Origin of the sequence: Flavobacterium piscisymbiosum (assembly GCF_020905295.1) — a bacterium.
In the GTDB taxonomy this organism is placed as follows: domain Bacteria; phylum Bacteroidota; class Bacteroidia; order Flavobacteriales; family Flavobacteriaceae; genus Flavobacterium; species Flavobacterium piscisymbiosum.
In genome coordinates this window covers 1,441,185-1,902,557 of sequence record NZ_JAJJMM010000001.1, presented here as the reverse complement: position 1 = coordinate 1,902,557, position 461,373 = coordinate 1,441,185, and the positions used below count along the sequence as shown (strand labels likewise).

Below are 461,373 nucleotides of genomic sequence, written 5' to 3'. Positions count from 1 at the left end.
CATCAAAATAATGCATTTTCACATCATCGCCTAAATGGCCAATTAGCATCACTTTATTTAATGTTCCATTCATAGTTTTACAGTGGTATTTATCCCAAAGATACATTTTTTTTAGCAATTTATTTCTTGCTTTTCTATAAAATTATATATCACTACAGGAAAAGGAAAAATTTTTAATTGACTGTAATTCAATCCGTTTTCTATTTTTTCTGCAATTTTAACTTTCTTAATCTTGATAGAAAAATGTCGATAGAAAATTTAAGATCAAATTGTCCTGTTAAAAAATTATGATATTTTTGTAATAAAAAACTTATATTTAATCTTCATTTTATAAAAATATGTTCGAAAAAAAATCAAGATATAATCGATCCTCAAAAAGCGATTTAAATATTATTCTAAAAATATTATCTCTTTTAGTTCCTATAATAGGTTTTCTTATTTACGCAGCAAAAAAGAAATCAAATCCACAAGCAGCAATATCAGCTTGCGAAATGGCAATAGCCGGAATTTTCCTCGGTATATCTTTAAAATTATTTTTATACGCCTACAGTATTCGTTAGAAATAAAAAATTATATTTCTATTTCTTGTTTTTCTATAAAATTATATATCACTATAGGAAAAGGAAAAGCTTTTAATTGACTGGAATTCAATCCATTTTCTATTTTTTGCGCAATTTTAACCTTCCAAAACTGAATATGAAGATGTTGGTGCGAAAGTTTATGAACTACAGTCGTTTCATTACATTCTTGTATACCTAATATAGTATAAGACGGAAAAATATCGTTTCTGACCGCTTTTGAAACAGTATCAAAACCAACAATTTCAGTGGTTTCTAAAAGAGGAAACTCATATAAATTATGCCAGATTCCTTTAGCGGTTCTTTTTTGAATTAAAGTATTCCCTAAAACATCTTCTAATATTAAATAATTAAAGAAGCGATTGGTCACTTTAAGTTTTTTTGATTTTACGGGCAAAACCGAAACTTTCTTTTTTTGAAGAGCCGCACAACTATCATTAAAAACACACACAGAACAATCCGGACTTTTAGGTACGCATTGCAAAGCTCCAAACTCCATAATCGCCTGATTAAAAATTGCAGGATTATCTTTTGGCATTAATTCGTAAGCGAGCTCAGTAAATTCTTTTTTTGTTGCAGGAAGAGAAATATCAGATTCAACATCAAAATAACGAGAAAGTACACGAAACACATTTCCGTCGACTACAGGAACCGCTTCATTATAAGAAAAAGAAGCAATTGCCGCAGCTGTATATTCTCCAACTCCTTTTAATTTTAACAACTCTTTATAGTTAGCGGGAAAAACTCCATTAAGCTCATTTGCGACATATTGAGACGTTTTATGCAGATTTCTGGCTCGGGAATAGTACCCTAATCCCTGCCAAAGTTTCAAAACCTGCTCTTCTGAGGCATTTGCCAAATCAAATACAGTAGGAAATTCCTCCGTAAAAGCAAAAAAATACGGCGTTCCTTGCGCAACTCTAGTCTGTTGCAACATAATTTCTGAGAGCCAAATATGGTATGGATTGGCCGTTTTTCGCCATGGCAAATCACGTTTGTTTTGTAAATACCATTTTATCAATATGTTAGAAAAATTCATTGCAAAATACTTAGAATACAAAAGTAAATGTTTATGTAATTAAAATTTAACGAATTAGCTTGATTAATTATTTTTTTAATTCCTATATTTGCAAACTCAAAAAAATAGTACACCATTTATAAAATAAAATAGGAAAGAAAATGACGAAAGCAGATATCGTAGCGAAAATTTCAGAGAAACTAGGTCTTGAAAAAGGAGATGTTCAAGCAACAGTAGAAACTTTTATGGAAGAAGTTAAAACTTCATTAGAAACTGGAGACAATGTTTACCTAAGAGGATTTGGTAGTTTTATCGTAAAAACCAGAGCTGAAAAAACAGGTAGAAACATTTCTAAAAACACCACTATCAAAATTCCAGCACACAACATTCCTGCGTTTAAACCTGCAAAAGTTTTTGTAGAAGGAGTAAAAACAAATAACGAAGCAAAATAATACTATTAATTAATCATAAAATCGACACGATATGCCAAGTGGTAAAAAAAGAAAGAGACATAAGGTAGCTACGCACAAAAGAAAAAAAAGAGCGAGAGCTAACCGTCACAAAAAGAAAAAGTAGTTTTAAACTACTTTTTTCTTTTTAAACGTTCATTGAAATTGGAATTTAGTCTCAGTGCCCAGTCACAGTCTGCAGCGTAAAAACTGCCAATTGATACTGAAAAACTGCTAACTAAAATCCCCCGGGTTCAATACCTGTTAAAAAATATTGTTTAATCCATCTGTAGATAAGATTTTAGATCTTAGACATTAGATTTTAGATTTTTTTTTGAATCTATGCTCTTCTCTCTATACTCTATTTTCTGAAACACAGATAAAAATTTACAGTGTGAATAAAGAATTAATCATTAGATCTAGTTCTGAAGCCGTAGATTTTGCCTTATTAAAAGATGGAAAACTAATTGAATTACACAAGGAAGAAGAGAAAAGCAACTTTCAGGTTGGTGATATTTTTATTGCCAAAATACGAAAACCCGTTGCCGGACTTAATGCTGCTTTTGTAAATGTAGGCTTCGAAAAAGATGCTTTTTTACATTATCACGATTTAGGACCTAACTTAGCTTCTCAACTGAAATTCATAAAACTTGTAAGCGCAGGTAAAATAAAAGATTTCTCCCTAAAAACCTTTCAGTTTGAAAAAGAGATTGACAAAGATGGCATCATTACTGATATTTTAAGTGCCAATCAATCTGTTTTAGTTCAAGTTGTAAAAGAACCTATATCGACCAAAGGTCCAAGAATAAGCGCTGAGCTTTCATTGGCAGGAAGATTTATTGTTCTCGTTCCGTTTTCTGACCGTGTTTCTATTTCTCAAAAAATAGAAGACAAAAAAGAAAAGGACCGACTAAAAAAACTTGTTCTATCGATCAAACCTAAAGGATTTGGTGTTATTGTTCGCACAGTAGCCGAAGGCAAAAACGTAGCCGAATTAGAAAAAGATTTGCAGAACCTGCTTGGCAGATGGACTGCAATGTGTAAAAAATTACCAACTGCTCATCATCCTTCAAAAGTATTAGGAGAGCTCAATAGAGCTTCTTCGATATTAAGAGATGTATTCAATGATACCTTTAGTGGTATTCAGATAGATGACGAAGAGTTGTACCATCAAACGAAGGAATATCTGCAAGAAATTGCACCTTCAAAACAATCGATTGTTAAGTTTTATCAATCAAATGACACTCCAATTTTCGAGAAATACAATATAGAGAGACAAATCAAAACTTCATTTGGACGTACCGTTTCCATGAGTAAAGGCGCGTATCTTATCATCGAACACACTGAAGCTCTTCACGTTATAGACGTAAATAGCGGAAACCGTTCGAATAAGGCGACCAACCAGGAAGACACCGCCATGGAAGTAAATATGATTGCAGCCGCTGAAATTGCCAGACAACTTCGTTTGCGTGATATGGGCGGAATAATCGTAGTTGATTTTATCGATATGTCTAATCCTGAAAACAGGAAAGTCTTGTTCGACTTCTTGCGAGAAGAAATGAGCGACGATAAAGCAAAGCATAAAATCTTACCGCCTAGTAAATTTGGTTTAGTTCAAATTACCAGACAACGCGTAAGACCAGAAGTAAATATTAAAACCAGAGAAGAAGATCCAAACAATGAACATGGCGAAATTGAAGCGCCAATTTTGATCATTGACAGAATCGCATCTGATCTGGACAGAATTTTAAAAACCCACAAGGGTGTCGTACTTAATGTACATCCGTTTGTGGCTGCATACCTCAGTAAAGGTTTTCCATCATTACGTTCAAAATGGTTTTTTGAACATAAGAAATGGGTGAAAATCATACCTCGTGACGCTTACACGTACTTAGAATATCATTTCTACGATAAAAAAGGAAATGTTATTTCAGAATAAAACAAAAACCGCCTCTCGAAAGACTGGCGGTTTTTTTGTGGCTCATTGCGAGGAACGAAGCTATCTCATTTCGATTTTCAATTTTGGAGTTTTAAAAATTAAAATTTCTTTTTAAGGAGCTATTTCCAGCTATCCGTTTTCATAAAAAACTTTCTTTTAAAACTTCTACTTTTCCATTGAAAAATCACTAATGAACTAAAAGCAGAAATGAAACAAGTAAAATAGATTACTCCCATTATATATTTTGTAGCCCCATCTCCTAATATCACAAAGTTTTTGAAGTCAAAAAAACCTATTCCTGAAATAAGAGTACTAAAAAAATACGTAAAAAAAACGAACAAATTATACTTATGAAAATTTGAGAACGCTTTGTATTTATTAAAAACTAATGTCATCGACTTTACTGGTAAAATAATTGCATAAAACAAAAGCCAAAAACCTTGTATTCTGTTTGAATTTATTTCAACTAAAAATCCAAAATCCGTATAACAATTAAATATTGTTGATATAAAAAGAACTATTAAGTAGGTATATATTATTTTCATAATTTAAATATTTCACCGTTATTCCCTCACAATCTCTATTTTCCTTCTAATTTCATTCCCAAAAGCATCTACAACTGTAATATAGTGTATTCCTGTCGTTGGAGAAATAGGCAATTCATGAAACGTTTTTGTGGTTGCTTTATAAACATCATCAACATACCAAAACAATTCTTTATCCCTTTCAGAATAAGCGACTTTTAAAATTACAGGCTGAACTTCGCTATTAAAATTCTTTGTTAGATATATTTTACTATTTGCTTTGGGATAAATAAAATCCATAGTGGTTGTTTGCGTTCCCTGACAATCTTCTTTAAAAGGCGGCAAAGGTAAATACTCTATATGCTGGCCTTTATAATACCAAGCCATTACAGGCGGCAAAACAAACCAATTTTTGGTAACTATATTATCAATACTTTCACAACTGCTATTGACCTGAAATTTTTCGGTTTTATCTAAATGAACTTTTTTATGATAAGGACAAACAGCCGTAGATTTTCCTTTTTTAGAAACCCATTGCTTGATTTTCGGACATTCTTCTTTAGCCAAATAACCGCTTAAGCGACAAACCTCAACTTCATCGAGATCTTTATAAGGCGTTTGAAACCATCTTTGTCTCGGCAATAAATTAAATACATCAAATAAAATAGGTGCTGCACTTGTAACTCCGGTTAGCGTTGGTCTACCCTCGCCTGTTGCATTTCCGACCCAAATTCCCACTACATATTTCGAATTTGTACCAATTGCCCAAGCGTCACGATTTCCAAAACTGGTTCCTGTTTTCCAGGCAATTTTCAATGAGCTGTCATAAAACTTCCAGGCTTCGTCACCTTCCGGTCGGTTTACTTCTTCCATTGCATTATAGGTAAGCCAAATCGATCCCGCGCCTAATGTATTCTTCTGATCTGTTTCTGATCCAAAATCAGGTTCAAAATCGTTTCTGTAATTGAGTTCCGTAAATTCTTTTCTTCGGTATTTTGCCTGGTTTTTAGTGTAATAATTAACTGTTGAAGAAAGATTCGCATACGTTCGGCACAAATCCCATAAATTACTTTCTGCACCGCCCAAAATAAGCGATAACCCATAATGATCGGGCGTTTTATTGATATCTCTTAATTTGAATTTTTGCAATTCTTCATAAAATTTATTTACTCCAAAATCCTGCAGCATCAAAACTGCCGGAATATTCAAAGATCTTGACAAAGCACGATGTGCAGGCACAGCGCCATCAAAAGTTAAATTAAAATTTTGTGGTGTATATCCTGAAATTTGTGTTGGAATATCAGCCACTAAAGTATTCGGTAATAGTTCGCCATCATCAAGCATCGCAGCATATAAGAGAGGTTTCAGGATACTGCCCGTACTTCTGGGGGCATCAATAATATCAACATCTTTTTGATGATCTTTATCTGTTGGCGCATTTCCAACATAACTCATCACATTTCGATTCGAAACATCAATTACCAAAATCGCCAAATTATTTACCTCATTCTGTTTGTATTGATTGTAATAATAACGCGCAATTTGATTGACTCTATTCTGCAAAGCATAATCAATTGTTGTTTTTACGCGTGTTCCTTCATCTTCTTTCGCCACTCGTTGCAATAAATGAGGCGCTATTTGAGGCAAATCATACGGTTTTTGAGGCAATGGTTCTTCTATTGCAAGTTCGTACGTTTGCTGATCAATTATTCCTTCCTGATGCAGCTTTAGTAAAAGTCGGTTACGTTTGCTCAATAATTTTATCTGATTTTTACCCGGATAAATCAAACTTGGTGCGTTCGGTAAAACGGCCAAAGTAGCGTTCTCAGCCCAGGACAACTGATTCGATTGTACGCCAAAATAACGCCAGGCAGCCATTTCAAGTCCCACAACATTTCCGCCAAAAGGCGCATGAGCAGCATATAATTCGAGAATTTCATTCTTAGAATATCCCAATTCTAATCTCGTTGCTTTGATAATTTCGATAAACTTTTCAAAGTAAGTTCTTCCTTTTCCCTTTCGGGATAATCGGATCACTTGTTGTGTCAGTGTACTTCCTCCTCTTACTACTTTCCCCGCTTTTCTATTTTGTTTGATTGCATTTACCATCGCAATCGGATTAAACCCGGGATGTTTATAAAAATATTCGTCTTCAAAGTAAACGATACATTTTTTGAATTTATCAGGAACGCTATCCTGAGCCGGAAAACGCCATTGTCCGTCACCAGCAATTTTAGCCCCTAATAATTCTCCTTCTTTACTTTCTATAACGGTAGAATAAGGTTCCTGAAACAACGTTCGGGGTATAGAGAAATAATAAATCAGCAAGAGCAGAAATGCAATTGCTGATTTTATTTTATTCTTTTTTATCCAATTTATAATGCGTTTTGAGAACGCTATAAGTTTATTTTTCAAAGCTTTTAATTTTGGCCCACGGGTTTTACGGATCGAACGGGTTTTCGCAGATTAAATTTAAATCTTATTCAATCCATAAAAAAATCCGTGCGAACCTGTTTAATCCATAAAACCCGTGGGCCATTTTATTTCCTATTTCACCACCTCAACCCAGAATCCTTTTGTTCTGGCCAGGAATGTATTATCGTACATTGCTTCGCATTGTAATCCAGGCAAATAATAATTTCCTAAATAAGATGCGTTTAGCAGAATCCTGAATACTTTTGTTTCTCTGGATTTTAATCCAAAATAGAAATTAGTTCTGTCATCTCGAATATCGATATAGTCTGCAACATTATTTGTGGCGTCTCCATAATCTGTAAAGCGAGTATTTACAATTTCGAAACCTGAAGGTAAAATTTGCGACAAAGCTACATTTTGAACACTTTCGTTTCTTTGGTTTTTAACCGTAACCTCCGCAACAAATTCAGTTCCCTGATTTATTTTCGAAACATTTATTACGCCACCTTTTCTGTTTTTGAAAACGATAGCAGCAGAAACATCACTTTGAACTACATTTTCTTGTCCAATTGGCAATATCCCTGTATTCAGAACACGAACATAGATCGTATTACTTTTATTATTTTTTAAAGTAATACTATTAGAACCCGTTTGCACCACCAGACTTCTGTCTGCAATGGTTTTTTGAGTACTTATCGTTTCTCCTTTTCCGTTTTTACTAAACTGAATATTAATTCCTTTCGAGCCATTACTAGCTGCAAATTTCGACATCGCATACAAACAATACGCTGTTGTTTGCGTACTCATCCATTGATTATTAGACATTTCTTTGGCTAATTTTGAAGCCATCGAGAATGCTTTTTGTTTTTGGTCTAAAAGCAACATGGTTTCTAAAGCCATTGCTCGATTTCTTTCGCTTGAACCATAGTAATAATAATTATAATCACTTGATTCACTATCAATACTTGTGCGTAATAATAGATTTTGTCCTGCTGATTTTTGTCCTGCCAAAACATACGCTGCAGCCAAACGAAGCTTACTTTCGTTCGAAATCCCTTTTGTTTCTCTCAATCTGTTCATTGAAGATAAATCGGCATTTCCGGCTAAAGCCAGTGTATATAAACGATAGGCCTGAGCTAAATCATTCCCATATTTTTGTTCAAAACGCCATTGTTTCGCTTCTTTTTGTTGGTACGAAGTCCATTTTGATTTAAAGTTTATTGGCAATACATAACCTTTTTTCTCTGCTTCAATCAGGAAATGTCCGGCGTATGAAGTTCCCCAGTCATCGGCAATTGTATTTCCCTGCCAATACGGTAATCCTCCATTCGATAATTGAAAACTGCCTAATCTCGCAATTCCCGCTGTGATATTTTTTTGAATAAGTTCTTTTCTGGTCGCATCTAAATCGACAACATCATTCAGAAATAATTGCGGGAAAACAGATGAAGTGGTTTGCTCAACACATCCGTGTGGATATTGAATTAAAAACTGTAATCTTCCATTCAAATTAATTGTTGGCATTGACGAAACCTCTAATCTTGCCTTATTACTTCCTGACACACCAAAGGTCTGCCATGAAATAGTTTTAGTACTATTTGGAGGTAAAATAACATCTGTATACGTACTTGTAACCGGATTAGGATTTGTCATATCGATTTCAACATCATAAACCGATTTTTCGCTTCCTGAAGTCGCAATAACCTGAACTTTTGCAATTCCGGTTGCCGAACCTACAACAAGATTAAAATAAGCCATTTTTTCGTCAGGTTGTGCAAAAGTCAATCTTTGAGTTGCGCTTCCCATTACTTTAAGTCCAGGGCTTGTTTTAATCTGAATTGAAACGTTTTTAATCTTACTTTCTGTAGCAAAAACCGTAACCGGAATTGTTACTTTTTCTGAAGGTGAAATCTTTCTTGGCAACGAAGCCAATACCATCAACGGACTACGAACCGGAGTTGCTTTTTCGACACTTCCGTATGCACTTGTACTGGCATCACCCGCAACCACCATAGTTCGAACTGAACCAATGTATTTTGGCAATTTTAGTTCATGTGATTTCGTTTGTCCTTTTTCTAATTTAAATGGCCCGTAGTACAACACGACAGGTTTAAAACGGTTTGCTTTTTTAGCTTTTCCACCGCCTAAATCCTGATCTCCACCAATACTGAAAATCTGATTTATTTTTCCGCCATAAGCACCTATTACATCATCATAAACATCCCATGTTTTTACTCCTAAGGCTTCACGAACGTAAAAACTATCCCATGCATTTGGCGTTTTAAAACGGGTTAAATCCAATAAACCTTCATCAACAACGGCAATCGTATACGTCATTTCTTTGCCTGTTTTCTCTCCTACTTTCACAGTAAATTTTTGTTCAGGTTTTAAAACATCCGGCATCGAAAGTGTTGGTGCTAAAATGGTGTTTTTATCTACGACTTCTATTGGTACAATACCGTACATACGAATAGGCGAATCATTTTTAGTCGAAGCGTGTGGCTGTAAAAGTGTAATATTAAAATACACGTTTGGAGCCATCGCCGACGTTATCGGAATCTCTACTTTAGTTTCTCCCTTTTGTGTTTTCGCCCAAATGGTTTGTACTACTCTTGATCCGTTTTCGATCGAAATTAAAGCACGTCCGCCTTCACTTGACGGGAAAGAGATCTGTGCTTTTTCTCCTACTGCATAATTATGTTTATCTGTTGAGAACACTAACATATTTGCCGTCGAAGCATCTCTGTTACGCGTTTTTCCGGACCATATTGGCCAGTCTATATTTACAGTCAAGGCAGTTGCATGACCATTTGTATCATCAGAAACACGAATTAAATAACGTCCCCATTCTTCATCAGATAATGCAAATTGGAAACTTCCTTTTCCGCTGGAATCGGTATCAATTGTAACAGATTTATAAGCTGTTGTTGAGTTCGATGAATTATAATTTGATAAATTATCGCTTGAAGAATCCCACCACCATCTCCAGTCTACTTTATAAATTCTTACTTCAAGATTTCTAACTGCTTTTGGTCTTCCATTTTCATCAACAGTAACCACGTCAAAACGATTGTTTGCTCTGGTTTCCAGCATTCCGTATTTATTAGGTTCCGGAGATTTAATTCCCACATAAGTTTTATACGGAGAATATGTTGTCGAAATAACATCTGTACTAAAATCTCCTCCTTCTTCATATACTTTTGTAATGAATGAAGCGCGAAGCATTCCCGGCGCCTGACCTTGTAATTTAGGTTCAATATTTACCGATGTTTTTCCGTTTTCGTTTAATTTCCCTGAGAAAACATTGATTTCTTCTGTACTAAATTTGCGTACCAAATCATCAAAAGTAAATTTCTCATATCCTTTAAAAGTGGTTGTTTGTTGCGAAAATTTAGCCTGCATTTCTACATTCAGGTTTTTCGCAATTGCGCCGTGAAGCCACGTAACTTCAAGATTACTTGTATTTGGATATGAAGAAGAAAGCGTTTTTCTGGAGAAATTATTCTTTATTTTCAATCGATTTGGTTTGATTGTCTCGATTTTAATGCTCTTATAAAACTTAGCTCCACCTACGCTTATCATGGCTTCCCAATTCCCTGTTGGCGCTTCTGAACTTGTTGGAACCACAAACGAATAATGATTTAATTCGTTCGTTCTCTGAATCGTTTGATAGGTCGTTTTTCCGTTAGGATCATTCAATCTAAATTTAATTGGATGAGATTTCGGAAGTTTATTCGCTGCATCATTCAAAATAAAAGACAAATACACATTATCTCCCGGACGCCAAACGCCACGCTCTCCATAAATAAATCCTTTTAATCCTTTTTGCAAAGTCTCACCTGCAACATCAAAATTACTTAGTGATAAAGAAAGTCCGTCATCGAGTTTTACATAAGTCGACTGATCGCCCAAAGTAACGATTGCAAAATAAGCGAATTTATCCAGTTGAAAAGATGCAATTCCTTCGCTGCTTGTAGCACCAGTTGTTATTTTTTGCTGTTGATAGGTATACAAATCAACTCTTGCATTCGATACAGGTTCTGTAGTAACAATGTTGTTTACGGCAAACAAATACGATTTATTCTCCCCTCTTTTCGCAATAACACCTAAATCCGTGGCTAAAATATTGGTAGCAATTTTTGCATTATAATAATACGAGTTTGTACACGGATTTTCACTTTCTCTCCAATCATAATCTCCGTAATCGTACTCGTAATCATCATACGAGTTTCCACTATAATTTACATCATTTTCATCAATCTCTTCTTCGTCTTCATTACCCTCATCTGTTTCAGAAGTTTCGCATTTATAGAGCGAATATTTCTTTTTATACACAAATTCTACTCTATAAATTGCTCCAGGTTCCGGCGTAATTATTTTAGATAAATCTAATGCAAAAGTGTTCCATCTGGTAGGATTTATTAAACCGCTCTCATTTAATTTTAGTGTTGTTTTTGCAATTGGCTGCGCTACTTTTTTAAGATTCTGACTTCCGTTTAATTGATTATATTGAAGAAACTGAAGAATATTGTTTTTGTAGATTTTATAAACCTTTACATCAACAGCACTTAAATTTACAGCTTCGAAATTCAATTTTAAATTATTTGAACTTGGTAAAATTGTTCCGTTTTTAATAAAGCGAACACTTGGTTTTATTTGGTCAAAAGTAATTTTCTCCGTGTAATTCGAGTCCATCTTTTTACCGTACTGGCTTTCGATTCCCTCAAAAACTTCCAGCAGTAATTCTCCTGTTATAACTGGCTCTGGCGTTTCGTCAGGAACAACCTCAACTACTTCTTCAGCAACCGAATCTACTGCAACAGCGGCAGAATCAACAGTAACCGAAGTAGAATCAGCAGAGGCATAATCTGTTTCTTGTACCACAACCGGAGCAGGAACTTCTTTTTTAGCTGCAGCTTCATTCGTAAAATAAACTTTCAGGACATTTCCCTGAGTAGAAAATTTTAAATTATTGGTATTCTGAATCGAAACTAAACCTTTAAAATCCTGTCCTTTTTCTAATGGTTCTGAAAAATTAATTAAAACCGACTGATTACTTCCGTCCGGAACATCAACTTTTACAATTTTGAATTCATTAATACTCGTAATTGCATAATCTAATTGTCCTTTTTGGTCAATATCAAAATCATTTCCGTCGTAGGCAATTTCCAAGTTTGTCGCTTCATCATAACGCTGAATACTATCAATTATAAAATTGAATTCTTTAGCAGTTCCTGATTTTTTTTCGAACTTAATTTTAAGATTATTCCCTTTCTGACTGGCCGAAACTAATTTTATAGCCGTTTCAATATCAATATTATCTGCCGTTTTAAGCACACAATTCAAATATTGATATTGTTTACTATACGACTGAATATCTATCGTATTAATTGTAAAATCCTGTTTGATTGTTTTTACCGTGAAGTTGAATTTAGAAAGCGTTGCCTCTTTCTCTTTTGGGAGTGTGATCAGTTTATCTAAGTTTAAAGTCACCTGATATTCTGTTCCCGGGCTTAACTTTTTTTCCGGAATAAAAGCAAGCGTATTGCTCGAAAGCGCAACTACTTTTCCACGAACATTTGGCGAAATATCAAATAAATCATCATCTAATTCCTGATTGACTTTCCAGTCTTTTTTATCGAAAGCCAAAACCACCCGAATATCAGATTCCGAGGAAACAATCCCCCCTGTAAAGCTGACGATATAATCCTTAAATAGTGAAAAATCGGAATTGAAATCTGCCGCCGATTTTCTGCCACAAGATTGAAAAATAAAAAAAACACAAAACGCGAGAACTAATCCTTTTACTTTCACTTTTCTATAGAATTATAAGGTTATAAATTCAAAATTGGCAGTACGTTTTAACTTTTTACAATTAAAAGCATAACTATTGGTTTGCCAATTATGTTGTAGTAAATATAGATTATTTTTCTATATAATTTAAGAGGAAAATTCCGCGGAAGCTAATTATTTAAATTCTGAAATAGAAAAAGGTAATTTAGCTTTAGAAGGAGCTATTATGCCCGAAGGTTCAGGATCCGCTATATCTTTTCCTTACTAAAGAAGCAATAAAAAGTATGCCTCTCCTATCTGGGCGAGGGCATTTGTTTTCGTAAGATGATTTAAAGCTCTGTTCCCAGCTTCGATAAAACCTTATCCATCTCAAGAAAATGAGTTTCTGAATTTGAAGCATAAAACAATTGGTTACCAGCCATAATTACAATCACATCATCATCGTAATTACCATAGAAATTTATTCCATCAAGCCATTGTTTAAATGAAACATCCTTGCTAACGAAGTTTTCAGTTATAAAATCGAGTTCATGAGGTTCTAATTCGTAAAATGTATTACAGGGAAACTCTAATGCAAAACCAGCCTGAAGAAAAGCCATTGCTGTAAAAAAATCGGTTAAGGTTTGCGTTTCCGGTTTCCATATTTTTTGATCCTCGCTCATGTAAACCGGCGGATCAGATTTCGACAAATCGTCTTTGTGAATTCCCCAAACACAAGCTCTTTGATTTTCAGAATAAAATATCAAATAATCGTCATGTTTGTAATATTGAAAACGCTCTGGTGTAATTAATAAATCCTGAGTGTGATTCAAATTTTGAATTTTACCTAATTCAGTATAATAATCCGTAAATACTTTTGGAAGATCTCCAAATATATCCTTTACAACCTGAATTTCATCAGTAGTAAACCCACAAGATTCGGTAATATGAAATAGTTTTTTAATTGTGGAGAAATCGGTCATGTCATTAATTTATAAAAAATAATTCAGCATCTCTTACTTCCGTTTTTCAATGAAAAAACGCTTCATTAAATCGGCCGCTTCATTTGCCATAATACCTGAGACTACAGTAGTTTTAGGATGTAGTTTTGTTCCCATTGCAATAAAACCACGCTGTTCATCACTGGCGCCAAAAACAATTTTAGAAATCTGACTCCAATATAAAGCACCGGCACACATTTGGCAAGGTTCAAGAGTAACATAAAGTGTACAATCTTTAAGATATTTTCCGCCCAAAAAGTTTGCGGCGGCAGTTATCGATTGCATTTCGGCATGAGCTGTAACATCATTTAGCAATTCGGTTAAATTATGACTGCTTGCAATTACTCTGTCTGCAACGACAATTATGGCTCCAACAGGAATTTCGCCTTTCTCAAAAGCCATTTCAGCTTCCTGCAAAGCTTTTTTCATAAAGTATTCGTCGGTGAAGGGATTTATCATAATTGCAAAAATAAGGTTTTAGTATTATTTTTTATTACATTTAAATATTGAAATTCAAAACATGGAAAGAAATTTTAAAATAACGATTCCAGAACCTTGCCACGAAAACTGGGATAAGATGACACCAAAAGACAATGGAAGATTTTGTTTGAGTTGTTCTAAAACCGTTGTTGATTTTACATCAATGCTTCCCGAGGAAATTCAGCAATATTTTATTTCAAATAAAAATGTCTGTGGAAGACTTAAAAGTGAACAGCTAAGTGAAATAAATATTCAGATTCCATCTCAAATATTACACAGCCAAATCCATTATCGAAAAATGTTTTTATTGGCACTTTTTATAGCTATGGGCACTACATTATTTAGTTGTCAGGACAAAGACGGAAATAAGAAAAAAATAGATACAATTGAAGTTGTAAAAGATATCAAACCGCAACAACATGCTACTACTGGAATTATTTTGATGCCTGTAGACAAACTTAACGCCGAAGAACATTCTCAATCTGAACAAGACGTACCTCAATCTGGACATTACGGAGTTATTTATAATTCAAATGATTTAGACATTGCAGCTGTTCCAAAAAATGGAATAAAAAAATTCAATTCTAATTTTTCAAAAAATCTTATCACAGCAAAACAAGGAGAAATATCCGTTTTATTTGTAATTGAAGGTGACGGAAGTCTTAGCAATTTTAAAATACTTGAAAATACAACGTCAGCAAGTGAAAAAGATATTATCGGAATTTTAGAAAAAACTCCAAAGTGGGTTCCGGGTAAACGAAAAAACAAAATTGTTCGATCAACTTATGTTTTACCGATTACAATTAAACAATGAACAATAAACACAAATTAACGATTCCAGAGCCTTGTCATGAAGACTGGGATAAAATGCAGCCTAAAGATAATGGTCGCTTTTGTTTAAGTTGTTCTAAAACAGTTGTAGACTTTACAACTATGCTGCCTGATGAAGTTCAACATTACTTCACCCAAAACCAAAGTACTAACATCTGCGGAAGATTTAAAAAATCTCAATTAGATACGATAACAATTCAAATTCCAAGCCGTATTCTTTATACACAAACGCATTATCACAAAATATTTTTATTAGCATTGTTTATCGCTATGGGAACGACTTTATTTAGCTGTGCTGATAAAGATGGAAATAAGAAAAAGATAGACAAAGTAGAGATTATTCAAAATGATCCTACAACAGAACATATTTCTATTGGTGATACAAAAATTAGTAATTTAAACAATGCTCTTTTATCGCCTCCACCTCCACCAAAAATAGATCAGGTTAAATTTGTGAAGGGAAAAGGCAGAATTAAAAATGCAAAACTTGTAAAACCAGTACGTACAAATTGCACGGAGATTACTCATGACAAATCGCCATCAAAAAGAAGCGATAAGAATAAAGTTGCTAAAGATTCTATTGTAGAAAATGAAGTTTACTACACGGGAGCAGTAGTAGAAACAAAGCCCAGCTACCCCAGTGGAATTGATAATTTTTATGAATTATTTATAAAAGAATTTAAACGACCGGAAGAAACTGAAAATTTAAGAAATCGAATTATAGTTTCGTTTGTGATAGAAAAAGATGGCTCACTTTCAACTTTTGATTTTTCAGAAAATACAGACTCAAAAATAAAAACCGAAATAACTCGTGCTTTAAAAACATTACCTAATTGGGTCGCAGGTACACAAAATGGCAAAAAAACAAGAACAAAATATAGTATGCCAATAGCATTTGAAAAAGACTCTTCTGAAAATTCAAAGCAATAAGTTTAAATTTAAAACCGTAAATTTGCTTTTTACCTTACAATGAAAAGCAACTTACTTTCCAATATATACAATCCAACTGATTTACGGTTATTAACCGAAGCGCAACTTCCTCAAATTGCACAGGAATTACGTCAATTTATTATTGATGTTGTTTCGGTAAAAGAAGGGCATTTGGGCGCTAGTCTTGGTGTTATTGAACTTACGATTGCTTTGCATTATGTTTTTAATACTCCTGAAGATTTATTGGTTTGGGATGTTGGACATCAGGCTTACGGACATAAAATTTTGACCGAAAGAAGGGAAATCTTTCATACCAACAGGCAAATAGACGGAATTTCTGGTTTCCCTAAAAGAAGTGAAAGTATATACGATACTTTTGGCGTTGGACATTCCTCTACTTCTATTTCTGCTGCACTTGGGATGGCGATTGCTTCTCAGCTAAAAGGAGACTTCGATAAACAACATATTGCAGTTATTGGTGATGCTTCTATCGCATCCGGAATGGCTTTTGAAGGTTTAAATCACGCCGGAGTTACAGATGCCAATTTACTGGTGATTTTAAATGATAATGCTATTGGAATTGACCCTAGCGTTGGTGCTCTTAAACAATATCTTACTGCTGTAAAAGAAGGAAAGAACCCGAAGAAGAACAACATGATCAAGTCTCTTAACTTCGATTATTCGGGACCAATTGACGGGCATGATATTCCGACTTTAATAAAAGAATTAAAACGATTAAAAAAGATAAAAGGCCCTAAATTCCTTCATATTGTTACCACTAAAGGAAAAGGCCTGCAACAAGCTGAAGAAAATCAGGTAAAATATCATGCGCCCGGGAAATTTGATGCTTCAACAGGAGAGATTATTTTAAAATCTGAAGAAAATTTACCTCCTAAATATCAGGATGTTTTTGGATTGACCATTTTGGATTTAGCCAAAAAGAACGATAAAATCATCGGAATTACACCTGCAATGCCATCTGGTAGTTCTTTAAAGTTCATGATGGATGAAATTCCCGAACGTGCTTTTGATGTAGGAATTGCTGAACAACATGCCGTGACGCTTGCTGCCGGAATGACCACGCAAGGCATGATTGTGTATTGCACCATTTATTCTACTTTTTTACAACGCGCTTACGATCAGGTTATTCACGATGTGGCGTTACAAAACTTACCGGTTATTTTTTGTATCGATCGTGCAGGTTTGGTTGGCGAAGATGGAGCAACACATCATGGTGTTTTTGATATTGCTTATTTACGGGCAGTTCCCAATATGATTATCTATGCTCCGATTAACGAAATTGCACTGCAAAACATTTTATATACGGCCCAATTAGGACTAAATCATCCCATTGCGATTCGATATCCGAGGGGTAGAGGCGTCTTACCAAATTGGGAAGTAGAAAATTTCGGACATTATGAAAAAATTATTATAGGACAGGCTAGTCAATTAAAACCCGGAACAAAAACGGCCGTTTTATCTACCGGAACAATTGGAAATAATGTCACTTTAGCGATTAACGAATGTGACAATTCCGAGTCAATTGCACACTATGACTTTCCATTTATCAAACCATTAGATATCAAATCATTGATTAGTATTTTCAATACTTTCGAAAGGATTATAACTATTGAAGAAGGGACTATAAACGGAGGCTTTGGAAGCGCCATTTTAGAGTTTGCCGCATCTTATAATTTCAAAAATAAAATAGAAATTTTAGGCGTTCCTGATGTGTTTATTGAACATGGAACTGCAAATCAATTACAACAATTATGCAAAATAGACGTTAAAAGTTTGATAAATCTTTTTTCAACCGATACAAAATAATTATTTTGCACTACCAAAAAAACTAAAATCATAATGAAATTATTGCGTTCTACCCTTTTGCTTCTATTGCTTTTGTGTACCTCACATAACTTTGCTCAAATTATACAAACGACTTTAGCGCCTAATCAGCTGCCGCCGCCACCTTCTAACTGGACTAAGAAAAATCAACTGGGATTTGATATTTCCGAAATTGCTTTTGTGAACTGGAGCGCGGGGGGAACAAGTTCGATCTCAGGTTTGTTTAAGGGTGAATTTGGAAGAACTTATATCAAAGGAAATCATAAATGGGCGAACGAACTTATTGTAAAATATGGTTTAAACAAACAAGACGGTACCGAATTAAGAAAGACTGACGATGCTGTTATGCTGAATTCTACTTACGGATTCAGAAAAGATACGATTTCGAATTGGTATTATTCGGCTAAATTTAATTTCAATACGCAGTTTACAAACGGATATAATTACCCAAACAGAGATATTGCTATTTCGAAACCTTTCGCACCAGCCTATGTATTTTTGGGAGCTGGAGCTGAAAACTCAAATAAAAAGAAAAACAGAACGTTTTACTTCTCTCCTATTACGTTAAAAACTACTTTGGTGTTAGATCAGGATTTGGCCAACCAAGGATCTTTTGGTGTTAAAAAAGCAATTTATGCTCCGGATCCTATGGATCCTAATTCTCAAATTATAGTTGAAAACGGACAAAAAGTAAAAGCGGAATTTGGTATTTTACTAACTGCATATATGAAAAACGAAATTTTCAAAAACATTTTCTACGAGAACAGATTAAGCTTATACACCGATTATTTGAACAAATTCGGAAATGTCGACGTAGATTATGATACTCGTCTGGATCTTGTTGTAAACGCTTATGTAAAAGCAAATATTGGTATTCATCTGGTTTATGATGATGATATTAAAACCAAGAAAGATGTTGTTGACCCAACTACAGGATCGACTTCTCAGGTAAACGATGGGCCAAGAGCGCAGTTAAGACAAGTTTTGGGCGTAGGTTTAGTATACGCTTTTCAATAAAAAATAAACAGTATCGCTATTAAACAAAAAAACACCCGATAGAAACAATTTCTATCGGGTGTTTTTTTATATCAAAAAGGAAAAAAATGATTTAATTCTTCTTTCTTCCGTTAATCGTTTCAAATAATTCTAACGCATTTCCATCGGTTAAAAGCGAAACGTAATGACAAATATGAAGCAAACGTTCGTATAAATTCTCTTTCTCTAATTGATGCTTTTCCGGCAACATTTTCAAAATTAATTTATCGTAGTTGGAAGCAGTTCCTTCGTATTTATTATTAAAAGCAGTAATAAATTTATCCAATAAAGTCTGGATGATTTGATAACCCACAATTTCTTTCTCTATAACCTCACGGCTCTGATAGATTTTATCAACGCTTAAATTAATGATATCATTCATTTGCGCTTTGTATTTGCTTTTATCGGTTAAAGCAAAAGGAAATTTTCCGGCCAGAATTGCTTCTTCATTTTCAATAAAAACATTTACGGCATCGTTGATTAATGTTCCTATTGCAAGCGCACGTAAATAACTAATTCTATCTTCTTTGGTGGTTAAAGTCTTGTACTTCGCAACTCCAATATTGTCTTTTACCAGTTTTATTAAATATTCTAAAGCATAATCTTCAGATACCAATCCTAAGTTTATTCCGTCTTCAAAGTCAATGATGGTGTAACAAATATCATCTGCTGCTTCAACCAAATACGCTAAAGGATGTCTTTCAAAACCAATATCATCTCCTGATTTATTGGCAATCATGCCCATATCTTTGGCTACTTCTTCGAAGAATGCTTTATCCGTCTGGAAGAAACCGTATTTTTTATCGGCGATATCATTTGTTGGTTTTTTAGGTAAGCTTTCTTTTGGATATTTCATAAAAGCACCTAAAGTAGCATAGGAAATTCTAAGTCCACCCTCGATTCCCGGACGACTTGCCGTAAGAACCGAAAATCCGTTTGCATTTCCTTCAAAATCAATTAAATCCTGCCATTCTTTGGCGGTTAACTGATCTTTGTATTTTAAACCGTTTCCTATCGAAAAATATTCTCCAATGGCTTTCTCACCAGAATGTCCAAAAGGCGGATTACCAATATCGTGTGCCAAAGAAGCCGCAGCTACAATAGCACCAAAATCATTCATATGATAACCGTGAATTTCTTTTAAGTGAGGATATTTTTCAATGATTTTTTTTCCCACCAAACGCCCCAAGGAACGTCCTACCACTGAAACTTCTAAACTATGCGTAAGTCTCGTGTGCACAAAATCTATTTTAGAAAGCGGAATAACTTGTGTTTTATCCTGCAGTGATCGAAATGCAGCCGAAAAGATAATTCTATCATAATCAACCTCAAAACCCAGTCGGGTATCGTCTTGTTCTACACGTAATCTCTTGCTAGTATCGCCTTGGCGTTTGAGTGATAAAAGTTGTTCCCAGTTCATTTTTGTATTTTAGAATTCAGATTGTAGATTGTAGATTTCTCATCTAAGCGTCAAAAATACGTTTTATTTAGGATTTCATTCAACAAAATATACTATTTAAAAGATAAACCTCCTGTATATTCAGGCCAAACGCAACTTGCTACTTAAGTATGACATTTTTGAAATATTTACTAAAAATAGCAAATGCTTCTGCTTTACTTTCCGGTGTTGGTGCTGCAGTATCTTTAAGTGCATACGGCATATTAAGCAATTCCCATTTTTGAGATCCGAGCTGGTGAAACGGAATAATCTCTACGCGCTCGACCGTTTTATAATTGGTAAAATGTTGTCCCCATTTTTCCATGTATTCTGGTTGGTCTGTCCAGCCGGGAACTAAAACATATCTTAACCACATTGGTTTTCCGGTAGATTCTCTATAAGCAGCAACCTCCAGTGTATTTTTATTCGTCAAACCGGTTAATTTATGATGTATCTCGTCATTAATATGTTTTACATCCAATAACAAAAGATCAGTATTATCAAAAAGTTCCTGTGCCTGGTGATTATTTAGTCTTCCGTTGGTATCAAGACAAGTATTGATTCCCTGTTCGTGCAATAATTTAAAAAAGTGCAGTAACTTGTTTCTTTGAAGTAAAGGTTCTCCTCCGGAAACTGTAACTCCTCCGGTTTTACCAAAATAGCTTTTCTGACGAACAGCTCTTTTTACCAGTTCTTCTATTTCGACCAAAGAGCCTCCTTTTACATCGAGTGTATCAGGGTTCTGGCAATACAAACACCTAAACTGACATCCCTGTGCAAATACCACCATTCGAATACCGGGACCATCATGGGTACCAAAGGTTTCGAGAGAATGTATTCTTAAATGATCGGGATCATCAATGTTTAATTTAGCGGCTTCAATATCTTGTAATTGAAAATACATAGTTTCTTAAATGAAATTAAAACAATAATAACGAATTGGGGTAATTATTTTAACACATAGAAACATAGCTTTTCTATACTTAAAAAGGCGCTTCACTTATTTGAAATACACATAAGCTATCTATGCGAAAGAAATGAGTTTCTTTTTGTATCCTTCTTTTGTCTATAAAATCTATGTTTCTATGTGTTTAATTTTTTTATTAATTACACCCAACAAGTTAATAATAAAAAAATAGGCTGACTACATTCCAGCCAACCTATTTTAACTTTACAATTCGCTCGATTTACATTGCTTCATGAAAAGTACGCGCTATAACTTCTAACTGATGCGCTCTTGATAATCTCACAAAATTAACAGCATAACCCGAAACTCTTATGGTCAATTGTGGATGATTTTCAGGATGATTATAAGCATCTTGAAGGGTTTCGCGATTTAATACGTTCACATTTAAGTGATGCGCCATTTGTGCAAAATAACCATCTATGGTGTTTACCAGATTACTTACTTGCTCTTCTCTGGTATCTCCTAATGATTTCGGGATCATAGAAAACGTGTTAGAAATACCATCTTGTGCATCATTGTAATCTAGTTTTGCAACAGAATTTAACGAAGCAATTGCTCCACTAGAATCACGTCCGTGCATTGGGTTTGCTCCCGGTGCAAAAGACTCACCATCTTTACGTCCGTCAGGAGTTGCTCCTGTATTGGTTCCGTACATTACATTCGATGTAATCGTCAATAACGAAAGAGTTGGTGTTGCATTTTTATATGCAGTATGTTTTCTAAGCTCTTTGATAAAGAAAGCTGTAATTTCCTGAGCAATAGAGTCGACTCTGTCGTCATCATTACCAAACTTAGGATAATCACCTTCAATATTAAAATCTACTGTAATTCCGTTTTCATTTCTGATAGGTTTTACTTTCGCATATTTTATTGCTGATAACGAATCTGCAATAATAGAAATCCCTGCAGCTCCATAAGCGATATCAACATGCGGATCAGAGTCAATCATAGCCATTTGCGCTCTTTCATAATAATACTTATCATGCATATAATGAATAATATACATTGATTTGGCATATACTCTGGCTACTTCTTTCAGCGTACGTTTAAACACATTGCTTACTACATTATAATCTAATACTTCGTCGTGAATAAACGGAATATCTTTCATGATTAATGCTCCGCCACGTTCTTCTCTACCTCCGTTTAAAGCAATCAATAAAGCTTTAGGTAAATTGGCACGTGCCCCAAAGTGCTGAATAGATTTACCAATTTCCTGATGCGATACACAACAAGCAATTCCATAATCATCAGAACCTCTGTTTGGTCTCATCAAATCATCATTTTCGTATTGAATTGATGATGTATCAATTGACACTTGCGCACAGAAATCTTTAAATCCTTGTGGAAGATCTTCTGACCATAAAACTGTTAAGTTTGGTTCTGGAGATGCTCCTAAATTATATAATGTCTGAAGGAATCTGAATGAAGATTTGGTTACTTTCGTTCTTCCGTCATTAAACATACCTCCAATACATTCTGTTACCCATGTTGGGTCTCCACCAAATATTTCATCATAAGCTCCAGGTCTTAAATGGCGTACCATTCTCAATTTCATTACAAACTGATCTACCAATTCCTGTGCTTCAAATTCTGAAATTAATCCTTCTTTCAGATCTCTTTCTATATAAATATCAAGGAATGAAGATACGTTTCCTAAAGACATTGCTGCTCCATCCTGCTCTTTTACCGCAGCCAAATAAGCAAAATAAACCCATTGTACCGCTTCTTTTGCATTTTGCGCAGGAAGTGAAATATCAAAACCATAATCAGCAGCCATAATCAGCATATCCTGCAAGGCACTAATTTGCGCCGAAATCTCTTCACGCAAACGAACTTTATGTTCGGTCATTTCGCCGCCAACTCTATTATGATCTTCTCTTTTAAAAGCAATAAGCTGATTAACTCCATACAAAGCCATACGACGGAAGTCACCAATGATACGTCCGCGGGCATAATTATCAGGCAAACCTGTTAATATATGTTTAGAACGATAATCCCTGATCTCTTTATCATAAGCATCAAAAACTTTTTCGTTATGATTTTTAGCATAGTTAAAAATATCTATTACACGATCAGAAACTTGTAATCCTCTTTCTTTTACCGCAGATTCAACCAATTTAATCCCTCCAAAAGGTTTCATTGCTCGTTTTAACAATTCATCTGTTTGCAAACCAACCACCACTTCATCTTCTTTATTAATGTAGCCTGGTTTAAATGCATTAATAGTTGATATTGTTTCTACATCAATTGCCGAACATCCGTTATTTGCTCGCTCTTTTAATAAAGCTTCTTTACAGATATCCCACAATTTTGTAGTTTTTGCTGATGGTCCCGATAAAAAAGAAGAATCCCCTTCATAAGGAGTAATGTTTTTTACTACAAAATCCTGAACGTTCACTGATGCCCCCCATTTTCCGGGTGTAAATACCATTTTTTCGACACTTGCTTTCATAACTCAAAATAATTTAATTGCGTTTATTATATGATCAAATTTCGACACTTTTTAGGCCGAAAACTATGACAATAATCATAAAAGGAACTTATTTTTGCAAAATTCACAATTATTTACTATAAGTAAGTTTTTGTTTTTATATTAAGCACATAATGGCAGTAAACATTAAAATTCCGGCGAACAAATAAAAAATCGTTGTATAATCTTTAGTCAGCCCAATTAATCCTGGTCCAACAAAAGCAGCTACCGACCAGGCTATCAATATAAAACCAAAGGGTGAGCTCATTTTATTTGGTCCATAAATATCCTTAACAAAGGCTGGAATCGTTGCAAATGCCCCACCATAACAACTTATAATAATAAATATCATGATTTGAAATAAAATGGGAGAATTGGTATGACTTAAAACCAAAAAGCAACAAGCTCCTATCGTATAAAACAAAAAGAAAGTTGACCATCTGCCAATTTTATCAGAGATACTGGACCAGAACAATCTTCCAAATCCGTTAAAAAAACCAATAAAAGCAACAAAATTAATTGCCTGGCTATCCGTAATATGAATTAATTGTTTTGCCATTGGTGCTGCAATAGAAATTAAGGCAATACCACAAATTGTATTAAAAAAAAGCATCAGCCAAAGACCATAAAAACGAACGTCTTTTAATAATACTTTTAAAGGAATAGTAGCATTATCCTGTACCGCATTTTCGATCTGAATACTGGAAACAGGAAGCAAAAGAAATAATGACGCCAATACCATTATTAAAAAATAAGCACTGCCTAATAAATAAAAAGCTCCCGGAACACCGAGTGATGCCGTTAGAGGCAAAATAAGTCTTGATGCCAATATAGAACCCACGGCAAAAGACATAATAACCAATCCGCCTGCAAATCCTGGTTTTTCAGGAAACCATTTTACAACAACCGAAATAGGCGTAATGTACCCAAATCCTAAACCTATGCCACTTATTACGCCATAAAATAAATAAAACAATAGCAATGACTTTTCTGCAATAGCAAATCCGCTGCCTATTAATCCTGCGCTAAAAAACAATGCAGCAAGTAATCCGGCTTTTTTAGGACCAATTCTTCGAACAAATTTTTGCATGAAAGCAGCAGTAAGACCCAAAAAACAAATGGCTAAACTAAAGGAAAGTTTTAATTGATGCGCATCCCAGCCATTCAATTCATGAATAGGATTAATCCAGACACTGTAAGCATAAATCGAACCTATTGACAATTGCAATAACATTCCTGCTGATGCAACTATCCATTTATTTATTTTTATCATAAGGCGACATATTTAATATGCGTCTTACAAATTTAGAAGTCGAAATTTACAGAAAACGTGATTTTTATCTTGTTTCTATTAAAATACCAAGAAAAATTCACGAAAACGTTGTAAAAAAAATAAAACTCTAATCCAGTACTATGTTTTATTTCTGCCATCACAAAAATACTGTTGGTGTTTCCTATGTTTTCTATTGTTGATAATTTATTCATTACAAAATCCTGATAACTAGTCGTATCCTGAACCTCTAAAACACAAAAAAAGCACCCCAATTGGAGTGCTTTTTCTGAAATTGAATATATAATTTAAGATTAGAAGTTTTTAGAAACTCCAATATTAAATGTTTGTCCAAAGTTGAAGTAGAATTTACTAACATCTGGTCCGTTATTATCATAACTCAATGTTTCATATCCTAAACCACCAATACTGAAGTTAAGACCAAAACCTTTTTTCATGTTAATGAAAAGAGCTGGAGTTACACCTACATACATACCATCTGCTTTAGATTTTGAATAAGCATTTGCAGGACCATATACTTTAGATTTTTCATTTTGAAAACCAGCACCCATATCAGCAAAAATAGAGAAAGTTTGGCTCAAAGGCACTGAATAACGAACAAATGCTCCTATTTTGAAATTATTATTTTTAATTTCTGTAGTTGCAGTTTCGTTTTTAGCAGAAGCTACTGTAAATTCACCTCCAACAGTCCAGTTGTCATTAAATTGGTAACCAACTTTAGGAGAAAAGCTAAATGAATTTTTTGTTGTTTCACCAAATTGAAATTCTGATTTTTCAGAAGTGAATCCGATGTTTCCACCAACTAAGATTGTTCCTTTTTGTGCATTTGCAAAGCTAAACATAGCTAAAGCCAGAATAAGTAAAATTTTTTTCATTGTAAATATTTTTTTTAATTACTACTGCTTTAGCAATAACGATGCCGTTGCTGTTGGCCTTTAAGTTTTTTTTATGATTTCTTTAAAAGACAAAATCGTAGCAATCGATCGTATTTCTGTTTACTTTTGTAGCAAATAAAAAGTCATGTCGATAGAAGTAAACAACATATCAAAAAGTTACGGAACTCAAAAAGCATTAAATTCAATTTCATTTTCTATTCAAAAAGGAGAAATCGTTGGATTTCTTGGTCCAAATGGAGCAGGAAAATCTACTTTAATGAAAATTTTGACTACTTATTTACTTGCCGATGGCGGTTCAGCCCTTGTAAATGGTCATGATGTCATGACGAGCGCAAAGTCAGTTCAACGTTCTATTGGCTATTTACCGGAACATAATCCGTTGTATCTGGATTTGTATGTTCGTGAGTATTTGGCTTTTAATGCCGATGTTTATCAGGTTCCAAAATCAAGAATCGAAGAAGTCATTCAACTGACAGGACTGACACCGGAAAGCCATAAAAAAATAGGACAATTGTCTAAAGGATACCGCCAGCGTGTGGGACTTGCGAATGCTTTATTGCACAATCCGGATGTTTTGATTCTGGATGAACCTACTACTGGTTTGGACCCGAATCAGTTAATGGAAATTCGTAACGTAATTAAAAATGTCGGAAAAGATAAAACCGTTTTTTTATCAACTCACATTATGCAGGAAGTCGAAGCCATTTGTGATCGTGTCATTATTATTGACAAAGGACAAATTGTTGCCGATAAAAAATTAGATCATTTAGTATCTGAAGATAAAGAACAAGTTATCGAAGTAGAATTTGATTATCAGATACAGGAACAACTTCTGGCAAAACTTGAAAACATTACTTCATACAAAAATATTCACGATATGACTTGGGAACTTACTTTTGTTGCCGAAAAAGATATGCGTCCGGCTATTTTTGATTTTGCCAACGAAAATGGTTTAAAAACATTACAACTCAACCAGAAAAATAAAAACCTGGAAGCTGTTTTTAGAGAAATTACTAAATAGCGTTTTTCAGTTTACAGTCTCGGTTTACAGATAAAAGTCAATTCTTTCATTATTAAGGATTGGCTTTTTTTTGTAATACTTTCTGATGTTACTTTCACTAATTATTTTTTACCGCAGAGAACACAAAGCTTTTTATATAAGAATGCCTTTAGAAAGCACAGAGTTCGCAAAGCTAAGTTAATCCAATCCCGATAGCTATCGGGATTGCGAACTTTACTTTTAAAAGCTAATAGTAAAACTTAGCGAGCTTTGGGGTAATTTTTTTTCCACTTTACAGGTTTGGGATTGATCTATTACTTTTTTAAACGCAGGCTTGCTTTTATTGGCTTTATTGTCAAAATATTGATTTTAGAGTACATTTTATTCCTTTTTAATAAATCGCGAAAGGCTAATTATCAATTTGTTATGATATCACAGGCAAATTTTAACTATTTTTATTTAGACTTGTTATAAATAGTGTTATATTTGAACATTGAAACTTCAAAATACCACTCAAATGTTCTCTGTATTCAGCCTTATTTCACCTTATTTTTCGAAACTATCTAAGTATTTTTTATTTCTTTTAAAACTACTTTCTGATAAATTAGAACAAATCGTTTTAGACTGAGCATTTCTTCTTGAATGATTAAGTCTTCTCCTCACAAATCTGGCATCACAATAAAAGCCTTACTCCCAAAAAAAATCAAATCCAAATATCATGAAGAATATTATAACATCTCTTATGCTTGCATTTTCGGTCTACGGTTATTCGCAGACAGAAAAAGAAACAGACAGTATTGTCGAAACTTCTATCAATGCATTAGATGAAATTGTAATTACAAAAAAGAAAGTTTTATATACCCAAAAATCAGACAGATTAGTTTTTAATGTCGAAAACAGTATTGTTTCTGAAGGCGGAACAGCATTAGATGTTTTATCGCGTGCTCCGGGTGTTGTCGTGTCTCAGGATGGCGAATTATCGATTCGCGGACAACAAGGTGTTGGCGTAATGATCAATGGCAAATTGACCCAGCTTTCGCAAAAAGAACTGGCCAATTATTTAAAATCGACCACTTCATCAAATATCAAACAAATAGAGGTGATTACCAATCCTTCCTCTAAATATGACGCTACCGGAAAAGCCGGAATTATTAATATCATTTTAAAGAAACCAAATGCGGGCGGACTTAAAGGAACTGTTTTTACCAATTATGGACGAGGCCGAAAAAACAGAACCAATTCTGGTGCCAACTTAAGTTACAATAAAGAAAAATTTGGTGTTTATGGAAACTACAGCTACACTTTTAGAGGGGAAGAAGAACGTAAAGAATTTGACCAAAATCAATATACTGATGCAACCCGCCAGACCATTTCGACAAAAAACCATCAAACCTCAACGACTGATGAACCATTGACTTCGAACAATTTTAAAATAGGAACAACTTACGAAGTTTCTCCTAAAACGAATTTGGAACTCTATGTTGATGCTAAATTGGGCCGCTACGAAAACATCGCTAATGGTAGAAACACCTTGCTTAACGCTACAGATCAGGTGCAATTTGATGCTTCGACCTACAATGACAGCAAAGAGAAATGGAATGATTATACGTATGCATTCTCCGGGGTTCATAAATTTAATACCGAAGGAAAAAATATGTCTTTTGATTTTGAATATGAAACTTCAAAATTTAGATCGAATCAGTTTCAGAGTGCCAGGAATATAGATCCTTTAAGTACTGCTAACATAAATGACAGAAGAGGTTTTATTCCGTCGCAATTGAAGGTTTTTACCGGAAAAGTAGATTTTACAAATCCGCTGAAGGAAAAACAGTCTATCGAATGGGGATTTAAAGCCAGTATAAAAAACAACGATAATCCATCGGTTTACGAATACAATGACAATAATCAATGGATTGTAGATCTTAATTCGACGAATCATTTTGAATATAAAGAACAAATTTATGCGGCTTATGCCAACTTTAAATATCAAATGGAAAAATTGAATATTCAGGGTGGTTTACGTACTGAATATACTGCGATAAACATTTTACAAAAAACGCTGAATGAAGAGCATAAAGACGATTATTTAAAATGGTTTCCGAGTGTTTCTATGAAATATGAACTGACCAGCAATCATTCGATACATGCTTCATATAGTAAAAGAATCAACAGACCAAGTCAGTTCGATTTGAATCCGTTTCGTTTTTATGATGATTCCTTCAACTATTCTCAGGGAAATCCGAATCTGGTTCCTGAAATCACACATTCTGCAGAAATAGGTTATGCCTGGAAAAGTGCTTTTATGGCTTCATTATATTTCAGCAAAACAAAAGATGTTTTTACCGAAGTATATGTTTATGATCCGGCCAATAATACCACGGTAACTTCTCAGATTAATGTAGACAAGTCTTATAATTACGGAGCCAATATTACCAATACGGCCGAAATTTATAAATGGTGGTCTGTAAATACGCTTTTTAATATTTTCGAAAATAAATTTATGGGGAATGTGGTCAATACAGACAAAATTGACCCAATTGTTACCTTGAATTTAAGCGTTCAAAACTCCTTTACCATTACAGAAAGCTGGAAAGCTGAAGCTAACGCCCAGTATCAGTCAAAATCGAATCTTGGTATATATGAACGAGATGCTTTCTTTGATTTCAGCATTGGTATCTCAAAACAAGTATTGTCCAAAAAAGGCAATATCAAACTGAATGTTACAGACATTTTCAATACCAATAATTTCCACATCAATTCGGTTATAGCGCAAACGAGTATTAATAAAAGATATGATCTTGATAATCGTATTGCCACAATAGCTTTTACATATAGAATCTAATATTTTGAGTCTTTAGTTTCCCCCTTGTTTTTGTTTTTTTTTGATGGAAAGAGCCTGTTGTAGTTAGCGGGCTCTTTCTGTTTTTAGTTGATAAATCACTTGCGAATGTTGGCGAAAATGGCACACGGATGACACAGGTTTAAACAGATTTACGCTGGTTTATTTTTACTGTTTTATACTACACGAATGTCAGACTGAGCGAAGTCGAAGTCCCACAAAGTGACTCAGCGTACGGGACTTCGACTTCGCTCAGTCTGACAATGAGATAGATTTTGAGATTTCTATTATATCTAAAAACGCATAAAAAAGTCTTTTGAAGAATGTTACTTCTACCAAAAGACTTTTAAGTACTAACCAACAAAAAAGTAAATAAAATTAAAGCCGAATTATGCTTTGGTTTTTTGTTTTTTCTTTCTTCCCCACCAGATATAAAATCCGGTAACAGGCAAACTGGCACATATTAAACTGCCTAAAAAATAGACAATTTTGGTTGGTATACCTCCAATTGCACCAACATGAAGACTATAATTGGAGCGCATTAACCATTTTGAAAAACGGGCATCACCAATGTAGTCCTGCGAACTTGGAAGTAATTCTAACGTTTGGGAATTAAAGTATAAATCTCTCCAGACTCCTTTATTCATATCTGTACAGGCATAGAAATCGTCTTTTGGTTCATCCGGAAAATGAATAATAACGGCTTCTTTATTTTCCTTCGCAATTTCTGTTCTTACTTTTTTCCAGATAATATCGGCTCCAGCCAATTTATCTAATTGCTGTTGCGATAAAGTATCTTTTTTGACTGCAACAACTTGTTCTTTCTTGTCTTTTTCATCAGCCCATCCTCCGGCTATCCAATAGGTACTTTCTCGTAACCAGTGAAAACTCATCAACAGTCCTGTAAAAGCGATAAGTACGGCCAAAATCAACGTATAAAATCCCATAACATTATGCAAATCATAATTAAGGCGTTTGAATTTTGCATCCCATTTTATTTTAAAACTAGCGTTTCGGGTTGTTTTATTCCATTTTTTTGGGAACCAAAGTATCAGTCCGCTTATGAGCAAAAAGAAGAAGACCACCGTTGCCCATGCAGTTATTTGCGAACCAATTTCACGCTCTAACCAAAGATTACGATGCCCTTCATCCATAAAATGAAAGAAATCTTCATGATGTACCATTCCAGTAATTTTACCGTTATACGGATTTACATAAATCAACGAATCCGATTCGATATCGACCTTAATTGATTTATCTAAACCATTATACCAAACGCCATGAATTTCTTTGTTAGGCAATGCTTTATGAACAGCAGCATATATTTTTGAAGGCGGTAATAATTTCTCCTGACCTTCAGCTTCGACATTTAAATACGGTGAAGTTAGCGCTTTGATTTCCTGTTCGAAAACCAAAATACAACCGGTAATTCCCATAATAAACACGATTATTCCCGATGCTAACCCAAGCCATAAATGCAACCAGGCATTGATTTTACTAAACCGTGATTTTTTATTTTTTTTATTTTTTGATTCTGATGATGAAGAAAACATATTTAAAGAAATATAAAAGATAAAAAACCACAAGCCACCTAAATGGCCTGCGGTTCAAAAAAATAATATAGTATTGTAATTTTTTTATTTAGATTATTTCAAATTATCTAAACGTAAAATATAATCATAACCTCCAACAATTTCTACACCCGGAGTTACAGCACCTGTTGTAGTATTCACTTCCCAAACATAATCCTTAGTAGTTTCAGCATTAACCTGAATAAATACTTTACCATCAGATGTAATTACATTTTGTAACTGGCTTCCTTTATCTGCAGGTAAATCTAATTTTTTAATTACCGAGCTTGTCGCGATATTAATCAAGGCAAATTTAGTATTAAACAATGTCGAAGGACTTGCTGCTACTATTTTTGAATCTAAGTATTTAACAATTGCTTTACCATTACCAACATACCAGAATCCACTTGCAGTTTCTCCTCCTAAGGCAGTACCAAGGTTAAAATTATAAGTAGCATCTATTGCACTTGTACCTTTTTTAATTCTAAATATTTTTGTTGGACTTTCTTTAGTAGTCATTCAATCAGCAAAAAACATCATGTAAACATCACCAGCCTCATCAGTACAAGAAGTAGGCATCCACATATTAGATCCTCCATTACCATCAGCATCAGAGCTTTCGATAACTTTTTCAACAGCAAAACTTGGATAGTTTACTACGGCAATATTCATACCTGATTCAGCAAGTGCAGGCCAAATAGCCATATTAGAGAATGCTACATATATTTTTCCGTTTGAGTATTCAATATTACCTTGATTATACGAAGAATATCCAGTTGGAATCGCTGGCAATGCCAATTCTCCATTTTTAATTTCAAGTGTTGTAGCATTTACAACAGTATATAAAACTTTGTTTCCATCACCATTCGTACCAAACAATAGTAGCGTATTATCATCTACCCATGTATAACAATTTATAGATTTTTGATATGTAAAAGGTACTTCTTTTACAACAGCTAATTGATTGTTCTTAAATTCGAATTTAGTCATTTTACCAAAGTTAGAACTTGTACTTGGATAGTAGTAAAATCCGTTTTTGGCAATAATTCCATAATCTGCCTTGCTTGTCACTTCGGCACCATTACCTACTAAACTAACACTGCCTTTACTTAAATCATCAACCCCTACAACGTACTGAGTTGTATTTGGCCAGCTACCTAATTGCAGCCATAGCGCATAATCAGCTTTTCCATCGCTTCCAGAATCATCACTTCCAGAATCATCATTGCTAGAGCAGGAAATAGTTGTACCCATTATTAGCGTACTAATAAATAGAAAATAAAAAGAGGGTTTAATAAATCGTTTCATGTTTAAATGTTTTTTATATAGTTATTAAAAAATAATTTCGTTCAATGTTATTTTAGGAAATAATGAAATTTAATTGAAAAAGAGCGCCCTTGTTTTTGCAGCTTAAAATTATCATAAGCTAAGTAGTTTGTTAAATTGTTACATTCCAGAGAAACATTGTACCTTCCTTCATTCATAGAATAAGAAACAGATACATTTTGTATGTATTGGTCAGGAATTTTACTATTATCTACTCCATACTTTGCCCAGGTTAGGTAATACCAGTGTGTGTATTGTAAATCCCAATTAAATTGTAGATTATTTCCTTTTTTGATGAAGTCCGACTTTCTATATCCTAAATTTGCATTACCAAACATCCAAGGCGTATTAGGCAAGTCATCCCTGTATGTCGCTGATATTGTTCCTGAATTAGATCCATTAGGATATTTTGTATCATCAAGTGTTTTTTGATAAGTAAAATTTATTCCGGCGTTTATTTTATTCTGATAATTATACTTAATATCTGCCTCTAAACCTTTAACAATTATATTTGATGTATTTTGAAATTTGCTTATTTGAGTATTAGATTGATAAACAATTGCAGAAATAAAGTCTTTTGCTTTTCTTAAATAGCCACCCGTTTCTACAAAAAAATGATGATTTTCTGCTTCATTCTTCCAATATCCTCCTACGTTGTAATTGTTACTGTTTTCTGGTTTAAGATCCGGATTAGCTACAACAGAATATCCATTACCAAACATTTCATCAACTCTTTGTAAGCGATATGCTTTTTCATAAGACGCTTTTATACCTATCGATGGCGTTATTTTATAGCGTGATGCAATTCCATATCCGGTGTAACCATTGTTATCTTTAATAGTTCCGCCGGCTCCAGTTCCGGAATCAGTAATAGCAAATGGCTGTTCTAAAATCATTCCATAATACTTTCCGAAAAATGTGTTGGTTAATTTTTCTTCAAAGAAATTCTGTTGATAGGATAATCCTACGATATTTTTTGTAAGTTTCCCTGGATTATCATCTTTATCATTAATCAATTTGTCATAAGTCTTGTTATCGACCTTGTCCAAAGTATAGTTAAGACTTAAAGAATTATTATCGTTTATTTTGTAGCTTAGATTCGATGCGATAAAATATTTTGGACGCTGAATATTCCATTTAGTTGCTTGCTTACCTGTTTCAGAAAATTGATTCGGCACATACTTTCCATCCCAGTAATATTTTCTATATGCAAGGTCTGTAACAGTATTTTGATCATCAGAATAAGAAGAAAACAAGCTGAAATCAAGGTCTTTTGTGAACAAGTTCTTTTTTAAATATCGTAACGAAAATGAATAAGCATCTCCTCCTCTATGCACCTGACCGTATACTACGTTCTGGTTAGTCCCCGTTTGTATTCCTTTTTCTGTTGCCGAATAACTTCCTCCAATAAAGAACACATCTGCCCAGGATTTATCAACAAAACCTAATTCTGCTTGTCCCATTACAGACTTAAATTGATCATTGAATCTTCTAAAATCTCCCTTAACAAAACGACCATTATCTGCATCAATCACTTCCCTTACCTCTACTCCTCTCATTTTATAATCGTTGTCCGAATAATTTAAAAAACCCGAAGCTTTAAAAATCAGTCCTGATTTTTTATCACGTGCCTGCCCTGTCAATGAAGTACTATGCGTATTAAAGGACCCGAAACTATAAGACATATCCAAATAATCTGATATTTGGTGATTCGTAATAATATTTACGGCACCACCAAGAGCATCAGAACCTAAGTTTACTGGTACTACACCTTTATATACTTCAATTCTTTCAGATAAATTAACCGGGATATTGTTTAACGTCATTGAACTTCCCATAATATCCAAAGGAATACCATCTATAAAAAACTTTATGGCGCTACCAGAAAGTCCATTGATAGAAAACTCAAAATCAGAACCCATACCTCCTTGCTCCCTAACTTTTACTCCGGTAGTTTTGTTCAATACCTGACTCAAATTGGATGTAATATTGGCCATTGCTTTCGTATCGACCGCATTAACCTGAAAAGCAGATTCTTTTATTTTAGTTACTTTCGATATCCCTTTAACCTGAACTTCGTTTAAAGCAGCCATATCCTCTTCGATACTAATGCTTGGTACTGTTTGGTCTGATTGCAGATTAATTTTGGTCTGTTTAGATTTAAATCCTACTGAACTAACAGATAACACATAATTTCCCGGTTCTGCAGCTATCTCATATTCTCCGTTTTCATTTGTTAAAGTAGAATAAGCTGTTCCTTTTAATGCTACAGAAACACCTTCGGCAGGTTTACCAGTATTTTCTAAAATGATTCCGTTTAAAATTACTTTTTTGCTTTGTGAGAAACCCTGAATTGAAGTTAAGAGAATCAAGGCTAAGGAAAATATTTTACTTATTTGCATTACTAAAGGTTGAAATTAATTTGGCACAAAATTAACATCAAAAAACAGTATTTGTAACTTATTTTTAATTATTCTAAATAAACTCAATGATTAACTTTCAAATAGAGAAATCAATAAAAAAATAACTGATTCCTTAATAAATAATTAAGACTGACTTAAGATTTGCTTAAATTTTTATATTTTAAAAGTTAAAACACAAAACTTAATTTAGTAAAATTCTTAAAAAAAACCATAAAAAAAGCCCGCTTACAATATAAACGGGCTTTTGCGAATCGGGATAAACTTTATATTTCCAAGTCTAAAATACTTTCTTTCAACTCTTGTATTATTATTTTTATATCTGTTTCGGATGTTCTCCAATTTACAAAAGAAGCTCTGATTCCTTTTCGGTTTTGATATACAGTTGGTGTCATAAACGCTTTTCCTTTATCATTCAAAAGCGTCAAAAACTGACTCACTTTTTCCTGATTATGATCTCCTTTTAAAGTAAAGCAAACATTATTTAATCGAATGGGAGCCAAAAGTTCAAAATTATCATCTTCAATAAGTTCGTTTGCAAAATGCAATGCCAATGCTGTACTATTTTCTATAATATCCTTAAAACCTTCTTTTCCGTACGCTATTAATGAAAACCAAACCGGCAAGGCTCGTAAACGACGTGAATTTTCAGGTAATACATTCAGGTAATTAAAGTTTTCTAACGGATTTCCTAAATAAGGTGCATTCGAATTCTGAAAAGTTTCTGTTTGAAGATTTACATGCTTTTCTTTAATTAAATAAAAAGCACTTTCATAAGGCACATTCAGCCATTTATGACAATCGATGGTAATACTATCTGCTCCTTCCCATCCTTCTGTAAGATGTTTGAATTTCTCCGAAACTGCTGCAAAACCACCAAAAGCGGCATCAATATGCCACCAGAAATTGTATTTTTCTTTCAGTTTTGCAATTTCTACAAAATCATCAAAATCGGCTGTATTTACTGTTCCTGCACTCGAAATCAGAATAAAAGGCTGTCCGTTTAAATTTTGAATATTCTTTTCTAAATCATCAACATCAATGGCTTCGCGATTGCCTTCGATAGTTTTAATTGTCGTGTAATTATTGCTTCCAATACCCAACATCGATAATGTTTTTATTGAAGAAGAATGTGGCGTAGCTGTCAGAATATGAATAGTTTCAGTTATTCCCGTCTTTGCAAAGTCTTTTCCTGATTGCGCTCCAATCCATTGTCTTGCCACTCCCAAACAGGTAAAATTGGACATTGTTGCCCCCGTTACAAAACCTCCTAAAAATGATTTTGGCAAATCTAATAACTGCAATAACAAATTGATGGTTTCAAATTCTATCAAGGCCGAAACTCCACCTTGAGCTTTTATCGCTTGCGTATTTTGATCATAAACCGATGCTAACCAATCTCCAACAATTGAGGCTGGAGTTGATCCTCCAGTTACAAAACCTAAATATCTTGGTCCGGGCGAAGCAATCATCAAGGGCGCTAATCTTTCTTTAAATTCTTTTAAAGCTGCTAATGATCCTAAACCCACTTCATTTAAATTTCGGGTTGGATCGATTGTATTTTTATTTGAAGTTGGAATATTCTCAAGGTTATTCAAAAAATGTATTCCTTGTTCTTTAGCTTGATTAAGTATGTTTTCGAGATCATTTAGATCGTGTTGAAGTACTGAATTCATTGTATAACTTTATATGCTTATATAATTGTGCTACTACAGAATAGCACAAAGATTAAACTGATTAAGCGGATTAATACTGATTTTTATTGTTGGGGTATAATTAGTCGTTTACCATTTCGTCTTTTCCGAGAACCGCGAGACCATCATAGACGAAATTACATCACCGTTGGCATTTAATAAAGTTGCGATTGGGTCAACAAGAGTTCCTAAGATCATAGCAACCGGCAAAGCTTGTTCCATTGGTAATCCATAAACTGTTATAGCCAGAACTTCTCCTATATAACCACCGTTCGGTATTCCGCCTTCTACAATCGAAACAATTATCGTAATTCCTAATGCCAAAAGTATGGTTGATGGTGAAGTAAAATCTTTACCAAACATGGCAAAAAGAAATGTTATTTTTAAAATGGATGACATACTCGAACCGTCTTTGTGCAAAGGTGCACCTAACGGAATAACTAAATTCCTGACATGTTTTGGAATGCCCATTTTTTCGGCAGCGTCTAAATTTGCCGGAATGGTCGCAATACTACTGCAAGTTCCTATTGCCGTTAATGAAGGTGTAATATTGTTACTCCAAAAAACGACAAAAGCTCTTTTGCCTCCGGCCAATAAAGCATATAAACTAAAAAAGACAAAAAAGTAAAAGATACAAGCTACGTAATAAACACCTAATGGTTTGGCGTAAACTCCAAATAATTGCGGACCATAATAACTAACCTGATACGCAAAATAAGCACCTAAACCTATTGGAGCCAATTTCATAATCATAGTCAAAAGCTGCTTCATGACTTCGTTTCCAGAATCCAGAAAACTTTTGAAAGCATTTCCTTTTTCTCCTGATTGCAAAGTTGCGAAACCTATTAAAAATGAAAATATAATAAGCGCCAACATACTTTTCCTTGACAACAATTCGTAAAAATCATTGGTCGTCAGTAATTGTGCTATTTGATCGCCAACACTCCCGGATTGGATATTCTCTAACGGAACTTTAGTAATTATAATATTTTCATGAATGGGAAAAAGATAAACCGCGATAATCATAACAATAGCCGAAATTAAAAGTGTCCCTAAAAACACTGCTATCATGATAACAAATAACTTTCCTAACTTTTCTGTTTTTTCTAAATTGGCAATTGAAGAAGTAATTGTAAAAAAAACAAGCGGAATAATCGCTGTAAAAAGCAAGTTTAAGAATATATCTCCAACAGGTTTTATAACGGCAACTTTCTCTTTAAAAACTAATCCGAAAATACTTCCTATTATGATTCCGCCCAGAAGCAGCAAGACACTGCTGTAACTTTTTAGAAAATTGATTTTTTTAACCTCCATAATTAAGCCGTATTAGAATTTGGAAATAGAAACGTGAAATAAAAATCAATTAAATTACTCAAAAAATGAGTACTGAAATTATTTTTTTATGCCACTGATTAAAAGGATTTCAAATGATTTTAAATTCATGCGAAAAATGTGTCTTTAGGCACTAAATATTAGTAAAAATGAGGAATTAAAAATAGATTTAGCGTGCAATAGGTACGCAATAGCCAACATTTTAATCTCTTGATTCGCATTCATTATTATTTTTCTAAAACCAAAGTAGTAAAAGCCCTGTCAACCAATTCGCCTGTTTTACTTTTTACCTTTTCTGTTAAAGTCTCTTTGTTTATGATTTTGAAAGATGATTTTTCTATCAGTTTTTCGGCTTTTTCAGTGCTATAAAGTTCGAATTCGAATTGAGTAAAAGGAAGTTGCTTCATAAAACTCTCTTCCGCAAAAGTGATGCATAAAATTCCTTTTGACTGCAAAACCCTGTAAATTTCAGAAAGCAATTTTTCAGGTTCCTGCCAAAAATAAATCGTGTTTACCGTAAATACCTTATTGAATGAATTATCTTCAAACGGAATTGTATTTCCGTCATAAATCGAGAAGAAAGCTTGTTTTTGAGAAACATAATTTCTGTTAGTCTGGCGCGCTTCCTGAAACATTAATTCAGACATTTCAAGTCCGTAATATTTAATATTTTCAGCTTGTTCGAAGATGAACTCTACATGTCCTGCGTTTCCGTGACCTAATTCCAGAATTTTATTTCCTGCTTCTATCTGTAGATTCTGAATCGAATGGCGCGTCATGTTGATGTTCGTTTCATTCATCATATTGCCCATTTCGATTCCTTTTTCTCCAGTTGGGTGTTTAAGCTGAGAAGCTATTGCTTGTAATTCTTCTTGTTTCATAACTTTAAAATTAAATTCCAATTAAAAAATTCCAAATTCCAATTACCCGCAAAGATAAAAATACTGGGAGGAACGAAGCAACCACACTATAACTTTCACATCTTTTTTGTCATTCCGAGGAACGAGGAATCTCCGCAAGTAACTCCGCACAGTAAAGCGGACAATCTTTGTCGAGCTTCTTGCGGAGATTCCTCGTTCCTCGGAATGACAACACTGTGTGTAATGCCTAAAACATTAAAAACTTAAAAAAGATGACTCGCAATCTGACGAATATTCTCAGATTTTCCCATTGAATAATAATGCAATACAGGAACTCCGGCAGCTTTTAGTTCTAATGACTGTTGAATTGCCCATTCGATACCTACTTGTCTAATTTCTGCATTATTCTTGCATTGATCTACGGCATGAATTAAATCTTCCGGCAAATCGATACGGAAAATTTGAGGTAAAACCTGTAAATGTCTTTGAACCGCAATAGGTTTAATTCCCGGAATAATAGGAATTGTGATGCCCATTTCTCTGGCTTTTTCTACAAATTTGAAATATTTTGAGTTGTCGAAAAACATTTGTGTTACCACATAATCAGCTCCGGCATCTACTTTTTCTTTCAGTCTTTTTAAGTCCGATTGTAACGAAGGAGATTCTAAATGTTTCTCCGGATAACCTGCAACACCAATACAAAAATCGGCTTTGTTATCGATATCCATTACCTCATGAAGGTATTTTCCCTGATTCAATAAATTAATTTGTTGTACCAAATCGATTGCATAATTATTTCCTCCTGCTTTAGGGATAAAATATTGTTCGTCTTTCATGGCGTCACCACGTAAAGCCATGATATTATCGATTCCTAAATAATTACAATCTACCAGAAGATACTCGGTTTCTTCCTTCGTAAATCCTCCGCAAAGTACATGAGGCACAGTATCTACATTGTATTTATGTTTTATAGAAGCGCAAATCCCTAGCGTTCCCGGACGCATACGAGTCAGTTTTTTATCTAAAAGTCCGTTGCCTTTATCAATATAAATGTACTCTTCGCGAGAAGTCGTTACATCAATAAACGGCGGTTTAAACTCCATCAACGGATCGATATTATCGTACAATTCCTGAATGCTTTTCCCCTTTTGAGGCGGAATAATTTCAAATGAGAATAATGTATTTCCTTTGGCGTTTTCTATATGTTGTGTTACTTTCATTTTTTAAGTTATGAGTTATGAGTTATGAATTTTGAGTTTTAGTTTCTGTAAAAAATCTGAAATCAAAAAACATAATCAAATATCTTTTTGTTTAAATGATGATTTAGAGTAAAATCTGAAATCTGAACTCTAAAATCAAAAATTAATTTAATCTGCTATATTAGGGTTTAACCATTTCATGGCGTAATCTGTTGGTACGTTACGTCGTTTGGCGTAATCTACCACCTGATCTTCTTTTATTTTTCCGAGTCCGAAATATTTACTTTTCGGATTTCCAAAGTAATATCCAGAAACAGAAGATGCCGGCCACATTGCCATACTTTCAGTCAGGGTTACTCCAATTTCATCGGCAACATTTAAGAGCTTCCAAATTGTTGGTTTCTCTAAGTGATCCGGACAAGCAGGATATCCTGGCGCAGGACGAATTCCTTTGTAATTTTCTTCGATCAAATCTTCTGTCGAAAGCGATTCTTCAGCATCATAACCCCAGAAATCCTGACGTACTTTTTCGTGCAGATATTCGGCGAAAGCCTCAGCAAAACGATCTGCTAATGCTTTAACCATAATCGAATTGTAATCGTCAAGATCTTTTTCGAACTCAGCTGCCCATTCGTCTACACCAAAACCAGTTGTTACACAAAATGCGCCCATATAATCTGTAATTCCACTGTCTTTTGGTAAGATAAAATCAGATAAAGCGATGTTTGGCGCTCCTTTTGTTTTTTGTGATTGCTGACGAAGCGTTAAGAATTTCTCCAAAACTTTTCCGTTTTCATCACGCAATTCGATATCGTCGTCGTCGATTTGGTTCGCAGGAAAAATTCCGTAAATTCCTTTAGCGGTTAATTTTTTCTCTGCTAAAATTACTTTCAACATTTCCTGAGCATCTGCAAAAACCGAAGTTGCCTGTTCTCCAACAACCTCATCAGTCAAGATCGCCGGATATTTCCCGAACAATTCCCAAGTTCTAAAAAACGGAGTCCAGTCGATATACGGAACCAAAACATCAAGATCTACTTCGATGATTTTTTTACCAATAAACTTTGGTTTAGTCGGAGTATATTCGTCCCAATCCAATTGTAATTTGTTTTTACGCGCTTGCTCGATCGTCAGGAAGTTTTTATCTCTCGAACGATTCAAAAACGTTTCTCTAAACGCATCGTATTCTGCGCGAATATCACTCGCATATATTTTACGGTTATGATCTAATAAGTTTCCTGCAACGGTAACGGCACGCGAAGCATCGTTTACGTGAATTACAGTTTCTCTATATTGAGGAGCGATTTTCACGGCAGTATGCGCGCGCGAAGTGGTTGCTCCACCAATCATAATCGGAATTTTAATTCCTTGTTTGTCTAATTCTTTTGCCAAATACACCATTTCGTCAAGCGAAGGCGTAATCAGTCCGCTTAGACCAATAATATCAACATTATGTTCAATCGCAGCAGCAATAATTTTTTCCGGAGGCACCATAACACCAAGATCTACAATCTCGTAGTTGTTACAAGCCAATACTACCGAAACGATGTTTTTACCAATATCGTGAACGTCACCTTTTACGGTTGCCATCAAAATTTTTCCATTCCCTTGTTTGTCTCCGGCCTGTTTGCTGGCTTCAATGTACGGTAACAAATACGCCACGGCTTTTTTCATTACACGTGCCGATTTTACTACCTGAGGCAAGAACATTTTTCCGCTTCCGAATAAATCTCCTACGACATTCATTCCCGTCATCAAATTGATTTCGATAACTTCAATAGGTTTTACAGCTGCCAAACGCGCTTCTTCAACATCTTCTTCAATAAATGCGTCAACACCTTTTACCAATGAATGGGTAATACGTTCCTGAACCGTTCCTAAACGCCATTCCTGAATCGCTTTTTCATCACTTTTTACTTCGCCTTTTACGTTCTCAGCAAAATCTAAAAGTCGTTCTGTGGCATCATCTCGTCTGTTTAAGATTACGTCTTCAACGTGTTCTAATAAATCTTTCGGGATATCATCGTAAATCGAAAGCATCTCCGGATTCACGATTCCCATTGTCATTCCGTTCTTGATTGCATGGTATAAAAATACCGAGTGCATCGCTTCACGAACGTGATCATTTCCTCTAAAAGAGAATGAAACGTTACTCACTCCACCACTAATATGTGCATGCGGCAAGTTATCTCTAACCCATTTTGTACCTCTAAAAAAGTCCAAAGCATTTAAGCGATGTTCTTCCATTCCGGTTGCAACGGGAAAAATATTCAAATCGAAAATAATATCCTGTGGAGGAAAGCCAACTTTATCAACCAAAATATCATACGAACGCTGACAGATTTCGACTCTTCGGTCAAAATTATCGGCCTGACCCACTTCGTCAAAAGCCATGATAATGGCCGCCGCTCCGTATCGTTTGATTAATTTGGCGTGGTGAATAAAGGCTTCTTCGCCTTCTTTCAATGAAATCGAGTTTACAACACTTTTTCCTTGTACTACTTTCAGACCTGCTTCGATGATTTCCCATTTCGAGCTGTCGATCATAATCGGCACTCTCGAAATATCCGGTTCTGATGCAATCAAATTCAGGAATTTAGTCATTGCCTGAACACCATCAAGCATTCCTTCATCCATATTAATATCGATGATCTGTGCTCCACCTTCTACTTGTTGTCTTGCAATATCAAGCGCCTCGTCATATTTCTCTTCCTTGATTAAGCGAAGGAATTTTCGCGAACCTGTTACATTCGTACGCTCGCCAATGTTTACAAAAACACTTTCGGGCGTAATAATCAACGGTTCTAATCCTGCTAATACAAGGTCTCTTCTTTTTTCTGCCATTTCTTTTTTAAGTTACTAAGATTCTAAGTAGCTTAGATTCTGAGTTTTTTTATTCTATTTTTTATAAGGTTCGAAGACCTTTTATCTCTATAATTTTTTTTGGGCGTGTTCGCCGAAAAAGGCGAACCGGGCTATTCGTTCCTAGTCCTCGCACTTCCTGCGTCAGGCTGTGGGCTATCCTCTTCTATCCCTCACGCGGTATCCGTTTCAAAAGACGATTTATTTTTTCACTATTTTAATTGTCTTTTTTAAAATCTTTGAACGTATTATATGTCGTTCCTACGTTGCTATAAACATTTCGTTCCTACGGAACTTTGTTTTGAATCGTTCATCATTTTCAACGGAATAAATTCCGTCGCTACCAACATTTCGTTCCTCCGGAACTTAAATTTATATTTTAAAAAAAGAATATCTTTTTCAATTAAAATTCCTAATTCAAATATTTACTCGTTGGTTCTGTGTATCGCTTCATTTCTTTTAAAAGTCTATTCACACGTAAGTCTTTTATTGAAACGGTTTGATTAAAAATTAAACTACCTCCTCCATTAATTTCTATTTTAGAATCATCTAAATCTAAATGACACACATATTTAAAGTTTTTTTGAAATACATTTAAATCTTCTTTCATAAAAAAACCTGTTGACAGGCCGTAAGTTCCAAGAGGAAGCATGTGATTACTAGTGCATATTAATGATCCATCAAGAAAATTATTCTTTTTCAATTCCTGATTCTCCGGTTTATCTAATAACGCAACTGTATATAAATCATCATCTTCATATTTAATCAAAACAACACCATAATAATTGCCATCTTCTTCATATGAATAACAATTTCCTATTTGAACTATGGAATCTGAAGTTTCAAGTTTTATTTTTATTTCAGTTTTTACATCCTTTGGCTCTAATGTTTCAACTGCTGATTTTTCTTGAATTTCTTCATTTTTATTCAACTTTTTATAAGAATATATAGCAAATAATAATAAAATTGGTATTAAAATATAATGAACTCTCTTATTCTCCATACTTTCTTTATCTTATAAAATTTTGTGATCTCTCAAATTGAACTTTATTTTTTCTTAAAATCATACCTACAAGGTTTTAAAAACCTTGCAGGAAACGGAAATGTTTATGCAATTACTGGCGCCACACGTGGCTTATAATCCTTCGCTACTTCAGCAATTAATCTGATGTGATCCGGAGTAGTTCCGCAACAACCACCAATTATGTTGATTAAATTATCGTCTAAATATTCCTTAATTAAAGCCTGAGTTTGTTCCGGCGTTTCATCATATTGCCCGAATGCGTTTGGCAATCCTGCATTTGGGTGTGCCGAAACGTTGAATTGTGTATGCTGAGATAATGTTTTCAAGTATGGCTTCAATAAATCGGCTCCAAGAGCGCAATTGAAACCAACACTCAATAACGGAATATGTGATACCGAAATCAAAAACGCTTCAACCGTCTGTCCAGAAAGTGTTCTTCCTGATGCGTCGGTAATCGTTCCCGAAACCATAATTGGAATATCAAGATTACGTTCGTCTTTTACTTCTTCGATTGCAAAAAGTGCAGCTTTTGCATTTAAGGTATCGAAAATGGTTTCCACCAAAAGTAAATCGCAGCCACCATCCATTAAAGCTTCTACTTGTTGTTTGTAGGCAATACGCAAATCATCAAATGTTACGGCTCTATAACCCGGATCATTTACGTCTGGTGACATACTTGCCGTACGGTTTGTTGGTCCGATTGAACCAGCTACAAAACGTGGTTTGTCTGGGTTTTTAGCGGTGAATTCATCGGCTACTTCTCGTGCAATTTTAGCCGATTCGTAGTTTAATTCGTAAACCAAATCTTCCAGGAAATAGTCGGCCATACCGATCGTAGTTCCTGAAAAAGTATTGGTTTCTACGATGTCTGCGCCGGCTTCGTAATAAGCAGCGTGAACATCGCGAATTGCTTGTGGTTGTGTTATGGATAGTAAATCGTTGTTTCCTTTTAAGGGATGCGGAAAATCCTTGAAACGCTCTCCACGAAAATCTTCTTCGGAGAAATTATAGCGCTGCAACATTGTTCCCATTGCTCCGTCAAGGATTAGGATATTTTTTTTTATTGCTTCCTGAATTGTTATTGCCATGTCTTTTAGCTTTTAGCTGCTAAGGTACTGAGGTACTAAGATGCTAAGTTTTTTATTCTATTATTAAAACATACCTAACAGTCCCGAAGCCTCGGGATGAAAACCTGTTAGAATACGTGTTTTGATTCACATTAATTCCAAAAAATCACTATTGTAAGCTAACTAGCCCCGATTAAGCCGGTATCCTCGTAGTGCAACGGAGAGATATAGGCGAAAGCGGGAACGATGACAGCAAAAAATGCGTCAATGATTCGCTCATAATACTGAATTCAGTAAAATAATATTGTATGGTTGTCAGGAAGAGTTTTGGGAAATACTTTATGTATTTGTGTTATCTATCTTAAATACTATGAATTTGTATTAAGTAGAATTTAGCACCTTCTTTAAGATAAAGGGTTGCTAAGGTTTCATCGGGTCTATCCCTCCGCCTTTCGTGATAACTTTCAATAATTTTAAGAACAGGGCAAAGGTATGAAATAGCCTTGCTACTTGCAAATGTTTTTTTAAGTTTCTAAGTTGCAGGGATTCTGGTTGTTATTTTTTCTTACTCGCTTTCGCTAAAGGATTAAAATCTAAACAAAGCTGTAACCAAAACTCTAAATCCTTATTTCTTTGCCAGCCATTTTCGGTAACGAAAATATAGTTTTTCATTGGTCTTTCAGAGCTTGACATTGGTATTATATCGTCTCTTTCTATTGCATCTGCATAGGCATTATCATCAATTCTGCAAAGTAAAAGATTTTCTCCCGTTTGTTTGTCAAGTTGGGTTCCGCAGCACATTTTATTGTCTACCATAAAAACAAGTCCGCCAAACATTTTCTTTTCGAAAAAGCCTGCTTCTTTATATTGTAGAAACGTTCGGATTCTTTGTGCGTTATCTTCGTCGAAAGCCATTTTTTTAAGGTTCTGAAATTCTGAGTTGCTAAGATACTAAGTTTTAAAATTAATATTTCATAAAAGACTGTAAACGAGAAAGGTTCTGCTTGTCTAAGTCTCTTTTAAATTTCTTCTTTTTCATCTTTCGATAAATTTTCAAACCAATCTTTCATAAACGCTTTATTTGTAATATGTTATTTCAAAATTTTGAACTTGATTTAGGTAGAAATAATTTGTAATTAATTTTTGCAAAATATCTATTCTCTTTTGAAGCTCTTTTGCTCTTCTAGTGTTTTTCCCATTACCCTCTATTCGATCTTCTTCGTTATAAGAATTCTGACTTTCTTCGTCCGCAACATATTGTATTAAAGATTGGATATATAATTTTTTCTGTTTTTTAAAATCATATTTTTTCTCATAATATTCCTTGCCAATTACTAATTGATAGATGGAGTATTCAGCATCAGCATTTAATCTTTTATGTTGATGTCCAAAATATGTACCTCCATAATTTAAACCTTGATAAAGTCCATTAACCGCTCTATATAACTCAATTAATGTTTCTCTTTCTTTTTTAAATTTTTCGTTTCCATTTTTTTGTTTAAGGTAATACGTATAAACTAAACAAAAATAATCTTGACCAGCTTCGCTTCCAAATGTAAAACTATCTTCTTTTCCATCTTGATTTATGTATTTCTTCCATGAATTTCCCGCATAAGACTCATTTGGATTTGAAGGGAAATCTGCTTTAAATACTGGAAAAAGTGCTTCAATTTTATTCATTTCATTCTTAGAAATAATTAATGAATCTTCGTCGTTGTCTGCATAAATAATTATTTCCTCTTTTTCAAGTTTTGGATCATCCGTAAGACGAGGTAAACATCCATTTACCAAAGTCTCAACAGGCTTTTCAGAAATAGTCTCCTCTTTTTGCTCCTTGCATCCAAGTAAAAAACTGAAAGAAATCAATAAAACAATGCTCTTATTTTTCATTCAAAAATATTTAAAACCTCTTTTTTACTCAATAAAGATAAAATAACAGTTCTTATTTTTGCGTTATGAAGTTTATTTAGTAATAAAAAAGCCCAAACTTTAAAAGTTTGAGCTTCTATATAAAATCTTAGAATCTTATTCCCTTAGCAACTTAGACTCTTATACAATCGCCTTAACAACTGCTTTTGGCGCTTCTTTACGAGTTCCGTCGAAACCGTCAACTCCAGAAACTGTTGTATATTTCAATACGTATTTTTTACCTGGATTGATAATTTGGTACGCTGCCTGACACATTAAAGTTGCTTCGTGGAAACCACAAAGGATTAACTTTAATTTTCCTGGATAAGTGTTAACGTCTCCAATGGCAAAGATTCCAGGAATGTTAGTTTGGTAATCTAATGCGTTGTTTACTTTAATAGCATTTTTCTCGATATCTAATCCCCAGTCTGCGATTGGTCCTAATTTTGGAGTCAATCCGAAAAGAGGAATAAAGAAATCTGTTTCGATTTTGCGGTGTGCTCCGTTTTCTTCGATATCTAACGATTCAACGTGCTCAGCACCATTAATTCCGATAACTTCTGCAGGTGTAATTAATTTAATTTTTCCTGCTGTTTTAAGTTCCTGTACTTTTTCTACAGAATCTAGAGCTCCTCTAAATTCGTTTCTACGGTGAATCAAAGTTACTTCTGAAGCTACATTGGCTAAGAAGATACTCCAGTCTAAAGCTGAATCTCCTCCTCCGGCAATTACAACTCTTTTGTCTCTGAATTTCTCCGGATTTTTGATGAAGTATTTTACTCCTTTATCTTCATAAAACTCGATATCTTCGATAAGTGGTTTACGAGGCTCAAAACTTCCTAAACCTCCAGCGATAGCAATAACAGGTGCGTGAAATTTAGTTCCTTTATTTGATGTTACGATAAAACTTCCGTCTTCTTGCTTTTCGATGGTTTCGGCTCTTTCTCCTAATGTGTAACCTGGCTCAAATTGTTTAATTTGCTCTTGTAGGTTATCAATTAAATCTCCTGCTAAAACTTCAGGAAAACCAGGAATATCATAGATAGGTTTTTTAGGGTACAATTCTGAAAGTTGTCCTCCTGCTTGTGGTAAAGCATCTAAAATATGACATTTTAATTTTAATAATCCTGCCTCGAAAACGGCAAATAAACCTGTTGGTCCTGCTCCAATTATAAGTATATCTGTTTTAATCATTATGTTGTTGTTTATAATCATTCTTAATAATACAAAGAAACGAATAATATATTCTAATGACAAATGATTTTTATCATTGATTTCTTTGTGAATTTTTTTTCATCGGGTTAATCCCGAAGCTATAATATGAATCGTTCCTCCTCCATCGGTTTAATCCCGAAGCTACAATATGGATCGTTCCTCCTCCATCGGGTTGAAACCCGACGCTACAATATGAAACGTTCCTCCGGAACTCTTTTATTACTCTTTGTTTTTTAATGAAGCGGTAATCTCGTTCATCCTTTTAACCTTTTCTTCAAAATCACCTTTTAGGGTTCTTCTGTATTCATTTAGGTTTTCTACCATTTTATTGATGTCTTCCGGAATCATCGGGTTAAAACCCGACGCTACAATATGTACCGTTCCTACGGAACTCTTGTTATTCTTTGTTTTTTAATGAAGCAGTAATCTCGTTCATCCTTTTAACCTTTTCTTCAAAATCACCTTTTAAGGTTCTTCTGTATTCGTTCAGGTTTTCTACCATTTTATTGATGTCTTCCGGAATCACTTCTTCGAAAAACTCTCTCAGTCTTTTGGCTGTTGTTGGCGATTTTCCGTTGGTCGAAATGGCAATTTTTACGTTTCCTTTCGTTACGATTCCGCCCAGATAATAATCACATAAATCTGGTGTATCGGCAATATTGCAAATCAAATAACGCTTTCGGGACAAATCGTATACCTTTTTGTTGACTTTTAAATCATCGGTACAAGCGATTACCATATGACGCTTTTTGAGCATTTTCTTTTTGAACTTCGATTCTGTCAATTTAATTGAAGGATGACTTTCGGCTAATACTTTAATTTCTAAATGAAAATCCGATGCCACAACCTCAACATTTGCATTAGGGCTCGACTTTAGTAAAAAAGAGAGCTTTTCTAGTCCCACATTTCCTCCACCCACAATCAGAACATTTAGATTGTGAAGCTTTAGAAATATTGGATATAATTCGTTTTGTTCCATTTTAATTTAATTTCATCCAATCAAAATTAGATGATTTACCAATCACATGTTCCTAACGGAACGTTTTTATTGATAACATTTTTTTTCTACCCATGAATTGTTCCTAACGGAACATTCATGGATTATTTCTATTGATTAGCTATTCCTGACCGAATATAACGCTAACGAATTGTCTCTTTTGATAGAAATTCTTCGTAGAATCCTTTTAATTTATTGCTTTCGCGAACAACATTTCCAAGAACAATAATTGCCGGTGAACTCAGTTGTCTTTGTTTTACAATTTCTAAAATCGAATCTACTGTTCCAACTCCTACTTTTTCATCACAAGTTGTTCCGTTTTGAATGATCGCAACGGGCAAATCTCCTTTAGCTTCTTTTTGAAACAAATCGATAATTTGAGGCAATTTGTGCATTCCCATCAAAATAACAACCGTTGCAGAAGATTGCGCCGCTAAAGCTACATCTGAAGATAACTTTCGATCAGAAGTTGTTCCGGTAATTGCCCAAAAGCTTTCTGAAACTCCTCTTTTAGTAATCGAAATTCCCTGACTTGCCGGAACTGCTACTACAGATGATATACCAGGAATTACAATTGTTTCGATTCCGAAGCTTTCTGCAAATTCTATTTCTTCGCTTCCGCGCCCAAAAATAAACGGATCTCCACCTTTTAAACGCACTACATTTCCGTACGTTAAAGCATTATCAACAATTAACTGATTGATTTGGTCTTGCGTGTAGGCGTGATTTCCTATTTTTTTTCCAACAAAAATTTTGATGGCATTTTTAGGAGCGTGCGCTAATATTTCGTCATTGGCCAAGGCATCGTACAAAACCACCTTCGCTTCAGCAAGGGCTTTTACGGCTTTCAGCGTAAGCAAATCCGGATCTCCGGGACCTGCACCAACTAAAGTTACTTTGGGTTTTATGGTATTATGCATTTGCTAATTCTTGAGCTCTGTATTTTTCTATGGTATCAAAAAATGAAATTCCTTGTTGAATGTATGCTTTCGCAAATGCTTCTGTAGGTTCATTTTGATTGATTTGATATACCAATTCTCTAAATGTTGTTGGTAATTGAATTTTATCAGTTGCAATGAAAACAGTATCAAATAAATCTACAATTCCGGCGTGATTATTTGTTTTTTCGTTTTCTGAAAGCAATAAAGCTTTGGCACCATTTACAAATCCTGCATAAGCATGATAAATTGCATCTGACCATTTTCCTTCGTCGAAAGATTCTTGTGCGAATGTCAATTTGTCTTTGGCTTCTAATAATAAAGTAGCTACTAAATCGATCACAACTCCGGCACATTCTCCAACTCCAACTGCTTTTACGTAGTTATCAGCATTACCCCAATCTATAAAATCAGCTTCGGTTAAATTGGTTACATCTGCAAAAGGTTTCAAAATTTCATAGAAATATTTCTCTCCTTTTAGATCATAATAATTAAGGAATTTTTCTCCGTTGGCATTCGCGTCAAAATCATTTAAAATTGTACGTAATGCATCTGGTCCTCTACGGCTTGGGATTTTGATAACTTTGTCAGCAAAACGTCCTGCTCCGTTGCCTAATCTTCCTCCTCCTAACAAAACCTGCAATGCCGGAGCTACTAATTTTCCTGAATTGATAGACATTCCCTGAAAACCAATTGCAGACATATTGTGTTGCCCGCAAGCATTCATACAACCCGAAATTTTAATCTCGATTTCCTGATTGTTTAAATATTGTGGATATTCGGCATTTAAAACTTTTTCTAATTCTTCTGCAATACCGGTACTACTTGCAATCCCCAAATTACAAGTATCTGTACCGGGACATGCCGTAATATCTGCTGTAGAATTATAACCTAAATCAACAAAGTTTAATTTGGCTAATTCCTGATAAAAGAAAGGAAGATTTTCTTCTTTTACGTGACGTATTACAATATTTTGACGCAATGAAAAACGTAGTTCGTTTGCTGCGTAGTTTTTAATTAAATCGGCTAATAATCTTGCTTTATCAGTATAAAAATCTCCCAATAAAACTTTAATTCCAATAGCGTAATAACCTGCTTGTTTTTGAGCAATTACATTCGATTTTTTCCAGGCTTCATAAGCTGCAGCATCTTCAATTGTAACTTCTGGAGCTTGCAATAATGGCTCTGCAATTGGTCCGTCAAAAGCGGTTGTGTCAATTTCGTATGTTTCAAAAGCGATTGCTTTTTTCTCTTTTTCAACTAAATCAAGGAAAACATCTCTTCCCATTTCTTTGATTAAGAATTTCATACGTGCTTTCATTCTTTTTGCACGTTCACCGTAACGGTCAAAAATACGGATGATTCCTTCTGCTGTCGGGATGATTTCGTTTGCCGGAACAAATTCTGAAAATAATTCAGCATGCGCAGGCTGAGATCCTAAACCTCCACCAAACATGATTTTGAATCCACGAACGCCATCAACAATTTTCGGGATAAATCCTAAATCATGTAAATAACTCAAAGCGGTATCTTCATCAGATGATGAGAACGAAATTTTAAATTTACGTCCCATTTCCTGACAAATAGGGTTTCTTAATAAATATTGAAATAAAGCGTGAGCATAAGGCGAAACATCAAATGGTTCGTTTACATCTACACCTGCCAATTCACTTCCTGTTATATTTCTTACGGTGTTACCACAAGCTTCACGCAAGGTAACATCATCTTTTGCTAAATTTGCCCAAAGCTCAGGAGTTCTGTCTAAACTTACATAGTGAATCTGAATATCCTGACGTGTTGTAATATGCAAACGTCCGGTAGAATATTCATCAGAAACTTTAGTAATACGTACTAATTGCTCGCTGGTTACTTTACCATAAGGCAATTTAATACGAATCATTTGAACGCCTTCCTGACGTTGTCCGTAAATTCCACGTGCTAAACGAAGACTACGAAAACGCTCATCATCAATTTTTCCTCCACGGAATAAATGAATCTTTTTTTCTAAATCGATAATCTCTTTCTGAACTATCGGATTTTCTATTTCTGTTCTAAAACTTTCCATTTTATTTCTGGCTTTAGGCTTTAAGCTTTAGGCTTTAAGCTGTCTTTTAATTTTCTTTTTTGCTTAAGGCTTATTGCTTAAAGCCTAATGCATTTATCGAATAAATCCTACTCCTGCTGTGGTATTGGTTGCAGTATCAATTAAGATAAAAGCTCCGTTTGATTTATTGTCGTTATAGGCATCAAAATATAAAGGTTTACTTAATTTGATACTTACTTCTCCAATTTCGTTGATCGCCAATTGCGATGCTTCTTTTGTACCTGAATAATCTGTTGAGATAGTATTTTTGATACTCTCTACTTTTGCCAAAACTGAGTTTGTGTTGTGTTGTACAATATATTTTGTACCTGCAACCAGCTTTTTGCTGTCCATCCAGCAAACTGTTGTTGTGATTTCTTTTTCAATTTTTGGAAGTTCTGATGATTTTACAATCATATCGCCTCTTGTAACATTGATGTCATTTTCTAATTCGATTGTGATAGAAGAACCTGCAACGGCTTCATCGAATGTTTTATCGAAAAAGTGAATTTTTGATACTTTTGATTCTGTTAAAGAAGGAAGAACTGTAACGGCATCTCCCACTTTAATGGAGTTTCCGTATAATTTTCCTGCGTAACCTCTAAAGTCATGATATTCTTCTGTCTTTGGACGAATGACAGTCTGAACCGGGAAACGTGCTTTCCCTGCTTCAAAAACATCCGAAGAATCTAATCCTTCTAAATGTTGCAAAACAGTTTGACCAGTGTACCAAGGCATATTCTCTGATTGATCAACTACGTTTCCGCCATTGATAGCACTTAACGGAATGTAACTTACGTTTTGTTCTTTGAAAGTACTTTTAGCATTTAATGCCTGAAAATCAGCTTTGATTTTATTGTATACTTCTTCAGAATAATCTACTAAATCCATTTTATTGATCGCTACAATTACCTCTTTTACTCTCAATAAATTATTGATAAAAAAGTGACGGTACGTTTGCTCAATTACACCTTTTCTGGCATCAATTAAAATAATAGAAACCTGAGAAGTCGAAGCTCCTGTAACCATATTTCTGGTATATTCTACGTGACCCGGAGTATCGGCAATAATGTAACTTTTCTTTGCCGTCGAAAAATAAATATGAGCAACATCAATCGTGATTCCTTGTTCTCTTTCTGCCACCAATCCGTCAGTTGCCAATGAAAAATCAAGATAATCGTATCCTTTTTGTTTACTGCTTTTTTCGATTGCTTCAATCTTATCTGTAGTCAACGATTTTGTATCGTACAATAATCTCCCGATCAAAGTACTTTTTCCGTCATCTACACTTCCTGCTGTTGCTATTTTTAAAACTTCCATTTCTATATTTTGTTTCAAGTTTAATTTTGTTTCAAGTTTCAAGTTTTGAAAAACTTTGTCTAAAATTTAAACCTGTATGTTTTTTTGTTTTTGAATTTACTGTAGAGATTTTTAATTTTTAATTCTAAATTTTTAATTGAATTAAAAGTATCCTTGTTGTTTTCTCTTTTCCATTGCAGCTTCAGAACGTTTATCGTCGATTCTGGCGCCTCTTTCAGAAATAGTTGATTCTCTGATTTCTCCAACAACTTCCTGAATTGTTGCAGCATAAGATTCAACAGCAGCGGTACAACTCATATCTCCAACGGTTCTGAAACGAACAATTCTTTCTTCGATTTGTTCGTCTTCTTCCTGGTACACATAAGGAGAATGCGACCAGATTAAACCGTCTCTCAAAAAAACTTTTCTTTTATGTGAAAAATAGATTGACGGAATTTCAATATGTTCTTTTTCGATATAACTCCAAACATCTAATTCTGTCCAGTTTGAAATTGGAAAAACACGAACGTTTTGACCATTTTCTATTTTTCCGTTCAAAATATCAAATAACTCCGGACGTTGATTTTTTTCATCCCATTGACCAAAATCATCACGAACTGAAAAAATACGTTCCTTAGCTCTTGCTTTTTCTTCATCACGACGCGCACCACCAATACAAGCATCAAACTTAAATTCTTCGATAGCATCTAAAAGTGTTGTGGTCTGCAAGCTGTTTCTACTAGAATATTTCCCAGTTTCTTCAACCACTTTTCCTTCATCAATAGCATCCTGAACATTACGAACGATTAATTCTAAACCTAATTCTTCTACCAATTTGTCTCTAAAAGCAATAGTTTCAGGGAAATTGTGTCCCGTATCAACATGCAAAAGAGGAAACGGAATCTTTGCCGGAAAAAATGCCTTTTGTGCCAAACGCACTAATGTTATAGAATCTTTTCCTCCAGAAAAAAGTAAAACAGGCTTGTCAAATTGTGAAATTACTTCTCTGAAAATGTATATCGCTTCACTCTCTAAAGCGTTTGTTTTTAATACTGAACTTGAACTCATTTGATATTTTGTTTAATGCTTGACAGTTTGTTTAGTTTCAGATCGTTGTGAGTTTAATCTAAAACCTATAAACTATCGTTATTCTGTGTTTTTTGTTTTTGTCTTTTTCAACGAATTTTAATCCGTTGCTTTATTCTAAATAATCGCAATCTGACAATGCCATCGGATTAATAATCCCAAAGCCTCAGAACCACGCTACAATACGAATCTTCATTCCCCCCGGATTAAAATCCGGCGCTACAATATAAATCGTTCCTCCGGAACTTTAAATCTATATTCTTGACTCTTTGCTCTTTATTCTTTACTCTATTCTCTTTACTCTATTCTCTTTACTCTATTCTCTTTACTCTATTCTCTTTACTCTTTCTTAGCACTATGCAAACCACACTCTTTATGGCTTGATTCCCACCACCATCTTCCGGCTCTTATATCTTCGCCAGGGAAAATTGCTCTTGTGCAGGGCGCACATCCTATGCTTACGAAGCCTTGCTTGTGTAAAGCATTTTGAGGAACATTGTTTTCTGATAAATACGTTTCAACTTCTTCTAAAGTCCATTTTAATAAAGGGTTGAATTTGATGATTTCGAAACCTCCATCGTATTCAAACAATTGTAAATCGTTTCTATTCTCAGATTGTTCAGCTCTTAAACCCGTAATCCAAACTGAGTTTCCGGATAAAGCTTTTCTTAACGGAACTACTTTACGGATAAAACAGCATTCTTTTCTATTTTCAACCGAATCATAAAAGCTGTTTGGTCCTTTTTGTTGCAATAGATTTTCTACTGATGCCGCTTCCGGAAAATAAACTTCTATTTGTTTTTTGTATTTTTTTAATGTCTTGTGAAAAACATCATAAGTCTCCTGAAATAATCTTCCGGTATCTAAGGTAAAAATGGTAATATCAGTATTGCTTTTTGCAATAAAATCTGTAATTACCTGATCTTCCTGACCAAAAGAAGTCGAGAAAATTACTTTTCCCGGATATTCATTTGCTAAATAAACAAGTGTTTCATCCAGCGAAAAATCTTTTGTTTTATCTAATAATGATTGTATAATCGTCGCACTCATAATCTCTTTCTTTCCCTTTCTAAAAAACCTATTACAATAATTTAGATAATGTTTTTAAACTCAATAATATAATTAAAATTCCAACCGCAACCATCATTGGTTTTCTTTTGATTTTATTAACCAAATAAGCCCCAACCGGTGCCGCGATTACTCCTCCTAAAATTAATCCTATAATAACCTGCCAACCATGGATTCCTCCAAAAAGCATAAATGTTATTCCGCTTGCAAATGAAATAGCAAATTCTGCTGCATTTACAGAACCTATTGTATATCTGGGGTTCCTGCCACGTCCTAATAATGTAGACGTTACAATTGGCCCCCATCCGCCACCGCCAACAGCATCCATAAAACCTCCAAAAGTCGCTAAATATCCTAGCTTTTTTGTTTTCTTTTTAACAATGGTTTTGGCTAATGCTTTTCTAATTATAATAATAGCTAAGACAATCATGTAAACCGCAATAAATGGCTTTATAACATCTCCGCTAATAACGTCAGACAATAAATAAGCCCCTGTAATCGAACCTAAAACTCCCGGAATTAATAGATGTTTTACCAGCTTTTTATTAATATTTCCGAATTTATGATGTGAAATCGCCGATGCGCCTGTTGTAAACATTTCTGCAACGTGAACTCCTGTGCTGCTAATTACCGGCGGAACTCCGTAAGCCAATAAAAATGAAGTGGACGTTGCTCCATAACCCATTCCTAATGTCCCGTCTACCAACTGAGCAAAAGCTCCAATAGCAAAAAATATTAAAAAGTCTGTGTCAAATCCGGAAACTAATCCCTCTATCGAAAATTCAGCATGATGCTTGTATATCAACGTAGATAACAAACCTACTAACAGAACCACGGGAATTACAACCCACAACTTTTCTTTTATTGATGCATCAGATCTAACATCATAACTATTAATTTTTAATTCTTCCTCCATATTACTGGCTTGTTTTAAGCTAGTAAATCTATTACCCTATCGGCTTAATAGATTACTATGCAAAATTAGTACTTATTTCTAAATATCAAAACATTATTTAATTTTTTTACAACTCTAATCCTCTTTTGGTTAAGCAAGCGGGAACTTTAAAAAATATAACAAATTAGCTTTCTAAGTTAAAAATCGTATCGACTTGTATTTCAATGATATAAAACGTAAAAGATATTCATTTGCAAATATAGCATTTTAAAGTCTACCAAATCCATCGGATTATTATAAAATTGTTCTTATTTTTACAGCAAATTTTTATTCATGGATTTTCAAATAGGTCTTGTAATTGCAGGTTTGGCAGTAGGTTTTGTAGTGGGGTTGACAGGTGTTGGAGGCGGTTCTTTAATGACTCCTATTTTATTGTATTTTGGTATTCCACCAACCACAGCCGTTGGAACCGATTTATTATACGCTGCTTTTACCAAAATGGGAGGCGTATTTGTACACCACAAAAAAGGCAACATCAATTGGAAAATTACGGGCTGGCTTACTTTAGGAAGTGTTCCTGCAGCTTTACTAACGCTGTGGATATTAAACAGCATTAAAACAGATATTTCGACAATAAATGCAGTTATAAAATACAGTTTAGGCTGGGCATTGCTTTTTACATCAATTGCCATTTTATTCAAAAAGAAACTATTAGTATATTCTCAAAAACATGCGGGGGATAAATTTCACAGCGAAAGTCATACTCAAAACATGCTGACTATCGGGATTGGGGTATTATTGGGCGCAACCGTAACCTTAACATCTATTGGTGCCGGAGCTTTAGGAACAGTTACCTTGTTTTTTCTATATCCGCTTTTACCAACGCCACGTTTGGTAGGAACCGAAATTGCTCACGCCGTTCCGCTAACTCTTGTTGCCGGAATTGGTCATGCCTCAATGGGAAATTTAGATTTAGCCTTGTTAGGGCAACTATTATTAGGGTCGCTTCCGGGAATTTTTATGGGAAGTATGTTAAGCGGAAAAGTGCCTGATTTATTTTTAAGAAACGCCATCGCAGTAATGCTCTTCTTAGCCGGATATAAATTGATTTTTTAATTTCTCCACCATATAAGCTGTATAAGTTCATTTAATATAAGCTTATAAAACTACTTACATAAAGCAAAATTATATTGCCTTACCTGAGTAATATGGTATAAAATTTTCTTTAAAACGCAATATCTGCCAAAGAATTACTTTCTAATATTTTTAAAGTATTATCACGAACTTCCATCATTAAACGTCTTGCTGCACAAGTAGTTTCGTCATCGCAATCATCGCATCTTTCATAAAAATTATGACTTGCACAAGGCAGCAAAGCAATTGGACCTTCTAGAATACGGTACACTTTAGCCATACTGATATCTTTGGGATCTTTTATCAGATAATAACCTCCGCCTTTACCTTTTTTTGCTCCCAGGAAACCAGAATTTCTAAGCAGTAATAATATACTTTCTAAGAATTTAATCGAAATATGTTCACTTTTAGCAATTTCGGCAATTTGTACAGGTTCATTATTTTCACGTCTAGCCAAATAAGTTAAAGCCTTAATGCCGTATTTTGTTTTCTTTGAAAGCACTTATATATATTTTAGATTTTAGATTGTTGATTTTAGATTTCTTGCTAAAACAACAGCTAAATATTTTTCTGCAACAAAAATAAGCTTTTTGAATGAGAAAAATAACACAATGAAAAAGTAAGTTCTACTAAATTAGTATGGTTTAAATAAAAAACGATTTTAGACTGCATTTAATTTACAATCAAAAATCGTTATTGCTGCAAAGATTTTAAAACATCATTGCAAATTAAAGGTATATTATTTTCTATCAAATAGAGTTGATGACTATTAGCTTCGAGAATTTCATTATCTATATTCAAATCCAAAAACCATTTTGGGTTAGGTTTATTAGGATCTTTTTCTCCAAAATACAATTTGATAATACTATTGGGGATTTCAGTTTCGTATCGTAATCTTGTAGATGAAACAGCAAATAAATGTGTAACATTCAACCCTTTTAAAGATGCATTCCAGGCAATTGTACCTCCAATACTAAATCCTAAAATAATTACTTTTTCTGTTTCTAATTGAAGTAAATTTTGGACTGCTTTATCAATTCCTCCGTTAAGAAACTGATTATGAATCTCACTTTCGATAAAATTATCAGAATCAATATTGGCCAGTTCAACCACATCATAATATTGAATCTCGAATTTAGATTGCAATAAATTCATGTAGATTTTTACCCATTCCGGATCTTTCCCTCCAAATAGATCCGATAAAATGAGTAATCTTGGTTTCATACAGAAAGAACAATGATTGTCAGACTGAGCGAAGTCGAAGTCACTAACCTGGCTTCGACTTCGCTCAGCCTGACATGTATATCATTAAAATTATTTAAGAAAGAGCCTGATCTAAATCGGCAATAATATCTTTTACGGTTTCCAGACCTACAGAAACACGCACTAAACCTTCAGTAATTCCAACAGCCAACTTTTCTTCAACAGATAATTTGCTGTGTGTTGTTGATGCAGGATGTGTTACGATCGTTTTTACGTCTCCAATATTTGCCGAAAGCGAACATAATTTAATTTTGTCCAGAAATTTTCTTCCTGCTTCAATTCCGCCTTTTATTTCAATTGCAATAATGTTACCACCTAAAAGCATTTGTTTTTTGGCGATTTCATATTTTGGATGTGATTTTAAGAATGGATATTTAATACTCTCAACATTAGGATGATTTTCTAAAAACTCCGCTACTTTTAAGGCATTTTCGCAATGTTTGTCTACACGAACGGCCAAAGTCTCTAAACTTTTCGATAAAACCCAAGCGTTAAATGGCGACATTGCCGGTCCTGTATTTCTTGAAAATAAATATATTTTACGAATTAATTCTGCATTTCCAACTGCAACTCCTCCTAAAACACGACCTTGTCCGTCGATTAATTTTGTTGCAGAATGAATCACTATATCAGCACCGTATTTAATTGGCTGCTGAATATATGGCGTAGCAAAACAATTGTCGATGATTAAAATTAAGTTGTGCTTTTTAGCAATTTGACCTAATAATTCTAAATCAATTACATCTACACCAGGATTTGTTGGCGTTTCTGCGTATAAAATTTTAGTATTAGGTTTAATAAATCCCTCTATCGTTTCCGGTTTGTTAATATCAAAATAAGTTGTTTCGATATTCCATTTAGGAAAATAAGTCATAAACAGCGCGTGTGTAGACCCAAAAACACTTCCCGCAGAAACAATGTGATCGCCTGACTCCAGCAATGCTGCAAAAGTCGAATATATCGCCGCCATTCCGGTTGCAAAAGCATAACCAGACTCAGCCCCTTCCATAGCACAAACCTTATCTACAAACTCGGTTGTGTTTGGATTGCTAAAACGTGAATAGATATTACGTACTTTCTCTTCTGTAAAAGACGCTCTCATATCCTCGGCATCTTCAAATACAAAACTTGATGATAAATATAATGGAGTTGAATGTTCCTGAAATTGTGTTTTTTCCAGATGTGTTCTTATGGCTTGGGTTTCAAAACCAAATTCTTGTTCGTTCATTTTTTTTGTTTTAACACGAATTGCACCAATTCGCCTGTTTTTATAATTTCACAAAGACTCACAAAAGAAACTCAGAGATTCACTAAGTATTTATGCAAATATTTATTACTTATCAAGCCAAAAGAATTATCTCATTTTCTAATTGACTCATTTTCTAATTTATAATGCTTCGTCGTTTAGGACAACTTTATAGTTTATTGTAGCTGTAGGTTCAACCGTTTTGGCTACTGAACAATATTTCTCGAAAGAAAGCTGTGCTGCTTTTTTTGCTTTTTCCGGATTGATATCTCCTTCTAAATAAAAAACCACATTGATTTCTTTAAATGGTGTTGCTTCTCCAACTTTTACGCGTTCTCCTTCTACCTCAGCATTAAATGCTTTTATTTCCTGACGTTGTTTCTTTAATATCGAAATCATATCAATAGCGCTGCATCCTGCAACACCCATCAATACCAATTCCATTGGACTTGCACCTAAATCGCTTCCGCCAAATTCGGCTCTGCTATCAACATCAACTACATGACCACGCTCATTTTTAAGTTTAAAATGAAACGCGTCGTTTACTCTGTTTAAGGTTACTTTCATGTTTTTTGTTTTCCTAAGTTATTTGTCTTTTTTGTCTAATTTCCCCCAATATTCTAAAACCTGCTTTTTAGATTCTGCATCTAAAGATTTAAAATTAGAAGAAAATTTATCTGTTTTAAAATCATCAGAAACACTTGATTCGATCGTGTAAAACTGATCTTTTTGCGAAAAAATTAAATGAACTGATTGCTGTTTAAAATCAGCGTCATAAAGTCCGTAAATAAAAAGCGCATCAACACTCTTGTCTTTATTGTAATCTCCAAAAGCTTTTCTGCTTCCCCAGGCCGAAATAATTCCGCTATGGTTTACTTCAAAAATAGATTTTACGATCCATTTATCATTGACTTTTGTAAACCGCTGAAAATACATTTTATCAGGATTGGCATTTTTTTCAATTTTCGAAAAAATAAATACGTTATCCTCATTTCCAACAGCACTCACTTCATCTATCTGAATTGCCCTAACTCCTTTATACGGAAAAACTTCCTGTGTATAACTGTCTTTATTTCTAATGACATTTGAAATCTGAGCAGTCAAAATGTTCGAAAACAATAATAAAATCAGAACTTTTTTCATTCTTTAAATGTTTATTAATCGGCTTTTAAAAAATCTACACTCTATCCCGAAGCCTCGCGGGACTAAAATTAATTATCCTTTATCTGATAATCTCAAAATATCTCCAAAAACTCCTCTTGCCGTTACCGCAGAACCTGCACCGGCTCCCTGAATTACAATTGGGCGATCTCCGTAAGATTCTGTATAGATTTCGAAGAAAGAATCAGATCCTTTTAATCCGCCTAAAGCAGTGTCTGAAGGAACAGAAACTAATTTTACTTCCAAAATTCCTTTATCATTTTGTAAATCTCCAGACAATTCACCAATGTATCTTAATACATGATTTGGCTTTTGATCGGCTTTTATTTTCTCATAAATCGGGTCGAATTCTTTTAGTTTTGTTAAGAAATCTGATACGTTTCCGTCACGTAAATGTTCCGGAATCAAATTCTGAATCGAGATTTCTTCGAACTCATTTTGTAAATCTAATTCTCTTGCCAAGATCAATAATTTTCTTCCCACATCATTTCCGCATAAATCCTCACGCGGGTCTGGTTCTGTATATCCGTTATCGATTGCTTCTTGCAGAATCTCACTAAACGGAGCGTCTTTTGCAGAGAAATTATTGAATAAATAACTTAATGTTCCCGAGAAAACACCTTTTATTTTTGTGATATTTTCACCCGAAAGGTGCAATAATTTTATCGTATCAATTAATGGTAAACCGGCACCAACATTGGTTTCATACAAATAATTCTTTTGATTTTCTGTCAAAGATTTTCTCAGTTCTTTATAAAAACCATAGCTTAATGTATTGGCCACTTTATTAGATGAAATCAAGTCGAAACTACTCTCAATCAACGAAATATAATTTTCTACAAAAGAAGCACTTGCTGTATTATCAATCGCAATTAAGTTTTCTAAATGGTGTTGGTTCGCGTAAGCAATTACATCATTGATGGTATATTCAAGACCGTCTTTTGCAATATCATTTTTCCAGTTTGAAGTTACTCCATTTTTGTTTAAAAGTAATTTCTTCGAATTGGCAATTGCAAAAACGTTCAACTTGATGTCTTTACGTTTTTCGATTGCAGCAGCCGATTCTAAAATCTGATTGATTAAAGTTCCGCCAACTAATCCGTGACCGAAAATGGCAATGTTGATTTTCTTTGAAACTCCAAAAATCTCTCCGTGAATTACATTTAACGCTTTATTAAGTTCTGATTTTTTAACCACCAAACTCACGTTTTTACCCGTAACGGTGTTGTTGAACAAAATTGGAACTATTTTATTTTTGATTAAAGCGGTGTAAGGCTTATGAAAAGTGCTCAAATCCTGACCAATAATCGAAATAACCGAAACATTATCTGTTACCGTAATTTGGTTTACATCTTTAGAATAAAAATCATTTTCAAACTCTTTTTCTAATTCGATCATGGCCGTTGTTGCTTTATCTGTAGCCACAACCAAGCCAATTCCTCTTTCTGAAGAACCTTGAGAAATGATACTTACACTAATATTGTGATCGCCCATTACTTTGAAAATTCTGGCATCAACGCCAGATTTTCCTAATAATCCGCGTCCTTCAAGATTTACCAATGATAAATTCTCTAAAACCGAAAGTGTTTTGATTCCTTCTTTAGCTGAATCTGAAGTAATTAATGTTCCTCGATTTTCGTGATTGAAAGTATTTAAAATACGAAGCGGGATATTTTTTTCTAATAATGGAATTATTGTTTTAGCATGCAAAATTGTTGCGCCAAAATTCGCTAATTCGTTCGCTTCGTTAAACGAAAGAAATTCGATTTTTTTAGCATCAGCAACCAAATCAGGATTTGCTGTATAAATTCCGTCAACGTGCGTGAAGTTTTGTAATTCTTCGGCATTCAAATAATTTGCGATTAATGATGCTGTATAATTACTACCGTTTCTGCCTAAAGTTGTTGTATCGTTGTTGTTGTTTGAACCAATGAAACCCGTTACGATATTTACCGTTGAACCATTGTGTTCTTTGAAATAATTGACAACATTTTTCTTAGAAAGTTGTTCCAATGGTTGTGCATCACCAAATTTCGAATCAGTTTTTAGCAATTCTCTCGAATCGACAAAGTTTGCCGGAATTCCTTTTTCTTTTAAAATCGCTGTCAACAATTTAGCCGAAAGCAATTCGCCTTTGGATAAAATCTGATCTTTTATTTTATTGCTGTAATCACCAATTAAGCTAACGCCTTCAAAAAGTTTTTCTAAAATAGTAAACTCTTCAGACAAATCGACCTGAGGATAATCTGAAACCTGGTAGGTTTTAAAATTTTCAAATAATGGTTTGTAATTGCCGTTTTTGGAAGCAAGTTTTAAAATATATTCTAATTCATCTGTAGCATTTCCGCGGGCAGAAACTACAACTGCAATTTGTTCTCCTTGATTTACTTTATCAGAAATGATTGAAACTACCTTGTTAAGTCCTTCTCCGTTTGATAACGATTTGCCTCCAAATTTTAATATTTTCATTTTATTTTTCTATTGTTTCTGCCTTAAAAATATCGGCAAGTAAATGATCTAATTGTTTGTACTCGATTAAAAAAGCGTCATGTCCGTGAACCGAATCTATTTCGCTGTAAAAAACATTGTCTTTGAACTTCTTTAATTCCTGAAAAGTTTCGCGATTTTCTTTTGGTGTAAAAAACAAATCAGAGTTGATTCCGATAATATGAATCGCTGCATTTGTTCTGGACATTAAAGTTTCAAAATCTTCGCTGTTTCTGGTAATATCTATGGTTTTGAGCAATTGGTTCATCAGTTTATACGCTGACAATTGGTATCTCTTTTGTAATTTTTCGCCGTGATGCGCCAACCAGCTTTCGATATTAAAAATCGCAAGCTCGTTGTTGATCGTACGTTGAAATTTTTCTTTAAATGATTCAGGAGATCTGTAACACAACATAGCATGTATTCTGGCATCTTCGATAGGTCTCGAAGAATTGTTCAGTATTTGCTCTTGTAAATAACAATTAGCAATCATCCAGTCGGTCGATTTCCAGTCGGTGGCAATCGGGATTAAGCTTTGAGTTATATTAGGTTCTAATGCAAGGATCTCCCAGGCAATTCCTCCGCCAACAGAACCTCCAATAATGGTGTGCAATTGGGCGATATTTAATGCCTCCAGACCTTTTATAAAAATTCTGGCAATATCTCTTGTGGTGAAATCCTGATAGTTTTCTATTACAAACGAATCGTTTCCGTTTCCGGGAACGTCGAATGCTAATACGGTATATTTAAGGGTATCAATTGTTTTTTCGTCGCCAATTAAGTCATTCCACCAGCCATTTTCGCCAGTAACCTGAGCATTTCCGGTCAAAGCATGATTGACCAAAACTATAGGCGCGCTATGCAATGGTAAACCAGAAAGCGTAAAGCTCAATGGCAATAATGGATATGATGCACCACTTTCTGTGATGAAATCTTGAATTATAATGGGACTTAGTATATTTTCCAATTTCAAATCTTTTTATTATTGATTTGTATGTGGAAATATTAGAAAGAAAGTACTAGAGTGAAACTAGAAAATTCTTGTTGTTATCTTTCCACGTTTGGGCGTGGTAGAATGCAGCACCTTCTTCGATTTAACGAAGGGTTGCTAAGGATTCATCGGGTCTAATCCCTCGTCCTTTCTTTATAACATTTTCAATACGTGTTTGAACTTAAAGGTGCAAATTAACTACTTATTTCTTAAACTAACAAATTTTATCGAAACTGATTGCTTAATTTCTTAAACATAATTCAACCAAAAACTATTGTACGCAAAAAATTACCGAACAATTTGCCCAGTAAAATTAAGCAGGTATTCCCCTATTTTATGATACTTTTTGATTTAGATAAAAAGTGTTTCATTTTCTTTTGAATACATCAAAAACAATAATGAATTTGGTTCTTTTTTTTCTGCTATTTTATCAGCCTCCGTGATTCCAAATCTTGGGTGTACCAATTCATTTGCTGGCGGCGGATTGTTTCTTTTAGCTCTTAAGTTTTTCAAAGTAGAAAATGTTCTTGTTATGTAGTTTAATTTGCTCATGATATTTAAGTTTATGTTAGTTTGCGTTTTATAATCTTTATTATTTGTTTAATTTTTTGTTATGGCAACCAAATGGAATAAAAAAACCCTTTTGGATCACAATACCAAAAGGGTTTAAGTTTTATACAACTTATATATACTTTTAGTATCAACAGACGCGTACACAAATACGTGCGACGTTAAACATCTTGTTCATCTGTAGGGATTTATTCATCTTGGATTTACTTGCTATTTTAAAAAATTCTTGCATTTGTTTTATTTTAATAAGCTTCCCGGAAACTGCCGAAATATTTTACTTTTATCTTCTTTTTTTAAATCAATTAAGAAATAAAGTTGTTTCAACTTTTGTCCCGATCGACATAACTATTTTCAGAATATTAAGTTTATTTTTCTGGTAATTTTGAGGTATTACAAATGTGCGAATATTTTTTCAATTATGCAAGTGAGGATCAGCAAATTAATCCTAAAAAACGTTAAAAAACATCATTTTAACGTTAAAAAACATCTTACAAATTTAAGATTTAAAAATATAAGCGTTAAAACCTACAAAAAAATACGTAATGAACTTTCCTGTTTCATTATATCAAAGAACAACTAACTACTATTCGAAACCACTTACAGCCAAACTGCTTCTTTATTTTTAATTTTCTCGGCTACTTTTAAAATGTCAGTTATTATCCCTCTTGAAATGGCCTGCTTACATGCCGAAGCGCTTTGAATTGCTATTGGAACATCTGCATACGATTGTGTGTAGATTTCGAAAATGGTATCTGACCCTTTTAGCTGACCTATGGCTGACCAAACTGGTTCTGAAACTAATTTGACTTCCAGGGTATTTTTCTGCAAATCAAATTCGCCTACATATCTCAGTACATGATTGTCTGCCTGGGTTATTTTGGCAATTTTAAATGATTTGTCGATGGCATCTTTATTAAGAATTCCGTTTTTCTGCAGATGTTCTTCTGTGATAAGCGAATTGATTTTTATATCAGAGAAATCAAAATCCTTCCCAATTTCCCTCGTCAGAATCAATAGTTTCCTTGCGGTATCATTTCCCGATAAATCTTCTTTAAAAGTAGATCTCATTAATCCGAGTAAACTGGCATCTTTTAAAAGAGATGAAAAAGTAGCTTCTTCATTCGCAAAACGATTAAAGACATAACTGAGATTATCAGAGAAAACACCTCGTATCTTGGTAATTTTTTCTCCCGAATAATACAAATCTCTCAAGGTTTGCAATACCGGAAAACCCGTATCTACAGATGTTTCATACAAAAATTCTTTGTCGTATTTTTTAAGATTTGCCCTGATTTCTTTATACAAATCAATGGGCAGTGTATTGGCTTTTTTATTTACCGCTACAATATTAAATCCGTTTTCGATCAAAGTATTGTAATGATGAATGAGCTCGTCGCTTGCTGTAGCATCAACGGCTATTAAGTTCTCAAATTCGTTTTCTTTGGCAAATTCAATAATATCCTGCACTTTAAACGGAACAGCCAATTCTAAGAAATTGGTTTCCCAGGCATATCCTACGCCTTCTTTCTCGAAAAAAGCAACTGTTGAATTGGTTATAATAGGAAAATGAAAATCGATGTTTTTACTTTCGAGAAAAAACTCCTGACTTTCGATAATCTGATTGATCAAAGTACTTCCTATATTTCCAATTCCAAAAAGGATGATATTTATTTTAAGCTTTGACATAATTTTAATTTTTTGGGGGTTAATTAAACCATATAAGTGATATAAGTAATTTTAAGAAAGAGCTGAAACTTAGCGCAACGCTTAATAGGAACTTATATCACTTATATGGTAAAAAACTTTTATATTGATAGTTTTTTATAAAAAATCACCTCTAGCAGAACTCACGCTACTAAAGGCAATTTTTCAAACAAAAAACAAAAAAACCTAATTTTTATTAATACTGTATTGCGATTGGGTAACGCTTGCGAAAGCGGCTTGCAAATCAGCTATTAAATCCTCGATATCTTCAATTCCGACAGAAAGTCGAACTAAATCTTTTGAAACTCCTGTTTCCAGTTGGTCTGCATCAGACAATTGCTGGTGCGTTGTACTTGCCGGGTGAATAATTAGTGATTTTGTATCACCAATATTGGCCAAAAGCGAGAACAACTTAGTCTGATCTACCACTTTTTTAGCGGCATCAAAACCACCTTTTAGTCCAAAAGTGATCACGCCACTTTGTCCTTTTGGTAAATATTGTTGGGCTAAATCATAATATTTATTGTTTTTAAGACCTGGATAATTTACCCAAACTACCTCATCTTGTTTTTCTAACCATGAGGCCAGAGCCAAAGCATTTTCGCTATGTTTCTGGATTCGGATTGGTAAAGTTTCTAATCCCTGAATAATCTGAAAAGCATTAAACGGACTTAAAGCTGCGCCAAAATCACGTAAACCTTCGATTCTTGCTTTTGCTATAAAAGCTGCATTTCCTAAAGCTTCATGATACACTAATCCGTGATATCCTGCAGAAGGTTCTGTAAATTCAGGGAATTTTCCGTTTGACCAGTCAAATTTTCCTGCATCTATAATAACACCTCCTAATGAAGTTCCGTTTCCTGAAATATATTTGGTTAAAGAGTGAATTACGATATCTGCGCCGTACTCAATTGGATTCAATAAATAAGGTGTAGCAACCGTATTGTCTACAATAAAAGGTACTTTAAAGTTTTTGGCTTCCGCCGAAATTCCTTTTAAGTCTAATACATCTAATTTTGGATTTCCTAAAGATTCTACAAAAAAGGCTCTTGTATTTTCTTTAGCTGCTTTTGTAAAATTTTCAGGTTTAGAAGGAGCTACAAAAGTGGTTGTAATGCCTAAACGAGGTAAAGTTACATTTAGCAAATTATAAGTTCCTCCGTATAAACTATTCGAAGCCACAATATGATCGCCCGCTTTTAGCAAGGTCAATAATGTTGTAGAAATTGCCGATGCTCCGGATGCAGTAACTACAGCTCCAATTCCGCCTTCGAGTGCCGCCAGTCGTTGTTCTAAAATATCGTTTGTTGGATTATTTAATCTTGTGTAAATAAATCCGGCTTCGGCAAGACCAAATAAATTGGCAGCGTGATCTGAATCGTTAAATACATATGATGATGTCTGATAAATAGGCACTGCTCTGGTTCCTGCATTTTTAGTAACATCGTGTCCTGCGTGTAGTGCGTTTGTTGCGAATTTTTGTGTGCTCATGATCTTAGTTTTTTAGGTATTGTTAATACTATATATTGTTATTGAAATTGATTTCTGATTGTAATCGTTATTTGAAATCACAATTAAAATTGATTTTTGAAATTGTTATTGATATTGAATTTATATTTATTGAATAAAAAAATCTTCTCCTTCTTCTTCAAGATTATACATTAGGAGCAGCAATGATTTTTGACTTCTTATTACCGCTTGTTCTGCATTTAGTCTTGAAACTTCTTTTGTTATGTCTTCGGATTTATTATTGTTTTTTTGAGAATCGTTTCTCAATAAATATTCTACTGCAATTGAGTTTAATGTTTTCATAATATAAAATTTAAAAGTGTTGAAATAAAAAAAAGCCCTTTAGGATGGCTACCAAAAGGGCTTATAGTTCTAACTATAACAAAGATTTCATCTTTTACTTTTGGCAACAGCGAATTGGGATGCACATTTGCATCATCTCACAACATATCATCATATTATTCGCTATTGTTTTCATTTTATTTTATTTAAATTAATTGCTTTTTTTAAACTCGACTAATTCGATAGAGTAAATATATAAACTATTTTTAGATCTACCAAATTAAAAATTGATAATTAACACATTTTTTTTCGAAGCCCTGTAAATAGTGGTGTTTCTCTTTATAGATTAGCCCACGGGTTTTACGGATTAAACGGGTTTACACAGATTCTTTTTATCCTCTTCTATTGTTTCAAAAATTTAGCCTCTCCCGATAGCTATCGGGATAAATGATTAAAAAATCTGAGTAAATATTTTTAATCTGTGGCATATTTTAGCTGAAGCAGATTGTATAAAAAGTTAAGTCACTGATTAAAGAATTAAAGCATTAAAAAAATCCGTGTAAACCTGCTCAAATCCGTAAAACCCGTGGGCCAATCTTATATTTTTAAAATTTAAAACTTAATCTGGCGAAACCAAATCTTCCGTTCAATCCAAATTGTGATACTGCTCTTGAATAAGCAAACTGATTTGCATTCGTCAAATCTGTACTTGGCGCAGGAGACAATGTTGGCGTTGTATTGGTAAATGCCGGAGTTGACGGATTATTTCTATCCGGATAAACATCTCCTATATTATTAAGACCAATTGTAAATCTGAATTTCTCATTGATTTGATATCCTAAAGATAAATCGGTAACAATTTTTGCGCTGTATTCCGGATGCTCATAAACTGAAGATGATCCGTCTAAATTTACATCTGTCGCACCCGGATCAGTCACTTTTCCGAAATAACTGTTTCTTAAATAAATATCCAGTTTTTTAATACTGAATGTTGTCATTAAATTCGCTTTCAATTTAGGAATCGCTTCTTCTAAATAAACTCTGCTTGATTCCGGGAAAAATGAATATACATAAGGATCTCCACCTGCATCGATAATAGACTGAGGAACATTTAATTTCCCTACTCTTTTGGTTGTATTATAACTTAAAGCAAAATCATTTCTGATGGTAAAATCCTGGATTACATCGTATTTTTGAGAAATCACCACATCTATACCTTTTGTTTCAGAATCGATTCCGTTGGTCCAGAACGAAGCTCTTTCCACTCCTTTTAAATCAAATGCTTGTTGAAACAATGTCAATGCATCTTTTTGTGTAGCAGATGTAGCTGCATTTATCTGAGCATCTGTTGGTCTTGAATATTGTCCAGTAAGCACCACTCTGTCATCGATTCTTGTAAAGTAGGCATCGGTTGCAATGGTAATATTGGCATCAGGAATTTTAAATGTAAATCCTGTACTAATACTTTTAGATTTTTCAGGTTTTAGACTTTCAACCCCAATGCTTTTTGCGGCCTGAGAATCATTTGTAAAATAACCTACCTGATAAGGTGCTCCATTTATAAACTGAGTAGAACTTGATTCAAAATATTTTTGTTGTAATGATGGCGCTCTAAAACCCGTTTGTCCTGAAATTCTCCAGTTGATATTATCATTTATTTTTAAAAGAGAAGCTAATTTAAAGATAACCGTGCTTCCAAAATCTGAGTAATTTTCATAACGAACAGCTCCGTTCAAAAGCCAGTTTTTAGTGGCATTCAATTCTAAATCAAGATAAGCAGCACCACTTTTTCTGTCTTTTTCTTTAGCATCAGATGGTTGAAACCCAGAGAATCCCTGTGCTCCTGCGCCACGCTTGTTACCAAAAAAGTCTGTTACTATTAAAGGTGAATTACTTGGCAAAATTCCAGGAACTATGTTTCCGTTTATATCATACAATCCATAAGAAGCTTCTTCTCCTGCTTTAATCTGATAGTTTTCATATCTGAACTCTCCACCAAAAGCAACATTCAATCCTTCTAAAACATCAAGCTTTTTACTGAAATCTAAATTGGTTGTGCTTTGCAAAAATGAAACTTTACCAGCATCAAAACTAGAAGGAGAATTTACTCCTAAAGTCGCATTGATGGTATTGTTTACATCGTATTGAAAAGAGTTTGAGCCCAGGTTGGTACTTAAATCAGTATCAAAACCCAATATATTGGTAGTGACTCCAAGTGCTGCCGAAGCATCTAATATAGACGATTCTATTTCCGGTAAAAATCCGTTTTCATACACTTGCGTGAAAGTACCGGAACCGTTTGGTAATCTGTTGAAAGCATAAGATTTACCGTTTCTATACGAAACTCCACCAAAAGAATACAAAGATGTAATATCAGACAGAGGATATTTGGTATTGTAATATAGTTGTCCTGAAGCCAGTTCTGACTGACCAACACTCATATTATAATCACTTCTTTCCTGACCTCTGTAAGCAAGTTCATTATTAGTAACATCAAAATTCAAAGCCGTTTGCATTTGAGCCAATGTTGTTGCAGAAGAAATTGCAGTTTGCTGTGCCGGTGTAAAGTAACTTACTTGTGGTGCATATTGCTGTAATGAGCTAATAATTTGCGCTGAATTTGAAGTATTGTTAATATTACTGAACAATGAATTGATAGCCACACCATTTTGAGCTGCTCTGTTTTCTACAGCATTATAAGCGTTAAAAATTCCATTATTTCTAATTCCTGCTCTGCTTGTTGCCTGTCTGGTTACAGCAGTTCCGGTAACATTCAGGAAACTTCCTTCTTTACCTAAAGAGGTTCCGTAGTTTAAATCTACTTGTACGGTTTGTCCGTCAGCTCCGCCTTTAAAATTATTAGATCCCGAAGATAAATTGGTACCATATTGAATACCTCCTGAGATAAAATCAGCATTCTTTTTCAGTACAATATTAATAACCCCAGCGATAGCATCTGAACCGTATTGAGCTGCTGCACCGTCACGTAAAACTTCGATTCTTTCGATAGCAAATGACGGAATTGCATTTAAATCTGTTCCAACAGATCCTCTTCCCGGAGATCCGTTTATGTTTACCAATGCGCTCGAATGCCTGCGTTTACCGTTTACTAATATCAAAACCTGATCAGGGCCTAAACCTCTTAATTGTGCCGGATCGACGTGATCTGTAGCATCTGCGGTAGAGGTCGCGTTACTGGTAAATGAAGGTGCAACGTAATTTAAGATCTGAGTTACGCTTGTTTGTGGAGAACCTTTTGTAATGTCTGAAATATTAAAAACATCTACAGGAACAGGGACATCGGTTTTTACACGATTTTTACTTCTGGATCCTACTATTGTTACTTCAGACAATTCATTATTTTTCAGGCTATCCTGTTCTTTTTTATTTTCCTGAGCATAAACACCTGAAAACGTGAGCAGACCTAAAGCGATTAGTACATTTTTCTTCATTGCTTTTAAGATTAATTTAGTGGTTTTGGCTTAAAAAGTATTTGCAGTTATTTTTTATCGGGACAAAAAAAAACCTCTGCTATCTGCAGAGGTTTCTATTTATATTTTTGAAAAAAAATTACAATAGCGTCTCTGCGGAGAACTCCGGCATCTTACAAGACATCATATTGCAAACTGTAAATTTCATTTTTTTTAATTTTCGTGAGGCAAATTTGCGAACTATTTTTTTATCAGCCAAACAAAAACTGAAATATTTTCTATTACCCTATCAAATTAGTATATTACTGTTAAATTTATGCCATAAAAAATAAAAAAAGTTGAACTTTAATTTGCAAATCAAAATGGTTTTGTACTTTTGCACCCGAATACGGAGGAAAAATTTGAACTGATTGCAACCTCTTCATAATGAAATGGTTCGTTATGAATGCCGAAAGATAAATTTCGGCATTAAAAAATGCTAAAGCAGACTATCTCCTTTAGCCCTTTTTAAGCAATTTTTTTCCTCACTTAATTTTAATTTAATAAATTATTATGGCTTATTTATTTACGTCAGAATCTGTTAGTGAAGGGCATCCAGACAAAGTTGCAGATCAAATTTCGGATGCATTAATTGATAACTTTTTGGCATTTGATGCTGACTCAAAAGTAGCTTGCGAAACTCTTGTTACTACAGGTCAGGTAATTTTAGCTGGTGAAGTAAAATCGAATACTTATCTTGATGTGCAGCAAATTGCCCGTGATGTAATCCGTAAAATTGGATATACAAAAAGCGAGTATATGTTTGAAGCAAATTCTTGTGGAATTCTTTCAGCAATTCATGAGCAATCTGCAGATATTAATCAAGGGGTTGACAGAGCTAAGCCAGAAGAGCAAGGTGCAGGAGACCAGGGAATGATGTTTGGTTACGCAACTAACGAAACTGAAAACTACATGCCATTGGCACTTGATCTATCTCATAAATTATTACAAGAGTTAGCAATTTTAAGACGTGAGAATAACGAAATCACTTATTTACGTCCTGATGCAAAATCGCAGGTAACTTTAGAATATAGTGATGATAACAAACCAACTCGTATTGATGCGATTGTAATCTCGACTCAACACGATGATTTTGATGAAGAGGCTACAATGTTGGCTAAAATCAAAAAAGATATCATCGAAATTTTGATTCCAAGAATCATTGCTAAAAATCCAACACACGCGCATTTATTCAATGATAAAATCAACTACCATATTAACCCAACAGGAAAATTCGTTATTGGAGGACCTCACGGAGATACTGGTTTAACAGGAAGAAAAATCATTGTTGATACTTACGGTGGAAAAGGTGCTCACGGTGGTGGTGCATTCTCTGGAAAAGATCCAAGTAAAGTAGACAGAAGTGCTGCTTATGCAACTCGTCATATCGCTAAAAACTTAGTGGCTGCAGGTGTTGCTGACGAAATCTTAGTTCAGGTTTCTTACGCAATTGGAGTTGCTGAACCAATGGGTATTTTTATTGATACTTACGGAACTTCTAAAGTAAACTTAACTAACGGTGAAATCGCTAAAAAAGTAGAAGCTATCTTTGATATGCGTCCTTACTTTATCGAGCAACGTTTGAAATTAAGAAACCCAATTTATAGCGAAACTGCTGCTTACGGACACATGGGACGTAAACCAGAAGTGGTAACTAAAACTTTTTCTGCTCCGGGAGGAAATGTAAAAACAGTTACTGTTGAGCTATTTACCTGGGAGAAACTTGATTTCGTAGACAAAGTAAAAGCAGAATTTGGATTGTAATTCAATCTAAAATTTACATATAAAAAGAGGCTGTCTATTCATTTTAGGCAGCCTCTTTTATTTTTGGTTAGTTTTATCTGTAGCTAAATTCGACGCGGATAAAACGGATTTACTTCGTAAAGTCGCGGATAAAAACGGATTTTTTTTCCTGGTTTATTTTCTTTGATGGAAATATAAAAATTACTTATTATTATAATCCAATTTAAATGTGCATAAAAAAGGCTTTCTGAAAGTTTCAGAAAGCCTTTTTATTTTAGGAATTAGATGATGTTTTTCAAATATAAAATCCGTTTTTATCTGCGTTTTCGCGGTAGCGAATCCGTTTTATCTGCGTCTAAATTTCAATACAAATAAAACAAAATTTATCGCTCTAATTGTACATTTGGTAATGTCTTAGGACGAGAAGCATCATTTGATAAAATCCATCCTGTACGGTACATCCACTCTGTCATTTTATGCAATTTTACGAAATCAATATTTTCAGATTCATCCATTGGCGTGTGGTATTGACTGTGCAAAACACTGGTATAGAAAACCGATGGAATTCCTCTTTTTGCATAAGGCAAATGATCTGAACGGAAATAAAAATATTCCGGATGTTCTGGTCTGTCCCAAAGTTTATCCAAATCGAATTTAGGCCCTTCATCATTGGCTTTTTTAGCAATCGCTACCAAATCTGATGAGTTTTCGTGAGGAGAGCTAGAACCTAAAAGAGCTGCCTGGTTTACATTATTTCGACCAATCATATCACCGTTTAAAACTGCAATGATAGCTGCTTCCGGAACTGTTGGGTGCGATGCGTACCATCTTGATCCTAACAAGCCTCTTTCTTCTGCACCGTGAAATACAAACAAGGAAGTTCTTTTTCCTGGTTGTTTTTTGTAAGCTCTTGCAATAGCCAGCATGGCCACACAAGTACTCGCATTATCGTCAGCACCATTATAAATAGAATCCTGACCGTATTTTTGTCTTACACCATCATGATCCTGATGTCCGCTAAAAAGAACATATTCCTTTTTTAATTTAGGATCTGTTCCTTCTACTATTCCTACTACATTTACTGATGGATATTTATAAGTTTCAGAAATTACTTCTGTAGACAAAAGATCTTTAGTTGTTTTTAAATAGGCTAACTGATCATTATGTACCCAGAAAACCGGCATAGTTGATCCAATTTTATCGCGAACTCCTTCAATTCCGTAAATACCTCTTGTCATTTGTGGTTCTACCTGAGACCAGCTTTCTTCTGCCAAGGCATCTGCTACAAAAATAAGTGCTGACGCTCCTTTTTTTGATACAAGCTCATAGTATTTACTTCGAACAAGACCCGGATAACGTCTGTCAAAAAGTGAAATGTCATCTGCAATTCCTTCTTTCGAAGCCAATACAACAACCGCTTTACCTTTTACGTCGGCTTTCTCAATCTCTTCTTTTGTTGCGGCTCCTAAATATACTAATGGCGCATCTACTTTTATATTGGTAGTTTCTGCTACGAGAACCTCTTTCCACAATTTATATTCTTTTTGTCCAATTTTAAATTTTGTATTAGGAGTTACCTGATGCCTGTACATATCAAAAAACTGGAAATAAGTTCCGTCATCACCAGCGGGAGCCATTCCTGCTTCTTTCGCTTTATTGGCCAGCCACATCGACACCTTTAACTCATCAAGAGTTCCTGCTTCACGACCATTAAAATGATCACCAGCCATCTGGTACATATCGGTTTTAAGGTCTTTGTCTGTAATTGCTGAAACTAGCGGTTTTTTAATTGCCTGCGAAAAAACTACTCCTCCGTAAGCAATCAAAACGAGTATCATTTTATTTTTCATACGTTTTAATTTAGTATCCCAAACTTAGTAATTAATAGAGAAAAAAAAGCTTATTTGGATTTGAAATAGTACTGAAATGCTAAATCAATAAAATCACAGGAACATTTTTTTTGCATTATTATTTTTATTTGGTTATCCCTTACAATTTAGCTTACTTTATACAAAATAACTGATTAAAAAAATGAGCCGACTTCCATCGTTACAAAACGTTCTAAACGCAACATTAAATACCATTCTTAGATTTCCACTCGAAATCATAACTGCGATTTCAGGAACCATTTTTGCCATTATCCTTAATGAACTAGAATATCAGGATCCTAACAAAGAACTTTACCAAAAAGCCCTAATGAGCTGTTCATTGTGTCTGGTTTTATTTCTTTCTGTGAGTTTATTTTTTATCGCTGCAAAAAAGAATACTATTCTGCGTTTCGCTACTAGTATTGCTCTGGGTGCATTAATTGTGCTCTTTGTTTTTGGTTTTCATCAACGGATTACAGAAATAGAAATGCAGCAATTTTTAGTACTTAACATTGCTTTGCATTTGTTGGTTTCATTTGCCGGTTTTCTACCAAGAACCTACAATCAGGATGAATTTTGGGAATTCAACAAGCAGCTTTTTCTTCGAATTTTAACTTCCGGATTGTATAGTATTGTACTTTATTGCGGTCTGGCACTGGCTATTTTAGCTATCGATAAGTTGTTTAAGGTTAAGTTTTATAATAATATTTATCTTCATATCTTTTTTATTATTGCAGGAATCTTTAATACCATTTTCTTTTTAAATGGTGTTCCGGAAACCAATGACAGTCAAAATCCGTTGGTTTTAAAATATCCTAAAGGGCTTAAAAACTTTACTCAATATGTTTTGCTACCGCTAATAAGTCTTTATCTGGTGATTTTAATCTGTTACGAAGCAAAAATATTAGTGACACTTTCATTGCCTGTAGGCTGGGTTTCGTATCTGGTTTTAGTATTTGCCATTTTCGGAATTCTGTCTTTTTTATTAATTCATCCCATCGCGACTGAAACTGCTAATCTCTGGATGAGAACCTTTAGTCGTTGGTTTTATTTTCTTTTGATTCCTTTATTAGGATTACTTTTTTGGGCGATTTTGTATAGAATTAATCTTTACGGCTTTACGCACGAACGTTATTATGTTATATTATTATCGATATGGCTGTCTATTGTTGTGGGGTATTTTTTAATTCAAAAAAATCCTAAAATTAAGTTTATACCTATAAGTATGTGTCTGGCCGGACTGTTTTCTATTGTTGGTCCGCAAAGCGCTAATTCTATTTCAAAACACAGTCAGTTATCCCGATTTGAATTTTATATGGGAAAATCAAATCAAAAATTAACTTTCGAACAAGAACAGGATTTAAGCAGCATCGTTTCATTTTTAGATGATAATTATGGTGCAGCAGTTATGATTCCTTATGCTAAAGGAAAACTTGAAGCGCTTCTTAAAAAAGACAAATCTCCTGGTTATTATGAAATAATGAAAAGCTTAGGATATGAATATCGGTCAGAATATGATCTGAGAAATGATACAGACAACACTTTTTATTTTTATTATTATGGAAATGACAATAATAAAGTAGAAAATATTCATGGAAACGACTTTTTGTTTTCAATCTCCAGCTATAACAATTTTGATTGTAACAACTGTACTTCGATAGAAGGAAAAACCTATAGTATAAAATCAGTAAAAACCGATTATGGTCTGGATCTGCAAATCAATCAGGACATTATTCCATTAAAAATAAATGACTTTGTCAATAAAAACTCCAATTTTAGAAGAAACAATCACTCCAATAAAAGCGTGGTACAAAAAATAGACCATCAAAAATATGCTATCACTTTGAATTATATTAGTGCAAATGGTTCTATCGAAGAAAAAAAGAAAATCTTAGAAAATTACGAGATTAAAGTAATGGTCGCTATTAAAAAGTAAAAAAGAACCCGACAAGATTAAAATCTTCTCGGGTTTTATTTTTTGTTTCATATTAATATTGAAACTTAATAAGTTCCGTTTTGCATTTTAGATAATGTTTCGCGAATGTCTGTAGCAGTTTGTTCTTCAACATCTTCGTTTACATATTTAACAGCGAGAGTTTGTGTTGTAATCGCTTTCTCTTTTTGTCCGTCTTTATAATACAACTGTGCCAGAGTATCTAGATAGTAAGGATTGTTTTTGTTTAAAACTAAACTACACTCAGACCAATTTATAGCTTTCTTTATATAAGACTGATTCTTTGAATCCAATACAACCGACCATGATATTTCATTACATAAATTAGAATGGTATTCCTTGAACTCTTTCCAATCATAATAATGTAATGAATTAGAGTCAAAGGCATTATCAAATAATTGATCCAGATTTTGAACCATACTGTCTTTATTTACTAAATATTTACCGAAGTATTTTTCAAACTCTTGTATGTAAACAGTATTATCATTTGTTTTCTCAGCATTATCAGCTAAATAAAGGAAGTAATTTCTATAAAACTCAAAATTTACTTGATCAATCGATAGTATTTTCTCATATGCTTCTTTAATCTTTCTTTGGTCAGATTTTATATAACTGCCGTCATTATATATAGAGGTTGAATTTTGCAATGCATTTGATATCTCTGTGCTTAAATTTCCTATTTGAATTTGAGCATTTTCCAGCTCATTAAAAGCTTTACGTTTTGCATCAATTGCATCGTAATGTTTTAGTAGATAATCGATAGATTTAAAATCAACTTCGTCTAAAACTTTATCTTTTAAATAAACTTGTTTGGTGTAACCGACGCTTTTTATTTCCTGCAAAATTGCCTGAACGAGCACCATATCCGGACTTATATCATTTTGATGTGTTTCTATCACTTTTTTCCAAACCTGTCTGGCTTTCTTTTGGTCTAAGTCGAATTTAACAAACTTAAAATCGTCTTTGTTTCCATCTTCCTCACTATATTCATAATCATAATCGCCCAATGGCCCCAGTGCCGAAACATCATAGAATGCTTGTACTAGTTCGACATCTTTTGAGTTTTTAGTATTTACTGTTTGAGCAAAATTATTTTTCAGATAAGTTCTTTTGAGTTTACCATTAAAAGAATCATAATACATAAACTTATCTGTTTTGTCAGGAGATAAATTTGATTTTGCCCATGCTAAAATAGTTCCCTTTTCATCTAAAACCATTAAAACTGGCGAATCTGTCATTTTGTTCTTTTTCAGCCAGTTTTCATCATCTTTCGATGTTAGATAAAAATTAAAAGGATCGTATTGAGGCTCATAAGTACTTGAAATATATCCTATGTAGCGTTGTTGTTTTTCTATTAAATTATCAAATTCAGCCTGTGCTTCTGCATTTTTTGGATCACTATATACGGCTAAAAATTTATTACCATCAGTCTTTGTTTGATGTAAAGCTTCCGGAAGCGATTTTGCAATTTCAATTTTAAAATCTGTTGCAGGCAAATCAGCACTTTCTTCAGGAGCGACAGGGTCTCCATCTGTTTCTTCTTTTCCGGGGTAAGTCCAACTTAAAACTTGTTTTGTTTCTAAAGGCGGAATTATTGATTTATCTGAGTCAACGATGGGCTCGTCGCTATAAAAAACAGTTATATTATCATATTCACCGATCGACAGTTCGTTTTTTTTATTATCTAGATAACCTTTGATCGGTATATTAGGCAATACATAGTTTACCTTTACTTTTAGTTCTGTTATCGCATTTGGTATTTCGTATTTAAATATTTTTCTTGTTTCATAATCAAATCCTTCATTTACGAAATAAAAATATTGAGCACGATTCATTTCAAAACTTTCATTAAAATCACCATTTGAATCATAAGCTGTCAGATCTGATACTTTTTGATAATGAATAGAATCTGTCCCATTTTGTGTGCCAATATAAATACCATATAATGAACTATCTTCCTCGAAACTAACCTTAATTTTATCTCGCTTAATTTTGGCGTTTTTTATATATTGAACTTCAAAAACAGATTTATCTCCATCTTTGTTTTTAAACAATAACGAATCGTTTATTACTTCATAATCTCCATAAGAAAGTACCAATTCGAACTTATTATTATCCAATAAATTTAATTTCATTCTTCGGCCTGAATCATCAAGCGAATAATATGATTTACTTTTTAAAGTCTCTTGCTGGGCAAAAGATGGAGCACTTAAAAATAAAAAAAGTAACAAAAACGACCAATAATTCTGCATAGCTAACTTATTTAAAAAATACGTATAATTCTTACAAATGTATTTGATTAAAATATGCTATCAAAGTATTTGTAACTAAATAATTACAAATAAAAAAGCCTGACAATTATAAACTGTCAGGCTTTTTTATTATTTGTATTTTTTAAATATTTAATAAGTTCCGTTTTGCATTTTGGCTAATGTTTCACGAATGTCTGTAGCAGTTTCTTCCTCTACATAATCGGTTAAATATTTAACAGCGAGAGTTTGTGTTGTAATCGCTTTCTCTTTTTGTCCGTCTTTATAATACAACTGCGCCAGAGTATCTAGATAGTAAGGATTGTTTTTACTAACCACCAAACTATATTCTGACCATGTAATTGCTGACTTTATAAAACCAGTATTGCCCGGTTTTGAAACTACGGTCCATGCCGCTTCATTACACAAGTTCGAATGGTATTCCTTAAAAGCATTCCATCCATTATATGAATACTCAGAATTAGGATCGATCGAAGTAAACATTGTATCTAGTTTTTCGATAACGCTTCCTTTATCTGTAGCAAGATTAGCATTAAAATAAGTACTAAACTCTTTTAGATAATTAGTATTTGAGCCGTCTTTATCTTGTATTTCAGCCAAATATGTAAAATAATTTTGATAAGATTCAAAATTGCCTTTTCCTGCGGCAATTAGTTTTTTATAAACCCCAATCGTTTTGCTATCATCTTTTGCTCCCGAAGCATTATTTTCGACAACATAATTATTTTGCTGTAAAGCTGTTGCAATCTCCGTATTTAAGCTTCCTATTACATGCGTTTCTCCTTCTTTAGCAGTAAAAGCAGCACGTTCAGCATCAATTGCATCGTAATGTTTTATCACATAATCTATTGCAAGAAAATCAATATCATTTAAAACTTTATCATCTTTAAAAAACTGTTTCGAAAATCCCTGATTTTTAATTTCTTTCAAAATAGTTTCAACCAAATACATATTCGGTTTTGTATCTTTTTGATGCGCTTCAATCAGTTTTTTCCAAACCTGAGCAACTTCTTTTTTATCTAAGGCTGCATTTTCAAACTTAAATTCTGAAGCATTATCATCAGTTGTTACCGTATAATCTGCTTCATAATCATATGATGTTTCAAGAATTGCCACCTTATTAAAAGCCTGAATCAAATCAGCGTCTGTTGCTTTTTTGTTTTTTAATGTTTTACTAAAAGTCAACAATCCGTCTGTTCTTTTCAATTTTTTATAAAGAGCATCGTAATAATTAAACTGATATTGTTTGTCCTTAAAATTAGATTTTGCAGTGGCTAAAATCTCTCCATTATTATTCAGGATAATCACACTTGGATCAGCTGTAACTTTATTCGTTTTAAGCCATTTTTTATCATCGGCTGTAGCCAAATAATAATTGTACAAATCATATTCAGGATGGTATGCATCATACATAGTATAAGCAATTTGCGTTTCCTGATCTTTAATAAAGGCATCAAAATCAGTTTTTGCCGAAGCATTCTTACTGTCAACACCAACTACTAAAAATTTAGTTTTACTGTCTTTAATTGATGAAAGCGCATTTTTAAGATTATTCTCGATTTTTAATTTAAAATCAAATGTTGGAGGATATGAATCTACTCCTACAACAGTAGAATCAACTGCCACACCAAAATCATCACTTACCAGAGGTTCTTTCCCTGCATATGTCCAATTTGCAACTGTTTTACTTTCTAACGGAATTATTTTTGAAATTGTTTCCGGCTGAGTATCTTTTGCATTACGAAATACCAAAGGATTATTTCCTGATTGCTCAGAAATCATTAACTCATTTGTTTTCTGGTCAAAAAAACCGGCAATTTTTAAATCGCCTACAACATCCACTTGATATTTAATGGTAACTTCTGAAACATCTTTTGGCAAAGCAAATTTAGAAACCTTGCTATTTCCTCCATATTCTTCATAAACCAAATACAAATAATCTGCTTTATCAATCTCAAAATCTACGTCAGTTTTATCCTCTTCAGGATTCACTCTGGTTTTAATATCCGATAATCTTTGATATTCGACATCGCCCGAACCTTTTTGTGTACCAATGTAAAAAGAGTAGTAGTAAACAGCGTCAACAAACTTTATTTTTACTTTTTTTGCTTTTTTATCATTTTTAAAAGCAAGGTCAAAACCACTATCTGCTTTTGCACTTGGAGTAAATACTAATGAATCGCCTTTGACTTCATAATTACCCGAATAAAAAACCAACTCGTATTTATTATCGTCTAATAAATTCAGTTTGATTTTTTGTCCTTTATTGGTTGATAAATAAGATCCTTTTTCAATATTTTTTGTTTGAGAAAAAGAAACAGATATTAAACAAAAGAAAGCTAAGAAACTCCATATAAAATTACGCATGCTTACAATTTTAGTTGTTACTATTTCAAACAAAGATATTTCTTTCTTATTTAAAAAAAGTATTAAAAAAACAATGCATTGTAATTAAAATACTATAAATTGTATTTCATCGAAAACATAATATAACGGGGCTGTACAGTATATTGCGAAACTCTTGTAGAAAACTGCGAGAAGCTGTCATCATTAAGATATTTAGTGTTTAGTAAGTTGGTAGCAGATATTTTGTACTCCCATTTACTATCCTTTTTTTGATAAATTAAACTTGCGCTTAAAAAATCATATTCGTTATCGACCGTTTTATTGCCATTGTAATAATGGTAAAACTCATATTCTGAAACAAACGAAAAACTATTCAGAAAGTAATAATCCAATCTTGCAAAAGGTTTATCGGTATAATAAGTTGAACCGCTATATTTGTTAATCAAAGCATTATAACCAAACTCGATATTAGGCATGTTTTTATAATTTGTTGAAGCTTTTACGGTGTAGCTCTGTACAAAACTTTCTGTAGTGGCCAATTCATTATTCTGGATATTATTGAATTTAGACCAATTGAAACTCGCATTTACAGATGCTTTGTAGTTCTTTAAAAACGAACGTCCGTAATTTCCCATTCCGCTAAAAGTTTCATCGGCTAAATTTGAATTATAAGGTGATGACGATTGGTTAATTCCATTAAAATCAGCTTCTGTTTTAATTGCATCTACTTTTTTAGTATAAGTTGCATTGGCAAAAATATTCTCGAAATTGAACATATTGTATTTGAAATAACGAAGCGTATGAACTTGCGAAGTGGCATTTTCTAACAAACGATTTCCGCGGAACAAACTACTGTAATCAGACAAAACATAACCAGCAGCTAATTGATTAATATCTGTAAAATCATTGGTCAGAGAGAAATTATACGTTAGCGTTTCTGCTTTTTTGATTTGATATAAAGCAAAAAAATCAGGCAGCACTTTTATGAAATTCTGAGAATAATCTGTTCCCAGCTGCGTGTTTTTCATGTTATAGGAATGCACACTAACGCCCGGAGTTAAAGTAAATTTTCCTGCCAGAATTTTATAATGAAATCCAAGAAATACATTATTAAAATTATAGTTTACCTTATTATTGTTGTTGGGATCGTTTAAATCATTTCTGTCTCCGTTATCCAACATTTGAAAAATATGGGAATTAAAATCCTGATACGAGAATGTATTTCCAAGTGTAATATTGATGTTGCTTTTTGGTGTTACCATATAATAGTAATCCAGTTTAGCATCTAACTTATTTGTTTTTACAAATCGATTCTGATTCAGGTCATTTCTTTCCTGCCCCGAAGTATAACCTGCTAAGTCAAAAGGTTGTGTACGTAAATTGGCATTATAAAACGGATTTTCGTCCTGATACAAATGCTGCATTTCAAAAGCAAAAATATTTTTATCACTTTGTGTATAGTACAAACTCAAATCCTGCTTTATAGATGTTGGATCCTGTTTTTTACCCGTAAGGATAGTCTCCAAAGTCGAAACTTTATTCACCACAGACTCACGCAACAAATCGGTATCTTCATTTTGTTTGGATAATTTCGTTAAAATATCATAATCAAACTGAAACTTATCATTGGGTTTATACGTTGAACTCAGTTTAAAAAGTCCCAGATTATTTTTTTGATGTGTTTCTTCTTCTCTCTTTTGCTCATCTCCGGATTCTAAAATCGTCGTTTGCGATTTCGTTTCCAGATCTGTTTTTGAAGTTGATAAGATTCCAAAACCGCTTATATTCCATTTTTTGGTAACGGAATAAGCAAAATTTGTTGCTCCAAATTTCGTTTCAATTTCTTTAGCGCGATTGTTTCTCAAAATCGAAATTCCTAAGTCGTTTGATGAGACATTAAAATTACTTCCGCCCTTTTGCATCATATTTTTAAATCCTCCTGTGAACTTAAAATAATCCTGAGCTGTAAGCGGTAATTCGCCAATATTATTAAAATTGGTAATTACATTAATACTGTATTTCGGGCTGTAATAAAATAATTTCGGATTAATAATATAGCGGCTATCGAGTTCGCCAACTCCGGTTCCGGCTGTTACATCTCCAAACCAAAAGTTCTTTTTACCTTCTTTCAGTTTAATATTCATCGCTACATTATCCTGATCGTTTCCAAGACCTTTTAGAGCGCCAACTTCATTATAATTTCTTAAAACCTGAATTTTATCAATCGCATCTGCAGGAATATTTTTAACGCCAAGCTTAGTGTCTCCGTCAAAAAAATCCTTTCCCTCAACCATTAACTTACTTACTTTTTTACCTTCCACTTCAATTTCTCCATCGGCATTTACCTCAACTCCTGGCAATTTTTTCAGTACATCTTCCAACTTTTTTTCGGTTCCGGATTTAAACGAATCAGCATTATACACAATAGTATCCCCTTTTATAGAAACCGGCATTTCGCGTACAATTTCAACACCCTGAAGTTCGATTCCGGCATCATCCATAACAATGTTCTGAACGATGTTGGCACTTTGGGTAGAAATAGTAATTTCTTTCGATGTCATTCCCAGATAACTCACCTTAATCGAATAAGAAGTGTTAGGCTTTAATGTAAGCTGAAATTTTCCTTTGTCGTTGGTTATTCCATAAGAATCCATTGCTTTTGTAGCAGTATTTACAGCCATAATATTGGCCATTTCTAACGGATTTTTTTGCTCATCCTGAATAAATCCGTCAAAACGAACACTTTGAGAAAAGCATATAGAAGTAAATAAAAAGGCGAATATAAAAAGTGTTTTGTTCATTGATAGAATGAATAAATAAGAATAAATAAAACTTTGAAGCAGAAGATCTACCTTCCAATTGTTTGTGCCGGTCCGCTTGAACGACCACGATTCATTTCTCTAAATTCTTCCATTTTTTTAACTACCGTTTCATCGTAATCTTTCTGTGAAACTACTTTTCCTTTTTTAGAAGGCTTGATATCTGCTTTATCTTTAGCATTCAAAACAATTTTTGAACATAAAATTGTAGTTGTTCCATCATTTATTTCTAAAATTAAACCAGGAAGTCCCCAATAATTTTCAGGACCTTGACTTACAGGAATTTCAGGCGTATACCAGGCGGTTACAACAATTTCTTTTGGCAACTCAAAATTATCTTCAAAATTGGTTTTAGTCTCTCCGGAAGTTTTTTTAGCTTCCTCTTTTTTATCATCGGTTTTTTTAGGTCTAAAGTTTCTAAAATCGGTTTTACTTGGTTCTTTTACCACGGTTGCTTTGTAGCAATTGTAACCGCCAATTTGTTTGGTCTCCTGCTCTAATTTCCAATTTAATTTTGGCAGCGAATCTACAACCAGAAATTCCTTGCCCATAAATTCTTTATCAACCGTATATGATTTTGTTTTAACATCTTTATAGAAAGTGCCTCCGCCTCCCATCATAGAACTCACCATAACCCGAAAACCACCTTGTTGTCCCGGAGCTTCCAGTTTTTCTTCTTCTTTATAAATAGAGGCCGACTTGTCAAAATTCAGGATAAAAGTTTTTTCCAGCATTTTTTTCATTCTTTCTTCCATGCTCTTTTGCATTTCCGGCGTGATATCACGATTGCCGCGCATGCCTTCAAATTTTGGCACTTGCGTTTTTGACTCATAAACAGCCATTCCCTGAAAATCTTTTTGCGCCTGCACTTGAGTAAATACAAACAGCAAAGACATATAATAAATTACTTTTTTCATTTCGTTTTCTTTAAGATTGAGTAAAGCCGATAAAACTTACACTCAAATGTATCGTTTATTTTAAAATTCCGAAAGTTAAATATATCAATAGCGAGAAGATATAGACAAAATCGACTATTGCTTAGACTATTACGATATAACAGGACTAAAGAACTAAATCTTTATCTTTAAGTAATTTCTACTTTAGTTTTTTGTAATTTGGCTCTTTAGAAACCAAGTATTATGAGCAAAACGGCACATATTTTTTTATATTTTCTTTTTATTGCCTGCTCTTTTTCGGCTGTTTTTTCGCAAAACCAAAAAATAAAAGCAACCTCTGTTTCTCGTCTCTCAACTGATGCTGATGATTTTTCAGGTTACGATTCTTTTGGATATTCTTATCAGATAAAAAATAATGTTTTCAGTAAAACCAAAGGCAAAGAAATATTTGAATACAAGAATGTTTCATTAGGAAAAATTACCAAAGTCGATTTACAAAATCCGCTTAAAATTGTTTTATTCTATGAAGATTTTAATACCGTTGTATTATTAGACAATCAGCTTAATAAGGTTACAGAAATAAATTTTTCTCTCAACAATACACCAATTGTTGTTTCGGCGATCGGAATGTCTACACAAAATCAGCTTTGGATTTACAATGCCTTAAACCAGCAAATTAGTCTTTTTGATTATTTAAAAAATGAATACAAAACCGTTTCTACTCCATTAATAGAAACCATAAAATATTACCAAACCGACTTTAATACCTTTTATTGGATTGATAAAAAAAACAATTGGTTTTCCTGTGATATTTTCGGAAAAACAACTTCGTTAGGAAAAGTATCTGATTTTGATGCCATCGAAATAATCAATAATCATCAATATCTTTTTAGCAAAGCTAATTTGTTGTATTTTAAAGACATTACAAGTACAAATTCAAATGCATTTTCTGAAATTGAAATTTTAGAAAAATCGTTTGACAAATTCTGCTACAAAGACCAAATTTTATCTATTTTTACAGCTAAAGAAATAATAAATTATAAAATCGTAACACCGTAATGCACATAGCAATAGCAGGAAATATAGGAGCAGGAAAAACAACTTTAACTAAATTATTGGCCAAACATTTCAAATGGGAACCTCATTATGAAGATGTAGTTGATAATCCGTATTTAGATGATTTTTACCATCAAATGGAGCGCTGGTCGTTTAATTTGCAGATTTATTTCCTTAACAGCCGTTTCCGTCAGGTATTGCAAATTCGCGAAAGCGGAAAGAAAATCATTCAGGACAGAACGATTTATGAAGATGCCTATATCTTTGCTCCCAACTTATATTCGATGGGATTAATGACGAGCCGCGATTTCGAAAACTATACTTCGCTTTTTGAATTAATGGAAGGATTGGTCAAAGCGCCTGATTTATTAATTTACCTAAGAAGCTCTATCCCTAATTTAGTAGGGCAAATTCACAAACGCGGACGTGATTACGAAAACTCTATTTCTATTGATTATTTAAGCCGATTAAACGAAAGATACGAAGCCTGGGTACAAACGTATACTAAAGGAAAATTATTAATTATTGATGTTGATAATATTAATTTCGTTGATAATCCGGAAGACTTAGGAAACATCATTAATAGAATTGATGCTGAATTGAATGGGTTGTTTTAGAAACACAGATTTACACAAATTAATATATAAAAAATGCCTCTAAAATTTTTAGAGGCATTTTTGTTTTCTAAAGCTAAAAAAATGTATCAATCAATTACTCTTTGTCATGATGTTTTGTACTTAATCTATTTTTGTTAAAATGTCATATTCTTAAAATTAACAAATAAAAGACTACTTTTGTAGGTTAATTCTAATCTTTATAAAGTCATGCTTAAAATAAAAATCATACTTAGAGGACTCTTTATAAATGTGAGTATCTTCTTTATTGGAGATTTAATGATCCACAAGAAACTCAGTAATTTTTACCCCATTCTACCTTTGCTTTTATTCATGAATTTTTGCTTTCAATGGTATGTTCTTTCCAAAAAACCAAAGTCTCTTAATAAAACAAACTGGCTGATTGCATTAATAAATTTTGTTTCAACTATAATTCTTTCTTTACTCACTATAGCAGTTTGGTATCTACTGATTGCACTTTCGGGAATACCTAAAAATAGAGCTCCTGAAAATCATAGTACATTATATCAAAAAAAAGACTGCAAAAAAATTAATTTAACGAGCTCATCCATTTATTCCTATAAATTCTAAAAATCAAATAAAAATGCCTCTAAATAATTTTAGAGGCATTTTTTATTATAAATATAACCGCAATCTTGTCATCCCGAGGAACGAGGGATCTTCGCAAGAAACTCCGCATTCAAAATCGCCAATCTTTGTCGATTAACTAGTGTGATCCTTCAGGATGACAAAAAAACGGATATTATCTTTTACTTCGCAGCTTCAATTTTTGCTTTTACTTCAGCTTCTGTTCCTTCATAAACTTCGGTAGTTGTTTTGCCATTTTCTGTTTTTGTTACGGTTCCGGTTGTAACCCCATTAACAGTAGACAAATTTACCTCAAGTCTATTTTTACTGTATTTAGTAGTATCAAAACAATCTGTTTTTTGGTATGCATATTTTCCGTTTGCATCGTAATGCGCCAGGCATTTTGCTGTTTCTTCAGCCGTGCAGCCTTTTTCTTTGCACATTTTAATACATTCTTCTTTGGTCATGCCAGATAAATCTCCACATTTAGAAACTCCTCCTGCATGCATTTCAGTTTTAGCACAACAAGAACCTTTTTCAGCCAAATCAGCTGCAGCATGTCCTTCACCTAAAATAGGCGCAATTACCAAACCTATCAAACAAGTTAATTTGATCAGGATATTCATAGATGGTCCTGAAGTATCTTTAAACGGATCTCCAACTGTATCTCCGGTTACAGCTGCTTTATGCGCATCAGAACCTTTGTAAGTCATCTCACCGTTGATTAAAACTCCTGCTTCAAAAGATTTTTTAGCATTGTCCCAGGCACCTCCGGCATTGTTTTGAAAAACTGCCCACAGTACACCAGAAACGGTAACTCCAGCCATATATCCTCCTAACATTTCAGCAATTAACTGATTGTTGTCTGCGTAAACTAATTTTCCTAATAATACAATCGCAATTGGAAAACCAATCGTAAGAATTCCAGGTAACATCATTTCGCGTAAAGCGGCTTTTGTAGAAATCTCAACGCATTTTCCGTATTCCGGTTTTCCGGTTCCTTCCATAATTCCAGGAATTTCCTTAAACTGACGGCGAACTTCGTATACCATATCCATAGCGGCTTTTCCAACAGAATTCATCGCCAAGGCTGAAAATACTACCGGAATCATTCCACCCACAAATAACATAGCTAAAACCGGCGCTTTAAAAATATTGATTCCGTCAATTCCTGTAAATGTTACATACGCTGCAAATAAAGCCAATGATGTTAAGGCTGCAGATGCAATTGCAAATCCTTTTCCGGTTGCTGCAGTTGTATTTCCTACTGAATCTAAAATATCAGTTCTTGTACGTACTTCTTTTGGTAATTCGCTCATTTCGGCGATTCCTCCCGCGTTGTCAGATATTGGTCCAAAGGCATCAATTGCCAATTGCATAGCAGTAGTTGCCATCATGGCAGAAGCTGCTAAAGCTACTCCGTAAAAACCTGCTAAGGCATAAGAAATCCAGATTGCTGCTGCGAACAAAATTACAGTTGGAAAAGTAGAAATCATTCCCGTTGCCAAACCTGCAATAACATTTGTTCCTGCCCCTGTAGATGATTTTTGCACAATCGCCATAACGGGTTTTGTACCTAATCCTGTATAATATTCTGTAACAGATGAAATTGCTCCACCCACTACTAAACCGACTAAAGTGGCATAAAAAACACGCATTGATGAGATGTCTTTAGAACCTTCGCCAAAAAAGCTCATTTGCATAGTTTCCGGCAACATGTATTTTACCAGAAAGAAACAGGCAATGGCAGTTAAAACAATAGAAACCCAGTTTCCTATATTTAATGCTTTTTGTACTTGTGCTTCTTTGGCATTATCATCGGATATTTTTACTAACGTAGTTCCTATAATAGAGAATAAGATTCCGAAACCGGCAATTGCCATTGGCAATAAAATTGGACCAATACCGCCAAAAATATCCTGAATGTTTCCACCCATATCTTTGATCACGTAATTTCCTAAAACCATTGCTGCCAAAACAGTTGCTACATACGAACCAAATAAATCGGCTCCCATACCTGCAACGTCTCCAACGTTATCTCCCACGTTATCTGCAATTGTAGCTGGATTACGAGGATCATCTTCCGGAATTCCGGCTTCTACCTTACCTACTAAATCTGCTCCAACATCGGCAGCTTTTGTATAAATTCCGCCACCAACTCTGGCAAACAAAGCAATTGATTCTGCACCTAATGAAAATCCTGCTAAAGTTTCTAAAACCTTAGTCATATCTTCAGATGAAGTCCAAACCCCATTCATGAATATTTGAAAGAAAACAATAAAAAATCCTGTTAGACCTAAAACAGCCAAACCTGCAACTCCAAGTCCCATTACGGTACCGCCGCCAAAAGAAACTTTTAAGGCTTGCGGCAAACTTGTGCGGGCAGCCTGAGTGGTTCTAACATTTGTTTTAGTGGCTATTTTCATTCCCATATTTCCAGCCAGGGCCGAGAAAAATGCTCCAAAAATAAACGCCACTACTATTAATATATGTGTAGTAGGAACAATAAAAGAAATTCCAGCTAAAACTATACTGGCACCAATTACGAAAAAAGTCAGTAATCGGTATTCAGCTTTTAAAAATGCCAATGCGCCTTCGTAGATGTAATCTGAGATCTCTTTCATCTTGCCATCGCCAGCATCTTGTTTTAGGACCCAAGTCCTTTTTATTGCCATGAAGAGTAATCCTATAATTGCCATAACAATTGGCAAGTAAATCATAAATTCGTTCATAATATTATAATGGTTATTGGTTAATATTCAATACACTATGTAAAACGAATTTAAACAAAAAAGCAATACTCCTGACGGCAGTATTGCTTTTTTTATAATAGAATAGGGTAAAAATTATTTAATACTAAATAATCCCTCTGGTTTATTTTCAATGTCATCAAAACGCTTCGTACACTCAGCAATAATTGCAAATGCTTCGTTTACATCTCCCCAACCTTCAACATCTACTTGTTTGTTTTCAAGGTCTTTGTAAACCTGGAAGAAGTGCTCGATTTCTTTTAATAAGTGACCGTTAATATCTGAAAGGTCATTTAGTGAATTCCAGATTGGATCTGAAACCGGTACACAAATGATTTTTTCGTCTGGTCCTTTATCATCTGCCATATGAAAAACTCCAATTGGTTTTACTTCAATAACACATCCAGGAAAAGTTGGCTCGTTTATTAAAACTAATACATCAAGAGGATCTCCGTCAAGTGCTAAAGTTTCAGGAATAAATCCGTAATCTGCCGGGTACATCATCGAAGAGAACAACATTCTGTCGAAACGCATTCTTTTGATTTCAAAATCGTACTCGTATTTATTTCTACTTCCACGTGGTATTTCGATTAATACATCGAAAGTTGTTAATTTGTCTGCGGTCATTTTCGTTTTTTATTATTTCTATAATTTCGATTGCAAAAGTAACTAAACAATCCTTTTTTACAATAAAAAACTTCATTAATATGCCTACTTTTCTTTTAAATAACAGACAGTTAATATGTAATTTTCCTGTTTCTCTTGTTTAAGTAATAATGCCACAGCAAATATGTTGCGTAAGATCGGTACGGACTCCATTGTTGAGCATGAATTTCCATTTCTTTTTTGTCATGAATATCAAGTAATTCTTTGATTGTATTAACCACTGCAATATCGCCTAACGGAATCAAATCGGGTTCCTGAAGACAAAACATTAAGTAAATATCGATCGTCCAATTTCCTATTCCTTTTAGCTTAATGAGTTCTTCCCGAACTTCTTTTGCGTTTTTTGCTGCTAAACTTTCGATATCTAATTCTTTGTTTAAAACGGCGTCTGCTAATATCTTAATGTATTTTGTTTTTTGACGGCTTACACCTAAAGTACGAAACTCTTCATCTGATAAAACAGACATTTTTTCGGGATTGCAAGTGGTATAGGCTTTTATTTTTAAGAAGGTGGCTTTCGCCGAATCTATAGAAACTTGTTGCTCGAGAATCAATAATACTAAAGTTTCGAAACCTTGTGGGCGTTTCGGGATTTGAGGTAATCCATATTTTTCTATAATTTCAAGAAAAATTGGATTTTTGGCTGATAGAAAATCGATAGCTTCCTGCATGACTTGATTTTTAAGTCTATTCAAAATTAAATAAAAATAAAAAAGAATCTCGCAAAGACGCCAAGTCGCTAAGTTTTTAAATTCTTTGCGTCTCTGCGTCTTTGCGAGATTATTAAATAGCTTTCGCTTTATTAGAAATAGAATCCGAACGATCCTTTTACTGCAAATTTATTAGCATCCGGCGTATTTAGGTAACTACCTCTCCAGGAGAAATCGATACGGAATACTTTGAAGATATTCCCGATTCCGGCGTTGTACTCCCAATACACATTTTCTGGTGCATTATAGGGTTGTGCCGATGCATTGATTGCTCTGTTTGCATCTGAGATGGTTCCGTAAACTCCTTTTACTCCAACAAATTCTCTCCAGTTGAGTTTTCTCATAAATGGAATTCTGGCAAATAATCTTCCTCCAAAATCATGATTCCATTGCAGAGTTGTATATTGATCTGTAATAAATTCGTAGAAATTTAAGTTGCTAAACGTGTTTTCGATGGTAAAATAAGTCTGGTTACCCGGAATTACGCTCATTAATCCTAACGGAATTGTACCAAAAGTTTTTCCGGTTTCAAGGATAATGTTTGACCTTCCTAATGGTCCAATTATAATAGGCTGTTTGTAAAATAACTGTATTTTTTCGTAAGCAAAATCACTTTGCATAACTCCTTTTAGTCCGTAACTAAAGTTAACAAAGAAATGACTAAACGGACTGTCTACAAGGCTACGCTCTACACCAAAACCAATAGTTTTACGATTGGGCATAAACTCAAACTGAACATTGGCTTCAAACTGTTTTACCGCACTTTGCACGACTCCTGCAGGATTTGCGGCCGTTGGCAGCGTTGTATAATAATCCAGACTAAATGTTGGCGAAGCAGATTCTAATGTCCTGTATGAAACACCTGCCTGAACAACAAAGTTTTTCAAAGGCTCCATTTCGACCGAAACGTTGCTTAGGTTAATGTTGGTTAATTTTCCGTTGCTTCCTGTTGTAAATAAGGCCGATGAAGCAAAACTTCGACCTAAAATATCATTTGTTGTGGTTAAGCTGGCACCAATTTGTTCGATGTCTCGCCTGTTTCCTCCGGAAATAATAACTCGCTTTTTCTTGTCGACCATCCATTTTCCCGAAACTCCGTATTTGAATTTATTATCATCAAATCCGTAAGCCGTATAGGCTTGTATACGCCAAGGATCATTTGGTCCAAAATAGGTTCTTCCTCCTGCTCTAATCCTTAAACCTTCGACCTCATTATAACCAAATGTCGAGAATATTGGCCCGAAATCGAAGTTTTTAAATTCGACGTAACCGCTTCCTAAAATCGAGACAAGGCTATATAATTGCTTAAATCGCTTAACGGTTTGCAGGGTGTCCAGCATTTTGTAAATACCGGCTTCGTCTTTATTTAATTTCTCGAAACGATTTTCCTCCCAAAATTCTGGCGGTCGGTCATAAACAGCGTTATCAATAAAATTGACTTCTTCTTTATAAAACTTCTCCGGCTTTGGAATATTAAATTTATGATTGCGATAAAGAGTCGTTCGTTTTCCGTAAACTCCTTTTGATTTTTCTTTTTTATTTAAAGCAAAATCCGACATCATATAATCCCTGGTCAACAAAAAAGTTGAATCATTCTCTACTTCAAATTCCTGTTCGATGTAAATATCTTTTACCCAGTTAATATTGGCACTTTTAGTAACGCCCATATTAATTTTCTTGATTGCAAAAGTGGTATCGTTTACCCAAAAATCTCCTTTGAAGGTTAATTCGTTTTTACGTCTTGGATAAAAAACAATATTATAACACCATTTTTTATCAATAAAAGCACTGTCTTTTAAGACATAATTGTAAACGTCAATTCCGGTTCTTGAAAGCGGACTTGTGAAACTTTTATCGAAAAACTTAAGGTGATTATCGTAAATATTATAATCTGAATAAAGGTCTTTTACAAAGGAAAGAATCTGCTGATTTCCGTTGAAACCAGACATTTTATTTCCGGTAATGTTCTCTTTTACTTTCTTTAATTTATTATCACCGTAAACATCATAAACAGATTCGTTGATAAAAATTGGAAGATAGGTTTTACCCGTAACATCAGAGGTATCAACATGCTTAAACACAAACTCCATTCCTTTAAAGAGTTTGTTTTTCATAAAAGCACTATCGATTGTGTTCATATCAAACTCAACCTTCTCGTACTTTTGCATTTGATATTGATTGAATTGGTACAAACCGTTTTTACGTTTTCGTTCCCAAATTTTTCTCAATATGTCTAATGCCGGATTATTCTTTTTAGATGTTTTTCCGGTAAAAATCACCACTTCATTCAATGCCTCAGCTTCGCTTAAGACTATTTTAAAATCATAATTTACAGCTTTCTCTAAAGGAACTTCTCTATCTGAAAATCCTGCAGAACTTACCAATAAAGCGGTGTAAGTTGTTGGCGATTCCAAATAAAAACGACCGTCTTCATTAGATACTATTCCTGTATTTGATCCTTTAAAAACAACATTGGCAAAAGGAACAGGCTGATTCGATTTGTCCAAAACAATTCCACTCACTTTAGTTTGTGCAGTAGCAATAGCCGCAAATGCGAATACAAAAAATAGGCTGAGTAAAATTATTTTTTTCATTTATCTGAGCAAAAAAAAACTTCATCAATTAACTATGAATGATGAAGTTTTGTGAGTATTTTAAATGTGTATTATTTGTATAACACTTTTTTAACTGCTTTTACTACATCACCAGCATTTGGCAACCAGTCTTTTAACAATACTGGCGAATAAGGCGCAGGAGTATCTGCAGTTGTAATACGTTGAATTGGCGCATCAAGAAAATCGAAAGCTTGTTCCTGAACGATATAAGTGATTTCAGATGAAATACTTGCAAATGGCCATGCTTCTTCTAAAATTACTAAACGGTTTGTTTTTTTAACTGATTTTAAGATCGCGTCTTTGTCCATAGGACGAACTGTTCTTAAATCAATAATTTCGCAAGAAATACCTTCTTTAGCTAATTCATCAGCTGCAATAAAAGCTTCTTTGATGATTTTACCAAAAGAAACGATAGTAACATCTGTTCCTTCACGTTTGATATCAGCAACACCTAACGGAATTGTGTATTCTCCGTCCGGCACTTCACCTTTGTCACCATACATTTGCTCAGACTCCATAAAAATTACAGGATCGTTATCGCGAATTGCAGATTTTAAAAGTCCTTTTGCATCGTAAGGAGTTGAAGGCACAACAACTTTAAGACCCGGAGTATTTGCAAACCAGTTTTCTAAAGCTTGTGAGTGAGTAGCTCCTAATTGACCTGCAGAAGCAGTTGGTCCGCGAAAAACGATAGGCACATTAAATTGTCCTCCTGTCATTTGACGCATTTTAGCAGCGTTATTTATAATTTGATCAATACCTACTAAACAGAAGTTGAAAGTCATGTACTCCACAATAGGACGACAACCATTCATAGCTGATCCTACTGCAATTCCTGTAAAACCAAGCTCAGCAATTGGAGTATCGATTACTCTTTTTTCGCCAAACTCAGCAAGCATTCCTTTTGAAGCTTTGTATGCTCCGTTGTATTCTGCAACTTCTTCGCCCATTAAATATATGGATTCATCGTGACGCATTTCTTCGCTCATCGCTTCGCAAATGGCCTCTCTAAATTGTATTGTTCTCATATTTATATTGTATGTTGAATTTTCTGAAGAGCAAAAATAAATATTTTAAATAACTTAAAAGCATAAATTAGATTTAAAATCACATGATCTTCCTTATACCTTGCGCTTTTAACTTTTTAAAAATTATTGTGACATTTACGAAATCGATATAATTGCCATTATTCCCTTAATAAAGTGCTAATCCTACAAACTCAACTCTTTTTGTTTAATTTTTTATCTGACAAAATTCTTTCACTAAAACGTAAGAACTAAAAAAGTAGTATATATTGGTCTAATTTTAACACTTGCCCGGATTGCCGGATTTGTAAAATTCCTAAGAATCAATCGAAATGACTGCATTATTTATTTTTAGATATAACAAAACGGCCTCTAAATTTCAGAATCTGCGAAATCGTAATAGTTTTTAAATAATATTATGCATGCATAGTATTTTATTCCAATTTTAATTTCTAAATTTGTAGAAGCATATTATAAATATAAAATATATACTTATGAAAATATTAGTTTGCATCAGCCACGTGCCTGATACTACTTCAAAAATCAACTTCTCCAATGGTGACTCAGAATTCGATACCAACGGTGTTCAATATGTAATTAATCCTAATGACGAGTTTGGTTTGACACGTGCCATTTGGTTTCAGGAACAACAAGGCGCTACTGTAACCGTAGTAAATGTTGGAGGACCAGATACTGAGCCTACTTTACGTAAAGCTTTAGCAATTGGTGCAAATGAAGCTATTCGTGTAAATGCTAACCCTACTGATGGTTTTTTTGTTGCAAAACAATTGGCTGAAGTAATTAAAAACGGAGGTTATGATCTTGTAATTGCAGGAAAAGAATCTCTTGATTATAATGGAGGAATGGTTCCTGGAATGATTGCAGGGATTTTAGGTTCTAACTTTTTAAACTCTTGTACAGCTATCACTGTTGACGGAAACAACGTAAAAGCAGTTCGTGAAATTGATGGAGGAAAAGAAACAGTAAGCACTTCTTTACCTCTAATCATTGGTGGTCAAAAAGGTCTTGTTGAAGAAAAAGATCTTCGTATCCCGAACATGAGAGGAATCATGACAGCAAGAACAAAAGCTCTTACTATTCTTGAGCCGGTTGACGCTCCTGTAAATACAAAAGCGGTAAAATTTGAAAAACCAGCTCCAAAATCAGCAGTAAAATTAATTTCTCCTGATAATTTAGATGAGTTAATCAATTTATTACACAACGAGGCAAAGGTGATTTAAGATTGTAGAGTTTAGATTTTAGATTGCTGAACGGCAATACAAAATCTAAAACCAACTTAAATCGTTAATTTAAAATAACAACCATTTTAGAATTCAATTTTAAAAATCTGAAATCTAAAATCTAAAATCTAAAATTATCATGTCAATATTAATATATGCAGAATCTGCAGAAGGAAAATTTAAAAAAGTTGCTTTTGAATTAGCTTCTTACGCTAAAAAAGTAGCAGAATCACTAGGAACAACTGTTACAGCTTTAACTGTAAACACGAGTGACGTTAGCGAATTAGCTAAATACGGAGTTGATAAAGTATTAAAAGTTACCAACGATAAATTAAATGGTTTTACAGCAAAGGCTTACGCCGATGTTATCAAACAAGCTGCCGAAAAAGAAGGAACAAAAGTAGTTTTACTTTCTTCGACTACAGACAGTATTTATCTTTCATCATTAGTTGCCGTGGCTTTAAATGCCGGTTTCGCATCAAATGTTGTCGGATTACCAGTTAGCACTTCTCCTTTTCAGGTAAAAAGAAATGCTTTCTCAAACAAAGCTTTCAACATTACAGAAATCAATACTGATGTAAAAGTTCTTGGCTTGGCTAAAAACTCTTACGGAATTTTCGAAAGTGCAGGAGGATCTGCGACCGAAGAAGATTTTAATCCCTCAATTGGAGACAATGACTTTGGAGTAAAAGTAGAATCTGTAGAAAAAGTAAGCGGAAAAGTATCTATTGCTGATGCTGATATCGTAGTTTCTGGAGGACGTGGACTAAAAGGTCCTGAAAACTGGGGATTAATCGAAGATTTAGCAGCTGTTTTAGGCGCTGCAACAGCATGTTCTAAACCCGTTTCTGATTTAGGATGGAGACCTCACAGCGAACACGTTGGACAAACAGGAAAACCAGTTGCAACTAACTTATATATTGCAGTAGGAATCTCTGGTGCTATACAGCATATTGCAGGTATCAACTCATCAAAAGTAAAATTGGTTATCAATAACGATCCTGAAGCTCCTTTCTTTAAAGTTGCCGATTATGGTATCGTTGGAGACGCTTTTACAATTGTTCCGGAATTAACTGAGAAATTAAAAGCTTTTAAAGCACAACATTCTTAATTTAAAAATTCTCTATAAAAATATAGCTGCCTAAAAACAAGATAATCGTATCTTTGTTTTAGGTGGCTTTTTTGTTCCATATTTTTTGATTAAAATTGCACCTTTATTTTTCAATCAAAAAAAGTACTAAAATGAGGCAATAATTGCCCTTTTTTACCCACATATATGAGTCTAGTAAAATTATCCATAAAAGGAATTTCATACAGTCAAACTCAAAATGGCGCTTATGCCTTAATTTTGAATGAAGTTGATGGCGAACGAAAATTACCAATAGTTATTGGCGCTTTTGAAGCCCAATCGATTGCTATTGCCTTAGAAAAAGAAATTAAACCTCCACGCCCGCTAACGCACGATTTATTTAAAAACTTCGCTGAAAGATTTGATATCGTTGTAAAACAAGTCATTATTCATAAACTTGTCGATGGTGTTTTTTACTCCAGTTTAATTTGTGAAAGAGATAAAATCGAAGAAATTATCGACGCCAGAACTTCTGATGCAATTGCATTGGCCTTGCGTTTCAATGCTCCGATTTTTACTTATAAAAATATTTTAGACAAAGCTGGTATCTATTTAAAATCAAATACTGCAGAAACTGATCAGGGTTCTCAGGAAATTGATGATGTGCTTTCTAATCCGGAAACTTTTGGTCGTGAAGAAGAAAGTAATCAATCCGGAGATGTTTACGCAAAACATAGTTTGCAGGAACTAAATGAGCTTTTAGATCAGGCTGTTTCTCAGGAAGACTATGAAAAAGCAGCAAAAATTAGAGACGAAATCTCTAAAAGATAAAATTATTGTTTAATCGTTGATTTGTTTATTCGTTAAATCGATTAAACAATTAAACGAATAACCGAATAAACCACAATGAAACAATACTTAGATTTAGTACAACATGTTTTAGAAAACGGTTGTCAAAAAGGAGATAGAACAGGAACGGGAACTAAAAGTGTTTTTGGTTACCAAATGCGTTTTGATTTAAGTGAAGGTTTCCCAATGGTAACAACCAAAAAATTACACTTAAAATCTATCATTTATGAACTTCTTTGGTTCTTAAAAGGTGATACCAATATAAAATATCTTCAGGAAAATGGGGTGAAAATTTGGGATGCCTGGGCAGATTCTAATGGAGATTTAGGCCCTGTTTACGGACACCAATGGCGTAATTGGAATAGTGAAGAAATTGATCAGATCTCTGAATTGATTACAGAACTTAAAACAAACCCTAATAGCCGAAGAATGTTGGTTTCAGCATGGAATCCATCGGTTTTACCTGATACAAAAAAGTCATTTGAAGAAAATGTTGCCAACAATAAAGCAGCCTTACCTCCATGTCATGCTTTTTTTCAGTTTTATGTAAGCAGTCCTGATCCTGAAAAAGGAGAGATAAAAGGAAAATTATCCTGCCAATTGTACCAGCGAAGTGCTGATATATTTTTAGGAGTTCCATTTAATATTGCTTCTTACGCATTATTAACGATGATGATTGCTCAGGTTTGTGATCTGGAATATGGAGAATTCATTCACACTTTTGGAGACGCACATATTTATAACAATCACTTCGAACAATTAGAATTGCAATTGACCCGTGAGCCAAAACCATTACCAAAAATGATCTTAAATCCAGAGATTAAAAACATTTTTGATTTTGATTATAATGACTTTACACTTTTAGATTATGAACCACATGCGGGAATAAAAGGAAGTGTTGCTGTATAAACTATTAGTTTTAAAGCCTAATGTTTTTTTTTACCGCAAAGAACGCAAAGATTTTTATCCTAAGAATATCATCCAAAAAGAAAAGTTCGCAAAGCTAGATCAATACAAAGCTTTGCGAACTTTTCTTTTTTCATTAAGCTAAGAGTAGACTTAGCGTTCGCTGTGGTATTTTTTTTCTCTAAAGATTTTATACTTTATACTACTAAAACACTATTTTCACTTCCTGCAAAATCATTCCATTTATAAGAATCTGCTTCAGGATCATTAACATAACTTCCGTCAATTACGTACTTAAACTCGTAAATTGCATCTTTAACCAAGTCATAGGTAGCTTTAAAAGTACCGTTTTTTAACTTACTCAAAGTTCCTTCCTCAACATTCCAGTTGTTAAAATCGCCAACAACCGCAGCCGAACTTGCGTCTTTAGCATCAATAGAAAATGTAACTTTAACTACCGGCTTCGTTTTAATAAATTGTTTCTTTAAAGACATAACTATTTAGTTTTTAGATTCATAGACTAAATTACATAAATTCAGATAAACTTTCGATACCTTCACAGCCGATTTGTGATAATATCAAAAACCGAATATTTTTTTAGTCATATCAATAATTAAATCCGCATAAAATTTTGGAATTCAAACTCTCAGCTCATTTTAAAAGAAATATTCCAAGATCTAAATAGGGTGATTACAAAATAAATTTTAACTTTATGACCTCATTTATATCTTATGGAAAAAGAAGCGCACGAACAATACGAATATGCCCGAAGAAGACTTAGACAGAAAAAGATCTTATACTTTCATTTTGTACTTTTTCTGCTAGGAAGTTTATTTTTATTTATTGCCAACAGATTTTTTGGTTTTGGCGCTAACACAGATCAAAACTGGTGTGTTTGGGGAATTACGATATGGTTCTTTATCTTTATTTTACACTTTATAAAGGTGTACATTACAGACAGATTCATGAATAAAAAATGGGAAAGAGAACAAATTGACAGACTTGTTGGCTTACAGCAAAAAAGAATTAGTCAATTAGAATCCAGAATAATTGAGGATACCGAAAATAAAATTTAGTTACTAGATTGCTATGATTATAATGATAGCGGCTGTTGCCGAAAATAACGAGCTTGGAAAAAACAATGAATTAGTTTGGCATTTACCAAATGATTTTAAAAGATTCAAATCACTTACAACGAATCATCATATTATTATGGGAAGAAAAACTTTTGAAAGCTTCCCGAAACCACTCCCAAACAGAGTTCATATTGTGATAACACGCCAAAAAGATTATCATCCGGAAGGCTGTATTGTAGTCGACAGTATCGAAAAAGCAATTGCCGCTTGTCCCGAAAACGAAGATTCGTATATCATTGGCGGAGGCGAAATTTATAATCTTGCCTTGCCTTATACAGATATTATTGAGATCACCAAAGTGCATCATACTTTTGAAGCAGATGCTTTTTTTCCAAAAATCAGCAAAAGTGAGTGGCAACTGGTAGAATCTGAAGAAAACTTTAAAGATGATAAACATCTTTTTGATTATACGTACGAAACATACATTAGAAAGTAATAAAAACAAAAAAACATCCTCTTGTGAAGGATGTTTTTTAAAAAACGATTGATTTTTAAATCTGACTCATTCGAGTAATAGTTTTGGTAAAAAAAATCACAAATGTTAGAAACATTTGAATAACTGAATAACATTTAATGTTAAATGAGAACGAATCTCAAAGAGCCTTTAATAACAAATACCACTAAGATATTAAAGGCAAGAAAATTAAAATTTCCAAAAACAAATTTAATCCTAAGAACGTATTTCGCACTTTAAAAGAGTATTGGCCCCAAGAACAATACTTTCAAAACTACTTACAAGAACAAATGAAATTACCAGTGCAAAAAAAATATTCATTTGATTCAAGTCATTAATTCAATCAATCATTAAAATTCTATCTTTTTAACTGTAGCAAAGTTGGTCATAAAATCCACGTCCCACAATACCCACTTTTGGTGATTTTTGCAAAATACCCACTTTTGGTGATGGCCAGAATCCAACATCAAACAATAATTAAACATCTACAGTTAAAACAATTAATTTACAAATTCAAAAACTCAATTACAGTTAAGTCAGATTGTATTATATTTGCGTAAATAAAAAAAATGTCTGAAAAAATAACCCCATATAAAGACTCTTCTTTAGGTAAAAAAGAGCAAGTTGCCCAAATGTTTGATAACATCTCAGGGAACTACGACAATTTGAATCGCGTAATTTCATTTGGAATCGATATTAAATGGAGAAAAAAAGTATTAAAAATAGTTTCGGATAAAAAACCCAAAGTTATTCTTGATATCGCAACCGGAACTGGAGACCTTGCCATTTTGATGACGCAAACAAATGCCGAAAAAATAATTGGTCTGGATATTTCTGCAGGTATGCTGGAAGTTGGGAAAAAGAAAATCGCAGAAAAAGGATTATCAAATTTAATTGATATGGTTTTGGGAGATTCTGAAAAAATTCCTTTTGAAGACAATTATTTCGATGCTATAACCGTTGGTTTTGGGGTTAGAAATTTTGAACATTTAGAAAAAGGTTTTGCTGAAATTTTAAGAGTTCTAAAACCTAATGGTGTTTTTGTAATTCTGGAAACTTCGGTTCCTGACAAAACTCCTTATAAACAAGGTTATAAATTTTACAGCAAAAATATACTTCCTATCATTGGTAAATTGTTTTCTAAAGACAATTCTGCTTATGGTTATTTATCTGAATCTGCTGCAGTTTTTCCTTATGGAGAAGCTTTAAACAATATTTTAAGAAAAATTGGGTTTATAGATGTTGTATCCATGCCTCAAACTTTTGGGGTTGCCACCATTTATTCTGCATCTAAAAAATAGTATGAAAAAAACTGTAGTCTTACTTTTATTAGTCTTAACGACAAACGGATATTCTCAATTTGCTAAAAGTATGTTTAGCAAGGATCCTATTATAAATCTTGAAAACTGGCAAAAACAACGCCTGTATTTTGGTTATTATTTAGGTTTTAATAGTTTCGATTTTAAATTTGACTACAAAACTCCCGGTCCGGATATTCAGGTAAAAAAGACTACCGGTTTTAATGTAGGTGTTGTAGCCGATTTAAGACTACAGGAATATATCAATTTGCGTTTTGAGCCAGGTTTGTATTATACCAAACGTGATTTGTATTATCCAAATTTACCTTTAGAAAAAGATTATTTACGAGAAGTAAACAGTACTTATATTCACTTTCCATTATTATTAAAATTTTCTTCACTGCGTACAGGAAACATTCGCCCATATCTTGTTGGCGGAATGTCTACAACATTGAATTTATCCAGCAACGCAAAATCAAAAGATGATAATTTTGAAGGGAAATTCAGAGTAAAACAATGGACCGCTGCTTACGAAGTAGGTTTTGGAATTGACTTTTTCTCTGAATACTTTATCTTCTCACCTTCTATAAGAGGTATGTTTGGCATTACAGATGAATTAATTCGCGACAATCCTGCAAAAGGACCAAGCCCATGGACAGATAATATCGATTCTATGAAATCGAGGGCTATTTTAATTAATTTTACTTTTCATTAAAACAAATACCTAACTATTTCGTTTAAACTCACTAAGAATAATTGCTGTCGCAGTAGCTACGTTTAAACTTTCGGTTTTTTGCAGCTCTCCAAATCTTGGAATTGTGAGTCGGCTTGTAACTATTTTTTCAATCTCTGATGATATTCCATTGGCTTCATTACCCATGATAATGATTCCGCTTTGAGGCAAATTAGATTGATAAATATTCTCGCCATCCATAAAAGTTCCAAAAACAGGAACATTGGCTTCAGCAATAAAATTTTTCAAATCAACATAATTCACATTTACTCTGGCAATAGACCCCATAGTTGCCTGAACTACTTTTGGATTATAAATATCGACAGTTTCTTTAGAACAAATAATTTGTTTGATACCAAACCAGTCACAAAGACGCAAAATCGTTCCCAGATTTCCGGGGTCGCGAATATCGTCAAGCGCTAAAACCAAACCTGAGTTGATAATTTTATTTTCGGATGGAATTTTAAAAACTGCCAAACACGAATTTGGAGTTGATAGGGCACTAATTTTTTTAAGGTCCTGCTCATAAATAAGCGTACGTTTTGAGGAATGAACTTCTTCAAAATCATTTAGAGTCGTATATAAATGCTCTAATTCAAAATTGGACAACAACAATTCTTGAATTACTTTTACTCCCTCGGCAAAAAATAATTGATTTGCAAAACGTTGCTTTTTTTGATGTAAACTTGATATAAGTTTTATTTGGTTTTTACTAACCATAAAATAATGTACTTTTGAATTAAATATTTAAGAACACTTGAAAAAGAATTCCACAAAAATAACAGCATTTATTCTAATAGCAATATTTATTTGCGGTTGTAATGCTGTAAAAAGAGTTCCAGATGGAAAAAACCTTCTTGTAAAAAATACTATTCTTGTAAATGGAAAGGCTACGAACGACGAAATAGCTTCTAACCAAATGTACCAAAAACCAAATGGTACTTTGTTAGGATATCGTTTACGTTTAAATTTATACAACTTAGCCAACTTAAATCCGGATTCTACTTATCAGGCAAAATTTAAAAATCATCCTGGTTTATATGAACGTCAGGCTAAAATATTATCGGCAAAGCAAGTAGACCGACTTGGACAATCTTTTTTGTATAAAGGTATTCATGAATTTCTAAAAAATACAGGCGAACCTCCTGTGGTTATTGATACTGCAAAAACAAAAAAATCTCTTTTACGTTTAAAGTTCTACTACTTTAATAATGGTTATTTTAATGTAGCAACAGATTATAGTATTGATAGTGTTGCCAGAAAAAAAGCTAAAATAAATTACCTTATTACAACCGGTCCGGCTTATACTCTGGACACTATTAACACGAATATCAAGACTCCGGCGCTGGATTCATTATACAGAACCAACAACGAACCTTCGTTTTTAAAATCCGGAAAACAATATAAAACTGCTGATTTTGAAGATGAAAAAAACCGTCTTACGACTTACTTTAGAAACCACGGTGCTTATTTCTTTCAACCTACTTATGTAACTTTTGACATTGATACTATTGGCAAAAAGAACAAAGCTGATGTAACTTTAATCATCAACAACAATAATATTCAGGAAAGAGATTCCAGCAGAACAGAGCCTTTTAAACTATACAAAATCAGCGATGTTAACATTTATACGGATTATTCTCCGGCAAATGCAAAAACAAAAATAACAGATAGTACAACGTACAATAACTTCAATCTGTACAGTCACAAAAAATTAAAATACAAACCGCGAGCGATTACTGATGCTGTTTTTATCACTAAAGGAAATTATTTTTCTGACACCAGAACAACTCTTTCTTCAAGATATTTAAACAACTTAAAGATCTTTAATTATCCTTCAATTCAATATGAAGTTGACAAACGCGACTCAACGGCACAATCCTTAATTGCAAATGTGTATCTGACACCAAGAAAGAAATATAGTTTTGGCGCCTCTCTTGACGTAACCCATTCTAATATTCAGGATTTTGGTATTGGAGCCAGTATTTCTGAAACGATTCGAAATGTATTTAACAGGGCTGAAACGCTTGAAATTTCGGCACGTTTAAATGTAGGTTCATCGAAAGACATGGCAAATCCTAACGATAATTTCTTTAACGTATCAGAGTATGGTTTGGATTTAAAACTGAATTTCCCGAGAATTTTACTGCCTTTTGGCACTGAAAAAATTATCCCGAAAAGAATGATTCCTTCTACCAGCATCACTGCAGGTTTCTCTAAACAAAGAAACATAGGTCTTGACAAAGAAAATTTTACAGGAGGTCTTGCCTATAACTGGTCTCCAAAAAGAAACAATACTGCCAAACTTGAATTGCTTAATGCCCAGTTCGTACGAAATCTAAATCCTAATAATTATTTTAATGTTTATACTTCTTCCTATAATGAATTAAACAATATTGCAAGCGCATATAACATAGAATCCACTAATGTTGATACTAGCGGAAACCTAATTATTCCTGAGGGAGCAAACAACTTTACAAAAGAAGTATTAACAGACCAAACGGTATTAAGGCCGGGAGATAGCCAATATAAAGACGTACAAAGCATAGAAGAAAGAAGAATTCGTCTGACCGAAAATGACTTTATTTTAGCCACTAGTTACACTTTTACCAAAACCACTAAAAAAGATCTTGCTGATAATACCTTTTATCAGTTTAAAACCAAAATAGAATCTGCCGGTACTTTACTATCCGCCATTTCAAGCATTGCAAAGCTTCCTGAAAATTCCAGAGGCAACTATGAAATATTCAACTTAGAATATTCAGAATATATAAAAACCGAATTTGATTATATCAAACACTGGGATTTTGGAAAAGAAAAAGTATTGGCCGTGAGAAGCTTTTTTGGGATAGCCATTCCGTTTGGCAATTCAGATTACATTCCGTTTTCACGAAGTTATTATTCAGGAGGTTCAAACGATAACCGTGCATGGCAACCTTACTCTTTGGGTCCGGGAAGTACGAATGCAGCGAACGATTTTAACGAAGCAAATATGAAGATTGCTTTGAGTGCAGAATTCCGTTTTAAAGTTTTTGGAGATGTGAAGGGAGCGATCTTTGCAGACGCCGGAAATATCTGGAATGTGCTCGATAATGTCATCGACGAGAAGGCAAAATTCTCTGGCGTAAACGATTTAGCTGAAATTGCTTTGGGTTCAGGATTTGGTTTACGTTACGATTTAAGCTTTTTTGTAATTCGTTTAGATTTAGGCTTTAAGACTTATAATCCGGCGCATGAGAAGGGAGACCGTTGGTTCAAAGAATACAATTTTGGTCATTCGGTTTTAAATTTTGGGATAAATTATCCGTTCTAATGCTAATTAATTCTTATTTTTGCAACCTAAAAACTAAAAACAACTAAAAAAAATTACAATGGCACACAATATTAAACCCGGAGTAGCTACAGGAGATCAAGTACAGGAAATTTTTAATTATGCAAAAGAAAAAGGTTTTGCTTTACCAGCAGTAAATGTTACAGGGTCTAGCACAATTAATGGGGTTCTTGAAACTGCAGCGAAACTAAATGCGCCAGTTATTATTCAATTTTCAAACGGAGGAGCACAATTTAACGCTGGAAAAGGATTATCTAACGCTAACGAGAAATCAGCAATCGCTGGAGGAATCGCCGGAGCAAAACACATTCATACTTTGGCAGAAGCTTACGGCGCTACCGTAATTTTACATACTGACCACTGTGCAAAAAAATTATTACCTTGGATTGATGGTTTATTAGATGCTTCTGAAAAACATTTTGCAGAAACAGGAAAACCATTATTCAGTTCTCATATGATCGACTTGTCTGAAGAGCCAATCGAAGAAAACATCGAGATCTGTAAAGAGTATTTGGCCAGAATGAGCAAAATGGGAATGACATTAGAAATCGAACTTGGTATTACAGGTGGTGAAGAAGATGGTGTTGACAACTCTGATGTTGATAGCTCAAAATTATACACTCAACCAGAAGAAGTAGCTTACGCTTACGAAGAATTATCTAAAATTAGCCCTAAATTTACAATTGCAGCTGCTTTTGGAAACGTTCACGGTGTTTACAAACCAGGAAACGTAAAATTGACTCCAAAAATCTTAAAAAATTCTCAGGATTTCGTACAAGACAAATTTAAAACTGGTGCTAACCCTGTAGATTTCGTTTTCCACGGAGGTTCAGGTTCTACACTTGAAGAAATTAGAGAAGCTATTGGATACGGAGTTATCAAAATGAATATTGATACAGATTTACAATTTGCATATACTGAAGGAATTCGTGATTATATGGTTAAAAACATTGACTATTTAAGAACTCAAATTGGTAACCCAGAAGGTTCTGACGTTCCTAACAAAAAATATTATGACCCAAGAAAATGGGTACGTGAAAGCGAAGTGACATTCAATACAAGACTTGAGCAAGCTTTTGCTGACTTGAATAACGTAAATACACTTTAAATTTTAGACTTCTGATTTTAGATTTCAGACTTCTAAAAAAGCCTGAAATCTAAATTTTGAATCAGATTGAAAAATCTAAACTTTAAAATCTACATTCTAAAATTAAAAAAATGGCTTGGTTTAAAAGACAAGAAAAAGGGATTACGACTGCGACCGAAGACAAAATGGACGTTCCTAAAGGATTGTGGTACAAATCTCCTACTGGAAAAATTATTGATGCTGACGAATTAGCCAGAAACTTATTTGTTAGTCCTGAAGATGATTTTCATGTTAGAATTGGAAGCGCAACCTATTTTGAAATTTTATTCGACAATAATGAATTTGTTGAATTGGATAAAAACATGACATCAAAAGATCCTTTGCATTTTGTGGATACAAAAAAATATGCAGAAAGATTGAAAGATGTAATGGAGAAAACTCACCTGAAAGACGCTGTGCGTACCGGAGTGGGAAAATCTAAAGGAAAAGAACTTGTTATCTGCTGTATGGATTTTGCCTTTATTGGTGGATCTATGGGAGCGGTTGTTGGAGAAAAAATTGCCAGAGGTATTGATCACGCGATCAAAAACAAACTACCTTTTGTAATGATTTCTAAGTCAGGTGGAGCTCGTATGATGGAAGCTGCTTATTCGCTTATGCAATTAGCTAAAACATCAGTAAAATTAGCTCAGTTAGCTGAAGCTAAATTACCATACATTTCGCTTTGTACTGATCCAACTACAGGAGGAACAACTGCATCATACGCAATGTTAGGAGACATCAACATCTCTGAGCCTGGAGCTTTAATTGGTTTTGCCGGTCCTCGTGTTGTTCGCGACACTACAGGAAAAGATTTACCGGAAGGTTTCCAGACTGCTGAGTTCTTATTAGAGCACGGTTTCCTTGACTTTATCACGCCAAGAAAAGAATTGAAAGATAAGATCAACTTATATATCGATTTGATTCAGAATAATACAATTAGATAGTTTTCGAACTTCTTAACATATAAAATCCCATTCGCTTCGGCTGATGGGATTTTTTTATATCTTTATTTTAAATCTTCACTTTATGAAAAGAGTTTTAATTGGTTTTGTAATTTGTCTGTTTCTTTTGAATTGTACTAAGAAAAAAGAAAAGAGTATTGAGAAAGACAAAACCTATATCATCTCATATGAAGATGAAAAAATTGAAAAATATTACGATTCCACAAAAAAACATACGGACAAATTTGCTCCTCCTCCAAGAAAAGGTTTTTATGCAGAGCATCAGTTATTAATTGACAAAAAAGGAAGTTTCTATTTTTATCAAAAAAGATATTTCCTCGAATTCTGTAGTTACGGCAGTGAAAAAGATACACTTCCGCATTTTCTTAACCTAGAACCAAAAGACATTGTTAAAATTCCTGAAACTAGTTTAGATGATTTTTTATCCGAAAATATTCTAAGTAAAGAGAAAAACAGACGAATATTAATTATTGCGTCTCAAAATGACACTATAAAAAACACATCCTTTTTCAAGTTCCTAAACAAAAATCAATTACAGGCTTATGCAATCAGAAGAACCACTCAAGAAGAGGATACTGTCTTGAAATACAAAACCAATAGTGATTACTATTATTCTGATTCTATCAAATGGGATCGAACTAAAATTAAGTTCCCAAATAAGAACTAAAAAAAATCCGAAGAATATTTCTTCGGATTTTTTTTTAGAAACCTTTCGCAGTTTACTACTACATTATATTTGGCTAAAGCCTAATTTCTTATCTGTATTTAAATCTCCAGCTAAAGCTGGACGCTATTCAAAAGAATAAATTTTATACTCAACGGAATAATTCCATTTATACAATATAATTAGTTCCTTCGGAACCTTATTACCAACTCCAATGTTTACTTTTTGTAACCTTCAAAAAAAAAAAAAAACCTTAGAACCAGCAACAGTATCTTAGAATCTTAAGACTACATTCCCGTTCTAATTGCCTCAACCGGATCTAATTTTGCTGCTGAAATTGCCGGTAAAATTCCGGATATTACACCAACCAAAATCGATAATCCCGCGCCAATAATTATATTCCAGAAACTTAGCACAAATTCAAAATCTAATAAATTGGTTAAAAGCATCGACATCAGCCAAACAATCAATAAACCAATCATTCCGCCTATTAAACAAAGTATAACTGCTTCGAATAAAAACTGAAACAATATAAAACGATTTTTTGCTCCTAAAGATTTTTGAATACCTATTAAGTTTGTTCGCTCTTTTACCGAAACAAACATAATATTTGCCACTCCAAATCCTCCAACCAGAAAAGAGAAGAAACTAATAAATATTCCTCCAAATCTTAAACTTCCCAGAATTCCATCTACAAAATCAGTAAAACCCGAAAGTACATTTATAAAGAAATTATCAGACTCGCCTGCTTTCATTCCGCGAATTGCTCGCAATTTTTGGGCAACTTCGGCTTTATACGCCTCCATGTCTACTCCTTTTACAGGTTTTAAAACAATAACCGGCGTCATTGCATCATTATCACCGTACATTCTGCGTAAAAAATTCGTTGGTAAATAAACCGATGTATCATTACTATCTCCAAAAAAACCAGCACCTTGTTTCTTGATTACACCAATTACGGTAAAACGTTGTCCGTATAAACGAATATTTTTTCCAACAGGATCACTTGTTCCAAAAAGTCCTTCGGCAATATCATATCCCAAAACAATAACGGCGCTTCCGGAATTTGATTCAGATTCATTGTAAAATCTTCCTTTATCAAAACTCAATCCTTCGATATCCACCATTTCGCTAGAAGAAGGAACTATATTAACATCACTAACGGTTTTTGAATCGTATTTTAAAGTTTCATGATTTACAAAAAGCTGATAAGCGACCTGATCTGTGTTATTAAGGGAATTTTTTAAACTTATATATTCGTCATATTTTACATTTGGAAACTGCTCTCTTTTCCATTGCGGAATTTCAGATGGTCCGAAACAGTATTTCATTAAATAAATCGTATTTTTATCTAAGCTGCTCAGGTCTTTTGAAATCTTTCGATCTAAAGAATCTACCGCTGCCAATACAGCAATAATCGAAAAAATACCAATCGTAACACCCAACAGTGACAATAAGGTACGCAATTTATTATTTCGCAAAGCGTTTATGGCAAAGCGGAAACTTTCTTTTAATAACCTTAGATAAACCAGCATATACGTGTATTTTTCATAAAAGTAAAATTCAATAAATTAAAATCAAAATCCTAATAAAAGTTAACTTACTCATCAGTAGATTTTTTTAGCATAATGTTACATTAATTTTCTTTAAAATAATATTTAAAAAAACTACTTTTGCAGTCTGAAAATCATAACTACACAATGAGCACAACTAAAACAATACAATCCGCATTAATTTCTGTTTTTTCGAAAGATGGACTAGAGCCAATCGTTAGAAAATTACATAAACAAAACGTAACACTTTATTCGACTGGAGGAACTGAAGATTTTATAAAAAACCTTGGAATTCCTGTAGTTCCTGTTGAAGATATTACTTCATTCCCGGAAATTCTTGGTGGAAGAGTGAAAACTTTACACCCGAAAATTTTTGGTGGAATCTTAAACCGTCAGGATAACGAAAGTGACGTTCAGCAAATGAAGGAATTTGATATTCCGCAGATTGATCTGGTTATTGTTGATTTATATCCGTTTGAAAAAACTGTTGCTTCTGGTGCAAGTGAGCAGGATATTATTGAAAAAATTGATATTGGCGGAATTTCACTGATTCGTGCCGGTGCAAAAAATTTCAAGGATACTGTAATTGTAGCTTCTGTTAACGAATATAGTTTGCTTCTTGATTTAATTACAGAGCAAAACGGAGCAACAACTCTTGAAAACAGAAGATTGTTTGCTACAAAAGCATTCCACGTTTCATCTCATTATGATGGCGCGATTTTTAATTATTTTAATACTGACGAAACTATTTACAAAGAAAGTATCGAAGGCGGTCAGGTTTTAAGATATGGAGAAAATCCACATCAAAAAGGTTTCTTTTTTGGAGATTTTGACGCAATGTTCAAAAAAGTGCACGGAAAAGAATTATCTTATAATAATTTATTAGATGTTGATGCTGCAGTAAATTTAATTAATGAATTTAAAACTGACGGACCAACATTTGCTATTTTAAAACATAATAATGCTTGTGGTTTAGCTTCAAGAAAAACTATCAGCGAAGCTTATTTAGCAGCTTTGGCTTGCGACCCAACATCGGCTTTTGGCGGCGTTTTGATTGCAAATACTAAAATTGATTTGGCTACAGCACAGGAAATCAATAAATTATTTTGTGAAGTAGTAATTGCCCCAAGTTATGATGATGACGCAATTGCAGTTTTACAAGAAAAGAAAAACAGAATTATATTAGTTCAGAACGAAGTTGAACTACCTTCAAGACAAGTGAGAACATGTCTTAACGGTTTGTTAATTCAGGACAGAAATAATATTACAGATACTAAAGAGCATTTAAAAACCGTTACCATTACTGAGCCAACCGCTCAGGAAATAGAAGACTTGATATTTGCTTCAAAAATTTGTAAAAACACAAAATCAAACACGATTGTTTTTGCAAAAAACGGAACATTAATTTCTTCAGGAACTGGCCAGACATCAAGAGTTGATGCTTTGGTACAAGCTGTAGATAAAGCTAAAGCTTTTGGATTTGATTTAACCGGTGCTTCTATGGCAAGTGATGCGTTTTTCCCGTTTCCGGATTGTGTAGAATTAGCTAAAAAAGCAGGAATAACAGCTGTAATTCAGCCTGGAGGTTCAATAAAAGACGAATTAAGCATAAATTATTGCAACGAAAATAATCTTGCAATGGTATTTACAGGAACACGTCATTTTAAACATTAATTTGTTTAACTTTGTTCAAAATAATTTATAACATTTTAAACCCCTAAAAAACTTATGGGATTTTTTGATTTCATGACCGAGGATATTGCGATAGACCTTGGTACCGCAAACACTTTAATCATACATAATGATAAAGTCGTTATTGATAGTCCGTCAATCGTTGCACGTGATAGAATATCAGGCAAAATCATTGCTGTTGGTAAGGAAGCCAATATGATGCAAGGTAAAACGCATGAAAATATCAAAACCATAAGGCCTTTGAAGGATGGTGTTATTGCCGATTTTGATGCTTCGGAAAAGATGATCAACATGTTCATCAAAAGTATTCCGGCATTGAAAAAAAGAATGTTTACTCCAGCCTTAAGAATGGTAGTATGTATTCCGTCTGGTATTACCGAAGTTGAAATGAGAGCTGTAAAAGAATCTTGTGAAAGAGTAAACGGAAAAGAAGTTTACCTAATTCATGAGCCGATGGCAGCAGCAATTGGTATTGGTATCGATATTATGCAGCCAAAAGGAAACATGATTGTTGATATTGGAGGTGGTACTACAGAAATTGCCGTTATTGCATTAGGTGGTATTGTATGCGACAAATCTGTAAAAATTGCAGGTGACGTTTTTACAAATGATATCGTTTATTATATGCGTACTCAACACAACCTTTTTGTTGGAGAAAGTACAGCTGAAAAAATAAAAATTCAAATTGGAGCTGCTATCGAAGATTTAGATGGCCCTCCTGAAGACATGTCAGTTCAAGGTAGAGATTTACTTACCGGTAAACCAAAACAGGTTGATGTTTCTTATAGAGAAATTGCAAAAGCATTAGACAAATCGATTCAACGTATTGAAGATGCTGTAATGGAAACATTATCTCAAACTCCTCCTGAATTAGCTGCAGATATTTACAATACTGGTATTTATCTTGCCGGTGGTGGATCTATGTTAAGAGGTCTTGACAAACGTATTTCGCAAAAAACAGATTTACCTGTTTATATTGCTGAAGACCCTTTAAGAGCTGTAGTTCGTGGAACTGGAATGGCACTTAAAAACATTGCAAAATTTAAAAGCATCTTAATTAAATAAGATCCAACAAACAATAAATATATTTTATAAGAGTTAAATTAATTGAATTTGACTCTTATAAAATTTGAAACTTAAAAGCATATCCTGAAACAAAATAACCAAACAAGAAATGCAGCAAATTTTTAATTTTATTATAAGAAACAGTAATCGATTGCTGTTTTTGCTGCTTTTAGGTATTTCGTTGGCTCTCACAATTCAGTCGCATTCTTATCATAGAAGTAAAGTAATTAGTTCTGCTAATTTTTTAAGCGGAGGTGTTTATGAAAAAATAAATCACATCAATGAATATTTGAATTTAAGAACCGAAAACGAAGAACTCGTACTTGAAAATGCAAGATTAAAAAGCCTACTATTTAATAAAGAAGACACTACAAAACTTCCTCTACCAGATACTATAAAAGGCGTAAAACCTGCAGATATTATCGTTTCAAAAGTAATTCATAACTCATACAATACGCATGAGAATTTTATCACGTTAAATTCCGGAACAAATGACGGAATCAAGCCAGATATGGGAGTAATCAATAGCTTAGGAATTATTGGCATAATTGATAACACTTCTCCAAGATACTCTACGGTAGTAAGTATTTTGAATATGAGATCACATATTAATGCAAAACTAAAAAAATCGAATCATTTTGGTTCTCTAACCTGGGACGGAAAAAGCACTGGATTTGTTCAGTTAGAAGATGTTCCAAGATTAGCTTCTATTAGAAAAGGGGATACAATTGTAACAGGTGGCCAATCTGTAATTTTTCCTGAAGGAATTAACATTGGTACTGTCGATAAAATTTCAACCAAAGCCAACACCAGTTCTTATGTCATAAACGTTAAACTCTTTAATGATATGACAAACTTAGGACACGTTTATATTATTAAGAGCAGGGACAGAGAGGAACTTATTAATTTAGAAAACAAGAAAAAAAATGAATAGCGCTTTGTTAGTCAATATTCTTCGTTTTATTATGTTACTAACAATTCAAGTTGTTATTTTCAATAATATGAATTTTTTAGGGTACATAAGTCCCTTCCCATACATCCTATACATTATTTTGTATCCGGTAAACGGCAACAAGGCAGGATTAATTTTCTCCAGCTTTTTACTTGGACTAACCATGGATATGTTTTGTAATTCGGGCGGGATTCATGCTACAGCCTGCGTAATTCTAGCCTATTACAGACCTTATATTTTTAAGTTCTCATTTGGATTAAGTTACGAATACCAAACCATCAAACTAAACGATTCATTAACTCCTGAACGATTTTCATTTATCCTAGTTTCTGTTGTACTACATCATATTGTATTATTTATACTAGAAGCATTTCAGTTTAAATTTATTTGGGACATTTTGCTTCGAACTTTATTTAGTTCTATATTTACAATAATCACTTCAATTATAATAATTTACCTTATTAAGCCCACTAAACGATGAGAAAAGTCCTGCTGCCCTCTTTAATTATTATCGCAGCATCTTTGCTTGTGATGAGGGTATTTTATTTGCAAATTATAGACGATTCCTTTAAATTAAAATCAGAAAATAACGCAATAAAGAAACAGTACGACTATCCCGAAAGAGGATATATCTATGATAGGAACGGAAAATTATTAGTTGCCAATCAGGCTTCTTACGACATCATGGTTATTCCGAGAGAAATTAAGGAGAATTTAAATGTTAGCGAGTTCTGCACATTATTAAATATTACCAAAGAAGATTACGATAAGAGAATTGCAAAAGCCAAAGTTTACAGCCCAAGATTACCGTCTGTATTTTTACCGCAATTAAACAAATCTGAATTTGCTGCTTTTCAGGAAAAGATCAGAAAATATGAAGGTTTTTATTTCCAGAAACGTTCTCTTCGTGATTATGAAGTAGATTATGGCGCCAATATTTTTGGCTCTATTCTACAGGTAAATGAAAAATTAATTGCTAAAAACCCTTATTACAATAGCGGTGACTTAATTGGAAGACAAGGTGTTGAAGAAAGCTACGAAGAAGTTTTACGCGGAATAAAAGGTGTAAAATACATCCAGAAAGACAAATACAATAGAGAAATTGGTTCTTATAAAGAAGGCAAATACGACACTATCGCTGTTGCCGGAGAAGACATTAATCTGACTATTGATGCTGAACTTCAAAAGTACGGAGAAGAATTAATGATTAATAAAAGAGGAGGAATTGTTGCTATCGAACCTAAATCAGGAGAAATTTTAGCATTAGTTACTGCACCCTCTTATGATCCGGGTATCTTGGTAGGAAGACAACGCTCTAAAAATTATACCCTTTTATATCACGATTCTATAGCAAAACCTTTATACGACAGAGGACTTCTTGCCGAGTACCCTCCAGGTTCTCCATTTAAAATTTTAACAGGTTTAATTGGCTTACAGGAACAGGTAATAAACGAAAACACGACGTTTTTTTGTCATAATGGATTCAGTTATGGAAGAGGTCGTTTTATGAAATGTCATAGTCACGCACCAAACCAACAGTTACATAATGGTATTTACAATTCATGTAATACTTATTTCGCACAGACTTATATGCTAACTATAAATAAATATGCAAATCCGGCTAAAGCTGTAGATGTTTGGAGTGATCACGTAAAAAGTTTTGGACTAGGTCAGTTTATGGGTTACGATTTACCAACCGGTAAAAGAGGAAATGTACCAACATCTAAAACGTACAAAAAAATATATCCTAACGGAGGATGGCGAAGCACCACAATTGTATCGAATGCTATTGGTCAGGGAGAGGTTTTAATGACACCTATTCAGTTAGCGAATATGATGGCTACTGTAGCGAATCAAGGTTATTATTATACACCTCACATCATTAAAAAAATTGAGGGCAAAAAAATTGATGCTAAGTTTACCACAAAACACGTTACTACGATTGATCAGAAATATTTCCCTCCGGTTATCAGCGGTTTGTTTGATGTTTACAACCTTGGTACTGCGCGTGCATTAAGAGTTGAAGGTATTGATATTTGTGGAAAAACCGGTACAGCGGAGAATTTTGCTAAAATAAACGGAAAAAGAACACAGCTTAAGGATCACTCGATATTCGTAGCCTTTGCCCCTAAAGACAATCCTAAAATTGCAATCGCAATTATGATTGAAAACGGAGGTTTTGGTGCTGCAGTTGCCGGACCAATTGCAAGTTTGATGATAGAAAAATACCTCAGAAAGAAAATTACAAGGACTGATTTAGAAATTAGGGTATTAAACAAAAGTCTTGTAAGCGAATATGCAAAATTAGGAGGAATGACTGCAGCGAGCGCTATTGAAACTACTCCGAAAGACTCTGTCATGAGAGCAAAAATGGCAAAGCTGCCAAAAGTAGAAGTTAAAAAAATACCTTTAGACACCACCCAAGAAAATTAATACAATTATTTCAAATGAAAAACCAAAGTATAAAAAATAACATTGACTGGATAAGTGTTTTTATTTACACTGCGTTGGTAATATTGGGGTGGCTAAACATTTATTCCTCTTCATTATTATCTACGGACGGAACTTATCAAAAGCAGTTAATTTTTATTGGCTGTACAATTCCTTTGATTTTTATTGTACTTTTTGTTGACGGGAAATTTTATGAAAAATATGCCAGTATTATTTTTGGAGTTTCATTACTTTCATTAGCCGGTTTATTTCTTTTTGGAAAAACTATTGCCGGTCAAAGATGTTGGTACGCAATAGGAAGCTTTACAATACAACCTTCTGAGTTTGCAAAAGCCGCTACAGCATTGGCATTAGCAAAATATTTAAGTGATACACAGATTAACCTGAAAGAGGTAAACAGACAAGTACAAGCTTTAGCTATTGTATTTTTGCCTGTATTATTGATTTTACCGCAGCCTGATCCCGGGAGTGCTTTAATTTACAGTATTTTCATTGTTGTTTTATACAGAGAAGGATTACCATCATGGTATGTATGGACTGGCTTTATTACTATTTTATTATTCGTTTTAACGCTTGTTTTAGAACCTTATGCCGTTATTTTAATTGCTTTGGGAGTATTAATTATTATACATTTTAAAGGCAGGGCTGTTGACAGAAATATTATTTTAAGTGCTATTTTACTCGCTGTTATCTCGGCTTTTGTATTATCTGTAGATTATGTTTTTGATAATATTTTTAAACAGCACCACCGTGACCGTTTTAATATATTATTAGGTAAAACTGTCGACATGAAAGGTATTGGTTATAACACCAACCAATCAGAAATTGCTATTGGATCCGGAGGTTGGATTGGAAAAGGTTTCCTGGAAGGAACACAAACCAAAGGAGGATTCGTTCCTGAGCAACATACAGATTACATTTTTACGACTGTTGGTGAAGAATGGGGTTTTGCCGGTTCAATTGTTGTTATTGCGCTTTTTGTTGGTTTATTACTAAGAGTAATTTATTTGGCCGAAAGACAAAAAACAAAATTCAGCAGAGTTTATGGTTATTGTGTTGCCGGGATTTTGTTTACACACTTTTTTGTAAACATTGCAATGGTTATCGGGATTTTTCCAACTATTGGGGTTCCTCTTCCTTTCTTTTCTTATGGAGGTTCCGGACTTTGGGGATTCACGATTTTACTGTTTATCTTCTTAAAAATGGATGCCAATAAAGTAAATGAATGGTAGTCTTTTGAGACAAATTCCAAATGTAAAAAATTCCAAATTCCAATTGCAACTTAACATCCAGATTCTCAAACAGAAATCTCTTAAGCATTTTTAAGTCAAGTTGTACCTATTAGCCCTTATAGATTCTTAACTTAAAAGATATAACAACTTCTATTAAACAAAGAATATTTATCATTGCCCAAGGTTTTAACCTTCGATTACAAAAAATCATAACAAAGTACTTATCAGTCCCAACGTTAAATGTCGGCAATGTTTAAAAAATCATATTCAGGCATAAAAAAAGTCCGAAGTTCAGAACTTCGGACTTTTTTGTATTGTATATTTTAATTATATCTTTTCGCTTGGTCTTTTCTTTAAAAGCTTTACTAAAACCGGGAACGTGGAGATGATAACAATTATAATGATGATATATTCAATATGGTGTTTTAAATCAATTCCTTGTTTCAAGAACACTCCGTACAAATAATGCCCTGCAAAAATCAGGATAAACGACCATAAGAAAGAACTAAGTACATTATAGAACATGAATTTCTTTTTATCCATAGAAACAATACCTGCAATGATTGGTGCAAATGTTCTGAATATTGGAAGAAAACGCGCATAGATAATAGCTTTTCCACCGTACTTTTCGAAGAAATCTTTAGATTGCAAAAGGTATTTTTTCTTAAACCAAAATGAATCTTCTTTTTTAAACAAATAATATCCACTTTTGGCCCCAAACCAATATCCTGTCATATTTCCTAAAACCCCCATTATAGCAACAAGAGTTGAAAGTACAAATACATTTATAAAGTCAGCCGGAATATCAACTACATTTAGCATTAAGTCGCGGCTGTAAATACCCGCCAAGAAAAGTAAACTATCTCCCGGAAGGAAGAAACCTGCGAAAAGTCCTGTTTCAGCAAAAACTATAAACAAGACAATAAATAAACCAATTTGAACACCTCCGATGCTTAATGTAATATAAAATTCAGGGTTAATTAATTGACTCCAATCAAAATTATTCATAAATGCGTTTGGTTATATTTATAAGTTCGTGAAATTAACAATAATTTGCTTCAACACCAATAAATTGCTATATTTTAAAGATAAATTAACTATTTAAAAGCCCAAGTTTACACTTGGGCCGGTAAGATAATTATTCTCTTACATACTTACAGCAAGAATGCAAATTTTCATAATCTGCATCTGTTGCTTTAACATCCTTAGTATCATGCCCTACTTTAGCAATTGCTTTATTCAAATCTTCAGGAGATGACTTTTCTTCATTTAAAATTACGGCAAGCTGATGTGAACTAATATCCCAGGTTGCTGACTTAACGCCGGGAACAGCAAAAGCTGCTTTTTCGATTCGTTTTTTACATTGCTCACAATTACCGTTTACCTCTGTAGTATATTTTAAATTCTTATTTTTTTTAGTTTGAGCCTGAGCCGAAAATCCTAAAAAAGTAATCATTGCAATTAAAATTAAATTTTTCATATTGTTTATTATTTATCTGTTATTAAAATTGTTTTTTTGAAATTGTTTTTTGAAATTGATATTGAATTTATTTTATTTTAAATCGTAATCCGGCATAATACATTTGTCCAAAAATTGGAGCATATGCAATAGAAGCATCAAAATTAGGTCCAAATGGATCTTCAGAACCTAAAATCGCTTTTTGTTGTTTATAATTACCTATATTTTCACCGCCTACATACACTTCCAGAACTGGAGAAACAACTCTTGTAACCTGAACATTCATAACTGCATACGAAGGCGAAAAATCAGGAAACTGATCTTGAACAGGATTCGATGCCGTGTAAGGCAATTGCTGCTTTCCTGACCAGTTAAAAGTATAATCAAACTTCCACTGTTTACCATCATTTAAGTTTGTTTCGTATTCCAGATTTCCTAAAAAACGATGCTTGGCCTGCAACGGACGCTGAAAAGTACCTGTTAAATAATCTGTTTGGATGTCATAATATTTGTATGCTGTTCTAAGATTAAAATTATGAATTAATTCATAGTTAAACTCAACCTGCAAGCTATTAGCAAAAGAACTTCCTCTTAAATTATAAAAAGAAACTTCTTGCGGACTTTGCATCAAATCTACAACAGCCTGATTTTGAAAATCGGTACGATAGAAATCAAATCCCGCTTCGGCATTTTTATTGAAAATTTTGAACTTCTGTGAAAAACTCACTCCGTAATTCCAGGCAATTTCCGGGTTCAAACCATAAATTTTTCCGTTTGTATCTAAAATCGAGAACGTTCTTGAACTAGCAAAAAGCTGTTGATTCTCAGCAAAAATATTCGCAGAACGTTTTCCTCTTCCTGCAGAGAAACGAATTACACCATCTTTCCATGGATTGTATCTCACATGCAAACGAGGTGTTACAAAAAATCCCAAACGATTATGATTATCTACCCTGCCTCCTAAAATAAGACTAAAATTATCGGTATTATCATAAGTATATTCAAAGAATGCCCCTACCGAATTATCAATTCTGCTGTAATCATTTACATTTACGAATTCCTGATACTGATCATAAGTAAAATTTAAACCGGTTGAGAACTTATGCATCGTATTGTTTATAATCGAATTGAAAATTAAATTCGAATAAAAACTATTCTGCTTAATATCATACAAATTCAAACCAAAATAAGAATTTTGGTTATGACTGTTAAAAGCATTCTGAAAACCAATACTTTGATAAGGCATATCTTTAAAAACATAACCAATCTTGGTAGAAACATCAAAACGTTCTGTATTGATTTCTGATCCCCAATGATTTGTTGTTCCGCGATCTCTGTCTTTATCGAAATCAACTTCTCCGGTTTGCTTTTTATCATTCATATACCTGAAATTAATAAAACTAACCAAACCACTTTCGGGATTATAATATTGATAACGGTTTAGAACATTGATTTGTTTCCCCAGCGGATTATCCAAAAATCCGTCATCATTCATGTCGTTCTTTGCAACACGCGCATTTCCGTGCACAAACAAACTTGTCGCCCACTTGTCAGACAATTTTCTATTAAAATGAGTATTCACCTCAAAACGCGCATCGGTAGAACCGTAAACATTCAAAAAGAACGGAATATCGCTTAGAGGTTTTAAAAGTTCTGTATTTATTTGACCTGAAATACTTTCGTAACCATTTATAACACTTCCGGCACCTTTGGTAATTTGTACACTTTCGATCCAGGTTCCGGGCGTAAACGACAATCCGTAAGCCTGAGAAGCCCCACGAACCGAAGGAATATTCTCTTCGGTAATCATTAAATACGGACTTGTTAAGCCCATCATTTTTATTTGCTTTGTTCCTGTTAACGCATCAGAGAAATTGACATCGATAGATGGATTGGTTTCGAAACTTTCTGCCAGATTACAGCAAGCTGCTTTTAGTAATTCTTTGCTTGTAATAACACTTGTATTAGAAGTAAGCGTATAGGACTTTTTAATTCCTTTTTGCTTCTTGGTGATTTTTACTTCATCCAGATCTTCTTGCGAAAAAGCTGCAACAGAAAGTAAAATCATACCCAAAAGCATGATATTTTTTTTCATAAAAAAGATTTTAATGTAATTAGAAAAAGCTGTTTTGTAGAAATTTTTTCTAAATAAAAAACAGCATAGTTCAAACCATAAAAGGCTTGATTCTAAACATTAAAATCAGGAATAAAAAATATATTGGCTGTACAGCTTAAATAAAGGGGGCGCATTCGCATCAGAATAATACGAAAAGATCTGATTGCTTTTGAAATTTGGAATTGATAAAAAAGCAACTGGTTTAAACTCCTGAATTACTGCTGGAAAAGCGAACTGAAAAAAGAAAAACTTAATAGTTGCATTATCAGATTTTTTCTCAAAATGAACTACTTTGTCTTTACAACAAGAAGATTTTTTTTCAGACGCACCACAACATTTCTTTTCTGGTGATGCAGTAACCGAAGTATTTAATGAAACGGAAGCAATTTCGCCACCACAATAATGCACATCAAAAGCAAACCCAATGTTGGAAACCAACAATAGGAACGCTAAAAATAATCCTGTGCACTTTTTTAAATTCATGATGCAAAACTACCAAAAAAGAGTTAAAAAAAGATCTAATGAAATGTTATTTTTTAAGATTTTGTTGCTGATAATAAAATGCAGGTATAAACAACAACACAAATATGGGCTGAATAATAAATCTTCTTACATAAAAAAGCAGCCAGTTCCATTCCTGAAAATAATTAATTATTATCACGAACATCCCCAAAAGCAGTATCAAAAAAAATGCATACAAAAAGATGCTAAACTTCAAAATATCAACTTCCTGAAACAATGTATAAATAAGAATTAGCGACAAAACAGCGTTTAATAAATAACGCAACAAAAGTCCCCAAAAAAGCTTAAGAGAATCAAGTTGAGGGAAAGGAGCATTTTTAAAATCAGATTCAAAATAAACCAAAAAAGGATCATAAAACAACTTACTCTCAAAAGCCCGTATCATCCCAAAACAGAATATAATGAAAATTGCAATTAGAATTTTAGTCTTATGTTCGAGTAATTTATTTAGCATATTTTGAAAATTTGTTTACCCAAATAATCCACAAAATAAAAACTGCACCATAAATAATCAGCGGAAAGAAAGTACCATGTAAAAAATGATTATACTGCGGAAAATAAAACAACAGAACAACCAATAAAGCGATTCGAACAACATTAAGAATGTAAATAAACAAAATACCAAATACGATATAAAGTAGTGTTGTTTTAAGTTTTCCTGAAAAAGCAAGCACAAAAGCAACAAACAAAATAATAACGCTTACAGCATTACAACCTTCGACAATTCGAACAAGATATTTTTTATTGTACCAAACCTCTAACCAGGAATTCGCAATACTTTTATGAATTTTAATATCACAATTAAACAAGTCCATTAATTGCTCCACATTTTTACCAACAACATTTGTTATTCCGTCAACATCATTTGTTTCAAAAGTGTTGAGATAGAATTTATAAAGTAGTGTCACAATAATGTATGCAGCAAAAAAAGTGCTAATAAAAACTAAGAAAGGCTTAAATTGTGTTAGATATTTTTTCAACTGAAATTTTTTTCAAATTTATGTATTTTTTGAGATTAGCTTTAAATACTTTTGCATAAAATTTTCACATCATGACATTTCAGGAATTACAACCAAAAATAAGCGCTATTGTCGCTGATACTAATACTCTTAGAGACGAAAAATTATTAAATATTTGCCAGCTTTTAAACGCAAATATAGAATACTATAACTGGGTTGGTTTTTATTTCGCCAATCACGAAGCCAAAACTTTGCATTTAGGCCCTTACGTAGGAGCAGAAACAGATCATACCGTGATCCCTTTTGGAAAAGGAATTTGCGGACAAGTAGCTGAAAGCAATGCCAATTTTGTAGTGCCGGATGTTGCAGCTCAGGACAATTATATCGCCTGTAGTTTTACGGTAAAGTCAGAAATCGTAGTTCCTTTGTTTGTAAACGGACAAAATATTGGTCAAATTGATATCGACAGTCACGTTATAGATCCTTTTACGGAAGCTGACGAACGCTTTTTAGAATTTGTAAATCAAGAAGTTGCGAAATTGTACTAAAAATAATACATTCGTGCAGCTTTACTTTTAAACCAATTTATGAAACTAATTTTACGCGTTTTTATTTTCTGTATAATTTCAACAAAATTGTTTTCTCAAACAGCAACGCCGGTAGGCAAAATAGTTTACCTCGACTCTGCCTGGGTCGAAAGTACAGAAGACAATTATAAATACATCAGAATTGTTGAAGATTATTTTTCAGATAAAAAAACTTATATCCTGAAAGAATATTATAAATCTAAGGCTTTAAAGATGATTGGCTCTACAACAGACAAAGACATTATCAAACGTGAAGGCCAATTTGTTTACTATTATGAAAACGGCAATAAAAAATCAACCGTTAATTATTTGAACAATAAAAAAACAGGAAAAGAATTTAACTGGTACGAAAACGGAAATATAAAATCTGAACTAGAGTATTATACCGATAAAAACAACGAAACAAATTATAAGCTGAATAATTACTGGAACGATCAAAAGGAACAAAAAATAATTTCAGGCAATGGAGATCTCGACTATAAAGATGAATATATAGAAGAAGCAGGAAGAGTAAAAGATGGTCTGCGAGACGGAATTTGGAAAGGAAAATATCTAAAATCACAATATAGCTTCACAGAAAATCACAAAGACGGCAAACTCGTTTCAGGAATAACGCTAGATTCTTTGAATATTGAACATCCATATACTGTTGCCGAACAGCGCCCTACTCCTAAAAAAGGCATAAACTCCTTTTATAGTTATATGAAAAACTCAATTTATATACCCGTAGAAGCAAGAAATAAAGCCTATGGAAAAATATACATGACTTTTGTTGTAGACAAAGACGGAAGATTAATTGAACCTAAGATTTTAAAAGGAATTGGTTATGGGATAGACGAAATTGCAATCGAGGCCATAAAAAATGCTAAAAATTGGAATCCGGGTATTCGAAGAGGCATTCCTTTAAGAGTTAATTACTCTTTACCTATCACAATTACAAAAAATGGGCAATAAAATTCGTTTTTCCAAAAAAAAGTTCTAATTTTGCACCCGTCTTACAAAAGATGTACGACATACATAAAAATCATTAAATAATATTGGAATGTATTTAACTAAAGAGAAAAAAGAAGAGATTTTCGCACAACACGGTGAAGCAACAAACACTGGAAAAGCTGAAGCTCAAATCGCATTGTTTACTTACAGAATTAGTCACTTGACTGAGCACTTGAAAAAAAATCGTCATGATTATAATACTGAGCGTTCATTAGTACTATTAGTAGGTAAAAGAAGATCGTTGCTTGATTACTTGAAAAAGAAAGAGATCAACAGATATCGTGAGATTATCAAAGTATTGAATATCAGAAAATAATCAATATAGAAAAGAGGTGCGAAAGTGCCTCTTTTTGTTTTTACAGATTGTATTTAATTACAAGCATTTTATAAGAAAAAAAGTTTGGTTTTTCATTGGGTTTTAGAATAAACAACAACTACACACAACAACTACAACACAACTAAAACCCATTGTATAACCAATAAGGAAAAATTATGATTCCACAATTATTTGTAGAAAAGATCGATTTAGGTGATGGCAGAAGCATCACAATCGAGACGGGTCGTTTAGCAAAACAAGCTGACGGTTCGGTAGTAGTAAGAATGGGCGACACGATGATACTTGCAACAGCAGTATCTGCACGTAGCGCTAACCCAGCGGTAGACTTTTTACCATTAACGGTAGATTACCGCGAAAAATTTGCAGCAGCTGGTCGTTTTCCAGGTGGTTTCTTTAAGAGAGAAGCTCGCCCTAGCGATAGCGAAGTATTAACAATGAGATTAGTAGACCGTGTTTTACGTCCGCTTTTCCCAGACGATTACCACGCTGAAACACAAGTTATGATTCAATTAATGTCTCATGACGAAACTGTTATGCCTGATGCTTTAGCTGGTTTAGCTGCATCTGCTGCATTAGCTGTTTCAGATATTCCTTTTTACAACTTAATTTCTGAAGTACGTGTTGCACGTATCGACGGTAAGTTTGTAATTAACCCAAGCAGAGAAGACTTAGCAAAATCTGACATCGACATGATGATTGGAGCTTCTATGGACTCAGTTGCAATGGTTGAAGGAGAAATGAAAGAAATCTCAGAAGCAGAAATGGTAGAAGCTATCAAATTTGCTCACGAAGCTATAAAAGTTCAGATTCAGGCTCAATTACGTTTACAAGCTGCTTTTGGTAAAAAAGAAACTCGTACTTACGAAGGTGAGAAAGAAAACGAAGAAATTTACAAAAAAGTAAAAGCTGCAGCTTACGATAAAATTTATGCTATTGCAAAAGTTGGATCGGCTAAGCACGAAAGAACAGCTTCATTTGCTGAAGTAAAAGAAGAAGTAAAAGCTTTATTTACTGAAGAAGAATTAGCTGCTGACGGAGATTTAGTTTCTAAATATTTCTACAAAACAAACAAAGAAGCTGTTCGTAATGTAGTATTAGAATTAGGTATTCGTTTAGATGGTAGAAAAACTACAGACATCAGACCAATCTGGTGTGAAACTGATTATTTACCAAGAGTTCACGGTTCTTCTTTATTTACACGTGGAGAAACTCAGGCATTAGCTACAGTAACTTTAGGAACTTCAAGAGAAGCAAATCAAATTGATTCTCCATCTGAACAAGGTGAAGAGAAATTCTACTTACACTATAACTTCCCTCCTTTCTCTACTGGTGAAGCAAAACCACTAAGAGGAACTTCAAGAAGAGAAGTTGGTCACGGTAACTTAGCTCAAAGAGCTTTGAAAAACATGATTCCTGTTGATTGTCCTTACACAATTCGTATTGTTTCTGAAGTTTTAGAATCTAACGGTTCTTCTTCTATGGCAACAGTTTGCGCAGGAACAATGGCTTTGATGGATGCTGGAGTTCAAATGGTAAAACCAGTTTCTGGAATTGCTATGGGATTGATTACTGATGGTGAGAAATTTGCTGTATTGTCAGACATTTTAGGTGATGAAGATCACTTAGGAGATATGGACTTTAAAGTAACCGGAACTGCTGACGGTATTACAGCTTGTCAAATGGACATTAAAATTGATGGTTTACGTTACGACATTATGGAGCAGGCTTTAGGGCAAGCACGTGAAGGACGTTTACATATTTTAGGAAAATTAACTGAAACTATTGCTGCTCCAAGAGCAGACGTTAAAGCACATTCTCCAAAAATCATCACCAGAACTATTCCTGGAAACTTTATTGGAGCATTAATTGGACCTGGTGGAAAAGTAATTCAGGAATTACAAAAAGCTACAGGAACAACTATTGTAATCAACGAAGTTGATGAGCAAGGTGTTATCGAAATCTTAGGTACAGATCCTGCAGGAATTGAAGCAGTATTAGCTAAAATTCAATCTATTACTTTCAAACCTCAAATGGGCGAAGCTTATGAAGTTAAAGTAATTAAAATGCTTGATTTTGGAGCTGTGGTAGAATATACTGCTGCACCAGGAAACGAAGTTTTACTTCACGTATCTGAATTAGCTTGGGAACGTACAGAAAATGTTACTGATGTAGTAAACATGGGAGATGTATTCCAGGTTAAATACTTAGGACTTGATCCTAAAACAAGAAAAGAAAAAGTGTCAAGAAAAGCACTTTTACCAAGACCTCCACGTGAGGAGAAAAAAGAGTAATCAGATCTTAGTTTACTAAAGGTTTATTCATAGAAAACCCCAATTCATTTAGTTGAATTGGGGTTTTTCGTTTTTTATGCACTAACAATAAATCATATCCTGGTTATACTTTACCCATTTTATGCAAATGAACAAAATGCGAAAGCATCATTTCAAATAGTGTTTTATGATGATAGGGCTGTTTGTATTCTTTTGTAGTTTCTTCAATTATTGCATTTATCTCGCTATAATTGGTATGGCAAATATTCGGAAAAAGATGATGGGCCGCATGACAATTTGAACCACCGCTCAAAAATCTCGCCCAGCCTTTATTGGCGTCCCAATCGCAACTCGTATGAAGCTGATGTACAGCCCAGGTATGTTCAAGAAACTCCCCTTCCGGCTGAGGATAATCGGCACCGTCAAAAAAGTGCGTTCCCACAAGCATAATAATAAAAACCAAAGATGTAAAAGCACTCGCAGTAACATAAGTCAAAACGATAAAAGTCCATGAAAAGTTAGCATATAATAATGGCAGCACCAGAACCAACGAAAAATAAAATATTTTATACAATATAAATCGAAAATACAAATCAACCTTAGCAACTCCTCTCTTCATCCAATCGTATTCATTTGAAAACAAATACACCCAATCGCTCATAAAAACAGAATGTAACAGTGTAAACATATAAACAAACGGCGCATAATAAGCCTGATATTTATGCTTAGGTTTCCACTGATGAGTTGGACTCAATCTCAGAAAAGGATTTTTATCGATATCGATGTCACTTCCCTCTACATTTGCATATAAATGATGGGATCGAATATGTCTTAACCCCCAAAGCAACGGATCAATTCCAACGGTAAGGAAACTAAAAAAATGTAAAACTGAATTTGCCTTTTTATTTCTGAATGCCGTATTATGAGAAGCATCGTGACCAAAACTAAACCCTATTAACAATCCCGATAATTGAAAAACGACATACAAAATCCAAAAATTCACTTTTCCGATAGTATCTAAAAAAAGTAAAGAATAGGACAAATAGCAAATCAAAGTCCAAAACAAACCTTTAAACCAAAATCTGGCATCTCCATAAGAAATAGTTTTACTTTTAAGTTTTTCATGCACTCTTTGTTTTAAAGCAGAAAAAAACATCTTTTCTTCTTCTGATTTACTGAAATACTTAGCTTTCATAATAATTATATTTTAAAATTACAGATCAAACTTATTGCAATTATCACATCTGAATTTGCATAAATCAATAAAATTATTTTATACATTTGTGATTATCGCAAATTATGAAATATCAGGAATCCTTATTAAAAGCCATTCGACTTAAAGTTTCTGCTTCAGTTTCTTTGATAGATGAAATAGCGTCTATTTTAGAAATTAGTTATGATGCTTCACACCGAAGAATATCTCAAAAAAGTAAATTCTCTATCGATGAAGCCATTAAACTTGCCAATCATTTTAATATTTCGTTAGACAATCTCTTTTCGAAAAAAGAAAAAGTTATTGTAGAGAAAACTATCGAAATCGAGACTTTAAAAGATATGCTTCAGTACTTTAAATCTTCGGCAGAACAAGTGGAGATACTCACAAAGAATCCTGAAACGATATTGTATTATTCAGCAAAAGATATTCCGCTGTTTTATTTTATGGATGGAACTATTCTGTCAAAATTCAAAGCTTTTGTATGGCTGAATCTCTTAAATTCTAATCAGAAAAAAGTTCCTTTTGAGAATTTTATTATCGAAGAATCGTTTACCGAGTTTATGCAAAAACTAAAAAAAGCGTATGAAAATACTTTTGTAAATGAAATCTGGAATGACACTACTATAAACAGCAGTCTACAACAGATTCTTTATTTTTACGAAGCTGGTTTACTGGATTTAAAAAGTGCGAATGCACTTTGCAAAGACTTAAAACGAATCATCAATTTAATACAGGAAAAATGCAATAAACCCAATACCAATTTTGCCATTTATTACAATGAATTGATCTTACTCAACAACAATATGCTTATTGAAACCAATGAGAAATTGACCATGTTTGTGCCTTATACCTTACTTGGCTATTTTATTACTGATAATGATGACAGCTGCAAAAATGTACATCAGTTTTTTAAGCAACAAATTAGCAACTCAAAACCATTAGGACAATCCGGTATTAAAGAGCAAAATTTGTTTTTTAACAGAGCAAACAGAAAGATTGATTATTATATTGAAAAGATAAATTCGCAAGTTGATCTCTTTTTTTAATGCATATTCTGCTAAAGATTTCCATAGAAAACCCTAATTCATTTAAATTGAATTAGGGTTTTTATTTTATTGAAAAACAGTACTATTACTGAAAATCACAAAAAAATTCAGGAACTTCATTTTTAACGGGAATTAAACTAAAAAAACATATCTTTTTCGCTCTTTTATTCAAAGAAAAAAAATATCTTTAGCCTACCAAAAATAAACGTATTAACCCTAAAAACCCTATTATGACATTAAAAGTTGTTCAAAACAAAAAAATCAACATCGAAGATTTTAAATTTAAAGATCCCCAAAATCTAACTTTCCCTATTCCTCCTCTAGCTTCGGCAAACTTCTACGATAATAATGGAGTAAAAACCTTAAAAATCTGTGCTACTTTATATATCAATGCTGTAGAATCAGAAAAACCGACAGTGGATACAGCAATAGAAAAAGATGGTACTTTCACAATCTACTTTGACTATATATGGGACAAAGTCTCTCCGGATACTTATGATGTTTATTACGTAGAAACAGATTATACCTCTGATACTGTTGGAGACATCACAGAAGTTATATCTTACTTACAATATACCGTTCCTAATGTAGGTGGTGGATTAGGAGATGATCCTACAACTTCAAGAGGCACAAAAACAAGTGTAGCAACTTAATCCCAAAAAAAGCATTTATCTTGATTTAAAGATTTAAACCATTTAATGATGATTATTTATTATTCTGCGGTAAATGTTGGACGGTTATTCAATCTAAGAACATAAAATCATTAATAAAATCAAATGTCATTGACTTTTATAAAATGCCAACAATGATTCAAAAAGCACATAAATTTCTTTTACTTTTTCTTTGTTCATCCTCGCTAATTTTCTCGCAAGAAGGAAAAAAAATGAATTATTTTGAAGTTGCCATTGAAAAAAAAGCAAATTCATTAAAAAATGACATTAATTTTAAAAAAGCACAAAGCTTTTTTTTTAAAAAAGAGTGGGATTCAACATTGGTATATTCAATGAAACAATTAAACACTAACACTGATTTAGAAACAAAACAATACTGTCATTATTTTAGAGGCTATTCACTAATTGAAAAAGGACTTTACAATCAAGCACGAATTGAATTTAATCAAATAAACAAATCTTTCCAATATTATTATTTAGTAGATAATAGTATTGGAGTTTTGTTTTATTATGAAAAAAAATTTGAAAAAGCTACCATTCACTACCTAAAAGCAGAAAAAGAAATACTAAACCATAAAGACGAAAGTAAAATAGCTGATTTATATGCAAATATTGGAATATGTTATTTGCATTTAAATCAATTTGATAAAGCAGAGTTTTATTTAAAAAAAGACGCTCTTTTAAATCCTAAGCAAATTACAAAAAGTGTAATTCAATCCAATATAAACATTGCAAATCTCTATTATCTACAATATAAAGACCAACAAGCTATACACTATTTTGAAAAAGCATATAACTTATCTAAAAATATAAAAGATTTCAAGTTAAAAGAAAATACCACCTTCAACATGGCTATTGTAGAAGAAAATAGAGGCGATTTCAAAAAAGCTCTTGTTTATAGAAAGGAATCCGAAAAATGGAAAGATTCTCTAAACAATCAAAACAAAATATGGGCGGTCGCTGATTTTGAGAAAAAATTTGCTGTCGCTCAAAAACAAAAACAAATTAAAGTATTAGAAGTCGAAAACAAGTTAAAAGATACGCAACGTAACAGTTTGTTTTTTGCCGCAATAGGCTTATTATTAATTTTAACCGGAGGAGTTTACTTATACGGTCAAAAAGTAAAAAATGCAAAAACTATTTTACTTCAAAAAAATAAACTCGATGAACTTAATGCAACTAAAGATCAGTTATTTTCTATCGTTAGCCATGATTTACGTTCATCAGTAAATGCATTAAAAACGAGCAATGCTAAATTATCTGCTACACTCGAAACTAAAAATTATGATGAGCTACATCAGCTTATCATCCAAAATAGTACTATCGCCAATGGCGCTTACAGTTTATTAGATAACTTACTGCATTGGGCGATGCTACAAACCAAACAATTGTACTTTCATAAGGAATCTATTCATTTGTATTCTATTGTACAGCAAATCGAATACAACTACAAACCTTTGCTACTGGACAAAGCCATTACTTTTGAGAATTCGGTATCGAAAAATATTTTTATTTTTGTAGATCTTGATTCTTTAAAAATTGTACTTCGAAATTTATTAGATAATGCTATTAAATTTTCTAATGAAAACGGTAAAATCAGTTTTTACACTCAGGAAACCAATCCTGATTTTTGCGATCTTATAATCGAAGATAACGGAATTGGAATGAGCGAAAACACTATTAAAGAGCTACTACAAGAAGGAGAACTTTTAGCTAAAAAAAGCAACTCAGAAATTATAGGAACGGGTTTAGGATTGCAGTTGTGCAAACAAATGATCAAAAAAAATAGCGGTACTTTAGTTATAGAAAGTGAGATTAACAAGGGAACTAAAATGATATTGAGCTTCCCGAAAACAATTGCTTAAAAATCTCCTATACCTAAACTGCTCTCAAGTCTATCTTTCTCTCTAGCAAATACAAGAAATTAATATTAATTTGTCTTTTATTATTTAAAAGCCAAATCATCTATCCATCTAAAAAAAGTAATCTATTGTTTTTCAAAACATAAAACTTATTTTTATCTAAATTATCTTATATTTTTTTTACTCTCGTCTTATTTTTTTGTCTATTTTTATTTTTATAATCAAAAAATAAAATACCATGAAAAACAAAATAATCCAAACGCCAAACACGGCAAAAACATCAAGCCTGAAAAACTTCATAGCTCTTTCAAGAAAACAATTACAAGTTATTGCAGGAGGAGATGACCCTAAACTATCTAGAGGTACAAAAACAAGTATAGGAGATTAATCCAAAATAGCTTAAAAATCAAAAAATAACATAAAAATAAAACACCATGAAAAGCAAATCATCACAAACAGCAAAACAATCAAGCCTTAAAAACTTCATAGCTCTTTCCAGAAAACAATTACAAGTTATCTCAGGAGGAGAGGATCCTAAAATATCTAGAGGTACAAAGACAAGTGCATCAGATTAATCCAAACAGCTAAAGGGATCAGAAATATTAAAACAAAACACCATGAAAAGCAAACCATCACAAACAGCAAAAGAATCAAGCCTTAAAAACTTCACACCTCTTTCAAAAAAACAATTACAAGTTATCTCGGGAGGAGAAGATCCTAAGACATCTAGAGGCACAAAGACAAGTTCAGGAGATTAATCCAAAATAGCTTAAAAATCAAAAAATAACATAAAAATAAAACACCATGAAAAGCAAATCATCACAAACAGCAAAAGAATCAAGCCTTAAAAACTTTACTGCTCTTTCCAGAAAACAATTACGAGTTATCTCAGGAGGAGAAGATCCAAAGACTTCAAGAGGTACAAAGACTAGTATATCAGATTAATCCAAAACAAATACATCTTTTACAAACCCCCAATCTTTTACACTAAAAAAGATTGGGGTTTTACTTTAACACATTCTATAACACAAAAAATTACTGAATCTTTAGCCATAAATTACAACATTCTCTTTGTTTCAACAAATACTCTTAAAAAACACGATTTAAACAATCATTTTCTCTATAATAATTCTTTACTTTACTTCAATAAAAATACCACAAAAAAATACTTGCTTCCCAAAAACAAGAACAAATGGATAATATTAATGTTCTAATTATAGAAGATACTCCTGAGCAAAGCGATGCACTTGTTAAAGTTCTGGTGGAAAACAATTATAACATTACAGGCGTTGCTGCCAACTTTACCGATGCATTAAAACTTTTTTACGAGAATACGGTAGATATCATTATTATAGATGTTTTTCTGGACGGAAAACCAGACGGAATCACCTTTGCTGAATCTATTAATATAATTCCAAATGCTTCTAAACCATTTGTGTTTTTGACCAGTTCGCAGGATCGTCAAATTTTTGAAAGAGCAAAACTTACCAAGCCTTTTAGTTTTTTGATGAAACCTTTTAACGAACTCGAAATTCTATACGCTATAGAAATGGCCGTCGAAAAATTCTATGCTCAAACGAATGTTTTTATGAGCGAAGAACAAGACACTGTAATTAGCAATGATTATTTGTTTATAAAGAAGAAAAACTCACTAAAAAAAGTCGCCATAAACGACATTTTATATATCGAAGTCGAAGAACGCTATTGCAATATTATTACCGAAAAGGAAAAATTTGTCATTCAGATCTCTCTTACCAAAATCAGTAATTTATTGGATAAAAATAAATTCGTAAAAACACATCGTAATACGATTGTCAATAAAGATAAAATTGAAGAAATTATTTTGGCCGACAATCTTATCATCTTAAAAGGAGACCACAAGATAAACCTTAGTGACACTTATAAAGATTTTCTAAAAAAAATGAACATTCTGTCTTAGTACAAGTAATTCCTAACTATACAGATCCTCTCTATCCCGGGAGGATTTTTTTTGCTTTTGCAGGAAATATCCCAAACCCGAAAGACTTCTAAAGATTTCATGACAAAAAAAATGGCTTTCGTGACATTTTTGATTTCAAACAGAGAAATCAAAATTACTTTTACCCCAGAACCCAAAAGCTATACAGACATAAATGAGACTTGCCGTAAATACACCACCAGACATGAAAATTTTATCCATTTTAAAAAAAATAAAAAATAATCCTTGGATTGGTATCGCTGTTTCTCTGACTTTAATAATTCCGAGTTTATACGAAATCCTTGATGACGTTACGGTATTACGAAAAGAATATATCTTATTGATTATCGCATTTCCATTATATATAAAATCATTAAAAAAGATATTCGACAATATGCTTGATGTCTATGATGACATATCTGAATAAAAAAAGTTTGCCCCTTTTTCAGCAAAAAACACTTCATGCTTAAGCTTTTAAGTCGGGGTGTTTTTTTATTTTAAATAAAAATTATTTTTTTTGTAACCTTTTCGTATCTCTTTACGTATAACTACTTGTACACTTAAAAATTGAGGAGACAAAAAACATGAGACAACTTAAAATCACCAAGCAGGTAACCAATCGTGAAACTGCATCGTTAGACAAATACCTACAAGAAATTGGAAAAGTTGACCTAATTACCGCTGATGAAGAGGTAGAATTAGCACAAAGAATAAAGGCTGGTGATCAAAGAGCTTTAGAAAAATTAACAAAAGCCAACCTACGTTTCGTTGTATCGGTTGCTAAACAATATCAAAATCAAGGATTAACTCTTCCGGATTTAATTAATGAAGGAAACTTAGGTTTAATTAAAGCGGCTCAACGTTTTGATGAAACTCGTGGTTTCAAATTCATCTCTTATGCTGTATGGTGGATTCGTCAATCGATCCTTCAGGCTTTGGCAGAACAATCCCGTATTGTTCGTTTACCATTAAACAAAATTGGTTCTATCAATAAAATCAACAAAATGTATGCGTTATTAGAGCAATCTAACGAGCGTCCGCCTTCTGCTGAGGAAATTGCAAAAGAACTTGATATGACTGTAAATGACGTAAAAGAGTCTATGAAAAACTCTGGTCGTCACTTATCTATGGATGCACCTCTTGTTGAAGGTGAAGATTCTAACCTTTATGACGTTTTACGTTCTGGAGAATCTCCAAACCCTGACAGAGAGCTTATTCACGAATCATTACGTACTGAAATCGAGCGTTCATTAGAAACATTAACTCCTAGAGAGGCAGATGTGGTTCGTTTGTATTTTGGTCTTGGCGATCAGCACCCAATGACTTTAGAAGAAATTGGAGAAACTTTCGACCTAACTCGTGAGCGTGTTCGTCAGATTAAAGAAAAAGCAATCCGCAGATTAAAACATACTTCAAGAAGTAAAATCCTTAAAACTTACTTAGGATAATATAAAGAAATTAAGTTTCAATATTAAAATTCCAAATTCCAATTATTGTTGGGATTTGGAATTTATTGCGATAATGCTTATATTGGACTTTAAAGCAAACAACAGTTTGATTGACTGTTCGTTTTTTGATTGATGATTGAAACTCCGGCTGATTACCGGAGTTTTTTATTGGCCTTAATTGAAAATTCATTTAACCGCAAAGTCCGCAAAGGTTTTTTTATCTTTTGGATCTTGTAAAAACATAAAGTTCGCAAAGCTTTGCGTTGATCAATCTTTCGAACTTTATAAATTCATCAAAACCTTCAGCATAAAACTTTGTGAACTTTGCGTAAATCTTTGCGGACTTTGCGGTTAAATTTCAATGTAAATCATAAAAAATCTATCTTTGCAAAAAATAACACTACACACAACTACACAAAATGAAGAATACACTTATTGCTCCTTCTGTTCTAGCAGCTGATTTTGCCAATTTACAACGTGATATCGAAATGATCAATAACAGCGAGGCTGATTGGTTTCATATTGATATTATGGATGGTGTTTTTGTTCCGAATATTTCTTTTGGAATGCCAGTTTTAGAAGCAATTTCAAGACATGCCAAAAAAACAATCGATGTACATTTGATGATTGTTGATCCGGACAGATACATCAAGACTTTTGCTGATTTAGGTGCAAATATCCTGAGCGTACATTACGAAGCTTGCACACACCTTCACAGAACACTTCAGGCCATTAAAGCAGAAGGAATGAAAGCTGGAGTTGCGATTAATCCTCATACTAATATCGATTTATTAGAAGACGTTATAAACGATATTGACTTAGTTTGTATCATGAGTGTGAATCCAGGTTTTGGAGGACAATCGTTTATCGAGAATACTTATGCTAAAGTAAAAAAACTAAAAGATTTAATTACTCGTAAAAATGCTTCGACAATTATTGAAATTGACGGTGGCGTAACCAGTAAAAATGCAAAACAACTTGTAGAAGCCGGAGCTGATGTTTTGGTTGCCGGAAGCTTTGTTTTTAAAGCCGAAAATCCAACTCAAACTATTGCAGAACTAAAAGCTTTGACAACTTTCTAAGTTTCAAAAGACATAAAAAGTAAGCCGGAGAGAAATCTTCGGCTTTTTTATATGATTCAATTTTCAAAATTAAATTTGCCTAATCTGCAAGATCTGCGTAAAAAAAGACCTTTACAATCCTTTAATCAATTCTGAAAAACCTTAGCTTTTCTATATCCGGTCAAACTAATATTTCTGTGCTTTTTAAAAAATTTATTGAGATGACTTTCGTCCGAAAAACCAAATTCTTCTACAATTTCATTAATTCTCATATCGCTAAAACGCAATCGATGTTCTATTAATCTTATTTTATAATTTGAAATAAAAGACTGAATCGTTTCTCCGGAATGATTTTTAAAATAACTACTCAGATAAGTATCCGATATATCAAATTCCTTTGCTAAAGCTGAAGCTTTTAATTTTTGAGGACAAAAAATATGAGCCTGAATGTAATTGATGATTTCCAGAATTCTTTTATCGGCACTTTCTTTTACTCCTGTTGGTTTTATTTTAGCAATGTTTCTGGCAGCAATTACAATAAGAGCGTTTACATAATGCGTAATTAAATCTTCATCGTAAATATCCTTATTATCTATAGCATGAATCAAGGAATCTGAAATTGATTTTACCAGGAATTCATCTGCTTTTCGCTTTAAAATACAACCCGATAAATGTGTTGCATAATGCAATAAACACCCTATATGATCGATACTTTTTGATTTATATTCTTTTACGTACTCGCTATTAATCTTAACCAATAAAAATTCTGTAGTGGTTACAATATCAAAATTATGATAATCATTGGGTGTCAGTAACATCAAATTTCCCGTTTGATAAGAAATACAATTACCATTGATCTTAAGAAATCCATTTCCCGAAATAACATACACCATCTGAAAAAAACTGAATTGCGAATTTACAATTGGGCATTCATCTACTTTTTTATAAAGTACCTCTACCGACTGATGCATGTTTTCTTTTCTCATAACACAAAAGTACTTTTTTATCATTTAATTGTACCGAAAAAAGAACAATACTCAGTTTAATTTTGCTAAAAATAAAATATAAAAATGAAGCAAAAATTTTACTCCAGCAAAAACAACATCGCTTTAATCGCTATTTGCCTGGCAACCTTAATGTTCTCACTTGAAATTTCGAGTGTTCCCGTCATTCTTCCAACACTCGAAAAAGTCCTGAATGCTAATCTTAAAGACATGCAATGGATCATGAATATTTATACCATAGGCTGCACCACTGTTTTAATGGCAGCCGGAACCCTGGCAGACCGATACGGCCGAAAACGTATTCTAATTATTACTTTAATTTTATTTGGCATTTCATCATTAGTCTGCGGTTTAGCAGATAATGTAACGCTATTGGTAATAAGCCGTTTCTTTCAGGGAGTAAGCGGAGGTGCGATGCTAATTTGTCAGGTTGCCACTTTATCACATCAGTTTCAGGAAGGAAAAGAACGCAGCAGGGCTTTTAGTATCTGGGGAATTATTCTTGGTGTAGGATTAGGTTTTGGCCCTATAATAGGCGGTTCGATTATAGCACTATTATCCTGGCAATGGGTTTTTCTAATACATGCACCAATTGCTCTACTTGCCGTAATTCTGGTTTACGGTTATGTAGACGAATCTAAAGATCCTGAGGCTAAAAAAATAGACATCTGGGGAATGATTACATTATCTATAGCTGTATTTGGATTAACATACTATATTACACAAGGACCTGATCTTGGTTTTACGAGCTCTATAGCTTTGGGTATTTTAGCCATTACAATACTAAGTTTTGTGTTGTTTTTATGGGTCGAAAAAACCAATCCTTACCCCATGTTTGATTTTACGGTATTTAAAATCCGTAATTTTTCAGGTGCTATTTTAGGATCTATTGGTATGAATTTTAGCTTTTGGCCTTTTATCATTTATCTTCCTATTTATTTCCAAAGTTGTTTAGGATATAATGTCGTGACAGTTGGACTTTCTTTACTCGCTTATACCCTTCCTACTTTAATAATTCCGCCGTTTGCCGAATATCTTTCGGTTCGTTATCGTTCGGGAATTGTAATTCCGTTAGGTTTATTTGTAATAGGATTAGGTTTTATTGTTATGAGATATGGCAGCATTGCAGAACATGCGAGCTGGCTTACCATGCTTCCGGGTTCTTTACTGGCAGGAATTGGGTTGGGTTTAACTAATACTCCTGTAACGAATACAACTACAGGTTCAGTTCCTTCTAATCGTTCTGGCATGGCATCAGGAATAGACATGAGTGCCCGATTGATTACTTTGTCTATCAATATTGCTTTAATGGGATTTATTCTGGTAAAAGGAATTTTCTTCTATTTAAATAATGCCTTTTCCGGAGCTGTCGATACCAAAACATTACAATCAATTTCAGAAAAAATTGCAGCAGGAAATTTTTCATCCCTTAATCAGGATTTTCCTCAGCTAGTAACATTAGATCCTTCTCAATCTATTTTACATGCGGCACTGGCTCATGGTTTTGAAATGATATTACTTTACGGCGGTATTGGTGTCTGGATTTTAGCAATTATGAGTTTTATTCTATTTAATCCAGGAAAAGCACAAAGCAGTTTATCAATTTAAAAATCCTTACTGCTTTTTAAGTTTTTTAAATTTGGGAAGAAATCAATTCCGGTCATTTTTTCTAAAGTTTCAATAGGAACCACAAAATCATACAATGATTGATCGCTATCCTTGTTAGGAACCAGAAATGCAATTGCTTTATGTTCTTTCCCGGTTTTAGCCAAAATAATTTTATAAAAATATTTAGGAACAGCTACTTTTTCTGTTCCTATTTTTTTATCTGAATCGTTCAGAATCCCTCCTGTTACCACATAAATATCATTGTATTTATCAGCCCAATAACGTGTCTTTTGCTCTAATCTGTTCCAAATTCCGCTATTAAAATCGTTATCCTGCGGTGAAATATTCGAAGTATAAAAAGTGTCGTTGTATGCCTTTTGATCAAATTCCATATCTCCGGCAGGACAAAGATGCCCTTTATCATAACCTGATTTTTTATAATTTCTCCAATCTGCAGAACCCGTCGTTACACTTGGATCTTCAACAAAATACGGACGTTTAAAGTTTCCGTTTTTTAGATATTCTTTCTTTAGTTCGTAAGCAACCCATTCTGCCTGCTCAAATTTTTCATTATATGAAAGAGTATAATATTTATGTTTTACAATTTGTTTTGTAGTCGAAGTAGGCAAATAAGAAAAAGTATATACAGAATCTGTATTATTTTGACTGGAAACAAATGTAGATTCCTGATTCTGAACCGTCTCAGTTTTCTCGTTTGTTTCTTTTTTACACGATAATAAAGCAAAACAAATCAAACTTAAAAAAATATAATTCCTCATTCTTCTTATAGTATTATTTTTCAACCAATATTAATTTCGAAATATAAACTTACAAAAAAAACGCTCCAAAAAACCTAAATTTTCTGAAGCGTTTTCTAACAAATTAATTCTATTAAAGAACTAAGATTTTACTAATTTATCCTTTTTCATTTTAGGAGAAACAGATCCTTTTACTACACCACCTTTAGATTGTAAATCATCCAAAACATTCAATGCTTCTTCAACATAAACATCTTTAGATAGTGCCTGATGCCAAGCATCTCTTTTTTCTTTTAAGCTCGCATCACCTTTCATTTCAAGTTCTTCGTATGGTAAAGATTTAAATACCAAATCATTTTTATAATCTGAAATTGGCTTGTATTTTTTACCTTCATTTTCTACTTGTTCCTGAGTTGCTTTAAAACTATTAATATTTAAGCTATAGGTGTTTTCTTTATTTTTAACATCAATCCATTTTGCATTGTCTTCAATCAATTTGAATTGTGCATTTTGAGCGATTCTATCTTTACTATTTGCAATTGCTTTAGTAAAATTCTCATTCGATTTCCAAGTGCTGTAATCTGCCGGATCTATTTTATCCCATGGCATAGCATTATCATTGTCACGCTCTCCCATTTTTAGGTAAGCATAACGATCTGGCATCACAACATCACTATGAACACCTTCTAACTGAGTAGAACCTCCGTTGATTCTGTAGAACTTTTGTCCTGTAATTTTCAAAGCACCAAGATCACCATAATTTGCATTACGAACAAACTGATTTAAATCTAAAACGTTTTGAACTGTTCCTTTACCATAAGTTTGTTTACTACCAATGATAACGCCACGTTTGTAATCCTGAATTGCAGCTGCCAAAATCTCTGATGCCGAAGCAGAGAAACTGTTCACCATAATTACTAATGGTCCGTCCCATTCGATTTTTTTATCTTTATCGTATAAAACTTCTTTCTTTTTTCCTGCCGATTTTACCTGAACAATTGGTCCTTCTTCAATAAACAAACCTGCAATATCAACCACTGTAGATAAAGATCCACCACCATCATCACGAACATCAAGTACAATACCGCTCACATCTTCTTTTTTCAATCTTTCAACTTCAAGAGCGATATCTTTTCCGGCATCACGACCGTCTTTATTTTCAAAATCGATATAAAATTTAGGTAAATAAATTACTCCGTATTTCAATCCGTTTCTTTCTACAATACTAGATTTAGCGTATGTTTCTTCGATTTCAACTATATCTCTTACAATCGAAATTACTTTGATTGTCCCGTCTACTTTTTTAACCGTAAGTTTTACTTCAGTTCCTTTGTGACCTTTAATTTTTTTCACAACATCGTCTAAACGCATCCCTACAACATCTACAGGCTCATCGTTTCCTTGTCCTACTTTTAAAATTAAATCTCCTGATTCCAATTGTTTTCCTTTCCAGGCTGGCCCTCCGGAAATCAATTCATCAATTTGAGTAAAATCATTTTTCTTAGTTAATCTCGCTCCAATACCTTCTAATTTTCCACTGATATTTACATCAAAACGGTCTTTTTCTTCCGGTGCAAAATAACTTGTATGCGGATCAAAACGTGTCATAATTGAGTTTACGTATACAGAGAACCAATCTTCTTTATTCAAATCTTTAATCAAACTAAAGTTATCATCTAAAGATTTTAAAGAACTATCGCGCGTTTCTTTCTCTAAAGTTTCAAAAGATTTCACCTTATAATTAGGATCTGTTTTCTTTTTATCTTCTTCTATTTTTTGTTTTGCTACAAGCGAAGAAAGAGTCGATAATTTAATTTGCTTTCTCCATCTTTCATTGATTTCTGTTGCATTTTTCGCATAAGGCAACTTATCATAATCAGCATTAAAAGTCTCATCAACATCATAGTTGAAGGGCTGTGCTAAAATAGTCTTATAGCGTTTTTTGCTTTCTTCCATACGCTTCATCAATCTTGTATAAGTAAGATTGAAAAACGTTAAGTCCTTATTCAAAAACTGATCGTCTAATTGCAGCTCATATTGTTTGAATTCGTCAATATCAGACTGCAAAAAGAATCTTTTTGAAGGATCTAACGCGTTAACGTAATCTTTAAAAATTCCTTTAGAGAATTCGTCATTTATTTCTGCCGGACTATAATGTCCTTTTTCAATAACAAATGCAAGTAATTCTAAAAGCGTTTTATCTCTGTTCGGGTCCGGATCAACTGACTTATCTGCATTAATTTTAAAAGCAAATAAGGTTAAAGACAAGCATAATACGGCTATAAGTATTTTATAATTTCTTTTCATAAACTTAATAATAGCATTCATCAAATTTTTTAATCTAAGTTAACGGTAAAAACTAAGTCAACATGCCAAGTTCACTATAATTTTTTGTTAAAGATATAAAAATGTTTGATGTTCAAAAATGTTCTTGAATTTAGTTTATAATTTTTGCTTATTTGTTAGCATTCTACCAAAATCAGTTACTACATTTGCTTTTACAAGCCTTAATTTTGATAAATCGAGATAAAATCCAGAGCATGAAAAACGAAAAACCCTTAATATTAGTCACCAATGATGATGGAATTCTTGCACCGGGAATTAGAGCTTTAATAAGTGTAATGGAAACCATTGGTGAAGTAATTGTTGTCGCTCCGGACAAACCACAAAGCGCAATGGGACATGCCATTACTATAAATAATACTTTATTTCTGGATAAAATTTCGAAAGAAGAAGACGTAATAACAGAATACAGCTGCTCGGGAACTCCTGTAGATTGTGTAAAACTGGCCGTAAATGAAATTTTAAAAAGAAAACCGGACCTTTGTGTTTCAGGAATTAATCATGGTACAAATTCTTCTATAAATGTTATTTATTCCGGTACAATGAGCGCTGCTGTTGAGGCAGGAATAGAAGGAATTCAGGCTATTGGGTTCTCTTTATTAGATTTTGACTGGAATGCCGATTTTGAACAAATAAAATCATTTGTAAAAAAAATAACTTTAGAAACCCTCAAAAATAAATTGCCTCCCGGTGTCGTTTTAAACGTTAATTTTCCCAAATTAAAAGAGAACGAGATTAAAGGAATAAAAATTTGTCGTCAGGCGAAAGCCTATTATGCGCAGAAATTCGACAAACGACAAACTCCTTTTGGGAAAGATTATTACTGGCTTACAGGAAAATTTACCAACGAAGATCAGGGAGAAGATACTGATGAATGGGCTTTAGAAAACGGTTACATATCTGTCGTTCCGGTTCAGTTTGATCTAACGGCCCATCACTCTATGCAACAACTTAATACATGGAACTTAAATGAATAAAAAAGACTTACTTATTGGTTTTATAGTTGGAATCTTTACAGCTTTACTTGGCAGCTATTTATTTATCACATTTTTTACAAAATTTGATCTTTCTACAGGAATCCAAATTATAAAGCAACAGGGATATTTAGGAAAAGTAATTACTATAGGTACAGTATTAGACCTCGCCGTTTTTTGGATTCTATTAAAAAGAAACGAAGAACTTAAGGCTAGAGGTGTTGTTCTGGCTGTGATTGTTTTAGCAATTTCTACTTTATTTATTTAAATCTTATCTTTGTTTTGCAAAAAAATTGTTGTGTTTAAAAATTAAAACACACTTTCAATAAAATTCATATGAAATACTACATAATAGCGGGTGAAGCCTCCGGAGATCTACATGGTTCAAATTTAATGAAAGCTATCTACGAGGAAGATCCTCAGGCCGATATTAGATTTTGGGGAGGTGATTTGATGCAAAAAGCAGGAGGAACTTTAGTAAAACACTATCGTGAATTGGCTTTTATGGGGTTTATTGAAGTTATTTTTAATTTAAAAACCATTTTAAACAATATTAAAATTTGCAAAAAAGATATCTTAGAATATCAGCCTGATGTTTTAATTTTTATCGATTATCCAGGTTTTAATATGCGTATTGCAAAATGGGCAAAGGCATTAAATTATAAAACTCATTATTATATCTCGCCCCAAATTTGGGCATGGAAAGAAAACAGAATCAAAGCTATCAAACAAGACATTGACAAAATGTTTGTGATTTTACCTTTCGAAAAAAGCTTTTACGAAGACAAACATCATTTTCCGGTAGATTTTGTGGGCCATCCCTTAATTGATGCGATCCAGAATCAGCCGCCTTTTGATGAAGCTATTTTTAGGAAAGAACATAAATTGGGCGAAAAACCTATTATTGCCGTTTTACCGGGAAGCCGAAAACAGGAAATTACCAAAATGCTAGGCGTTATGCTAAGTGTTGTTGATGATTTTCAGGATTATGAATTTGTAATCGCGGGTGCTCCAAGTCAGGATTATGAATTTTATCAGCAATTTATTAGTAACAAAAACATCGCATTTGTTTCTAATAAAACCTATGATTTACTGCGTTCTTCAACTGCAGCGCTGGTAACTTCCGGAACTGCAACTCTTGAAACGGCTCTTTTTAAAGTTCCCGAAGTAGTTTGCTATAAAGGAAGTTCAATCTCTTACCAAATTGCAAAACGAATTATTACCTTGAAATATATTTCGCTTGTAAATTTAATTATGGATCAGGAAGTTGTAACCGAATTGATTCAGAGCGAATGCAATACAAAACGCATTAAAGAAGAATTACAAAAATTATTGGAACCAACTTATCGCGAAAAATTACTCAAGAATTATGATATTCTGGAGCAAAAATTGGGCGGCGTTGGCGCAAGTAAAAAAACAGCGAAACTTATTGTAGCTGATTTAAAATAATTAAAGATTTTTGGTTTGAAAAAAATACTTCTCATACTTCTTTTAGCCGTTTTTTTTACTTCGTGTAAATCGACATCAACTGCTGTGAGCAAAAACGAATCGAAGACAGAAAACAAAAAAGAAAATAGATATGTAGTTAATAATCTGATTAAAAAAGCAACAGACAATATTGGTGTAAAATACAAAGCCGGCGGAACTACCAGAAGTGGTTTCGACTGTTCAGGATTGGTGTATACTACATTTGAGTCGGAGAATATTAAATTACCAAGACCTTCTTATGAACAGGCAAAAATTGGAAAAATAATTAAAGTTAATGATGCTCAAAAAGGCGATTTAATCTTCTTTAAAACCAATAGAAGCAAACAAATTAATCATGTTGGTCTTATTACCGAAGTGAATTCAAATGAAATTAAATTTGTTCACTCTTCAACTTCAAAAGGGGTTATAATTTCTTCTACCAAAGAGGCTTACTATCAAAATTCATTTGTACAAATCAATAGAGTTCTGGAGTAAACTCAATTAAATAAAATATATCTTTTTTCTTACAAAATATTTAATACTTTTAAACCATGAAAGTATTAGATTTTCCTTTGGCGAAAATTACGATTTGGTTTATTTTCGGCATATTGCTTAGTTATTACTGCAAACCGTCAATTGCTATTGTTGGTCCAATATTTATTGTTGGATTAATCCTTCTTTGTATCTCTTATTTTACAACCCGAAAAAACAAAAAGTTCAATACCTTTTTTGGATTAAGCACCTATTTCATTTCATTTTTCATTGGTGTTCTCACTTTACTATTTCACACCAATTCGCTTCAACAATCAAATTATATTCATTGTAAAAAAGCATTTGAAACTCCTGAAATCATAACCTTTACTTTACGGGAAAAGCTTAAAAGTAATTCTTATAATGACCGATTTACTGCTATAATAAATACCATCGGTAACGAAAAATACTCGGGTAAAATAATCCTAAACATTCAGAAAGACAGCACAAAAAATCCTATTATAGGGAACATCATAAAAGTCAAAACCACGCTGCAACATAACAATTCTTCCAAAAATCCTAATCAATTTGATTACAGTAAATATCTGGCAGACAAACAAATTTATGCCCAAATCTACATCAACAAAGCAGAGATTAGCATTAATAAAAAAATCAAAAAAGACATTTGGTATTACTCTGGCAGACTGCATTCGCGCATAGTTCGCCATCTCGAAAAAGCCAATTTTAATAGTGAAGAAATGAATGTTGCGCTGGCACTTATCCTTGGGCAGCAACAAGATATTTCATCTAATATTATTCAGGATTATCAATATTCAGGAGCTACACATATATTATCAGTTTCCGGATTACACGTTGGATTCATCATGATTTTTATAAATTTTATTCTAAAACCAATTCCAAATACACGAAAAGGTTCTTTGATAAAACTAATTTCCGTTTTGATCTCCTTAACTGCTTTTGCAGTAATTTCAGGATTATCCCCATCGGTTTTACGTTCTGTTGTCATGTTTTCGTTTCTCGCGATAGGAAATCATTTGCGAAGAAGCGGAAGCATTTACCATACTTTACTTGTATCTATTTTGCTAATACTACTTTTCGAACCTTATTTTTTATTTGATGTTGGTTTTCAGTTAAGCTATCTTGCTTTGTTTTTTATTGTATGGTTACAGCCCGTATTAAAAAAAATATGGACACCAAAACATAAAATTCAAACAACGATCTGGAATGCATTAACCGTTTCGTTTGCTGCACAAATTGGCACTCTGCCCTTGTGTTTGTATTATTTCCATCAATTTCCGGGATTATTTTTCGTGACCAATATTGTTATTATTCCAATTTTATCTTTTATAATGATCGCTGGAATTATTATAATGATTCTGGCCATTTTCATCACTCCTCCTCTTATAATCATCGAAATTTTCGAAAAAAGCATTTACCTTTTAAACAAAACAATTCATATTGTTGCTTCGTTTGAGTGGTTCGTAATACGCGATATAAGTTTCAACTTTTATTATCTTCTTACTTTTTATCTGTTTATTATTTCGGCGGTTATTTGGAGTAAAAAACCGACTTACAACCAATTCGCTTTTTTATTAATTACGATAATTTTTTTACAGACATCCCTTATCTACACCAAAAAAGAAATCGAAAACACACATGAGATAATTGTTTATAACACAAAGAAAAATACGCTGCTGTCGGAGAGAAGAGGAAAGAATATTACGCTTTTTACAAATGATACACTTTCGAAAAATAACATTCTCAATTCTTATTTAGTTGGAAATTTTGGAAAGCTAACATCAACCCATAAAATTAAAAATGCTTTGTATTTTAATGGAAAAAAAATATCCATAATAGACAGCTCAGGAGTTTATGAAACCAGAATTCAACCCGATATTTTGATACTTACACAATCGCCCAAAATAAATTTAGAACGTATCTTACAAGATCTACACCCTAAAATAATAATTGCCGATGCATCAAATTCGTATTCGATCCAGAAAACATGGAAATATACTTGTCTCAAAAAAAATATCCCTTTTCACGCAACGAGTGAAAAAGGATATTACAAATTAGAATAAAATGAGCTCATTTATTCTCCATTTAATATCACTTTAGCATCGGAAATCCATCTTTTTGCTCCACCAAAATTATAATCAAGTAAACCAAGTTTGTTAATCATGGGTTTATTTCTTCTAATAGAAGCAGTAGCAAGGCAAACCTTTGGTAATTCCTCAATACCCAACGCTTCCTTTAACTTCACATTTTGTTCCCTCTCTTCTGCAGATAAAGTAGCATCAGACAAATCAAGTTTTAATAAAATAATATTTTTATTGGACCAATCTAAAAAATCACGTGTTGCAAAAACTTCGTTCTGAATACTCTGCGAAATTCCTGATGATGTAAAGAAAATTAAAAGCGGCTTTCTCTGTTCATCGCACATTTTAAGGGCGTCAGCCATATTTGTTTTCCAAATTAAATTTTGTGAATGCAAGAAAGAGGAACCCAAAATAAATAAAAAAATAAGTAGTTTTTGTTTCATATCTAATTCAAGTTTAAGTTGCATTTATTTTACTAATTTAACATAAACGATATAAAAAACACAACGAACAAGCGCTTAATTAACTAAACACTATAAGAAATACACAATCAACAATAAACAATTATTTTTTTGATGGTTTAATAAAAACTGCCACTTTAATTAATAATCAATTAATTAACAGCATAAAGAGGATTTGAAAAAATATCCCTTTTCGCTTAAAAAACGAAAAGGGAATCTACAAATTAAACTAAGAAACTTAATTTAAATTTAATTTATTCACTAGGATGCAAAATTGCATTTGATTCTGCTATCCATGCTTTTGCACCACCTGGTTTGTAGGCAATTTTTCCTAAAGCACTAAATGTTGTTTTATTTTTTCTAATTGAAGCACTCGCAAAACACACTTCCGGCAATTCCTGAACACCAAATGCATTTTTTAATTTGATATTCTGTTCTTTATCACTTTGCTCTGCATTGACATCTGATAAATCCAGTTTTACAAGAACCACATTGTCACGCGACCAAACTGCAAAATCCGGAGTTTTAAAAATTTCATTCTGAAGGTTTTCCGGTACACCTGAGGCAGTGAATAAAATTAGCATTGGTTTTCTTAATTCATTACTTATTGCAATAGCATCAGTCATGTTTGTTCTCCAAACTAAATTTTGTGCATGCATAAAAAATGAACCTAAAAAAAATAGTAGGATAAGTAATTTTTTGGTCATAATATAATTGGTTTTGGTTAGTATAGCATGACGAAATTAACATATTATTTTAATTTTCCAATTTTTATTAATACAAAAAATACATTATATGTTTTTTTACATACAATAAAATATCAAAGCCTTAAAAACAACAAAACAAATGAATAACTTTTCTTACTAAACAAAAAAAACTCCTTACGATAACGTAAGGAGTTTCTACATCTATTATAGATTATTTATTTTGTTTTAAGATTTTTTCGGATGAACAATTCCTTCAGCAACTGTTAACCAGGCAGATGGACCTCCGGCAACATATCCGGTTTGTCCTAATCCTTTAAAATTTACTTTACCATCTTTCGCCTCAGCACTTGTAAAATAAATGGTAGGAAACCCTTGTATTCCAAAAGCTTGCTGTAACTCATTATTCTGATTTTTAATCTCAGGAGTTTGAGGCGTTCTTCTTGGATAATCTAACTCTACTAAAACAACGTTGTCTTTAGCCCATTTTGTAAATTCAGCGGTTTTTAAAACTTCATTTTGTAAACGAATACACCAACCACACCAATCGCTTCCGGTAAAAAACATCAACATTGGTTTTTGCTCTTTATTACTTACAGTAATTGCCTCTCTTACATCTGTATACCATTTTAGTTCTTGCGCCTGCACTGCAAATGCCCCAACTAAAAACAAGGTTATTAAAAATATTTTTTTCATGGCTATTTTATTTTTTGACAAATTTAAACAAAAAAAGAATTCGTATATACGTCTACTTTACTTCTTGCATTAATTTCCTGATAATTGGCGAAATTGCCAATAAAATTACTCCCGCAACAAGCGAATAAATAGCCAGTTGATAATATCCTTCTGTATACGATTGCAGTTTAGAAACTAAAGTATCTCCGGTATTTGATCTGGAAATCTCCGCTCCCAGTTTACCTGCTGCCAATTGCCCAAAAGCACTTGCAAGAAACCATAATCCCATCATCATACCAAAGAGTCTTTTTGGAGACAGTTTTGTAATAATAGACATACCGATTGGCCCTAAACAAAGCTCACCAATAGTGGTTATTAAATAAGCAAAAGTAAACACATTCAATGAAGCGATCCCTTTAGAATCTGCAAAAAATCTGGTCAGATAGAAGATATAAAAAGAAGCCGCAAGAAATAGAAATCCAATTCCAAATTTAATTAAGGTATTAGGTTCAATTTTTCGTTTTCCAAGCCATATCCATAATAAACCAATAAGCGGACTTAAAACAACTACAAAAAAAGTATTCGAGCTATTATTAACAACATTAGGATCAATAGTAAAAAATAACAACTTATCATTTAAATTATCTTTTGCAAAAAGCGACAACGACCCTCCACTTTGCTCGTAAATAGAATTAAACAAGAAATAGAAAAATACAAACAGAAAAGCTGCAAAAAGCTTCTTTTGTAATTTAGCATCTGCTAATTTAAACAATTCATACGCAAAATACAAAACGGCAATCGTACCAATAGTATACATGAAATAATCTGTATATTTAGTATTCTTCACCATTATAAAAATAAAAGGCAAACTCAAAATAGACAAAGCATATACTGCTATCTCACGAATTCTTCTTTTATTTTTTTCTAAGTGTAATAACGGAGAATCCCCAATTGGCCCTAAATGTTTTTTAGTAAATAAAAAGGTAATTAAACCTAAAAACATCACAATAGCAGCCGATAAAAAGCACAATTGCCAAGAATAGTATTTTCCTAAATAAACACATAACGCACCACCAAAAAGTCCTCCGACATTTATTCCGGCATAAAACATTCCGTAACCAGCGTCTCTTCGTCCGTCGTTTTCGTGATACAATTCTCCTACCATCGAGGAAACATTTGGCTTAAAGAAACCAGTCCCGATAATCGAAAAAGCAATTCCGTAATAAAAGAAATCATGAGGCGCAACGGCAATCAAAAGATTACCCAGAATCATTACAATTCCTCCAAAAAATAATGATTTCTTAAATCCTAAAATCTTATCGGCAAAAATACCTCCAATAAAAGTAAAGGCATATACAAAAGCCTGAATAGCTCCATATTGCTCACTGGCATGATCTTCTTTCAAAAAAAGCTGATCTACCATAAAAATAACAAGAACACCACGCATTCCATAAAAACAAAAACGCTCCCACATTTCAACAAAAAACAAATACCACAATTGTTTTGGGTAATTGCCTTTAAAATTTTGAATTTCTTCTAAAGTGATCTTATGCTCCATTTATTTATAAATAATTTAATTGATTCCTCGTTCCTTCATCACCTTATTAAGCTGCTTTACTAAAACAAACATTAGTACGGTTGCAAACATTAACAATGCAAAATTAACCCAAAAAAAGTTAGCTTTATTGTCGTACGTATCCCACATACTAGCCAAAACTCCGCTTAATTTATTTCCTATCGAAGTCGATAAAAACCAACCTCCCATCATTAAGGAAGTAATATTTACCGGACTCAATTTAGATACTACTGATAATCCCATTGGACTTAAAAATAACTCTCCAATTGTTATGATTCCGTAATTTGCTACCAGCCACCATGCACTAACTTTTTCGGCTCCGTCATGACCAATTTGCACAGCTGCGACCATAACTAAAACAGACAGCGCCGAAATTAGCAAACCAAAAGCAATTTTTGTAGGTGTCGAAGGTTCTTTTTTTCTGGATCGTAAAAAAGAGAAAAACGCAACAATCAAAGGGGTTAATATAATTACCCAGGCAGGATTTATAGACTGACTTAAATTGGTTGCCCAAAGATGCACTTTCGCACCTTCTGCAGGTAATTTTTCAGGTGCAACATTTCTAAAATATAGTGGGTAATTTACTTCTGTTTCTACAACTCCATTTGTTTTTTGCAAACGAAATTGTTCGTCATAAACCTCAGTCGAAACTTTTTTATATTCTACTTCTTTGGCTAATTTTAGTTTACCAACAAACTGACCGGCGGTTCCGGTTACTTGTCTGTCTGTATAACGATCTGCCCAGGTAGTAAGCGCCGAGCCATTCAGTTTAAAAACGGCCCAAAATAAAATTACAACTCCAAAAATAGCCAACAAAGCACCAATTGGTCGTTTATCTTCTACTTTAGCTTTAAAATAAAGAGATCCATAAAAGAAAACTATCGGAATACAGGCAAAAATAAAAGCATCTGTACTATCTGAACCAAAGATGTAACTGTCTAAATTAGTTTCTGAAGCAACACCTTTTATCAACCAGCCAATCGCTCCAAAAACAAAAGAAGGCAATAAAATGAACAGAACAATTTTATAAAACGGCATATCGCCTTCCTGAACTCCTTTTTTCTGATCGTAGCCTACATAATGTTTTGTACCTAACAAAAACACAATAACACCTATAAACATACCGACACCAGCTGCCATAAAAGCCCAATGCCATCCTAAAAGAATCTGTAATGCGGCACCAAAGAAATTGCAAATAAAAGCCCCAACATTTATTCCCATATAGAAAATATTGTAGCCTTCATCTTTTTTATCTTTAAACTCTTCTTTAGAATAAAAACTTCCTAATAATGTAGAAATATTGGGTTTAAAGAAACCATTACCTACAATCACCAAAGTCATGGCAATGTAAAGTACGGTAATATCGTGCACCCCCATCAGGAAGTAACCAATACCCATTAAAATTCCGCCAAAAACAATAGATTTTTTGTAGCCTAAATACCTGTCAGCAACAAGACCTCCAATAAAAGGGGTTAAAAATACCAATGCAATAAAAGTTCCGTATAAGTCAGAAGCTTCTTTTTCTGTCATTGCAAAACCATCCTTTACATCTTTTAGATATAAAGTAAAAATCCCGATCATTAAATAATAACCAAAACGCTCCCACATTTCAGATAAAAATAAATAAGGAAGTGCTTTTGGGTGTTTTTTCCACATAACTGTAATCTCTTTAAAATTAAAATTACCTACAAGCCTAAACCTGTAGGTAATTTTCATATATCATTAGTACTATTTATCGAACACCGTGCATCATCTTTTTCAAGAATGGAGTCAAAGCAAATAATATAATTGCTGCGATACCGGTTAAAACAACAAATACCATAAAGAATTCATATAAGTTGTGAATAATAAATCCAGCAAATTCTGGATATGAAACTGTAATAATATTCTTCTCCTTAAGAATATCCAATTCTTTTGCCGTAAACGTTGTGTCTTTCGCTGTAAAATTATTTACAAATTCAACTTTGGCTTTTGCAGCAACATCTCTCTGACTCTTTATCTCAGCGATAGTTTCAATCTTTTTTTCTACATCTAACTTAAATTCTTTAGATTTTTCTTTATCAATTTTTGCTATCTGTAATTGCGCCAAAGCAAATAATTCTGCGCCATTTGCAACAGATTTATTTTCCAAAATTGATTGCAAATCAATATTTACCTTTTCCGCTGCTTTATACTTATCACCTGTTGGAGGCAAAATAGAACCTAAAGTCCCTCCTAAAGCATAACCTGAAGCATTAGACAAAAAGAAAACACCAAACAAAAGAGAAGCAAAACGTTTTGGAGATAATTTACCAACCAATGACAAACCAATTGGAGACAAACACAACTCAGCACAAGTATTCAAGAAATACAATAAAATAAGCCATTTAACCAATAACAATCCCGAGGTCCCAATATAAGATACCTGAGTAGCAATCATAAAGAAACTCACAGTAATCACCACCAAACCTATAGCTAACTTTACAGGAGAAATAGGCTCCTTACTTTTTGCTCTTAGATAATCCCATAAAATACTAAAAGGAACTGCAAGAACGACAACAAATAATCCATTAAAAATCTGAACCATCGATGGAGGCATTTGCCATCCAAAGAAATTCCTGTCAGTTTGATTATTCGCAATAAAAGTTAATGATGAACCTGCTTGTTCAAAAGCCGCCCAAAAGAAAATAATAAAAAATGAAACGATATAAATTACAATAATTCTATCTCTTTCAATTTTTGTCAATGAAGAATCAGATATTATCAATCCTGCTAAAGCTAATCCACTAGAATAAATTAAAGTATAAATTAAATTCTGACCTACTACGTAATGAAAAAATAGACCTAAAACAAAAAATGCAATTCCTGCACCGATTAAAGCTTTATTAGAAAAATTAGCTTTTTGTGCCTCTCCTTCTTCAAAATCTTCAGCAACATTTTTAGAAGGTAAACCTCCTAATGGTCTCCCTTCTGGAGATACCACATATTTATTTTTCAAGACATAAAAAAGTAATGTACCTAAAAGCATCGCTACAGAAGCTGCCAAGAATCCCCATTTAAAAGCATGAATATCTCTAACACCTCCTTTATCAACTACATCTCCTAATAAAGGACATATTGACTGACCTAAGAAGGCACCAATATTAATTCCCATATAGAAAATTGTAAAAGCAGTATCAAGTTTTGTTTTTTCCTGTTTCGGATACAAACTCCCCACCATACTGGAAATATTTGGTTTGAAAAATCCGTTACCAAAAACAATAACCCCTAAGCCACAGTACATTATAGCTTTTGCTAAACTCAAATTAGACTCAAAAACACTACCACTGGTAAACAATAACATTTGTCCAATTGCCATTAGCAATCCGCCTAATAAAATACAGTTTCTGTTACCTAAAAAACGATCGGCTACAAAACCTCCCAACATTGGCGTTAAATAACAAAGTCCAAGGAAACCTCCGTAAATTATAGAAGCTTCTTCTTCCTTCATCAATAATGAATTCACAAGAAATAAAGTTAATAAAGCTCGCATTCCATAAAAGTTGAATCGCTCCCACATCTCCGTTCCAAACAATACCCAAAGTCCTTTTGGATGCGCAGTTTTTACTTGAGTTTCTCCCATATTATTTATTATTTGATTAAGGTTTAAAGTTTTAGATTATAAATTTTCTTTGATAAAGTTAGTCATTTTATTATAAAGCTGAATTCTCGTTGCACCGCCATAAATACCATGATTTTTATCCGGATATATCTGAGAATCAAATTGTTTATTCGCCTGAATCAGCGCTTCCATCATTTGCATAGAGTTCTGCACATGAACGTTATCATCACCTGATCCATGAATCAATAAAAACTTACCTTTTAATTTACTAACATGGTTTATTGGAGAGTTTTGATCGTATCCGCTTGCATTTTCCTGTGGAGTCTGCATGTATCTTTCTGTATAAACGCTGTCGTAAAAACGCCAGTTGGTTACCGGAGCAACTGCAATCGCCATTTTAAATACGTCATTCCCCTGAAAAATACAGTTCGAAGCCATAAATCCGCCGTAACTCCATCCAAAGATTCCAATTCTTGCAGCATCAACATAAGGATAAGCTCCAATTACTTTAGCAGCATCAATCTGATCCTGAACTTCGTATTTCCCTAATTCTTTTTGAGTAACTTTTTTGAAATCAGCACCTTTAAAACCAGTTCCTCTTCCGTCGATACAAGCTACAATATAACCTTGTTGCGTAAGTGAGGCAAACCAATAATCATCAGAATTATTCCAATCATTGTTTACCTGCTGAGATCCCGGACCAGAATATTGGTACATGAAAACAGGATATTTTTTTGAAGGATCAAAATCTTTTGGTTTCAAAATCCAGGCGTTCAATTCGTTTCCTTTAGCCGTTTTTAAAACAAAAAATTCTTTTGTTGGCAAATTATAGCTTTTCAATTTAGCAGCAAGAGCCTCATTGTTTTCGATAACCTGAATCTCTTTACCCGTTTTAGACTCATTTAAAGTATAAGTCGTAGGCTGAGATGCGCTTGAGAAAGTATTGATAAAAAATTGAAAGTTAGGACTAAAAGTAGCTACACTTGTTCCCACTTTCGATGTTAAACGTACTTTGTTTTTTCCGTCTAAACCAATTCTGTAGATATCTCTGTTGATAGAACCATTTTCTGTAGATTGGTAGAAAATAGTTTTGTTTTTTTCGTCGAAACCGTAGTAAGATACAACTTCCCAGTTTCCTTTTGTAACCTGATTTTTAAGTTTTCCTGTTTTATCATATACATAAATATGATTAAAACCGTCTTTTTCGCTTGTCCAGATAAAGCTATTATCTTTTAAGAAAGTCAAATTGTCTGTAACATCAACATACGCTTTGTCTTTTTCATTTAGAACCACTTTTGCAACAGCTGTAGTCCCGTCAACAAACAGTAGATCAAGATTATCCTGATGGCGGTTTAAAACCTGAGCCGATAATACGTTATTATCATTTGTCCATTGTAACCTTGCAATATAAAAGTCATTATAATTATCTAATGCTACCTTTTTAGTGCTATTTGTAGCTGCATCATATATATGTAATGAAACTACCGAATTTTTCTCTCCTGCTTTAGGATATTTGAACGTTTCGATAGTTGGATATAAGTCTTTATGGAACATCGACATCGAAAATTCCGGAACCTGGCTTTCATCAAAACGAATGTAGGCTAGTTTTTTACTGTCTTTACTCCAGTCAAAAGCCCGGACAAAAGCAAATTCTTCTTCATAAACCCAATCCGTAATACCATTAATGATTGCATTTTTCTTTCCATCGGTTGTAACTGCTGTAGATTTTTTTGAAGCTACATCATATACATAAAGATTATTTTCTTTAGCATAAGCAATTTTAGTTCCGTCAGGCGAAAAAGTTGGTTCCTGAACCTGAAAATTAAAAAGTTTTGTAAGTGATTTTGTTGTTATATCGTATAAAAAATAATCTGCCGTAAAAGAGTGACGAAAGATTTTATTTGTATTACATGCAATTAGGATCTTTTTTTCAGAAGCATCAAAAGTATAGCTATCAATTCCATCAGCAAGATCCTTATGATTTTTAGTATCAATTAAGTTCGATACTTTTTTTAGCGTAGCAAAATCGTATAAATCAATTTGCATACTTCTACTGGCCTGATCTACATTTAAAACTGTGTATTGGTCGGTATTCTTTAGCGATTGCAGCTCATCCATTCCTTTTGCACGAAATGCTCCGCTATAAATATCTTCGACAGTAATTTTTTGTTGACCAAAAACAGTAGCCACTAAAAATAAAAGTATTACAGTAATTTTACTCGTATTCATTGAGAATTATTTTAAATATAAAAAAGAGCCCAATTTTAGTAAAAAAAATGAACATAATACACATTTCAACTGTTAAATGTTAAAAAAAATAACGATTGCGTACTTTTCAAATTTGAAATACATTACAAACAAAACTCTTAAAATGGTATCTTTGCTGCCACATTATTATTTAAAATACTGAGAATGAACAACGCTGTTGCCGGATTTTCTAAATTATCCAAAAAAGAAAAAATAAACTGGATCGCCAATACCTATTTTTCAAGCCCTGAAGAAGCACTAAATATTATAAGAAATTACACAAATTCAGACGAAAAGCTGCAGCAGTTGCATGACGAATTCATCGAAAACACCCTTACAAACCTTTATATTCCACTTGGAGTTGCTCCTAATTTTTTAATCAACGGAAAATACAGAACGATTCCAATGGCAATTGAGGAAAGTTCTGTGGTTGCAGCGGCCTCAAAAGCAGCAAAATACTGGTCAACACGTGGAGGTTTTAAAGCAACTGTAATTGATACCGAAAAAATTGGTCAGGTTCACTTTACTTTCAACGGAGACGCACAAAAACTACAATCTTTCTTTGATCAGATAAAACCAAATTTTTTCTCTGACACGCAAAGCATTACCAAAAATATGCAACAACGTGGCGGGGGAATTTTAGATATAAAACTAAAAGACAAAAGAAGTTTATTAGAGAATTACTTTCAACTTCACGCTACTTTTGAGACCAAAGACAGCATGGGAGCTAATTTTATCAACTCTTGTCTGGAGCAATTTGCGACTACTTTAAAAGAGGAATTTCAAAATTCTGATTTATTTTCAGAAGATGAAACACTAAAAGTAGTGATGAGTATTTTGTCTAATTATGTTCCTAATTGTATTGTTAGAGCCGAAGTTTCATGCCCTATCGAAGATTTAACCGAAAAACATATTCCAAATCCGCAAGAATTTGCAGAGCGTTTTTTACAAGCTGTACAAATTGCCGAAGTCGAACCTTTTAGAGCCGTAACCCATAACAAAGGAATCATGAACGGAGTTGATGCCGTAATTCTGGCAACCGGAAATGACTTTAGAGCTGTTGAAGCCGGAGTTCATGCCTACGCTTCAAAAAATGGTCAATATGCCAGTTTATCTCATGCTAAAATCGAAGACGGAATTTTTACTTTCTGGCTCGAAATTCCTTTAGCATTAGGAACCGTTGGTGGATTAACCTCTTTACATCCTTTGGTAAAATTATGTTTTGACATCCTCGAAAAACCATCTGCAAAAGAATTAATGCAAATTGTTGCCGTTGCTGGTTTGGCGCAAAACTTTGCCGCATTGCGATCACTAACTACAACCGGAATTCAGGAAGGTCACATGAAGATGCACCTAAACAATATCATCAATCAATTTGAAGCAACCGAAGAAGAGCGTCGTTTAATTAAATCTCATTTTAAGAAAAACGCCGTATCTCATAGCGCCGTTGTAGAATTTATCGAAACCATACGCAAATAATTACTTGCTCTGAAACTAGCTGAAGGATAAGGAGCTATTCCCGCTATCCGTTACAATCTTTTGTTTTTTAAAGAAAAAAACAAAAGAATTTTCACTACTATCGGGGCTAAAAAAATACAGAATGAAAACAACTTTTTATAGTAACGGAAAACTCCTGATTACAGGCGAATATTTAGTTTTAGATGGCGCCAGGGCTTTTGCATTACCCACAAAATTTGGACAAAATTTAATTGTAGAAAATAGCACCAATCAGGAGATTCAATGGAAAAGTTACGATTCTGATGAGCACCTTTGGTACGAAGACACGATCTTATTTTCCGAAATTAGAAATAATGTCGATTCAAAAATAGAAACTGTAAAAACGACTTTAATTCAGATTTTACATGAAGCGTATCTTTTAAACCCTGATTTTATAAATAATTCAGAAGGATATAAAATCAGCACTCAACTTACATTTCCTAAAAAATGGGGACTTGGTACTTCTTCTACTTTATTAAACAATATCGCTCAATGGGCCAACATTGATGCTTTTACACTCTTAAGAAACAGTTTTGGAGGAAGCGGTTATGATATTGCCTGCGCACAAAACGACAATCCGATTGTGTATCGCCTTGAACAGAACTTACCGGTTGTAGAAACAGTAAACTTTAGTCCTGATTTTACCCAAAACATTTATTTTGTTTACCTCAATAAAAAACAAAATAGCAAAGCAGCCATTAATGCTTATTACAATAATAAAAACCAACATTTAGCCCATAATATTATTGATAATAATAAAATCACCGATATTATTCTAAATGCAAAAACCGTAAAAGAATTTGCCCTTGCAGTAGAAAATCATGAAATTCACATGAGTGACATTCTTGAAATACGCACTATAAAAGAAGTTGCTTTTCCGGATTTCAAAGGCGTTGTCAAAAGTCTTGGAGCCTGGGGTGGCGATTTTGTAATGGCAATTGCAAAAGAGAATCCAAAAGATTATTTTATTTCAAAAGGATACGAAACCATTCTTACTTATGATGAAATGATATTACAGCAATAAAAAATATTTATTGCAACCGTTATAAAAGCAAAAAAGTAAACTATTCGTTTACTTTTTTTTTATTTTACGATGTCTTCTCCAGATGTCTAACTTTTTGAGTTTCCAGCTCGTTTGATTCTATCAATGTATTGTGTAGGCGTTCCGCCATTTTTTCGATACTGTTATTAATAGAATCATACACAACTTCCATCCTGCGATGTTTCTCCTCCTTTACGGCTTTCAAAACATCTTCAACAAAAGCTTTGTCGTATTTTTCAGCAACAGAATCACGAGTATTCGTTAATCTAATTACATAATCATTACTCATGATCGTAACCTTAAAGTGTTGCTCTTCATTACTCAAATAATATTTACCTCCCAACTCATCACTATTGATGTCAGTACTGCTAAGTTTTAAAAGCTCCGTAATTATTCCAAAAATATGATTCTCTATTTTGGTATAAACTCTTGGTCTCTTTTTCAACAAATTAAACATAAACATTAGATGTTTGATTATTAAAGTATTTGTTCATCATTCTTTAGTTCTTTATTTAAATTATAAAAATGAAAATTCTGAACAAATTAACTGTAATATTCTGAATATCACAAACTTTTTAAGTATTATCCTATATAATCAATTCTTATTTTACATAAAAAAAGACTGAACCCAATGTACTCAAATAAAAAGCCCGAAACATTCATCAGAATGTTTCGGGCTTTTATATTTTAGATTTTTATCTACTAAAAACTAGTAGTTAAATTGTAATCTGTTATCTTCAATTTTAGCATTAGCTTTCAAAGCTGGTAAAATTCTGCTTGCATCAGATGCGCTTTGAGCTTTTACTTTAGCAACATATTCTGCATGGTTAGCAATTGCAGGAGCTTTTACAGTACTAATGTTTTTTACAACATATACTCCGGTATTACCTTCAATTGGAGCAGAAATTTTATTTGCAGTTAATGCGAATGCATTACCAACAACTTTAGGCTCTTGCCCAACTCCACCAGGTAAAACTGGGTTATCCATAGTAACATCAGCTGCTTGTTGAACTGCTACGCCAGCGCTTTTAGCAACAGCTTCGATTGTAGAACCTGTCATTTTAGCTTTTAACATTTCAGCTTTTTTCTTGTTTTTCAAGATTGACTCAACATAAGGTCTTGCCACTGTTACAGAAACTAAACCTGATTTGTTTTCGCTTTTGTACTGAGCAATTACGTGACCAATATTAGCAATTTCGAAACGTTTTACGTCACCTTTGCTAGTTTCTTTGTCGTAAGCCCATCTAATAATGTTACGTTGGTTTCCTAAAGGACCAAACGCTTCATCCATAGCTTTTGCAGTTACAGGAGGAGCTACTTTTAAACCTAACTCTTTTGCTGTAGCATTAAAATCTTTATTAGCAGCATCCATTTCGAATTTAGTTGCTAATGTAAATACTTTATCAGAAGTAGCTTCAGAAGGCTCAATTTTTTGAGCAATTGTAGCTAAACGAATTCCGTCTTGTTTATCAGTAATTTTGATAATGTGAAATCCAAAAGGAGTTTCTACTAAACCAACTTTTCCAATTCCGTTATTGAATACAAAATCATTGAATGGTTTTACCATTTGGTTTGGACCAAAATATCCTAAATCACCACCTTGTTGTGCAGATGAATCATCAGAACTTGTAAAAGCCAACATCATGAAACTATCCGGATTTGCCTGAACCTGAGCCAAAATTTCTTCTGCTTTAGCTTTAGCTTCTTCTTTAGTTCTTTTTTCTTTTTGGTTTGGAGTTTGAGATCCTTCGTAACCAATTAAAATATGACTTGCTTTTGCGTTAACACCAGCTTTAAATCCTAAAGATTTAGAAATAGCATAATATCTTCCGTAAACATATGGTCCGTAAATTGCTCCTGCTGGTAAGCTGAATAATTTATCAGCATCAACAGCCGGTAAAGCATTTTTAGGAACATAAGTAGAATCGTAAGGAACATCAGAATTTGAGTTTACAAATTCTGCAATGTTGGTTGCGTTTCTAAAACCTGGCAAAGTATCGTTTTTACCTGTTTTTGCGTTATATTCTACTCTTCCGTTTAAAAGAGCAGTGATTTTAGCTTTAATTTCAGCTTCGTCTTCTTTTGAAGCTTTGTCTTCTACTAAAACATATTGAATTTCACGAGTTGCATCCGCTTTGAATTTTTTCTCGTTTTTCTTCATATAATCTACAATTTCTGAATCAGAAATTTTTACTTCGCTATCTTTAATAGAAGAATATAATGCAGCAGCATAAGCAAAGTTTACTTTGTTAGCTTCCATTTCATATTTCAATTTTCCTTCGCTAGCTGTAGTATAAAGACCTGCTTTTACTAATGTGCTGTAGATTTGGAATTTTGCGTTTAATTCAGCGTCTTTTTCTTTTTCAGAAATATATTGTGCTGCTTCAGGATTAGCTTTAAAGTATTCTTTAAATTTAGCTACATCAAAAGCACCAGCAGCATTTAGGAACATTGGGTTTTTACCAATATTTGGATCTGATTTTAAAACTTCAAGTAAGTGTTTCTCACCTACTCTTAATCCTAATTTATCAAACTGAGAAGATAATAATGCGATTGAAACTTCTTGATCCCAAACTCTGTTTGCAGCTTCAGTGGAAGTAACTCCTTGACCACTTTTTTCAACATTACTAACTTTAACTCTAAAGTCTTCAAAAGAAATATCTTTTCCGTCGATGCTTCCCACATCCTTTGAACTTTGACTAAATGTTCCTTTACCGATTAGATCTTGTATTATAAATGCAAATAATGCAAGTGCAATAACTCCTATCAATAAAGCGGAACGCTGTCTAATTTTTGCTAAAACTGCCATTTTTATTATCGTTAATTTTATATTCAGTTTGCGAAAATACAATTATCTAGTTAATAACAATACAACTAGCGTTTTATTTTACACAAATTTTTTCATTAATTAAAAAAATCACTCTTTTATTGTCAATTTAACCAATTCTATTTTCTTATTTGTGGCCTCTTCAATTACAAAATGATAGCTGTCAATCACTATTTCTTCGCCCTTTTGAGGGATTTCTTTTGTAAAATCAACAATAAAACCTCCTAAAGTTCCGTAAGAATCTTCTTCAGGAATATTTAACTTATATGTCTCGTTCAAATATTCAACATCCAATCGGGTTGAAAATAAATACCTGCCTTCGCCTAACTCTTTTTCAATAAGTTCTTCTTCTTCTGAATCGTGTTCATCTTCAATCTCTCCAAAAAGTTCTTCGACTATATCTTCAATAGTAATTATTCCGGAAGTTCCGCCATATTCATCTAAAACAACCGCAACATTTTTTCGCTTTTTAATCAACAAATTCAAAGCATCTTTTATCAAAATGGTCTCAGGAACAAATTCAACAGTCATTAAAACTGACTTTATTGTTTTGGGTTTCTTAAACAAATCAAACGAATGCACATAACCCACAATATCATCAAGCGAATTTTGACTTACCATGATTTTAGAATAGCCTGTTTCTATAAACAACGCTTTAAGATCCTCAATGCTATCAAATAAATCGATGTCGACTATTTCTGTACGGGGAGTCATAATATCCCGCGCTTTTACACCCGAGAACTCTAATGCGTTCTGGAAAATCTGAATTTCTGAATCGACTTCTTCATCATCTTCAACAGAATTCATTTGTTCTGTGATGTAATTGCCCAGTTCTATTTTACTAAAATACAACTGCACCTGATCGCCTTCTGTTTTGAAAAATTTACGTAAAACAAAATCCGAAATCCAGATAAAAAAAGTAGAGATGTAGTAAAATAATCTATAAAAAAGATAGGCCGGAATTGCAAAAATTTTAATTAATGAATTGGCATATATCTGAAAAAATACTTTTGGAAAAAATTCTGCTGTTAGCAAAACTATAAAAGTCGAAATTATGGTCTGAACGACTAAACTCGTCACATCAGAAAAATGAAATCCTAAATCGACAATACATCTTAGAATTAAATCTCCCATAAAAAAACCATACACAACCAGCGCTACATTGTTACCAATAAGCATTGCCGCGATAAATTTTGATGGATTTTCTGTGAGTTTGGTCAGGATTCCTGATAAAAAATTATCCTGCTTTTTTTCGATTTCAAGATAAATTTTATTCGAGGAAATAAAAGCTATTTCCATTCCTGAAAAAAAGGCTGATAGTATTAAACATAGTATTATAATACTAATTTCCATTTTTTACTGTTTTTTGTTACGGTCATCAAATTTCTTGACAAATCTTCTTCTAAAGAAAAACATAAAGACAGCCATACCAGCAATTAAAAAACTTAATGTAGCGGTATCATTCCCTTCATTTAATTTGGTAAATCCGTCATAAATGAAATAAACTGCAAATGCGATGTAAACGTATTGTGTATATTTTAAATAACCCATAATTATAATTGTTCATCTGATTCAAATTCACCGCTAACACGCTGCGAATTAATCACTTTAAAATCTTTGCTAAAATCAATTCCCTGTCCATACGAAATACCTTTAGCATCCGTAAGTTTGAACTTTCTTTCGGTATAAAACCATTCGTTTTTCTGATCAAAATACAACTGCTCTGTTTCAAGCATTTGTCCTGTTTCTGAAGTAATTTTAACCTTTCCCTGCAAATCTATTATACCTGTTAGCTTATACGAAACAGCATAATTTGATACTATAAAGGTACGTTTTTGGTTTTTATCGTATAAAGTAACATCAATTCCTTTTGGAAATTCGGTAAATGGAAAATTCAAATTAGAATAATCCAACATTTTCCGGCTTTTCAAAACTCCGGTAATACGTCCGGAATCGGTGTATTTTATATTAACTGTATCCGCATCACTTCCTGGAACAAACTCTGAGAAGTTAATTTTTTGAACTTCTTTAAAATTACTTTCACATCCAAAAAACAGTGTCACAGTAAAAACTGTGACAACGGCTATAATATATCTCTTTGGTAAATTCATTTGCCAAATGTAGTAAATTGTATGGGCTTAAAAAAGCACCTTTTTTATGCTTAGTTGAATTTACTTTTCACGAACCATCTGTCGTTGAAAGAAAAACTCAAACTAAAATTGAAATAATTCTCCTGAACTAAAGCTGCAGATGTAGTTCCTCTTTTACCATATTCCAATCCAACGTTTACATTTGAGAATGTTCCTCCACCAATTGGAATTCCTGCTCCTAAAGTCATACCAACATCATTGATTGATTCGTTATTCACAACAAGACCTAATTTCTCATATTTCAATCCGGCTCTGTAGGTAATTCTGCTTAAATAACTTGTAAAAGAAGCATAGTTAGGAATATAGTATCCACCTATCGCATACTTTTGATATTTTTCGTAACGCACATTAGCTGCTTTATTGTAATAATTTGCAAGTTGTCCGTCACCCTGAAAAGCAACACTAGTACCTACTAACCATTTTCTTGCCTGCCCAATACCTGCACCAAGTGTAATTTTACTTGGCAGTTTTAATTTATCATCTTGCGAAGGAGCTTCATAAGGATCAGGATCGCCGTCTACTGCAATAACTCTTGTACTATTAGAATTTAGCGTACTTTCGAAAGTATAAGCTAAACTGGTAAACAAACTTAATTTTTTATCAATTTTTGTCTGATACATTGTACCAATATTAAAACTAACCCCTGACAACTCAGAAGCATTCGTTTCTCTTGTACCATTTTGAACTCCAGTAGCCAGCTCTATACTTGTAGTTGTAATTTTACCAAAATTGTATTGTACATCACCTCCAATATTCCACTTAGGTGTAATTTTATATCCTAAACCAAGAAACACTTTATTTACCCCACCTTTTCCCTGAAGCTGTGAACTTGTTCCGTCTGTTATCGCAGTCTGGTCATTTAAGATTCTATAGTCAACAGAAGTTACAGGAACCAAACCAAAAGCTGCACCAAATTTTCCCATTGGGATTCCTAATGCCAAATAATCAAAAGTAGATCTTTGTGATTTTGCAGATTCATCACTGGTTTTTAGTTTTGCACTTCCAAAAGTTCCTCCAACTGTAAAAGTAGTTTGTCTCAAACTAGCATAACTTGCCGGATTTTCAATATTCAAATGGATACTATCCTGCTCTACCGAAACTCCTCCCATAGATCTATTTTCAAGAGTTCCTTTAAATCTAACGTCACCAATTCCGAAAAAAGAATAAGGAGATGCACCCTGTTGAGCAAATGAAACGAACGAGATAAGCAAACAAGCGCTTACTATAATTTTTTTAATCATTGTCGATTTTTATATTGAAATGTTTGGTTCAAACTTTCTAAAAGGAAATTTGAATTGGCAAATATGGTATTTTTTAATCGTTTAGCCAAAAAAACTGCATCTCCTCCCGTTAAAATTATTATAAAATTTGAAAAGTTTGCCCGATATTCATCGATAAAACCATCAATCTCATAGACGAACCCATTTACAACTCCCGAATGAATGGCCTGTTTTGTTGAGTTCCCTATATAATGTTCCGGTGTTTCAAAAGTCAGCAAAGGCAGCTTGGCCGTGTAGTTATGCAGTGCCTCATATCGTAATCTTAAACCCGGAGAAATCGCTCCGCCCAAATAATTGTCATTTTCGTCGATAAAATCGTAGGTAATGCAAGTTCCGGCATCAATAACCAACCTGTTTTGTTTCGGAAATTGCAAAGTTGCTCCTGAAGCCAAAATCATCCTGTCGATTCCTAACGTTTTTGGAGTCGCATATTTATTTACGAAAGGAAAAACATCTTCATGAGTAAAAAAATGAACATTTAATTCTTTTTCGAAAGCCAAAAAAGATTCTTTTTCGATTTTTCCAACCGATGCAACGACCAAATCGGAGCAGTTTGAAAATTTTTTTAAAATTTTTTTAATTTTTTCTTCAAGCTCATTTTTCTCAAAAACAAAATTTTCAAGAACAGTACTCTCCTCAAAAACAGCAGCTTTAATTCGAGTATTACCAACATCAATTGTTAAAATCATATTTGTTTCTTTACCATTGCGAAGATACGAATTGATTTTTTTAAAAAAATGTTTTGAATAAACGAAAAATGATTCTATCTTTGCACCCGCATTGAGCACAAGACGGTACCTTAGCTCAGATGGTAGAGCAATGGACTGAAAATCCATGTGTCCCTGGTTCGATCCCTGGAGGTACCACCACAACCCGAATAGCAATATTCGGGTTTTTTGTTTTTAACACTTTCCTAACTTTATCGCTATTTTTTTTACCGCTTAGATCGCTTAGATTTTCACCTAACGTTATGTTGAGAAAACACAAAGTTCGCAAAGCTTTACGATAAAAAGTTTTGTGAACTTTGTGTTTTTTTTTAGTTTGTGATTGCGACAAAAAGCCTATTGAATTTTACCAATATTGCATCCCAACGGTTAAAACCGTTGGCTATGTTTATATTGTATTAAAAAATTTCCAGCATTAATGTATACTCTTACAAGTTATTGCATTTCAAATATAGCCCGTGGTTTCAACCACGGGACACGTGATAATACACAAAAAAAAGATTCGCAAAGCTTTATAATAAAACTTTGCGAACCTTTGCGTAAATCTTAGCGTTCCTTGCGGTTAAATCTTTTCGCAGTTAAATCACCTGCAAAAAAAATTATTGATGAAATACAGAAACCGCAGGGAAATAATATCCTGAATAATTTACCGAAGCTGTTCTAACTCCTGAATCAGCATTAAATAAATAAAGGTTGTTAATGGAGAAATTCACCCCAAAACCTTCATTTAACGTATTTAGCACCAAAGTATTTTTCTTTCGATCATAACCAATTCCTGCACCATATAAGATATTCGAATTTGTTAATGTAATAAAAGGTGATGCCAAGGACTCCGGAGTTCCAGTGTATTTGTAAACTTCTTTACCACCGCTAAAACTTCCGTTTTTAGCAATAAAAATATCATTTTTAGCCGCTGTAATAGATCCCGGATGCCATGCTCCCCAACTTCCGTAAGCCTGAAAACTTAACGGAATTTCTTTTATTTCAAGGGTATTTGAATCTATACTGATAAGGTTTTTACCTCCCGCTGCCCATACTTTTTTATCATCGGTAACTGCAAATCCTAAAACCATACCCGGAATAGTTTTTTCGATCGCCAATGTCGAAGCATTAATAACAATCACGCCTTTTGAAGCAGACAATGCAAAAACATACCCGTTAGACTTCACGATATCTCCTACCTGACCGGTAATACCATCAATTTGTCCGCTCACTTCCATCGTATTAAGATTAAGCTTAAATATCCCTTTACTCGACGTCAAAAGAGCCTGATTTTCATCAATACCTACCACAGCGCGCCAGTCGTTTCCACCTTTAGCCGCGATTCTTTTTTCTTCTTTAAGCGAATAAGCATCAGCAACTACCACTGGTCAGCCAACTTTAGAAACTAAAAATAGCTTTTTATTAATGATCGTTCCAAATTCTAATGTAGACGTTGCAGGTTTTAAATCCTTATCCGGATTTACTTTTACAAAAACACTGTCTTCTACCGCTTTTGTATCATATCTATAAAAGCCTACCGTTCCTGTTCCGTGACCAAACCATCCTTCGTTGATCATAAAAAAACCGTTTTCATAAGCTCCCCATGAATGAATATCATAAGTAAGAGCTACGTTTCCGCCATCATTTTTGGCCGTCATTGTAATTTTAAAATCTCCTCTTGTTTCTGGTTTAAAGATATAAGTAGAATCAGATCCTACTACTTTTCCGTCTACGGCCCATTCAAAAGAAACATTCTTTCTATCTGCTAATTTCGAGCTTAATTGCAGCGTTTTTCCAATGGTCAAAGTATCTTTTAGTTGCTGTTCGCCTTTTATTACAGGCGGCGCTGTAAAATCATCATCATTATTACACGAAACTGTCAGCAGCATCAAAGAAGCGATTGCAATTAGTGGTTTGAAAAAAAATTGGTTTTTCATTATTAAATATTTAAAAAATTATATTACTTAAATCTTTAAATCGAAATACAATTTACCCTTTCAAAAGTTATATAAAATAAACTTTTGTAAAAGCAACATCTTGTACAACAATACGTTTTAATGATTTTTTTTTAATGAAGAAAAAGAATGAATCGCGTAGAAAAACATCTTGAAAGAAATTGTTTTGACGATCATATTTGCAGAAAAAAAATCTCATAAACTCTATTTTTGGCTTACGAGAATAGAATAACTAAACCATACATGATCACATAAAGTGAAATATATTGCTCTTAATTCAAGCTTCAATCCCCGAAAGCTATTTATTACTATAAAAATGGCAGGTCTTCTGACTTGCTCCCTACACCCAGCCTTCCCTTTCAAAATGAAAAGTGACGTATTAAAGGGTTTCAGTTAATGAGCTTACAGCTGCGGGACAGTTTTGGATTTACACCAAATTCCCTTTTAATGTCAATATTGTATCAATATGACAACCATTTTCTGTTCTAAAATTTGAGCTGCAAAACTAGTGTTTTCTTTCGTAACAAAGCAAGAGTTCTTTATTTTAAAGGCCTTGAGCGTCTTTGCAAATTGTATTTTATTTTGAATTCTCAAGCTTTGATTTACCCAATAAATGTTAAATCAACAAATAAACACTATTTGTTAAAAAAGTATCAATTAAATAAAAAATTATCTTTTATATTCGTTAAAAAATATTTAATAGTTTTAATTATTATCAAGTATACAAATTAGTTTATGAGTAAAACTTCTACAAAAGGCATCTGGAAAGTAATTTCGGCCTCATCAATGGGTACTATGATCGAATGGTACGATTTCTATATTTTTGGGAGTTTGGCGGTTGTAATTTCAACTAAATTTTTCCCTAGTGATAATCCCACCGCGGCTTTTTTGTCGACTTTAGCCACTTTTGCTGCCGGATTTGTTGTAAGACCTTTTGGCGCTTTGTTCTTTGGAAGACTCGGAGATATTATTGGCCGAAAATATACTTTTATGGCTACCTTATTATTAATGGGAGGCTCTACTTTTTTAATAGGCTGTATTCCGAGTTATGAAACAATTGGTTTTATGGCTCCTTTATTAGTATTGATTCTGCGTTTATTACAAGGATTAGCGCTTGGCGGAGAATACGGCGGTGCAGCGACTTATGTTGCCGAACATGCTCCTGTAGGACAAAAAGGATATTGGACGTCATGGATTCAGACTACAGCCACAGTTGGTTTATTCATTTCGTTAATGGTTATTCTGGCCACCAAAAATGTACTTTCTCCTGAAGATTTTGATTCCTGGGGATGGCGTGTACCATTTTGGGTTTCGATTGTTATGGTAGGTGTTTCTTATTTAATTCGTAAAAACATGGACGAATCTCCGGTTTTTGCCAAAGCTAAAAAAGAAGGTACAACCAGTACAAACCCTCTGAAAGAAAGTTTCGGAAACCGATACAATTTGAAATTTGTGTTACTCGCTTTATTTGGAGCCACAATGGGACAAGGTGTTGTTTGGTACACGGGACAGTTTTACGCGATGAGTTTTATGAAAACCGTAATGAATATCGATTCGTCGCAAGTTGATGGATTATTAGGTATTGCATTATTATTAGGTACTCCGTTTTTTATTTTCTTTGGATGGCTGAGCGACAAAATAGGACGAAAATATATCATGATGGGCGGAATGCTTCTTGCCATTTTGTTCTACAGGCCTATTTATAAAATGATGTACAATACCACAGATGTAAGTTACAAAACAGAACTTACTCAGGCCACAAAAGAAACAATCGAGGTCAATAAAGACAACGATTCTATCTATACCACACATAAAGAATATACCGACGGAACTTCTTTCTTAGAGAAAAAGACGCATTTTTCAGGCAAAAAAGATGCTCAGATTACCACTTCGATTACTATCAATTCCAACGATGAGTGGACTTTAATTTTCTTAGTTTTCATTCAGGTTTTATTTGTTACGATGGTATACGGACCTATCGCGGCATTTTTGGTCGAAATGTTTCCAACGAAAATCAGATACACTTCAATGTCTCTGCCTTATCATGTTGGTAATGGTATTTTTGGAGGATTACTTCCTGCTATTTCAACCTATTTTGTAACGCATTCTAAAGCAGCCGGAAAAGCGGACTTTTACCTCGACGGACTTTGGTATCCTATTATTATAGCTTCAGTCTGTTTTGTAATTGGAATGATTTATATCGATAATAAAAATAAAACTAATCACCTTTAATATTATAAACTATGAATGCGATCAAACAAATTTTAGGTGTTTTGTGGATTATACTTGCAGTTGCAGCGGCCTATTTTTGCATATTCGAATTTGGCTTACCCAAACTCCTGTCAGACCAACAAGATGATTTAGTATTTGGAATCATTATCCTTTTTATCCTTACTCCTCTCATTGTTTTAGGATTGGGAACTTTTGGTTATTTTGCCGTAATTGGAGAATATAACGATAAGAAGAAATAATTAAGTGGTAAAGTTTTTGAAATCAAAATTCAATATATTTACAAGTAAGATATCACAAAAAACTTTGCAATAATATTTTAAAAATTAAAAAAATGGGAGCTTGGGATTACGGAATATTTGATGACGACACAGCTTATGACTTCTTTGACGAAATAAGAGAGGATGCTAGAACTTTTTTTAACTCTTCATTTGAAAAAGCAATAAATTCAGATTATTTAGATTATGAAGATTGCCACGCAGTTACAGTTTCTGCTGCGTACATTGATAATTTTTTAAATGGAACAAAATTTAGAAATGACAACGAAGATCAGGAAGACGAAACTAATGTAAATCTTTTTAATTCCCTAAATAAGGAACTTATTTTAAACGATTTAAAAATACCTGCAGTACGTGCCTTAGAAAAAGTTATAAGTGATAATTCCGAATTAAATGAGTTATGGTCTGACAATGAAGAATTATACCCCAAATGGAAACAAAACATTGAGGATCTAATTAAACGTCTTAAGAATTAAAAAACATAAATTTAATAACCAGAAAAGGGCTGTCTATAATTATATAGAACAGCCCTTTTGCATTACTAACCAAACCAAAATCTTTACTTAGCAAGTATATTTTAAAAAGGGCCACCTCAAAGAGATAGCCCTTTTTTTAATTATCAGAAAACATTAGTTTTTTGTAATCGTGTATTTTTTTCCAATAAAATCAACAATGATTGTATAATCTCCCGCAACAGTAACTGGAATATTAGCACCTCCGGCTTCTAATGATAAATTATTACCATCATCACCATAGTTAGTATCCCATTTATCATCAAGTCTGAATTTGTAATCCCCAACTACTAATGGTCCTGTATAGGAGTATGTTTTAGTTGCTAAATCATACTCTAGATTAGTATCCGGATCATTCCATCCATTAGGAGTTGCAGAACCAATCATTCCCCAGTTATCCCAGGCAGAATATGCAGTAACAGCTATTTTTATCACATTTGAATACTGAACAATACCTCGTACCCCAACATATGACTTAACACGAATGTCTGCATCCTGAGATTCAAAAGCAGTCAATCCGGCGTTAAGGGCTGCTGCATTAAGTTCTCCACTTGTTACCGCTACCTTATTCGTTGTTGTTACAGAAACTACAACTACATCTTTAAAGTCTGTTCCTGATTTTGCCATTTGAAGTTCATAACTTACAGGTGTTGATTCGCCTTGATATTGAGCAGCATCCCATGTAAAAGTCGCAGCTACCTCGTTAGGTAATTCTTTATCAAGAACAAAAACTGATCCTTCGGCAGGAATTGCCAGTACAGCTGCTTTTGATGGCGTAACTACAGTAAGATCATCATCTGAATCACAAGCTGTAGCTGATATAAATAACAGTGCAAATACACTTAGTTTTAATATATTTTTCATATTTCTCGTATTAAGATGAATAACCTGGATTTTGAGTTAACTGTGAATTCGCCTGTAACGCACTTGTAGGGATTGGGTACAAGTTGTAAGTTTCAGGAATTGCAACTCCATCTTTTACTCCACCTTTCCATGGCCATAAGTAAGATCCTCCAGTGAATTTTCCAAATCGAATTAAATCTTGTCTTCTGTGTCCTTCAAGGTTCAATTCTCTACCTCTTTCTTTCAAAATGAAATCAAGATTTAATTCTCCTGCATTTATTTCTCCAGCATGTGATCTTGTTCTCACTTTATTCACATATTCTAAAGCTAATCCTGCAGAACCTCCACTTGCTCCTCTTACAACACACTCAGCATACATTAAGTAAGCATCAGACAATCTGAACAAAGGAAAATCTGTGTTTGCAAAACTTGTTGCATTTGTAGGCCCTACAAAGTTTTTGTTTGTAAATTTCACACTAGGATAACCGTCTGTCCATTTTTTATAATCATTCATTTCATACGAATGTCCTGTCGTAAAGAATAATTTTGCTCTATCATCCGGAGAATCAACCAGATTTCCATTATTAAACAATCCGTACCACGCTTTAGTAGCTCTGTGACCAGTCCAAGCATCAATAGCACCATAATTATTAGGATTCATTGTTTCTGTACTAAGGTTTCCGTTAATGATATACGTTGTATTACCATAACCCTGACTCACTACAGCATCTGCAATTAAAGTATAGATAATTTCCGGCGAAGTATTATTATCTCCTGAAAACACACTTGCAAAACTTGGAGCAAGAGTATAACCACCTTCGTCGATTACTTTTTTAGAGTACAATAAAGCATCATCATATCTTTGAGTTCCTGTATACACTTCTGCATTTAGGTATAATTTTGCCAAAAGCATTCTTACCACATTTTTATCTGCTTTACCGTAAGATTTTGTTGCTGTAATAGTACCTTCAACTTCTTTTAATTCAGATTCTATAAAAGCAAAAAGTTCTTTTCTTGTTGACTCTTTTTTTGGAGTCGATGTATTAATATCATCTTCAGTTGTAATAGCTCCTTTACCAAAACAATCTGTAAGGTAATAATAAGATAATGCTCTTAAAAAACGCAATTCAGCAATATGGTTTTCTCTGTCCGGAATATTCGCTTTTGACGTTTTTAAAATCTGAATCAAATTACTTGACTGAGATATCGTGTAATAAGCCCTGTCGTATAAGTATCTAAAGAATTTATTATTCCCATTCCACCCAGTTGTTGTTGTTAACTGATCTAAACCATCATCTCCCCAACGGTTTTTCATACCATCTGCAGAGAAATCCTGTAAGTTGATAATACTTCTTAAAAAAGCAGCTTCTCCATTATCTTTTGTAGTAATATCTGAAGAATCTGGGCCATCAGGACCTGAAAGAGCAAAAGTTCCGTAAATTTTAGAAACTAAACCGTCTACAGCATTTGGATCCTGCTCTAAAAGCTTATCCAATGTCAATTCTACTTTTGGTTCTGTATTTAAGTCATCTACACAAGAAGTGAATAAGAATAGAACAAAAGCAGCTCCTATAATCTTAAATTTAAATTGATTCATCTTTATATTTTTTTATTAAAAGTCTAAATTCAGACCAAAACTGAAAGTTCTTGATCTTGGATAGAAATTATTATCAATTGCATTGAAATTCTCCGGATCAACCCCTGTATAATTGGTTACAATAAATACATTATTAGCTGAAGCATACAATCTTAAAACAGCGCCTTTTATTGCTTTGTCAAAATTATATCCAAGAGTTATGTTCTGACAACGTAAAAAGCTTGCATCTTCTAAGTAATAATCAGAAAATGGAACGTTTCCGTTTATAGTTTGAAAATCAAATTCAGTATTCAAAACATTCGTTAAACTAGTTGAATTTGCAGGCAATGCCTTATCAATAAATCCAGACTGAAGTTTTCTTGCATTGTACACTTTTCCTCCTATTTGACCATTGAAAGTCGTTGACAAATCAAACTGTTTGTACGAAGCTGTTAATCCTAAACCATAGGTCCAGTTTGGTCTTAAAGCTACATAATATCTGTCACTATCATTGATAACACCATCTCCGTTTTTATCAACAAAAGCATTTTCTATCGGTCTGTTGTTTGAATCATAAACTTGTTGAAACACCCAAGCCGAATAAGGTTGTTGTCCAACTGTATTGTAAGCAATCTTTTGTCCTGTTCCTACCGGAATACCTGATGCGTTATCTACGTTTGTAGTTCTGTTATTCAAATCTGTAATTTCACCAATGTTATAAGCAATGTTTCCGTTTACTGCTAAATTGAAATCATCACTATTGATCACTTTTACATTTAAGTTTCCTTCGACACCTTTATTTTTCATGCTTCCCACATTAGCAACAAACTCATTTGTTAAAGCTTGCCCAGGAGCCGCCGAAACTACAGAAAGTAAATCTTTTGTATATTTTTGGTAAGCATCGATACTACCGGTAACAATACTTTTTTCAAAAAGATCAAAATCAATACCTACATTATAGGTCGTTGTTTTTTCCCATGTTAAATTCTCGTTATAAGGTTTAGCAGAATAACCATTTACTCCCGGAATATAAGTACTTGAGGTACTAGTTGGCGCAAATAACGCACTGTAAGGATAAGATCCCGCAACACCCGTTATATCCTGTTGTCCTGTAATACCATAACCTAATCTTAATTTTAAGTCTTTAAACGTTTGAGAGTCTTTTAAGAATGATTCGTCTTTCATTCTCCATGCAACACCCGCTGCAGGGAAATAACCCCATCTTTTATCTTCTTTAAACAAAGACGATCCATCTGCTCTTAATGTAAACGTAAATAAATATTTGTCTACTAAATCAAAATTAGCTCTTCCAAAAAACGATTGTAAGTTTCTCTCGTTATAGTATCTGTTATTAGCATTATTCGCCGGATTTGGAGTTAACTCTCTTAAACCATTTACGGTACTATATCTGTAATTTGTCTTAGTTCCGTCAGTTTTAAAGTTTTGATAAGAGTAACCCGCCTGAGCATCAACTCTGGTTACAAATCCAGTCAAACTTTTGTTATATACAAAATAAGCATCCAATGTTTTATTCGTAACGGTTTGATCTTCGGCATAATTTAAGCCTGGATTAAACACATACGTTGGAGGAGTTGTCGCTACAGAGTTGTCTAGCTTATACGTCTGAAGAGCATTATCTGTATATGATTCTCTAATTTTTGATTTAGATGCTTCGATACCACCATTAACAACAGCTCTTAAAGCTTCGAAAAATGGCATTCTATAATCTAATTCAATGTTTCCTAATAATTTCTGAACTTCCTCAGGACGAGATCTCTGATTCAAAATTGCTAACGGATTTTGTGATCCATTGATAGAATTATTAGTATTAAGCAACTGATAATATCCGCCAAATATATTATTTGGTGAATTAGGATCTGCGTATGCCGGTTTAGTAGGATCCATTCCTAAAGCACTACCAATAACTCCATCAGCATCTATAGCATTCTTTTTAACAGAAATACCTTTAGCATTCACATCAATTTTTAAATGATTGTCTAATAAAACCGGTGAAAGTTTGATAGATCCTGTATATCTTTCAAGATCATTTGTTCTTACAACACCTTCATTTTTAGCATAACCAACAGAAGCTCTAAACGGAATTTTACCAAATAAGTTTGCTCTTGCACTAAAGTTATTGTCACTAGAGAAAGAGGTTCTGTAAATTAAATCCTGCCAGTCTGTATTATACAACTTTCTTCCTTCGATTTGAGGAGTTGCCGGATTATCAAGCGCACCACTACCATCAGGCACACCTAATAAATTGGTGTAATCAGGATGATACTTTTGCATAAAAGAGGTAAATTGTGTTCCAGTCATCATATCAACAGGATTATTTACCTTACCAATAGTTATATTAGATGAGAAAGTAAATTTTGGAGCACCACTAACACCTTTTTTAGTCGTAACAATGATCACACCATTTGATGCTCTTGAACCATAAATAGCGGTAGCTGACGCATCTTTTAATATTGTAAACGAATCAATATCGTTAGGGTTTATCAATGTTAATGGATTAGAAATTCCTACCGGATTGGTATTATCAATTGGCACACCATCAATAATAATCAACGGATTGTTATTTCCTGATAATGAACTTCCACCTCTAATTCTAATATTTGGATTTGCATCTGGCATACCACCATCTGTAGTAATTCTAACTCCAGAAGCTCTACCTACAAGCAGCTGATCTGCAGAACCAACCGGTCCTTTATTAAGCTGATTGGCAGATAAAACCGTTACCGCACCTGTAGCATCTTTTTTCTTAACAGTACCGTAACCTACCTGTACCACAACTTCTTTAAGCTGATTGGTATCTTCTTCTAAAGAAATCGATATAGTTTTTTGACCATTAAAAACTACAGTTGACGTTTTGTATCCAATAAATGAAACCAAAATTTTGTCTCCATTTTTTAAATTAGATAACTGAAATTTACCGTCAAAATCTGTTGATGATCCGCCTGGAGCACCCTGTACATTTACGTTTACTCCCGGGATTGGTTGCCCCGTTGCCAGATCGGCAACTGTTCCTGTTAAGGTACTTTGAGCTAGTACACTAAACGGTAACAGTAGGAATAAAAATAACAACTTTTTGTAAATTGTTTTCATACTTTTTGTTTAAATTAGTTTGAGTTTTTGATTGTTAGTTAAGTTTTTAATTTTACTTCGAATTTCAAAATTATGAATTTATTAACGTGCTCGACCAGAGACAATTTATATTGAGTTACGAAAACGTGATAGTGTTGAAAACTTTCTATTTTTTGTAATCTTTTCAGTCAAAAAATGACAAATCAAAAAATAAAAGATACCTTTATTAATAATTAGATTTTTTTCAACAAATACCATGAAACGCAAAATCACCCTAAAACAGATTGCAAAAGAACTTGACGTATCTATTTCAACTGTCTCAAAATCACTCAGAAACAGCTTAGAAATAGGAGAAGAAACACGTCTTAAAGTTCAGGCTTTTGCAAAGTTTTACAACTATAAACCCAACAACATTGCTCTTAGTCTAAAAAACCGAAAAACCAAAAGTATTGGTATTATTATTCCGGAAATTGTACATTATTTTTTCTCTACCGTAATCAACGGAATCGAACAAGTGGCGAACGAAAATGGATACAGTGTTGTCATTTGTTTATCTGATGATTCTTTCGATAAAGAAGTCCTGAATATGGAAATGCTGGCCAACGGAAGTATCGATGGTTTTATCATGTCTCTTTCTAAAGAAACCCAATACAAAGGTGATTTTCACCATATTACCGAAGTCATCAATCAGGGAATGCCAGTTGTAATGTTCGACCGCGTGACCAATGACATTTTATGCGATAAAGTAATTATTGATGATAAAGCTGCCGCTTACGAAGCCGTTCAGAGTTTGATTGATAATGGCCGAAAAAAGATTGCGCTTGTTACTACTGTTGATTATGTAAGTGTTGGAAAACTAAGAACCGATGGTTACGAAAAAGCTCTTCTGGACAACGGATTACCATTTAACGAAGATTTAATCATTAAAATTGAAGATGTCGATACTTGCGAAATTACCATTAGTCAGCTTTTACACGACAGAGCTTTTGATGCTGTTTTTGCTGTAAACGAGCTTTTTGCCGTAACAATCATTAAAACAGCCAACAAAATGGGACTTAAAGTTCCGGAAGATCTTGCCGTAATTGCTTTTACTGATGGAATTATTTCTAAATATTCTACTCCCACCATTACAACGGTAAGCCAAAGTGGTGAAAAAATGGGTAATAAAGCAGCTAAAATGCTGATCGAAAGACTCGAAGCTGAGCATGATGACGACGATGAAGAAAACGAAAATTACACTACAGAAGTTATAGAAACGCATCTCATAGAAAGAGAATCTACTGACTAATTTTCTTAAAATCAATACATTCTAAAGCCATAAATGTTATTTATGGTTTTTTTATGATTTGAATTAAAAAAATAATTTATACTTTTACGCCTGCTCAAAGCTTTTACTTTTACTTCGAAACCATAAGTAAGTTTTGATAAGCAAAGCGCTTATCGTCTAATTAATTTTTTAATTACGATAATGGAAAAGCGTAAATTAAGTTTCTGGGAAATTTGGAACATGAGTTTCGGTTTCTTGGGAATACAAATGGGGTTTGCTCTTCAGAATGCAAATGCCAGCAGAATTCTTCAAATTTTTGGTGCCGACGTACATGAATTATCATGGTTCTGGATTATTGCTCCCCTTATGGGATTAATAGTGCAGCCAATCATTGGTCATTATAGCGACAAAACCTGGGGACGATTCGGAAGACGAAAGCCCTTTTTTCTTGTTGGCGCAATCTTAGCTTCAGTTGGATTAATTTTAATGCCACAGGCTAATATTTTCATTTCTATATTACCTGCCTTATGGGTTGGAGCCGGAATGTTAATGATCATGGATGCTTCTTTCAACATCGCTATGGAGCCTTTTCGCGCTTTGGTTGGTGATAATTTAAGAACAGATCAGCGTACCGCAGGTTTTAGTATTCAAACTTCATTAATTGGTTTTGGTGCCGTAATTGGTTCAGCATTACCGTATGTTTTAACCAAGTATTTTCACGTTTCAAACAGTACAGTTCCGGGAAGTGTTCCTTTAAATCTGACTCTTTCTTTTATCATTGGAGCGGCGGTTTTAATTGGTTCAATTTTAGTAACGCTGTTTACAACAAAAGAATATTCGCCAGAAGAATTATCCAATTTTGAAGATCCTCAAAGTGAAGTCGATGTTCCCTCAGAAGAAAAATCAAAACTTTCAGACATTTTTACAGACTTTGCAAAAATGCCAACAACTATGCGTCAGCTAAGTTGGGTACAGTTTTTCTCCTGGTTTGGGTTATTTGGTATGTGGGTTTTTACAACTCCGGCCATTGCACATCACATTTACGGATTGCCACTAAGCGACACTTCAAGCCAGCAGTATCAGGATGCCGGAGATTGGGTTGGAATTCTGTTTGGAGTTTACAACTTAGTTTCTGCTATTATCGCATTGTTTTTCCTGCCTTACATCGCTAAAAAAATCGGGCGAAAATCAACTCACGCCGTTTCATTAATCATTGGAGGAATCGGATTGATTTCGATTTATTTCATGCCAAATGAAGATTGGGTCGTATTACCAATGATTTTAGTTGGAGTTGCCTGGGCAAGTATTCTCGCCATGCCTTATGCCATTCTTGCGGGATCAATTGCTCCTAAAAAAATGGGAGTTTACATGGGAATTTTCAACTTTTTTGTTGTGATTCCGCAAATTGTAAACGCACTTATTGGAGGTCCAATTGTAAAATACCTTTATAACGGCGATGCAATTTATGCCTTAATTACAAGCGGAGTCAGTTTTTTAATCGCTGCTCTTTTAGTTTACAAAGTAAAAGATGTAGACGACACTATTCAAAAATCATAAGAACATCTCTAATATAATGAACAAAAAAGCATTCATATTCGACCTTGATGGCGTAATCGTTGATACCGCCAAATATCATTTTTTAGCTTGGCAGAAAATTGCAAAAGCATTAAATATAAATTTTACACATGAAAATAACGAATTATTAAAAGGTGTAAGCCGTGTACGTTCGTTAGATATCATTCTTGAATTAGGAAATGTTCAGGCTTCACAAGAAGACAAAGACAAATGGCTGATTCAAAAAAACGAAGATTACTTATCTTATTTGGTTGATATGGATGAAAGTGAGATTCTTCCGGGGGTTTTTAAAACGCTACAACTATTAAAAGAAAAAAATCAGGGAATTGCTTTGGGATCAGCGAGTAAAAATGCCAGACCAATCCTTGAGAAAACAGGAATCATCTCGTATTTCGATGTTATTGTTGACGGAAACGACGTTACCAATGCCAAACCAGATCCGGAAGTTTTCCTGAAAGCGGCTCAATTATTAAACATTGATCCAAAAGATGCCATTGTATTCGAAGATTCTGTTGCAGGAATTCAGGCAGCAAACATTGGCGGAATGGTAAGTGTAGGAATTGGTGAGGAAACAATTTTACATGAAGCCCAATACATTTTTAAAGATTTTACGGTAATAGACGAAAGCTTTATCGACAATTTAATCCATTAGAAAATGTAATAATTAGAGAATGTGTCAATTAGAAGTGAGATGATTCACTACAACTGAATTATCCAATTGAAACAAACTCACAAACAGTTAAAAATCATCAATCAAAATAGTAAAACAATCAGCAATTAGAAATCAATCAAAAAAGTAATTATCTAATTACCTAATTGACACATTATCTAATTGCCCAATTATCTAATTAAAGAAAAAATGAATCAAGATTATATAAAACCAGACAACTGGTCCATCATAGAAGAAGGATTTGATGCCAGCAGCGTAAAGTCGTCTGAAAGTCTTTTCAGTATCGGGAACGGTGCCATGGGACAACGCGCCAACTTTGAAGAAACATACACTGGAGAAACTTTTCAGGGAAGTTATATTGCCGGAATCTATTATCCGGACAAAACCAAAGTGGGATGGTGGAAAAACGGTTATCCAAAATATTTTGCAAAAGTATTAAACGCTCCAAACTGGATTGGAATTGACGTTGAAATCAACGAAGAAAATCTTGATTTAAATACGTGTACCGAAGTTAGAAATTTCCGTAGAGAATTGAATATGAAAGAAGGATGGTACAATCGTTCTTTTGAAGCTACGCTGAAAAACGGAACTGAAATTGCCGTAAATATTCGTCGTTTTCTTTCTTTGGATCTGGATGAAGCCGGAATTATCAAATTCGAAATTACGCCTTTAAACAAAGATGCAAAAATTGTTTATAAACCTTACGTAGATGCTGGTGTAACCAATGAAGATGCTAACTGGGAAGAAAAATTTTGGGAACCTCTTGAAGTAAAAAAAGGCACAAACGAAGCTTTTGTAACGGCTCAAACGTTTAAAACGCATTTTAAAGTTACGACTTTCATGCACAATACGATTTTGGCAAACGATGAAGATATTCATGTTTCGCCTTCAACAATCGATTCAACTGCAGATAAAGTTCAGTATACTTACGGAACTATTATTGCAAAAGGACAAACCTCAGCAATTCAGAAAATTGGAGGATATACGGTTTCTTTAAACCACGATAATACTTTGGCTGCAGCCGAAAAAACAATAAAAGCTGCCCTTAATTTAGGATACGATGCTTTACTTCAAAATCAAATTGATGCCTGGGCAAAAATCTGGGAAATGTCGGATATTACAATCGATGGCGATGTAAAAGCACAACAAGGAATCCGTTTCAATATCTTTCAATTAAACCAAACTTATTTAGGAAAAGATTCTCGTTTGAATATTGGCCCAAAAGGTTTCACCGGAGAAAAATACGGCGGATCTACTTATTGGGATACTGAGGCATATTGTATTCCATTTTATATGGCGACAAAAGATCAGCAAGTTGCGAGAAATTTATTGACGTATCGTTTCAATCAATTAGACAAAGCGATTGAAAATGCCAAAGACAATTTAGGTTTCAAAAACGGAGCAGCTTTATATCCAATGGTTACCATGAATGGCGAAGAATGCCATAACGAATGGGAAATCACACACGAAGAAATCCACAGAAACGGAGCGATTGCTTTTGCGATTTTCAACTATAACCGTTTCACCGGAGATTACTCTTACATTCCTGAAAAAGGATTAGAAGTTTTAATTGGGATTGCACGTTTTTGGCACCAAAGAGCTTCTTTCTCTAAAGAAAAAAATCAGTACGTAATTCTTGGCGTTACAGGTCCAAACGAATACGAGAACAACATCAACAATAATTTCTACACCAATTATATTGCAAAATGGTGTATTGATTATACTGAGGAACAAATTAAAAAAGTAGCTGCAGAATACCCTGCAGATCACAAACGCATCTTAGAGAAAGTAAATCTTGCTGAGGCTGAAATTCAGGAATGGAAAAAAGTAGCCAATAATATGTATTTCCCAAAATCTGAAGAATTGGGAGTTTATCTGCAACAAGATGGTTTCTTAGACAAAGATCTGGTTCCGGTAAAAGATTTAGATAAATCTCAGCGTCCAATCAATCAAAAATGGTCTTGGGATCGTGTTTTACGTTCGCCTTACATCAAACAAGCCGATGTTTTACAGTGTTTTTATTTCTTTGAAGATCATTTTTCTAAAGAAGAATTAAAGCGCAATTTCGAATTTTACGAATCCTTTACCGTACACGAAAGTTCGCTTTCACCTTGCGTACACTCAATTCAGGCTGCGCATTTAGATAAAATGGATATGGCTTATACTTTCTATTTAAGAACTTCTCGTCTTGATCTTGATGATTATAACAAAGAAGTGGAAGAAGGTTGTCACATTACTTCAATGGCCGGAACATGGATGAGTATCGTAGAAGGTTTTGGCGGAATGAGAGTAAAAAATGATCAATTGCATTTTGCTCCAAAAATTCCAAAAGAATGGAAAGGGTATTCTTTTAAAATAAACTTTAGAAATCAAATTCTTAAAGTATCTGTAAATCATGATGAAACCACTTTTACTGTAGATGGAGATCAAGATTTAACAATTGTGGTGAACGGAAATCCTGAAATTGCAAGTAAATTTGTACAAATTAATTAAATTACAATACTCTAAAACTAAAAAACATGAAAAACTTATTTTTCGCAAGTTTAATCTTGTTTGCTTTTAGCTCCATTGCAGAAGCACAACAATTAAAATCACCCGAAGGCAAGTTCGTAATGGAATTTTCGCTTCAAAACGACGGAACTCCAACTTATAATCTGAAATACAAGAACAAAGAGGTTATCAAAACCAGTAAATTAGGTCTTGAACTAAAAGATGATAAAAAATCTTTATTGAATGATTTTACAGTTGTTGATTCTAAAACTTCCACTTTTGATGAAACCTGGAAACCAGTTTGGGGCGAAGTAGACAAAATTAGAAATCATTATAATGAATTGGCTGTAACTTTAAATCAAAAAGGAACCGACAGACAAATCGTAATTCGTTTCCGTTTGTTCGATGACGGACTTGGATTTAGATACGAATTTCCAACTCAAAAAAACCTTACCTATTTCATTATCAAGGAAGAGAGATCTCAATTTGCTATGGCGGGCGACCACACAGCTTTTTGGATTCCGGGAGATTATGATACTCAGGAATATGATTATACAAAATCTAAATTATCTGAAATCAGAGGTTTATCTGAAAAAGCATTTACAGCAAATGTTTCGCAAAAATCTTTTTCTCCAACAGGAGTTCAGACTGCTTTAATGTTAAAAACAAATGATGGTTTATACATCAACTTACACGAAGCAGCTTTGATCAACTATTCTTGTATGCACTTGAATCTTGATGATAAAACCATGACTTTTACTTCTTGGTTAACACCGGATGCAAAAGGCGACAAAGGATACATGCAAGCACCAAGTCATTCTCCTTGGAGAACTATTATGGTAAGTGATGACGCAAGAGAAATCTTAGCTTCAAAAATGACTTATAACTTAAACAATCCATCTAAAATTGAAAATACTTCGTGGATTAAACCGGTAAAATATATTGGTGTTTGGTGGGAAATGATTACAGGAAAAAGCTCTTGGTCATACACAAACGATTTTCCAACAGTTCAATTGGGTGTTTCTGATTTTTCTAAAGCAAAACCAAACGGAACTCACGGAGCAACAAACGCTAACGTAAAAAAATACATTGATTTTGCTGCTGCAAATGGTTTCGATGCTGTTTTGGTTGAAGGATGGAACGAAGGTTGGGAAGACTGGTTTGGTCACTCAAAAGATTATGTTTTTGATTTCGTAACGCCTTATCCTGATTTTGATGTAAAAGGTTTACACGAATATGCAAAATCTAAAGGTGTAAAAATTATCATGCACCACGAAACTTCAGGTTCTGTTCGTAATTACGAGCGTCACATGGATGCTGCTTATAAATTCATGAATGACAACGGATATGATGCTGTAAAAAGCGGTTATGTTGGAGATATTTTACCTCGCGGTGAAAACCATTACAATCAATGGATCGTAAATCACTATCAATATGCAATCGAAAAAGCAGCTGATTATAAAATTATGGTAAATGCTCACGAAGCAGTTCGCCCAACAGGAATTGCGAGAACATATCCTAACTTAATTGGAAACGAGTCTGCAAGAGGAACAGAATATCAAGCTTTTGGAGGTTCTAAACCAAATCATGTAACAGTTTTACCATTTACTCGTTTAATTGGCGGACCAATGGATTATACTCCTGGAATCTTCGAAATGGATATCAGTAAAATGAATCCTGATAACAAATCTCATGTAAATAGTACGATTGCAAATCAATTGGCTTTATACGTTACAATGTACAGCCCATTGCAAATGGCGGCAGATACTCCTGAGAACTACAACCGTTTCCCTGATGCATTCCAATTCATTAAAGATGTTGCTGTAGATTGGTCAGAAAGTAAATATATCGAAGCTGAGCCAGGCGATTTTATCACTGTTGCCCGTAAAGCAAAAGGAACAAATAACTGGTTCGTAGGAAACGTAAACGGAGAAACTCCTCGTACATCAAACATCGATTTCAGTTTCCTTGAAAAAGGTAAAAAATATACGGCTACAATTTATGCTGATGCAAAAGATGCACATTACAAAACAAATCCGCAAGCTTATACCATCAAAAAAATTGCTTTAACAAACAAATCAAAATTATCGCAGTTATCTGCTCCAGGCGGAGGTTATGCTATTAGTATTATCGAAACCAAATAAATAATTAATTAATCTTATAAAATGTAAGTTCATTTAAAATTAAAATCTCTCAGTTTTTTTCTTAAGTGTTCTTACATTTTTTATATGGTTTAAATTCTTCTTTACTATGAATATCCAAAAAATAACATTAAACCTCAACCATTCATTCTATACAATAATTTTATTCGTTTTATTGTTTTCCGCTTCCGCGAAAGCGCAAATCCAGAAAGTAGAGCCGCCATTTTGGTACGCCGGAATGAAAAATCCGGAACTGCAAATCATGTTCTACGGAAAAAATATTGCACAATATGAAGCTTCGGTTTCAAACAATGTGGTGATTAAAAATGTAGAGAAAACAGAAAATCCAAACTACCTTTTTGTTACAATTGACACACAAAATTTAAAAGCTTCTGAATTGGTTTTCTCTTTCAAAACCAAAAACAAAGTTGCTTTTACGCAGAAATATTCGCTTAAAGAAAGAAGAGCAAATTCAGCAAACAGAAAAAGTTACGATGCATCGGATATGATGTATTTGATTATGCCGGATCGTTTTGCAAACGGAAATCCGAAAAATGACAGCAATGCTGCTTTAACAGAAAAAGGAAATCGTCAGGATCCAAGCGGCCGTCACGGTGGAGATATCGAAGGAATTATCAAAAACTTAGATTATATTTCTTCTCTTGGTGCAACCACAATCTGGAACACGCCTTTATGCGAAGACAACGACAAACAACATTCGTATCATACTTACGGACAATCTGATGTTTATAAAATAGATCCTCGTTACGGAACCAATGAAGATTATGTTCGTTTGGCTGCCGAAATGCACAAAAAAGACATGAAACTGGTTATGGATTATGTGACCAATCACTGGGGAATCACGCATTGGATGATCAAAGATATGCCAACTAAAACCTGGTTCAATCAATTCGAAACTTTCACACAAACACATCACCGTCGTGAAGTTATTACTGATATTCACGCTTCAAAAATAGATCAGGAAGTTTGTGTCGATGGATGGTTTGTGCCTTCTATGCCGGATTTAAACCTAAGAAATCCTTTAGTTGCAAAATACTTAACGCAAAATGCTATTTGGTGGATTGAATATGCAGATCTTGACGGATTTAGAGTAGATACTTATAATTATTCTGATCAAACAGCTATGGCAAATTGGGCAAAATCAATTACAAATGAATACCCTAACTTTAATATTGTGGGTGAGATCTGGATGCACAATCAGGCGAATTTAGCATATTGGCAAAAAGACAGTAAAATTGGCGCGATTGAAAATTACAATTCGAATTTACCAAGTGTAATGGATTTTACACTTCAAAGTCAGGTTACATCTGCTTTCAGCGAAGATCAACCAAGCTGGGACAACGGAATGATTAAATTCTACAACAATTTTGCAATGGATTTTTTATATCCAAACCCAAATAATATTTTGGTTTTTGCCGAAAATCATGACACAGATCGTATGAATGATAAGCTTAAATACGATTTTCCAAAATACAAACTGGCCATGACTTTATTGGCTACAGTTCGTGGAATTCCGCAATTGTATTATGGTTCAGAAATTGGAATGGGCGGCGACAAAGGCAAAGGTGGCGACGCAGACATTCGTCAGGACTTTCCTGGCGGATGGGCCGGTGATAAAAACAACGCGTTTACCACAACAGGACGAACCGCTGATCAGGCCAAATACTTTGATTTTACTTCAAAATTATTCAACTGGAGAAAAACAAATGAAGCTGTTCATTTCGGGAAAATGACACACTATATTCCGGAAAACAACACGTATGTTTATTTTAGATATACCGATGCTAAAACAGTAATGGTCGTTTTCAATAACAACGCTACAGCACAAACTATCAAAACAAATCGTTTTAAAGAAAACATCAAAAACTTTAAATCCGGTAAAGATGTTTTGACTGGAAAAACATTCGATTTAGCTTCTGAAATTAGTTTAGAACCAAAATCAGCTGTTGTTTTAGAATTAGAATAAGCTATTGCAAGCAAAGTTTTTTAGCCACAGATTAAAAGATTAAAATGATTTTTTTTAATCTGTGTTAATCATTTAATCTGTGGCTATTATTTTTTTTTCGCCACGAGTTCACGAATTTTATTAAACAATAATTTGTGAATTCGTAGCGTTTTTTTTTACCTAATAGCTATGTTTAAATGATTTGTCATTTATTTTGATCTAAATCGAAAGAATAAAAACCTATGTTTCTATGTGTTTAAAATTTACACACAGGATTCACAACACTATAAAACAATAATTCGTGAATTCGTGGCTAACTTTTTTCTACAAATTACAAATACATGTTAAATTTAAAATAATCCAAAAAATAAGCTTTCCTTTTTTTATCTTTAATATTCTGGCTTAAATCAGTTGCAATGGATAATGACAATACTTTGAAAGTTCCTTTCGTTTGGGAAGGAGCAAATGTTTACTTTTTACTTACCGATCGTTTTTATAACGGAGATACTTCAAACGATTTAAACTTTAACCGAACCAAAACTCCCGGAAAATTACGCGGTTTTGAAGGTGGAGATCTTATCGGAATTATCAAAAAAATAGACGAAGGTTACTTTAATGAATTAGGAATAAATGTTATTTGGCTTACGCCAATTGTAGAGCAAATTCACGATGGCGTCGACGAAGGAACCGGACTTAGTTATGGCTATCACGGTTATTGGGCAAGAGACTGGACGTCTTTAGATCCTAACTTCGGAACAAAAGAAGATTTAGCCAATTTGGTTAAAAAAGCGCACGAAAAAGGCATCAGAATCATGCTTGACGGCGTGATAAACCACACCGGACCTGTAACTCCCGAAGATCCAATGTGGCCGGAAGACTGGGTAAGAACCGGAGTTGTTTGTGATTACAAATCATTCGAAAATACTACAATGTGTACATTAGTAGATAATCTTCCGGATGTGAGAACCGAAAGTGATCAGGAAGTACCAATACCCTTTTTTTTAATCGAAAAATGGAACAAAGAAGGCCGCTATGAAAAAGAAATTGCTTCAATCAATGAATTTTTCAGAAGAACCGGCTATCCCCGAACGCCCAAATATTATATCATAAAATGGTTAACCGATTATATTCTGGAATTTGGAATTGACGGTTACAGATGCGATACTGTAAAACATACTGAAGAAATTGTTTGGCTCGATTTTAAAAAAGAATGTGACTACGCTTTTGAAACCTGGAAAAAACACCATCCTTTACAGGTTTTAGATCAAAACCCATTTTATACCATTGCTGAAGTTTATGGTTATGAAATCAGCAGTGGACAAGATTATGATTTTGGGGATCGAAAAGTAAATTATTTTGAACATGGCTTCAACAGCATGATCAATTTTGAATTTAAACTGGATGCTCAAAACGATTATGAAGCGATATTTTCTAAATATTCAGCCAAACTTCAAAATGAATTAAAAGGATATAGCGTTCTTAATTACGTATCGTCGCACGATGATCCCGATCCTTTTGATGCGCATCGTAACCGAACTTTCGAATCAGGAACCAAATTGTTGCTTTCTCCCGGAATGTCACAGGTGTATTATGGTGACGAATCTGGTCGCGCTCTAATTATAGAAGGTACACAAGGCGATGCTACTTTGCGATCTTTCATGAACTGGGATGATATTCAAAACAATCCTGAAACACAAAGAATATTGTGGCATTGGCAAAAACTAGGGCAATTTCGAAGAAATCATCCCGCAGTTGGCGCAGGAATACACAACCTGATTTCGGCAAAACCATATATATTTTCGAGAAGTTATACAAATGGAAATTATACCGATCAGGTTATAATTGGTTTAGATCTTGGCCTTGGTCTAAAAGAACTTCCCGTAGCATCTATTTTTCAGGATGGAACTAAACTACGAGATACTTTTTCTGGTGAAGAAACAGAAGTTCAGGACGGAAAAGCATTTGTACATTCTGAATTTGGACTTGTTTTATTGGAACTTGCTTAACCGCAACGAACGCTAAGACATTCGCAAAGGTCGCAAGGTTTTTTAGCCACAGATTAAAACGATTAAAATGATTTTAAAAATCTGCGCTAATCTTTTTAATCTGTGGCTAACTTTTTTTCTAATCCTTGCGACCTTTGCGTAAAACTTTGCGACCTTTGCGGTTAAACGGTTAAACTCTCCATACATGCTAAAAATAGCTCATCGCGGTGCCAAAGGATACGAACCTGAGAATACGCTAAAGTCTTTTCAAAAAGCATTAGACCTAAGTGCTGACGGAATCGAACTCGATGTTCACCTTAGTTCTGACGGACATATTATAGTCATTCACGATGAAACCATCGACAGAACGACCAACGGCAAAGGTTTGGTAAACAGTTTTTCTTTAGCTGAATTACAGACGTTTTTAATTGATGGAGAATATCAAATACCAACTTTAAACGAAGTATTTGATTTGGTAAACAAAAAATGCCTTATCAATATCGAATTAAAAGGTTTAGGAACTGCTGATAAAGTTGTTGCCTTAATCGAAGAATATATTGCTGATAAAAACTGGAATTACGGTCATTTCATCGTTTCTAGTTTTGAATGGAATATGCTACAAGAAACATCAAATCTAAATTCAAATATTGCAATTGGAGTTTTAACCGAAGAAGATATAGATAAAGCTTTGGCTTTCGCCGAATTAATACAAGCAGAAGCCATTAATCCCGATTATCAGTTATTGAATGCTGAAAACGTAAAACAAATACAAGAAAAAGGATTTCTTGTTTTACCCTGGACAGTTGACAAAGAAGAAGACATTCAAAGAATAAAAAGCTATAATGTAGACGGAATCATCAGTGATTTTCCGGATAGATTATAATTAAAAGAATAGCCACAGATTTCACAGATTTTCCAATCCTTTTAATCTGTGAAATCTGTGGCAAAAAAAGAAAAAACCACAACATTTAAAATTTGCGCTAATTCGTGCAATTCGTGGCAAAAAAATCAGTGGTAAAAAAATAAAATATGATCAAAAATTTCGACATAATAATTGTTGGCGGAGGCGCTGCAGGTTTTTTTACAGCAATTAATATTGCAGAGAAAAATCCGAAACTAAAAATTGCCATTTTAGAAAGAGGAAAAGAAGTACTTTCTAAAGTCCGTGTTTCCGGCGGCGGAAGATGTAATGTAACCCACGCTTGTTTTGAACCGAATGAATTGGTCAAATTTTATCCGCGTGGAGAGAAAGAACTTCGTGGACCTTTCCATCAATTTTGTTCGGGAGATACTATCGAATGGTTCGAAAAACATGGAGTAGAACTTAAAATCGAAGACGATGGCAGAATGTTCCCAGTCTCAAATTCTTCTCAAACCATAATAGATTGTTTCTTAGAAGCAACCGGAAAATTAGGTATTAAAGTCCTGACGGGACAAAGTGTACAATCGATTTTTAACGCTGAAAATCATTGGAAAATTGATACTCAGGATGAAAATTACGCTACCGAAAAATTAGTTCTGGCAACAGGAAGTAACCCGAAAATTTGGGAAATGTTACAAACACAAGGACACGCCATTGTGAGTCCTGTCCCTTCCCTATTTACTTTCAACATCAAAGATTCCCGTATAAAAGAATTACCAGGCGTTGCTGCACAAGTTACCATAAACGTAAAAGATACCAAACTCGAATCGACCGGACCTTTATTGATCACGCATTGGGGAATGAGCGGTCCTGCAATTTTGAAACTTTCGGCATGGGGAGCTCGTACTTTATTCGATAAAAATTATCAGTTTACAATCTATGTAAATTGGTTAAATGATGTTGATCCTGAAGATGCCGAGAAAATCCTGAAAGACTTAAAACAGGAACATGCTAAAAAAGCCGTTTCTAAAAAATCACCTTTCGAATTCCCGAATCGTTTGTGGGAAAGTCTGGTTTTAGCATCAGGAATCGAAGCGGAAACAAAATGGGCCGATTTATCTAAAATTCAATTGCAAAATTTAACTTCTCAACTTACAAAAGCCGAATTTAAAGTAAACGGAAAAAGTACTTTCAAAGAAGAATTTGTAACTGCAGGCGGAATCGATTTGAAAGAAATTAATTTTAAAACCATGGAAAGCAAATTGCATCAAAACCTTTATTTTGCCGGAGAAATCGTTAATATCGATGCCATAACGGGAGGTTTCAATTTCCAAAATGCCTGGACAAGCGGGTTTATTTTAGCCAATAATATATAATACAATGAAATTTAAAGGAATTATTTTTGATTTAGACGGAACGTTAGTAAACTCATTAGAAGACATTTCAGATGCAATGAATACCGTTCTTACAGGTCTAAATTATCCCACTCATACATACGAAACTTATCAATATTTTATTGGAAGCGGTTTACGAAATTTGGTTAGCAAAGCACTGCCCGCAACAAATAACTCAGACGAACAAATCGAAATTTGTTTTGAATGTATGATTAACGAATACCGAGAAATCTGTACACTGAAAACAAAACCATACGATGGAATCGTCGAGTTGCTAAAAAACCTGACCTCACAAAACATCAAAATGGCTGTTTTCTCTAACAAAGCCGATGAACTGACCAAAAAGATCGCAACAGAAGTATTTCCAAATCATTTTGATACTGCAATTGGTTTAAATACAGAAGAGCTAAAGAAACCTAATCCGTTTGAAGCGATTGAAATCAGTAAAAAATGGAATTTAAAACCCGAAGAGATTCTTTTCGTAGGAGATTCGGATATTGATATGCAAACTGCAATTAATGCCAATATGTTTCCTGTTGGGGTTACATGGGGCTACAGAACAGAAAAAGAATTGAAAAGCAGCGGCGCAAAAGTAATACTGAATAATGCTTCGGAATTAATAGAATTATTATAAACATGCACCCTTCCTTAAAAAAACAAATACTATCGATCGCATCGTTTTCTGAAAAGGAAATTGAAAAAATTAATTCTTGTTTTGAATATGAAAGATTTGATGCCAGAGCGGATCTTTCTTCTATTGGAAAAATCAGTAACAAACTCTTTTTTATTGTTGAAGGATTAGCCCGTGTTTATTATTTAAAAGACGGAAAAGAAATCACTACTTATCTGAGTTGTGACGACGGTTTTATTGCTTCATATTCCAGTTTTATCAATCAAACCACATCTTTTGAAAACATTCAATGTATTGAGGATTGCGAAGTACTTTCGATCCGTCATGAAAAAATGCAGTATTTATATGCTGAAATTCCAAATTGGGAACGTGTAGGCAGAATTCTTGCTGAGCAAAATTACCTTTGCATGGCAGATCGCGTTTTAAAATTACAGATGATTCCGGCGAAAGAAAAATATGCAACTTTTTTAGAATCGGCTCCATCCAAAATAATACAGCGAACGCCTTTAATTTATATAGCTTCCTTTTTAGGAATTACACCCGAATCTTTGAGCAGAATTCGTCAAAACATTTCTTAACATTTATCAAGTAGATTGAAGAACTGAATTCAAATCTTTGCAAATATAAAATTTGAAAAGATGAAGAATATAGCCAGGGATGTTTACCAAATTCCTTTATTTCCCCGCAACGGTATTAATTGTTATGTAATTGAAGATGTACTTATTGATGCCGGAATTGGAAGTTCCGGAAATATCATTTTGAATGCTCTAAAAAATAAGACAATAACCAAACACGTATTAACTCACGCTCATGCGGACCATCAGGGAAGCAGTAAAATTATTTGCGAGAGGTTGAATATTCCGCTTTGGTGCAGTGAACCAGAAAAACAAGCCGCAGAAAACGGAAATGTCATTTCTGAATACCCAAATCCGAATCATATTATTTCAAAATTCCAAAAGAAATTCTGGGCAGGAAAAGGACATCCCGTTTCTCATACATTAAAAGAAGGAGACAGTATTGCCGGATTTACCGTTATTGAAACTCCGGGGCATTCCAGCGGTCATTTATCTTTTTTCAGGGAATTTGATGGCGTTCTTATTGTTGGGGATGTTATGACCAATATGAATTTATTAACTACAATTGTTGGTTTGCATGAACCGCCAAGTCTGTTTACAAATAATCAGCAAAAAAATAGAGAATCGATTAAAAAGCTGGCTTCTTTAAAACCTAAAATACTTTGTTTTGGACATGGTCCTGTTTTAGTAAATAATGATGAATTGGAAAACTTTGTGAGTAAACTATAATTAACAAGAATTTACAGATTCGATAAGTTTTCGTTAAGACAATTCTAATAATTTTACTTTTAGCTAAATACCATTAGATGAAAGTAAAATTACTCACCACAATTTCTTTTTTTACCTGCCAACTTTCTATTTCTCAAACAGAAAAGCTATTAAAGGGCAAAGTTTTATCTGAAACGTTTGCGCTTAAAAATGTAGAAGTAATCAATAAAACATCTAAGATAAGCACCACCACTAATGAATTGGGAGAATTCTCCATTTTAGTTAATGCTAAAGACAGTTTGATATTTTTCTCGAAAGATTATTTCTTCAAAAGAATAAAACTTACTCAAACAGACCTTAACAAGAATGATATTGTTGTAAATATGATTTTAAAACCCGAAGAATTAGAGGAAGTTGTAATTACAAACATCAAATTTCCCCATGTTGGTGCCGCGGGTGTAGGTTCTACTGTATTCCCTTCTGCTTCTTTGCATAAATATACTGGAGTTTACGACGGAAGTATTGTAAATGGTATGAATTTTATTGCAGTAGGCGGCTTTATTGCTGATTTATTTAAAAAAGAAAAAGATACACCCAAAAAGAAAGTTTCTAAAGTTGATTTTAAAAAATTAGCAGCTTCAATTCCAGAAGATTTTTTTACTAAAGATTTAAAACTTAAACCAGAAGAAAAAGAATTATTTATAGAACTATGCGATGCTGATCCTAAATCGAAAATGATTTTAGATCACAACAATATCCTAACAACAATGGATTTTTTATATGCTAAAAACATAGAATTCCAGAAACTGAAAACGGAACTTAAAAATTAAAAAAGATTAAAAAAACTTTTCAAATGAAAGTAAAACTGCTTACCACAATTTCTTTTTTAACTTACCAGCTTTCTATTTCTCAAACAGAAAAACTGCTTTACGGAAAAGTTATTTCTAAAGATTATCCGCTTAATAAAGTTGAGGTTATAAACAAAACCGCCAAAACAAGTACGAGAACAAATGAATTGGGAGAGTTTTCTATTTTAGCAAAAGAGCAGGACAGTCTATTGTTTTTTTCAAAGGATTATTTATTTACAAGATTGAAGCTAACTTTGAAAGATCTGGAAAAAAGCTATCTCATTGTTGAGATGACTCAAAAAGCCGAGGAATTGGAGAATGTTGTAGTTTCCAGATCTATTTTTAAAAAAACTGAACTTAAAAAAATCGCCAATGACAGAGAAGAAATAAATAAAATCAAAATTCGCAAGCAATTTGATGATGTTACTAACAAGGTTACTGTTTATGATGGTAAAATTAAAAATGCTATAAATATTATTTACCCTATTTTTGACAAACCGAAGAAAAAGATTGAGCCACGTGACGATCATTTTAAGAAACTTGCCATCGCTTCTTGTCCTCCAGATTTTTTCATCAAAAATTTAAAAATAAACCCCGAAGAAAAAGAAATTTTCTTAAACTTTTGTAATGCCGATCCAAAATCTAAAACACTTTTAGAAAAATCAAATGATTTGGAATTGATAGACTTTCTATATGCTAAAAATGAAGAGTTTAAAAAGTTAAATACAGGATTTAAAAACTAAAATTCATTCATGAAAGTAAAATTGCTCACTATAATTTCTTTTTTAACGTATCAGCTTTCTATTTCTCAAACAGAAAAGTTAATCCAGGGAAAGGTATTATCTAATAATTTCCCTCTCAAAAAAGTAGAAGTTATCAATAAAACAGCCAAAACCAGTACAACAACCGATTATTTAGGAGACTTTTCAATTTTGGTTAGACCTAAGGATAGTTTACTTTTCTTTCATAAAAATCACTTTTTTACAAGATTAAAAATATCCCAGGAAAACATTGATAAAAATAATATTATTGTCAACATGATTCCAAGACCTGAAGAATTAGATGAAGTTATAGTAACCAACATGAAACTTGAGCCATTTAAAATTTCCCAACAAGATCTGGATAAAGTAAAATTCGAAAAAGATGCCGCTTCTTTACAAAAATATACAGGTGTTTACGACGGAACTATTCCAAATGGGATGGACTTTTCCCGAATCGGAAAAGGAGTTTTTAATCTATTTAAAAATGATAAGAAAGAAGAATTCAAGAAAAAAACTGAGGATAGTAGCTTTAAGAAACTCGTAGCGGCCTCTATTCCTTCCTCTTTCTTTACTAACGATTTAAAATTAAAACCCGAAGAAAAAGATCTTTTTATTGATTTCTGCGACGCCGACCCAAGATCTAAAAATCTTATAGAAAACAATAATATTTTAACTACAATGGATTTTTTGTATGCTAAAAATGAAATGTTTAAGAAACTAAAAGCAGAAACTAAAAATTAATTTTTTTATCTGTTCAACCACCAAATACTAGCATTCAAAATCCCGGCAAAAGCAACCCAAGCCATATAGGGAATCAGTAAATAACCTGCAGTTTTGTTGATTTTGGTAAACTTTAAATACGTTTCGTAAATCATTAACCATAATAATGCAATTTCGATCAAAGCCAACATGGGATTTTTTAACCCGAAAAATATATACGACCAAATAGCATTCAATGTCAATTGAATCAAAAAGAAACCTAAGGCAACTTTTACTTCCTGGTTTTGTTCCTTTATTTTATCCCAAACCAATCCTGCTGCGACTGCCATTAAAATATAAAGCAATGTCCAAACCGGCATAAAAATCCAATTTGGCGGATTAAAACTTGGTTTTATAATTGTTGGATACCACGTTTCAACACTTGGCCTGGTCACTATGCTTGCAGAATACCCAACCATTAAACAAATTATTAATGCTACGACGATTTTGGTGATCTTGTTTAATTTCATTCTATTCAAATTTTAGTCAAAAATAGTTAAAAAGAAAGTTTAAACCATATAAGTTCATTTTAATCAAAGCCAAACTTATAATTTCTTATATAACTTATATGGTAAAAATATTTAAAAACTATCTTTGCCAAAATTTTATATTTCATGGTTACAGCAACTGATTTTATTCCTAAAAAATATACTTCGACGATCGAAAACGGAAATTTTGAATGGAGCGCTCCCAGCAATATTGCATTAGTAAAATATTGGGGAAAAAAAGACAATCAAATTCCGGCAAATCCATCTGTAAGTTTTACGCTTAATAATTGCAAGACGATTACTAAAGTGGGATTTGAAAAAAGAGATGCTTCGACTTCGCTCAGCACGACAAACAATTTTTCATTTGATTTACTTTTTGAAGGAAAGTCAAAAGAAGATTTCAAACCTAAAATTCAGAAGTTTTTAGAACGAATTGAAGTGTATTTACCTTTTTTGAAAGACTATCATTTTACAATTGATACTCAAAATACGTTTCCGCACAGTTCAGGAATTGCTTCTTCTGCATCTGGAATGGCAGCTTTGGCGATGAATTTTATGAGTTTAGAAAAAGCTTTAAATCCGGAAATGACGGATGAATACTTTTATCAAAAAGCATCATTTTTAGCCCGTTTAGGTTCTGGAAGCGCTTGCAGAAGTGTAAAAGGAAATGTTGTTGCATGGGGAAATCAGGCGAATATTGAAGGAAGTTCTGATTTATTTGGGATTGAATTTCCATATACTATTCATGAGAATTTCAAGAACTATCAGGACACTATTTTATTGGTTGATAAAGGCGAAAAACAAGTTTCGAGCACGGTAGGACATGATTTAATGCACAATCATCCTTATGCCGAAAGACGTTTTGCTCAGGCACATGAAAATCTGGATCAATTAATTGCCATTTTTGAAAGTGGAAATTTAGATGAATTTATTAAAGTGGTCGAAAGTGAAGCTTTGACTTTGCATGCTATGATGATGACATCGATGCCGTATTTTATTTTAATGAAACCAAACACTTTGCAGATCATAAATGCGATCTGGAAATTCAGAAATGAAACCCAAATTCCGGTTTGTTTTACGCTTGATGCCGGTGCAAATGTACATGTCCTTTATCCCGAAAACGTTAGCGAGAAAGTATTACAATTTATTAAGGACGAATTAGTTGTATTTTGTCAGAATCGTCAGTACATTTGCGACCAAATTGGAGAAGGTGCAATTGTATTATAATTTTACGTATCTTTAATTAAAATTTTGATTGATGGGTATCAAAGCAGAAAAAATCAAAGTAATAAAATTGATTATGGAATGTAACAATCCTATAATTATAAGAAAAGTTCGAGAGATTCTTGAGAAGGGATTAAATAAAAAATCTTCTACTCCAAATAAAATAAAGAAAGACATTAAATAAACATGAAAGGACCATTATTTTACTCAAAAATATTACTCTTTGGAGAATACGGAATCATCCGCGACTCTAAAGGACTTTCTATTCCTTATAATTTTTACAATGGTGCATTGAAGAAAATCGAAGATCCTTCGGCTGAAGCAATCGCATCAAATGCAAGTTTACAACGTTTTGCAACTTATCTTGAAACTTTACAAACAGAACAACCGGAATTGGTTGCTTTTGATTTGGTAAGTTTAAAAAATGATGTCGAAACCGGAATGTATTTTGACTCAAGTATTCCGCAAGGATACGGAGTTGGTAGCAGCGGCGCTCTTGTTGCAGCTATTTACGATAAATATGCTACACACAAAATAACAGTTTTAGAGAATTTAACTCGCGAAAAACTGTTACAACTAAAAAATATTTTTGCTCAAATGGAGAGTTTTTTCCACGGAAAAAGTTCTGGTTTAGATCCTTTAAACAGTTATTTGAGTATTCCGATTTTAATTAATTCTAAAGATAATATTGAAGCAACCGGTATTCCGACTCAAAGTTTTGACGGAAAAGGTGCTGTCTTTTTATTAGATTCTGGAATTGTAGGCGAAACAGCTCCTATGGTCAACATTTTTATGGAAAACCTAAAAGACAAAGGTTTCCGTGCAATGCTTAAAAACCAATTTGTAAAATATACTGATGCCTGCGTAGAAAACTTTTTGCATGGCGACATGAAATCGTTGTTCACCAATACTAAAAAGCTATCAAAAGTCGTTTTAAACAACTTTAAACCAATGATCCCGGAACAATTTCACGGAATCTGGCAAAACGGAATTGACACAAACGATTATTACCTAAAACTTTGTGGTTCTGGCGGAGGTGGTTATATTCTTGGCTTTACTGAAGACTTAGAACGTGCTAAAGTATCTTTAAAAGATTATAAATTAGAAGTTGTTTACCAATTCTAATTTTAAACTTCTTTAAAAAAATCCGGCTTATTGAATATCCTTTTCTAGAAATTATCACCCTAAAAGTTATTTAATATGAAAAGCATTTTAAAGATTATCAAAGCAACTTTTTTGGGCGGAATTCTGTTTTTAGCACCAATTGTTTTGTTATTGATTATTCTGGAAAAAGGATATCATATCATTCAGAAAATTACGCTTCCCATAATAAGTCATTTCCCGAAAGTGAAGATTTTAGGATTGGCAATTGAGGAGATTGTAGCCATAATAATCATTTTCATTATTTGTATTACTGCTGGTTTAATTGCCAGAACAGCTTATGCAAAGAAATTGATTCAAAAACTCGAAAACGGAATTTTGAGTTTCATTCCCGGTTATTCGTTCATAAAAAAAACGAACGAAAATATTATGGGTATGGAATCTAATGAAAACTTAAAGGTCGTTCTGGTTCCAACAGATGCAGGAACGCAATTTGCCTTTTTGATAGAGCAAATAAACGATAACAATTTTGCAGTCTTTGTTCCCGCTGCACCAAACCCATGGAGCGGCTCTGTTTGTTTTGTAGAAAAAAAAGACATCAAAGAAGTTAACATTTCTCAAAAAGAAGCCTTAGCTTGCATTCGGAAATTAGGTTTTGGTTCGAAAGCACTGTTAAAGGATAAACTTTAATATTTTTAAACTACTTTCTTTAAATTAAAACAAGCCTTAAATTAAAATCACAAACTAACTTTAAAAAATGTTAAGCAGACAGCATAAACTTTTAGTAATGAAAATTGTTAGTTTGTTCTCAGTAGTGAGAGGTTACAACATTCCTATTATTGTTTTAGCACAATATTTATCTGCGATTTTTATATTGGCTCCGGAAAAAAGAGCGCTTGATATTTTACTTGATTTTAATTTGTTTTTAATCGTTTTTGCTTCGGCAATTACAATTGCTTCGGGTTATATTATTAATAATTTCTACGATAGTCAGAAGGATTTAATTAATCGCCCAAACAAATCGATGCTGGATCGATTGGTGAGTCAGAAAACTAAGCTTTCGGTTTATTTTACGCTTAATTTTATCGCGGTTCTGATGGCTTTGATTGTTTCCTGGCGAGCATTTTTGTTTTTTTCGGCATATATTTTCCTTATTTGGTTTTACTCTCATAAAATAAAAAAATATCCAATTGTTGGTAATTTGACAGCAGCATTTTTGGCTGTTCTGCCTTTTTTCGCTATTCTGCTATATTTCTACAATAAGGTTTCGTTTGAAGAAATCGAAGATCATATGAGTCATTTTATGGTGATTTCGGCACATGCGGTTTTCTTATTTTTATTATTGCTTATTCGCGAAATGATAAAAGATCTGGAGAATCTTAAAGGCGATTTGGTAAACAACTACAGAACCATTCCGATCATTTATAACGAAACGGTTTCTAAACAAATTATTACAGTTCTAACATTTCTAACCGTAATTCCGGTATATATCCTGATCAACATTTATGATGTGGGCTATATGGATATTTACTTTTATATCTGTTTTGCTGTTTTATTGTTTTTCCTGATTTATTTATGGAAATCGAATTCGAAAGGACAGTTTCTGCTTTTGCATAATGTATTGAAATTCCTGATTGTTTCTGGGGTTTGCTGTATTGTTTTGATAAACCCTAGTGTTTTATGGCACGGGAAGAACCTGCTTTTACATCCTTAGAGTGATAGCCCACAGATTGTACGGATTTGACCGGTTTACACTGATTTTTTGTTTGAAATAATTACCACAGAGATACACAAAGGTTTCACAAAGATTCACTGAGTTTTTCTAAATCTTTGTGTATCTCTGTGTTTAAACTTTGTGCATCTCTGTGGTAAAACCCTCCTCTCAAAATGCCTAAAAAAAGCCAATTATCTGAAAATAGCCCCGATTGCAGTGGAAATCCTTTTATTTTTTTTCTTTAAAAAAATAAAAGATTGAAATGAAAAGCGGGACAACATGCCTGAAAAAAAGCCAATTGTACTGCTCCTGCAACCCTAAAAAATAATAGCTATTAATCTAAGAACAATGAACTTAGGATTATTTAGCAAGAATAAACTATCTTTGCACAAATTACAGAATTTATGAACAATAAGGAAGGCAATAATAAAAGAGGTGGTTCTAGGCCAAATAGCTCTAGACCAAACTCTAACAAGCCAAAACCTCCTATGGCGAAGCGCGCCCAAGGGCCAAAAAAAGTGAAACCTGCTGTTAAGGCTGCCGAAGAAGAAAAGGCTGAAAAAATCAAAAAACAGAATCAGGCTCCAAAAAGACAAAAAGCTGCAGACGAAATTCGTTTGAACAAATACATCTCTAATTCTGGTGTTTGTTCGCGTCGTGATGCTGATATATACATTCAGTCCGGGAACGTAAAAGTAAATGGCGTACCGGTTACTGAAATGGGTTATTTAGTAAAATTGAATGATGTTATTAATTTTGATGGTGCTATTTTGACTCCTGAAAAGAAAGAATACATCTTGTTGAACAAACCTAAAAACTTTACAACTGCTCTTGACGAAGGTCAGGAATACCGTAACGTTCTGGAACTTGTTCGTGGTTCTACAACGGCAAAAATTGCTCCGATTGGCAGAATGGACAAAAACACAACGGGTTTATTGTTGTTTACTAATGATACAGATATGATTCGTAAATTTACTTTACCGAGTCAGAAATCATCTAAAATTTATCAGGTTTCTTTAGATAAAAACCTAAAATTCGAGGATTTAGAAAAAATAAGCAAAGGTTTGGTTCTTGACGGACACAGAGTGTTTGTTGAAGAAGTAAGTTATATCGAGAAAGAAGCAAAAAGCGAAGTGGGTCTTAAACTGCGTTCATCAAATGTAAAAGTAGTTCGCGCTATATTCGAACACTTTGAATATGATGTTTTACGTATAGATCGTGTATCGTTTGCTGGTTTGACCAAAAAGAATTTACCTAGAGGTAACTGGCGTTTTTTGACAGATCAAGAAATTATCAATTTGAAAAACGTTTAAGAAACGCTTCAAAAATTGATTTGAATATAAATCCTGTTTTACTTTGTAAGATGGGATTTTTTTATTCTAGAAACTGAAAAAGTTATGTCCGAAAAGGGTGAAAATAGATCTTCCGATGGATTGGTTTTTTTCTTCGACTGATTCGTAACAGGAGAAACCAAGGATAATTTTGATTCCGGGAGGAATACTGTTTAAGATATCTCTTTTTTGATCGTCCAGAAGTAATTTTAGACTGTCTAACAATTGAAGATTGTTTTTAAGATATGAAGCAACTAATAAGGCTGAAAAGTTTAGAATCTCTCTGGCTGTTTCGCTTTTGATACCAACTTCGTTAGAAATCATTTCAGAAATTCTTCCTTTTTTATTGTTGAAAATTTCTTTCAGTAAATCGTTTCCTTCTAAGCGATAACAATCATCTACTGATAAAATGCGTCCTGATGCAAAATCGACTTCCTGATAAAAGGTTGAATCTTCCTGTATTTGCGAGACGACTCCCTGACAAAAATCCGATTCCTCGGCCCTATTGTACAAACCCATTAAAACTGTACCTATCGAAACATCAATTCCCTTTATTAAAAGTGCATCATTTTCAAAATAAAACTTGTTTAACTTTGAAACAACATTAGAAGAAATAAAACGTCTAAGTTCAATTTGTAGGTTTGGAGTCATACTTAAATGGTTTAAAATGTTATTTAAATCTATTCAAAATAACCGATAAAGTGAGGCTTTTTATCGTTTATCAGGATAAAAATATAAAATATTTTAACATTTCCAAAAAATAAGTTAAATACACGAGCGATCAATTAACAGTTGTTAAACAAAAAAAACTGCTCGTGTCAGTAAACATAACCCTTTAGTTATCAAATCAAAGTGAAATTATTTTTTTGTAAATATGCACTAAAAAACCAAAAAATAAGAAAAAAGCTTAATAAATGTTACATAATTAAAACAAAAGGTTTCGATATTCCCATGTTACACTCAAAAATATGCCTAGAAAAATAATACAAAACATAAAATTGATAAAACTCGAAGCCAAAAAACCAAGTAAAGATCCCGTTGCAGCTTTTAGTGCCCTTTTGTGATTTTTAGAATCATAAATTATTTCACCAACAAAAGCCCCCACAAAAGGACCAATAATAACTCCAAACGGTATAGGAGCAAAAATCCCAACGATTAAACCAATATTAGTTCCCCAAATTCCGTATGAACTTCCTCCAAATTTTTTGGTTCCTTTTGCCGGAATGACATAATCCAGCACCGTAATTATTATCGTGATTACAAGCGTAATACCGAGGATCCAATAATTATTCTCGACTGCTTTTGTCATGTATAGCAATAAAAGCCCCACCCAACAACTGGATAAACCGGGCAAGACAGGCAGGAAACTACCAAAAATACCGACGATCATGCATATAAAACCTAGCAACAACAATAGTAAATCCATATATTTTTTTGTAATTTTGCACTTACAAACTTTTCAGTAAAGCCAGTAAATGCGCAGACTTTTACAAATCGTATTTTTTATTTCTTTGATTATTTTAATCAATGATACCACTTATGCGCAAGTTAAAAAACTGTCTGTCGACGATCAATTAATTCAGGATAGCATTTATAAAAGTAATAAGAAAAAAGTTCTCAATTTTTCTATGAAAGAATTTGATACACTTTTCTTTGAATACTTTAATCGTAAAAATGATCCAAATGTTGTTTTAACCAGAAAAGATTTTTACAATTACACGGTTCAAATTGCTACATTTTCTGATCGCTTAGCTTCTTTATATCCTGACCAAAAAGAAGTTGCAGCGCAAAACAAAGAAAAATGGTTATCAGAAAGCTATGAAGATTATCTGCAATACAAAGCTTCTCAAAAAAAATAATCGTATTTTTATACCATAATCAATTTATTCAATTCAACATTAAAATCTTGAAGCAGTTTTTCCTTTTTTTAGTTCTCTTATCTTTCAATTCTTGTCAATATATTGACAAGCAGGTTCCGTCTGAAAAAGAGTTACTTCAAAAAGAATTAAAATCTATCAACTGGAAAGAAGTCGACGAATATCCATCGGTAGCAAATTGCGAAAAAATTGCCGACAAAAAACAACGCCAACAATGCTTTTTTGATGTAATGGCACAGCTTATTCAGCAAAAACTAGATATCGATACACTTTCTATACTATATCCGGAACTCGATACCATTCAGGTAAAAGTAACGGTTTTCCCTAACTCGACAATGAAATTCGAACCGCAATTTCCTAAAGATTCGGTTGCTTATGACACGATCAAAATCGATAGTATTCTACACGCCCGTTTAGTCGATTTCCCAAAAATAAATCCCGCCTTAAAACGCGGACTTCCGGTAAAAACTCAATTTATTTTGCCTGTTATTCTTAAAGAAAAAGGTAAAGAATAATTTACCATATAAGTGATATAAGTTCATTTAAATCTAGTTTCTCATCGTAATTTTTAGGAGCTGTTTCCTGCTGTTCCTTCCAATCTTTTGTGTCCGCTACGGCGAACAAAAAAGGATTTTTCCTCCCATCAGGGCTAGGCAATAGTTTTCATAATAAATTCTCACAATCTTGTCATCCTTGACGCAGGAAGGATCGCACAAGAAGCTCGACAAAGATTGCGGAATTACTTTACGGAGTTTCTTGTGCGATCCTTCGTACCTCAGGATTGACAAGATTGAAAATAGAAAAAAACACAAGAAAAAAATCCGCATAAATCCGCGTTTTTGCGAAGCAAATCTGTGTCATCCGTGTGCCATTTTAGCTTCCCTAAATAATCCCATAGTTTTGGAATTTATTTCCCAAATCTTCTTCCCTTCCATTCATAAGTTCCAAACAAGCTATACAAAGCTACAGTCGTGCTAAAAAAAGGATAAAATAAACTACTCAAGACTAAGCTTTTTATGCTGCTTTTACTCAGGAACTGATTCGTTTTATAAAGTAGAATATAGTCGATTACAAACTTAGAAAAAGCGAACAATACAAAAAGTGGATAAGGCCAAATCGCAAAAACACAAAACAAAAACACAATTACAAAACCCAGATTTCCAAAGAAAACAATGATTCCTAAAATTTTTCCGAAATTACTTTGGTACGAACTTGTTTTCGCCGCCCAACGCACTCTTTGATAAAATAAAGATTTCCAGTTTTCTGTTGGTTTTGTAGTTACGATTGCTTCTTCTGCTTTTAGATAATGAACTTTATCCGGAAATAAATTGGCTGCTTTTTGCAATAAAAAAACATCATCGCCACTGGCAATTTTATTATTTCCGTCAAATCCGCTTAGTTTTCCGAACAAAGATTTCGTGTAAGCAAAATTGGCTCCATTGCACATAAAAGCTTTGCCAAGTCCAAAACTTCCTATTGTTGCGCCTTGCAAACTTGTTAGATCCAATTGCTGAAAATGATCCAGAAACGAATTCTCACATTGGTACGTAACCGCGCCCGCAAGCATTGAAACATCATGTTGCTGAATATAATTATCAAATGTCAAAAGCCAATTTTCAGGCACCAAACAATCAGCATCTGTAGTAATGACCCAATTGGTTTTTACATGTTGCATTGCTGTAGCAATAGCATCTTTTTTAGGCGAATTCGAAGTACGAATATTATCGATAATGATAACTTGAAATTTGGAATTTAAAATTTGGAATTTTTCGAAAGAATTATCATCAACCAAAATCACTTCAAACAAATCATTTGGGTAATTAAGTTTTGAAAAACTCGATAAAAGATTCGGTAAATTCTCTGCTTCATTCCTGAACGGAACTATAATTGTAAAGCTCGTTTGCGGTTTTAGATCTATTTTTTGATAGTTTTTTACTTTGCTAAAACCATAAATAAGGAATGCGATCGTAATTACATAAATACTTAATATGGAAAATAAAACCAAAATCATTCTACAGGTTTCGTTTTAAAATTCAACACATAATAGGCTCCAATTACAACTGGCAAAACTACATTAAGAAACCACATCAAGGTGCTTATAAAAACTACAATCCATTCGTTTACGCCCAATTTTTCGAAGAAAAAAATGGCAACACTTCCTTTTACCGCAAAATCCAAAAACTGAAAAGTAGGTAATGATGAAGCTAAAAAGTAAACGACAGCAATGGTAGAAATAAGTGTAAAATAAGGCAAATCGACATCAAAAGCCAAAAACAAAAAGTAATATTGATGGGAGAAAACCAAATAACGCAAAACGCCTAAAAGAATATTTTTACGATGAATTGGTTTTGGAATTTCATTGATCTTATGCACTAATTTCTCGATCGAATATCCTTTGATTTTTATTTTCTTTAGTGAAAACAAAACAATCAAAAGCAATACAAAACCTCCAAACAAAATTGCAACCGTTTGAGTTGTAATGACCTCATATTTTGCATTGAAATACATCAACCCAAAAAGCCCAAAAATAACAGTTAAAACCATTTGGATTCCGTTGCAAATCAAGTTCAGGAAAATCACATTTTTTGCTTCAGATTTCGGATAGAATAATGCTTTTCCTGCGTACTCTCCTACTCCATTTGGTGTAAAAATTCCTGCCGTTAGTGCCGCCAGAACTTGTTTTGTAGCTTCTCCTAACGAAATTTCGTGAATGACTTTGGCAAGATTCTGCCATTTCAAAATCTCGAAATAACGATTCAAAACACTCAAAAGCAAAATAAACGCAATCCCTAAAACCGATTGATTTTTACGGAACAGCGTAATAAACTTTTGCCAGTCGAGTTTGTCATTGTTCGCCAACTGATTATAAATAAAGTAAAATGCGCCACCTACAATCAAAAGTTTGATCAGAAGAACAAGGAATTGCTTAGCTTTGTGAGGAATTGAAATCATGTCGCAAAAGTAATCAATTTGAAAATGTGGCAATTTTAAAATTAGAAAATGAAATGTCAGATTCAGTAAATAAAGAGCGTGCCGTAATTAGCTCACTAATAAATCATCATTTTTGTATAGAAAATGCATCACAAAACTCCATATTGGAGGTGCTAAACTCATCAAATACTGAAGTTAAAGAACTTGGCAAACAATTTGACTGGGATTTTTTATCAGATGAAAATTCAAAAAACACCACAAAACCATTTATTCTATTTAATGAAGTTAATAAATGGAGTTATCTAATCTGGAATGTCTGGGATTTTGAAGAAACAAAACAAATGACTTTATTTCTTTCAAAAAAACTGAATACAACTGTTTATTATTTTTTCGTAGATCCCTGGATAGCTACTTGTAGATGGGTTTTGGCAGATAATGGAAATCTCCTGACATCCTATTATGAAAGTCATGGTAGCATTTTAGATAATGATGGTAATTCTGAAAAAGGAAAAATATTAAACCCGGAAGATGATTTTGAAAGTAAATTTTGGAACATATACAACAGTCTTTGTCCATCAATAGAAGTACTGAATAAAGAACAAAATGTAACATTAACAAAGGGATATTTAAGCCGATAAGCTTCAACCTGAAACTTGAAACTTGAAACCTGAAACAAAAAACACTTGACAAAAGAACGCATCATATTAGGCATCGACCCCGGAACGACGATTATGGGTTTTGGATTGATTAAGGTCATCAATAAAAAAATGGAGTTTTTGCAATTGAACGAATTGCAACTTTCCAAATACGACAATCATTACCAAAAACTAAAAATCATTTTTGAGCGTACCATCGAATTAATCGAAACACACCATCCTGACGAAATTGCTATTGAAGCTCCTTTCTTTGGTAAAAACGTACAATCGATGCTAAAATTGGGACGTGCTCAAGGCGTGGCAATGGCAGCAGGACTTTCGAGAGATATTCCTATTACCGAGTACGAACCTAAAAAAATAAAAATGGCCATTACCGGAAACGGAAATGCCAGTAAAGAGCAAGTAGCTAAAATGCTCCAACAACTTTTAGGCTTAAAAGAATTACCAAAAAATCTGGATTCAACAGATGGTTTGGCAGCTGCAGTTTGTCATTTCTTTAATTCAGGCAAAATAGTTGCCGGAAAAAGTTATACAGGCTGGGATGCTTTTGTAAAACAAAACGAAGATAAAGTTAGAAAATAGTGTTCAGTAATCAGTTTTTTAGTGATCAGTTTATAGATTATCTAAAAAGTGATCAGTTTTTAAAATAATACATAATGACATTCCACGATTTGTTCGCTTATAAAAAATCTTTTTCCTTAGCAATGAAAATATTTGATATTACAAAATCATTTCCTAAAGAAGAAATCTATTCACTAACGGATCAAATGAGGCGCTCTTCACGAAGTGTACCCGTAACTATTGCTGAAGCTTACCGAAAAAGAATCTATCCTAAACACTTTTATAGCAAGTTAACTGATTCTGATGGAGAAAATTCTGAAACACAAGTTTGGTTAGAATTTGCTTTTGCTTGTAAATACATTTCTAATGATTCATATCAAGAACTTCTAGCCGAAAGTACTGAAATAGGAAAACTAATTAATTACATGCTTTTAAATCCTGAAAAATTTGGAGTCAAAAAGGAGTAAGCAGTATTCTGTTTTTTAGTATTCAATATTTTGACAATTCAAAAACTGAAAACTAAAAGGCTGAACACTGAATACTTTTCTAATAACTGAACACTAAAAACCTGAACACTGAACACTATAAAATGAGCGGTATCTACATTCATATTCCTTTTTGCAAGCAGGCTTGCCATTATTGCGACTTTCATTTTTCGACTTCGATGAAAAAGAAAGACGATATGGTTTTGGCTTTAGCCAAAGAAATTGTCATGCGTAAAAATGAGTTTTCAACTGAAATTGTAGAAACTATATATTTTGGCGGTGGAACTCCTTCGGTATTATCAAATAACGAAATAAACTTTTTAATTGCTGAAGTTTATAAAAATTATAAAGTGGTTGAAAATCCTGAAATAACGCTCGAAGCAAATCCGGATGATTTGTCTACAGAACGAATTTTCGAATTATCCAAAAGCCAAATTAATCGTTTAAGCATAGGGATTCAGTCTTTTTATGAAGAAGATTTGCAGCTGATGAATCGAGCTCATAATTCGGCGGAAGCCATAAATTGCTTGACAGAAGCGACCAAATACTTTGATAATATTTCACTCGATTTAATTTACGGAATTCCAGGATTAACAGATGAAATGTGGAAGAAAAATATTGAAACGGCATTGTCCTTTGGTATTCCTCATATTTCGAGTTATGCTTTGACCGTTGAACCCAAAACAGCTTTAAGAAAACTAATCGATACCGGAAAAATTGCTGAACCACAAGACGAAGTCGCTTCAAATCACTTTATGATTTTGGTGGAAACGCTTCAAAAAAATGGTTTCATTCATTATGAATTATCGAATTTTGGGAAAGAAGGTTATTTCTCTAAAAACAATTCGGCGTATTGGTTGGGTAAAAAATATATCGGAATTGGTCCTTCAGCACATAGCTATGATGGCGAAAAAAGAGGCTGGAATATTGCCAATAATTCTCTTTACTTAAAATCAATTCAGAACGATGAACTTCCATTAGAAACTGAAACCCTTACTATTTCTGATCGTTATAATGAATATATTATGACAGGATTACGAACCATTTGGGGAGTTTCATTAGAACGAATTGAAACTGAATTTGGTTTGGAATATCTTGATTATCTCAAAAAACAAAGCCAGAAATTCTTAAACGACGATTTACTTTCGATAGAAAACAACATTCTAAAACCAACCGCAAAAGGAAAATTTTTAACGGATGGAATTGCCTCAGATTTATTTTATCTAAATTTGGAATGAGAGCTTAACCGCAAGGTTCGCTAAGGTTTACGCAAAGAACGCTATTTATTTTTTTGTAGGAATAAATTTATATAATATTTTAAATACTACACTTGAGTTTTTAATTCTTAAAATTAATACTCATGTCAGAAAATGAATTATCACGAATTGTTTTTGATTGCGCCTTAAAAGTTCATCAAACTTTAGGTCCTGGACTTTTAGAAAGTGCTTATGAAGAATGCCTTTTTTACGAATTAAAAAAATCCGGTTTAGCAATTGAAAAGCAAAAACCGCTCCCTTTAATTTACGAAGAAATAAAATTAGATATTGGTTATAGATTAGATATTATAATTGAAAATAAATTAATTTTGGAAATAAAATCGGTTGACGCTTTAAATGAAATCCATTTCGCTCAACTATTAACTTATTTAAAATTAACAAATTGCAAATTAGGCTTATTAATAAATTTTAATGTAGCTCTAATAAAAAACGGCATTAGAAGAATTGTAAACAATCTTTAAAAAAAACTTTGCGCCCTTTGCGTAAACCTTAGCGAACCTTGCGGTTAAATAATATGTTAGCAAAAATCAACAACTTCGAAATAGACTTATCAAAACCCATTGATATCTCGATTCCGTTAACGAATACAGACGAAAATCCGATTGCGTGGTATATTGAAAAACCGGTTATCGAACCTGTAGTTTTTGGAGATTGGATTGGGAAAGTTTCTGAAGGAAAATCATCGACGAATTTCAACAATATTTTCTTCAATCCGCATGGGCACGGAACGCATACGGAATGTTTAGGACATATTACGAATGATTTTTACAGTATTAATCAAACGTTGAAACAGTTTTTCTTTTTTGCCAAGCTGATAACGGTTGAGCCTGAAAAAGTTGGAGATGATTTGGTGATTACGAAAGATCACATTTCGACTTCGCTGAATGGGACAAATGCTTCGACTCCGCTCAGCAAGACAGAAGCTATTATTATCAGAACACTTCCAAACAAAAAAGAAAAAAAGTCACGAAAATACTCGAATACCAATCCGCCTTATTTGTCTGAGGAAGCAGCGGTTTTCATCCGCGAAAGCGAAATTCAGCATTTACTGATCGATCTGCCAAGTGTTGACAAAGAGCATGACGAAGGAAAATTATTGGCACACAAAGCATTTTGGAATGTAAAAGATACTTTAAACCTAAATACTGATGCCAGATTGAATGCAACAATCACTGAAATGATTTACGTTCCGGACGAAATTGAAGATGGAAATTACATCCTAAATCTTCAAATCGCTTCGTTTGAAAATGACGCAAGTCCGAGCAAACCTTTATTATTTAAAATTTTAGAATGTAGATTTTAGATTTCTACATCTGCAAAAAAATCTGAAATCTGAACTCTAAAATCTAAAATTAATTATGATTACCGTTTCAACAGATAAAACTAAACTTGACGTTCCGTTCATACAAAATTTTCTCAAAGATATTTACTGGGCTGCAGGTCGAACGATCGAAGAAGTGCAGACAACAATTGATGCTTCGGTTTGTTTTGGAATTTATCTGAACGATAAACAAATTGGTTTTGCGAGAGTCATTACAGATTACGTCGTTTTTGGTTATGTAATGGATGTGTTTATTAGTGAAGAACATCGTGGAAAAGGATATTCGTCTATTTTAATCGAAAATATGATGAACGAACCCATTCTTAAAAACATTCAAATTTGGAGATTAGCGACAACCGATGCACACTTTTTATATCGTAAATTTGGTTTTACAGAATTGAAACATCCTGAAAAAATGATGGAAAAAAAACTATGAAAACAATAATCAAACTCGAAGAAGCGGCTTTATTTATCCTCGGAATCTTTTTATTCAACCGTTTAAATTTTGAATGGTGGTGGTTTTTAGTATTGATTTTAGCTCCGGATTTATCTATGTTGGGTTATCTTTTTGGCAACAAAAGCGGTGCGTTTTTTTACAACATATTCCATCATAAAGGAATTGCGCTTTTAATTTATGCTTTAGGATATTATTTAGGTATTGAAACGATTCAGTTAGCCGGAATTATTTTATTTTCACATTCTGCAATGGATCGGATTTTTGGTTACGGGTTAAAATATGAAAAGGGTTTTAAATACACGCATTTAGGTGAAATTGGTAAATAAGAAATAATATGAATCTGGAAACGTATTACGAATATTGTCTTTCGAAAAAAGGTGTCAGCGAACATTTTCCTTTTGATGAAGATACTTTAGTGTTTAAAGTGGGCGGAAAAATGTTTGCTTTATCCTCACTTTCTCAGTGGGAGAAAAACGAACCTTCGGTAAATTTAAAATGTGATCCTGAACGTGCACAGGAACTGAGAGCAGAATATGACGAGATAAAACCAGGTTTCCATATGAGCAAAGTACACTGGAATACGATTGCTTTAAACGGAAATTTATCCAACAATTTGGTCAAAGAATTAATCGATCATTCGTATGAATTGGTTTTCAAAAGTTTGACAAAGAAAATTCAGAATGAAATTATTGAATTAGAAAATTAGGCATTACATTTGCATCGTAAGAAAAAAACTTAGCAACTTAGTTACTAGATAACTTAGCAACTTATAAAAATATGAAAGAACAATTTAAAAAATTTCTGAACGAAGAACAAGATCCAAAAGCGATTGAAAAAATCACTTCAAAACTCCATGATTTATTGATGAAAGGTGAAGAAATTGGATATATTGCCGTTCAAAAAAAACCGGCAATTACTGTTTTTCCTGATAGTATTGTATTAACAAACAAACGAATCATTATTTGTCAGCCTAAAAATTTAGGTCTTTCAATGGATTTTACAGATTATACTTGGGATAATGTTGCGGGTGCTTTTGTAAAAGAAAACATTTTAGGTTCAGAATTTTCATTTAATACCAATACTGATTTATCAATTTCGATTGATTACATTCCGAAAATTCAGGCGAGAAAAATTTACACTTACGCTAAAGAACAATTAGATCTAATAAAAAATCCTATTGTTGCCGAAACGCAAATCGTAGAAACTGCACAAGTTATTGAGGAAGAAGATGATCTTGAAGATGAAGTCGAAGAAGTTGAAGAAGTTGAAACAGAAGAAGTAACCAATTATGCTGAAATCATGCCGGCTACTACTCCATCTTATACAGAAACTTATGAGCCAATTCAGCCCGCACAACCTGCAACAGGAGATCGTAAATTAAGTGATTTATCTAAAGAAGAACTTTTTGATAAATTACAGAATTATAAAAAATTACTTGATAACGGTTTAATCATGCAAGGTGAATATGATGCTTACAAAAAAGAAATATTGAGCTATATGTAAAAATCTTCCTTAACCGCAAGGAGCGCAAGGATTTTACGCAAGGTTCGCAAAGAAAAAAACCATCAGTTTCATAGCTGATGGTTTTTCTTTTATATAAACTTGCGAACTTTGCGCATTCCTTTGCGCTCCTTGCGGTTAAGCCCTTTACAAAGTTGCTTTCTGTTTTTCTACAAAACTATGTGATTGCAGTTCTAATAACTCCGTTGCATTTTTACGCTGTAAATCGTACAGGCTTTTATCTTCGGCGATATCAGCATAAACTTTATCATGCATTTGGGCGCTGGTTTTTACCAATAAATCACGTTGATATTTGTTTTGTGTCAAAGTTGCTTTCATGGCAGTTTCGGCTTCTTCTTGCTTGAAATCGAATTCGCCTTTTGGAGCTAAAAGCTTTGCAATAATTGGAGAGGTTTCGATCGCCAAAAATAACAGCATAATAAAGAATGACGGCAGCCATGGCAATTTATCCAAGGCATTAATACGCGCCATTAGTCCGTCAAAACCTTCAATGATGGGCTGTGTTTGCGATACTTTTTTATCTAAATCAGCTTGCAATTGTTTGCCTGTTTTTTCTTTGTCGGCAATTTTAGCTTCATTTGTCGCTTTTAGGGTTTCAAATTCTTTTAATGCCGCATCGTGTTTTTCTCTCTTCTCTTTATAAACTGGACCTTTCCCGAGTTTTTTAGTTCCGGTAGTTCCTTCAGCCTCTGTGATATAAGTAGAATAAAGTGCATTTACTTCTTTCTCTTTATTCACAATATCTGTTTTTAAAGCCGCAATCTCAGCCTTATTTTTATCTAAATCTGATTTGAAATAATTACCAACTTGTTTTTTGTTGGCCAATTCCATTTCGTTTTTTTCTTTCAATAAAACAGTATTAATTTCTTTTTCGAAAATTTTAATCTCCAAAGGTTTCGAAATTACGATAGCAATAATAACCGCCAACATTATTCTGGGTGTTGCTTGTAGAAATTCATCAAAAAAACGATCTCTTTTTTTAATCGTAGAAACAATAAATCGGTCCAGATTAAAAATCAGTAAACTCCAGACAAACCCAAAAGCTATCGCCGGATAAATAGAGTCGAAAACAGTAAAAAGCGCATAAGCACTGGCTAAAAAAGCCATAACGGCGGTAAAGAAAACGGTGGCGCCAATACCAACATATTTGGTTTGTTCGCCTTCTGAGCAACCTTCGAGCAGGTCACGATCAGCTCCTGAACACAGGATAAAAAATTGTTTTAACATGATTGATGATTTTTGATTGATGATTACTTCGTCAGTTCGCCCTTCAGGCTCGTGTGATAAGGCAAATTTAGCGCCAAAAATTTAATTCTGTGTTAAATAGTTGATTTGTTTTATGTTGTGCTTATAAAAATTCCTTTTTTATTAAATGTTATTTTAACATTAATCTATTTCTAATCTTGGGAAGGAATCATAACACTATGTTAATTTTTTCGAACGTCTTTAGTAACATTAAGGTTCTAGATTCGCAGAAAATCAAACTAAACACAATGAAAAAAATTTATTTAGTAGTAACATTCATGCTATTAGCCTTTTCGGGTTATGCCCAAAAAGCCATAATTTCAGGAAAAATTTTAGATATTGATGACAAGCTTCCTTTACCGGGAGCCATGATTCAAATTGTTGGTGAAAACAAATACACGGTTTCAGATTACAACGGTCGTTTTGAATTATTAAACATCAATGTTGGAACGTATAAAGTAGAAGTAAAATATATAGGATATACCGCCATTACACAGGAAATCACTGTAGAACAAGGCAAGAATAACGTGATCGATTTTGCTCTTAAAACTTCAGGAACTGAATTGAACGAAGTGGTTGTTGGAGACATCCTGAAAGGTCAGGCCAAAGCGTTGAACCAGCAAAAAAACAGTAAAAATATCGGAAACATCATTTCATCTGATCAAATGGGTCGTTTTCCGGATGCTAACGTTGGAGACGCTTTAAAACGTGTTCCGGGTATCACTATGCAAAATGATCAGGGTGAAGCGCGTAACATTATTATTAGAGGTTTGGCTCCGTCTTTGAACTCGGTAACTTTAAATGGTGACCGAATTCCATCTGCAGAAGGAGACAACAGAAACGTTCAAATGGATTTAATTCCGTCTGATATGATTTCGACTATCGAAGTAAACAAAACACTGACTTCAGACATGGATGCTGATGCAATTGGAGGTTCTGTAAATTTAGTAACCAGAGCGACTCCAAATGGCGAAAGAATCTCTGCAACGGTTGCGGGTGGTTATATGCCAATTCGTGAGCACGCTACTTATACAGCTGGATTAGTGTACGGAAATCGTTTTTTAGATAATAAATTGGGAGCAGTTTTTAGCGGATCGTATAATAACGTAAACTACGGTTCTGATAATATCGAAAACGAATGGGTAAAAGATGAATTCGGGAATGAATATCTGCAAGCTTCAGAAATTAGAAAATATGATGTACAGCGTATTCGCCGTAGCGGATCTGTAGCTTTAGATTATAAATTTGACGAAAATAATACCATTTTTGCCAATGCCATTTATAACTGGAGAGACGACAGAGAAAACCGTTTTAGAACTACTTATGATGATATCGAACCTATTTATAATGGTGAACAAATTACAGGTTTTGAAGGTCGTGTAAAACGTCAGACAAAAGGTGGAGTTGATAATGATCGTAATAAAAACAGAAGATTAGAAGATCAACGTGTTCAGAATTATTCTATTCGAGGAGAACATTTAATCAACTCTAAATTAGATTTAGACTGGTCAGCGAATTATGCAAAAGCAAGAGAATATCGTCCACAGGAACGTTACATCGAATACCGTCAGAAAGGTCTTGAAATGATGGAAGATTTATCTGATATCAGATTTCCGCTAATGACAACTGTTGGAGAATCTACAGATGAATTCAAATTTGACTCCGTTACAGAAAACACAGATGAAACGAGCGAAAGCGAATTTGGCGCAAAAGTTAATATTCGTTTTCCTTTCAGCATTATTCCATCTGAAAAAGGAAGATTAAGAACAGGACTTAGACTTCGATTGAAAGAAAAAGAAAGAAATAATATGTTCTATTCTTACGAGCCAATCAACGACGGAATCGAATTATTATCTGAAGTTCCAAACAGTTATTATGATGGAAAAAACTTTAATCCTGGTAGCAAATATGTTCCCGGAGCTTTCGCTTCTGCAAGCTTTTTAGGAAGTTTAGATTTAAACAATTCAACGCTATTTGATAAAACATCAGATCCTGCAGAATATTTAGCGGTTAATTATAATGCAAAAGAAAGTATTTATGCTGCCTATGTAAGATGGGATCAGGATTTTAACGATAAGCTATCTATGGTTTTAGGTTTCAGAGTCGAAAACACTCATATTGATTACACCGGAAACCGCGTTTTAGATGAAGAAGAATTAGAAAGCCAAATCAACACAAAAAACTCTTATACTAATTTATTACCAAGTATCTCTTTGCAATATAATGCTACAAAAGATTTAGTTTTAAGAGCCGCTGTTACAACCGCTTTGGCAAGACCTAACTATTATGCATTAGCTCCTTATGTAAACAATATTGCTGCTGATAAAGAAATCACTGCAGGAAATCCTGATCTTGAGGCCACTTACTCTTACAACTATGATTTCATGGCCGAGAATTATTTCAAATCTGTTGGTTTAATTTCTGGAGGAGTTTTCTACAAAAAATTAGATAATTTCATTTACAATTATAGCGACAATCAATACGATGCCGCGAAATTTGCTGCTGATTTTCCTAACCAAACCAACCCAATTCCGGCAGGAGAAAACTGGTCATTTTTACAATCAAGAAACGGAGATACAGTTGACGTTTATGGTTTCGAAGTTGCTTTTCAACGTCAGTTAGATTTCCTTCCGGGGAAATTCCTTAAAGGATTTGGTATCTATTTGAATTACACTTACACAAAATCTAAAGCAAAAGGAATTGCTGACGAAGACGGAAACGAGAGAAACAACATAAGTCTTCCGGGAACAACGCCACATATGTTTAATGGATCTTTATCTTGGGAAAACAAACGTTTTTCTGCCAGAGTTTCGACCAATTTCACTTCAGATTATTTAGATGAATTGGGTTCAGAATCTTATAAAGACAGTTACTACGACAAACAATTTTTCTTAGATGCTAATGCTTCTTACAAGATTACACCAAAACTTCGTCTTTTTGCCGAAGCCAACAATTTAACTAACCAGCCTTTACGCTACTATCAAGGAGTTGAGGCGCATACCAAACAAGCAGAGTACTATCAGGCCCGATATAATTTTGGTTTGAAACTTGACTTGTAATAATCAATTTATAAAATTCTTAAATTAGACAGAACTTAGCGGTTCTGTCTCGTTTTATTAAAATGAAATCCATAATGAAAAATAAATCCATAATAGCATTTTTACTTTTAAGTACTTTATTCATAGCTTGTAAAGATGATAAACTTGCTCCAATTGCTGCAAATGCAGTAAAACCAACCGTTGTTACCGAAGCTTTACCTCACGACACAGACGATCCTTCGATCTGGATTCATCCAACAGATGCTTCTAAAAGTATTATTGTAGGAACAGATAAAGATACCGATGGTGGTTTGTATGCTTTTGATTTAAAAGGGAAAACCGTTGCAAAATCAGAAGTTTTAAAACGCCCGAATAATGTTGATATCGCTTACGGTTTAGTAATCGACGGAAAAAAAGTTGACGTTGCCGTAACCACAGAACGCGAATCAAACAAAATAAGAATCTTTAGTTTGCCAGATCTAAAAGCAATTGATAACGGCGGAATTTCTGTTTTTGATGGAGAAGAATTACGTGACCCCATGGGAATTGCTTTGTACACAAGAAAAAGCGATGGAAAAATATTTGCTGTCGTAGGCAGAAAATCAGGACCATCAGGAAGTTATTTATGGCAATATGAACTTTCAGGAAACGGGAAATTTGCTACAGCAAAAGTGGTTAGAAAATTTGGCGCTTATAGCGGAAAGAAAGAAATCGAAGCGATTGCGGTTGATAATGAATTGGGAACAATTTTATATTGCGACGAACAATTCGGAATCAGAAAATACAAAGCCGATCCTGCTTTAAACGATAATAAAGAAATGGCTCTTTTTGGAAAAACTGGTTTTAAAGCCGATAATGAGGGAATTGCCATTTACAAAAAAACAGATTCTACTGGATATATTTTAGTATCGAACCAGCAAGCAAATACTTTTATGGTCTATCCAAGAGAAGGTGCAAAAGGTAATCCGAACGATTATCCTTTGTTAGCAGAAATTCCAACATCAACAATAGAATGCGATGGTGCCGATGTTACCAGCGTAAATTTAGGAGGAAACTTCAAAAACGGACTTTTCGTAGCCATGAGCAACGGAATGACTTTTCATTATTACGCCTGGGATTTAATGCAAAAACGTATCGACGCTAAGAAATAGTATTCAGTTTTCAGTTTTCAGTCGCAGTCGCAGTTTTCAGTTTCTTAACTGTGAGTTAAAACAAAAACTAAGCCCCCGATTTGTCAGGCTGAGCGAAGTCGAAGCCCCGCAGCGTAAAGCCGCAAACTAAATCACATTTTCAATGCGTCAAAAAGCGAAGTCGAATTGCTTTGCGTGGGCTTCGACTTCGCTCAGCCTGACATAACAATACTACATTTCAAAATTTTCATAGAAAACAAAAAAGCTGTTCATCACTGAACAGCTTTTTTTAGTTTGAATTAGTAATCTTCCTTATTCTGTAATCGGTGCGCCGGCTAAAATTTCAGCATTGGCAAACTCTTCAAATTTGGCGAAATTCGCTTTGAATTTCTGCGCTAATTCTAATGCTTTTTTATCGTATAACTCAGGATCTTCCCAAGTATTTCTAGGATTTAAAATTTCAGTTGGAACGTTAGGGCAAGATTGTGGTTTTGCGATTCCAAATACTGCATGATTTTTATATTCTACATTGTCCAATTCTCCGTTTAATGCAGCGGTAATCATGGCACGGGTATATTTTAGTTTCATACGCGTTCCTGTTCCGTATGCTCCGCCTGTCCAACCTGTATTGATCAACCAAACTTTTACGTCTGCGTCTTTCATTTTCTTGGTTAGCATTTCGGCATAACGTGTTGGGTGTAATGGCATAAATGGTGCTCCAAAACAAGCCGAGAAATTAGGTTGTGGTTCTGTAACTCCTGCCTCTGTTCCTGCAACTTTTGCTGTATATCCTGAGATAAAATGGTACGCCGCCTGACCCGGAGTTAATTTTGAGATTGGAGGCAAAATTCCGAAAGAATCTGCCGTTAAGAAAAATATATTTTTAGGATTGTGCCCGATAGAACCAGGCTGAATATTATCGATATGTGTTATTGGGTAACTTACACGTGTATTTTGAGTGATGGAAACATCATCATAATCTACTTCGTTTGTTCCCGGTTTGAAAACCACATTTTCTAACAACGCTCCTTTTTTGATCGCTCTAAAAATGTCCGGTTCGTTTTCTTCGGTTAAATTGATCACTTTTGCGTAGCAACCTCCTTCAAAATTAAAAACCGTATTTTCTGCTGTCCAGCCGTGTTCATCGTCTCCAATTAACTTACGGGCAGGATCTGCTGATAAAGTTGTTTTTCCTGTTCCTGATAATCCAAAGAAAATAGCAGTATCTCCGGCTTCACCCACATTGGCACTGCAATGCATTGGTAATGTATTTTCGAAAACCGGTAAGATGAAGTTTAAAGCAGAGAAAATCCCTTTTTTCATTTCTCCTGTATAACCCGTTCCTCCAATAAGTGCTATTTTTTTAGTAAAATCTAAAATAGCAAAATTAGACTGGCGTGTACCGTCTACAGCAGGATCTGCCATAAAACTTGGAGCACAAACTACTGTCCATTCCGGAGTAAAATTTGCAAGTTCAGATTCTTCTGGTCTTAAGAACATATTGTAGCAAAACAAATTCGACCAGGCCGTTTCTGTAACAACACGAACATTTAATCTATAATTAGGATCAGAACAAACATAAGAATCGCGAACGAAAACTTCTTTGTTTGATAAAAACTGAGTTACCTTATTATACAATTTTTCAAAAGCTGTTGGGTCAAAAGGAATATTTACATTTCCCCACCAAACTTTATCCTCTGTAATACTATCTTTTACAATAAAACGATCCTGCGGAGAACGCCCTGTAAATTCACCTGTATTAATTGCCAATGCGCCTGTAGAATTCTCGACACCTTGGCCTGATTGCAAAGTGATCGCATGCAATTCATCAGCAGATAATTGGTAACGAACTTTTGCATTTTCAATTCCTAAGTCATTTAACGAAATCGATTGCGAGAAAACTGTGTGACTGTCCATAAATTTTAAGTTGTGTGTGATATTTAGTAAGAAGCAAAATTACAGATTTATTATTAATCCTTTAAAAAAAATTAAATTTTACTTTTATTTATATTAATAAAGTAAAAATTGACCTTTAAAATCAATAAAATAAAAAAATAACGGCTTCAAATTTGCTTTCTTATAATCTATTAAATGAATTTGTTATATTATTTACATATCAAAGTAAAAAACAAGAGAAATTCACATAAATAAGATTATATGTTATTTATGTGACAAAATTAAAGATTAATTTTTAGATAGAATTTTTTATTCGGTATTTTATGATTTTCTCTTCAAAATCGTAACAAATAACACCGCCCAAGCAATAATTAATAGAAAACCACCCAAAGGAGTTGCGAATACGATAATTTTGAAATCGAAAACTGTAAGACTTTTAGTAGCTAATAAATAGATAGAACCACTAAACAGAAGAACACCTGCAACAACCAAATTGTAGATTGCTTTTACGGTTTTTTCAGCGATATCTTTTCGTGTCGAAAGAAAAAGTAAAAACAGAGCATGATACATTTGGTAACGAACACCAACTTCAAAAGTATTTAACTCTTCTATAGATAAATATTTTTTGAGTAAATGAGCACCAAAGGCACCCAAAATGATTGATAACATTCCCATAAAAGCTGCTGCTAAAACAATTCTTCTTTTCATATTTTCTATACTTTTTATTCTCCAACAAAAATACTTCAATACATTCTAAAAAGCATTTGAGTTTTCAAAAATCTTTTCCGGAAAAAGAAATTCATTACAATTTGGCTTCAAAATAAAAAATAATACACTTTTTGAAAATTAAAATTGTTATATATTTAACATTTTAATATATTTGTGTTACAAATTTAAACAATGAGAAGTATTTTAATCTTTGGAGCCGGAAGATCTGCATCGTCGCTGATACGTTATTTATTAGCAAAATCAGAAAGCGAAAACCTACACCTTGTTGTAGCTGACTTGTCTTTGGCTTTGGCCGAAAAAAAGACTCAGAATCATCCTAATGCAACTCCAATTGCTTTAAATATTTTTGAGACCGAAGAAAGAAAAGCAGCAATCGAAAAAGCATCTATTGTAATCTCGATGTTGCCTGCTCATTTGCATATCGAAATCGCCAAAGATTGTATCGAATTCAAAAAACACCTTGTTACAGCATCTTACATTAGTGATGCCATGCAGGCGCTTGACGAAGAAGCCAGGAAAAACAATTTGATTTTCATGAACGAGATTGGTCTTGATCCCGGAATCGATCATATGAGCGCCATGAAAGTTATTGACGAAATTAGGGCGCAAGGTGGCAATATGCTTCTTTTTGAATCATTCTGCGGCGGATTAGTGGCTCCAGAATGCGATAACAATTTATGGAATTACAAATTTACCTGGGCGCCACGAAATGTAGTTCTCGCTGGACAAGGCGGTGCAGCAAAATTTATTCAGGAAGGCACTTATAAATATATCCCGTACGGAACGGTTTTTCGCAGAACCGAATTTCTCGAAGTAGAAGGTTACGGGAAATTCGAAGCGTATTCTAATAGAGATTCGCTTAAATACAGATCGATTTATGGTTTAGATGATATCCTTACTTTATATCGTGGTACTATCAGAAGAGTGGGTTACTCGAAAGCCTGGAATATGTTTGTGCAATTGGGCATGACGGATGATAGTTATATCATGGAAGATTCTGAAAACATGAGTTATCGCCAGTTCGTTAATTCGTTTTTGCCTTATCACCCAACAGATTCTGTAGAAATTAAAACGCGATTGATTTTAAAAATCGATCAGGACGATATTATGTGGGACAAACTTTTGGAACTGGATTTATTCAATCCTGACAAAAAAGTCAATTTACCCAATGCAACTCCAGCCCAAATATTAGAAAAAATATTGTCTGACAGCTGGACATTAGAACCAAATGACAAAGACATGATTGTGATGTATCATAAATTTGGATACATCCTAAATGGCAAAAAACAGCAAATCGATTCGAAAATGGTTTGTATTGGCGACGACCAAACTTATACTGCAATGGCAAAAACCGTTGGATTACCGGTTGCAATGGCAACTTTATTGATTTTGAACGGAAAAATTACAACTCCGGGCGTACAGCTTCCGATAAAAAAAGAAGTATATCAGCCTATTTTAAAAGAGTTAGAAGAATATGGGGTTGTTTTCAACGAACAAAATATGCCCTATTTTGGATATAATCCAGACTTGTTTTAAGGTCTGGTTTTGTTGGTTTTTTTTTAGAATTTTTTTAGTTTTTAATTTTATCCGCTTCTACTGACTAGAAGCGGATTTTTTTTTAAGACTAATTTTTTTTCTAGCTACAAAGGCGCTAAGACACAAAGATTTTTTGAATTGGCTATAGCTAAAAAAAAATACATTTAATTAGGATTAAAGATTTCGGCTGAATCCAATTCTTTTCTAAAAAAAAAAAACTCCAGCTAAAGCTGGAGCCTATTCATATCAAAAGAAAACCTTTGGCCCTTTGCCTCTCTGCTTCTTTGAACCTTAAAAAAACTATTCCGCAGACTGAAATGTAATTGGTAAACTGTACATTACTCGAACGGCTTTTCCTTCCTGAGTAGCTGCTGTCCATTTTGGGGAAAGCTTTAAAACGCGGATTGCCTCATCGCCTAATCCGTAACCTGGATCTTTTATGGTTTTAATATCCGATAAAGTTCCGTCTTTTTCAATGATGAATTGCATATAAGCCTTTCCTTTGATCTTAATTTTATTAGCTTCTGCAGACATTTTAAAATTTTCTCCAATAAATTTATAGAATTTTGTGAGACCGCCTGGAAATTCAGGTAATTTTTCAACATCGGCGAGTACATAAAGGTCTTTTTCTTTAACATCAGCTTTGTTCAATGCTTTTTGAGCCGTTGCTTTTGTACTAAAAACAAACAATAACAAAGCATAAACTACACCTACACTAAATACTTTTAATACAATTTTAATCGGAGATTCTTTTTTGGTCATCATAAGTAAACGTTTTTTAGTTATTAAATAATTAATATTACTTGCTAAGGCAACTGTATTTTTATTTGAAGCAAAGTCCAATAATAGATTCTGATAACTTTTTACAGATCCAAACTGTTTATTCACGGCTTCATCTGCCAAAAATTCGTGATTGAGTTTAATTGCTTTTTTGTAAAAGACAAGCAACGGATTGAACCAAAAAACAATTTGCATAACTTCTATAAAAAGAATATCCAAAGTATGTTTTTGATCTAAATGTGCTTTCTCATGCGCTATTAGTTCTGATGGAATTTTACCTTTTTCGAATTCATTTTTATTGATGAAAATCGATTTCCAAAAAGAGTGCGGCAAAATAGGTTGCTCGATTAAAACTATTTTTTCGCCTTGTATAAATTCTACCTGATTATTTTTTATTCTTTTGAAAAATGAATACAAATTCAGAACAAGACGAATCGTTAACATCAAAACTATAAAGGTGTAAACAATTCCAATTAAAACAAACACAAAATCATTTACTGAAATCATCTCAGCATTTTCATTGCTTTTTTGAATAACCAATTCTTCAAGTTGAATGAATCCAATTTTGTTCGAAAAACCAGAAGCAATCGAAATAAGTTGCAACGGAATCACGAAACTAAAAACCAAACTTCCCAATAGATAAATGCGATTAAAACGAAACATTTTTTCATTTTCAAGCCACAATTTATATACTGCATAAAAAACCAAAAGCAGTATTCCTGATTTTAAAAGATAGAGTATCATTTTTTCTTTTTTTGAATTTCTGAATCGATTATTTTTCTAAGTTCTTCTAATTCTGATGCCGACAAATTGGTTTCTTTGGTAAAAAAAGAAGCAAATTGTGATGCCGAATTATTAAAGAAACTGCTGATTAATCCGTTTACGTGTTTCGAGAAATAAACGGTCTTTTCGACCAAAGGATAATATTCTCGAGAATTTCCGAATTCGTTATAGGCTACGAATTTCTTGTCGATCATTCGTTTCAAAAGCGTTGCCACGGTTGTGGTTGCGGGTTTTGGTTCCGGATACGCTTCGAGCAAATCTTTCATAAAAGCTTTTTCAAGCTTCCAAAGATGTTCCATTAATTGTTCTTCTGAGTTTGATAGTTGCATTTTTTTTTTAAGTTTCTAAGTTACTAAGGTTCTGAGTTGCTGAGTTTTTTTTTGCCACTGATTAGAGTGATTTTTTTGATGATTACGATTAATCTTTATTCTTTATTCTTTATTCTTTATTCTTTATTCTTTATTCTTTATTCTTTATTCTTTATTCTAAAAAAAATCCGCGTCAATCCGTTTCATCCGTAAAATCCGTGGGCTATTGTATTGCTTTTTCTGAAATCAAATCCCCGTTATTGTATTTTTTTATTTCGGTTAGTTTTCCTTTATCAGAATAGAATTTCCAATCACCAAAATAGAACCAATGTGTTTCTACAGCATTGACTTCGATTTTTGTTTTTCCTTTTGATTGTAGTTTTCCGTTTTCATAATAATATTTTACGATACAGATTCCGTTTTTGTATTTTTCGGTTTTGTAGATTTTTCCGTTGATGTAGGATTTCCACTTTTTTACCGGCTGATCATTTTTATAATATTCGAACGATTTGTATGTCGTACTATCTTGTTCGTAATTATCGACCCAAAGTCCTTCTTTCTTTTTATCAATCTTCTGATTGATGGGTTTGCTTTTACAACTTAAAAGCATGATTCCGCAAAAAAATAGCAAAAGAAGGTTTTTCATATTTTTTGAATTAACTCTACAATCATAGATGTTGTTCTACAAATGTAGAGTTATTTTTTTAATAAGCAAAAAAAAAAGTCACTAAGATTCTAAGTTGCTAAGGTTATGAGGTTTATTTTTTCAAGTTCAAAGGAACAAAAGCTCAAAGGGGCAAAGGTTTTGAATAGGCTCCAGCTTTAGCTGGGGTTTAGAATAAATGCGAAGGAAATGGCTTTAGCCGATTTTTTTTAGGTTCAAAGGTGCAGAGATACAAAGCGACAAAGGTTTTGAATAGGCTCCAGCTTCAGCTGGGGTTTAGAATAAATGCGAAGGAAATGGCTTTAGCCGAATAAATACGCTTATAAAACATTAAAGAATTCGGCTAAAGCCAATTACTCTTTTCACAAAAAACTCCAGCTGAAGCTGGAGGCTATTCAATATAGATGCGAAAAACCCTTGTTCCTTTGAGCCTTTGTTCCTCTGAACCTTTTTTAAGCGTTAGGGATAGAGGCGGTATCTCCCGATTTAGAAAAACAAGGCTTTTTAGCCGTAGTTTTTGTTAATCGGGAATATAGCCGAAAGCCCGACCGAAGGGAACGCCCAGAAACATATTAAATTTCAAAGTTTTAATATTCTAATAATTAAACTCCAAATTCCCAAAAAAAAAAAAAAATCCGCTTACTCTAAAAAGAATAAACGGATTGTATTTTTATACCTAACAGGTTTTGAAAACCTGTTAGGATAATAGAATTTACTTAGAAAGCTCTACGAAATATTTGTAAAATAACGGAATAGTCTCGATTCCTTTTAAGAAATTAAAGATTCCGAAATGCTCGTTTGGTGAGTGAATTGCATCAGAATCTAAACCGAAGCCCATAAGAATGGTTTTGCTTTTTAATTCTTTTTCGAACAAGGCTACAATTGGGATACTTCCGCCTGAACGAACCGGAATTGCAGGAACTCCAAAAGTTTCGGTATAGGCTTTGTTTGCCGCTTTGTATCCAATACTGTCAATTGGCGTAACATAACCTTGCCCACCGTGGTGCGGCGTTACTTTTACTGTAACTCCAGACGGTGCAATGCTGGTGAAATGTTTGGTGAACAATTCTGTGATTTCATGCCAATCCTGATTAGGAACCAAACGCATTGAGATTTTAGCAAATGCTTTGCTCGCAATAACCGTTTTTGCTCCTTCGCCTTGATATCCGCCCCAGATTCCGTTTACGTCTAATGTTGGACGAATTGAGTTGCGTTCGTTGGTTACATATCCTTTTTCGCCGTAAACATCGTTTAGGTCTAAGGCTTTTTTATATTTTTCTAAGCTAAAAGGCGCTTTTGCCATTTCGGCTCTTTCCTCAGCAGATAATTCCTGTACTTTGTCGTAGAAACCAGGAATGGTAATATGATTGTCTTCGTCATGCAAAGAAGCAATCATTTTTGCCAAAACATTGATTGGGTTCGCTACTGCTCCACCGTATAAACCAGAGTGTAAATCACGGTTTGGTCCTGTAACCTCAACCTCTACATAACTTAAACCACGTAAACCTGTCGTGATCGACGGTTGTTGGTTCGAGATCATTCCGGTATCTGAAATAAGAATTACGTCGTTTTTCAGCTTTTCCTGATTGCGTTCTACAAACCAGGCCAAACTTGCTGAACCTACTTCTTCTTCGCCTTCAATCATGAATTTTACATTACAAGGCAAAGTATTGGTTTGCACCATAAGCTCTAAGGCTTTTACGTGCATGTACATTTGACCTTTGTCGTCGCACGCACCACGAGCGAAGATTGCGCCTTCCGGATGAATTTCGGTTTTTTTAATTACGGGTTCGAATGGTGGCGATGTCCATAATTCGATTGGATCTGGTGGTTGAACATCATAATGTCCGTAAACAAGAACTGTTGGTAAATTTGGGTCGATTATTTTCTCTCCATATATAATTGGATACCCCGGAGTATCGCAAATTTCGACTAAATCACAGCCTGCTTTTGATAAACTTTCCTTTACGGCCTCGGCAGTATCGATAACATCTTGCGAATATGCAGTGTCGGCACTTACCGACGGAATTTTTAATAATTCGATCAACTCATTGATAAAGCGATCTTTATGTTGTTGAACGTAGGACTTAATATTTTCCATTGAAATAATTTTTATAGAATTTCAAAAATACAAAAAAGAGAATTAATATTTTTTTTCAAAAAATGCTTTGAAATATAGAAGTTATGTTTATCTTTGCACCCACAATTGAGCGGATATGGTGAAATTGGTAGACATGCCAGACTTAGGATCTGGTGCCGCAAGGCGTGTAGGTTCGAGTCCTATTATCCGCACTGAAAAAAAGCTTCTGAGAAATCAGAAGCTTTTTTGTTTTAGATTAAATTTTCTTCAGAAAGAAAATAAATTATCCTATTCAATCTTCAAACAGTAAATACCCCAAAAGACAAATTAAAAATTAATTTTAGGCTTTTAAGTAATTTAGGCAGAAAACACGTCATTTTGACATGTTTCCCCATTTGGCATAAACTTTGACAAAATTATGTTAAATTTCACTAATATGACCAAATTAATTAAAAAAATAACCGAAATGATTGAAAATATCTCGGTTACAGACAAACAAGAAGATAGTATTACTTCTTCAGTTGAAAATTTAAATAATAAACTAACACATGAGGATTGTGACTTATTTGTTCAAGAAACATTTACTAATGGTTCGTGGGAAAGAGATACAATATTAAGACCACTTGATGATGTTGACGTTTTTGCTGTTCTCAATAAAGCTGAATGGATTGACGAAGAAGGCAATTTACCTAACCCTCAAACAGTTCTTACAAATTTTAAGGATTATCTTAATGGTATTGGAGATTATAAAGACAAAGTTTCTCAATCTAGACCTTGTGTCACAATTGACTTAAGTAAAATTAATTTTGATGTACTTCCTAGCTTTGAAGAAGGCGATGGCTACAAAATACCAAATCATGATCTAAAAAGCTGGACATTTACCAATCCTATAAGCTTATCGCAAAGATTAGAGGATACTGATAAATATTGTGGTTATAATCTAAAAAAAGTAATTAAGGCAGTAAAATATTGGAACAGAGAAAATGACAAAATGATACCTTCTTATATCATTGAAGAAATTGCTATTAGCATTTTTGAAACTGACAAGTTTTCTGATCTTGAGGAAGGAATACGTCTTTGGTTTTTCAACGCCGAGAATCACTTAAAATCTAAAGATTTTACTTCTGAGAATAAATTCAATTCAAGCAAAGACAATATAGAAGAAGTTAAACAGAAACTTGACGAAGCAAAAAAATTAGTTGATTCTGATAAAGAGTCGGATGCAATAAAAATTTGGAAAGAAATTTTCAGAAAAGAGTTTCCAACAGCAAATATTGAAGAAGCACGAAATTTTTCAAGTGAACTTTCTAAAGGAAATTTAAAAATTGATTCCTCTGGCTTGCTGTCAACAACTGTTGGTAAATCAATTACATCTTCAAAAGGATATTATGGGGATAGTAAATAAAAAAAACACTATAATCCAAATATTCAAATTCAGGCGATGAAGTCGAATTATCCACAATTCAGATCAATTGTAAAAGGAGACGAAATTGAATTTATAGGAGAACTAATTGTAAAACCAGAATTTCCAAAATATACCGTATCGATAACATACCGTGGAAATTTAAGACCTTTAGTTAGAATATTGAGTCCCGTTTTAGTTGAAAAACCAATTCATTTCTACCACGAGAGTAAATCTTTATGTCTCTATCACCCTAAAGATTACAAATGGTCTCACGGTAAATTAATTGCTAAGGATATAGTTCCTTGGACAGCAGGATGGATTTATTTTTATGAAGTATGGCTGGAGACCGGTAAATGGTTAGGCCCTGAAGCTGAACACATTAAAAACAATAAAAAAGATGAGTGAAAAAGTACCACATGCAAATTATTATGATTGGCTGAATAAAACTAGCATTTTTTCTAGTTCAATTCTTGTTGTCTCAATTATTATTTCCGTTTTTCTTCTTGTTTTAGAATTTTTTAAATTCTCTGTGGAGGGAATCAAGGAATTCTTCAACTGTGCTCTTGCATTTCTGTCAGTAATTTACTTTGTTATTGATTCTATTCAAAGTTATGTTTTTCATAAAGCAGAAAGTATCAGAAGTTTAGATTTTATTGACAACAGTTTAGATTCTAGTTTTTCGGAAGAAAATTCTAAAGATTACTTCTCTAATGAAGAGGTAAAAGTTGGTATAAATAAATTAGGTATAAATAATTTTGAAAATGTTTTTTTTACGAAATGTATAACTTCAAAAATGCTTCCAAAGGAGTATATAAAATTAAGTATAGTATTCGTAGTTTTTTTATTTGTCTGCATATTTTCCAATAAAGAAATTATTACTCTAGTTTTTCAGTCTGCCTTACCGTTTACAATAATTCTACAGACATTTAAACTTTACAAATTAAATTCAAATGTTAAATCTGTATTTAATAATTATAAATTAATTTTCAAATCAGTTAATGAAGAAAAGATTGTTCAAAACATTGTTAACAACATCATTATTTATGAAAAGAACTTATCTTGGGCAGGCATTTCATTAGATAGCAAAATTTTCAAAAAAATGAATACACAACTCTCTTCTGAATGGGAAAAAATTAAGCAGAAACATTGCAAAGTTTAGACTATTCTTTTAATCTATGATTTGTAATTTCCATAAGTAACGGCAAGCAGATCGGCATATATTGCTAATTTTCTTTGCGGAGTTACTTATGGAGATTTCTCCTCCGTGGAAATAAAAACCTATATTGCAATATTTATACAATCTGTCATGTTTGACGGGTGATTTTGAATATTATCAACAGGTCATTTATCATGAAAAAAAAAGTTAGTAAGATATCTCGTTTTTTTACCGATTTGTTGTTTTATTCACTCACATCGAAATAAGCTTGCAAAAAGCGCCTTTTCTCTATCAATCAACATCCAAATAAGGATCTAAAGCTTCGGCTAATTTATTGAGCCAATAAAAATTATCTTCAATATTTTTTACTTCAGATTCTACCGTTTCGCATCCACGCATTACACATAAAGAAAGAATATGATTTACTTGTCGTATCGTCTTTGCCATATCTACGGGATCCATAACATCAATAAAAAAATCTTTTAGTCTTGCTTCAACTTCTTTTGAAAGATGATTTTTGTTCCTAATTTTAAAGTTTGAAAAAGCAAAAATCCTCAAAACTTATTTTCATTTGAACCCATATATGCGTTCAACTCTAATTATTATTTTCATATATAAAATCAAATTTTGGCTAAAGCCTTTCTTAAAAAAAAAAAAACCTCCAGTTAAAAACTGAAGGCTATTCGCTTACTTTATCATTTCTAACTGCAAAGATGGATTAAAATCCATCCCTACAATATGTTCCGTTCCTCCGGAACTCTTTGTGAAATTCCGGAGGAATGATTTATTTTGTAGCTAGTCCCAATAGCTATCGGGATCAATCCCTTGGAGCGTAAAGCAACCCCAATCTTGTCATTTCGAGCGAAGGGAGAAATCCTCGCGAGAAGCTCCGCAAAGAATATCCGTCAATCTTTGTCGAATTACTAGTGTGATTCTTCGTTCCTCAGAATGACAAACTGTGCGTAAAAAAACCTTTGTCAAAGTTCGAAACTTTGACAAAGGCTGTATTTAAATGAACTTATATCTCTTATATGGTTTAAAAATTCTAGCTGTTTAATAATTCCAAAACTTTATCGACATTAATTTCGCTATAATCATTGATGTAAAAACTACATGGCGGAAGCTGTTCTTTTGTATGCGTACTCAAAACGCCAACCACTTTCATTCCTGCATTTAAGCCCGCTGTAACACCCGAAAAAGAATCTTCGAAAACAATACAATCAGACGGAGAAACGCCAACGCGTTTGGCAGATTCCAGATATACTTCGGGATTTGGCTTATGAAATTTTACGTCTTCGCTTGCCATTACAGAATCCATTTTGTCTTCGAATTTTAGTGCGCCCATAATCAAATCAAGATTCGCGCGCGGTGCAGATGTTGCCACAGCCGTTTTGAAACCTCGAGATTTCAGTTCGCTTAAAAAATCCAAATAATGCGGAATGGTTTCGACTTTGTCTTTATAAATTTCACGAAACATTCCTTCTTTTTCGTCTTCGAGTTTTACGAGTTCTTCTCCCGCAATTGGGCGCTTGAAGAAATGCGTCATAATATATCCATTATGTTTTCCGTACATATGTTCTTCAAATTCCTGCTCTGAGTGAGAAATTTGATATTTATCGAAAAATGCCTCGAAAGCTTTTGCATGATGCGGATTGGTGTGACAAATCACGCCATCCATATCAAAAATTACACATTGCTGCTTCATTGTATTTTATTTTTTTAACGGTTGCAAGATAAGTTTTTTCGCAGAGTTGCACAGAGATTTTTCGCAGAGATTCGCTGAGTTTTTTTTAATCTCGCAATCCCCATAGCTATCGGGAGCAGAGGCGCAAAGTTTTTGTTTCACGCAGATTTTAAAAAGATCTAAGCGGATAAACGCAGATATTATTATAATCAAAATTAAATCTGCTAAAATCTGTAGAATCTGCGTGAAAAAAATCCTTTGAATCTAATCTGTAGCTTTAAAATAAAATCTTTGCGGCTTCGCGCCTTTGCGAGATTAAACCCGACAAAGATTGGGCTTTCGTTGCAGAGTTCCGTGCGTGTCCTTCGACTTCGCTCAGGATGACAAAAAATGCGAACAACTTCAAACCTGAAACAAAAAAACATTTACCCTATCCAAATCTTGCTCTTAACCAACGTCATTGTTTGTCTTAAATGTTGATTGCATGCAATAAGAATAATTAAAACCACCAAACCATAACCTACGATGGTATAAATCTCCATATCGGCCAGTAAAGTCGATTGTTTGGTGATGGTTCCGAAGACTTTTTTTAAGGCAAGAGCATTCGACTCGTCAAGCGAATATCCTTTTGCAGCGAAACTCTGCGCTGTTTTGGTGATTGTTTCCTGAGCTTGCGGATTATCTCCGGTTACGAATTGGCTTAGTTTAAGAAAGTGTTTTTTGTTTAAAAATACCATCGCATTCTGCATGACACAAAATCCAATTGTGCTTCCCCAGAAACGTCCTGAAACCCCAACAATTCCTGAAGAAACCGCCATTTTTGCCGGAACCGATGATGTAGTGAATAATATTAACGGTACAAATAAAAATCCAACACCAATACCTTGCAGAATATACGGAATGATAATATCTGATAAAGCGACATCAGGTACAAAAAGGAATGTAAACCAAAAGTGAAATAACGCAATTAACGAAAACCCGATGATAAAAATGACTTTGGTCGAAACGGATTTCATTAGAAAAAAAGCAGCCAAAATAAGTCCGATTACGTTTCCTAATCCGTTTATGTATTGTACTCCGGCAACTCGGGATGGATCCCAATTCCAGATTGAATACATCGCCGAATGACAAAGACTCAATGTTGCTCTGCTGATGTAAAAAAGGAAGAACAATAAAAACCCAATTCGGAGATTGGCGTATTTAAAAACTTCGAAATCAAAAGTGGGTCTTTTTACCAAAAGTTCTTTAAAAATAAATAAACCTCCTGTAATCAAGGCAATCATTAGCATTAAAACCATGTGCGAAGACTCAAACCAGTATTTTTTTTCGGCATAAACAAAAAAGTAAGCACCACAAAGAATCGCCGTTAAAACCAAAATATAACTGATCCAGTCGATTTGATACAACGGAATTTTCTTTGTGATTCTATGTCCGCGAAAAGTAACCAGAATCAAAAAAACATTCAGAACCTGAAGTCCGCCCGAAACATACAACATGTATTTCCAATCGTAATGATCCAGAAACCAAACGGCGATATTCATGATAAACGGCGTTGACAATAACAATGATCCGTAATAAAAAGAGAAACCAATTATGATGGCGTTTTTTGAATGAAACTGTTCTATCAACAATTGTCTGATTGTAATAACCGGAAGCGCCATTAAAATCCCTTCGGCAACACGCAGCAATAAAAAGACATAAAAGTTCGTAATATAGGCTGATGAAATTATCGTAATCCCAATAACCGAATAAACCGCCATGAGATAATTTTTGGCAGGGAAGAAACTCGAAAATCTACTTTCGATCAAAATCGTGGCCAGCAAAGTTCCGTAGGTAACACACATTGCAAACTGCAAATCTTCGGGCTCAATGTCCAGAAAACTCGCTGCGTAGGTTACGTTTGAAGTATAAACTCCCAATAAAATCATGGAATGCAAGAGACAGACAAACAAAATAATTATGATTGCCCATTTTGGAACCCAGGATTTAAAAATACTTTTATCTTCCATTTTATTGGTGTTCGGCGATAACGGTGATATTCATTCCGGCTCTTAAAAATTCAGCGTGTTTATTAGTTTCTTTCAATTGAATACGAACCGGAATTCTTTGTTCGATTTTTACAAAGTTTCCTGTTGCATTATCCGGTGGCAATAACGAAAATCTCGCACCACTTGCAGGAGATAGTGAAGTGATGATTCCTGTAAATTCTTTACCACTCAATGCATCAGCCTGAATGCGAACTTCCTGACCAACGGTTAAATATTGCAATTGCGTTTCTTTAAAATTGGCCGTAATCCATTTTTCTTTACTTACTATCGAAAGCAACGACTGTCCTTCTTTGACCATTTGTCCCGGTTGCAAAGTTCTCTTGCCTACCCAACCGTCATATGGCGCGGTAATTATGGTATATGAAAGAAACAATGCAGCATTATCAGCCACCGCTTGTTTCGACGCAATATTGGTTTGCATCGTAGGAACATTGGCCTGAGCCTGAGAAGTACTTAAATTCGAAGACTGAATTCTTTCTCTCATTTCCTGAAAATGGGCTTGCGCCGATTCGTAATCTGCTCGTACTTTCTCTAATTGTTGCGATGTTGCGGCTTCGTCTTTTACCAAAGCCTGATAACGTTCGTATTCTAATTTTGTTTTCCAAAGATTGGTTTTGGCTGCAGCCAATTGCGATTCTCCAATTGCAGTTGAACTTGCGGTCGTTGCTACATTTTTCTCTGCCACAACGCTGCTTTGTTTCGCGCTTTGAACATCGGCCAGCGCCACATTCAATTTTGATTTGTATTCTCGATTATCAATAATAACTAAAGTATCACCTTTATGTACAAACTGATTTTCATCAAAACGAACTTCCTGCACATAACCCGTAATACGCGACATAATTGGCGTTACATATTGCTCTACCTGCGCGTCATTGGTTTCTTCGTGATTACTATTGAACACATAAAACCAAATCCCCAAAATGATTCCGCTTGCTACTAATATGCAGGCAATAACTGTTATTAATACATGAAACGTTCTGTTTCTTTTAGTTTCATTTTTTATCTTAACCATATTATTTTATATTCTTTATTTCTATTTTTTCTAATTCTCCACCGGATTAATCCCGATAGCTATCGGGACGGCGCTACAATATGAATCGTTCCTCCGGAACTTAAAATCTATATTCTTTACTATTCTCTTGCTTCTAAAATCTTTCTTCTTGCTTCTTTCTTCTTGCTTCTTTCTTCTTGCTTCTTTCTTCTTGCTTCTTAAATTAAATCTGATCCGGCATTATTCCGGCCGTATGAAGTAATTCATAATGTTTAAGAATCGCATCCAATCTTGTAGAAATCTTATTGTATTTTGCCTGTAATAAAGCATTATCAGCATCGACCATTTCGGTTATTAAAACCAATTGGTTTAAGTATTTTAGTTTTACAATTCGGTAATTTTCATTGGCCAAATCCAAAGCTTTGTCAACCACCACAAACTTTTCAAGGATTTCCTGATATTGTGTATGTTCTTTAAACAACTTGTCCTGAATTTCATCTTTTATAATTTCAGACTGCATTTTTTGCCATTCGATTTGCGTCGTAGCTTGCTGTACTTTGGTTTTGTTTTTATACAAAGCCGAAATATCAAAATGTGCCTCAATACCAATTTGCCCTAAAGTGTACAAATACGGATTTGGCGGAAAAAATTTGTAGTTAGGATAATAAAAACCATAATTCCCAAAGAAATTTACTGTTGGCAGATAATTTCCTTTCACCAATTTCAGTTCTGTTTTCTTGATGTTTAATTCCTGGCTGGCGATTCGCATTTCTTCGTTCTGAAAAGCTTTTTGTAAATAAAAATCATACGGATCCAAGCCATTCATTTTATCCATATTGGCCGTAGTATCAATTGCTACTTCTTCGTTTTCCGGAAGCTGAATCAAAGTTTTTAAATCATGCAAGGCGATTTTTATATTCTTAGAATTCGTCAAGGAGTTTAATTCACGATCAGAAAGTTGTAATTCTGCCCTAAGAACTTCGTTTTTGGTAACGGTTCCGTGTTTTTGCAAGGACTGAACTTCTTTTAATCGGCTTTTTTCTTCTTTGATGTTTTCTTCAAAAATCTTCTGAAGTTCCATCATTTTATAAATCGCCAGATAATTCGCCACCACTTCGAGCTCGATATCATTTTCGGTCTTTTCGGTTTTTATTTTGGCAATTTCGTTTTCCTGATTGGCAATTTTAATAGCGTTGTTGATCTTGTTTCCAGCATAAATTGGCATTTTAAAGGTAGAATTCACCTCATAAATTTCAGGAATCGCCTTCGTTACCTCTTTGTCTTTCAAAAAACCGCTTCCTTTGAATTCCGTAATATTGGTAATTCTCGAATAAACGCCGTTTAATTCGATATCCGGTAAACGGAGTTCTTTTCTTTCTTTGATGTTTTGCTCTGAGAGCGTAGTCTCTAATTGAGATCTAAGGATTTTTTTATTGTTTTCTTTGGCCAGTTTCACCGCTTCACTTAATGAAACCGAATGAATTTCCTGTGCTTGTACATTACTGAATGTTAATACGATTATAAATATCAACACGATTTTGAGAAAACAATCTTCTGTAGAATTTGTTGTTTTAAGGAACATGAATATTTTAAGATTTTAATACTGCAAAGTTCCTGCATTTTTTTGGTGACTGATAATTCTAAAAAGTCAATAACATATTCATTTCGGACAAATGTTAAAATTTTATTTCCCGAAAACGTTATATTAAAATACTGAATAATAACTCATTAAGAAAATAGACATGATTTCAGGGTTTCAAGCTCCCGATAGCTATCGGGATAAAAAGATTTAGGCAGATTATACTATTTTGAAGTAAAAATCTCTCGCAGATTTGGCAGATCAAGCAGATAATTACATTTTAAATAAAGAATCTGCTAAATCTGCGCGAGAATAATTTCATCTGTTTTATAGAATATTCTCTCCGTTAAAGTAATCAGAAGGTCTTTGTCCGAGGAATTTAAAGAAAGTATTACTGAATGTCGGAACACTATTATAACCAACTTCCAGCGCTACCTCTTTTACCGAAAGTTTTCTTTCTAATAAAAGCTCAATTGCTTTTAGAATTCTTCGAATGGTATAATATTGAATGAATGACATATTAAGGTCTTTCTGGAACAAGCGATACAAAGAGCGTTCGCTATACCCAAATTGATGCGCAACCTCAGCAAACAGAATCGTTTCGCCCAAATTATTCTCTATATGTCGCAGAATTTTACTCAAACGCGGATCTTTGGGCTGCGGTAACTCTAAAGGTAAATTGGTCAGGCAAATTTGAGGTAATATTGCTTTGATGGCTTTGGCAATGGCAAAATTCGGACTTCCTTTTTTAAGATCACCATTCCACCTATTAGTAAAAAGCATCATTTGCAATAATAAATTATTGACCGGATAAATGCCTTCACTCTTATAAAATATATCTTCGTCTTTTTCAACCGGAAAATATAAGTTTCGCATGGTCACACTTTCAGATTTTGGCTCAATACTGTGCGCAACACCACTGGGGATCCAAATAAAATGTCTTGCCGGCAAAAAATAGGTTTTGGTTTCTGTTGTTACAAAAACTACATCACCTTCGGCATATAGCAATTGTGCTTTGTCGTGTTTGTGTGTAGGCACAAACAATTCACCCATCAGATCGTGGTGGCAGTAAATGCTTTTTTTATCGGCATCTACTTTTTTGATATAGTATTTATCTAGTTTCTGACCGGAATGTTCCATTGAAGTAATCGAATATCTTTCTTGTGCTATAAATGTAGGGAAATTTAAATTCCAAAATTTTAAAAAATTCCAAATTCCAAAACTGGATTGTGTAGATCTAACCGAAGGGCACAAGGTAAAAAAGCAAAGTTCGCAAAGCTTAATTAAAAACTTTGCGAACCTTGCGTAAATCTTAGCGCTCTTTGCGGTTCAGCCTTAAAAACAAAAAAGCCTTTCCGTTAAGAAAGGCTTCTTCCAATATTGCGGTCTGGACGGGACTCGAACCCGCGACCCCATGCGTGACAGGCATGTATTCTAACCAACTGAACTACCAAACCAACTGCGTTATTGTGAGTGCAAAAATACAACAGAACTTGGATTATACAAGGCTTTTTGCGAATAAAATTTGAGAAATTTTTAATGAACTGATTTTAAAGAAATTCCAAAGTTAAATCTAGACGCTTCGGGACCAAATTCCAGATCTAAAAAGCTAAAAAGCCGAATTTAACCGCAAAGTGTGCAAAGTTTGTATGCATGATTGGTCTATAAAAACGCAAAGTGCACAAAGCTTTGCCTTGAATCAACTTTGTGAACTTTGTGTTTTCTCAACCTAATATAAAGTAAAAACAAAAAATCCGCAAAGCTTAAAAAAACTTTGCGGACTTTGCGTAAATCTTAGCGTTCCTTGCGGTTAAATATTCTCAAGCTAATATAAAATAAAAACAAAAAATCCGCAAAGCTTAAAAAAACTTTGCGGACTTCGCGTAAATCTTAGCGTTCCTTGCGGTTAAATATTCTCAAACTAATATAAAATAAAAACAAAAAATCCGCAAAGCTTAAAAAAAACTTGCGGACTTTGCGTATCCCGATAGCTATCGGGATTGTGTTCCTTGCGGTTAAATCAAAAGTGTCCTAAATCAAAAAAGCCATCCACAAAAGTGGAAAGCTTTTCATTGGTCTAACTACTAAACCAGCTACGAGTTACAAAGTCGTAGCAAAACAACACAACTAATCTTAGATACCGTATTTGGGCAAAAAAGCCTTTCCGTTAAGAAAGGCTTTTCCCAATATTGCGGTCTGGACGGGACTCGAACCCGCGACCCCATGCGTGACAGGCATGTATTCTAACCAACTGAACTACCAAACCTCTGCGTTATTGCGGTTGCAAAGATAGTACAGAATTTCATTTCTGCAAGCGTTTTGCTAAAAAAAATTAAATATATTTTCAAATTATTAGCCAAAGTTTTGTTTTTCAACTAAATATGTAGTCAATATTTTTTCAAAATTATCGCCAACATTCACCGGAACGTACTTAATTTGGTTCTTTGCACAAGTCAAAGAGAGTTTTTTAAAGTACTCCTCTGCCCTTTTTTCATACTCTGCTTTTACATTATCGGCAAAAATAGATACTTCTTCGCCTGATTCTAAGTCGATAAACTTTCTTGGCGTATTGTCAAAGTCAAATTTAAGCTCTGTTTTATCATCAACTACATGAAACAAAACTACTTTATGCTTATTGTGTTTAAGGTGCTGCAAAGCATTAAACAGCTTCTCATCATCTTCTGACTGAAACATATCCGTAAATATAATAATCATCGAACGACGGTGCATTTTCTCCGCAATTTGATGCAAATATGTAATCGTATCGGTCGTTTTCTTCACTTTTGGCTGCTCTAATAATTGTTCCAGTTTATTGAGCAACATTCTATGATGGCGATCGCTTCCTTTTTCGGGAGCATAATATTCGTAACTGTCTGAGAAAACGCTCAAACCTACGGCATCACGCTGTTTCTTTAAAATATTCATTAAAACTGCCGAAGCCAAAACCGCAAAACCAATCTTCTTTTCATAAAAAGGCTGACCTGATTTTAGTTCCGGATAATGCATCGACGACGAATTATCGACAATCAAATGACATCGTAAATTGGTTTCTTCCTCAAAACGTTTGGTATACAAACGGTCCGTTTTGGCAAACAATTTCCAATCGATATGTTTGGTGCTTTCTCCTGCATTATACACTTTATGCTCTGCAAATTCTGCCGAAAACCCATGAAACGGACTCTTGTGCATTCCGGATATAAAACCTTCTACAACCTGATTTGCCAGCATTTCGAGATGCTGAAAACTGGATACTTTCTCTATTTCCGATTCGATTTTCATTCGGTTTCCTTTTTTATATTTTGTGCGCGGTATAAACCATCTGTCGCCTGCAACAGTTTTCTTTTTAATATCGGACTAAAATTAGGGTTTTCTTTTAAGAATCGCTGCACTTCATCAAAAGCATATTTCGACGAATATTTACCAATTGTATTATTCAGCCAGTCTTTTGGAAAGAAAATATCTCCCGTACGCTGAATTTCTTCAACCAAATCTAGCGAAAATCTAATGTATTTTTGAGCACTTTTCTGATGCAACGGATGATTGATATTCGCCAAACCTACAGCGACCCAGGATTCTTTCTCCCTATTTTCATCGTCTTTTAATAATTTTACAAACGCATCGCGAACCATTTCATCTTTCGATAAAGACGGCAGCAAAAAATCAAATCGCTTTTGTTTGTCCGGATTTGTAATTGTTGTTCTGGCTTTATTCAGAATTTCATCGGCTTTACTATGTTTAAATATCGCCAGATTCGTTGCCATATTGGTGTAATCATCCTCGTTTAATTTTAAGCTTTGAATCACTTTTTCTTTGCTCCATAACGAATATAATTTGGCTTTCGCCGAATTTGAATACGCAATCGAACTGAATAAATTAAATAAAGTCTTTTTGATGTTGCTTGGTAAATTGGCTTGTAAACGACTGTACAAAACAGCTTCTAATTGTTTCTGCGCTTTGGTTTGTTGTTTTTCGGTTAGGAATTTCCAAAAGACATTACTCGTTTGATTGGTAATTACTTTCAAAACCAACTCGTTTTCTTCCTGCTGAATTCCTTTTAAAAAACAATCAAAAGCTTTACCTGGCGTAACATTTCCTGTTAAGGTATTTTCATAAATATTGATATAGGTTGACGCTCTTCCTACCTCATCTTTCAAATTCAAAACAGATTCTATATTCCCGTCAAGCGGAAAAACGCCGTAACCAAAACCATTATAATTGTAAATGATACTAAGCGGTTTTTCAAGTCCAATGGCTTCTTTCAGTGATAAATTCCTGTCTTTTATATTGACACTAAGTACTTTTACCTGATCAGGATATACTAAACCAATATCAAAAATCTGAGGCCACACATTATCAGATTTGCCTTCTGCCTCCTGCCAAATTTCAAACGATGAAATTCGGTTTTGAACATCGTATTTTATCTGATCACTAAAAATCGCTCTTCCATATTTATTCACCCAAACTTCGCTCCACTTTTTCATGTCAAGTGGTGTTTCGGCATCCAGAATTTCGACCAGATTATTCCAGTCGGCATTGTCGTTGGCGTATTTTTTAATGTATTTTTCAATTCCTTTCTGGAAAGCTTCCTTTCCCATCGAAGCTTCGAGCTGGCGCATCATAATTGGGGCTTTATTATAAATAATCGCTCCGTAAAGTGATCCGGCATCTTTTAGATTCTCCAAATGTTGTTTTATCGGATGTGTACCCAACGAACGATCTTCCGCGTAAGCGTTAGGATAATGCGCCGTTAAAAATTGTAGATTATGATTGACTTTCGGAAAAATCGGGTTCATGATTTTATCTGCCATAAAATTGGCAAAGACTTCTTTCATCCAGACATCGTCGAACCATTTCATGGTAACCAAATCGCCAAACCACATATGCGAGGTTTCGTGTGCAATGAGTTTGGCACGATCTAATTTCTCGCTGTCGGTTGAGCTGTTATCCAAAAACAAAGTCGATTCTCTATACTGAATCGCGCCAACATGTTCCATTCCGCCATATTGAAAAACCGGAATCGAAGCAAAATCTAACTTCTGAAAAGGAAATTTATAATTGGTATATTTTTCTAAAAAGTCAACCGATTGTTGGTGTAAATTAAAAATAGTATCGGCGCTTACTCTGAATTTTTCCGGATTGTTTTCACGATATAACATCGTCATTTCTCTATTGCCTGGTTGCTGTGTCACCGTTTTAAATTTTCCGGCAACAAACGAAAATAAGTATGTACTCATTTTATCTGATTCTCCAAAAGCATAACTCGTAAAATCTCCTTTTTCTACTTTCTCTTTTACATCGGCTCCAGCCAAAACTGTCCAGTCTTTAGGAACCGTTAAACTCAATTTGTAAGTAGCTTTTATATCGGGCTGATCCAAGCACGGGAATAATGTACTGGCGCGATCCGGAACTAATAAAGTATACAGAAAATCATCGTTTCGGTTTAGGGATAAATTTCCAGCTATAAACGAAATCGCAACTGTATTTTTTCCTAAAATCAAGTCTTTATCAGCAATAACAATATGTCCTTTTTCGTGAACAATGGCAATACTTTTTTCGTTTACCTGAATTGATTTTATGTTGGATGTTTTCTCTTTAAAATCTAAATATAAAGGCTGACTCAAATCTGACAAAGTCAAATACAATTTCAAATCTGATTTGATATTTTCGGTTTTCTGACCCGGAATTTCAAATCCCAAATCATATCGAACATCTGAAACTTGTTTTTTTCGAAAAATAGCCAATTGTTCTGAAACACCATTTTCTAAAAGAAGATTTTCTTTTTGTTTCGATTGAGAAAAACCAATTGTTGTAAATGCGAGAACACAAAGAAAGCTGTAGAAAATTTTCATTTTTAAAGGAATGTTAGATCTGTAAAAATAAAAAAAGTTTGTCACGAATTTCACAAACTAGCACGAATTAAAATTCTTTTTGCCACAGATTACGCAGATTAAAATGATTTTTTTTATCTGTGTAAATCATTTATCCCGATAGCTATCGGGAGTCGTTAACTTTTCAAACAATATCAAAATAAATAATTCGAGCTAGTTTGCCACGAATTTCACGAATTAGCACGAATTAAAATTCTTTTTTGCCACAGATTACACAGATTAAAATGATTTTTTTTTAATCTCTGTAAATCATTTATCCCGATAGCTATCGGGATTAGCTAACTTTTTAAACGTGTTATTTAAAAATTATCTCGGTGGAGCATTTACCTGAGTTACCTGCATAGTAGTAATTTTCCAGATAGTATTCTGTTTTTCGAAAACTGCTGTAATAAATTTAGTGTTTACAGTTCCTTTTTTAACAACTCCTCCAGGAACAGCATAATCCTCTTTTGCTGTCAAAGTTTCTTTTATATGTGCATAAGCCGCATTTTCAGATAAAAATTTAGCATCGATCCATTCCAATTTTATCGATGTTGGTTTAATACAACATTCGTTAATATGAGAAAACTGAGTCATTATTTCCTCTTTTCCTTTCCAGTACATTCCTAAAAAATTAATTAAAACAGCGTCTTCACTAAAGGCCTGAGAAAAGGATTTCATATCGTTTTTATTCCAGTCTAATTCCTGTTGCTGAATAATTTTTTTAAGTGCCTCATCTTTGCTCTGAGCTAAAACAACTGTCGTGCTCAACATTACAATCAATAAACATATTGCTTTCATATTCAATTATTTAAAGTGATTAATTATCTAAAAAAAGGTTATCAAATTTACGTTAATTTCTAAAAAAAAAGTCTGACTATTGCCAGACCTTTTCCAAACATACTAATTCTAACTATCCAAAAATAAAATTATTGAGTTTGCTGAAATTTAAAAGTCATATCTCCTGCATAATATGTATTGCGCGCATTGGTTGGAAAAATAGTTTCTGCAGCCGTACTTGAAATATAGGCATATCCTGTAATGATGATATTTCCTGCCGTAATAGGATACGTCGCAGCAGATCCGTCAGTTTTTGTTCTGTTAATCCAGTCGTCGCTGTTTACGGTAAAAAAGTATTCTTTGTCTTTTGTAAGCGCAATTGGAGTGATTGTTTTTTCTACCGTAACATTTGCGGTTGGTACATTTATCGTTTCAGATTTTATAACCGTTTTGGTCGCCGCATCCCATAAAGTGATTCTTAATGCAGCATTTACATCTGGAATTTTTACTACCAAAGCATTTATTTTACCGGTTACTGTTGGTTTAAAACTGAAACCATATTCGTAAATTCCTGAGTTTTTTACATCGACTGCTTTCTGGCTAAATCCCGAACCTGCCATATAAGCATCAAGAGGGTTTTCTTCGTTATACTTAACAGCTTCTTCTTTATCGTCATCACTGCTGCAGGAAATGGTCAATAATGCAATGGATAAAATGGTAAAAATGGTTTTTAAAGTTTTCATAATAATGTAGTTATTTGGTTATTCTTTCGTTCAATAAATTATTTTGTATTCTTTTAAAATTAGGGTTGAATATTAAAATAAGCACACACTTCTTCGTAACTCATTTTAGCATAGTCCGGTTTTGCGGCTTTTCCTGTTGTAGCCGCAACGCCACCAGGAATCAAAATATAACGCCAGCTAAGCGATGTTGGAAGATTTACAGTTCCTCCTGCATCATGTCTAAATCTGAATAATTTGATCTTTTTTGCTGTAGAAATAGCTGTAATTGTATTCACAAATCCGCCCGCTGTCGACGTGTAAGGCAATGTGTAAGTACCTGAACCAAAAGACACATAAACCAATACGGTTCCTTTTGCCAGAATATCTTCTGATAGTTGTGGTGCATTAATCGATGTAGACATTCCTGATGTTCCATCTATTGTCTCTGCAACTGCCGTTGGCGCTGTTAGCCACGCACTATAAATAACATTTGCTGTTCCTGTTGCTCCCGCCGGACCTGCTTGTCCGTCAACTCCGTTTACTCCGTCGGTCCCGTCATCGCTGCTGCATGAAATGGTAGAAATAGCAACTAATAAAATGGTAAAAATGGTTTTTGAAAATTTCATGATAATTTTGGTTTTAAATTTGGCTAAATGATTCTTATTTAATTCAATAACATTATTTTTGCAATAATCAACTGATCGTAAAAGAGTATTTCTTTTTATCTGATGATTGAATTACAAGACAAATTTGCAGGATTAAAATGTGCCGAAAAACCACTAATAGACGAACAACATTTTAAATAGACAGACGACATAAATTCCAGATAAATGACCAAAAAATACACTTGTATTATTATCGACGATGACGAAATAGACAGACTTACGGTATTATCGTTTGCCAAGAAGTTTCCTGTTCTGGATATTCTGGGTGTTTTTGAATCGGCAGAAGATGCGCTTCCGTTTATCGAAAAAGAAAAAGTTGACATCTTATTTCTGGATATTGATATGCCGGGCCTGAACGGAATTGAGTTTAGAAAAAAAGCTTTAGAAATTCCGGTTTGTATTTTTATTACCGCACATCCTGAACATGCCGTAGAAAGTTTTGAGATCGAAACATTAGATTTTATCGTAAAACCCTTAAAACTGGATCGCTTTGCACAAACCGTAAGCCGTATCGAAGAGTTTATGGAAATCAAACTCAAAGCATCTCTTTTTGAAGCCAGTATTGGCGGCGATACCATTTATATTAAAGAAGGTCACGAACAAACGAAAGTCAAACTGCATGAAATTTTATATCTCGAAGCCTTAAAAGATTATACGTTGGTTATTACCGATAAAAAAAGACATTGCGTTTTATCGAGTATTGGTAATTTGTTGAAAGAAGATCACTTTCAGTCTTTCATCAGGATTCACCGAAGTTTTGCGGTGCAGAAACAATTTATTCAAAAGATCAATTCAACCGAAATTATTCTGAACAACAACATTGCTATTCCCGTTGGCAGAAGTTATAAGGAAAACCTAAACTTGTTCTCATGAAAAAAATGGGGTTCTTGTTTCTGTTTTTCATCAACTTGACTGCTTTTGCGCAGCAGGAACCCATTTTGTCCAAGTATAAAACCCAACAGGAAAAACTAAAAGTCTGGCTAAAATATACCAATGAAGTTTTGGATGCCGAAGATTATCCCAAACTCATCATCGCCGCTCAAAAAGGAATTGACCTTTCTAAAAATCAGCTTGCCTACAAATCAAGATTTTATTTCTTAAAAGGAAATGCCTACGAATTCAATAACAATCAGACTAAAGAAGCGTCCGTTAATTATGAACTTGCTTTAAAATATGCGCAAGAAGCAAGACATCTTAAAAACGAAACATCGACTTTGATGCGTCTGAGTTATGCCTATTATGCACTGAATGAAACTTCGAAAAGAAAAGCATTAATCGAATACATCAAACAAGTTCTGGACACCACAAAAAGCACGTATACAAAATCTGTTCTGTACGGAAGTCTGGGCGAATATTACCTCGATAATGCCCAATACGAAACCTTTATTGATTATCAGCTACAAGCCATTAACTACAAAAAACTGCTCAAAAAAACAGTAGCCAATGATGAAACCATTGGCGTTTCGTACAGTCAGATTGCAGCGGCTTACACCAAAATGAAACAATTTAATAAGGCTATTGAATATCTTAATTATGCCCAGCCTTATATCAAAACGTCTCCTTATATCAGTGCATTTTCCTGCAACTATTATTTGCAATGTTTTGTGCCTTTAAAAAATCTGGACAGCATTCAAAAATATTACAACTTAGCGTATACTTTTCCATCCAAAAAAGACTCTTTATTTCTTAATCTAAGTTTTGCCAATCGAAGCGTATCTGAATATTATGCTAATGAAGGCCAGATAAACACTGCATTTAATTATGCTAAAAAAGCAGTTGTATTAGGAAAAAAATCCAACGATCAGGATATTATTATGGAAGCCAATGCCGTAATGGGAAGAATTTTATATGAAAAAGGAGACTATAAAAAGGCGATAGAAACCTTAAAAAAAGCGTCGAAAAATGCTTTGACCTACGATAAGGAATCCTTTGTAAATATTAATAAAAAACTATCTCAAAGTTATGCCGCATTAGGACTCTGGAAAGAAGCTTTTTATTATAACGAAATCTACAGCAAGTCGAATGACGAAATGATGCAGGAATCGGCGAAGCAAAATATTGCCAATGCCGAGGCGCGTTACCAAAACAAAACCAAAGGACAGGAAATCAAGAATCTTTCGACTCAAAACACGCTTAAAAACATTCAGATTGACGAAGCTAAGAAACAACGCATCTTTCTCATTTCGGGATTAATTCTAGTGGGAATCATTGGATTATTATTATTCAAACAAAATCAAAACCGAAAGAAAACCAATCAGAAATTACAGCTTTTGAATCAGGAACTCGATGAAGCCAACAAAATAAAAGCGCGGTTCTTTAGTATTTTAAACCATGATTTACGAAGTCCGGTTTCGAATTTAATTCACTTTCTACATCTTCAAAAAGAAAACCCCGAATTGATCGATGAAGAAATGGCTGCAAGAATGCAAACCAAAGTTATCACCGGAGCAGAGAATTTATTATCCTCGATGGAAGACATTCTATTGTGGAGCAAAGGCCAAATGGAAAACTTTAAACCGCATTTTAAAGAAATTCCGATTTCTGTTTTATTTAATGAAACCAAGAACCATTTTTCGGGCATAGAAAACATCCAAATATCATTTGAAGATCCCGAAAACATCATCCTAAATACAGATGAAAACTACCTCAAAACCATTATCCGAAACCTTACCGGAAACGCCGTAAAAGCATTAGAAAAAACCGAAAACGGAAAAATAATCTGGAAAGCCTGGCAGGAAAACGAAGTTCAATACCTCTCCATTTCAGACAATGGTCCAGGCGGAACTCAGGAACAATTCAAAGCTTTATACGATGATTCAGAAGTTATTGGCATCAAATCCGGTTTAGGATTGCATCTCATTCGGGATTTGGCTACAGCCATAAACTGCAAAATCGAAGTCAGCTCAAAACCTGAATTCGGAACTACTTTTACTATAAAAGTTTGCCACTAATTACACTAATTAGCACGAATTAAAATTCAGTCTGTTTTTTTGCCACAGATTAAAGGATTAAAATGATTTTTATAATCTGTGAAAATCTTTTAATCTGTGGCAACCTTTTTTAAGCATTATCCAAAATAAGTAATTCGTGCTAATTCGTGAAATTCGTGGCAAAAAACCTTTAAATAAAAAAGCCTTAAATTCCTCTAGTTTATTATTGTTGCCAATTTATTTAAACACATAGAGACATAGCTTTACATTCCGAAAAAAAAGAATGAATAAAAAAACACGTTTCTTTCACATAGCTATGTGTGTTCAAACAAATGAAATGCCTTTTTTATTAAGTTACAAAAGCTATGTTCCTATGTGTTTAAAAATATGCACAATCCAATTTTATTCCAATAAAAAAGGCTTGACTTTCGCCAAACCTTTTTTATATAAATCATAATCTTACGATTACAACAAAGCGTCTAAACTATCTGCGTAGGTTTGTTTCGGAGCAACTCCTACTTGTTTTCCTACTACTTCACCGTTATGAAAAACCAAAACGGTAGGTATGTTACGCACACCATATTTTGCAGCGAATTCCTGGTTAGCATCTACATCCACTTTACCAACAACTACTTTACCTGCGTATTCTTCGCTGATTTGGTCAATGATTGGACCAACCATTCTACAAGGACCGCACCATGCTGCCCAAAAATCTACCATTACTGGTTTATCTGATTTCAAAACTACTTCATCAAAAGTAGCATCTGTTATTGCTAATGCCATAATTTCTTTTCTTTTAAAATTATTGTCTGAATTGTTTCGTTTCAAACTAGAGTACAAATTTAAAAATTAAATACTAATCATACACCATTCTTAAATTAGTTTTAATTATAAATGCATTGTCATTTATTATATCATTCCCATGTTTTTATAAAATAAGTTATAACTTACATATATTGTGGCACATCTTTTTAAAATAAGCTCGGTTTTTTACCTTATCTTTAGTAATCCAGAAAATTCCTTGAGATGTCAGCAACTTTACTCCACATAAAAAACTTCTTTCAATCCGTTCGATTTAAAAAATATGCCAAACGCTTTGGCTATTTCGTATTAGGACTTATTGTGTTGTTATTAATTGCTTGTGGTGGATTGTCTATTTATTTTAATCGAAATAAAACCGAAATCATCGCCAAGATCAATACGAAGATCAATGAAAACATCAACGGAAAATTTCATGTTGGCGATTTTCATTATAAGTTTCTAACCGGTTTCCCTAATTTTACTTTGGCCTTAAAAGATGTCGAACTCAAAGACAATCAATGGGCAACTCACCAACATACTTTACTAAAAGCAACCGAAATCGAAGCGCGATTAAACGTTTGGAGTTTACTGCAAAACGAAATCAACATGCATAAAATCCTCATCAACGATGCCGATATTTATGTTTATAAAGCCGAAGACGGTTATTCGAACGCCAATATCTTTAAACCCAAAAAGAAAAAATCGCCCGAAAATAAATCAGATCGCGAAACTACCATTGACCAAATCGACCTCAACGATGTTCATTTTATTCTGGACAATCGCCTTGGACATAAATTGTTCGATTTTGATGTTGCCAGTTTAAAAACAAAAGTAGATTATGACGGAGATAATTGGCAAACTGATGTTTTTCTGGACACACAAATAAAGAGTTTAGCTTTTAATACCGTACACGGCAGTTTCGCCAAAGAAAAAGAACTCAAAGGAACTTTTAATGTTGCCTATTCTGCTCAAAAAGAACGAATTGATGTCGTAACCCGAGATCTAAAAATAGGAAGAGACTCTTTTGATATTATTGCTTTTTTTAATCTGGCCAAAGGAAATGCCCTTTTCGGAATCAATATTGGAACTTCTATTTTATGGCAAAATGCTTCGAATGTATTATCGGCAAATATTAGTTCGAAATTAAATCGCTTTAATCTGAGTAAACCCATCGATGTCAATTGCGACATAAAAGGCGATTTTAATGCCGAAGGCGATCCCAGAATTGTCGTTCAGGCCATCATAAAAGACAACGAACTGAGTATTCCCGACGGATTAATTAAAAAATGCCATTTCAAGGGAATTTTCACCAACAATTTCAAACCAAAAGACGGTTACAACGATGCCAATTCGGCTATTATCCTGACCCAATTTGCAGGCGAATACGAGAATATTCCGCTTACGATTCCGCAATTGGCGATTAATAATCTCGAAAAACCAGTCGCGACCGGAAACGTAAATTCAGATTTTGATGTCGAAAGACTCAACCAAATCAGCAATGACAAATGGATTCAGTTTTCGGCCGGACACGCAAAAGCCAATCTCAAATTTCAGTTTGATATCGTCGATTTGTACATTACAAAACCACGTTTTATTGGTAAAATAGATGTCGATGACGCCTCATTTCATTATATCCCAAAGAATGTTCATGCCGTAAAAACCAACATTCATCTTGATTTTACTGAGAAAGCATTGCTTATCAAACAAATCACATACAAACATCTTAAAAACACCATTTTAATCGAAGGTAAAATCGACAATTTTCTGAACCTTTATTACGACGCGCCCGAAAAAATGATCGTAAACTGGAAAATCTATTCACCATACATCGATCTTAAACAATTTTTGGGTGTTTTAGCCACTTCGCAAAAAACAAAAGCCATAGCGAAAACCCATAAAAGAACCACAATTTCGAACCAAATACGAACCGCAATCGACAAATGTGCTGTAGTAATCGACATCAAAGCCGATAAAATTAGTTACAACAAACTAACCGCAACCAACACAACCGCAACCGTACAAATGATCGATTCGAAATTGGTGATTAAAAACGGTTCGCTGCAAACTTCCGGCGGAAGCATCACGTTTAACAGCGAAGTACAACCAAGCGGAAAAAACTTTGCTTTTAGCTCCAACGCGCAGGTAAACCGGGTCGATATTGCGAGTTTTTTACGATCGTTTAATAACTTCGGAGTCAAATCTTTTAGCCCGAATAACATCAAAGGAAAACTCAGCAGTCAGGCCAATGTTACCGGATTTATTAATAGCAATGGCGAGCTGATCACCAATTCTATGCACGGCAATTTGGCGTTCAATGTCAATCAGGGTGCTTTGGTCAACTTCGAGCCTATCGTAAAAATTGGCAAGTTTGCTTTTCCGTTCCGCGATGTCGAGAATATCACGTTTAGCGATTTATCCGGCAAACTTAAATTGCGCGGAGAACAAATCGATGTCAATAATTTTACCATTAGTTCCAGTGTCTTAAACCTCGATGCCGAAGGTATTTATTCCTTTGGCCGAGGCACCAATCTCGCCCTCACCATCCCACTCCGAAACTCCAAAAACGACATCAAACTCGCCACCAAAGCCGAACGCGATGCCGTTCGCGACCGCGGAATTGTCCTGCATTTAATTGCTCTGGACGATGAAGGAAAAATGAAAATTAAATGGGGGAAGAAGGATAAAGAAAAATGATTTTGCCACAAACTCATCTCAATCTTGTCATGCTGAGGAAAGACCTGTTCGCCGCAGCGAAAGCAATCACACTAGAAGCTCGCCAAAGATTTGTCACTCTGAGCGAAGTCGAAGAGCTCTTTCAACTTATAATTTGTAATTTCAAAATACTGTAATTTCAATTTTCAGGAGCTATTTCCTGCTGTCCACTATATCTTTCGTGGTGAACCCCACCACAAAAGGATGCCGCTCCCATCAGGGCTAGGGCTTTTGGTTTCATAAGAAGTTTAGGAATATTAAGTAACGCCTGTCAGAAATGATTGGCGTTTTTTTTATGGAGAAAATTGAAACAAAAATGAGGACAATTGTAAGCGGGTCAATTATCGACTAAAAACTACATTTGAATTAAGCATGTTTTAAAATATTTTTTAGTAACAAAATCCATTTTCAAGAAATGAAATATTTAGCAGAAATAATTTTCGGAAAAGATCAAGTAAGAAAATTTCATAATAATGAACCTTTAAATGATTTTGAAAAAATAATCAACTTAAAAAAGTATACTTTCGAAACTTGGGTAGAAAGAAATGCATTTTACAAAGGACTTGGTGAAGCAATGGGTTGGTTAGAATTCGAAGTAATTAAAGAATACGAAGAGAAAGATAGCAAAGAAGAAAAAGAAGATGACGATAAATTTGATTATTGGTTATTCATTGAGAAATATTATCCAAAATATTCTCATTGCGATAATGTTTTACTAAGCGATATATTAACTAGAAAACTTGTGGGTGAAGAGATTTGTGAGCAAGACGAAGAGAATATTAAAGATTGGGATGTTAGAAATGAATTATTTGCAATAGATAAAGAATTACTTTGTAAAGCTTTTGAAAATTATTTTAATATTTCTTATCCTGAAAATCTTATTCCTAAAAATTAATAAGAATAGTTAATGTGATTATATTTCACTAATATTAAACTTCGTTATCAAATTAGTATTTATAAATCATTTACCGCATTATTAAAAATGTCTAAAATCATAAATGTTACTTGTGCAATAATTTTAAAGAATGAAAAAATTCTCGTTGCGCAAAGAAATGAAAAAATGAAATTACCTTTAAAGTGGGAATTTCCTGGCGGTAAATTAGAAATTAATGAAAGTGAAATAGATTGTATCAAAAGAGAAATCAAAGAAGAAATAAATATCAATATTGAGGTGTTACAAAAATTATCAAATAATATTCATGATTACGGTACTTTCAAAATCAATTTAATTCCTTTCCTAGTTCAATATATTTCAGGTGAAATCAAACTAGCAGAACATAAAGATTACAGATTACTAGAAAGATCACAATTATTAAACCTTGATTGGGCAGAAGCAGATTTACCAATCGTTGAAGAATTTTTAAAACTTGAAATATGAACCAAGGATTATATGAAGAATTAGTTACCAAGCTAATAAACTACAAAATAAACGAATTAGATAAAGATACATTTCAAATAAAAAAGACTTCAATAGACAAAGCCGAAGCATCTCAATTATTATCACAGCATATTGGCAAAGTCATCAAATATGCATTAGAAAATTTACCGAAACAAAAGGAAATTGATTTAATAGATAATCAAATAAAAATTTCGAATAAGATAATTCAACTATTAAGAGATGAATTAAAAAACGAAGAGTTTGAAGGCGATTTAATTGAAACAGAAGGAAAAATATTGAACGCTGTTTTCACAAAAGTCGATGCTCATTTTAAAGACTTAGATCTACATTTAAAAGAAATTACACCTTACACTAGACTAATTCATAGCGAGCTTTTTACTGGAGGAAATGCAGGAACAACTTTAGAAAGTGAATTACGAAAGGAGATATTATCTTCAGATAAAATCGATTTACTAGTTTCTTTTATTAAATGGAAAGGTATTCGAATTCTTGAACGTGAATTAAGAGAATTTACAGAAAGAGGAGGAAAACTGAGAGTCATTACAACTACATATATTGGCGCAACAGATTCTAAAGCTGTTGAATTCTTGGCCTCATTAGAAAACACAGAAGTAAAGGTTTCATATAATACAGGAAATGAGCGTTTACATGCAAAAGCTTATTTATTTCAAAGAAATACGGGATTTCATACTGGCTATATTGGTTCTTCAAATTTTTCCCGTTCAGCTTTAACTGATGGACTAGAATGGAATTTAAAAGTTACTACTAAAGAAGTTGGACATATTATTGATAAATTTAAAAAAACATTTGAGGCGTATTGGCAAAATGCAGACTTTGAATTATATGATGAAAGTATTCATTCTGAAAAATTAGTTGATGCTCTTAAACAAGGAAGATTTTCAAAAGAATATACTTTTACTACAGCTTATTTTGATATCAAACCTTTTCCTTATCAAAAGGAAATTCTTGAAAAACTAGAAGTTGAAAGAACGGTTCATAATCGATATAGAAATCTTTTGGTAGCTGCTACTGGAACGGGGAAAACTGTAATTTCTGCATTTGACTACAAGAATTTCAGGACCAATAATAAATCCTCTAAATTGCTTTTCGTAGCACATAGAAAAGAAATTCTACAACAAGCAAAAGCAACTTTTCAAGGAGTTTTAAAAGATAACAACTTTGGTGATTTATGGGTTGACGGAATTGAGCCTAATTCTAATGAATATCTTTTTGTATCAGTACAAACTTTAAACAATAGATTAAAAGATTTAAAACTTTCTCCAGAATACTACGACTTTATTATTCTTGATGAAGCTCATCACGGATCAGCTTCAAGTTACAGACCTTTTCTAAATTATTTTAAACCTAAAATCTTATTAGGATTAACTGCAACTCCAGAAAGAATGGATAATGAAAATATCCTAGATGATTTTTGTAATCGTATTGCAGCAGAAATAAGACTTCCTGAAGCATTAAATAAAAAATTATTAAGTCCTTTTCAATATTTTGGAATTACTGATAGTATTGATTTGACAAATGTAAAATGGGAAAAAGGTAAATATGTAGCAAGCGAATTAACAGCCTTATATACTAAAAACAATATTCGTGTTGGGGAGATAATTACAAATCTTAATAAATATCTTAATGATATAAATGACATTCGTGCAATCGGTTTTTGTGTAACTGTTGAACATGCTATTTTTATGACTGAAAAATTTAATTTGGCAGGATTAAAAGCAAATTACTTAACATCTAAAAATGCAAGCGAAAGAGACAGAATTCGAGAAGAATTCAAAAAAAAAGAATTCAATTATTTATTTGTAGTTGACATTTTCAATGAGGGTGTGGATATTCCTGAAATTGATACCGTTTTATTTTTAAGACCAACCGAAAGTTTAACCGTTTTTCTTCAGCAATTAGGTCGCGGTTTACGTTTGGCGGAAGGAAAAGATTGTTTGACTGTCTTAGATTTTGTTGGAAACTCAAGACCTGAATATGATTTTGAAAGTAAATTCAGAGCATTAATTGGTAAAACAACAACTTCAGTTCAAAAAGAAATTGAAGATGATTTCCCTCATCTTCCTTTAGGCTGTTCCATTGTTTTGGAGAAGAAAACAAAAGAAACAATTCTTGAAAATATTAAAAAAGCTACATCCTTAAATGTAAATCAACTAATTTCTAAAATTATAAATTTTCAACACCAAACAAATTTACCGTTAACTTTAAATAATTTCATTGAATTGTATCATATTCCTATTGAAACTATTTACAAAAAAGATAGCTGGTCAAGATTATGTCAACGAGCAGGAATAACTGATGATTTTGAAAACATAAATGAAAAACAAATTTACTCTGCAATAAGCAACAAATGGCTTTCGACCAACTCAACAAGTTATTTTAATTTCATTTTAACGATCGCAAAACAAGGTTTCAATATTAGAATCGATGATTTCGATGAAAACCAAAAAACCATGTTATTAATGCTACATTATGATGTATGGCAAAATGCTGGAGGATTCGATTCTTTAGAAAAAAGTATAATTCAAATAAGAAAAAATAAAACTCTTGTTAATGAGATTATCGAAGTTTTAGAAATATTAATTGATAAAATTGGTTTTAAAGAAATTGATATTCAATTACCTTATGAACAACCATTAAAATTACACGCTCGATATACGAGAGATCAAATACTAGCAGCTTTCCGTTTAAGTACATTCGATAAAAAATCATCTAATCGAGAAGGTGCAGCAGAAAATAAGAGCTTAAACACAGAAATACTTTTTATTAATTTGATTAAATCCGAAGAGAACTTTTCGCCAACAACTATGTATGAGGATTATGCTATAAGTGAAACATTATTTCATTGGCAATCACATAATGCCTATGGACCAGAAACAGGCAAAGGAGTTTCATACATAAAACATATTGAAAGCAATAAAAAAATATTACTTTTTATTAGAGAAAAAGGAAAAGATGAAAATGGAAATACACTTGGATATGTTTTTATTGGCGAAGGTATTTTTAAAGAAACTGAAGGTTCGAAACCTATGAATATAAAATGGGAGCTAAATGAGCCAATGCCTAATTATCTTTGGAAAGAGTCTGCAAAAATGTCAATAGGTTAGAAAACATGATAGAATATTCAATCTTAGAAATCCCAACTGTACTTAATTCACCTATAAAAATCATAGACGTTCTTTACAATTGTCATGTTTGTGAGTACGAAATTGAAATAAATATGTTTGTCGATGATAATAGCTTTATAAAATGTGATGTATGCGAACACATAACAAAATTTAAAATTAAAAAAATCTAAATCGTTAAACGTAATTGCAGAAAGACAAGTTTGACAAGTGCAACGGGCTTCGACTTCGCTCAGCCTGACATACCGACTTCGCTCAGCCTAAAAAAATACAATAAAAAAATCTGTTTTTATCTGCGTTTTCACGAAGTGAATCCGTTAAATCCGTGTTCGATAATAACATTTCGGAAATCGCCAAGTCTGATAAAAAAATGGCCTTGAAATTTTCTAACATTTTTTCATAATGTTTTATTAACTCACTTGGGTTTTCATTCTAAAAAAGATAGCTTTGAGAATAATCATTAAATATAAACCGATATGAAAATTCAAATCAATACCGACAAGAACATCGAAGGACACGAAAGATTAGCAACTTATTTTTCTGAAGAATTAGAAAAAGGTTTAGCTCGTTTTGAAGAAAAAATAACCCGCATTGAAGTACATTTTGGAGATGAAAACGGAGAAAAATTCAGCTTAAACGATAAAAAATGTGTGATTGAAGTTCGTGTAGCCAATTTACAACCCTTAACCGTAACAGATCACTCGGATACACTGGAAAAAGCGTTTAGCGGTGCTCTTGCCAAAGCAAAAAAATCACTTACTACGACTTTCGAAAAACAGAAATCGTTTTAATTTATATATATCAAATGCAAATGGCATTATCTCTAATCAGGATAATGCCATTTTTTATTTCAGCAAATGGGTCATTTCTTCCCAATGCAATATTTTGACTTTCTCGTTGAGTTGGCTCGCACTATTGACCATTGCTTTGGCGATATGGGCTGCTTCTATTCCTTTATACTTATTCATTCCTCCCATAAACAAAGGATTAATCAATTTGAATATTCCGATAAACACTTTTTCCAACGGTCGGCTTTCTTTTCTGTCGCCTAAAATCATCGATGGACGAAAAATATGGGTATGATCTAAATTCAGATTGATAATATCCTGTTCGGTTTCGCCTTTCATTTTGGTATAAAATATCGACGATTTTGCATTTGCTCCAATGGCCGAAACGAGAAAAACTGCTTTCGCTCCGTTTTCTTTGGCCAGTTTTGCCGCTAAAACCGGATAATCATGATCGATTTGATAATATAGTTTTTTATCGGGTGTTTTCTTTTGTGTGGTTCCGAGTGCTATAAAAACTTCATCTACCGGAATGCCTTTTACAACTTCGGTCAGCGAATTATAATCTCCAATTATTGTTTTTAATTTGGTATGCTGAATGTTCAGCGCTGCCCTGACCACGATTATTACTTGTTCGTAATTGGCATTATTCAACAACGTTTCGAGGATATAAGATCCTACTAATCCGCTTGCTCCGTATACAATTGCTTTTTTCATGATAAGGCGATTTGTTTTCTCGAAGTTAGAAAATTATAGGCTTACTTTATAAATAAACTTTTAGGAGCGGGTTATTTAAACACATAGAAACATAGATTTTGTAAACTTAAAAAAAGGCATTTCATTTATTTAAAACACACATAGCTATGTATCAAATCTTGATTTGCATTTAATTCTTTTTTGTTTATTCTTAAATCATATATTTCTATATGCTAAATATTTTTTACGAAGATTTTTTCTGATCTTTTTATATGCGAACACATTTAAACATAGTTCATGAATAAAAAAATCACCACAAATTCACGAATTATTCTTTTATCGTATTGGTGAATTCGTGGCGAAAAACAAGGCTACAACTTTCAATCTAAGCTCCGGCGGAGCGACATATTTATAGCTAATTTTATTATGCGTCAATAAATAGCTCCAGCGGAGCGGCATATACTTTTTAGCGCGATTCAATATGCCACCCCGATGGGGTTCTGTTGGGTGTTGTTTTTAATTTTCTATAAATATGTCGCTCCGCTGGAGCTGTAAACATGCAACGTTTCTCTTTTCTTTTTAAACACACATAGCTATGCGCCAATTTAAATTTCTTTTGCTCATTTTTGATTCTATGCTTCTATGTGTTCAAATATTTTTCACATAGATTTTGCAGTTTTTTTCTAATCTTTTATATTGGTTATCTTTTTAAACACATATAAATACCACACATTAAACGATTAAATGATTAATCTACTTTTTTCTATGTGTTAAATATTTTCCACGCAGATTTATCAGATGCTGCAGATTTGATTTTCTAATTTATAAGTATTCAAAAACCTTTTGCTCTGAAAGAGCCTTAGCAATAGCATGGTGCGAAACACTATGAATGAAAACCCATTGTTGTTTTAGCCCTGTAAGGGCAAAAGCCAAATTTCAAAGAGAACATTTATTCTATTTTACATTATTTTTTATGAGAAACTGCGGTTATCCTTAATCTTTATTGTCTATTTGCTGTTGCCCTTTCAGGGCGATTTTAACTCTTGATTTAATTCGTAGTGCGTTGCACTACGCTATTGCTTTTAGGTTTTTCAGCCCACTTTAAAAAGTTTCACACTCCCGATTTGTTAAAACATCGACAACAAACAACGCACAGCAAAACACGATTAACATAATAATAACGCTTTTTGGTATTGTAAGAAGTAATTTTGCAGTCCCAAAAAAGAAACTGATTTTTTAAAATAAAACAAGTTTCTTAATTGAGATTATCCATTACAAATTATTTAAAATTACTTTCATGAAAAAGCAACTACTCGTATTATTAATCGCCATATTTATAGGTTTTGGTGCCGATGCACAAACAAAATCACCGGAAACCAAAGTGCTGGTTTTGATTTATTCTCAAAACGGTGGAACTTACAAAATGGCAAAAGCTATTGCCGAAGGTGTTCAGGAATATCCTAATACAAAAGCGATTTTAAAACGTGTTCCATCTATAAACCCGAAAGAGAAATTGAATGCTGAGGTAGAGAAATTACCTGTTGCAACTATCGAAGAATTGGCGAATTATGACGGAATCGCTTTTGGAAGTCCGGTTCATTTTGCGAATATTAGTGCTGATATGAATTACTTTTTCAGTCAGAGTATTCCTCTTTGGACTTCGAGAACTTTAGAAGGAAAACCGGCAACCGTATTCATGTCGGCAGGATCTGGAGCAGGAAAAGAAGCTGCGATTTTATCTTTCTGGAATATCCTTGCCTCTCACGGAATGGTGATCGTACCAACCGGAATTATGGGAACGGCAACTTTAGATAAAACGGTTCCGCAGGGAAATACGCCTTTTGGTGCCACTTCATTAGCAGGATCTACAGGAACTCGTCCGTCGCAAAGCGAATTGAATTTAGCTAAAGAACAAGGAAAAGCTTTGGCAAGAGTAGCTTCGGGATTGAAAAACACAGAGAATATAAAGTCTGTAAAAACCACTTCGGTTGAAACTAAAAGCGATATCAATAAAACATTAAAAGACAATAATATTGTGCTTCCTGAAGCGCCTAAACCGGTTGGAAATTATGTTCCGTTTACGATTTCGGATCATAAAGTATACATTAATCAGGTGGCTTTGAAAGATGGAAAAATTCTAAATCCGGGAAAAGTTGGCGCAACGGTTACTGAAGATCAGGCGAAGGAAGCTACATATCAAACAATGCTAAATGTAATTGCGGTTTTGAAAGAAGCTTGCGGAGGCGATTTGAACAAGGTAAAACAATGTGTGCAACTGACAGGATATTTTAATACGACTCCGGAATATACGCAACATGCCGGACTTATGAATTCGGCTTCGAATTTGACGGCTTTGGTTTTTGGTGAAAAAGGAAAACATGCGAGAGCAACGATTGGTGCGGCTTCGTTACCGATAAATTCGGCTGTAGAAATTCAGGCGATTTTTGAGATTGAATAAAGAGGAGATTTTTACCGCAAAGGGCACAAAGGATTACGCAAAGGTCGCGAAGTTTTGTGAATTATGCTTTGCTTTGAGATCGCAAAGGGATTGTGTTTAAAAAATTTAGACGCACTGCTGTGCGGAATCTCTACGGAAAATTGGAACGTATACTTATATTAAAATGACATTTCGACTTCGCTCTGATGACAAGAGTACACTGAAAACTGAGACTGAAAACTGTTTTGCGTGAGGGATAGAGCTAAGCTACCGCAGTAGCAGTGATAGCCCGACAGCAATAAAAGAAGGGGCCGACTAAGCGATTTGCATAGTTGGCCCCTTTTTTTATTGGTGGCACGCCCAGATTATTATTGACGTACTATTATGATTTTGGCAATGGCGCTCCAACGGCGATATCACAGCGGTGTCCGGGTTTTCCGTGCGCTGGGTTCATTCCGTCTGCTACTGCTGTTTCTTCGGTGCTTAATAAGGCCGGAACTGCATTGTTTGCAGGTGGCGTTACTGTAAAATTTTGTGTTGTAGTGCCGCTTTGGGCAGTATTCGCAGCTGGTTGTTTTGCTGCAGGAGAATTTAAAGGTGCTCCAACCGGAATATCACATCTGTGTCCGGGTTGTCCGTGCGCAGGATTCATTCCTTTGGCTACTTTAGTAGGGGCTACGGTTGTTGTGGTTACTACATTTTGCTGACCTGAATTTACTTGTACAGGTTGCGCAGTTTGCGTTGTTTGTCCTTGCGTTGGAGCCGAATTTAAAGGCGCGCCCACGGCAATATCGCAACGATGTCCGGGTTGTCCGTGTGCGGGATTTATTCCTTGCGTTGCCCCCATTACAGTATTAGGATTCGCCGCCGGATTTTGAACGACCGATTGCTGCGTTTTTGTGGTGTCTTTTGCCAATCCCAGTTTCACCAATTCTGATGTTGGTGTGTTTTCCTGTGGTTCGAGTTCTTTTTTGCAAGAGGTAAAAACCAGGGAAGTGACAAATATTGAGGTGATAAGTATTTTTGGATTCATGATGTAGATTTTTAAAGCTCTCAAATATAGTAAGATTTCACCATATAAGTAATATAAGATAATTTAAGATTTTTCGCTATTTGAATTATAATCGTTGAGCCAAAATTTCACGCAAAGACGCAAAGGCGCAAAGTTTTTATTTTAAAGCCACAGATTAAAAAGATTCAAATAGATTTTGGTTCGCGAAGGTTTTAAGGGATTAAATTTATAAAATACTTTGCGTATATCAGCTTAAATCTTTTTAAATCTGCGTGAACCAAAAACTTTGCGCCTTTGCGTCTTTGCGCGATTAAAAAACTCTGCACCTTTTGAACTTTGCATCTCTGAAAGATTTTTTACTAACTTTAAATCCAAAATAAAACCTTATGAAAAAATCAATTCTACTTTTATTATTCGTTGCGACTTTTGCAAATGCACAAACTTCTGAAAAAGACAAAGTCAGTCAAACTATCGATGCATGGCATAAGGCTGCTGGTGATGTAAAATTCGACGCGTACTTTGATTTGATTGCCGAAGATGGAATTTTTATTGGAACCGATGCTACCGAAAACTGGACCAAAAAAGACTTTAAAGTTTGGGCAAAACCGTTTTTTGACAAAGGAACTACCTGGAATTTTACGGCTCTGGAACGTCATATCTTTTTTGATAAATCGGGAAAAATTGCGTGGTTTGATGAATTGCTGAATACGCAGATGAAAATTTGTCGCGGTTCTGGTGTTTTGGTAAAAGTGGGGAAACAATGGAAGATTCAGCATTATGTGTTATCGATGACGATTCCTAATGACGAAGTGGATGCGGTTACTAAAATAAAAGCGCCAATCGAAGACATCCTGATCGCAAAGCTTCAGAAAAAATAAACAATTTCGAACTTTCTTATTATAATCCTAACTTTTCTAGTGCTTTACAGCGCCGTATATCAAATTAATTATAATACAATTGGCAATTTTATCCGTAAATTAGAAGTTCAAAATAAGATACTCTCAAAAAAATGGATCGAATTTTACAAAATTGACTAAAATAAAAGGTCGCCCTCTATTTTATTAGCCCTGAAAATCAAAATCTTTATTTTTTTTTAACTTTGACCCCAAAAAAAATAGGGTTAAATAAAGTATTTGAAAAATGAAAATAGAAAAACGCTGGATCATCTCCTTTATTATTATAAGTATTGTTTGTATTACGGGCGCATTTTGGCCAACAGTTACTGAAAATAGTTACGTATTATCTGAATTTGGCACTACGGATCATATCGTCCCTGCCGATGTTGCCTGGATGTTGACCTCTTGCTGTCTGGTTTTGATCATGACGCCGGGATTATCTTTTTTCTACGGAGGAATGGTAGGCCGAAAAAATGTGATTTCGACGATGCTGCAAAGTTTTATTTGTTTGGGCGTTGTAACGCTTTTATGGGTTGTTGTGGGTTTTAGTCTGGCTTTTGGTGATCCTGTAGGTTTTGGTTCAGGAGAACATTTTTATAGCTTTTTTGGGAATCCAACCACTTTTGCTTTTATGGATTATGTGGGGGTTTTGCCTCATAAACAATTGGCCAATACGATTCCGTTTATGTTGTTTGCTTTGTTCCAAATGAAATTTGCCATTATTGCTCCGGCAATTATTACGGGTTCGTTTGCAGAACGCGTTCGATTTATCTCTTATTTGCTATTCATTAGTTTATTTACGATTTTTATATATGCTCCTTTGTGCCACTCAGTCTGGTATCCTACGGGTGTTTTAGGAAGTTATTTTGGCGTGAAAGATTTCGCCGGAGGAACTGTAGTACACATGAGTTCAGGATTTGCTGCTTTGGCAGGGGTTCTGGTTTTAGGAAAAAGAAAAAATAGCGATCATATCCCAACCAATATTCCGTTTGTATTATTAGGAACCGGAATGTTATGGTTTGGATGGTTCGGGTTCAACGCGGGTTCTGCTCTTGCGGCCAACGGAACTGCTGCAATGGCTTTTGCTACAACGACAACTTCATCTGCCGCCGCGATGTTAACCTGGGTTTTCTTTGATCGAATGAACGGTAGAAAAGTTTCTGCTCTTGGCGCTTGTATTGGTGCTGTTGTAGGTTTAGTTGCCATTACTCCTGCAGCAGGATTTGTATCTGTTCCTGAAAGTATGTTTTTTGGTTTCATCACGGCTTTGGTTTCTAACTCGGTTGTAAATTGTCGTTTCTCTAAAAGATTTGATGACACGCTTGACGTTTTTGCCTGTCACGGTGTTGGTGGAATCATGGGAATGATTTTAACCGCAATTTTTGCTCATGGCGAAGATGCAAGTTTACTTCACGGAGGCTGGAACGTTTTTGGTCATCATATGATGGCGTTGGTTTTGGTTTCGATCTTTACTTTCTTCGGGGCTTATTTCTTGTTTAAAGTAACGAACTTTATTATTCCGCTTCGTGTTTCTGAAGAAAACGAACATATTGGTCTTGATTTATCACAACATGATGAAACGCTTGATCCAAAATTAAAACCTATTACTGAAGCTCACTACGGATAATATTAAAAGTTTCACCACAAATTACACAAATTACCACAAATTTTTTTTGAATTTGCTCATTTATTAATTTGTGTAATTTGTGTAATTTGCGGTTAAAAAAGATCCAAAATGTAAAAATTGGCGGCAAAAAACTTTAAAACCCAATTGCGCTATTTTCATTCGTTTATATTCCTTAATTTTGCTGAAAATTTTTGTAAAAGTGGGAAGTAAAAATAAACTAAAAAGATTCAGAGAAAACGAAACGTTTCAAAACGTTTTTCAACCAACCAGAGAAGAAGTTGTAGGCGATTTAATGCCTCTGAAAGGAAAATGGAACTCTGATTTCTTTAAAAATGATAATCCTTTAGTTTTAGAATTAGGATGTGGAAAAGGTGAATATTCTGTTGGATTAGCAGAAAGATATCCTGACAAAAATTTTATTGGAATCGATATTAAAGGAGCACGTTTCTGGAGAGGTGCTAAAACCGCTGTAGAAACCAGTCTTCATAATGTGGCTTTTATTCGTACTCAAATCGAATTGATCGATCATATTTTTAATGAAAATGAAGTGGATGAAATCTGGATTACTTTTCCGGATCCGCAAATTAAATACAAAAGGACAAAACACAGAATGACAAACTCTGAGTTTTTGAAATTGTATAAAAAAATCCTTAAAAAAGACGGTGTTGTAAACCTTAAAACCGATAGCGAATTCATGCACGGTTATACTCTTGGATTGCTTCACGGTGAGGGACATGAGGTTTTATACGCGAACCATAATGTGTATACAAACGAAGGAAGTCCTGAGGAAGTTACTGCTTTTCAGACTTTTTACGAGAAACAATATTTAGAAATTAACAAGGCAATTACGTATATTCGCTTTAAAATTAAAGACTAATTTAATTTTAAGAACGTTTTTCCAACCCATTAAATAACTGAATGGCATTACTTACCCCATTACTTTCAGGTTTTATTGCCGCTTTCATTGGGATTATTCCACCGGGATTAATCAATATGACGGCCGCAAAAGTGAACATGAAAGAGGGGAAAAAGAACGCTTTATGGTTTGTTGCCGGTGCGGTTTTAGTAATCTTTTTTCAGGTTTCTTTAGCCGTTTTATTTGCGCAGGTAATCGACAATCGCCCTGATGTGGTAACATTGTTGCGTGAGGTTGGATTTGCTATTTTTTCTATTCTTACGATTTACTTTTTGTTTATCGCAAAAGAGCCAAAAGCCAAGAAATCGAAGATTAAAAAGAGCAGCAAAAAAAGCCGTTTCTTCCTGGGAATGCTATTATCCGGTTTGAACTTCTTCCCTATTCCGTATTATGTTGTAGTGAGTGTTACGCTGGCTTCTTACCATCTTTTTGCATTCGAAAACAACATTATTTTTACTTTTGTATTCGGGTCTGTTTTAGGTTCGTTTGCGGCATTGTACAGCTACATTGGTTTCTTTGGCAGAATAGAAAAGAAAACTGATTATCTGATGCGAAACATGAACACTATTATAGGAAGCATTACAGGTTTAATTGCTATTGCAACACTTTTTAATATCCTGAATTACTATTTTGGGTGAAAGTTTTTTAAGATTAAAATTTTAGGTTTATAAAATTGAACCATTAAGTAATTAAGAAAAATAAAGCACTACTTTGTGAAACTTCACTTTCTTAATTATTTTTAATAAAAGTTAAGCTTTGACTTCATGAACCTTAATATCTTAATAGTAAAAATAACTTAAACGTATGGCTGAAGATAATTTTTTTGAACGCGTTTATGCGATCGCCAGACAAATTCCGTACGGGAAAGTAACTTCTTATGGCGCTATTGCGAAAGCTCTTGGAACCGCCCGTTCTGCGCGAATGGTAGGCTGGGCGATGAATGCGTGCCATAACATGGAAGATGTTCCGGCGCACAGAGTTGTAAACAGAAAAGGTCTCTTGACCGGAAAACACCATTTTGACGGAACTAATTTAATGCAGCAACTTCTGGAAAGCGAAGGTATTGAGGTGGTCGATAATCAAATAGTAGATTTAGAAAAGCACTTTTGGACGCCTGAGGTTTCTACCATATAAGTGATATAAGTTCATATTAAGCAGTACGCATAAAATCTCTCGCAAAGGCGCAGAGTCGCAAAGTTTTCTTTTTTAAGTTTTTCTTCGCGACTCTGCGACTTTGCCCGATTAATACAAACAGCTTTGAAACTTTGCGAGAACATTATGCGCAATCTTTAATATGAACTTATATCACTTATATGGTGAAAAAATATCAAATCAAACAAATCACAAAGCTTGTTTTATCTTCATCGGTTTGGTAGCTTAAGTAACCTCCGTGTGCTTCGATGATGTTTTTAGAAAGCGTTAAACCAATTCCGGCGCCGTCTTTTCTGGTGGTGAAGAATGGCAGAAATACTTTTTCCCGAATCTCTTCGTCGATTCCTTTTCCGTTGTCTGAAATGGTGATAAAAAAACGATTATTATCAGTATAACTGGACAAGAACATTTTCTTTTCTGCCTTTTCTTTTAATGCATAAACACTGTTGGTTATTAGATTTATAATCACTTGTTCGATCTGGCTTTTATCAATCAAAATAGATCTTGGACTGCTAATTTCATTTACCAATTCGATATTTTCCGCTTTCAAAATCGGGTTCATGATGCGCATACAATCTTCTAAAAGTAAATTTATTGGCGTCATTTGTTTGGTTGGAGTCGGAAGCATGGCTAGTTTTCGGTAATTTTCGACAAATACCTGCAAGTGGTCACTTCGATTGATAATCGTCGAAATACTGCTTTTGATATCTTCAAAATCATCTTCTTCTAGTTTTTCCTGATCGACAATCTGAAGTAAATTCTGCGAAAGCGCACGAATTGGCGTTAAGGAATTCATTAATTCATGCGAAATGATTTTCATCAGATTAATCCAGGCTTCTTTTTCTTTTTTCTCAATAACGCGCTGAATACTGTCTAATAAAATAATGAAATATTCTTTATCGTAAGTTTTTGTATAGGATGTCTGCAATACAAATGTCTGCAAATCCTGTTCTTCTATTTTAATCGAAATTGCCGATTTCAACTCTGTAAATTCTGTTTGCTCAATTTCATTGCAAAGTGATGGCAAATAATTTTTAAGGTATTTCCAATGACTTACTTTTGGCACTTTAAATAAACTGGAGAAGCAATCATTCATTAAAAAAATACTCCAGTCATCGTTTTCTTTTTCGAGAATTAAAGTTGCTGTATCTATATTATTCAAAATGGACTGATAAACCAATTCTTTTGAAGTCTGCTCTTGCTGCTGGTATTTTAAAGTATTGTATAAAAGATATAAGTTGCTAAATTTCTGTTCTCTATATTCTGGCGGAAAATTGGTCGAAAAATCTTTCTGCAAAATTGAAAGCAATATTTTATCATAAAATAAAGAATGATTTTTGATATAAAAATACATCTCGAATAATAGCAAGATTATAAAAAAACCAACCAAAATTGCATTGTAATAAAGCGTTTTATAAATTAAAAAAACGCAAAAGAAAAAGGGAATCATAATAAAGAGAACCCTTATAAACAAAGCATTATAAAATTTCCAGTTTTTCATTATTTTATTTTTTTATTGGCATCTGTAGCTGAAGATTTAACCGCAAGGTTCGCAAAGGTTTACGCAAAGTTCGCTAGAAACAGCTTTGCGAACTTAATAAAACCAATTACAAACAAACCTAAAAAATACCTTGCGTGCTTTGCGGTAAAATTAATTTTTTAAGTCATATTTCTCGATTCTTCTGTATAAAGCTGCTCTTGATAAACCCAATTCTTCGGCTGTTTTACTGATGTTTCCGTTGTATTTGAAGAGTGTTTTTTCGATCGCACTTTTTTCCATTTCTGATAACGGATTTTCATCGTTTTCCTGAATTTCTTCGAAATCTAAAATATCCAGATTGGTGACTGAAATAGTATTATTATCAGCCAAAATCAAAGCGCGTTCTATTTTATTTTCCAATTCACGAATGTTTCCTTTCCATGGATATTTTTCCAGATATGATGCTACATTGTCTTCAAAATGCCATCCCGAAGCTTCGGGACCATGATTGTATTTTTCGGCAATTTTATCCAGGATAAAATGTGCCATGGGTACAATATCATCTTTTCGTTCGCGTAACGAAGGCAAATGAATTTCCATTGTATTGATGCGATACAGCAAATCTTCGCGGAATGTTTTGTTCTTAACCTCAGCTTTTATATCACTGTTTGTTGCTGCAATTACGCGAACATTCAAAGGTCTTGGCTTACTTTCTCCTAAACGGGTAACAGTTTTGGTTTGCAAAACATGTAATAGTTTCGATTGTAAATGCAACGGAATATTCCCTATTTCATCCAGAAAAATAGTTCCGCCGGAAGCTATTTCAAATCTGCCGGCAGTATCTGTTTTAGCATCTGTAAAAGCGCCTTTTGCATAACCAAAAAGTTCACTTTCGAACAAATTATCGCTCAAAGATCCTAAATCAACATGCACAAATGGCTGTGATTTTCGTTCTGAATTGAGATGAATAAACTCGGCAAAAACATATTTCCCGGTTCCGTTTTCACCCAAAATGAGAACATTGGCATCTGTTCTGGCTACTCTTTCGGCAATAGAATAGGCTTGTTTTATTTTAAGGGAATTGCCAACAAAATAGTTTTTTACCGGTTTTTCTTCCGGCACTTTTTTGCTGTTTTTTCTGCTTTCGGCCACAGCCTTATCAATTATTTCGAGTAATTTTTCGTTATTCCAAGGTTTTAGAACATAATCAAAAGCACCAATTTTTATTCCTTCAACTGCAGTATCAATTTTACCAAATGCGGTCATTAAAATCACGACGGTTTGTGGCGAAAGTATCTTAATTTCTTTGAGCCAGTGAATCCCTTCGCGCCCATCTTCGAAACCAATTCGGTAATTCATGTCTAATAAAACCACATTTATTTCATTTTCATTTAAAATAGAGATGATTTTTTTAGGACTATTTTCTGTAAAAATGGTTTCAAAATGTTTTTTGAGAATCATTTTTGCCGAAAAAAGAATTTCTTCCTGATCGTCGACGATTAATATCTGGGCTTGTTTTTTTCGCATGATGTCTTTTTTTGTTCGATAACGAACGGTCAACTGTTCATTATCGAACACTTCTTTTTTGAATGGTTTTTAAAGCTTCTTTAAAATCAACACTTTACAAATAATAATTTTTATGGCACAGTATTTACCTATTGGTAATCAGTAAATTATTAAAGAAATGGACAAAGTAATTCCTCGTAAAAATAGAAAATTTAGATATCTCACAATAGCAATTGGAGTTTTTTTAGTTTTGGCAACAATCGTCTTTTTTTCGTTTAACACTAAAAGAAGTTTAAATGTAAAAGCAGAAGAACTAAGTATCCAGAAAGTCGAAAAAGCTTTTTTTGAAGATTTTGTTGTTTTTCAGGCCAAAGTAGAACCTTTGAATGTGATGCTTGTAAATGTTACCGAAGGAGGATCTGTAAAAGAGATTTTTGTCGAAAATGGCGCCATGGTTACTAAAGGTCAATCGCTGGCACGTTTGTACAATCCAAATACCGAATTGAATTACCTGACTCAGGAAACCGCAATTATTGAGCAAATCAACAATTTGAATACCGGAAAACTAAACATTAGAAATCAGGAATTAAACCTCAACAAAGATTTGGTTTTAATTGAACATGATTATAATGATGCCAAAAGACTGTACGATATGAATGCCCGATTGTATGAGAAAGAGGTAATTTCGAAAAATGACTGGAATACTTTTAAAGAAAGCCTTCGTTTTCAGGAAGAACGCAAAAGAACGATTCAGCAAAGTATTCAAAAAGAAAAACAAACGAATCAAATTCAGATTTCGCAAATCAATCATTCCATTCAAACCATGGAAAAAAGTTTAGATATTTTGAGAAACAACAAAAAGAATTTCCTGATTATAGCACCGGAATCCGGCCGTTTGACTTCGTTTCAACCTGTTTTAGGAAAAACATTTCAGGCTGGAGAAAGCATCGGAAAAATAGATTCTAAACAAGGTTATAAACTTACCGCTGATGTAGATGAATTTTATCTTGAAAAAATACGCGAAGGTTTGAAAGGTCAGGTAGAATTTAAAGGAAAAAACCTTGAAGTTTTAGTTACCAAAGTAATCCCGGAAGTTAAAGGCGGACATTTTATAGTAGAACTGGCTTTTACCTCTAAAGATGCTATTGCATTACAAGACGGACTTAGTTTTGGTGTCAAACTAATTTTATCAGAGAAAAATAAAACTCTTGTTATCCAGAAAGGAAGTTTTAATCAGGAAACCGCAGGAAAATGGATCTTTGTTGTAAAAGGAAATAAAGCCGTAAGAAGAAATATAAAATTAGGAAGAGAAAATCCTTCGTATTATGAAGTCCTGGAAGGTTTGAAAGAAGGAGAATCTGTGATTACCTCATCTTATACAGACTATAAAGATATCGAGGAATTGTCGATTAGTTCTCAGTAACGGTTTTCAGGTTTCAGTCTCAGTCTCAGTTCTCAGTTTACAATCTAAAAAAAAGTTCGCCACGAATGAGTACGAATTTTTAAGCATCCTGAAAAATAAATTAGCGACAAAAAATAAATCAATTAAGTTTCAATCATCAATCAAAAAATAATCAATAACAACTAAAATTAAAACTATGATAACAATTCAAAATTTAACCAAAGTTTTTAGAACAGAAGAAGTAGAAACTGCAGCTTTAAGCGGGATTTCTTTAGAAATTAAAAAAGGAGATTTTCTTACTATCATGGGACCTTCTGGTTGCGGAAAATCGACTTTACTAAATATTATAGGTCTTTTAGACAGTGCTTCTGGAGGAAGTTATAAATTATTAGATCAGGAAATGGTGGGTTTAAAAGAGAAAGGAAGAGCTGTTGTTCGTAAAGAAAACATTGGTTTTATTTTTCAGAATTTTAACCTTATAGATGAACTTTCAGTTTACGATAATATCGAATTGCCTTTGCTTTATAACAATGTAAAAGCATCAGAAAGAAAACAAAAAATCGAAGCAATTGCCGAGAAGCTTAATATTTCGCACCGATTAAAACATTATCCGCAACAACTTTCCGGAGGACAACAACAAAGGGTTGCGGTTGCAAGAGCTTTGGTAAACGATCCTAAAATTATTCTGGCCGATGAGCCAACCGGTAATCTGGATAGTAAGAATGGTAATGAAGTAATGGAACTTTTAACGGATTTGCACGCTAAAGGAGCTACGATTTTGATGGTTACCCACTCTGATTATGATGCTTCTTTCTCGCAAAGAACAATTCATATGAAAGACGGTGTGATATTTTCTGAAAAATTAAATCAGAGAAATGTGGATGTTTTTATGGACGCTAAATAATTAAAAAATGATCAAATTTATTGTAACCGCAATCTTATTTCTGGTGGGATTTGTTTGCAAAATAGTAGCAATAATATAAGACTGGCAGGTTTAGAAACTGTTAGGCTACATTAAAAAACAACCTAATAACTATAAAAAAACAATCATGATTTTTAACTGGTTTAAAATATTTATATATCATTTAAAGCAAAACAAACTGTTTTCGTTTTTAAATGTCCTGGGATTAAGCATTGGAATTGCCGGAGTAATTTTCGCTATTTTATATTGGAACAATGAAAATTCGTATGACCAATGGAATCCTGAGAAAAAAAACGTCTATCAGGTTCTAAACAAAATTGGAGCAACGGGAGACATTTGGGCCTCAAGTTCGATTCCGTTTGGCGTAACCTGCAAAGCGACAATTCCTGAAATTGAGTCTATTTGTTTTTTTGACGGCTGGTATTACGAAGAAGTAATAAAATACCAAAATCAAAAATGGATGGGCAAAAAAATAATAGTCGCTGATTATGACTTTTTTGACATTTTCCCATTTCCAATTGTTAAAGGGGCGAAAAAGGACATCCTTAAAGAAAAACATAGTGTTGCCATTTCAGAAGACGAAGCAAAAAAAATCTTCAAAAACGAAGATCCTATTGGCAAAATTCTTATAAACGATAATAAACCTTATGTCATAAAATCGGTTTATAAAATTATGAGTCCCTCCTCTATTGAACCCAATTATGTCTTTGGAGGTTTATTAGAAGATGACGACGTTAACATTTGGGGGAATTTTAATTATACCTTAATGATTAAAGCAAAAAAAGGTACTAATAAAGAAGCACTTTTAAAGAAGATGCAAAATGTAAGTTTTGTTAACAGAACCATGAAAGATGCTAAAGCAAATGGCCAGACACCTGAAGAATATGTAAAGAAAAATGGCGAGGTTAAGGTTATTCTTGATCAATTGGACAAAGCGCGATTGCACGGTACAAAATCTGCCGCAAGTTATAATTTTCCTGAAGGCACAGGTAATTTGCAATTGCTTTATATCATGGTAGGCTTATCTCTATTGATTTTGATTTTATCACTTGTAAATTACATCAATTTAGCGACTGCTTCTGCCGTGAAACGCGCTAAAGAAGTAGGCGTGCGTAAAATTGTGGGGGCAAGCAAAATGCAAATAACAAGTCAGTTTATATTTGAAACGGCTATTATTGTAGTTCTGGCAATTCTTTTTGCCCTAGCGATAGTAGAGCTTTCTTTACCGTACTACAACAACTTCCTGAGGAAATCTTTGACTATGAATGGCAGTGAATTTTATCTGCAGCTCATTTTTATATTTGGATTAGTAATTGTACTTGCGGGTATATTTCCTGCCATTTATATTTCGAATTTTGAAACATTAAAAGTATTAAAAGGAAACTTCTCCAGAAGTAAAAGCGGTATCTGGATTCGAAATTCTATGTTGATTTTTCAATTTGGTATTGCTGCCTTTTTTATCATTGGCGCATTAATTGTGAACTCACAAGTAAACTACATGATCAGTAAAGATCTTGGTTTTAGTGGTGATCAGGTAATTAAAATTCCGTTTAAAACTGCGGATCGCAATAAAAAAATAGAAAAATACCTGACTATAAAACAAGAAGTCAAAAAATTATCCGGTGTTCAGGATGTCTCTACTTTTGCAGGTTCTTTTGGCAGCAGCACCAATTCAAGTTCCGGATTTACATACAACGGTGTTTTTGTACAACCACGAAATGTCGATATGGATTTTGGTTTTCTTGATATGATGAAAATTAAGGTGGTAAAAGGACGGGATTTATCTCCAAAATATGCTTCGGACACTATTAGTAACTGGTTAATAAATGAAACACTTGCGAAAACTCTGGGACTTAAAAACCCAATAAACACAATAATAAGTTCCGGTTGGGGAAATGAGAAAGGTAATCTAAAGTTTAAAATTGTTGGTGTTGTCAAAGACTTTCACATTACAGGACTTCAGAACAAGGTTCCTCCAATGGTTTTTATAAGTATTAAAACTTTAAAATGGAATAATTTTGATAATGTATATGTAAAGGTTTCTCCAAATAATCTAACGGAGACTCTGGATAAACTTAAAAACTATTGGGAGAAAAACATCAATCAGGATTATCCATTTCAATATGAATTTGTCAATAAAGGATTTGCTAAAACTTATCAGGAACAAGTCAAACAGAAAGATTTATTTTTCATCCTGAATCTTGTAGTAATTATTATTGCCGTTTTTGGATTATTTGCTTTAGCTTCTTTTTCGATGGAGAGAAGACTGAAAGAAATTGCTATCAGAAAAACATTGGGCGCAGAAACGGATCTTTTATTGAAAGAGCTATCAAAACAATACGTTGTTTTTTGCTTAATAGGTTTTGTAATTGGCATTGTGCCTGCTTACATTTTATTGCAAAAATGGCTTGAAGATTTCGCTTACAGAATCAACATTTCGGTTATTCCGTTTAGTGTTGCTTTGATTTCTTTACTGGTATTAACTTTGATTATTGTTTTAACAAAAGCCTATCAGGTAACCAAAATAGACATCCTGAAATATTTAAAATACGAATAACCTTGTAGACCATTTTTTTTAAGAAACCCGCCAAATTTTAGCAATTTGGCGGGTTTCTTTTTTTATTTTGCTGCTACAGAGTCTGAATACAGTAATTTGTCCAATTGCGGATCTCTGTCATATACATCCGGATAAAAACCAATATCCCCATCCTCGCTTACCCATGCTGTAAAATAACCTATATAAATAGGAATTTTGTTTTTCAGCATGCAGGTAGTTTCTTTTTCACCACTCATGGCCTGATCTATTTTATCTGCCGGCCAGTCAGGATTGTCTTTTAAAATAGCAAGTGCCAAACCTTTTGCTTCTTTTACATTGATGCATCCGTGGCTAAAAATACGTTTTTCGAACTCAAACAAACTTTTGGCCGGCGTATCATGCAAATAAATATCATTGGGATTTGGAAACATAAATTTAACCAGTCCCAAAGAGTTTTTAGGCCCAGGTTTTTGTCTCACATTCCCTCCGTTCCATTCCATATTGTGATCGGCCAGATACTTTTTATCTTCTGCCATTTTTAGTTTTAATTCGTTTTTAATGATACTCTGCGGCACATACCAATACGGACTAAACACAATCCTGTCCATATTACCACTAAAAATTACAGTTTCGGTCATTCTGGTTCCAACAAAAACATCCGATACTAATTCGTATTTTCCATTTTTAACATATACCAGTTTAAACGACGGAATATTTACCATAACATATTCGCTTGCCTGCGCCAATTGTGCTGGTATCCACCGACAGCGTTCCATGTTTAGCATTATCGTTTTTATACTGTTACCAATGGGTTCATTCATTTGGTCGATATGTTCTTTAGTTAAAGCATAATTTAGTTTTAGGCCATATCTTGCTTTATACTTTAAAATACCCGCCATCATTTCTTCATCATAAACCTGGCTTTTAGAATCTTGTGCCAAATCTCCAATCACAAACAAACGCTGTCTGATTTGTTTTACTGCAACTCCACTATCAAAAGGTCTCAGGTCTTTATAATTAGCGGCATCGATATCAATTTTTGTCCATAGATTGTTTTTTTCTATGTTTCGATATTTTTTTAATGCTGCCTTTAATTTATAATATTGACCAAATAAAAGATTTTCATCTTTATTTAGTCTGTCCGGATCGACCATTAGCGAATCTAAAATCTTTACATACGAAATCGTTTTGGCAGGCAAAAACCAACCTATTTTCTTTAAAGTTGCAGGATCAACGCCCGAATAAACATTACTGGCATAAAACACATACATATTCGATAATAAAAGTTCTGTATCGATTTGAGGTAAATCAGCAGTAACATTTTCATTAAAAACATCATCTACCAAATCCATATAAGGCATAGTCGCCTTTATACCCTGATCGTTAAGCAGTTGAACTTTGTGATACAACAGTGCCCCAAATTCGCTAACACTTTTATCATCGTACCAGATCAACTTATATTCTTTCTTTTTATAAAGATCCAGAACATCATTTTGGTATTTTTTTAATTTGGGATATTTTTTGTAAAACTGAGTAATTGATTCCGCGTCAACAGTAGCTTTTGAAACATATTTTCCTGATCCAAAAATATTTTCAAATTCCGTTCTTTTATTTTTCAGAAGTGTCTCTTTAGCAGAAGATTCAAAAGCAGACATCAAAAAACTAACCGCAATAATTACAGGTAAAAAAGTAAAATTTCGCATATTTTTAGATTTAAATTAGAAGGAAATTCTATTCAAAAAATACCGAAACCCATAATTTGTCCAAAAATGAGGCTTTCATATACTTTTCAAAGATTGGATATCATAAATTTGGGTACTCAAATATAGCTAAGATTATTGATATTTTATTCATCTTCACTCTAAAAATTTATCGTAAAATTCCTTAATTTTTACTAAAAAAGTTTTCCTGTTATATTTTTCAGATCGAAAATAGTCGCTGTATTTTGTTATAAGAAAGCGTTTACAAAACTCCAGAATCGTTTTGACTAATCCTGATATCAATAAATACAATTTAAAAGGGTTTGAATCCCAACATAATCTGTTATCTTTGTAGTCTGAAATCAGTTTAAATAAACACAATGCGTAAATTGATTTTTATCAATAGAAAACAGAGATTAAAATGAAATTAGATAGAAAAGAAATTCTTAAAGCTCTAGAGACAATCACTATAGCCGGAGAAGGAAAAAATATGGTTGAAAGTGGTGCTGTTGCCAATGTTATCACTTTTGGTGATGAAGTTGTGGTAGATTTACTTTTACACACACCTGCAATGCACATTAAAAAAAGAGCCGAAGATGATATCAAAAAAACAATTCTTGAATTGGTATCTCCTGACGCAAAAATCAAAGTAAACATTAAGGTTGAAGCAAAGGAAAATCCTAATGAGATAAAAGGAAAAGCTATTCCTGGAATCAAAAATATTATTGCCGTTGCCTCTGGTAAAGGTGGTGTCGGGAAATCGACTGTTACTGCAAATCTTGCTGTAACACTTGCTAAAATGGGTTTTAATGTAGGTATTCTTGATGCAGATATTTACGGGCCATCGATGCCAATTATGTTTGATGTTGAAAACGAAAAACCAATTTCGATAAACGTTGATGGAAAATCAAAAATGAAACCTGTTGAAAGTTATGATATTAAAATACTTTCTATTGGTTTCTTTACTGCGCCAAGCCAAGCCGTAATCTGGAGAGGTCCAATGGCTGCAAAAGCATTGAACCAAATGATTTTTGATGCAGATTGGGGCGATTTAGACTTTATGTTAATCGACTTACCTCCAGGAACCGGAGATATTCACCTTTCGATCATGCAATCATTGCCAATTACCGGTGCTGTTGTAGTAAGTACTCCTCAGGCTGTGGCTCTTGCCGATGCTAAAAAAGGAGTGGCTATGTTCATGCAGGACAACATCAATGTTCCTGTTTTGGGAATTATCGAAAATATGGCGTACTTTACACCCGAAGAATTACCTGACAATAAATACTATATCTTTGGACAAGAAGGTGCAAAAAACCTGGCCGAAGATTTAGATGTTCCGTTTTTAGGTGAAGTACCAATTGTACAATCTATTCGTGAAGCCGGAGATTACGGTCGTCCTGCTGCAATGCAAACTGCATCTGTAATAGAAACTGTTTTTGAAGAAATCACCAGAAACGTTGTACAGGAAGTAGTAAACAGAAATGACACTTTACCTGCAACAGAAGCCATTAAAATTACAACTATGGCAGGTTGTTCAGCAGTTAAAAAATAATTAGATAATGAGATAATGAGGCAATTAGATAATGCTCTTGGGAGAATAGAATTTAAAATTTTCTTTAAGCATTATCTAATTCTCGAATTCTCTAATTGACACATTAATATTATGACAACAGAAGAATTAACAAACAACGTATTATTAGCTCTTGACGAAATCAGACCTTTTTTAAATTCTGACGGAGGAGACATTACGCTAATTTCTATAGACGATGACAAACATGTCAAAGTGCGTCTTGAAGGAGCATGTATTAGCTGTAGTGTAAACCAAATGACGCTAAAAGCGGGAGTTGAAACAACAATAAAAAAGTATGCCCCACAAATTGAAACTGTGGTAAATATAATGTAATAAAAAACACTATTTTTCTGCTTTTCAGACTCAACCAATTAACAAGAATAATAGTTCTTTAAGCGCTTTGGTTTGCGATTTTTAAAAAATATTACGTAAACAAAGCCAGTTATTGCGGATTTAGCAAAAAACAACGTAAAGATTTAAGAGTTTTAGTTAAGGAATTGTTACATATTTAACTTAAATTTGTCACATAACCCCAAAATCTTAAATTTATGAAGAACTATTACGCTCTATTTTTATTGCTATTTTTTGTTTCTGTGAATTATGCTCAGCAAACTACGCAAACATTAATTGTTGACAAAGCCTGGTTAAACGAATCAGAAGAATGGTCAGATTTTAAATACTCAGGTCAGATCGTATTTTCGACTACCGCAAATGAGGAAGAAGGCAGTCTAAGAATTGGAAATTATGATTTCTTATACGATTTCTGTAATGGAAAAGCTAAATTTTCGAACAAAGCCACTTATAGTGCTGCACAGTTTGCACATCCCCGAAAAGTATCTGTAACAACAGACAAGCAGGGAGTAATGAATTCTACTTACGAAGGTACTCTGATCTTTCAATCAGATAAAGATTATTATTCTGTAATTGCTTTTGTTACTATACTAGAGAAAAACGGAAATATCCTTGGCGTAAAAATGCGCCCTAAAGAAGGAAGCAAAAAAGAATACGCATTTAGTTTAAAAAATAGTTAATGTAATTAGGGATTTTTTCACGTTATAAAATCCTAACCAGTAAAATTCCAAATAATTAAAATGGATGTATTAATAAAGATTAAAGATCGAGAAGGAGTTATACACGAGTTACAAGCTCCAACTGATATGGCAATGAATATAATGGAGTTATGCAAAGCATACGAACTACCTGTTGAAGGAACCTGTGGCGGAATGGCCATGTGTGCTTCTTGCCAGTGTTATGTTCTTAATGATGTTGCATTACCTGAAATGGGAGATGAAGAAGAAGCCATGCTGTCGGAAGCATTTTACGTTAAATCAAATAGCCGTTTGGGTTGTCAGATTCCAATTACTACCGAGTTAGAAGGATTAGAATTAGAATTAGCTCCTGAATACTAAACAATAAATTACAATTTTTTAAAAATTCCAAATTCCAACTAGCAGCTGCTCTTTGGGATTTGGAATTTTTTTTAGAATCTTATGTAAGTTCATTTGGATCAAAAGACAATCACTCCTAAAACCTCTGAAGCAAAAAAATTACCGCAAAGATCTCTAGGTTTTTATACTCTTAGCTTTTTATAAAAGGCATCCCGAAGCCTCGGGACGCAAAGCTGTATATTGATTTAGCTTTGCGAACTCTGTGTTTTATAAGACATTCTTAGATAAAATCTTTGTTTCTCTGCGGTAAAAAAATAGTCAGCATTTGTAGGCTGCTCCACAACATTTAGCACTGATCCTCAAAAGGTTAAAATTCTCTTTCAGAAAAGGCTTTGGTCAATATTCCTGATGAAACTTGATCTTTTTATTTCCGAAATTATAATTTATCCTTGGCTATTCAAACCCCATTTTAACTCAGGCAGTTCTAAAAATTGCTCATACAATAAAGCCGTTATTTCTTTGGACTTTCCTATTGACAAATGTTCTATTTTTTCTAATTTTAGAAGAGGTTTATAATCTTTACTTTGTAATCTGGCTGTTAAAAGTCGAAATAGTCGGAGTTGTCCCATTTCTTCTAAAAAGCCTAATGAATCAATTTTAATATATTTTGGTGCCATCCCATCACCAAGAATACTTAGAATTTCTAAGTTTTTCAATCTACTTAACACACTGTAATCAGATATTTTTTGGAAGTTCTCAACCGATAATCCAATCAGACTAGTCAATTTACTTATTGGCAATATACTTGTTACGCCAGCTCCTGAGCCAATACTTAAAAGTTCAAGTTTCTGTAAGTTTTCGATTTGAGATAGGTCTTTATACACGCCTCACTTTATTTTTAAGTTTTTTAAGTTTTTTTGACAACATACTGCATCAAATAATTCTTGGGGCATTCTTGATACAAATGTTAATTCAGTAAATGAATGGGGAGAATTTTTTAAAAAATCACACCATTCATTTAGCACCCTTTTTTTTTCTTTTACAGATTGAAATTTGGGAGTAAATGAATCTAATTGAGTACAACAAATCCTTAAATTAGTTTCTCCTTTGTATTCTGAAACTTCTGTAATACATCTTATCTTATCGACTTCCTCTTTGAAATAATAATCGAATCCATATTGTATTTGTCTTTCATTAAGCCTCATTTTACTTTTTCTAAAATTATTATAATTACTAACTGAAGATTGCAATTGTATTATTGCCAAATTATTTTTTCTGAAATTATCCTATCAAATTACCCGGATCAAAAGGTTCAAATTCTCTTTCAGAAAATGCTTCGGTAAGAATCCCTGAGGAACACAACCAGTTTATAGTTTCTTCCAGTGTATTCCCGGCTTTATAAATCATCTCGCTATGTCTTGGCAAAATAAAATATTCGTTTTTAAAAACAATAATTTCATCTCCATCGTAAGTATCTCCAATTCGAACTGAGTTTAGCACTTCCTCTTTTGATAAAACAGCTGCACCTTCATCCCAAAACCAATATTCGGTTATGCGGCTTTTCCATTCATCCATCGTGAGTATTATAGTTTCAGGAAGATAAATACGCACGTAAGTTCCGCCCAGAATTCCACTTCCGTAATTCAAAACATATTCTTTATAATCTTCATCAAAAACAATATTCAAAGTCTTTTCGCAAGCCAGAATATCTTCGTTTTCAGCAAGAAACAAGTCTGTTTTATTGGTCTTGTAATTTGGAATTATTTTATAATTGTCGAAGTTCATTTTATTTCTATTTATAATAGCTAAGATACGTTTTTCATCCATCTTTGTCTTTTATTTTAACACATAGAAACATCGATTTTAAAAGTGCCTACTAGTCGTTTCACTTTAAATAAAACACATAACATAATCACAAAACTATGTCTATGTAAATCAAATATTGTATTCGATTTCTCCTATATACAATAAATCAAATTTAGAGTTCATTACAGAAACAGGCTTTTCAATTTGATCTTTCGAAATAAATACGAGCGTATTAATATCTTCCAGATTTTGCTTTTGATCATGCAATCTGTTTTTTACTTCAGCAATCCATTGATCAGCATACGAATATTTTGAAAATTTTTCTTCGAAAGAAACAGCCTCATTTTCAAATCCGCTTTCCATAAAATCATGATCTAAAAAAATTTCGCCTTGTGATTTTGCAAATTCAGAAATGTACTTCTCTTCTATATCATCCTCTTCATAATACGTGTTGTCCTCACCTACAAAATCAAAACATTCATCTTCCGATTTGAATTTTCCTAACCAAAAATGACTTATCTCTGTTCTCATTATTTTTCTAATTTATGATTATATTGCTTCTTAATTATCTATCCAATTTAATCCTTTACGATTATTGTAATTTATTGAACACTGAATACCAGCGGATAATTATCTACATTGTCTATTTCAAAATACTCATCAAAATCTTGTGAATTAGTTGTTTCGTAATACTTTACAATTTGCGATATAAAAGCTATTAAATTGGGAGCTATTACATTTCTATCCTCGTCAGCATGCCAATATTCGATTACTTGCCCAGCATTTCCAGTAAAAGTACCCTCGCAATCAAAACAAATATAATCCCCTCCTCCATTATGAAAAACAGGCATCCAATTTTCATTCCACCAGTTTTCAATTTCAAAATCAGAACCTATCATTGACGTAAGCTCTGCTGCCGTACTCAGTATATCTTCTAAAGACAGAAACATAGAGTTATTCACAAAAGATTCATAACAGTTTTGATTTTGTCCATTTTTCCATTTGTAAAGCGTTTTTAAATCGTCAGGAAGCTGGATTTTGTATTGTACTTCTAAATTTTGAATTTCCAAATCGCTCAAAGAAGGTTTAAGTTCCTGATAATATTCTGGTCGTAATCTCGCTAATTGCTTGTCTAACTTTTCGATTAATTCATTCATAATATTCTTTACTTTACTTAAACGCTGATTCTCCATTTTATTATGTGCAATATTGTACGGTCTACAAAAAACAAAAAAACCGCAATTACATTACTGTAATTACGGCTTTTCCTTTATAACAATTTTCTTTAATCTCTCGCTTATACCAAACCTGCCTGAATTAAATACTCAGCGATTTGAATGGTGTTTGTTGCAGCACCTTTTCTTAAGTTATCAGCAACGATCCACATGTTTAATGTATTTGGCTGGCTTTCGTCACGACGAATTCTACCTACAAAAACATCATTTTTACCTTCAGCATACAATGGCATTGGGTATGTAAATGTATCTAAATTATCCTGAACCACTACTCCATCTGTATGGTGTAAAATTTCGCGAACTTCGTTTACATCAAAATCATTGGTAAACTCCACGTTTACAGCTTCGCTATGTCCGCCAACAACTGGTACACGAACTGCAGTAGCTGTAACTCTGATCGTGTTATCGCCAAGGATTTTTTGAGTCTCACGAACTAATTTCATTTCTTCTTTAGTGTATCCGTTTTCCTCGAAACTATCGCAATGTGGAATTGCATTTCTATGAATTGGATATTTATAAGCCATTTCTCCCTGAACTCCTGCATATTCATTTTCTAACTGTCTTACCGCTTTTACACCAGTTCCGGTGATCGATTGGTAAGTAGAAACAATGATTCTTTTGATGTTGTATTTTCTATGCAATGGAGCCAAAGTCAAAACCATCTGAATAGTAGAACAGTTTGGATTTGCAATAATTTTATCTGCGCTTGTTAAAGTATCTGCATTGATTTCCGGAACGATTAATTTTTTTGTCGGATCCATTCTCCATGCTGATGAATTATCGATAACTGTTGTTCCTGCTGCTGCAAATTTTGGCGCCCATTCTAACGAAGTATCTCCTCCGGCAGAAAAAAGAGCAATATCAGCTTTTAAATCAACTGCGGTTTGTAATCCTACAACTTTATATTTTTGACCTTTATATTCAATTTCTTTTCCTACTGACTTCTCAGAAGCCACAGGAATTAATTCTGTAACAGGAAAATTTCTTTCTGCTAAAACTTTAAGCATTATCTCGCCAACCATACCAGTGGCACCTACAACGGCTATTCTCATTTTTATATCTTTAGTATGAATTAATCTAATTTACTATGCAAAAGTATACAATATAAAAGTCAAAACAAGGTGCTTCACAAAAAATAACAAAATGTTATAAAACAAACAAAAACAAAAAAAACCGCCTCAATCAAGAAGCGGTTAAGTTAGACTTAGTGTAGCGGTATAGTATATTATTGTTTATTTTTTAATAAATCTCTAATCTGAATAAGCAATTCTTCCTGAGTTGGTCCTGCTGGTGCAGCCGGTGCTGGAACTTCTTTCTTTTTTGCATGGTTTATTCCTTTTATAATTAAGAATAAAACAAAAGCAACAATTAGAAAGTTAATTACTGCCGAAAGAAATAAACCGTATTTTACACCTCCAAAAGCCGTTAGCTCTTCTATAGTAGATAAATGCGCTGCATCTAATGCCGGTTTTAGTATTAATGGCGTAATTACATTTTCAATTAATGAGCTCACAATTTTACCAAAAGCAGCTCCAATTATAACACCGACAGCCAAATCGACTACGTTGCCTTTCATTGCAAATTCCTTAAATTCTGAAAACATCCCCATAATTGTTCTTTTAGTTATAAATTAATTCATATCGAAAATACGGAATTTTCTGCAAAGTTTCAAAATCTATCTAAAAAATACTCTTTTTACGCGTTGCGAGATGCTTGTCATAATTTCATACGGAATGGTTTTTAGTGCTGCAGCCATCTCTATAACTGTTGGGCTTTCGCCGAAAATAACAACCGAATCGCCTTCTTTACAATCAATATGACTTACATCTACCATGAGCATATCCATACAAACGCTGCCTACAATAGAGGCTTTTTGATTTTTAATAACCACATAACCCACCTGATTTCCCCATAAACGAGAAATTCCATCAGCATAACCTATTGGTATTGTCGCAATTTTAGTTTCTTTCTCAGCCATAAAACGACGTCCGTAACCTACGCTGTCTCCGGAAGGAATGGTACGAACCTGAGAAATAATCGATTTTAATGTACCTACGTTTTCCAGATATTTTTGTTCTGCCGGATCGTTTGAAACTCCGTACAAACCAATTCCTAAACGTACCATATTGTATTGCGCATCAGGGAAATTGCTAATTCCGGATGTGTTTAGAATATGGCGAATAGGATTTATATTTAATTCTGAAATTAATCTCGACGACAGTTTTTCGAATAAATTAATCTGAGAAATCACAAAATCATAATGCTGCAATTCATCGCTTGTGGCTAAATGCGACAAAACACTTTTTACTTTTACGGTCGAATTGCCTTTTAAAGTCTGAATCAATTCGTCGAGCGTATTTTCTTCAAAACCCAAACGATGCATTCCTGTATCTAATTTGATATGAATCGGGAAGTCTTTTAAATTCTTTTCTCTGGCAATTTTCAGGAAAGCTTTCAAGCCTTTTACACTATAAATTTCAGGCTCAAGATTGTACTGAATAATCGAAGGAAAACTGGTCGATTCAGGATTCAATACCATGATAGGCAGTTTTATTCCGCCATTTTTAAGTGAGATTCCTTCATCGGCGAAAGCCACACCTAAGTAATCTACTTTATGATGTTCGAGTAATTTGGCAATTTCCAAGCCTCCGTTACCATAGCCAAACGCTTTTACCATTACCATCAACTTTACGTTATTGGCTAATTTTGATTTGTAATAATTCAGGTTATAACCAATAGAGTTCAGATTGATTTCAAGAACTGTTTCATGCGTTTTCTCTTCGAGCAGCGACACAATTTCTTCGAACTGAAATGATCTGGCACCTTTTACTAAAATAGTTTCATTTTCGAAATTCAAACTTTCGATCTGACCAATAAATTCAGCAGTATTTTGAAAAGTAACAACATTAGAAAATTTAGACTTAAAAGCCGAAATTGTGGTTCCAATTCCTATTACTCTATTAATTTTATTATCTGCAACTAATTGTCCTACTTTCGAATATAATTCTTCGTTAGAAAATCCGCTCTGAACAATATCAGACAGAATAATCGTTTTTGAAGCGTTCTTTTTCTTTTGACTTTCTAAAAAATCCAAAGCAATTGTAAGCGATTCAAAATCTGAACTGTAACTATCATCAATTATGCTGCAATTATTGATTCCGTTTTTAACTTCCAGACGCATATGCACGGGATACAAACGCTCAAATCTATTTTGAATCGTCTCTGAATCGTATTTTAAATACAATAAAACTACCAAACAGGAAATGGCATTTTCTATAGAAGCTGTATCACTAAAAGGAATTTCTAAACTAAAAACTTCCTCTTTATATTGGTATTTAATATGTGTTGAATCGCTTTTATTTTCTTTTTTCAGAATAAAAACATCTGCAGAAGCATCTGTAAAACTCCAGGAAAAAAGAGTTCTTGGATGCATCATATATTCGGCTACAAACTGCGACAAACAAGAATCTACAATTTCGTTTTTTTGATAAATTATTAACGGACAGTCTTTGAATAAAATTAATTTTTCGTCAATCTTTTGCACTAAATTCAAAAACCCCTCGTCGTGTGCACTTCCTATATTCGTAAGTACGCCAATTGTGGGTTTGATCATTTTCTCCAGATTTACCATTTCGTTCACCGTAGAAATTCCGGCTTCGAAAATCCCTAAATTATGTTTTTCATTAATCGCCAATACAGACAAGGGAACTCCTACCTGAGAATTATAACTTTTAGGGCTTCTGATAATATTAAAATCAGGGCTTAACAAGAAATTAAGCCATTCTTTTACTATTGTTTTACCGTTACTTCCGGTTAGTCCGATAATGGGAAAATCGAAAATATTACGATAATAACCCGCTAACTGTTGTAGCGCTTTCAAGCTGTTTTTAACAACTATAAAATTGGCTTTTCCGGCACAATTTTCTGGAATATACTGCACTACAAAGTTTTGAACACCCTGCGCAATCAACTCCTCAATATACAAATGAGCATCATTATTAACACCTGATAAGGCAATAAACAAAGTTTCAGATCCGTTTTGTAAAGAACGGCTATCGATTGAAATATGATTAATAAAAACATCAGTTTCTGAGCCAATCCATTCGGCATCAAGAACCGGGATAAGGCTTTTTAAGTTTATGCTCATTGAAAATTCTTTTTGTCAAATTTAAAAAAAGGTTTGCCATGAATTGCACAAATTTCCACTAATTCTTTGTGGTTTTTTTTCACGCAGATTTTGCTGATTTAAACAGATACGCGAAGATTTGTTCTTATCAAAAATCAGCTTAGATCTGCAAAATCTGCGTGAAACAGATACGTATGAGATTTAAAAATTGACCCCAAATTAAAATTCGTGCTAATTTGTGCAATTCGTGGCAAAAAAACATTATTTGTTTATATTTGCTAACACCACTAAATACAACGTTTTGAAAAGAATCCTTCCTTTATTTTCGTATATATTACATCCGATTTTTATCTCGATGTATGCCACCTTATTTTACCTTTTTTGCAAAAATGAAGCTTTTACCAATCAGGAAAAATATTATGTTTTATTCCAGATTCTGATCATTACTATTTTAGTACCTATATTGTTTTTCTTATTGCTTCGTTCAACAGGACATGTAAAATCAGTGATGGTTCATGAAACTTCACAGCGTAAGATTCCGCTTGTATTGCAGTGCTTTTTATATATTTTACTGGTAAAAAGAAGCATTGTTATTGCGCGTTACCCGGAGCTGCATTTCTTTTTTCTGGGAGCTTTGTTTAGTACAATTTTGGCTTTGGTTTTTTCTATGTTTAAAATAAAAGCGAGCTTGCACATGATGGCCATTAGCGGATTTACCATTTTTGCTATCGGATTAAATATGCATCTTCAAATGCAAAATCCATATTGGGCTGCATTTTTGATTTTAATGACGGGCGTTGTAGCCTCTTCTCGTTTAGAAATGGAAGCGCATTCGCCAAATGAATTATTGATTGGAACATTTATAGGAATCGTTCCGCAGTTGTTGTTTTTGTATTTGTGGTTATAAAATATAGAAAATCAAACCAATATTCATGGCTTTCATTCCGATACTTTCGCCTGTAGAAACAGTTTTTACCGATTTATCAAACAAACTATTTAGTCCGTAATAACAATACACATTCCAGGTATTATAACCTGCCGAAAGATAAACTCCGTATTGAAACTCATTGACATCTTTATTGTTAGAGATTTTAAAAGTATCCTCTCCGTCTTTCAAAATCGATTTACTAGAGAAGACATAACTCATTTTTAATCCGCTGTAAATTCTCCAAAACTTGTAACTTTCATAAGTTGAGCTTCTCCATCTAAACTCAATTGGCACGTCAACTGAATACTGTTTGTATCTATTCGACACAAATTCGCCATAGCCATTTACACCATAAATTTGCGCTCCATCCTGAGATTTTGAAATGGTCAGGTTTTGATAAAAATTCTGATAACTCAAACCTAAACCTGCTGCAATTGCAATAGTTCTTGTTTTATTGATGGGCATATCACGCAAAAAACCCGCAGAAAGTCCTGCTGAAAATTTATCCTGTTTTAAACCGGACGGCGCCTGAACCAAAAGATTATAAGTAACCGAAAAATAAAACTGATCTTCACGATATAAAGAATCGATTTTTACGATAGGCTTTATCTCCGGCTTCTCATCTTGCGCAAAAGAATTGAAAAACGATACTAAAAACAAACAACTAAAAAGTAATCGCATATCGTATTTTGGTTTTAAAGAGTTTTTCAAGTAAACGTTTTTTAGAGTAGATTTATTTTACTTACAAATATAATATAATGCTAGTTCAGGATGCAATTAGATCGCAATTATTCTCTTTTTCATGAAGAATAAAATCATTCGTTGCACTTTTTTCATCAAATCAAGAACAGAATTCAAAAAATAAATCGATTTTACTTTGATCTTTTATACCTTTGTCACGAATGAAAAGAAAGCAACTCATATTAAGTGTTTCTTTGGCTCTGACAGTATTGTTCTCAATATTGTTTCAGTCGATACACAGTTATGAGCATATTGTAAAGCAACTTTCAGAAAAACAGTGTCATCATAACTATAATGACCCAAATGGCGAAATAACGCATCAGCATCACGATTACGATGTTTGTTTTGTTTGTCATTTTGTTTTTGGAAGTTATATTGTACCAGAACAATTTGCTTTTGAATTTCATACTTTCAATTATGAAATCCCTTATTTTTTCTCTCTTTCAGAAAAAATATTTTCAATTTCAGAAAACCCGTATCAATTACGCGGTCCGCCCTCAGCTCTAGTTTCTTAGTTTCGAAATCATCGAAATAAAATCAAACTCTTTTTTAAATCTAATTCAAAAAAATTAGTCGATTTCCCCATTCTGAAATGTTCAGGGTCGGCAAATTTTACTATTCTTTTTAGTTTTTGTTTTAAAGGACAAATTCCAATTAACTATAGCATCATTTTCAAATGAAAAAAATAATATTAGCCCTTATTTTAGGGTTTTCGGGCATTCTTTCTGCTCAAAATTCGGTTTCAGGAACGGTAACCAATCTTGAAAACCAGCCATTGGCCAACGTTTCTGTATATGCGCCGGAATTGCACAAAGGAACCACGACGGATCAAAACGGGAAATATGAATTTAAGAATCTTCCAAACGGAAGTTTCCGACTTACTTTTACTTTTGTTGGATTCACCACTCAAAGTAAATCAATTTCTAAGTTATTAAAAGAAAACACTATCGACATAACGCTTACCGAATCTGTTTTTGAAATGGATGAAGTAGTGGTTTCTACACCTTTCAACAAATTGCAATCGCAAAACGTAATGAAAGTAGAGCATGAAAGCATCAAAACTTTGCAGCAAAAAGGAACTTCAACTTTAATAGAAGGTTTGGCAACAATTCCGGGAGTTTCGCAAATTTCTACGGGAACTTCTATCGGGAAACCGGTAATTCGCGGATTGAGCGGAAACCGTGTTTTGGTTTATTCCCAAGGTGTTCGTATCGAAAATCAGCAATTTGGAGACGAACATGGTTTAGGTTTAAACGATGCCGGAATCGAAAGTGTTGAAGTCATTAAAGGACCTGCTTCTTTATTATATGGTTCTGATGCACTTGGTGGAGTTTTATATTTTAATCCTGAAAAATTTGCCGATGCGAATACTTTCAAAGCCAATTTTAGTCAAAAATATTTCACGAATACACAAGGAAGCAATTCTTCTATTGGATTAAAAACATCTACTGATAACTGGAAATTTCTTATTCGCGGAAGTTTCAACACGCACTCTGATTACAAAATTGCCGATGGCGATCGCGTAACCAACACTCGTTACAACGAAACCGATTTTAAAACGGGAATTGGCTACAGTAACTCTAGTTTTTCAAGCGTTTTAAGATATAACTACAATAAACTTGATCTTGGAATGCCGGATAATGGAATTGGAGAACAATCTACAAGTAAAAATACAGAGTTCCCAAGACAAGGAATTTTCAATCATTTATTGAGTTTAAACAACGTTATCTTTTTTGAGAATTCGAAATTAGATGTTGATTTAGGCTATATCGCCAATGACCGAAGCGAATTTGAAGACAGCAACGAAGCTTCTCTTCACATGAAACTGAATACTTTTAACTATAATGCCAAGTATCATTTTCCTAAATTAGGTAAAATTGAAACGATTTTAGGAGTTCAGGGAATGCATCAAACAAATAAAAATTCAGGCGAAGAATACCTGATTCCTGATGCTACTACGAATGACTTTGGTGTTTTTGGAACTGCAAATTACGAATGGGACAATAGTGTTTTACAAGCCGGATTACGTTTTGACAACCGAAATATTACTTCAATAGCGCATGGAACTGAAGGTGAAGAAGGTTACTTTCTGCCTCTTGACCGATCTTTTGATAGCTTTAATGCTTCTTTGGGATATAAAACAAAACTGGCAGAACCATTGACACTTCGATTGAATGTAGCAACTGGATTTAGAGCTCCAAATTTAGCTGAGCTAACTTCAAACGGGGTTCACGAAGGAACAAACCGATACGAAATTGGAAATGCTGCTTTAAAAACAGAACAAAACGTTCAGACTGATTTGAATTTAGAGTACAAAAACACGCATTTTGAATTCTTCATCAACGGATTTTACAATCATGTAAACAATTATATCTTCACTTCGCCAACGGGAGAAGTTCGCGATGACAATGATGTTTTTGCTTATGTTCAGGACAATGCTAAATTATATGGTGGTGAAGTTGGTTTACACTTTCATCCTCATCCATTGGATTGGTTGCATTTTGAAACGAGTTTTGAAACCGTAACAGGTAAAAAAGCAAACAATGATTATTTGCCTTTGATTCCTGCTAACAACTGGAACAATACTTTAAGAACCGAATTTAAAATCAATAACTGGTTTGAAGAAGGTTATGCTTCATTAAACGTTTCATCAACTTTTGCCCAGAAAAATGTGAGTGGTTTTGAAACCGCTTCAGACGGATATACATTGGTAAATCTTGGTTTTGGAGGGACAGTAAAATTAGGCAAACACGCATTTGATGTGAACCTGAACGGAAACAACTTATTCGATAAAAAATATATTGCTCACCTTTCAAGATTAAAAACAGACGGGATTCCTAATATTGGAAGAAACATTGTATTGGGGGTAAACTTCAACTTATAATTTTTTTAATTAAACCATGTAAGTAGGATATCTGTTTATTTTGTTTTTGGTTAAACTTGTATTTCTTACGTGGTTTATTTAATTAAGCTTTGCGTTATTTAAAATTTTAACGCAAAGCTTTTATATATGCTTGATCTTTTAAAAATACAAAGTCCGCAAAGCTTTGTATTGATTTCTCATTTTAACCTAAAAACAGATTAATTTTTACAGCAAAGAACGCAAGGTTTCTTATACATGCTTGATCTTGTAAAAACGCAAAGTTCGCAAAGCCAATATGTTGATTTCAGCCTTTGCGAACTTTGTATTTTTTTAAAGCATTATTAAATAAAATCTTTGCGGACTTTGCGGTTAAATAAGTATTGATCTAACAAAAAACGCTATTTTTGTGACAACTGTTAAACTTAAACTATGAAAAAAACATTTCTTATAATGGCAATTACAACTGCAGGAATTTCATTTGGGCAGAATAAAATTCAATATCCCGAAAGCAAAAAAGGCGAAACAGTTGACGTCTATTTTGATACAAAAGTAAGCGATCCTTATCGTTGGCTTGAAGATGATAAATCAGCTGAAACCGGTGCCTGGGTAAAGGCTCAAAATGAGGTTACTTACGGGTACTTGGATAAAATTCCGTTTCGTGAAGAACTTAAAAAACGAATGGAAAAACTTTGGAATTATGAGAAAATCAGCGCTCCGTTTGTAGAAGGGAAATTTACTTATTATTCTAAAAACAACGGACTTCAGAATCAGTCGGTTATTTACAGAAAAGGAAAAGATGGAAAAGAAGAAGTTTTCTTAGATCCAAATACTTTCTCTAAAGACGGAACTACATCTCTTGGTGGTTTAAATTTTTCTAAAGATGGAAATAAAGCTGCTTACGCTATTTCAGAAGGTGGAAGTGACTGGAGAAAAGTAATCATTATTGATGCTTTGTCTAAAAAAGCTATCGAAGATACTCTGGTAGATGTAAAATTTAGTGGTGTTGCATGGCACGGAAACGAAGGGTTTTATTACTCTAGCTACGACAAACCAAAAGGAAGTGAATTATCTGCAAAAACAGATCAGCATAAATTGTATTACCACAAGCTTGGAACTTCTCAAAAAGAAGACAAAGTTATTTTTGGTGCCGATCAAAAAAGAAGATACATAGGTGGTTATGTTACCGAAGATGATAAATATTTGGTAATCTCTGCTGCTAATTCTACTTACGGAAACGAATTATATATCAAAGATTTAACCAAAGCAAATAGTCCGATTGTAACGATTGTAGATAATTTTAACAGCAGCAATCAGATTATCGAGAATGAAGGAACTAAATTGTTTATCGAAACTGACTTAAATGCGCCAAATACACGTGTTGTTACTGTTGATATAAGCAATCCAAAACCTGAAAACTGGAAAGATTTTATCAAAGAAACTCAAAACATCTTATCACCTTCAACCGGTGGTGGATTTTTCTTCGCTAATTACACAAAAGATGCTGTTTCATTTGTACAACAATATGATTACAGTGGTAAACTTATTCGCGAAATCAAACTTCCTGCTGTAGGAACTGCAGGTGGATTTGGAGGTAAAAAAGACGAAAAAACGTTGTATTACAGCTTTACAAATTACACAACTCCGGGAACAATTTATTCATTAGAACCAAAATCTGGTAAATCTGCAATATACCAAAAACCTGTAGTTGATTTTAAAAGTGATGATTACGAATCTAAACAAGTATTCTACACTTCAAAAGACGGAACAAAAATTCCGATGATTATTACTTATAAAAAAGGAACAAAATTAGACGGTAAAAACCCAACAATTCTTTACGGTTACGGTGGATTCAATATTAGTCTAACACCAAGTTTCAGTATTGCAAATGCCGTTTGGTTAGAAAACGGAGGAGTTTATGCTGTTGCCAACTTAAGAGGTGGTGGAGAATATGGTAAAAAATGGCACGATGCCGGAACTAAATTGCAAAAGCAAAATGTATTTGATGATTTTATTGCTGCAGGCGAATATTTAATCGCTCAAAAATATACTTCATCGGCTTTCTTAGCAATTCGCGGAGGTTCTAACGGAGGTTTATTAGTTGGAGCAACAATGACTCAACGCCCTGATTTAATGAAAGTAGCGTTGCCGGCAGTTGGTGTAATGGATATGTTACGTTACCATACTTTTACCGCTGGTGCAGGTTGGGCTTACGATTACGGAACATCTCAGGACAACAAAGAAATGTTCGAATACCTAAAAGGATATTCTCCTGTACAAAATGTAAAAGCAGGAGTTAAATATCCTGCAACAATGGTTACCACTGGAGATCATGATGACCGTGTAGTTCCTGCACATAGTTTTAAATTCGCTGCTGAATTACAGGAAAAACAAACAGGACCTAATCCGGTTTTAATTCGTATTGATGTAAAAGCGGGTCACGGAGCAGGAAAATCTGTTGCTGCAACGATTCAGGAAAATGTAGACATTCAGGCGTTTACGCTTTACAATATGGGATTTAAGGCTTTACCTAAAAAGTAAAACTTTAATCTATTTTTTTATAGCCACGAATTCACGAATTATTTTTGTGAGTTTGTGGCTTTATTTTTTTTGAAGAATTTTTTGCCAAGGACTACTTTTGATTTTACCTCAAAGCACGCAAGGTTTTTATGCAAAAATATCTTCAGAAAATACAAAGTTCGCAAAGCTTTGTATCGAACCAGCTTTGCGGTAAAATAAAATCCATTTACATCTGCTTAAATCTTTTTAAATCTGCGTGAAAAAATAATTCAGGAAAATTAGTGCAATTCATGGCAAACCTTTTTTAAATTTGAATGAACTAAAAAACCAGAAAAATGAAAATTGTAAAATGGGGAATTATAGGTTGTGGTAATGTAACCGAAGTTAAAAGTGGTCCGGCATTTCAAAAATCGCCTAACTCGGCTTTAGTTGCAGTTATGCGAAGAGACGCTGCTCTTGCAGAAGATTACGCCAAACGCCATAATGTTCCCAAATGGTATTCGAACGCTGTGGATTTAATTAATGATCCTGAAGTCGATGCTGTTTATATTGCTACTCCTCCATCCTCTCATAAAGAATATACTATTTTGTGTGCCAAAGCCGGAAAACCGGTTTATGTAGAGAAACCAATGGCTTTGACATTTGAAGAATGCAACGAAATGATCAGCGTTTGTAAAGAACATAACGTTCCTTTATTTGTGGCATATTACAGAAGAAGTTTACCTCGCTTTTTAAAGATAAAAGAATTAATTGATAAAAATAAAATAGGAACTGTAAGACACGTGAATTGCGTTTTATACCATCCGTTTGAAGAAAGATACGATGACGAAATCAATTTGCCGTGGACAGTTTTACCACACATTTCCGGCGGAGGAATCTTTGTTGATTTGGCTTGTCATACTTTAGATTTTCTTGATTTTGTTTTGGGACCAATTCAATCTGTTCGCGGACATGCAAGTTCTCAGCTTAAAGCATATCCGGCAGAAGATTCGGTTTCGATGTCTTTTTTATTTGAAAATGGAATTCACGGAACTGGTTTATGGAACTTCGCCAGTTTTGAACGTTACGACAATACTGATATTGTAGGTGATAAAGGTAAAATCTCATTCTCTACTTTTGGAAATGATCCAATACATATTCAATATACAAATGGCGAAAAAGAAAGTTTTACGATCGAAAACCCACTTCATATTCAGCAGCCGCTTGTTGAAACTGTAGTAGCTGAAATTTTGGGTAATGAAGGTATTAATCCATCAAGAGGAACTTCGGCGGCAAGAACAACCTGGGTAATTGATGAAGTATTGAAGGAGTTTAGGAGTTTGAAATAGCTTTATTTCATTGGTCTGAGTGATGTTGAAAGCATTTTATTCCCACATAGTATTGTCATCCTGAACGAAGGATCACATATGGAACTCGACCAGGATTGTCGATTCTTTTTGCGGAGTTTCTAGTGTGTCCTTCGACTTCGCTCAGGATGACAAGATTGTGAAAAAAAAAGAGGATATTCTAAATGAATATCCTCTTTTTATAAGTATAAAAAATTTCTTCAGAAATTATAAACTGTATTTAAGACCGAAAGTAAGCCCTAAACCTGAAATACCAACGAAAGAACTGATATCATCAGTAGCTCTAGTATTGTCAAAACCAGCTGCATTAGTTACTTTGCTATTTGATGAAGTATCAATTTTGCTAACATAATTAGTATGAATCGCAGAATAAGAAGCATCAGGACGGAAAGTAGTTGGAGTATTTAATTTATCTACTCCGTTTTCGGTAAACACAGTAGTTTCTTTTGTATCTCCGTGAACAGTAAAGTTTCTATATTCAATTTCAGCATATACAGAAATCTTTTTACCTAATTTATAAGAACTTCCTATTGCGGCTGTAAAACCAATAGTTGGATTCGGTTTTACAACGTCTTCAGAATATGTTTTCGCTATAACCCCTGCTGCAGTCGAATATTCACGATTGGTTTCAATAGTTAAATCTCCATGTATAGGAACAATAACACCTACTTTTGTATAAGGTTCAAAACCTTTAGACTCTCCTAAAAACAACACTAATGTTGGTGATAAATCCCAAGCTCTAATTTTACCTACAGCATCACCAGATACAAAAATATTTGTAGTTGGAGGAACTAAACGATTTGTTGTTTCAACCATCAATTTATCAGCGCTAGAATAATAGTTAATTCCCATTTCAACTCCTAAACGTGTTGAAAAACGGTAACCTGCAGTTAATCCAGAACGGAAACCTTCTCCAAAAGACCCATGATTTGTTTTTCTGGAAACCAAAGTAGTCCCGTCAGGTCCATAAACATCTGTATTAGGTAATTGACCGTTCACAATTGGAAACTCTGTTGCAGCAGTTTGAATAAAATAAGATCCACCTAATTTAAAATACCAACTTTCTGGCTTATCTGCTTTTTCTGTTTGCGCCATTGTGGCCATAGAGCAAACTAATAATCCTAGTAAAAATAGGTTCTTTTTCATAATTCTGTTTTTTAATTATTTTTTACAAACTTAGATTATTTTAACATATTCTTACAGTTTGCAATGTTAGACTTGGAACGAAATCGTTGTAATTTTACACAATATTACTAAAAAAGTATTATGCATGCATATTTTTAACTTAAAAAAAATGCATTCTTTTAAATTTTAACTGTTAAAATTTAGTTTAGCTTAAAATTTACCTGCATTTTCTCTAATTCTATCAATAACTCAGTACAAATCTTAACTTTTACTCTACGACTAGGCATGGCAAGCTTGGTTACAACCTTGATTTCCTCGACCTCATTTACTTCCTGAATCTTGGTTTCCTCAAGAGATGCTTCTGCGTCATTCTCGTCTACAAAAACGGCATCATCTGTTTCTTCAAAATCCGTAGGAGTTTCTACTTCGACCAAACGTTTTATCTTTTCAAGCTCCATAATCTCAAAAGCCACAGCATTATCTCCTTTATTGGCGCTAAATAATTGACTTAAATTATAAATAAATTCAGCCTGCAAATCTTTTATATTCAATAACAAAATCAGTTTTTTAGCAAAAGCTTCCAGGATATCCTGCAATTGTCTAATCTCAACAAATTGCATTCTCGGATCAGATTTTTTACCTGTATCATGATTTACCCAACCGTCTTTTATTAATATTTTAATGAAAGCAAAATTATTCTGAATCAGGAAATGGCGGAATTTTAAGTATTCTTCGCCAAAAATCTTAAACTCATAACTCTCATCATATCCTTCCAGATTAAATACCGCCCAGCCTTTTCCATTTTTTGCCACACGATGCTGCACGTTATTAATGATTCCTGCAAAATTTAGATTTTTACCCACATATTCATTCATGCTTTTCAGCGATTCTAATCGGGAATTACAGAAGTATTTCATCTCGAATCTAAAATCATCAAGGGGATGTCCTGAAATATAAATTCCAACAACCTCTTTCTCTTTGGCCAATTTTTCCATCGTGCTCCAGTCTTCACATGGCGGCACAACAGGTTCATCAATTTGCACCTCACTTGTTTCTCCAAACAAACTCACTTGCGATGAATTTTCGTTTTCCTGAAACTTAGAGCCGTAACGAATTGCTTTTTCATAAAACGTAATTCCATCACCATCATCATGAAAATATTGAGCTCTTGTCGTTCCTTCAAACGAATCAAAACCACCTGCTAAAGCGAGGTTTTCGATTGCTTTTTTATTAGCTGCGCGCAAATCGATACGTTTCGCCAAATCAAAAATCGATTTGTATTTACCGTCTTTTCTACTTTCTACAATGGTTCCCACAGCTCCGGAACCCACACCTTTAATAGCGCCCATTCCAAAACGTACTGCATATTCATCGTTTACCGTGAATTTATAGAACGACTCATTTACATCTGGTCCTAAAACCTGCAAGCCCATTCGTTTGCATTCTTCCATAAAAAATGATACTTGCTTGATATCATTCATATTATTCGAAAGAACCGCTGCCATATATTCTGCCGGATAATGCGCTTTTAAATACGCCGTTTGATACGCAATCCAGGCATAACAAGTCGAGTGCGACTTGTTGAAGGCATAACTCGCAAATGCTTCCCAGTCTTTCCAGATTTTCTCCAAAACTTTTGCATCATGACCTTTTTTAGCCGCTTGCTCTACGAACTTAGGCTTCATTTTATCCAGTACGTCTTTTTGTTTCTTACCCATCGCCTTACGCAAAACGTCGGCCTCACCTTTTGTAAAGTCAGCCAGCGATTGCGACAAAAGCATTACCTGCTCCTGGTAAACCGTAATTCCGTAAGTTTCTCCTAAATATTCCTCACAGGCATCTAAATCGTATTTGATTTCCTCTTCGCCATTTTTTCTTCTTACGAAAGAAGGGATATATTCTAAAGGCCCCGGACGATACAAGGCATTCATGGCAATTAAATCTCCAAAAACCGTTGGCTTTAGATCCTTCATGTATTTCTGCATTCCAGGCGACTCGTATTGGAAGATTCCAACTGTTTCTCCTCTCTGGAAAAGTGCATACGTCTCCACATCATCAATTGGGAATGTATCGGGATCAAGATCAATTCCGTTTCTATATTTTACCAGTTTAACGGTATCTTTTATTAAGGTAAGGGTCTTCAGACCCAGGAAGTCCATCTTCAACAATCCTGCACTTTCTGCAACCGAGTTATCAAACTGTGTTACATATAAATCAGAATCTTTTGCTGTAGTTACAGGAACGAAATTCGTAATATCCGATGGCGTAATGATTACCCCACAGGCGTGAATTCCGGTATTTCGCATCGATCCTTCAAGGATTTTTGCCTGTTGAATTGTTTCTCCCGCCAAATCATCTTCATTGGCAATGGCGATCAATTCTTTTACATTATCAAATTCATCAGAACGGAGAGCTTTTTTAACTTCATCTTCGCTTTCAGAAATAAAACGCGCCAGATTCCATTTTGACGGCATCATTGCCGGAATCAGTTTTGCAATTCTATCGGCTTCAAACAATGGCAAATCCAGTACACGAGCCGTATCACGAATCGCAGATTTGGTTGCCATTTTACCATACGTAATAATTTGCGCCACCTGATTTTGACCGTATTTATTAATTACATAATCCATAACACGACCACGACCCTCATCATCAAAATCGATATCAATATCGGGCATGGATACACGATCCGGATTTAGGAAACGCTCAAAAAGCAAATCGTACTTAATAGGGTCAATATTGGTAATTCCTAAACAATACGCCACAGCAGAACCCGCAGCAGATCCACGACCGGGACCAACCGAAACGTCCATTTTTCGTGCTTCGGCGATAAAATCCTGAACGATCAAAAAGTAACCCGGATATCCGGAATTCGAAATCGTTAATAACTCAAAATCCAAACGTTCCTGAATCGATTCGGTAATCTCACCATATCGTCTTTGTGCCCCAACCATTGTAAGGTGTCGCAGGTATTTATTTTCACCACGAACACCACCATCAGCTTCGTCTTCGACAACTACAAACTCTTCGGGAATATCAAATTTAGGAAGCAATACATCGCGATAAAGCGAATAAATCTCAACCTTATCGACAATTTCCTGTATATTAATAATCGAATCAGGTAAATCAGCAAAGAGTTTTTTCATCTCTTCCTGCGACTTATAATAGTATTCCTGATTTGGTAATCCGTAACGATATCCGCGACCACGACCAATTGGTGTGGCTTGTTTTTCACCATCTTTTACACACAATAAAATATCGTGTGCATTGGCATCTTCTTTATTTAAATAATAGGTATTATTTGTCGCAATTAATTTGACATTGTGCTTTTGCGAAAATTCAATCAGGGTTTTATTTACACGATTTTCATCTTCCTGATTGTGGCGCATAATTTCCAGATAAAAATCATCGCCAAATTGTTCTTTCCACCAAATCAAGGCTTCTTCGGCTTGGTTTTCACCAATGTTCAGAATTTTACTCGGAATTTCTCCGTATAAATTTCCGGACAAAACCATAATATCTTCCTTATATTGTTCGATAATTTTTCGATCAATCCTCGGGACATAATAAAATCCATTTGTAAACGCAATCGATGACATTTTTGCCAGATTATGATAACCATTTTTATTTTTGGCTAACAATACAATCTGATTTCCGTTGTCTTTTTTGCTTTTATCAAGGTGATTGTCGCAAACATTAAATTCACAACCTACGATTGGTTTTATCTCTGTTTCTGTTGGTTCTTCACCAGCTTCAACCAAAGCTTTATTTTTTCCGGATGCTGCTTTATTGTGGTTCATAACGGCGCTCACAAAGTGAAAAGCTCCCATCATGTTTCCTGTATCGGTCATCGCAACGGCCGGCATTCCGTTTTTGGCTGTAGCCGCAACGATATTTCCAATACCTATTGTCGATTGTAAAACCGAAAATTGGGTATGATTGTGTAAATGCGCATATTTTGCTTCTTTAAAATCTTCTCTGTCAGAATGCAAAACCGTAGGTTCTTTTCCAACCGATTCTAAAGCTTTTAGCTGCTCTCTAATTTTATCAGAAGCTGCTTTTAAATTGATGTGTTTTAATCCAATTAAAGGAAATTCCTGTGGATTTTTATCCTGAAATTCTTTAAAATAATCCTTTTCAACATCCAGTTCTTCTTTGGTAAAAACTTCTCTTCTTATTAATTCCAAGAAACAACGCGTAGTTGCCTCAACGTCGGCAGTTGCGTTGTGCGCTTCCGCGAAAGGTTTATTAAAAAGATATTCGTGTAATTCTGTTAAGGTTGGTAATTTAAACCTTCCTCCACGACCTCCGGGAAGTTTTAATAATGAAGCCGTAACCTCGGTACACGTATCTAAAACCGGCATTGAACTCATAGGTGAATCTACGCCCATTCTATGAAATTCAGCTCCCATAATATTAACGTCGAAACCTAAATTCTGACCAACAATAAATTTGGTTTTGCTTAATGCGATGTTGAATTTCTCCAAAACTTCGGCCAAGGCGATTCCATCGGCTTCAGCCAATTCAGTCGAAATTCCGTGAATACGTTCTGCATCGTACGGAATATTAAATCCGTCAGGTTTTACAAGGTAATCCTGATGCTCGACAAGCTTTCCCATTTCGTCATGCAGCTGCCAGGCAATCTGAATACAGCGAGGCCAGTTATCAGAATCGGTAATTGGGGCATCCCAACGTTTTGGTAATCCGGTTGTTTCGGTATCGAATATTAAATACATAAGTTTAAATAGCAAAAATTAAAGCTCCAAATTCCAATTTAACCAATATAAATCTCTGATTACATGGATTATAAAAAATTGCTTTATAGAAATGGAGGAAGTTCAAATTTACGCTTTTTTTTCGCTTAAGGAAATAAAGAATTAAACAAAAAGCATTAATCAAAATCATTATTAGAAAGTGTTAAAAACCCATAAAAATGATAAAATTTCGATTATTTAAACCCAAAAACTTCGATTATTCATTTTGGATACTCATTGCACCAAAATGAACACTTTTAAACGCTGCTCTCACCTGAACTTTGCTTCATCAAATTAAAACAATTATTATGAAAACAATTTTTATCACAGGCGCTTCTTCAGGATTAGGAAAAGCAACAGCAAAATTATTCCACAATCAAGGATGGAATGTAATCGCAACAATGAGAAACCCTGAAAAGGAAACAGAACTTTCTGGTTTAAAAAACGTAACGTTATTGCCTTTGAACGTTACTAATTATGATCAAATACAAAGCACGGTTCAAAAAGCGCTGGAATTAAGCGACATTGATATCGTTTTTAACAATGCGGGTTATGGATTAATTGGTCCTTTGGAAAGTTTTAACGACGACCAAATCACAAAACAGCTTAATACCAATTTGTTGGGCGTAATTCGTGTTACCAATGCTTTTATTCCTTATTTCAGAGAAAGAAGAAGCGGCTTATTTATCTCAACAACTTCTATCGGCGGATTGATTTCTTTTCCTTTAGGATCTGTATATCATGCAACAAAATGGGGATTGGAAGGCTGGAGCGAAAGTATGGCTTATGAATTAAATCCGTTTGGTGTACATATTAAAACGGTTTCTCCGGGCGGTATTAAAACAGAATTTCTACACGGTTCACTTGATTCAGGAACTAAACCTGAATATGAAGCAATGACAAACGCCTTGTTTGCAAGTGTTGATACTATGTTTGAAATGGCATCGACTGCAGAACAAATTGCCGATGTTGTATTTGAAGCTGCTACGGATGGAAAAACCAAACTAAGATATGTAGCCGGAGAAGATGCCAAAGCACTTTACCAACAAAGACTGGAACAAGGCGACGAAGTTTTTCGCACCGCTTTTGGCAAACAATTTCTGGGAGCCTAATTTAGGATGAATACCGTTCAGATTTTGATAATCTGTACGGTATTCGTTTTTGATTTTTTATACCTTTATATCATGGAAAAGAAAAATAATAATCCGTCAAAACTTTCTTCTATATCTCAGTTTCATACTTTATTTAATCTGCCAAAACCGCTGCATCCTATGATTAGTCTGGTGGACAATACCAAACTGGTCATCAATGCCGGATTGACAAATAATGCTTTTCTTCTTGATTTTTATAAAATATCTTATAAATATTCGACCAACGGAAAAATGGGTTATGGTCAGGGCTATTATGATTTTAATGAAGGCGGATTAATGTTTACCTCTCCCAATCAATTGATTTTTACCGATAATGAAGAAGGAGCCGAATATTTTGGGTTTACGCTGTTTTTTCATCCTGATTTTATTAGAAATTATCCTTTAGGAAAAACGATCAAAAAATATGGCTTTTTCTCCTACGATACCAATGAAGCATTGCATCTTTCTGACAGTGAAAAAACAACCATTATTGGATTGTTAAACAGCATTGATAATGAACTTCATACCGCAATTGACGAAATGAGTCAGGATGTTATAGTTTCTTATCTTGATGTGTTGCTTAATTACAGTAATCGTTTTTATAAACGCCAATTTATTACACGAAAAACCATTAGCAGTGATTTATTACTTAAAGTAGAAGAAACGCTGGATAATTATATCAATAATGCCGAAACACTGAAAAGAGGTTTGCCTACAGTAGATTTTCTGGCTTCGCAAATAAATGTTTCAAGCCACTATCTGAGTGATATGCTTCGAAATTTAACGGGACAAAATGCGCAACAGCACATTCACTCCAAACTAATCGAAAAATCAAAAGATTTTCTGATTACTACCAATCTTTCGGTTGCAGAAATAGCGTATCAATTGGGTTTTGAATACCCTCAATCGTTTAGTAAACTCTTTAAAAAGAAAACCAGCCTTACACCTTTAGCTTTTAAAAACTCACTGAATTAATCTTCAAAATTATTCTAAAAACATTCTTATCAAAATTCAGTTTTTAGCTTAAAAAAACATAAAATTTCATAAAAATACATCTCTTGGATGTCGTAGTATTTTGGTAGATTTTAGAAGATAAAAAAACTTCAAAAAATGGCATTTAAAGCCATTAGAACACGCAAAAACAAAGATTCAAAAACAAACCAAACCTAACAATTATTACTATTTTAATTCATTTTGTTACATTTTTTTCAATTAAAACCTATATTCTGTAATGATTTTGAGATAAATTTGCCAACTATTAAAATTTAAGCAATCAAATCAAAATTAACCTAAAAAGGAAAAGCAAAACCAATTTATATTCATTCTACAATCAAATCCAATAACAAAAAACCGAATACCAATTTGTATTTCAGTTTGGGTATCGTATATAATGAAATATTGAAATTGACGGCCTTATATCTTTTTCTAATTTTGTTTTCCTATTATAATGAGCAGGAAATTGCTGTGGTTAGAAATTACAATTAAAAAAAATAAAAATGAGTAAGACATTATTTGACAAAGTATGGGATTCACATGTAGTGCGTAAAATTGAAGATGGACCAGATGTGTTTTTTATTGATCGTCATTTCATTCATGAAGTTACGAGTCCTGTTGCTTTTTTAGGATTAAAAGCCAGAGGCGTTAAGGTTTTATACCCGGAACGTACTTTTGCAACTGCAGATCACAATACACCAACCATAAACCAACATTTACCAGTTGAAGATGCACTATCTGCCAATCAGCTTAAAGCTCTTGAAGATAACGCTGCCGAATACGGAATTTCGCACTGGGGATTAGGTCACATTAAAAATGGAATTGTACACGTAGTTGGTCCTGAAAACGGAATTACTTTGCCAGGTGCTACTATTGTTTGTGGAGATTCTCACACGTCTACTCACGGTGCTTTTGGAGCGATTGCTTTTGGTATCGGAACTTCTGAGGTAGAGATGGTGCTTTCTACACAATGTATTATGCAGCCAAAACCAAAGAAAATGCGTATCAACGTAAACGGTCAGTTAAGCAAAGGTGTTGGTCCAAAAGACGTTGCACTTTATATTATTGCTCAGTTAACTACTTCTGGAGGAACTGGATATTTTGTTGAATACGCCGGAGATGTTTTCGAAAATATGACTATGGAAGGCCGTATGACGGTTTGTAACCTAAGTATCGAAATGGGTGCTCGTGGCGGAATGATCGCTCCTGACCAAAAAACTTTTGATTTCCTTGAAGGAAGATTATATGCTCCTAAAGGTGAAGCGTGGACAAAAGCTGTTGAATACTGGAAAACTCTAAAAACGGATGCTGATGCTGTTTTTGATGCTGAATTAAATATCAACGCTTCAGATATTGAACCAATGATTACTTATGGTACTAACCCTGGAATGGGAATTGGTATCTCTAAACATATTCCGAACGCCAACCAAGTTGAAGGCGGTGAGGAAACGTATAAAAAATCGCTTGCTTACATGGGCTTCCAGGAAGACGATGTGATGATTGGAAAACCAATTGATTACGTTTTCTTAGGAAGTTGTACAAACGGTCGTATCGAAGATTTTAGGGCTTTCGCCGAAATTGTAAAAGGAAGAAAAAAAGCTGATAATGTTACGGCTTGGTTAGTTCCGGGTTCTCACGTTGTTGAAGCTCAGATTAAAGAAGAAGGTATTTTGGATATTTTGACAGAAGCTGGTTTTGTATTACGTCAGCCTGGATGTTCAGCATGTTTAGCAATGAACGATGATAAAGTTCCAGCCGGAAAATATGCCGTAAGTACATCAAACAGAAACTTTGAAGGTCGTCAGGGTCCTGGCTCAAGAACATTATTAGCAAGCCCGATTATGGCTGCCGCTGCTGCTGTTACAGGAAAACTAACAGACCCAAGAGAATTATTTTAGATTGAAGAGTTTAGATTTTAGATTTTCACTTTGTGTAAACTTTCATCTAAATATTTTCAAACAAAAATTGATTTACATTATTTAATACAAAACATTTTAGCGTTTAGAATTTATCCCAGTGAGAAAATCTAAAATCTAAAATCCAAAAATCTAAAATTAAAATGGCATACGATAAATTTAATATACTTACCAGCAGTGCAGTGCCGCTGCCAATTGAGAACGTAGATACAGATCAAATTATTCCGGCTCGTTTCCTGAAAGCTACAAAACGTGAAGGTTTTGGAGACAATCTTTTTAGAGACTGGAGATATAATGGAGACGATTCTCCAAAAGCTGATTTCGTTTTAAACAATTCAACTTATAGCGGAAAAATCCTTGTTGGAGGAAAAAACTTCGGTTCAGGATCTTCAAGAGAACACGCTGCGTGGGCAGTTTACGATTATGGTTTTAGAGCTGTAGTTTCTAGTTTCTTTGCAGATATCTTCAAAGGAAACTGTTTAAATATTGGTGTTCTTCCAGTTCAGGTTAGCCCTGAATTTGCTGATACCATTTTTAAAGCAATTGAAGCTGATCCTAATACACAATTAGAAATCAACCTGCCAAACCAAACCATTACTTTATTGGCAACAGGTCAATCAGAATCTTTTGCGATTAACGGATACAAAAAGAACAATATGATTAATGGCTTTGATGACATTGATTATCTACAAAATATTAAAGAAGATATTGTGGCTTTCGCCGATAAACTTCCTTACTAAAAAGAAATCTCATTCAGTCTATTAGGCCCGACAGGTTTCAAAGCTTGTCGGGTCTTTCTAAATGAAATCGATCGAAAGAATATTTCAGAAATTAATCCTACAAAAAATAAGTTTTAAATAATCCTATTGTAAATGAAAGGCAATAAACATATTGAAAGAGACGAAAATGCAACGAAAATATTCAACGATAGAAGTTTAGCCAAAAATTATAGAAATCTGACTCAGATTTTACAACCCGGAATAACCGTTTTAGATATTGGCTGCGGAACAGGTTCAATTTCAAGAGACATTGCAAATAATATTGGCCCAAACGGAAAAGTTATTGCCATTGACAATACAGAAAACTTTATAAAAAGCGGTCAGGAATCTTATGAATCAGTTGCTAATTTAGAATTAATTGCTGTTGATTTATTTGATTACAACCCGGATATAAAATTCGACTTAATTATTTCCGCCAGAACATTGCAATGGTTAAGCAACCCAAAAGAAGCTTTAATAAAAATGAAATCATTATTGAAGCCAAACGGTCAAATATCAATTCTGGATTATGATCACACCAATTTAATCTGGAATCCGTTGCCACCGGAAAGCATGCAGGAGTTTTATAAAACTTTTTTGAAATGGCGGGCAGATGCCGGAATGAACAATAAAATAGGAGAAGATTTACCTCTGTTATTAAAAGAAGCAGGTTTTCATTCTATCGAAAAAATAAATTCAGATGAAGTTTACCTTCAGGAAGATGCTGATTTTAAATCGAAAGTTGGGATTTGGTCCAAAGTTGCCGGATCCAGACAAATGGTCGAGGAAGGTTATTTAGAAGACGAATTACGATTGAAGGCAATTGAAGAATACAATGACTGGATAGAAAATTCAGCCCTTTCGATGACAATGAAGCTAAACGAAGTAAGAGGAAAAATATAACAATAACTATAATTCACTTTTAAAGAAATATAGAAAATCAATATGGAAAAAAGAAAAATTGAAATAATGGATACGACGCTTCGCGATGGTGAACAAACCTCGGGAGTATCATTTTCTGCTGCAGAAAAACTAACCATTGCACAATTGTTGTTGGAGGAATTAAATATTGATAGAATCGAAATTGCTTCGGCTCGTGTCAGCGAAGGAGAATTTCAAGCCGTAAAAGGCATCACATCCTGGGCAACCGAAAAAGGATATACGAATCGTATTGAAGTACTTTCGTTTGTCGACGGAGGCGTTTCGATCGAATGGCTGAAAAAAGCTGGTGCCAAAGTGCAGAATTTATTGACCAAAGGTTCAATGAATCACCTGACACATCAATTAAAAAAAACACCTGAACAGCACTTTTCAGAAATTGCCGAGATAATCGCTTTAGCAAAAGAAAATAATATTGACACAAACGTTTATCTGGAAGACTGGAGCAACGGAATGAGAAATTCACCGGAATACGTTTTTCAATTTCTGGACTTTTTATCTACTCAACCCGTTAAAAGAATTTTACTTCCTGATACTTTAGGCGTATTAATTCCGTCTTTGACTTTTGAATTTATCTCGAAAATCAGAGCAAAATATCCAAACATTCATTTTGATTTTCACGCGCATAACGATTACGATTTAAGTATTGCGAACGTTATGGAAGCTGTAAAAGCCGGCATAAACGGGCTTCACGTTACCGTAAACGGAATGGGAGAACGAGCAGGAAATGCGCCGCTGGAAAGCACAGTTGCCGTAATAAATGATTATTTACCGGAAGTTAGCATCAATATCAAAGAAACTTCTCTTTATACGGTAAGCAAACTGGTAGAAACCTTTACAGGATATAGAATTCCTGCCAACAAGCCAATTGTTGGTGACAATGTTTTTACACAAACTGCTGGAATCCATGCTGACGGTGATAATAAAAACAATTTATATTTTAATGATTTACTTCCGGAACGTTTCGGGAGAAAAAGAAAATACGCCTTAGGAAAAACTTCGGGTAAAGCCAATATCGAAAAAAATCTTCAGGAATTAGGTTTAAAATTAAATCAGGAAGATTTGAAATTGGTTACCCAAAGAATTATCGAATTGGGCGATAAAAAAGAAACCGTTACCAAAGAAGATTTACCATACATTATTTCTGATGTTTTGGACAGTCACACTTATCAGGATAAAATTACCATTGAATCTTACGTATTAATGCATTCAAAAGGAATGCGTCCGTCAACAACTTTACTTTTAAAAATTGATGACGAAATCATCGAAGAAAGCGCTCAGGGAGACGGTCAGTTTGATGCTTTTATGAATGCTTTATCTAAAATTTACAAAAGCAAAAAACTAACGCTTCCAAAATTGATTGATTACGCAGTAAGAATCCCACCAGGAAGTAGTTCTGACGCTTTGTGCGAAACGATCATCACCTGGACAAACAACGGAAAAGAATTTAAAACCAGAGGATTAGATTCAGATCAAACCGTTGCAGCGATTATTGCAACTCAAAAGATGTTGAATGTGATTCCGTAAGGTTCTAAGTTGCTAAGGTTCTAAGTTTTTTTCTTTGAACTTAGAATCTTAACAAATCAGAACCTTAAAAAAAAGAAATTTATCATCAAGTTACTAAGATTATAAAGAAAAAAAACTTAGAACCTTAGCAACTCAGAACCTTAGAACCTTAAAAAAAATTATAAATTAGAATTCTGCTTACTAAGAAAAAAAACTTAGAACCTTAGTAACTCAGAACCTTACAACCTTAAAAAAAAATGAAATTTAACATAGCCCTTTTAGCCGGTGACGGAATCGGACCAGAAGTAATTAATGAAGCTGTAAAAGTATCTGATGCTATTGCAAAAAAATTCAATCACGAAATAACATGGACACCAGCTCTTACAGGAGCAGCTGCAATTGATGCTGTTGGAGTTCCTTATCCTGATGAAACGCATGAAGTTTGTATGAAAGCAGATGCTGTTTTGTTTGGCGCAATTGGCCACCCAAAATATGATAATGATCCAAGCGCACCAGTTCGTCCGGAGCAGGGATTATTATTGATGCGTAAAAAATTAGGTTTGTTTGCTAACGTACGCCCTACTTTTACGTTCCCTTCTTTGATTGATAATTCTCCTTTAAAAAGAGAAAGAATCGAAGGAACTGACTTGGTTTTCTTAAGAGAATTAACCGGAGGAATTTATTTTGGAGAAAAAGGAAGAAGAGACGACGGAGAAACTGCTTTTGACAATTGTGTTTACACAAGAGCCGAAGTTCAGCGTTTGGCCAAAAAAGGTTTTGAACTTGCCATGACACGTAGCAAAAAATTATGTTGCGTTGACAAAGCAAACGTTTTGGAAACTTCACGTTTATGGAGAGAAACCGTTCAGGCAATGGAAAAAGAGTATCCTGAAGTTACTGTTTCTTACGAATTTGTTGATGCAGTGGCAATGCGTTTGGTACAATGGCCAAATTCTTATGACGTTTTGATTACAGAGAATTTATTTGGAGATATCTTAACAGATGAAGCTTCTGTAATTTCAGGTTCAATGGGATTAATGCCTTCTGCTTCTGTTGGAGAACATACTTCATTATACGAACCAATCCACGGATCTTACCCTCAGGCAACTGGATTAAATATTGCAAATCCGCTGGCAACTATTTTATCTGCAGCCATGATGTTCGAAGATGCTTTTGGACTAAAAGACGAAGCCGAAGCTATCAGAGCCGTTGTAAACAAATCATTAGAGCAAGGAATTGTTACAGAAGATTTAGCAACAAAAGGATCAAAAGCATACAAAACCAGCGAAGTTGGAGACTGGCTTGTAGAAAACTTATAGTTAATTTTGTTTCAGGTTTCAGGTTTCAAGGTTCAAGTTATTGTTGGAACGTGAAACCTGAAACTTATAGCTAATTTATTTCATGAAGAGGCTTATAGAAATGCGTCTTCGCTTTGTGTTAGATGCAAAGCAGTGCATCTCTACAGAAACAAAATTTACCGCATAAAAAAAGGGATCAACTTACGTTGATCCCTTTTATATATTTAGAAAAAAATATTAATATCCTCCTCTGTTACCACCACGGTCATTTCCACCACGGCTGTTTCCTCCACCATAACCTCCGCGTGAATCTCCACCACGACTGTTATTGTTGAAGCTTCTTCTTTCGCCTTCTGGTTTCGGTTCAGATTTATTAACCACAATTGCACGACCTTGAACAGTAGCTCCATTCAATTCATCAATTGCTTTTTGAGCTTCTGCATCGTTTGGCATCTCTACGAAACCAAAACCTTTGCTTCTTCCTGTAAATTTATCAGTAATGATTTTAACTGAATCTACTGCTCCGTAAGCCTCGAAAGACTCTCTTAAATCTGCTTCCTCAATACTGAATGGAAGGCTTCCAACAAAAATGTTCATATGTACTTATTTATAATAATGTAGCAAATGTAGTCTTATTTTTCTGTAATCTACTATATATTAGTTTATTTATGTTTTTATTTTGATTTAAAAAAATAGAAATCAATAAAACCAAACAATTGCAAATGAAAAACTTAATAATTTAGAAGTTAACCTTAGGGGTATATGGTATCTTATAAAAAACACCTTCTGTAAAATGAATTTCAGGTTTTTCTCCATCACCTGCACTACCATTTACTGCTGTAAATTTAAATGTTCCCGAAATAGTATTGTTTTTAACATCAAAATCTGTAATCACAACCTGGCCGTTCCCCATGTTTGTTCCTGTAGTAAACTGAGGTGTTTCACTCGGAAAAACATTCGAATAGGAAGCCGTTGCTATATCATCAACACCCAAAATATAAGTTTGAGGAATTGGAGAAGGCAGTTTCAAGCTTACTTTCTCAGCTCCCAAACCTCCTTCGATAAACAAATCTCCGTTTATTGTTGTATAAGCTGTATAGTTTTGAGACCTCCAAAAGACATTATCTTTCAATCCCTGAAAAGCAGGCGTATTAAATTTTACATCTTCAGTACACGATGCAAGTACAAAAACACTAATAAACAAGTAGATATATTTTTTCATAAGGTCATGAATTTGAGGCAAAAGTACCTTATTTGAGCCAAAAAATGAAAATTTAAACCCTGAAACAGGTCAAAAAACAGCAAAAATCTGCAGCAAATATATTTAATAAAGTTTGGAACGAATAATTCATAAAAAAATTATATCTTTGCGCCCTTAATTAACGGAGGTCGAGTACCTCAAAATTTAATCATAAGATTATGTCAGTAAAAATTAGATTACAAAGACACGGTAAAAAACAAAGACCTTTTTACTGGGTTGTAGCTGCAGATGCACGCTCAAAAAGAGATGGTAAATACTTAGAGAAAATCGGTACTTACAATCCTAACACAAACCCTGCAACTATCGAATTAAACATTGATAGCGCTGTAAAATGGTTACACAATGGTGCACAACCAACTGATACTGCAAGAGCAATTCTTTCTTACAAAGGTGCTTTATTGAAACACCACCTTGATGGAGGTATTCGTAAAGGTGCTTTAACTCAAGAGCAAGCTGATGCTAAATTATCTGCTTGGTTAGATGCTAAAGCTGGAAAAGTTGATGCTAAAAAAGAAGGTTTAACAAAAGCGCAAGCTGATGCTAGAGCTAAATCTTTAAAAGCAGAGCAAGAAGTTAATGCTAAACGTTTAGCTGCTGCAGCTCAGGCTGAAGCTGACGCTATCGCTGCTGCAACTCCTGCAGTTGAAGAAGAAGTTGCTGAAGTAGAAGCATCTACTGAAGAAGCTCCTGCTGCTGAAGAAAATAACGAAACAACTGAAGCATAATTATATTTAGCGAGAATGCGTAAAGAAGATTGTTTTTATTTAGGTAAAATCGCTAAAAAATTTAGTTTCAAAGGTGAAGTTCTGGCTTATTTAGACACGGACGAACCTGAGTTATACGAAAATCTGGAATCAGTGTTTATTGAATGCAATAAACACCTGGTTCCTTTTTTTATTGAAAAAAGTTCATTGCACAAAAACGACTTTCTTAGAATTCGTTTTGAAGATATGAATACCGAAGAAGATGCAGATGCCATTATGGGCAATGCCATTTATCTTCCTTTAAATATGTTACCAAAACTTAGTGGTAACAAATTTTATTTCCATGAAGTTATCGGTTTCGAAATTGAGGATCAGCGTTTAGGCGTTTTTGGAAAAATTGTTGCCGTAAACGATTCTACAGCCCAACCTCTTTTTGAAGTTTTAAATGGCGAAGTAGAAATGCTGATTCCGATGATCGATCATTTCCTTGTAAAAATTGATCGTGAGAATAAAAAAGTTATCATGAACTTGCCAGAAGGATTGGTGGAGATGTATCTTTAATTAAGAAATTCTAAATTTTTTAATTTCTAATTAGCTTCGATAAAAATCGGGTCATTATAGAAATCTGCAAAAAAATACCACAGAGAACACAAAGTTTTTTAAATATACTAAGTTTAATAAATACACAAAGTTCACAAAGCTTTGCGGACTTAGATTGTGTAAACACAACTTAAATCTTAGTTAACTCTGCGAAAAACCTTTGCGCTCTCTGCGTTAAAATAATTTAGGAATACAAATTATCATATATATTTATAGTATTTGTAGTTTTTTTTGAAAGAAGCCATTTTTTAAAAGTTTAAATCCTGATCAAAAAATACTTTCAGATTCTTTATTATTCGAAGTCGAAGAATTAAGAAAGATTCTATCGGCAATAATCACTAAAACTTCTAAATAATTAATACAGATTTTAGTCTTATTTTTGCAAAACAAATCAACCACAAAGATTTACTTTTCCAATTATAATTTGAAATTTAAAAGAATTGAATTTCACTAATCAGTTTGGAATTTTGAATTTTAAAAAATTGGAATTTCCTTTTTTTGGTTGGAATTTGGAATTTAAAAAAATTGGAATTTAATTTTTATGTTTACATTCAAGCAATTCTCTATTCAACAAGATAAAACTGCCATGAAAGTCGGCACAGACGGCGTTTTATTGGGCTCTTGGGCTCCAGTACATCATAATCCGTTTAGTGTATTAGATATTGGCGCAGGAACCGGAGTTATTGCTTTGATGCTTGCTCAGCGAACTCATGCGGAACAAATTGATGCCTTAGAAATTGATGAAGATGCTTACGAACAAGCGGTTGATAATTTTGAAAATTCTCCGTGGGGTGATCGCTTGTTTTGTTTTCATGCTGGTTTAGATGAATTTATCGAAGAACCGGAAGACGAATATGATCTGATTGTTTCAAATCCTCCTTTTTATGCCGAAGATTTTAAAACCGAAAATGAACAACGCGATTTAGCACGCTTTCAGGATGCCATGCCTTTTGAAGAACTTGTTGAAGCTGCCGATTTATTACTTTCAGAAAATGGAATATTTGCTATAATTCTTCCTTTTAAAGAAGAAGCAAAATTTATCGCTTTAGCCAAAGAATCACAATTATATCCAATAAAAATTACCCGCGTAAAAGGAACTCCAACAGCTGCAACTAAAAGAAGTTTATTAGCTTTTAGCCGAAATGAAACTGCCGAAATCGAAATCGATGAATTAACAATCGAAATCGACAGACATGTTTATACTCCGGAATATATCGAATTGACGAAAGAGTTTTACCTGAAGTTTTAAACCTGTTCGAAAATACTCTTAAACTGATACAGAATTCTCTCAATTAGTCGCAGATCTTCGGTTACAATTTCAGCACTTCCTTTCATTTCCTGCTGAAAAACAATTTGCTTTTTATAAGAAGTTTGCAATCCGTTAGGAAGAGCAACATCCATTAATATATTACCGTCTTTATCCGGAACAAGAGAAATATTCTGAATTTTACCTTTTAGCACACCAAATTCACGATCAGGAAAATTCGCCAATCTAATATTCACAACCTGGCCAATTTTTACTTTTCCTGAATTTAGAGCCGGCGCTTTTACTTTACCAACAAAACCATTTCTGGTATCCGGAATAATCGAGAACACATTATCACCAACATTTATGGTTTGATTTTCTGTCCAAACCTGCAAAAAAGTAACCACTCCGCTAACCGATGATTTTAAGGCATAAGCCAATTCCCAATCTTTTATTACTTTTTTAAGCTGATAAAATGATTGCGCCATGTTTCTTCCTAATGTAACCTCTTCTTTGGTGCCGCTTATCTGCGAATTCTGACTTAATTTTGAATTATCAATCAAAGAGGACTTCAATTGAGAAATCGACGTTAAAAGGCTTTTATAACTCTTTTGCGCCTGAAGATAACCCAGCTTCTTGGCTTCCATTTCCTGTGCCGAAATAATCCCTTTATTGAATAAAGTTTCAAAACGGGCGATTTCATTTTTTTGAAGCTGTAATTCACTTTCGTTAATGACCTTTTGCTGTTGCAAAATTTCTAATCTTTCCTTGATCTGAACTTTCTCTGAAACCTGCGCTCTGTTTTCGACCTGAAAAGGCTGCAAATCTTTATTTAATTCTTCGGCCTGATAATCTTTTTGAAAAACAGCAAAAGCACTTTCGATTTCTCCTAATTGTGCATTTTTTAGCAAAGCAAAAGGAAAAGCTTTTTGAGGATTGTTGATATTATACTCATCCACTATTTTTTTCAATAAAAAAACATCTTTGTAATTGGCTGTGTTTTCGATAATGGCAAGCGTGCTGTTTTTTGAAACTATCGATTTGTTTTTAACCAAAATAGCTTCGATACGTCCGGAAGATTTCGACACTATTTTTTCTGGCGGAATATTGGTTGTAATGACAATTTCGGTATTTACAACGTCCGGATATTTGATAAACCAGGATACAAAAAACAACATAAAAATAATTACAAATATCAAAACTGTTCCCCAACGTATCATCCAGTGGGGCACTCTGGTAAGGATGTCCTGAACTTCCTCACTTCTTAATTCGAATGTAGTATCTTCAGCCATGATTAATTTCCTAATTGTAATTGATTTTTAACCAGTTCAAAATAATTCCCTTTTTGTTCTACCAAAGCAGAATGATTGCCAATCTCTATAATTTTTCCTTTATCCAAAACCACGATTTGATCAGCATTCATCACTGTACTTAATCGATGCGCAATAACCACTACGGTTTTATCTTTAAAAAAGATATCCAGTTTACGCATAATTTCTTTTTCATTATTAGCATCTAATGCTGATGTTGCTTCATCAAAAAACAATATTTCGGGATTTTTATAAACTGCCCTTGCTATTTGCATACGCTGTTTTTGTCCTGTACTCATTCCGGTTCCTTCGGCTCCAATTTTAGTATTATAACCAAGAGGCAATCCGCTAATATATTCTTTTATGTTAGCCACATCTGCTGCATAAACCAAGCGCTCTTTATCGACTTTATCTACGCCAAAAGCAATATTATTAGCAATAGTATCACTAAAAATAAAACCTTCCTGCATCACTGCGCCAATATTGGATCGCCATGCTTTTTGCGAAATATTTTTAAACTGTGTATTGCCAATTGTAATTTCTCCTTTTTCAGGTTCATAAAATTTCAGAAGCAGTTTCATCAATGTTGTTTTTCCGCTTCCGCTAACGCCTACTATTGCCGTTACTTTATTGGCCGGAATCTTTAGTGTTAAATCATCTAAAACAGGAATATCGGATCCCAGATAACGGTACGAAAGATTCTTTATCTCGATATCAGAATCAAAAGGAACATCACTTGTCTGATGAACTTCTTGTTGCGTTTCATCTTCTTTCTCGTGAATTTCAGACAATCTTGCCAACGAAATTTTAGCATCCTGAAGTTCTCTCACAAATTCTATAAGCTGTGTTATTGGTCCGTTTAAACTTCCTACGATCGAACTTATCGCCAACATCATCCCCAACGTTATAGAACCGTCAATTACTAATTTAGCAGAAAGAAATATGATGAAAATATTTTTTAGCTCATTAATGACAGAAGAACCTATTGTTTGAGTTTGCTCTAAAACCAATCCTTTTATCGAAACCCTGAAAAGCCTGGCCTGAATATACTCCCAACCCCACCGTTTTTGTTTTTCGGCATTGTGCAGTTTAATTTCCTGCATACCGTTAATAAGTTCCATCACTTTGTTTTGCTCGTTTGAGACCTCTGCAAAACGTTTGTAATCGAGAACTTCTCTTCGTTTTAAGAATAAAGTAATCCATCCAAAGTAGAGAATACTTCCAACAAAAAACACAAAGAATATCTGAAGATTAAAATAAGCTAATACACCTCCCAAAACAAACATATTAATAACAGAAAACAATACATTTAAGGATGACGTGGTCAGAATTTTTTCGATTCTGCGGTGATCATTAATACGCTGCATAATATCTCCTGTCATTCGAACATCAAAGAACGAAATGGGCAGATTCATTAATTTAATAAAGAAATCTGAAATAAGCGAAATATTGATTCGGGTAGAAAGATGCAATAATATCCAACTCCTGATAAGTTCCAAACCTGTCTTTCCGGCAAATAGAAATAATTGCGCAAAAAGAATTAAATAAATAAAGTGAATATTCTGATTTTGTATTCCTACATCGACAATACTTTGGGTTAAAAACGGAAAAATCAATTGCAGCAAACTGCTGGCCAATAACCCTATACTAAGTTGTATTAAAAATGATTTGTACCGCAAAACGTATTGCGACAATAATGCAAAACCTAAACCTTTATTTTCTTCCTTATCAAATTCAGACTGAAAAAACTTTGGTGCAGCCTCCATCAATAAAGCAACACCTTCCTGAGTAGATTCGTCTGCATTGTTGCCTATCCAGAATTTAATAAAATCCTGTTTATTATATTCGATTAAACCAAAAGCCGGATCTGAGATATAATAAGTTCCCCTTTTGATTTTATAAAGTACTACATAATGGTTTTTATTCCAATGTAAAATACAAGGCAAGGGCGCCTCATGTAATCTTTCAAGATTTAATTTTACACCTAAAGTTCTAAAACCAATTTTCTCTGCGGCATCGCTTAAAAAAAGCAAATTACTACCTTCACGAGTTGTTTCGCTAATGTTCCTCAACTCCTGAATGTTGATTGTTTTTCCGTAATGTTTAGCTACTATTTTTAAACATGTTGGTCCGCAATCCTTAAAATCAGCCTGCTTATAATTGGTGAATTTTTTCAACTTATATTCATTTATTTCAGAGCAATTTAAGATTAAATTTCTTTATTTAACAAAAATATGATATTTACTATTAAATTAATTACTCTCTCTTTCTCTAAACATTTTAAACCACACATTTTAAAACAATTACATTTTATTTCTATTTAATCTCTGGTAATTTTATTTTAATGATTCCCTATAATTCAAAGCACCATTAAGATCTATATAAAAGAAACCGCCAAAATAAAAATATGAGGCGGCTCTTCCTTATTTAAAACTAAAAAAAAAATTAATGATCTAATAAACAGCTCTCCTCAATAACTGATGAGCAAACCTCTCCTTCACCCGGATGTATAATACCGGCAAAAGTGCCATCAGGACAATAACAAGCTTCAATTCCAGGCCCTCCGCCCTTAATGTTTTTCTTTTCAGCAGTACTTAAAACTTCAACCCCAATTAAATCTTTCAATTTTTTCATAATTTGTTTTTTTGATTTGTTAGTACTCCAATCATTTTAAGACAGTTGAAGACTCTGTCTGCTAAAAAACTATCATAATATTTTATTATTATTTATGCTATGAAAAAAAACAGAGAAGATATTAGTCTTCTCTGTTAGGGTATTTATAAACCAATAATTTATTAGAAATATAATTTCTCTAGGAGCTGGCACTGATTAGCCCTAACCAAATAAAACCAATTCAGTGACCAATTTTCCTGAGAATCCCAATACCAATCATCAATACTGGGATATTTGCTCAATGTTCCACGATCGAGCGCCTTACAAATTAAAAAAAACATGACTAAATTTTAAAAAAGGCTATATTTTACATTTATTCTAAAATCAAAAACTATCTAACAACAAAGGCGACTTGTTTCACATATACCTGCTGATGTATTTACAGGGCAGGTGCCGCCTACGGGTATTAAAACGCATCCAGCTTCGATTGCATGAACCCAACATTCAGGAATTCCTCCTTTTATTGTTTTTTGTTCAGTCTTACTTATGTGCTGGGCACTTTCTAAATTCAAAATTTTCTTTAACATTATCAGATATTGCTGTTGAAATTCAAATTATATTTTATTCTAAATTGTCAGTGAACTATTAACACGGAGCCATCAATATCGAACATTGGTTTGATCCTATATACACTGGCCTTAAGTTGCGCGGATAGGCTAAACATTGTTCCTGTGATGCGTAAAACACAACAAATTCTCCACACTCACCATCTGGCGGAATACTTCCTCCACTGATATTTTTTTGCTCACTGATGCTTAATGCTTCAGCTCCTTGTAAGTTTAATATGTTTTTTAACATGACGTTTTTTGTTTGAGTTTTTAATAAGAGCTTATTTTTATCCAATTCAAAAACTTATTCAAATGGAAATTTACAATTACCTGTGCTTCCTTCACTTAATCCCGGAATTGATCCGTCTGGACAATAAGTAAAACAAGATGCACTTCCAGTACTGCAGAAGCAACGACAAGTAGACGGATTAATTGGCTGTCCTCCTTGTATCGTTTTTTGCTCATTTGCACTTATTTGCTGAGCTCCTTCAAGGTTTAAAATATTTTTTAGCATAACTCTGTTTTTTGTTTCTGTTAATAACTAAAGTGAGCTTTATTCTATTTAACTATGCTCTAATTAGCAAGATTTTGTTCCGTTAGGCACACAATCCCAGTAATAAGGTACAGTTCCAAATTCGTTACATCTCTTTGCGAAAGAACCTTCGTTGCAAACCGGAGCATTACCACCAGCTATCATTTTTTGTTCATTTTCACTTAATTCTTCTGCGCCTTCAAGGCTTAAAATGTTTTTTAACATGATACTTTAGGTTTTAATGTTTTCCGTTTACTACTTCAATCATTTATCGACATTTGAAGCTTCTGTCTGTTCCTAATATTATTTTTAGAAAGATTAAGCTATTTTCTTTTCAAGAACTTCACTATTGTCAGATTCTTCAATAAAATCGTTTAGGAAATATTTTAATTCACTTAATTCATATTCATTTGGAAAAACTTTTTCGTTTACAATTTTAACCGGTGTATAATTAAAATTATTTTTAGAACACCACTCATATTGTTTTTGTATTTCCTGATTGATCATCATACTCACAGCGTCAACATGCCATTTTTTCAACCATTTTTTAAGGCCTATTTTTTTAATATGCCAATCAGATATTGCTTCAACCGTTTTTCCTGGAGTTACTCTATTGATGGTCAGAAGTCTTTCTACAACTGATTTATATGGATTTTCTGCATTTTCAGGATTGATATTGAATAATACATTCAGGAATATCCTGTCAGGAAATCTCAATACTAAATCAAATGCTTCCTGAAATGTTTTATGACAGTGCTCGCAACTTGGACTTATAATTATAGAAAGTTTTACTGCTGCATTTCTGTTTCCAAAATGTAATCCTCTCAAATCGTCAAATCCATCGGTATACGGTACTTTTTTTGACAGAAAATTTAATAACGAATAATTTCTTTTGAATTTTTTCATCTCTTTAAGAGAATTCTCGTTACCCAAAATGCTTTTTAAAATTGTTTTTAAAACGGACCAAATTGGTATAAGCAGAACAACTGAAAATACAAAAGGAAAAACCTCTGCGAAACTAAACGTTAACGTAAACAAATCTGATGCGAACCATATAACACTTTGCACAAATATTAGAGCGGAAACTGCCAAACACATTACGCACCATTTTTGAATTTCAAACTTTTGAATCCAAATTGAGGATACAATTACAGGAATAGCCAATAAACTTAAAAATCCTATAAAGATTGAAGATTCTAATGGTTTAACCAAAATAGCAATTACGCTTGAGCAAAAGAAAATAAGTGGAAGATCTGAAAAACTAAACCATTTATTTTCAGCGTTCTTGGAATTGATCACTGAACTACAAGATGAATTTGAACTTAGATTACAAAATTTTGAAATAATACTATTTTTAAAGCCCAATTTTTCCTGAACAATAAAAACGCTTACTATTAATCCTAAAATAGATGTTGTTAAAAAAACAGTGCTAAAAAGATTATAGGTATTATAGAAAAAAGATAATCCAACTAAAAGCAAAAGTGGTAAAGTATATTTTAACCAACTGAATTCAACTTTTAGGTTTTCTCTTGCAATAACATTATTAGGTTCTATGGCAACTATTACTCCATTCCAATCTAAAAGGAATTTTTCATAAGGCATTTTTAGGCTTCCTTTTTTAATCGTATTAATACGTACAAAATTTTTAGCCTTTTCTACCAATATAAGTTCCTCCTTAAAGTAGGCCAAAAAATTAGATGGTAAATCTACTATTTGTTCTTTCGAAACTCTCACTGCTGCATTCTCTACAGATAACAAATCCAGAGAATCTGTTATTGCAAATAAACTAGGATAATTTGGATGAGAAAGAAACAAATCTTTAAACTCATTTTTAATTTCCGAGTATCTATTTATTTGTAGAAATTTCTGTACAAGTTTTAACATCTTTTCGAATCTTTAAAATCATAATTACAATGCAAATATTGCTGTTTTTATTCATAAAAAAACGTCGAAGGCACACATTTTATCAATTATACTACATACAATTTATAAATTATAGCAGTCTGAATGAACCATTTAAACAATTGAAAAACAATAGATTAAGCTGATTATGTTTCAGCCAAAAGCTTCAAAACGCGAATCTCGACTAAGCGTTTTGCTTTTTGTCTAGTTTTGATAAATCAGAAACCCTAACACATAAACACATGACAAATCAAGCATTAAAATTCGCAGATTTTGAGAAAGAAAAATTATCTAAAAATCAACAAAAAACTATCCAGGGAGGCGACGATGTTGACCCATCAAAAGGAGAAGGAAAAGGAGCAACTGTAATATTAAATTAATTTGAGCAGTAAAAAATAACGACTTTAATACGTGTATTTTCTTATAAAAAAATACTCTTAAAAATCAAAAATACAATCTTAAATAACGAATAATTCCTCTTATGGGGAGAGACTTTTTAAACAAAAATTAATCATAAAAAATAAAAAAATGGCAACTCAAAAATTAAATATCAGCGATTTCGAATTTGAAAAATTAGCAAAAAATCAACAAAAAACCATTCAAGGAGGTGACGAACCTGTAGATCCAAGTAAAGGAAATGGAAAAGGAAATGGATAAATTTTAAGATTTAAATCAATAACTCTAATAAAAACAACCCTAATAAAACAATCATGAAAAATCAAGCATCAAAATTTGAAGAATTTAAAATTGAAAAATTATCTAAAAGCCAACAAAAAACTATTCAAGGAGGTGGAGGCGACGAACCTGTAGATCCAAGTAAAGGTAATGGAAAAGGAAATGGATAAATTTTAAGATTTAAATCAACAACCCTAATAAAACAATCATGAAAAATCAAATATCAAAATTCGAAGAGTTCAAAATTGAAAAATTATCTAAAAGCCAACAAAAAGCTATTCAAGGAGGTGACGATCCAGTGGATCCAAGTAAAGGTAATGGAAAAGGAAATGGCGTAATCTAAATAACAAAATTACATCTCAAAAAATTAATATTAAAAACTGTAAATTATAGTATCATGAAAAATAACAAAATAAAATTTGAAGATTTTGAAACTCAAAAAATATCTAAAAATCAACAAAAAACTATTCACGGTGGTGGAGGTGACGACCCTGTAGACCCAAGTAAAGGTAACGGAAAAGGAAATGGATAATATTAGATTTTAAAAATTTAATCCCCCCGTGACTATCAAAAAAAATACGGAGCAAAATTCGAAGATTTTGAATCGAAAAATTACCTAAAAATCTACAAAATACTATTTAAGGAAATTAAAATAGATTTTTGAATTAAATATTATTCGCAAATTGAGCTGGAGATACTCCAGTTCTTTTGCGAAATGATTTTGCGAATGAAACCGCATTTTTAAACCCAACGCTTTCTGCAATAGCCTGGGTAGAATATTTTCGATACATATGATTGGTAATCATTTCGTTGATTACATAATTAATTTTAAGCTCGTTAGAATATTCCCCAAAAGATTTCCCAAATCGTTTGTTTACCACATAAGATAAATAGGTTGTATTGGTTTTTATCTTTTTGGCAACATAAGGCAAAGTAAAATCAGCATTTAAATACTCTAATTTGCTTTCGAGCGCGAGTAATTTTTCTACTATTTTATTTTCTTTGGCTTCATCAATACTTAAATTGACATTTTCTTTCTTCAACTGAATTTCCTCAGGTTCTAACAATACCTCCTCTTTTTCTTCAGGTTTAACCTGACTTTTCTTTTCGAGATTAGCTTTAAACTCTTCAATCAAAGCATTCATTTTCTTGTGCGCCTTATTTTTATCTCTTATATTTTTAATTAGCAAAAAGACAACCGTAATAAATATTAGAACATAAAAAACTTTCAAGGCTTTATTAAGGAAAACATCATATTTATATTTTTCCTGAATAGTAACCATTTCAGTAGTCAAATCTCCAACACCTAATTTATAATTTACCTCCAGGATTTGTTCGTTCAGCTTTGACTCGGAATTCTCATAATTATCCAAATATATCTTTGAGTGTTTGTAAGCTAGCTCAGGTTCCTTAAGTATGTTGTAAATTTTTGCCTGATAATAATTTGACTTCAAATAGTCTACCTGATTTGTTTTTGTAAGAGCGGCAATCGAGTCGGTTTTTCTAAAAAAAACTAAAGCCTTATCGTATTTTTTTGTTGTATAATATATGTCACCCAAATTGTAATTTGCCGTGCATATCATTTCTGGCATTTTATTTTGATGTGCTAAAAAAACAATATCGTAGTATGTTTTTTCAGCATTTGCATAATCTTTCTGCAAACTATAAATATTACCCAAACTTAATTTTGCTACAATCTTATTATCCAGGAAATTTTGAGAATAACTAACTGTTTTTTTATAAAAATATTTAGCTGAATCAAGTAAGATACCCTGATTTAAATTTTTCATATAGTAATTTTCATACGAACTCGCCAGAGTAAGATTGATATTACTTTTATTATTTAAAAATTGTGACCTGTTATATACGCCTTCATTTTTATCAACAAAATCGTTAAGTTTCCTCAGATCTTTAATAGCCAGACGATAATTACCTACAGCATCATTTATTGAAGCAATGTTATTTCTAAACTTTACAACTTGAACAATATCCCCAATTTGAATAGAAAGTTTGATTCCTTCCTGGTAGTTTTCAAGAGCTTTACTAAAATTAGCCCTTTTCCATTCTGTTAATCCTGCATAATTATATATAGATGCTTTAATCTGTATTTTGTCTCTCGACTCAGGTACTTTATCCAAATATTTTAATGCTAATTGATGTTTCTCTTTAGATTTTGCAGTATTTCCTTGCAACTGCAACAAATAAGATAAGGCTCCATTTGCAAAAGCTAAGTGTTTATTGTCATTAGAACTAGCCATTCTATTTGCATATACAAAGGCACTATCAATATTTATATTAATATTTAGCCTAATTTTATTTTGCAATACTAAGTACTCTTGTTCTGTTAAAGCCTTTTTCTGTTGAGAAACTGCCGTATTCAGAACAAAAAAAAGTAAAAAAGAGATGATCAGCCTCATTAAATTTGTTTTTTGGAATCTCAAAAATAGCGCATAAATTTTCAATAAACTAAAATTAATTTGGGTTTATACTAATTTTCTTCTTTATGTATTATAAAAATATAACAATTTAACATTGTTTTGTTATATTTTTATTGCGTAAATTTGTTTTTGTAAAAACTATCACAAATGAAACCAGATTTATTTCAAGCTCCGGATTATTACAACCTTGACGATTTATTGACAGACGAACATAAACTAGTTCGCGAATCTGCTCGTGCATGGGTAAAAAGAGAAGTTTCTCCTATTATAGAAGAATATGCTCAAAAAGCAGAATTTCCTAAACAAATTATTAAAGGACTTGGAGAAATTGGTGGTTTTGGTCCCTATATTCCTGTTGAATATGGTGGTGCCGGATTAGACCAAATTTCGTACGGTTTAATCATGCAGGAAATCGAGCGAGGGGATTCTGGCGTAAGATCAACCTCATCTGTTCAGTCTTCCTTAGTTATGTATCCTATTTGGAAATACGGAAACGAAGAACAACGCATGAAATACTTACCAAAACTGGCAACAGGAGAATTCATGGGCTGTTTTGGTTTGACTGAACCTGATCACGGTTCTGATCCGGGAAGTATGATTACCAATTTTAAAGACAAGGGAGACCATTATCTTTTAAACGGTGCCAAAATGTGGATCTCGAATGCGCCTTTTGCAGATATTGCAGTAGTTTGGGCAAAAGACGAATCAGGAAGAATTCACGGACTGATCGTTGAACGCGGAATGGAAGGCTTTACAACTCCTGAAACGCACAATAAATGGTCGCTTCGTGCATCATCAACAGGAGAATTGATTTTTGATAATGTAAAAGTTCCTAAAGAAAACTTACTACCTAATAAATCTGGTCTTGGAGCACCTCTTGGATGTCTAGATTCAGCAAGATACGGAATTGCCTGGGGAGCAATTGGTGCTGCAATGGATTGTTACGATACAGCTTTGAGATATGCAAAAGAAAGAATTCAGTTTGGAAAACCAATTGGAGGAACACAACTACAACAGAAAAAACTGGCAGAAATGATTACCGAAATCACAAAAGCACAATTATTAACCTGGCGTTTAGGCGTTTTAAGAAACGAAGGAAAAGCAACAACAGCTCAAATCTCGATGGCCAAACGTAACAATGTCGATATGGCAATTCACATTGCCCGCGAAGCCAGACAAATGCTGGGCGGCATGGGAATTACAGGCGAATATTCGATCATGAGACACATGATGAACCTCGAAAGTGTGATCACTTATGAAGGAACTCACGACATACATTTACTGATTACCGGAATGGATGTAACTGGAATTCCAGCTTTTAAATAGTAAACAACTATTAAAATATATACAAAAACAATATAAAAAAGCTTCTTCTAACCGGGAAGCTTTTTATCTTTGCCAAAAATTTACGAAAATGAATATTGAAACTATCCACAATAGCATTCAACCTCAAAAAGATCAACTTTTACAACATTCTTTATACAATAAAATTCAAAGCATCGATGACTTACATAGTTTCTTAGAAAGCCACGTTTTTGCTGTTTGGGATTTTATGTCATTATTAAAAGCATTACAAGCCAAGCTTACTTGTACTACAACTCCTTGGTTTGCAACAAAAAATCCTGAAACAAGATACTTAATCAATGAAATTGTTCTTGCCGAAGAAACTGACTTAAGCATCGACGGAAGAAGACAAAGTCATTATGAAATGTATATTGAAGCAATGGAAGATTGCGGCGCAGATACTACAGGAATCAACACCTTTTTATCTGAAGTAAATTCGCTGCATAACATTTTTGTTGCCATCAAACAAAGCACATTACACCCGGATACAAAAGCCTTTTTGGACTTTACCTTTAGAGTAATCGAAGAAGGAAAACCTCATGAAATTGCCGCTGCATTTACCTTTGGAAGAGAAGATTTAATCCCAAGTATGTTTACCGCAATCCTGAAAAACTTTCAACAAAACCTTCCGGATATTGATTTAAGCAAATTACTTTATTATTTCGAAAGACATATCGAACTTGATGCCGATGAACACGGACCACTGGCCATGCAAATGATCTCTGATTTATGCGAAGACGATGCTCAAAAATGGAAAGAAGTGGAAGAAATTTCGATCCTTGCATTAGAAAAACGAATCGGACTCTGGAATGCCATCGAAGAAGAAATCGTGATGAAAACCGAGATGGTTTAAAAACCAAAACAGGTTATATAACGTAACTATTTGTTTAAAATGATCCTGAATCTAATTAAACAAATTATGAAATCACATTTCAAACAAATAGTTATTGTTATTCTTTCTATATTCCTTTTAAGCTGCAGTTCTGACGATTCCGCATCAAAAACGGCAGTTACTCCTCCGGTGCCTGTTACTCCACCAAAAACAGAAATACCAACTACTCCCATTTCAGGCTCTGTAAAATATTTAGCTTTAGGCGATAGTTACACTATTGGACAAAGTGTTTGCGAAACCTGTCGTTTTCCTGAACAGTTAAAATCAAGTTTAAAAACAATTTACCCTCAAACCGATTTTTCATTAAAAGTCATTGCAAGAACAGGCTGGACAACTTCAAACCTGATCTCGGCTATCAACAACGAAAATCCTGATGCTACTTATGATTTGGTTACACTTTTAATTGGTGTAAACAATCAATATCAGCACATTGACTTTTCTGTCTATCAAAAAGAATTTCCGCAATTACTCAACAAAGCCATACAACTGGCAAAAGGTGACAAGAAAAACCTAATCGTAGTCTCGATTCCTGATTATGCTTATACCCCATTTGCTTCGGGTTACAGTAGTTCAAAACGCGCAGAAATTTCGAACGAAATCGACCAATACAATACTTTTGCCGAAAATACGTGTATCACAAACGGAGTCAATTTTATTTCCATCACAGATATTACACGCCAAGGCAACAGCAATTTAGTTGCTTCAGATGGTTTACATCCTTCAGAAACTGCTTATAAATTCTTTGTTAATCGTATTGTTCCTAAAGCAAAAATGATTTTGCAGGATTAGTTTTTAGAAGCATAAAATCAATTTCCAAAACACCAATTGTCCCGCTATTAGCTATATCTTTTATGGCGAACCCCGCCATAAAAGGATATCGCTACTATCGGGGCTAGACGAGATATTTTAGTTTTTTCAAGAAATTTTAGTTGGATTTCAGTAGCGTATGAAAAAGTAAATACGAATTTTACGAATTCACACGGATAAGTTCGTGGAATTAATTTCACAAACTAAATCGTGAATTAAAATTAGTGTTAATTGGTGAAATTCGTGTTCATTTTTTTCCAACTTCAAGAACTTTTGACTGGGCTTTTATTAGACTTCCAAATAAATCCGTCGAGTAAATAATGGGTAAACTGCGGTACGCTTAACAACGGAACTATTAAAAATTGCCATCCGGAAAAATCAATAGACGCTACCGAGAAGTTTTCTTTCCAAACCAGAACTTCCCATAAAAATTCTTCGGTAAAAGCAATTCCCATTAAAATCAGGATATAAATAAAAATCGCATTATAGCTTTTTAGATAACTAAAAACTCCCAAAGTCTGATTCGGTTTATTTTCGATTTCCCTAAAATAAACCAAAGCCATGTACGGAATTCCGTGAGAGACGACATTTAGTAAAGTAAAAATAAGATCGTCATTAAAATACACGATTCCAAAATACCACGAAAGCGCCGTTCCCAGAATAATGGCATTTTTAGGAATATTGATAAACCTGTTTTTTATACTTTTATGAATGGTGTAACTTACATAGATCAATAAAATCGAAACGTAAATCCAAAACAATATTTGTAATAAAAAGGCATTCTCAAAACGAAAAAACTCATTTGCCACAAACCAATTGAATTTCCTTTGCGAAGAAAAAAACCAATACAACATAGGATAACCTGTTGATGCATAAATGGCGAGATTGTCTATAATAACAGAAACTCTCGTTTTTTCTTCGTTTCTCGCATACAATCGCATGAAACCATATTGCTGCCTGATAAAATGAAAAACAGCAACATAAGCCAAAAAAGACCAGAAAACCAAACTCCCAAAAGAGAACAGAATAATGCCAATCGCGAAACAAATTGCAGGCAAAAGCAATAACCTCTTTTTGTTCTTTTTGAATTCATCAGCCACAAAATAGGTTTTGAATAAAGTCGCGTAAACGTGTGCCACATCTATAAAAACAATCAGAAAAAGCCAGGTATAAAACGAATACTTATTTTCTATTTCAGTAATATAATCCTGAAACAAAAATATAATCGCCAACACAAAAAAGGACGGACCAATGATGAACGCTAAATCGGTTTTGGCTTTATGAATCCAGGGTTGTTTCATCTAAAATTTGGTTTACAACATTAATTCCGTGATGAAAAGCTTCTTCAAAAATCGAGATCCCGGATAAATCCGTGTGGGCAAAATAGATTTTATTCTCAATACTTTTTGAAGCTGCTTCTTTGGCTTTGCCAAAAATAAAACCCGGTGCAGGACTTACCATTCCGTGGCCTAAAAGAAAAACTTCCATTTCTTCGGTACAATCTTCAATATCCGGATGTGCAATTTTAAGATCATCAAAAACGAATTGTTTCCAATATTCTTTATTCTTTTTATACAATTCCTTTCGTGATTTTCTTAAATCGGCTGAAGAGAAACTATAATAATATGTGATTACTTTTTTGGACTGAATTTGATTTAAAGACTGGTGCTGATCATATACATAACCCAAACCTTTTGCATCGTAAATAACATTATCCCACGAAAGCGGAAAACTAAAATTATCTGGTAAATCTGTGACCGTTAAGCTCGCCAAAAGCCAGGGCGTATAATGAAACTCTTTTGTAAATTCTTTTCGGTCCTTGATCAAATATTGATTCACAAACTGTGGCGTTGCCATGATTACTTTATCAGCAATAATTTCTACCGAAACTTTTTTGACATCATCAAAAGCTTTGGCAACCACTTTATTGTTTTCGACTTTAACCTCATAAACCAGATGATTTTTCAACGTTTTTTTGTCGGTATATTTTTTGAGATGAGAGGCTAATCTGGCGTTTCCTTCCGGCCAGGTCAAAACGCTTTCTTTTTTATCTGAAGATGCATCTTGTTTTCGTCCGGCAAAATAATGAATTCCAGCCCAGGCAGAAACATAATGAATCCCAAGTCCGAAATCATCTTTACAGCAATAATCAATATAATCAAACAAAGGTTTTGCTTTGAAATTATTGGTCTCAAACCATTCTTTCATCGTGATTTTATCCAAACTTCTGGTCTGAATATCTTCTGAAGAAAGACGAAGCGGAATATCAAATAAATACTTGCCATCATTTCCTTTTCCTTCACGAAAAGTATCCATTAATTTAAAAAAACGTTGGAATTCCAGATCCTGATCTTTAGAGTTTCCTTCTTTTGGGACAACACCTTCCTGCCAGTTGTTTTTATAAAATAAACGTTCATCAGGAGCAAAAGACAATTGCAATTCATCAAAAACAGGCAATCCTTTTGAGTCGTAACTTAATATGATTTTTTCTTCTTCAAGAAATTGCAACAATTCTTTATCCTTAAAATTAGGCAAAGGCAAATAATGCGCACCCAAAGGAAATTTAGAATATTTATTTTCTCCGTTTGAAGAGTTTCCGCCCAAATGACTTTCTAATTCAAGCATCAAAAAATCAGAAATTCCTTTTTTATGAAATTGTCTTGCAGCGCTTAATCCTGAAATTCCGCCGCCAACAATTAAATATGGAATATGAATTTGAGTTGTTGGTTTTGGGAAATCTTTTATCCATAATCGATGCCCCAAAAGATGATTGGTTCCGGACAAACGAAGCAGCAGCTGGATAATTTTATCGGAACAAAATTGCAGAAACGGAATTAACAATAAAGAAGCTCCAATTCCTTTTACAAAACTGCGTCTTGATTTACTGTAATTTTCCCCATTCTTCATCAAAATAGCGTACTAAAATTTGGTTGTCTAATCGATTGATTTCAACTTCATTTGAGATCATATCGTTAGTAAAATAATTGAATCTGTCGAATTGGTAATTGTAGAATCTCAATCCGTCAGCTTTTCGGTTTACATTATTAAAAGTAGTTCCAAAACCGTTGATGGCGATCGTGTAACCCCATTCTCCAAACGAAGGAACATAAGCATGATACGCATCGACCTGAGGAAAAACCTGCATGACCGTTTTATTGATACACCAAAACGATTTTGGCGCAAAATAAGGCGAAGTCGTCTGAATGACAACCGCTGCATCCGGCTGCAAAATTGTTTTTAGGGTTTGATAAAAATTCAAAGAATACAGCTTTCCTAAGCTATAATTGGACGGATCGGGAAAATCGATAATGGCAACATCAAACTTTTCGGTACACGTTTTTGCCCAAATATAAGCATCAGTATTAATTACGGTAACTTTTGGGTTGTTAAGCGAACCTTTATTAAAATCTGTCAAGACTTTGTTGGTTTTAAACAATTTTGTCATTCCCTGATCAAGATCAACCAAAGTGACTTTTTCGACGTCTTTGTATTTTAAAATCTCACGGACGGCCAAACCATCACCTCCGCCCAAAACCAAAACATGTTTGACATTTTTGGCAATCGACATTACGGGATGCACTAAGGCTTCGTGGTAACGATATTCATCGGCTGAACTAAATTGTAGGTTGTTGTTTAGATAAAGCCTGTAATCGCTCTTATTATGCGTTAAAACAATTCTCTGATAAGGAGTTGAGTTTGTATAAATGATATTTTCTCCGTAAAGCTTTCCTTCTGAGTAAGCTAAAATTTTATCTGAAAAGATAAAAACGCCTAACAAAATTGCAAACGAAAAAATGGCTTTTGCTTTTAAAAAATAACTATTCTTTAATTCTCTCTTTAAAAGAAAACATAAAACAATGGCAATACTTACGTTGATCATCCCAAAGAACAGCGAAGTTCCCATGATTCCTAATTTCGGAACCAGAATCAACGGAAACAATATCGACGCTAATAAAGCCCCAATATAATCGAAGGTAAATACATTAGAAACGAGATCTCTAAATTCGACTTTGTCTTTCAGGATATTCATTAATAACGGAATTTCTAACCCGACCAAAAATCCGGTTATAAAAACCAGTAAATACAAAATGAACTGAAAGTACTCGACACTTTCGAACAATAAAAATAAAACTACTGAACTCAAACCGCCAATTAAACCGACTAATATCTCGATTTCGACAAAAGTGTTCAGTAAATTTTTATGAAAAAACTTAGAGAAAAAAGAGCCAATACCCATTGAAAACAGGTAAACGCCAATAATAAATGAAAATTGTTTGACTGAATCGCCTAATAAATAACTGGCCAGAGTACCTGCAACAAGCTCATAAATAAGCCCGCAGGTCGCAATAACAAATACGGCAAACAGCAATAAAAATTCAAACTTAATAAACTTTTTACCCATGAATTGCGGCACTAATAATCATTGAAATACCAATGATAAATGCTGCCAAAACAATAGCAACAGCAATATTATTTTTCTCGACAACCTCTTTCCAGGTGTTTTCGGGAGTCATTTTTTCGATAATAAAATAAGCTGCTATCAAGATAACAAACCCTAAAACTGAATAAATGATCGAATTAACGATAGGCTGATAATGTACTAAATCCATAATCTAAAAATTTATTTATGATAAAAATGGTTAACTGAACTACGACTTCCTGACGTACTATATTTTTCTGTGGTTTCGCAATCGCAAATCCTGTTTCCGGAATAAGCAAAATACAAATACGCGGCAAAGCAAAATAACCCTATTGCAAGTGCGGCTAAATTATTCTTTAAAAAATCAAAAATACTTTTCATAATTGTTATTCGCTGTAGGGAGAGTAAGAGCTATCTTCCCATCTGGTTTTTTCAAAATTAATTTTAAAATATCGTATCACGACATACACCACAATCATGAATATAGCAATGATCCATACGTTTCGACTCGAAGGCTGATTCCACACCACTTTCACTTTCATTGCCGTATTTTTATTGTCTTCGGGTGCTTTTAATGGTTTTATCAAAAGGTGGTATTTTCCTTCTTTAACTCCGCAAATATTAAATTTTTCAGACCAGTTTCCTTCGGTCCAGCTTTCGCCATCTTCGTAACCGTGATAATACTCAATATCTTTATTGGCATGAATTTCATCATTAGTGGTTTCATTTACCAGCGCAACATCTACATTCGCCCATGAATTATCGACATCTGTTGACACGCGAACGGTAATGGGAGCCGAACCTCCTTTTAGTACAAATGATTCACTTGTAACTTCTTTATCGTTAAAATCAGTAAAAGCTATGGCTTTATCAAATACAGTTTGCTCCGCCTGATCTTTATAAATATACCAGTTTGCCGTAATGATCATCAAAAGAAAAATGCAAAATATAATCGCCATATTATTCACATCAAAATAATAAGGCTGAACCATATTTACACCTCTCTGATAAGGTAAATTAGCTTGCGGGAATGCCTTTTTAATTTCTTTTTTACTAATATATTCTCCAAGAAAAGCGGTTTCGACACCATTCATTTTTTCGATAGAAATCATCAAAGGCGGTTGAATATATTCTGTCAGATGGACTCTTTTGACAGGCAATTCAAAATCAAAAAAACCTGCGGCATTGTCTATATCTGTATCCGAATATTCATAAAGATGAAAAGAACTGCTCTGGTATGTTATAGATTTTGGATGGGTTCGTACATCGAATTTCTCTTCCATTTCGGTCAAAAATATCCAATGCCCGTCTGATTCAGAAAGATAAACAAAATCACCGGCATCATTTTTCAGGATATATTCTCTCCAATGATAACCTCCGTTGACCTTTTTGGTTATCGCACCGGTAACCATATATTCGGCGCCTTTTAAAAAACCTTTATCTCCAATTTTAAAATCAAAATGGTTTATCTCTGGTTTAAATTTCGATCTTGAACGAAGCTGTCCTTCGCTATCTGCCCAATATAAACTATGACAATTGGGGCAGACAAAATTTACTACTTTAAAACCAACTTCTAATTCGGTAACGGTATTACAATCGTAACAAGGAACTTTCATATACTAACGGTTAATTTCAAAATCTTTTATAATTGTTCCTTCAAAATAAGCAATATAATGGGCCATAACATCGCGTACTTTTTGTGAATTATCCTGTTGATAATTGCACAAATAAACATCTAAAGTAAGCTGATTGTATTCTGGCCAGGTGTGTATACAAATATGAGATTCTTTAAGGCAAAACGAAATCGTGAAGCTGTCATTGTCAAAATCATGAACAATAACGCCTACTTTCTCGAGACTGTATTGCTCTAAAATAGAATTGGTTATCGCAACAAAACCCTGACTATCTGTTAGTTTTTGAGTTTTAGCGACATGCAAAGTAACTAGTTTATGTAAGCCCGGTGAATAAGGGGGTAAATCCATTAAAATATTTATATACGGGACCAAATATATAATATTTTTAGATAATTTTAACAAGAAGCGCTTTTCTAATTCAATCAATTTTATAATCAGAATAAAGTGCAAAAAATCATAGTTCGGAAATTATCCTTAATTTTGTAAAAGTCGGCTTTTTAAGATTTAAACAATGCAGGTTTCACCATCAAAAGAATTAGCGCCATATATAAAACATTATCTTTTTTTGGATAGTGCAGCAACCGCTATACAAAAACTGCGCTTGTTTTCTGATGGTAATACCGGGCTTGTATTTTCTTTAAAAAACAAACTTATTTCTGGTCTTGACAATTATGAAGTAAAGAATTATTTGCCAACTTCTTTTATATACGGACAACTGGACGGTTTTAAAGACATTTATTCTGATAATGAAATTTCATTAATAATTGTCGTTTTTCAGCCCAACGGAATACATCAATTGTTAGGAATTCCGGCCAACGAATTTCAGGATGCTATTATTCCGGTTGAAGATGTATTGGGTCAAAAAGCGTCTATACTTCAGGAGCAATTATCGGAACAAAATAATCAGGGAAGAATTGAACATCTGAATCAATTTTTCAGCGCCTTGATCGTTACAAAACCAATTTCAAATCAGTTTATCATCAACAATTCTTTAGATTTTATTATTGCTAATAAAGGAGATTTCACTCTAAAACAATTGGTGGATTATACCGGTTATACCGAAAGACATTTGGAAAGAAAATTTAAAGAATGCATTGGGTTAAATCCGAAAAAATTTGGCAACGTTATAAGGCTACATCATTTCTTAAAACTGCTAAAATACAAATCTCAGGAAACCAATCTCACCACTATTTGTTATGATGCCGGATTTTCTGATCAATCTCATCTGATAAAAGAATTTAGAAAACATACCGGAATAACGCCGAAAGAATATTTAGTGAGCACCGGAAAATTAACCAACAACCTCATCAAAACTTCTGTTTCAGGTTTATTTTAAAATGTCGGTTTTATACAATTTATAGAATTCTATGAACGCTACTTTTGACTTTCATTAATAGCGTACAATATGAAAAATCTAAAAATAGCCACAGCTCAGTTCGAGAATAAAAGCGGTGATAAAAATTATAATTTATCTGTAATCGAAAAACTTTCTGCAAAAGCAGCTAATGAAAGTTGCGATGTAATTTCGTTTCATGAATGTTCGATCACCGGATATACTTTTGCAAGACATTTATCGAAAGAACAAATGCTGGACATAGCCGAAATTATCCCTACTGGAGAAAGCATTTTAAAACTTACTGAAATTGCTAAAAAGAATGACATTGTAATTCTTGCCGGACTTTTTGAAAAAGATGAAAACGACAATCTTTTCAAAGCTTATGTTTGTGTTGATAAAAATGGTCTGGTTGCCAAATATAGAAAACTGCATCCGTTTATAAACCCATATTTGACGCCCGGAGATCGTTATTGTATTTTTGAAATTAAAGGCTGGAAATGCGGAATCCTTATTTGCTACGACAATAATATTATCGAAAATGTGCGTGCGACAAAACTTTTGGATGCTGATATTATTTTTATGCCTCATGTCACGATGTGCACGCCTTCTACCCGACCTGGTGCCGGTTTTGTTGCGCCTGAACTTTGGGAAAACCGCGAAGCCGATCCTACTTCTTTACGACTGGAATTTGACGGAATGAAAGGCAGGGACTGGCTCATGAAATGGTTACCGGCAAGAGCATATGACAATGCTATTTATGCCGTTTTTTCGAACCCAATTGGCATGGATGACGATCAATTGAAAAATGGATGTTCGATGATTATTGATCCGTTTGGAGATATTCTGGCCGAATGTCGAACTTTTGATGACTCTTTTGCAACCGCAATTCTTACTCCTGAAAAAAATACTCAGGCTGGAGGAAGTCGCTACATAAAAGCGAGAAGACCAGAATTATACCGCGATATTATTGGGCAAGATCATAAATCTGAACAAAATGTAGTTTGGTTAAACTCTGATAAAAAAAGTTAAAACTAAGATTTTTACTGGCATTACGCCTATGAAAATCTACCTTTGCAGGATTCATTAATCCAAAGAATACAAGCCCATAATGGAATTTTTTAAAACTACAAATGAAGATATCGATGCTGTTTTCGATATTTATAATCAAGCTACATCTTATCAAAAAACGGTCAACAATAAAAGCTGGAGAGGTTTTGAAAGAGCTTTAATCGAAAAAGAAATTGCTGAAAACCGTCATTTTATAATCAAAGAAGAAAACGAAGTTGCCTGTACATTTGTACTTACTTTTAATGATTTAATTATTTGGAAAGAAGCAAGTAAAGATCCCGCTGTATATCTTCATCGTATTGCAACAAACCCAAAATTCAGAGGGCAATCGTATGTTAAAAAAATTATCGAATGGGTAAAAATATATGCCAAAGAAAACGGCAAGGAATACATTCGACTTGACACACATAGCGGAAACGAAAGAATAAACAAATACTATACAAGCTGTGGTTTCGAATACAAAGGAATCAGCACAATCGAATGGACGAGCGAATTACCGGAACATTATAAAGAAGGTTCTTTTAGTTTGTTTGAGATTAAGATTTAGATTTAGAACTAACAGGTTTTAAACACCTGTTAGGTCTGTCTCTTATTAATAGTTTTTTTTCAAAATTATTTTGCTTCCCAAAAGCAACGTTTAGGAGAAACTATTGAACCTTCGTCCTTCAGCATTTTCATTGCTTTATCTACATCTTTACGATCTAATTTAGTTAGCTCAACTACTTTACCTGCGTTTAACGGCTGTTGGGCTTTTTTCATCGCCTCTAATACCTGATTTTTGATTTCCATATTTCTCATTTTCATTTAAAACGTAAAAATAGTAAATATTTTCTTATTAAAATAAAGTACTATACAAACCTTACTCTTGTAAGTCAGTCCGATTTTTTTTAGAATTAATGAAAATCAATTATTTATAATGAAAGAAAAAACTCATAATGAAAACATTTGTTCGATTGATAATGCTATTTTACAATTATAAATTCAGTTATCACATTTAAAACAAGAACATTAAATTCAGTTAGGTTACATTTGGATAAATGCGCCAAAAAAACATGAGTGAAAAAAAGATTATTCCAGCTGATAAAAATACTTTTTCTGACAAGAATAAAACAAATCACAATGACGAATTGTTGTTGGTTAATAAAAGACTCGCCCAACAAATAGAAGAACGAAAAAAACGTGCTGCAGAGCTGATTATTGCTAATAAAGAACTCGCTTTTCAAAACAAAGAAAAAGAGAAACGTGCTGCCGAACTCGTTATCGCAAATACAGAACTGGCCTACCAAAACCAGGAAAAAGAAGACCGAGCGGCTGAACTTATTATTGCGAATAAAGAACTAACCTTTCAGAATCAAGAAAAAGGAAAACGTGCTGCAGAATTGGTTATTGCCAACACAGAACTAGCATATCAGAATAAAGAAAAAGAAAAACGCGCTGCTGAACTTCTTATTGCCAATGCAGAACTGGCGTATCAAAATCAGGAAAAAGAAGATCGCGCTGCCGAACTTGTTATTGCAAATACAGAACTGGCGTATCAAAACAAAGAGAAACAAAAACGGGCAGATGAATTAAGCATTGCGAATTCTGAGCTATTATTTCAAAATAAAGAAAAAGAAAAGCGTGCTGCCGAATTGGTTATTGCAAATACTGAACTGGCCTACCAAAACCAGGAAAAAGAAGATCGTGCTGCCGAACTTGTCATTGCCAATAAAGAACTAACTTTTCAGAATAAAGAAAAAGAAAAAAGAGCCGCAGAACTCGTTATTGCCAATAAAGAACTGGCGTATCAGAACAAGGAAAAAGAAAAGCGCGCCGCTGAACTTCTTATAGCTAACACAGAACTTACTTTCCAGAACAATGAAAAAGAAAAACGCGCTGCCGAATTAATCCTCGCCAACAACGAACTTGAAGCTTTTACCTATATTTCAAGTCATCATTTGCAGGAACCTTTGAGGAAAATACAGGTTTTCGCAGACCGAATTTCAACTGATGAACATCAAAATTTAACAGATAAAGGAAAATATTATTTTGAACGAATAGAAGTTGCTGCCTTTCATATGCAGGCACTTATAAATGATTTATTGACTTATTCAAGAACTAGTGTAACCGAAAAGAAATTTGAGAACGTCAATCTTAATGCTATTATAGATAAAGTACTAGAAGATTTAAAAAAAGAAATTATAACTAAAAAAGCTATTGTCGAAATATCCGGAAATTGTAGCGCGTTTATAATTCCGTCGCAGTTTCATCAATTGATATACAATTTAGTGAGTAATTCTCTGAAATTCTCCACAAAAGAAAAAGCACCTCATATTACGATCGAAAGTATTTATACAAAACCAACGACAAAGAAAAATAAATCATCGGCTGATTATTGCCACATTATTATAAGCGATAACGGTATTGGATTTGACCCTCAGTTTGAAAGCCGCGTTTTCGAGATGTTCCAACAGCTGAACAATAAAACCGATTATAAAGGAACCGGGATTGGTCTTGCCATTTCGAAAAAAATTGTAGAAAATCATAATGGGGTTATTACCGCAACCGGTAAACTGCATCACGGAGCTAAATTTGATATTTATATTCCGGTGGTGTAAAATAAAAAAATCTTTTGTGAGATTTTTACAAAAGACTTTTTCAAAAATCCGTTTTATTTATTTTTAAGTCTGTCTTCTAAACGTTTCAGTTCTTCAAAATCTTGTTCATCTGCTTTTTTAGCATCGACATGTTTTCGCTGTTTATGAAAGGCTTCATAAATAGCATCTACTTTTTCTTCCATCTGCAAATGAGTCACATTACCTTTGTGGGTAAGAACTTCTTTATCGTTAAACTCTATAATTCTGTCAACATTTGTTTTCCAGAAATTCATTGTAATATCTTGCCTGTTTTTTGCTCTCAATTCAGCAGTTTCAAGAAATACAACTACAAAACGATTTAGTGTGTCTATTTCATCAACAGTAAGATAATTTTTTGCTATATAAATATCTTGTTTACGTACAATATTTCCTTTCCAGTTTGTTAATGCCATATTTGGTGCATCGGCATTAGCCCGTGAAACAATTATTTCAGCTGCCGTTTTTCTTGTAATTGCATATAACATTTTATTTTGTGTATCAGCAAAAAACATTTGGGTAGCTTTATCCGTAGTGTCATAGTCACTGCTTAAAGTAAACAAATCGCGAATTTTTTGATAAAATCTTTTTTCAGAAGCCCGAATATCCCTAATTCGTGCGAGTAATTCATCAAAGTAATCCGATCTTCCGTTTGGGTTTTTAAGGCGTTCATCATCCATAACAAAACCCTTAATCATATATTCCTGCAGGTTTTGATTTGCCCATTGTCTAAACTGGGTTCCTCTTTTACTTCGCACTCTAAAACCGATTGCCAAGATCATAGCTAAAGAATAGAATGCAACATTATATTTTTTACCATCAGAGGCAGTTGTCAAGTAATCTTTTATAACTGAATATTCATCTAACTCCTTATCTTTAAAGACATTTATAATATGCAGACTTATATTTTGCTTAGAGGTGTCAAAAAGTTCTGCTAGTTGATTTTGGTTCATCCACACATCTCCATCTCTAGCGAGAAGAATCACATTAGACTTTCCATCGGCAGTATTGTAAAAAATAAGTTCTTGTTTTTCCATCTTAAAAAGAAGTTTTTCATTGAGATCATTACAAAAGAAACAATAGATCTAATAATTAGAGAAAGTTAATAAAAAAACCCCGAAATACAGATTTCGGGGTTTGGTATTATTTAACTTAAAAAATTTGCAGAGAGGATGGGATTCGAACCCACGATACAGTTACCCATATACTAGCTTTCCAGGCTAGCTCCTTCAACCACTCGGACACCTCTCTAAATTGGTCTGCAAAGAACACAAAAAAATCTGACTTAGAAAAACAAAATCTGATATTACTTTACATACTTTTTCTAAATTCTTCCATAAACAATTTTACGGCCTTTTTTTGATAAGCTCCTTCGATCGTTAACATAAAGGAATCTCTTTGCGTTGGAACTCCTGTAATGGCTATTGCTTTTAGATTATCCCAGCCTTTTAGGGCTTTCTCGGTTACAATTGTCACCCAATCGCTCTCTTCTACCAATTGCAAAAGGGCATGAACTGCATTTAATTCGATCGAAACTTTGGGTTTCATATTATTTTTTAAAAACAATTCATCCAGAAATTCTCTTGAACTAAATCCTCTTACAGGCAAAACAAGCGGATATTCCCCTATTTTTTTAAAGGAAATTTTATCTAAAGTCGCCAACGGATGTGTTTTTGCAACCGCCATAACCAGATTTGACCTAAATAATGGGATTTTCTGAATGGTTTCTTTTATCTCTTTGGATGAAATTACCAAAACCAAATCCAGCTCATTATTTAATAATTTAGTTTCTAAAGGTTCCGTTGAGCCATATTCAACCACAATCTTTAAATTCGGATATGTTTTTGCAAACAAGTTGACGATGGGCAAAACCAAAAGTCCAAAAATGTAGGTAACGCCAATTCGTAATTCTCCGCCAATCATTTGGTTCAAATCATCGATCGCCTGTTTACCACTTTGCACATTTTCGATTACTTGTTTGGCATGAATCAGGAATACAGATCCCGCTTCGGTAAGCTGCACTTTCTTTCCAATCCTTATAAATAAAGGCATCCCGAGTTCTTCCTCTAACTTTTTTATTTGTTGCGACAAGCCCGATTGTGTGACAAAACACAATTCGGCTGCTTTTGTAAAATGCAGTACTTCAGCCGTTTTAATAAAATATTCTAATTGATAAATTTCCATATCGATAAGTTTTAATACTCATTATCAGTAAAATTATTAATTTTTCTAATGAAATACTAATTCCGAACTTTGTAAAAAAATATCAGGCATCATGTTTAAAGCGTTAAAATCAAAAAACTTCAAGTTATTCTTTTACGGACAATCGGTTTCGGTAATTGGCACCTGGCTTCAAAAAACAGCCGTAAGTTGGATGGTTTACAGCGTTACGGGTTCTGTTTTTTTATTAGGATTAGCGACTTTTTTGAGTATGATTCCGTCTTTATTTCTGGCACCTTTGGCAGGAAGTATTATTGGGCGTTATGATAAACACCGCGCCATGATCTTATTACAATCTTTGGCAATGCTTCAGGCCGGAGCTTTGGCATTAATGATTTACTTAAAAATATACAACATCAATTTTATTCTGGCCTTAAGTTTAATTCAGGGAATCATCAATTCTTTCGACATGACTTGCAGACAAACCATGATGATTGATATTGTAGATAATGAAGAAGATTTGCCAAATGCGGTTGCCCTAAACTCCACATTAAATAATTTTGCCCGAATTGCCGGTCCTGCATTAGCCGGAATTATTCTGCACAATTACGGGGAAGACATTTGTTTTATTGGAAACTTTTTAAGCTACATTCCTGTTCTGATTTCGTTATTGATGATGAAAATCACACCGCATATTAAAGCAACGGAAAAAATGAAAATGTATGATGATTTTATTGAAGGATTGGATTACGTGAGAAAAGAAACCGAAATGGCCAAAATGCTTCTGATGTTAATGTGCAGCAGTTTGTTTGTGATTTCTTTTAATACTTTAATGCCGGTTTTTGCGAAAGATATTTTTAGCGGAAATGCTCAAACTTTCAGTTGGTTCGAAAGCGCCGCCGGAATTGGATCTATTTTATCAGCTATTTATTTGGCTAATCTTAAAAAAGCAGATAATATGGGGAAAATAATGATTGCTGCCAGTTTATTATTAGGTTTTAGCATCATTATCCTCGCCTATTCGAATAGTTTAACTGTTGCACTTATTTGTATGGCGTTGAGTGGTGTGGGTATGATGGCACAAACCTCATCTATCAATATTTACATTCAGACACAAAGTACGGTAAACATGCGTTCCAGAAGTATTAGTTACTATTTGATGGCGTATCAGGGAATGATTCCTGTTGGAAGTTTGATTATTGGCTATGTTTCACATATTATAGGAACCAGAAATACAGTGGCGATTCAGGGAATTATTTGTATTCTTTCGGTGATTGTTTATGTGTATTATAAAAGACATAGTTCTGAGGAAGAATTGGAGAGTTGTCAGGTTGAATACAGAAATACCAAAATTTAAATTCCAAATTCCAAGGAAAGCGTGATTTAAACCATATAAGTGATATAAGAAATTATAAGTTAAGGTTAAATAATCTCAATCTGGATTCCAATTATCTACAATTTTGTCATTTCGACCGGAGGGAGAAATCCTCGTTATAAACTCGACAAAGATTGGCTTTTAGGAACGGAGCTACTTGCGAGGATTTATCGTTCCTCGAAATGACAAACTGGATATAAAACACTTTAATTAAATGAACTTACATCACTTATATAGTAAAGAACTTTAAAGCGAAAAGGAAACTCCAATTACTAAAAAAATTCCAAATTCCAATCTTGAGATTTAATTCTCGTTTTTGGAATTTGGAATTTAATATTGAAATTTTATTTACAATGAGATTTCCCCTCTCAAAGCCGTTTCGAAAACATTTTTAAAATCTTCTTTTGAAATATTGTGACCTAACAAATACATTAATTTTGTAATTGCGGCTTCGGTAGTAATGTCTTTTCCTGAGATAACGCCAAGAGATTTTAAGGCAGTACTGGTTTCGTATTGTCCCATATTGACACTTCCGCCGGAACATTGTGTTACGTTCACGATGTGCAAACCAGACTGAATGGCTTTCTGAATCAAATTCAAAAACCAATCTTCGGTTGGGGCGTTTCCTGAGCCGTAAGTTTCCAGCACGATTCCTTTTAAATCTTTGATAGCCAGAATCGACGACAAAACAATTTCGCTCATTCCGGGAAACATTTTTATGATAGCAACATGATTGTCAAGGTTTTTATGAACAATCAAATTGGCATTTTCTTTTATAGGAAGAAATAAATGTCTGTTTAATGTAAGATGTACGCCAGATTCTACCAATTCAGGATAATTTGGCGCTGTAAATGCTTTAAAATGTTCTGCATTTACTTTTGAAGTTCGGTTACCGCGGTACAATTTATATTCAAAATACAAACAAACTTCGGTGATGACCGGTTTTCCGTTTTCCTGAAGAGACGCAATCTGAATGGCCGTAATCAGGTTTTCTTTAGCATCGGTACGCAAATCTCCAATTGGTAATTGCGATCCTGTAAACACGACTGGTTTTGCTAAATTCTCAAGCATAAAACTCAATGCAGAAGCTGAATATGACATGGTATCTGAACCATGAAGAACAACAAATCCGTCAAAAGAAACATAATTTTCTTCGATGATTTCAGCAATTTTTGTCCATTCTGCAGGATTCATGTTCGATGAATCTATCGGATCTTCAAATGAAACAGTCTCAATCTCACAATCTAATTGTTTGATTTCGGGAATTTTTTGCAATAATTTTCCAAAGTTGAACGCTTTGAGCGCACCTGTCTCAAAATCTTTGCTCATACCGATAGTTCCTCCGGTATAAATTAGCAATATTTTAGCTTTAGATGACATCCTGGTATTTTAATTTATTGACAACGGGATTCGCATACATCGATAAAAATCCTTGTCTGGTAACAGGATTATCGCTTCCGATACGCATTTCTAAACGACGCTCAAAAAGTGATTTTTCACTGTCTTTGTATAAATGTGAGAATTTATTCGTTTCGTTTAAAATGTCGTAAGCTATAAAATTCGTTGGCCATAATTGATAATTCTTTAAAACCGAATCATCAATAACTTGTGCCAAAGCCTGAATTTGTTTGTTGGCATTGTCATTTTCTGCCACAATCTGATCAATTTCAGTATCGAGAACATCTCCAACAGAAATGTGTATTCTTTTTTTGGTTCCCATAATACCACTTAAAATGGTCATGAAATCCTCATTTTTTTCTTTAATATAAACTTCGTTGTTTGCTTCTGCCATTAATTGTGGCATTTTCAGCACATCTGTAGGATCATATTCGTAGGAAATAGAAACCGGAACGATCTTTAATTTCTTAAAATAATCCATCAAATTGGCTTCGTCAGAACCCATTCCGATCATTTTAAGGACTCCCGGATTGGTTTCGTCATTTCCGTCTTTCGTACGGCCTTCTCTTTGTGCGATCCAAACTGAACGATTTTCGCGAAGCAACAACTGACCAATATATTCAGATAATAATTTTGAACTTTGCAGCATTTCTCTTGGCGTTAAACCTCTTAAAACCAAAAAGTTTCTATTCAGTTTTGCCAAAGTGCTCAGAAATGCTTTTTTAACCAAATTGTCTCCAATTGCCGATGCTGTCATGACTAAACCATGTTCGAAAAGGCAAACGTTTAATAAGGTTGTATCTAAAAGAATGTCTCTATGATTAGAAACAAATAAATATGAAGTGTTTTTTTCCAGTTTCTCGAAACCTGAAGTTGTAAGTCCTTCGGAGCTTTTCTCCAGAACTTTTTGTACTGTGTTATAAATAAAGTTGCATTGAAAATCACGTATCGAATGTGTTTTCTTCAATTGCTCTTTCCAAACTTGATCTTCTACTTCCGGAAAAGTAAAGTTCATCATGGCTTTCATCATCGGATGATTGGCAACACCATGAAGGGCTTCATTTATTTCAGAATCATAAAACGGTCGAATGGCATCAAATCTCTGCATTATTTATATTGGTTTTAAGTGGGCAAAAGAACAAAAAAAAAATTAAACTATTGTAAGGTATAAATTAAATCCCGAAAACGTTTACAGAATTTTGTGTTGTTCGTTGTGCAATTTCCTCTTCAGAAACATCATAGAGATCTGCCAATTTAGAAATAACATTTACCAAATAACTGCTTTCATTGCGTTTTCCGCGATACGGAATTGGCGCTAAATAAGGAGAATCTGTTTCTAAAACGATATGTTTCAAATCGATTTGATTTAAAAACTGATCTATTTTTCCATTTTTAAATGTTACAACTCCACCAATTCCCAACTTCATATTGTAAGATATCGCCTGAAGTGCCTGTTCGTGCGTTCCTGAAAAACAATGAAAAATCCCAAACAAATCATCTGATTTCTCTTCTTCGAGCACTTCAAAAATCTCATCAAAAGCCTCACGACAATGTATTACGATAGGCAATTTATATTGTTTGGCTAACTGAATTTGCCTCTTGAAGGCGATTTGCTGCTCTTTCAAATGTGTTTTATCCCAATATAAATCGATCCCGATTTCGCCAACGGCATAAAACTTTCTTTTTGCCAGTTCGGTTTCTACGTGTTTTAACTCGTCTTCGTAATTATCTTTCACGTAAGTGGGATGCAAACCCATCATCAGGAATACATTATCAGGATAATTTTGTTCTAAATCGTACATAGATTGCGTTGCAGCAGCATCAATAGCGGGAATAAAAAAGCGAGTTACTCCTGCATTTATGGCTCTTTGCATCATTTCGTCGCGATCCTGATCAAACTCTTCAGAATATAGGTGTGTATGTGTATCGGTAATTATGGGTGTTGAATTCAATTGTTTAATTTTTAAAGGTTCAAAATTACGACAATATTAAAAACTTTCCCAATCTTGACGAAATGGCACACGGATAGCACGGATTCACTTCGTGAAAACGCGGATGTGCACGGATTTTTTGTTGCTTGTTTATTATTCTATCGCCTTCCTTTGTCAGGATGATAACATTGTGTGTAAACCTTTGTCAAAGTTTGAACTTTGACAAAGGTGGTTCCGTTTAAAAGAATGTTTAAAAAAAATCTGTAAAATCCGTGTTTTCACGAAGTGAATCCGAGTCATCTGCGTTCCATCTCGTTGCAGGAATTCGACTTCGCTCAGTCTGACAAAGCAAGTGATAAAAAAAACTATTTCCCTGTTTTAGCAAATAATACAGCACGTTCAAAAACTTCATCTTTTCCTTGCTGAACACCTAAAATCGTTGGCTTAACAGTAATGTCAGGAACAATACCTATACGCTGGGTTTCTTTTTTATTAGGATAAAAAACACCCGAAGATGTAAAGCTGGAATCAAAACCTTTTATAATAGTGAAAAGATAATTTGGTCCGTCAGCCCCAGAAGTTTGAGTACCGATAACAGTCGCGTTTGGTGCTGTTTGAAGGCTCATTGCTGTTTGTTCGCCAAAACTATGTGTTCCTGGCCCAACCAAAACAATTACTTTTCCTTTGTAATAATCTGTATTGATTTTTCCACATTCCTGCATCACATTATTAAAATAATAACGCCCCGGGTAGCTTAAATCCTGATATAACGACCTTAAAATTGGTTTTGGCTCTGAATTTAAATAGTCACTCACTAAAAAATCAGTCTCAGTTGGTCTTGCTCTAACATCAAAAATAATACTTTTGGTATTTTTTAGCTCTTCCATCATTTGGGGAACATCTCCTTTTGGTACTTTAGACATTCTGATTAGACCAATATTCTGGTCTAAAATTTCCCATTTTTTTGTACTACTTTTTGGCGGTGTACGCTTGATTTTTTCATTTGGATAGCGATGCACTTTTTTTACTGAAGTTACATTATCTCTAATAAACTCAATTTCAAATTCATCGTCATTTCCTGTAAACATTACAAAATTTGCATTAATGGCGGCTGCCGGTTTATTAGAACCTTGCGAATATTTTGAAAATTCTTCTACTTTATCTTTAATGCTTACGCCATCAAGTTTAGTAATAATATCGCCAATTTTTAAATCGTCTATCTTTGCCAGAGAGTCATTGGCTAAGTTTATAATTACAGATTTATTCTTTACAAATCTGGTTGAGAAAGCCGGATATTTCTCGCCGCCCAAATATTTAAACATATCCATATTAATAGTTGCGGCGTGCGAATCATTAAGTTTCATAGAGATTTCGCGCATGGCAAGTAAAAACTCTTTTTCAGACTTTGGATTGGCGATCTGTGGTACTATTTCAACCAAAGCTTCATCCCAGTTTTGATCCATTACATATTTGTATGGAAAGAAATACTCTACGTAATTCCAAAAGCGATATAATGCTAAAAGTCGTAAATTTTTATCCGTCCATTGAAATTCGGCATATTCCGGTTCATTTACAAATTGCAGCGGAACAGTTTCTTTTCCATCGCGATTTACATAATAGTTTGCGCCCTGAAATCTGTTTTCAGTAATAAATTTCAATTTCTTTGAAAGATTTTTAGAAAACAATTTATCTTTTTGTGTCCAGTCTAAACTGAAATTTTTATCAAAATAATCTCTTTTAGGATCATCAGCAAGCGGTTTGTTCACCGGAACTTCACCTAATTCGTCTATCCATTTTTCTATTACTAATGAATATTCTTCTTTAGTTGAGGCTTTTTCTATTTTAGGCAATACTTTAAAAAGCTGTTCATCCCAATTTGTTTTACCTGCCGCAACAACCGGATGATAGTATTTTAAGAAACCCCAAACTTTACAGGTTGCGGCAAGTTTTTCGTTTTCTGTAATTTTGGCTTGGCCAAAAGTAATTTGTGAAAGAAATAAGAGAAAAAAGAAAGTAATTTTTTTCATTCAATAAAGGTTAAAATTATAAATAGTTTTGGGTTTGTTAGTGGCGCTTTTTTGCGTAAAAAATTCGGATTATTTCCCTGTTTCAATAAATACCAGGGCACGATCCAGAACTTCATCTTTACCTTCCTGAATACCTTTTATAGTAGGTTTTACTTCAATATCAGGAACGATGCCTATTCTTTGCGTTTCACGCTTATCCGGATAGTAAACTCCAATCCCCGAATATCTGGTATGAAATTGTTTAAAATCTAATTCTATTACATTTCCATCTGCTCCTGCGGTCTGACTTCCAATGATTGTTGTGTTTCCTGCAGTCTGAAAACACATAGCTGTCCATTCTGCCTGACTTAGAGATTGTTCATTAAGCAGCAATACCACTTTACCTTTATAATGGTCCTTATTTTCAGAACCGCACATTGTTCCTTCTGTCCATTTAAATTTTCCCGGATAACTAAAATCAGGATAGGTATAGATTACAAAATTTTGTTCGTGGGCATTTAAGAATTTAGAAATATCTTCATAAGTTCCTTGCGGATAATTTCTCATATCAAAAACAATTGCTTTGGTAGATTTTAATGCTTCGATCATATCCGCAACATTTGGTACTTTTAGCGTTCCCATGTCTACATAGCCAATATTATTATCCAGAACTTTAAATTTTTCTGTTTTTTTCTTCTTTGCTCCTTTTTTAAATTCATTTCTGTGCGAATCATGATAATCAAACCATGTCATTGCTTTTGTTGTGTATTTACCGTCTTTAAAAAATTCAACATTCACATGATCTGAATTTCCGCTTAAGATTTTTCTAAGCACCTTATCCAAAAGTACCGGTTCATTTGAAGCTGCGTACAAATCTTTGTATTCATCTATAAGTGCCGGAATTGTTTTGTCATTTACTTTTGTAATTATATCTCCTATTTTTATATCATCGGCCTGAGCCAGACTGTCTCCTAAAATTTCGGTAACTACCAATTTGTTATCAATTATTTTGCAGGCAGCAGGAAAGTACCTTCTGTAATCCTCAAGTTTACTATGCTGGTACATTACAAATTCAACATGACTGTCGTCAAGCTTAGATGACATTTTTTTTGCTATTGTGTAAAACTCATCTTCATCTTTTGCTGCGAGAACTAAGGAAAGTGATTTTTCTAAAGTAACATCCCATTTTTGATCCATTAGGTATTTATACGGAAAAAAATATTCTACTAAATTCCAGTACGCAAACATCCAAAGTATTCTTGAATTTTTATTGTCATACTTCAAATTAAAATAATCTCCGTTTTTAAGAGGATTATATCCGGGACCAATTTCTTCATCGGTTTGAAATCGGTTATTTTCTATAAATTTTAATTTCTTAGAAAGTTTTTTCGAAAATAATTTAGGGCTATTGAACCAACTTAAATCAAAGTTTTTATTAAAATATTCAACACCTTTTGGTGCAATGATAGGAGCAATTTCTATTACCGGGCCAAGATCATCAATCCAGTTTTCGAGAACTAATGAGAATTCTGCCTGAGTTTGTGCTTTTTCTATTTTTGGTAAAATTTCAAGAAGTTGGTTGTCCCAATTCACCCCTCCATTGGCAACTTTTGGGTGATAATATTTCAAAAAGCCCCAGACTTTACAAGTTGCTGTAAGTTTTTCGGTCTCTGTGATTTTGGCTTGAACTAAAGTAATTTGTGAAAAGAATAAGAGAAAAAAGAGGGTAATTTTTTTCATTCAATAATGGTTAGAATTATAAATAGTTTTTGGTTTGTTGGTGGTATAAATTAAACCCGAATGTAGTATAAAAATTTTAAATGTGTTTACGGCTTTACGTAAAAAGTCTTTTCTAATGCGTTTTGGTCAATGGCACGCGGATGACACGGATTCACTTCGTGAAAACACGGATTATCGCGGATTTTTCTTGTTGGTGAGGTTATCTTTGATTGAGCGAAGTCAATGGCACGCGGATCACACGGATTCACTTCGTGAAAACACGGATTATCGCGGATTTTTTCTTGTTGGTGTGGTTATCTTTGATTGAGCGAAGTCAATGGCACGCGGATCACACGGATTCACTTCGTGAAAACGCGGATTATCGCAGATTTTTCTTGTTGTTTGAGCATATTTGTCAAGGTTTTAAATTTTAACGAAGGTTGTTGCAAAACAAAAAAAATCCGCAAAGTATTTTACCTCTTTGCGAATCTCTTTGTATTCTTTGTGTTTTGTGAAATCCCAACTTAATCCAGTTCATCTAACAGATGTTCTACTTCATCGTAGTTTTCATAATCCTGCGAAATGGTTTGCAAGACTTCCTTACACTCTTTATATTTCTTTTGTTTTAGTTTAGACAAGGCAAGATTCCATTTTGCTTTCTCCTTATAAACAGATGTTCCTGATATCAATTCATTAAAAACGGCTTCGGCTTTTGGATATTTGCTTTCTTCTAATAAAGCAATTCCATAAAAATATTCCATTTCAGGTGTTTTGTTTTCTTTTAGAATTTCCTCAAAAAGCGGAATTGCTGCAGCATATTTCCCATCGTTGAATGCGGTTTGTGCTTCTTTTAAAGTTGCATTTGTATCACCTCTTTCTACAAACGAAGCTGTTTCGGGATTATCATAATCGGCAAAAGTTGGATTATTATAATCAAAAAAGAACAAACCAAATAAAACAATAATCGATGCGGCGGCGGCATAATACCACGGACGCATTACAACTACTTTTGGCTTATTGGTATTGAAATGTTTGTCTGAAATCGTGGTTAGATTTGCTTTAAACGCTTCTCTCTCCTCTTCGTGTTCAAATTTGGTTGTAAGGCGTAACTGTACTTCTTTGAAAGTTTCAAATTCCGAAGACAATTCATGATCTTCAGCCAATTGTTTTTCAAAACTATCTTTTTCCTCAACAGTCATTTCTCCGTGAAGATATTGATCGAATAATATATAGCGTTCCTCGTTCATGACTAATTATTTTTTTAGCGATTTAAAATTTTTGGCTTCCTGAATCCACTGCGTTAACTGCCCCACACATAACGATTTCTTTTTTCGAACGTAACCGTAAGTTACATTCAGTTTTTCTGCCACTTCTTCCATAGTTTTAGTGGTGAAACTCAGTTTTAACAACTCCTGACATTTATCTCCTAATTTTAGAAACATCGTATCAAAAAGCTGCTGTTTTTCATCAAATTCTTCTGTGTGAGTAATCAGTTCAGATGCAGATTCATTCATAGATAAAACATCTTCATTAATTGTTACCCCTTTGTTCGATGTTTTTTTGAGTTCGTTCAGCCATTTTCTCTTACACAATAAAAAAAAGTACGCATCAAACGGGCAAGTTAACTGTAGTGTATTGGCTTTGGCCTGATTAAAAAGTAAAATCATAATTTCCTGAACCACATCCTGTGCATGTTCTTTATCACCTGAATTATTCATAATGAACATCACCACTTTTGGAACAAACTTTTTGTAAATCGTCTGAATAATTGCCGAGTCATTTGCCGCAAGTCCTTCAATATACATTTGATCAGGATGAATTTTCGTTTTGCCCATAAAAAAAACTTTTTGTAGCTAATTTAAAAAACAATTGTAAATAAATTTCACAATATAGGGTAACAATTAACATATGAGGTTGATATAACGTAACAAAAGTCTTTTAGCATTAATAAAATGTAATGAGAGATGACCCACAGATTAAACGGATCAAAACAGATTGTCACAGATTTTCTAATTATTGAAATTTAAAATTCATGGAGTTTGCGGCAAAACCTTTTCTAAAAACAATAATAAAAATTAAGAGAAATGGAAACCTATCAATTTATAAACGAAAAAAATCTGGATCAGTTCAACCAAATGATTTCTGCCAAAACACGCAATGGTTTTGTAATCACAGAACATAATGAGAAACTGCCTTACGTGGTTTTATCCAAAGAAAAAAAGGCAATCAGGCATTCTCTTCATTTGTTTCTTACCTGTATCACATTCGGTCTTTGGGCGATTGTATGGATTTATTTAAGTATTACGCTTTCGCGGAAGAAAAACATTCTGGTTGCCATAGATGAAGACGGAAATTTATTTGAAGACAAATGCCTTTCAAAAGAAAATTAAAAAAAAATTAAAAACAGGGGTAACAATTTTATACGCCAGTTGATATAACATCAGAACACCAATAGAAAAGAGAATTTTTAAAACCAAGGGTAACAATATCAAACCCAAATTGATATAAGAATATAAAACTATAATTAACCAAAATCTGAAAACCACCTGAAACCATCAGGACAGATTTATAAAACTAGAAATTATGAACACAAATCTTAAAAAAATCGGACTTTTATTTTTATTAGTTATCACCTTCATCAGCTGCGACAATGGCGATGACAATAATACAGACAATCTTATTTTGCCTCCAACAGCAGCAGCTTTTAAAAGCATTCGCGAAAAAGGAGTTTCAGCAAACAAACAAAAATTTACCATTACTGCAGGAACCGGTGTCGTAACCATAACATCTGCAAAAGGGGTTAAATTGAACATCAACGGAGATTGCCTGACCAAAAACGGAGTTGCCGTAACCGGAGCTGTAGACATCGAATATATCGAACTTTTCGACAAAGGAACTATGTTAATCACTAACAAACCTACAATGGGAGTTATGCCTGACGGAAAGAAAAACTTACTGATTTCAGGCGGAGAATTCTTCATCAAAGCCACGCAAGGCGGAGTGGAACTTAAAACTTCTTGTAGCATGAACTTAATCGTACCAACAGCTTTAACAGACGGACTTGACAATGCAATGACTTTATGGAATGGTACAATCGATGATAATGGAGAACTGGCCTGGAGAGAGAACAAACCAAATGCTGACGGAACTGGCGGCGGAAAAGGTGGCGTACAAGGTGAAGGAGCAAATTATTATGTAACTTTTGGCAACTTTGGATGGACAAATGTAGACCGTTTTTATAGCGATCCAAGACCTAAAACTACCCTTCTTGTAGGTGCTCCTACTGGATACGACAACAACAATAGCGCCGTTTACCTATCATACGATGGCGAAGGAACAAATGCATTAGCAAAATTAGATACTTATACGCCTGCAGGATTATTCAGCGAACACTATGGTCAAATTCCGATTGGTTTAAAATGTCACGTGATTTTTGCAACCGAATCTAATGGTCAATGGCGTTATGCAATCAAAGCCGTAACCGTTGCTGCCAACGATGTTTACACCTTTACTTTAGCCGAAACAACAGTCGGCACCGAAGCTCAACTGATAGCGGCAATCAATGCTATTCAGTAACTTACAAAATACTTTTAAGAAAAAGTGGTGATTTGCTCATCACTTTTTTTTACATTTAATCCAGTTTTAAAATTAATTCTGATGATTTTCAGAAGCTAATCCTGCTATCCGCTATATCTTTTCCTTCCGCCGCAGCGGACACAAAAGGATATCGCTCCTATCAGGGCTAAAAACCACTAGTTATGAAACCACTATCATCTATTCTCTTTCTTCTTTTTTCTATCTTCTCTTACTCACAAACCAAAGTAAAAGACACCATAACCCGTAGAGCTAATATCGTTTTTATACAAAACGGAAATGCGGTTACTTACAAACCCGAAACCCCGCCATTGATACCAATTGCAGGTGCGCCAAAACCCAGTTATTCATATTTATGGGAACTAGGCGACGGACATTACAGCAAAGAAGCCGAACCCAAACACGTCTATAAAAACAAAGGAACATACACCACAAGACTTGCCGTAACCAACAATTACGACAACGGAAAACCTCCTGCGACACGACCAAAAAAAGTAGCTGTCAACGATATTACCGATACTAACTATAAAGATATTACCTCAATAGCCGACCAAAACGGATTTGCGATCCTCAAAAATTGCGATCCTATTCCGGAGCAGGAAATGGTAGTCGTAGTAGGTTATCAAAATCTGGAGAATTATGTATCGAGCGGAAAGCTTTATTTGTTTTATAATGAAAAGCAATTTAAAAGTAACAATTTCGAACTAACAGACTTTCGAACCTATGCAAACGAACGTGAAATAAAAGAAAAAACAATTGCTGCTGTTACTGATCTTGATGATTCTAACAATTATCTGGCTTCCGCCGAAAGTAATTTCAAAACCAAAAAATACCGAAACACCACCACCGAAGAAGATCTCGACGCTTCACTATTAGACGCTAATAAAACCTATCATAACGTTTCGATCTTAGAATTTGATGATGTAAATCCTAACGAAACACACAATGTTTTTTATACGTTTAAAACCACTCCGCAAATGATTAAAGATACCAGCGCAACGGTTACAATGCGAGGGATTTTTGTACCCAACAGAAGTTATAAAAACCACAAAATAAAAAATCTCGAAATGGAAATCGTAACTTCTCACGATCCGAACAAAATGGGATCTAACGGAAGTTTTATGAATTATAGATTAGTTCGTTTTAAACGAGTAAATTTCAAAACCCGTTTCCAAAACAACGGCGAAGGTCCGGCAAGAATGATTCGCTTAGAAACGGATGTTCCGGATATGTTCGACAAAAAAACATTTAAGGTCGAAGATATGTATCCTAAATGTCCGATTTGTCCAAAAGATGAAGTTCCTACTGTAAGTTGTTTGGATACCATTATCAAAAAAAATCAAATCTTTTTTACGTTCAAAAACATTTATTTACCCGGAAGCGAACAAAAAAATGTACACGAAAAAGATTCTACCAAAGGTTTTGTAAAATACTCGATGAAATTTGCCGAGGATTTTCATAAGGTAAAAACCCGAAGCAGAACGGCGATTATCTTTGATAAAAACGAACCCATAATTACCAATTACGCCACCACCCGATTCCTTCCCGGAATTTCGATTGGTGCAAAAGCGGGGTATAATGTATATCCTGATCTCGAAAAATCGACTAGTTATTTTGTGGGCGCCACAATTTCGCCTTTTAAATCGTATCGTTTTTATTGGCAGGCCGAATGGCTGAACGCCATTAATAAATACGAAAGTGCTGCAACAGTTGTCGATCAAAATGTGGTAAACCCAAATGGCGTAAAACAATTTCAACGCACGACAACAACCACAGAAAACAAAAGTGTAAACTGGGAAATTCCGGTTTTGATTCGATACAACATTAATAATTATATTGGTGTTGGTGTGGGAGTCCAGACCAATTTTGATGTTTCGTCTGAACAAACTACCAACAAAAAAATTGAAAGTTTCGAAGGTGGAACCGATCAGTTTTTAATGGATACAAGAACCGAATCAAGCTCAGTCAAAAATTCGTTTGTGAATCTTAAAACCGGACTTTTATTTGACTTAACATTAGGTTTCGCTAGAATTGGACCGAGTTTAGGGGCGCGCTACGTGATGAATTTTGAACAGAATTTTAATTATTTTCAGTTTTACGGGATATGGAAGTTTTAATTTTTTTTCACCATATAAGTTATATAAGTTCATATTATTTACTTTGTTTTATTAAATACAAATGTCACCCTGAGCGAAGTCGAAGGCTTATAGAAAAGGTCTTCGACTTCGCTCAGACAGACAAAAGCATATCAACATAATTGTAATATGCACTTTATGCCTTAACTTTAAAATTATGCGTACCAATATAATATGAACTTATATAACTTATATGGTTTAATCTTTCTTTTTATAAATCTGAATGTTTTCGGACAGAGTCAGGAAGATAAAATATACAATGCAGTTGATGTTTTTGTTGCTCATCCTTCCGTGAAAGCGTTACAAAATTTAACCCATCTTGAAACTGATTTTTGGAGAAATCCAAAACCAAAAACCAAAGATGAATTATTAGCGATTGTAGTTCTAAACTGCAATCAAGCCTATTATGAAAACCAATTCGGGCAAACCGAAAAAGCGATTGCAAGTTACGAGAAAGCCTGGCAGATTTATCAAAAAAATAAACTTAGCGATTACGATATCATCGAATTTTGCCTAAAACCTCTTGGCAATTTATATACTATTTTGGGCGATTATGACAGCGCCGAAAATACCATTAAGCAATACTTTTTCATCATAAATACTTCTAAAAACTATCCAGACGCTCCAAAACAAAAGTTTGCTGCGATTTTGAATTTATCGAATGTGTATCAGAGTTCCGGCAAGATTTCTCTGGCGATTGAATTATTAAAAAACACTTTAAAAACAGAAAAATTATCGAATTCTCAGAAAGGGATTTTATTGAATAATCTGGGGAATAATTACGTCCTGAGCTCAGCTGGAAATTTAATGCATCCTGAAATTTATCAAAAAGCTGAAAATGCTTTTGAGTCTGCCATAAATTATTTAAAAAATGAAAAGCAACAATCAGAAACTTTATCCAATTCTTATCGAAATCTGGCAACACTTAACCGTCAGAGACAACAATTTGATGTCGCGGATAACTATTTAGAAAAAGCAGAAAAACTCGTTATAGAGATTCCGAATCAACAACCTCGAAAATTGGCAAAATTGTATTATGAAAAAGCATTGCTTCTTTTTGATGAACGAAAATATGATGAAAGCGCGAAACAGATTCACGCTGTTTTTAAAATTTTAATTCCGAATTACAATTCGAAAAATATTCTTCCTAATCAAAATCAATTGTATGCAGAAACGGTCTTAATTGATGTTTTAGATTTACGGTCCGAATTATTTTTCAAACAAAATCAACTCAAAAAAGCTCTTGAAGCATTTAATCTTTCTTTTCATATCGAAGATGCATTCATGAATGGTTTGGTTTATGAAAACTCTAAAATCATAACACAAATCAGAGCACGAAATCGAACTGAAAAATGTCTTTTGATTTATGATCGATTGTACAAGGAAGAAAGCAAAATTGAGTATATAGAAAAAGCTTTTCAACTGGCTGAAAAAACCAAATGCGGAATATTAAAAAGCTATCGTTCGAATATTAAAAGCGCCTCCGTGAAAGAAAAACAGATCTTACAGCAATTTCAGAATGTCAATAATACTATTATAAAAGAGCAGCAAAAAGGAGATTTTGCTAATATTTCAAAAATAAATCAGCTTATAAAAGAACAAAATGAACTGATGCTTTCGCTGAAGAAAATGCAGTCTGAAAACCCGGATTATATTCCTGGAAATTGCGATATAAAGTCTTTATTTTCAAAACTGGAAAAAGATAAATCCGTTATGGTTTATTATTTCATAGGAAATGAAAATTTGTTTTATTTCACTTTACAAAACAATAGAATCAATTTTAACCATTTTTACACGGCACATAGATCCATGCTCGAAATTGTAAAATTTATTGATTATTTCAATAGTGCTGATGTGATTACCAACAATATTTCCGGATATAATCATTATGGAAAAAGAGTTTATGATTTATTGAAATTACCATCAAATGTCATCTATAAAAACCTCATTATTGTTCCTGACGGAATTTTGAATTTCCTTCCTTTCGAAGCTTTAATTACGCAAGAATCATCAACAACGAATTTTGCCAAAATGCATTATTTACTCAATGATTTCAAGATTGCTTATAATAATTCGGCTAGTAATTATTTGAATTCAAAACCGGTTTCAAAATCTGAAAAAACTGTTTTGGGGATTTTTCCCGTTTTCGAAAAGACAGCTTTTGAATTGAGTTATTCGAAAAAAGAATTGCAATCTATTCGAAGTAATTTTAAAGGAAAATATTTAGAAAATGCAGCAGCAAGTTTTTCTAATTTTAAAAATAATACCAATCAATATTCGATTTTGCATTTGAGTACGCATGCTTCTTCGGGCGATATTGAAACTCCGGCAAGCATTAAATTCTATGATCAGGAAATCTTGTATTCTGAATTGTACAACCTCAACATCAATCCGGATTTGGTGGTTTTAAGTGCCTGCGAAACCGGAATTGGCAAACTCTATAAAGCCGAAGGTGCGATGAGTGTGGCTAGAGGTTTTCAGTTTGCCGGAGCACAGAATTTATTATTTTCTTTATGGAAGGTGAACGATTATACAACATCGGTTTTTATGGCTGATTTTTATAAAAACATCAAAAATGATGTTCCGTATTTTGAGGCAAACACGAATGCAAAACTTGCTTTTTTACAGGATAAATCAATCCCTAATGCAAAGAAATCACCTTATTACTGGAGTTCGTTTGTGTATTACGGATCTGTTTCGGCAGAAGAAAAATCGACAAATTATATCTATTACATCATTAGTTTATTGACTGTAATTGGTTTATTTTTGGTTTTCAATCCCTATCGAAAATGGAAAATCTTCACGAAGTTCTCAAAAAAGAGAAATACAAAAAAATAAAATTCAAGGTTACCAAAACGCAACACCTTTTAATAAAAGCCAAAATTAATGGGGTTTCAGGAAATTTCATTTTAGATACCGGAGCTTCGAATTCCTGTGTAGGATTTGAAAGTATTGAACGTTTTGAACTGAATGCAAAAAAATCGAAGACCAAAGCTTCAGGAGCTGGAGGAACTGGTATGAAAACCCAAATTTCGTCTCACAATAATTTGCAACTTGGCAGCTGGAAAAATCAGGATTTCAATCTGGTTATTTTTGATCTTTCGCATGTTAATGAAGCTTTAGAAGCTTATAAAGCTAAGCCCGTTCATGGCATCATTGGTGCTGATGTTTTATTGGAAGGGAAGGCGATTATAGATTATTATAATCATTATTTGTATTTGAAATAAGAAATTCCAACTTTTTAAAATTCCAAACGTTAACCATTTCTGGTTTCAATAATTGAATTCTCAATTATTTAACAATAATTAATTTAGACTTATTGAAAGCGTGTTTTTTGTATATATTTGTTAAACAAATTTAACAAACCTATACGTATAAAAAAAACTCTACTTTTTTTTCTTTTATTGTTTACTAATGTTTTTTACGGTCAAATAAATGATCTTATGGGCTGTAAAAGTTATCCAATATTTGATTTAACATCTCAAAAAACAGCATTGTTAGGAAACTTAAATCCAGCCGAAACTACTGTTAGTTTTCATTTAAGCCAAACTGATGCAACCACTAATGCTAATCCTATTCCGAATCCAACGGCGTATGTTTCTGAAACGGTCAAAACAATTTACGCGCGAATTGATAATAAAGGTGCTGTTACAACCAATTATTTTAAACTTGATTTCAATCCTGACTTGTTATTTATATGGACAATTCAGCCAATAAAATGTACAGGCGAGAAGGCAGTACTTGATGTTATAGCCCATGGAGGACAAGGTCCTTATTATTATTCTATAGATAATGGTCAAAATTATACTAATTATAATCGCTTTTTTAATCTTGATCCAGGTACATATTACCTCTTTGTAAAAGATGCTGCCAATTGCAGGCCTCAACCTGCTGTAATACAAATTTTTCCTGCTACGAATCCTTTAGTGGTATCAGTTACGAACACCAAAATTGCAGAGTGTGCAGCTGATTATAAATCGACCATAACTGTTGCTGCAAGTGGTGGCCAGGGTCCTTATTTATATTCACTGGATAATTCTTATGAATATCAGGAAAGCAATATCTTTTCAGGAACACCCGGAGCACATTTTATTCAAACTTTTGATAAGTCCGGATGTATCGTTACTACTAATTTTACTATCGAATCGCCTGCTGAATTGGCTGTCACTACAAGCATTACAAAAGCTGCATTTTGCGGAGGAATGGATTCTGTGACTATTAATGCAACCGGAGGAAAAGCTCCTTATACTTACTCTTTTACAAAGGGAGCAACATATTCTGATATAAACACAAAAGAGTTGCCTCCAGAAAATTATACTTTGTATGTTAAAGACAGCAATGGTTGTGTTACAACAAAAAATATCACAGTAGAACGATATAATTCTACTTTAAATTCTTCACTATCTTTCAAACAAATTTCGTGTTTAAATGATAAAGGATGGATTAAAGTTCAAACCATTGGCGGAGTACTTCCTTATAAATATTCATTGAACGGACTTCCTTATGAATCGAATAATACTTTTAATGATTTGGTTCCCGGAAGCTATAATGTAAGCACAAAAGATGCTTATGGCTGTGTAATCACTTCAAATGTTGTTATAAATTCTTACAGTCCTATAATTGGAGATGCTGCAGTACAAGCTGTAACTTGCTTTGGTTCAACTAACGGATCAATAAATGTAAATGCATCCGGAGGAACGTTTCCTTTAAAATATTCTCTTAGCAATACTTCAGGACTAATTATACCACAATCTACAAATAATGTTTTTAAGAATTTGCCTGCTGGTCACTATACAGTTCAAATTATTGATACAAACGGATGTCTGCTTTCAATAGAGGCTAAAATATCTGAACCCTCTATTTTAGAAGCATCCATTCTTACGGAAAATCGCGATATTACCATTAATGCCACTGGAGGCACAAAAAATTATGAATATTCACTTGATGGAGTTAATTTTCAATCAAGTAATACTTTTACAAATTTAAACTATGGAACTTATCACGTTTCGGTAAAAGATGAAAATACGTGCCTTACTACCTTGACTACAACTTTAAATCCGCCAAGTCCTTTATTAGATGGAAAAACCGTAATTATAGCAGATTTCAAAGCCGGACAAACTTTAGGTGATCTTGTTGTAGAGGGGCAAAATATTAAATGGTATAGCTCAGCTAATTCATCAACTGGTAAAACAAGTAAATCTGCCGAAACTAGTTTGCCTTTATCAACAGTTTTAGTAGATGGTGTTACTTATTATGCCTCACAAACTATAAACGGAATCGAAAGTAAAGAGCGTCTTGCTGTTACCGTAAAATTAAATGGATCGCTATCGGCTCCTGATTTTGTTTTACCAAATTTCAAGTATTATCCAAATCCTGTTCAACATACTTTAATAGTAGATAATACGGCTAACATTGACGAAATCGAAATACTATCTGTTTCCGGAAAATCTATTGTAAACAAAAAAATAAACAATACTCATTCTGAAATTGATTTATCACATGTTGCTTCCGGGTTTTATTTCTTAAAAGTAAAAGCTGAAGGAAAAGTAAAAACATTTAAGATTGTGAAGAAATAACGGTATTAAATTCCAATAAAAGAAAATCCAAATTCCAATTTTAAGAACTTTGCTTAAAAAATTCCAAATGGACTTCTTATAAAAAAAAATCCCAAACTCCTTAATTGGAATTTGGGATTTTTTAGTTTTAAATTCCTCCAAAAAATTGGAATTTGGATTTTCTTTTATTGGAATTTCTTAATGAGTATGTTTAGGATTAAAACCGTCCTCACTTAATTCTGTGTGCTCATAATCAGCAACCATTTCAGCTTCGTAATCGATTTTTTCTCCTTTAGATAATCTTCTGATGATACCTTCCATTATTTGGTAGATTACAGGAACTACGATCAGGGTTAGGAATAATGAAGAAATTAATCCTCCGATAATTACCCAGGCCAATCCATTTTTCCATTCAGCTCCTGCTCCGGATGCTAATGCAATTGGGAACATACCAAATACCATCGCAATTGTTGTCATCAAAATCGGACGTAAACGAGCGTGATTCGCCTGAATTAATGCCGTTCTGATTGATTCTCCTGCTGCTCTTCTCTGGTTGGTATAATCGACCAACATGATCGCATTCTTACACACCAGACCAATCAACATGATGATACCTAAGATCGTAAAGATATTTAATGAGTTGTTTGTTAATGCTAAGGCTAATAAAGCACCAATAAATGATAATGGAATAGCAAATAATACTACAAACGGGTGAACGAAACTGTCGTACAAACTCACCATTACAAGGTAAACCAAAATAATTGCGGCTAATAAAGCGATTCCTAAAGTACCAAACCCTTCAGATTGGTTTTCCTGATCACCACCCCAGATATAGTTTACTCCGGCTGGTTTTTTAAGCTTGTCTAATTTTGCCTGCCATTGCGTTACAATTGTTCCTGACGGAACCCCAACGTTTTGTCCTTTTACGGTTACAGATGCTGATTTGTCTCTACGCTCTAACTGGCTAGGTCCTGAACCTTCTGTAATATCTGCAAACTGAGACAATTTGATTTGTTGTCCGGCTGCATTGATGAAAATCAAGTTACTTACGTCAGTAATACTTTTTCTGTCGAATGCATTGTATCTGATGTTGATATCGTACTCGTATTCTCCAGCTCTGTATTTACCATCTGTATTTCCGCTAAAAGCAGTTTGCATAGTCAAACCAACCGTTTGAAGTGTTAATCCTAAAGCCGCCATTTTATCACGGTCTACTTTAACATTTACCTCAGGATTTCCATCCTCAACAGTTAACTTAATCTCTGTTGTTCCCGGAATAGTACGTAATTCAGCTTCAGCTAATTTAGCAAATGCCATAGCACTTTCTGTAGACGGACCTGTTACGATTAATCCTAATGTAGCATCTTCAGCAGTACCTAAGATACCTACTGGAACTGTTTTTACTTTTGCTCCAACCAATACTTTTTCAAGTTTACGTTTGATTTTTGCAGCGTAAACGTTGGCGTCATCTGTACGATCTTTTTGTTCGATCATTTTTACGTCAATCTCTGCTTTGTAAGCTGTAGCTTGCGATGCTCCAAAACCTTCTGAAGTTTGTCCTACAGTTGTAATTTGGCTATGAACATATTCCTGAGCTTTTAAATAAGCTTCAGCTTTTTGTGTCATAAAGTTCGTTTGTTCTAACGAAGCATCTTTTGGCATTTCGATCTGAACTAAGAACTCACCACTATCAGATGATGCGAAAAATTCTCCTCCAATAAAGCCTCCAAGCCCAAAAATTGATCCAAAAAACAATATTAATACAAGAATAATAGTTTTACCATAATTATCCAGACACCATGTTAATAGCTCAGAAATCCAGTTAGTGAAACGTGTTAAATAGCTTTCGAAACCAAGGATAACTCTTCCAAAGAAATTTTTTCCTTCAATATGTTCCAATTTACCATAACGAGATGATAACCAAGGAATAATAGTAAATGAAGCTAAAAGTGACAATAAAGTAGATATAATTACCGTAACACAAAATTGCGTAATGATATTAGAAACCAATCCTGAACTCATTGCGATTGGCAGGAACACTACCACAATTACCAATGTGATCGAAGTTACCGTTCCACCAATTTCGGCAGTACCGTCATAAGAGGCACGAATTTTATTTTTACCCATCTCCATGTGTCGATAAATATTCTCGAGGACCACAATTGCATCATCGACCAGAATACCAACCACAAGAGATAATCCTAATAAACTCATTAAGTTTAGGGTGTATCCCATTAAATAAATACCAATAAAAGTAGCGATCAACGATGCCGGAATAGACACCATTACGATCAGCGAGTTTCTAATACTATGCAGGAAGAACAACATTACTAATGCTACCAGCACTACCGCAATTAATAAATCGTGCACTACAGAATCTGCTGCTTCAAGCGTAAAAACAGTACTGTCTTTTGCAACTTCTAATTTTAACTGGTTTACTTTATAATCTTTTTCAAGAATAGCAATTGTTTTTAATAATTGCTCACTTACCGCAACCGCATTCGCATCAGATTGTTTTACGATTTGTAAAACGATCGCACTTTTTTGATCTACACGTGATATTTTTTCAGCAATTTTTTGCGTATCCTGAACATCGGCAATATCACTTAAACGAACCTGAATTCCGTTTTGAGAAGAAACTACTAAGTTTCTTAATTCATTAACACTTTTATATTTACCCGCTAAACGAATTAATATTTTTTGATTACGAGTCTGGATGTTTCCTGTTGGGAAATCTAAGTTCGAAGTCAAAATAGTTTGTTGTACCTGAGGAACAGATAATCCGTAACCCTGCATTTTTACAGCATCAAGATTTACCTGAATTTCACGCTCTGAACCACCAATAATATTTACCTGAGCGACACCTTGTACACGAGATAAAATAGGCGCAATTTTTTTGTCAATTAAGTCATAAAATGCTGCTTCGTCCATTTTCCCGTTGGCACCCAATGTCATAATTGGTAAATCACTCAAAGAGAATTTAGTTAACGAAGGCGGATCTGCATCATCTGGTAAATCACTAATAATGGCGTTAATTTTACGCTGCGCATCATTCAATGAGAAATCGACTTTTGCGTTTGATGTCAGTGTAATCGAAACGATAGATAAACTTTCGTATGATTTCGAGTCAATTTTTTTAACGTTTTCTAAGGATGCAATCGCATCTTCTATTTTCTTCGTTACCGTGTTCTCGACCTCACTTGGAGATGCTCCAGGATAAACAGTAGAAATTGTAATAACGTTTTGTTCAAATTTTGGGATCAGCTCATAGCCTAACTGGCTGTAGCTAAACAATCCACCAAGTATTAGAATTGTAAACAATACAATTACTAACGACGGACGTTTTATGGATATTTCGGCTAATTTCATATATTTTGCTTTAGGCTGTAGGCTTTAGGCAATAAGCTCAATGCTTATGGCGTCTGGCTTAATGCTTTAAATTATTTAATAATTTCTACAGTATTACCGTCTTGTAAGTTAATTTGACCTGTAATAATTACAGTTTCTCCGTCAGATAATCCTTTGATAATTTCCACCTGATCTCCTAAAATTCTTCCTGCAGTTACTTTTCTTAATTTTGCAATACCATTTTCAACTACAAAAATCTCGTTGCTGCTCACACTTCCTACGAAAGCATTTCTTGGTACAACCATAAGGTGTTGTTTTTGTTGGTTTGATGAAAAGTTTGCAGTTCCGTACATACCCGCTTTAAGGTCATTGTTTACATTATTTGTAATTTCAATTTCAACCGGGAAGTTTAAAGACTCATCTGCTTTTGCAGCAATAAAAGTAATTTTTCCAGAGAACGTTTTATCAGGATAAACACTTGCTGTTACATTAATTTGGTTTCCAACTTTTAAGCTTGCAACCTGATTTTCGTTTACTGTAACTACTAATTTTAATTTAGAAACGTTTACGATATCAAACAAAGCAGTTGCAGGCATTCCTGCCAGGATAGATCCCGGCTCAATGTATTTTTTATTGATGAATCCGTTTATTGGCGCTTTTACTTTAGTATCTCCAACATTAATGTTGGCTTGTGTTAGGTTAGACTGCGCATTTGTTAATGCCAATTTTGCCTGATCTAATTGTTGTTTTGTAACACCACCTGTTTTAAAAGCATTTTCATATCTTTCATAATCAGATTTTGCATTTTGGTAAACAGCCTGAGCTTGTTGTGCGCTTACATTAATTACATCACCTCTCACTGTCAATAAAGTCTGACCTACTCTTACGTAATCTCCTTCTTTAGCCAAAACGCTAATTACTTTTCCTGCTTTTTCTGCAGAGAAAGTCAATTGCTGAATTGGTTGAAAATTTCCGTTAGCCACAAAGTCTAATGAAACTTCTTCTGTTTTTACAGGAGCTACTTTTACTGAAACTGCAGCATTTTTTTCTGCTACGATATCTGTTTTTGCTTTATTCTCTTTCTTATTATTATTTAAGACATATCCAATCACACCCAGCGCTGCGATTATGATTACGATTGTTATAATAGTTTTCTTCATTTTGTTTAGTTATTTAATAAGAGTTTTAAGTTCGCCTTTTGATTTGATTAGTGCTACTTCGGCAATTTTGTAATTCAATACTGCTCTGGTATAGTTATTTTGAGCTTCAAGTGATGCATTTTCAGCATCTAACAAATCTGTTAATGATGCTAATCCCTGAAGGTAATTGTTTTTTGTGTTGCTTAAGATCTCAAGCGCCAAACGCATATTTTCTTTTTGATTATTGATAGTCACAAGATTATTATCAATTTGAGCCATTGCGTTTCTGTAATCTAAATCAAGCGAAAGTTTGGTATCTTTCATATCTTCCTGAAGTGATCTTATTTCTACATCGGCTTGTCTTACTTTAGCACGAGTTCCGAATCCTGTAAAAATTGGAACATGTAAATTCAATCCAATTGCAGAGAAATCTGACCAGTAAACGCCGTCTTTAGGTTTTGCAAACCAAGGCATTTCAGGTCCCTGACCAATATAATTGTATCCTGCAGTTAAAGAAAGTGTTGGATAATATCCTGCTTCAACAGCTTTTTTATTATATACCAAAAGCTCTTCTTGTTTTTTCAAAAGCAAATATTCTGTTCTGTTTTCAACATTTGGCACTTCTGTTAATGCAGCAGGAACAACTTCAAATTCTTCTTTTGGAATCTCGATTTGAGCTTCAATAGGCATTCCCATATAAAACTTCAAAGCATTTTCCTGTAATGTAATTTGATTTTTTACTTGCTGACGTTCTGTATCAATGTTCGACATTTTAACCACAATACGGTCTAAGTCAATTTTTTTAGCCAAACCGTTATCAAATTGTCCTTTTACAATGTCACGAACTTTAGTCGTATTAACATAACTGCTATCTAATAAAACCAATCTTTCGCGCTGTACGTAAACAGAGTAATAGTTATTAGCAACTCTTTCTATTACCTGCTCTTCTGTTAACTGATCGTTTATTTGATAAAACTCACGAGTAGATCTTGCAGCTCTTAATCCTGTAAAAACAGATTGATCAAAGATTGTCTGAGTTAAAGAAAGTCCTGCAGTCGAAGTCCATTTTTGACCAAATGCCGCCTGAATTGTAGTTCCCGGTGCACCAAATCCTGCACCATCAATTACTGTAGTCTGAATTACAGGATTGTATGTTAAATTTCCGTTGGCAGAAATTTGCGGTAACGCTCTTGATCGCACTTCCTGAATCTTGTACTCACTATTTTCAACCTGTAATTTTGCTTTTTTTGCATCGGCTTTGTTTTCAAGCGCGTATACAACAGCCTCTTTCAGGGTTAGTGTTTTGACTTGTGCGTTGGCAGACAAGCCAATTGAACACAAAAATATAAGAATTATTCGTTTCATAGATTGATGATTAAATAGTAATTTTTTTAAGTTGTTTTTCTAATTCCAGTATTCCTTTTTCGGTTGCCATAGCTCTTGTATGGTATTCCAATGCTTCTAATTCAATTTTTTGTGCTTCTCTTTCTGAGACTGTAGTGGCATTTATATGAAAAATTAATGTGTAATAAAATTTTACATATAAATCGATATTCAAATCAGGTCTGTACAAACCTTCGCTTATTCCTTTTAAAATATTATCCCTGAAATAATGGTTGCACTGATCAATTTCATGCGTCATTATATTTTGATAAATTTCAGGATAATGCTTTTTTAACTGATAAAGAGGAGAAGTATCGGTTGCGTTTTTAAACATGTCGCGAAACATCTCTCTAATTTCAAAATTCTCATGAATGGCGTTATAATTTTTCGCAACAATAGTATCAATAACTTCATGTACTTGCTGATGAACTGTTGATGTACTTTCTTCGATCAGCACTTCTTTGTTACAAAAATATTTGTAGATCGTTTTTTTCGAAATACACATTTCACCCGCTATATCGTCCATCGTAACACTCTTAAAACCAAGTTTTAAAAATAATTCACTTGCTTTTGATATAATTTTCTCTTTCATCTTAATTTTCAAATTGTATCACAAATATACTTAGGAAACTAAAATCTGAAAAATAGTTTCCGTGATATTTGTAATAATTTTACATTAATTTATTCATTATGTAAGATTTATATACTGAATTCTAAATTTGCAATCAGTTTAATATCTTTTCCTAAAGCTAAACCTCCGTTATGATTGAACGAATTATAATCTAAACCAAAATCCTGACGTTTGATATCTCCTTTAATTTCAAAAGCAACTTTTTTCTCGCCATTGTAAGTATTAACGCCAATAAACTCAGCATCAAGCTCTACTACTCTGGTTACATCTTTTATCGTTAAATCTCCTTTAAAGAAATTGATGTTATTATTTATTTTTTGAAAAGAAGTCGATTTAAAACTAATGATAGGATGCTCATTTACATCAAAAAAATCCTGAAGTTGTAAATAAGTATCGATTTGCTGAAAGCTATCCTTTTTGTTATTGATATCTAAAGAAAACTCAACCGATGCATCTTCAATTTCATTGTCTTCGATGTTCACATAACCATCAAATTTATTCGTCGTTCCTCCCATGTAAGCAATTATCGAATGTCTCATTTTGATTAAAACATCTGATTGGCTAGAATCTAAGGTCCATGTTGTTTTCATAAATATTTGATTTTAGTGAATTTATAAATCTTTAAAATTCCCAACGGAAACTTTTACAGTGTTCAGAGTTTCCAATTAAAAGTGCAAATATAGACAGGAAACTCTAAATACCAAAAAAGTTTCCAAGTTTCTTCAAAAATAATTCTAACTAATTAATAATTAACGGTTTTGGGGTCATTTTGAAATGGAAACTGTCATTTAAAACTTTAAAAAAGAAATAATTCATTATGAATCGTATCTTTGGAGCTCGCAATTCAGATTAAATTTTATGCACGATATTAGCCAATACCAGGATTTTTTTATCACTTATCTCCAAAAACAAAGTATTAGTAAAGAGCCCAAAAACCTTTATGAACCCATTGAATATATTTTAGGTCTTGGCGGAAAACGCATGCGCCCTGTACTTACTTTAATGGCTTCGGAAGTTTTTGATACTGATTATAAAGTAGCACTTCCGGCAGCAATGGCGGTTGAAGTTTTTCATAATTTCTCGCTTGTTCATGATGACATTATGGATGATGCGCCTTTGCGTAGAGGACAGGAAACGGTACATGAAAAATGGGATTTGAATACCGGAATTCTTTCCGGCGATGCGATGCTGATTCTTGCTTATCAGTATTTCGAACAATACGAACCAGCGGTTTTTAGAGACCTGGCAAAATTATTTAGCAAAACTGCTCTTGAAGTTTGCGAAGGACAACAATGGGATGTTGATTTCGAAAAAAGAAACGATGTTACGATTCCGCAATACCTGAAAATGATCGAATATAAAACAGCCGTTTTAGTTGCCGCAGCCATGAAAATGGGTGCAATCGTAGCCAAAACCACTGAAAAAGAAGCTGATTTTATTTATGATTTTGGATTGAATTTAGGTCTGGCTTTCCAGCTTAAGGATGATTATCTGGATGCTTTTGGAGATCCTGAAACTTTTGGAAAACAAGTTGGCGGTGATATTATGGTGAACAAAAAAACCTATTTATACCTAAAAGCAAGAGAGTTTTCTACACCTGAAAAGGCTTCAGAATTAGAAAAATTATTCAGTTTACAACTAGATGATAATACAGAGAAAATAGCGACTGCAAAAACTATTTTTAATGAATCGGGTGCTTCAAAAGCGACTCAGGATGCTATTGAAATGTATACTTTTAAAGCTTTTGAAACTTTAGAAAAAATGGATATTAACGCCGAAAAGAAAGATATTCTTAGAACTTTTGGAGAGAATTTAATGGGAAGAAAGGTTTAGTTTTTTTTGCCACAGATTAAAAGATTTTAATGATTTTTTTTCGCTTTTATTACACATAGTAAACCCGACAGGTTTTAAAAACCTGTCGGGTTTATTATTTTGAATAAATTATTCCGATAGGAATATTTGGTTGGTAAAAAAAAACTAACACATTTGCATGGTGTCCTGTAGGGACATCTATTTTACGGAATGAATGTTGCGAACATGATCAAACGTTCCTACGGAACGTATACCTTTAATCCAATCAAAAAAATCTACCAACCAGGCATTCCTACGGAATGAATTACATCTTATAAATTTGAACATAATTAAAACAAATCATCAGGATCTACTAAATCTGATAATTTTTGTTTTAAATCATCTTCTAAAATCGTCAATCCGTATTGATAAGAAGCGTTCATCCAGCCAAAACCTTCTTCGGTTATAAAATCAAATTCGGTTCCTACGTTTCCGTATTCTGCGAAAATCTTGTGTGAACTTATCGATAAATCAAACTTCTCCGGAATCGTTCCGTTATAATCAACAGCGTTTCTGGTAATCAGCCAAAGCCAGCGATATACCATTTCCTGCGCTTCTTCGTTAAAATTATAATTCAGCAAACCCTCCCATAAAAGCATTTGGTGCGGCGCCCATCCAAACGGATAATCCCATTGGCGAATTGGTGCATTTTCGTCTAATTCGGCAATCGATTCTTTGGTACATCCTGCAATTCCGCCTTTCATTTTAAACCTTGGCAATGTCTTTTTTACCAAAATCTCTGCTTGTTCTGGCGTGCTTATTTTCGCCCAAAGCGGATAAAATGTGGGAGCTGCCTCAAAAAAGTGCTGTTCTTCGTTTACAAAATTATAATCCAGATAAACTCCGTTTTCAGGATTCCAACACAATTGATTGATTTTTTCTTTTCTGGAAGCTGCTTTCTCAAGCCAATATTCACTTGAAAAAGATTTGTCTTCAAAATATTGAAATTCGTTTTTAAAATATTTTTTGATTAAAAAAGCAATATCGGTTTCGTATTTATAAAGCAAACTATTGATCGCAACTGTATTCAAATTGGCACAAACCCCAACCAATCTGTTCGTTGTATCATGTCCACTTTCGCGCATACTGCGATCATGAATAAAATACTTATCAAGCTCAGCATCAACAACTTCTCTTTCGAGATATTTCTTCTCAAAATCACGGGTTGAAAGATTATATTTTGGCGCATATTGTTCTAAGATATCATCAAAATGACCTTCTTCAACTTCAAACGGAAGTCCGATTCCTTCTGCTTTATAACGATTTAATCCGTTTGCGGTAAGTCGTTTTCCCTCTTCCATCCAAACCGTTTGGTATTCTTTTATGGCGGTTTTTAGATGTCTTTCGATCCAGAAAATATCTGGATTCGACTTTTCTAAAACATCCATAATTAATGATGTATAAAGCGGTGGCTGCGTGCGGGTTAAATAATAACTTCTGTTGGCATTTAGAATTTTTCCGTAATGATCAATTTGATATTTAAAATTCTCTGCAATGCCTAAAGCAAGCTCGATTTTATCATCAATCAAAAGTCCTTTCGCAATAAAATAACTGTCCCAACCGTACATTTCATTAAATCTTCCGCCAGGAACCACAAACGGAACTCCTGAAATTTCATTATTTTTAATTTGAAGTGCCAAAGCTAAAATTCCCGGCTTTTTGTTTAATGATAAAACATATTCGGGCGAAATATTTTTGGGCATTTGTACCACTTTCAACTTTGGAGTTACGGCTTCTAACTTCTTGAAATAATCAAAAACTATTTCGTCGCCAAAAGGCACATACAAATACGCCAATTCATTTTCGATCTTATTGTCTTCCAGAATTTTCTTTACACCATCAGCATCAATCGTTCGTGTAAGGCCTTTCCAATACAGATTTTTTATTTTTCCCGAAATTCGTTTTACAGGATCTTCGGTGATTTCATCTAAATTGATTTCGGCAAATTCGGTATTGTTTTTTTTGGCCAAAGCCAGTTCCTGCAACAAATTCGAAAGCTGATAAGTTCCTTCAATCAAAGCAGAATTGCCTTTTTCATCGTGCAGTAAAAACTTTTTTGGACCATTATCATCGATCGTTATTTTTTTATCGCCATCAGTATCTTCCTGAGCCAATAATTTTTCGATGGTTTGGAGTATATGTAATTTAAATTTCATCTTTTGCAGTTATTTTTTTGAGAATAAAAAAGGATATTAATAATAAAGACATTGGAATTAAAGTAAAATAAAATGCATTTTCCGGCCCTTCATTTTTAAACAGCCAACCTGTTATTCTGGAACCTAATGTGCCGCCAAGAGCAGAAAAAATCACAATTAATCCGGTCATTGAACTTTGCAGATTCTTTGGTAAAGCACTCAATACAATCGAATTTAATAAAGGATAAATTGGCGCAATAAACAATCCTATTAATGGAAATGCAAAACCAATCAAGGGAATATCCGAAAGTGTATTGATGTTTTTTACTTCTAATCCAACTGTTTTGGGAAGTACAAAAATCACTATCAACATAGCCGAAAATATACAGAAACTTAAAACCCAGATCCAGTTGACTTTTTTGGTGACGATACCTGCTATCAATCTCCCGATCGCTAATGAAATGGCCAAAATACTCGCCATCATAATGCTGATATTCTCCGGTAAATGAAGCACTTTTGTATTGAATGTTGGCAACCACGAAAGGATTCCCTGTTCGATCATGACAAACAAAAAGACACTAATAACAAAAATAACGGTAAGTAATTTTGCCATTAACCGGAACATTTGCAGGAAATCATCTTTGAGATTTGCTCCTGCCGAAACTTCGGGTTCTTTGAATTTTACAAAAAATAAAAACAAGAAGGACAGGAACGATAATGCAGCCAAAAACCAATAAACATTTAACCATGAATTAGGATCGTTTTCGTGATTAAAAGCGGGAAATAAAAAGTACGCCAACGCAATTCCTACCATAAAAAAACCTTCGATACTACTCATTAAAGCATTATGTTCTTTTTTGGTTTCGGTCACGGTTCCTATCAACGAATAAACTGAAACTTTGATCAGAGCAAATGAAACTCCAACGGTTGCAAAAAGAATTTTAGCATTATCGAATGAGTTTCCAAAATACATCGAAATACAAGCCAAAGTCACCAACGCCAAACCTATCAACATCGATTTTCTATAGCCTATTCTGGGTAAAAAAGAGGCTATAAAAAAGGATACAATAGCAATGGGCATGTCTTTGAAAGCTTCTAAAATACTCGCCTGAACTTCATCTACTCCGTAATTTTTCTGCGATTTTAAAATCACAATGCCTACGCTGTTTAATAAAATTGCGAAGACAAAATAATTAAGGTAAAGGGAGATTTTGATTCCTAAGTTTTTCATTTTTTTATTTGTTTGTCTTGCTTTATGGTTACGGTGCGGAGACGCACTGCTGTGCGCCTCTACGATACCGTATATATATTATTTAACCTTGTTGGGCGTAATGGCTAAAAATTTAACTAAAAACATAGAAACATAGATTTTATGTATTTAAAAAAAGTAAATCAAAAAGAAACTCGTTTCTCACACATAGCTATGTGTATTAATGCAAGTGAAACGCCTTTTTTCAGTTCAAATAATTCTATGTTTCTATGTATTAAAAATTATTAAACCCAACAGGTTAAATCTAGAAATTAATCGCTACCGAAAATCTAAACGCGCGTCCTAAAATTGGTCTTGCCATAAACACATCGCTTGCTGCAGATGTTGTTTGTCTTGGATCTCCTTCTGTTAAACCAATTTCGTTAAATAAGTTTGAAGCATCAACTGCAAAACGAAGGTTATTATAGGTATAATTTAATCCTGCCCCAACTTCTTTATAAGCTGGCAAAACTTGTCTGTTATCCTGGTTTGTGAATTTTTTATCGAAGTAAGAGAACTGAACATAAGCCGTAAGATCTTTTGTAATATCTACTTCAGGTCTTAGATTACAGAAAAATTTAGGGATTCTTCGTGCTGTATTTCCGTTGAAATCAAAGGTCGAACCATCAGCATTTGTTCCTGTAAAATTATCGTATTCCGGTTTTTGAACTGTGAATGTAAAATTCAGTTTTACAATGCTATATCTGGCATTAGTTTCTACTTCAAGACCAATATTGTTTACGTCTGCAAATTTGTTTTCAGAACTTCCGTCAGATAAAATATCCGTGAAAGCAACATTTTTTAGATTCATGTGAAATAAATTCGCATTTACAGAGAAAAATGAACTTGCATATTTGTACCCTAATTCAAACTGATTTACTTCTGTATTCTCCAATTTGCTTAAATCTGCTGCATTATCATAAAAAGATTCTTCGATTGGCGATCTAAATCCGTGGCTGTAACGAACATACGAAGCCATTTTATCATTGAATTTATAATTTCCTGCAGCTGTATAAGACCATTCGCTCACATCATATCTCCAATAGGTATACGGATTTCCTTTTACCGTTGTTACTGCATCATCAGCCGTATTGTTGTCTAAAATCCCTAAGTTTTCAGCACCAAATCTGGCGTTATCTCTGTAGCCCGAATATTTGTCTTTATTGTATCTTAAACCAGCGTTGAAAGTCAAATTATCCGTTGCTTTAATTTCGGCATCAGCATAAATATCATTCAAAACTCCTTTGGTTTGTGCATCTCTTTCTAGCCAGGTGATTCTTTCTACACCATTCCAGGTATGATCTACTCCGCTGGTATTGTCTTTTACATTTAATAATCTAGGATTGTCTGAAACACCTACCAAATAAGAATTCCAGTTCCAGTATTGATTTGATTTCCAGTTCGAATAGTAGTAACCCGCTGTTAATTTCACTGGATCTAAATCAAAATTGAAAGAGAAATTATTAGCAAAATTATTCATCTTTTTCTCGATATGCCAAAGATCTGCTCTCATAATCAAAGCGTTTGGATCCAGCGTTTGTCCGTTATCTACATAAGAATACGTTAGATTACTAGCTGTTGTATTTTGAACATCTGTTGCATAGCCATCTTGTGTCCACGGTCCTCCATTTGGGAAAATCGCATTGTAATTTAAATCTATATTCGTGTTTTTGAAAGCATTTTTGAACGTTACTTTCTCCGATATTTTCTTTTTGAATTCAGCTCCAATAGAGTTGATAATTGGGTGAGAACCATCTTCTAAATCTGCGCTAAAAGTTCCGCCGCCATATTGAGGTACATTTAAGTGACTTAAATTTACCGAAGTCAACGTTCCGTAATTTGGGTTAAATCCAGGAATTCCTTCTACTTTTCCGTTATTACTTTTTAGTGGAATTGGCAAATAGAATGTATTTCTGTCGTCAAGGTGTTTAAAGTTTACTCTCAAATAATCGTCATCATCAAATTTATAGGTGATGTTTCCTTTTATTTGCCCTCCTTTATTGGCTGTAAAACCGGTGTTTCTAACTCCGTTATCGGCTCTGTAAAAACCTCCAACATTAAAAAATAATTTATCCTGAATTAAAGCGCCTGATAAATTAAGATCTGTTCTGAACATTCCGTAATCTGAAGTCGTGAATTTGGCTCTTCCCTGAAAATCATTTTGTCCTGTTTTCGAAATAAAATTGATAATTCCTCCAGGAGCATTGTTGGCAAAAATTGAGGCCGAACCTCCACGAACGGCTTCCATTTTACTAACGGTCTCGTCTAATCTGTAAAAAGTATCGGCATTGGCAAATTGTAAAGCTCCATCTTCAAAAACCGGCAATCCGTCTTCCTGAATTTGTACATATTCATACGCTCCCGCAGACGGAATTCCTCTTGCGAAAAGGTTGTTTCCTATTTCTCCTCCAGATGCTTCAACCACAAATCCGGGAATAGTTTGAAGCAATGCTGCTGTACTCGACGGCGCTCTGTCTTCGATTGCTTTGGCGCCCATTGTCGTAATCGCAACGCTCGACTCTAATTTTGATCTTGGCGTTGATGATCCTGTAACGACAACTTCTTTTAAGCTTTGAGATTCTCCTTCAAGCAATAAATTTACCTCTAAGGATTCTCCTTGTTTTATGGCAATTTTTTTCTCGAAGGTTTTATAACCCACATTGGTTGCAATAATGGTATACGTTCCTGCTTCGACATTCGAGAACGAATATCCTCCGTTTTCATCTGTAACGGTACTTTTACCGGTTTCCTTAATCGATACATTTGCTCCGGGAACGGTTACTCCGCTATCGTCAAGCACTTTTCCGGAAACTGTATTGGTATTTTGGGCAAGCCCTTTATTTGGTAAAAAAAATAGGCAAAACATTAAAAATAATGTGCCTAAATACTGGTGTAGCTTTTTCATTTTTTTGTTTGGTTAGTTAGTAATTATGGTTATCACTGTCAAACTTAACTACAAATCATAAAGGAATTTACGAATTAAAAATCGAAAACGTTTTCGAAAACACCTAAAACGTTTTCGGAAGTTAAAAACTTATCAATCCGTTTTATTTTTAGTACTTTTATTTCATGAATGACACTAAATTAATAGATATAGCCTCGGCACTCGGAATTTCGGTTACTACGGTTTCAAAAGCGTTAAAAGGATATACAGATATTAGTAAGTCTACTCGTGCCAGGGTTATTGAAATGGCCGAAACGATGAACTACATCCCCAATTCTGTTGCAGTAAATCTTCGAACCAACGAAACCAAAACCATTGGCGTTATTATTCCGGCTACGGTTCATCACTTTTTTTCGAGCGTACTAAATGGTATTCTCGAAGAAGCCGAAAAAAGAGGATATCTGGTCATTATATTACAATCAAACGAAAAATATGAGCTCGAGAAAAAACAGCTCGCTTTATTAATTCAAAAACGAGTTGACGGGGTTTTAATGTCGCTCTCTAACGAGACAGACGATTTTACTCATATTAATGAAGCCATTAGAAAAAATACCCCCGTTGTTCTTTTTGATAAAATTGCCAAAAGGGTAGATTGCTCCAAAGTGGTTATCAATGATGCAAAAGCAGCTTTTGATGCGGTTTCTTACCTTATTAATAAAGGATATAAAAAAATTGCTCATTTTAGAGGTTCTTATGTTCCGCAAAACTCGATCGATCGTTTTCTAGGTTATAAAAGGGCGCTTGAAGCACACGGAATTGAGTACGATTCGAAATTGGTTTACGTTTGCGATAACAATACAGATTTTGAAGACGGCTACGAAAATGCTCAAAAAATAATGACCGAAAATCCGGATATCGATGCCATTTTTGCCATTACTGATTTGGTTGCCATCGGGATTATTAAATACTTTAATGAAGCCGGAATAAAAACGCCGGAACAAGTTGCGGTTTTTGGTTTTAGCAATTGGTTTATGAGTACGGTTATTTCACCTAAATTAACCACAATTGATCAGCCCGGATTCGAAATGGGACATCAGGCCGTATCACTTTTAATTGATGAAATTGTCGACATAAAAGAGCATCGTCCGGTAACGCATCAAATTATTGAACTTCCTACAAGAATCATTGAGCGAGAATCGACAGTTAAATGATTTTTTAATTCTAACTTTGCCTCAATCTTAAAAAGCATCAATGTTTCCGATTCCTGAAAATACCGATTTTTTATTGGCTGATGCCGAAAAAGAAAATCTATACCTGAGCCTTGTTGAGCAGATCAATAAAGACTTTAATTTGGCCAATGAAGGAATTGATTTTCCGATGAGCATTTCTCCCGATGAACTAAAAATTCAGCTTCACGAAAAAATCTACCGCATGATTCAGTACAAATTTGCTGAATATTTGAATTTGCTTTATATTATTGATGTATCTGAAGAAGAAATTAAAAAACTAGACGGATCAGATTTGGTTGTTCTCGCTGAACAAGTTGCCTTTTTGATTTTAAAAAGAGAGTGGCAGAAGGTTTGGTTTAGAAATTATTACAAGTAAAAAAGTTAGTTAGTCAACAAAATACTATAACTTTCAGGTCTTACGATTTTTTTTAATTTATCCAATTCAGACCAAAGTCCAAATCCATTAGTATCTAATTTACTTCCTATAATTTGGTAGCGGCCGCATTTAAAACAAATCTTTGCTATTCCAACTGTTTTTTCCTTCTTTTTAAAAATAAAAATATCTCTATATTCTGCAATGCAGGCAGCAAAAGTAGTTTGCAATGAATCTTTTTCGCTAAAAACATTTTCAATCTTTTTTTCTTGCTTAATTGACAAGTTTGATTTTTTGTATTCGTATTTTAATAAAAGCTTTTCAAAATCTTTCTTCGGAATACTATCAGGATAATGCCCGTAAAAAAAACCTGAGAATTCTTTTTTCTTTTCTTTCTGCCCAGTATTATCATTGGATGAATGTTCAAACTCCCGTTTAGAAAAATCTAAATAATAATGATCTATTTTATCCGAATCAAAAAAAGGTCTTAATTCTTTCTTTACAACCTTTTTGGATGCAACTTCTACTTTATTAGAATTATTACAACTCGAAATTACAATGATAATAAGTACAAAAATATATTTTCTCACTATTAGATTATTTAAAAAAACTTAGAATCTTAGTATCTCAGTCCCGAAGCTTCGGGATAGCAACTTTAGAAATAAACCCTCACAAAAGGCATAAACCCGGATCCATAAAGACTTCTATCAGGATCATACAAAACATCATAACGCGCACCAATGGTAACACTTCCGGTTCTGTAACCTGCACCAAGATACAAGGCCGTATTCCAATAATTATCAGAATAACTTGGTCTGTAAGGGGTCGAATTATAATCTGTATTTACTCGCACCTGCTCCAACTCTGCAGACAATTGAATTTCGGGAATAGGATTTACAAGACCAACCACACTTCCTCCATAAACAAAAGAATTGTAGTAACTTTTTGAAGATAAGTAACCAAACTGCAAACCAACACCAACAGCCACAATTTCGTTTACATTATAAATAGCACTTGGCATTACAGAAATATCGGTGTAGCCTGACCCGATTCCTAAACCAAGTCCTCCACCAAACTGAACTTTGTCCCAAAAATGATTGCTATTATCAATAACGTATTTTTGCTGCGAAATTACCGCAGTTGAAAACAGCACTGCCAAAATCACAAAAAAAGATTTGAAAACGATTGAAATTTGATTATAATTCATAGTTAAGTCTATTTTTAACAAATTTTTACGTAAAAGTACGTAAAAAAAAGATTTAAATAAATGCGATTGTTGTACTTTTGCCTTTCTATTTAACAAAAAGTATATTCACTAATATTATGGATAGGTTTTCATTTTTAAATGCAGCGCATACAGAGTTTTTCGCACAATTATATGATCAGTATTTAGTAAATCCAGATAGCGTTGAGCCAAGCTGGAGAAGTTTTTTTCAAGGTTTCGACTTTGGACAAACGACTTATAATGACGAAAATCCAGTTCAACGAATCGTTGAGTATGTAACTAGCGACAACACAGATTGTAGTCTTGTTTCTGACAAACTACAAAAAGAATTCAATGTACTAAAGTTAATCGATGCCTACCGTACTCGTGGCCACTTGTTTACAAAAACAAATCCGGTTCGTGATCGCAGAACATCTTCTCCAACATTAGACATAGAAAATTTCGGATTAACAACTGCTGATCTTTCTACAGTTTTTGATGCTGCTCAGACTATTGGAGTGGGACCTTCTACTTTGCAAGACATTATAACGCGACTTAAATCTATTTACTGCCAGCATATTGGTATTGAATATATGTATATCAGAAATCCTGGCGTTGTAAAATGGATTCAGGATAAACTGGCTGTAAATGTTAATCAGCCTAATTTCTCTTCTGAAGAAAAGAAAACTATCTTAAATAAATTAAATCAGGCAGTTTCTTTCGAGAACTTCCTGCATACTAAATACGTAGGTCAAAAACGATTTTCATTAGAAGGTGGAGAATCTATTATTCCCGCTTTGGATGCTTTGATCGAACAGGCTGCTGAAAAAGGTGTTGAACAATTCGTAATGGGAATGGCTCACCGTGGTCGTTTGAACGTTTTGGCTAACATCTTCGGAAAATCTACTCAGGATATTTTTGGTGAGTTTGACGGTAAAGATTACGATCAGGAATATTTTGATGGTGACGTAAAATACCACTTAGGTCTTACTGCCGACAAAAAAACAAGAACAGGAAAAAGTATCAATATCAATTTAGCACCAAACCCATCTCACTTAGAAACGGTTGGAGCTGTAATTGAAGGAATCACAAGAGCAAAGCAAGATAAATACTATCCAAATGATTTCTCTAAAGTATTACCAATTGCCGTTCACGGAGATGCTGCAATCGCAGGTCAGGGTATCTTGTACGAAATCATTCAAATGGCTCAGCTTGATGGTTACAAAACCGGAGGAACAATCCATATTGTAATCAACAATCAGGTTGGTTTTACTACTAACTACTTAGACGCTCGTTCTTCTACTTACTGTACAGATGTTGCCAAAGTAACACTTTCGCCAGTATTGCACGTAAATGCTGACGATGCTGAAGCTGTTGTTCATGCGGTATCTTTTGCATTAGATTACAGAATGCAATTTGGACGTGACGTATTTATTGACTTATTAGGATATAGAAAATACGGTCATAACGAAGGTGACGAACCTCGTTTTACTCAACCTGTTTTATATAAAATCATCGCAAAACATAAAAATCCAAGAGATATTTATGCTGAAAAATTATTGTCTGACGGCGTAATCGATGCATCTTATGTAAACGCTTTAGAAAAAGAATACAAATCTACTATGGAGGAGAACTTAGAAGCTTCCCGTAAAAAAGATTTGACTATTATAACTCCATTCATGAAAAACGAATGGGATGGATTTGTTCAGGTAACAGATACTCAAATGCTTGAAAAAGTAGATACTACTTTTGACAAAAAAGGATTGGATTCTATTATCACTACAATATCTACTTTACCTGAAGACAAAAAGTTTATTAATAAAATAACTAAAATTGTTACCGACAGAAAAGCCGGATACGACAATAATACTATTGACTGGGGAACTGCAGAAGCACTAGCTTACGGTTCACTTTTGACAGAAGGATTTGATATTCGTATTTCAGGTCAGGACGTAGAGCGTGGTACATTCTCTCACCGTCATGCTGTAGTTAAAGTGGAAGATTCTGAAGAAGAAGTAATTCTATTGGATAGTATCGAAAACAAAAAAGGAAAATTTGGCGTATTCAATTCTCTTTTATCTGAATATGGTGTTCTTGGTTTTGATTATGGATATGCATTAGCGAATCCAAATGCGTTGACTATTTGGGAAGCTCAATTTGGAGATTTCTCTAATGGAGCACAAATCATGATTGACCAGTACATTTCATGTGGTGAAGATAAATGGAACAACCAAAACGGTATTGTTTTATTATTGCCTCACGGATATGAAGGACAGGGAGCTGAACACTCTTCTGCAAGAATGGAGCGTTATTTACAACTTTGTGCAAGACAAAATATGTATGTGGCAGATTGTACAACTCCAGCCAACTTCTTCCACTTGTTGAGAAGACAAATGAAAACAAATTTCCGTAAACCTTTGGTAGTTTTCTCTCCAAAAAGTTTATTACGTGATCCAAGATGTGTTTCTACAGCAGATGAATTAGCTACAGGAAGTTTCCAGGAAACAATTGATGATAATACAGTAGATAAAAAAGCAGTAAAAACATTGGTTTTTGTTACTGGTAAATTCTACTATGACATCGTTGCTGAAAGAGAAAACAACGGAAGAAATGACGTTGCAGTTGTTCGTATCGAGCAATTATTCCCTTTCCCTGCTGCACAACTTAAAGAAATCATCGCACAATATCCAAATGCTGACGATTATGTTTGGGCTCAGGAAGAACCTAAAAACATGGGAGCTTACAGCTTTATGTTAATGAACTTTGATCTTGTAAAATGGAGATTAGCTTCGTTAAAAGCTTATGCTGCACCAGCATCAGGAAGTTACACACGTGCAAAACGTCGTCATGCAGATGCGATTAGAATGGTATTCGATAAAGATTTATTCAGATAAAAAAAATGTTTCAAGTTTCGAGTTTCAAGTTTAACTACATGAAACGTGAAACCATAAAAACCTTAAACAAAAACAAAGATGATTTTAGAAATGAAAGTCCCATCACCAGGGGAATCAATAAAAGAAGTTGAAATTGCAACTTGGTTAGTAAAAGACGGAGATTATGTAGAAAAAGATCAAGCTATTGCTGAAGTTGATTCAGACAAAGCAACTCTTGAATTACCTGCTGAAATGAGCGGAATTATTACGCTAAAAGCTGAAGAAGGTGATGCAGTTGCTGTAGGAGCTGTAGTTTGTTTAATTGATACTGATGGTGTAAAACCTGCAGGTGATGCTCCGGCTGCACCAGCGACTGAGGCTCCTAAAGCTGAAGCTCCAAAGGCAGAAGTAAAAGCTGAGGCTCCAAAAGCAGCACCAGCACAAGCTCCGGCAGCTACAAGTTATGCAGCAGGAACTCCATCTCCGGCAGCAAGAAAAATATTAGACGAAAAAAACATAGCACCGGCAACTATTTCAGGAACTGGTAAAGACGGAAGAATCACTAAAGAAGATGCTGTAAATGCAGTACCTTCTATGGGAACTCCAACTGGAGGAAACCGTGGATCTGAGCGTACAAAATTATCAATGTTGCGTCGTAAAGTAGCTGAGAGATTAGTTGCTGCTAAAAACGAAACAGCAATGTTAACTACTTTTAATGAAGTTAACATGACACCAATCAACTTGATTCGTAACGAATACAAAGATGCTTTTAAAGCAAAACATGGTGGCCTTGGACTAGGATACATGTCTTTCTTTACAAAAGCAGTTACAAGAGCATTAGAATTATATCCTGATGTTAACTCAATGATGGACGGTGATTATAAAATCGCTTACGATTTTGCTGATATCTCTATCGCAGTTTCAGGACCAAAAGGTTTAATGGTTCCTGTAGTTCGTAATGCTGAAAACTTAACTTTCCGTGGTGTTGAAGCTGAAATTAAAAGATTAGCATTGAGAGCTCGTGATGGTCAAATTACTGTTGACGATATGACTGGTGGAACTTTTACTATTACTAATGGTGGAGTTTTTGGTTCTATGTTAAGTACTCCAATTATCAACCCTCCTCAATCAGGAATTTTAGGAATGCACAACATTATTGAGCGTCCGATTGCCGTAAACGGTAAAGTTGAAATTCACCCAATGATGTATGTTGCACTTTCTTATGACCACAGAATTATCGACGGACGTGAGTCAGTTGGTTTCTTAGTGGCTGTAAAAGAAGCATTAGAAAATCCAGTAGAATTATTGATGAATGGCGATGCTAAACGTGCTTTAGAATTGTAATTGTAAGTAATTTTCACAATAACAAAAGACCTGTTCATTAGCTTGAACAGGTTTTTTTATGCAAAACTTGCTTAAGATTTGCTTAAGATGTTAATTTTTTAAATAAACGTAAATTTTACCCTTTAAAAAATATTTTATTTAGAATAAATAAGAATAGCTTGTGTAGTTGATCATCAACAACTAAATTTGCGCTATTAAAATCAATTCTAAATAAAATGAAATATAAATTTACAATTTCTTTTTTGAGCTTTTGTTTTTTTCTATTAGCTGCTACAAGTATATCAGCACAGGAAAAAGCATCTATTAAGGGGCAAATTAGTCTAACAAATAACCAAGCTGCAGATAACGTTTCAGTTGTATTAAAAGGGACCAAAATAGGAACCAATACAGATAGCAACGGTTTTTATGAAATTAAAAACCTTAAACCGGGAAGCTACGTTATTAAAGTTTCGGCTGTTGGACATTCATCAAAAGAAAAAAGTATTTCTCTTAATGCAGGTGATGAAATAGTTGAAGATTTTACCATTAGTTCAAACTCTGAACAATTAGACGAAATTGTAATTAACGGAGGTACTAAAAAAAATCCATTAGCGCGTAAAGAAACACAGCAAGTATCAAGATTACCACTTAAAAATCTTGAAAACCCACAAGTTTATACCACTATTACAAGCGAATTATTAAAAGAGCAGGTAGTTACTAATTTAGATGATGCATTAAAAAATTCACCTGGATTAACACAGCTTTGGGGTTCTACTGGTCGTACAGGAGACGGTGCAGGATATTTCTCTTTAAGAGGATTTGCTGTTCAGCCCACTATGATCAACGGATTACCTGGATTATCAAACGGAAGTTTAGATCCTGCTAACATTGACAAAATCGAAGTTATAAAAGGACCATCAGGAACATTGTTTGGAAGTAGTTTGATTTCTTACGGAGGACTAATCAATGTTACCACTAAAAAACCTTACGATCGTTTTGGAGGAGAAGTTAGTTACACTTCCGGAAGTTATGGTTTAAACAGAGTTACTGCAGATATTAATACTCCATTGGACGAAGAACACAAAGTAAATTTTCGTGTAAATGCCGCTTATCATAATGAGGACAGTTTTCAGGATGCTGGTTTTAAAAAATCATTATTTGTTGCACCGTCATTATCTTATCAGGTAAATGACAGATTATCATTCCTTATCAATACTGAGTTTTTGAGCAGCGAAATGACAAATCCAACCATGTTATTCTTAGACAGAACAACTCCTTTAAGAGCTCATAACATCGAAGAATTGGGTTACGACAACAAACGTTCTTATACTAGTAACGATCTTGTAATAAAAACACCATCATATAGCCTTCAGGGTCAGATGAATTATAAAATTTCAGATCAATGGACTTCACAAACTGCTTTTGCAAGAAGCTCTACAAAATCTCAGGGTTACTATAATTACCTATATGACATAACAAGTACTTTTAGCGGAATTACTGACGGAATTGTTTTTGGAAGATCATTTACAAATAATAATTCAAAAACACTAACAACTGATATTCAACAAAATTTTATTGGAGATTTTAAAATAGGAAAACTAAGAAACAGAATTGTTGCCGGTTTAGATTATTTCAACAGAATGCAAGTTGATAACGGAACAGATTACGAATATTACGAAAGCTTAGTATATGTTGGTAGAGATGACCTAAAAACAGTAAACGAAAATGTATTTAAAATCACAGATCCTACTAAATATATTTTAGACGGAGATAATGGTATTTTATCACAATCACATGCAGATGCTGTTTTATCAGGCAAGGGTGTAAGCAACAGCAAACAAAAGCAGGAAGTTTTTAGTGCTTACGTATCAGATGTTATTAATTTCACTCCTGCCCTTTCTGTAATGGCTAGTTTACGTATCGATCGTTTTATGAATTCAGGCGAAGTAACGACAAAAGATGATGACTTTAATCAAACTACTTTTTCTCCAAAATTTGGTATTGTATACCAGCCAATTATCGACAAAGTTTCGATTTTTGCTAACTATATGGATGGTTTTGTAAACCCATCTCCAGTTACTAATATATTAGCTGACGGAAGCAGACAACCAAGAACTTTTGGTCCTGAACATGCAACTCAAATTGAATTTGGTACCAAATTAAACTTATTCAAAGATAAACTATATGCCACTTTTAGCTATTATGACACAAAAGTAAAAGATATGGTTTATACGGATTATGGTGCAACAACTACAATCAGTTATGAGGATGGTGCTCAAAGAAACAAAGGTTTTGAAGCAGAAATTGTGACTAACCCGGTTGATGGTTTAAACATCGTTTTTGGATACAGCTATAACGATGCGATCTTAACAGCAGGACTTGATGATTTCGTGAATCACAGACCTGAAAGTGCAGGACCACAAAATTTAGCAAACCTTTGGGCAAGTTATAAATTTCTTCAGGGAGACTTAAAAGGTTTTGGTTTAGGTTTTGGAGGTAATTATGCAAGTGATAATAAAATCATGAACAGAACAGTTGCCGGAGTATTTACAATTCCAGAATATACTGTTATGAATTCTTCTATTTTTTACGGAACAGAAAAATACACTTTGACTCTTAAAGTTAACAATATCGCAAACGAAGATATTTATAGCGGATGGTCTACAGTGAGTCCAAGAGATGCAAGAAGCGTAGTGGCCAGTTTCTCTTACAGATTCTAAAAAACAAATAACAAAAACACCTTTTTCTTCTGGAAAAGGTGTTTTTTAAATTCTATAAAATTATGATAACAATAGCAAGTCTCATCGTTTTTTTAGCTTTTTATACTCTTTACTACACTTCGAAAAGAGCTACTTTATCTTATGATTTAGGTTTCGAGAAATGGATGAAAAGCAATCCTAAGCCAACCAAATATATGGGTTTAGGACTTCTATTATTAGCGTACGCACTTTGGCTCTTTACACAATCACTTTGCTGCGGGACTTTAATGTTTCTTATTCAGCTAATGACAATTGGAAGTTTGATTATTATTCTGACTCCATTAAAAAAAATTAGCCCATTCGCTATTATCGCTCTATTTGTAATTGTTGCTTTACTAGAATTTTATTACAACTAACTTATTTCTAACCAAAATATGCCAGCAAATCCAAAATATCTAACCCAATCTAAATGGCAACGATTTGCCAAAATTACAGCTGCTATAATTGGCGGCTATTTTGTTTCAGTCAGTTTTCATTTGGCTTTAGCATCCTGGTTCAACCGTGCTAATATCCTTATGACAATGGCTTTTAGCGGATTCATTCTTTGGGTGGCGCTTATGATAATTGCTTTCCTGGCAAAAAGCGGATTGAAAATCTGGGGGATTTACCTACTCCTTACTCTGATTTTTTCTCTCCTCATTTATCTTGGTCAAACTTACAATCCGATAGCAAAATAACCTATGAACAATCGTAATTATAACATCTATTTTCATACCCATACTGTTAGCGGAATTGTTATCAGTGTAGTGCTATTTGTGATTTTTTTCGCAGGATCTTTTTCTTTTTTCAGAGACGATATCAACAATTGGGAAAGAAATGAATCTACTGCTATTACCAAAGAAATTCAATTAGACTATAATACCGCTTTAAAAAAATTAGACAAGGAATACGTTCTGCACGGAAGAAACGTAACCATTTCTAAAAATAGCAACGAAAGAAGAGTTGCCGTTTATATGGAAGGTACCAAAGATACTTTGGCTCCAGCCAAACAAAAAGAAGGTTCATTTTTCTATCTCGACACTAAAACCTTCAAGACTTTTACTTACGAACAATCGTATTCATTAGGCGAATTTTTGTATCGATTACATTTTCTGGCTCAAATTCCGTATCCGGTGGGTTATTATCTTTCCGGCTTTATTGCTTTATTTTTCTTATTTGCTATTATAACCGGCGTTTTATTGCATTGGAAAAAAATCGTTTCAAACTTTTATATTTTCCGTCCAAAGGAAAAACTAAAGACATTATGGACAGATGCTCATACCGCTTTAGGAATGATTGGTTTACCATTTCAGTTTGTATATGCCGTGACAGGAGCCTTTTTTATGATCAAACTTTTGATTGTTGCTCCCGCTGTAATGACATTGTACAAAGGAGATCAGGATAAATTATATAAAGAACTGGAATACAGCGATCCTGAATATAAATTTGAAAATAAAAAATTAGCTACACCATTTAATATTGATGGTTTAGTAGCAAAAGCCAAAGGTAATTGGAAGGATTTTGAAATTACCCGTGTTTTTATTCAGAATTATGGTGACGCGAATATGCATGTCGTTGTTGAAGGCGAAATGCTAAGTCACAAAAAATTTACAGGAATAGGAAAAGTAATTTACCGAATTGCTGATGGAAAAGAAATCGCAAAGAAAAACCCTGTTACTCAAAACAATTATCTCGATGTTGTAAAAAATGTTTTGTATAAAATACATTTTGGAGACTACGGAGGTTACGCTTTAAGAATCGTAAGTTTCGTTCTGGGAATCATTACTTGTTTTGTTATTATTTCCGGCGTAATGATTTGGTTAGTTGCCAGACAAAAAAATAATTTACCTGAAAAGAAAAGACGTTTCAACGCTGCAGTTGTTCGTATTTATTTGGCAATCTGCCTAAGCATGTATCCTATTACTGCACTTGCATTTATTATTACTAAAATATTTTATCCGCTAAGTCAGAATAATCTTTTTGCGGTTTATTTTGGAGGATGGCTGATTCTGGCAATCTTTTTTATCCTTAAAAAGAATGATGATTTCACTAATAAATTCTGTTTAATTTCAGGGAGTATTTTAGGTTTTTTAATTCCAATTACAAATGGAATCGTATCCGGAAACTGGTTTTGGAATTCGTTTATGCACAATCAGATTCAGGTTTTCTTTATTGATGTTTTCTGGATTGTTTTGGCTTCGCTAACACTTTACGTTGCCTATCATTTAAAACCCAAAAAAGTTTCTTAAAAATTAGCTTAAATAATTTGCCCTCTATTGATTTAGCGTATACTTTTACGCTTTATTCAAAAAAATGGGATTTAAAAAACAAATACGTTTTCTACATAAATGGCTCGGATTAATTTCCGGGCTTATTGTTTTTATTATAAGTGTTACTGGTTGTATTTTTTGTTTTCATGACGAAATAAAAGACATTACCCGAAAAGAATGGCGATTGGTTGAACCTCAAAACAAGCCTTTTGTAATGCCATCGGTTTTACAGGAAAAAGCAAAAGAAATTCTTCCGGATTATAAACAATCAATGGTTTCATTTTACGGAAAAGACAGATCTGCGATTGTTTACACCTATTCTGATACCGAAAACAGATATCTCTACTTTAATCCCTACACAGGAAAATATTTAAAAACCGAAGATCCGGCGACTGATTTTTTTATCATTGTTGAGTACATTCATTTGTATTTGCTTTTGCCGGATTATATCGGGAAACACATTATTGGCGGTGCAACAATTATTTTTATTCTTTTACTGATTTCGGGAATTATCCAATGGTGGCCAAAACGAAGAAGCGATATCAAGCGAAGTTTCACCATAAAATGGTCTGCAAAATGGCGTCGTGTAAATTATGACTGGCACAACACTTCCGGATTTTATATTGCAATTATTGCTGCTATTATTGCCATTACAGGTTTAACTTTTACTTACGAATGGGTTGGAGACGGGATTTATAAAACCTTCAATTTTGGCGGAGATAAAGCTTTAGAAACAAAAGCGCCAGTAATTGACACTACCAAATTTGCTACGAACAAACTTATTGCTGTCGATCGTGCTTTTGTTGAAACTATGAAACTACAACCTGAAGCCGAAATGATTTTTATAACTTATCCTCTGCAAAAAGGAGACTTAATTAATACCGGAGCTTATCCTCATACCTTACGATACGATCATCAAAGCAATTATTACTTTCATCCGGGTGATGGTAAATTAATACAAAGTCAGCCTTTCGATAAAAAGAGTTTAGGCCTGCAAGTTGTCGAAATGAATTACGGAATTCATACCGGACAAATTTTAGATTTACCGGGAAAAATTATTGCTTTCATTATCAGCTTAATTGCGGCGGCTTTGCCTGTAACGGGTTTTGTTATTTGGTACGGACGAAGAAATAAATCCTGTAAAAAAATAAAGGCCTAAAAAAAAAAAAAAACTAACCGCAAAGAACGCAAGTTTTTTATTTATAAGATTTTATGCAAACGCAAAGTTCGCAAAGCTTTATAAATATAGCTTGCGAACTTTGCGTTTGTAATTATAAGATATAAAAACTTACGTTCTTTGCGATTAAAATAATTAGCCAAACACAATATTTAGTGATCCAAAAAAAACCGCTAATTAAAGCGGTTTTCTAAATTATTCGAAATAGTATTAATTTCTATTTGCTAAAGCATTTTTCTGTAAGTTTTTAACTGAAGTCACTTTGCTGTTTTCGTAAGCAACCTCGCAAAGATTTTTTTCATTAAAGAAAATCCATTTTCCAGTTTTCAATCCGTCTGTGTATTCTCCTACGGCAACTTTATTTCCTTTTTCATCATAAGATACCCAAACTCCATCTAATTTACCATCTTTAAAAAAGCCTTCTTGTTGTACCTGACCATTTTCATGGTAATAAGTAGCTTTTACTTTGTTTCCAACAGCTTCTAATTCTGGTTTTATCTCTTGTGCAACTAAAATTCCAGAGAACAATATTGCAACTAAAATTACACACTTTTTCATATTTTGAGGTTTTAATGTTATCAAATCGTTATCAAATATAATTAATTGTTTACATTAAAAAAACTTTTACTTAACAATTTGGTAACATTGAGTAAAAGCTTAACATTGGAAATTTATCTAAAACAAAAAAAACCAGCGCTGAAGCACTGGTTTTACTGGGATTTTATCAAAAATATAAATTTACTATATCGTTATAATTTTCGTAATAAATTACTTCAATAATGAGTCTAATTGCGTTTGAAGTTCTGGAGATGAAGGTCTTGCAGCATCTGCGCTTAAAACATTTCCTTTTGGATCAACAATAATAAATCTCGGAATTCCGGTTACACCATAGCTCGTTACAAACTCAGATTCCCAATCTTTATCGGCGAATAATTGAATTCCGCCTAAACTTTTATCTGTTACAAATTTTTTCCATTTTTCATTGTCTTTCAATTTATCAATTGAAATACTTACGAACTCAATATTTTTTCCATGATATTTTTCCTCTATTTTTTGTAAATACGGAATTTCAGCTCTACAAGGTGCACACCAGGTTGCCCAAAGATCGATGTAAACATATTTTCCTTTTAGATCAGAAAGTTTTGTTTTTCCTCCTTTAAAATTCTCATAATCAAAATCAGGAGAAGGTTTTCCGGTAAATTTATTTGCTTTAGATGCACTTTCATAATTCCTAATAGCAAATTCATTAAAGCGTTCAAAATTACTTTTCATTGCAGTTACAAATTCGGCATCAAAAGATCCTTTCTCTAAACTTTCTTTATCTGTCTTATTCTTAGCCTCTAATATTACTGCAAATTCAGCTGGTTCTTTAGAATAAGCTTCCTCCAATTTTTCATTTCTTAAAGCTTGCTGTGCCAAAAAATTACTTTCTTCAACACCTTTACCTTTATACACAATCGTTTCATCAAATTCTTTGGCATTCATCGTTAGATTAACCTCTGAATTTGGTTTTAGGTACAAACGAGAAGATTCTGTACCGTCAGAAAATACATAAAATCCCTTTGGAGCTTCAAAATTGGCTGCAAAAACCTCTTTTTTATTAATCGGAATAACTTGTTTAAAATTATCCTTGCCCACAATCACTAAAGTATCGCTATTTCTATTGGTAATTTTAGCCGTAAATTTAATTTGATTTTTGGTTTGACCTATAACATTCAAAGCGCTAAAAATCAACAGACCAGTAACAAAAAGTTTATTCATATAAATTAAAGTTTGTTTTTAGTGATTCAAATCTAAAGAAATTACAGCTCTCAAATTTAAGAATTAACAAAATATTTCAAATTATTGAGCATCTAGTGATCACTTTACTACATTAATTTGAATTTTGTGTTTACTTTTGCAGTCTAAAATTTTGATCATGTATAGAAGTCATAATTGTGGCGAGTTAAACGCCTCAAATATTAATACGGAAGTTACACTAGCGGGTTGGGTCCAAAACTCTAATGATAAAGGATTCATAAATTGGGTAAACTTACGAGATCGTTATGGTATTACTCAACTATTATTCGATAAAGGTCGTTCAAATGAAAATGTATTTGAAATGGCTAAAACTTTAGGTCGAGAATTTGTTATTCAGGTAAAAGGAACTGTTATTGAGCGTGAAGCTAAAAACAAAAATCTTCCTACTGGTGACATTGAAATTTTAGTCACTGAAATGACTATTTTAAATGCCGCATTGACACCTCCATTTACAATCGAAGACAAGACTGATGGTGGAGAAGATATCAGAATGAAATATCGTTATTTAGATATTCGTAGAAATCCGGTAAAAAATAGTTTGCTTTTCCGTCACAAAGTGGCAATGGAAGTTCGTAAATATTTATCTGATTTAGATTTCTGCGAAGTTGAAACTCCTTACTTAATCAAATCGACTCCGGAAGGCGCAAGAGATTTCGTTGTACCAAGCCGTATGAACGAAGGACAATTTTATGCTTTGCCACAATCACCACAAACTTTCAAACAATTATTGATGGTGGGCGGAATGGATAAATATTTTCAGATTGTGAAATGTTTCCGTGACGAAGATTTACGTGCAGACCGTCAGCCTGAGTTTACACAAATCGATTGCGAAATGGCATTTGTGGAGCAAGAAGATATTTTGAATGTTTTTGAAGGATTGACAAGACATTTACTAAAAGAAATTAAAGGTATCGAAGTAGATAAATTCCCAAGAATTACCTACGACTATGCCATGAAAACATATGGAAATGACAAACCGGACATTCGTTTTGGAATGGAGTTTGGTGAGTTAAACGAATTTGCACAACATAAAGATTTCCCTGTATTCAACGCTGCAGAATTAGTTGTTGGTATTGCAGTTCCCGGAGCAGGAAATTATACCCGTAAAGAAATTGACGGATTGATTGACTGGGTAAAACGTCCTCAAGTAGGAGCTTCAGGAATGGTGTACGCAAAGTGCAATGACGACGGAACTTTTAAATCATCTGTAGATAAATTTTACGATCAGGACGATTTAGGACAATGGGCAAAAATTACGGGAGCAAAACCTGGCGATATGATTTTTGTACTTTCTGGACCGGCTAATAAAACACGCGCTCAACTTTCTGCACTTCGTATGGAATTAGCAACTCGTTTAGGATTGCGTAAACCAGAAGAATTCGCTCCGTTATGGGTTGTAGATTTCCCGTTATTAGAACTTGACGAAGAAAGCGGACGTTATCATGCAATGCACCACCCATTTACATCTCCAAAACCAGAAGATATGGCTTTATTAGAAACTGAACCTGGAAAAGTTCGTGCTAATGCATATGATATGGTATTAAACGGAAATGAAATTGGAGGAGGATCAATTCGTATTCATGATAAAGCGACTCAACAATTAATGTTTAAATATTTAGGTTTTACCGAAGAAGAAGCAAAAGCACAATTTGGTTTCTTAATGGATGCTTTTCAATTTGGAGCACCGCCACACGGAGGTCTAGCATTTGGTCTTGACAGATTGGTTGCTATTTTAGGAGGTCAGGAAACAATTAGAGATTTTATTGCTTTCCCAAAAAATAATTCAGGACGTGATGTAATGATCGATGCACCTGCTGCAATCGATGATGCTCAATTGAAAGAATTACACATCAAAATTGACACAATATAAATTCTTAGAATTTTTAAATTATATATGGCAGCTAAAATTTAGCTGCCATTTTTTTGATTTTCACCATTTTTTAACTCAAATTTAATAGTGTTTCAAACCAACAATATCAGTAAATACAAGTATTCTCTCACATCTACAAAGTTTTACCAATTGACTTGTGCATAATATAAGAAATTTTTGTAAAACATAAGCTACTTTTTTAACTTTTATTCTTACAATTAATGATTCTTAAATAAATTACTTCCATATCAAAATTGATGCAATATAAATAGCGAAAACACTGTGAATCAATAATTTTTACAAAAAATTAACACCTTATTGTCTTTTGTATGAATTTATATATTACATTTGCTTCATTATAAATTATTATTACAATTACAATGCGTACAGGTACAGTAAAATTTTTCAATGAATCTAAAGGTTATGGATTCATTACAGACGAAGAAACAGGAAAAGATATCTTCGTTCACGCTTCAGGAATTAACGCGGAAGAATTACGCGAAGGTGACCGTGTAAGCTACGAAGAAGAAGAAGGAAGAAAAGGGAAAGTTGCTGCTAAAGTAGCAGTAATCTAAGAAAAATATAGCAATTTATTTTTTTTGCCTCTGAATGGTTAAAAACGTTTCGATTTATTTCGAAGCGTTTTTTTTTGCCCAAATCTTAAAAAAGTCTTAAAATACCGTACTATTATTTATAATGAATAAAAATTACAAATATTCACCCTTTTGTAACACACTTAAATCCTTTTTTAGCTTGTGATTTACAGAGTTGAAAGTTATCTTTGTGGCTTATTCTTTAAGTAAAAAACCTAAGATTATGCAATCTGATCAATACAATTACATTCCTATTTTAATGCAGGCAATTTTAGCAATTGGTTTTGTAGTAGGAACAATTATTATTTCTGGAAAATTAGGACCAAAAAGAACCTCTGAGGTTAAAGATAAAAACTTTGAGTGCGGTATCGAATCTGTTGGTAACGCCCGTGTTCCTTTTTCTGTAAAATACTTCTTAGTTGCCATTTTATTTGTATTGTTCGATGTAGAGGTAATTTTTCTTTACCCTTGGGCAGTAAACTTTAAAGAATTAGGAGTAGAAGGAATGCTAAAGATGATCGTATTTATGTCACTTCTTTTAGTGGGCTTTTTCTACATCATCAAGAAAAAAGCATTAGAGTGGGAATAACACGATTTTAAATTTTAGATTGATGATTTTAGATTTAAGAATTAGCAAATGCCTGAGCTTAAATAAAAACCACAATTTAAAATTTGATTTCTTCGGATTAATATACTGATTTAAAAAATTGATTTTAATTTTTATGATTTCTCAAATCTAAAATCTAAAATCAGAAATCTAAAATAAAAATGAGCGATTCAAAAGTAAATATGGTAGCCCCTCCTGAAGGTGTTGTTGGTGAAGGTTTCTTCGCTACAAAACTAAATGACGTTGTGGGTATGGCACGCGCGAATTCTCTTTGGCCATTGCCTTTTGCAACTTCTTGTTGCGGAATCGAGTTTATGGCAACAATGGCTTCACACTACGATTTAGCACGTTTTGGATCTGAGCGTGTGAGTTTTTCTCCTCGTCAGGCAGACATGTTATTAGTAATGGGAACTATTTCTAAAAAAATGGCCCCTATTTTAAGACAAGTTTACGAACAAATGGCAGAACCTCGCTGGGTAATTGCCGTTGGAGCCTGTGCTTCATCAGGTGGTATTTTTGACACCTATTCAGTTTTACAAGGAATTGATAAAGTAATACCTGTTGACGTTTACGTACCAGGATGCCCACCAAGACCAGAACAAATTGTTGATGGAGTTATGAAACTTCAAGAATTGGTAAGAAGCGAATCTGTTAGACGCAGAAGCTCTCCGGAATACCAAGAATTACTAGCTTCATATAATATCTCATAAGATGGCTTTAGAAAACACCCTGATACAAAATAAACTTACAGAAACATTTGATAAAAGTGTTTTTAACTTTCACGAAGAGAGAGATGTTTTCTCACTGGAAACTTCTGCTGATAAGATCACAGCTTTAATTCTTTTTTTGAAAAACGATTCTGATCTGCGTTTCCACTTTTTAACCGATTTATGCGGAGTTCACTATCCGGATAACGAAACAGATCGTCAGTTTGCCATAGTATATCATTTACACAACTGGTACGAAAACAAACGAATTAGAATTAAAGTATTCTTAAACGGTGAAAAACCAGAAATTAAAACCATTTCAAATATTTTCTTAAGTTCAAACTGGATGGAAAGAGAAACATACGACTTTTACGGAGTAAACTTTATTGGACACCCGCAATTGAAACGTATTTTGAATATGGATGAAATGGTGTCTTTCCCAATGCGAAAAGAATTCCCAATGGAAGACAGCGGAAGAACTGATAAAGATGACAGATTCTTTGGAAGAACAACAACAAATTGCTAAAAATAAATAATTCAACATTATAAAATGTCAGAACTATTATTACCACCAGAGCATCGTTATGCTAAAATAGTTAAGGATAAACTAAACGAAGACGGAAGCGAGCTTTCGGTACTGAATTTAGGCCCAACACACCCAGCCACTCACGGTATTTTTCAAAATATCCTGTTGATGGACGGTGAGAGAATTCTTGAAGCTGAACCAACTATTGGTTACATTCACAGAGCTTTTGAGAAAATCGCCGAAAATCGTCCTTTTTATCAAATCACACCTCTTACGGACCGTATGAACTATTGCTCCTCTCCTATCAATAATATGGGATGGTGGATGACTCTGGAGAAATTACTAAATATTGAAGTTCCTAAACGCGCTCAGTATTTAAGAGTTATCGTAATGGAGTTGGCTCGTATTACGGATCACTTAATTTGTAACTCAATCTTAGGTGTTGATACTGGTGCTTATACTGGTTTCTTATATGTTTTTCAATTTAGAGAAAAAGTTTACGAGATTTACGAAGAAATTTGTGGTGCTCGTTTAACAACAAATATGGGAAGAATTGGTGGTTTCGAAAGAGATTGGTCACCAGAAGCTTTCCGCAAACTAGATGTGTTTTTAAAAGAATTTCCTGTCGCTTGGCAAGAATTTGAAAACCTATTCGAAAGAAACAGAATTTTCCTTGACAGAACCGTAGACGTAGGTGCAATCTCCGCAGAGCAAGCAATGGCTTACGGATTTACAGGTCCTAACTTACGTGCTGCCGGAGTTGATTATGACGTACGCGTAGCACACCCTTACTCCTCTTACGAAGATTTCGATTTTATTGTTCCTGTTGGAAAATCAGGAGATACTTACGATCGTTTCTGTGTTCGTAATGCAGAAGTTCGTGAAAGTTTAAGCATTATTCGTCAGGCTTTGGACAAAATGCCAGCCGGAAACGAATATCATGCAGAAGTTCCTGATTACTACCTTCCTCCAAAAGAAGATGTTTATACTTCTATGGAATCTCTAATTTATCACTTTAAAATTGTAATGGGAGAAGTTCCTGTACCAGTTGCAGAAATTTATCACGCAGTTGAAGGCGGAAACGGAGAATTAGGATTTTATTTAGTTACCGACGGAAGCAGAACTCCATATAGATTACATTTTAGAAGACCTTGTTTTATTTATTACCAGGCATATCCTGAAATGATTAAAGGTTCTTTACTTTCTGATGCAATTGTTATTCTATCAAGTTTAAATGTTATTGCCGGAGAATTAGATGCGTAAAAAATTTTAGATTGAAGATTATAGATTTTAGATGGCATATAGCAAATTTTAGAATTTAGGTTGAAATCTAAACTTATATAGAATTGAAGAATTCAGATTGAAAAATCTAAAACTAAAAAAAGATTGTAGAATATAGATTTAAAGACAACAGATTGAAAAATCTAAAATCAGAAATCTAAAATCTAAAATTATAAGATTGCAGAATATGGATTACGGACAAAGATTGGAAAAATCTAAAATCTAAAATCTAAAATCTAAAATTAAGAATGGAAAGAAAACATTACAAACAAGAAATAAATATGACCGAAGCATTGATCACCCGTATCAATGAATTAATCAGTCATTATCCTGAAGGCAAACAAAAATCAGCGTTGTTGCCTGTTTTGCACGAAGTGCAGGATGCGCATAACAACTGGCTTAGCATTGAATTGCAAGATAAAGTTGCCGAAATTCTTCAGATAAAACCAATTGAAGTTTATGAAGTGGTTACTTTTTATACCATGTTCAACCAAAAACCAATTGGAAAATACATGTTCGAGTTTTGCCAGACTTCTTGTTGTTGTTTAAATGGTGCCGAGAATTTAATGGATTATACTTCTGAGAAACTAGGCATTAAAATGGGAGAAACAACTCCAGACGGAATGTTTACCATTGCCGGCGTAGAATGTTTAGGTGCCTGCGGATATGCTCCAATGTTACAATTAGGCGATTTCTACAAAGAAAAATTGACAGAAGATAAGATTGATCAGTTAATCGCTGATTGTAAAGATGATAAAATAATATTACACGATAAATAAGATGTCACAAAAAATATTATTAGATAAAATCAATATTCCAGGAATTAAAACCTACGAAGTATATCGCCAAAATGGTGGTTATGCTTCTGTAGAAAAAGCCCTAAAAACCCTTACACCGGATGAAGTTACTGAAGAAGTAAAAAAATCAGGTCTTCGTGGTCGTGGAGGTGCAGGTTTCCCTGCCGGAATGAAATGGAGTTTTATTGATAAAAAATCTGGAAAACCAAGACACTTAGTTTGCAACGCCGACGAGTCTGAACCGGGAACTTTTAAAGATCGTTATTTGATGGAATTTATTCCTCACTTATTGATCGAAGGAATGATTACCTCAAGTTTTGCCTTAGGCGCTAACCTTTCATATATCTACATTCGTGGAGAATATATGTGGGTTTTCAAAATATTAGAAAGAGCAATCGCCGAAGCTAAAGCTGCCGGTTGGTTAGGAAAAAATATATTAGGTACAGGTTACGATTTAGAGTTATATGTTCACTGTGGAGCTGGTGCTTATATTTGCGGAGAAGAAACTGCACTTATCGAGTCACTGGAAGGTAAAAGAGGAAATCCTCGTATTAAACCACCTTTCCCTGCAGTTTCTGGACTTTGGGCAAACCCAACAGTGGTAAACAATGTTGAAACGATTGCTACTGTGCCGTGGATTATCAACAATTCTGGTGATGATTATGCTAAAATTGGTATTGGTCGTTCAACAGGAACTAAATTAATCTCAGCTTCAGGACACATCAAAAATCCTGGAGTTTATGAAATTGAATTAGGATTAAGCGTTGACGAATTCATGAATTCTGACGAATATTTAGGAGGAATGTCTTCCAGCCGACCTTTGAAAGCATTTGTACCAGGAGGATCTTCAGTGCCAATTTTACCAGCTGAATTAATTTTTAAAACAGCAAACGGAGAAGACCGATTAATGTCTTACGAATCTTTGAGTGATGGTGGTTTTGCTACCGGATCTATGTTAGGTTCAGGAGGATTTATCGTTTACAATGACACTGCTTGTGTTGTAAGAAACACCTGGAATTTTTCTCGTTTCTATCACCACGAATCTTGCGGACAATGTACACCTTGTCGTGAAGGTACAGGATGGTTAGAAAAAATATTATGGAGAATTGAAAACGGTGAGGGCCGTGAAGAGGATATCGAATTATTGTGGAGCATTCAAAGTAAAATTGAGGGTAACACGATTTGCCCACTTGGAGATGCAGCAGCATGGCCAGTAGCAGCAGCGATTCGTCACTTTAGAGACGAGTTTGAATATCACGTTCGTTTCCCTGAAAAAATAAAAAACAGAGATCACTTTGTTGCTGAACCTTTTTCGCAAGTAAAACATTTAGTAGGCAAACAAACAGTTTAAAAATAGTTTCAAGTTTCATGTTTTTTTAGTTTCAAGTACAAACCTGAAACTTTAAATCTGAAACTAAAAAAACAAAACAAAGATGAAAGTAACCATAGACGGTCAAAGTATAGACGTAGAGCCAGGAACAACAATCCTGCAGGCTGCACGTATGATTGGTGGAGATTTGGTTCCGCCAGCCATGTGCTATTACTCAAAATTAAAAGGCAGCGGCGGAAAATGTCGTTGTTGTTTAGTTGAAGTTTCTAAAGGAAGTGAAGCTGACCCAAGACCAATGCCAAAATTAATGGCATCTTGTGTAACAGGATGTATGGACGGAATGGAAGTAAACAGTAAATCTTCGGCACGTGTAACCGAGGCCCGTAAATCTGTAACTGAATTTTTATTGATCAATCACCCGTTAGATTGTCCTATTTGTGATCAGGCAGGTGAATGTGATCTTCAAAACTTAAGTTTCGAACACGGAAATCCTAAGTCCCGTTTTATTGAAGAAAAAAGAACATTTGAGCCAGAAGATATTGGCCCACATATTCAACTACATATGAACCGTTGTATTTTATGCCAAAGATGTGTACAAGTTGCAGATCAATTGACAGACAACAGAGTTCACGGAGTATTAGATCGTGGAGATCACGCTAATATTTCTACCGGAATTTCTAAAGCGATCGACAATGAGTTTTCTGGAAACATGATCGACGTTTGTCCGGTTGGAGCTTTAACAGATAAAACTTTCCGTTTTAAATCAAGAGTTTGGTTCAACAAACCTTTCAATGCGCACAGAGAATGTACAACTCCGGGATGTTGTGGTAAAACTACCGTATGGATGTTTGGAGGAGAAATTCAACGTGTTACTGGTCGTAAAGACGAGTATCATGAAGTAGAGGAATTCATTTGCAACAGCTGTCGTTTTGATCATAAAAACGTGAATGACTGGGTTATTGAAGGACCAAGAGAATTTGAAAAAGATTCTGTTATCAACCAAAATAATTACACTCAAAAATTAGAGAAAGTTGAAATTGATACTGAAAAGAATATTCTTTTAGGTAGAGATGCCGATCGTAAAAAAATTAGTATGGCCGCAATTCCATTAACAACTAACGATAAAAAATCTTAAGAAATGGAAAGTGCATTTATTATAGAAAAAAGTGTTGTTATTATTGTAGTTTTTGCGATAACTATGATCATGGCAATGTACTCTACCTGGGCTGAACGTAAAGTTGCAGCTTTTTTACAAGATCGTGTGGGACCTAACCGTGCAGGATGGGGTGGTTTGTTACAGCCTCTTGCAGATGGTATGAAATTATTCTCGAAAGAAGAGTTTTTCCCAAATACACCAAACAAATTTTTATTTGTTGTAGGACCTGCAATTGCCATGAGTACGGCTTTAATGACTAGCGCTGTTATTCCATGGGGAGACAAATTGCATGTTTTTGGCCGCGATGTAGTTTTACAGGCAACTGACATCAATATTGGTATATTATACATTTTTGGGGTACTTTCAGTAGGGGTTTACGGCATCATGATTGGTGGATGGGCTTCGAACAATAAATTCTCATTAATGGGAGCTATTCGTGCAGCATCACAAATGGTTTCGTATGAAGTTGCTATGGGATTATCGATAATTGCATTATTGATGATGACTGGAACTTTAAGTTTAAAAACGATCTCTGAGCAACAAGCCGGAATGAACTGGAATGTGTTTTATCAGCCTTTATCATTCTTAATCTTCCTGATTTGCTCTTTTGCAGAAACGAACAGAACTCCTTTTGACTTAGCAGAATGTGAAAACGAATTAATTGGAGGTTACCATACAGAATATTCATCGATGAAAATGGGATTCTATTTATTTGCTGAATATGCGAGTATGTTTATCTCTGCTACAATTATTTCTGTTTTGTTCTTTGGTGGATACAATTACCCTGGAATGCAGTGGATGGTAGAAAATGTAGGTGTAAATACTGCTAATTTACTTGGAATTGCAGCATTGTTTGCAAAATTATGTTTCTTCATATTTTTCTATATGTGGGTACGTTGGACAATTCCGAGATTTAGATATGACCAATTAATGAATCTGGGCTGGAAAATTTTAATTCCGCTTTCGATCATTAATATCATGATTACAGGTGTTGTTATATTAAGACACGATATTGCAGCCGCTTTAGGATTCTAAGAACCGTAATGCCTAGCCCCGATAGAAGCGGCATCCTTTTATTTTTTTTCTTTAGAAAAAATAAAAGATATAGCGGATAGCGGGATTAGCTTCAAATAATAATAAAATAGATTTGATTTGTTTCGTACAAATAGTAAATCGTAAATCATACATTAAAAAATGTCAATAGAAACTATATCATTATCGGGTAGAAAAAAGATGGTCTCTAATAAAGAGATGACTTTTTTAGAGCGAATGTATCTTGTGGCGATTGTGAAAGGATTGTTTATCACACTTAAACACTTATTCAGAAAAAAAGTGACCATTCACTATCCTGAACAAGTGCGTGAAATGAGTCCGGTTTATCGCGGTCAGCACCAATTGAAACGTGATGAGCAAGGTCGTGAAAACTGTACTGCCTGCGGATTATGTGCTTTATCATGTCCTGCTGAAGCAATCACGATGAAAGCTGCTGAGCGTAAAGCTGATGAAAAGCATTTATATAGAGAAGAGAAATACGCTTCGATCTATGAAATCAATATGTTACGTTGTATATTTTGTGGTTTATGCGAAGAAGCATGTCCAAAAGACGCTATATATTTAACAACATCAAAAGTATTGGTTCCTTCTAGCTATGAAAGAGAAGATTTCATTTTTGGAAAAGACAGATTAGTGATGCCTCTTGATGTGGCGATCAAAAATGCTCAACTTAATAATGCTAACTAAATGATACATATTCCTGATTTTGCACACGCAACAACTGTACAAATTATATTTTGTTTCTTAGCGTTTATTACGGTGATTACCGCATTCTTGACCATTTTTAGCAGAAACCCAATTCACAGTGCTATCTATTTAGTAATTTGTTTTTTCTCGATTGCCGGCCACTATTTATTATTAAATGCTCAGTTTTTGGCTATTGTACATATTATAGTCTACTCCGGAGCAATCATGATTTTATTCCTGTTTACGATAATGTTGATGAACCTGAACGAACAACGGGAAGTACATAGACCAAGAATTACACGTTTGGGCGCTATTGTTTCTTTTTGTTTGATTTGTGTTGTATTAATTGCAATTTTCATCAACTCTAAGCCAATTGTTGAGTACGACCCATCTAATGGAGAAGATTTCCAATCAATTCAAGTACTTGGTAAAATATTATTAAACGAATATATGGTACCATTTGAATTCGCTTCAATCTTGCTTTTAGTGGCCATGATTGGAACTGTGTTATTGTCTAAAAAAGAAAAATTAAATAAATAATGGGTAATATATTAAATCAAATAGGTATTGAAAACTACATCTTTTTAAGTGTTGTACTTTTCTGTATTGGTATTTTTGGTGTATTGTACAGACGAAATGCTATTATCGTTTTCATGTCTATCGAAATCATGTTGAATGCTGTTAACCTTTTATTTGTTGCTTTTTCAACTTATCATCAAGATTCTCAAGGACAAGTCTTTGTATTCTTCTCGATGGCAGTTGCTGCGGCAGAAGTTGCAGTTGGATTGGCTATTTTAGTTTCGATCTTTAGAAATTTAGGTTCGATTAGTATCGATAATTTAAAAAATTTAAAAGGATAAATAGAAATGGATACCAATTTAGCTTTACTTTTAGTTTTATCTCCTTTTTTAGGATTTTTAATCAATGTTTTCTTTGGCAAGAGCTTGGGGAAAACAGTTTCAGGAATCATTGGGACTGCTGCTGTAGCAATTTCTTTTGTGGTTTCTCTTTTACTTTTTAATCAAATAACTTCAACTGGAAAAGGAATTGAAGTGACTTTATTTGATTGGATTCAAATTAGCAACTTAAAAATCAATCTTGGATTTTTATTAGATCAATTATCTGTTCTTTGGTTACTTTTTGTAACGGGAATTGGATCTTTGATTCACTTATACTCTATCAGTTACATGCATGATGACGAGAACATGCACAAATTCTTCTCTTACTTGAATTTGTTCGTTTTCTTTATGATTACGCTTGTAATTGGAAGTAACTTATTAGTTTTATTTATTGGTTGGGAAGGTGTTGGACTTTGTTCGTACTTACTAATTGGATTCTGGCATAAAAACCAGGATTACAATGATGCTGCGAAAAAAGCTTTCATCATTAACAGAATTGGAGATTTAGGTCTTTTGATCGGAATGTTTATTCTTGGTTCGATGTTCTCGACTTTAGATTATGCAACTCTAAAAACTGCAATTGCCGGAGCAACAAACTTAAATGTACCGTTACTTTCGTTAGCTGCTTTATGTTTATTCATTGGAGCTTGTGGTAAATCGGCACAAATTCCATTATATACCTGGTTACCTGATGCGATGGCTGGACCAACTCCGGTTTCGGCATTGATTCACGCTGCAACAATGGTTACGGCTGGTATCTTTATGATCACCAGATTAAACTTTATTTTTGATCTAGCACCAGATGTTCAAACTGTTATTGCTGTTATTGGAGCTATCACTTCATTAGTTGCTGCAACAATTGGTTTAGTTCAGACAGATATTAAAAAAGTACTGGCCTACTCTACTGTTTCTCAGTTAGGTTTAATGTTTTTAGCTTTAGGATTTGGTGCGTATGAAGTAGCGGTTTTCCACGTAATTACTCATGCTTTCTTTAAAGCTTGTTTGTTCTTAGGATCAGGTTCTGTTATTCACGGTTTACACGGAGAACAGGATATGCGTAAAATGGGTGGTTTGCGTAAAGCAATGCCAATCACTTTCTGGACTATGTTGATTTCTTCATTGGCAATCTCAGGAGTTCCATTTTTCTCAGGTTTCTTTTCTAAAGATGAAATTTTGTTAACGGCTTTCCACCACAGTATTCCATTATACGTTGTAGGATCGATTGCTTCAATCATGACAGCTTTCTATATGTTCAGATTAATGTTCCTTACTTTCTTTAAAGAATTTAGAGGAACTGAAGAACAAAAACATCATTTACATGAAAGTGGTTCATTAATTACTATCCCGCTTATCATTTTAGCAATCTTAGCTACTTTTGGCGGACTTATCAGTTTACCTGGAAATAGCTGGCTGAATGAATATTTAGCTCCACTTTTCACGAAAGTGGCAGGAGAAGAACATCATTTAGGTACAACAGAATACACTTTGATGGGAGTTGCTGTTTTAGGTGGATTATTAGGTATTTTAATTGCTTACATTAAATACTTTAAACAAGATAATGTTCCGGAAGCAGATGAAAACATTACAGGTTTAACCAAAGTTTTATACAACAAATATTATGTAGACGAAGCTTACGACGCTGTATTTGTTCGCTCTATTAACGGATTATCAAGATTTTTCAGAGACTATATAGAGACCGGTTTATCTGCTCTTGTTTTTGGATTAGGAAAAGTAACTAACGAATTAGCTTTTCAAGGCAAAAAATTACAAAACGGAAGTATCGGATTATATCTTTTTGCATTTGTTTTGGGGCTTTGCGCCATTGTTTCCTATATATTTTTAGCTAAATAATTTTACAACTATGAACGTTTCTCTTATATTAATTATTCTTCTAATTGGTGCATTTGTCACTTATTTTGCTGGCGACAAACTAGCATCAAAAGTAGCTTTGTTCTTTAGTTTGGCGGCTTTAGGTTGTTCAATTGTATTGCTAAATCATTTTTATGCAGGCGAAAATATCAGTTTAATCAACACCTGGATTACTAAACCTAATATTTCATTTGCTTTAAATGCTGATGGATTAGGAATTGCAATGCTTTTGTTAACTGCTGCTTTGACTCCAATTATTATATTCTCTTCTTTTGGGAATGAATATAAAAATGCAAAAGGTTTTTACGCTTTAATCTTATTTATGGCTTTTGCTATGACAGGAACTTTCCTTGCAGCAGATGGTCTATTATATTATATTTTCTGGGAATTAGCTCTTATACCTATTTACTTTATTGCTCTTATTTGGGGTAATGGTGATGCTGAAGAACGTAGAAAAGCAGTGGTTAAATTCTTTATTTATACACTTGCAGGTTCATTGTTCATGTTAATTGCTTTTATCTATTTATATCAAAAAGCAGGAAGCTTCTTAATCGAAGATTTGTACAAATTAAATCTATCGGCTAGTGAACAACTTTGGATATTCTTAGCTTTCTTTTTAGCGTATGCGATTAAAATTCCAATTATTCCTTTCCATACATGGCAGGCAAACGTTTACCAAAAAGCACCAACTGTTGGAACAATGCTTTTATCTGGTATCATGCTAAAAATGGGATTATACAGTGTTATTCGTTGGCAATTGCCAATTGCACCATTGGCTGCAAAAGAATACATGAATATTTTCATTGCTTTAGGAATTGCCGGAGTAATTTACGGATCGATTGTAGCTTTAAGACAAAGAGATTTAAAGAAATTATTGGCTTATTCTTCTCTTGCACACGTTGGATTAATTGCTGCAGGAACTTACACTTTAACCATTGATGGTTTACGCGGAGCTGTTTTACAAATGATTGCTCACGGGTTTGTTGTAGTAGGATTGTTCTTTGCTGGTGAAGTTATCTTTAGAAGATTCGAAACCAGAGAAATTGGTGAATTGGGCGGTATTCGTACTCAATCTCCAAAATTTACTTCTATGTTTTTAATTTTGGTATTGGCTTCTGTAGCTTTACCAGGAACTTTTAATTTCGTTGGAGAGTTTACTGTTTTGTATAGTCTTTCTCAAATTAATATTTGGTTTGCTATTTTGGGTGGAACCACTATTATTTTAGGAGCTTATTATATGCTTAAAATGTTTCAAAATGTAATGTTAGGAGAAACAAATACTAAAACTTTTGCAGATGTTTCTGTTAATGAAGGAATTTCATTCGTAGTAATTATTGCGGTTTTAATATTATTCGGATTTTATCCAAAACCAATTACAGACTTGATTACACCAAGTTTAGAAACTATTCTAAACGTTATCAATAAAAATTAATATTTTAAATAAAAATAAATTAGGGCATCATTAGTTTGAGATTTCCTAAATCAAAAAAACAAAAATGAATACATTAATAGCTATAACAGGATTGGGTATTTTCTGCCTATTGTTTGAAATTCTTAATTTAAGAAAGGCCATCGTTCCTATAACCATTATTGGTTTATTGGGTGTTTTGGCACTTAACTATTACGAATTTGGATCAACAGCAAGTTACTATAATAATATGATTACGGTGAGCAAGTTCTCTACTACGTTTTCATCATTGTTTATTATTCTAACTATTTTCTTAGTAGCATTAAGTCATAATTTTTACGAAAATCATCCAACGAAAATCTCCGATTTTGTGGCGATAAAAATCTTTTTATTGGCTGGAGGAGTTGCTATGGTTTCTTTTGGAAACTTAGCGATGTTTTTCTTAGGAATCGAAATTTTATCAATTGCACTTTATGTATTGGCAGCAAGCGAGAGATTAAATCTAAAAAGCAACGAAGCTGGTATGAAATACTTTTTGATGGGATCTTTTGCATCAGGAATTATCTTATTCGGAATTTGTTTGATTTACGGAGCAATGGGAAGTTTTGATGTTGCAGAAATTCATGACAGTTCTTTATCTGCTGAGTTACCAATCTGGTTTCCAATTGGAATGATTTTAATGATTATTGGTATGTTGTTTAAAGTTGCTGCAGTTCCTTTTCACTTCTGGGCTCCGGATGTTTACGAAGGTTCACCTGCTTTAACTACTGCGTTAATGAGTACTTTGGCAAAAGTAGTAGCGATTGCAACTCTTTATAAATTGGTTTCGGCATTAAACTTTGTTCCGTCTCTTGACAATCAGGATCTTTTGGGAACATTTGAAACCATCGTAGTGATCATTTCAATTGCTTCTATGACTGTTGGTAATATAATGGCATTACGCCAGGTAAATGTAAAACGTATGTTGGCATTCTCAGGAATTTCGCATGCAGGTTTTATGTTGATGACTTTATTAACCGTTGCAACATCAGCAGGTGTTTTATTATATTATACAGCTGCTTATGCATTGGCAGGAATTGCTGCTTTTAGCGTAATCTTATATGTTTGCAAAAATCAGGACAATGAAGATATTACGAATTTTCATGGTTTAGGAAAAACAAATCCATTGTTAGCGGCAATCCTTACAGGTTCATTATTATCGATGGCCGGTATTCCTATTTTCTCCGGATTCTTCGCTAAATTATTTTTATTCAATCAAACTATTGAGGCGGGATATATTGCTTTAGTAATCGTTGCTGTTATCAACTCTATTATTAGTGTTGGTTATTATTTCAAATTAATATTGGCCATGTACTCTAAAGAACCAAACCAGGAACGTACCGGAAAACCATTCCTTATTTATGCAGTTGCTGTAATTTCGATTACTTTAAATATTGTTTTAGGTTTGTTTCCTTCATTAGTTTTAGATTTATTGAACTAAAATTTCAATCAAAATATAAAGAAATCCATTCGTTATCGCGAATGGATTTTTTATTTTAGAGACATTCTATTTCAGAAGAGAAATTCATGTTAAAAATTTAACTTAAACAATACGGGCTTCAAAAAAACTCCATATATTTGGGTTCATTTAAATGTATTAGAAATATGAACTTCAACTCAAAAAATCCATTTTTAAGCAACAAGCGTTTTTCATCAAATGCTGTTTCAAAAGCTGAAGAAGTACACCAAGCTCAAATTATTGATTACAATCAGGAAATGACTTTGTCAGGTACTATCAATAAAACAGCTATTTTATTTTTAATATTATGCGGATCTGCAATGGTAACATGGTGGATGGCATTTAACGGAATGAACGCATTATTACCTGCAATTGGCGGAGCAATAATAGGTTTTATTTTGGTTTTAGTATCAGTATTCAAACCTCACCTTTCTCCATATCTGGCTCCGGGTTATGCCTTATTTGAAGGATTATTTATTGGAGGTATTTCTGCAATCTTCGAAGCTATGTATCCTGGAATTGTAATTAATGCTGTTAGCGCAACATTAGTAACATTCTTAGTTTGTTTGGGTTTATATAAATTTAAAATTGTAAAAGTTACCGAACAATTTAAGTCAGTAGTGATTGCTGCTACATTAGCAATTGCAACTTATTACTTAATTTCATGGATAGCATCTTTAATCTTCAATTTCACTCCTGTACATTACGGAAACGGAATGATGAGTATTGGAATTAGTGTTTTTGTTATCATTATCGCTGCTTTGAACTTATTTTTAGATTTTGATCAAATTGAAAAAGGAGTTCAGGAAAGAATGCCAAAATTCATGGAATGGTATGGCGCTATGGGATTAATGATCACTTTAGTTTGGTTATACATCGAATTCTTAAGATTATTATCGAAATTGTCAAGTAAAGATTAATTCTTTCCATCCTATAAATACAAAGCCTTTTTGAGAAATCAAAAGGGCTTTTTTTATGATTTAATATTCCTATCCTTCTTCCTTTTATAGAATTTGTAAATGACTTTCGATAATAAAAATACAAGCAATTTAAAGCGGTAAATTCTATAATGGTTTTTTACTTCTTACTTCAATTTTTATCCGGATTAATACTCTAATTCCTTTATCTGATAAATTAAAATAAATCTGCTTTTAGATTTTCAAAATAGATAATTGCATCCGTTATTGCATCGAATATCTTCATGCATTTTTTATTTAAGAGCTAATTTTAAATAGAAAACACAATAATTTAATTCAAAATTGTAGCTTTTTACTTATTTAAATAGTATTACATTCAAATACAATTAAATCCTTTATTTTCATATTAATTTGCTGCATTCTGTATCTCTACATTTTTATAGAATTCAACAAAATCCCACCTTAAGAAGCCGTTTTGCAATTATGTAATAAATTGCATTTAGTGTAATTTATTACATAATAATTATTAAAACTAAATAATTTTATGTTTTATGTTTTTTTATAGCTAATTAATTACACATTTAAAAAAAATAATATACTTTTGTGTAATCGATTACAATTACTTGAATAGTTTCGATACCCAAAAAACCACAAAAAACTTTATTAATAAAAAAACCACAATTATGAAAAAAAACCTACTTATCCTGACGCTCTTTCTTGTCAGTATTCAAACTTGGGCACAACAAGTTCAAATTAACGAAGCTTCTGGCTGGTTAGAATCTGTTTTTGTAAAATGGCAACCTATAAGTAATGCCCAAACGTATAATGTTTACTACACAGGGAATGGTTTCGTTGACAAAAAAATAGACGATCAGCTTATAAGAAGTTACGGCTCCTATTTTCGTGCAGACATTCCGGGTCTAAAAGCAGGAACATATACTGTAAAAGTAAAACCCGTAATATCTGGAACTGAAGGAACTGGTTCTACAACAAGTACTCTAACTGTTTTAGCACATGATCGTAATGGTTTTGCATTTGACGGAGGACGCGTTCCTGGCGGTTACAATGCTGATGGAACGCCAAAAGCAGGCGCGGTAATTCTTTACATTACTCAAAACACTAAAAATACGATATCAATGGATATTACGGGCGCAAGTTCTAATCCGTGTGTTGGCTTACAAAATATTTTATATGCAATTAAAAAAGGAAAGGATACACGTCCGTTTATTATTCGATTGATCGGAAATATTACTGATATGACTGTAATGGAAGGCGGCGATGTTGTGATCGAAAACTCAAACAACGCTTCCAGCTATCTTACTCTTGAAGGAGTTGGAACCGATGCTGTTGCAAATGGTTGGGGCGTACGCCTTAAATCTGCCTCTAATATTGAAATTAGCAATATTGGCGTTATGAATTGCAATAGTACTGCCGGTGATAATATTGGGATGCAGCAAGATAATGATCACGTTTGGGTTCATAATTGCGATTTATTTTATGGAAATGCAGGCAGCGATGCTGATCAAATAAAAGGAGATGGGGCATTAGACAATAAAACTTCAACTTATATTACACTGGCTTACAATCACTTTTGGGATAGCGGTAAAGCAAGTCTTTTAGGTTTAAGCGAAGGTACGACAAGCGGTTTGTATATTACTTATCATCATAACTGGTTTGATCATTCTGACTCACGTCATCCACGCGTTCGTTATTATTCGGCACACATTTATAACAATTATTTTGATGGAGTTTCAAAATACGGATCAGGCTCTACTTTAGGCTCTTCTTTATTTGTTGAAGGAAATTATTATAGAAATAGTAAATACCCAATGCTGACCTCTTTACAGGGAAGTGATATCTGGGACGAAGCCAATCAGGTAAATAATGCCGGAACTATGGGAACTTTTTCAGGCGAAGCAGGAGGTTCAATCAAAGCATTCAACAACACTTTCGACGCTGATATTGCCACAAACAATATGCGTTTTGTTGCTTATGGTGATACGAATCCTTTATACAACATTTCAGGAAAAATAAGCTCTACAACAGACTTTGATGCTTATGTAGCAACATCAAGAGGAGAAGTAGTGAGCAGTAACGTAAAATCTAAATCTGGAGCAAATACTTATAATAACTTTGATACCAACGCAGCTTTTTATGTAAAAAACTTAGTAATAGATCAACCTGCAGTTGCAAAAACAAAAACAACACAATACGCAGGAAGAGTTTCCGGAGGAGATCTTAAATGGACTTTTGACAATAGTGTAGATGATAAATCGTCGCTGGTAATTACAGCATTGAAATCTGCACTTACTAATTATACGGGATCATTAGTAGCTGTACAAGGCGAAGGAACTCCGCCAGCAAACCCGCAAACCCTTACTTCGACAACAAACAATAATCAAACCATATCAAGCGGAACAGCTATAGGTGCTATTGTTTTTACCTGGGGAGGAAGCGCAACAGATGCAACAGTAACCGGATTACCGGCATCGGGAATTAGTTTTGTAAAAAATACAACCGCTAAAACCATTACTATTACAGGAACTCCTACAGCTACGTTATCTTATTCTATTGCCACAGTAGGAACAGGAACAGCTGCAACAGGATCAGGTACAATTACGGTTTCGGCAACAAGTGGTCAAACCCTTGCTTCTACAGCTAATAAAAACCAAACTGTCGCAAGCGGAACAGCCATTGCTTCGATTGTTTTTACCTGGGGAGGCAGCGCAACAGATGCAACAGTAACCGGATTACCTGCATCCGGGATTAGTTTTGTAAAAAATATATCGGCAAAAACGATCACTATTACCGGTACACCAACAGCAACTGTATCATATTCAATCGCTACAGTGGGGACAGGAACAGCCGCTACGGGATCAGGAACAATTACGGTAACAACAAATAATCCAGGTAATAATCAAATTCACAATTTTACTACTTCTGGAAAAACAAGTTCATTCTACACCATTACCGGAAACATGAATTCTACACCTGGGTCTGTAACCTATAGTGGATTAACATTGACTGAACGCTTAAAAATTGAATCTAGTACAACGATTACTTACTCCACAACAAGTGCTTCAACATTGACCTTGGTTTTTGATTCGAATTTTACAGGAACAGTTAAAATAGACAATGTTTCTTATACCGCTTCCGCAGGAATCGTTACAGCTTCAGTTGCTTCCGGTTCGCACACCATCGCAAAAGGATCTGTTGCCAACTTATTCTATATAAGCACGGAATATGCGGGAAGTACTTTACGTGCAGCAAGTTTTGACGCAACACAAACAGTAGAAATTGCAAAACCGGTATTATATCCTAATCCTGTTACCAATTCATTATCAATTACAAGTGCTTCTCAAAATATAGAGAAAGTTTTGATCTATAATATTTCAGGTATGCTGATAAAAACAGCTGATAAAAACCTGGAGAATATAGATGTTAGTTATCTGGTTCCTGGAACTTATTTAGTAAAAATATATACTACAGATGGTTCATTTAATCAAACTATTTTGAAGAAATAAATCTAAAATCTAAAAAGCAAAAGGCTTCCGAAAAACGGAAGCCTTTTATTTTTTAAAAATTATCTGACCCTGGTAAATTTTCTAAAACGATGTTTGGATTGTCTTTTGTAAATAACATCTGTCGCTTTAATTGAAATTTTTTGATTTCATGCTTATCTGGCATACTATCATTTAAGGTATTTGTAACTTCATGTTCAGCCACTCCTTTTAATAAATTATAATCACTGGACAAATGAGAACCTGCTCCGGTATTAAAAGTATGCATCTCTATAAGAACTAAATCATTCTTAAGATATTTGTATAATGTTTCTCTTGTACCAGATGGTCCTCCGCCACTCTGAAGCATAATGTGCAATACTTTATTCTCGATATAAATTTCCTCTGATGTATATATCTGGTAACCACTTTCTGTATATTCGGGATCAACAGCTTTCCAAGAAATATCCTGAAGTTTATACCCTCCGGTTTCTTGTTTTAAAAGAACCAGCGTCGCACGTGAGTCTTTATTATCATTCTCGTTTTGCAAAACAATTACAATATCTTTAAGGTTGTCATCATTTAGAAAACCTTCTGCCTTCATTTTTATTTCACAAGGTTCTAAAACGAAAGCTTCAAAATCTTTTCCTGTTTGTGGAAATTTAAGTTCTTTTAACAACATTTCAGATTCATCTCCTTCATATTCTTCTTCAGGAATAGTCCTATTCAATGTGTCTTTATTTATGACTACAGCTTTTCCATCTGTTTTTTTACTACAACTCAGGATAGAAATTGCCAGTAACAACAAAAATATTTTTGGATTCATTTTAGTGCAATTTTTCAATCAAAAATAAGCAAACTACTATAAATTAAACATAAAAAAACCGCCTATTTCATTTATTTGAAATCAGCGGTTTAAATTGAATTTATTTACTATTACAAATCAAATTTAATTCCTTGTGCCAAAGGTAAACTCGTTGTATAATTAATTGTATTAGTTTGACGGCGCATATAGATTTTCCAGGCATCAGATCCTGATTCACGCCCGCCTCCGGTTTCTTTTTCTCCACCAAAAGCACCTCCAATTTCAGCTCCCGAAGTTCCGATGTTTACGTTTGCAATTCCGCAATCTGAACCTACAACTGATAAAAATCTTTCGGCTTCACGTAAATTATTCGTCATAATCGCAGAGGATAATCCTTGTCCTACTCCATTTTGAATTTCGATTGCATTATCAACATCTCCAGAATATTTAATTAAATATAAAACCGGAGCAAATGTTTCGTGTTGTACAATGGCGTATGAATTTTGAGCTTCGGCAATTGCCGGTTTTACATAACAGCCACTTTCATAACCTTCACCTGAAAGTACTCCTCCTTCCACTAAAATTTTTCCACCTTCGGCAACTACTTTATTCAAAGCTATAGCATAAGCTTCAACTGCATGTGTGTCAATTAGCGGTCCAACGTGATTGTTTTCATCAAGCGGATTTCCTATTCGTAATTGTTTGTAAGCTGCTACCAAAGCATCTTTTACTTTATCATAAATACTTTCGTGAATGATTAAGCGACGTGTAGATGTACAGCGTTGTCCGGCAGTTCCTACCGCACCAAAAACAGCACCAATAACAGTCATTTTAATATCAGCATCCGGAGTAACAATGATCGCATTATTCCCTCCAAGTTCTAATAATGATTTACCTAAACGTCCCGCAACAGCTTGTGCAACTATTTTTCCCATTCTAGTAGAACCAGTAGCAGAAACTAACGGAATACGAGTATCAGCCGTCATTAATTCTCCTATTTTATAATCGCCGTTTATCAAACAAGAAATTCCTTCAGGAAGATTATTTTCCTTAATAACCTGAGCAATAATATTTTGACAGGCAATTCCGCAAAGAGGTGTTTTTTCAGAAGGTTTCCAAACGCAAACATCACCAGAAATCCACGCTAAAGCAGTATTCCACGACCAAACAGCAACCGGAAAGTTGAATGCTGAAATAATTCCCACAACTCCCAATGAATGATATTGTTCGTACATACGATGTCCTGGTCTTTCAGAATGCATTGTTAATCCGTGTAATTGACGAGATAAACCAACTGCAAAATCACAGATATCGATCATTTCCTGCACTTCACCATATCCTTCCTGCAAAGATTTCCCCATTTCGTAGGAAACCAATTTACCAAGAGCTTCTTTATTTTCACGTAACTTTTGCCCAAACTGACGAACAATTTCTCCACGTTGTGGCGCAGGAATCAAACGGAAAGTTTTAAAAGCTTCTGTCGCTGACCGCATTACCTTTTCGTAATCCTCAGGTGTTGACATTTTTACTGAAGCAATTAATTTCCCGTCTACTGGTGAAAAACTGTCCAGAATTTCTCCTGAAGAAAAGTTTTGTATTCCTGTTGATGTTCCTTCATTGATCAGTTTGATGCCCAATTTTTCCAGAGCCTCATTCATTCCAAATTGTGATGCTATTGTTGTCATTGTAACTTTTTTAGTTAAAATTGTTATATTTTTATGTAAAGATATTATTTCGTGTTGAATTTTAATTGAATTAAACCAGAAATTGTAATAATGCTTCTTAATCAATTAATGCGTTTATTTCTCTTGATAAGAAAAACCAAAATTATTAAAAGAAGAGTAACGACTATACCAGATAAAATATTGATTATTAAATTTTTACGTTTTAAACTTTCTTCAAAAGAATTTTTTACTAAATCAATTTGATATTCTGTATTATTTTGAAATTTAATAATTCGTATTTGCTTTCTATTCTTAAAATCTTCTTTTTGCAAATCTGCTATAGCATTCAATTCCTCTTTTGAAACATTATTTAATAAATCTGTTCTTGAGCAGAGAGAGCAATGAAGCACGAAATTATCCTGCTTAGCATAAATTAGATATTCACCACCTATGGCAAAAGGAAAATCACAAGCCGCAGTATCTACATATAAAATAGTTCTATAATCTCTGCCAGAATAAATATCTCCTTTAAACGATTTTTTTATTTTAATTGTGAATGAGTAGACTTTTTCTCCGTAACCTCCATAAAGCAAACTATCTACTTTGATTACATTTCCAATAAAAACCTGATTTGCACTTTCCCAATTTTTTCTAATCGAAGGCTTCTCTGAACAATCACAACAATAAGCGCTTGAAGCCATTAGACTCAATAATAAAATCAAAAAGAACTGCTTCATATTTATAACTTTTTTATAGCTAAAAGTAAATTTAGGATTAATAAAACTCAATTAAAGAAATATTCTACAATTTATTCGTCTTAATTCAGGAACTTTGCAGCAACAAAATTATTTAAATATGTCTGTTTTTAATCGCCTTTTGATTTGTTTCGTTTTAATTTCTGCAAATGCATTTTCTCAAAAAGAACAAAAATCTGCTTTTCAGGTTGTTCCGTTAGGAATAAAAGGTGGTATCGACGAAAAAAATCTTTCGGCTTATTTAGTAGCGCCAACAAATACAAATGATTTTATTGCTTTGGATGCGGGAACTATAAATGCCGGAATCGAAAAGGCCATCGAAAATAAAGTATTTAAAGTTTCTACAAGCGAAGTTTTACGAAAGTACATTAAAGGATATTTTATTTCTCACGCCCATTTAGATCACGTTTCGGGTTTGATTATTAATTCTCCTGCCGATTCTTCAAAAACGGTTTATGCTACTGATAAATGTATGGAGATGATGGAAAAGCATTATTTTAATGATGAAACCTGGGCCAATTTTGGTGATAAAGGTCCCGGAACTCCATTAAAAAAATATCATTTTCAGACTTTAAATATTGGTGAGGAAACTCCAATTACCAATACTACAATGACGGTAAAAGCATTTCCGTTAAGTCATGTGAATCCGTTTGAGAGCACTGCTTTTTTGATTAAAAACGGAGAATCTTATGTGCTTTATTTAGGAGATACGGGACCTGATGCTGTAGAAAAAAGCGATAAACTGAAATCACTTTGGACAGCAATTGCACCTCTTATAAAAAGTAAACAACTTAAAGGGATTTTTATTGAAGTTTCGTTCCCTAATGAACAACCGGATCAATTTTTGTTTGGACATTTAACGCCAAATTATTTAATGAAAGAACTTCACACTTTAGAAGATTTATCAGGAAAAGGAACTTTAAAAGGTTTTAATATTATCGTGACACATTTGAAACCGCCCACTAAAAATATCATCAAACTGAAAGAACAATTGCAAAAGCAAAACGATCTTGGATTGAAGATTATTTATCCGGAACAAGGAAAAAAGTTTGAGTTGTAGTTTTTTTTGCCACAGATTATTAGATTAAAAAGATTTTTCTTGTGTAGACCTTTGTCAAAGTTTAAAACCAAGACTGTAAGGAACTTTTATTGTTTTTTTAGAGGAGCTTCTCGATCAGTTTACAACCAATTAAATTGCCTGAATTCACAAAACTCATTGATAGACAGAGTGTTTTTCTTAGATTTTTAAGGTAAATTTTAGGCATTAAATACTTTTATTTAATGCACTGGAACGCACATATTACAACGAGATTTTCGAATTGAATAGCCTCCAGCTTTAGCTGGAGATTAAAACGGATTACATTAGATTGGAGGCTTTAGCCAAATAAGCTGATCTTTCAGAAATTTGACTAAAGCCTTTTTTTGCTTTCTATTTTGACCTCCAGCTAAAGCTGGAGGCTATTCAATTTACAAATAGAAATCCTAAACAATTGTTTATTAATGTGTTTTCAGATAATAGTATTCAAAAAAAATGAAGTTTTAAAGTTCCTTACACTCTTGGTTTAAAACTTTGACAAAGGTTTTTGAGTACAATCTACAGTTAGGATTTATATAATTCCTTTATTTTTTAACTCAATAAGCATTTCTTCATGAGTAATAAATCTACCTTCTTTAATATCTAATTTTCCTCGTTCTATTTCTGCTTTTAATTCTTCAAGATGAATTTCTTTAATGATATTCTCAACAGAAGCAGTTTCTTTTATTTCATCTGGATTTTTCATTCTAATTATTTTTCTTCATTAAATCTTCTTATGAAAACGATTCTCCTAGCCCCGATAGAAGTGGAAATCCTTTTTCTGGCTTCTTTAGCCAGGAAAAGATTGAAACGGATAGCGGGAAATAGCTCCTAAAAACTAAAATTTCAAAGACTTTTTATTTCTATTGTTAATATTATAATACCTAACAAGTTTAAAAAAACTGTTAGGATATGTTTATTTCTTCGCGACAAATCTAGGATCAGATTCCATTACGGTTCCGCAATTATCACAAGTTCTCAATTCCTCTGAATTATAGAAATGTTCGAAATGCGGCAGGAAGTCCTTTTCGATATTATGCAATTCAAAAAACACTTCGTAGAGTTTATGATTGCAATTGTCGCAATGCCAAAGCAATCCGTCAGTATATCCTTTTCCGGCACGTTTGCGTTCGATTACCAAACCTATAGAACCTGCTGAACGAACTGGAGAATGAGGAATTTTAGCTGGATGAAGATACATGTCTCCGGCATTTAATTCCATTTCCTTACGTTCGCCATCTTCCTGAATTACGACTTTTATGCTTCCTTCGAGTTGATAAAAAAGCTCTTCGGTTTCGTTATAATGGTAGTCTTTACGTGCGTTTGGCCCCGCAACAATCATCACGATATAATCGCCGGAATCTACATAAAGATTTTTATTTCCTACAGGCGGTTTAAGTAAATGACGGTTTTCGTCGATCCATTTGGTAAGATTGAAAGGTTTTGCTATTGACATTTTTAGTGGTACTGGATTTCTATGAAGCTAAGTTAGTAAAAAGTGATCAGTTTACAGTCACAGTTTACAGTTACAATATTCTGAAAGCGGGGACTGTAAACTGAAAACTATTTCATCTCTTTTATCAAATAAATATAAACGGGAAAATGATCGCTAAAACCTACTTCGGTCAAACTATGCCGAAGCGGATATCCTTTGTATTGTCCCGAAGTCGTAATGAGATAGGGTTTGCTAAAAATACCTGCTTTCCAGAATTTAAAGGTCGAAAAATCAGGTTTTATAAGGGATTCTGTAATGATAATCTGGTCGAAAATATCCCATGAATCTCTAAAAGCAATTGTCCCCATGCCTTTATTTGCCAGTTCTTCAAACGGGTTGTAAGTTCCAAATTCAGGAACTTCGCTCTTTTTGGCTTTTGCTCCCAAAGCTATTTTTACACTTCGGTTGAACGGGCCATCGTTTAAATCGCCCATTGTCATGACTTTTGCATTGGGATTTATTTGTTGTAAAGAATCGATAATTTTTCGGTTTAAACTTCCTGCCAATTCCCGAAACGGACTGCTCTTTTTTTCACCACCAGATCTCGATGGCCAGTGATTGACGATAATATGGATCTCCTCGCCTTCGAGAAAACCTGTTACTAAAAGCTGATCTCTTGTAAAAATTCGATTATTGTTGGCTATTTTTACTTCGATTTCATCATCTGGTTCTTCTTTCTTTTCTTCCTTTTCAATTTTATTGTCTTTATAGATATATAAAGGAATATTAGAATAAGAAGTGGGTCTGAAATATTTTTTTTGATAAAGCAACGCAACATCAATTCCGCGTTTGTCGGGAGAATCAAAATGAATAATTCCGTAGTCAAGGTGCTGTAATTTGGGTTGTTTTAGCAGGTCTTCGAGAACGCCGCGGTTTTCTATTTCAGAACCGCCAATTATTGTTGGCGCATTAGGATTTTCAGGAGTTCCTATTTCAGATAAAACTCTGGAAAGATTTTTTAATTTCTGTTCGTATTTTTCTTTGGTCCAATGTTGCGCTCCATCGGGAGTCCATTCGTCATCATGGGTTGTAGGATCATTTATCGTGTCGAAAAGATTTTCGAAATTATAAAATGCCACGGTATGAATGGTATATTTTTTTGATTGTGCATGTGAAACCGAAAGAAAAAACAGCGCAATAAGATATATCTTAGATACAATAATTTTCATCAACTTAATTTTAAAAAGTTCAATTTAAGCAAATTAATTTATCTGTAAGATTTTTCTAATTATTTTATTTTTTAAAATCTCTATATTTGTTTATCATTAATACTGAATTAGCAAAAGAACCATGAACATGAGCCCAAACCAATACTTAAAGAAACACTTTGCCAGTTGTAAATTCATATTTCTTATTTTTGCTTTGCATTCATTCACTTGTCACTCACAACAAAACATGATAACACCACCTTATTTACAAAAAGGAGATACTGTAGCCATTTTAGCAACTGCCAGAAAAAATATCGACGACAACTTAAAACCTACCATAGATTTATTAAAAAGCTGGGGATTAGAAGCTGTTGTGGGAACCTCAATTGGACTTGATTTTAATCAACTTGCCGGAACTGATGAACAACGTGCAGCAGATTTTCAACATCAATTAGACAACCCAAATATTAAAGCAATTTGGTGTGTTCGCGGCGGATATGGAACCGTAAGAATGATTGATCTTTTAGATTTTACAAAATTTAAGCAACACCCAAAATGGGTTATTGGTTTTAGCGACGTAACGGTTTTGCACAATCATTTGAATACTATGGGTTACAAATCGATTCATGGTGTAATGCCGGTAACTATTCCGCGTGCTACTCCGGCTGCCATTAGCTCGATGAAATCGAGTTTGTTTGGCGAACCCTTATCCTATTCTGTAGCTCCGGATAAAATGAACCGTTTTGGTAAAGCAACCGGCGAATTGGTTGGCGGTAACTTATCTATTTTATATAGTTTGTTAGGATCTCCATCGGCTATTGACTGCAAGGACAAAATTTTATTTATCGAAGATCTTGATGAATACTTATATCATATCGATCGAATGATGATCAATTTAAGGCGTAATGGCTGTATTGAAAACCTAAAAGGAATTATCGTTGGCGGAATGACCAAAATGAAAGACAACGAAGTGCCATGGGGTAAAAATGCTGTCGAAATCATAGATGATGTTACTAAAAAATACAATATTCCGGTAATCTTCAATTTTCCTGCCGGACATATTCAGGATAACAGAGCGCTTATAATGGGAAGTACGATTTCGATCGAGGTTAATGAAACCGGAAGTACTGTTACTTTTCAAAAATAATAATTTCTCGTTTTCTTCCAATTAAGAAGAATCCAAATACCACATAAAAATCTCGTAAAGACGCAAAGTCGCAAAGTTTTATTTAATTCTTTGCGACTTTGCGTCTTTGCGTACAAAACAAACTCATAACTACTAACTCAAAACTCATAACATAAAAGTGGCTGAACACAATGAACTTGGAAAAAAAGGCGAAGAACTTGCTGTAGAATTTCTTCGGAAAGAAGGGTATAAAATTTTAGATCGAAATTGGACTTTTCAGAAGGCCGAAATTGATATTATTGCTCAAAAAGAATCTGTTTTGGCCATTGTTGAAGTAAAAACAAGATCGAGTTTAGATTTTGGTGCTCCGCAGGATTTTGTGAAACCGAAAAAGATCCAACTTCTGATAAAAGCAGTAAATGCCTACATAAACGATAGGGAAAAGGATTTTTGTGATGATTTAAACATAAGATTTGACATCGTAGCCATACATAAAAAAGGCGAAACATTTGCAATTGAACATTTTACAGACGCTTTTTATCATTTTTAACATAATTTTTTATTGTTATATTTGTAACAAATTGTTTTTTTATTTATATTTGCAGGAATTTATAACATCCCCTATTAACTAAACCAACACAATTAAGTTACAAAAAAAAAGAAAAAAAACTATGAAAACTGTTTCTTCAATCGTCGAAAATTACATCAAAACAAAACCTTTTTTATTAAATGCGCTATCGCTTGGAATCATCAACCTGACGTCGCTTTCACGGAACATTATGACCGAACTGGAAAGTGAATTTGGCAAAGAGGTGAAACAAGGTGCTGTTGTAATGTCGCTGAAACGACTCACGGAAGAATTAGATTTTAAACTGAACCATAAAATCAATAAAGTAATCAAGAATATTGGTGAAATCACGGTTCGTTCTGAATTGACAGATTACACTTTTGCAGCTTCTGAAACTGTTTTAAACAAACAAGCTGATTTAATTTCTGATATTAATGCTTTATCTGATATATTTTATACCTCATCTCGTGGCGTAAATGAAACTAATATTGTGGTTAGCAGCAGTGTAAATCATTTGGTTGAAAAGCATTTTATGCGCGAAAAACTAATTCAGAAATTAGATAATCTGGCTTCTATTACTGTAAAATTACCAAAAGAAAACATCGTAGTTCCGGGTATTTATTATTTCATTTTTCAACGTTTGGCCTGGGAAGGAATTATCATCAATGAGGTAATTTCTACTTCAAATGAATTCACTATATTAGTGGGAGAAGATCAGGTTGATGTTGCTTTTAAGGTAATTAAAGACCTAAAAAACTAATAAATTTTTTAAATCACAAAATCATTACGATTCGTTATACTATCCTTTTATCTTTCTTTCCCAGAAAGATAAAAGGATTTTTTTTGCCCTTTAATTATCAAATCATCATTCTTCGTGGTCACAAATAAGAATATTCGCAATAAATATTTATCGGAATAATTAATTTTTAAAATATAAGTCAAAAACATATTTAACTGATAAAAAGCGCGTTACCATTGACTTTACTGGTATTCAGCATAAAATTTATTAAAAAATACAGAATTAAGTTTTTTTTTAATAAAATTTGTTGCGAATAATATTTTTATATATTTGCTAACCCATCAGCAAATTAGAGTATCAATTTTGATAGTATCATAATATAATTAGATTTAAATAAGGACTAATTAAATTAATGTTAGAAGCGAAGAACCATAGCGACAAATTATTGGTGAGTGAGCTCAGAAATGGCAACGAAAAAGCATTTCGTCAACTTTTTGATTTATACCATCAGGATATTTATGGTTACAGCATTAGTTTATTAAAATCAAAAGAAGCTGCAGAAGAAAATGTTCAGGATGTTTTTATGAAAGTTTGGCAACATCGCGAAAACTTAAATCCGGAACAATCTTTTAAAGCTTACATTTTTACAATTGCCAGAAATCAGGCATTTAATTCTTTGAATAAAGCAGCAAATGATGCATTACTAAAGGAAGCCATTTTTTACGAAAGCCAGAAATCTCATGATTATGGCGATTATTCGATTCGTGAAGCCGATTGCAAGAAGTTACGAAAAGAAGCCATGGGGCAATTGCCACCAAAACGAAAGAAAATTTTTAAGATGTCAAGGAAAAAAGGAATGACTTACGAAGAAATCAGTCAGGAACTCGGCATCTCTATCAATACAGTCAGGAACCAAATGAGCAAAGCATTAGAATCGATGCGGGTCTTTTTTCAGGTTCATGACGAAATTATCTAAACCAAAAAACCACATTTAACCATTAAAATCACTCTTTCCGGGTGATTTTTTTTTTTGGTTTAACCGCAAAGATTTAGGCAATGTTGTCATCCTGACGCAGGAAGGATCACACGAGAAACTCCGCAAACAAAATCGCCAATCTTTGTCGAGCTACAAGTGTGATCCTTCCTGCGTCAGGATGACAAAACGGGTCGCTTCTCTAAAAATTTAAAAATATTTTTCATTAAATAACCTCAACAAAATCACTGGCTCACAAGTTTTTTCTTTCTATCAACATGTTAAAATTGAAAAATTTACAACGTTTGAGTAGTACTCAACTTCCTTTCAACTGTATTATATAAAACCCGGACCTAAAATCAATTCGTAATGAATTCAAATTCTGAAATAAAAAGCCTTTTACAAAAGTTTGTTTTGAACCAATGTACACCCGAAGAGACAAACGAGGTAATTGCCTACTACAAAAAAAACAAGCTAACGGATGATTTTCCTTCTGTAGAAGATATTCAAAATCTTCTTGGCGAAATGCCTAAAATGGATCAACAAACGGCTGATTCTATTTTTGCTTCTATTTTAGCAAACACAAAAGAAGAGGAGACTGTGATAGAAATCAGTCCTAAGAAATCAAACTTCAGAAAATATATTGCAATCGCCGCTTCGGTTGTTGTTTTATTAGGAATTGGTTTTGCTTATCAAAAAAATGCTTTTAAAACTCAAACCGAACAAAAATTCGATTTTAAAAGCACAGATATCGTATTGCAACTAGAAAATGGAAATACGCAAATTATATCTGAAAACAATAAAGTTGAAGTTAGAGATGCAGATGGAAACATAGTAGGAAATCAGGATGGAGACAAAATTGTTTACGACAATAATTCTGATTTAGAGAAAATAACCTACAACACGATTAAGATTCCGTATGGCAAAAAATTCCGATTACAATTGTCTGACGGAACAATGGTGCATTTAAATGCCGGAACAACTCTAAAATATCCAGTGAAATTTATTGCCGGCGAAAACAGACAGGTTTTTCTGGATGGAGAAGCTTTTTTTGATGTTGCCAAAGATAAAAAACATCCTTTTATAGTAAATGCCGATGCTTTGAATATTCGTGTATTAGGAACTCATTTTAATGTTTCTAATTATCCTGAAGATGCTGCCACAGATGTTGTTTTAGTCGAAGGTTCTGTTGGAATGTACCGCTCAAACGAAGAATTTGATGCTACTACAAACACTATTTTAAAGCCAGGATTTAGAGGAAGCTTTAATAGAGAAAATGCCCAGATTTCTACCAAACCAGTTATTACAGATATTTATACTTCATGGATCAATGGCAGTTTGACGTTTAGAAATATGACTTTCAAAAATATCATTACAAAACTGGAAAGACGCTATAATGTTACGATTGTAAACAAAAACGAAAAACTGGCTAACGAAAAATTCAACGCGAGTTTTAGCGATGAATCGATAGAAAAAGTAATGAGTTATTTCAATGACATTCACGGCATCAATTACACCATAAAAAACAATCAAATACTAATTAAATAACCACTAAAACCAATGAAAAAATATGAGAGAATAAAAGTACAGGAATAAAAAAATCGGAAAGAGCTGCGAACAATTTCCGATTAACTAAGTGATTGAATATAACGAATTAACTACAATCAATTAACAAAATTATGAAAAAAAAATCAAAGAATGTTGGGTTTAAATACCCAATGTTCCAATATGACCTAAAATTGAAACTAACTACACTACTTATTTTGGTCGCCATGTTTAATATTAGAGGGAATACTTATGCCCAAAAAACAAAAGTAACCCTTGAATTAAACAATTCAACAATCGAGAAGGTTATTGAGACCATAGAACAAAAAACAGATTTCAGGTTTATTTACAAACTGAATGACATCGACTTAGACCGGACGATTTCTATTTCTGTAAAAGACCAACCGATAAATGTTGTTTTAGATAAACTTTTTAAAGGAACTCCAACAGAATTTAAAATTCGGGATACTCAGATTATCTTAAAAAAACCGGAACTAAAAACACAAAACATTCTCTATCAAAAACAAACTGTATCCGGAATTATTACGGACGAAAATGGTTTGCCTTTACCCGGAGCTTCGGTTAATGAAGAAGGAACCAAAAATGGTATGGTAACTGATTTTGACGGAAAATATAAACTTACTGTAGAAAGTCCATCTTCTGTAATCATTGTATCCTTTGTAGGTTATAAAGAGAAAAAAGTAGTTGCCAGTCAAAGTGTAATCAACATCCAGCTTATGCCAGATGCTACAGACTTGCAGGAAATAGTGGTTGTAGGTTACGGCACAACCGTTAAAAAAGATATTACCGGAGCTGTTTCTTCAATTGCTTCAAAAGACATGAATCAAGGCGCTATTGTAAACCCATTACAATTAATTTCGGGTAAAGCTGCAGGTGTCAATATTACTCAAATTGGTAACGAACCGGGTTCAGGACCTAGCGTTCGTATTAGAGGAATTGGCTCTTTGATTGGAGGAAATGATCCTCTAGTAGTCGTAGACGGAATTCAGGGAAATCTGGATTTGTTAAATCAGGTTCCACCAAGCGAAATAGAAAGTATCGATGTTCTTAAAGATGCTTCAGCAACTGCTGTTTATGGTTCAAGAGGAGCACCCGGAGTAATTATCGTAACCACCAAAAAAAATAAGGCAGGAAGAACAACATTGGAGTATACCGGATCTACTTCTTTAGATTTTATTCCAAAAAAACTGAATATGCTGAGTGCTGACCAATGGTGGCAAACTGCTCAGACTGTTGGCGTTCCGGCATCTGCAAACCATGCTTCAGATACTGATTGGTATGGTCTTTTGACTCAAACCGGTGTAACACAAACACACAGTTTAGCATTTGGCGGAGGAACAGATAAATTTAGCTATAGAGCCTCTATAACAGCTATTTTACAAGACGGAGTAGTAATAAACACGGGGAATAAAAAATATATTGGCCGTGTTCAGGCAACACAAACAGCTCTTGATGATAAATTAAAATTGTCATTTAATTTAACTAACGGAATTAACAATACAGATAGCAGCATTGGGAATATTGGAACAGCTGCTTATATGTCAAATTTGATAACAAATGCTTATTTAATGCGACCAACAGATCCTGTTTTTAATCCTGATGGAAGTTATTTTACAGATCCAAATGTGTTTCAATACCTGAATCCTTATGCAGCTGCGCAAACAGTTACTAATGAAAGACAAGAAGACAATTTATTTGGAAGCCTGAAGGCTGATCTGGATTTAGCTAAAGGCTTAACCTTTGGCTGGTTTGGCAGCTGGAGAAAAACAAACAGTTCTGTTGGATATTTCCTTCCGGTAGAATCGACAAATGCCTATGCAGTTAGTCAAAATGGATATGCTAACATTAAAAATGAAAAGCAAAACGAAAGATTGATGAATGCAAGTCTTACTTACAAGAGAACATTTGGCATTCACAGCATAAATGCATTGGCTTTATACGAATGGCAAAACCAAGCTTATCAGGGTAATTATACTCAGGCAAAAGGTTTTATAAGTGATAAAACTACTTACAATGCATTGCAGTTGGGTGATTTATCTAAAGTTACGTCTGGAGATATAGAATCATATAAAAATGACAGAACATTAGTATCCTTTTTAGGACGTGTAAATTATTCATTACTGAATCGTTATTTATTTACCGGAAGTTTTAGACGAGATGGTTCATCTGTATTTGGTGTAAATAACAAATGGGGAGATTTCCCGTCTGCATCTGTAGCGTGGCAAATAAACAAAGAGTCCTTTATGGGAACCCAAAATTTATTTAATGAACTTAAATTACGTGTTGGATACGGTGTTACAGGTAACCAACAAGGTCTTTACCCTCAAAACTCTCTTTCATTAGTAGGCAGACAGGGATCAGCTTATTTTGGAGGTTCCTTAATTACTAATTTCGGTATTAGTCAAAATGCGAATGCTGATTTACAATGGGAAACCAAAAAACAAACCAACATTGGTCTTGACTTCGCTCTTTTAGACAATAGATTAAGAGGAACTGTAGATGTTTATGATGCTACAACAGATAATTTATTACTTGATTACACAGTACCACAACCACCTTATGCTTATAATACCATCAAAGCAAATGTTGGGAGTATCTCCAATAAAGGTTTAGAGGTGTCTTTGGCATATGATCTTATCAAAACCGAAAACAGTACACTTACATTAGGCGGTAACGTTTCGTTTATGAAAAATAAAGTACTTAATTTAAGCGGAAGTATTAATGGCGTTCCTTTAAATACAGATTATGTGGGATGGGGAGCTCCAAACTCTTTCCTTGTTGAAGGAAAACCTGTGGGTGCATTTTATCCTCTGCAACACACAGGCGTAAATTCTAATGGAGTAGAAACTGTATTAGATCGTAACGGAGATGGCGCTATTGATCAGGGTGTTACAAGCGCCGATCGTTATTATGCAGGAACTGCGTTACCAACTTATACGTTTGCTTTCAACCCAACCTACAGATACAAAAATTTTGATGTTTCTATGTTATGGAGAGGTTCAGGAGGAAATAAAGTTTACAATCAGCTTAATCAAACCCTAAGCATGCTTGAAAATACAGGTAAATCAAATCTTTTACAAAGCGGTGTTGATAAAGGCATTCGTACTTCACCATACGCATCAGACATATGGTTAGAAGACGGCTCATTTATACGATTAGAGAATGTTACAGCAGGTTACAGTTTCCGTTTTACAGATAAATATGTTGATTCGATACGACTTTCACTTACTGGAAATAACTTATTACTAATTACGGATTATACAGGTATTGATCCGGAATTAAATATTAGCGGAAGCGGAAGATCTGAAGACAATTTTGGAGGTGATAAAGGAATTTATCCTCGTACCAGAAGTATTGCATTTGGTTTAAGTGTAAAATTTAAATAGTAAAAGAAATGAAAATTAAAAATATATTGTTGGCAGGTGTCTCTTTACTTGCCTTATTTAGCTGTACTGACGTAGATGAAAATGTATACGACAAATATGCCGCAGATGACTTTTACTCCACTCCTGAAGGGGCTAATAGCGCTTTAGCAGGTATTTATGCGCAGATTCCGGGAGAATTTACAAGAGATGGAGCTACCGGTGTTGGTTATGCAGGTGCAGATAACGGCTGGTATGATATGAACTGTATGGCATCTGATGAACAAGTTATCCCACACAGAACAGATGGTAACTGGCAGGAAGATTATGCCCGTTTGCATAAACACACATGGTTACCAACCGAAGGTATTATAAACAATACCTGGAATTGGTTGTACAAAGGTATTTTCAATGCCAATTTAGCTGTAGGATTATTAGAAAAATCAAATGCAGAAGCAGCAAAAATTGCAGAAGCTAAAGTATTGCGTGCTTTTTTCTATTATTTATTAATAGATGATTTTGGAGATGTTCCTTTTTATACAGACAACAATGTTACTGTAGATAAAATTCCGCAAGCCAGCCGTAAAGAAGTATATAACTTTATTGTAAAAGAACTTACTGAAAATGTAGAATTACTTTATGGTACAAAAGGAGGTGATTTTTATGGCCGTTTCAACAAATGGGCAGGATATACCTTATTGGCGAAAGTGTATCTTAATGCAGAGGTTTACACTGGTGAAGCAAAATGGAGTGAGTGTTTAGCAGCTTGTAATAAAGTAAGTGATGGTGGATTTTCATTACACTCTGGCGAAGCAAGTGCCTCTAGCCCACTTGGAAATAAATACTATGAGTTATTTGGGGATGTATCGCCACAGGATGAAACTATTTTATCCATTTTTGCTACTATTGATATTTTATCACGTAATGTTTATGCGGTTAGAAGTCTATCCGGACCAAACGCAAAAGCTTTATTTGGATATGACGGTTGGAACGGTACTATTGTTCCCAAAGAATTTTACCTGAAATATGCTGATAATGATATTCGTAAAAAACAGTTTTTGGTAGGCGAACAACCAGGTGGCGTTAATTATACATTAGATGTTCCGTCTTTAGATAATCCTGGAGCACCTCCACAAGCTGGTGTTCGTAATATTAAATTTTATCCGGCCGGATCAAATACAGGAGGCGGAGCTTCAAATGATTTTCCAATTTACAGATATGCCGATGTGATTTTAATGATGGCAGAATGTAATGTTCGTTTAGGAAATACAGGAGCTGCAAAACCTTTTATAGACCAAATTCGAGTACGTGCGGGATTAGATCCATTAAACGCAAATCCAACTCTTGATGATGTGTACAACGAAAGAGGTTTTGAGCTAAACTGGGAAGGACACAGAAGACAGGATATGATTCGTTTTAACAAATTTTTACTGCCAAACCAATTCAGAGGTGAATCTCCGGCTTTCAGAAAATTATTCCCTATTCCAACATCTGCCTTAAATGCTAACAGAGGGTTAAAACAAAATCCAGGCTATCCGGGATAATAAAAAATAAACTATTATGAAAAAATATATAAATAAATTATTTGTATTGGGTACCCTGCTTTTTTTAGGTGCCTCCTGTGAAAGTGATGCAGAATTAACGACCTTAAAAACGGTACCTTTTCCAAGTAACATTGAAGCTTCTTCTACCACATTGGTTCTAAATGAAGAGACAGAAGATCAATCTGTAGAATTAATTTCATGGCCTGCTGTCGCATTTCCTGTTGGTACGCCTGTTACTTATGCATTGCAAATTGATATAATTCCTGACATTACCGGACCAAAGGCGTGGTTAAAATCGAAACGAATAGAAGCTGGTGAAGATGTTTTAAGCAAAGCTTTAATAGGGAGAGACTTAAACAAAATTGCTATAGACTTAGGCCTTTTGCCTAATGTTGCGGGAAAATTAGTGGTTCGTATAGAAGCCAGTGTAGATCATAAAGTGTACTCAGATTACATCACATTAACGGTTACTCCTTATGAAAAAAGTGTCGTTTTTGGTGAAATTTACATGCCAGGATTTTATCAGGGAGAATTTAATGTAGGAACTGCTGCGGCTTTAACCGCTATTTCAAAAGGTGTTTATCAGGGGTATGTTACACTTCCTGCTGGTAATGGTACTGATTTTAAATTGAATACTGCCAGAAACTGGGATCAATATTATGGTGCAGGAAATAGCAATAATGATTTAAAAAACGGAAGCGAACCCAATTTTCATTTGCCTGGAGCAGGATCATACCAGATCAAAGTAAATTTAAATACTCTAAAATGGACTTCTACTCCGTATGCTTGGGGAATTGCAGGAGATGCAACACATGCACCAACACCTGAAGATAAAGATTATGGATGGAATAACGCTATTCCGATGTCATATGACCATCAAACCAAAACATGGAAAATTACTGCCAATTTATTACCCGGAAGTGTAAAGTTCAAATTAAATAATAATTGGTCAGTTAATTACGGACCTGCAGATTCATCTACAAATACCGTAAATCTTGACAATGGAGGTGCTTATGGTATTAGTGAAGCAGGAACTTATGAAATCACTTTTAAAATTGATGAAGTTGATCCTGTCTCAAACGGTTATCCGGCAACTGCAACGTGTACAATAGTTAAAAAATAATCTATATCAGTATTTAAAATTACAGTTTAGATTAGTTTGAGTTGATACCTGCCTTTTTTGAGCGAAAGGCAGGCTATCTTAAAATTTTAGAGGTTACTATCTCAAAACAAACTCTGGACGTATTAAAAAATTAAAATTATGAAATCAAATATAAACATCGTTTATGCACTACTGCTTACGTTAGCGTTTGTTTCCTGTAGTTCATCTGATAACGATTCAGATTCAAATACACCTCCTCCTTATCCGCAATACGGCGCCTCATTCTATAAAATGCCTAATAAAGAAGATGCCATTATTTATCAGGTAAATATCCGTTCTTTCAGTCAGGCCGGAACATTAAAAGGTGTTCAGGACAGGCTAACTCAGATTCAGGAATTGGGTGTAAATGTTATTTATTTAATGCCGGTTTTTCCGGTTGGAAAAGAAAAAGTTGCGGCAGGACTCGGTTCTCCTTATGCTGTAAAAGACTACAAAGCAATAAATCCGGATTTTGGAACTTTACAAGATCTTCAGGTGCTGGTTGAAGAAGCACATAAAAAAAATATGGCTGTTATTTTAGACTGGGTTGCCAATCATACTGCATGGGACAATGCCTGGATTACCCAACATCCTGATTGGTATCAAAAAGATGCTAACGGAAAAATCATTATTCCTCCGGGAACCAATTACAATGATGTTGCCCAATTGGATTTTACCAATAGAGAAATGAAAAATGCTATGATTGATGCTATGGAATACTGGGTTTACACTGCTAATATTGATGGTTTCAGATGCGATTATGCTGATTTTATCCCACAGGATTTTTGGACTGAAGCCGTTTCAAAACTAAGAAACATTAAAAAAAGTCAGAAAATATTAATGTTGGCAGAGGGTACAAAAGTGAATCTATTTAGATCTGGTTTTGATTATACTTTTGGATTTAATTTTTTCAGCGCTTTAGAAAAAGTATTTAAAGAAAATTTATCTGCAAGTACCATACAAAATGCAAATGCTGCAGAATATTCGGCAAATTACAATGAAGATTATAGAATCGTAAGATATACCAGCAATCATGATGTCAACTTTGCCGAAGGAACTCCAATTGAGCTTTTCGGTGGTAAAAAAGGATCTGTAGCGACATTTGTTGTTGCCGCTTACATGAAATCTGTTCCAATGATTTATAACGGACAGGAAATTGGATATGCACAAAGAATAAATTATTTCGAAAAAACTCCAATTGACTGGTCAACTGCAGATCCGGAAATGCTGGCTCAATACAAGAAAATAATTGCTTTCAGAAACTCTAGTACTGCTATCAAAAAAGGAACTTATACCGGATACAGCAGCGATGCTGTAAGTGCTTTTACAATGGTAAAAGATGCTGAAAAAGTTTTAGTGCTTTCGAACTTAACTAATAATGATGCAAAATATCTTGTTGCAAATTCATTAAAAGGCACATGGAAAGATGCTTTTACAGGAAATGCAGTAACTCTTGGCAGTGAAATTACATTAGCGCCATACCAATATTTAGTATTAAAAAACTAATACCTACGCAACTTTAAAATTAAATTAGATTTGCAAAAAATTAAATAACATGAATTTTCAATCCCAAAAATCCTTTTTCCAAATTCGTTTGGGCAAAAAAATCGCGCTGTTACTTTTTGTCTGTGCCAACTCATTATGGCTTCAGGCGCAGGAAATAACTTCGCCCAACAAAAATCTTTCTTTAAAATTTGAATTAAAAGAAGGCGGAATTCCGTCTTATCAATTATCATACAAGCAAAAAGCAGTTATAAAACCAAGTTCTTTGGGTTTAGAATTAAAAGATCTGCCTTCATTTATGGATGGTTTTACCATTACAAATACGGCACAATCTTCTGTAGATGAAAATTGGAATCCTGTTTTAGGCGAAGAAAAAACAATTCGTAACAATTACAACGAATTGGTTGTCACTTTGGCTCAAGCCAAAAATAACAACAGATACATTCGCATACGTTTCCGTTTATTCAACGACGGATTGGGTTTTAGATATGAATTTCCAAAGCAAAATGATCTGAATTATTTTGTAATAAAAGAAGAACGTTCTGAATTTAATCTGGCAGGAAATCATAAAATCTTCTGGATTCCGGGAGATTATGATACTAATGAATATGCGTATACGACTTCGAAGATTTCTGAAATTCCTTCGCTGATAAAAAAAGCTACTATCGAAATCAATTCGCAATGGCCTATCAAGGAATTATCGGTACAAACTCCTTCGATGATGAAATCTGATGACGGTTTGTACATCAACATTCACGAAGCTGGTTTGATCAATTATCCGGCAATGTATCTTGAAGTTGATGCTGTAAACAATAAAATGAAAAGTCATTTGGCACCTGATGCCGTTGGAGCAAAAGGTTATATGCAAACTGATGCACAATCGCCGTGGAGAACCATTGTGGTAAGCGATAAAGCAACTGAGATTTTAGCTTCAAAATTAATTCTGAACCTCAATGAACCAACAAGTTACAAAGATGTTTCGTGGATAAAACCGGTAAAATACATCGGGATTTGGTGGGAATATTTTGTTGCCGGAAAAAGTACCTGGGCTTTTGGAAAAGAAAACAACGTAAAACTAACGGATGATTTTACCAAACTTACGCCAAACGGAAAACACGGAGCTACAACAGAACGCGCAAAAGAATACATTGATTTTGCTTCTAAAAATGGTTTCGATGCAATTCTTATTGAAGGATGGAATATTGGTTGGGAAGACTGGATTGGAAACTGGAAAGAAGAAGTTTTTGATTACGTAACTGCATATCCTGATTTTGATGTAAAAGCGGTTCATGCTTATGCCGCTTCAAAAGGGGTAAAAATCATCATGCACCACGAAACTTCAGGATCAGCAACCAATTATGAGCGTCGTTTAGACCGTGCTTTTCAGTTTATGAATGACAACGGTTATGATGCTGTAAAAACAGGTTATGTAGGGAAAATTATTCCGCGTGGCGAACATCATGACGGACAATGGATGGTGAATCATTACATCAATGTAGCCAAACGTGCTGCCGATTATAAAATTATGATCGACAGTCACGAAGCCGTTCGCCCAACAGGTTTACACCGAACTTTCCCGAACTGGGTTGCTCAGGAATCTGCTCGCGGAACAGAGTTTGAATCTATGGGAGGTTTAGCGCCTGATCATACCACGATTTTACCATTTACAAGATTAATGGGTGGACCAATGGATTATACTCCGGGGATTTTCCAGACCGATCTTTCGTATTACGGAACCGGAAGTTCTCAGCGTGTCAACACAACTTTGGTAAAACAATTGGCGTATTATGTTACGATGTATAGTCCGTTGCAAATGGCGGCTGATATTCCGGGTAATTATGAGCGTTTTCCAGATGCTTTTCAATTCATCAAAGATGTTGCTGCAGATTGGGATAACAGTTATATTCTCGAAGCTGAACCGGGAGATTATATCACGATTGCCCGTAAAGCAAAAGGCAAAAACGAATGGTTTATTGGCGGAATTACCGATGAAAACGCAAGAACGGCAAACATTACTTTTGATTATTTACCTGCCGGAAAAAACTTCATTGCTACTATTTATGCTGATGCAAAAGAAGCGAATTGGAACGTAAATCCACAAAAATATACCGTGACTAAAGTTGTAGTAAATTCTAAAACAATTCTAAAACAGTATTTAGCTCCGGGTGGTGGCGTTGCCATTAGCATTAAGGAAGGAAATGCATCAGAATTAAAAGGATTGAAAAAGATATAGTTTTTTCGCCACGAATTTCACGAATTAGCACGAATTAATATTTTTTAAAAAGTAAATGCCGGATGAAAATTTCATCCGGCATTTTATTTTGAAATAAGTTTTTTGCCACAGATTAAAGGATTAAAATGATTTTTCTAATCTGTGAAAATCTATTAATCTGTGGCAAACTTTATTTTTAAATTTTACCTCGTTTTTCTAAACCTGCAATAAAATCCTGTGCAAATTCTGCAGGATGTAATGCATATCCTAAATGTCCTCCCGGAACAGATAAAACTTCGGTTCCAAATTGTTTTGCCAGGTTTGTAACTGGCCAAGCCGGCATTGTATTTACCGAATCTCTTCCTACGCAAAAAAGGATTTTATCTTTGTTTTCTTCTAATTTATTGGTGTCAAAATCAGTCGATGGATATTGTCTCACTTCATATTTAAACCAATAAGTTGTATTTGGCGTTTCCGGTCCATTTCCTGCCTTCATGAATTCTCCGTCTTTTGTATTGGGAATCAATTCATTTACAAATTTTTCTTTTGCAGGCCCCTGACCTTCTTTAGTATAAATATCATAAATTTCCTGAACCGCAACTTTCCATTTTTCACCATCCGGAAGATATTTTAAAGCGGTTGGCTCATGCGGAATCAATGCTTTTATCAAGTCTGAATGCAGGCACATTAACTGTAATGAAACCAAAGCTCCTGAACTGCTTGCAAATACATAAGCTGGTTCGCTTGTTAAGTGTTTTATTAAACTTGCTGCATCATTGGCATCTGTATCGATACGATGACTGTAATCTTGTTCTCCTGTAAGTTTAGATCCCGAAAATCCTCTACGATCATAAGTTACTACAGTAAAAGTATTTGATAATATTTCGCGAATTGGCGTAAAGATAAAATGATCTCCATTTGCTCCCGGAATCATTAATAAAACTGGTCCTTCGCCTTTTGTTTCATAATACAATTCTGCTCCTGAAAGTTTTAATATTCCTGTTGTAACACCTTCTATTGGTTGTTTAGTATTTTCCATTTTTTTATATTTAATGGTTATAAATTCAATAATTTTTCTACATTCAAATGTCCTATCTTTTCTTTATCTTCATCTGAAATTGATGCATTTTTAAGAAAGTCACCTGTATCGTTTTTTATCAAATAAGGATAATCTCCCGAGTAAATAATATGATCAGCGCCCATTTGTATTATGGCAAATTGAAGTTGATTTTCAGAGAAAATTCCGCTTGGCGTGATGTAAACATGTTCTTTGTAATATTCTGAAATGGTACGTTTCAAATTTGTCATTTCAGGATAAAGTGTTTCATCCAATCTTTCCAGAAAAACGGGCACGAATTCTCCCCAGTGTCCTGAGATTATTTTTAGATTCGGCAGCTTGTCAAAAACTCCAGAAAGAATCATTCGTAAAACATGAATTCCGCTATCCATATGCCAGCCAAAACCTGCTGCTGGAAAAACTCCGTTGACCAAATTTGACCATCTTTCATCTTTAAAATAATGATCTGCTACTCCTTTATCAATAATTCCCGGATGCAAATAAACCGGTACATTTAATTCTGCCGCTTTTTCGAAAATGGGAAAAAACTCAGGAGCATCAAAAAATTTCCCCTGAAAAGTTCCTGCTAGTAAAGCCCCTTTAAAACCTAATTTTTTTACTGCTCGTTCTAATTCTGCCGAAGCAGCAACAGGATCAGCAACCGGCAACGTAGTAAAACCTGCAAAACGAGTCGGATTTTGTTTAATTAATTGTGCCAATTCATCATTGGCTTCTATACAAAGTTCAATCGCAATTTTAGAATCTGCAATTCCCTGAGGGCTTCCGCTGCCGTATGAAATGACTTGCATATCGATACCGGCTTCGTCCATAAATTTAATTCTGCGTGCGCCAACATCTTCAATATCATCATTGTTTGGCAAAAAATGTTTTATTAATTCCTGTATACTTTTATCTTTTTCAGCATCATTACCTTTTGGCTGAAACTGTTTCATTTTCTCACTTATTTTTGGTGAGCTAAAATGTTCTTCTATTGTGATAATTTTCATTTTGTCTAGTTTTAAGAATTCAACCAGTTTTCAGATTCCTGATACAGTTTTGCAACCATTTCCGGTTTATCAATTCCGGGTAAATTAACGTTTACATCATATCCGCTTTTGCTTAAAGCATAAGACATATTTGCATAACTGGGTCTGAATTTGGCGATTTCTTCTTTTGGAATTACAATGCCATCGGCTGGAGAAACGGGAATTAAAGAATCTTTTTCGTAAATTCCTTCCATAGAGATTATCGACCAAAGTCCGTTTATTTTCTGCGTTTTATATAAAAGTTTTGCATCTGATTTTAACTCTAATAAATGTCCCTGAATTTCCATTCTCATCTGGATGGTTGCCATTGTAATGGAAACTGCTTTATCATTATTCAGCCAAATTAAAGTGTCGTATATTTTGTGAGGCGCATAAGTTTCCATTTTGCTTGAAGCGTCGACAAAACCATATCCCGAGCCATTAAACCATGAAATTGTTACGGTTGAATTTTCTGCAAAACATTTTTTCATTTCTTCCCATTGGGCGTTGTCTCTGCAAAAACGTTCAAATTCTATTAATTCTTTTATGCTGAATTTATCGATTACATTTTCTAAAGTATTTTCGGATGGTTTTCTTAATAGTGTTTTCATGATCGCGAAGTTTAATTCTGTTATTACCATCATCAGTTTATTTTCTGATGATTTATAGTACAAAATTAGGTTGATAGAAAAACCTGTGCATTGACAAATGTCAAAATCGTTATTTTGATTTTAATCGGCTTAAAGTTTCCTGAGAAATCCCCAAATAAGTAGCCACAACTCTATTAGAAAGGCGTTGAATATAATGAGGTTGCTCTTTTAAAAGTTTTTCGTAGCGTTCTTTGGCAGATAAAGTGACCAAATCTTCGATTCTGCTGTTTTGAAAAGCAAAAGCTAATTCTAACATTCTTCTGTAAAACAAAGCCCAACTCGGAATTTCATCCAAAAGAATAAAAAAATCTGCGTGAGAGATTGACAGTAGTTCTGAATCTTCTAAGGCATCAATATACTCAAGAGAAGGTTTTTGAGTAATAAAACTGGTAAGTGCTGTTACGGGAGTATTGTCAAAAGAAACCAATCTTGTTTTTTCCTGACCTTCTTTTGTGATGTAATAAGTTCGCATACAACCCTTTTCTAAAAAATAAAATTTGTCGCAAATTTCTCCTTCAGATAAAATAATGGTATTTCGTTTTACATTGTGCGTGGTTATACAGGACATGATTCTATTCATATCCGGCTCGCTAACTTGTGCAAGTTTGGTAATAAAATCTTTAAATATATCTGTCATGAGAATGATTTCTTTTGATATGCTTAACGAATTAATTAAAGTATAATTGAAGCATTTTAATGACCTATAAATATAAAGTATATTTAATTCTCAGTATAACAAAAAGTAAGAAAAAACAAACAAATGCAATTTTTAATATAATTAATTATTGTCTTAAAAAGAGGATGTACAGGCAACTCCGAAATTTGATTGTAAATTTTCATTTCTGAAATTTATAGCAGGTTTAAAAGCTAAATTTTCGCTTACATTAAACTGAGACAAAGCGGCATCAATATTCGCATCAATGATATTTAAAACATAAAAACCAACAATAAATAAGTCTGATAAATCTCTGTTTCTCTGAAATTGCTTTTGAGCAGCAATTAATTGACTGTCGCTTAAGTTCGCCAAAAATTCAGAACTATTTGTATTTCCTGCAAGCCTGTTTTTATATTACAAACCGTAATTATCTTAAATCACTAAGACATTATTGTATATCTTATCTAAATAATTATTGAAAAAGGTGAACTGAAATACTAAACTTCTCGCCTAGCCCCGATAGAACTGGAAATCCTTTTGTGTCCGCCGCGGCGGACACAAAAGATTGTAAGGGATAGCGGGACTAATGTTCTTATGAAACGAAATTTTTCTGCTTCTAAAAAATAAAAAAATTACTCTCCCAACATTTCCATCAATTCCAGAGCACGTTTGGTCGATTTTACATTCTCGAAAGTCAATAAAAGTCGTAAACCGTTTGGCGTTTGCTTTTCTTTCATTTGGCAAAGGTTGCTGTATTTTTGTACAAATTGTAAAACCTTTCTAAACTTAGACGACTGGTAATAATCAGATTGTTGATCTGAAACAAAATAGCCTATCATTTTACCTTTTTTCATCACCAGTTTCTCAATACCAACAGCTGTGGCAATCCATTTGATGCGAATACTATTCATCAAGGCATTGGCGCGCGGAGGCATTGGCCCAAAACGGTCAATTAATTTATTTTGAAAGATAACAAGTTCCGCTTCATTTTTTACAGAACCTAGCTCGTTATATAAACTTAGACGTTCGGTAACATTATTGATATATTCATCAGAAAACAACAACTCAAAATCAGTATCGATTTGTAAATCTTTTACATATTCTTTGGTTTCAATATCGTTCTCTTCCGGATATAAATCTTTGAATTCATTTTCTTTTAATTCTTCGATGGCTTCGTTCATGATTTTTTGGTACGTATCAAAACCAATTTCATTGATGAAACCGCTTTGTTCTCCTCCTAATAAATCTCCTGCACCACGAATTTCAAGATCTTTCATCGCAATGTTGAAACCACTTCCTAATTCGCTAAATTGCTCCAAAGCCTGAATACGCTTTCTGGCATCTTCGGTCATGGATGAATATGGTGGACAGATAAAATAACAGAATGCTTTTTTGTTGCTTCGTCCTACACGCCCACGCATTTGATGCAAATCTGATAATCCGAAATTGTTGGCGTTGTTGATGAAAATCGTGTTGGCATTGGGTACATCCAGACCACTTTCGATAATGGTGGTTGCTACCAAAACATCAAAATCGCCATTCATGAAACCCAACATCAATTCTTCGAGTTTCGCGCCTTCCATTTGTCCGTGACCAATTCCGACTCTGGCATTTGGAACCAAACGCTGAATCATTCCGGCGACTTCTTTTATATTTTCGATTCGGTTATTGATAAAGAAAACTTGTCCGTTTCGCTGAATTTCATAGGAAATCGCGTCACGAATTACTTCTTCATTAAACCCAACCACATTAGTTTCTATAGGATAACGATTTGGCGGAGGTGTTGTAATTACCGATAAATCTCTTGCCGCCATTAATGAAAACTGAAGTGTTCTCGGAATTGGCGTTGCGGTTAATGTCAATGTATCGACATTTGCAGCAATGGTTTTTAATTTATCTTTTACGTTTACGCCAAATTTTTGTTCCTCATCGACGATCAATAAACCAAGGTCTTTAAAAACGACATTTTTGTTTACTAATTGATGTGTTCCGATGACGATATCTAATTTTCCTTCGGCTAAATCTTTTAAAGTTTGTGCTTTTTGTTTTGCCGTTCTGAATCGGTTTAGGTAACCAATTGAAACCGGCATATCTTTTAATCTTTCTGTAAAAGTTCTATAATGCTGATAAGCCAAAATGGTTGTAGGAACTAAAACGGCAACCTGTTTACTATTGTCTACCGCTTTAAAAGCGGCACGAATCGCAACTTCCGTTTTTCCGAAACCTACGTCTCCACAAACCAAACGATCCATTGGGCGATCACTTTCCATATCGGCTTTTACTTCTTGTGTCGATTTGGTTTGATCGGGTGTATCTTCATAAATAAACGAACTTTCTAGTTCGTTTTGCAAGTAACTGTCCGGCGCAAACTGAAAACCTTTTTCCAATCGGCGTTTTGCATACAATTGAATCAAGTTGAAGGCAATATGTTTGACGCGCGCTTTGGTTTTTTGTTTTAAAATTTTCCAGGCGTTCGATCCTAATTTATATATTTTTGGAGGCGTTCCGTCTTTTCCGTTGTATTTGGAGATTTTATGCAGCGAATGTATGCTTACATAAACAATATCATTATCGGCATAAACCAGTTTTATGGCTTCCTGCGTTTTGCCTTCGACCTGAATTTTCTGCAATCCGCCAAATTTCCCAATTCCGTGATCGATATGTGTTACATAATCCCCAACCGAAAGCGCAGTTAATTCTTTAAGCGTAATATTTTGCTTTTTCGAATAGCCGTTTTTGATATTAAATTTATGATAACGCTCAAAAATCTGGTGATCTGTATAAGCGGTAATTTGATTTTCTTCGTCGATAAATCCTTGGTACAAAGGCAATACAACAGTATGATATTGTTTGCGGATATTCTCTGAATTGGCTTCGTCTAAAGTCTCGAAAATATCGTGAAAACGCTTCGCCTGCGTTTCATTCGAACAGAACAAATAATTTTTATATCCGTTAAAATGATTGTCACTCAAATTATTCAGCAACAAATCAAATTGTTTGTTGAAAGATGGCTGCGGCTGAATATGAAAATCGAATGTTTTTGTGGTTTTAAAGATTGGTTTTGAAGCCAATTCTACTACCGAAAAATCCAATGCTCGTTTGATAAACGAAGCCTGATTTAAAAATAATTGCTCGGGAGTTGCGTATTTTATTTCTCCTGAAAGTTTCTCAAAAGCTTCTTCTGCTCTTGCAAATTGTTTGTCTAACTGACTAAAAAGTCCGTCCGTATTTTGAATAAAAAGAACGGTTTTTTCTGAAATATAATCTAAGAAGCTTTCGCGGTTTTCCTGAAATATCTTATTCTCAACATTCGGAATAATCGTGATTTTTTTGTGTGTTTCTACAGATAATTGTGTTTCGACATCAAAACTTCGGATACTGTCTACTTCGTTACCAAAAAACTCTATTCTATAAGGATGATCGTTTGAAAATGAAAATACATCGACAATACCTCCACGAACCGAAAATTCGCCAGGTTCTGTAATAAAATCGACTCTTTTAAATTCGTATTCAAATAAAACTTCGTTGATAAAATCGATCGAAATTTTATCGTTCAAAGCCACTTTTAATGTGTTTTTATCTAACTGTTGGCGTGTTACCACTTTCTCGAAAAGCGCTTCGGGATAGGTAACAATAATCGCTGGTTTTTTGCGGGAATTTATTCGGTTTAAAACCTCAGCGCGGAGTAATACATTCGCATTGTCTGTTTCATCAACCTGATAAGGACGGCGAAATGATGCCGGATAAAACAATACATCTTGTTCCCCGATCATTTGTTCGAGATCGTTCAGATAATAAGCGGCTTCTTCTTTATTGTCTAAAACAACCAGAAAAGGCAGCTCGGCTTTTTTGAAAACAGCGCGTAAAACAAATGAAACTGCAGATCCTAACAAGCCGTTAAGATGCATTTTTATCTGATTTTGTTCTAATAATTGTGTGGCAATCTGCTGATTTTTTGGCAGATTATCATACATTGTATATAAGGCGTTTTTACTCAACTCTTTGTGTTTTTTTATCTAAATTTTGTGCCTGAACCGGAACGGGAACTGGATTCGAGTTCGGAATTGCACGTGTTGTATCTAACATTTTCAGGAAGTCTTCTTCTCCCTGTTCTTTTGGAATTTTACTTTTTACAAAAATATTATCCATTTGTCTTTGTAAAGACACTAATTCTTTATTGATGTCTCCAACTAAAAACGTCACTTTATCGGCCGGAATTTGATTGAGATGAATAAACAAATCCATCATTTTGATTTTAGTTATCAAAACAGAAATTCGACTTTTTATAGCGGGAACATTCAATTCTGCTGGAATATTGCTGTTTAGCGCCATCGCTTTTTTTGAAATCGCAGTTGACTTTTTCTGGAATGCTCCAATTGTTTTTCTTGGCTTATCTCCAATTTCTTTTAAAAATTCGCGCCATTCATTCCATGAACTTACTTTTTGTTCTGAAATTTCATTGATGGGCTCATCAATAAATACCCAGCCTTTATTGATATTATTAAAAATAACTTCCTTTTTTTTAGCTTCTTTTTCGTTTTCAGCACGGCGTTTTTCATCTTCATTTTGACATGAATTTAATACAAAAACAAAAAGCAGAAAAAGAGATATTTTATATTTCATTTGGTAAAACATTAAGCTACAAAGTTACAAAGTAAATTTACAATTACGAATGCTGTTTTTTGCTAAAGATTCTATAAATCAAGGTTATTTTTTTGTCTGGAAAATTTAACCGCAAAGAGCGCAAAGTTTTATAATTTAAGTCGTTTTATAAAAACACAAAGTTCGCAAAGCTTTGCATTGAACCAGCTTTGCGAACTTTGTGTTTTCTAAACTTACTCCCAGATAAAAAATCTTTGCGCTCTTTGCGGTAAAAATATTTACGTGCTTTTCTTTAAAATAATTAAACACCTCAACGGAGAATAATCCAAAAAAGCATCTTCATCATTGTTAAATTTATAATTTGTTGTTATGAAAAGTAAAAATATTTGCGAAAACGTTATATTTGTACATCTAAAAAAAACATCACAAATGAATCCAAAAATATTGATCATTGGCGCTTGCGGTCAAATTGGGACAGAACTGACTCAAAAACTGCGTAAATTATACGGAACAGACAATGTAATTGCGTCTGACATTCGAAAATTAAATACTGACGTTGTTAATTCGGGTCCGTTTGAAGTGGTCAATGCTTTAGATTTTAACCAAATCGAACATCTTGTCGAGGTTCATCAAATTACTGATATTTATTTGATGGCGGCACTTTTATCGGCTACAGCCGAGAAAAATCCTGCGTTTGCCTGGGATTTGAATATGAATTCCCTATTTCACGTTTTGAATTTAGCGAAAGCAAAAAAAATAAAAAAGATTTTCTGGCCATCAAGTATTGCGGTTTTTGGACCTACAACTCCAAAAGAAAACACGCCTCAATACACTATAATGGAGCCTTCTACAGTTTACGGAATTAGCAAACAAGCGGGAGAAAGATGGTGCGAATATTATCATAATATTTATGGAGTTGATGTTCGAAGCATCCGTTATCCTGGTTTAATTAGTTGGTCTACACCTCCGGGCGGCGGAACTACAGATTATGCTGTGGATATTTTTTATAAGGCTATTGCCGATAAAAAATACGAGTGCTTTTTATCCTCTGAAACAAAAATGCCGATGATGTATATGGATGATGCAATTGAAGCTACTATCAATATCATGAAAGCTCCGGCTGAAGATATCAAAATACATTCATCTTATAATTTGGCTGCAATGAGTTTTACTCCTACTGAAATTGCTGCTGAAATTAAAAAACATATTCCTGAATTTACGATTACTTATGAGCCTGATTTCCGTCAGAAAATTGCTGATAGCTGGCCTGCAAGTATCGACGATTCATCTGCAAGAGAAGACTGGGGCTGGAATCATACTTTTGATCTTGAATCGATGACAAAAGATATGCTGGAGCATTTAGGATAAACGAATCTTAGCTTTTATAAAGAACTTTTGTCGAGCTGAAAATTTTAAGCAAAAAAAAATACCGAAGTGTTCATCTTCGGTATTTTTTTGCTTTTATTCTAGAATTCAAATTCTCCAATCAAGATTTTACTGTCGTTTTCGCGTTTATTTTCTTTCTGACTTTGAAAAACAGCAATTTTACGTTCTTGTCTTCCATCAGAATAGTACAAATATACTTCTGCCATCACTGTTGTTGGTCCGGAAAGTAAATTCTGTCTCTCGCCATAAAAATTGGTTTTAATTTTATATTTACCCTTTATGGCTTTTTTCAGTAAAAACTGTTCAGGACCAAAACCCTGAGTAAAATCATTACTTAATCTTCCTCCAATTTCGGTAGATTTATGCGAATATGAACAATCTTCTCCTCTTGGATCTGTAACCCAAAGATCTATATCTGTATTGTCTTTATTCCAGTTAATTACAACTCGAATGTCTACCGGTAGATTTGCTTTTAGACGATCATCAACTTTGCTTGCATCAACATTTTTATTCTGGCTCAGAATATTATTAATTTCCATAATCAAAATCTCTTCTATACCGTTGTCTCTTACTGAAATCTCATCGGTATATTCCTGATAAAGCATCGATTTATAGACATTAAGGGCTTCCTGAGGTTTTTTATTATCAATCAGGGCCAATGCATAATCTCTGTGACTTTGAGAATCGAATGGTCTCCATTCCAGAATTTTCTGGGTAATCCATAATTCTTTTTCATAATTACCTCTCTGTTTCAATAGATAAGATATCGTTTTGTATAATTCCTCATTTTCCAAATCGAGCTCTGCTAATGTGCTTAAAACTTTTAGAGAAAGTGCTTTGTCTCCTTTTTTGAATAACAATTTAGATACATCAAAATAGTACGTTACCAGCTTTTCATATTTAGGACGATTTTCAAGATATTTTTGGTAGATTAATTCAGAGGACTGTAGATTCTTAAAATCTTTCATATACTCTTCGTTGCTTTCTACCTCTATCAAAGTTATTTTACCTGTGGATTTTTCTGACCTGGCAAGATCTGCATTACTACTATAAACATCACTACTTTCCAGTAATAAATTTTTATTTGCTGATTCTCCTAATGACTGATTGGAAATCTTAGGATACTGCTTTTTTTCGGCAGGTTTAAACTCGGTATTCCACCAGGCTACCAGTTCGCGCGTTATATCAAAAGATTTGGATAGAAGATTTTTTCTTTTCTCTAAAATTTCTTTTTTGTTTCGTGAAACGATTTTGTTGTATTCAGATAATAATTCCTGAGGTGGTTTAATTCCGTAACGCACATAGTCATTTACGTCATCCAATACAATAAGGCTGGTGTTTTTACTTACTACGCCAAACTGCTCGCTCAGATTTCTGATTTCATCGCGGTTTTGAGTTGAATTGAGTTCAAGATCATTAATTTTTCTTTGTGCCCAAAACTGCGCAATTGGCCAGTTATCAACTTGCACAGCGTTATTGAAATCTACGAGAACTTCAAATTTTTTATTTCCTACAGAAAAAAGAGCGGTTAGTTTACCCAAATTTGGAGATGCAATTCCAAATATATTGACTGGTTCATTTACTGCAGTTCCAACATTTGGAAATAGCTCCTGAATATTAGCACTTTCTTTAAACCCTAAAAATATAACAGGCTGTTTATTGTATGTTTTTAGAGCAGACTGAGTATCTAATTCGTTCAGATTGATAAAATTTCCACCAGATTGTGATGATAAAAGTTTAAGCAGATTAAAATCTGAAGTAGGCGTGCTTACAATACTATTTACAGGTTTTTTGAATTTTAAAGTCAAATCACCAAAATTTGAAATTCCGTCAGAAAATAAAAGATATTCTTCTATTCCTGAAATCTCTTTTAATGCACCAAAATCAGTTCCACCATCATATTTTAAGTCAACAATTCTATTTTTTAATACACTCCAGTTTCCACCAGAAACAGTAAGTTCTTCTGTTTTTTCCAGAACATTATTCAAAAGGACAAATGATACCGAAACATCTTTGTTTTCTAAAAAATAAGCATTTAGAAAGTCAAACTCTTTTTGACGGTTTCTCTTTGATCCGCTAAATGAATTATCCCATATAATGGCAATTTTATGAGATTTTGATTTTTCCTTTACAGGGAAGTCTGTCGAAACACTCGCTGCAAAATAAAATTTATCACCAGAAGTTTTTTGAAGCAATACATTTGACTCGTTTACTTTTGGAATAGTTATTTTAAGATTTTCATTTGGCGTAAAATTGGCTTTGTTTATTTCAGCAATCCATTGATTTCCTTGTTTTTGAAAAGTAAAACTTCCATCTGGATTTTCCGTAATTTTAGGATTTGCCAGACTTTCATTCACCAATACTTTCAAATTAAATTTTGGAATATTGACTGCATTGGCAAAACTTAAAAAATACTGATAATCGGTGGCTGAATTTTTCAGTTCCTGATTGTAAGTAATCTTAATGAATCTCGTACCTCTGGCCGTAATTGGATAAATTCTGGTTCTAAAATTATTTCCGTCAACTTTTTCAATAATACCGGGATCTATATTTCTTTTTTCAATACTTTCAAATACTTCTTTTGCTCGTTCTTTAGGAACAGGAACTGCATCTCTTAAGGTTCCGTTGATGTCTAAAGCATAGCCGCTTATACTTACTCCTTCTGGTAACGGAAGTGTAAATTTTCCTTCTAAAATTCTGTCGCCAGGATTATAAAATACATAAGTTGCTGTAGTTGATGCAAGATTTCCTAAAATTTTAGTTTCAATTTTTACTTCCTGCAGGATTACTGAATTTTTTTTCTGATTTTCGACATCCAGAGTTGGAATCTGCGAAAACACGGCACTAAAGAACATTAGTGCACATATTGTAAAAACTTTATTCATATTATAAAAGCGATTATTTATTTAATTATAAAGGAGAAAAAACAATAAATTATTAAGAGGTTCTAATTAGAAATTGCGAATGTGCTTGGCAACAATTCCAAAATTAAAGCCCTGTACCTCATCTACTCCGCTAAAATTGACTGCGATTAACTGACCACACTCATTGAATACTGGTGCGCCACTGGCACCATGCGTAGAAGTGATACTGTATTGAATTTTATTCCCGTCTGATTCTTTACTTATTTTACCATCGTACAGCTGCACTTTTATACCTGAATCTGTTTTTGCCAAATCCATTCCTAAAGGATAACCCACCATTATTGCTTTTTGTCCGGGATTTAAAGAGGCATCATCCTGAACGGCATTGTCAAGATTGATGACGTTTGCAACACTTTGCGGGGTTGTATGAGCTGCTAGTCGCAAAATACCTAAATCAATATTAGTATCTTCTGAAACTTTTTCGATCGCGCAACTAAGCCATTGGTCATCTGAATCATGAAGTGCAACCGAAATATCTACCGTTTTTACATATACTTCAATATCTTCTCTCGATACATATTCTTTAACCGGAATAGCAGCTGCAATATCTGTTGCGGCTGTATCTGTTTCTGTATCATTTGAACTCACAAATTCTTCACCAGCTGGCTCTTCACTTGTTTCTTCACCTTCACCTTCGTAATCGCCTTCACCTTCGTCATAAGCAGATGCAATTTTCCAATTGCTTTCAATAAAACTTTGATACTCATCTTCTGAAACATCGGTAGTAAGAATTGAAGCAATTTTTAATCTTAGATTTCTTATAGTGGTATTTACTTTTTCCTGCTCTTCGTTTGATGAATTCCATGGCTGCAAAACGTGGCTGTTGGTCAATATTTTTCCTTCTCTGTCTACGAAAAAACCAGTTCCAAAAACCGTTTCTTCTTTTACATCTTGATTAGTAAGCTGAATCTCTGTTCCCTTAATTTTTGCAAAATAACCATAGCTGTGTTTTATCAGTACAACTGCGTCTTTGTATTCGTTATAAACTTTTGTATCTGAATCTAAACAAATAGCAACAGGTGGCTTTTTAAAATATTTAAAGCCAAAAAAAGCTGCTGTTGAGAGCATGATTACAGCAAAGAAGATAATTTTATAAGGTTTTCTTTTATTATTAATTTCATGCAAATCATTGTTGGGGCCGATTTTTCTAATTTTCATTTGTAAATAGGTAAGTTTTGTTCGTTTGGTTATAGATTGTCAATTCAAAAAATTATTTAACATTTACTGTTTTAACGGCCCGAAGATAGTAATTTAATTATTGAATTTTAGTAGTAAAATATCATCATATTTAGCATTGACAATATTTATTAAGTACCCCATTATTTTTGGATTCTTTTTTGATTCTTTTTTAAACAAAAAAAATCCAAAGCCATAACAGCTTTGGATTTTATCTTAATTGAAATTTAAATTCTTTACTTCACTTCAAAAACATTATTGGCAGGTTTTACATCCGCCATTAATCCGCTTGGATCTATGGTGATTTTTTTGATCGCTGTTTTGTTTTTGTCTATTGTAAAGCTATAATTTTGTTGTGCCCAGGCCCAATCTTCTAAAACTGTTCTTTTTACTTTAGGATTTGGATTTGGTTTAATGAAATTCATCATTCTCAGCGGAATGTAAAAACTTTCAGAAGTTCCATCAGTATATTCAACCGTTAGATCTATTGGCATTGGCATTCTTCCAATTCTTTCTAAACTTACAGTTGTTTTTCCTGCATTATCTGCAACGTCTTTGATACCGTAATCTATTGTATTTAATGTTTCTGTCCAATCAATCAAATACCAGTCTAATTCTGCTCCCGAAACTCTTTCTGCAGTTCTCTTGATGTCGTTTGGAGTTGGATGTTTGAATTTGAAATCGTTAAAATATCTTTTCAAAGTCGCATCTACATTCTCTTTCCCAATTACATATTCTAATTGCGACAAAAAGATACTTCCTTTTATATAAGCCGAAATACTGTAAGGCCTGTTTTCATCGTAACGATCTCCATGAGTTCCTTGTGGCTGTTCTTTTCCTGAATTTACCAATTGATAATAAGCGGCGTAATTTCCTTTAAACGGATTTACTTCTTTTTTATCTCCTTTTAATTCATTCAAAGCGCCGTCTTCTATATAAGTGGTAAAACCTTCATCCATCCACGGGTGTTTTGACTCGTTTGAAGCCAAAATATGCTGAAACCATGAATGTCCTAATTCATGCGTTGCAGTTCCCAAAATTCCCTGAAGTGTTCCGTTTCCTAACATCAAAGTACACATTGCATACTCCATTCCGCCGTCTCCACCCTGAATAAACGAGTATTGTTTGTACGGATATGCGCCAACTCTTTGATTGTAATATTCCATTACTTTTACCATTAACGGCTCTAATTGTTTCCAATTTTCGGTCGTTTTTGGGTTGTTTTTGTAGAAGAAATGCAAATCGACATCGTTTGGTCCTTTTACAATATCATGCGTATATTCTTTATCGGCAGCCCATGTAAAATCGTGAACATTTGGTGCGATAAAATGCCATGTTAATGTTTTTGTTTTCTTTGGATATACAACCGTTACACCAGCATCTTCGTAGCCGTGACCAATGGCGTTTTTGTCTTGCAGATATCCTGAACCTCCAATCGTATAGTCTTTATCGATTGTAATTTTTACATCGAAATTACCCCAAACACCGTGAAATTCTCTCGCAATGTATGGATCTGCGTGCCAGCCTTCAAAATCAAATTCGGCTAATTTTGGATACCACTGTGACATTGAAAGCTCTACTCCTTCAGAATTATTACGTCCTGAACGACGAACCTGTACCGGAACTTGTCCGTCGAAATCTAAGGTAAAAGTAGTTTTCGAATTAGGTAAAATTGGTTTCGCCAAAGTTACTTCCAGGATTGTTCCTGAAACTCTGGTTTGAGCCGTTACGCCATCTTGTTTTAAGTTGGTGATTTTTAGAAACCCAATTTCGTTTGGTTTTAAAGTTTCAATTCGGCTTTGTTTTGTTTCCTTTCCGTCGGCACCTTTTATCTTGGTTACCATTCTTCCGTCAGGATCTTTTATAAAATGCAAACGTGCATCCATTTCACTTCCCGGCTGAAATGCATTTGGAAATAAATGATAAAACACCTTTTTTAAAGTATCGGGAGAATTATTGGTATACACCAATTCTTGTTTTCCTTTGTACTGGTAGTTTTTTACATCCATAGCAACCTCCATTTTATAATCGGCGTGTTGTTGCCAATATGGAGCACTTTGTGCAAATGCTGAGTTTAAACCCAAACTCAAAAAAGAAAGTAGTATTATTTTTCGCATTGTTTTTTCAATAAAAATGGAAGAGTTGCCACTCTTCCATTAGGTTACTATTTTGTGTTTTTTTATTTTTTTGACATTTTTTCTGCCATCAATAAAGCATTGTAAGCATTTACCATTTTAGCAGATTTTGATGATTCTGCAGAAGAAACCGCTACTGGTTTTTGGTCCGGATTTGGATTTTCACCCAAAATGATCATTGACGGAAGTGCTACTCCTGAATCTATTAAAATTTGTTTTACCTGAGCTGCTTTTAGTTTTGGATAGTAGGAACGAATCAATGCTGCTACTCCTGCTGCATTTGGAGATGCCATCGAAGTTCCCTGCAAATACTTGTATTTATTATTAGGAACAGTTGCATAAATTTCTTCACCCGGAGCAAACACATCAACATTTATTTTTCCGAAGTTTGAGAACGGAGCTACAACATTTTCTCCGTATGCTTTGTTGATTGCACCTATTGTAATTACGTTATTTGTAAATTCTTTTACGTTATCTTCAGAATCATTTGGGTAATTAATATTTTCTGTTTTATCGATATTGTATCCGTCATTTCCTGCTGCGTGTACAATTAAAACATCTTTTTTGGCCGCATATTTTATGGCATCGTAAACCCATTTTTTGTGCGGAGAAAAACTTTTACCGAAACTTCCGTTAATTACTTTTGCTCCGTTATCAACTGCATAACGAATTGCCAAAGCGATATCTTTATCATACTCATCTCCGTCAGGAACTGCTCTCACGGTTAATATTTCGACATTGTTTGAAACGCCGTCTCCGCCTAAATCATTACCACGAATTTGTGCAATAATTCCGGCAACGTGAGTTCCGTGTAATGCTTTTTCTTTATCTGGTCCAAAAACTACGTTATTTCCGTAACGATTGTCTTTGATATCTTCCGGATTATCACCTACGATTTTTCTTCCGTCATACTCTTTATTCAAGTTATAATTGAACTGATCGTAAACTGATTCTCTATAATCTTCTAATTCTGCTTCAGGATCAAAAGTTGGTCCTGCATTAGTCAAAATTTGAGTCATCACCATTTTACTTCTCGCTACTTTTGGATCAGTCGAAGTAACTTTGCTTAGATCTTCTAGTTTATAAGTCGTTTTATTTAACTCTTTTTTTATAGTATTATGCACATCTATCAAGAAGTCTACTTGTTCTTTGTCTTCTAAAACTTTTTTAGACTTTTCTTCGTATTGTGCTAAAGCTGCTTTGTATTGTGCTGATCCATCATCTCCTTTTTTGACAATACGTGTCAATTCAAGATTTTCGTGAACGGCATCTCCAAGAAAATTCCATCCGTGAACATCATCAATAAAACCATTTTTATCATCATCAATTCCGTTACCCGGAATCTCTTTAGGATTGGTCCAGATCATTCCCTGTAAATCAGGATGCTCGATATCTACACCAGAATCTACAATCCCTACAATTACTTTCACGCCTTTTTTTCCTTGTAATAATTCGGCGTAAGCCCTGTCAACACTCATTCCCGGAATCGAATCTTTGATTAAATCAAGATGACTCCATCTTTTTAATTCGTTTTCGCTAAGCGGTGCTTTTTTAACCACTGCCAAAGGAGCAGTAATCAATTCTTTAGTAGAAGAAGTCTGTGCTTGCAAAGTAGCACTGCAACCTGCAAGTACAAGTAATGCAAAAGTCGATATGGTATTTATTTTTATAGGACTCATGTATCTATTTTTGATAAAAGTTAAAATATGGGCCTAAATTATGATTTTTTGTTACATAAAACTAACGATTAACACTGTGTTATGATTTTTATTTTAGCATTTAAGAAACCTTAGGAGCCTTGTAAAGCCTTTCTAAATTAAAAAAAAACTGATCGAATTAAGCTTTTAGAAAAACGACTAATTAATTATCTAGTTTTTAAACTTTAAAGATAAATTGCTCATTACGTTTTCCCGTAAGGAAATGCGATTTGTATTTTGTACACTTGCCCGAGCTAATTATAAATTGAATCTATGAAAACAAAACTACTCTTCTTGCTATTATTAACAAATTTTTCAATTCATGCGCAAACCAACTTAGTTGCAAATGGAGGATTTGAAAATTGGATTAGTAACTCACCTAAAAACTGGATAATTACAAATTCAGTTTCATCAAGCACCGATAAAGCCGAAGGACAATATAGTGCAAAATTATCTTTAACAGATAAAACTTTGGCTCCAAAAGTTACTGCTCAGGTTTTATTAAAAGCCGGCGTAACTTATACCATAAAGTTTAAATATAAATATATCAGCAGTAATTATAGCGGCTTGCACCCAATTGCTTTAAAAATATTTCAAAATGGGAGTGCAAATACGATATCAAAAAGCTATTTTGCAACAGATAATAATTGGACTCCAAAAGAAATTACTTTTACTCCTGATGTAGATCTTTCGTATGAACTGTCTATTTCAGTTTTCAGTTTTGATGATGATACTTTTAATGTTTTAATCGATGATGTTTCTATTGTTAATCCTAATGAGCCAGTTTCTCAATACACATTAATACCTGATGTGAATTTTGAAAATAAACTTATTGCTTCAGGAATTGATACTGGTATTGCCGATGGGAAAGTATTAACTTCAAACATTTCATCGGTAACAACATTAGATCTTGATAATTCCTCAATTACTAATTTAACAGGAATTGAAGATTTTACATCATTAGAGATTTTAAAATGCTCTCAAAACCAATTAAAAAGTATAAATATTAGTCAAAACACAAAGCTAACGGAGTTGGACGTTTCAGAAAATCAATTAACTATATTAGACATTACCTCAAATGTTTTACTGAAATTTCTTGATTGCCAGAAAAATCAAATAATCAATTTGAACATTAACAACAATACTGTATTAAAGAAATTAAATTGTGCAAATAATAATATAACCAGCCTAAACACATCAAATAATACTTTATTAACTTCTTTCGGCTGCCATTATAATAAAATTACCAGTTTAGATGTTTCTAAAAACTTATTACTTACAGAGTTTGTGTGTGTTGGAAACAAACTTACTACTATAAATGTATCAAAGAATCCGGAATTGAATATATTTGATTGTTATGAAAACCAAATTACAAGCATTGACATTTCTAAAAACACAAAAATTACTGAATTTGCTTGTAACAACAATCAGCTAACTTATTTGAACGTAAAGAATGGAAATAACATCAATTTTAAACTTTATTATACTAATTACACCAACAACCCAAATCTTACTTGCATTTTAGTTGACGATGTTGATTATTCAAATAGTACGTGGTATGATAAAAAAGACACCAAAGCTAGTTTTAATACAAATTGTGCAGCTAGTTACACCTTAATTCCCGATATTAATTTTGAGAATAAATTAATATCATTAGGAATTGATTCTGGTGTCCCTGACGGAAAAGTATTAACCGCAGATATTACTTCTGTCAAAAATTTAGACCTTACTAATTCCTCAATTACTGATTTAACAGGGATCGAAGCATTTAAAGAATTAGTTGACTTAAACGTAAACAATAATCAATTGATCTCATTAAATCTTTCTGCAAATACAAAGCTACTTGCATTAAGCGCTCAAGAATGTAAATTAAAAAACATAGATCTTAAAGCAAACACTTTATTAGGTTTTTTAGCACTTACTAAAAACGAATTAACAGCATTAGATATTTCTTCAAATACAAAATTAACTGGATTCCATGCTTCTGGAAATAAATTGAAAAATATAAATCTTAGCGCAAATATTTTATTAGAACATTTATCACTTTCTGAAAACGAGTTAACAACATTAGATATTTCTGCAAATACAAAATTGATTGGAATATTCGCTTCTAAAAATAAACTAAAAAATATAGATCTAAAAACGCACACTTTATTACAAGTTTTAATACTTGATGAAAACGAATTAGCAACACTAGACCTTTCTTCAAATCCAAAATTATATTGGTTAAAAGTTAATAATAACAAATTGACTTCGTTAAATATAAAAAATGGAAAAAACAATTTGTTGACCGATATATCATTTTTAGACAACCCAGACCTAAAATGTATTCAGGTCGATGATGAAAATTATTCAAACAAAAATTGGATAGACAAAAAAGATGCAACTGCAACTTTTTCAGCAGAAACATGTCCTATAATTGTTCTTTATACTTTAATTCCAGATGCTAACTTTGAAAAAAGATTAATCGAACTGGGTATTGATTCCGGTGAAATTGACGGAAAGGTTCTAACCTCAAAAATTGCTGCTGTTAAATCATTAAAAGTTGACCCAACCGTAGTTTCTGACTTAACTGGTCTTGAGGATTTTGCTGCTTTACAGGAATTAGATTGCAGCAATGGCTGTATAAGTACTGCGGGAGGCGGTTGTGGAAAAATTACCGCTCTTAATGTTTCAAAAAACACCTTATTAACCAGTTTGAATTGCCAAGGCAACAAAATAACCAATTTAGACCTTAGCCAAAACACAAAACTAATGTACCTGTCTTGTCAGGCAAATTTATTAACATCACTTGAAGTGTCTAAAAACACGGAATTAAGAACTGCCAGGTTTTCTAATAATCGTCTGACAGAATTTAATACCTCAAAAAATCTTCTTCTATATGATGTTGAAGCTCGCGAAAACAAACTGACAAGCCTTGATCTTACAAACAACATCTATTTAAGTGATCTTGATTGCACTAATAATGAAATTACTAGTTTGGGTATTTCAAAACACCCTTTGCTGAGATACATTCACATTGCAAGAAATAAAATTACATCCTTAGATCTAACGGATAAACCGCGTATAACAGATATCGATTGTAGTTCTAATTTAATCACAAGTCTTGATGTGTCCCAATTGACAAAATTGGAAAAACTAAACTGTACTGAAAATAAATTATCAATTCTGAATGTTACACAAAATAAAGAATTAACTGTGTTAAACTGCGGTTTTAACGCATTACCTGAAATAGATTTCACGAAAAACATTAAACTGATAGAACTTGGATGTCCTGGTTTAAATCTAAACGAATTAAATGTTTCTAATCTATCTGACCTAAAAAAACTAACCGCAGATTCGAACAATTTAAAAACATTAGATATATCTAATAATTTAAAATTGACAGATTTATCATTAGGTAAAAATCAATTCACAAAAATTGATGTTACAAAAAATGTTTTATTGACAGCATTGTATGTTTCAGACAATAAGCTTACTGAATTAAATCCTGCTAACAATCCCGCATTACTTTATATTACCTGTATCAATAATTTAATTACCAGTTTAGATATTTCGAGCAATAAGAAACTATTATATGTTAATTGCAATAATAATAAACTTACTTATTTAAATTTAAAAAACGGTAATAAGGCCCTATATATAGACCTTACAACAGCCAATTACAAAAACAATCCTGATTTAAAATGCATTCAGGTAACAGACGAGAAATATGCAAAAGCAAATTGGAGTTATTATGCAGATCCAAATGTTAAATTTTCTGAAGATTGTGGAGGAACACTTACAGTTGTTGCGGATAATTTTTCGGTTGAAACAAAAGGAGAATCGTGTCTTGGCGAAAACAACGGCGAAATAAACATAGCCACAAAAGAAAAATACAACTATCAGGCGATCATTAGCGGAAAAACATATGCTTTTACCAATTACAGCTTAAAAGTTTCGAGTTTAACTCCAGGAAGCTACCCAGTTTCAATTACAATTCCTGGCGAAAATTTTGAACAAAACTTTACTATTACAATTGCAAAAGGCGCTACTATAGCAGGTAATTCAAATACAACCGGTAAAAAGACAGAAGTTGAAATTACAGCAGGAACTGCACCATTTACCGTTTTTATTGACGGAGCAGAGCAATTTCAAACCAATGAAGCGGTATTTTCTGTAGATGTTAGTAAAGCGGCACTAGTCGAAGTGGCTACTGCAAAAGCCTGCGAAGGTATTTTTACTAAAAAGGTTTCTGTTTCAGATTTTGATGCTAATTATCAAATTTTATCTGCTTACCCTAACCCTACTTCTGGAAGTTTTGAGATTGAAATTCCAACTGCTAAAAATGAAGTTACAATAGAATTGTATAATTTTTCAGGTCAATTAATTTCGGCTAAAACGTATGCTGTCGAAAGCGGAAAAACACAATTGAATCTTGAAAACCAACCTTCAGGAATTTATGCTGCCAAAATTTATTTAGATACTCCGGAATACATTAAAATTATAAAAAAATAAAAATGAAGAATTTAATATACTTATCCATCATTGGTTTTTTATTCGCAGCTTGCGGTGGCGGTGGCGGCGATGATTCAGAGCCAACTCCTGAAGCAAATGTAGCACCAACAGTACCGGCATTAGTTCTTCCGGCAGATAATAAACTATGTGTAGACAATACTGTTTCGTTTCAATGGAAACTTTCTACAGATGTCAATAAAGACCTTATAACATATCAAATTCAGGTAGCAAAAGATAATACGTTTACTCAAATTGTAAAAACAAACGAAGTTACAGCTGATAATTCTTCGATAAGTTTAGACAAAAACACGGCCTACTACTGGAGAGTAAAAGCAACAGACAATAAAGGTTTGTCCAGCGCTTATTCGCCTACTTACAAACTGTATACAACTGGTGAAGCCGTAGTAAATCATTTGCCATTTTCTCCGGAATTGGTGCATCCGTCAATAAATTCTGATTTGAATACAACAACTGCAAATTTAAAATGGATAGCAACAGATGTTGACGCAACAGACGTTCTTACATATGATGTTTATTTTGGAAAAACCAATCCGCCTACAGTAAAAGTAAGTGAGAATACAGCTGCAATTTCTTTTGATGTTACAGTAGAACCTGCAACACAATATTTCTGGAAAATTGTTGTAAAAGACAATAAAGGCGGAGAAACTGTTGGTCAGGTTTGGAAATTTAAAACCAACTAAAATTTTAGAATTATAATTTGTTAACTAAAAAATCCCACTTTCGATATACTGAAAATGGGATTTTTTTATGTTTTGAATTTCTGTTTTAAAGAATCTCCTCGCAAGTAAAAACTTCTTTCAATCGAACACCTTTCTCTGTATGTTCGACCGTTATAATTTGATTGTGCGCATCATGTTCTAAAAACAAATAATAATTATTGTCTGCTGCTGCATTCAAAAATTTTGATTTTTCCGGCATTGTCAATAAAGGTCTTGTGTCGTAACCCATAACATAGGGCAACGGAATATGTCCGGCTGTCGCCAGTAAATCGGCACAAAAAACAATGGTTTTATCCTGATATTGAATGTGCGGAATCATTTGTTTTTCAGTATGGCCATCAACATAATAAATTCCGAAATTCATTTCTTCCGAAAAGCCAAAATCAGATTCAGGACGTTTTATAAAATTCAATTGTCCACTTTCCTGCATGGGTAAAATATTCTCTGCTAAAAAAGAAGCTTTTTCGCGAGCGTTGGGTTTTGTTGCCCAATTCCAATGATTTTCGTTTGTCCAAAATTTAACATTTTTAAAAGCCGGCTCATAAAATGTTTTATCCGAGTTCCATTGAACGCTTCCTCCGCAATGGTCAAAATGCAAATGCGTCATAAAAACATCGGTAATATCATCCCGGCTAAAGCCATATTTTGCTAATGACTTATCTATCGAATGAGATCCCCAAAGCGAATAATAGCCAAAGAACTTTTCAGATTGCTTATCGCCCATTCCGGTATCAATTAAAATTAGTCGGTTTCCATCTTCGATAAGTAAACAACGTGCAGCAATATCAATTAAATTGTTGGCATCGGCAGGATTGGTTTTGTTCCAGATTGTTTTGGGCACAACACCAAACATAGCGCCGCCATCTAACTTAAAATTTCCGGATTCTATTGGGTAAAGTTTCATAAGAGTACATTTCTAGTATTGAAAACAAAGCTAGGAAATCCAATCTCTTTATACTAAGTATTCTTTAAATAATGTTTTTTATGTATATAAAGATTGCCCACTGGTTAAACTGATTTTACTGATTTTTTAGTTTAATCAAATTTTCAAACTTTGGCACAAATAAAAAAATCTGTGTCAATCTGTTAGATCCGTAATCCCGATAGCTATCGGGAGTGGATTAAAAGTCATCCATTATTATTCAAGCGTAATCGAAGTGCTTCCCATGATTTCCTGTTTGTCGAAGAAGTTGACAAAATAAGTTCCTTTTTTAAAGGCATTTTCATCAGCATTTAAAATCCCGTAAACATTTGCAGGTTTCCCCTGAAAATCTACAGCCACAATAAAACTGTAAACCAAAGCTTTATCGTTTCCAAATTCGATTAATTTATTTTCGCCCAGAACTTTATTTTTCTGATCTAAAACCTGAATATAAAAAACTTTTTTTCCCGTTTTTGCAACTGCATTTCCGTTGACAGAAAAACTCACTTTTAGCTTTTTAGTATTTTTTGCTTTCTCTGTTTCCAGTTCCTGTCCGGATTTCTTTTCCTTAAGCGCTATTACACTAAAATTACTTGTAACCAGTTTCGAAGCATCTTTTAAGGTCGATTCTAATTTTTTTTGTTTAGAAACCAAAGTATCATTCTCTGTCTTTTGTTTGTACATCACGACATTCTGACTTTCTATTTCACTCAGTAAATTTTTATTTTGAGATTTTAGTTTTTTAATTTCAATCACTTTAGACTCTAATGCGATTTTCATATCTGAAAGCTGTTTTCTATATATTTGAATTTGCTTGGCAGAAGGATTTTTAGAAGCTTTGATAATTTCCATCAGGTTTTCGATGTTTTTCTTTTCAAGTTCTAATTGTTGCGACAAAGAAGTTTTCTCTAAAATAGCTACATCATAAGCTAATTTTAAAGTCGTTAAAGAATCTAAAATATTTTTTTGAGAAAGTGACTCAGGACTTGATTCACTAAATTTCTGATCATTTATTTCTTTGTTTTTATTATCAGTCTCATTTGATTCTTTACTAAAAATAAAGACTGTAGCACCTATTCCAAAAACAAAAAATACTGCTAAAAGTGCTTTAACCCACTTGTTTTTGTATTGCTTCTTCATAATTACTCCCAATTTTCTGCAAAAGTAACAATAAAAAATTGCCTGCAATACGTATAAATACGCTTTTTTAACACTTAATCGTAACTATTTACAAGCAAACCCTACAAAAATAGCAGCTTTTTAAATTTTCGATAAAAAACACTAATAAACAAATAAACGACATTAACAATGATATTTGGTTTAGTAATATAACTAATATCTATTTTAACATTTGTTATAATAATGTGAACCGTTATGGAAAAAGGTTTTTAAGTCGTATCTTTGCAGATAATTTCATTTCAACATTGAAAGACAGCACTTTAAAATGTAATAATTTAATTACTGTTTTGAATGCAAATTCGAATGAAAGCAAAAACAAATACCATAAACAATGATAAAAGTTTCTGATACAGCCAAAAAGAAAATCATCGACTTAATGAAAGATGATGGTTTTGATGCTGCACATGACTACGTAAGAGTAGGCGTGAAAAGTGGCGGATGCTCTGGTTTGTCTTATGATTTAAAATTTGACAAAGCCAAAGGCGACGACGATAAAATATTTGTAGACAACGACATAACAATTGCAGTTGAGAAAAAATCATTTCTATATTTAGCCGGAACAATTCTTGAATTTTCAGGCGGATTAAACGGAAAAGGTTTTGTGTTTAACAATCCAAATGCAAGTAGAACTTGTGGTTGCGGAGAATCATTTTCGCTATAAATTAAAGTCAAAAAGCAAAAATTTAAACGCTTAAGATTTTAAATTTTAAGCGTTTTAAAAAACTAAAAAATGTCAAAATACACTGAAGACGATTTAAAAATCGAACTCGAAACTAAAGAATACGAATACGGATTTTATACTGATATAGAATCGGAGACATTTCCTATTGGCTTAAACGAAGATATCGTAAGAGCTATTTCTCTTAAAAAAGAGGAGCCGGAATGGATGACCGAATGGCGCATCGAGGCTTTTCGTGCATGGAAAGAAATGATCGAACCGGAATGGGCAAATGTTCATTATCAAAAACCGGATTTTCAGGCAATTTCATACTATTCAGCTCCAAAACAAGTAGATCCAAACAAAACTTTGGATGATGTAGATCCGGAACTTCTTGAAATGTACAAAAAGTTAGGTATCTCTGTCGATGAACAAAAAATGATGAACAATGTCGCTATGGATATTGTTGTCGATTCTGTTTCTGTGGCGACTACTTTCAAAAAGACATTAGGAGAAAAAGGAATTATTTTCTGTCCGATTTCAGAAGCTATAAAAGAGCATCCGGAATTAGTTCGTAAATATTTAGGAACTGTTGTACCTCAAAAAGACAACTTCTATGCAGCACTAAACTCAGCAGTTTTCTCTGACGGAAGTTTCTGTTATATTCCAAAAGGCGTTCGTTGCCCAATGGAACTTTCAACTTATTTCAGAATCAACCAGGCAGGAACAGGTCAGTTCGAAAGAACTCTTGTAATTGCTGATGCCGGAAGTTATGTTTCATACCTTGAAGGTTGTACAGCGCCAAGTCGTGACGAAAACCAATTGCACGCTGCTGTAGTTGAACTAATCGCTTTGGATGATGCTGAAATTAAATATTCTACCGTTCAAAACTGGTTCCCTGGAAACAAAGAAGGAAAAGGTGGAGTTTATAATTTCGTAACCAAAAGAGGTTTATGCGAAACAAACGCTAAAATTTCTTGGACACAAGTAGAAACAGGTTCTGCTGTAACCTGGAAATATCCTTCTTGTGTATTAAAAGGAGATAATTCGGTAGGTGAATTTTATTCGATTGCCGTTACCAATAATTACCAACAAGCTGATACAGGAACAAAAATGATCCATTTAGGTAAAAACACTAAATCGACTATTATTTCTAAAGGTATCTCAGCTGGTAAATCACAAAACAGTTACCGTGGATTAGTGCAAATTAGCCCAAGAGCTGAAAATGCAAGAAACTTTTCGCAATGTGATTCATTATTAATGGGGAACAATTGCGGAGCGCATACTTTCCCTTATATCGAAAGTAAAAATCCATCGGCAAAAATAGAGCACGAAGCAACTACAAGTAAAATTGGAGAAGACCAGGTTTTTTATTGTAACCAAAGAGGTATCCCGACTGAAAAAGCGATTGCCTTAATTGTAAACGGTTTCAGTAAAGATGTATTGAACAAATTACCAATGGAATTTGCTGTTGAAGCTCAAAAATTATTAGAGATTTCTTTAGAAGGGTCTGTAGGTTAATAAAAATAAAGCAATATGGATATCATCTTAAAAAATGTAAAGAAAAAAGATTTCCCAGTTTTTCAATCACTGGCAAAATCTCTTGGTTTTGAAATTATAGAAGAGAATGAAAAACCATATAATACAGAATTTGTAAAAGAAATTCTAGATGCTGAACAGAGTATAAAAGACGGGAAAGGAGTTAAAATAAAATTAGAAGATTTGTGGAAGTAATTTATTCTGAAAAAGCTCAAAAAGACAGAGAGTATTGGAAAAAATCTGGCAACAAAGCAATTATGAATAAGATTACTGCCTTGATTGAAGACATACAACTTCATCCTTTTGAAGGTATCGGAAAACCTGAACCTCTAAAATATGAATTGTCTGGGAAATGGTCTAGAAGAATAAATCAAGAACACCGGATAATTTATAAGGTTACAGAAGAACACACAATCGAGATATTAGATATTCTTTCCTTGAAAGGACATTACGAATAAGTATTAATGGAAAATAAAAAAGTAATCATTTTAGGTTCATCCAGAAAAAACGGAAACACAACCAAAATTGTGGATGAAATTTCTAAAGAAACCGAAATAGACGTAATTAATTTAAGTGATTATAATATTTCTCATTATGATTACGAAAGTAAAAATATAGAAGACGATTTTTTGCCTTTAATAAAAGGAATATTAGAGAAATACGAAACTTTAATTTTTGCAACGCCCATATATTGGTACAATATGAGTGGAATAATGAAGGTTTTCTTTGATCGCTTTTCGGATTTAATCAGAATTGAGAAAGAAACCGGACGAAAACTAAGAGGAAAGAAAATTGGCGTGATATCAAATTCACACGACAATGAAATCGAAGAAAGTTTTTACATTCCGTTCAAAAAAACAGCCGATTATTTAGGCATGGAATATTTAGGACACGCGCATTTTAATGCTAACATCTTAAACCAAACAACAAAAATAGAATTGACATTTATATAAAATAAAAAAACAATGTTATCAATAAAAAACCTTCACGCCTCAATTGGTGATAAAGAAATCCTAAAAGGAATTAATATAGAAGTTAAAGCGGGCGAAGTACATGCTATCATGGGACCAAACGGTTCTGGAAAAAGTACACTTTCGGCTGTAATTGCCGGAAACGAAAACTACGAAGTTACTGACGGACAAGTTTTCCTTGACGGAGAAGATCTTGCAGATCTTGCTCCTGAAGAAAGAGCACACAAAGGAGTTTTCCTTTCTTTTCAATATCCTGTAGAAATTCCTGGCGTAAGTGTAACAAACTTCATGAAAACTGCCATCAACGAAACTCGTAAAGCAAACGGTCAGGAAGAAATGCCTGCAAACGAAATGCTAAAAGTTATTCGTGAGAAATCTGAATTATTAGAAATCGATCGTAAATTTTTATCTCGTTCTTTAAACGAAGGTTTTTCTGGAGGAGAGAAAAAAAGAAACGAGATTTTTCAAATGGCAATGTTAGAACCAAAATTAGCTATCCTTGACGAAACCGATTCTGGTCTTGATATCGATGCTTTAAGAATTGTGGCTAACGGAGTTAACAAATTAAAAAGCGAGAAAAACGCAATTATCGTAATCACGCACTACCAACGTTTGTTAGATTATATCGTTCCGGATTTCGTTCACGTTTTATACAACGGAAGAATCGTAAAATCAGGAGGAAAAGAATTGGCTTACGAACTGGAAGAAAAAGGATACGACTGGATTAAAGCAGAAAACTAGTTTACAGTTACAGTTTACAGTTTACAAAACTCATAACTTATAACTCATAACTCATAACTACAGAAATGGATTTAAAAGAAAAATTAGTATCGTCTTTTATGGCTTTTGAAGAACGTGTCGATGTACATTCAGATTTGCATGACATTCGCACAAATGCCTTAAAAAACTTTGAAAATAAAGGTTTCCCAACCAAAAAAGAAGAAGCTTGGAAATATACATCGCTAAACGCCATCTTAAAAAATGACTTTACGGTTTTTCCTAAGCAGGAAAATGCAATCGAATTTAATCAGGTAAAAAAATACTTTTTACACGAAATCGACACTTATAAATTAGTGTTTATTGATGGTGTTTTCAGCTCGCATTTGTCTTCTACTACGCATGACGGAATCGATGTTTGCTTAATGTCATCGGCATTGACCAAACCAAAATATAAAATGGTTATTGATAAATACTTCAACCAAATTGCAAGCAAAGACGAAAGTTTGACTTCGTTGAATACTGCTTTTGCAAGTGAAGGCGCTTTTATCAATATTCCGCAAAAAAAAGTTGCTGACAAACCAATTGAAATCATGTATTTCTCTACAGGAAACGAAGCTGCTTTATTGGTTCAGCCTAGAAATTTGATTATTGTGGGAGAGAATTCTCATGTTCAGATTATCGAGCGTCACCAAAGTTTGAATGAAAATCCGGTTTTAACCAATTCGGTTACTGAGATTTTTGCTCAAAAACGCGCAATTGTAGATCACTACAAAATTCAAAACGACAATATCGAAGCGAATTTAATTGATAATACTTACGTTTCGCAACAACAGGAAAGTCACGTTTATGTACATACTTTTTCATTTGGAGGAAATTTAACGCGTAACAATTTAAACTTTTACCACTTTGGTGAAAGATTAACTAGTACGCTAAACGGAATCACTATTATTGGCGAAAAGCAACACGTTGATCATTATACTTTGGTAAACCACGCAACGCCAAATTGCGAAAGTTTCCAGGATTATAAAGGAATTTTCGCTGATCGCTCAACCGGAGTTTTCAACGGAAAAGTGTTGGTAGAAAAAGAAGCTCAAAAAACAAATGCTTTCCAAAAAAGCAACAATATTTTATTGAGTGACAAAGCTACAATCAATGCAAAACCACAATTAGAAATTTTTGCTGATGATGTTAAATGTTCTCACGGTTGTACCGTAGGACAACTTGACGAAACAGCTATGTTCTACATGCAATCTCGTGGTATTCCTAAAAAAGAAGCTAAAGCATTATTGATGTACGCATTCTCGAATGCTGTTATCGAAAGCATTAAAATACCGGAATTAAAACAAAGAATTACTAAAATCATTGCCATGAAATTGGGTGTGAATTTAGGATTTGATTTGTAGATTTTCTATTTTAAAAATTAAAAACCGATAAGTTTTAAAAGTTTATCGGTTTTTTTTGTTTTTATCTTTTTTCATTTGACCAGTATGCAAATGACTGTGGAGGTGTTAAATTATAATCAGCCTTTAAGCATTTAGGTTCTTCAAATTTATTTTTATTTTTTATTTGAATAGCAAAACCTTGCTGTCTATTTTCAAAATATTCGTAAAAATAATCTTCGGTTATCCCTGAATATTCTTTGGTTTTATCCCAAAGCTCTTTAAGGTCGAGATTAAATATTTTCTCTATTTCAAATTCTCCAATTACTTTTTGTACTGGCGAAGAAGCATAAACCAAAACTGATGTTACATTTTGATTTTTGAAAATAGCTTTTCTAAACTCAAATTTTTTTGTCCCGTCAAATATTTTATTTGCATATTGGGGTTTAATTGATAGTACTACTTTCATAATTTATAATTTATACGCAAATTTAATCAAATCATTAAACTGGTCATTAGTTATTTTAATAAATCCTCTTGGCATATTCAATATATCTGGAATAACTCCTAATCTATTTAAATCATCTAAAGTTGGTTTAGGTGTAGGCAAAGAATGCGCATATAAAAAGTTTACAACGAAAGGTCTGTTATTCGGATATTTATCCCACCAACTAACTTTTAAATCTTCTTTTGATATCATAGTTCGTCTGTTACATGCATTAAAAAAATCTTCAAAAGATCCGAAATTATTTTGAACATTTTCAACAATACAGATACTGGTTACCGTACTAGAATATTTTTTAGGTGTAGTTTCTCCCATACGATATATGATTATTATATCTCCTGATTTTAATTGTCTATCTTGAGAATGAGAAATATAAACTTTACTAATTCGATTTCTATGAGGTTCATTTTCGGTATATTTTGTTTTGTCTTCTTTTGTATTAATACTATCAGGGAAAAGTTCTGTGTGGTATTGAGGTTCAATTTTAATTATATATTTATCAGTTTGCCTAGATAAGAAAGGAAAAGTAAGTTTAGGATTTTTAATATTTGTAGCTATATTTTTTCCAAATGATCTTGTGTATACTTTTTCATCTCCATTTTGAGTAGTTTTTACTCCATGATATATGAATCCCCACTCTTCAAGCATTTCTATAAGTTGCTCTTGTTCAGGTCTTTTAGCAAAAAGTGTAACATATATTTCTTCTATTCCATATTGCATCGAATTGTCAAAAATAGTCTTCAAAAATCGTTCGCCAATTTTATATCCATTACTAGAAACTTTTAAAGTACCAATTTTTAGGCGCTTTTTAGAAACAAAAGTTGGGGTGATTTCTGAATAACTTTCACTGTTATTATTTTCTATTTTTACAAACAAGAATGCCGTTAAGTTGTTGTCACTATAGCAAACGTAGCATTTTTCTTCAGCTTTGCGATTGAACCATTTATTAAACTCGATATAATCCTCTCTAAAACTATCAAAAAAAGAATCTTTAATATCAACATCTGCAAAATCAACTTTCTTAACAGCCAATACTTTATAATCAACCAGCTCAGGATTTTCAGAAATGACCTTTTCTAAGAAATTTTGAATTTTAAAAACTTTATCTGCTATACCTAACAAGTTAGCCTTCGTGTGAATTTTTTTATCTTCTGAAATTAAAATATCAACCCGACCTTCATAAACTTCGTTTAGAATTTGTGTGTCATTAATATCATTTTCTTGATTATCTACTTTCTTACTTATTTTTAGAATTTCTTCACCTAACGGAGCTTGATGTTTAAGTAAATTGTAACTCTCAATTTTAATACTCATAGTATCGAGAGCTTTTGGATCTTTATATCTTTCTAATTCTTCAACAGTCAAAGGATGAATGTATTTTGAATATTTAAGATTATCTATCCACTTGAAAAGTTGACCAATTTCTGGTTTGTAAATTTTATTCGCTTCTCTATGAATAATAATGTTTGTGTCTAATAAAACTTTCATCTGTTTAGAATATCTAAAAACCGTTCATAATTATTATCTATAATTTCAATGTAGGGAATACAATACTTTTTTGAAAGATATTTTGCATATTCTATTTCCATTTGTTGTAATTCATTCAAAATTTTAATTTCATAAATTTTATCATCTCTCGATTCTAATCTTTTGGAAATTATTTTAACATCATCAATTACAATTGCGACTGCTTTTGGATTGATTTGATCAAAAAGATCTTCATCAATTTTACATGGAATTCCAGATGAATTTAATAAACAAAAATGTCCGTCAAGTAAATATTCTTTATCTTCTTCTATTAAATTTTCTAAGCCATAAATTAACCTTTCTTGAGTCGAAGAAATATTCGTAACTAATTTATTCTCTGATAAACTAATTTCATTCCACTTCAAAACTTCACTAGCAGTTATATGAATTAATTTAGTTCTAGATGTTATTTCTTTACAAATA

380 protein-coding genes, 5 tRNA genes, 5 pseudogenes and 3 riboswitches (2 of these 393 running past the window's edge) are annotated in these 461,373 nt (G+C 33.8%); of the genes and pseudogenes, 202 read left to right on the top strand and 188 right to left on the bottom strand.

Annotated elements, in window-relative coordinates; translation table 11 throughout:
• On the bottom strand, positions 1-73 hold the beginning of the coding sequence (locus LNP81_RS08490; RefSeq protein WP_213295037.1) for a single-stranded DNA-binding protein. 368 nt of this gene lie to the left of the window's left edge; the window shows 73 of its 441 coding nt (coding positions 1-73); it begins with the start codon at positions 71-73; the stop codon falls past the left edge of the window.
• Between the two features lie 265 nt (positions 74-338).
• Here LNP81_RS08490 and LNP81_RS08485 point away from each other — a divergent pair, with 265 nt between their 5' ends.
• Positions 339-560: a hypothetical protein gene (locus LNP81_RS08485; protein ID WP_230034997.1), complete on the top strand. Its 222-nt coding sequence runs from the start codon at positions 339-341 to the stop codon at positions 558-560.
• A 10-nt stretch (positions 561-570) separates the two neighbouring features.
• Here LNP81_RS08485 and mutY read toward each other — a convergent pair whose 3' ends face one another.
• A complete protein-coding gene (gene mutY, locus LNP81_RS08480) occupies positions 571-1,617 on the bottom strand; it encodes an A/G-specific adenine glycosylase (RefSeq protein WP_230034995.1) in 1,047 nt (348 codons plus the stop codon).
• 140 nt (positions 1,618-1,757) lie between these two features.
• Between mutY and LNP81_RS08475 the strand changes: the two genes are divergently transcribed.
• Positions 1,758-2,048: an HU family DNA-binding protein gene (locus tag LNP81_RS08475; protein WP_007805026.1), complete on the top strand. Its 291-nt coding sequence runs from the start codon at positions 1,758-1,760 to the stop codon at positions 2,046-2,048.
• A 391-nt stretch (positions 2,049-2,439) separates the two neighbouring features.
• Entirely contained in the window at positions 2,440-3,984 is a 1,545-nt protein-coding gene (locus LNP81_RS08470; protein ID WP_194615975.1) for an Rne/Rng family ribonuclease, read from the top strand.
• A 563-nt stretch (positions 3,985-4,547) separates the two neighbouring features.
• Here LNP81_RS08470 and pbpC read toward each other — a convergent pair.
• The 4 genes from pbpC to LNP81_RS08450 form a co-directional block, all read right to left on the bottom strand.
• Positions 4,548-6,923 carry a penicillin-binding protein 1C gene (gene pbpC, locus LNP81_RS08465; RefSeq protein WP_230034993.1) on the bottom strand — a complete coding sequence of 792 codons (2,376 nt, stop codon included), beginning with the start codon at positions 6,921-6,923 and terminating at the stop codon, positions 4,548-4,550.
• Between the two features lie 132 nt (positions 6,924-7,055).
• Positions 7,056-12,737, bottom strand: a complete 5,682-nt coding sequence (locus LNP81_RS08460; protein WP_230034991.1) for an alpha-2-macroglobulin family protein — start codon at positions 12,735-12,737, stop codon at positions 7,056-7,058.
• Between the two features lie 308 nt (positions 12,738-13,045).
• Positions 13,046-13,678, bottom strand: a complete 633-nt coding sequence (locus LNP81_RS08455) for a hypothetical protein (protein ID WP_230034989.1) — start codon at positions 13,676-13,678, stop codon at positions 13,046-13,048.
• A gap of 33 nt (positions 13,679-13,711) precedes the next feature.
• Complete coding sequence (locus LNP81_RS08450; RefSeq protein WP_230034987.1) at positions 13,712-14,155, bottom strand: nucleoside deaminase; 444 nt, start codon at positions 14,153-14,155, stop codon at positions 13,712-13,714.
• A gap of 61 nt (positions 14,156-14,216) precedes the next feature.
• On the opposite strand from LNP81_RS08450, the gene LNP81_RS08445 reads away from it, so the two are divergent.
• Genes LNP81_RS08445 through LNP81_RS08430 form a run of 4 tightly spaced genes read left to right on the top strand, consistent with a single transcriptional unit; the run spans position 14,217 to position 18,799 of the window.
• On the top strand, positions 14,217-14,990 hold the full coding sequence (locus LNP81_RS08445; RefSeq protein WP_230034985.1) for a hypothetical protein: 774 nt from the start codon (positions 14,217-14,219) through the stop codon (positions 14,988-14,990).
• Between the two features lie 53 nt (positions 14,991-15,043).
• Entirely contained in the window at positions 15,044-15,937 is an 894-nt protein-coding gene (locus LNP81_RS08440; protein WP_230034983.1) for a hypothetical protein, read from the top strand.
• 39 nt (positions 15,938-15,976) lie between these two features.
• Complete coding sequence (locus LNP81_RS08435) at positions 15,977-17,764, top strand: 1-deoxy-D-xylulose-5-phosphate synthase (RefSeq protein WP_230034981.1); 1,788 nt, start codon at positions 15,977-15,979, stop codon at positions 17,762-17,764.
• Positions 17,765-17,797: 33 nt separating this feature from the next.
• Positions 17,798-18,799, top strand: a complete 1,002-nt coding sequence (locus LNP81_RS08430; RefSeq protein ID WP_078006263.1) for a DUF3078 domain-containing protein — start codon at positions 17,798-17,800, stop codon at positions 18,797-18,799.
• Between the two features lie 91 nt (positions 18,800-18,890).
• Here LNP81_RS08430 and LNP81_RS08425 read toward each other — a convergent pair whose 3' ends face one another.
• From LNP81_RS08425 to LNP81_RS08400, 6 genes are all read right to left on the bottom strand, one after another.
• Positions 18,891-20,237 carry a deoxyguanosinetriphosphate triphosphohydrolase gene (locus LNP81_RS08425; RefSeq protein ID WP_230034979.1) on the bottom strand — a complete coding sequence of 449 codons (1,347 nt, stop codon included), beginning with the start codon at positions 20,235-20,237 and terminating at the stop codon, positions 18,891-18,893.
• A 139-nt stretch (positions 20,238-20,376) separates the two neighbouring features.
• Positions 20,377-21,159: a pyruvate formate-lyase-activating protein gene (pflA, locus tag LNP81_RS08420; RefSeq protein ID WP_230034976.1), complete on the bottom strand. Its 783-nt coding sequence runs from the start codon at positions 21,157-21,159 to the stop codon at positions 20,377-20,379.
• A 283-nt stretch (positions 21,160-21,442) separates the two neighbouring features.
• Positions 21,443-23,677, bottom strand: a complete 2,235-nt coding sequence (pflB, locus tag LNP81_RS08415) for a formate C-acetyltransferase (RefSeq protein WP_346432737.1) — start codon at positions 23,675-23,677, stop codon at positions 21,443-21,445.
• A 136-nt stretch (positions 23,678-23,813) separates the two neighbouring features.
• Positions 23,814-24,968, bottom strand: a complete 1,155-nt coding sequence (locus tag LNP81_RS08410; RefSeq protein WP_230034974.1) for an L-lactate MFS transporter — start codon at positions 24,966-24,968, stop codon at positions 23,814-23,816.
• A gap of 32 nt (positions 24,969-25,000) precedes the next feature.
• Complete coding sequence (locus LNP81_RS08405; RefSeq protein WP_255700740.1) at positions 25,001-25,240, bottom strand: Lrp/AsnC ligand binding domain-containing protein; 240 nt, start codon at positions 25,238-25,240, stop codon at positions 25,001-25,003.
• A gap of 39 nt (positions 25,241-25,279) precedes the next feature.
• Positions 25,280-25,861: an outer membrane beta-barrel protein gene (locus LNP81_RS08400; RefSeq protein ID WP_230034970.1), complete on the bottom strand. Its 582-nt coding sequence runs from the start codon at positions 25,859-25,861 to the stop codon at positions 25,280-25,282.
• Positions 25,862-26,006: 145 nt separating this feature from the next.
• Here LNP81_RS08400 and gldA point away from each other — a divergent pair, with 145 nt between their 5' ends.
• Positions 26,007-26,903 (top strand): gliding motility-associated ABC transporter ATP-binding subunit GldA, encoded by an 897-nt coding sequence (gene gldA, locus LNP81_RS08395; RefSeq protein ID WP_230034968.1) that lies wholly within the window; start codon positions 26,007-26,009, stop codon positions 26,901-26,903.
• Between the two features lie 697 nt (positions 26,904-27,600).
• A complete protein-coding gene (locus LNP81_RS08390; RefSeq protein WP_230034966.1) occupies positions 27,601-29,724 on the top strand; it encodes a TonB-dependent receptor domain-containing protein in 2,124 nt (707 codons plus the stop codon).
• Between the two features lie 386 nt (positions 29,725-30,110).
• On the opposite strand, the gene LNP81_RS08385 is transcribed toward LNP81_RS08390, so the two are convergent.
• The 21 genes and pseudogenes from LNP81_RS08385 to LNP81_RS08280 all read right to left on the bottom strand — a co-directional run bounded on the left by LNP81_RS08385 (position 30,111) and on the right by LNP81_RS08280 (position 56,586).
• Positions 30,111-31,274: a PepSY-associated TM helix domain-containing protein gene (locus LNP81_RS08385; protein ID WP_230034964.1), complete on the bottom strand. Its 1,164-nt coding sequence runs from the start codon at positions 31,272-31,274 to the stop codon at positions 30,111-30,113.
• 93 nt (positions 31,275-31,367) lie between these two features.
• Positions 31,368-32,546, bottom strand: a pseudogene (locus LNP81_RS27555) (DUF4374 domain-containing protein).
• Positions 32,547-32,647: 101 nt separating this feature from the next.
• A complete protein-coding gene (locus LNP81_RS08370) occupies positions 32,648-35,020 on the bottom strand; it encodes a TonB-dependent receptor (protein WP_230034958.1) in 2,373 nt (790 codons plus the stop codon).
• Between the two features lie 284 nt (positions 35,021-35,304).
• Positions 35,305-36,714 carry a pyridoxal phosphate-dependent decarboxylase family protein gene (locus tag LNP81_RS08365; protein WP_230034956.1) on the bottom strand — a complete coding sequence of 470 codons (1,410 nt, stop codon included), beginning with the start codon at positions 36,712-36,714 and terminating at the stop codon, positions 35,305-35,307.
• A gap of 108 nt (positions 36,715-36,822) precedes the next feature.
• Positions 36,823-38,046 carry a dicarboxylate/amino acid:cation symporter gene (locus LNP81_RS08360; RefSeq protein ID WP_230034954.1) on the bottom strand — a complete coding sequence of 408 codons (1,224 nt, stop codon included), beginning with the start codon at positions 38,044-38,046 and terminating at the stop codon, positions 36,823-36,825.
• Between the two features lie 245 nt (positions 38,047-38,291).
• The gene (locus tag LNP81_RS08355; protein WP_230034953.1) at positions 38,292-38,945 is read right to left on the bottom strand and encodes a class I SAM-dependent methyltransferase; all 654 of its coding nucleotides are present in this window, start codon (positions 38,943-38,945) and stop codon (positions 38,292-38,294) included.
• A 242-nt stretch (positions 38,946-39,187) separates the two neighbouring features.
• On the bottom strand, positions 39,188-40,144 hold the full coding sequence (gene metF, locus LNP81_RS08350; RefSeq protein WP_230034952.1) for a methylenetetrahydrofolate reductase [NAD(P)H]: 957 nt from the start codon (positions 40,142-40,144) through the stop codon (positions 39,188-39,190).
• A 147-nt stretch (positions 40,145-40,291) separates the two neighbouring features.
• The gene (metH, locus tag LNP81_RS08345; protein ID WP_230034951.1) at positions 40,292-42,967 is read right to left on the bottom strand and encodes a methionine synthase; all 2,676 of its coding nucleotides are present in this window, start codon (positions 42,965-42,967) and stop codon (positions 40,292-40,294) included.
• A 430-nt stretch (positions 42,968-43,397) separates the two neighbouring features.
• Positions 43,398-43,988 carry a hypothetical protein gene (locus LNP81_RS08340; RefSeq protein ID WP_230034950.1) on the bottom strand — a complete coding sequence of 197 codons (591 nt, stop codon included), beginning with the start codon at positions 43,986-43,988 and terminating at the stop codon, positions 43,398-43,400.
• Positions 43,989-44,092: 104 nt separating this feature from the next.
• A complete protein-coding gene (locus LNP81_RS08335; protein ID WP_230034948.1) occupies positions 44,093-45,097 on the bottom strand; it encodes a homocysteine S-methyltransferase family protein in 1,005 nt (334 codons plus the stop codon).
• Between the two features lie 328 nt (positions 45,098-45,425).
• Positions 45,426-45,540: riboswitch (SAM riboswitch) on the bottom strand.
• Between the two features lie 91 nt (positions 45,541-45,631).
• Positions 45,632-45,991 carry a TfoX/Sxy family protein gene (locus tag LNP81_RS08330; protein ID WP_230034943.1) on the bottom strand — a complete coding sequence of 120 codons (360 nt, stop codon included), beginning with the start codon at positions 45,989-45,991 and terminating at the stop codon, positions 45,632-45,634.
• 162 nt (positions 45,992-46,153) lie between these two features.
• Positions 46,154-46,966: a hypothetical protein gene (locus LNP81_RS08325; protein ID WP_230034942.1), complete on the bottom strand. Its 813-nt coding sequence runs from the start codon at positions 46,964-46,966 to the stop codon at positions 46,154-46,156.
• A 159-nt stretch (positions 46,967-47,125) separates the two neighbouring features.
• Positions 47,126-48,178 carry an NAD(P)/FAD-dependent oxidoreductase gene (locus tag LNP81_RS08320; protein ID WP_121327117.1) on the bottom strand — a complete coding sequence of 351 codons (1,053 nt, stop codon included), beginning with the start codon at positions 48,176-48,178 and terminating at the stop codon, positions 47,126-47,128.
• Positions 48,179-48,418: 240 nt separating this feature from the next.
• Positions 48,419-48,550: pseudogene (locus LNP81_RS08315) on the bottom strand (bifunctional precorrin-2 dehydrogenase/sirohydrochlorin ferrochelatase); the annotation flags it as partial.
• Between the two features lie 46 nt (positions 48,551-48,596).
• A complete protein-coding gene (locus LNP81_RS08310; RefSeq protein WP_230034941.1) occupies positions 48,597-49,178 on the bottom strand; it encodes a precorrin-2 dehydrogenase/sirohydrochlorin ferrochelatase family protein in 582 nt (193 codons plus the stop codon).
• 161 nt (positions 49,179-49,339) lie between these two features.
• On the bottom strand, positions 49,340-50,116 hold the full coding sequence (gene cobA, locus LNP81_RS08305; RefSeq protein ID WP_230034939.1) for a uroporphyrinogen-III C-methyltransferase: 777 nt from the start codon (positions 50,114-50,116) through the stop codon (positions 49,340-49,342).
• Complete coding sequence (locus tag LNP81_RS08300; RefSeq protein WP_230034938.1) at positions 50,109-52,199, bottom strand: HEPN domain-containing protein; 2,091 nt, start codon at positions 52,197-52,199, stop codon at positions 50,109-50,111. The genes cobA and LNP81_RS08300 overlap by 8 nt, the downstream gene beginning before the upstream one ends.
• 93 nt (positions 52,200-52,292) lie before the next feature.
• The gene (locus LNP81_RS08295; RefSeq protein WP_230040885.1) at positions 52,293-53,537 is read right to left on the bottom strand and encodes a sulfate adenylyltransferase subunit 1; all 1,245 of its coding nucleotides are present in this window, start codon (positions 53,535-53,537) and stop codon (positions 52,293-52,295) included.
• A gap of 141 nt (positions 53,538-53,678) precedes the next feature.
• On the bottom strand, positions 53,679-54,584 hold the full coding sequence (cysD, locus tag LNP81_RS08290; RefSeq protein ID WP_173970907.1) for a sulfate adenylyltransferase subunit CysD: 906 nt from the start codon (positions 54,582-54,584) through the stop codon (positions 53,679-53,681).
• 357 nt (positions 54,585-54,941) lie between these two features.
• On the bottom strand, positions 54,942-55,652 hold the full coding sequence (locus LNP81_RS08285; protein WP_230034937.1) for a phosphoadenylyl-sulfate reductase: 711 nt from the start codon (positions 55,650-55,652) through the stop codon (positions 54,942-54,944).
• A gap of 31 nt (positions 55,653-55,683) precedes the next feature.
• Positions 55,684-56,586: a sulfite exporter TauE/SafE family protein gene (locus LNP81_RS08280; RefSeq protein WP_230034936.1), complete on the bottom strand. Its 903-nt coding sequence runs from the start codon at positions 56,584-56,586 to the stop codon at positions 55,684-55,686.
• A 312-nt stretch (positions 56,587-56,898) separates the two neighbouring features.
• On the opposite strand from LNP81_RS08280, the gene LNP81_RS08275 reads away from it, so the two are divergent.
• On the top strand, positions 56,899-57,681 hold the full coding sequence (locus LNP81_RS08275; protein WP_230034935.1) for a sulfite exporter TauE/SafE family protein: 783 nt from the start codon (positions 56,899-56,901) through the stop codon (positions 57,679-57,681).
• A gap of 109 nt (positions 57,682-57,790) precedes the next feature.
• Here LNP81_RS08275 and LNP81_RS08270 read toward each other — a convergent pair whose 3' ends face one another.
• The 12 genes from LNP81_RS08270 to LNP81_RS08215 all read right to left on the bottom strand — a co-directional run bounded on the left by LNP81_RS08270 (position 57,791) and on the right by LNP81_RS08215 (position 72,364).
• Entirely contained in the window at positions 57,791-58,201 is a 411-nt protein-coding gene (locus LNP81_RS08270) for an RrF2 family transcriptional regulator (RefSeq protein WP_055097114.1), read from the bottom strand.
• Positions 58,202-58,392: 191 nt separating this feature from the next.
• Positions 58,393-58,923, bottom strand: coding sequence for an alpha/beta hydrolase (locus tag LNP81_RS08265; RefSeq protein WP_230034934.1), 531 nt, complete (start codon positions 58,921-58,923; stop codon positions 58,393-58,395).
• A gap of 94 nt (positions 58,924-59,017) precedes the next feature.
• Positions 59,018-60,190, bottom strand: a complete 1,173-nt coding sequence (locus LNP81_RS08260; protein WP_230034933.1) for a trans-sulfuration enzyme family protein — start codon at positions 60,188-60,190, stop codon at positions 59,018-59,020.
• A 159-nt stretch (positions 60,191-60,349) separates the two neighbouring features.
• Positions 60,350-60,775, bottom strand: a complete 426-nt coding sequence (locus LNP81_RS08255; RefSeq protein WP_230034931.1) for an OsmC family protein — start codon at positions 60,773-60,775, stop codon at positions 60,350-60,352.
• Between the two features lie 18 nt (positions 60,776-60,793).
• Positions 60,794-61,351: a hypothetical protein gene (locus LNP81_RS08250; protein ID WP_230034930.1), complete on the bottom strand. Its 558-nt coding sequence runs from the start codon at positions 61,349-61,351 to the stop codon at positions 60,794-60,796.
• A gap of 72 nt (positions 61,352-61,423) precedes the next feature.
• Positions 61,424-63,838, bottom strand: coding sequence for a bifunctional aspartate kinase/homoserine dehydrogenase I (gene thrA / locus LNP81_RS08245; protein ID WP_230034929.1), 2,415 nt, complete (start codon positions 63,836-63,838; stop codon positions 61,424-61,426).
• A gap of 1 nt (position 63,839) precedes the next feature.
• The gene (locus tag LNP81_RS08240) at positions 63,840-64,823 is read right to left on the bottom strand and encodes an alpha/beta fold hydrolase (RefSeq protein ID WP_230034928.1); all 984 of its coding nucleotides are present in this window, start codon (positions 64,821-64,823) and stop codon (positions 63,840-63,842) included.
• A 77-nt stretch (positions 64,824-64,900) separates the two neighbouring features.
• A riboswitch (SAM riboswitch) is annotated at positions 64,901-65,009 on the bottom strand.
• A gap of 189 nt (positions 65,010-65,198) precedes the next feature.
• Complete coding sequence (locus LNP81_RS08235; protein ID WP_230034927.1) at positions 65,199-65,399, bottom strand: hypothetical protein; 201 nt, start codon at positions 65,397-65,399, stop codon at positions 65,199-65,201.
• Positions 65,400-66,014: 615 nt separating this feature from the next.
• On the bottom strand, positions 66,015-67,103 hold the full coding sequence (locus tag LNP81_RS08230) for a homoserine dehydrogenase family protein (protein ID WP_230034926.1): 1,089 nt from the start codon (positions 67,101-67,103) through the stop codon (positions 66,015-66,017).
• 204 nt (positions 67,104-67,307) lie between these two features.
• Entirely contained in the window at positions 67,308-68,612 is a 1,305-nt protein-coding gene (locus LNP81_RS08225; protein ID WP_230034925.1) for an O-acetylhomoserine aminocarboxypropyltransferase/cysteine synthase family protein, read from the bottom strand.
• A gap of 126 nt (positions 68,613-68,738) precedes the next feature.
• Positions 68,739-68,933 carry a hypothetical protein gene (locus tag LNP81_RS08220; RefSeq protein WP_230034924.1) on the bottom strand — a complete coding sequence of 65 codons (195 nt, stop codon included), beginning with the start codon at positions 68,931-68,933 and terminating at the stop codon, positions 68,739-68,741.
• Positions 68,934-69,517: 584 nt separating this feature from the next.
• Complete coding sequence (locus tag LNP81_RS08215) at positions 69,518-72,364, bottom strand: TonB-dependent receptor plug domain-containing protein (RefSeq protein ID WP_230034922.1); 2,847 nt, start codon at positions 72,362-72,364, stop codon at positions 69,518-69,520.
• 531 nt (positions 72,365-72,895) lie between these two features.
• Between LNP81_RS08215 and metK the strand changes: the two genes are divergently transcribed.
• Positions 72,896-74,146, top strand: a complete 1,251-nt coding sequence (gene metK, locus LNP81_RS08210) for a methionine adenosyltransferase (protein WP_194615930.1) — start codon at positions 72,896-72,898, stop codon at positions 74,144-74,146.
• A 362-nt stretch (positions 74,147-74,508) separates the two neighbouring features.
• Here the strand turns inward: metK and LNP81_RS08205 are convergent, their stop codons facing one another.
• On the bottom strand, positions 74,509-75,975 hold the full coding sequence (locus tag LNP81_RS08205) for a M28 family peptidase (RefSeq protein ID WP_230034919.1): 1,467 nt from the start codon (positions 75,973-75,975) through the stop codon (positions 74,509-74,511).
• Between the two features lie 181 nt (positions 75,976-76,156).
• Between LNP81_RS08205 and LNP81_RS08200 the strand changes: the two genes are divergently transcribed.
• Positions 76,157-77,929 carry a DUF4153 domain-containing protein gene (locus LNP81_RS08200; RefSeq protein ID WP_230034918.1) on the top strand — a complete coding sequence of 591 codons (1,773 nt, stop codon included), beginning with the start codon at positions 76,157-76,159 and terminating at the stop codon, positions 77,927-77,929.
• Between the two features lie 65 nt (positions 77,930-77,994).
• Here LNP81_RS08200 and LNP81_RS08195 read toward each other — a convergent pair whose 3' ends face one another.
• The 4 genes from LNP81_RS08195 to LNP81_RS08180 all read right to left on the bottom strand — a co-directional run bounded on the left by LNP81_RS08195 (position 77,995) and on the right by LNP81_RS08180 (position 86,299).
• Positions 77,995-80,199 carry a hypothetical protein gene (locus LNP81_RS08195; protein WP_230034916.1) on the bottom strand — a complete coding sequence of 735 codons (2,205 nt, stop codon included), beginning with the start codon at positions 80,197-80,199 and terminating at the stop codon, positions 77,995-77,997.
• 150 nt (positions 80,200-80,349) lie between these two features.
• On the bottom strand, positions 80,350-82,584 hold the full coding sequence (locus LNP81_RS08190) for a hypothetical protein (protein ID WP_230034914.1): 2,235 nt from the start codon (positions 82,582-82,584) through the stop codon (positions 80,350-80,352).
• 92 nt (positions 82,585-82,676) lie between these two features.
• Positions 82,677-85,364, bottom strand: a complete 2,688-nt coding sequence (locus tag LNP81_RS08185; protein WP_230034912.1) for a carboxypeptidase-like regulatory domain-containing protein — start codon at positions 85,362-85,364, stop codon at positions 82,677-82,679.
• 47 nt (positions 85,365-85,411) lie between these two features.
• Positions 85,412-86,299 carry a GLPGLI family protein gene (locus LNP81_RS08180; RefSeq protein ID WP_230034910.1) on the bottom strand — a complete coding sequence of 296 codons (888 nt, stop codon included), beginning with the start codon at positions 86,297-86,299 and terminating at the stop codon, positions 85,412-85,414.
• A gap of 222 nt (positions 86,300-86,521) precedes the next feature.
• Between LNP81_RS08180 and LNP81_RS08175 the strand changes: the two genes are divergently transcribed.
• A complete protein-coding gene (locus LNP81_RS08175) occupies positions 86,522-87,337 on the top strand; it encodes a hypothetical protein (RefSeq protein ID WP_230034908.1) in 816 nt (271 codons plus the stop codon).
• Positions 87,337-87,951 carry a deoxynucleoside kinase gene (locus tag LNP81_RS08170; protein WP_072954754.1) on the top strand — a complete coding sequence of 205 codons (615 nt, stop codon included), beginning with the start codon at positions 87,337-87,339 and terminating at the stop codon, positions 87,949-87,951. The genes LNP81_RS08175 and LNP81_RS08170 overlap by 1 nt, the downstream gene beginning before the upstream one ends.
• A gap of 767 nt (positions 87,952-88,718) precedes the next feature.
• Here the strand turns inward: LNP81_RS08170 and LNP81_RS08165 are convergent.
• The 5 genes from LNP81_RS08165 to LNP81_RS08145 form a co-directional block, all read right to left on the bottom strand.
• Entirely contained in the window at positions 88,719-91,268 is a 2,550-nt protein-coding gene (locus tag LNP81_RS08165) for a sodium-translocating pyrophosphatase (protein WP_230034906.1), read from the bottom strand.
• Between the two features lie 114 nt (positions 91,269-91,382).
• Positions 91,383-91,913 carry an inorganic diphosphatase gene (locus tag LNP81_RS08160; protein ID WP_065449271.1) on the bottom strand — a complete coding sequence of 177 codons (531 nt, stop codon included), beginning with the start codon at positions 91,911-91,913 and terminating at the stop codon, positions 91,383-91,385.
• A 110-nt stretch (positions 91,914-92,023) separates the two neighbouring features.
• Complete coding sequence (locus LNP81_RS08155; protein ID WP_230034904.1) at positions 92,024-92,623, bottom strand: DNA-3-methyladenine glycosylase family protein; 600 nt, start codon at positions 92,621-92,623, stop codon at positions 92,024-92,026.
• 131 nt (positions 92,624-92,754) lie between these two features.
• The gene (locus tag LNP81_RS08150; RefSeq protein ID WP_230034902.1) at positions 92,755-95,256 is read right to left on the bottom strand and encodes a DUF5686 and carboxypeptidase-like regulatory domain-containing protein; all 2,502 of its coding nucleotides are present in this window, start codon (positions 95,254-95,256) and stop codon (positions 92,755-92,757) included.
• A gap of 71 nt (positions 95,257-95,327) precedes the next feature.
• Positions 95,328-96,305 carry a pyruvate dehydrogenase complex E1 component subunit beta gene (locus LNP81_RS08145; RefSeq protein WP_072954767.1) on the bottom strand — a complete coding sequence of 326 codons (978 nt, stop codon included), beginning with the start codon at positions 96,303-96,305 and terminating at the stop codon, positions 95,328-95,330.
• Between the two features lie 491 nt (positions 96,306-96,796).
• Here LNP81_RS08145 and LNP81_RS08140 point away from each other — a divergent pair, with 491 nt between their 5' ends.
• The 4 genes from LNP81_RS08140 (at position 96,797) to LNP81_RS08125 (ending at position 100,370) form a co-directional block, all read left to right on the top strand.
• Positions 96,797-97,543 carry an electron transfer flavoprotein subunit beta/FixA family protein gene (locus LNP81_RS08140; RefSeq protein ID WP_072954770.1) on the top strand — a complete coding sequence of 249 codons (747 nt, stop codon included), beginning with the start codon at positions 96,797-96,799 and terminating at the stop codon, positions 97,541-97,543.
• Positions 97,544-97,682: 139 nt separating this feature from the next.
• Positions 97,683-98,654 (top strand): electron transfer flavoprotein subunit alpha/FixB family protein, encoded by a 972-nt coding sequence (locus LNP81_RS08135; protein WP_230034888.1) that lies wholly within the window; start codon positions 97,683-97,685, stop codon positions 98,652-98,654.
• 165 nt (positions 98,655-98,819) lie between these two features.
• Positions 98,820-99,443: a bifunctional nuclease family protein gene (locus LNP81_RS08130; protein ID WP_173966558.1), complete on the top strand. Its 624-nt coding sequence runs from the start codon at positions 98,820-98,822 to the stop codon at positions 99,441-99,443.
• 75 nt (positions 99,444-99,518) lie between these two features.
• Positions 99,519-100,370: a thymidylate synthase gene (locus LNP81_RS08125; protein WP_230034887.1), complete on the top strand. Its 852-nt coding sequence runs from the start codon at positions 99,519-99,521 to the stop codon at positions 100,368-100,370.
• A gap of 194 nt (positions 100,371-100,564) precedes the next feature.
• Here the strand turns inward: LNP81_RS08125 and LNP81_RS08120 are convergent, their stop codons facing one another.
• A complete protein-coding gene (locus LNP81_RS08120; protein WP_173970880.1) occupies positions 100,565-100,861 on the bottom strand; it encodes an isoamylase early set domain-containing protein in 297 nt (98 codons plus the stop codon).
• Positions 100,862-101,098: 237 nt separating this feature from the next.
• Between LNP81_RS08120 and LNP81_RS08115 the strand changes: the two genes are divergently transcribed.
• The 4 genes from LNP81_RS08115 to porT all read left to right on the top strand — a co-directional run bounded on the left by LNP81_RS08115 (position 101,099) and on the right by porT (position 103,970).
• A complete protein-coding gene (locus LNP81_RS08115) occupies positions 101,099-101,443 on the top strand; it encodes a 2TM domain-containing protein (RefSeq protein WP_230034886.1) in 345 nt (114 codons plus the stop codon).
• A gap of 13 nt (positions 101,444-101,456) precedes the next feature.
• Positions 101,457-101,939 (top strand): dihydrofolate reductase, encoded by a 483-nt coding sequence (locus tag LNP81_RS08110; RefSeq protein WP_194615915.1) that lies wholly within the window; start codon positions 101,457-101,459, stop codon positions 101,937-101,939.
• A 587-nt stretch (positions 101,940-102,526) separates the two neighbouring features.
• Positions 102,527-103,258: a bifunctional demethylmenaquinone methyltransferase/2-methoxy-6-polyprenyl-1,4-benzoquinol methylase UbiE gene (gene ubiE, locus LNP81_RS08105; protein ID WP_230034885.1), complete on the top strand. Its 732-nt coding sequence runs from the start codon at positions 102,527-102,529 to the stop codon at positions 103,256-103,258.
• Position 103,259: 1 nt separating this feature from the next.
• Entirely contained in the window at positions 103,260-103,970 is a 711-nt protein-coding gene (porT, locus tag LNP81_RS08100) for a type IX secretion/gliding motility protein PorT/SprT (RefSeq protein ID WP_230034883.1), read from the top strand.
• A gap of 9 nt (positions 103,971-103,979) precedes the next feature.
• Here porT and LNP81_RS08095 read toward each other — a convergent pair whose 3' ends face one another.
• On the bottom strand, positions 103,980-104,708 hold the full coding sequence (locus LNP81_RS08095; RefSeq protein ID WP_230034881.1) for a TrmH family RNA methyltransferase: 729 nt from the start codon (positions 104,706-104,708) through the stop codon (positions 103,980-103,982).
• A gap of 37 nt (positions 104,709-104,745) precedes the next feature.
• On the opposite strand from LNP81_RS08095, the gene tamL reads away from it, so the two are divergent.
• From tamL to LNP81_RS08075, 4 genes are all read left to right on the top strand, one after another.
• Entirely contained in the window at positions 104,746-107,301 is a 2,556-nt protein-coding gene (gene tamL, locus LNP81_RS08090; protein WP_230034879.1) for a translocation and assembly module lipoprotein TamL, read from the top strand.
• Between the two features lie 58 nt (positions 107,302-107,359).
• Positions 107,360-108,427 carry a class II fructose-bisphosphate aldolase gene (gene fbaA / locus LNP81_RS08085; protein ID WP_230034877.1) on the top strand — a complete coding sequence of 356 codons (1,068 nt, stop codon included), beginning with the start codon at positions 107,360-107,362 and terminating at the stop codon, positions 108,425-108,427.
• 110 nt (positions 108,428-108,537) lie between these two features.
• Positions 108,538-109,392, top strand: a complete 855-nt coding sequence (gene accD, locus LNP81_RS08080; RefSeq protein ID WP_056190173.1) for an acetyl-CoA carboxylase, carboxyltransferase subunit beta — start codon at positions 108,538-108,540, stop codon at positions 109,390-109,392.
• A gap of 82 nt (positions 109,393-109,474) precedes the next feature.
• The gene (locus LNP81_RS08075; protein WP_230034875.1) at positions 109,475-110,077 is read left to right on the top strand and encodes a hypothetical protein; all 603 of its coding nucleotides are present in this window, start codon (positions 109,475-109,477) and stop codon (positions 110,075-110,077) included.
• Between the two features lie 284 nt (positions 110,078-110,361).
• Here LNP81_RS08075 and LNP81_RS08070 read toward each other — a convergent pair whose 3' ends face one another.
• Entirely contained in the window at positions 110,362-111,609 is a 1,248-nt protein-coding gene (locus LNP81_RS08070; protein WP_230034873.1) for an ABC transporter permease, read from the bottom strand.
• 165 nt (positions 111,610-111,774) lie between these two features.
• Here LNP81_RS08070 and purH point away from each other — a divergent pair, with 165 nt between their 5' ends.
• The 6 genes from purH to rodA all read left to right on the top strand — a co-directional run bounded on the left by purH (position 111,775) and on the right by rodA (position 119,019).
• Positions 111,775-113,301 (top strand): bifunctional phosphoribosylaminoimidazolecarboxamide formyltransferase/IMP cyclohydrolase, encoded by a 1,527-nt coding sequence (purH, locus tag LNP81_RS08065; RefSeq protein WP_230034871.1) that lies wholly within the window; start codon positions 111,775-111,777, stop codon positions 113,299-113,301.
• 54 nt (positions 113,302-113,355) lie between these two features.
• The gene (locus tag LNP81_RS08060; RefSeq protein WP_007804822.1) at positions 113,356-114,384 is read left to right on the top strand and encodes a rod shape-determining protein; all 1,029 of its coding nucleotides are present in this window, start codon (positions 113,356-113,358) and stop codon (positions 114,382-114,384) included.
• A 109-nt stretch (positions 114,385-114,493) separates the two neighbouring features.
• The gene (gene mreC, locus LNP81_RS08055) at positions 114,494-115,318 is read left to right on the top strand and encodes a rod shape-determining protein MreC (RefSeq protein WP_230034869.1); all 825 of its coding nucleotides are present in this window, start codon (positions 114,494-114,496) and stop codon (positions 115,316-115,318) included.
• Positions 115,311-115,817, top strand: coding sequence for a rod shape-determining protein MreD (locus tag LNP81_RS08050; protein WP_230034867.1), 507 nt, complete (start codon positions 115,311-115,313; stop codon positions 115,815-115,817). The genes mreC and LNP81_RS08050 overlap by 8 nt, the downstream gene beginning before the upstream one ends.
• On the top strand, positions 115,814-117,769 hold the full coding sequence (mrdA, locus tag LNP81_RS08045) for a penicillin-binding protein 2 (protein ID WP_230034864.1): 1,956 nt from the start codon (positions 115,814-115,816) through the stop codon (positions 117,767-117,769). The genes LNP81_RS08050 and mrdA overlap by 4 nt, the downstream gene beginning before the upstream one ends.
• Positions 117,770-117,783: 14 nt before the next feature.
• Positions 117,784-119,019, top strand: a complete 1,236-nt coding sequence (rodA, locus tag LNP81_RS08040) for a rod shape-determining protein RodA (RefSeq protein WP_230034862.1) — start codon at positions 117,784-117,786, stop codon at positions 119,017-119,019.
• 327 nt (positions 119,020-119,346) lie between these two features.
• Here the strand turns inward: rodA and LNP81_RS08035 are convergent, their stop codons facing one another.
• From LNP81_RS08035 to xrtF, 6 genes are all read right to left on the bottom strand, one after another.
• Positions 119,347-120,027, bottom strand: coding sequence for a DedA family protein (locus LNP81_RS08035; protein ID WP_065449250.1), 681 nt, complete (start codon positions 120,025-120,027; stop codon positions 119,347-119,349).
• 130 nt (positions 120,028-120,157) lie between these two features.
• Complete coding sequence (locus tag LNP81_RS08030; protein ID WP_230034860.1) at positions 120,158-120,499, bottom strand: heavy-metal-associated domain-containing protein; 342 nt, start codon at positions 120,497-120,499, stop codon at positions 120,158-120,160.
• 67 nt (positions 120,500-120,566) lie between these two features.
• On the bottom strand, positions 120,567-122,573 hold the full coding sequence (locus LNP81_RS08025) for a TonB-dependent receptor plug domain-containing protein (RefSeq protein ID WP_230034858.1): 2,007 nt from the start codon (positions 122,571-122,573) through the stop codon (positions 120,567-120,569).
• Between the two features lie 105 nt (positions 122,574-122,678).
• Positions 122,679-123,077 (bottom strand): HYC_CC_PP family protein, encoded by a 399-nt coding sequence (locus tag LNP81_RS08020; protein ID WP_230034856.1) that lies wholly within the window; start codon positions 123,075-123,077, stop codon positions 122,679-122,681.
• 46 nt (positions 123,078-123,123) lie between these two features.
• Positions 123,124-123,570: an exosortase F system-associated membrane protein gene (locus LNP81_RS08015; protein WP_230034855.1), complete on the bottom strand. Its 447-nt coding sequence runs from the start codon at positions 123,568-123,570 to the stop codon at positions 123,124-123,126.
• A complete protein-coding gene (xrtF, locus tag LNP81_RS08010; RefSeq protein ID WP_230034853.1) occupies positions 123,560-124,096 on the bottom strand; it encodes an exosortase family protein XrtF in 537 nt (178 codons plus the stop codon). The genes LNP81_RS08015 and xrtF overlap by 11 nt, the downstream gene beginning before the upstream one ends.
• A 71-nt stretch (positions 124,097-124,167) precedes the next feature.
• On the opposite strand from xrtF, the gene LNP81_RS08005 reads away from it, so the two are divergent.
• The 4 genes from LNP81_RS08005 to LNP81_RS07990 all read left to right on the top strand — a co-directional run bounded on the left by LNP81_RS08005 (position 124,168) and on the right by LNP81_RS07990 (position 128,283).
• Positions 124,168-124,623, top strand: a complete 456-nt coding sequence (locus LNP81_RS08005) for a GAF domain-containing protein (protein ID WP_230034851.1) — start codon at positions 124,168-124,170, stop codon at positions 124,621-124,623.
• 39 nt (positions 124,624-124,662) lie between these two features.
• Positions 124,663-125,616: an energy transducer TonB gene (locus tag LNP81_RS08000; protein ID WP_230034849.1), complete on the top strand. Its 954-nt coding sequence runs from the start codon at positions 124,663-124,665 to the stop codon at positions 125,614-125,616.
• An 88-nt stretch (positions 125,617-125,704) separates the two neighbouring features.
• Positions 125,705-125,971: a 30S ribosomal protein S15 gene (rpsO, locus tag LNP81_RS07995; RefSeq protein WP_041516556.1), complete on the top strand. Its 267-nt coding sequence runs from the start codon at positions 125,705-125,707 to the stop codon at positions 125,969-125,971.
• Positions 125,972-126,147: 176 nt separating this feature from the next.
• Positions 126,148-128,283 (top strand): polyribonucleotide nucleotidyltransferase, encoded by a 2,136-nt coding sequence (locus tag LNP81_RS07990; RefSeq protein WP_230034847.1) that lies wholly within the window; start codon positions 126,148-126,150, stop codon positions 128,281-128,283.
• 103 nt (positions 128,284-128,386) lie between these two features.
• On the opposite strand, the gene LNP81_RS07985 is transcribed toward LNP81_RS07990, so the two are convergent.
• A complete protein-coding gene (locus LNP81_RS07985) occupies positions 128,387-129,457 on the bottom strand; it encodes a fatty acid desaturase family protein (RefSeq protein WP_230034845.1) in 1,071 nt (356 codons plus the stop codon).
• Positions 129,458-129,561: 104 nt separating this feature from the next.
• Here LNP81_RS07985 and LNP81_RS07980 point away from each other — a divergent pair, with 104 nt between their 5' ends.
• From LNP81_RS07980 to rpe, 11 genes are all read left to right on the top strand, one after another.
• Entirely contained in the window at positions 129,562-130,524 is a 963-nt protein-coding gene (locus LNP81_RS07980; protein WP_230034843.1) for a hypothetical protein, read from the top strand.
• A gap of 230 nt (positions 130,525-130,754) precedes the next feature.
• Positions 130,755-131,177 carry a hypothetical protein gene (locus LNP81_RS07975; protein ID WP_230034841.1) on the top strand — a complete coding sequence of 141 codons (423 nt, stop codon included), beginning with the start codon at positions 130,755-130,757 and terminating at the stop codon, positions 131,175-131,177.
• A gap of 230 nt (positions 131,178-131,407) precedes the next feature.
• Positions 131,408-133,060: a tetratricopeptide repeat-containing sensor histidine kinase gene (locus LNP81_RS07970; RefSeq protein WP_230034839.1), complete on the top strand. Its 1,653-nt coding sequence runs from the start codon at positions 131,408-131,410 to the stop codon at positions 133,058-133,060.
• Between the two features lie 235 nt (positions 133,061-133,295).
• Entirely contained in the window at positions 133,296-133,445 is a 150-nt protein-coding gene (locus LNP81_RS07965; protein ID WP_230034837.1) for a hypothetical protein, read from the top strand.
• A gap of 46 nt (positions 133,446-133,491) precedes the next feature.
• Positions 133,492-133,632 carry a hypothetical protein gene (locus LNP81_RS07960; RefSeq protein ID WP_230034835.1) on the top strand — a complete coding sequence of 47 codons (141 nt, stop codon included), beginning with the start codon at positions 133,492-133,494 and terminating at the stop codon, positions 133,630-133,632.
• A gap of 42 nt (positions 133,633-133,674) precedes the next feature.
• Positions 133,675-133,815 (top strand): bacteriocin, encoded by a 141-nt coding sequence (locus tag LNP81_RS07955; protein WP_230034833.1) that lies wholly within the window; start codon positions 133,675-133,677, stop codon positions 133,813-133,815.
• Positions 133,816-133,861: 46 nt separating this feature from the next.
• Positions 133,862-134,002, top strand: a complete 141-nt coding sequence (locus LNP81_RS07950) for a hypothetical protein (RefSeq protein WP_230034831.1) — start codon at positions 133,862-133,864, stop codon at positions 134,000-134,002.
• A 247-nt stretch (positions 134,003-134,249) separates the two neighbouring features.
• A complete protein-coding gene (locus tag LNP81_RS07945) occupies positions 134,250-134,996 on the top strand; it encodes a LytR/AlgR family response regulator transcription factor (protein ID WP_230034829.1) in 747 nt (248 codons plus the stop codon).
• 193 nt (positions 134,997-135,189) lie between these two features.
• Positions 135,190-135,441, top strand: coding sequence for a hypothetical protein (locus LNP81_RS07940; protein ID WP_230034827.1), 252 nt, complete (start codon positions 135,190-135,192; stop codon positions 135,439-135,441).
• A gap of 157 nt (positions 135,442-135,598) precedes the next feature.
• Positions 135,599-136,462 (top strand): sigma-70 family RNA polymerase sigma factor, encoded by an 864-nt coding sequence (locus LNP81_RS07935; protein ID WP_007804760.1) that lies wholly within the window; start codon positions 135,599-135,601, stop codon positions 136,460-136,462.
• Between the two features lie 419 nt (positions 136,463-136,881).
• Positions 136,882-137,544 (top strand): ribulose-phosphate 3-epimerase, encoded by a 663-nt coding sequence (rpe, locus tag LNP81_RS07930; protein WP_208682682.1) that lies wholly within the window; start codon positions 136,882-136,884, stop codon positions 137,542-137,544.
• A gap of 125 nt (positions 137,545-137,669) precedes the next feature.
• On the opposite strand, the gene LNP81_RS07925 is transcribed toward rpe, so the two are convergent.
• Positions 137,670-138,509 carry an AraC family transcriptional regulator gene (locus LNP81_RS07925; protein ID WP_230034825.1) on the bottom strand — a complete coding sequence of 280 codons (840 nt, stop codon included), beginning with the start codon at positions 138,507-138,509 and terminating at the stop codon, positions 137,670-137,672.
• 84 nt (positions 138,510-138,593) lie between these two features.
• Between LNP81_RS07925 and LNP81_RS07920 the strand changes: the two genes are divergently transcribed.
• A complete protein-coding gene (locus tag LNP81_RS07920; RefSeq protein ID WP_230034823.1) occupies positions 138,594-140,135 on the top strand; it encodes an MFS transporter in 1,542 nt (513 codons plus the stop codon).
• Here LNP81_RS07920 and LNP81_RS07915 read toward each other — a convergent pair.
• Together LNP81_RS07915 and LNP81_RS07910 are read right to left on the bottom strand one after the other, a co-directional pair.
• Entirely contained in the window at positions 140,132-140,914 is a 783-nt protein-coding gene (locus tag LNP81_RS07915) for a DNA/RNA non-specific endonuclease (protein WP_230034821.1), read from the bottom strand. The genes LNP81_RS07920 and LNP81_RS07915 overlap by 4 nt on opposite strands.
• A 120-nt stretch (positions 140,915-141,034) precedes the next feature.
• Positions 141,035-143,221 (bottom strand): carboxy terminal-processing peptidase, encoded by a 2,187-nt coding sequence (locus tag LNP81_RS07910; RefSeq protein WP_230034819.1) that lies wholly within the window; start codon positions 143,219-143,221, stop codon positions 141,035-141,037.
• A gap of 212 nt (positions 143,222-143,433) precedes the next feature.
• Between LNP81_RS07910 and surE the strand changes: the two genes are divergently transcribed.
• The 5 genes from surE (at position 143,434) to LNP81_RS07885 (ending at position 148,250) form a co-directional block, all read left to right on the top strand.
• Positions 143,434-144,213, top strand: a complete 780-nt coding sequence (gene surE / locus LNP81_RS07905) for a 5'/3'-nucleotidase SurE (RefSeq protein WP_230034817.1) — start codon at positions 143,434-143,436, stop codon at positions 144,211-144,213.
• Entirely contained in the window at positions 144,206-144,478 is a 273-nt protein-coding gene (locus LNP81_RS07900; protein ID WP_230034814.1) for a hypothetical protein, read from the top strand. Before surE ends, LNP81_RS07900 begins: the two co-directional genes overlap by 8 nt.
• 68 nt (positions 144,479-144,546) lie before the next feature.
• On the top strand, positions 144,547-145,659 hold the full coding sequence (lpxB, locus tag LNP81_RS07895) for a lipid-A-disaccharide synthase (RefSeq protein WP_230034812.1): 1,113 nt from the start codon (positions 144,547-144,549) through the stop codon (positions 145,657-145,659).
• A 15-nt stretch (positions 145,660-145,674) separates the two neighbouring features.
• Positions 145,675-146,172: a C40 family peptidase gene (locus tag LNP81_RS07890; RefSeq protein ID WP_230034810.1), complete on the top strand. Its 498-nt coding sequence runs from the start codon at positions 145,675-145,677 to the stop codon at positions 146,170-146,172.
• 56 nt (positions 146,173-146,228) lie between these two features.
• The gene (locus LNP81_RS07885; RefSeq protein ID WP_230034808.1) at positions 146,229-148,250 is read left to right on the top strand and encodes a ComEC/Rec2 family competence protein; all 2,022 of its coding nucleotides are present in this window, start codon (positions 146,229-146,231) and stop codon (positions 148,248-148,250) included.
• 11 nt (positions 148,251-148,261) lie between these two features.
• On the opposite strand, the gene LNP81_RS07880 is transcribed toward LNP81_RS07885, so the two are convergent.
• From LNP81_RS07880 to LNP81_RS07850, 7 genes are all read right to left on the bottom strand, one after another.
• Complete coding sequence (locus LNP81_RS07880; RefSeq protein WP_230034806.1) at positions 148,262-148,711, bottom strand: thioredoxin family protein; 450 nt, start codon at positions 148,709-148,711, stop codon at positions 148,262-148,264.
• 272 nt (positions 148,712-148,983) lie between these two features.
• Positions 148,984-149,436 (bottom strand): thioredoxin family protein, encoded by a 453-nt coding sequence (locus LNP81_RS07875; RefSeq protein ID WP_230034804.1) that lies wholly within the window; start codon positions 149,434-149,436, stop codon positions 148,984-148,986.
• 225 nt (positions 149,437-149,661) lie between these two features.
• Positions 149,662-150,129 (bottom strand): thioredoxin family protein, encoded by a 468-nt coding sequence (locus LNP81_RS07870; protein ID WP_230034802.1) that lies wholly within the window; start codon positions 150,127-150,129, stop codon positions 149,662-149,664.
• Positions 150,130-150,181: 52 nt separating this feature from the next.
• On the bottom strand, positions 150,182-151,666 hold the full coding sequence (locus tag LNP81_RS07865; RefSeq protein WP_230034800.1) for a peptide MFS transporter: 1,485 nt from the start codon (positions 151,664-151,666) through the stop codon (positions 150,182-150,184).
• Positions 151,667-151,681: 15 nt separating this feature from the next.
• Positions 151,682-153,340, bottom strand: a complete 1,659-nt coding sequence (locus tag LNP81_RS07860; protein ID WP_230040883.1) for a peptide MFS transporter — start codon at positions 153,338-153,340, stop codon at positions 151,682-151,684.
• 76 nt (positions 153,341-153,416) lie between these two features.
• Positions 153,417-155,285, bottom strand: a complete 1,869-nt coding sequence (locus LNP81_RS07855; protein ID WP_230034798.1) for a peptide MFS transporter — start codon at positions 155,283-155,285, stop codon at positions 153,417-153,419.
• 36 nt (positions 155,286-155,321) lie between these two features.
• On the bottom strand, positions 155,322-157,493 hold the full coding sequence (locus tag LNP81_RS07850) for a S9 family peptidase (protein ID WP_230034796.1): 2,172 nt from the start codon (positions 157,491-157,493) through the stop codon (positions 155,322-155,324).
• 183 nt (positions 157,494-157,676) lie between these two features.
• Here LNP81_RS07850 and LNP81_RS07845 point away from each other — a divergent pair, with 183 nt between their 5' ends.
• Both LNP81_RS07845 and LNP81_RS07840 read left to right on the top strand, forming a co-directional pair.
• A complete protein-coding gene (locus LNP81_RS07845) occupies positions 157,677-158,990 on the top strand; it encodes a hydroxymethylglutaryl-CoA reductase, degradative (protein WP_230034794.1) in 1,314 nt (437 codons plus the stop codon).
• A 121-nt stretch (positions 158,991-159,111) separates the two neighbouring features.
• Positions 159,112-160,032 carry a GYDIA family GHMP kinase gene (locus LNP81_RS07840; RefSeq protein ID WP_230034792.1) on the top strand — a complete coding sequence of 307 codons (921 nt, stop codon included), beginning with the start codon at positions 159,112-159,114 and terminating at the stop codon, positions 160,030-160,032.
• Between the two features lie 64 nt (positions 160,033-160,096).
• Here LNP81_RS07840 and LNP81_RS07835 read toward each other — a convergent pair whose 3' ends face one another.
• From LNP81_RS07835 to LNP81_RS07805, 7 genes are all read right to left on the bottom strand, one after another.
• Positions 160,097-160,507 (bottom strand): hypothetical protein, encoded by a 411-nt coding sequence (locus tag LNP81_RS07835; RefSeq protein ID WP_230034791.1) that lies wholly within the window; start codon positions 160,505-160,507, stop codon positions 160,097-160,099.
• Positions 160,508-160,759: 252 nt separating this feature from the next.
• Positions 160,760-162,859: a peptidylprolyl isomerase gene (locus LNP81_RS07830; protein WP_230034790.1), complete on the bottom strand. Its 2,100-nt coding sequence runs from the start codon at positions 162,857-162,859 to the stop codon at positions 160,760-160,762.
• A 108-nt stretch (positions 162,860-162,967) separates the two neighbouring features.
• On the bottom strand, positions 162,968-164,230 hold the full coding sequence (locus LNP81_RS07825) for a hemolysin family protein (protein WP_230034789.1): 1,263 nt from the start codon (positions 164,228-164,230) through the stop codon (positions 162,968-162,970).
• A gap of 3 nt (positions 164,231-164,233) precedes the next feature.
• Complete coding sequence (locus LNP81_RS07820) at positions 164,234-164,428, bottom strand: hypothetical protein (RefSeq protein WP_230034788.1); 195 nt, start codon at positions 164,426-164,428, stop codon at positions 164,234-164,236.
• Between the two features lie 2 nt (positions 164,429-164,430).
• Positions 164,431-164,988, bottom strand: coding sequence for an LPS export ABC transporter periplasmic protein LptC (lptC, locus tag LNP81_RS07815; RefSeq protein ID WP_230034787.1), 558 nt, complete (start codon positions 164,986-164,988; stop codon positions 164,431-164,433).
• 50 nt (positions 164,989-165,038) lie between these two features.
• The gene (gene bamG, locus LNP81_RS07810) at positions 165,039-166,268 is read right to left on the bottom strand and encodes a BamG family beta-barrel-assembly machinery protein (RefSeq protein ID WP_230034786.1); all 1,230 of its coding nucleotides are present in this window, start codon (positions 166,266-166,268) and stop codon (positions 165,039-165,041) included.
• Entirely contained in the window at positions 166,265-166,996 is a 732-nt protein-coding gene (locus tag LNP81_RS07805) for a type III pantothenate kinase (protein WP_230034784.1), read from the bottom strand. Before LNP81_RS07805 ends, bamG begins: the two co-directional genes overlap by 4 nt.
• 104 nt (positions 166,997-167,100) lie before the next feature.
• Here LNP81_RS07805 and LNP81_RS07800 point away from each other — a divergent pair.
• Positions 167,101-167,176 (top strand) — tRNA-Phe (locus LNP81_RS07800).
• A 455-nt stretch (positions 167,177-167,631) separates the two neighbouring features.
• Here the strand turns inward: LNP81_RS07800 and LNP81_RS27450 are convergent.
• Positions 167,632-168,903: pseudogene (locus tag LNP81_RS27450) on the bottom strand (DUF5074 domain-containing protein).
• Positions 168,904-169,270: 367 nt separating this feature from the next.
• Positions 169,271-169,462, bottom strand: a riboswitch (cobalamin riboswitch).
• A gap of 242 nt (positions 169,463-169,704) precedes the next feature.
• Between LNP81_RS27450 and LNP81_RS07785 the strand changes: the two are divergent.
• The 3 genes from LNP81_RS07785 (at position 169,705) to LNP81_RS07775 (ending at position 171,952) form a co-directional block, all read left to right on the top strand.
• On the top strand, positions 169,705-171,201 hold the full coding sequence (locus tag LNP81_RS07785) for an MFS transporter (RefSeq protein WP_230034778.1): 1,497 nt from the start codon (positions 169,705-169,707) through the stop codon (positions 171,199-171,201).
• Between the two features lie 11 nt (positions 171,202-171,212).
• The gene (locus LNP81_RS07780) at positions 171,213-171,440 is read left to right on the top strand and encodes a DUF6814 family protein (RefSeq protein WP_230034776.1); all 228 of its coding nucleotides are present in this window, start codon (positions 171,213-171,215) and stop codon (positions 171,438-171,440) included.
• Between the two features lie 92 nt (positions 171,441-171,532).
• Positions 171,533-171,952 (top strand): DUF4259 domain-containing protein, encoded by a 420-nt coding sequence (locus LNP81_RS07775; protein WP_230034774.1) that lies wholly within the window; start codon positions 171,533-171,535, stop codon positions 171,950-171,952.
• A gap of 153 nt (positions 171,953-172,105) precedes the next feature.
• On the opposite strand, the gene LNP81_RS07770 is transcribed toward LNP81_RS07775, so the two are convergent.
• From LNP81_RS07770 to LNP81_RS07760, 3 genes are read right to left on the bottom strand one after another with little or no spacing between them, the layout of a single operon-like run.
• Positions 172,106-172,852, bottom strand: coding sequence for a SusE domain-containing protein (locus LNP81_RS07770; RefSeq protein ID WP_230034772.1), 747 nt, complete (start codon positions 172,850-172,852; stop codon positions 172,106-172,108).
• A 10-nt stretch (positions 172,853-172,862) separates the two neighbouring features.
• Entirely contained in the window at positions 172,863-174,428 is a 1,566-nt protein-coding gene (locus LNP81_RS07765) for a RagB/SusD family nutrient uptake outer membrane protein (protein ID WP_230034770.1), read from the bottom strand.
• A 15-nt stretch (positions 174,429-174,443) separates the two neighbouring features.
• Positions 174,444-177,515, bottom strand: a complete 3,072-nt coding sequence (locus LNP81_RS07760; RefSeq protein WP_230034768.1) for a SusC/RagA family TonB-linked outer membrane protein — start codon at positions 177,513-177,515, stop codon at positions 174,444-174,446.
• A gap of 235 nt (positions 177,516-177,750) precedes the next feature.
• On the opposite strand from LNP81_RS07760, the gene LNP81_RS07755 reads away from it, so the two are divergent.
• From LNP81_RS07755 to LNP81_RS07685, 15 genes are all read left to right on the top strand, one after another.
• A complete protein-coding gene (locus LNP81_RS07755) occupies positions 177,751-178,782 on the top strand; it encodes a LacI family DNA-binding transcriptional regulator (protein WP_230034766.1) in 1,032 nt (343 codons plus the stop codon).
• Positions 178,783-178,962: 180 nt separating this feature from the next.
• Positions 178,963-180,318 (top strand): MFS transporter, encoded by a 1,356-nt coding sequence (locus tag LNP81_RS07750; RefSeq protein WP_230034764.1) that lies wholly within the window; start codon positions 178,963-178,965, stop codon positions 180,316-180,318.
• A gap of 16 nt (positions 180,319-180,334) precedes the next feature.
• Positions 180,335-180,988: a beta-phosphoglucomutase gene (gene pgmB / locus LNP81_RS07745; protein ID WP_230034762.1), complete on the top strand. Its 654-nt coding sequence runs from the start codon at positions 180,335-180,337 to the stop codon at positions 180,986-180,988.
• Positions 180,989-181,195: 207 nt separating this feature from the next.
• Positions 181,196-183,499 (top strand): glycoside hydrolase family 65 protein, encoded by a 2,304-nt coding sequence (locus tag LNP81_RS07740; RefSeq protein WP_230034760.1) that lies wholly within the window; start codon positions 181,196-181,198, stop codon positions 183,497-183,499.
• A gap of 26 nt (positions 183,500-183,525) precedes the next feature.
• Complete coding sequence (locus LNP81_RS07735) at positions 183,526-185,640, top strand: glycoside hydrolase family 97 protein (protein WP_230034758.1); 2,115 nt, start codon at positions 183,526-183,528, stop codon at positions 185,638-185,640.
• A 106-nt stretch (positions 185,641-185,746) separates the two neighbouring features.
• Complete coding sequence (locus tag LNP81_RS07730; RefSeq protein ID WP_230034756.1) at positions 185,747-187,624, top strand: glycoside hydrolase family 13 protein; 1,878 nt, start codon at positions 185,747-185,749, stop codon at positions 187,622-187,624.
• Between the two features lie 395 nt (positions 187,625-188,019).
• Positions 188,020-189,609 (top strand): alpha-amylase family glycosyl hydrolase, encoded by a 1,590-nt coding sequence (locus tag LNP81_RS07725; RefSeq protein ID WP_230034754.1) that lies wholly within the window; start codon positions 188,020-188,022, stop codon positions 189,607-189,609.
• Positions 189,610-189,793: 184 nt separating this feature from the next.
• Positions 189,794-190,471, top strand: coding sequence for a glycerophosphodiester phosphodiesterase (locus tag LNP81_RS07720; RefSeq protein WP_230034752.1), 678 nt, complete (start codon positions 189,794-189,796; stop codon positions 190,469-190,471).
• Positions 190,472-190,617: 146 nt separating this feature from the next.
• Positions 190,618-191,826 (top strand): BaiN/RdsA family NAD(P)/FAD-dependent oxidoreductase, encoded by a 1,209-nt coding sequence (locus LNP81_RS07715; RefSeq protein ID WP_230034750.1) that lies wholly within the window; start codon positions 190,618-190,620, stop codon positions 191,824-191,826.
• Between the two features lie 4 nt (positions 191,827-191,830).
• On the top strand, positions 191,831-192,478 hold the full coding sequence (locus tag LNP81_RS07710) for an HAD family hydrolase (RefSeq protein WP_230034748.1): 648 nt from the start codon (positions 191,831-191,833) through the stop codon (positions 192,476-192,478).
• A 2-nt stretch (positions 192,479-192,480) separates the two neighbouring features.
• Positions 192,481-193,053, top strand: coding sequence for a Crp/Fnr family transcriptional regulator (locus tag LNP81_RS07705; RefSeq protein WP_230034747.1), 573 nt, complete (start codon positions 192,481-192,483; stop codon positions 193,051-193,053).
• Positions 193,054-193,113: 60 nt separating this feature from the next.
• A complete protein-coding gene (locus LNP81_RS07700; protein ID WP_230034745.1) occupies positions 193,114-193,779 on the top strand; it encodes an MBL fold metallo-hydrolase in 666 nt (221 codons plus the stop codon).
• A gap of 77 nt (positions 193,780-193,856) precedes the next feature.
• Positions 193,857-194,588, top strand: a complete 732-nt coding sequence (locus LNP81_RS07695) for a hypothetical protein (RefSeq protein WP_230034743.1) — start codon at positions 193,857-193,859, stop codon at positions 194,586-194,588.
• Between the two features lie 23 nt (positions 194,589-194,611).
• The gene (locus LNP81_RS07690) at positions 194,612-195,349 is read left to right on the top strand and encodes a hypothetical protein (RefSeq protein WP_230034742.1); all 738 of its coding nucleotides are present in this window, start codon (positions 194,612-194,614) and stop codon (positions 195,347-195,349) included.
• A gap of 9 nt (positions 195,350-195,358) precedes the next feature.
• The gene (locus LNP81_RS07685; protein WP_230034740.1) at positions 195,359-196,108 is read left to right on the top strand and encodes a hypothetical protein; all 750 of its coding nucleotides are present in this window, start codon (positions 195,359-195,361) and stop codon (positions 196,106-196,108) included.
• Positions 196,109-196,113: 5 nt separating this feature from the next.
• Here LNP81_RS07685 and LNP81_RS07680 read toward each other — a convergent pair whose 3' ends face one another.
• Positions 196,114-196,596: a TspO/MBR family protein gene (locus LNP81_RS07680; protein WP_121322650.1), complete on the bottom strand. Its 483-nt coding sequence runs from the start codon at positions 196,594-196,596 to the stop codon at positions 196,114-196,116.
• 144 nt (positions 196,597-196,740) lie between these two features.
• Here LNP81_RS07680 and LNP81_RS07675 point away from each other — a divergent pair, with 144 nt between their 5' ends.
• The 6 genes from LNP81_RS07675 to LNP81_RS07650 all read left to right on the top strand — a co-directional run bounded on the left by LNP81_RS07675 (position 196,741) and on the right by LNP81_RS07650 (position 201,966).
• On the top strand, positions 196,741-197,841 hold the full coding sequence (locus LNP81_RS07675) for a diphosphomevalonate decarboxylase (protein ID WP_230034738.1): 1,101 nt from the start codon (positions 196,741-196,743) through the stop codon (positions 197,839-197,841).
• A 31-nt stretch (positions 197,842-197,872) separates the two neighbouring features.
• Positions 197,873-198,022: a hypothetical protein gene (locus LNP81_RS07670; RefSeq protein WP_230034736.1), complete on the top strand. Its 150-nt coding sequence runs from the start codon at positions 197,873-197,875 to the stop codon at positions 198,020-198,022.
• A gap of 2 nt (positions 198,023-198,024) precedes the next feature.
• Positions 198,025-198,963: a mevalonate kinase family protein gene (locus LNP81_RS07665; RefSeq protein WP_230034734.1), complete on the top strand. Its 939-nt coding sequence runs from the start codon at positions 198,025-198,027 to the stop codon at positions 198,961-198,963.
• A gap of 75 nt (positions 198,964-199,038) precedes the next feature.
• A complete protein-coding gene (locus tag LNP81_RS07660) occupies positions 199,039-199,629 on the top strand; it encodes a DUF502 domain-containing protein (RefSeq protein WP_230034732.1) in 591 nt (196 codons plus the stop codon).
• A 67-nt stretch (positions 199,630-199,696) separates the two neighbouring features.
• Complete coding sequence (locus tag LNP81_RS07655; protein WP_230034730.1) at positions 199,697-200,653, top strand: geranylgeranylglycerol-phosphate geranylgeranyltransferase; 957 nt, start codon at positions 199,697-199,699, stop codon at positions 200,651-200,653.
• A gap of 404 nt (positions 200,654-201,057) precedes the next feature.
• Positions 201,058-201,966 carry a pseudouridine synthase gene (locus LNP81_RS07650; RefSeq protein WP_230034728.1) on the top strand — a complete coding sequence of 303 codons (909 nt, stop codon included), beginning with the start codon at positions 201,058-201,060 and terminating at the stop codon, positions 201,964-201,966.
• Positions 201,967-202,032: 66 nt separating this feature from the next.
• On the opposite strand, the gene LNP81_RS07645 is transcribed toward LNP81_RS07650, so the two are convergent.
• Positions 202,033-202,635: a DUF937 domain-containing protein gene (locus LNP81_RS07645; RefSeq protein WP_230034726.1), complete on the bottom strand. Its 603-nt coding sequence runs from the start codon at positions 202,633-202,635 to the stop codon at positions 202,033-202,035.
• Positions 202,636-202,909: 274 nt separating this feature from the next.
• Positions 202,910-203,410: a DUF456 domain-containing protein gene (locus LNP81_RS07640; RefSeq protein WP_230034724.1), complete on the bottom strand. Its 501-nt coding sequence runs from the start codon at positions 203,408-203,410 to the stop codon at positions 202,910-202,912.
• A 49-nt stretch (positions 203,411-203,459) separates the two neighbouring features.
• On the opposite strand from LNP81_RS07640, the gene LNP81_RS07635 reads away from it, so the two are divergent.
• The gene (locus tag LNP81_RS07635; protein ID WP_230034722.1) at positions 203,460-203,843 is read left to right on the top strand and encodes a hypothetical protein; all 384 of its coding nucleotides are present in this window, start codon (positions 203,460-203,462) and stop codon (positions 203,841-203,843) included.
• A 47-nt stretch (positions 203,844-203,890) separates the two neighbouring features.
• Positions 203,891-204,376 carry a hypothetical protein gene (locus LNP81_RS07630; RefSeq protein ID WP_230034720.1) on the top strand — a complete coding sequence of 162 codons (486 nt, stop codon included), beginning with the start codon at positions 203,891-203,893 and terminating at the stop codon, positions 204,374-204,376.
• A 392-nt stretch (positions 204,377-204,768) separates the two neighbouring features.
• Here the strand turns inward: LNP81_RS07630 and LNP81_RS07625 are convergent, their stop codons facing one another.
• Both LNP81_RS07625 and LNP81_RS07620 read right to left on the bottom strand, forming a co-directional pair.
• The gene (locus LNP81_RS07625; RefSeq protein ID WP_230034718.1) at positions 204,769-205,872 is read right to left on the bottom strand and encodes a glycosyltransferase family 2 protein; all 1,104 of its coding nucleotides are present in this window, start codon (positions 205,870-205,872) and stop codon (positions 204,769-204,771) included.
• The gene (locus tag LNP81_RS07620; RefSeq protein WP_230034716.1) at positions 205,869-206,813 is read right to left on the bottom strand and encodes a lysylphosphatidylglycerol synthase domain-containing protein; all 945 of its coding nucleotides are present in this window, start codon (positions 206,811-206,813) and stop codon (positions 205,869-205,871) included. The genes LNP81_RS07625 and LNP81_RS07620 overlap by 4 nt, the downstream gene beginning before the upstream one ends.
• A 53-nt stretch (positions 206,814-206,866) precedes the next feature.
• Between LNP81_RS07620 and LNP81_RS07615 the strand changes: the two genes are divergently transcribed.
• From LNP81_RS07615 to LNP81_RS07570, 10 genes are all read left to right on the top strand, one after another.
• Positions 206,867-207,430, top strand: a complete 564-nt coding sequence (locus LNP81_RS07615) for a hypothetical protein (protein WP_230034714.1) — start codon at positions 206,867-206,869, stop codon at positions 207,428-207,430.
• A gap of 45 nt (positions 207,431-207,475) precedes the next feature.
• Positions 207,476-208,030 carry a crossover junction endodeoxyribonuclease RuvC gene (gene ruvC / locus LNP81_RS07610; RefSeq protein ID WP_089477758.1) on the top strand — a complete coding sequence of 185 codons (555 nt, stop codon included), beginning with the start codon at positions 207,476-207,478 and terminating at the stop codon, positions 208,028-208,030.
• A gap of 74 nt (positions 208,031-208,104) precedes the next feature.
• The gene (locus tag LNP81_RS07605; protein WP_230034712.1) at positions 208,105-208,476 is read left to right on the top strand and encodes a four helix bundle protein; all 372 of its coding nucleotides are present in this window, start codon (positions 208,105-208,107) and stop codon (positions 208,474-208,476) included.
• A 122-nt stretch (positions 208,477-208,598) separates the two neighbouring features.
• On the top strand, positions 208,599-209,732 hold the full coding sequence (gene hemW / locus LNP81_RS07600; protein WP_230034710.1) for a radical SAM family heme chaperone HemW: 1,134 nt from the start codon (positions 208,599-208,601) through the stop codon (positions 209,730-209,732).
• Positions 209,733-209,854: 122 nt separating this feature from the next.
• Positions 209,855-210,232, top strand: coding sequence for a GxxExxY protein (locus LNP81_RS07595; RefSeq protein WP_230034708.1), 378 nt, complete (start codon positions 209,855-209,857; stop codon positions 210,230-210,232).
• Positions 210,233-210,285: 53 nt separating this feature from the next.
• Positions 210,286-211,074 (top strand): cyclase family protein, encoded by a 789-nt coding sequence (locus LNP81_RS07590; RefSeq protein ID WP_230034706.1) that lies wholly within the window; start codon positions 210,286-210,288, stop codon positions 211,072-211,074.
• A gap of 55 nt (positions 211,075-211,129) precedes the next feature.
• Positions 211,130-211,528 (top strand): GNAT family N-acetyltransferase, encoded by a 399-nt coding sequence (locus LNP81_RS07585; RefSeq protein WP_230034704.1) that lies wholly within the window; start codon positions 211,130-211,132, stop codon positions 211,526-211,528.
• Positions 211,525-211,875 (top strand): DUF4260 domain-containing protein, encoded by a 351-nt coding sequence (locus LNP81_RS07580; RefSeq protein WP_230034702.1) that lies wholly within the window; start codon positions 211,525-211,527, stop codon positions 211,873-211,875. The genes LNP81_RS07585 and LNP81_RS07580 overlap by 4 nt, the downstream gene beginning before the upstream one ends.
• A gap of 8 nt (positions 211,876-211,883) precedes the next feature.
• A complete protein-coding gene (locus LNP81_RS07575) occupies positions 211,884-212,255 on the top strand; it encodes an MmcQ/YjbR family DNA-binding protein (protein WP_230034700.1) in 372 nt (123 codons plus the stop codon).
• Positions 212,256-212,326: 71 nt separating this feature from the next.
• Positions 212,327-213,052 (top strand): PH domain-containing protein, encoded by a 726-nt coding sequence (locus tag LNP81_RS07570; RefSeq protein ID WP_230034699.1) that lies wholly within the window; start codon positions 212,327-212,329, stop codon positions 213,050-213,052.
• 144 nt (positions 213,053-213,196) lie between these two features.
• Here LNP81_RS07570 and LNP81_RS07565 read toward each other — a convergent pair whose 3' ends face one another.
• Positions 213,197-214,297 carry a DUF4407 domain-containing protein gene (locus tag LNP81_RS07565; RefSeq protein ID WP_230034697.1) on the bottom strand — a complete coding sequence of 367 codons (1,101 nt, stop codon included), beginning with the start codon at positions 214,295-214,297 and terminating at the stop codon, positions 213,197-213,199.
• Between the two features lie 266 nt (positions 214,298-214,563).
• Between LNP81_RS07565 and LNP81_RS07560 the strand changes: the two genes are divergently transcribed.
• A complete protein-coding gene (locus LNP81_RS07560) occupies positions 214,564-217,374 on the top strand; it encodes a TonB-dependent receptor (protein WP_230034695.1) in 2,811 nt (936 codons plus the stop codon).
• Between the two features lie 74 nt (positions 217,375-217,448).
• Positions 217,449-218,504, top strand: coding sequence for a phytase (locus tag LNP81_RS07555; RefSeq protein ID WP_230034693.1), 1,056 nt, complete (start codon positions 217,449-217,451; stop codon positions 218,502-218,504).
• Positions 218,505-218,795: 291 nt separating this feature from the next.
• Here LNP81_RS07555 and pckA read toward each other — a convergent pair whose 3' ends face one another.
• Both pckA and LNP81_RS07545 read right to left on the bottom strand, forming a co-directional pair.
• Positions 218,796-220,400, bottom strand: a complete 1,605-nt coding sequence (pckA, locus tag LNP81_RS07550; RefSeq protein ID WP_230034691.1) for a phosphoenolpyruvate carboxykinase (ATP) — start codon at positions 220,398-220,400, stop codon at positions 218,796-218,798.
• A gap of 300 nt (positions 220,401-220,700) precedes the next feature.
• Positions 220,701-221,087 (bottom strand): DUF423 domain-containing protein, encoded by a 387-nt coding sequence (locus LNP81_RS07545; protein ID WP_230034689.1) that lies wholly within the window; start codon positions 221,085-221,087, stop codon positions 220,701-220,703.
• Positions 221,088-221,279: 192 nt separating this feature from the next.
• Between LNP81_RS07545 and LNP81_RS07540 the strand changes: the two genes are divergently transcribed.
• Positions 221,280-222,644, top strand: a complete 1,365-nt coding sequence (locus LNP81_RS07540) for a saccharopine dehydrogenase family protein (RefSeq protein ID WP_230034687.1) — start codon at positions 221,280-221,282, stop codon at positions 222,642-222,644.
• Between the two features lie 300 nt (positions 222,645-222,944).
• Here the strand turns inward: LNP81_RS07540 and LNP81_RS07535 are convergent, their stop codons facing one another.
• The 4 genes from LNP81_RS07535 to LNP81_RS07520 all read right to left on the bottom strand — a co-directional run bounded on the left by LNP81_RS07535 (position 222,945) and on the right by LNP81_RS07520 (position 227,280).
• Positions 222,945-224,168 carry a M56 family metallopeptidase gene (locus LNP81_RS07535; RefSeq protein WP_230034685.1) on the bottom strand — a complete coding sequence of 408 codons (1,224 nt, stop codon included), beginning with the start codon at positions 224,166-224,168 and terminating at the stop codon, positions 222,945-222,947.
• The gene (locus tag LNP81_RS07530; protein ID WP_230034683.1) at positions 224,165-224,536 is read right to left on the bottom strand and encodes a BlaI/MecI/CopY family transcriptional regulator; all 372 of its coding nucleotides are present in this window, start codon (positions 224,534-224,536) and stop codon (positions 224,165-224,167) included. Before LNP81_RS07530 ends, LNP81_RS07535 begins: the two co-directional genes overlap by 4 nt.
• Positions 224,537-224,738: 202 nt before the next feature.
• Entirely contained in the window at positions 224,739-225,161 is a 423-nt protein-coding gene (locus tag LNP81_RS07525; RefSeq protein WP_230034681.1) for a toxin-antitoxin system YwqK family antitoxin, read from the bottom strand.
• Positions 225,162-225,891: 730 nt separating this feature from the next.
• A complete protein-coding gene (locus LNP81_RS07520) occupies positions 225,892-227,280 on the bottom strand; it encodes a dipeptidase (protein ID WP_230034679.1) in 1,389 nt (462 codons plus the stop codon).
• Positions 227,281-227,389: 109 nt separating this feature from the next.
• Here LNP81_RS07520 and LNP81_RS07515 point away from each other — a divergent pair.
• The 4 genes from LNP81_RS07515 (at position 227,390) to LNP81_RS07500 (ending at position 229,823) form a co-directional block, all read left to right on the top strand.
• A tRNA-Leu gene (locus LNP81_RS07515) sits at positions 227,390-227,471 on the top strand.
• 224 nt (positions 227,472-227,695) lie between these two features.
• Positions 227,696-228,664, top strand: a complete 969-nt coding sequence (locus tag LNP81_RS07510) for a nucleotidyltransferase domain-containing protein (protein WP_230034677.1) — start codon at positions 227,696-227,698, stop codon at positions 228,662-228,664.
• Positions 228,665-228,700: 36 nt separating this feature from the next.
• A complete protein-coding gene (locus LNP81_RS07505) occupies positions 228,701-229,069 on the top strand; it encodes a type II CBASS E2 protein (protein ID WP_230034675.1) in 369 nt (122 codons plus the stop codon).
• Positions 229,062-229,823, top strand: a complete 762-nt coding sequence (locus LNP81_RS07500) for a hypothetical protein (RefSeq protein ID WP_230034673.1) — start codon at positions 229,062-229,064, stop codon at positions 229,821-229,823. Before LNP81_RS07505 ends, LNP81_RS07500 begins: the two co-directional genes overlap by 8 nt.
• A 288-nt stretch (positions 229,824-230,111) precedes the next feature.
• Here the strand turns inward: LNP81_RS07500 and LNP81_RS27445 are convergent, their stop codons facing one another.
• From LNP81_RS27445 to LNP81_RS07435, 13 genes and pseudogenes are all read right to left on the bottom strand, one after another.
• Positions 230,112-230,282: a hypothetical protein gene (locus tag LNP81_RS27445; protein ID WP_346432736.1), complete on the bottom strand. Its 171-nt coding sequence runs from the start codon at positions 230,280-230,282 to the stop codon at positions 230,112-230,114.
• 715 nt (positions 230,283-230,997) lie between these two features.
• Positions 230,998-231,525 (bottom strand): annotated as a pseudogene (locus tag LNP81_RS07490) (HAD family hydrolase); the annotation flags it as partial.
• 404 nt (positions 231,526-231,929) lie between these two features.
• Positions 231,930-233,513: an MFS transporter gene (locus tag LNP81_RS07485; RefSeq protein ID WP_230034669.1), complete on the bottom strand. Its 1,584-nt coding sequence runs from the start codon at positions 233,511-233,513 to the stop codon at positions 231,930-231,932.
• 1 nt (position 233,514) lies between these two features.
• A complete protein-coding gene (locus LNP81_RS07480) occupies positions 233,515-234,567 on the bottom strand; it encodes an HlyD family secretion protein (protein WP_230034667.1) in 1,053 nt (350 codons plus the stop codon).
• Between the two features lie 202 nt (positions 234,568-234,769).
• Entirely contained in the window at positions 234,770-236,080 is a 1,311-nt protein-coding gene (locus LNP81_RS07475) for a TolC family protein (protein WP_230034665.1), read from the bottom strand.
• 372 nt (positions 236,081-236,452) lie between these two features.
• Entirely contained in the window at positions 236,453-237,265 is an 813-nt protein-coding gene (locus LNP81_RS07470) for an AraC family transcriptional regulator (protein WP_230034663.1), read from the bottom strand.
• A gap of 243 nt (positions 237,266-237,508) precedes the next feature.
• Positions 237,509-237,582: transfer RNA gene (locus LNP81_RS07465), tRNA-Asp, on the bottom strand.
• Positions 237,583-238,317: 735 nt separating this feature from the next.
• Positions 238,318-238,391, bottom strand: a tRNA-Asp gene (locus tag LNP81_RS07460).
• An 86-nt stretch (positions 238,392-238,477) separates the two neighbouring features.
• The gene (locus tag LNP81_RS07455; protein ID WP_065451498.1) at positions 238,478-239,404 is read right to left on the bottom strand and encodes a DUF58 domain-containing protein; all 927 of its coding nucleotides are present in this window, start codon (positions 239,402-239,404) and stop codon (positions 238,478-238,480) included.
• Positions 239,401-241,974, bottom strand: coding sequence for a M1 family aminopeptidase (locus tag LNP81_RS07450; RefSeq protein WP_230034661.1), 2,574 nt, complete (start codon positions 241,972-241,974; stop codon positions 239,401-239,403). Before LNP81_RS07450 ends, LNP81_RS07455 begins: the two co-directional genes overlap by 4 nt.
• A gap of 345 nt (positions 241,975-242,319) precedes the next feature.
• The gene (locus LNP81_RS07445) at positions 242,320-242,793 is read right to left on the bottom strand and encodes an SgcJ/EcaC family oxidoreductase (RefSeq protein ID WP_230034659.1); all 474 of its coding nucleotides are present in this window, start codon (positions 242,791-242,793) and stop codon (positions 242,320-242,322) included.
• 128 nt (positions 242,794-242,921) lie between these two features.
• The gene (locus tag LNP81_RS07440) at positions 242,922-243,515 is read right to left on the bottom strand and encodes a hypothetical protein (protein WP_230034657.1); all 594 of its coding nucleotides are present in this window, start codon (positions 243,513-243,515) and stop codon (positions 242,922-242,924) included.
• A gap of 59 nt (positions 243,516-243,574) precedes the next feature.
• Positions 243,575-244,120, bottom strand: coding sequence for a hypothetical protein (locus tag LNP81_RS07435; protein ID WP_230034655.1), 546 nt, complete (start codon positions 244,118-244,120; stop codon positions 243,575-243,577).
• A gap of 204 nt (positions 244,121-244,324) precedes the next feature.
• Here LNP81_RS07435 and LNP81_RS07430 point away from each other — a divergent pair, with 204 nt between their 5' ends.
• Together LNP81_RS07430 and LNP81_RS07425 are read left to right on the top strand one after the other, a co-directional pair.
• Complete coding sequence (locus LNP81_RS07430; protein WP_230034653.1) at positions 244,325-245,032, top strand: LytR/AlgR family response regulator transcription factor; 708 nt, start codon at positions 244,325-244,327, stop codon at positions 245,030-245,032.
• Positions 245,029-247,110, top strand: a complete 2,082-nt coding sequence (locus LNP81_RS07425; protein WP_230034651.1) for a tetratricopeptide repeat-containing sensor histidine kinase — start codon at positions 245,029-245,031, stop codon at positions 247,108-247,110. Before LNP81_RS07430 ends, LNP81_RS07425 begins: the two co-directional genes overlap by 4 nt.
• A gap of 444 nt (positions 247,111-247,554) precedes the next feature.
• Here the strand turns inward: LNP81_RS07425 and trxA are convergent, their stop codons facing one another.
• Positions 247,555-247,875, bottom strand: a complete 321-nt coding sequence (trxA, locus tag LNP81_RS07420; protein ID WP_262490194.1) for a thioredoxin — start codon at positions 247,873-247,875, stop codon at positions 247,555-247,557.
• Positions 247,876-248,115: 240 nt separating this feature from the next.
• On the opposite strand from trxA, the gene LNP81_RS07415 reads away from it, so the two are divergent.
• The 5 genes from LNP81_RS07415 to LNP81_RS07395 all read left to right on the top strand — a co-directional run bounded on the left by LNP81_RS07415 (position 248,116) and on the right by LNP81_RS07395 (position 255,935).
• Complete coding sequence (locus tag LNP81_RS07415; protein WP_230034649.1) at positions 248,116-250,584, top strand: AsmA family protein; 2,469 nt, start codon at positions 248,116-248,118, stop codon at positions 250,582-250,584.
• 433 nt (positions 250,585-251,017) lie between these two features.
• A complete protein-coding gene (locus tag LNP81_RS07410; protein WP_230034647.1) occupies positions 251,018-251,497 on the top strand; it encodes a hypothetical protein in 480 nt (159 codons plus the stop codon).
• A gap of 87 nt (positions 251,498-251,584) precedes the next feature.
• Complete coding sequence (locus tag LNP81_RS07405) at positions 251,585-251,980, top strand: (deoxy)nucleoside triphosphate pyrophosphohydrolase (RefSeq protein WP_255700737.1); 396 nt, start codon at positions 251,585-251,587, stop codon at positions 251,978-251,980.
• Complete coding sequence (locus LNP81_RS07400; protein WP_230034645.1) at positions 251,977-255,126, top strand: DUF3427 domain-containing protein; 3,150 nt, start codon at positions 251,977-251,979, stop codon at positions 255,124-255,126. Before LNP81_RS07405 ends, LNP81_RS07400 begins: the two co-directional genes overlap by 4 nt.
• A 494-nt stretch (positions 255,127-255,620) precedes the next feature.
• A complete protein-coding gene (locus tag LNP81_RS07395; RefSeq protein WP_194615273.1) occupies positions 255,621-255,935 on the top strand; it encodes an HPF/RaiA family ribosome-associated protein in 315 nt (104 codons plus the stop codon).
• A 54-nt stretch (positions 255,936-255,989) separates the two neighbouring features.
• Here LNP81_RS07395 and LNP81_RS07390 read toward each other — a convergent pair whose 3' ends face one another.
• Positions 255,990-256,646 carry an oxidoreductase gene (locus LNP81_RS07390; protein WP_230034643.1) on the bottom strand — a complete coding sequence of 219 codons (657 nt, stop codon included), beginning with the start codon at positions 256,644-256,646 and terminating at the stop codon, positions 255,990-255,992.
• A 1,276-nt stretch (positions 256,647-257,922) separates the two neighbouring features.
• On the opposite strand from LNP81_RS07390, the gene wrbA reads away from it, so the two are divergent.
• Positions 257,923-259,083, top strand: a complete 1,161-nt coding sequence (gene wrbA / locus LNP81_RS07385; RefSeq protein WP_230034641.1) for an NAD(P)H:quinone oxidoreductase — start codon at positions 257,923-257,925, stop codon at positions 259,081-259,083.
• Between the two features lie 361 nt (positions 259,084-259,444).
• On the opposite strand, the gene LNP81_RS07380 is transcribed toward wrbA, so the two are convergent.
• Positions 259,445-260,095 carry a hypothetical protein gene (locus LNP81_RS07380; protein ID WP_230034639.1) on the bottom strand — a complete coding sequence of 217 codons (651 nt, stop codon included), beginning with the start codon at positions 260,093-260,095 and terminating at the stop codon, positions 259,445-259,447.
• Between the two features lie 365 nt (positions 260,096-260,460).
• On the opposite strand from LNP81_RS07380, the gene LNP81_RS07375 reads away from it, so the two are divergent.
• From LNP81_RS07375 to LNP81_RS07355, 5 genes are all read left to right on the top strand, one after another.
• Positions 260,461-260,952, top strand: a complete 492-nt coding sequence (locus LNP81_RS07375; RefSeq protein ID WP_230034637.1) for a nuclear transport factor 2 family protein — start codon at positions 260,461-260,463, stop codon at positions 260,950-260,952.
• A gap of 262 nt (positions 260,953-261,214) precedes the next feature.
• A complete protein-coding gene (locus LNP81_RS07370) occupies positions 261,215-262,597 on the top strand; it encodes an ammonium transporter (protein WP_230034635.1) in 1,383 nt (460 codons plus the stop codon).
• A 199-nt stretch (positions 262,598-262,796) separates the two neighbouring features.
• Positions 262,797-263,474, top strand: coding sequence for a tRNA (guanosine(46)-N7)-methyltransferase TrmB (gene trmB / locus LNP81_RS07365; RefSeq protein ID WP_230040877.1), 678 nt, complete (start codon positions 262,797-262,799; stop codon positions 263,472-263,474).
• 41 nt (positions 263,475-263,515) lie between these two features.
• Complete coding sequence (locus LNP81_RS07360; RefSeq protein WP_230034634.1) at positions 263,516-264,151, top strand: LysE family transporter; 636 nt, start codon at positions 263,516-263,518, stop codon at positions 264,149-264,151.
• A 166-nt stretch (positions 264,152-264,317) separates the two neighbouring features.
• Entirely contained in the window at positions 264,318-264,647 is a 330-nt protein-coding gene (locus LNP81_RS07355) for an MGMT family protein (RefSeq protein WP_230034632.1), read from the top strand.
• 193 nt (positions 264,648-264,840) lie between these two features.
• Here the strand turns inward: LNP81_RS07355 and LNP81_RS07350 are convergent, their stop codons facing one another.
• Complete coding sequence (locus LNP81_RS07350) at positions 264,841-266,166, bottom strand: sensor histidine kinase (protein ID WP_230034630.1); 1,326 nt, start codon at positions 266,164-266,166, stop codon at positions 264,841-264,843.
• Between the two features lie 150 nt (positions 266,167-266,316).
• Positions 266,317-267,672: a sigma-54-dependent transcriptional regulator gene (locus LNP81_RS07345; RefSeq protein WP_230034628.1), complete on the bottom strand. Its 1,356-nt coding sequence runs from the start codon at positions 267,670-267,672 to the stop codon at positions 266,317-266,319.
• A 157-nt stretch (positions 267,673-267,829) separates the two neighbouring features.
• On the opposite strand from LNP81_RS07345, the gene LNP81_RS07340 reads away from it, so the two are divergent.
• From LNP81_RS07340 to LNP81_RS07330, 3 genes are all read left to right on the top strand, one after another.
• Positions 267,830-269,074 (top strand): efflux RND transporter periplasmic adaptor subunit, encoded by a 1,245-nt coding sequence (locus LNP81_RS07340; RefSeq protein WP_230034626.1) that lies wholly within the window; start codon positions 267,830-267,832, stop codon positions 269,072-269,074.
• A gap of 175 nt (positions 269,075-269,249) precedes the next feature.
• Positions 269,250-269,957 (top strand): ABC transporter ATP-binding protein, encoded by a 708-nt coding sequence (locus tag LNP81_RS07335; RefSeq protein ID WP_230034624.1) that lies wholly within the window; start codon positions 269,250-269,252, stop codon positions 269,955-269,957.
• A 145-nt stretch (positions 269,958-270,102) separates the two neighbouring features.
• Complete coding sequence (locus tag LNP81_RS07330; protein WP_230034622.1) at positions 270,103-272,532, top strand: ABC transporter permease; 2,430 nt, start codon at positions 270,103-270,105, stop codon at positions 272,530-272,532.
• 62 nt (positions 272,533-272,594) lie between these two features.
• On the opposite strand, the gene LNP81_RS07325 is transcribed toward LNP81_RS07330, so the two are convergent.
• Positions 272,595-274,214 carry a L,D-transpeptidase family protein gene (locus LNP81_RS07325; protein ID WP_230034620.1) on the bottom strand — a complete coding sequence of 540 codons (1,620 nt, stop codon included), beginning with the start codon at positions 274,212-274,214 and terminating at the stop codon, positions 272,595-272,597.
• 418 nt (positions 274,215-274,632) lie between these two features.
• Between LNP81_RS07325 and LNP81_RS07320 the strand changes: the two genes are divergently transcribed.
• The 4 genes from LNP81_RS07320 (at position 274,633) to LNP81_RS07305 (ending at position 277,190) form a co-directional block, all read left to right on the top strand.
• Positions 274,633-275,763, top strand: coding sequence for an Mrp/NBP35 family ATP-binding protein (locus LNP81_RS07320; RefSeq protein WP_230034619.1), 1,131 nt, complete (start codon positions 274,633-274,635; stop codon positions 275,761-275,763).
• Positions 275,764-275,874: 111 nt separating this feature from the next.
• Complete coding sequence (locus LNP81_RS07315; protein WP_055097397.1) at positions 275,875-276,114, top strand: NifU family protein; 240 nt, start codon at positions 275,875-275,877, stop codon at positions 276,112-276,114.
• 215 nt (positions 276,115-276,329) lie between these two features.
• Positions 276,330-276,812 (top strand): hypothetical protein, encoded by a 483-nt coding sequence (locus LNP81_RS07310; protein WP_230034617.1) that lies wholly within the window; start codon positions 276,330-276,332, stop codon positions 276,810-276,812.
• A gap of 60 nt (positions 276,813-276,872) precedes the next feature.
• A complete protein-coding gene (locus tag LNP81_RS07305; protein ID WP_026982672.1) occupies positions 276,873-277,190 on the top strand; it encodes a 2Fe-2S iron-sulfur cluster-binding family protein in 318 nt (105 codons plus the stop codon).
• A 422-nt stretch (positions 277,191-277,612) separates the two neighbouring features.
• Here the strand turns inward: LNP81_RS07305 and LNP81_RS07300 are convergent, their stop codons facing one another.
• The 8 genes from LNP81_RS07300 to LNP81_RS07265 all read right to left on the bottom strand — a co-directional run bounded on the left by LNP81_RS07300 (position 277,613) and on the right by LNP81_RS07265 (position 284,357).
• The gene (locus LNP81_RS07300) at positions 277,613-278,053 is read right to left on the bottom strand and encodes a hypothetical protein (protein WP_230034615.1); all 441 of its coding nucleotides are present in this window, start codon (positions 278,051-278,053) and stop codon (positions 277,613-277,615) included.
• Positions 278,054-278,056: 3 nt separating this feature from the next.
• Positions 278,057-278,434, bottom strand: coding sequence for a hypothetical protein (locus LNP81_RS07295; RefSeq protein ID WP_230034614.1), 378 nt, complete (start codon positions 278,432-278,434; stop codon positions 278,057-278,059).
• A gap of 16 nt (positions 278,435-278,450) precedes the next feature.
• A complete protein-coding gene (locus LNP81_RS07290) occupies positions 278,451-278,996 on the bottom strand; it encodes an SMI1/KNR4 family protein (RefSeq protein WP_230034613.1) in 546 nt (181 codons plus the stop codon).
• Positions 278,997-279,104: 108 nt separating this feature from the next.
• Positions 279,105-279,506, bottom strand: a complete 402-nt coding sequence (locus tag LNP81_RS07285) for an immunity 22 family protein (protein WP_230034612.1) — start codon at positions 279,504-279,506, stop codon at positions 279,105-279,107.
• 71 nt (positions 279,507-279,577) lie between these two features.
• Positions 279,578-280,168: an SMI1/KNR4 family protein gene (locus LNP81_RS07280; RefSeq protein WP_230034611.1), complete on the bottom strand. Its 591-nt coding sequence runs from the start codon at positions 280,166-280,168 to the stop codon at positions 279,578-279,580.
• A gap of 104 nt (positions 280,169-280,272) precedes the next feature.
• Positions 280,273-281,262: an aspartate-semialdehyde dehydrogenase gene (locus tag LNP81_RS07275; RefSeq protein WP_065451523.1), complete on the bottom strand. Its 990-nt coding sequence runs from the start codon at positions 281,260-281,262 to the stop codon at positions 280,273-280,275.
• Positions 281,263-281,435: 173 nt separating this feature from the next.
• Complete coding sequence (mscL, locus tag LNP81_RS07270; protein WP_230034610.1) at positions 281,436-281,819, bottom strand: large conductance mechanosensitive channel protein MscL; 384 nt, start codon at positions 281,817-281,819, stop codon at positions 281,436-281,438.
• 66 nt (positions 281,820-281,885) lie between these two features.
• Entirely contained in the window at positions 281,886-284,357 is a 2,472-nt protein-coding gene (locus LNP81_RS07265; protein ID WP_230034609.1) for a bifunctional UDP-N-acetylmuramoyl-tripeptide:D-alanyl-D-alanine ligase/alanine racemase, read from the bottom strand.
• A 280-nt stretch (positions 284,358-284,637) separates the two neighbouring features.
• On the opposite strand from LNP81_RS07265, the gene LNP81_RS07260 reads away from it, so the two are divergent.
• Positions 284,638-285,243, top strand: a complete 606-nt coding sequence (locus LNP81_RS07260) for a hypothetical protein (RefSeq protein WP_230034608.1) — start codon at positions 284,638-284,640, stop codon at positions 285,241-285,243.
• Here the strand turns inward: LNP81_RS07260 and LNP81_RS07255 are convergent.
• Positions 285,238-285,975 carry a porin family protein gene (locus tag LNP81_RS07255; protein ID WP_346432735.1) on the bottom strand — a complete coding sequence of 246 codons (738 nt, stop codon included), beginning with the start codon at positions 285,973-285,975 and terminating at the stop codon, positions 285,238-285,240. The genes LNP81_RS07260 and LNP81_RS07255 overlap by 6 nt on opposite strands.
• 191 nt (positions 285,976-286,166) lie before the next feature.
• Here LNP81_RS07255 and LNP81_RS07250 point away from each other — a divergent pair, with 191 nt between their 5' ends.
• The 4 genes from LNP81_RS07250 to LNP81_RS07235 all read left to right on the top strand — a co-directional run bounded on the left by LNP81_RS07250 (position 286,167) and on the right by LNP81_RS07235 (position 292,713).
• The gene (locus tag LNP81_RS07250; RefSeq protein ID WP_230034606.1) at positions 286,167-286,520 is read left to right on the top strand and encodes a hypothetical protein; all 354 of its coding nucleotides are present in this window, start codon (positions 286,167-286,169) and stop codon (positions 286,518-286,520) included.
• A 161-nt stretch (positions 286,521-286,681) separates the two neighbouring features.
• On the top strand, positions 286,682-288,889 hold the full coding sequence (locus LNP81_RS07245) for a TonB-dependent receptor (RefSeq protein ID WP_230034604.1): 2,208 nt from the start codon (positions 286,682-286,684) through the stop codon (positions 288,887-288,889).
• 408 nt (positions 288,890-289,297) lie between these two features.
• A complete protein-coding gene (locus tag LNP81_RS07240) occupies positions 289,298-291,406 on the top strand; it encodes a prolyl oligopeptidase family serine peptidase (RefSeq protein WP_230034602.1) in 2,109 nt (702 codons plus the stop codon).
• Between the two features lie 314 nt (positions 291,407-291,720).
• The gene (locus LNP81_RS07235) at positions 291,721-292,713 is read left to right on the top strand and encodes a Gfo/Idh/MocA family protein (protein WP_230034601.1); all 993 of its coding nucleotides are present in this window, start codon (positions 291,721-291,723) and stop codon (positions 292,711-292,713) included.
• A gap of 225 nt (positions 292,714-292,938) precedes the next feature.
• Here the strand turns inward: LNP81_RS07235 and LNP81_RS07230 are convergent, their stop codons facing one another.
• Positions 292,939-293,877 (bottom strand): outer membrane beta-barrel protein, encoded by a 939-nt coding sequence (locus tag LNP81_RS07230; protein ID WP_230034599.1) that lies wholly within the window; start codon positions 293,875-293,877, stop codon positions 292,939-292,941.
• Between the two features lie 179 nt (positions 293,878-294,056).
• Positions 294,057-298,592 (bottom strand): DNA polymerase III subunit alpha, encoded by a 4,536-nt coding sequence (gene dnaE, locus LNP81_RS07225; protein WP_230034597.1) that lies wholly within the window; start codon positions 298,590-298,592, stop codon positions 294,057-294,059.
• Positions 298,593-298,918: 326 nt separating this feature from the next.
• Between dnaE and LNP81_RS07220 the strand changes: the two genes are divergently transcribed.
• The 7 genes from LNP81_RS07220 to leuB all read left to right on the top strand — a co-directional run bounded on the left by LNP81_RS07220 (position 298,919) and on the right by leuB (position 307,171).
• Positions 298,919-299,722 (top strand): SDR family oxidoreductase, encoded by an 804-nt coding sequence (locus tag LNP81_RS07220; protein ID WP_230034595.1) that lies wholly within the window; start codon positions 298,919-298,921, stop codon positions 299,720-299,722.
• A gap of 72 nt (positions 299,723-299,794) precedes the next feature.
• Positions 299,795-300,715, top strand: coding sequence for a helix-turn-helix domain-containing protein (locus LNP81_RS07215; RefSeq protein WP_230034593.1), 921 nt, complete (start codon positions 299,795-299,797; stop codon positions 300,713-300,715).
• Between the two features lie 521 nt (positions 300,716-301,236).
• The gene (gene leuC, locus LNP81_RS07210; RefSeq protein ID WP_230034590.1) at positions 301,237-302,631 is read left to right on the top strand and encodes a 3-isopropylmalate dehydratase large subunit; all 1,395 of its coding nucleotides are present in this window, start codon (positions 301,237-301,239) and stop codon (positions 302,629-302,631) included.
• A gap of 161 nt (positions 302,632-302,792) precedes the next feature.
• Positions 302,793-303,389, top strand: coding sequence for a 3-isopropylmalate dehydratase small subunit (leuD, locus tag LNP81_RS07205; RefSeq protein ID WP_230034588.1), 597 nt, complete (start codon positions 302,793-302,795; stop codon positions 303,387-303,389).
• A 132-nt stretch (positions 303,390-303,521) separates the two neighbouring features.
• Positions 303,522-304,310 carry a methyltransferase domain-containing protein gene (locus LNP81_RS07200; RefSeq protein WP_230034586.1) on the top strand — a complete coding sequence of 263 codons (789 nt, stop codon included), beginning with the start codon at positions 303,522-303,524 and terminating at the stop codon, positions 304,308-304,310.
• A 42-nt stretch (positions 304,311-304,352) separates the two neighbouring features.
• Positions 304,353-305,873 (top strand): alpha-isopropylmalate synthase regulatory domain-containing protein, encoded by a 1,521-nt coding sequence (locus LNP81_RS07195; protein ID WP_230034584.1) that lies wholly within the window; start codon positions 304,353-304,355, stop codon positions 305,871-305,873.
• Positions 305,874-306,109: 236 nt separating this feature from the next.
• Positions 306,110-307,171: a 3-isopropylmalate dehydrogenase gene (leuB, locus tag LNP81_RS07190; RefSeq protein ID WP_230034581.1), complete on the top strand. Its 1,062-nt coding sequence runs from the start codon at positions 306,110-306,112 to the stop codon at positions 307,169-307,171.
• A gap of 216 nt (positions 307,172-307,387) precedes the next feature.
• On the opposite strand, the gene rbp is transcribed toward leuB, so the two are convergent.
• Together rbp and LNP81_RS07180 are read right to left on the bottom strand one after the other, a co-directional pair.
• Positions 307,388-307,747 (bottom strand): RNA-binding regulator, encoded by a 360-nt coding sequence (gene rbp / locus LNP81_RS07185; RefSeq protein WP_026982652.1) that lies wholly within the window; start codon positions 307,745-307,747, stop codon positions 307,388-307,390.
• 142 nt (positions 307,748-307,889) lie between these two features.
• The gene (locus tag LNP81_RS07180) at positions 307,890-308,372 is read right to left on the bottom strand and encodes a DUF6252 domain-containing protein (RefSeq protein ID WP_230034579.1); all 483 of its coding nucleotides are present in this window, start codon (positions 308,370-308,372) and stop codon (positions 307,890-307,892) included.
• A 197-nt stretch (positions 308,373-308,569) separates the two neighbouring features.
• Between LNP81_RS07180 and LNP81_RS07175 the strand changes: the two genes are divergently transcribed.
• The 3 genes from LNP81_RS07175 to LNP81_RS07165 all read left to right on the top strand — a co-directional run bounded on the left by LNP81_RS07175 (position 308,570) and on the right by LNP81_RS07165 (position 310,964).
• The gene (locus LNP81_RS07175) at positions 308,570-309,136 is read left to right on the top strand and encodes a 30S ribosomal protein S16 (RefSeq protein WP_230034577.1); all 567 of its coding nucleotides are present in this window, start codon (positions 308,570-308,572) and stop codon (positions 309,134-309,136) included.
• Between the two features lie 15 nt (positions 309,137-309,151).
• A complete protein-coding gene (gene rimM / locus LNP81_RS07170; protein ID WP_065451539.1) occupies positions 309,152-309,676 on the top strand; it encodes a ribosome maturation factor RimM in 525 nt (174 codons plus the stop codon).
• A gap of 580 nt (positions 309,677-310,256) precedes the next feature.
• Positions 310,257-310,964, top strand: a complete 708-nt coding sequence (locus LNP81_RS07165; protein ID WP_230034576.1) for a tRNA1(Val) (adenine(37)-N6)-methyltransferase — start codon at positions 310,257-310,259, stop codon at positions 310,962-310,964.
• On the opposite strand, the gene LNP81_RS07160 is transcribed toward LNP81_RS07165, so the two are convergent.
• From LNP81_RS07160 to LNP81_RS07135, 6 genes are all read right to left on the bottom strand, one after another.
• On the bottom strand, positions 310,961-312,253 hold the full coding sequence (locus LNP81_RS07160; protein ID WP_230034575.1) for an HlyD family secretion protein: 1,293 nt from the start codon (positions 312,251-312,253) through the stop codon (positions 310,961-310,963). The two genes, LNP81_RS07165 and LNP81_RS07160, sit on opposite strands and share 4 nt — an antisense overlap.
• A 2-nt stretch (positions 312,254-312,255) precedes the next feature.
• Positions 312,256-314,448, bottom strand: coding sequence for a peptidase domain-containing ABC transporter (locus LNP81_RS07155; protein WP_230034574.1), 2,193 nt, complete (start codon positions 314,446-314,448; stop codon positions 312,256-312,258).
• Between the two features lie 268 nt (positions 314,449-314,716).
• Complete coding sequence (locus tag LNP81_RS07150; protein WP_230034573.1) at positions 314,717-314,905, bottom strand: hypothetical protein; 189 nt, start codon at positions 314,903-314,905, stop codon at positions 314,717-314,719.
• A gap of 891 nt (positions 314,906-315,796) precedes the next feature.
• Positions 315,797-316,006, bottom strand: coding sequence for a hypothetical protein (locus LNP81_RS07145; protein ID WP_230034572.1), 210 nt, complete (start codon positions 316,004-316,006; stop codon positions 315,797-315,799).
• Between the two features lie 63 nt (positions 316,007-316,069).
• Complete coding sequence (locus LNP81_RS07140; RefSeq protein WP_230034571.1) at positions 316,070-316,249, bottom strand: hypothetical protein; 180 nt, start codon at positions 316,247-316,249, stop codon at positions 316,070-316,072.
• Between the two features lie 93 nt (positions 316,250-316,342).
• A complete protein-coding gene (locus tag LNP81_RS07135; protein ID WP_230034570.1) occupies positions 316,343-317,908 on the bottom strand; it encodes a vitamin K epoxide reductase family protein in 1,566 nt (521 codons plus the stop codon).
• Positions 317,909-318,168: 260 nt separating this feature from the next.
• Between LNP81_RS07135 and LNP81_RS07130 the strand changes: the two genes are divergently transcribed.
• The 5 genes from LNP81_RS07130 to LNP81_RS07110 all read left to right on the top strand — a co-directional run bounded on the left by LNP81_RS07130 (position 318,169) and on the right by LNP81_RS07110 (position 319,133).
• Entirely contained in the window at positions 318,169-318,306 is a 138-nt protein-coding gene (locus tag LNP81_RS07130) for an rSAM-modified peptide (protein WP_230034568.1), read from the top strand.
• Positions 318,307-318,454: 148 nt separating this feature from the next.
• A complete protein-coding gene (locus LNP81_RS07125) occupies positions 318,455-318,583 on the top strand; it encodes an rSAM-modified peptide (RefSeq protein WP_230034566.1) in 129 nt (42 codons plus the stop codon).
• 53 nt (positions 318,584-318,636) lie between these two features.
• Positions 318,637-318,771 carry an rSAM-modified peptide gene (locus LNP81_RS07120; RefSeq protein ID WP_230034564.1) on the top strand — a complete coding sequence of 45 codons (135 nt, stop codon included), beginning with the start codon at positions 318,637-318,639 and terminating at the stop codon, positions 318,769-318,771.
• 38 nt (positions 318,772-318,809) lie between these two features.
• Complete coding sequence (locus tag LNP81_RS07115) at positions 318,810-318,944, top strand: rSAM-modified peptide (RefSeq protein WP_230034562.1); 135 nt, start codon at positions 318,810-318,812, stop codon at positions 318,942-318,944.
• A 54-nt stretch (positions 318,945-318,998) separates the two neighbouring features.
• A complete protein-coding gene (locus LNP81_RS07110) occupies positions 318,999-319,133 on the top strand; it encodes an rSAM-modified peptide (protein ID WP_230034560.1) in 135 nt (44 codons plus the stop codon).
• A 133-nt stretch (positions 319,134-319,266) separates the two neighbouring features.
• Here LNP81_RS07110 and LNP81_RS07105 read toward each other — a convergent pair whose 3' ends face one another.
• On the bottom strand, positions 319,267-321,018 hold the full coding sequence (locus tag LNP81_RS07105) for a helix-turn-helix domain-containing protein (RefSeq protein ID WP_230034558.1): 1,752 nt from the start codon (positions 321,016-321,018) through the stop codon (positions 319,267-319,269).
• Between the two features lie 168 nt (positions 321,019-321,186).
• Between LNP81_RS07105 and LNP81_RS07100 the strand changes: the two genes are divergently transcribed.
• From LNP81_RS07100 to LNP81_RS07090, 3 genes are all read left to right on the top strand, one after another.
• Complete coding sequence (locus tag LNP81_RS07100; RefSeq protein WP_065451550.1) at positions 321,187-322,365, top strand: acyl-CoA dehydrogenase family protein; 1,179 nt, start codon at positions 321,187-321,189, stop codon at positions 322,363-322,365.
• A gap of 88 nt (positions 322,366-322,453) precedes the next feature.
• A complete protein-coding gene (locus LNP81_RS07095) occupies positions 322,454-323,236 on the top strand; it encodes a DUF3050 domain-containing protein (RefSeq protein WP_230034556.1) in 783 nt (260 codons plus the stop codon).
• Between the two features lie 66 nt (positions 323,237-323,302).
• Positions 323,303-324,064, top strand: coding sequence for an SGNH/GDSL hydrolase family protein (locus tag LNP81_RS07090; RefSeq protein WP_230034554.1), 762 nt, complete (start codon positions 323,303-323,305; stop codon positions 324,062-324,064).
• Between the two features lie 281 nt (positions 324,065-324,345).
• On the opposite strand, the gene LNP81_RS07085 is transcribed toward LNP81_RS07090, so the two are convergent.
• The 6 genes from LNP81_RS07085 to LNP81_RS07060 all read right to left on the bottom strand — a co-directional run bounded on the left by LNP81_RS07085 (position 324,346) and on the right by LNP81_RS07060 (position 330,484).
• A complete protein-coding gene (locus LNP81_RS07085) occupies positions 324,346-325,383 on the bottom strand; it encodes a hypothetical protein (protein ID WP_230034552.1) in 1,038 nt (345 codons plus the stop codon).
• Complete coding sequence (locus LNP81_RS07080) at positions 325,361-326,989, bottom strand: NAD(P)/FAD-dependent oxidoreductase (protein ID WP_230034550.1); 1,629 nt, start codon at positions 326,987-326,989, stop codon at positions 325,361-325,363. The genes LNP81_RS07085 and LNP81_RS07080 overlap by 23 nt, the downstream gene beginning before the upstream one ends.
• Positions 326,964-328,484: a polyamine aminopropyltransferase gene (locus LNP81_RS07075; RefSeq protein WP_230034548.1), complete on the bottom strand. Its 1,521-nt coding sequence runs from the start codon at positions 328,482-328,484 to the stop codon at positions 326,964-326,966. The genes LNP81_RS07080 and LNP81_RS07075 overlap by 26 nt, the downstream gene beginning before the upstream one ends.
• Positions 328,477-328,692: a DUF350 domain-containing protein gene (locus LNP81_RS07070; RefSeq protein WP_230034546.1), complete on the bottom strand. Its 216-nt coding sequence runs from the start codon at positions 328,690-328,692 to the stop codon at positions 328,477-328,479. The genes LNP81_RS07075 and LNP81_RS07070 overlap by 8 nt, the downstream gene beginning before the upstream one ends.
• Positions 328,693-328,888: 196 nt before the next feature.
• Positions 328,889-330,118 carry a DUF4178 domain-containing protein gene (locus tag LNP81_RS07065; protein ID WP_230034544.1) on the bottom strand — a complete coding sequence of 410 codons (1,230 nt, stop codon included), beginning with the start codon at positions 330,116-330,118 and terminating at the stop codon, positions 328,889-328,891.
• Between the two features lie 3 nt (positions 330,119-330,121).
• Positions 330,122-330,484, bottom strand: coding sequence for an S-adenosylmethionine decarboxylase family protein (locus tag LNP81_RS07060; protein WP_230034542.1), 363 nt, complete (start codon positions 330,482-330,484; stop codon positions 330,122-330,124).
• Between the two features lie 163 nt (positions 330,485-330,647).
• Between LNP81_RS07060 and LNP81_RS07055 the strand changes: the two genes are divergently transcribed.
• From LNP81_RS07055 to LNP81_RS07045, 3 genes are all read left to right on the top strand, one after another.
• On the top strand, positions 330,648-331,472 hold the full coding sequence (locus LNP81_RS07055; protein WP_230034540.1) for an AraC family transcriptional regulator: 825 nt from the start codon (positions 330,648-330,650) through the stop codon (positions 331,470-331,472).
• A 69-nt stretch (positions 331,473-331,541) separates the two neighbouring features.
• Positions 331,542-332,501 carry a nitrilase family protein gene (locus LNP81_RS07050; protein WP_230034538.1) on the top strand — a complete coding sequence of 320 codons (960 nt, stop codon included), beginning with the start codon at positions 331,542-331,544 and terminating at the stop codon, positions 332,499-332,501.
• Between the two features lie 79 nt (positions 332,502-332,580).
• Positions 332,581-333,087, top strand: a complete 507-nt coding sequence (locus LNP81_RS07045) for a GNAT family N-acetyltransferase (protein WP_230034536.1) — start codon at positions 332,581-332,583, stop codon at positions 333,085-333,087.
• Positions 333,088-333,152: 65 nt separating this feature from the next.
• Here the strand turns inward: LNP81_RS07045 and LNP81_RS07040 are convergent, their stop codons facing one another.
• The gene (locus tag LNP81_RS07040) at positions 333,153-333,338 is read right to left on the bottom strand and encodes a transcriptional regulator (protein ID WP_230034534.1); all 186 of its coding nucleotides are present in this window, start codon (positions 333,336-333,338) and stop codon (positions 333,153-333,155) included.
• A 254-nt stretch (positions 333,339-333,592) separates the two neighbouring features.
• Between LNP81_RS07040 and LNP81_RS07035 the strand changes: the two genes are divergently transcribed.
• Positions 333,593-335,137, top strand: a complete 1,545-nt coding sequence (locus LNP81_RS07035; protein WP_230034532.1) for a sensor histidine kinase — start codon at positions 333,593-333,595, stop codon at positions 335,135-335,137.
• Positions 335,138-335,190: 53 nt separating this feature from the next.
• Here the strand turns inward: LNP81_RS07035 and LNP81_RS07030 are convergent, their stop codons facing one another.
• From LNP81_RS07030 to LNP81_RS07020, 3 genes are all read right to left on the bottom strand, one after another.
• A complete protein-coding gene (locus LNP81_RS07030) occupies positions 335,191-336,189 on the bottom strand; it encodes a virulence RhuM family protein (RefSeq protein WP_230034530.1) in 999 nt (332 codons plus the stop codon).
• 127 nt (positions 336,190-336,316) lie between these two features.
• Positions 336,317-336,403: transfer RNA gene (locus LNP81_RS07025), tRNA-Ser, on the bottom strand.
• Positions 336,404-336,463: 60 nt separating this feature from the next.
• Positions 336,464-337,336, bottom strand: a complete 873-nt coding sequence (locus tag LNP81_RS07020) for a LysR substrate-binding domain-containing protein (protein WP_065451561.1) — start codon at positions 337,334-337,336, stop codon at positions 336,464-336,466.
• A gap of 91 nt (positions 337,337-337,427) precedes the next feature.
• On the opposite strand from LNP81_RS07020, the gene LNP81_RS07015 reads away from it, so the two are divergent.
• On the top strand, positions 337,428-338,669 hold the full coding sequence (locus tag LNP81_RS07015; protein ID WP_230034528.1) for an MFS transporter: 1,242 nt from the start codon (positions 337,428-337,430) through the stop codon (positions 338,667-338,669).
• Between the two features lie 366 nt (positions 338,670-339,035).
• Here the strand turns inward: LNP81_RS07015 and LNP81_RS07010 are convergent, their stop codons facing one another.
• From LNP81_RS07010 to LNP81_RS06980, 7 genes are all read right to left on the bottom strand, one after another.
• Positions 339,036-340,067 (bottom strand): asparaginase, encoded by a 1,032-nt coding sequence (locus tag LNP81_RS07010; protein WP_230034526.1) that lies wholly within the window; start codon positions 340,065-340,067, stop codon positions 339,036-339,038.
• Positions 340,057-341,193: a 1-acyl-sn-glycerol-3-phosphate acyltransferase gene (locus LNP81_RS07005; protein WP_230034523.1), complete on the bottom strand. Its 1,137-nt coding sequence runs from the start codon at positions 341,191-341,193 to the stop codon at positions 340,057-340,059. Before LNP81_RS07005 ends, LNP81_RS07010 begins: the two co-directional genes overlap by 11 nt.
• 64 nt (positions 341,194-341,257) lie before the next feature.
• Positions 341,258-342,037: a TatD family hydrolase gene (locus LNP81_RS07000; RefSeq protein WP_230034521.1), complete on the bottom strand. Its 780-nt coding sequence runs from the start codon at positions 342,035-342,037 to the stop codon at positions 341,258-341,260.
• Between the two features lie 344 nt (positions 342,038-342,381).
• Positions 342,382-344,043, bottom strand: coding sequence for a S41 family peptidase (locus tag LNP81_RS06995; RefSeq protein WP_230034519.1), 1,662 nt, complete (start codon positions 344,041-344,043; stop codon positions 342,382-342,384).
• A 69-nt stretch (positions 344,044-344,112) separates the two neighbouring features.
• The gene (locus LNP81_RS06990) at positions 344,113-345,762 is read right to left on the bottom strand and encodes a S41 family peptidase (protein ID WP_230034517.1); all 1,650 of its coding nucleotides are present in this window, start codon (positions 345,760-345,762) and stop codon (positions 344,113-344,115) included.
• A 503-nt stretch (positions 345,763-346,265) separates the two neighbouring features.
• Positions 346,266-346,988, bottom strand: coding sequence for a tetratricopeptide repeat protein (locus tag LNP81_RS06985; RefSeq protein WP_230034515.1), 723 nt, complete (start codon positions 346,986-346,988; stop codon positions 346,266-346,268).
• Positions 346,989-346,994: 6 nt separating this feature from the next.
• Positions 346,995-347,576, bottom strand: a complete 582-nt coding sequence (locus LNP81_RS06980; protein ID WP_230034513.1) for an RNA polymerase sigma factor — start codon at positions 347,574-347,576, stop codon at positions 346,995-346,997.
• Positions 347,577-347,825: 249 nt separating this feature from the next.
• Between LNP81_RS06980 and LNP81_RS06975 the strand changes: the two genes are divergently transcribed.
• The 6 genes from LNP81_RS06975 (at position 347,826) to LNP81_RS06950 (ending at position 357,046) form a co-directional block, all read left to right on the top strand.
• The gene (locus LNP81_RS06975; RefSeq protein WP_230034511.1) at positions 347,826-348,131 is read left to right on the top strand and encodes a DUF8108 domain-containing protein; all 306 of its coding nucleotides are present in this window, start codon (positions 347,826-347,828) and stop codon (positions 348,129-348,131) included.
• Between the two features lie 193 nt (positions 348,132-348,324).
• Positions 348,325-349,317, top strand: a complete 993-nt coding sequence (locus LNP81_RS06970) for a hypothetical protein (RefSeq protein WP_230034510.1) — start codon at positions 348,325-348,327, stop codon at positions 349,315-349,317.
• A gap of 182 nt (positions 349,318-349,499) precedes the next feature.
• Positions 349,500-351,452, top strand: coding sequence for a DUF7849 domain-containing protein (locus LNP81_RS06965; protein WP_230034508.1), 1,953 nt, complete (start codon positions 349,500-349,502; stop codon positions 351,450-351,452).
• A 192-nt stretch (positions 351,453-351,644) separates the two neighbouring features.
• Positions 351,645-354,308 carry a CHAT domain-containing protein gene (locus tag LNP81_RS06960; protein ID WP_230034506.1) on the top strand — a complete coding sequence of 888 codons (2,664 nt, stop codon included), beginning with the start codon at positions 351,645-351,647 and terminating at the stop codon, positions 354,306-354,308.
• Positions 354,260-354,697, top strand: coding sequence for a retropepsin-like aspartic protease (locus LNP81_RS06955; protein WP_230034504.1), 438 nt, complete (start codon positions 354,260-354,262; stop codon positions 354,695-354,697). Before LNP81_RS06960 ends, LNP81_RS06955 begins: the two co-directional genes overlap by 49 nt.
• 216 nt (positions 354,698-354,913) lie before the next feature.
• Positions 354,914-357,046, top strand: coding sequence for a T9SS type A sorting domain-containing protein (locus tag LNP81_RS06950; RefSeq protein ID WP_230034502.1), 2,133 nt, complete (start codon positions 354,914-354,916; stop codon positions 357,044-357,046).
• A gap of 177 nt (positions 357,047-357,223) precedes the next feature.
• Here LNP81_RS06950 and LNP81_RS06945 read toward each other — a convergent pair whose 3' ends face one another.
• From LNP81_RS06945 to LNP81_RS06925, 5 genes are all read right to left on the bottom strand, one after another.
• Entirely contained in the window at positions 357,224-360,394 is a 3,171-nt protein-coding gene (locus LNP81_RS06945) for an efflux RND transporter permease subunit (protein WP_230034500.1), read from the bottom strand.
• A gap of 71 nt (positions 360,395-360,465) precedes the next feature.
• The gene (locus tag LNP81_RS06940) at positions 360,466-361,533 is read right to left on the bottom strand and encodes an efflux RND transporter periplasmic adaptor subunit (protein WP_230034498.1); all 1,068 of its coding nucleotides are present in this window, start codon (positions 361,531-361,533) and stop codon (positions 360,466-360,468) included.
• A 9-nt stretch (positions 361,534-361,542) separates the two neighbouring features.
• Positions 361,543-362,877 carry a TolC family protein gene (locus tag LNP81_RS06935; RefSeq protein ID WP_194615200.1) on the bottom strand — a complete coding sequence of 445 codons (1,335 nt, stop codon included), beginning with the start codon at positions 362,875-362,877 and terminating at the stop codon, positions 361,543-361,545.
• 10 nt (positions 362,878-362,887) lie between these two features.
• Entirely contained in the window at positions 362,888-363,487 is a 600-nt protein-coding gene (locus LNP81_RS06930; protein ID WP_194615199.1) for a TetR/AcrR family transcriptional regulator, read from the bottom strand.
• A gap of 107 nt (positions 363,488-363,594) precedes the next feature.
• Positions 363,595-364,116 carry a YceI family protein gene (locus LNP81_RS06925; RefSeq protein WP_065451577.1) on the bottom strand — a complete coding sequence of 174 codons (522 nt, stop codon included), beginning with the start codon at positions 364,114-364,116 and terminating at the stop codon, positions 363,595-363,597.
• Positions 364,117-364,384: 268 nt separating this feature from the next.
• Between LNP81_RS06925 and LNP81_RS06920 the strand changes: the two genes are divergently transcribed.
• Positions 364,385-365,359, top strand: coding sequence for a polyprenyl synthetase family protein (locus LNP81_RS06920; RefSeq protein WP_230034496.1), 975 nt, complete (start codon positions 364,385-364,387; stop codon positions 365,357-365,359).
• A 308-nt stretch (positions 365,360-365,667) separates the two neighbouring features.
• On the opposite strand, the gene LNP81_RS06915 is transcribed toward LNP81_RS06920, so the two are convergent.
• The 3 genes from LNP81_RS06915 to LNP81_RS06905 all read right to left on the bottom strand — a co-directional run bounded on the left by LNP81_RS06915 (position 365,668) and on the right by LNP81_RS06905 (position 371,666).
• A complete protein-coding gene (locus LNP81_RS06915) occupies positions 365,668-367,533 on the bottom strand; it encodes an alpha,alpha-trehalase (protein ID WP_230034495.1) in 1,866 nt (621 codons plus the stop codon).
• Positions 367,523-368,743, bottom strand: coding sequence for an MFS transporter (locus LNP81_RS06910; protein WP_230034493.1), 1,221 nt, complete (start codon positions 368,741-368,743; stop codon positions 367,523-367,525). The genes LNP81_RS06915 and LNP81_RS06910 overlap by 11 nt, the downstream gene beginning before the upstream one ends.
• Positions 368,744-369,026: 283 nt before the next feature.
• Entirely contained in the window at positions 369,027-371,666 is a 2,640-nt protein-coding gene (locus LNP81_RS06905) for a TonB-dependent receptor (RefSeq protein ID WP_230034491.1), read from the bottom strand.
• A 164-nt stretch (positions 371,667-371,830) separates the two neighbouring features.
• Between LNP81_RS06905 and LNP81_RS06900 the strand changes: the two genes are divergently transcribed.
• Both LNP81_RS06900 and LNP81_RS06895 read left to right on the top strand, forming a co-directional pair.
• On the top strand, positions 371,831-372,856 hold the full coding sequence (locus LNP81_RS06900; RefSeq protein ID WP_065451582.1) for a LacI family DNA-binding transcriptional regulator: 1,026 nt from the start codon (positions 371,831-371,833) through the stop codon (positions 372,854-372,856).
• A gap of 40 nt (positions 372,857-372,896) precedes the next feature.
• Positions 372,897-373,250: a hypothetical protein gene (locus LNP81_RS06895; RefSeq protein WP_230034489.1), complete on the top strand. Its 354-nt coding sequence runs from the start codon at positions 372,897-372,899 to the stop codon at positions 373,248-373,250.
• Between the two features lie 5 nt (positions 373,251-373,255).
• On the opposite strand, the gene LNP81_RS06890 is transcribed toward LNP81_RS06895, so the two are convergent.
• Together LNP81_RS06890 and LNP81_RS06885 are read right to left on the bottom strand one after the other, a co-directional pair.
• Positions 373,256-373,837 (bottom strand): hypothetical protein, encoded by a 582-nt coding sequence (locus LNP81_RS06890; RefSeq protein ID WP_230034487.1) that lies wholly within the window; start codon positions 373,835-373,837, stop codon positions 373,256-373,258.
• 65 nt (positions 373,838-373,902) lie between these two features.
• Positions 373,903-374,454, bottom strand: coding sequence for a hypothetical protein (locus LNP81_RS06885; protein WP_230034485.1), 552 nt, complete (start codon positions 374,452-374,454; stop codon positions 373,903-373,905).
• 116 nt (positions 374,455-374,570) lie between these two features.
• On the opposite strand from LNP81_RS06885, the gene LNP81_RS06880 reads away from it, so the two are divergent.
• From LNP81_RS06880 to LNP81_RS06850, 7 genes are all read left to right on the top strand, one after another.
• Complete coding sequence (locus tag LNP81_RS06880) at positions 374,571-377,345, top strand: 2-oxoglutarate dehydrogenase E1 component (protein WP_230034483.1); 2,775 nt, start codon at positions 374,571-374,573, stop codon at positions 377,343-377,345.
• A gap of 78 nt (positions 377,346-377,423) precedes the next feature.
• The gene (gene odhB / locus LNP81_RS06875; protein WP_230034481.1) at positions 377,424-378,668 is read left to right on the top strand and encodes a 2-oxoglutarate dehydrogenase complex dihydrolipoyllysine-residue succinyltransferase; all 1,245 of its coding nucleotides are present in this window, start codon (positions 377,424-377,426) and stop codon (positions 378,666-378,668) included.
• Between the two features lie 215 nt (positions 378,669-378,883).
• On the top strand, positions 378,884-381,367 hold the full coding sequence (locus tag LNP81_RS06870; protein WP_230034479.1) for a TonB-dependent receptor: 2,484 nt from the start codon (positions 378,884-378,886) through the stop codon (positions 381,365-381,367).
• A gap of 62 nt (positions 381,368-381,429) precedes the next feature.
• Positions 381,430-381,762 carry a hypothetical protein gene (locus LNP81_RS06865; RefSeq protein WP_230034477.1) on the top strand — a complete coding sequence of 111 codons (333 nt, stop codon included), beginning with the start codon at positions 381,430-381,432 and terminating at the stop codon, positions 381,760-381,762.
• Positions 381,763-381,780: 18 nt separating this feature from the next.
• Entirely contained in the window at positions 381,781-382,083 is a 303-nt protein-coding gene (locus LNP81_RS06860) for a hypothetical protein (RefSeq protein ID WP_230034475.1), read from the top strand.
• A 3-nt stretch (positions 382,084-382,086) separates the two neighbouring features.
• Positions 382,087-383,634: a PepSY-associated TM helix domain-containing protein gene (locus LNP81_RS06855; protein WP_230034473.1), complete on the top strand. Its 1,548-nt coding sequence runs from the start codon at positions 382,087-382,089 to the stop codon at positions 383,632-383,634.
• Between the two features lie 64 nt (positions 383,635-383,698).
• Complete coding sequence (locus LNP81_RS06850; protein WP_230034471.1) at positions 383,699-384,814, top strand: PepSY-associated TM helix domain-containing protein; 1,116 nt, start codon at positions 383,699-383,701, stop codon at positions 384,812-384,814.
• Between the two features lie 228 nt (positions 384,815-385,042).
• Here LNP81_RS06850 and LNP81_RS06845 read toward each other — a convergent pair whose 3' ends face one another.
• Together LNP81_RS06845 and LNP81_RS06840 are read right to left on the bottom strand one after the other, a co-directional pair.
• Positions 385,043-385,390: a toxin-antitoxin system YwqK family antitoxin gene (locus LNP81_RS06845; RefSeq protein ID WP_230034469.1), complete on the bottom strand. Its 348-nt coding sequence runs from the start codon at positions 385,388-385,390 to the stop codon at positions 385,043-385,045.
• A gap of 210 nt (positions 385,391-385,600) precedes the next feature.
• Positions 385,601-386,593: a TlpA family protein disulfide reductase gene (locus LNP81_RS06840; protein WP_230034468.1), complete on the bottom strand. Its 993-nt coding sequence runs from the start codon at positions 386,591-386,593 to the stop codon at positions 385,601-385,603.
• A 157-nt stretch (positions 386,594-386,750) separates the two neighbouring features.
• Here LNP81_RS06840 and aspS point away from each other — a divergent pair, with 157 nt between their 5' ends.
• The 18 genes from aspS to LNP81_RS06750 all read left to right on the top strand — a co-directional run bounded on the left by aspS (position 386,751) and on the right by LNP81_RS06750 (position 407,354).
• Positions 386,751-388,502, top strand: coding sequence for an aspartate--tRNA ligase (gene aspS / locus LNP81_RS06835; RefSeq protein ID WP_230034467.1), 1,752 nt, complete (start codon positions 386,751-386,753; stop codon positions 388,500-388,502).
• Between the two features lie 380 nt (positions 388,503-388,882).
• Positions 388,883-389,077 (top strand): cold-shock protein, encoded by a 195-nt coding sequence (locus tag LNP81_RS06830; RefSeq protein WP_007137066.1) that lies wholly within the window; start codon positions 388,883-388,885, stop codon positions 389,075-389,077.
• 241 nt (positions 389,078-389,318) lie between these two features.
• A complete protein-coding gene (locus LNP81_RS06825; RefSeq protein WP_230034466.1) occupies positions 389,319-389,684 on the top strand; it encodes an NADH-quinone oxidoreductase subunit A in 366 nt (121 codons plus the stop codon).
• Positions 389,685-389,863: 179 nt separating this feature from the next.
• Positions 389,864-390,412: an NADH-quinone oxidoreductase subunit B gene (locus tag LNP81_RS06820; protein ID WP_072955467.1), complete on the top strand. Its 549-nt coding sequence runs from the start codon at positions 389,864-389,866 to the stop codon at positions 390,410-390,412.
• A gap of 1 nt (position 390,413) precedes the next feature.
• Positions 390,414-390,935 carry an NADH-quinone oxidoreductase subunit C gene (locus tag LNP81_RS06815; RefSeq protein WP_230034465.1) on the top strand — a complete coding sequence of 174 codons (522 nt, stop codon included), beginning with the start codon at positions 390,414-390,416 and terminating at the stop codon, positions 390,933-390,935.
• A gap of 24 nt (positions 390,936-390,959) precedes the next feature.
• Positions 390,960-392,198 (top strand): NADH-quinone oxidoreductase subunit D, encoded by a 1,239-nt coding sequence (locus tag LNP81_RS06810; protein ID WP_230034464.1) that lies wholly within the window; start codon positions 390,960-390,962, stop codon positions 392,196-392,198.
• A gap of 266 nt (positions 392,199-392,464) precedes the next feature.
• Complete coding sequence (locus tag LNP81_RS06805) at positions 392,465-392,995, top strand: complex I 24 kDa subunit family protein (protein ID WP_173969066.1); 531 nt, start codon at positions 392,465-392,467, stop codon at positions 392,993-392,995.
• 1 nt (position 392,996) lies between these two features.
• Positions 392,997-394,364, top strand: coding sequence for an NADH-quinone oxidoreductase subunit NuoF (gene nuoF, locus LNP81_RS06800; RefSeq protein ID WP_230034463.1), 1,368 nt, complete (start codon positions 392,997-392,999; stop codon positions 394,362-394,364).
• Between the two features lie 82 nt (positions 394,365-394,446).
• Positions 394,447-395,478 (top strand): NADH-quinone oxidoreductase subunit G, encoded by a 1,032-nt coding sequence (locus tag LNP81_RS06795; RefSeq protein ID WP_194615175.1) that lies wholly within the window; start codon positions 394,447-394,449, stop codon positions 395,476-395,478.
• Positions 395,479-395,481: 3 nt separating this feature from the next.
• The gene (gene nuoH / locus LNP81_RS06790) at positions 395,482-396,534 is read left to right on the top strand and encodes an NADH-quinone oxidoreductase subunit NuoH (RefSeq protein WP_230034461.1); all 1,053 of its coding nucleotides are present in this window, start codon (positions 395,482-395,484) and stop codon (positions 396,532-396,534) included.
• Between the two features lie 159 nt (positions 396,535-396,693).
• On the top strand, positions 396,694-397,239 hold the full coding sequence (locus tag LNP81_RS06785; RefSeq protein WP_194615173.1) for a NuoI/complex I 23 kDa subunit family protein: 546 nt from the start codon (positions 396,694-396,696) through the stop codon (positions 397,237-397,239).
• Positions 397,240-397,779, top strand: coding sequence for an NADH-quinone oxidoreductase subunit J family protein (locus LNP81_RS06780; RefSeq protein WP_230034459.1), 540 nt, complete (start codon positions 397,240-397,242; stop codon positions 397,777-397,779).
• A complete protein-coding gene (gene nuoK, locus LNP81_RS06775) occupies positions 397,779-398,099 on the top strand; it encodes an NADH-quinone oxidoreductase subunit NuoK (protein ID WP_230034457.1) in 321 nt (106 codons plus the stop codon). Before LNP81_RS06780 ends, nuoK begins: the two co-directional genes overlap by 1 nt.
• A gap of 6 nt (positions 398,100-398,105) precedes the next feature.
• Positions 398,106-399,989: an NADH-quinone oxidoreductase subunit L gene (gene nuoL / locus LNP81_RS06770; protein ID WP_230034455.1), complete on the top strand. Its 1,884-nt coding sequence runs from the start codon at positions 398,106-398,108 to the stop codon at positions 399,987-399,989.
• Positions 399,990-399,999: 10 nt separating this feature from the next.
• On the top strand, positions 400,000-401,439 hold the full coding sequence (locus LNP81_RS06765) for a complex I subunit 4 family protein (protein ID WP_230034453.1): 1,440 nt from the start codon (positions 400,000-400,002) through the stop codon (positions 401,437-401,439).
• Between the two features lie 64 nt (positions 401,440-401,503).
• Positions 401,504-402,895 carry an NADH-quinone oxidoreductase subunit N gene (locus tag LNP81_RS06760; RefSeq protein ID WP_230034451.1) on the top strand — a complete coding sequence of 464 codons (1,392 nt, stop codon included), beginning with the start codon at positions 401,504-401,506 and terminating at the stop codon, positions 402,893-402,895.
• Positions 402,896-403,059: 164 nt separating this feature from the next.
• Positions 403,060-403,833 (top strand): Bax inhibitor-1/YccA family protein, encoded by a 774-nt coding sequence (locus LNP81_RS06755; protein WP_230034449.1) that lies wholly within the window; start codon positions 403,060-403,062, stop codon positions 403,831-403,833.
• Positions 403,834-404,513: 680 nt separating this feature from the next.
• Positions 404,514-407,354: a pectate lyase family protein gene (locus tag LNP81_RS06750; protein ID WP_230034447.1), complete on the top strand. Its 2,841-nt coding sequence runs from the start codon at positions 404,514-404,516 to the stop codon at positions 407,352-407,354.
• Positions 407,355-407,406: 52 nt separating this feature from the next.
• Here LNP81_RS06750 and LNP81_RS06745 read toward each other — a convergent pair whose 3' ends face one another.
• From LNP81_RS06745 to LNP81_RS06735, 3 genes are all read right to left on the bottom strand, one after another.
• Positions 407,407-408,156: a hypothetical protein gene (locus tag LNP81_RS06745; protein WP_230034446.1), complete on the bottom strand. Its 750-nt coding sequence runs from the start codon at positions 408,154-408,156 to the stop codon at positions 407,407-407,409.
• Between the two features lie 110 nt (positions 408,157-408,266).
• Complete coding sequence (gene amaB / locus LNP81_RS06740; RefSeq protein WP_230034445.1) at positions 408,267-409,820, bottom strand: L-piperidine-6-carboxylate dehydrogenase; 1,554 nt, start codon at positions 409,818-409,820, stop codon at positions 408,267-408,269.
• 101 nt (positions 409,821-409,921) lie between these two features.
• Entirely contained in the window at positions 409,922-410,536 is a 615-nt protein-coding gene (locus LNP81_RS06735; RefSeq protein WP_230034444.1) for a hypothetical protein, read from the bottom strand.
• Positions 410,537-410,654: 118 nt separating this feature from the next.
• On the opposite strand from LNP81_RS06735, the gene LNP81_RS06730 reads away from it, so the two are divergent.
• On the top strand, positions 410,655-411,614 hold the full coding sequence (locus LNP81_RS06730) for an MBL fold metallo-hydrolase (RefSeq protein WP_230034443.1): 960 nt from the start codon (positions 410,655-410,657) through the stop codon (positions 411,612-411,614).
• Between the two features lie 547 nt (positions 411,615-412,161).
• Here the strand turns inward: LNP81_RS06730 and LNP81_RS06725 are convergent.
• The 3 genes from LNP81_RS06725 to LNP81_RS06715 all read right to left on the bottom strand — a co-directional run bounded on the left by LNP81_RS06725 (position 412,162) and on the right by LNP81_RS06715 (position 414,293).
• On the bottom strand, positions 412,162-412,335 hold the full coding sequence (locus LNP81_RS06725) for a hypothetical protein (protein WP_230034442.1): 174 nt from the start codon (positions 412,333-412,335) through the stop codon (positions 412,162-412,164).
• Between the two features lie 210 nt (positions 412,336-412,545).
• Positions 412,546-413,085: a 3-hydroxyanthranilate 3,4-dioxygenase gene (locus LNP81_RS06720; protein WP_230034440.1), complete on the bottom strand. Its 540-nt coding sequence runs from the start codon at positions 413,083-413,085 to the stop codon at positions 412,546-412,548.
• Positions 413,086-413,192: 107 nt separating this feature from the next.
• Positions 413,193-414,293 carry an endonuclease/exonuclease/phosphatase family protein gene (locus LNP81_RS06715; protein ID WP_230034437.1) on the bottom strand — a complete coding sequence of 367 codons (1,101 nt, stop codon included), beginning with the start codon at positions 414,291-414,293 and terminating at the stop codon, positions 413,193-413,195.
• Between the two features lie 226 nt (positions 414,294-414,519).
• Here LNP81_RS06715 and LNP81_RS06710 point away from each other — a divergent pair, with 226 nt between their 5' ends.
• The 10 genes from LNP81_RS06710 to LNP81_RS06665 all read left to right on the top strand — a co-directional run bounded on the left by LNP81_RS06710 (position 414,520) and on the right by LNP81_RS06665 (position 429,027).
• Positions 414,520-415,419, top strand: coding sequence for a S66 peptidase family protein (locus LNP81_RS06710; protein ID WP_230034435.1), 900 nt, complete (start codon positions 414,520-414,522; stop codon positions 415,417-415,419).
• Positions 415,420-415,576: 157 nt separating this feature from the next.
• Positions 415,577-415,948: a YraN family protein gene (locus tag LNP81_RS06705; RefSeq protein ID WP_230034433.1), complete on the top strand. Its 372-nt coding sequence runs from the start codon at positions 415,577-415,579 to the stop codon at positions 415,946-415,948.
• A gap of 121 nt (positions 415,949-416,069) precedes the next feature.
• On the top strand, positions 416,070-416,726 hold the full coding sequence (locus LNP81_RS06700) for a hypothetical protein (protein WP_008466087.1): 657 nt from the start codon (positions 416,070-416,072) through the stop codon (positions 416,724-416,726).
• A 391-nt stretch (positions 416,727-417,117) separates the two neighbouring features.
• On the top strand, positions 417,118-417,681 hold the full coding sequence (locus LNP81_RS06695; RefSeq protein ID WP_072964774.1) for an RNA polymerase sigma factor: 564 nt from the start codon (positions 417,118-417,120) through the stop codon (positions 417,679-417,681).
• Between the two features lie 366 nt (positions 417,682-418,047).
• Complete coding sequence (locus LNP81_RS06690) at positions 418,048-419,226, top strand: FecR family protein (protein WP_230034431.1); 1,179 nt, start codon at positions 418,048-418,050, stop codon at positions 419,224-419,226.
• A 131-nt stretch (positions 419,227-419,357) separates the two neighbouring features.
• Positions 419,358-422,630, top strand: coding sequence for a TonB-dependent receptor (locus LNP81_RS06685; RefSeq protein ID WP_230034429.1), 3,273 nt, complete (start codon positions 419,358-419,360; stop codon positions 422,628-422,630).
• An 8-nt stretch (positions 422,631-422,638) separates the two neighbouring features.
• Positions 422,639-424,150, top strand: a complete 1,512-nt coding sequence (locus LNP81_RS06680; RefSeq protein WP_230034427.1) for a RagB/SusD family nutrient uptake outer membrane protein — start codon at positions 422,639-422,641, stop codon at positions 424,148-424,150.
• A 16-nt stretch (positions 424,151-424,166) separates the two neighbouring features.
• The gene (locus LNP81_RS06675; protein WP_230034425.1) at positions 424,167-425,273 is read left to right on the top strand and encodes a SusE domain-containing protein; all 1,107 of its coding nucleotides are present in this window, start codon (positions 424,167-424,169) and stop codon (positions 425,271-425,273) included.
• A gap of 138 nt (positions 425,274-425,411) precedes the next feature.
• Positions 425,412-426,797: an alpha-amylase family glycosyl hydrolase gene (locus LNP81_RS06670; RefSeq protein WP_230034422.1), complete on the top strand. Its 1,386-nt coding sequence runs from the start codon at positions 425,412-425,414 to the stop codon at positions 426,795-426,797.
• Positions 426,798-426,846: 49 nt separating this feature from the next.
• The gene (locus tag LNP81_RS06665; protein ID WP_230034420.1) at positions 426,847-429,027 is read left to right on the top strand and encodes a glycoside hydrolase family 97 protein; all 2,181 of its coding nucleotides are present in this window, start codon (positions 426,847-426,849) and stop codon (positions 429,025-429,027) included.
• Between the two features lie 175 nt (positions 429,028-429,202).
• On the opposite strand, the gene LNP81_RS06660 is transcribed toward LNP81_RS06665, so the two are convergent.
• The 7 genes and pseudogenes from LNP81_RS06660 to LNP81_RS06630 all read right to left on the bottom strand — a co-directional run bounded on the left by LNP81_RS06660 (position 429,203) and on the right by LNP81_RS06630 (position 437,016).
• Entirely contained in the window at positions 429,203-430,045 is an 843-nt protein-coding gene (locus tag LNP81_RS06660; RefSeq protein WP_230034418.1) for an alpha/beta hydrolase, read from the bottom strand.
• A 17-nt stretch (positions 430,046-430,062) separates the two neighbouring features.
• Positions 430,063-431,070 (bottom strand): amidohydrolase family protein, encoded by a 1,008-nt coding sequence (locus LNP81_RS06655; RefSeq protein ID WP_230034415.1) that lies wholly within the window; start codon positions 431,068-431,070, stop codon positions 430,063-430,065.
• Positions 431,071-431,081: 11 nt separating this feature from the next.
• On the bottom strand, positions 431,082-431,699 hold the full coding sequence (locus LNP81_RS06650) for a hypothetical protein (protein ID WP_230034413.1): 618 nt from the start codon (positions 431,697-431,699) through the stop codon (positions 431,082-431,084).
• A 109-nt stretch (positions 431,700-431,808) separates the two neighbouring features.
• Positions 431,809-432,375: a Crp/Fnr family transcriptional regulator gene (locus tag LNP81_RS06645; RefSeq protein ID WP_230034411.1), complete on the bottom strand. Its 567-nt coding sequence runs from the start codon at positions 432,373-432,375 to the stop codon at positions 431,809-431,811.
• A gap of 153 nt (positions 432,376-432,528) precedes the next feature.
• Positions 432,529-432,783, bottom strand: a pseudogene (locus LNP81_RS06640) (DUF5683 domain-containing protein); the annotation flags it as partial.
• A gap of 242 nt (positions 432,784-433,025) precedes the next feature.
• Positions 433,026-436,391 (bottom strand): transcription-repair coupling factor, encoded by a 3,366-nt coding sequence (gene mfd / locus LNP81_RS06635; RefSeq protein ID WP_230034407.1) that lies wholly within the window; start codon positions 436,389-436,391, stop codon positions 433,026-433,028.
• Positions 436,384-437,016: a hypothetical protein gene (locus tag LNP81_RS06630; RefSeq protein WP_230034405.1), complete on the bottom strand. Its 633-nt coding sequence runs from the start codon at positions 437,014-437,016 to the stop codon at positions 436,384-436,386. The genes mfd and LNP81_RS06630 overlap by 8 nt, the downstream gene beginning before the upstream one ends.
• A 408-nt stretch (positions 437,017-437,424) precedes the next feature.
• Between LNP81_RS06630 and LNP81_RS06625 the strand changes: the two genes are divergently transcribed.
• Positions 437,425-438,363: an L-threonine 3-dehydrogenase gene (locus LNP81_RS06625; protein ID WP_121318218.1), complete on the top strand. Its 939-nt coding sequence runs from the start codon at positions 437,425-437,427 to the stop codon at positions 438,361-438,363.
• 98 nt (positions 438,364-438,461) lie between these two features.
• Here the strand turns inward: LNP81_RS06625 and LNP81_RS06620 are convergent, their stop codons facing one another.
• From LNP81_RS06620 to LNP81_RS06605, 4 genes are all read right to left on the bottom strand, one after another.
• Positions 438,462-441,266 carry a DUF2135 domain-containing protein gene (locus tag LNP81_RS06620; protein ID WP_230034403.1) on the bottom strand — a complete coding sequence of 935 codons (2,805 nt, stop codon included), beginning with the start codon at positions 441,264-441,266 and terminating at the stop codon, positions 438,462-438,464.
• A 66-nt stretch (positions 441,267-441,332) separates the two neighbouring features.
• Complete coding sequence (locus LNP81_RS06615; protein WP_230034401.1) at positions 441,333-442,463, bottom strand: S1 family peptidase; 1,131 nt, start codon at positions 442,461-442,463, stop codon at positions 441,333-441,335.
• 254 nt (positions 442,464-442,717) lie between these two features.
• A complete protein-coding gene (locus LNP81_RS06610) occupies positions 442,718-444,598 on the bottom strand; it encodes a M1 family metallopeptidase (RefSeq protein WP_230034399.1) in 1,881 nt (626 codons plus the stop codon).
• Between the two features lie 62 nt (positions 444,599-444,660).
• On the bottom strand, positions 444,661-446,295 hold the full coding sequence (locus LNP81_RS06605; RefSeq protein ID WP_230034397.1) for a S8 family peptidase: 1,635 nt from the start codon (positions 446,293-446,295) through the stop codon (positions 444,661-444,663).
• Positions 446,296-446,586: 291 nt separating this feature from the next.
• Between LNP81_RS06605 and LNP81_RS06600 the strand changes: the two genes are divergently transcribed.
• Together LNP81_RS06600 and LNP81_RS06595 are read left to right on the top strand one after the other, a co-directional pair.
• Positions 446,587-450,810 carry a T9SS type A sorting domain-containing protein gene (locus LNP81_RS06600; protein ID WP_230034395.1) on the top strand — a complete coding sequence of 1,408 codons (4,224 nt, stop codon included), beginning with the start codon at positions 446,587-446,589 and terminating at the stop codon, positions 450,808-450,810.
• Positions 450,811-450,812: 2 nt separating this feature from the next.
• Positions 450,813-451,511, top strand: a complete 699-nt coding sequence (locus LNP81_RS06595; protein WP_230034393.1) for a glycoside hydrolase family 78 protein — start codon at positions 450,813-450,815, stop codon at positions 451,509-451,511.
• 85 nt (positions 451,512-451,596) lie between these two features.
• Here LNP81_RS06595 and LNP81_RS06590 read toward each other — a convergent pair whose 3' ends face one another.
• On the bottom strand, positions 451,597-452,454 hold the full coding sequence (locus LNP81_RS06590) for an MBL fold metallo-hydrolase (protein ID WP_230034391.1): 858 nt from the start codon (positions 452,452-452,454) through the stop codon (positions 451,597-451,599).
• Positions 452,455-452,688: 234 nt separating this feature from the next.
• Positions 452,689-453,612, bottom strand: a complete 924-nt coding sequence (locus LNP81_RS06585; RefSeq protein WP_230034389.1) for a hypothetical protein — start codon at positions 453,610-453,612, stop codon at positions 452,689-452,691.
• Positions 453,613-453,982: 370 nt separating this feature from the next.
• Between LNP81_RS06585 and LNP81_RS06580 the strand changes: the two genes are divergently transcribed.
• From LNP81_RS06580 to sufD, 7 genes are all read left to right on the top strand, one after another.
• The gene (locus LNP81_RS06580; protein ID WP_065451634.1) at positions 453,983-454,312 is read left to right on the top strand and encodes a HesB/IscA family protein; all 330 of its coding nucleotides are present in this window, start codon (positions 453,983-453,985) and stop codon (positions 454,310-454,312) included.
• 69 nt (positions 454,313-454,381) lie between these two features.
• The gene (gene sufB, locus LNP81_RS06575; RefSeq protein ID WP_230034387.1) at positions 454,382-455,830 is read left to right on the top strand and encodes a Fe-S cluster assembly protein SufB; all 1,449 of its coding nucleotides are present in this window, start codon (positions 454,382-454,384) and stop codon (positions 455,828-455,830) included.
• A gap of 15 nt (positions 455,831-455,845) precedes the next feature.
• On the top strand, positions 455,846-456,043 hold the full coding sequence (locus LNP81_RS06570; protein ID WP_230034385.1) for a DUF2683 family protein: 198 nt from the start codon (positions 455,846-455,848) through the stop codon (positions 456,041-456,043).
• On the top strand, positions 456,034-456,306 hold the full coding sequence (locus LNP81_RS06565; RefSeq protein WP_230034383.1) for a Txe/YoeB family addiction module toxin: 273 nt from the start codon (positions 456,034-456,036) through the stop codon (positions 456,304-456,306). Before LNP81_RS06570 ends, LNP81_RS06565 begins: the two co-directional genes overlap by 10 nt.
• A gap of 6 nt (positions 456,307-456,312) precedes the next feature.
• Complete coding sequence (locus LNP81_RS06560; protein ID WP_230034381.1) at positions 456,313-456,801, top strand: flavodoxin family protein; 489 nt, start codon at positions 456,313-456,315, stop codon at positions 456,799-456,801.
• Between the two features lie 12 nt (positions 456,802-456,813).
• A complete protein-coding gene (sufC, locus tag LNP81_RS06555) occupies positions 456,814-457,560 on the top strand; it encodes a Fe-S cluster assembly ATPase SufC (protein ID WP_055097564.1) in 747 nt (248 codons plus the stop codon).
• Between the two features lie 65 nt (positions 457,561-457,625).
• Positions 457,626-458,942, top strand: a complete 1,317-nt coding sequence (gene sufD, locus LNP81_RS06550) for a Fe-S cluster assembly protein SufD (protein ID WP_072964781.1) — start codon at positions 457,626-457,628, stop codon at positions 458,940-458,942.
• A 61-nt stretch (positions 458,943-459,003) separates the two neighbouring features.
• On the opposite strand, the gene LNP81_RS06545 is transcribed toward sufD, so the two are convergent.
• The 3 genes in view from LNP81_RS06545 to LNP81_RS06535 are tightly spaced (at most 3 nt apart) and all read right to left on the bottom strand, a layout consistent with a single transcriptional unit that may run on beyond the window.
• A complete protein-coding gene (locus LNP81_RS06545; protein WP_074662450.1) occupies positions 459,004-459,387 on the bottom strand; it encodes an ASCH domain-containing protein in 384 nt (127 codons plus the stop codon).
• A gap of 3 nt (positions 459,388-459,390) precedes the next feature.
• Positions 459,391-460,911, bottom strand: a complete 1,521-nt coding sequence (locus tag LNP81_RS06540) for a PIN domain-containing protein (RefSeq protein ID WP_230034379.1) — start codon at positions 460,909-460,911, stop codon at positions 459,391-459,393.
• Positions 460,908-461,373: the 3' portion of an ATP-binding protein gene (locus tag LNP81_RS06535; RefSeq protein WP_230034377.1), read on the bottom strand. It continues 59 nt past the right edge of the window; 466 of the gene's 525 nt are visible here — the last part of the coding sequence; the start codon falls outside the window, past its right edge — the gene reads right to left on this strand; the stop codon is at positions 460,908-460,910. The genes LNP81_RS06540 and LNP81_RS06535 overlap by 4 nt, the downstream gene beginning before the upstream one ends.

What these genes read in the sequence shown, in the direction of transcription:
- LNP81_RS07100 (WP_065451550.1), top strand. Translation starts at nt 321,187, where the DNA reads ATGAAACCAGATTTATTTCAAGCTCCGGATTATTACAACCTTGACGAT.
- lpxB (WP_230034812.1), top strand. Translation starts at nt 144,547, where the DNA reads ATGAAATACTACATAATAGCGGGTGAAGCCTCCGGAGATCTACATGGT.
- LNP81_RS07850 (WP_230034796.1), bottom strand. Translation starts at nt 157,493, where the DNA reads ATGAATACGAGTAAAATTACTGTAATACTTTTATTTTTAGTGGCTACT.
- aspS (WP_230034467.1), top strand. Translation starts at nt 386,751, where the DNA reads ATGTATAGAAGTCATAATTGTGGCGAGTTAAACGCCTCAAATATTAAT.
- LNP81_RS07960 (WP_230034835.1), top strand. Translation starts at nt 133,492, where the DNA reads ATGAAAAGCAAATCATCACAAACAGCAAAACAATCAAGCCTTAAAAAC.
- LNP81_RS07680 (WP_121322650.1), bottom strand. Translation starts at nt 196,596, where the DNA reads ATGAAATTAAACAAGATCACCAAAATCGTCGTAGCATTAATAATTTGT.
- LNP81_RS07660 (WP_230034732.1), top strand. Translation starts at nt 199,039, where the DNA reads ATGAAAAGCATTTTAAAGATTATCAAAGCAACTTTTTTGGGCGGAATT.
- LNP81_RS06955 (WP_230034504.1), top strand. Translation starts at nt 354,260, where the DNA reads ATGGAAAATCTTCACGAAGTTCTCAAAAAAGAGAAATACAAAAAAATA.
- LNP81_RS07955 (WP_230034833.1), top strand. Translation starts at nt 133,675, where the DNA reads ATGAAAAGCAAACCATCACAAACAGCAAAAGAATCAAGCCTTAAAAAC.
- LNP81_RS06680 (WP_230034427.1), top strand. Translation starts at nt 422,639, where the DNA reads ATGAAAATTAAAAATATATTGTTGGCAGGTGTCTCTTTACTTGCCTTA.
- thrA (WP_230034929.1), bottom strand. Translation starts at nt 63,838, where the DNA reads ATGAAAATATTAAAATTTGGAGGCAAATCGTTATCAAACGGAGAAGGA.
- LNP81_RS07605 (WP_230034712.1), top strand. Translation starts at nt 208,105, where the DNA reads ATGACATTCCACGATTTGTTCGCTTATAAAAAATCTTTTTCCTTAGCA.
- LNP81_RS08235 (WP_230034927.1), bottom strand. Translation starts at nt 65,399, where the DNA reads ATGAGCAAATTAAACTACATAACAAGAACATTTTCTACTTTGAAAAAC.
- LNP81_RS07345 (WP_230034628.1), bottom strand. Translation starts at nt 267,672, where the DNA reads ATGCGAAAAAAACAAGCCCAGATATTAATCGTCGACGATCAGGAAGAA.
- LNP81_RS08060 (WP_007804822.1), top strand. Translation starts at nt 113,356, where the DNA reads ATGGGATTTTTTGATTTCATGACCGAGGATATTGCGATAGACCTTGGT.
- LNP81_RS07455 (WP_065451498.1), bottom strand. Translation starts at nt 239,404, where the DNA reads ATGAAAATCGAATCGGAAATAGAGAAAGTATCCAGTTTTCAGCATCTC.
- LNP81_RS06695 (WP_072964774.1), top strand. Translation starts at nt 417,118, where the DNA reads ATGTTAGAAGCGAAGAACCATAGCGACAAATTATTGGTGAGTGAGCTC.
- LNP81_RS07570 (WP_230034699.1), top strand. Translation starts at nt 212,327, where the DNA reads ATGAAAGAACAATTTAAAAAATTTCTGAACGAAGAACAAGATCCAAAA.
- ubiE (WP_230034885.1), top strand. Translation starts at nt 102,527, where the DNA reads ATGTCTGAAAAAATAACCCCATATAAAGACTCTTCTTTAGGTAAAAAA.
- LNP81_RS06830 (WP_007137066.1), top strand. Translation starts at nt 388,883, where the DNA reads ATGCGTACAGGTACAGTAAAATTTTTCAATGAATCTAAAGGTTATGGA.
- LNP81_RS06765 (WP_230034453.1), top strand. Translation starts at nt 400,000, where the DNA reads ATGAACGTTTCTCTTATATTAATTATTCTTCTAATTGGTGCATTTGTC.
- LNP81_RS06605 (WP_230034397.1), bottom strand. Translation starts at nt 446,295, where the DNA reads ATGAGTCCTATAAAAATAAATACCATATCGACTTTTGCATTACTTGTA.
- rbp (WP_026982652.1), bottom strand. Translation starts at nt 307,747, where the DNA reads ATGAACATTTTTGTTGGAAGCCTTCCATTCAGTATTGAGGAAGCAGAT.
- LNP81_RS07320 (WP_230034619.1), top strand. Translation starts at nt 274,633, where the DNA reads ATGAAATTAGATAGAAAAGAAATTCTTAAAGCTCTAGAGACAATCACT.
- LNP81_RS08005 (WP_230034851.1), top strand. Translation starts at nt 124,168, where the DNA reads ATGACATTTCAGGAATTACAACCAAAAATAAGCGCTATTGTCGCTGAT.
- LNP81_RS06585 (WP_230034389.1), bottom strand. Translation starts at nt 453,612, where the DNA reads ATGAAGAAGCAATACAAAAACAAGTGGGTTAAAGCACTTTTAGCAGTA.
- LNP81_RS07565 (WP_230034697.1), bottom strand. Translation starts at nt 214,297, where the DNA reads ATGTTAAAACAATTTTTTATCCTGTGTTCAGGAGCTGATCGTGACCTG.
- LNP81_RS08030 (WP_230034860.1), bottom strand. Translation starts at nt 120,499, where the DNA reads ATGAAAAATTTAATTTTAATTGCAATGATTACTTTTTTAGGATTTTCG.
- LNP81_RS06745 (WP_230034446.1), bottom strand. Translation starts at nt 408,156, where the DNA reads ATGAATCCAAAAATATTTTTGTTGTTACTGGCAATTTCTATCCTGAGT.
- LNP81_RS07250 (WP_230034606.1), top strand. Translation starts at nt 286,167, where the DNA reads ATGAAAAGAAAGCAACTCATATTAAGTGTTTCTTTGGCTCTGACAGTA.
- LNP81_RS07735 (WP_230034758.1), top strand. Translation starts at nt 183,526, where the DNA reads ATGAAAAACTTATTTTTCGCAAGTTTAATCTTGTTTGCTTTTAGCTCC.
- LNP81_RS07175 (WP_230034577.1), top strand. Translation starts at nt 308,570, where the DNA reads ATGTCAGTAAAAATTAGATTACAAAGACACGGTAAAAAACAAAGACCT.
- LNP81_RS07655 (WP_230034730.1), top strand. Translation starts at nt 199,697, where the DNA reads ATGTTAAGCAGACAGCATAAACTTTTAGTAATGAAAATTGTTAGTTTG.
- nuoH (WP_230034461.1), top strand. Translation starts at nt 395,482, where the DNA reads ATGGAAAGTGCATTTATTATAGAAAAAAGTGTTGTTATTATTGTAGTT.
- LNP81_RS07505 (WP_230034675.1), top strand. Translation starts at nt 228,701, where the DNA reads ATGAAGTCGAATTATCCACAATTCAGATCAATTGTAAAAGGAGACGAA.
- LNP81_RS07220 (WP_230034595.1), top strand. Translation starts at nt 298,919, where the DNA reads ATGAAAACAATTTTTATCACAGGCGCTTCTTCAGGATTAGGAAAAGCA.
- LNP81_RS08165 (WP_230034906.1), bottom strand. Translation starts at nt 91,268, where the DNA reads ATGAACGAATTTATGATTTACTTGCCAATTGTTATGGCAATTATAGGA.
- LNP81_RS08160 (WP_065449271.1), bottom strand. Translation starts at nt 91,913, where the DNA reads ATGACCGCAGACAAATTAACAACTTTCGATGTATTAATCGAAATACCA.
- pgmB (WP_230034762.1), top strand. Translation starts at nt 180,335, where the DNA reads ATGAACAAAAAAGCATTCATATTCGACCTTGATGGCGTAATCGTTGAT.
- LNP81_RS06545 (WP_074662450.1), bottom strand. Translation starts at nt 459,387, where the DNA reads ATGAAAGTAGTACTATCAATTAAACCCCAATATGCAAATAAAATATTT.
- surE (WP_230034817.1), top strand. Translation starts at nt 143,434, where the DNA reads ATGAAAAACGAAAAACCCTTAATATTAGTCACCAATGATGATGGAATT.
- LNP81_RS06735 (WP_230034444.1), bottom strand. Translation starts at nt 410,536, where the DNA reads ATGAAGCAGTTCTTTTTGATTTTATTATTGAGTCTAATGGCTTCAAGC.
- LNP81_RS07910 (WP_230034819.1), bottom strand. Translation starts at nt 143,221, where the DNA reads ATGAATGCTATTATTAAGTTTATGAAAAGAAATTATAAAATACTTATA.
- LNP81_RS07245 (WP_230034604.1), top strand. Translation starts at nt 286,682, where the DNA reads ATGAAAAAAATAATATTAGCCCTTATTTTAGGGTTTTCGGGCATTCTT.
- LNP81_RS07380 (WP_230034639.1), bottom strand. Translation starts at nt 260,095, where the DNA reads ATGAATCCAAAAATACTTATCACCTCAATATTTGTCACTTCCCTGGTT.
- LNP81_RS07805 (WP_230034784.1), bottom strand. Translation starts at nt 166,996, where the DNA reads ATGATTTTAACAATTGATGTTGGTAATACTCGAATTAAAGCTGCTGTT.
- LNP81_RS07985 (WP_230034845.1), bottom strand. Translation starts at nt 129,457, where the DNA reads ATGAAAGCTAAGTATTTCAGTAAATCAGAAGAAGAAAAGATGTTTTTT.
- LNP81_RS06915 (WP_230034495.1), bottom strand. Translation starts at nt 367,533, where the DNA reads ATGAAATTTAAATTACATATACTCCAAACCATCGAAAAATTATTGGCT.
- LNP81_RS07005 (WP_230034523.1), bottom strand. Translation starts at nt 341,193, where the DNA reads ATGCAGAGATTTGATGCCATTCGACCGTTTTATGATTCTGAAATAAAT.
- wrbA (WP_230034641.1), top strand. Translation starts at nt 257,923, where the DNA reads ATGAAAAAGCAACTACTCGTATTATTAATCGCCATATTTATAGGTTTT.
- LNP81_RS07080 (WP_230034550.1), bottom strand. Translation starts at nt 326,989, where the DNA reads ATGAAGAATGGGGAAAATTACAGTAAATCAAGACGCAGTTTTGTAAAA.
- LNP81_RS07785 (WP_230034778.1), top strand. Translation starts at nt 169,705, where the DNA reads ATGAGTAAAACTTCTACAAAAGGCATCTGGAAAGTAATTTCGGCCTCA.
- sufB (WP_230034387.1), top strand. Translation starts at nt 454,382, where the DNA reads ATGTCAAAATACACTGAAGACGATTTAAAAATCGAACTCGAAACTAAA.
- LNP81_RS08280 (WP_230034936.1), bottom strand. Translation starts at nt 56,586, where the DNA reads ATGGAGGAAGAATTAAAAATTAATAGTTATGATGTTAGATCTGATGCA.
- LNP81_RS07645 (WP_230034726.1), bottom strand. Translation starts at nt 202,635, where the DNA reads ATGACTCCAAACCTACAAATTGAACTTAGACGTTTTATTTCTTCTAAT.
- amaB (WP_230034445.1), bottom strand. Translation starts at nt 409,820, where the DNA reads ATGACAACAATAGCATCACAATTTGGAATGAATGAGGCTCTGGAAAAA.
- LNP81_RS07035 (WP_230034532.1), top strand. Translation starts at nt 333,593, where the DNA reads ATGAGTGAAAAAAAGATTATTCCAGCTGATAAAAATACTTTTTCTGAC.
- LNP81_RS06820 (WP_072955467.1), top strand. Translation starts at nt 389,864, where the DNA reads ATGAGCGATTCAAAAGTAAATATGGTAGCCCCTCCTGAAGGTGTTGTT.
- LNP81_RS07695 (WP_230034743.1), top strand. Translation starts at nt 193,857, where the DNA reads ATGAAAGTAAAATTACTCACCACAATTTCTTTTTTTACCTGCCAACTT.
- LNP81_RS08170 (WP_072954754.1), top strand. Translation starts at nt 87,337, where the DNA reads ATGCACATAGCAATAGCAGGAAATATAGGAGCAGGAAAAACAACTTTA.
- LNP81_RS06615 (WP_230034401.1), bottom strand. Translation starts at nt 442,463, where the DNA reads ATGAAAATTAGAAAAATCGGCCCCAACAATGATTTGCATGAAATTAAT.
- LNP81_RS06780 (WP_230034459.1), top strand. Translation starts at nt 397,240, where the DNA reads ATGATACATATTCCTGATTTTGCACACGCAACAACTGTACAAATTATA.
- LNP81_RS07545 (WP_230034689.1), bottom strand. Translation starts at nt 221,087, where the DNA reads ATGAAAAGAAGAATTGTTTTAGCAGCAGCTTTTATGGGAATGTTATCA.
- LNP81_RS08075 (WP_230034875.1), top strand. Translation starts at nt 109,475, where the DNA reads ATGAAAAGAGTTTTAATTGGTTTTGTAATTTGTCTGTTTCTTTTGAAT.
- nuoL (WP_230034455.1), top strand. Translation starts at nt 398,106, where the DNA reads ATGGATACCAATTTAGCTTTACTTTTAGTTTTATCTCCTTTTTTAGGA.
- LNP81_RS07840 (WP_230034792.1), top strand. Translation starts at nt 159,112, where the DNA reads ATGAAAACAACTTTTTATAGTAACGGAAAACTCCTGATTACAGGCGAA.
- LNP81_RS08370 (WP_230034958.1), bottom strand. Translation starts at nt 35,020, where the DNA reads ATGCAAATAAGTAAAATATTTTCCTTAGCCTTGATTCTCTTAACTTCA.
- LNP81_RS06655 (WP_230034415.1), bottom strand. Translation starts at nt 431,070, where the DNA reads ATGAAAATTATCACAATAGAAGAACATTTTAGCTCACCAAAAATAAGT.
- LNP81_RS08390 (WP_230034966.1), top strand. Translation starts at nt 27,601, where the DNA reads ATGAAGAATATTATAACATCTCTTATGCTTGCATTTTCGGTCTACGGT.
- LNP81_RS07330 (WP_230034622.1), top strand. Translation starts at nt 270,103, where the DNA reads ATGATTTTTAACTGGTTTAAAATATTTATATATCATTTAAAGCAAAAC.
- fbaA (WP_230034877.1), top strand. Translation starts at nt 107,360, where the DNA reads ATGGCACACAATATTAAACCCGGAGTAGCTACAGGAGATCAAGTACAG.
- LNP81_RS07105 (WP_230034558.1), bottom strand. Translation starts at nt 321,018, where the DNA reads ATGAGGCTGATCATCTCTTTTTTACTTTTTTTTGTTCTGAATACGGCA.
- LNP81_RS08190 (WP_230034914.1), bottom strand. Translation starts at nt 82,584, where the DNA reads ATGCGTAATTTTATATGGAGTTTCTTAGCTTTCTTTTGTTTAATATCT.
- LNP81_RS07165 (WP_230034576.1), top strand. Translation starts at nt 310,257, where the DNA reads ATGTTTACATTCAAGCAATTCTCTATTCAACAAGATAAAACTGCCATG.
- LNP81_RS07780 (WP_230034776.1), top strand. Translation starts at nt 171,213, where the DNA reads ATGAATGCGATCAAACAAATTTTAGGTGTTTTGTGGATTATACTTGCA.
- LNP81_RS07055 (WP_230034540.1), top strand. Translation starts at nt 330,648, where the DNA reads ATGCAGGTTTCACCATCAAAAGAATTAGCGCCATATATAAAACATTAT.
- LNP81_RS06620 (WP_230034403.1), bottom strand. Translation starts at nt 441,266, where the DNA reads ATGAATAAAGTTTTTACAATATGTGCACTAATGTTCTTTAGTGCCGTG.
- LNP81_RS07400 (WP_230034645.1), top strand. Translation starts at nt 251,977, where the DNA reads ATGAACCAAGGATTATATGAAGAATTAGTTACCAAGCTAATAAACTAC.
- LNP81_RS08115 (WP_230034886.1), top strand. Translation starts at nt 101,099, where the DNA reads ATGGAAAAAGAAGCGCACGAACAATACGAATATGCCCGAAGAAGACTT.
- LNP81_RS08300 (WP_230034938.1), bottom strand. Translation starts at nt 52,199, where the DNA reads ATGGAAAGTTTTAGAACAGAAATAGAAAATCCGATAGTTCAGAAAGAG.
- LNP81_RS07880 (WP_230034806.1), bottom strand. Translation starts at nt 148,711, where the DNA reads ATGAAACAAAAACTACTTATTTTTTTATTTATTTTGGGTTCCTCTTTC.
- LNP81_RS06625 (WP_121318218.1), top strand. Translation starts at nt 437,425, where the DNA reads ATGAATCCAAAAATATTGATCATTGGCGCTTGCGGTCAAATTGGGACA.
- LNP81_RS06815 (WP_230034465.1), top strand. Translation starts at nt 390,414, where the DNA reads ATGGCTTTAGAAAACACCCTGATACAAAATAAACTTACAGAAACATTT.
- LNP81_RS07945 (WP_230034829.1), top strand. Translation starts at nt 134,250, where the DNA reads ATGGATAATATTAATGTTCTAATTATAGAAGATACTCCTGAGCAAAGC.
- LNP81_RS08250 (WP_230034930.1), bottom strand. Translation starts at nt 61,351, where the DNA reads ATGAAAAAAGTTCTGATTTTATTATTGTTTTCGAACATTTTGACTGCT.
- rpsO (WP_041516556.1), top strand. Translation starts at nt 125,705, where the DNA reads ATGTATTTAACTAAAGAGAAAAAAGAAGAGATTTTCGCACAACACGGT.
- LNP81_RS08335 (WP_230034948.1), bottom strand. Translation starts at nt 45,097, where the DNA reads ATGGCAATAACAATTCAGGAAGCAATAAAAAAAAATATCCTAATCCTT.
- LNP81_RS07940 (WP_230034827.1), top strand. Translation starts at nt 135,190, where the DNA reads ATGAGACTTGCCGTAAATACACCACCAGACATGAAAATTTTATCCATT.
- LNP81_RS07925 (WP_230034825.1), bottom strand. Translation starts at nt 138,509, where the DNA reads ATGAGAAAAGAAAACATGCATCAGTCGGTAGAGGTACTTTATAAAAAA.
- LNP81_RS07640 (WP_230034724.1), bottom strand. Translation starts at nt 203,410, where the DNA reads ATGGATTTACTATTGTTGTTGCTAGGTTTTATATGCATGATCGTCGGT.
- LNP81_RS07015 (WP_230034528.1), top strand. Translation starts at nt 337,428, where the DNA reads ATGTTTAAAGCGTTAAAATCAAAAAACTTCAAGTTATTCTTTTACGGA.
- LNP81_RS06930 (WP_194615199.1), bottom strand. Translation starts at nt 363,487, where the DNA reads ATGAAAGAGAAAATTATATCAAAAGCAAGTGAATTATTTTTAAAACTT.
- LNP81_RS08175 (WP_230034908.1), top strand. Translation starts at nt 86,522, where the DNA reads ATGAGCAAAACGGCACATATTTTTTTATATTTTCTTTTTATTGCCTGC.
- LNP81_RS07065 (WP_230034544.1), bottom strand. Translation starts at nt 330,118, where the DNA reads ATGAAAGTTCCTTGTTACGATTGTAATACCGTTACCGAATTAGAAGTT.
- LNP81_RS07990 (WP_230034847.1), top strand. Translation starts at nt 126,148, where the DNA reads ATGATTCCACAATTATTTGTAGAAAAGATCGATTTAGGTGATGGCAGA.
- LNP81_RS07710 (WP_230034748.1), top strand. Translation starts at nt 191,831, where the DNA reads ATGAAATTTAAAGGAATTATTTTTGATTTAGACGGAACGTTAGTAAAC.
- LNP81_RS07555 (WP_230034693.1), top strand. Translation starts at nt 217,449, where the DNA reads ATGAAAAATAAATCCATAATAGCATTTTTACTTTTAAGTACTTTATTC.
- LNP81_RS08135 (WP_230034888.1), top strand. Translation starts at nt 97,683, where the DNA reads ATGTCAATATTAATATATGCAGAATCTGCAGAAGGAAAATTTAAAAAA.
- LNP81_RS06540 (WP_230034379.1), bottom strand. Translation starts at nt 460,911, where the DNA reads ATGAAAGTTTTATTAGACACAAACATTATTATTCATAGAGAAGCGAAT.
- LNP81_RS07875 (WP_230034804.1), bottom strand. Translation starts at nt 149,436, where the DNA reads ATGACCAAAAAATTACTTATCCTACTATTTTTTTTAGGTTCATTTTTT.
- LNP81_RS07075 (WP_230034548.1), bottom strand. Translation starts at nt 328,484, where the DNA reads ATGGGTAAAAAGTTTATTAAGTTTGAATTTTTATTGCTGTTTGCCGTA.
- LNP81_RS06805 (WP_173969066.1), top strand. Translation starts at nt 392,465, where the DNA reads ATGGAAAGAAAACATTACAAACAAGAAATAAATATGACCGAAGCATTG.
- LNP81_RS06685 (WP_230034429.1), top strand. Translation starts at nt 419,358, where the DNA reads ATGAAAAAAAAATCAAAGAATGTTGGGTTTAAATACCCAATGTTCCAA.
- LNP81_RS08035 (WP_065449250.1), bottom strand. Translation starts at nt 120,027, where the DNA reads ATGAATAATTTTGATTGGAGTCAATTAATTAACCCTGAATTTTATATT.
- LNP81_RS07980 (WP_230034843.1), top strand. Translation starts at nt 129,562, where the DNA reads ATGAAATATCAGGAATCCTTATTAAAAGCCATTCGACTTAAAGTTTCT.
- mreC (WP_230034869.1), top strand. Translation starts at nt 114,494, where the DNA reads ATGCAGCAAATTTTTAATTTTATTATAAGAAACAGTAATCGATTGCTG.
- rodA (WP_230034862.1), top strand. Translation starts at nt 117,784, where the DNA reads ATGAAAAACCAAAGTATAAAAAATAACATTGACTGGATAAGTGTTTTT.
- LNP81_RS08455 (WP_230034989.1), bottom strand. Translation starts at nt 13,678, where the DNA reads ATGACCGATTTCTCCACAATTAAAAAACTATTTCATATTACCGAATCT.
- LNP81_RS07700 (WP_230034745.1), top strand. Translation starts at nt 193,114, where the DNA reads ATGAAGAATATAGCCAGGGATGTTTACCAAATTCCTTTATTTCCCCGC.
- LNP81_RS07445 (WP_230034659.1), bottom strand. Translation starts at nt 242,793, where the DNA reads ATGAAAGCAATATGTTTATTGATTGTAATGTTGAGCACGACAGTTGTT.
- LNP81_RS07180 (WP_230034579.1), bottom strand. Translation starts at nt 308,372, where the DNA reads ATGAAAAAATATATCTACTTGTTTATTAGTGTTTTTGTACTTGCATCG.
- LNP81_RS07705 (WP_230034747.1), top strand. Translation starts at nt 192,481, where the DNA reads ATGCACCCTTCCTTAAAAAAACAAATACTATCGATCGCATCGTTTTCT.
- LNP81_RS07760 (WP_230034768.1), bottom strand. Translation starts at nt 177,515, where the DNA reads ATGAAAACAATTTACAAAAAGTTGTTATTTTTATTCCTACTGTTACCG.
- cysD (WP_173970907.1), bottom strand. Translation starts at nt 54,584, where the DNA reads ATGAGTTCAAGTTCAGTATTAAAAACAAACGCTTTAGAGAGTGAAGCG.
- mrdA (WP_230034864.1), top strand. Translation starts at nt 115,814, where the DNA reads ATGAGAAAAGTCCTGCTGCCCTCTTTAATTATTATCGCAGCATCTTTG.
- LNP81_RS07595 (WP_230034708.1), top strand. Translation starts at nt 209,855, where the DNA reads ATGTCAGAAAATGAATTATCACGAATTGTTTTTGATTGCGCCTTAAAA.
- LNP81_RS07540 (WP_230034687.1), top strand. Translation starts at nt 221,280, where the DNA reads ATGAGAAGTATTTTAATCTTTGGAGCCGGAAGATCTGCATCGTCGCTG.
- LNP81_RS07530 (WP_230034683.1), bottom strand. Translation starts at nt 224,536, where the DNA reads ATGCAACTATCAAACTCAGAAGAACAATTAATGGAACATCTTTGGAAG.
- mutY (WP_230034995.1), bottom strand. Translation starts at nt 1,617, where the DNA reads ATGAATTTTTCTAACATATTGATAAAATGGTATTTACAAAACAAACGT.
- nuoF (WP_230034463.1), top strand. Translation starts at nt 392,997, where the DNA reads ATGTCACAAAAAATATTATTAGATAAAATCAATATTCCAGGAATTAAA.
- porT (WP_230034883.1), top strand. Translation starts at nt 103,260, where the DNA reads ATGAAAAAAACTGTAGTCTTACTTTTATTAGTCTTAACGACAAACGGA.
- LNP81_RS07580 (WP_230034702.1), top strand. Translation starts at nt 211,525, where the DNA reads ATGAAAACAATAATCAAACTCGAAGAAGCGGCTTTATTTATCCTCGGA.
- LNP81_RS06665 (WP_230034420.1), top strand. Translation starts at nt 426,847, where the DNA reads ATGAATTTTCAATCCCAAAAATCCTTTTTCCAAATTCGTTTGGGCAAA.
- odhB (WP_230034481.1), top strand. Translation starts at nt 377,424, where the DNA reads ATGATTTTAGAAATGAAAGTCCCATCACCAGGGGAATCAATAAAAGAA.
- LNP81_RS06950 (WP_230034502.1), top strand. Translation starts at nt 354,914, where the DNA reads ATGGGCTGTAAAAGTTATCCAATATTTGATTTAACATCTCAAAAAACA.
- LNP81_RS07865 (WP_230034800.1), bottom strand. Translation starts at nt 151,666, where the DNA reads ATGGAGCATAAGATCACTTTAGAAGAAATTCAAAATTTTAAAGGCAAT.
- LNP81_RS06785 (WP_194615173.1), top strand. Translation starts at nt 396,694, where the DNA reads ATGTCAATAGAAACTATATCATTATCGGGTAGAAAAAAGATGGTCTCT.
- LNP81_RS06600 (WP_230034395.1), top strand. Translation starts at nt 446,587, where the DNA reads ATGAAAACAAAACTACTCTTCTTGCTATTATTAACAAATTTTTCAATT.
- LNP81_RS07265 (WP_230034609.1), bottom strand. Translation starts at nt 284,357, where the DNA reads ATGAGCATAAACTTAAAAAGCCTTATCCCGGTTCTTGATGCCGAATGG.
- LNP81_RS07375 (WP_230034637.1), top strand. Translation starts at nt 260,461, where the DNA reads ATGAAAAAATCAATTCTACTTTTATTATTCGTTGCGACTTTTGCAAAT.
- LNP81_RS07215 (WP_230034593.1), top strand. Translation starts at nt 299,795, where the DNA reads ATGGAAAAGAAAAATAATAATCCGTCAAAACTTTCTTCTATATCTCAG.
- LNP81_RS06945 (WP_230034500.1), bottom strand. Translation starts at nt 360,394, where the DNA reads ATGAAATTAGCCGAAATATCCATAAAACGTCCGTCGTTAGTAATTGTA.
- LNP81_RS07305 (WP_026982672.1), top strand. Translation starts at nt 276,873, where the DNA reads ATGGATGTATTAATAAAGATTAAAGATCGAGAAGGAGTTATACACGAG.
- LNP81_RS07195 (WP_230034584.1), top strand. Translation starts at nt 304,353, where the DNA reads ATGGAAAAAAGAAAAATTGAAATAATGGATACGACGCTTCGCGATGGT.
- pckA (WP_230034691.1), bottom strand. Translation starts at nt 220,400, where the DNA reads ATGGACAGTCACACAGTTTTCTCGCAATCGATTTCGTTAAATGACTTA.
- LNP81_RS06905 (WP_230034491.1), bottom strand. Translation starts at nt 371,666, where the DNA reads ATGAAAAAGCTACACCAGTATTTAGGCACATTATTTTTAATGTTTTGC.
- LNP81_RS08340 (WP_230034950.1), bottom strand. Translation starts at nt 43,988, where the DNA reads ATGGAGAATAAGAGAGTTCATTATATTTTAATACCAATTTTATTATTA.
- LNP81_RS07360 (WP_230034634.1), top strand. Translation starts at nt 263,516, where the DNA reads ATGGCATTACTTACCCCATTACTTTCAGGTTTTATTGCCGCTTTCATT.
- LNP81_RS07450 (WP_230034661.1), bottom strand. Translation starts at nt 241,974, where the DNA reads ATGAAAATTTTCTACAGCTTTCTTTGTGTTCTCGCATTTACAACAATT.
- LNP81_RS07625 (WP_230034718.1), bottom strand. Translation starts at nt 205,872, where the DNA reads ATGATTTTGGTTTTATTTTCCATATTAAGTATTTATGTAATTACGATC.
- LNP81_RS07845 (WP_230034794.1), top strand. Translation starts at nt 157,677, where the DNA reads ATGAACAACGCTGTTGCCGGATTTTCTAAATTATCCAAAAAAGAAAAA.
- LNP81_RS08225 (WP_230034925.1), bottom strand. Translation starts at nt 68,612, where the DNA reads ATGAGCACACAAAAATTCGCAACAAACGCACTACACGCAGGACACGAT.
- LNP81_RS08430 (WP_078006263.1), top strand. Translation starts at nt 17,798, where the DNA reads ATGAAATTATTGCGTTCTACCCTTTTGCTTCTATTGCTTTTGTGTACC.
- LNP81_RS06870 (WP_230034479.1), top strand. Translation starts at nt 378,884, where the DNA reads ATGAAATATAAATTTACAATTTCTTTTTTGAGCTTTTGTTTTTTTCTA.
- LNP81_RS08260 (WP_230034933.1), bottom strand. Translation starts at nt 60,190, where the DNA reads ATGAACGAACAAGAATTTGGTTTTGAAACCCAAGCCATAAGAACACAT.
- LNP81_RS06710 (WP_230034435.1), top strand. Translation starts at nt 414,520, where the DNA reads ATGATAACACCACCTTATTTACAAAAAGGAGATACTGTAGCCATTTTA.
- metK (WP_194615930.1), top strand. Translation starts at nt 72,896, where the DNA reads ATGGCTTATTTATTTACGTCAGAATCTGTTAGTGAAGGGCATCCAGAC.
- LNP81_RS08475 (WP_007805026.1), top strand. Translation starts at nt 1,758, where the DNA reads ATGACGAAAGCAGATATCGTAGCGAAAATTTCAGAGAAACTAGGTCTT.
- LNP81_RS07715 (WP_230034750.1), top strand. Translation starts at nt 190,618, where the DNA reads ATGATCAAAAATTTCGACATAATAATTGTTGGCGGAGGCGCTGCAGGT.
- LNP81_RS07285 (WP_230034612.1), bottom strand. Translation starts at nt 279,506, where the DNA reads ATGAGAACAGAGATAAGTCATTTTTGGTTAGGAAAATTCAAATCGGAA.
- LNP81_RS07370 (WP_230034635.1), top strand. Translation starts at nt 261,215, where the DNA reads ATGAAAATAGAAAAACGCTGGATCATCTCCTTTATTATTATAAGTATT.
- LNP81_RS07485 (WP_230034669.1), bottom strand. Translation starts at nt 233,513, where the DNA reads ATGGAAGATAAAAGTATTTTTAAATCCTGGGTTCCAAAATGGGCAATC.
- LNP81_RS07135 (WP_230034570.1), bottom strand. Translation starts at nt 317,908, where the DNA reads ATGTTAAAACTTGTACAGAAATTTCTACAAATAAATAGATACTCGGAA.
- LNP81_RS07675 (WP_230034738.1), top strand. Translation starts at nt 196,741, where the DNA reads ATGGTTACAGCAACTGATTTTATTCCTAAAAAATATACTTCGACGATC.
- LNP81_RS08445 (WP_230034985.1), top strand. Translation starts at nt 14,217, where the DNA reads ATGGAAAGAAATTTTAAAATAACGATTCCAGAACCTTGCCACGAAAAC.
- LNP81_RS07650 (WP_230034728.1), top strand. Translation starts at nt 201,058, where the DNA reads ATGAACAATAAGGAAGGCAATAATAAAAGAGGTGGTTCTAGGCCAAAT.
- LNP81_RS07315 (WP_055097397.1), top strand. Translation starts at nt 275,875, where the DNA reads ATGACAACAGAAGAATTAACAAACAACGTATTATTAGCTCTTGACGAA.
- LNP81_RS07835 (WP_230034791.1), bottom strand. Translation starts at nt 160,507, where the DNA reads ATGTTTAATTTGTTGAAAAAGAGACCAAGAGTTTATACCAAAATAGAG.
- LNP81_RS08015 (WP_230034855.1), bottom strand. Translation starts at nt 123,570, where the DNA reads ATGCTAAATAAATTACTCGAACATAAGACTAAAATTCTAATTGCAATT.
- LNP81_RS06660 (WP_230034418.1), bottom strand. Translation starts at nt 430,045, where the DNA reads ATGGAAAATACTAAACAACCAATAGAAGGTGTTACAACAGGAATATTA.
- LNP81_RS07725 (WP_230034754.1), top strand. Translation starts at nt 188,020, where the DNA reads ATGGATAATGACAATACTTTGAAAGTTCCTTTCGTTTGGGAAGGAGCA.
- LNP81_RS06730 (WP_230034443.1), top strand. Translation starts at nt 410,655, where the DNA reads ATGTCTGTTTTTAATCGCCTTTTGATTTGTTTCGTTTTAATTTCTGCA.
- LNP81_RS06895 (WP_230034489.1), top strand. Translation starts at nt 372,897, where the DNA reads ATGTTTCCGATTCCTGAAAATACCGATTTTTTATTGGCTGATGCCGAA.
- LNP81_RS08205 (WP_230034919.1), bottom strand. Translation starts at nt 75,975, where the DNA reads ATGAAAAATAAAATGATACTCGTTTTGATTGCTTACGGAGGAGTAGTT.
- sufD (WP_072964781.1), top strand. Translation starts at nt 457,626, where the DNA reads ATGGATTTAAAAGAAAAATTAGTATCGTCTTTTATGGCTTTTGAAGAA.
- dnaE (WP_230034597.1), bottom strand. Translation starts at nt 298,592, where the DNA reads ATGTATTTAATATTCGATACCGAAACAACCGGATTACCAAAACGTTGG.
- LNP81_RS07395 (WP_194615273.1), top strand. Translation starts at nt 255,621, where the DNA reads ATGAAAATTCAAATCAATACCGACAAGAACATCGAAGGACACGAAAGA.
- LNP81_RS07830 (WP_230034790.1), bottom strand. Translation starts at nt 162,859, where the DNA reads ATGGCAGTTTTAGCAAAAATTAGACAGCGTTCCGCTTTATTGATAGGA.
- LNP81_RS07150 (WP_230034573.1), bottom strand. Translation starts at nt 314,905, where the DNA reads ATGAAAAAATTGAAAGATTTAATTGGGGTTGAAGTTTTAAGTACTGCT.
- cobA (WP_230034939.1), bottom strand. Translation starts at nt 50,116, where the DNA reads ATGCATAATACCATAAAACCCAAAGTAACTTTAGTTGGTGCAGGTCCC.
- pflB (WP_346432737.1), bottom strand. Translation starts at nt 23,677, where the DNA reads ATGAAAGCAAGTGTCGAAAAAATGGTATTTACACCCGGAAAATGGGGG.
- nuoK (WP_230034457.1), top strand. Translation starts at nt 397,779, where the DNA reads ATGGGTAATATATTAAATCAAATAGGTATTGAAAACTACATCTTTTTA.
- LNP81_RS07125 (WP_230034566.1), top strand. Translation starts at nt 318,455, where the DNA reads ATGGCAACTCAAAAATTAAATATCAGCGATTTCGAATTTGAAAAATTA.
- LNP81_RS07855 (WP_230034798.1), bottom strand. Translation starts at nt 155,285, where the DNA reads ATGGGAGAAACTCAAGTAAAAACTGCGCATCCAAAAGGACTTTGGGTA.
- LNP81_RS07575 (WP_230034700.1), top strand. Translation starts at nt 211,884, where the DNA reads ATGAATCTGGAAACGTATTACGAATATTGTCTTTCGAAAAAAGGTGTC.
- leuD (WP_230034588.1), top strand. Translation starts at nt 302,793, where the DNA reads ATGGCATACGATAAATTTAATATACTTACCAGCAGTGCAGTGCCGCTG.
- rimM (WP_065451539.1), top strand. Translation starts at nt 309,152, where the DNA reads ATGCGTAAAGAAGATTGTTTTTATTTAGGTAAAATCGCTAAAAAATTT.
- LNP81_RS07535 (WP_230034685.1), bottom strand. Translation starts at nt 224,168, where the DNA reads ATGATACTCTATCTTTTAAAATCAGGAATACTGCTTTTGGTTTTTTAT.
- LNP81_RS06960 (WP_230034506.1), top strand. Translation starts at nt 351,645, where the DNA reads ATGAACTTATATAACTTATATGGTTTAATCTTTCTTTTTATAAATCTG.
- LNP81_RS07885 (WP_230034808.1), top strand. Translation starts at nt 146,229, where the DNA reads ATGAAAGTATTAGATTTTCCTTTGGCGAAAATTACGATTTGGTTTATT.
- LNP81_RS07970 (WP_230034839.1), top strand. Translation starts at nt 131,408, where the DNA reads ATGAATTATTTTGAAGTTGCCATTGAAAAAAAAGCAAATTCATTAAAA.
- LNP81_RS07870 (WP_230034802.1), bottom strand. Translation starts at nt 150,129, where the DNA reads ATGAAAAAAATATTTTTAATAACCTTGTTTTTAGTTGGGGCATTTGCA.
- LNP81_RS07820 (WP_230034788.1), bottom strand. Translation starts at nt 164,428, where the DNA reads ATGGGTTATTTAAAATATACACAATACGTTTACATCGCATTTGCAGTT.
- LNP81_RS07750 (WP_230034764.1), top strand. Translation starts at nt 178,963, where the DNA reads ATGGAAAAGCGTAAATTAAGTTTCTGGGAAATTTGGAACATGAGTTTC.
- LNP81_RS08195 (WP_230034916.1), bottom strand. Translation starts at nt 80,199, where the DNA reads ATGCAGAATTATTGGTCGTTTTTGTTACTTTTTTTATTTTTAAGTGCT.
- LNP81_RS06880 (WP_230034483.1), top strand. Translation starts at nt 374,571, where the DNA reads ATGGATAGGTTTTCATTTTTAAATGCAGCGCATACAGAGTTTTTCGCA.
- LNP81_RS07430 (WP_230034653.1), top strand. Translation starts at nt 244,325, where the DNA reads ATGACCAAAAAATACACTTGTATTATTATCGACGATGACGAAATAGAC.
- LNP81_RS06560 (WP_230034381.1), top strand. Translation starts at nt 456,313, where the DNA reads ATGGAAAATAAAAAAGTAATCATTTTAGGTTCATCCAGAAAAAACGGA.
- LNP81_RS08360 (WP_230034954.1), bottom strand. Translation starts at nt 38,046, where the DNA reads ATGGAGGTTAAAAAAATCAATTTTCTAAAAAGTTACAGCAGTGTCTTG.
- LNP81_RS06580 (WP_065451634.1), top strand. Translation starts at nt 453,983, where the DNA reads ATGATAAAAGTTTCTGATACAGCCAAAAAGAAAATCATCGACTTAATG.
- LNP81_RS08025 (WP_230034858.1), bottom strand. Translation starts at nt 122,573, where the DNA reads ATGAAAAAAAATATCATGCTTTTGGGTATGATTTTACTTTCTGTTGCA.
- LNP81_RS06650 (WP_230034413.1), bottom strand. Translation starts at nt 431,699, where the DNA reads ATGAAAACACTATTAAGAAAACCATCCGAAAATACTTTAGAAAATGTA.
- mscL (WP_230034610.1), bottom strand. Translation starts at nt 281,819, where the DNA reads ATGGGGATGTTTTCAGAATTTAAGGAATTTGCAATGAAAGGCAACGTA.
- LNP81_RS06570 (WP_230034385.1), top strand. Translation starts at nt 455,846, where the DNA reads ATGGATATCATCTTAAAAAATGTAAAGAAAAAAGATTTCCCAGTTTTT.
- LNP81_RS07020 (WP_065451561.1), bottom strand. Translation starts at nt 337,336, where the DNA reads ATGGAAATTTATCAATTAGAATATTTTATTAAAACGGCTGAAGTACTG.
- LNP81_RS08130 (WP_173966558.1), top strand. Translation starts at nt 98,820, where the DNA reads ATGAGTCTAGTAAAATTATCCATAAAAGGAATTTCATACAGTCAAACT.
- LNP81_RS06920 (WP_230034496.1), top strand. Translation starts at nt 364,385, where the DNA reads ATGCACGATATTAGCCAATACCAGGATTTTTTTATCACTTATCTCCAA.
- gldA (WP_230034968.1), top strand. Translation starts at nt 26,007, where the DNA reads ATGTCGATAGAAGTAAACAACATATCAAAAAGTTACGGAACTCAAAAA.
- accD (WP_056190173.1), top strand. Translation starts at nt 108,538, where the DNA reads ATGGCTTGGTTTAAAAGACAAGAAAAAGGGATTACGACTGCGACCGAA.
- LNP81_RS06720 (WP_230034440.1), bottom strand. Translation starts at nt 413,085, where the DNA reads ATGTCAATAGCAAAACCTTTCAATCTTACCAAATGGATCGACGAAAAC.
- LNP81_RS06995 (WP_230034519.1), bottom strand. Translation starts at nt 344,043, where the DNA reads ATGAAAAAAATTACTTTCTTTTTTCTCTTATTTCTTTCACAAATTACT.
- LNP81_RS07325 (WP_230034620.1), bottom strand. Translation starts at nt 274,214, where the DNA reads ATGCGAAATTTTACTTTTTTACCTGTAATTATTGCGGTTAGTTTTTTG.
- LNP81_RS07585 (WP_230034704.1), top strand. Translation starts at nt 211,130, where the DNA reads ATGATTACCGTTTCAACAGATAAAACTAAACTTGACGTTCCGTTCATA.
- LNP81_RS06845 (WP_230034469.1), bottom strand. Translation starts at nt 385,390, where the DNA reads ATGAAAAAGTGTGTAATTTTAGTTGCAATATTGTTCTCTGGAATTTTA.
- LNP81_RS06990 (WP_230034517.1), bottom strand. Translation starts at nt 345,762, where the DNA reads ATGAAAAAAATTACCCTCTTTTTTCTCTTATTCTTTTCACAAATTACT.
- LNP81_RS07500 (WP_230034673.1), top strand. Translation starts at nt 229,062, where the DNA reads ATGAGTGAAAAAGTACCACATGCAAATTATTATGATTGGCTGAATAAA.
- LNP81_RS07975 (WP_230034841.1), top strand. Translation starts at nt 130,755, where the DNA reads ATGACATTAAAAGTTGTTCAAAACAAAAAAATCAACATCGAAGATTTT.
- LNP81_RS08485 (WP_230034997.1), top strand. Translation starts at nt 339, where the DNA reads ATGTTCGAAAAAAAATCAAGATATAATCGATCCTCAAAAAGCGATTTA.
- LNP81_RS07230 (WP_230034599.1), bottom strand. Translation starts at nt 293,877, where the DNA reads ATGAAAAAGAACCTATTTTTACTAGGATTATTAGTTTGCTCTATGGCC.
- rpe (WP_208682682.1), top strand. Translation starts at nt 136,882, where the DNA reads ATGAAGAATACACTTATTGCTCCTTCTGTTCTAGCAGCTGATTTTGCC.
- LNP81_RS06750 (WP_230034447.1), top strand. Translation starts at nt 404,514, where the DNA reads ATGAAAAAAAACCTACTTATCCTGACGCTCTTTCTTGTCAGTATTCAA.
- LNP81_RS06865 (WP_230034477.1), top strand. Translation starts at nt 381,430, where the DNA reads ATGATAACAATAGCAAGTCTCATCGTTTTTTTAGCTTTTTATACTCTT.
- LNP81_RS06850 (WP_230034471.1), top strand. Translation starts at nt 383,699, where the DNA reads ATGGGATTTAAAAAACAAATACGTTTTCTACATAAATGGCTCGGATTA.
- LNP81_RS07480 (WP_230034667.1), bottom strand. Translation starts at nt 234,567, where the DNA reads ATGGTTAAGATAAAAAATGAAACTAAAAGAAACAGAACGTTTCATGTA.
- leuC (WP_230034590.1), top strand. Translation starts at nt 301,237, where the DNA reads ATGAGTAAGACATTATTTGACAAAGTATGGGATTCACATGTAGTGCGT.
- LNP81_RS06970 (WP_230034510.1), top strand. Translation starts at nt 348,325, where the DNA reads ATGAACACAAATCTTAAAAAAATCGGACTTTTATTTTTATTAGTTATC.
- LNP81_RS06935 (WP_194615200.1), bottom strand. Translation starts at nt 362,877, where the DNA reads ATGAAACGAATAATTCTTATATTTTTGTGTTCAATTGGCTTGTCTGCC.
- LNP81_RS07060 (WP_230034542.1), bottom strand. Translation starts at nt 330,484, where the DNA reads ATGGATTTACCCCCTTATTCACCGGGCTTACATAAACTAGTTACTTTG.
- LNP81_RS07145 (WP_230034572.1), bottom strand. Translation starts at nt 316,006, where the DNA reads ATGCTAAAAAATATTTTAAACCTTGAAGGAGCTCAGCAAATAAGTGCA.
- LNP81_RS07670 (WP_230034736.1), top strand. Translation starts at nt 197,873, where the DNA reads ATGGGTATCAAAGCAGAAAAAATCAAAGTAATAAAATTGATTATGGAA.
- LNP81_RS08140 (WP_072954770.1), top strand. Translation starts at nt 96,797, where the DNA reads ATGAAAATATTAGTTTGCATCAGCCACGTGCCTGATACTACTTCAAAA.
- LNP81_RS07040 (WP_230034534.1), bottom strand. Translation starts at nt 333,338, where the DNA reads ATGAGAAATATGGAAATCAAAAATCAGGTATTAGAGGCGATGAAAAAA.
- LNP81_RS06645 (WP_230034411.1), bottom strand. Translation starts at nt 432,375, where the DNA reads ATGACAGATATATTTAAAGATTTTATTACCAAACTTGCACAAGTTAGC.
- LNP81_RS07410 (WP_230034647.1), top strand. Translation starts at nt 251,018, where the DNA reads ATGAAATATTTAGCAGAAATAATTTTCGGAAAAGATCAAGTAAGAAAA.
- LNP81_RS07900 (WP_230034814.1), top strand. Translation starts at nt 144,206, where the DNA reads ATGAATAAAAAAGACTTACTTATTGGTTTTATAGTTGGAATCTTTACA.
- LNP81_RS07740 (WP_230034760.1), top strand. Translation starts at nt 181,196, where the DNA reads ATGAATCAAGATTATATAAAACCAGACAACTGGTCCATCATAGAAGAA.
- LNP81_RS06795 (WP_194615175.1), top strand. Translation starts at nt 394,447, where the DNA reads ATGAAAGTAACCATAGACGGTCAAAGTATAGACGTAGAGCCAGGAACA.
- LNP81_RS07860 (WP_230040883.1), bottom strand. Translation starts at nt 153,340, where the DNA reads ATGTGGAAAAAACACCCAAAAGCACTTCCTTATTTATTTTTATCTGAA.
- LNP81_RS07010 (WP_230034526.1), bottom strand. Translation starts at nt 340,067, where the DNA reads ATGTCATCTAAAGCTAAAATATTGCTAATTTATACCGGAGGAACTATC.
- LNP81_RS08180 (WP_230034910.1), bottom strand. Translation starts at nt 86,299, where the DNA reads ATGAAAAAAGTAATTTATTATATGTCTTTGCTGTTTGTATTTACTCAA.
- LNP81_RS07635 (WP_230034722.1), top strand. Translation starts at nt 203,460, where the DNA reads ATGCGCAGACTTTTACAAATCGTATTTTTTATTTCTTTGATTATTTTA.
- LNP81_RS08385 (WP_230034964.1), bottom strand. Translation starts at nt 31,274, where the DNA reads ATGTTTTCTTCATCATCAGAATCAAAAAATAAAAAAAATAAAAAATCA.
- LNP81_RS07765 (WP_230034770.1), bottom strand. Translation starts at nt 174,428, where the DNA reads ATGAATCAATTTAAATTTAAGATTATAGGAGCTGCTTTTGTTCTATTC.
- LNP81_RS07115 (WP_230034562.1), top strand. Translation starts at nt 318,810, where the DNA reads ATGAAAAATCAAATATCAAAATTCGAAGAGTTCAAAATTGAAAAATTA.
- LNP81_RS08200 (WP_230034918.1), top strand. Translation starts at nt 76,157, where the DNA reads ATGAGCCGACTTCCATCGTTACAAAACGTTCTAAACGCAACATTAAAT.
- LNP81_RS06855 (WP_230034473.1), top strand. Translation starts at nt 382,087, where the DNA reads ATGAACAATCGTAATTATAACATCTATTTTCATACCCATACTGTTAGC.
- LNP81_RS07085 (WP_230034552.1), bottom strand. Translation starts at nt 325,383, where the DNA reads ATGAAACAACCCTGGATTCATAAAGCCAAAACCGATTTAGCGTTCATC.
- LNP81_RS08050 (WP_230034867.1), top strand. Translation starts at nt 115,311, where the DNA reads ATGAATAGCGCTTTGTTAGTCAATATTCTTCGTTTTATTATGTTACTA.
- LNP81_RS06975 (WP_230034511.1), top strand. Translation starts at nt 347,826, where the DNA reads ATGGAAACCTATCAATTTATAAACGAAAAAAATCTGGATCAGTTCAAC.
- LNP81_RS07275 (WP_065451523.1), bottom strand. Translation starts at nt 281,262, where the DNA reads ATGAGAATAGCCGTTGTAGGTGCCACTGGTATGGTTGGCGAGATAATG.
- LNP81_RS07730 (WP_230034756.1), top strand. Translation starts at nt 185,747, where the DNA reads ATGAATATCCAAAAAATAACATTAAACCTCAACCATTCATTCTATACA.
- LNP81_RS08310 (WP_230034941.1), bottom strand. Translation starts at nt 49,178, where the DNA reads ATGGAACAAAACGAATTATATCCAATATTTCTAAAGCTTCACAATCTA.
- LNP81_RS07915 (WP_230034821.1), bottom strand. Translation starts at nt 140,914, where the DNA reads ATGAGGAATTATATTTTTTTAAGTTTGATTTGTTTTGCTTTATTATCG.
- bamG (WP_230034786.1), bottom strand. Translation starts at nt 166,268, where the DNA reads ATGATTAAAAAAATTATAGTAAGCGCTTGTTTGCTTATCTCGTTCGTT.
- LNP81_RS08440 (WP_230034983.1), top strand. Translation starts at nt 15,044, where the DNA reads ATGCAGCCTAAAGATAATGGTCGCTTTTGTTTAAGTTGTTCTAAAACA.
- LNP81_RS07965 (WP_230034837.1), top strand. Translation starts at nt 133,296, where the DNA reads ATGAAAAACAAAATAATCCAAACGCCAAACACGGCAAAAACATCAAGC.
- LNP81_RS08295 (WP_230040885.1), bottom strand. Translation starts at nt 53,537, where the DNA reads ATGGAAGTTTTAAAAATAGCAACAGCAGGAAGTGTAGATGACGGAAAA.
- LNP81_RS08255 (WP_230034931.1), bottom strand. Translation starts at nt 60,775, where the DNA reads ATGAAAGTAACCTTAAACAGAGTAAACGACGCGTTTCATTTTAAACTT.
- LNP81_RS06965 (WP_230034508.1), top strand. Translation starts at nt 349,500, where the DNA reads ATGAAACCACTATCATCTATTCTCTTTCTTCTTTTTTCTATCTTCTCT.
- LNP81_RS08410 (WP_230034974.1), bottom strand. Translation starts at nt 24,968, where the DNA reads ATGATAAAAATAAATAAATGGATAGTTGCATCAGCAGGAATGTTATTG.
- LNP81_RS07340 (WP_230034626.1), top strand. Translation starts at nt 267,830, where the DNA reads ATGGACAAAGTAATTCCTCGTAAAAATAGAAAATTTAGATATCTCACA.
- LNP81_RS07770 (WP_230034772.1), bottom strand. Translation starts at nt 172,852, where the DNA reads ATGAAAAATATATTAAAACTAAGTGTATTTGCACTGTTATTTATATCA.
- LNP81_RS06670 (WP_230034422.1), top strand. Translation starts at nt 425,412, where the DNA reads ATGAAATCAAATATAAACATCGTTTATGCACTACTGCTTACGTTAGCG.
- LNP81_RS07030 (WP_230034530.1), bottom strand. Translation starts at nt 336,189, where the DNA reads ATGGAAAAACAAGAACTTATTTTTTACAATACTGCCGATGGAAAGTCT.
- LNP81_RS07620 (WP_230034716.1), bottom strand. Translation starts at nt 206,813, where the DNA reads ATGATTTCAATTCCTCACAAAGCTAAGCAATTCCTTGTTCTTCTGATC.
- LNP81_RS06840 (WP_230034468.1), bottom strand. Translation starts at nt 386,593, where the DNA reads ATGAATAAACTTTTTGTTACTGGTCTGTTGATTTTTAGCGCTTTGAAT.
- LNP81_RS07095 (WP_230034556.1), top strand. Translation starts at nt 322,454, where the DNA reads ATGAATATTGAAACTATCCACAATAGCATTCAACCTCAAAAAGATCAA.
- LNP81_RS06885 (WP_230034485.1), bottom strand. Translation starts at nt 374,454, where the DNA reads ATGAATTATAATCAAATTTCAATCGTTTTCAAATCTTTTTTTGTGATT.
- LNP81_RS06690 (WP_230034431.1), top strand. Translation starts at nt 418,048, where the DNA reads ATGAATTCAAATTCTGAAATAAAAAGCCTTTTACAAAAGTTTGTTTTG.
- LNP81_RS08110 (WP_194615915.1), top strand. Translation starts at nt 101,457, where the DNA reads ATGATTATAATGATAGCGGCTGTTGCCGAAAATAACGAGCTTGGAAAA.
- LNP81_RS07240 (WP_230034602.1), top strand. Translation starts at nt 289,298, where the DNA reads ATGAAAAAAACATTTCTTATAATGGCAATTACAACTGCAGGAATTTCA.
- LNP81_RS07425 (WP_230034651.1), top strand. Translation starts at nt 245,029, where the DNA reads ATGAAAAAAATGGGGTTCTTGTTTCTGTTTTTCATCAACTTGACTGCT.
- LNP81_RS07405 (WP_255700737.1), top strand. Translation starts at nt 251,585, where the DNA reads ATGTCTAAAATCATAAATGTTACTTGTGCAATAATTTTAAAGAATGAA.
- LNP81_RS06810 (WP_230034464.1), top strand. Translation starts at nt 390,960, where the DNA reads ATGTCAGAACTATTATTACCACCAGAGCATCGTTATGCTAAAATAGTT.
- LNP81_RS06630 (WP_230034405.1), bottom strand. Translation starts at nt 437,016, where the DNA reads ATGAAATATAAAATATCTCTTTTTCTGCTTTTTGTTTTTGTATTAAAT.
- LNP81_RS08145 (WP_072954767.1), bottom strand. Translation starts at nt 96,305, where the DNA reads ATGAGAACAATACAATTTAGAGAGGCCATTTGCGAAGCGATGAGCGAA.
- LNP81_RS07440 (WP_230034657.1), bottom strand. Translation starts at nt 243,515, where the DNA reads ATGAAAACTTTAAAAACCATTTTTACCATTTTATCCATTGCATTATTG.
- LNP81_RS07310 (WP_230034617.1), top strand. Translation starts at nt 276,330, where the DNA reads ATGAAGAACTATTACGCTCTATTTTTATTGCTATTTTTTGTTTCTGTG.
- LNP81_RS06725 (WP_230034442.1), bottom strand. Translation starts at nt 412,335, where the DNA reads ATGAAAAATCCAGATGAAATAAAAGAAACTGCTTCTGTTGAGAATATC.
- LNP81_RS06675 (WP_230034425.1), top strand. Translation starts at nt 424,167, where the DNA reads ATGAAAAAATATATAAATAAATTATTTGTATTGGGTACCCTGCTTTTT.
- purH (WP_230034871.1), top strand. Translation starts at nt 111,775, where the DNA reads ATGAGCACAACTAAAACAATACAATCCGCATTAATTTCTGTTTTTTCG.
- LNP81_RS08365 (WP_230034956.1), bottom strand. Translation starts at nt 36,714, where the DNA reads ATGAATTCAGTACTTCAACACGATCTAAATGATCTCGAAAACATACTT.
- LNP81_RS07920 (WP_230034823.1), top strand. Translation starts at nt 138,594, where the DNA reads ATGAAGCAAAAATTTTACTCCAGCAAAAACAACATCGCTTTAATCGCT.
- LNP81_RS07775 (WP_230034774.1), top strand. Translation starts at nt 171,533, where the DNA reads ATGGGAGCTTGGGATTACGGAATATTTGATGACGACACAGCTTATGAC.
- LNP81_RS08325 (WP_230034942.1), bottom strand. Translation starts at nt 46,966, where the DNA reads ATGAAAAATAAGAGCATTGTTTTATTGATTTCTTTCAGTTTTTTACTT.
- LNP81_RS07470 (WP_230034663.1), bottom strand. Translation starts at nt 237,265, where the DNA reads ATGGAACATTCCGGTCAGAAACTAGATAAATACTATATCAAAAAAGTA.
- LNP81_RS08220 (WP_230034924.1), bottom strand. Translation starts at nt 68,933, where the DNA reads ATGAAAACATTAAACTCAATTGCAGTAGAATATTTATTGAGAAACGAT.
- LNP81_RS08125 (WP_230034887.1), top strand. Translation starts at nt 99,519, where the DNA reads ATGAAACAATACTTAGATTTAGTACAACATGTTTTAGAAAACGGTTGT.
- leuB (WP_230034581.1), top strand. Translation starts at nt 306,110, where the DNA reads ATGAAATTTAACATAGCCCTTTTAGCCGGTGACGGAATCGGACCAGAA.
- LNP81_RS06595 (WP_230034393.1), top strand. Translation starts at nt 450,813, where the DNA reads ATGAAGAATTTAATATACTTATCCATCATTGGTTTTTTATTCGCAGCT.
- lptC (WP_230034787.1), bottom strand. Translation starts at nt 164,988, where the DNA reads ATGAATTTACCAAAGAGATATATTATAGCCGTTGTCACAGTTTTTACT.
- LNP81_RS08215 (WP_230034922.1), bottom strand. Translation starts at nt 72,364, where the DNA reads ATGAAGAAAAATGTACTAATCGCTTTAGGTCTGCTCACGTTTTCAGGT.
- LNP81_RS06825 (WP_230034466.1), top strand. Translation starts at nt 389,319, where the DNA reads ATGCAATCTGATCAATACAATTACATTCCTATTTTAATGCAGGCAATT.
- LNP81_RS08400 (WP_230034970.1), bottom strand. Translation starts at nt 25,861, where the DNA reads ATGAAAAAAATTTTACTTATTCTGGCTTTAGCTATGTTTAGCTTTGCA.
- LNP81_RS06980 (WP_230034513.1), bottom strand. Translation starts at nt 347,576, where the DNA reads ATGGGCAAAACGAAAATTCATCCTGATCAAATGTATATTGAAGGACTT.
- metF (WP_230034952.1), bottom strand. Translation starts at nt 40,144, where the DNA reads ATGAAAGTAACACAACATATAGAAAACGCCAAAGGAAATACATTATTC.
- LNP81_RS06860 (WP_230034475.1), top strand. Translation starts at nt 381,781, where the DNA reads ATGCCAGCAAATCCAAAATATCTAACCCAATCTAAATGGCAACGATTT.
- LNP81_RS08155 (WP_230034904.1), bottom strand. Translation starts at nt 92,623, where the DNA reads ATGCAGGAAGCTATCGATTTTCTATCAGCCAAAAATCCAATTTTTCTT.
- LNP81_RS08000 (WP_230034849.1), top strand. Translation starts at nt 124,663, where the DNA reads ATGAAACTAATTTTACGCGTTTTTATTTTCTGTATAATTTCAACAAAA.
- LNP81_RS06715 (WP_230034437.1), bottom strand. Translation starts at nt 414,293, where the DNA reads ATGAAAATTATTGTATCTAAGATATATCTTATTGCGCTGTTTTTTCTT.
- LNP81_RS06760 (WP_230034451.1), top strand. Translation starts at nt 401,504, where the DNA reads ATGAATACATTAATAGCTATAACAGGATTGGGTATTTTCTGCCTATTG.
- LNP81_RS07120 (WP_230034564.1), top strand. Translation starts at nt 318,637, where the DNA reads ATGAAAAATCAAGCATCAAAATTTGAAGAATTTAAAATTGAAAAATTA.
- LNP81_RS08070 (WP_230034873.1), bottom strand. Translation starts at nt 111,609, where the DNA reads ATGCTGGTTTATCTAAGGTTATTAAAAGAAAGTTTCCGCTTTGCCATA.
- LNP81_RS06910 (WP_230034493.1), bottom strand. Translation starts at nt 368,743, where the DNA reads ATGAAAAACTTAGGAATCAAAATCTCCCTTTACCTTAATTATTTTGTC.
- LNP81_RS07525 (WP_230034681.1), bottom strand. Translation starts at nt 225,161, where the DNA reads ATGAAAAACCTTCTTTTGCTATTTTTTTGCGGAATCATGCTTTTAAGT.
- LNP81_RS08355 (WP_230034953.1), bottom strand. Translation starts at nt 38,945, where the DNA reads ATGAAACAAGAAGAATTACAAGCAATAGCTTCTCAGCTTAAACACCCA.
- LNP81_RS06940 (WP_230034498.1), bottom strand. Translation starts at nt 361,533, where the DNA reads ATGAAGAAAACTATTATAACAATCGTAATCATAATCGCAGCGCTGGGT.
- LNP81_RS07510 (WP_230034677.1), top strand. Translation starts at nt 227,696, where the DNA reads ATGACCAAATTAATTAAAAAAATAACCGAAATGATTGAAAATATCTCG.
- LNP81_RS07335 (WP_230034624.1), top strand. Translation starts at nt 269,250, where the DNA reads ATGATAACAATTCAAAATTTAACCAAAGTTTTTAGAACAGAAGAAGTA.
- LNP81_RS08230 (WP_230034926.1), bottom strand. Translation starts at nt 67,103, where the DNA reads ATGTCAAAGCTTAAAATAAATATCATCCTTTTTGGAATTGGAAATATA.
- LNP81_RS07435 (WP_230034655.1), bottom strand. Translation starts at nt 244,120, where the DNA reads ATGAAATTTTCAAAAACCATTTTTACCATTTTATTAGTTGCTATTTCT.
- LNP81_RS08275 (WP_230034935.1), top strand. Translation starts at nt 56,899, where the DNA reads ATGGATTTTCAAATAGGTCTTGTAATTGCAGGTTTGGCAGTAGGTTTT.
- LNP81_RS08285 (WP_230034937.1), bottom strand. Translation starts at nt 55,652, where the DNA reads ATGAGTGCGACGATTATACAATCATTATTAGATAAAACAAAAGATTTT.
- LNP81_RS07045 (WP_230034536.1), top strand. Translation starts at nt 332,581, where the DNA reads ATGGAATTTTTTAAAACTACAAATGAAGATATCGATGCTGTTTTCGAT.
- LNP81_RS06900 (WP_065451582.1), top strand. Translation starts at nt 371,831, where the DNA reads ATGAATGACACTAAATTAATAGATATAGCCTCGGCACTCGGAATTTCG.
- LNP81_RS08020 (WP_230034856.1), bottom strand. Translation starts at nt 123,077, where the DNA reads ATGAATTTAAAAAAGTGCACAGGATTATTTTTAGCGTTCCTATTGTTG.
- pflA (WP_230034976.1), bottom strand. Translation starts at nt 21,159, where the DNA reads ATGTATTTTCAATTACAAGATATTGAAGCCGCTAAATTAAACATTGAT.
- hemW (WP_230034710.1), top strand. Translation starts at nt 208,599, where the DNA reads ATGAGCGGTATCTACATTCATATTCCTTTTTGCAAGCAGGCTTGCCAT.
- LNP81_RS07825 (WP_230034789.1), bottom strand. Translation starts at nt 164,230, where the DNA reads ATGGAAATTAGTATTATAATACTATGTTTAATACTATCAGCCTTTTTT.
- LNP81_RS07590 (WP_230034706.1), top strand. Translation starts at nt 210,286, where the DNA reads ATGTTAGCAAAAATCAACAACTTCGAAATAGACTTATCAAAACCCATT.
- LNP81_RS06925 (WP_065451577.1), bottom strand. Translation starts at nt 364,116, where the DNA reads ATGAAAACAACATGGACCTTAGATTCTAGCCAATCAGATGTTTTAATC.
- LNP81_RS07415 (WP_230034649.1), top strand. Translation starts at nt 248,116, where the DNA reads ATGTCAGCAACTTTACTCCACATAAAAAACTTCTTTCAATCCGTTCGA.
- LNP81_RS07615 (WP_230034714.1), top strand. Translation starts at nt 206,867, where the DNA reads ATGTCAGATTCAGTAAATAAAGAGCGTGCCGTAATTAGCTCACTAATA.
- LNP81_RS07140 (WP_230034571.1), bottom strand. Translation starts at nt 316,249, where the DNA reads ATGTTAAAAAACATTTTAAGCCTTGAAGGCGCAGAAGAATTAAGTGAA.
- LNP81_RS07355 (WP_230034632.1), top strand. Translation starts at nt 264,318, where the DNA reads ATGGCTGAAGATAATTTTTTTGAACGCGTTTATGCGATCGCCAGACAA.
- LNP81_RS07350 (WP_230034630.1), bottom strand. Translation starts at nt 266,166, where the DNA reads ATGAAAAACTGGAAATTTTATAATGCTTTGTTTATAAGGGTTCTCTTT.
- sufC (WP_055097564.1), top strand. Translation starts at nt 456,814, where the DNA reads ATGTTATCAATAAAAAACCTTCACGCCTCAATTGGTGATAAAGAAATC.
- LNP81_RS07050 (WP_230034538.1), top strand. Translation starts at nt 331,542, where the DNA reads ATGAAAAATCTAAAAATAGCCACAGCTCAGTTCGAGAATAAAAGCGGT.
- LNP81_RS07070 (WP_230034546.1), bottom strand. Translation starts at nt 328,692, where the DNA reads ATGGATTTAGTACATTATCAGCCTATCGTTAATTCGATCATTTATTCA.
- LNP81_RS07235 (WP_230034601.1), top strand. Translation starts at nt 291,721, where the DNA reads ATGAAAATTGTAAAATGGGGAATTATAGGTTGTGGTAATGTAACCGAA.
- LNP81_RS08450 (WP_230034987.1), bottom strand. Translation starts at nt 14,155, where the DNA reads ATGATAAATCCCTTCACCGACGAATACTTTATGAAAAAAGCTTTGCAG.
- LNP81_RS08150 (WP_230034902.1), bottom strand. Translation starts at nt 95,256, where the DNA reads ATGAAAAAAATAATTTTACTCAGCCTATTTTTTGTATTCGCATTTGCG.
- LNP81_RS07390 (WP_230034643.1), bottom strand. Translation starts at nt 256,646, where the DNA reads ATGAAAAAAGCAATTGTATACGGAGCAAGCGGATTAGTAGGATCTTAT.
- LNP81_RS07950 (WP_230034831.1), top strand. Translation starts at nt 133,862, where the DNA reads ATGAAAAGCAAATCATCACAAACAGCAAAAGAATCAAGCCTTAAAAAC.
- LNP81_RS06700 (WP_008466087.1), top strand. Translation starts at nt 416,070, where the DNA reads ATGAAAACTGTTTCTTCAATCGTCGAAAATTACATCAAAACAAAACCT.
- LNP81_RS06590 (WP_230034391.1), bottom strand. Translation starts at nt 452,454, where the DNA reads ATGAAACTTTACCCAATAGAATCCGGAAATTTTAAGTTAGATGGCGGC.
- LNP81_RS08095 (WP_230034881.1), bottom strand. Translation starts at nt 104,708, where the DNA reads ATGGTTAGTAAAAACCAAATAAAACTTATATCAAGTTTACATCAAAAA.
- LNP81_RS08320 (WP_121327117.1), bottom strand. Translation starts at nt 48,178, where the DNA reads ATGATTAAAACAGATATACTTATAATTGGAGCAGGACCAACAGGTTTA.
- LNP81_RS07520 (WP_230034679.1), bottom strand. Translation starts at nt 227,280, where the DNA reads ATGGAAAATATTAAGTCCTACGTTCAACAACATAAAGATCGCTTTATC.
- metH (WP_230034951.1), bottom strand. Translation starts at nt 42,967, where the DNA reads ATGGCAGAAAAAAGAAGAGACCTTGTATTAGCAGGATTAGAACCGTTG.
- LNP81_RS07690 (WP_230034742.1), top strand. Translation starts at nt 194,612, where the DNA reads ATGAAAGTAAAACTGCTTACCACAATTTCTTTTTTAACTTACCAGCTT.
- LNP81_RS08265 (WP_230034934.1), bottom strand. Translation starts at nt 58,923, where the DNA reads ATGAAACCAAGATTACTCATTTTATCGGATCTATTTGGAGGGAAAGAT.
- LNP81_RS07665 (WP_230034734.1), top strand. Translation starts at nt 198,025, where the DNA reads ATGAAAGGACCATTATTTTACTCAAAAATATTACTCTTTGGAGAATAC.
- LNP81_RS07720 (WP_230034752.1), top strand. Translation starts at nt 189,794, where the DNA reads ATGCTAAAAATAGCTCATCGCGGTGCCAAAGGATACGAACCTGAGAAT.
- LNP81_RS08120 (WP_173970880.1), bottom strand. Translation starts at nt 100,861, where the DNA reads ATGTCTTTAAAGAAACAATTTATTAAAACGAAGCCGGTAGTTAAAGTT.
- LNP81_RS07110 (WP_230034560.1), top strand. Translation starts at nt 318,999, where the DNA reads ATGAAAAATAACAAAATAAAATTTGAAGATTTTGAAACTCAAAAAATA.
- LNP81_RS07200 (WP_230034586.1), top strand. Translation starts at nt 303,522, where the DNA reads ATGAAAGGCAATAAACATATTGAAAGAGACGAAAATGCAACGAAAATA.
- LNP81_RS07560 (WP_230034695.1), top strand. Translation starts at nt 214,564, where the DNA reads ATGAAAAAAATTTATTTAGTAGTAACATTCATGCTATTAGCCTTTTCG.
- LNP81_RS08185 (WP_230034912.1), bottom strand. Translation starts at nt 85,364, where the DNA reads ATGAACAAAACACTTTTTATATTCGCCTTTTTATTTACTTCTATATGC.
- LNP81_RS07755 (WP_230034766.1), top strand. Translation starts at nt 177,751, where the DNA reads ATGAAACGCAAAATCACCCTAAAACAGATTGCAAAAGAACTTGACGTA.
- LNP81_RS08425 (WP_230034979.1), bottom strand. Translation starts at nt 20,237, where the DNA reads ATGAACTGGGAACAACTTTTATCACTCAAACGCCAAGGCGATACTAGC.
- LNP81_RS08330 (WP_230034943.1), bottom strand. Translation starts at nt 45,991, where the DNA reads ATGGCTTTCGACGAAGATAACGCACAAAGAATCCGAACGTTTCTACAA.
- LNP81_RS06985 (WP_230034515.1), bottom strand. Translation starts at nt 346,988, where the DNA reads ATGAACGAGGAACGCTATATATTATTCGATCAATATCTTCACGGAGAA.
- LNP81_RS07290 (WP_230034613.1), bottom strand. Translation starts at nt 278,996, where the DNA reads ATGGATGAAAAACGTATCTTAGCTATTATAAATAGAAATAAAATGAAC.
- LNP81_RS27445 (WP_346432736.1), bottom strand. Translation starts at nt 230,282, where the DNA reads ATGGATCCCGTAGATATGGCAAAGACGATACGACAAGTAAATCATATT.
- LNP81_RS06755 (WP_230034449.1), top strand. Translation starts at nt 403,060, where the DNA reads ATGAACTTCAACTCAAAAAATCCATTTTTAAGCAACAAGCGTTTTTCA.
- LNP81_RS06610 (WP_230034399.1), bottom strand. Translation starts at nt 444,598, where the DNA reads ATGCGAAAAATAATACTACTTTCTTTTTTGAGTTTGGGTTTAAACTCA.
- LNP81_RS08435 (WP_230034981.1), top strand. Translation starts at nt 15,977, where the DNA reads ATGAAAAGCAACTTACTTTCCAATATATACAATCCAACTGATTTACGG.
- LNP81_RS07280 (WP_230034611.1), bottom strand. Translation starts at nt 280,168, where the DNA reads ATGGAGAATCAGCGTTTAAGTAAAGTAAAGAATATTATGAATGAATTA.
- LNP81_RS07685 (WP_230034740.1), top strand. Translation starts at nt 195,359, where the DNA reads ATGAAAGTAAAATTGCTCACTATAATTTCTTTTTTAACGTATCAGCTT.
- LNP81_RS07935 (WP_007804760.1), top strand. Translation starts at nt 135,599, where the DNA reads ATGAGACAACTTAAAATCACCAAGCAGGTAACCAATCGTGAAACTGCA.
- LNP81_RS07090 (WP_230034554.1), top strand. Translation starts at nt 323,303, where the DNA reads ATGAAATCACATTTCAAACAAATAGTTATTGTTATTCTTTCTATATTC.
- LNP81_RS07160 (WP_230034575.1), bottom strand. Translation starts at nt 312,253, where the DNA reads ATGGCTGAAGATACTACATTCGAATTAAGAAGTGAGGAAGTTCAGGAC.
- LNP81_RS07130 (WP_230034568.1), top strand. Translation starts at nt 318,169, where the DNA reads ATGACAAATCAAGCATTAAAATTCGCAGATTTTGAGAAAGAAAAATTA.